The sequence below is a fragment of the Bradyrhizobium canariense genome, from assembly GCF_900105125.1.
Taxonomy (GTDB): domain Bacteria; phylum Pseudomonadota; class Alphaproteobacteria; order Rhizobiales; family Xanthobacteraceae; genus Bradyrhizobium; species Bradyrhizobium canariense_A.
The window spans coordinates 1,971,989-2,433,361 of record NZ_LT629750.1 but is presented as its reverse complement, the minus strand read 5'-3'; the positions used below and the strand labels follow the sequence as shown (position 1 = coordinate 2,433,361).

Below are 461,373 nucleotides of genomic sequence, written 5' to 3'. Positions count from 1 at the left end.
TCCGGACCAGGATATGTTGCGGCTCATCGCTCGCAACCTGGCGGATGCGCGCCAACAGAAGACTGGCCGCGGCGGCTCCGACCTCGCCCTGGTCCCAATGCTGCACCGAAATCGCGGGCATATGCAGTTCCGCGAGTTCGGAATCGCCGGCGCCGATCAGCGAGATATCATCCGGAATAGTCAGCCCCCGAACCCTGATGGCGCGGATGACGCCGGCCAGCATGTCGATGCCGCCGGCGATGATCGCGGTCGGCGGATCCTTGGCCGCAAGCAGTGCCGAGGTCTGCCGAAAACTCTCCGGCGAAAGGAAGCTGTTTGCGCGGATCAGCGTGCGATCGAGCGCGACATTCTTGATCTCGAATGCCTCGGTAAAACCGCGAATACGCTCTCGCGCCGGATAGATCGAGGGGCCGCCGGTCAGCAACGCAATGCGCTGATGACCGAGATCGATCAGCCGGCTCGTCGCCTTGCGGGTCGCGCCGGCGTGGTCGACCATGACGGCGTCGGCCCAAGGCGGCTCATCGCGATCCACCATCACGATCGGTGCCCCGAGGCTGCGAAGAAACGTGTCGAAGGCCGGCGTCATTGCGGTGTAGGGGCCGATCATGATGCCGTCTGAGCGCTGGCTGTTGAGCCGCATCAGCAATTCGCGCTCACGGTCTTCCCGGCCTTCGGAATTCGACACCAGAAGCGAAAATCCCGCGCGGTCCAGCACGTTGTGCGCGGCATGGACGAAAGCCGCGAGCGAGGGAATGTTGATATCGCGGATGACGCAGCCGATCACGTGCGTCGATCCCCGGCGCATGCTTTGTGCGATCGCGTCCGGACGATAGCCCAGCGCCTCGATGGCCTTGAGAACCCGGCCGCGCACGTCGGCGCCCACGGTCGCCTTGCCGTTGATGACGCGCGATGCCGTGCCGACCGAGACCTCGGCCGAGCGCGCCACATCCCGGATAGTGACATTTCCCTTCAATATCAATCGCCTCGCGTAAAACCTTCACGTTCTATTACATCATCAAGACGGAACGGCACGCAATTTAGTCGATCGCCGGTGGGCACGAGCGGGTCCAAACCCAATGTTTAACGGGCCATTGATTTTCGGCGTTTCGCGGTTGCCGAGGCGTCGATCTGGTTCGAGTCCGGACTGAGGATCACGCCATAAAGCTCTGCCGCGGCCTGTGGGGTGACGTAGCCGTCGCGAACGTCATCGAGCACGCGCTCAGCTTCGCGCTCGGTCGGATTGCCATATCCGCCGCCACCGGCCGGCCGGATATGAACCCGGTCGCCGCGTCGCACCACCTCGAATTCGCCTTTGCTCGGGATGTCCTTGTGACTCGCGTCCGTATGCACGACCTTGGAGAAAAATTTGCCGCCGGCGTGGCCGCCGAACAGGCCTGCCGGAGCCACCAGGCCACGCTCGGCGATGACGGTAAGGGCCGCCTCATCATAGAGGACCCGATAGACCCGCTCGGACGTCAATCCACCGCGCCAGCGGCCCGCGCCGCCGCTATCGGGAACGAGATGCCAGCTTTCAACGCGAAGCGGCACGAGGTGTTCGATCAACTCGATCGATTGGATCCCGGCGTTGCCGACCAGCACCCTGATGGCGTTGACGCCGTCGAGCGCCGGCCTTGCGCCATAGCCGCCGGCGTGGGGATCGATATGCTGGACATACTTCCGGTGCAGCGACTTTACGCGTTGCTCGTCCGGATCTTCGCCGCTGAAGATGCCGGAGCAGGCGGCATCATTGCTCTGCGCCACGACCCGGTTGGGTATCGCGGGCGCCAGCGTCTTCAACAGCATGTCGATGATCCGCGGTGAGGTTTCGGTCACGCCGCTCACCACCGAAGCCGGATAGGTGCAGTTGAGCACGGTCCCCTCGGGACAGATGATCTCGACCGGCCGATAACATCCCTGATTGATGGGAATGGTATGATCGGTGATCGCCTTGAGGGTGAACCAGGTGCTGTTACAGGTCACCGATAGCGGGCAATTGACGCCGCCGCGGACCTGTTTGGCGCTGCCGGTATAGTCGAACACGATGCGGTCGCCAGCCACGGTGATCTTGACCTGCACGGGGATGAGATCCTTGGGCCATCCGCTAGCCTGGACCGGTTCGATGAAGTCGCTGCCCTCGTAGACGCCATCAGGAATACGTTCGATCTGCGCCCGCATCAATCGTTCGGAATAGTCGAGCGAGAGCGCCATCGCGCTTTCGATGGATTCACGGCCGAATTTCCGGGCCATCTCGATGATCCGCTCGCCTCCGACATAGGTCCCGGCATATTGCGCGTTGATGTCGAGGGTCCGGTTGTCGGTGTCGCGGGTGTTCTGCACGATCAGGCGGAACAGGTCTTCGACCGGCTTGTCATCGCGATAGAGAATGACCGGCGGAATCCGGATGCCTTCCGCATGGATGTCCCACGTCACGGCGGTAAAACTGCCGGGCGCCGTGCCACCGATGTCGACCCAGTGACCGCGCGTCATCGTATAGGCGATGATCTCGCCCTCGAAGAAAACCGGCCGGGTCAACTGAACATCGGGTTGATGATTACCGCCGCCGAGATAGACGTCGTTGGAAATGATGACGTCGCCCGGGCGCAGGTTCTTGACGCCGATCGCCTCCACCGATGCCTTTGTCGAGATCACCGCCGAGCCCATCATCGTCGGGATATCGTTACCCTGGGCCACCAGTTGCATCTTGGCGTCGAAGATCGCCGCCGATGCGTCGCCACCCGAATGGATGATGGGACTTCCGGCGGTCTGCATCATCGCGACTTTCATCTCGCGCGCGATCGCGTAAAGGCCGCTGCGGATGATTTCGTAGGTGACCTTGTCCATCGTCACGCTCCCACGCTCACCAGGATGGTCGACTGATCGCCCACCGTCAGACGTTCGCCAGCGCGCAGTGAAATCCGCGTGCTGATCTCCTCGACCACGAGCGGGCCATCCAGCTCATCGCCGCGCCGAAGGTCTTCACGGCGATAGCGCGGCATCTCGATCCATTTTCCATCGTCGTAGATTCGCGCGCGGCCGACCGGCTGCAATGCTTTCCCGTTGCGCTGCCGGGTCTCGCCGACCGCGAAATCGCCGATCTTGCCGACGATGCGCAGCCGCAGATTGACAATCCGGACCGGGCGGTTGGCGACATCGAAGTTCCAGCGGCGCCGGTGTTCGGCGATGAAGTTCTTCGCCAGCCTGTCGAGGGTCTCGCGGGTGATAGCGCCATCCGGGAAGGGGACCTGGATGGTCTCGCCCTGGCCGAGATACTGACAATCCGACCGCCGCTCGATCCTGATATCCTCGTCGCGGACGTTGGCGGCCCGAAGCCGCTGCCGTGCCTCTTGCTCCAGCCCGGCGAAAAGCGCTTCGACCTGTGCCGGGTCGGCATCGTCAGCGGTGCGGACCACGGAGGCCTGCAAATCCTGCACGGCGTCGGCGACAAGCATGCCGAAGGCACTGAACAGGCCGGGCATCGGCGGCAGCACGACCGTGGGAATTTCCAGGGCGCGGGCCAGATCGACCGCGTGCACCGGACCGGCGCCACCGTAGGGAATAAAGATGAAGTCGCGGGGGTCATAACCCCGTTCGACGGTGGCCAACCGCATCGCCTGCGCCATCAAGGCATTGGCGACCTGCCGGACGGTCATGGCGGCTTCCTCGATATTGACGCCGAGGGGACCGGCCAAATGTTCGGCGATGGCGCGGCGTGCCGCTTCGACGTCGAGCGCGAAATCGCCGCCCAGGAAACTTGTGGGATCAACATAGCCGAGAATGAGATTGCAATCGGTCACGGTCGGCCGTGTTCCGCCGCGTCCATAACAGACTGGACCGGGTTCAGCGCCGGCGCTTTCGGGGCCGATCCGCACACCGCCCCCTTCGTCGATCCATGCGATCGAGCCGCCGCCCGCGCCGATCGAGATGATGTCGATGTTTGGCGTCCGCACCGTGTAGGTGTTGATCATCATGGAATTGCGGAGTTCCGGCTGTCCTTCCCGGATCAGCGAGACGTCAAAGCTGGTGCCACCCATGTCGCCGGTAATCGCGTTCGCAATGCCGAGGCGCTCGCACAGCCTGGCGGCCGCGGTGACGCCGCCCGCCGGTCCGGACGCCAATAGCGTCACTGGAAGCTGGCTGACGACTTCGGGCGATGCCAGCCCACCGTTTGACTGCATGAAATAAACGTCAGACATCAGGCCGATGCCGCGGGCGGTTTCGGTGAAACGGTGCGCATATCGGCCGCAATTCGGACCGAGCAGCGCGTTCATCACCGTGGTGCAGGTCCGCTCATATTCCATGATCTCCGGATTGACTTCGATCGAACCGGAAACGAACACGTCATTGACGCGTTCGCGAATGATCTTGAGCGCGTGGCGCTCATTTTCACCGTTGATCGGGGAGTTGATGAGGCAGACGGCGATGGCCTCCACGCCCTCTGCCTTGAGTTCGGCAATACGATCGGCAATTTCATCGGGATCGATCGTCTGCTCGATGAACCCGTCGTAAGAGATGCGCTCGGTGATTTCCAGACGATGTCGGCGGAGAACGAGCTGGCGCGGCGCTTCAAAGAATAGATCGTAGAGATCGGCGCGGTCGTGCCGCCAGCCACGGCGGAGTTCAAGGATATCGCGAAAGCCCGACGTGGTGATGAGCGCGGTCAGCGCGCCCTTGCCCTCGATCACCATGTTGGTGGCGATCGTCGTCCCATGTCCGATAAAATCAATGGAGGCGGGTGATGAGCCGCTGCGCGCGAGGATCGTTCGAAGCCCGTTCAACGCGCCCAGAGTCGGATCCTTCGGTGTGGTCGGCACTTTTGCGGACCAAACCTCACCAGAGGCCGAGTCCAGAAGCACGACATCCGTAAAAGTGCCGCCTACATCGATACCGACGCGCCGCATACTTCCTCCAGGCAATCCGACGCCGCTGGCGTTCTTTGAGCGCAATCCGGCGACCGTTTTAGAGCTGATCGTGCACCGATCCCGGCCCTTTGATGAAACGTTTCACGTTTAGTTCGAGTCAGCCGCCTCTGTCAATCAGCCTCACAACGCTGAATTTCCGACGCTCGGAATCGGCCGCGATAGCGAGCCCGACCGCTGATGGAGAGCGATCCATTATAGTCGCAGGGGTATAAAACGGCCTTTTTGCAGTGCAAAAAGCGGCGGGTGTCCGATGAAGGTCTTCAGCAATTTCATCGGCCGGAAGTGTTGTCGTCGTTATCCGCTATAGACGTGCAGATCATATTGTCGACTGCCAAAACTGTCGTCTTCGCAAAAGCCGGCGTAATTATGAAACGTTATCTTGACGGACAAATGATCGCTGCTAGTGTGCCGACAAACAGAGGCGAGGCATGAAACACCCAAGGCCGCTTGAGGGCGTCGTAATTGTGGAGCTTGGACACAGTGTCGCTGGTCCCTATGCAGGGTTGATCCTTGCGGACCTCGGCGCACGCGTGATCAAGGTCGAAAACCCCAAGCACGGGGACTATGCCAGGGACTGGGGCCCGCCGTTCTGGGGCGATACATCGTCGTCCTTTGCGTCCCTCAATCGCGGCAAGGAAAGCATCACCGTCGATTTCGCCGATCCCGAAGAAGCGGCGGCCTTGCGCCGCCTGATCCTCGACAAGGCGGACGGGGTGATCCAGAATCTCCGGCCCGGAATCCTTGATGCATATGGATTGTCGGCAGCGGAATTCCGCAAGGAAAAACCTTCATTGATCTGGTGCGATATCGGCGCGTTCGGCGCCAACGGTCCGATGGCGCGCAAGCCGGGTTACGATCCGCTGGTGCAGGCCTCCAGCGGCATCATGAGTGTAACCGGAGAAGGCAACAGGCCGCCGGTGCGCGTCGGCATCTCTCTTGTCGATATGGGTTCGGGGATGTGGGCAGCGCTCGGCTTCCTCGCCAGTTTCATCGCCCGCATGAAGCAGGGCGAGGGCGCGCAGGTTTCGACCTCGCTGTTTGAAACCGGGCTGGCCTGGATGATGATCCCGCTGGCCGGCTACGAGGCCGCCGGCGACGTGCGCAAGCCCTATGGGTCCGGCGTCGCGGAAATCGTCCCATATCAGGCTTTCGAGACCATGGACGGCTGGCTGATGATCGCCGCCGGTAATGACAATCTGTTCCGCAAATTCTGCGATGTGCTCGACCGCAAGGATCTCACGATCGATCCGGACTTCGTCACCAATTCGGCGCGCGTGGTCAATCGCGAGAGGCTCATTCCCATCGTCGCGGCGGCGGTCGCCCGATTCGAGGCGGACGAGCTCGGGCGTCGGCTGGATGCCGTCGGTGTGCCGAATGCGCCACTGCTCGGCGTCGAGGAGGTCGCGCATCATCCGCAGACCAAGGCGCTCGATCTGAATTCGCCCTGCGATGACAATCTGTCGCTGGTTTCAATTCCGATTTCGTTCGATGGCGTGCGGCCGCGCACGTCACGACGCGCGCCCAAGCTCGGCGAACACAACGCCAACTTCAAGAGCGGAACATGAGTGATTTTCTCTCCGCCTCGTATCCGACGCTGGAGCTGGAGCGGCTGGATTCCGCAGTGCTCGTCGTCCGCATGAACCGGCCGGCGGCGGCGAACGCCATGAATACCCAGATGGGTCTCGACCTGATGGCGATCTTCGAGACGCTGCAAATCCAGCAGGACGGTTTGCGCTGTATCGTGCTGACGGGGGCAGGGGATCGTGCGTTCTGCGCCGGTGGCGATCTGGTCGAGCGCCGGACCATGAGCGACGAGCAATGGCAGGCGCAGCATGCGATCTTCGAACGCATGGTGCGCGCCGTGATCAATTGCCCGGTGCCGATCGTCGCTGCCGTCAATGGCGCTGCGGTTGGCGGCGGCTGCGAGATCGCTGCGGCCTGCGATTTCATCTACGCCGCCCGTCATGCCCGTTTTGCACTGACCGAAGTGACGCTCGGCATCATGCCGGGTGCGGGCGGCACGCAAAATCTCACGCGCGCGATGGGTACACGCCGGGCCAGTGAAATCATCCTGACCGGCAAGCCGTTTTCAGCCGAGGAAGCCGAACGATGGGGCCTGGTCAACGAAGTCGTTGAACCGGCCGATCTCATGGAGGCCACCCTGGCGACGGTCCGGCGCATCGCCGGCAATGCGCCGATCTCGATCAGGCAGGCCAAGCAGGCCATCCGCCGCGGCGTCGATATGTCGATATCCGATGGCCTGGCCTTCGAGATCGAGGCTTACAACCGAATGGTGCCGACCAGCGATCGTCGCGAAGGCGTCAATGCCTTCAACGAAAAGCGCAAGCCGGACTTCAAAGGCAAATAGGCGAGTACGATGGCGGAGCGCATCCATATTCGTGAAGTTGGCCCGCGCGACGGACTGCAACTGGTCGCGACGATGCTGACAGCTGAGCAAAAGATCGAATGGTGCGGCCGTGCCCGCGACGCCGGCATCGAGGAAGTTGAAGTCACCTCGTTCGTGCCGCCGTCGGTTGTCCCGCAATTTGCCGATGCGGGTGAGGTCGCGCGGGGTGCGGTTGCCCTCGGCGGCTTTGTCGCGGCGGCCCTCGTGCCCAATCTGAAAGGCGCCCAACGCGCCATCGAGGCCGGGCTCTCCAAGGTCAACTACGTGCTGTCCGCTAGCGAGGCGCACAATCTGGCGAACGTGCGCCGAACGACGCAGCAGTCGATCGACAATTTCAAGGACATTATCGACTACCGCAACGATCTCGCGAAGGATCCGTCGAAACGGCGGGTGGTGATCGCAGGCGGTATTGCGACGTCCTTTGGCTGCACCATTTCCGGCGATGTGGACGAGACGCGGGTGCTCAAGATCGCCGCGCAATATCTCGAGATCGGCGCGGACGAATTGATTGTCGCCGACACCGTCGGTTACGGAAACCCCGCACAGGTTCGCCGCCTGATGTCGGCCATCCTCAGGGAAGCAGGCAGCGCGCCGGTCGCGTGTCATTTCCACGACACTTATGGCCTCGGACTAGCCAACGTGACCGCGGCCATCGATGCCGGAGTGAGAGCCTTCGACAGCGCGGTCGGCGGCCTCGGCGGATGTCCGTTTGCGCCCGGCGCCAGCGGCAACATCAACACCGAAGATACCATCTATCTGGTCGAAAGCCTCGGTTTTGAAACGGGTATTGATATCGCTGCACTCCTTGAGCTTCGCCGTGTGATTGAGAGCTGGCTGCCCGGTGAACGATTTACCGGAACGGTTGCCAAAGCCGGACTACCCAAGACGTTCAGACGCATTCTGAACGACGACAGGCAACAACCAAGACAAGCGACGACATAGATCGTTCTGACAGGACCCTCAGAGTCTAACTCAATAAAAAGTACGGGAGGTTTGAGATGTTTACTTGGAAAGTGAGTTCGGCCGCGCTTGCGCTGGTCGTGCTGACGGCGGTGCAAGGCCATGCTGAGCCCGGCGTCACCAGCGACACCATCAAGATCGGCATGTTCGCGCCGATGAGCGGCACCTCGGCGATCTTCGGACGCTACACGATCGGGGTGCGGGCCTATTACAACATGATCAACGCGCAAGGCGGCGTGAACGGTCGCAAGATCGAGGTCGTTCTTGAGGACGACGCCTGTAACCCGGCCACCGCGGTGGCGGCCACCAAGCGCCTGGTATCGCAGGACGGCGTATTCGCCGTGCATGGCGGCGTCTGCACCGCCGCTGTCATGGCCGTCAAGAAGGAGCTCCAGCGCGAGAACATTCCGTTCATGAATCTCGGAGCGGCCGGCGCCTCGCTGGTCGATCCGATCGCGTCCAATCTTTTCTCGCCCCTTCCAAACACCACGGTGGTCGCGCAGACCCTGGTCAATTTCGCGATGTCGCGCCCGGACACCAAGCGGCTGGCGATCATCAGCCATCCCGACGATTGGGGAAAATCGCAGCTCGATCCGGCGATACAGTTGCTGAAGGATAAGTACAAGATCGAGTTCGTCGAGAACGTCACGATGGAGCGCGGCGCGACCGATATCACGCCGCAGATCCTGAAGCTGCGCGCGTCCAAGCCCGATGTCGTGCTGTCCTTTCTCTATCCGACCGAAACGGCGATTTTCGTCCGCTCTGCCCATAAATACGGCCTCGACGCGCCGCTGCTCGGATGTTTTGGCGCGCCTTACGAGGACACCGTACGCCGGGTCGACGATCCCGACGCGACCAAGAACCTCTACATCTTCCATGCCCTCGGCGGATCGTCCGACGGTGCGGAAATGAGCAAATGGGTCGATATGATCAAGAAGTATGGCGCGCCTGACGGTGCCATCGGAGACTACGATCTGTCCGGCATCGGCGGGGCCCAAGCCATGGTCGAAGCGCTGAAAAAGGCCGGACCCGATCTCACGCGCGAGAAATTCATCGATGCGCTCAACTCGCTGAAGAATTTCGACACCGGTGTGCTCTCCGCACCGATCAGTTTCTCGCCTGACGATCACGCTGGCGTAAAGTCGGGCGAGATGATGACCTCGCTCGACGGCAAGCTTGCCTCCGTGAAAACCTGGCCGAGCTCGAAGAAATAGCTGATGCTCGGCCAGCTTATTCTGAGCGGCATATCCCAGGGCGCGATCTATGCGCTCGTCGCCCTGGGAATGACCGTCCTCTACCGCACCACCGCCGTGCTGAATTTCGGCTATGGCGACACGTTCATGCTCGGAGCGTTTGTTTTCTATGTCTTTCTGAAAATCGCCGGGATGCCGTTCGGCCTCGCGGCGCTGCTGACGATCCTGGTCATGATCGGCGTTGGCCTGGCCATCGAACGGCTTCTGATCCGGCCCATCGCGGCGCGGCCGCATCTGCTGATCGCCATGATGACGATCGCGATCTCCTACATGTTCCGGGGCGCGACGCGCATGATCTGGGGCAGGGATGTGCAGCCGATGCCGTCGGTGTTTGATTTTCCGCCAATCTTCATCGGCGACATGGTCCTCACCAGCCAGAATCTGGTCATCATCGTCGCCGCGGCCGTCCTGGTGGTCGTGTTTTTCGCGTTCTTCAATTACAGCGCGCTGGGCAAGCTGATGCAGGCGGCATCGCATTCGCCGCGCGGCGCTGCCCTGATCGGCATCAACGTGCCGCTCTTCAGCGCCTGCATGTGGGGCCTGTCGGTCGCGATCGCCGCGATCGCGGGAATTCTCGTCGCCCCCGTGACGTTGCTTTATCCTGATATGGGTGCGGCCACGTTGCTCAAGGCGTTCGCCGCGATGACGCTCGGCGGATTCGGTAATCTCGGAGGCGCCGTTCTCGGTGGCGTTCTTCTCGGCATCAGCGAGCAGCTGTGCGGTGGGTACATCTCGACCTCGTTCATGGACATCTTTCCCTATTTGGTGATCCTCGCCGTGCTGCTGGTTTATCCGGCCGGCATGCTGGGACGGTCGGAGATCACCCGTGTCTGACACAAGAAAGAACAGGCTCGGACTGATCGCGCTCGCGCTGATTCTGCTGCTGTTGTTTTCCGCGGCCAAACTCGCCAATGGCTATATCGTCTATATCCTGGCCTTCATGTGCATCAATGCGCTGATGGCGACCGGCTTCAATTTCGTGATCGGTTTCCTCGGCCAGCTGGTGTTCGCAAATACCGCGTTCTTCGGCATCGGCGCCTATTGCTACGGTATCATTCTGGTTCACACCGGCTTGCCATTTCCGGTGGCCTTTCTCGGCGCATGCATTGCCGGTGGCCTGGCCGGACTTATCGTCGGTCTTCCCGCGTTGCGGCTGACCGGCTTTCAGCTTGCGATCGTCACGCTCGCATTCAATGAACTGATGCACTGGGTCTATCTGCACAGCGGTTCGGTCGGCGGCGGCGCCAGTGGCATGGAATTGCCGGATGCCCAATTCCTGGGCCTCGATCTCGTCGACGACAGATCGAAATATGTGGTCATTCTGGTGGTGACGATCGTTTGCATCTGGATGGTGCGCAACATCGCCCGCTCGACGGTCGGCAGAGCCATCGTGTCGGTCGGCGCCAGCGAACTGGCCGCTGCCGCGCTCACGGTTCCCCCCGTACGCTACAAGATCGCGGCCTTTGCTCTTAGTGGCTTCTTCACGGCCATCGCCGGCGCGCTGTTTGCGTTCCTGCTCGGGCGGGTGGCCCCGGAGAGCTTCAGCCTCGGTCAGTTGCTGCTCGGCTTTGCCATGGTGATGGTCGGCGGGATGGGCACCGTGGCCGGCCCGGTTCTCGGCGCGGTCCTGCTCACCGCGGCGCCGGAATTCCTGCGCAACATCGCAGGCGCGGAAGAGATCCTGTACAGCTTCCTGCTGATCGGCCTTCTGTTGTTCATGCCGAGCGGATTGTTCGGCGGCCTGTGCGCGCTGATTCCGAGCTTGCGGGAACGGCATCTCGGAGCCGCTCCATGACGCCACGGCTGAAACTGGAAGGTGTCTCCGTTCAATTTGCCGGCTTGCGGGCGGTTTCCGACGTCAGCTTCGAGGTTGCGCCCGGCGAAATCTGTGCCGTGATCGGGCCCAACGGCGCCGGCAAATCGACGCTGTTCAACGCGATCGGTGGCTATGTCCGCTCCACCGGACGGGTCCATTTGAACGACACGCTGTTAACCGGCAGATCGATCCATCAGATTGCGGCGGCCGGCGTGCGCCGCACGTTTCAGAACGGCGGCTTGTTCCAGGATATCACGGTGATTGAAAATCTGATGGTTGGCCTCCATCAGACGCACAACATTCCACTTGTCGCGGGCGCGCTGGCGCTGCCTTCGGCCCGGCGGATGGAGGGGGAGGCGATCCGCAGGGCGCGCGAGCTGCTCGACCTCATGGGTATCCTGAACCTGGAGCGGGCCCTGGTGCGGGATTTGTCCTCCGGACAGCGCCGGATTGTCGAGATCGCCCGAGCGCTCGCGGTCCCAGCGAAGCTCTTGATGCTCGACGAACCGGCCGTCGGACTGACGACGCTTGAAATCGAACATCTGGATCAGGTTCTCAAGACCCTTGCGCGAGACGGCATCTCGGTTCTCCTGGTGGAGCATGTGCTTGATCTCGTGATGTCGGTTTCCGACAAGGTCGTTGTGCTGAACTCCGGAGTCCGATTGGCGGAAGGAACGCCAGCCGCAGTCAAACAGGACCCGGCCGTACTGGAAGCCTATCTGGGATACAGCGAACTGTGTTGAACATCGACAATGTCTTTTCCGGTTATGGAAACAGCGAAATCCTGCACGGTGTTTCGCTGCAGGTGAACGATGGCGAGATCGTCGCGCTGCTCGGCGCTAATGGCAGCGGTAAAAGCACCTTGATCAATGCAATCACCGGCTTTCTTCCGGCTCGCGGACGCGTCGTTCTCGATGGTACTGATATTGCGGGACGCGCACCGCACCAGACCTTTGCCAAAGGCGTGGTGCAGGTGTCGCAGATGCGCGACCTTTTCGGTCGTCTGACGGTTCTGGAGAATCTGCAACTCGGCGGCATGCGGAAGCGCGCCGGTGTTAATGCCGACGCCGTCAAACAGCGCCTTGCATGGGTGCTTGAGCTGTTTCCCCGGCTGGCCGAACGACGCGCGCAACTGGTCGGCACGCTATCCGGCGGTGAACAGCAGATGGTGGCGATCGGCCGCGCTTTGATGGGTTTTCCCCGCATTCTCTTGATGGATGAGCCCTCAGGCGGTCTTGCGCCGCAATTCGTTCAGGAGATCGGCCGCATTCTGCAAACCCTGAAGCAGGAACGCTCGACCGTTCTGCTGGTCGAACAGAACATTGGACTGGCGGCATTGACGTGCAATCGCTTCTACATCCTGCGCGCCGGCCAGATCGTGCATGAGGATCAGGGCAGCGTGCTGAAGGCCGGCGCCGCCGAACTGGGGCGGCGATATTATCTGTGAGGTTTCCTCGCAGCTAACGCCACGAAACACTTTGCCGCCGCGTGCGGCATTCAAGGATCACTGGCTGCAGGAGGAATAAAGACGTGAAAGCGCAAAAACTCGGGACCATCGAGATCAGCAAGGTTACGGAACTGCCCGGCCTTGCAATGCAGGCAACGTCGCTGATGCCGAACATCACCCCCGAAATACTGGCCGATGGCCGCACATGGCTGGGACCGCAATTCATCGATCCCGCAGCGGAAGTCGTCTTCCTGAGTTTCCACAGTTATGTGGTGAAGACGCCGCGTCACAATATTCTGGTCGACACCTGCTGCGGAAACCACAAGCAGCGGCAATCGATGCCGGCCTGGCACATGCTTGATACGCCATACCTGCAGGAGCTGGCAGCGCTGTCGTTGCGGCCGGAAGATATCGACGTCGTGCTCTGCACGCATTTGCATGCAGATCATGTCGGATGGAACACCAAGCTGATCGACGGGCGCTGGGTGCCGACCTTTCCCAATGCGCGCTACATCATGGGCCAGCATGAATACGATCATTGGCATCGGTTGCATGCGGAAAACCCGCCGACGCCGGTCAACCGGGGTTCTTTCGCCGACAGCGTTTTGCCCGTGGTCGAAAGCGGTCAGGCGATGATGGTGGCATCGGATTTCCGCGTCGAGGTCGAGCTGGGCGAGGGGGTCTGGCTGGAACCGTCGCCGGGCCATTCGCCCGGTCATTTCAGCGTCCACGTCGTGGGTGGCGGCCAACATGCGCTGCTCTCCGGTGATGCCATTCATCACCCGGTCCAGATGACGCATCCGCATCTTTCGATCGCGGCGGATTTTGATCGCGCGCAGGCCGTGGCCACCCGTCGAGGCATCCTGGAACGATATGCGGACACCGCCACGGTTCTCTTGACGGCTCACTTCCCCGAACCAACCGTGGGCCGAATTGTTAGGTATCGCGACAGCTTCCGATTCCAGTTTTCTGACCGCTGAAGGCAAACCCGCGGCGTGCGGGCTTCGAAGAGCTGGACTTCCGAAAACTAAGGTGACGATGCCGGCTGCCGCGTCGGCATTCAGACCTCCGTGTTCCCATTGTGTTCGACGCTGCCGGGCGTATGCTTATCCGCAAAGAAAGAATGTCGATTGCGGGAGGGTGAGATGTCCACGGCGCGGCGCATTGCCCATGGAAGTTTTGGCCGGGTCGCGTTGCTCGATATGGACGCGTCCCTGGTCCGACATGCCCATCCGCACTGCCATGTCCTTTTGAAGGTCGAGGGGGCCGACACCCAGCTCGTCGTGGGCGATACCGTCGTGCCGCTGAGCCTACATCTAACCGACGCCCAGCAGCTTCGCCTGCAGCTCTGTATCGGCGTGAAGGGCGTGGCTCGGCCCGGCATAAACGATCTCGCCGTTGACCATGACATAAGCGCTGTCCGCGAGATCAAGCACCAGGTCGACCTTGTGTTCGACCAGCAGAATACTGGTCGTTTCACGGAGCTGCCCGATGGCCGCCCACACTTCGGCCACGACAGATGGGGCAAGCCCCTCGAAAGGTTCGTCGAGCAGGATGAGCTTCTGCGGCGCGCATAACGCGCGTCCGATCGCCAGCATCTGCCGTTCGCCTCCGCTGAGGTTCTCACCGCGGGCGTCCTGGCGCGAGCGCAATTTGGGAAACAGTCGATAGATTTCGTCGAGAGGCCAGCCGCCGTCCCGCTGGGCCAGCGCGAGGTTCTCCGTCACGGTAAGATTCGGGAATATTCGGCGGCCCTCCGGCACCACCGCGATACCGTGCCGATTAACCCGATCCGGCGACAGCGAAGTTATATTTTTGCCGTCGAATGTAATGGTGCCCTTGGTCGGCTTGAGCAAACCCATGATCGTATGCAGCGTCGTCGTTTTGCCGACGCCATTGCGCCCGAGTAGGGCGACCACCTCGCCCTGGCGCACTTCAAGATCGATGCTGTGAAGAATGCGGCTGGCATTGTAGCCGGCGTCGACACCGGCGAGCGTAAGGAGAGGCGGGCGAGTGGCCGTAACGGCTCGCGCCGATGCCGGTTCGGAACGGCGGATGCCGTGACGTCCGAGATAGGCCTCGAGCACTTTCGGATCGTTGGCAATGGCGGACGGCTCGCCTTCCGCGATGACGTGGCCTTGATGCAAGACCGTGATCTGGTCGGACAGCGATAGAACCCGATCGATATCGTGCTCGATCAGCAGGACGGTGTGGCTCCGGGACAGTTTCCGAATCAGGATGCCGATCCGCTCGCGCTCGGCGTCTCCAAGGCCGGCCAACGGCTCGTCCAGCAAGAGCAGTTCCGGGTCGGTCGCAAGTGCCACCGCAATCTCAAGCAGGCGCTGTTCGCCGTGCGCAAGATTCGCGCACAACTCGTTCGCGCGCTCTGCCAGACCCACGGTGGCAAGCAGCGTCCACGCTTTTTCACAAACCCCGGGCAGCCGATAGGCGTTTCGCCAAAGCGAGCCGCGGTATGGCGAACGCGCTTGCGCCGCGACGCGTACGGTCTCGAAAACAGTAAGGTTGGTGAAGACGCTGACGATCTGGAAGGACCGTGCAAGCCCGGCGTCGATGCGCTTGTGGGCAGGCATGTTCGTGATGTCGCGGCCGCGAAACGTCAGCGTTCCGCTTTCGCTCGGCATCAATCCAGTCAGGATGTTGAAAAAAGTCGTCTTGCCGGCGCCGTTTGGACCGATCAGGCTGTGCAACGTATTTGCCCTGACTCTGACGTCGACCTTGTCGGCGACGACCAGCGAGCCAAACCTCTTCGACAAACCGCGAACCTCAAGAACCAAATCATCTCCTGGAGCCGATGACACGGATTCGACGTCGAGCAGGCTTCCGAGTTCTCTCGGCCGCGGCGGAATGTCTTCGGCGGTCAAGGTCCAGTGCCGCCGTCCCGTCAGTCGAAACCAGATTCCAGAGACGCCTTCGGGTGAAAGCAGGATAAAGGCGATCAGGATCGCGCCGAAGAATAGCCACCAGTGCTCAGTCACCGAGCTCAACTGGTCGCTTAATACGATGAAGATCGCCGCTCCCCATGTCGGCCCGAGGAAATGATGGATGCCGCCCAGAATAGTCATCATGACGGGATCGCCGGCATGCTGCCAACTGAGGTTATCGGCATAGACGCTCTGGATCAGGAACGTCAGCAGGCTGCCGCCAAGGCCGATAATCGTGGCCGATACGATAAATGCGCCCAGCTTGTAGCGTTTGGTATCGTACCCCAGGCAGCGAACGCGCTGTTCATTGTCTCGCAACGCCTGCAGAACGCGTCCGAACGGCGAGTGAGCGATGCGCCAGACCGCATACATGCCACAAAGCACGACACCGACCACAAAGTAGTGATAGGCCAGCGGCGAGGTGAGACTCGATCGGGAAATTCCCTGCAGACCGTTTTCGCCTCCGGTCAGGTCGGTCCATTTGAAGGCGATTTCGTAAAACAGTTGCGTGAACGCTAGCGTGAGCAGCGAGAAGTAGATGCCGCGACGTCGAAGGATGAGAAGCCCGATGACCAGCCCGAGTATTGCAGCCGTCACGGTGCCGAAAACGATCGACAGATACATGTTGTCGAACAAATGAATCATCGCGATGCCTGCGGCATAGCTCGCCGCGCCGAAGAAGGCTGATGCACCGAACGAAACCAGCCCGGTGTATCCAAGCAGAAGGTTAAATCCGAGGGCGTAGAGCGCGTAGATGGCAATCTCGGTCGCGAGGCTCGCGGTCGATCCGATGCGTGGCAGGATGAATGGCAGTACGGCGAATAGAACGCCGGCCACCACGATGGGATGCAAGAGCCACTTCCGAACGGACTTCATTCGAACCGCTCCCAGCTCTCACCCAACAGTCCGCGCGGCCGGATCAAAAGAACGACGATCATGAGCGCGTACATCACGGCTGTGGATGCGGCCGGCCAAAACTGGATCGAGAGCGCAACCGATATTCCGACCAGAAGGCCGCTAATCACGGCGCCTCCGAAGCTTCCGAGTCCGCCGATCGTGACAACGACGAAGGCGGGCATGATGGCCGATTCCGACATTGAGGGCACGACGCTCCAAAGCGGAGCGGCGAGCACGCCGGCTGCTCCGGCAACCGCCGTTCCGAGGCCGAAAACCGCGGTGAAAACCTTCTTGAGGTTGATGCCCAGCATGCTGACCATCTCAGGATCGCGGCTGCCGGCGCGGATGATGCGGCCATATCGCGTGCCCTGCAGGAACAGCCAAAGCGCTGCCAGAATGAGAACCGTGACCACAAGCACGAACAGGCGGTACTTCGTAACGAGAACCGGCCCCCAGATGATAAAACCCGATAGAAACGACGGCGGATTGAACGGCCGGCCGGCCGCGCCCCAGATGGTCCGGATCAGTTCTTCGATAAAGAGCGCGATGCCGAACGTCATGAACAGGCCGAGCAGCGGCTCCTTGCCGTAGAGCGGACGCATGAGCGTCATCTCGATCGCCATTCCAAGGATACCGACGCCGAGCGGCGCAAGTACGATCGCCCACGGACCGAGGCTGTCACGCAAGGAGAGGGCGAAGTAAGCGCCGAGCGCGAAGTAAACGCCGTGGGCGAAGTTCACAACGCCGAGCATTCCGAAAATGATCGAAAGTCCGATCGCGATCAGGACGTAGAGAAAGCCGAGCACAAGTCCATTGACGACCTGCGAGATAATTAACTCGGTCATGCCGTATCCGCTGGTTGGATGGAAAAGCAGCGAGGCGGCATTTGCCGCCACGCCGGTCGATCGACGGAAGGACCAGAGCCTTTCGGTTCTGATTGAATCAGAACCGAGGCTCTAACCTTTGATTTGACGCGTTTTCTTCACGCGAACCGGTATCCACTTCGCTCGAAAACGCTCTAGGTCAGCTCTTGAACGTGCAGCCGATATCGGCCTGGCTGCCGTAGGCGGCGTCGAGCTGGGCAGGATCGCTGGGATATTGGCTGTCGACGTCAAAGTAATCGTACTTGTCGGTGATCTTTTCTTTCACCGTTGCCACCAGCAGCGGCTGCACCAATTGATGATCGAAATTTCGGAAGCCGATCGCTGCGTCCTTGTAGCCATCGAATTTGTGCTCCTCGAGGAAGGCGACCAGCTTGGCCGAGTCGGTCGACTTGGTTTCTTTGATGGCCGTGAGAATGGCGGTTGCACCAAACCAGTCCTGCCAACCCTCGACTTCCGGCGGTGCGCCGTATTTCTTCTTGTAAGCGTCGACGAACTCACCGCTCCGCTTCGTCAGGTGAGAACCGGTGTAATTCCAGAGCTTCGGATAGGTTCCGAACGCCGCCTCGGGACCGGCGGACCATAGGTCCGTATCGTTTACGATCGGAGCCGAAAGCGCCATTTGGCGCGTGAGGCCGATCTCGTGCATCTGCTTCAGGAGGTTGGTGATGTCGGTGCCGCCAAGGCCGACATACAACACGTCGGGCTTTGCCTGGCGCAGTTTCAGGATGTAGGAGCTGTAGTCGGTCGTCCCAAGCGGGGCCTGGTCGTATCCAACGACAGTTCCGCCATCCTTGACCACGACGTCCTTCATTTGATTGTAGGCGTCGATGCCCCATGCGTACGAAGCGACGATGAAATACCACTTCTTGCCGTGCGGCTTGAGCAGTGGATACACGCTTTGCACGGTCACCTTGTTGGGAAGATCGACCCGGAAGGTGTATTTGCCGCAGTTCTTGCCGGTAATTTCGGTGGCGTTCGGGCCGGTTGCCATCAGCAACGTCTTCGCCTGTTCCGCGACCGGCATGATGGCGAGGACGTCTCCGCTTGATACGCCGCCCTGGATCGCGACGACCTTCTCCTCCTCAAGAAGCTTCCGCATGTTCTGCTGGGTTGACTGCGGGCTCGATTCATCGAGCCACACGATCTCGATCGGCCGGTCCAGCACATGGCCGCCGAAATCATCGACGGCGATTTGCGCCCCATTATGACCGGTCTCACCCTGGACCGCGTAAGGTCCGGACTTGGGAAGAAGCATTCCGATTTTGATCGATTCTGCCGCGCGCGCCGTAACAACGAACGGTGCTGCAATCTGCGTTGCGCCGATCGCCGCTCCCGCCAAAAGCGTCCGGCGGCTAATCGCAAAGCCATTATCGTTCTTGCTGATCTTCATGATCTTCTCCCTGTCGCTGCTTTGAACCGCTTATGTCCGCGGTTTCGATGACACTGTTTTTTCCCGGCGGCAGGACTAGATGAAGGCTTTCGATCCGTCGTGACAGCCGCGCCATAGCGCGGGCTGGTTACTGGCGGTTGCAAAGCCCTCTGAAATCAGCCTCCGGAAACGTGGCCGAAAAAACCTTACAGTGAAATCGTTTTCGGTGAAAGGCGCTTGAGTCACTTCCGATTCTAAAGACTAACTATCGTACGAAAGAATAAGTCGCGCGATCAGAACGGCGCTTGCGGGCCAGTTCGATCACCGCGACAAGTCCGGGAGCCGGAACGCGGCCCTGCACGGACTGCAGACAGCTGAGATGAGCCAGATCCGCCACAGCGTCTGTGACGGGCAGCCTAGCGGCCGCGGTACTGCGGAGACCGTTTTTCGAAGAATGCGTTCATTCCTTCCGATTGATCCTCTGTGGTGAAGGCATGTCGGATTGCCTGTCTCTCGAACTCAAGCCCGCTATCGAGCGTCGTCTGAAACGCCGCGAGCACGGCGGCTTTTGCGAGTTCGGCGGAGCGCGGCGGCTTTTGCGCGATTGACTGCGCGATCGCGAGCGCGCTCGCCTTTGCGTGGCCTGCGTCGACGATCTGGGCGATCAACCCCGCCTGCAGCGCGGTCCGCGCCGAAATTGGTTCTCCCGTCAGGATCATCAACATCGCCAGTGATTTCCCGGAGGCGCGGGTCAGGCGCTGGGTCGCGCCATCACCGGGCAATATCCCGATATTGATTTCTGGCTGCCCGAACGTGGCCGTCTCGCCCGCGACAATGATGTCCGCAAGCATCGCAAGCTCATGACCGCCGCCGAAGCAGATGCCTTCAACAGCCGCAATCAGCGGCTTTGGAAAATTGGCGATGTCCTTCCAGGCCGAACGGCGCGCGGGATTGTCGATCGCCTCGAAGCCGCGCTGTTGCATCTCCTTGATGTCCGCACCCGCCGAGAAGAACGTATCGGCGCCGGCGAGGACCACGCAGCGGACGTCGCTATTCAGCGCGGCGGCGCGCAGGCCGGCGGCGAGCGCCGCGATCAGGTCGTTGCTGAGCGCGTTGCGTTTCGAAGGCCGGTTCAGCGTGAGTTGCAGGACATGGGGGGAGGGGACGGTCGAAAGAACGAGTTCGGTCGGGGCGTTCAACATTCGGCTCCAGCTGTCGGGTCTGCAAAGGCGTTTACACTGAAATCGTTTTCTGAGATAGCGGTTTTCGGGGGCGCCTGGATCTTTGGCCGGGAACGTCGCCCGAACGAGCCGGCGGGACAACGAACGAGGGGCGAAGGATGACGGAACGATTGCTGCTAGACGCGCTGGATCTTTGCGCCCGGAAGCTCCTGGAGGACGAGCCGACATTGGGCGTTGAATTTCCCTATGTCACCGCGCCGTCAGGTTCGTGGTCGACGATGCCGGCGTCGCTCTCGGCGGGCTATCGCGGCAAGGACTGGAGCCACGGCAACTGGTTCTGCGGATTTTGGGTCGGGCTGCTGCTGATCTCGTATCTGCGCACCGGCGACGAAAAATATCTCCGGCTGGCGGAGGAGCGGATGTTGCTGGTCGCGCAGCGCGCCGAGGATGGCAACACCCACGACATCGGCTTTATCTTCTACCCGAGCGCGATCGCCGCGCACCACATTACCGGCGAGAAGCGCTATGGCGATCTGGCGCTCCGTGCCGCCGAGCAATTGCGTCGCCGCCTGATCATGACGCCAAAGGGAAGCTACATTTCGTCCTGGGGACCGTTGGGTGACGAGCGCGGACGCCGTTCGTCTGCGATCGACACGATGGCCAATCTGCCGCTGCTGTATTGGGCCGGCATCTACCATCGGGATGCGAGCTTTGTCCTGGCGGGTGAGGCCCACGCCATGATGACGCGCGGCGCGTTCATTCGCCCCGACCATTCGACTTATCACGCGGTCGAATACGATCTCGCCACAGGTGAGCGGCAACGCGGCTTCACGTTCCAGGGCTCCGCCGACGAATCGTGCTGGCCGCGGGGGCAGGCTTGGGCGATCTATGGCTATGTGCGCACCGCCGAGGCCACCGGAAAGCGCGAGTATCTCGATCTCGCGGAGACGCTGGCCGACTATTATTTGCGGCGGACAGGCCCTGATCTGGTTCCGTTTTGGGATTTCGACGATCCGGCGATCCCCAACGCTCCGCGCGATTCCTCGGCCTCGGCGATTGTCGCGTCCGCGCTGCTCGACCTGGCAGCGCTGCATCCGGACGAGCAGAAAGCGGCGCAGTGGCGCCAGCAGGCGCTCGATATGCTGACCGTGCTCTGTCAGCGCTACCTTGCGACCGAGCCGTCGCATCGCGGCCTGTTGCGGCAAGGCTGCTATTCGAAGCCGCATAACCAGGGCGTGGAGAGTGCGGTGATGTTTGGCGATTTCTTCTTCGCCGAAGCGCTTTGCAGCGCAACGATGCCCGGCAAGCTTCGCGCCGTTCCAAAACGTCTGCGTGCCTAGCGTCGCTTGGGACTGCTTTTGGTTGTGGTCCGCCGCGGCGTCGATGACTTTGTCCGCGGCGGTGCGGTCGATGCCCGCATAATCAGCCGGTGGGGCAGCTGAACGCTCTTGGGGATAGGCATTCCCGCAATGGCGTTGATCAGATAGTCGGCCGCGCCGCGGCCGATCTCGGCCGCCGGAATGCTGATGGTCGTCAGCGGCGGATCGACCTGGGCCGAGAGCTCGACGTCGTCGAACCCGGTAATGGAAAGATATTGCGGGACGTCCAATCCCATTTTCCGCGCCTCCGCCATAGCGCCAATCGCTAGCGTATCGGTCGTGCAGATGATCGCCGTGATATCCGGATGATCGTTCATCAATTGCCGCAACGCGCTGCGGCCCTGCGCCAGCGAGTGATCGGCGCGAACGATCTGGGTGGGCTGCAGATGGATACCGGCCTCGGCGAGCGCCTTTTGAATGCCTTCGAGGCGCGCGCGGGAGCGATCGTTCGACGGCGGGACGTTGGCGATGGTGCCGAAGCGCACGTGGCCGAGGCGAAGCAGGTATTGGGTCAATTCGCGCGTCGCGCGCTGATTGTCGATTCCGATGGCTGGAATGCCGCCTTGGGCCTTCGAAACATAGGTCGTGATGACGGGAACGTTGGCTTGTCGCAGCAGCGCACGCAACTCCGGGCCGTGCGACCCGCCGACAAGGACGATACCATCGATGCCGCGCTCGATCAGGCTCTGCATTTCCTGCAATTCGCGGCGCTGGTCGTATTGCGAATTGGCGATGAACAGGGTGTAGCCGCTCTCGCTCAACCGGTTCTGCAGGGCTTCCACGCCTTCGGCGAAAATACCGAGCCCGAGCGTCGGAACGATCGCGCCGATGGTCCGCATCCGGCCCGATTTCAGGGCGCGCGCCGCGCTGTCGCGCGTGTAGGAAAGATTGGCGATGGCGCGGGCGACCTTGTCGCGCAATTCGGGACGAACAATTTCCGGGTGGTTCAGCACGCGCGAAACGGTGGCGGCAGAAACCGCCGCCTCTCGCGCGACATCCTCGATCTTGACCTTGGTATTGAGCCGATGACCGGGATCTGCGCCTGACTTTTTGTCCATTTCAGTTTGCTCACGCGGGGCTGGTGTCTGACGAAATGGATCGCGCTCATCGGCGCAGGTCCGGACGAACCGGCGGGGCCGAAAAACCTGACCAGCGAAGCTGCCAAATGACGAGGAGGCCCGCTGTCGCTGTATATCTCACCTCGATACCTTTTGCGCGACCGCGTCGCGCTTGGCAAGCCGGAGGGCGACCTGCGCTTGACTCGGCCAGCCCGGGTGGCTAGTTCTGAAAACGATTTCAGAAATCGCGGCTGGAATGCCTCATGGGCAAGGCCTGACGAAAGCCAAGCAGAAACCGATGGTCGATCTCCTCAAAGGCATCCGAATTCTTAGCTTCAACCACTTCCTGATGGGCCCGGTGGGCGTGCAGTTTCTCGCTGATCTCGGGGCTGATGTGATTGCGATCGAGCCGCCGGATGGCGCGTTTCAGCGCAAATGGGGCGGGGCCGACAAGCGCGTTGACGGTCAAACCATGCTGCTGCTGACCGGCAACCGTAACAAGCGCAGCCTGACGCTTGATCTGAAGAAGCCGGAAGCCATCGCGGTCGCCAGGAAGCTGATCGCGAGATCCGACGTGATCACCGAAAACTTCAGGCCGGGCGTGCTCGACAAGCTTGGCCTGGGCTTCGACGAGGCCAAGAAGATCAAGCCCGATATCATCTACGCCGCGGCATCCGGATATGGCGCCGACGGACCTTACGTCAATCGGCCCGGTCAGGATTTGCTGGTTCAGGCAATGTCGGGCCTTGCGACGATTACCGGTACGCGCGAGCACGGTCCGCGGGCCGTTGGTGTCTCCGCGATCGATCATCACGGCGCGGCGCTGTTTGCCGCCGGCATTCTCGCCGCGCTCGTGAAGAAGGAAAGAACCGGGCAGGGCTGTCGTGTCGATGTCAGCCTGCTGTCGGCCGCCATCGACCTGCAGATGGAATCGTTCACCTGTTATCTGAATGGCGAGAGGCCCGATGACGTGCGCCAGCCCGGCCCGATCGCGGGTTGGTACTACGGCGCGCCTTATGGCATTTATGCCACGAAGGACGGTCATATCGCCATTTCGCTCGGCTCGCTTGACGTGCTTGGCGATGCGCTCGGCATCCCGGCGGATCAGCGCGTTCCCGACAACGAAGCCTACAGCCGGCGTGACGAAGCAACGCCTGCGATCGCGGCGAATCTCGCGCAGCGAACCACGGCCGAATGCCTGACGCTGCTGGAGGCACGCGGCATCTGGCATGCCGCCGTCAACGATTATTCCGATGTCGTGGCCGATCCGCAGGTCGCCCACAACAAGAGCTTCCAGACCGTCAAAGGCGCGACCGGCTCGCCGATCACGCTCGTCAGTCATCCTGTCCGCTACGACGGTGAGGTGCCCGAGGTGAGGCTGCCGCCGCAGAAGCTCGGTGCGCAGTCGGAGGAAATCCTGAAGGAGCTGGGTTACGACGCCGGGCAGCTCCAGGCTCTTTACGCCAAAGGAGCGGTCGGCGTCCCGTCGTAGTTCTCGTCAATCTCGATCAACAAAAAAATCGCATCATCGCCGTCGCATTCGGCGTGCGTGAGGGAGAAAAAGACATGGGCTTGAGACGTCACATCCTGCGTGTGCTGCCGTTTGCCGGCGCTCTCGCTTTTCTGGGCTTCGCGGCATCCGCACAGGCCGAAACGACGCTGAACATCTGCTATATCAATCACCCGGTGCAGGTGGCGAACGTCGCCATCCTGGAAAAATGGGCGGCCAAGCAGGGCATCAAGCTCAACAAGACCGTGGCGTCCTATGCGGTCTATCTGCCGAAGACCACGCAGATGCTGACGTCGGGTGCCAGCGACCAGTGCGATATCATCTGGAACAACGACGATTGGGGTCAGGATCTCGCGCCGTATCTCGAGCCGCTGGATGACGTGCCGGATGCGCTGAACGTCGAGAAGGGGCAGCTCGAGCCGTTCCACAATGCCGACGGCAAGACAACGGCGGTGTCGATGACCACGACCGCCGGCATCCTGTTCTACCGGACCGATCTCATCCCCGAGGCGGAGCTGCCGAAAACATGGGACGATCTGGTCAAGATCAGCCAGAAGCTGCAGTCCGAGAAGAAAGTGAAGTGGGGCTATGTCGGCGGCATGAGCTACACCAACACCTTCTTCAGCTTCTGGTGGACCCTTTGGAATAACGGCTGCGATATCTACGCGCCGGCCTATGAGCGCGACAACAACAAGCTGGCCGCCGAAGGCTGGAAACCGATGATCGATTCGGCATGTCAGTTGCAGACGGCCGAATTCTGGTGGGACGCGCTCAACGACAAGAAGATCAGCCCGCCAGGCATGACCACCTACTCGCGCGACGAAGCCAACGCCATCTTCCAGGCCGGCGACGCGGCGTTCACCGTAGCGGATACGACCTTTCTGGGGACATTCAACAATCCGGACAAGTCCTCGGTCGCCGGAAAGGTCGGCATCGCTTCGTTCCCGGTCGGCCCGATGAACAAGGGCGTGCGGACCTGGATCGACGTCTGGGGCTGGTCGATTCCGAAGACGATCCCGGACGATCGCAAGGCGGCCGCGAAGAAGCTTCTTGGCGCGATGCTTGGCGACGCCGATGGTCAGATCGAGCAGTGGAATCAGACCGGCGGTCCGCCGCCGAACACCAAGGTCTGGCCGACACTGGAGAAGAATGATGCGGGCTGGCGCAAGCTCTACGGCATCCTGTTTACGGCCGATCACGTGCACGATGCTTATTATTTCCGTAGCTGGGCGACCGTTCACAAGATGTACTCGGACACGCTGATCCGCGCGATGAAGGGAAGCCGCCAGGATATAGCGCAGACCCTGAAGGCATCGGTAGACATGATCCACAATGGTGCGACGGCCAATTGATGGCTGGGCCATTCACCAGACGGGGACTGGATGAGAAGGAGCGCTTCATGCTCCTTCTCATCGCGCCGGCTGCGGCGGTCCTGCTCTGTTTCCAGATCATTCCGATTCTCATCGGCATGAACGCGAGCTTCCGGGACTGGTCTCTGGTCCACCCGCTCAAGACCTGGGTGGGGCTGAAGCAATACATCGCCGTTTTCACCGACCCGATCTTCCTGCAGATCGTGCTGCCGAACACGTTCATCCTCATGATCGTGTCGGTGACCGTCTCACTGGTCTTCGGCCTGGCGCTCGCTTCGCTTCTCAATCGTCCGTTCTTCGGCCGTCCGCTGCTGCGCACCGTAATCCTGCTGCCGCTGACGATCGCGCCGGTGATCACGGCGACGATGATGCGATGGTCGTTCAACGATCAGTTCGGCGTCATCCCGACGTTTTTGTCCTGGCTCGGGTTGCCCGATATTCCATGGCTCTCCGACCGGTGGCCGAGCTTCGCGCTGGTCATCATGACGGACATCTGGATCTGGACGCCGTGGTTCACGATCATCCTGCTCGCTGCGTTGCAGAGCTTGCCGCCTGAGCCGTTCGAAGCCGCGCGGATCGACGCTGCAACGCCATGGTGCACGTTTCGGCGCGTGACGCTGCCGATGCTGAAGCCGGTGATTATCGTCTGTATTCTGATCCGCTCGATCGACGCCTTCCGGACTTTCGATCAGGTCTGGATTCTGACCGGCGGCGGCCCGGCTCGCAGCACCGAAGTTTTCAGCGTTTACACCTATGTTCAGGCATTCGTGAATCTCGATTTCGGCCGGGGCGCGGCAGCAGCCGGAGCCGGCGCCATCATCATGCTGTTTGTCGGTATCGGGCTCTACAAGCTGGTCAACCGCACCATGGAGGTGTCGCGATGACCGGGCTTGTCGTCGCCGCCTTGCGGCGTGCCGTTTTCGCGATCAGCGCGCTGGCGATCTTCGTCCTGTTTGTCGGGCCGGTGGCTATTCTTGGCGTGACCTCGATCCGTCCGGCGTCGGGCGTGTATTACATCTGGCGCGGCACGCGCTTCACGCTGGGTAATTTTGTCGACGTCTTGCATCAGTCGCAGGTGATGCAGGCGATGTGGAACAGCTTCGTGCTGTCGACGCTGGCGACCATCCTTTCGCTCGGGATCACCGTCGGCAGCGGCTACATGCTGTCGCGGTTCGGCGGATGGATCCAGCGAAGCTGGTTCGCGACGATCTATATCTTTCGCACCGTTCCCTACATCTCCTGGGTTTTGCCGCTTTACCTCGTCAATACCCGGCTCGGCATCTACGACACCTATATCGGCCTGCTGCTCCCGCACATCGCCGTGCATGTTTGCTTCTTCTCCTGGCTGATGAAAGGCTTTTTCGACGGTATCAATCCGTCGATGGAGTATGCGGCGCTGATCGACGGCTGCACGCGATGGGGTGCGTTCTGCCGCGTGGCCCTTCCTGCTGCATTGCCGGGTATCGCCGCGCTGGCCATTCTGTGCTGGCTCGCCACCTGGAACGAATTTCTGTTTGCGCTGATCCTGTCGGGTCAGCGGACACCGCTGATCACGTCCACGATGGCGCAATTCGTCACGGAAACCGGCACCGAGTGGAATCTGATGAGCGCGACAGCGGTGCTCGCGATGTTGCCGGCGCTGCTCGTGACGGTGTTTGGCCAGAAATACGTCATTCGCGGCCTGCGAATGTAGACCGGATTTATTCCAGAGGATTGCGATGGCAGAAGTCGTTTTACGCGACGTCGTAAAGAAATACGGCACGATTCCGGTCGTGCACGAGGTCTGTCTCGATATTGCCGACGGGGAATTCGTCGTGCTTGTCGGACCGTCCGGTTGCGGCAAGTCCACGACGCTGCGGATGATCGCCGGCCTCGAAACCATCAGTTCCGGGACGATCTCCATCGGCAGCAAGGTCGTCAACGACCTGCCGCCGAAGGACCGCGACATCGCCATGGTGTTTCAGAACTACGCGCTCTATCAGCACATGACGGTGTTCGATAATCTGGCTTTCGGATTGCGAAATCGAAAGGTTTCCGAAGCCGAAATTCAGGCCGAAGTCGCCCGTGCGACGCAAATGCTCGGGCTTGATCCGCTGCTTTCACGCAAGCCGTTCCAATTGTCGGGTGGTCAGCAGCAACGCGTCGCGCTCGGCCGCTGCATCGTGCGCCGGCCCCAATTGTTCCTGTTCGACGAGCCACTGTCCAATCTCGATGCGAAGCTTCGGGCGCAAATGCGGATCGAGCTCAAGGCGCTGCGCGAGAGGGTGCCGACGACGTCGGTTTATGTTACGCATGACCAGGTTGAAGCCATGACATTGGGCGATCGGGTTGTCGTCATGAAGGATGGCTGGATTCAGCAGATCGGCACGCCGCTGGATATCTACAATCGTCCGGCAACGCGGTTCGTGGCGAGCTTCATCGGCGCTCCCGCGATGAATTTCATCGATGTCGAGCTGTCCGATGAGCAGGGTGAGTTGCGCGCCCGGGCGAAAAATTTCGATATTCATGTCCAGCCGCAGCAGGCGGATGTTCTTCGCAAACGTGGCGCGAAGGCCGTGACCCTGGGAATCCGACCCGAACATATCCATCTCGGCGTGGCCACCGGCGATGCAGGCTCGTCATTCACCGGTCAGGTTACGGTGACAGAGCAGCTTGGTTCGGAACTTGTCGTCGGGTTGGACGCCGCGGATGCGACGATCATGGTGTCACGCATCGCACCCGACACCGAGATCGCGCTTCATGCGCCGGCGCAGATGTGGGTTGAACGGAGGGCACTGCACTTCTTCGACCGGGAGACTGAAGCTGCAATTAGATGATCTGAATGATGCCGGTCCGCCGGTGTTCCAGGCAAACGACACAACGCGAGGATGGGTTAAATGACTGCGATGCACGCCAAGATCGGTGATTCCGTCAAGTTCTCCAAAACGGTCGGGGAATCCGACATCTATCTGTTTGCCGGACTGACCGGCGACCTGTCACAAAACCACGTCGATGACGAGTTCATGAGCCATTCGATCTATGGCAAGCGGATTGCCCATGGCGCGCTGATGGTCGGGTTCATGTCGACAGCCTCGACCCGGATGATCGAGGAGAGCCTTCGCCAGGGGATCGACTCGACCCCGGTCTCGCTCGGCTATGACGGCATTCGGTTCCTCAAGCCGGTCTATATCAACGACACCGTGACCGTGACCTACACCATCAGTGAGATCGACGAAGAGCGCCGCCGGACCCTTGCGAATGTCGAAGTCAAAAACCAGCATGGTGATCTGGTCTCTGTCGGCAAGCATTACCTCAAATGGACCCTGAACACCAGGGAGCGGGCCGCCTGAGCCGGTCCGGTCATTCGCAATACAATCCCTTGAGTCAAAAACAATAACGGCGCCGCGATGCCATCTCGCGGTTGCCGTAGCGGGAGGAATACATGAGTGCAGCGAGCGATAAATCCCTTTGGTCGTCGGGCGCCGAGCGGATGTGCCGCCGCATCGACCAGAATCTCGGCGTGCTGAAATCCGAGTTTCCGCACTGGGCCAATTCGCAGACAGGACAATGGACGACGACCCCGGATGGCGATTGGACCGGCGGCGCCTGGCCCGGCATGCTGTGGCTGGCTGCGAAACGAACGGGCGATACGAGATATCGCGACGCCGCGCGGTTGTGGAGCAGCCGGCTGAAACCTCGCGCCCGGCTGCAAACCGCATTCAAGGGTTTTGGCTTTTACTATGGCGCCGCGCTCGGCGATGTCTTGTGTGCCGATACCGATGCAGCCGCACTGGCGCTGGAAGCCGCGGAATCGCTGAAAGGACAGTTCGACAATCGATTGGGTCTCATTCCCCTTGGAGGGGACGCCGAGGAATCCGAGGATGTCGGCAACTCCTTCAGCAGCATCGATTCCCTGCAAGCGACGCCGCTCCTGTTCTGGGCCGCGCAAAAAACCGGCGATGCCTCCTACGCCGACGTCGCCGCGCGTCACACGTCGCGCGTGCTGGATGTCCACATGCGATCAGATGGTTCGATCGTTCAGTCGAGCGAGCTGAACCCGAAGGACGGCGGCATTGTGCGTCATTTCACGCATAAGGGCTTTAGCGACGATAGCGTCTGGGGACGGGCGCAAGCCTGGGGCCTGGTCTATACCGCCATCGCGCTGGCGCACCGGCCGCAGGAAAAGCGCTGGATGGAACAGCTCATGAAGGGCGCAGATTGGTGGCTCGCGAATGTGCCGTCCAGCATGATTGCCTTCTGGGATTTCAATGATCCCGCAATTCCCGATACCGAGACCGATACAGCCGCGACAGCGATTACCTGTTCGGCCCTGCTGAAGCTGGCGCAACTTGCGCTGTCCGAAGGCCACCGTGCCAGATACCGGGACGCAGGCGAGCGAACGGCGGCTGCGCTGGTCGGCAATTTCCTCACGCCTGTCGGCGAAAACCGCGATCGGCCGGACGGCATGCTGGTCGGCGCCTGCTTCAACAAGCGGCGCGATGCGCGTGCCCAGGATTCGGCTACAAATGCGGAGACGATCTTCGGCTCATATTATCTGTTTGAATCGCTCAACGTGCTGGATGGTCTGGTCGAAGCCGCAAGGATTTAGTAGCAAAAGAATCTAAATCGAAGGTTCGGGAGGGACACTCATGGCGAAATCCGTCACGCCCATCTATAGCGGGCTATTCCCTGTGGCGCCGACGCCGTTTACGGACAGCGGCGATCTCGATCTCGAGGGCCAGCGCCGCGTGCTGGATTGCATGATCGATCAGGGCGTCGACGGGATCTGCATTCTCGCCAACTATTCCGAGCAATTCCTGCTGTCGGATGATGAGCGCAATACGCTGGTCGATCTCTGCCTCTCTCATGTCGCCGGGCGCAAGCCGGTCATGGTGACCTGCAGTCATTTCAGCACGCGCATCGCCACGGAGCGGGCCCGTCGTGCGGCGGAGCGCGGCGCAAGCCTTCTGATGCTGATGCCGCCCTATCACGGCGCGGGTCTGAGAGCGGACGAAAAGGGCATGTTCGAGCATTTCAGCCAGGTGGCCGACGCCGCCGGAATTCCGATCATGGTTCAGGATGCGCCGCTCAGTGGCGTTACGCTCACGGTGCCGTTCCTGGCGCGCCTCGCCCGCGAGCTTCCGCTCGTGAGCTACCTCAAGATCGAGGTGCCGTTCGCGGCGGCGAAGCTGCGGGCCTTGATCGAGGCGGGCGGCGAAGCGATCGTCGGGCCGTTCGACGGCGAAGAAGCCATCACCATGATGGCCGATCTGGATGCCGGCGCGACCGGCACGATGCCGAGCGCATTGCTGCCGGATCTGTTGCGGCCGGTGATTGACCATCACCGGGCCGGCCGGCGCGCCGAGGCGGCGGCGGCTTACGCGCACGTTCTGCCGCTGGTGAACTACGAAAATCGTCAATGCGGATTGCGTGCGACCAAGAGCGTGATGGCCGAGGGTGGCGTGATCAAATGCGAGGCCGTGCGCCATCCGCTCGACCAGATCCATCCGCAGACCCGCGCCGGGCTGATCGAACTCGCGCGTGAAGTCAATCCGCTGGCGCTGCATTGGGGACGTTGAACGCCACGGACAATCGTGCCATCGGTCCGTAACTGCTAATACGGCGCCAAGCCGTGGAGGAATGGCGATGAAATCGTTGACTGCCGCTTCAATACTGCCCGAGGATGGGACGGCCGGGACGCTGGTCGGCCGCGTATGGCTTCCCTCGGTTTCCGGCCCCGCCGTCGTTGCCGTGCGCGGTGACGGCGTTTTCGACGTGACGTCGGCTTTTCCGATTGTGAGCACGCTCGCGGAGCAAGCGGATCCGGCCGGATCCCTGCGCGGAGTCGCGGGCACCCGCGTTGGTAGTCTCGATGAGATCCTCGCCAACACCCCGCCCGACGGGCGTGACGTCGGCAAACCTTGGTTGCTCGCGCCGCTCGATCTCCAGGTGCTCAAGGCGGCTGGGGTCACCTTTGTCGTTTCCATGCTGGAGCGGGTCATCGAGGAGCGGGCGCGAGGAAATCCATCGTCGGCGGCTGCAATCCGGCAAGAGGTGGTGCGGCTCGTCGGCGATGACCTGTCCAAGCTCCGGCCGGGATCGCCTGAGGCGATGCACCTGAAGGACGTTCTCATCTCGCAGCAGGCGTGGAGCCAGTATCTCGAGGTCGGGATCGGTCCGGACGCGGAAGTTTTCACCAAGGCGCCGGTGCTGTCGTCGGTTGGGACCGGCATGGACGCCGGGCTTCACCCGAAATCGACCTGGAACAACCCCGAACCGGAGGTCGTGCTGGTGGTCTCAAGCAGCGGCCGGATCGTAGGCGCTACGCTCGGGAACGACGTCAACCTGCGAGACTTCGAGGGACGGTCGGCGCTGCTGTTGTCCAAGGCAAAGGACAACAATGCTTCCTGCGCCGTTGGTCCGTTCGTTCGACTGTTCGACAAGACGTTCTCTCTCGACGACGTCCGCAAGATGGACTTGACCATGACGGTCACCGGCGATGATGGTTTCGTGCTCGACGGACATTCGTCGATCAGCAAGATCAGCCGGGACCCGGAAGATCTGGTTTCGCAGACGGTCGGGCCGGTGCATCAATATCCTGATGGATTTGCGCTGTTCCTCGGGACGATGTTCGCGCCGGTGAAAGATCGCGACACGCCGGGGCAGGGCTTTACCCACAAGCGTAACGACATCGTCACCATTCAGGCGGCGAAACTCGGCAAGCTCGTCAACCGCATGCGCTCAAGCGACGAATGCGAGGCATGGACATTCGGCATCAGCGCGATGATGAAGAGTCTTGCGACCAGAAATTATTTGCGATGAGGGTTCGCGCAGGCGGCGTAAATTTGTAATAAGTCTGACTATGCGCTTCAAAAGCGTTGGGTGCAGCCGGCGTTGGCTGTTGAGCAAGTACGATGCCGGGCATCGTCGCTGATTTTCTTCCACCCTTCTGTCAGCCTGCAACTCCAGTCGGAATGTGGGCCGCTGCCTTCGTGGTCGCGGCGGACACGCTGCGGTTGCATCGGGAAAATTCGCTCAATTTTCTCCAAGAAAAGGACAGCATCTATGACGAAATTTGACGACGCCGGAGGGTTATCGAGGCCATCGAAATGATGCTCAAGAACCCGCCCGGGATGAGGATGGTAAGCGATATATCAACGTCAATGTTAAAAGGCACACCAGTGTTAATGAGAACGGGCGGACCAGCGTGAACGTGGCGATCGTGCTGATACGAAAAGCCACATTTATGGCTCCTGCTGAGGGGATAGTCGGAGATCGCCGATTTAGTTAGGGGAGCGTTCCTTGTCCAAGGATCCGAATCGCGGTGCGACGACTGTAAGATCGTCGTCTGTTGTACTGTTTCCCCAGCAGCCCGCCCTGCAACTGATCTACGACACAGCGCCGATCGGTCTCGCCTGCCTCTCTCCCGACTGCCGCTATCTGCAAATCAATCAGCGCCTCACTGAAATATGCGGCATTTCCGTTGAAGATCATCTGGGGCGCACGGTGAGGGATTGTGTACCGGCTCTGGCCGAGTCCGTCGAAGCCATCGTTGGATCGATCATGGAGACCGGCGAGCCGGTGACAGGCATTGAGGTTACCGGCCAGCGTGCCGATCAAACTGACGAGCGGTTTTGGATCACCTATTGGCATCCGCTCCGTAGCCCGAGTGGCGAAATTGTCGGCGTCAACGTCGCGGCCGAAGAGATCACCGAACGTAAACGCGCGGAAGCAGCGCTGCAGGCAAGCGAGCGTCAGTTTCATACCTTGGCCGATTCGATTCCCCAACTGGTGTGGATGGCCGAAGCGGGAGGCAAGATCTTTTGGTTCAACAATCATTGGCACGAGTATACGGGCACATCGGGCGGGGGCGCCGGTTCTCACGATTGGCAAGCTATCCTTGCGCCGGCCTCGCTGCCTGAAGCCCGGAATTGTTGGCGACAAGCCCTGGAATCCGGAAGCGCACTGGAAATGGAGTTATCACTGCGCAGCAAGGATGGACGGTATCGCCCATTCCTGACGCGTGTCATTCCGCTTCACGACTCGGCTGCGGCTATTTACGGCTGGATCGGTACCCATATCGATATCAGCGAGCGCAAGCGCAGCGAGCTGGAAATACGCAGCGCCAGAGACGCGGCCGAGGCCGCGTTGCGAAATTTACGGGAAACCCAAAACTCCCTGATCGAAGCGGAAAAACTGGCGGCACTTGGGCGGCTGGTGGCAGGCGTTGCGCACGAGATCAACAGTCCGGTAGGCACCAGCCTGACCGTGGCGTCGTCGCTGGAACGCAAGATCGCTACGATCGCGACGGAACTCGAGCAGGGCAATCTTAAACGATCGAGCCTGAAGCAGTTTCTCGAGGTCAGCCGCGAGGCATCGTCGCAATTAGTCACCAATCTCAACCGCGCGGCCGAACTGATCCAGTCATTCAAGCAGGTGGCGACCGACCGCAATTACTCGAACCAACGCGTTTTCGACCTCGGCGATCTGACCGAGCAGATTGTCTTGAGTCTGCGGCCGGGCCTGGGAAAACAAAATCTCACCCTCAACCTGGAGTGCCAACCCGATCTCACGATGAACAGCTATCCCGGTCCCTACGGACAGGTACTGACCAATCTCTTTCTCAATTCGGTCGCGCATGCGTTTCCCGATGGCCAGGGAGGAACCATCGACATCAAGGTGCAAGCGTGCGGGGAAGGCGATGCCGAAGTTCTTTTCTCTGACGATGGCTGCGGGATGGACCTCGATATCAGGCGCAAGGCGTTCGACCCCTTCTTTACGACGCGTCGCGATCAAGGCAGCACGGGTCTCGGCCTGCATATCGTCCACAGCATTGTCACGAGCTGTTTGGGTGGCCAGATCAATCTCGACAGCGAGCCCGGCAAGGGAACGAAAGTCCAGCTCATCCTGCCGCGAGCGGCGCCGGGGGCGCCGGTGGCTCAATAGTGCGCCGGAGACGTCAAAGCTTTTGCGCCGTCCAGTATCCCGAACATCGCGCACTTCCCGCATAGCCGCTCCAAGTGCCCTGTCCGGAGTTCTTCGTCAGCCTGCCGGAACCGGCTGCATGCTTGTCCTGGACGGTAACGGATGCGCGAACCCGGCCGCTTGCGGTTACCCTGCCTTTGAACCTCACGAGGTTTGGATGGCTCACGATTCCGTCAGATATATTGACGTTGAAATTGTAGGTCGGATCGCATGCGCCCTGACGCGTCACAAAGACGAGGCTCCAGGTTCCGTCATAGGTCGATCCCGCTTTTGCTGCAGCGACGGAAGGGCCAGATAGAACGGCTGCAATTGCGCAAATAAGGCTGACGTATCTCATGACAGGTCCTCTTCCGTTAGACGAGAAAGACGGCGCGATCTTTCGCAGATATCATCGACCAGCCGATGCCTAATGAGGTCGGTGGTGTACCAGGCACTATCATCGATGCACCGGCATCCCGCAATTGCTGAGTCGTTGCGATGTGCGTGGCACGTGCGGACGGAAATGGTCAGCTGCCGCCATCGGCGTTGTTGACACGAGCAGCGAAGTCGTGCCGCACGCTGCCAGCGCAGTGAGAAATAATGCCAATCGGTCTTGGACGATGGAGCGGTGGTGATAATATCGGGGGCGGCGTGGATACCGCACAAAATCATCGTTTTTCGAATGTACAGCCTTCCTTAACCGGCTTTGATATCAAGGTACTGGCTTCGCGAGTGCAAGATCACCGTCCGCCGATGGGCGGCGCGGATACTCAGGAGGCATAGACGATGGAGAACCATCCCCTTCACCGCACGGTCACACGACGGCGGCTGCTAGGTGCGGCAGGCGTCGGAGCCTTGGCGCTCACCAGTCCAGGCATGGCGCAAACGACGGTCGATCTTCCGCTGCCAGGTGGTCCCGGCGCGCGGCCGATCACGACCGCATTTCCGCAGAAAGGGCCCATGATCCTGCAGCGGACCCGTCCGCCGTTGCTGGAAACGCCGTTTGAGGTGTTCGACAAAGGGGCGTTCACGCCCAACGATCAGTTCTACGTGCGCTGGCACTGGGCGGTCATCCCGACCGATATCGATGTCGGCAAGTTCAACTTGACCGTGCGCGGTCATGTGAATCAGACCTTGTCGCTGTCACTTGACGATATTCTCCACGGACTACCAAATGTCCAGCTCGCTGCGGTGAACCAGTGCTCCGGCAACTCGCGGGGTTTCTTCGAGCCTCGCGTGCCAGGCGGCCAATGGGCGAATGGCGCCATGGGTAATGCGCTCTGGACGGGGGTGCGTCTCAAGGACGTCCTCGACAAAGCCGGCGTGAAGCCGGGCGCCTTGCAGGTACGTTTCAAGGGCATGGATGAGCCGGTGGTCGCAGACGCGCCGCATTTCCTAAAATCGCTGGATATCGACCATGCGCGCGATGGCGAGGTGATGATCGCCTTTGCCATGAACGGCGAGCAACTTCCTCTGGTGAATGGATTTCCGCTGCGGCTGGTGGTGCCGGGCTGGTACGCGACCTATTGGGTCAAGATGTTAACCGACATCGAAGTGCTGGATCAGCCCGATACGAATTACTGGACAAAAGTGGCCTACACGATTCCGGATACGCCTTATGCAAGCATCAAGCCGGGCGAGACCGGCGTGAAGATGGTTCCGATCAACCGGATGGTGCCGAGATCCTTCGCCACGAACATCGCCTCCGGCAGCAAGGTCAAAGCTGCCGCGCCGACGACATTGCGCGGCATTGCCTTCGGCGGCGACTGCGGGGTGGCGAGGGTCGACTACTCCATCGATCGTGGTCAGAGCTGGCGAGAGGCGCAGCTTGGAAAGGATGAAGGCGACTACGGATTCCGGCAATGGCAGGCGCAGGTCACGCTGCCAGCGCCAGGCGACTACAGTCTGTTGGCCCGCTGCACCAACACCAGCGGCGTGGCGCAGCCTGATACTCCAAACTGGAATACCGCCGGTTTCATGCGCAATGTCGTGGAATCGGTTGATATCACCGCGATTTGACGGAGTATTCAAAGTGTCTCGCAATCTGCTGTGCGCCGTCATCATCCTCCTGGGTGTGTCATTGCTGCCCCACGTCTCGTATGCGGGCGCGGCCTTCGAACTGAAAAGCGTGAAGATCGATCTTCCCGACAGCGACCGGATGTTTCCCGACGGACCGGGGTCGGACGCGATCAATAACAACTGCCTGGCGTGTCATTCAGCCGGCATGGTGTTGAACCAGCCAACCCTGTCGAAGCAGGCCTGGGCAGCCGAAGTCAACAAGATGATCAACACCTATAAGGCCCCGGTAGCCCCGGAGGACGTCGCTGCAATTGTCGATTATCTGACCCGGATGAAGAGCGGCGGATAGCTGGCCATTCCGTCGTCCGTGCGATGTGAGCGTAATGCAGGGCGCAGGGCGCCGCTCATCGCGCGAGAACATCCCTATAAATCTGGTAGCCCCGTCAGCCGGGAGGCTTAATCCCCGCGGCTGACGAATATTTAGACCGGCCTTCTGCGATCATTTGATAACTGAGCAGGTCACGAAATCATCGGTACGTGGAACGTCAAGCGGCCTTGGCGGCCAATTCCGGGCCGGCGGTTTCCATCGCCCTCATATACATATCGAGCAGAGTGTCGCGCTCGTCTCGCTCATCCTTATCCTGCTTCCTCAGCTTGATGATTTCCTTGAGAATTTTCACGTCAAAACCCTCAGCCTTGGCTTCTGAAAAGACTTCCTTTTTCGACTCGTTCAATTCCTGCAGTTCGGTGTCCAGATGTTCGATCCGCTCTACGAAAGAACGGATCCGTCCGCCGGGAATGCTGATGTCAGACATGGTGCCTCGCTGTTGAATGAGATCGTGAAAATGAACGCAAAGAAATGACCAATGCGTTAACGCAAACCAGAACGAAACGAGTGCAACACGGCGGTACTGCACGCGATTGTACTGCTTCGAATGAATTCGGCGCTGTTTCGCTTTTTCCAAGACGTGGTGGTGGTGCTGAGCGTCGCGCGTCATTGCCGCCGTTCGCTGCTTGGTTCTGCAGAATTTGAAGAGTGTACGCGGTTACAGTTTTCGTCCGAATGAAAATGCAAAAGCCAATCTTTGCGACCAGCGCGCTCAATTTCGCAGAATGCCGGTCATGGAATGCCCGTAGGATGCCGAGGTAAAGCGGACTTGCACGGCCGGCGTTCCCGGACGTTTGCGACAGGGGCATGGTTGCAGACTACCCGGGCGGTAATTTAGAGTGTTGTGCGGCCGGCGGAGGAACAGCGATGCAATTGCGGGACTTTGGGCGCACGGGAATGCAGCTCTCGGTGCTGGGCTTCGGCTGCGGCGCGGTGGGCGGATTCATGGTACGCGGCGATCCTGCCGACCAGGAGCGTACCATCGCGCGGGCGATCGGCGCTGGCGTGAACTACTTCGACACCGCGGTGCAGTACGGCAATGGTGAATCGGAAAAGAACCTTGGCCACGTTTTGCAAACGCTGAAGCCAGCCAACGTAACCGTAGGCACCAAGGTTCGGTTGCCGCCCAGCGAGTTCGGCCGCATCGCGGACGCCGTAACGATGTCGCTCGAAGGCAGTCTGGCGCGATTGCGTCTTGACCGGGTCGACATCTTTCACCTGCACAATCCGATTACCGAGACCGGAGGCGGATTGGCGCTGAGCGTCCGGCAGGTGCTGGACGACGTGGTACCGGCGTTCGAACGCTTGCGTCAGCAGGGGAAGATTCGCTTCCTCGGGATTACGGCAGTAGGCGACACCGCGGCACTGCAGCAGGTAATTGATGCTCGCGCCTTCGACAGCGCCCAAATCGTCTATAACATGCTCAATCCATCTGCCGCCGAGGAATTGCCGATAAACTATCCGGCGCAGGATTATGGACGATTGTTCGATCACACCAAGGCCGCCGGCGTTGGTGTCGTCGGCATCCGCGTTCTCGCCGGCGGCGCACTGTCGGGCTCAGCCGAGCGCCACCCGATTGCGAGTCCGGCGCCCGAGCCGATTGGTTCGGCGATGAGCTACGACGCCGATGTCGATCGCTCTCGGCGCCTGATCCCGCTGGTAAAAGAAGGGTTCGCCGCCAGCCTGACCGAAGCCGCCACGCGGTTTGCGCTGTCTCATCCGGCAATGGGCACCATCCTGGTCGGTATGGCGACGCCGCAACAGTTCGAGGACGCACTCGCCGCGGTCGAAAAAGGCCCACTACCGCGGGCTGCGCTCGACGGGCTGTCAGCACTGAGGCAGGCATTCTCGGGTGAACCACGATGATCAGCGTCGGCTTCGGTGTCAGTGGCCCTTGGCCGTGTAGATTTGGTAGAAGGTGGTAACGATCTCGAAAGCGATCAACACAACCACGATCAGTTCCAGGCGCAGCGATCGGCGAGTATCGATGATGTCCGCAAGTGTGTTGGCCGTTTCCGCCACCACGGCGAGCTTCCGATTGAGCGCGTCCACGCGTTCCTTGAGCTCATACTCGTCTTCGAGGCGAGCATAGAGCCGCTCCAGGTCCGGGCGGTCCCATAGTGCATCCGGCTTCTCGCCGATAGCGACGCGGCCGGATACCCGATGTTGGACCAACAGCGCGTTTCCGATCAGCTGCAAGACGCCCTTTCGGTTTCTTCGGGTTCGTCCGTGGTCCGCCAGTTCCTTCGCAAAGGGCTCAACAATCTCGAGCACTTTCGCAACTTCGCGTTCGCCATCGGCAAGCACGACGCTCTTCGCCAGGACGTCGGCAACGACCAGAAGCCTTTCCGGCGACATGTCCAGCAGCTGAATCGGTCCTCCCACCTGAACCTGGTCCTCCGGATCGCCGGCGAGCGCCACAATCGCGGCTTCCTCCTCAAAGCGCGCCAGCTTGCCGCCGATTCGGGGGTTCAACTTTTCCAGAAAGCCGTTTTCATCGCTTGGCGAAAGCCCGATCAGCACCACGACGCCATAGCGGAAAAGAACAGCCATGCCTGTCTTGGCGACCTTGACCGCGAGCGGGACTGCCGAAAGAGCCTCACCTTCGAAGCCCATGGTGTTGATCCGATCTCCAACGTGCAGGGCGTGTACGGTAACCCGTGTACCCATTGCGGCCGGAATGAATTCGGGTTTGGTCATCACACCGTCTCCTCAGGAACCACGTCTGCCGGCAGCGCGTACCCGTGCCGGCAGCATATCATCATTGTTTCAGGCTAAGGAGATGGCGGCCGTTGCTTCTCTGAGGACTTGAGCCGCGTCGAGTGGACGATCCTTGCGGCGAGGGCGCGTCATCGGCCGCGCCCAGGCCATGCCGCCAACGCGCCATCCGTCACGGAGCATCTTCTGCTCGGAAACAGACGTTACCCGACTTACAGACGCAGAGCCCTTACGAGGATCCAGCTGTCTTCGTCCGTTCACACAGATGCAATATTCATTGTCCTGATAGGGACTATCGAGGAGAAAAAGATGAGCGAAGAGAATTCTAACCTTGATGACCTCCAAGCTCGCTACAGGTCAGCCGTTGAGAACTGGATCTCTGCCATTCGCAAGGAAGAATCGCTGGCGTCCGTAAATCATTCGGTTTCGGAAATCGACCAATGGGAAAAAGCGGGATTCGATGAGGACGAGATGCGTAAAATCGCCAAAGAGGCGAAGACGAAATATGAAGATGCGTTGCGCGCGAAGTTTTTCGGGTTTTGACGCCGAAAGAAATTGAATTCGATCATCCATCTGAAAGTCGGAGACAAGAATAAGCGGCCGTGGCACGTCGCTCATTCATTTCGCTGGCATGCTTTCGCCCGAGCCAATGGCGCCATGCCTGTTTTAAAGCAAGCTTTAGCGCTGTCCTCAATGCTTTTCCTAACATCGTGAAAGGCCGCGACGCGTTTCGCGGCTGCTTTCGTATTTGAGGATCTGGGCGCTTTTATCCGCACACAACGCGAGGATGATACCAGGTCGTCATATCTTTCGGAGGGAAGTGAGCTTGGGAAGCTTACCTCGCCACTGCATTCCCTGCAGGTGAAGCCGGGCGACGGAAGTTCGCACCTGGATGTGTTGGATGCAGCGACGCGTCTCGTCCTGGAAACAGTTTTTCGCGAAGGGTGCCCTGGCGATAGGCCGTCTTGTAGACGCCACGAGATTGCAGTTCCGGGACCACGAGGTCGACGAATCCATTCAGCGATTCCGGCATGACCAGACGGAAAAGGTTGAATCCGTCGACGTCTGTTTCATCCGCCCATGCGATCAACTCGTCCGCCACGTCCTGCGGCGAACCGACCACGAACGGTGAGCGCGCGCCGACGCGGCTGAGTGTGGCGAGGTCTCCGATCCGCACCGGCTGTTCGCTTCGGAGCGTGAAGTTCTCGACCATCGATTGGATTGCGTTGCTCTCGACATACTGCACGGCCTGGTCGGGGCGATAGGTGGAGAAATCGATGCCGGTCCAGCCGGAAAGCAGGGCGAGTTGCCCGCTTTGGTCGACATAGCGGCGGTAGTCGTCGAGAATATCGTTGGCTTCGGCGCGTGTCGGAGCAACGATGACGGTTGCGCCGGCGAACAGGCGAATGTCGTAGGGATCGCGGCCGAGCTCCTTGGCTGCGGTCCTGATTTCGCGAACAGTCCTGGCGAGTATGGGTTTGGTCTGGCCGTTGAGGAAGATGGCTTCGGCATGCTTGGCGGCGAAAGCGCGACCGCGCTTGGATGCTCCCGCCTGATACAACAACGGCGTGCGCTGTGGTGAGGGCTCGGCCAGATGAATGCCGTCTACACGATAGTATGGCCCTTCATGCCGCACCGCGTGAACTTTCGCAGGGTCGGTAAACACGCGCCCGTCGCGGTCGCGGCGTACCGCATCATCTTCCCAGCTGCCTTCCCACAATTTGTAGACAGCGGCCAGAAAGTCCTCGGCCGCATCATAACGGTCGTCGTGGGCGCGCCCGGATGCAAACCCCATCCCGCGTGCGCCGCTGTCGAGATATCCCGTGACGATATTCCAGCCGATCCGTCCGCCGGTGAGATGGTCTAGCGTCGAAAAGCGCCGAGCTAGCTGATAGGGATGCTCGAACGTGAGATTTGATGTGATGCCGAACCCGAGATGCTTGGTGACCAGCGCCATGGCTGACACGATTAGGGCTGGTTCGGCGTTCGGGAGCTGGACCCCATGAGTTACGGCCGTGTTCGGATTGCCGCCGAAGACATCGTAAACGCCGAAGACGTCCGCAAGGAAGATGCCGTCGAGAAGTCCTCGTTCCGCGATTCTTGCATATTCGACCCAGTAATCGAGGGTGTTGTAGTTGATCGATGCATCGCGCGGGTGCGACCATAGGCCCGCCCAGTTGTGGCTGGGCGCTGTCATGCTGAATGCGTTGAAGCGGAGTTCTCGAGAACGGCTCATGACAGGCAGGTGGTGTCCGGATTGGGTGCGCAACATCGCGTGTGACGTATCTAACACCATATCGCGGCTGTTTTATTTCCAATTCACCATGCGCGAGCGGAAATCCTCCTACTGTCGGGTCTGAATTTAGCAACGTATCGCCGTTTGTGATTGAGATCGCGCGGTGATCAGCCGTGGTCCGAGCGAATGGCTTTCTGTTCCAAACGCAATCGTCTGGCGATGCCCGATGATGATCGATGCGTATTGAAGTGAGAGCGGTTGCGACGTCCATGAATCACGGAATAATCATTCAGATCCGCGTCCGATTTGGATCGAAATGCCTACGCTGATTTTTTCAATCTACGGCGAAGGTGGTCGCCGAAAGGTTTCACCTCTCGCGGCAGACCAAGAACAAATAACAATCTCGTTGTGCGGAAGATCGTCTCGTCTACTATCCATACAGATTTTCGGAAGGAACGATCGAGATGATGATGGCACTCATTCGTATGGCGCGCGTCGCCGGCTTTTTGCTTGCACTTACCGCAGGGGCGTTCGCGGACCAGCCTCTCAAGATCGCAACCAGCGCCGGGCCCGTTGGGCAGCTGGTCTCATTTGCCGCCAAGCTTGCCAACGACAAGGGTATTGATGTCAAAGTGATTGAGCTGACCGACTGGGTCGCGCTGAACGAAGCCGTCTACAGCGGCGATGTCGACGCCAATCTGTTCCAGCACGGAACTTATCTGGCGCTTCAGAACAAGCAGCGCGGCTTAAATCTCGTTCAGGTCGATAAGGTCGGGGTGATCGCGCCCGTCGGGCTGTTTTCGAAAAAGATCAAAACACTCGACGAGATTAAATCCGGCGACTCCGTAGCGATTCCCAACGAGCCGCTCAACGGTGCGCGCGGACTGATTCTGCTGGAGCGTGCCGGCCTGATCAAGCTCGCGCCGGGCAAGGGGTTTTCGGTCAGCAAATTGGATATCGTCGAAAATCCGAAGAACTTGAAGATCATCGAGCTCGACCCTGCCCAGACCTACCGTTCGCTCGACGATGTCACGCTCGCGCTCGTCAACATCACCTATTTGCTCGCGGCCGGCGGTGATCCGAAATCGGCGTTGATCATCGACCGGACCGTTGATGACGGACTGGTGCTGCGCTTCACGGCGCGCCCGGACAAGCAGGACGATCCGAGGCTGAAGGCCTTCATCCAGGTATTCAAGTCACCGGAGGTCAAGCAGTTCATCGAGGAAAAGCTGCCGGCGTTCATCCCGGCTGGCTTCGACACCCAGTCTCACAGTGCTACAAGGTGACATTGGATCGGAGGCGTTGGCCGCCGAACTACGAGGAGAAGCTGCCTTTTCTGCTCCGGGGCGGGGGGAGTTCCGACCTGGTTGACCCGGCGACTCCAGCAACGCCGCGTCGCCATCTTGGAACTAACTGGTTGTCGCGTGGGTGCGCGTTGAAATTACCTCCATCATCGCGTAACCCACGCGACATGCCTGAACCAACCGCATCCGGGGGGCGGGCCGTCCTCAAATTTGGTAGCGGTCGTCGTGCAGTCGCGCTGTGGCCCATCCCATGAGGCGGAGATGTGGTCGCCCGGCTGGCGAAAACATCAGTTGAAATAGTCCGGCAGCGCAAAACCATCGTAGAATCTGTTCGAGCGGATCGCAGATTTGAACGTATCGGATGTGTAGGCGGCAACGATATCCTTGGACCACTGCTTTTCGCTATTTCCCTGTCGTATCGCTACAACGTTGCGATAGGGGGCGGTCATTTTCTCAAGTGCCAGCGCATCCGTTAGCTTCAGGCCGCTGTAGATGGCAAAGTTGCCCTGGATGGCGACAAAGTCGACATCATCAAGCGCCCGGGGTCCCTGGGCGTTCTCGAGGGGAACGAGCCTGATCCCGCTGGGGTTCTTGATGACGTCAAGCTCGGTGACATCCACGGGATTGTTGTCCCTGATTTCGATCCAGCCGAGGTCGCGCAGGATCCAAAGCGCGCGCTGAAGATTGACGGGATCGTTTGGTACCGCGACCGTCATGCCGGCTTTCACCGTGACATCACGCGGGTGTTTTTTGGAGTAAAGTCCCATCGGGGGCGTCGGCACCGCGACGATGCCCGCAAGGTCAGTTTTGTTATGGTCATTGTAAGAGTTCAAGAACACCGCGTGCTGCATCACATTGGCGTCGATGTCGTTGCGGAAGACCGCGGTATTTGCTTCGAGGCCGGTGCTGAACTCGTAATACCGCAGGCTATAACCCTTCTTCTTGAGTTCTGGCTCGACGCCGGCCTTGAATTCGTCGATGTAGGGACCGGGCACGAAACCGACCTTGATTTCCGTTTTGGGTGCGTCCTGTGCGATGGATGGTCTGCCGATAAAGGCGCTGGATATCAGAAAAGCCGACAGCAGGAGAAAACTCGTTCTCTTCATATTTAACTCGGTACGTTGTGGGAGGGCTCTGTCCGTCGGAGGTTACGCGACGTCGTTGACGCCGGGCGACCAGTACGGGGCGGATCGCCAGATCATGCGATCGCCTGAATCGTATCCGCGAAGATACTTTCAGGCCTGGTGAGACCGTAGTGATCGCGCAATGTCGTTCCGGTGTAATCGTCACGGAACAGGCGGCGTTTGCGCAGGATCGGAACGACCTGCTCGACAAACAGGTCAAATCCGCCAGGCAGCCATGGCGGCATGACGTTGAAACCGTCGGCGGCGCCGCCTTCGAACCACGCCTGAATGTTGTCCGCGATCTTTTCCGGTGGGCCGGCGATTACCCAGTGGCCGCGCGCGCCTGCAAGGCGCTGCACAAGCTGCCGGATCGTCGGCCGTTCGCGGTCGACGATGTCGATGACGAGCTTGAAGCGGCTGGCAACGCCCTGTGCGCTCTGCGTGTCGATCAGATGCCGTGGGAATGGTCCGTCGAGATCGAAGCCCGAAAGATCGAGCCCGATCATCTGGCGGAGCTGGGTCAACGAGTATTCCGGCTGGATCAACGCATTGAATTCGTCCTGCAGGCGATCCGCTTCCGCCTGCGTGCTTCCGATGAAAGGACTGATGCCAGGCAGGACCTTGATCTGGTCGGGACTGCGATCGAAGACGCGGGCTTGCCGCTTGATGGCGGTATAGAATTCCTGCGCGCTTGCAAGCGTCTGATGCGCGGTGAAGATCGCCTCGGCGAAGCGGGCGGCGAAAGCGCGCCCGTCGTCGGACGAGCCTGCCTGCACATACACCGGCCTGCCTTGCGGCGGCCGTGAGATGTTCAGTGGTCCCCGAACCCGGAAATGCTTTCCTATGTGATCGATCGTATGAACCTTGCCGGTATCGGCAAAGATGCCCGACGCGGGATCGTTGACAAGCGCTTCGTCCTCCCAGCTATCCCATAGCCTGGTGACGACGTCGATAAATTCCCTTGCGCGCTCGTATCGCTCGCCGTGGGGAGGATGCTCGGGCAACCCAAAATTCTGCGCCGCCTGCGGCGCGCTGGTGGTGACGATATTCCACCCTGCGCGGCCCCCGCTGATATGATCGAGCGAGGCAAACAACCGGGCGAGATTATATGGCTCCATATACGTCGTCGATGCCGTGGCGATCAGGCCGATACGGCTTGTGACGGCGGCGATGGCTGAAAGCCAGGTGATCGGCTCCAGCCGGAATCGTTGCGCGTAGCGCACATTGTCGGCGAGTGCCGGGCCGTCGGCGAAAAAGATCGCATCGAATTTGTGGGCTTCGGCGCGCTTGGCCAGTTCCTGATAGTAGCTGATGTCGAGCACGCGGTCCGCTGCGGACCCCTTATAGCGCCACGCCGCTTCGTGGTGGCCACCCGGATAGATGAAGAGGTTGAGGGCAAGCTGCCGCCGATCGCTCATGTCCGAAAACTCTCGTTTGTTGATCTGCAAGATGGGAAGAGGGGGTCACGCGGGCAGTTTTGGCTCTTTCAATGATCCGTCCGGCTTCCGTGCGAAGGCAAAGCGCAGATACCGCTCCAGTCTGATCCCTTCGGGTGTACGCTTGGCTTCGACAAGGCGGGCAAACGCGATGCGCACTTGCTCGCGCTCGGATCGGGAGAAGCCGTCCAGAAAATTGCCGAAAGCGTTGCTTTCCGACCATTTGAACTGGGAGTCGGCATCGCTGTGCACGTCAACCAGCGATCGCATGTCGCTGCGGTAGTCGACGAAGCCGCCCGCCGCGAACAGGGCCTTGAGTTGCTCTTGAGTCACGCCGAAGACGGGATGGGTTTCCCGATGCCGGTCGCCTAAGCCGGCTTGCGAGATGGCGGTCCGAAGGAAAACGCGGGATTCGTGCAGCTTCGACGGGTCCTGAACGTTGAGCCCGAGCCGGCCGCCCGGCTTGAGCACGCGGTGGATTTCCCGCAAGGCGCGTTCCTTCTCCTCGATCCAATGAAAAACACTGTTGAGGTAGACCGCATCGAACTGGCTGTCGCTGAAGCGGGACAGGTCCTCGGCACGACCGGTCTCGAACGTCAGCGTTTTCGACTGCCGTAACCGCGCAATCTCGGTGCGGCTTTCAAGCGGATCAATTCCGATGACGCGGCCCTGCGGTCCAACCAGGCCAGCGACGAATTCTGCAAGCCGTCCTGTTCCAGTGCCGATGTCGAGAACATGCTCTCCCGCTTTTAGCGCCAAGGGACCGATCAGGAACTTGCCGTGATGGAATTGAACGATGCCGGCCTGTTCGTAAATATGGGCAAGTTCCGGTGTATCTCGTTGAAGGTTGATGGTAACGCCGAGCTCTGACATTTCCGATATCCATCAATCGCCGTGGCGTTGCTCCGTTGGCGGAGCGACCGGCATTGCCTGTCGTTTGAGCGCGCACCGCTGCGCCTTGGACTCTACGTGCTCAGTCGCGACAATGTCGATGAAATGAATTTACGTTGTTGCGCGAGATCTGAGCATGAATCTAGTGATTTGATCCCGAATAGAAGATGCCTGCAATTCGCGTCGTTCCGGCGCCTTTGAAACAACTACCGGGGGCTCGCACGAAGCAGTCCAGTGTCAGCGACTTGAATTCTGGCCGGCGATAGATGCATTTCGTGTTGGTAAAGCCGCCATCGTCGCAAATGTTGCGGTGTCTGCACCAATGGCTAAGCGATCATTGCGTGCCCGCGGGAACAACGCTGGCTTCGTTTCAGTGACTGACGATCATGCGATTCGACGATTTGCGGGCGTCGTTCGGTAATGCCCATGCGCAACGTCATGTCCGGGGTCCAATTCATGCCGAAGTCAGATCTCGCATTTCATCTCTCTGCGGTATGCGAGCGCAACTATTTCCCGGGGACTGCGAAGTTTGGAACGTATTTCCGACGGAGGTGAGTTAGCATCCTCATACTCTGTATCGAAGTTGCATCGGAGCAGCTTGAGCATTGAGGTCCCAAGCGAACCCGTTGCGCAGCCAGGATAGCTGACAGACGATCCGCGCAGAGGACTGGCCAAAAACCACATCGTTTCTTCTCCGCCGTCGTACCAGCGACCGGCGAATGGCGGAGCATTGTCCGGCAAAAGGATCGCGGCTTTGGAGCACGACCATGACTCAAGCGAGCGTCATCGATAACGTCATTCCGCGCGCGGATATCATCCAACGCGCCGCGCGTCTCGGTGCTGAAATCAGGAATATCCAGCTGTCGGGTGAGTTATCCGACCAGACGGTCGCTGCCATCAACAGGGTGCTGCTCGAACACAAGGTCATATTCTTCCGCGATCAGAAACACCTCGATGACGGGGAGCAGGAGCGTTTTGCCGTCCGGTTGGGAAGGCTGGTTCCGCATCCAACGGTCGGTGCAACGAAGGGAACGTCTTCGATCCTCGAACTCGACTCCAGCCGGGGCGGGGGACGTGCCGATCAGTGGCATACCGACGTCACCTTTGTGGACGCCTATCCAAAGATTTCCGTGCTGCGCGGCGTCGTCATCCCGCCGTTTGGCGGCGATACGATCTGGTCGAATACGGCTGCCGCCTATCTCGATCTGCCTCCGCCGCTGCAAAGGCTGGCCGATGAACTCTGGGCCGTACACAGCAACGCCTACGACTACGCCGTAAAGTCGCGGGCTACCGAGGCCGACAGAAAGCATTTCGACGAGGTCTTTACCGGAACAGTTTATGAAACCGAGCATCCGGTCGTTCGGGTTCATCCCGAGACTGGCGAACGCACCCTGGTGCTTGGCAACTTCGTCCAACGCTTCGTGGGTCTGTCGAAGAGTGACGGCCAAAAGCTGTTCGATCTGTTTCAGTCACATATCACCGCGCCTGAAAATACGGTGCGGTGGAGCTGGAAAGCCGGTGACGTGGCGATCTGGGACAACCGCGCCACGCAGCATTATGCCGTGAACGATTACGGCGACCAGCACCGCGTCGTACGCCGTGCCACCATTGATGGCGACGTGCCGGTCAGCGTCGACGGTCGCCGCAGCGTGACCCGCATCAAGTCGACCAGGCCGCAGGCTGCGAAAGCCGCTTAGTCCAGCTCCCGCAACTGAGGAAATCGGAAATGACATTCTTGTTTCGATCAAGGAATCCGGCGCGCGCTGTGTCGGAAACAGGCGCTGCGAGAAAGGCGTTGTACATTCTGTGGGCTACCTTGTTGACTTTGGGCTTCAGCTGGCAGGCCCAGGCTGAACCGCTGGAAAAGACCGAGGTGCGTTATCAGGGCTGGGCTGGCCAGGTGACGTTTCCGGAACTGGCCGAAGACCTCGGCTATCTGGCGCCGCTTAAACTCAAGTGGGTCGGCAACACGATCAGCGGGCCGCAGGATATCCAGACGGTCGTGACCGGCGACGTCGACATTGGCGGCGCGTTCTATGGCGCGATTATCAAACTGATCGTGGCGAAGGCGCCGATCAAGGCGGTGGTCGGCTACTACGGATCCGATGCCGACACCTATAATGGCTACTATGTAAAGGAGGACAGTCCGATCAAGTCCGCACGCGACCTGATCGGAAAGAAGGTCTCGGTCAATACGCTGGGTGCGCATCTCGAATTTGTGCTTCGTGAATATCTGGCGCGCAATGGCCTCAGCGCCGCGGAGGCAAAGCAGGTCACGTTGGTCGCGGTGCCGCCGGTCACGGGCGAGCAGGCGCTGCGCCAGGGACAGGTCGATGTGACCACGCTCAATGGGATCTTGCGCGACAAGGCGCTGGAGCGCGGCGGAATCCGCAAGCTGTTTGCCGATACGGATTTGTTCGGCAATTTTACGGGCGGCGCCTATGTTCTCCGCGACAGGTTCATCAAGGATAACCCCAATACCTCCCGCAAGCTGATCGAAGGGGTTTCGCGTGCCATCGCCTGGGCACAGACGACCCCTCCAGAGGAGGTGCGAGCCCGGTTTGAAAGGATCATCGCCGAACGCAAACGGAACGAGGACGCGTCGCCTATCAAATACTGGAAGAGCACCGGAGTCGCCACCAAGGGCGGGCTGATCGGCGATCCGGAAGTGCAGGTGTGGATCGACTGGCTGGTGAAGGACGGTCTGCTCAAGCCGGACCAGCTCAAGGCGTCGGATATCTATACCAATGCGTTGAACTACTACCGTCCGAACAAGACGGCGGACGCAGAATGAGCGCGGTCAAGATCCGGTTCGAGCAGGTCCGCAAGGAATTCCTCGTCCGCAGCGAGACCGGAGGAGCGGCGCGTCACTTCACGGCTCTGGACGATATCACGCTGGAGGTAAAGTCCGGCGAGTTTCTCGCTCTTGTCGGGCCGAGCGGCTGCGGGAAATCGACGTTGCTCGATTTGCTCGGCGGACTGACGGCTCCGACCAGCGGCCGCATCCTGCTCGACGGCCGGCCGATTACCGGACCGGCGCGCGATCGCGGCATCGTCTTTCAACAATACGCCTTGTTCCCCTGGCGCACGGCAGCGCAGAACATCGAATTCGGGCTCGATATCGCAGGTTTCAAGGCCATGGAGCGCCGCGAGAAAGCGCGGCAATATCTCGATCTGGTCGGCCTGTCGGCCTTCGCCGACCGGTATCCGCACGAGTTGTCCGGCGGCATGAAACAGCGCGTCGCAATCGCCCGCAGCCTGGCCTACGATCCAGAGGTCTTGCTGATGGACGAACCTTTCGCGGCGCTCGATGCGCAGACGCGGGAAACCCTCCAGGGCGAGCTTCTGCGCATCTGGCGTAGCACGGGCAAGACCATCGTCTTCATCACCCATGGCATCGACGAAGCGATTGTTCTTGGTCAGCGTGTGGCTGTCATGACGTCACGCCCGGGACGGATCAAGGATATTGTCGAGATTCCCGAAGTTTTGCGCAGCGAGGCGGATGATGTCAGGTCGCTTCCCACGTTCGGCAACGTCCGTCACGAGATCTGGACGCTGCTGCGTGAGGAAGTACTGAAAGTTCAGCAAGGGCAATTGGCCGAAGAAGAAGGTGTGCTCCGGACAGGGAATCCCATAGAGGAGGCCGCGCATGTCTAGCCTGGAAATGCTGCCGCTGTTGGAGCTTGCGCAAGGCCGTTCGTCGTCGCTGGTCGGCGCAGGCGATCATGTCTCGCCGGCAGGTACGAGGTTACGCGCCATCGTCCGATGGCTCGGTGCATTTGGGCGAAGGTCGGCGCTGTTGGTCATCTTGCTGGCGGTATGGGAGGCCGTCCCCCGGTTGGGACTGACCGACCCGGCGTTCTTCCCGCCGTTTTCGGAAGTGATGCGTGCGGGATGGCAGCTCGCGCAAAGCGGCGAGCTCTACGATGACGTCGCAGCCAGCCTGTTGCGTGCCTTGAGCGGATTTTTCATCTCCGTCGTGTTGGTGGTCCCGCTGGGGCTGGCCGTCGGCCGGTATAGCCGGCTCGGCGATCTGCTCAATCAGATCATCGAAATCTGCCGCAATACCGCGCCGCTGGCGCTGCTGCCGGTATTCATTCTTCTGTTGGGAATCGGCGAGACATCGAAGATCACCATGGTGATCTATAGCTGCGCCTGGCCCTTGCTCCTCAATACCATCGTAGCGGTCAAACAGGTCGATCCGCTGCTGATCAAGTCCGCGCGGACGATGGGCGCCACGCCGCAACAGCTGTTTCGGAAGGTGATCCTGCCGGCCTCTCTTCCCATGATCTTTGTCGGCATTCGCCTTGCGAGCGCCGCCGCCATGCTGGTGCTGGTGGCATCGGAGATGGTCGGGGCGAAGGCCGGTCTTGGCTACCTGATCATCTACAGCCAATACAGTTTCCTGATCCCGCAGATGTACTTCGGCATTCTGGGAATCACCGTTATTGGCCTCGTGTTCAATGCCGTGCTCGAGGCGCTGGAAAGATACTTCATGCGCTGGAAGGCGCCGGTCACGTGAGACCGGCGGTTATGGAGCGCCAACCTTGCTCCGGACAGTCGCCTGGGTCACAAAGCTGTTCGGCGGAACGTCCTGCGTGAGCCAGACGTTGCCGCCGATGGTCGATCCGCGGCCGATTACGATCCTGCCGAGGATTGTCGCCCCGGCATAAATGACGACGTCATCCTCCACGACCGGATGGCGTGCATCGCCTTTGATCAGATTGCCGTTGTCATCCGTGGGAAAATGTCGTGCGCCAAGCGTGACGGCCTGATAGATTCGCACGTTTTCTCCGATAATCGCGGTCTCACCGATCACAACGCCGGTGCCGTGATCGATAAAGAACCCGGATCCGATGCTTGCTCCGGGATGGATGTCAATGCCGGTTTTGGCATGAGCGATTTCGGCCATCAGGCGAGCGATCAGTCTCGCGCCAAAACCGTGGAGAAGGTGAGCAAGACGGTGATGGATGATTGCCGTCATCCCGGGATAGTCGATCAGGATCTCGGGAAAGTTCCTGGCCGCGGGATCGCCAACAAAAGCAGATCGCAAGTCGCTGATAAGGAGTCCACGTATTGTCGGCAATTGCGACGCGAACGTGCGCGTCAGTTCGATTGCTTCCTCGCGCCGAAATCCCGGTAATAGCTCGTCACCGACGAACAGCGCTCCGCGATGGATCTGATCGAACAGGGAATCGAGCGCGATGCTCAGCGTGTTGCCGACAAAATAGTCGATGTTCTCGCCATCGAGGTCAGATCGGCCGTAGTGCCGCGGAAACAGCGCTTCGGTAAGGCCGTTGAGGATGCCTTCCAGCGCGTCGCGTGACGGAGCGCGATGCGCCTGGCCGTCACGACGGATGCTGTGGGTTTCTTCCCGCGAGGTCCGCAATTCCGCAACGATCCGCTCGAGTTGCCAGCGTATCTGCGGAGTGCCGCCGGGGCCGGGACTTGCCGCGACGATCGGGGGGTTCGGTGGAATCTCGCGCTTCATCGGAAGGCCCTCATCGCACATGCGCCAAGGGAATGCTCACCTCGGCAAGCAGATCCAGGTCCATGTCGTGGTCGATCTCGATATACTGACCGTTCCAGTAGACAAGGCCTGATAACCGATGTGACAGGTCCATGCTCAGCAAGCGGCCGACGATAATCGCGTGCGAATGTCGCTCGATGATCTCCTCGACCTGGCATTCGACCGCGGCGACGGATTTCGCGAGTAGCGGCACGCCGGACGAGCCGGCGAACCACGCCACGCCTTCGAAACGCTGTTTGCCCTTCAGCGCGCCGTTGCTGAAGCGCCCGGCGAGCTCTTGCTGTTCGGATCCAAGAATGTTGACCCCGAACGCCCGATTGCGTTCGATCAGGGCGAAAGACGAAGCCTGCTTGTTGAGACTCACCAGCAGCCGGGGAGGGTCGGCGCTAAGCGACGTCAGCGATGTAACGGTCATGCCGGTAATATCGTCATCGCGGCCGGCGGTGATAATGCTTACGCCGCCGGCAAGGCGGCGCATCACGGTGCGGAACTGGCATTCGATTTCGTGGGTCTTGTCGACGAGATGGATGTCCGGTTTGTTCATCGGTTCCTTCCTTCGTCATGCGGCACGCGATACCTCTTTCGCTAGAAGAAGCCCTTTGCCGGCAGCGGCGTGCCGCTGATTTCATATTGTCCGATCGATCGCGCCTTGAAGGTTGTCGGATTGTGAGAGGACAAGGTCCGCGCGTTGCGCCAGTGGCGGTCGAAGTTGGTGAGCTTTTTTGCGGCTGACGCGCCGCCGACATCAAAGAGCAGGCTGCCGCTGCGAATGGCGAATTCGTCGGCGATGATCTTGGCCTTGGCCGACAGCAGTGCCGCCTTGTGCGCCGCGTCGACGGCATCGGGCCCGCCGGCATCGAAAGCATCGGTCGCGATATCCAGAGCGTCGGCCGCCGCGAGCACAACAGCTTCCGCTGCGAAGGCGCCGCTGGCAATCTGGCCGACGGTCTGCTGAAGCAGCGGATCATCGGTGGGATGCTCGTTGGGCGCATAGTAGAAGGTCCGTTTCCGGGAACGAACCAGTGCGGCGGCATCGCGCAGGATGGCCCGCGCAATGCCGGCGTTAATTGCGGTCAGGAAGAGTTGAGCAAACGTATTCGAATAGGGGACGCCATATCCGACATCGGGTGCATCGAACACGATTTCCGCACGCTTGACCCGGACATTACGGAAATGGGTGGTGCCGGTTGCCGTCAGGCGCTGTCCCAGCCCGTCCCAATCGTCGATCAGTTCGATACCTTCCCGCTTCACCGGGATGATCGTCGCTCCGGTCGCGCCGGATGGGTCGGCGGCGCGCACAAGGACATAGTCCGAATAGAGGGTGCCGGTGCTGTAGTATTTCGTGCCGTTCAGCAGGTAGTCGTTTCCATCCGGCGTCAACGTCGTGTTCGGCTTGATGTCGCCCACCTTGGGCGTCTCCAGTTCCGTCGTTGCAAGGCCGATGATGGCGCCGTCGGCGACGGCCTTTTGCCACTGCCGGCTCTGATCGTCCCTGGGGCGCCGCACCAGCCGCTCAACCACACTGAAATGATTCCGAAGGATATGCGCGACATTGGCATCCGCTTCGCCGAGGCGAACGACGATCTCGAATAGTTCGCGGATCGAGCTTCCGCCGCCGCCGCCGTCCACCGGAATCCGTAACGCGCCCAGCCGGGCGCGGCGGATGAGATCGATCGCGTCAAAAGGAAGAATGCGTTCGCGCTCGCGTTCGCTCTCGCCTTCGGCGATCTGGTTCAACAACGCCTGAAAATCGGGTGAATGGACATCGAGATGATGCGAGGGCTGTAACGAGAATGTGGATACCGGCTTATTCATTGTTCGACCTGGATGGGAAAGAGCGATTGCATGGTTTGTCTGGCTGCGGCCATCTGATCGTGGCGGGATATTCTCAGAGTTGCGCCAGATGATCGGTGACCTTGACCGGCTCCGGCAAAACCTTGCGTGCGAGCAACCAGTCCGCCGCTTTTTGCAGATCGGCGACGAATTGTTTGTCGTCTACCGAGAAGTAGCGATATTGACGGTTCATCGCGATGAACTGGTCGCGGACCTCATCGCTGTACTTTCCTGCTTTTTGCGCAATGTATTCGGCGTCCCGGCTGTTCTCGGAAATCCACTTGCCCTCGTTACGAAAAGCATCATTCACGGCGCGGACAAGTGCAGGATTTTCGGTCGCGAACTTGCGGGTGGTGAGATAGGACGTGTAGTCGATCTGAAATTCCAGATCGCGACCCTCGAGAAACAGGTCGTGCGCCTTGTATTCCAGCCGCGCGATATCGACACCGGGACTCCACATCGACCAGGCGTCGACTTTTCCCGAGGCAAGCGCGGGGGCGGCATCGGGAGGATTGAGATAGACGAACTTCACGGCCGATCGGTCGATCTTGTGTTTTTCCAGGGCCGCCACCAGCAGAAATTCGCCGAGTCCGGAGCGGTTCACAGCCACGGATTTCCCGACCAGATCCTCGATCTTGTTGATGCCGGAATCGTCCTTGGCGATGATTGCGGTGGTGCGAGGCTCGTAGACGACGAACTGGGTGAACACCAGTGGCGAGCCGGCGATGATGGCGGCCAGCGCCGGCGTGGTGCTGCCGCCAAAGCTGAAATCCGCGCTTCCGCCGGTCACGGCCTGCAAGGTCGGCGCGTGGTTCGGAAACGGACCAAGCCATTCGACCTTGATGTCATCTTTGGCGAGAGTCTTTTCGAATTCGCCGCGCTCCTTGGCAATCAGATTAAGGCCGCTGAGACCCCAGGTCAGGCGAACCGTGTCGGTGGTGCGGCCGGTGCTTGCATGAGCTATTTCGCTCAAATTGAAGCCGGCGAGGGCGCCGATGCCAAATGCGGCGGTCCCCAGAAAATGCCGCCGGGATGACTTGCCAAAGGAGAAGTCAGACATCAGTGGATCCTTCCGAGAGACTTAAGCAGGGGCGTGAGAAGCAAGCACACCTAGCTCCGCAAGGAGATCAGCGCGTTCGATTGAAGTCGGATTTCCTTTTGCCCGGTGTTCAAAGGCGATGATGCCGTCGCGCATCACCAAAATGCGGTCGGCGAGGGCGATCGCTTCATCGACATCATGCGTCACAAGCAGGACGCCTGGCCGATGGTTCGCGACCAGTTCGCGCACGAGGTCGTGCATACGGATGCGGGTGAGGGCATCGAGCGCGGCGAACGGTTCATCCAGCAGCAGAAGTTCGGGCTGTTGCACCAATGCGCGCGCCAGCGCGACGCGCTGGGCCTGGCCTCCGGAGAGATTGCGCGGCCAGTCGTCGAGCCGGCCGGCAAGCCCGACTTCGACCAGCGCAGCGCCGGCCCGCGCCCGAGCGTCGGGCGCCGAGAGGCCAAGGGCCACATTGCGCCAAAGATTGTCCCATGGCAGCAACCGATGCTCCTGGAAGACCACGGCCGGCCGACGGGGAGCGGCAATGCGGCCGCCCTGAATCGGGTCGAGTCCCGCCAGCGCCCGCAGCAGCGTGGTCTTTCCACACCCGCTCTCCCCCAGCAGGGCGACGAATTCTCCGCGTTCGATGCGCAGATCGAGCTTTTCGATCACGACTCGTTCGCCGTAAGTGCGCTTGAGATTGGTTACCACAACGGCCGGCGTTGCCGAAGACGGCGGCGAGACATGGAATGTCACCGCATGCCTCCATAATTAGGATGCCAGGCGAGGAGGCGGCGTTCAAGCAAGCGGGCAATCGCATCGGCCGCGACACCGATCAGCGCGTAGATCACGATCGTCAAAACGATCACGTCGGTCCGCAGGAATTCCCGCGCATCCATTGCCAAGAAGCCGATCCCGGATTCGGCGCCGATGGTCTCGGCGACGACGAGCGCGAGCCACGCCGTCGCCAACGCGTAACGAACGCCGGTTAAAATTGACGGCAATGCGCCAGGGAGAATGATCCGCCGAATGAGCTGTAACGAGTTCAGGCCCTGAATGCGCCCAAGCTCGATCAGCTTCGGATCGACCTGCCGGATACCCAGGGTGGTGTTGACATAGATCGGGAAGGTGACGCCGAGCGCAACGAGAAATATCTTTTCCGCTTCACCGACGCCTAGCCACACGATTACCAGCGGCAGCAGCGCAAGAAACGGGATCGCGCGGATCATTTGAACGCTGCGATCGATCGCGGCTTCCGCTATTCGCGAGAATCCAACGAGCGTGCCGAGCGTGAAACCAACGCCGGCGCCGACCGCAAAGCCCGCAATGGCCCGTAGCAGACTGACGCCGAAGTCATTCAGCAGACTTCCTGTTGCCGCAAGTTTGATTGCCGTTTTGACCACTTTACTGGGAGCAGGGAGCACTTGCGGCGACAGCCATCCGGCCTGCGCCAATAATTCCCAGGCGATCACGAGCGCGATGGGCGCAAGCCAGGAGAGAGCCTGCAAGCCGCGTTTTCCGAGCTTAAAGTTCGATTGCCGCGTCGACGAGGAATAGCCATCGGTTCGCTTGAGCCGATCAAACTCGACCGTAGCCGCAATCTGCTCGATGTTGGTCAAGATAATGTCATCCTGAATTCATGGCGCCACATGAAGAAACGGCCCGCGCGAGCATCAAGGCCTGTCTTTCATACAGGTCGCGCGATCACTTCAATTGGCGGTGCACCTCCAATGCGTGGAACATCGATCACCTGCTGCAAACTGTCCCACGAATTCGGTCGAACAGAAATAGAGTGCTTTTCCAATTGTCATTCGTTTCGGAGTTTTCTGATTTCTTTACGAACCGAATGACGGCAAAGAACATCTTTTGACTTTCCCATGGCGTGTTTCATGATCAGATCGGCTTGATCTCTCATCGCGATTTGGCGACAACGCCGCAGTCATCTCTGACGCGATGACGCGAACAAATCGAAAGTTAGGACGCTCATGACAACGCATCCCCTTCGTTTCGGCATTTGGGCCCTGGTTCATGGCTCGCGGGCTGCGCATCAAGACCCTGAAGAGCCATACGATGCGTCATGGGAACGAAATCGAGATCTGGTGCTGGCCGCGGAACAGCTCGGTTATGACTCGACACTTGTCGCGCAGCACACCATCAATCCTCATCAGGAGGATCTCGATCAGCTCGAAGCCTGGAGTTCGGCGGCTGCGCTTGCGGCGTTGACGAGCCGGATCGAGATCATCGCAGCTATCAAGCCGTACCTCTATCATCCGGTCGTTCTTGCCAAGATGGCGCTCCAGATCGAGAACGTCAGCCGCGGACGTTTTGCGATCAATCTCGTCAACGCCTGGAATCGTCCGGAACTGGACAGGGCGGGTATCGGTTTCCCGGAGCACGACGCGCGTTATGCCTACGGCCGCGAATGGATCTCGGTCGTATCGGGTTTGATGCGAGGCGAGCGCGTGACGTACAAAGGCGCGCATTTCGATGTGCGCGATTACGCGCTGCGGCCCAGAGATCTCTACCGTCAGCGGCCGATGATCTATGTTGGCGGCGAATCCGAACCCGCCCGCGCGCTTGTCGCCGATCATGGCGATGTATGGTTCATCAATGGCCAGCCGCTGGACGACGTCGCCGGCTTGATTGCCGATGTCGCGGCACGCCCGCGTTCTTCAGCGCCGCTACGGTTCGGGCTTTCCGCCTTTGTCATCGCGCGTGAGACCGATGAACAGGCTCAGGCTGCTTACGAACGGCTGTTGAATCTGGCGGCAAAGGACGCGCCGATGAAGGCGATCCAGAAGCAGAATACCGACCCGCAGGTCGTGATGATGCAGACGATGCAGAAGACGCCACGCGTCGGCAGCAACGGTGGAACGGCAGCCGGGCTGGTCGGCAGCTACGATGACGTGGCGGCGCGCATTCGTGCCTTCCACGCGGCGGGGATCGAATTGTTCATGCTGCAATTCCAGCCGTTCGAAGCGGAGATGGAGCGTTTCGCGCGGGAAGTGATTCCGCGGGTACGCCGGCTGCAATCCCCGCCATTGGCCAGCACTTTCGGGGAGTTGGCTGAAGCGCCGCCAGGCCAACGCTGACTGATGATCTTCATGCAGATGCGGCTGCTGCTACCTGCGTGGCGAAGCGGCTCGGTGGCCTCGGAAGACCAAAATGGTCGCGCAGCGTCGAACCGCTATAGTCTTTGCGGAACAGGCCGCGCTTTTGCAGGATCGGCACCACCGTGTCGACAAAGACCTCCAGTCCGGTCGGCAGCACGTCCGGCATCAGGTTGAAGCCGTCGGCTGCGCCGGCCCTGAACCACGCCTCGATGTCGTCGGCGATATGTTCGGGCGTACCGACGATGATGCGATGGCCGACGCCGCCTCCAAGTGCCCGCAACAGCTGACGCACGGTCAGGTTTCCACGGCGCGCCAAATTGACGGTGCCCTGGAACATGGTGTGGTTGGCATTGGCAGGCAGCGGCAATGGATCAGGCAGCGGCTTGTCGAGTTCGAGTTGCGCGGGATCGATCTGCAGCGTGCTTGCCAGGCGCGCGAGGCTGTACTCGATGGGCACGAGTTCCCAAAGCTCATCCTGCCGCCGTTTCGCCTCCGCCTCGGTGCTGCCGATCACGGTCGCAAGTCCGGGCAGGATCACGATGGACTCGCCCGATCGGCTATAGGCGGCTGCTCGGGTCCGCAGGTCGCGGGCATAGGCGGCGCCTTCGTCGATCGTCTGTGCAAGCGTAAAGACCGCTTCGGCCTGGGCGGCGGCGAGATCGCGGCCATCGTTTGAGCCGCCTGCTTGCACGGTGACCGGTCGTCCTTGTGGGGAGCGGGGTACGTTCAGCGGACCCGCCACCGAATAATACGGTCCGCGGTGCGCGATCGGATGAACCTTCGAGGTGTCCACGAATCTTGCCGTGGCTTTATCGCCAACGAAAGCGTCATCTTCCCAGCTATCCCAGAGCGCGTGAACGATTTCGGCGAATTCCTTCGCGCGATCGTAGCGCGCCTTGTGTTCGAGCACACCGGGCAGGCCAAAATTCCGGCTCGAGGCGGCATCCGCCGTGGTCACCGCGTTCCAGCCGGCACGCCCTCCGCTGGCGAGATCGAGCGTCGCGAACCGGCGGGCGATATTATACGGCTCATTATAGGTCGTGGAAGCCGTTGCGATCAGCCCGATATGGCTCGTGGAGGCCGCGACCGTCGCAAGCACGATTGTCGGCTCCATCGACTGGAACGGGCGATAGTCGATGCGGTCTGTGACCGCCGGCGTGTCAGCCAGGAAGATCGCATCGAGCTTGCCGCGCTCGGCGATGCGTGCCACGCGCACATAGTGACCGGCGTCGAAACACGCGCGCGGGTCGCTGTCCGGCAAGCGCCAGGCCGACGCGTAGACGCCGGAGTGAAGAAGATTGACGTTCAGATGCAGGTGGCGAGATGACATGGTGGGGTTCCAGTCGATTGCGTGTCGAGCGTCGCAGTGACGGGCTGGATCGCGCTGCGAGGTAAATATCGCGTCGTGGCGATCAGAGGAAGCGCGAACGTTCGACTCTCTTCATTTGATGATGTTCGACGCGCCGTGAACGTGACATGTAGGCAAAAGCAAGCGATCAGTCGTCTGCGCAAGAAAAAATAATTCGCTGATCGCTGCAGAGTCTTGGCCGGACAAAGCTCGCGACGGATTTGCGCTGGATCGCCACCGCCAGGTTCATCTATTGCTCAAAGAATGAACTCTGTCGGCGAGCGCTGCATGAATTTTCTCTCCTCTCGTACAACAGGGAAAGCTTCGTCCACTTCTCTCCAGATATCTGAAATTGCCAAAAGCATCGGCCCGCGCGACCATTGCCATTGGATGTGATGCCGTGAACCGGACTCCCGGAGAAATGATCCAATGATTAATCGATCTGTCCGCGCCGAAAAGGTCTCTGCGGCGGCGGGATCTGTTGAGTTCGACGCGGATGTTCTGGTTCTTGGCGGCGGCCCGGCAGGCACATGGGCTGCGATCAGCGCGGCGGAGCACGGTGCGCGCGTCGTTCTCGCTGATAAGGGTTTCTGCGGCACTTCCGGCACGACGGCTGCGGCCGGAACAGGTGTTTGGTACATCGATCCGGATCCGGCGCTGCGCGAAGCCGCGATGGCCAATCGCGAGAAGATGGGTGGATATCTCCAGGACCGCCGCTGGATGGCCCGGGTGCTCGATCGCACGTACGACCGAAGCAACCGGCTGGCCGATTGGGGTTATCCTTATCCGGTCGATGACAGCGGGAAATCCAAGCGCAACTCGCTGCAGGGGCCGGAATATATGCGGCTGATGCGCAAGCGGACCAAGCAAGCCGGTGTGACCATTCTTGACCACAGCCCGGCTCTCGAATTGCTCCTCGATGAAGATGGCGCAGTTGCAGGCGCGACGGGTCTGCGCCGTCAAAAGCATGATCGGTGGATCGTGCGCGCCAAGGCCGTCGTGATTGCGACTGGCGGCTGTGCCTTTCTCAGCAAGACGCTGGGATCGAACGTCTTGACGGGTGACGGTTACCTGATGGCGGCGGAGGCCGGCGCCGAATTGACCAGCATGGAGTTTTCAAATCCTTATGCGATCTCGGCTGCATTCGGCTCGGTCACCAAGACGCTGTTCTATGGCTGGGCAACATTCTCCTATGAAGATGGCAGCATCGTTCCCGGCGCGGCCTCGAAGGGCGGAAGATCGGCGATCGCCCGGGCGCTGCTGCAGGGGCCGGTCTACGCGCGTCTCGACAAGGCCGACAGCGATGTGCAGCGACATATGCGGGCGTCGCAGCCGAATTTCTTCCTGCCGTTTGATCGTACCGGCATCGATCCGTTCACCGAGCGCTTCCCGGTTACGCTACGCTTGGAGGGCACGGTTCGCGGCACCGGCGGGCTTCGCATCGTCGATGACAACTGCGCAACCAGTGTGCCAGGCCTGTATGCTGCGGGCGACGCCGCGACCCGCGAACTGATCTGCGGCGGGTTTACCGGGGGCGGCAGCCACAACGCGGCGTGGGCGATGTCGTCCGGCAGTTGGGCGGGGCAGGGCGCTGCCGACTATGCCGGGCAAATCGGATCGACAAAGCGAAGGGTATCGCGGGCCGGCACCATAGGCCTCCGTGACCGGGCTGCCAGGCCATTCAACCCTGCCGAGTTGGCCAAGGCGGTTCAGGACGAAGTCTTTCCCTACGAATTGAACTACTTTCGAGAAGCGGGACGTCTCGGCGGATCGTTGGATCGTCTCGACTCGCTTTGGCGCGCCGCTTCCGAAGCGGGGGCGGCCAGCGACTCCGACTTGCTGCGTGTCCGGGAAAGCGCCGCCATGCTGGCGACCGCGCGCTGGATGTACCGGAGCGGGCTTGCCCGCAAGGAAAGCCGCGGCATGCACCGGCGCGACGATTTTCCCGATCAGGACGAGCGCCTCCGGCATTACATCACGACGGGCGGTCTTGATGAGGTCTGGACCTCGGTTCGGCCGCATGCAGCCACGAGCTATGCGGAGGCGGCGGAATGATCGAAGTCATCGATGCCGAGCGATGCACGTCCTGCGATATCTGCGTGAACGTCTGCCCGACCAACGTTTTCGACAAAACGGATGGGATTCCGGTCATCGCTCGCCAGGCTGACTGTCAAACCTGTTTCCTTTGTGAGCTGTATTGTCCCGAGGATGCGCTGTTCGTGTCGCCGTTCGCTGATCTGCCGCAGGATGTGGATGTGGTGGCCCTGAAACAGGGTGTCGCGATGGGCAGCTATCGCCGCGCCGTCGGCTGGACGGATGAGACCAAAACGCTTCGCGGCATCGACCGCAGCTACCTGCTGTTCGGGCATTAAGGCCGACAGCGAGGCTGTCTTTCGTCCCCGGAAATTCGTCGCGGCTGTGCTCCTGAAGGCAACGGTCGCACAGTCGAAAATGTGGATCTGTTAAATGAATGCTCATCAATCGGTGAGGGCCGGGCAACCGGTTCAATCATCTGAGGTTATTGCGCCCGACGCGCCCGTATTGGAGGCGATGGTTCGATTCGAGGCCGTTTCGAAAGTCTATCCGGCCCACCGCAATAAGCCGAGCGTGCGCGCGCTGGAAGATGTCGATTTCGCGATCGCGCGCGGGTCCATCACTGGTGTCATCGGCCGTTCCGGAGCCGGCAAGTCGAGTCTTGTCCGTCTGATCAACGGTTTGGAAAAGCCGACGACCGGTCGCGTCATCGTCGCCGATAGCGACATATCGAGCCTTTCCGGTCGTGAACTCCGGCTGGCGCAGCGTTCCATCGGCATGATCTTCCAGCACTTCAATCTGCTGTCGTCGCGGACGGCGGCGGACAACATCGCCCTGCCGCTGGAAATCGCGGGCTGGTCGAAATCCGACATCGCGTCGAGAGTTTCCGAACTGCTCGACCTCGTCGATATCGCCGACAAGCGCGATCGCTATCCGTCCGAGCTATCCGGCGGTCAGAAACAACGGATCGGTATCGCCCGCGCACTGGCAACACGACCCAACGTCTTGTTGTCGGACGAAGCAACCTCGGCGCTCGATCCGCAGACGACGCGCTCAATCCTCGATCTGTTGGCAAACATCAATCGGGAACTCGGGGTCACGATCATCCTGATTACCCACGAGATGTCCGTCGTCAGGCAACTCGCCAAAGAGGTCATCGTGCTTGATGCCGGGCATATTATCGAAAAAGGGCATGTCGCAGACATCTTCACCCATCCACGGCACTCGATCACGCAGACATTTCTTTCCGAGGCACTCGGCGACGCGATTCCGGTGTCGTTGACCAGCCGGTTGCAACAACAGCCTAGACCCGGCGGTCAGGCCGTCATTCGCGTGCTGGTGCGGGGACTGGACGGTGGCGCTACGCTGGTGGCCCGCCTGGCGCGGGAACTCGCCATCGACGTGGCGTTGCTGTCGGCGCGCATCGACGAGATTGGCGGCCAGCAGATCGGTTCGCTGACGCTCGGCGTGCCGGACGACGATACCAAGGCAGCGCAGGTGCTGTCCTATCTTTCACAACATCGATACTCCGTGGAGCGTCTTGGCTATGTCGCTTGATCTCATCAACTTGATTGTCCAGTCGACATGGGAAAGCCTTTTCATGGTCGCGACCTCTGCCCTTATCGCGACGCTTTTCGGCCTTCCGCTCGGAATCTTTCTGGCGACCAGCCGCAAGGGCGAGTTGTTTGCCGCGCCGGCGGTCAACTCGATCCTCGGCGTTGTCGTCAATGCGACCCGATCGACGCCCTTCATCATTCTTGTGGTCGCCATCATTCCGTTTACGCGCCTGGTGGCGGGAACCTCCATTGGATCAGGGGCGGCGATCGTTCCGCTCACCATTGCGGCGACACCCTTCATCGCGCGGCTGGTCGAGGGCGCGATCCGCGAAGTGGATGCCGGCCTGATCGAGACAGCGTCGTCGTTCGGCGCCAGTCCGCTGCAGGTCGTGTTCAAGGTGTTGATCCCTGAAGCGCTGCCGGGGCTTGTGCTGGCGTTGACGCTCGCAGTGGTGAGCCTGCTCGGCTATTCGGCGATGGTGGGCGCTGTCGGCGGCGGAGGCCTGGGCGATTTGGGCATCCGTTACGGTTATCAGCGCTTTATGCCGGACATGATGGTTGCCGTGGTGGTCGTTCTCATCGCGCTTGTGCAGACCGTGCAGACCGTGGGCGACTACCTGGCGCGCCGGGTCAACCGCCGCCTGCGGCATCGGTAGGGTTGTCATGCCGAAGGAGATCCGCCTCAACGCATTCGACATGAATTCCGTCGGTCACATCCAGCACGGAATGTGGGCGCATCCCCGCGACCAGTCGCCGCGCTACACCGAAATCGAATACTGGCAGCATCTGGCCCGCACGGCCGAGCGGGGCCTGTTCGACGCGATTTTCCTGGCGGATATCATCGGCGTCTATGATGTCTACGGCGCGTCGCCGGCAGCATCGATCCGCAACGCGGTCCAGATTCCCATCAACGATCCACTGCTTGTTGTTCCCGTCATGGCGGCGGTGACGAAGCATATCGGTTTCGGCGTCACCTCGAATGCGACTTATGAAGCGCCGTATTTATTCGCTCGCCGCCTTTCCACGCTCGATCATCTCACCCGAGGGCGAATGGGATGGAACATCGTCACCGGTTATCTCGACAGTGCTGCGAGGGCGATGGGGCTCGATCGCCAGATCGAGCACGACAACCGCTACGAGCTCGCGGATGAATATATGGAGGTCGTCTACAAGCTGCTCGAGGGAAGCTGGGAGGACGATGCGGTCGTCGCGGATCGGAGCGGCAGGCTTTACGCCGATCCGGCGAAAATACACGCGATCAGCCATGTCGGACGGCGGCATCGGGTCAACGCAATCCACCTGAGCGAGCCTTCGCCGCAACGGACGCCGGTGCTCTATCAAGCCGGGGTATCGACCCGCGGCCGCGCCTTCGCCGCAAAACACGCCGAATGCGTGTTCTTCGCGACCTCGACCAAGGAGAACGTCCGCGCGATTGTCAGGGATGTGCGAGCGCAGGCGGTCGGGAACGGCCGTAGGGCCGAAGACCTGGTCGTCTTCTTGAGCCGTTCCTTCATTGTGGGCCGGACGCGCAAGGAAGCGGAGGAGAAGTTCGCGGATTACCGGGCGTATGGCAGCGTCGAAGGCGCGCTGGCGCATTTCGCAAGTTCGGTCGGCATCGACTACGCGAAAGAAGATCTCGACGCGCCGCTGCGGCACGAGCAGTCCAACTCCATGCAATCGATTCTGGAGGCGGTGACCACCCGCAGCACTGAGCAATGGACGCTGCGGAAGCTGCTCGGCCAGATGGGCCTCGGCAGCCGAACGATGCCCTTTGTCGGCTCGGCCGAGGAGGTTGCCGATGAGATGCAGGGCTGGGTCGAGGAGACCGGCATCGACGGCTTCAATCTCAGCCGTGTGGTAACGCCGGAAGGCCTTGAGGACTTTGTCGATCTGGTCGTCCCGATCCTGCAAGAGCGCGGCGTCTACAAGACCGCGTATCGCGAGGGAACGTTGCGGAAAAAACTCTTTGGAGGCGCTTCCGGACGCCTGCGGGAGTCGCATGTCGGCGCATCTTATCGCCACCGCCGAGTGAATGACGATGGGCCCGATCACGCGTCTCGGCCGGCGGTGGTGTCTTGACTATCAGCTCAACCAGATACGGCCCCCGGAATGGAAGCTGGAAGGAGATTTAGATGAGCAGGGATATCAACATTGGACCAGGGTACGGTCGCCGCCGTTTGCTTTCAGTGGTGACCGCGAGCCTGCTGTTCGCCGTCGGTCATGGGACAATTTCGTCAGCGGTCGCCGCCGAGCCGCTGAAGGTCGGCACATCGAGCGGCCCGATCGCCGATATCATCCAGTTTGCGGCGGCGCGCGCCAAGGAGCAGGGGTTGGACGTCAAGATCGTCGAGTTTTCCGATTGGGTGACACCGAACGAGGCATTGCAGAGCGGCGATATCGACGCCAATCTTTTTCAGCATATTCCCTTCCTGAACGATGCCATTCAGGCGCGGGGCTACAGCTTCACGCCTGTCGCACCGACCTACGTCATTCCGGTCGGCCTCTATTCGAAGAAGATCACCAAAATCGCGGATGTTCATGAGCGGGCAACCGTGGCGGTCGCCAGCGATCCGGTCAACGAGGCACGCGGACTTTTGCTGTTCGAGAAGGCCGGCCTGATCAAGCTGCGCGAGGGTGCCGGAGAAAAGGCGAATATCCGCGATATCGAGGGAAATCCGAAGAAATTGAAATTTCTTGAGGTCGAGGCGCCGCAGCTCCCCCGGGTGCTCGACGACGTCGAACTGGCGCAAGTCAGCATCAGCTATCTCATTGCATCAGGCAGTAATCCCGAGAGTTTGCTGATTGCAGATGGATTCGGCGATCCGCGCTATGCGCTGCAATTCGTGGCGCGGACCGACAGGAAGGACGATCCACGCCTGCTCCGCTTCGTTTCGATCTACCGTTCGCAGGAGGTCAAGGATTACATCAATAAGAAGTATGGCCGTTTCTTTGTACCGGTGTGGTGATCCGAACGTTGATGAATAGGCTGCCCTTAATCGCGTCGACCGGCTTGCGAGCTAACGGAGGAAGCTGGTGCCGGCAGCGTAGGTCGTGGTGGGAAGGCAACCATGATTTCCGTTAAGAACCCTTGGGCGTCCAGATTTTGACGGCGGTTGTATCGACCTTGGCTGGGATCAGCCCTTCCGCGAAGAATGCATCCGCGATGCGCTGCTGTTCGGACAGTCCGGAGACGGTGACTGAGCCGACCTGATAGGAACGATGGCTGTTGGCTTCTTCAACAGTCGGTGCGTCGATACCCCAGAGGCCGGCGAGCAAGGTCGCGGCGTCCTTCGGGTGAGCTTTGACCCATCTACCGGTCTCGGCGAGTTTGCCGAAAATGATGTTCAGCACATCGCCGTGGCGATCTGCAAAGGCGGCTGACGACAGATAATAGCGTTTGTAGCTTGCAAGGCCGTTGCTGCCGTCAGCCAGAACCCGTCCGCCCGACTGGCGGCTCGCGCTGGTGAGGAATGGGTCCCAGGCAACCCACGCATCGACATTGTTGCTGACGAACGCCGCTCGACCGTCGGCAGGCGTCAGATAGGCCGGCGTGATGTCTTTGAAACTCAGGCCAGCCTTTGCCACGGCGGCAAGAAGCAGAAAATGGCTGCCGGCGCCCTTGGTGACCGCGACCCTTTTACCCCTGAGGTCGGCCAGCGTTTTGATGGGCGAAGACTGCGGAACCAGGATGGCTTGCGCCGACGGCGATGCAGCTTCCTCGGCGACGTAAGCCATTTTGGCGCCCGCGGCCTGCGCAAAGATCGGCACGGTATCGGCCACGTCAGCGCCGAAATCGATGCTGCCGACATTGACCGCCTCCAATAGCGGCAGTCCGCTGGTGAATTCGTGCCAGGACACGCTGATGCCAAGCGGAGCAAGCGCCTTTTCAAGTTCGCCATTGGCCTTGAGGATGGCGGTCAGTGTCGACGATTTTTGATAGCCGATACGGATCTCGTCGGAGACGGCGGGTTGCGCCAGAGCGGCCGTCGCCAACAAGCCGAGGGCGCCGACGGCAAGGCGGCGCATAATGGATGCAATAGAAGGCATGGTCGGAGTTCTTTCTTCGGCGGCGAGAGCGGCTAGCTGACACTCGATGGCTCTGCCCGTGACACGAGCCGGTCGGGGGTGCCCGGCGACCCTCATTTGCAGGTAATTGCCGTCTGGTAGCAATTCCGGAAAATGGACGGGGCTTGGTGATAAATTCTCCGTATGCTGCTCCTATGAGAATTACGTTTCAGAGCGCCCGTCCTAGTTTCACGTAGCGTCGGCCGCCGGGAAATTGCTATCCGTTTCCGTGCGTTCCGCTGACGTGCCAACCCGCTCGCGATGTGGAGAACAGGATTGTTGCCCTGCGGCTAAGGGTAGGCGTTTCCGTTTCGATGAACGGTGAACGCAGCCGCTTCGTTATTTTATCGCTCGGATGATTGAAGCCAAAAACGATCGGGGTTAGTGCGAAGCGAGCACGTACCATTTGATATTTTTGGAGAGGCTTATGCGTATCTTTGTTGCGATTATTGTTGCTGCGCTCGCGCTGGCCGGTGCCGCGAAGGGAGAGACCGTTCGGGTCGGCGTGACTGCCGGTCCGCACGCCGAGATCATGGAGGTCGTCAAGAAGGTGGCCGCTGAGCACGGCCTCGATATCAAGGTCATCGAATTCTCGGATTATGTCATCCCGAACCAGGCCCTCGCGCTCGGGGATCTCGAAGCGAACTCGTTTCAGCACGAACCCTATCTGAAAAACCAGATATCGAAGACGGGATGGAAGATCGTGAAGGTGGCCAACACGATCGCTTCGCCGCAAGGCGTCTATTCGTTGAAATACAAGAAACTGGCCGACCTGCCGGAAGGAGCGCGGGTTGCCATCGCCAATGACCCGTCAAATGGCGCGCGGGGCCTGATGATCCTTGCCCTTCACGGCCTGATCAAGCTGAGGGATCCCAACAACGTCGTATCGACGATTTCAGACATTACCGACAATCCGAAAAAATTGCGTTTCGTCGAACTCGATGCGGCGCAGTTGCCGCGCTCGCTTCAGGATGTCGATCTGGTGTCGATCAACAACAACTACGCGGTTCAGGCCGGCCTTAATCCCGCGACCGACGCGATTGCCCACGAGAGCGCCGACGGGCCGTGGGTCAACATTCTCGCCGTACGCGAGGAAGACAGAGACAAGCCTTGGGTAAAGCAGCTTATCGAGGCCTATCACTCGGATCCGGTGAAGAATTTTATCGATACGCGCTTCAAGGGCACGTATATCGCGACCTGGTGAGGACGTGCCATATCCGGCTGTAATGTATCCAGCTGTAAGCCTGCGCTACGCCGCAGGGAGGCGCGCTGTCGTGGCACGACGGGTGAAAGCGTCATTTGCGGTGCTAGATGGCGACGCTATAATCCTTCGGTGAAGGGAGCGGATTGTCGTCGGCAACTGCTCTTTAGCCTGACAACCTGTCTTGCGACATTGTGCTTCCGCGGGGCGTTCATGGCCCATGCAGGTGACGGCGTTTAGGGTTCTCGAGCACACGAAGGCAGTCATTTGATTGATTCATCAACAGCCCCGCCGCCGCGCTCGCTAAGCGAAATCACGAGTTTTCATGCTCACGTCTATTACGATCCGACGACGCGCTCGGAAGCCGAGCGGCTGCGCGCCTGGATCGATGAACGCTTCTCCGTCACACTGGGCCGTTGGCATGATGTGAAAGTCGGGCCGCACGATCAGGCCATGTTTCAGATTGCCTTTGCGGTTGACGTCTTTCCGACTTTGGTGCCGTGGCTGATGCTCAATCATGGCAGACTGAGCATATTGGTCCATCCGAACACGAACAATCCGCGCCGAGACCATAGCGCAAATCCGCTTTGGATCGGGCAGCCCCTTGCCGTGCGTGCGGAAGGCTTGCCGGATGAGAGTGCGACGGAGCCGCCGCTTTCGCCAAACACGAGGCCGGTCAAGCCGGCGTAATTTGCCCTCTCCTGGAGAAGCTTCGAACGAGGCGTAAAGCGGGACAAGCGCGGCATCACCGACACCCGTACGCGTTGAACCCCTTCGAGAATCAGCTGTACAATGAGACAGGCTTGAGACTTGGACTGAACGGTCATCGGCGACTGAAGCGCGGTGTTGCTGCGAGAAATCAGCACTGAAGTGACGCTGTCAGATGCGGTCCGCAACCGAGCTTTGCGCCGTCTGTAGCCCACCATCGTTGGTCGGGTGTGGCGTAGCTGCGTACGAACGATCGGGCAGAGACGATCTATGGATATTGCAGCCCCAATTCCTTGTCCGACGTCCCGCGCGGACGAACGGGCTTCCCGCGCAAGCAGCGCGGGATCAATGGAGCGGGCCGCGCTGGATCTACAGTTGTTCGAGCAGTTGCTGACCAGCGGCGGGGACGAGCGCATCGCTGTCGATCCTTCTACAGGCCGTAACCGCTACGGTACGCCTCCAGGAAAAGCTTGCGACGAGGTGTGGTTCGCTTCTTCCACGGCGACTGCCATATCGCCACGTGGATATGAAGCGGCCCTCGAAGCATATCGTTCCGTCATACATTCAGACGATGCTTGTTCAATTCCGGCCTGGTTCGATCGCATCCGTGCGCGATTGCTAAGGCTTTTCGGCACTTCGGGGTCGGAAGTCATTTTATCCAGTTCCGGCACAGAGCTGGAAATCATCGCGCTTTTTCTGGCGCGAAGCATTTTAGGTGGGCCGCTGACAAATCTGATTGTCGGGCCAGGCGAAACGGGAAGGGGTGTCCTGCTGGGCGCTTCCGGGCGGCATTTTCTTGGCTCGGCGCCTTTTGTCGAAAGAGTCGCACGTGGATATCTGATCGAAGGGTTTGATATCCCTGAGTCCACCACCGAGACGGTCGAAATTCGTGACGGCTGCGGGTTGGCGCTTTCGGCCGATACGGTTGATCACGAAGTCGTCGAAAAGGTCGAAACGAACATCGCCAACAATCGATGCGTCCTGATCCATTTGCTCGATTGCTCAAAAACCAATCGCAGCGGCCTCCGGCGATCCACCGCATCTGCGCTCATGGCGCGATACGGCAGCCGGGTTCTTGTGGTCGTCGACAGTTGCCAATTGCGATGCTCTCCCGAACAGATTCGGGCAGATCTTCGTGCCGGGTTTATGGTGATGATCACCGGTTCGAAGTTTGCCGCAGGACCCCCGTTCTCGGGGGCCATTCTTCTGCCTCCCAAAATCCGGGAGCAACTTCGGTGTCTCGACATGCCGCCCGGCTTGCTCGCATATACCGCAGCTGACGATTGGCCCTTCGCGTTGCGCAGGGAAATCAGGCGGGAGTTCGCAGTCACCGACAATTTCGGCGCAGGCTTGCGATGGGAAGCGGCCTTGGCCGAACTGGAAAAGCTGTTCGCCTTGCCAGTCCAGTTCCGCGAAAGCGTGATCCGGGTATTCGCAAATGCGATCGAAAGGCACGTTCTTGGAAATCCACGACTTGAACTGATCGATCACGGCGCAGCCGACGGGTTTCACTCGGCCAGGACAATATTTTCAATTGTAACACTCGCTCAGGATGGCGCGTCCCTGGCGCCCGATGCCGTCTATCGCGCATTAAGGGCGCCGCTGCGTGATAGCTCCCTTCCCAAAGCATTCGAGCGAGTCTTTCACGTTGGCCAGCCCGTTTCGATTGGAAATCGTGACGCGCTTCGCATTTGCCTGAGTGCACCCCAAATCGTCGACGTGGCGGAGAGGATGGCAAAAGAGCAAATGTTCGAGGCTGCCGTCGCGCCGTTACTGGCCGACCTCACCAGTCTTTTTTCCAAATGGCAGCACGTCACTGACGACCTGTGTCGCCGCTCGTAAGTGATTGAAATCTGGCGCCCGACAGGATTCGGGACTGGAGCTAGCACTACTTTGGCAGATTATTCATGCCGCTGCTTTTTGCCGATTTTTCTTCGGCAGTACGGGCATCGCTGAGGTCGTGGTTGAACGATGAGATCGACGATGGCTTGGCGTACGGCTGGCAGGCTCGGCTGCGGCGGTGGACCGTTGATTCTTTTTTTTCCGCCCCACTTGTGCGAGACGGCGGTGCTGGAGGAACGCGTAAGCGATCATGGTCATGAGCGTATGTCGATGGAGGCCTTGCCAGGATCTTCCTTCGAAGTGATCGAGCCCGAGTTCCTCCTTCAACTGCTGATGGGCCTGTTCGCAAATCCACCGCGCTTTGATCGTGGCAGCTAACGTGCGCAGATCCGTTTTGGCCGGCAGATTGGCGAGGTAATACTTCTTCTCCCCCGAGCTGCGATGCTCGCCGATCAGCCACGCCTCATCTCCGGGAAGGTGCTGCTGGCCCATGTCCTTGATCCGCTGCGGTGGTCCATCGGCGGTCCGGACGCGCACCGCGGCGAAGCGGGCTTCCAGCCGCCCCTTGGTTCCGTTTCGCCAGCTTACATTCTGCCACTTGGCGTTGGCCAACATGTCTTCGGCCGCTCTCGACAGAATATCCGGAATGTGCCGCTTGCGGGGACGACCCCGAGCCGCAACTGGCCAGATCAGCTTGACCCCGACCGGGTACACCTTGAGGTGACGAGGGATACCAACGGCCCAGAAAAGCCCGCGTGTCGTGAGCCCCTGACGGAACGGTGCGCTGAGGCCGTAACCGGCATCCGCCAGTACACAGCCGAGGCGAACTCCGGCCGCGATCACGCGATCGATCTCAGCCAGCGCGATCTCTGGCTTGGTCCGCGCTGCGCGATACTCGACGGGAACACCGGTGCGCTTCAAACGCGCCGCATCGCTCGTCCAGCTCTCGGGAAGGAAGAGACGCAATGCCACCATCACCGGCACTTCACCGCGCGCAAGCGTCAGCGACACCAACGTTTGGCAATTGGCCGTCTTGCCGAGAGACGAAGCATATTGCGCAGCCACACCAACCGAACGATCGCCCTTCTTCGGCAACGCGGTGTCGTCGATGACCAGTACCGCATCCTCGCCACCGACCAGCCGATCGGCCTGAACGAGCAGCTCCGACTCCAATGGCGCCGCATCCCAGACGCCATCAGCGATAAAATGGTGCAACTGGTCATAGTCCCCCGGCGATAGCCGCGCCGCCATCGGCTGCACGCTCTTGCGATCGCCCGGTCCGATCAGCCCCGAAACATACAGCGGACACATCCGCCGTCGCGCCTTGTGCCCTAACCGATCCAGAAATGGCTGGAGCCAGCGTCCAAGCTCATCTTCCCAGTTCGACGTCCTGCCCGCCATGGTCGGCCCTCCAAATGCCGACCACCCATGAATCACCGAAAATCTGATTCGGGAATCCAGTTGAGCCGATCAATCGTCGAAATCTGCCAAAGTAGTGCTAGTCCGCCTCCCGTTGAAGTGGCGAGGTCGTTCTGTTCGTTTGACGGCCTTCGCATAGAAGAGCCGTCGCGTCGCGACGGCAAGATTGGATACCCATTTCATTGACCAATTCGCTGGATCGTCGGATATTTAATGCGGCAGATTGCGCTGCCGAGGGTTACCGTATGAGACCAAATGACAAGCCAGTGGTGGGCGATATGCGTAAGCGCATTACCCGCCGTTGCGTCTCCGCGGCGACCGGAGCCTGTCGCTGATTCCGGCGTAGTACAGACCTACAGACCCAACCATGAATCAGACAGGAGCGCCGGCACTCCGGCGAATGAGCACACATGCCCAAAGCCTACATCATAGAAGTTAGAAATCGGACGGCCGGAATCGTCGCTGGCGACGAGCATGGATTCCGGTTCTTCTCCTCGGAACGAGCCTTCGACAGCCTCGAAGGCCGCGAGTTCGGTTCCGCGCGCGATGCGGAACGCGCGGCAAGCGCGCTGCTGGCGAGCCGTCGCTCCAAGGTGAGCCGCTCAACGGTCACCGCCGCATTCTGACGAACACGGCCAAACCCCGAAGGGACAAGTCGATGATCACAAGACGAAATATTCTCGGCGGAGCGCTGATTCTTGCCGCGTTCGCGATATCTCCCGCGCAGGCACAGGACAAGCCGTCCGAAATTCGTATCGGCACGCAGAAGGGTGGTTTCTTTCCGGCGGTGCGGCAGCGTCATTCGCTGGAGGATGCGTTCAAGCCGCTTGGCATCGAGATCGAGTGGATCGACTTCCAGTTCGGCCCGCCGCTCCTGGAGGCGATCAATGCCGGCAGCGTCGACTTCGGCTTTGTCGGCGATACGCCACCGATCTTCGCACAGGCCGGCGGCGCTGGAATCCGCTACGTGGCGGCCGTCAAATCAGAGGGAACGACGCAGGCAATCATTGTCCCCCGGGATTCGCCGATCAAGACGCTGGCCGATCTCAAGGGGAAGCGCATCGCCTTTGGCAAGGGATCGAGCGCGCACAATTTGCTCGTCGCGGCCCTGGAGAAGGCCGGGATCGCGTGGAGCGACATCACGCCAGCTCCGCTCGCACCGGCTGATGCGACCGCAGCGTTCGTGAAAGGCTCGGTTGATGCCTGGTCGATCTGGGATCCCTATCTCGCGCTCGCAGAACTCAAGGAAAACGCGCGCGTGATTGCCTTCGACAAGGACGTTCACAAGCCCAACGCCTTCTACATCGCGGGTTCGGATTTCGTGGAGAAATATCCGTCGCTGGTTGCACGGGTTAATGCCGTTTTCGCGTCCGAAGGCCAGTGGGCCGACCAGCCATCACGAGGAGGTCGCGAAGGCGCAGGCGGAGGCGACCGGCGTCGATATCGAAGCCATCAGGCGTTTCGTCAATCGATCGAGCTACCGTGTCGTTCCTGTTGACGATGAGGTGATCAAGAGCCAGCAGGCGGTCGCCGACCGTTTTGCGCGGCTGGGTCTGATCCCGAAGCCGGTCAACGTTTCCGACATCGTCTGGAAATGGACGCCGGGCTCCTGATTTCCCTGGTTCGATCGCGATGATACGTGTTTTACTTGCGTCCGCTCATTCGAGCGTCGAGGGGCCCCTCGTTTTCCGGGCATCCCAACTTGCGGCTCGATCATCGAAACGCTCACTTGTCGCCGCAACTGCCTGATCGGATAGGTGCGTAACCAGAAAGCAATCCAGCGCATCTGCGAACTCACAGGCGAAATCCCGATAGACAGTCGCTTCTGTTGTGGTCGCGACGCGGAGGCGGAGCGGCGGCCTATTCCAGTCCCAGCTTTCGCGCCGCCGCAAATAAAATTTATCAAGGGCCCGGGTAAACCAGGGCGATCGGGCAACTTCCGCAGCTTGCGAACAGCTTTCCGCCTCGAAGGCAAAAGCCGGCGCATCGGCAATTTCGAGGACGAATATCGATCGTTCGTTCGTCGCCACGCGGATGTCCTTGCGTTTAGCATCGCCGCCGGCGGTACCACCCGTTCTCACATTACGGACCACCGATGCGACTGACCGCCCAAGTGGACCAGCGAGAGTCGATCGGGTCAAGAAAACGGAATTTTGTTGTTGAAGGGAAAGCAACCCGTTTTCAACTGGGAACCGTCCCATATCGAGTTGGACTCTTTCAATCCTTCGAGCCAACCTGATCGATCGATCATTTTTGCGGCAAGTGAAGCCGCGGTCTCATCAGCGCGTGGCGCGGGCCGACGACCGAGTGAGGCGAAGCCTGCCGTGGGTTCGCGGCAGAAACTGTGCGCCCTTGGCGCTGAGAAAATCGAGCATCGCCTGCGCTGGCGGCAGCAAAACCTTGTCCTTGCGGGCGAGCACGAACCATTGCCGGACGACGGGGAGGCCATCAACATCGAGCGTCACCAGGCGTCGTTCGTCCAGTTCGGTCGCGACCGTATGCGCGGAAATGAAGGCAATGCCTAGTCCCGCGATCACTGCCTGCTTGATGGTCTCATTGCTGCTCATGGCCATGCCGATCTTCGGGCGAACGCCGGCGGTTTCAAATAATTGCTCCATCAGGCCGCGCGTTCCGGATCCGGGCTCCCGCGTCAGGAAAGTTTCGTCGGCAAGGGCGGTCAGCGAGAGGCGGGCTTTTCGCGCCAGACGGTGCCCGGTCGGTGCGATGATGACATGGGGATGATCGCCGATCAGGTGCACATTCATGGGAACGTCCACCGGCGGCCGGCCCATGATGGCGATATCGAGATCGTAGCCCCGAAGAGCCGTGCCAATTTCCTGCCGGTTGCCGATCGAGAGCGTGACATCGATATTCGGATAAGCCCGCGAAAATGCCGAGATCGCGAACGGCACGAAATATTTCGCGGTGCTTACCGCACCGATCGAAATACGTCCGGCGGTCTTTCCCGTGATCATATCCAGCGACGTTTCGCAGGATACGATCGCCGCCTCGATGCGCTCGGTCAGCGCAAGAACTTCGCGCCCTGCATCGGTCAGCAGCATGCCGTCGCCGGTGCGCTGGATCAGCGACAATCCGGCGAGCGCCTGCAGATTGCGAAGCTGGAGCGTAACGGCGGGCTGCGTGAGATGAAGCTGCTTGGCCGCCGCGGTGACCGATCGATGTTTATGCACAGCCGCCAGCGCACGCAGTTGGCGGATGGTCAATTCGCGCAAAAACCGGCCCGCCATCGCAACCACCTTTATAATAAAAACTTTGTCACTGCCAAAGATAACAAAATTTCCCTAATTCAGCAAATTGCGCTTCCTTAGGGGACGGATTGCCGGACGGCGAGACGTTTTGAGACGCCCCGAAAGAGGGCACAGGGGAGACGTCCATGGACGAGCGCGTAACCTTGCGTTCGCATCTCGAACGGTCCGCATCGCAGACGCCGCTGGGCGCCGCGGTCGGCGACGTGATCAAGGCCATCGCTGCCGCCGCGGTCGATCTTGCCGCATTGATTGCCGATGGGCCGCTCGTGGGCATCACCGGACGGAATGGCGGTATCAATTCCGACGGCGATCAGCAAAAGGATATCGACGTTGCTGCCGATGAAATGATGCGCCGGGCATTGCGCAATACCCCGGTCGCCGCGGTTCTCTCCGAGGAAGCGGCGCTGCCGGAAACCCTGCATCCCGATGCGCCGTTATGTGTGGCGATCGATCCGCTCGACGGCTCGGCCAATCTCGAAAATAATATCTCGGTTGGCACCATCTTTTCGATCCGCCCCAGGGGCAACGATATTCTTTCGACCTTCTTTGAGCCGGGCACGGCGCAGTGCGCCGCCGGGTTCATCGTCTATGGCCCGCAAACCACGCTGGTTCTCGCGCTTGATGCGAGCGTCGATATCTTCATTCTGAACCGGCGCACGCAGGAATTTGTGCTGACCGCAGCGGGCGTTCGGGTCGCGCCCGATACGCCCGAATTCGCCATCAACGCATCCAATCGCCGGCACTGGCATGGTCCGGTTCGCGCCTATATCGACGAATGTCTCGCCGGCACCAATGGCGGCGGCGCGGCAGATTTCAACATGCGCTGGATCGGTTCGCTGGTTGCGGAGTCGCTTCGGATTTTGGTGCGCGGCGGTGTGTTTCTCTATCCGGCCGATGCCCGCCCCGGCTATCGCGAAGGAAGGCTTCGCCTGCTGTACGAGGCCCATCCGATGGCGCTGGTGATGGAATGGGCGGGTGGCGCGGCATCGACCGGGCGCCGGAGAATTCTGGAACTGGGAGCGAAAACACCGCACCAGCGCGTGCCGCTGATCATGGGCTCGGTGCGAGGCGTTCGCGACGTCGCGGCCATCCACGAAGGTATCGAACCGATGTTTGACAATAGCGACGCACCGCTGTTTGCGCGGCGCGGCCTGTTTCGCTGAGCAGGATAAAACATGTCGCGCAGTCATCCCATCATATCGATCACGGGTTCATCGGGCGCCGGCACGACGTCGGTGAAAAAGACGTTCGAGAATATCTTCCGGCGTGAAAAGGTATCCGCAGCCTATATCGAAGGCGACGCGTTTCACCGCTACAACCGCTTCGAAATGCGTACAAAGATGTCGGAGGAAGGCGAGCGCGGCAACAAGCATTTCAGTCATTTCAGTCCGGAAACCAACCTGTTCGAGGAGCTGGAACGGGTGTTCCGCGACTACGGCGAATCCGGCACCGGAACGACCCGGCATTACGTCCACGACGATGACGAAGCCAAGTTGTACGGCGCGGAGCCGGGCACGTTTACCGAATGGGGACCGCTGCCGGAAAAGTCCGATCTCTTGTTCTACGAAGGCCTGCACGGCGCCGTCGTCACCGACAAGGTCAATATCGCGCAATATGCCGATCTCAAGATCGGCGTCGTGCCGGTCATCAATCTGGAGTGGATCCAGAAGCTGCACCGTGACCGCAGTGACCGCGGCTACACCGCGGAAGCGGTGACCGATACCATCCTGCGGCGGATGCCGGATTATGTGAACTACATCTGTCCGCAATTCGCCGAGACCGATATCAATTTTCAGCGGGTGCCGACGGTCGATACATCGAACCCGTTTATCGCGCGATGGATTCCAACGCCGGATGAATCGATGGTGGTGATCCGCCTCAAGAATCCGCGCGGCATCGATTTTCCTTATCTGCTGTCGATGATCCCGAACAGCTTCATGTCGCGCGCCAATTCGATCGTGATCCACGGATCGAAGCTTGATCTCGCGATGCAGCTCATTCTCACCCCGCTGATCCTGCAACTGATGGAACGCAAGAGGCGCACCGTATGACCGCTCCAGCTCTGTCCTGTATTGCCGGCCGCCCCGATGTTTTCCACACGGAAATGGCCAACGCGATCCGCTTCCTGGCAATCGACGCGGTCGAAAAGGCCAAGTCAGGTCATCCCGGCATGCCGATGGGCATGGCCGACGTCGCCACGGTGCTGTTTTCGCGCTTCCTTAAATTCGACCCGGCCGATCCGGCATGGCCGGATCGCGATCGTTTCGTCCTGTCTGCCGGCCACGGATCGATGCTGCTCTATGCGCTGCTGCACCTGACGGGCTATGAGGGAATGACGTCAGACGAACTCAGGGCGTTCAGGCAGTGGGGATCGAAGACGCCGGGCCATCCTGAATACGGTCATACGGCGGGCGTCGAGACGACTACAGGGCCGCTCGGGCAGGGCATCGCCACGGCGGTCGGCATGGCGTTGGCCGAACGGTTGACGAATGCGCGCTTCGGTAACGATTTCGTCGATCATTATACTTACGTGATCGCCGGCGATGGCTGTCTGATGGAAGGCCTCAGCCATGAAGCGATCTCGCTGGCCGGCCACCTCCGGCTCAACCGGCTGATCGTGCTGTTCGATGACAATCAGATTTCGATCGATGGCGCGACGTCGCTGTCATGTTCGGATGACCAGCTTGCGCGCTTCAGGGCTTCGGGCTGGTCGGCGAGCCGTATCGACGGCCACGATCCCGAAGCGATTGCTGCTGCGATCGAACAGGCCCGAAACAACGACCGCCCGTCGCTGATTGCCTGTCGCACCGTCATCGGATTCGGGGCGCCGAACCGTCAGGGCACGGAAAAAGCGCATGGGGCGCCGCTTGGCGCCGACGAGGTCGCAAAGACACGCGTTGCGCTGGACTGGCCGCACGAGCCGTTCCAGCTTCCGCAAGCTGTCCTCAATCAATGGTACGAGATCGGAGCACGCGGACACGCTGCCCGTCGTAGCTGGATCGAGCGCACCCGGCGCCTTAACACCGTTGCGCGTTCGGCATTTCATGATGCGCTGAACCGAAATCTGCCCTGCGAATATGCCGGCGCGATGGCGCAGATACGCGATCGCTTCGCGACCGACCGTCCGAATATTGCAACCCGGCAAGCGTCGCAGCTCGTGATCGACGACATCGCGGGAGCGCTGCCGAATTTTCTCGGCGGTTCGGCTGATCTGACCCACTCCAATCTGACCCGTGCCAAGACGCATCAGCCGGTGCGAGCCGATTTCTTCGAGGGCAACTTCATTCACTATGGTGTGCGGGAGCACGCCATGGCGGCCGCGATGAACGGCATCGCGCTGCATGGCGGGTTCATTCCCTATGGCGGCACGTTTCTCAGTTTTGCCGACTACAGCCGCCCCGCGATCAGGCTGGCGGCGTTGATGGGAGTGCGCGTTATCCATGTCATGACGCATGACTCCATTGGACTTGGTGAGGATGGACCCACCCACCAGCCGGTCGAGCATCTGGCGTCGCTGCGGGCGATTCCCAACCTGCTGGTGTTCCGGCCGGGCGACGCCGTCGAGACCGCCGAGGCCTGGGATTGCGCGTTGCAGGCGGGAACCAGCCCTTCGGTGCTGTGCCTGTCGCGGCAGGCGCTCCCTACGTTTCGCGTTGTCGACGGCGACGTCAATCAGGTGGCCTACGGCGCCTACGTGGTTGTCGAACCGGAAAATGGCCGCGACGTGACTTTGATCGCAACCGGCTCTGAGGTGGCGATCGCGCTGCAGGCGGCGAAACTGCTCGAGCGGTACGACGTCCGCGCCGCCGTCGTCTCGGCGCCGTGTTTCGATCTGTTTCGGCTGCAATCACGCGAGTACCGCACCGCGGTGCTGGGACGCGCGCCGAGGATCGGCGTCGAAGCCGCGGTTGAAGGCGATTGGGCGCGCTGGCTTGGCGACAACGGCGAATTTATCGGCATGACCGGCTTTGGGGCGTCCGCTCCGGCAGAAACGCTCTATCGCGAATTCGGGATTACCGCGGACGCCGTCGCTATGGCAGCCCAACGCTGCATCACGCGGTCACGGATGGCCGCAACCTACGCATGATGGTCCACACGCAAAGAATGACACGGAGGTTCTGATGGCGCGCATTACGTTGAGACAATTGCTGGATCACGCCGCTGAGCATGGCTACGGCGTGCCGGCCTTCAATATCAACAATATGGAGCAGGGCCTTGCGATCATGGAGGCGGCAGCGGCCGTCGATGCACCCGTCATCATCCAGGCCTCGCGCGGTGCGCGCTCTTACGCCAACGACATCATGCTGTCCAAGATGATCGAGGCGCTCGAGGAAATGTACCCCGAGATCCCGCTCTGTCTGCATCAGGACCATGGCAACGAGGAATCGACCTGCGCCACGGCGATCAAGCACGGCTTCACCTCGGTCATGATGGACGGCTCGCTCAAGGCCGACGCTAAGACCGCCGCGGACTACGATTACAACGTCGATATCACCCGCCGGGTGGTCGAGATGGCGCACTGGATCGGTGCGTCGGTGGAAGGCGAGTTGGGGGTGCTCGGCTCGCTCGAACATGGCGGCGGCGAACAGGAGGACGGCCACGGCGTCGAAGGCAAGGTCAGCCATGATCAATTGCTGACCGATCCAGATCAGGCCGTCGATTTCGTCCGCAGCACCAAGGTCGATGCGCTGGCGATTGCCATGGGAACCTCGCACGGCGCCTACAAGTTTTCGCGCAAGCCCGATGGCGACATTCTTGCGATGAAAGTGGTGGAGGAAATCCACCGCCGACTGCCCAATACGCATCTGGTGATGCACGGCTCATCCTCGGTGCCGCAACAGTTGCAGGATGTGTTCAATCAATTCGGCGGCGAGATGCCGCAGACCTGGGGCGTGCCAGTCGAGGAAATCGTACGCGGCATCAGGCACGGCGTCCGCAAGGTCAATATCGACACCGATTGCCGATTGGCGATGACCGCGACATTCAGGAAAGTTGCGTCGCAGATCAAGGGCGAATTCGATCCGCGCAAATTCCTCAAACCCGCGCTGGACGCGATGCGCGAGCTCTGCCGCGAACGTTTCGAGCAGTTTGGCGCGGCGGGCAACGCCGCTGGGATCAAGGTGATCCCGCTGGCTGAAATGGCCAAACGTTATCGCAGTGGATCGCTCGACCCGCGTATCGGAGACATGGCCACGGCTGCCGAATGACTGAACGTCCCTCGATCGCGTCCGCCGCCAGCACAAAGGAGAACGCCATGAACGACCAATCGATGACCATCCGCGGCAAGGATCGCTACAAATCCGGCGTCATGGAATACAAGAAGATGGGTTATTGGGAACCCGATTACGAACCCAAGGACACCGACATCATCGCGCTGTTCCGGGTGACGCCGCAGGATGGCGTCGATCCGATCGAGGCCTCGGCGGCGGTGGCCGGTGAATCCTCGACCGCGACCTGGACCGTGGTGTGGACCGATCGTCTCACGGCGGCGGAGAAATATCGCGCCAAATGCTACCGCGTCGATCCCGTTCCGAATTCTCCCGGGCAGTATTTCGCCTACATCGCCTACGATCTTGATTTGTTCGAGAACGGATCGATCGCCAATCTGTCGGCCTCGATCATCGGCAACGTGTTCGGTTTCAAGCCGCTGAAGGCGTTGCGGCTCGAGGATATGCGGCTGCCGGTGGCCTATGTGAAGACGTTTCAGGGCCCGGCGACCGGGATCGTGGTCGAGCGCGAACGCATGGACAAGTTCGGTCGTCCGCTGCTTGGCGCCACCGTCAAGCCGAAGCTCGGCCTGTCCGGCCGCAACTACGGCCGCGTGGTCTATGAGGCGCTGAAGGGTGGGCTCGACTTCACCAAGGACGACGAGAACATCAATTCACAGCCGTTCATGCATTGGCGCGAGCGTTTTCTCTATTGCATGGAGGCGGTCAATAAAGCGCAAGCGGCGTCCGGCGAGGTCAAGGGCACGTATCTCAACGTCACTGCTGGAACCATGGAGGACATGTATGAGCGCGCGGAGTTTGCGAAGGAACTCGGCTCCGTCATTATCATGATCGACCTCGTGATCGGCTACACCGCGATCCAGTCGATGGCGAAATGGGCGCGCCGCAACGACACGATTCTGCATCTGCACAGGGCAGGGCATTCCACCTACACGCGGCAGCGCAACCATGGCGTCTCGTTTCGCGTCATCGCCAAATGGATGCGCCTTGCCGGCGTCGACCACATTCATGCCGGGACGGTGGTTGGCAAGCTGGAAGGCGATCCTGCGACGACCCGCGGCTATTACGACATCTGCCGTGAGGATTTCAATCGGATGCAACTCGAGCACGGCGTGTTCTTTGACCAGAACTGGGCGAGCCTCAACAAGCTGATGCCGGTCGCATCTGGCGGCATTCACGCCGGCCAGATGCATCAGCTGCTCGATTATCTCGGCGAAGACGTAATCCTGCAATTCGGCGGCGGAACCATCGGCCATCCGATGGGCATTCAGGCCGGCGCTACCGCGAACCGCGTGGCCCTGGAAGCGATGATCCTCGCCCGCAACGAGGGCCGCGACTATCTGCACGAGGGTCCGGAAATTCTCGCCAAGGCGGCGCAGACCTGCACGCCGCTGAAATCAGCGCTGGAGGTCTGGAAGAACGTGACCTTTAACTATGAGTCCACCGACATGCCCGACTACGCCCCCACCGCCAGCGTCTCGATGTAAGGAGCCGGATCATGCGTATTACCCAAGGCTGCTTTTCGTTCCTGCCAGACCTCACCGACGAGCAGATCTCCCGGCAGGTGCAGTATTGCCTCGGCAAGGGCTGGGCGGTGAACATCGAATTCACCGACGATCCGCATCCCCGCAATAGTTTCTGGGAAATGTGGGGCCTGCCAATGTTCGATCTGCGGGATGCCGCAGGCGTGCTGATGGAGTTGAACGAGTGCCGTAAGGTCTACGGCGACCGCTACATCCGGATGTCTGCGTTCGATTCCAGCCATGGCTGGGAATCGGTGCGGCTGTCGTTCATCGTCAACCGGCCAAAGGATGAACCTGGCTTCCGGCTCGAGCGCCATGAAGTTGCCGGCCGCAACATCCGATACACGACCAAATCGTATGCCGTCGATCGTCCCGAAGGCCTACGCTACGGGGGCAAATGAACGTGCAAGCCGTTTCACCCGCGATCTCACAGAATGAGTCCGAACCGGCTCCGGCGGACCGGGTCGATCTGCGCCGCGAATTCAACGAAGTCGGCATTGGCGAGGTGCTCGATCAGCTGGACCGCGAACTGATCGGCCTCAAACCGGTCAAGACGCGAATCCGCGAGATCGCCTCGCTGCTGCTGATCGAGCGTATCCGCAAGCGGATGAATCTGACGTCCGATGTGCCGACACTGCACATGTCGTTCACCGGAAATCCAGGCACCGGCAAGACGACGGTTGCACTGCGGATTGCCAGCATCCTGCATAAACTCGGCTTCGTGCGCCGCGGCCATGTCGTATCCGTCACCCGAGACGAATTAGTGGGTCAGTATATCGGCCACACGGCACCCAAGACGAAGGAGATTCTAAAAAAGGCGATGGGCGGGGTCCTGTTCATCGACGAAGCCTATTACCTGCATCGTCCTGACAACGAGCGTGACTATGGCCAGGAAGCGATCGAGATTTTGCTGCAGGTAATGGAGTCGCAGCGCGAGGACCTGGTGGTCATTCTCGCCGGCTACGGCGACCGGATGGACAAATTCTTCGCCAGCAATCCCGGCTTCCGGTCGCGCATCGCGCACCACATCGATTTTCCTGACTATGCCGACGATGAGTTGCTTGCCATCGCCGAACTGATGCTGCGTGACATGAACTACAAGTTTACGCCTGACGCGCGGGGCGCTTTCGTGCGGTACATCAGTCTGCGCAAGACCCAGCCGTTGTTCTCCAACGCCCGCTCGATCCGCAACGCGCTCGATCGTATGAGGCTCCGGCAGGCGAACCGCCTTGTCGCCGATCTCGATCATGTGCTGACCGCCGAGGATATCATGTCGCTGGAGGCGTCGGACGTGCTGGCGAGCCGGGTGTTTTTGAACAGCTCCGGCGGATGAATATCAACTTAGCGAGCAATTTGTTCCTCGAGGATAAATCTCCGCAACCCGCGCGCTCGTTTTATCTCCGCAATCGTGGCGAGCTCCGACGAGCGGAGCACTACCGCCGGAAGGAGCAAACTTGTGCGCCGATTGACCAATAGCCGCTGGATTTTGTCCGAGAGAGAAATCGCTTTGCCTGGGAGAGAAATATCGGCTGTCAGGACTGGCCCGTAGGCGTTCGACACCAAACCTTCCGCACTTGCGCGATGTCGGGCGCGGTCCTAGTTTCAAGTTCGGCGTGGAGTTCGCGCCAAAACCTGGGAGGATGGAATGACCTGGAAGACCCCTAAAATTGTCGAAGTGCCGGTGGGCATGGAAATCAACATGTACGCCTGCGCAGCGCGCAAGTAGACCGCATCGAAGCGATCGGCCCGGCTCGACCGGCAGTTCCTGTGTCGAGCCGTGGCAGGTGTCCTGCCAACGACTGCAAAACATTGGACCGACGCCCGGCCGCCCTTAAGAGCGTCAAGCGAATCAAAATTATGCCGGGACGCCGTTCGTTTGCGTGACCGTCCCCTTAAGTTCGTGCGCCCAGGCTTTGATGCGGGGAAAGCATGCGGCGGCAAGCGTGTAAGGCTAATATCCTCTCGTCGCGCCGAAGCGGACGTTTTATTCGCAAGGAAAGTCCGGGGACAGACTACCGTGCTGCGCCTTGTGAATTGCAGACGGAGCAACTCCGAAATACTCCCGGAACACGCGGCTGAAGTGCGACGAACTCGAAAAGCCCCACGAAAATGCGACGTCCGTGATGGTTTTTCCGGCCTGGGCCTCCAGCTCCTGGCGGCAGTTCTGCAACCTTGCGTGCCGGATGTAGTCGCTGATGGTGGTACCCCTGTCGCTGAACAACATGTGCAGATAGCGCTTGGTGCAGCTTAGTGCCGCCGAGATCTGATCGATGGAAAGATCCGGGTCGCGTAGATGTTCGCGAATGAAGAACTGCGCCCGGACATACATCGCCTCGGGCCCGACACGATCGAACATTGCGTCGGGCTGGCGGAGCGGCAAGAGCAGGAGGTCGATCAGCGCATCGGCTACCCCGATCGCGTTGTTCGGCGACAGCTTGGTCGCTTCGTCGAACGCGGCATGCACAAAGTTATAGGCGATCCGGCCGGTGCCGGTGCGCGCCGAGAGTTTGCATGCCGACATCTTCGCCAAGCGGAAGCCGCGCTCCTGCAGCAGTTCCTTCGGCACGATGACCACCTCGTGTCGTGTCAGCGTCGGGCTGACGATCGTGTGCGGACAGGATACATCGTAGGCGAGACAGTCACCGGGTATCAGCTCGATGCGGCGGCCACTCTGCTCGAAATGCGAAATCCCGTAAGTCTGAAACAGTATCTTGACGAACGGATGGTCGCCGAGTTTTGCGCGCGAGGCGGTATGCGCCAGCCGATGCTGGCTGGCCTCGATCTGACAGAGCTTCAGCTTCGAAACCGTCGTGTAATTGATCCGGCCTTCGAATGACGAAGCCTCCAGCGGATCGATGTCGAATTGGCCGCAAAGATCGGTCAGTGCATCTGACCAACATTGGATCTGCTTCTTCGGCGCCAATCCGGAAGTGTTAAGTGAGCGGACCGTGTCGGACATTATCCAGCCACCGATTCGAGATCAAAACATGACTACTTGCCGCGAGAGGCCTCGAGTCATGATGGAGCGAGTTTTACCTCAATTTAAGGCGGTCATTGCAGTTCGAACAGCACGCTTCCTGACATCCCTTTGATAATCCTCCGACTTAGTTTCAGCGCCGTCAAGGGGAACCTCAACCAATGGTCGCGCGTTGCGGGCCAATGGGGTGAGGTCAAAACGGCTAACGCATCGCAGCATGGGGGCGCCGCCTGCGAAAATCACGGGCGCTGGTCAAAAAGTTCGTTGTGTTCGCTTTCGCGCAAACGCGCTTCCCTCTTGGGCAAGTTTTCTGTTTCCGAACCGGGTAGGGATACCAGCGAAGAAAACTGAAAAGTGGGCCGTTTTTACGGAACCCTTCGCTAACAATTGGGAGGATTGACGATGCGCAAGGTGCTACTCGCTACCGGTCTTGGCCTCATTGCTGTACAGGGATCAGTGTCGCGCGCCGACGAGGCGCTGGACAAGCTGGCCAAGGATCCCAAACAATGGGTTATGCAGCAGGGCGATGACGCCAACACCCGATTTTCCAAGCTCAATCAGATCAACGCCTCCAACGTCAAGAAGCTGCAGGTAGCCTGGACCTTCTCAACCGGCGTGCTGCGCGGTCACGAAGGCGGGCCGCTGGTGATTGGCGACGTGATGTATGTGCACACGCCGTTTCCGAACACGGTCTATGCGCTCGATCTGAATCACGATGGCAAGATCATCTGGAAATACGAGCCCAGACAAGATCCCAATGTGATTCCGATCATGTGTTGCGACACCGTCAACCGCGGCGTCGCCTATGCCGACGGCAAGATCTTCCTGCATCAGGCCGATACGACGCTGGTCGCGCTCGACGCCAAGACGGGAGAAAAAGTCTGGTCGGTGATGGACGGCGAAGCCGGCAAGGGCCAATCCGGCACCGACGCGCCGTTCGTCTACAAGGACAAGGTTCTGATCGGCGTTTCCGGTGGCGAATTTGGCGTTCGCGGCTGGGTCAGCGCCTACAACATCAAGGACGGCAAGCTGGCCTGGCGCGGCTTCTCGGAAGGGCCGGATTCCGACACCCTGATCGATCCCGCCAAGACGACCTCGCTCGGCAAACCGGTCGGGCCTGATTCATCGATCTCCACCTGGGAGGGCGATCAATGGAAGATCGGCGGCGGCGCCACCTGGGGCTGGTATTCCTACGACCCCGAACTGAACCTCGTCTATTACGGTTCAGGCAATCCCTCGACCTGGAACCCGGTGCAACGTCCCGGTGACAACCGCTGGTCGATGTCGATCTGGGCGCGCGACCTCGACACCGGCAAGGTCAAATGGATCTACCAGATGACCCCGCACGACGAATGGGACTTCGACGGCGTCAACGAAATGATCCTCTCCGATCAGAACATTGACGGCAAAGCACGCAAACTGCTGACGCACTTTGACCGTAACGGCTTTGGCTACACGCTGGATCGGGCGACCGGCGAATTGCTGGTTGCGGAAAAGTTCGATCCTGTCGTGAACTGGGCCACCAAGGTCGACATGGACAAGTCGTCCAAGACCTATGGCCGTCCGCTGGTGGTCGACGCCTATTCGACCCAGCACGGCGGCGAAGACCACAACTCGAAGGGCATCTGCCCGGCAGCACTTGGCACCAAGGACGAACAGCCCGCGGCCTATAGCCCGGAGACGCAGCTGTTCTACGTCCCGACCAACCATGTCTGCATGGACTACGAGCCCTACAAGGTGTCCTACACCGCCGGTCAGGCCTATGTCGGTGCCGCCGTGGCGATGTATCCGCCCAAGGGCGATACCAACATGGGCAATTTCATCGCCTGGGACGGCAAGACCGGCAAGATCGTGTGGTCCAACAAGGAGCAGTTCTCCGCCTGGGGCGGCGCATTGGCAACGGCCGGCAACGTGGTGTTCTACGGCACGCTGGAAGGCTATCTGAAGGCGGTCGATGCCAAGACGGGCAAGGAACTCTACAAGTTCAAGACCCCGTCGGGCATCATCGGCAACGTCATGACCTATGAACACGGTGGCAAGCAATACGTCGGCGTTCTCTCCGGCGTCGGCGGTTGGGCGGGTATCGGTCTTGCGGCCGGTCTGCTGCAGCCTGAAAACGCCGCCGCCTGGCATGGCGCCGTCGACCAGGGCAAGTTGCCGACCAAGGACAAGACCGTCGACACCGCGGGCCTTGGCGCCGTCGGTGGCTATGCCGGCCTGGCGTCCTACACCTCGCTGGGCGGAACGTTGACGGTGTTCGCGTTGCCGACCGAATAACGGGCGGCACCAGGCGGAGCCAACGACAAATCGGCGCGCTGCAATCGTGCTGCGCGCCGATTTTGTTTCAACGTTGCATGAGGACAGTCTTACGTGAAGATCAATCGCTGGAAGTTCGCGCTCGTGGTGTTCTTGGGCGTTTCTGCAAGTAGTGCTGCATTCGCCGACGGGTCGGGTGATCCGGCCGTCGCTTCGTCCGATAACGGCAAATACGCCGACAAGGACGGCAACCCGACCTATAAAATAAGCGCAGACGGGATGGTCGACTGGTACACGTTCTCCGGCTTTCGCCGCTACCATTCGGACTGCCATGTTTGCCATGGCCCCAATGGCGAGGGATCGAGCTACGCGCCGGCGCTGGCCGAGTCATTGAAGACGCTGAGCTACACCGATTTCGTCAATGTCGTCACCAACGGCCGCAAGCATGTCGATGCCGCCAACGACAAGGTCATGCCGTCGTTTGCCACCAACGTCAATGTGATGTGCTACATCGACGACATCTACGTGTATCTGCGCGCACGCGCCAACAACGCCATCCCGGGCGGCCGGCCGCCCACGCACGAAGACAAGCCGGAGGCGGCCAAGGAGGCCGAGACCAGTTGCACAGGTATCAAATGACTAAGTCGAAAAGTCGTGAACGAGCGTAGCGCGGATGACGGCATGTTTTGCGATGTTGAAGAGCGCAACAGGAGTATAAGATGAAGACACGCGCCGCAGTCGCGTTCCAGGCCAAGCAGCCGCTGGAGATCGTCGAGTTGGATCTGGAAGGCCCGAGGGCCGGTGAAGTCCTGGTCGAGATCAAGGCGACCGGCATTTGCCATACCGATGCCTATACGCTCGATGGTTTCGACAGCGAGGGGATCTTTCCCTCAATCCTCGGCCATGAGGGCGCCGGCATCGTCCGCGAAGTCGGCCCCGGCGTCACCTCGATCAAGCCGGGCGATCACGTGATCCCGCTCTACACGCCCGAATGCCGCGAGTGCAAAAGCTGCCTCAGCCAGAAGACCAATCTCTGCACCAAAATCCGCGCCACCCAGGGCAAGGGTGTGATGCCCGACGGCACCTCGCGCTTCAGCCATAAGGGTCAGACCATCTTCCATTACATGGGCTGCTCGACCTTCTCGAACTTTACCGTACTGCCGGAGATCGCGGTCGCCAAGATCCGGCAGGACGCCCCGTTCGACAAGAGCTGCTACATCGGCTGCGGCGTGACCACGGGGGTCGGCGCGGTGGTCAATACCGCCAAGGTCACGCCGGGCGCCAATGTGGTGGTGTTCGGCCTTGGCGGCATCGGGCTCAATGTCATCCAGGGCGCGCGGATGGTGGGGGCCGACAAGATCGTCGGCGTCGACGTCAACGATGCCAAGGAAGAATGGGGCCGCCGCTTCGGCATGACCCACTTCGTCAACCCCAGGAAGATCGACGGCGATATCGTCCAGCATCTGGTCGGACTGACCGACGGCGGCGCCGATTTCACCTTCGACTGCACCGGCAACACCACTGTGATGCGCCAGGCGCTGGAAGCCTGCCATCGCGGCTGGGGCGTCTCGGTGGTGATCGGGGTGGCGGAAGCCGGCAAGGAGATTGCGACGCGGCCATTCCAGCTGGTCACCGGACGGGTCTGGAAGGGCTCGGCGTTCGGCGGCGCGCGCGGCCGGACCGACGTGCCGAAAATCGTCGACTGGTACATGAACGGCAAGATCGAGATCGACCCGATGATCACCCATGTCCTCAAGCTCGAGGACATCAACAAGGGCTTCGATCTGATGCACGAGGGCAAGTCGATCCGTTCGGTCGTCGTGTTCTGAATCAAAAGCGTCAAACACAAGGAGGATAGGCCTATGACTGTTCATATCCACCCATCGATTGACAGTGGCGTAAAGAAAGGCTCGGGCAGCTTTGCCGGTGGCACCCTGGTCTGCAAATGCAAGGACCGGCCGGTCAAGGTCGGCATCAAGGGAGATGTCGCCCACAATCACGCCTGCGGCTGCACCAAATGCTGGAAGCCGGAGGGCGCGGCGTTTTCGGTGGTCGCCGTTGTCCCGCGCGACAACGTGAGCGTTCTTGAAAACGGCGACAAGCTCCAGATCGTCGACACCTCGGCGGCGATCCAGCGCTACGCCTGCAAGGTGTGCGGTACGCATATGTACGGCCGCATCGAGAACAAGGGACATCCGTTCTATGGTCTCGACTTCATCCATCCCGAACTGTTCACCGAAGGCGGTTGGTCAGCTCCCGGCTTTGCAGCGTTCGTATCCTCGGTGATCGAATCCGGCGTCCCTCCGGCGGAGATGACTGGAATCAGGTCACGCCTCAAGGAATTGGGGCTTGAGCCTTATGACTGTCTGTCGCCGCCGCTGATGGATGCGATTGCCACGCATGTGGCGAAATCCAAGGCAGCCTAGTAAGGCAGCCTAGATCGGCCGACTTTGCGTTAGGCTTCGGCTGGCGGTACAACCGCCGGCCGAAGCCAGCGATCACGTCAGCTCTCGCTGGTGGTCATTACCACCGGCGGAGTTGTTGTTTACGCCAGGAGATCAAGGAAAACGGGTCTTCCAAAGGACGAACGTATCAGGATGCGGGCGCGCTCGCTGGTTGCGAGGACGGGTGTGAGGCTAGCCCATTCCACTGAAGCGTGCTTCGCGCGTAGGCGGCCGCGGTGACCCGGTCTCGGGGGAGGCGGGATAAACTCCACCGGGTATCCCCATGCTAAGCGAAGTGGCGTCTGCGCGCTTTTCCTGAGTTTGCGAGATTGACGCAGAGTTGCGCTGATGTCGCGCCATTATCTTGCTGCGGGACTGAACCGTTCTGTCTTGATGCAGACCGTGCTTGCCCCTCGGCTGACGCCCGTCTAGTTCGAACCGCTGCCTTTAGCAGCTACAGTGAACTGGAAAATGGCTCCGCGCGGTAGATTTGCGTTGACCCACAATCGACCGCCGTGCGCCTCGATGATCGAACGGCATATCGACAATCCGATCCCTAACCCATCCGGTTTGGTTGTATAAAAAGGTTCGAAGAGGCGCTCAAGACTTGCCGGCAGCAATCCTGGGCCTGAATCTATCACCGCGACAAGTACACCATCGCAATCAGCCATTGCGGTGCGGATCAGCAATTCTCGCGGCCCCTCGGTCGTTCCGCTCATCGCCTCGATCGCATTAAGTATCAGATTGGCGGCGACTTGCTGCAATTCGACCCGATCTCCCACGACTTCGGGCAGTCCATCCGTAAACGCAGTCTGTACCGAGACATTGTTTCTTGCTGCTTCAGCCTGGGTGAGCTCGATCACCTCGCCGATGATCGCATTGATCGCCAAGCTATCCTTTCTTGGCGGCTTCTTTTTTATGAGATCGTGAATCCGCTCAATCACTTCGCTTGCCCGCATGCCATTCTGGACGATACGGCCCAGCGCCTGACGTACCTGCTCCAGCTCCGGCGGTCGGCGATCCAGCCAGCGCAGCGCTGCTTGCGCACTGGCAACGACCGCGGTGGTTGGCTGGTTGACTTCATGGGCGATCGATGCCGTAAGCTGACCCATCACCGCAACACGGTTGGCGTGCGCCAGTTCCATCTGTGCCTCGCGGTAGCGTCGCTCACTCTCGCGTGCCTCAGCTTCCGCGCGCTTGCGCTCGCTCAGATCCAGCACGAAAGCAACAGCCTGTTCCTTATTGAATGCGGCCGCGCCGATCAGAATCGGAGCGCGGTTGCCGTCTTTGCGGAAGTACTCTTTCTCGAAGGGTTGGATAGCTCCAGTCGCTGCCAACTCTGCATGGGCGAGCGCGTTGCGGTCGCTCCATTCTGGTGGCGTCAAGTTGGTCCAACGCAAACGGCCCGTGTTGAGATCCTCTCGGTCGTATCCCACGGTTTTGAGGAAGGAGTGATTGGCGTCGACGATGTGGCCCTCCGGGCCGAAGATGCAGATCCCGATGATATTGGCATCAACCAGGCGATGGATCCTCGATTCCCGTTCCTGGAGCGCACGGTACAGGCGAGCGTTATCGAGCGATGTCGCGGCCTCGGAGGCAAGAAACTTGAGAACCGCGACCCGCGCGGGCGTAAACACATGCGGAGCGAGATTGTTTTCGAGGTAGAGCAAGGCCACCGACTTGCCTTGCTTGATGAGTGGCAGGCAAAGGACCGACCGGGCGTGCTTGCGGCGGATGTACTCGTCGCTGGTAAACGCGCCGCGCGCCGAGGCATCGTCGAGGATGACGCTTTCCTGCGTACGCGCCGCGTACAGAACGAGCGACTCCGGCAGTTCAGCGCCGGAGATGGGCGAGTCGCGGGGATCGATCGTGATGGAGGCGCGGCCGGTCGTCGCGCTCGCCTGAATCCGCAGCTCAGAGCCTTGCGGCAGAACCAGCAGTCCGCGTTCCGCGCCAGCATGTTCGACGGCCGTGCGCAATAACGTGTCAATGAGCTTCTCAAGCACGATCTCGCCAGACACAGCCTCAGACACTTTGAGGACTGTTACGAGATCGAGGTATTCAGTCGGCGTCCCGATCGTACTCGTTGGGCTGACTACAGGTTCTTTCTTCCGGAGGTGCGGGTACATCTCGTCGAGTTGCCGTACCTTGGCGTCGGCACCCCACCGCAGGTAGCAGTCGCGTGCATTCGCCAAATAGGAGACAACGACGGTTTGAATGCCGCGCGCCTCGTAAAACCTGGCTGCACGTTCTGAGGCAATCGCCTCGATCTGCACGAAGCCGGCTTCCCGGGCCAGTCGGATGGATTCTTCGTACAGCCGTTCCGCCTCCAGTTCGCGGCCTTCGATACGAGCGATCTCAGCTGCGATCAGCGCTTGTCGGGCGACAAAGTTCTCCGAGATGCGCGCGCACCAGATCGATAATTTGCGGTGCTGCTGACGGAGGCCGCTGAGGAGCATCGCACGGCGCTCGGGCGGTGCTGCATCGTAAGCGGCGGCCTGAGCGAGCCCCGTGTAAAACCGGAACTCAACTACCTCATGATAGGCCCGTGCGGCCCAGTAAAGCTTGTCCACCCGCTCGGCAACCGCCAGCGCGATATCGTGGCGCCCGGCGAGTACGTTGATCTGGATGTGCGCGGTATAGTAAAAAAAAGCGCTTAAGGGCCATGTGCCTTCGTGGGGATAAGGCCCGGTTGGGCTGGGCACTTCGAAGCTATTCTCCTCGTCGCGTCCCATCAGGCTAAGCGCTGAACTCCTTTGGACGGTCAAGAATTCCGCAAGCAGATCGAAACCCGAGTTTTGTGAGAAGAACGTTAGCCCCCGTTCTGCGTCCCTGCAGACTTCCTGGAGCGGGTCGCCGCAGAAGAGACGCACCGACACCAACCCGCGATGTGAGTAGGCAGCGAAGGCCAGGTCGCCAGCAGCCAAGGACACCTCCAGGCTGCGATGCATGAATGGCTGTCCGGATCGGATCGGTCGAATCCACGGCGTCACATGGAGGCCAAATATCAAAAGCGCCCGCCCGCTGATTCCCAATTGCGGTTGCCGGTCGGCAAGGACAACGCCAAATTGCACCAGTCGGAATCCGAGTTCCGCATCGGCGTGATTACTGGCGAGGACACCGAACATGCACACGATTGGATAACAAGCCGCCTCGCAAATTCCGTGCTGCAGCGTGAGCCGTGCGGCGGCCAGCAACATAATGTCGCACAAGTTGCGATCGGTGAGGAGGGCGGGCGTAACAAGGTCGGCAAAAACCGCCATCGTTGCTCGATGGCCAGGATCGGTCATTGGCGGCAATGCATGAAGCTGATCGTCGGAAAGGTCCTCGGCCAGACGCCGCAGGCAATTGCGCTCCTCATCCACTTGGCGGTCGCTCGGGTGGGGACTCCAGTCGATCCCGACCTGGCGCAGAAACTCGAGACAGACATCAATGCTGCGTTCGAGCTGCCCGCGCGCCGTGTACAGGTACGCCCGAAGCCTGGTCACCTCCGCCTTGGCTTGAACGTTCCTGCAACTCTGCGACAGCACCAGCAACTGCGCTTCCGCGACGTCCTGTTGACCGACGAGTAGCTCGCATTCGGCACGCAGCAAAGCGACCGCGAACGCCGTCGGGCTGCAGCTCGGATGTGCTTCGTTTCCGAGCAGCTCGCGCGCAACCTCTAGATAGGCGATGGCAGCATTGTAGGCCGTCGCGGCCCGCGCACGCCGGCCAGCAGCGAGATTGACGGCAACGATCCGTTCCCGTTGGGCCTCGCTCGTAACGGCGCCGGCGCCACGGTTCAGCTGGTTGGCAATGACGTAGAGCTTCTCGCCCGTCTCGTCCGGCTTCGCATGCGCTGCCAGTGCCATGCCGATGCGAAGGTGCAGAGCCGGCTTGTCTTCCGCTGGCTGCAGCGCATAGGCGGCTTCCTGCACGCGATCATGCACGAACTTGTAGGAACTATCCAGACGCTCGATCAATTCGAGACGAACCGCTTCCCGCAGATCTGCGTGGACCTGTTGCTCCGATACCCCGTGCACGAGACAGAGCGTCGTTACCTCGGCGCTGTTGCCGAGGCAGGCCAGCCTCAGCAGGGCTCTCCGCGCCTCGTCGGGCAAACCATTTAGCTTGGCGATCATAAGATCTGCGACGTTCTCGGTGTAGCCTTTGGCGTGGATACGACCGAGATCCCAGCACCACTGCGCTTTGTCTTGATCGAATGTAAGCAACTCTTGTTCGGCCAGCGCGTACAGAAACTGGATCAGGAAAAACGGGTTTCCGTCGGTCTTCTCGTGCATCAGCTGTGCCAGAGGAGCGGCGTGCGCTAGCTCGCAGCGAAGTGTATCCGCCGTGAACTGCTCCACACATTCGCGGGTGAGGGGCGCCAGGCTGATTTCGTGCACCCGCGCTCCGGCACGGCGAATGACCTCGAGCTTTCGCGTCAGCGGATGCGAGGCATCGACCTCATTGTGACGATAGGCGCCGATCAGCAGCAGATGTCGCAGACCAGACCGGGTTAACAGATCCTCGAGCAGGTCCAACGTGGCCGTGTCCAGCCACTGCAAGTCGTCGAGGAAGAGCGTCAGCGGATGGTCCGGCTGGGCGAAGACTGCGATAAAGCGTCGAACGACAAGTTGGAAACGCCGCTGCGCGTCCTGAGGCGAAGCCTCCGGGACCGGCGGTTGATCTCCGATGATCAACTGCAGTTCGGGAACGAGATCAACGATGAGTCGGCCGAGCGAGTCCAGCGCTTCGCGGAGGGCGTCGCGCCAGGGCGCCAGCTCGGCGTCGCTCTTCGCGAGAAGGTGCCGGATAAGACTCTGAAAAGCCTGGGCGAGTGTCGCGTAGGGGATATCGCGCTTGTGCTGATCGAACTTACCCGAGGCAAAGAGCCCGCCACTCGAGACCAGAGCGGTATGGAGCTCTTGGACCAAGGCGGACTTGCCGATGCCGGAATAACCGGAGACCAGGACCAGCCCCGGCGTGCTGCTCAGGCCGACGCGATCGAACGAGCCGAGCAGGCTTTCGATCTCGCGCTCTCTTCCGTACAATTTCTCCGGGATCAGGAGCCGGTCCGGTTTATCGTCTTCGCCGAGGCGGAAGTAGTCGATCCGCCCTTGTGCTTCCCATGCCGCAAGGCAGCGCTGGAGGTCACTCTTGAGGCCTGCCGCGGTCTGATAGCGTTCCTCGGCCGTCTTGGCGAGGAGCTTCATGATAATCGCCGAAACCGCGCCAGGCACTTCCTTCACCCGTTCGGCGGGCGGTATCGCCCGTCTTGCGACGTGGCAGTGCACCCATTCCATGGGACCGGCCGCTGTAAACGGCAGTGCGCCCGTCAGCATCTCATAAAGCGTGACGCCGATTGCGTACAAGTCACTGCGGGAATCGATCGAGCGATTCATGCGTCCGGTTTGTTCGGGCGCCATATAGGCGAGGGTGCCAGCGATGGTCTCGGGCGGCTCGAACGCTTGCCGCTCGCGTGAAAGACGAGATGCGATGCCGAATCCCGTGAATCTGACCGCGTCTCGCGCGGCGTTCACCAGGATATTCGTCGGTTTGAGGTCTTTGTGGACGAGACCGCGCCGGTGGAGTTGTATAAGAGCCGCAGCGATGGCGATGGCCAGATGTAGAAACCGGCCCAATTCCATTGGCGTGCCGAGCAGCCGATTGAGGGGTTCGCTGGCGGAATCTTCGAGCACCAACATGGTTCGGTCGCGCTCGCGGATCAGCGCCAACGGCCGCACGGCCCAGGGCCCGTCCAACTCGTCCTTCAACGCGTATTCATGGGCAAGTCGATCGAGGCTAGCGGGTGTCGGATGCTCCGCGGCACATGTCACGATCAGAACGTCGTTGACCCTGCCGTTAGCATCCGGGCGCCGCTCGCGGCAGAAGACGCGTTCGCCGTCCTCCCACCAGACTTCGAGACTATCAATTCCGTTGGTGGAAATTTGAGAAGACCCATTCATCCGCCGGACTCCAGAGTTTGGCCGGCGGCTGCCCGACTTGGCAGGAGCGCTAAGCGCTTTTCTGGCCTGGTTGGCCAGTCTACATTTGAAGGATGTCGTACACCAGCCGTCATCGCTCCGCTCGTCGCCGCAATAGCTGCGCGTGTTCGGCGTTGCAAAGCGCACTTTCAGCCACGCGCGGTCGACGCTTCAATCAGACAAATCTGGTCCTCTCTTGTCCGCTGCGAGGCGGCGTATCGCTACCTGCAGTCATTCCCGCTGCGAATGCGCGATATCGGCCAACTGGTTCGGTCGAGCTGCGCTCGCGGCCGACTTCCGGCTCAAAGGGACAATAGTCACCCTGCTGCGAGACCGGGGAACAGCGCCGGCCATGCGCAGCGCTGTTCCGGGCCGGGAGGTATTCGGCCGAACCAGCAAACTGGTTACACCCTTTCGGAAAATTTTTATCGGCCGCAAACCGCCACGCCGCACCAGCGACGGGGGCGCTCGCTCATCTTGCCCAGCAAGCAAATTCCGCAACCGGGACCTTCGCAGGCACGAACAACGCTGTAGTCCACCGTGCATATATCCGGCAGCGCGGTCCTGCGGTGCGTCCGAGCAACATCGGACGATCGGGCTCAGGGCCATCCACTCGGCAAAAGCCGGACGACCAACTATTGATTGGATGCCTTCGATTGCCCTGTTCCGTTTTCCAAACGAGACCTTATTGCGTTGCTTTTCCTTGGGCGACCTGCATCAAAGGCACGCGCTCGGTGCTGCTCGCCCGCAGAATATCCTGCTTGAGCAGATAGACTGAGGCGGCAAGCAGCACGATATCTTTCATCAAAAAGAGGAATGGCAACGTTGCGGCAGGAAAGCCGCCAGCGGGTGCTGCCCAAGCATCCGGAAAGAACGGAATTATCGTTACCGTTGCCACGTAGGTCCCGCACGAACCCAATGCACCAAGGATGCCCAGCTTCTTGTTCCAAAATCCCAGAAACATAAGAAATCCAAACAGCCATTCAGCAGTGCCGAGAAAAAAGGTGGCGCCGCGTATACCAAATACAGGGTACAGCCAGAAGATCAGTGGTCCGTGGCTGATGAACGGGATCAAGGCGTGTGCTTCATAATCGAACCATTTCTGGCAGCCGAAGACGAAGAAAAGCGTGACCATCGTTGCGCGAATCAGGTGGTAGTCAAGGTCACCCCTGACGATCTCGAGCTTTGATAGTTTCGTTATGAGCTGGTCCATTGAGCCGCTCCAATGCGCTGTAAGACATGATCGGCCGAGCAATAACAGAGCTTCCAGACAGACGCTGCGCACCCGTTATCGCGAATATCTCAAACTTGCGGAATTTTGATCCGAGCCCAATCGATCTTCTTCAGGCACACTCACCAGCAGGATTTCAGCCTCTGATCCCGGCAGGAGACCTATACCAAGGTATGGGCCTAGGTATCACAATCGAGAGATTGTGGGTGGGCGCACTCGAAAGCATGATTTCGCCGCGCGTTGCGCTGCCATTCGGCACCAGGTGGAGTTGCCCACCAGGGAGACGATGTCATGTATGTCCGTTCGCGGCTGCATAACGATTTTCTATGCCTCGAATGGCAATCGATCGTGCACCAAAGTTCATCGGGAGGCCGGCCTTTTCCCCATTGCGTTTCGGTGATTTGCGCACGTCGCAGGGGTTAAGTCCGGTGACAATCCCCTTTATCGCAGTTGTCGACGACGACGAAGCGTTGTGCTCGTCCCTGGTGGATTTGATGCGTTCCATCGGCTATCGCGCCGAGCCTTTCGCCTCGGCGGAGGCATTCCTGGTGTCCCCAAACCGATTTGGCCTGCACTGCATCATTGCCGACATTCACATGCCGGGGATGGGCGGACTTAACCTGCTCCGCGCGCTCCACGAACAGGGCATTGTGACTCCGGTGGTCCTTATTACGGCTCTGACCGACAAACATTTGGACGAAGAAGCGGCCTCAAGAGGCGCTTTGTGTCTTCTCAGAAAGCCATTCGAAATAAGTTCCCTGCTTGATCACATCGACAGGAGCCTTCGCCAATGAAAACCCTTCGGGACAATGGCATCGCCGGCTCAGCGTCAAGTGCGCCGTCGTTCCCGCTGAGCGAAGCTGCTCGGGATCCATGTTGCTCCGGTGAAGGAGCGCCTCCGCGGCAGACGGTACGAACAATGGTCCAGGGGGTGAGTTGGAGCAGATGTTCGCAGCGATGGGGTCGCCTCATGATGAAGGCGCAAACTGGTGACGGCCAGGCCTACGAGCAACTACTCCGAGAATTGGATGCATGGCTCTGCCGGTACTACGCTCGTCGGCTTCCTCATCCCGCAGCCGAGGATGCGAGACAGAACACGCTGCTTGCGATCCACGCCAAACGCCACACTTATGCGCCATCGAAGCCTTTCGGTGCCTGGGTCTTCGCCATTGCGCGCTATAAGTGGATCGATTGCATGCGTGATGCGTCTCGATACTCGACGTTATCACCAGACGAGGAGATACCGGTCGAGGATTATGGACGAGCCGCGGTAAGCGCGGTCACCCTGGATCATCTGCTTGGCCAGTTGAATCCTGCGCAAGAAAGCGTAATCCGCCTGGTAAAGCTGGGGGGCCTCAGCATCGCAAGCGCATCTGGCGCAACCGGCCAGTCCACGTCTCTCGTCAAGATCAACATCCATGTCTCTCGTCAAGATCAACATCCATCGAGGTCTGAAGAAATTGGCGGCCTTGGTGTCTTGAACGCGGGGACACGCCCGCCGCTGGTGCTCGATGTCGGTTTGCGACAATCGGGCGAAACAGGCGGCCCATCGATAGTGGGCTTTGCCCGGGCGAGAATGAGCTTTGTGGCCGGACGGATCAAGCGGATCCGAAAATCGAGACGAAGAGAATCGGTAACGCATCGAGATGAAGGTTTCGTTTGGCTCATGACCTGATCCTGCCATCTGAATGCACGAAACGGCTTCTTCCTCTGCAGGCCGGGATCGGGCAGTCCAGGCACGTCCAGATATTCGGGCGTGCCATGAGGTTGGTTACATCCAGCAGGATAAAATTCGATCAAGAAGTCCACCGGCAGCCAACGGTGTGTGATCGATTTCTCTTTTGGCGTTGTCGTGGGAGCGGGCATGGAGCCGATGGTCCCCGACCTCCGTGGCCCAATCCACTCCAAGGTCCTTCGCTGACACGCCCTTCATGCAAGCGGGAGGCCTGTCAGCGCTCGCTGAGGGGCCTTGGGATCACAGAAGGAGGTTCCCCCGGCAGTTCCGAATCGTTACTTGGTGAATTTCGTAATACCGGTTAGATGCATGAGGAAAAGCTGGTAGTATGATTGTAAGCAACATCCTTCGCCGGTCGCTTCGGTTTGGTGATATTCGCTCAAGGTAATTTCTCGCGATCCACAGCGCAGCGTGCTCGACGGACACGATCAAGCCAGATGCGCCAACCGTGGACGTCGTCGATTATTACTCCGGAATGTTTAGAGGATCGTTGGCAGTGCGAGAAATCTCGCTATGAAGCTTGAGGACGAAGCGCATGAGTTAGAGCTGATCGCCAAGGCGTTGCAGATAATCTCGAAAGAGATTAGCTACCAGGGTTTGGCCAAGGCTCTTCTTAGAGAAGCCCTTAGCTATTGTGGGGTCGCTCGAGGTGGCGTTCTGCTTAGCGAAGGGGGCGAACTGCTGGCCAAGGTCGACGCGAGCTTTCCGCGCGAAAGAGCTAAGTTCTTCACCTCGTACCCTGCGGCTCGCGAAATCCGGTTGCCGGCGGATCTCGGCGAAAGGGTCCTTAATCGTCGAGAGACCGTCATAAGGCATGCTACCTGGGAAGACTCTGCGCTCATTGATCCCGCAGAGCCGCCGCCGCGAAACATAACCCAGTTGTGCCTGCCCTTGGTTCATCAAGAGTGGACGATCGGCGTCCTTTATCTGGAAGCGGAGCGAGGCGAAGAGATTTTCACGCCAAGGTGCGTCTGGGTGATGTCCATGCTTGCTTCGCAGGCGGCTGTCTCCTTTGAATCCGTAAGTCTTTTCGAGGCGCTGCGTGAGACCAATATGTGGATGGTCAAGGGGCAAGAGATCGGCCGCATGGGCAGCTATCGCTGGAATACGCGGACTCTGCTCTCCCGGGCATCGCGCGAATGTTACCGCATATTCGATATTGATCTCGAGATAAATCCGGTGCCTTTCGAGGTGTTCAAAAGTTGCGTTCACCCTGATGACTTTCCTGCTTTGGAGCAAGCGATCGCAGAGGCGGTCAGCACCAAGTCCCCGTTCAGCCAAGAGTACAGAGTCGTCCATAGGGACGGCACGATATTGTCTGTCGCCGCGGTAGGGCAGTTCGACCTTGGCCCAAGCGGCGATGTCGAATTGGAAGGAATCATCACCGATATCACGGAGCGGAAGGCCGCGGAGCAAGCGCTGACGGACGCGCGGAATGAACTTGCGCGAGCCGTACGGCTGGCGTCTCTCGGCGAGCTGGCGGGCTCCATTATTCACGAAATCAATCAGCCGTTGACTGGAATCATCATGAGCGCTGAAGCTTGCCTCCGGTGGCTTGCGCGTGATCATGTCGAGCCCAGTGAAGCCCGCAAGTCCGCGGTGCGCGTTATCGAACAGGGGCACAGGGCGAGCGACGTGATCACTGGCCTCAAATCATTGGTGCGAAACGCGCAGCTAAATTTTACCAAAATTGATATCAACGACGCTGTCGAAAAGGTTCTTCTGTTGTCAAAAAGGGAACTCGAACGCGCCGGCGTCATACTTCGCATCGACTTCGACAGAACATTGCCGAATATCGCAGCGGATCTGGTTCAGATTCAACAGGTCGTCCTTAACCTCGTGCGCAATGCAATCGAAGCTATGGCTGACGTAGAGGGAAGGAGCCGTATTTTGACCGCCTCGTCAAAGGCCGCAGACGGTCATGTCTCCGTAACGATCACGGACACGGGCGTAGGCATCAATCCCGCGAATCGAGAGCGCCTCTTCGATGCGCTTTACACCACGAAGGAAAGCGGTCTCGGCCTCGGTCTCTCGATCTGCCGTAAGATCGTAACGGTCCATGGAGGGCGTCTATGGGTGGAAGAAAACACGACGCATGGCGCGACGTTCGCCTTCGTCCTCCCGCTCTGCCAATCGATTCAAATTTCGGGAAGAAATTGAGAATGTCGTCCGCAGCCTTTGTTCATATCGTCGACGACGACAGATCGGTTCGCGAGGCGCTCGGGGACCTGCTTCAGTCCATGGACTATCAAGTATCTCTCCATGCTTCTGCCTCGGATTTCCTCAAAGTCGAATTGCCCGATGGGCCTGCGTGCCTGGTACTCGACGTGAGGTTGCCGGGCACCAGCGGCTTGGAGCTGCAGGCGTATCTCGCGAGCATCAATGTCGGGTTGCCGGTGATTTTGATGACCGGCTTTGGTGACATTCCGATGACTGTGAGGGCCATGAAGCTCGGCGCGGTCGATTTTCTCACCAAGCCGATACGGGATCAGGATCTGCTTGATGCCGTTGCCGCTGCGATCGGCAAGGACCAGGAACGACGCCAGGATATCGCACACATTGCTCAGTTGCGGGAGAAGTATGCGCTTCTGACCGCGCGTGAACGGCAGGTGATGGCGCTCGTCGCATCGGGGCTCATGAACAAGCAAGTCGCCCAGGAGCTTTCAATAAGCGAAGTCACCGTCAAGATGCATCGCGGCAGTGTCATGCGAAAGTTGGAAGCCAAATCCGTGGCGGTGCTCGCTCGAATGGCCGAGGCACTCGATATCGAAACCTGAGGCGCCAGCCCACCGCGGCCTGGGACATTTTAGAGCAAAGTAATTCCGGAGCTTGCCCATACCAAGGTATGGGACGGGGTATCACAACCGAGAGATTGTGGGCGCGTGCAGTCGAAAGCATGGTGGCGCTGCCATTCGGTACCGGATTGTTTCGATCCGCAAAAGGTCTCGACAGCTTCACCGGGATTGCTCGCGATTATCGAAGCTGAACAAGCATAGGATGATGGCGATGACAACCTGCGCTTCTGACGTCAGCGAAAGCGGAGTGGTGGCGGTGCTTCGAGATCGGGTCAATCACGTTGCTATCGGTATGCTGCCGAACGGCGCTGGCGATGACTCGAATTCACTGCCGTCAGCCGGCAGTACCGTCGTCCATCCGACCGTCAAGATAACCCCCGTCGAACCAGTGAAGCGTCTCGGTACGGGCTGGCACTGGTGGTTTTCGGAAAACGTCCACGTTCCGATCGGCAGCAAAATTGAGTTTCGCTTTCAGGGACCCACGCATTTGCTCGCATTATACAATGAGGGCGTGCGGACGAACGGCGAGACGTCAATCGACGGTCTACATTCAAGGCTTCGAAGCTTTGTCCATAAGCTCACTTTCGTGCCCGCGGGATGCGCCTATCGGGAATCGCACGAGACCAGCTCGTCCACTCGCGTAACGTTTCTCTATTTGGACCCTGCTGCCTTCCGGCGATCGGACGATGGTGAAGCCGGCTTTCAGCCTAGAGTTTTTTTTGAGGATTCCCTTGTCTGGGAGACGGCATCGAAATTGAAGAACACGATTGAAAGCAGCCAAGCCAAATGCATGCCCTACCTGGAGGCGCTCTCTGAAGTACTTGCCCATGAGCTAACTCGCGTCGACCAGGAGGCGGCTCGCGACCGGACAGTGAGGCGTGGAGGGCTCGCCAGTTGGCAAGCGCGCGCGGTCGGCGACTACATTGAAGCGCATCTGGGAGAACAAGTTTGCCTGCTGAAACTTGCAGAACTTGCTCGGCTGAGCCTGCATCACTTTTGCCGGGCGTTCAAGCAATCGTTCGGAATTCCCGCGCATCAATATCAAGTGCAGCGGCGCATGGAGGTTGCCAAGTTGCTTCTGGCGGATCAAACGACGTCGGTTACGGATATCGCGTTCAGTTTGGGTTATGCCCAAACCAGCTCGTTCAGCAATGCCTTTCGAAAGACAACCGGCTGGACACCCACGGCCTATCGCAGAGAGTTCAAGTGAGCCGACACCATGGCTCAGGGATTATCGATCGTATGTCGGAACGCTGACGTGATCACCACGCCGACACCGGCGACCGCAGCCAACCTGGGAAGCAGCGGCGAGTAACATCTTTGTGCGTTTGTCACCAAACCAGAGCAATCCGCGAAATAGCTACGTGTGACCAAGCTCGATGCGTCCACCCACCCTCTAACCGCTTGAGGCGCATGACGAGTGACCGGGTGCTGTAACCTCCAGGGGATCCCTTATGACGAAGATCCAATACCGCAAGGCCAACGTCGATGGATTCAACGTGTTCTACAGGCAGGCCGGCCGAGCTGATGCACCGGCGTTGCTGTTGCTTCACGGATTTCCTTCCGCGGGTCATATGTTTCGCGAGCTGATACCGGCTCTCTCCGACCGTTTCCGCGTCGTAGCACCGGACCTGCCCGGGTTCGGCCAGTCCGACATGCCGTCTCGCGACAAGTTTTCCTACACTTTCGCCGCACTAGCCGGCGTCATCGAGCGGTTCACTGAAGTCATCGGCCTCGTTCGCTTCGCGATCTACGCCTTCGACTATGGTGCGCCGACCGGCTTTCGAATGGCTGTTCGTCGTCCCGAGCGCATTACTGCGATCATCTCCCAGAATGGAAACGCCTACGAGGAGGGACTGAGTGACGGCTGGAACCCCATCCGCGCTTATTGGCAAAACCCGTCGGAGGCGAACCGCGCGGCCCTCCGAGCCTTTCTGTCACCGGAAACGACGATATGGCAGTACACCCACGGCGTCGCCGATACGTCCTTGGTTTCTCCGGACGGATATTCGCTCGACAACTACTATCTAGCGCGCCCCGGTGCCGATGACGTGCAGCTCGATCTCTTTGGCGACTACAAGAGCAATTTCGCCATGTATCCGGAATTCCAGGCTTACTTTCGCGAACACAAGCCCCCGGTTTTGGCGGTCTGGGGCAAGAACGATCCCTTCTTCCTGCCGGCGGGTGCGAAAGCGTTCAAGCGCGACATTCCAGGAGCGGAAGTGCGCTTCTTCGACACGGGCCACTTTGCGCTCGAGACCCATTGTCAAGAGATCGCTCTCGCCATTCGCGATTTTCTTCCGCGCGCCAAGTGAGAAGCGATGGCAAGGCATGCGCCGCCGGTCAGCGCAGGTCCGCCCGCACCCTGACCACAAAGTCCGAAACCGCAAGAGAAATTGGAATGTCAAAATCGGTAGCGATCGTTACTGGTGCGAGCTCCGGCATCGGTAGAGCAACGGCGATCAGGCTTTCTCGCGACTTCTCGGCTGTCGTTCTCGCCGCGCGGGGTGGGATCGAGCTTGGAAAGGTTGCTGAACAGGTGAGGGCGCAGGGCGCCGAGCCACTTCCAATTGATCTGGATCTCATGGTCCCGGCGGCGGCCGAAACCGTCGTTGGTCGAACGTTGGAAAAGTTCGGTCGGATCGACGCGCTGTTGAACATCGCTGGCGCCGTGCCTGGGGTCGACTTACTCCAAATGACGGACGAACAATGGAACGCCGGCATGGATCTCAAGCTTCATGGGGCGCGTCGGCTGACGCTTCGCGCGTGGGAGGCCTTGAAGGCGACGAACGGCGCCGTCGTTCTTATCGCCGGAAATGCCGCGGAGATTCCAACAGCGTCGGCAGCAGCGGTCGGAGTGATTAATGCTGCGATCGTCGCCCTGGCCAAGGCGTTTGCCGATCGTGGTCTTAAGGATGGCATCCAGGTCAACAGTGTGTCTCCGGGGCCGGTCATGACCGGTCGGCGCCTGTCCATGATCGAAAAATGGGCCGCGGCGCATAAGGTCGGCATCGACGAGGCAAAGCAGACGCTCCTGACGCAGGCTGGCATCGGTCGCTATGGGGAGCCGCAAGATATCGCCGAGCTGATGGCTTTTCTGGTTTCTCCTGCCGCACGGTGGATAACCGGTACCCAACTTCGCATCGATGGCGGTGAGGTTAAGTCGATCTAATTGGACCAGGACAAAAAACGGAGTCAGACATGTCCGCGCTTCCTCTGATTGTCTTTGATGTCAATGAGACGCTGCTCGATCTCCAAACGATGGAGCCGACGTTTGAGCGCATCTTCGGCGACAAGCAGGACATGCGTCTCTGGTTTGCTAATCTCATCTTGTATTCGGCAGCCTTGACGGTCGCTGGCTGCTACGTGCCGTTCACGGATATCGGCGCCGCCGTGATGAAGATGCTGGCGGATACACAGGGCATTAAAATCAATGACGCGGACAAGCAGGAACTCAAGGAAAAATTCTCGACGATGCCGCCGTGCCGCGAGGTTTCAGCTGCGCTTCGCAAGCTGCGCGATGCGGGTTTTCGGCTCTTCACCCTCACGGACAATTTGCTTGAGGTTCAAACCCGTCAGCTCGAGCACGGCGGCATCGTCGACTTGTTCGAAAGACGCTTCAGCGCGGATGGCGTGAAACACCACAAGCCGTCGCGCCAAGCCTACGCCTATGTCGAGAGGGAGCTCGGGGTCGGCCCCTCGCAGCTTTGTCTGATCGCTTGCCATACATGGGACACGCTCGGCGCAGTGGCGGCCGGTTGGGAAGCTGCCCTGATCAAGCGCGTCGGCAATGATATTTTGGGAGTCGGTCCTCAGCCGCAGATCGTCGGCGGCGACCTGAACGACGTGGCTGATCAGCTGATCGCTCGTCACAAGCGGCGGGCCTGATCAGCTGGACACAGCCGGCTGGAGGGGGCCTGGCTAGACGCGGCGGGCGCGACTGGACACCACCCTCGAAAGGAGCAGTCTTATGGGTGCTGGTCTTTGACGTCGCCGAAAGGCGGTGGGCGACGAGGATCACGTCCGCGATGCGCTGTTCGATTCGGCGGCGATCTGGCCGTGCTCAAGGTTGCGATGAAACCGGGCAACCCCCTGGCGGCGTTGGCCGGTGCCATCGCATTCGTGCGGCCTCTGCTGGCCCGGATGACGGGAACAGCTGCTCCCGCGACCGTTTGTGCACGCGCGGGGTTCGACATGTGCCGCAAACCGGGGCGAACGGAATTCATCCCCGTCCGCTTACACCAGCGGGGTGCATCTTGCTGGGCGGAGCGGACCGGGCCGGACGGCTCTGGCAGATTGGCGCCACTGCTGGAATCCACGGGCTTGGCGTTCCTGCCTTCAGCTTCAAGCGCTCACCACTCTTTGCGCGAGCGCAAGGCGGCCCTCCATGCGGCAGGCTATTGAATCCGGAACTTGAGGCCAACGAGGCCGCCTGACAGCGGTCGATTACTTCGGACGGGTCCGACGATGCGACAAGATCTTGCGGCTCGCTATGGACACGAACGATTGCCGAGATATACCAGCTATCCGACCGCTCCGCATTTCTCGGCCGCAATAGGTCCCGACACCTACGCAGAATGGCTGAAGGCCATCCCGCGGAGCGCCAGCGCTTCACTGTATCTGCACGTTCCGTTCTGCCGGTCGATGTGCTGGTATTGCGGCTGCCACACGTCGGTCGCTCGCCGTGACGAACCCATTGCCGCCTACGCTTCCTCTTTGTGCCGCGAAATCGATCTGGTATCGGGCCAGATCGGTCACCGCGTCCAGGTCGACCACATCCACTTTGGCGGTGGAACGCCGACGATCATGGCGCCCGAGCACTTTGCGGACCTGATCGCGTCGATCAGGCGCTCCTTCTTTATTGCGCCTTCGGCCGAAATCGCCGTCGAGATCGACCCGCGGACACTGACCGTAGCGATGATCGATGCGCTGGCAAATGGCGGGGTTAATCGCGCAAGCCTCGGCGTGCAAAGCTTCGATCCCCTGGTCCAGCACGCCATCCATCGGGTGCAAGGTTTCGACGAGACCGCGGTCGCCACGACAAACCTTCGGCGGGCTGGCATCACTGGCGTCAATTTCGATCTGATCTATGGATTGCCTCACCAGACCATCGCGTCCTGCCTCGACACCCTCCATCGATGCGTCGAGCTTCGTCCCGATCGCCTTTCCGTGTTCGGCTATGCGCACGTACCGACATTCAAGAAGCACCAGCGCAAGATCGACGATGCGTCGCTTCCCGACAGCCTTCAAAGGGATCAGCAGTTCGAAGCGATCGCAGACGCGTTGAAGAAAGCCGGATATCTCCAGATCGGGCTGGATCATTTCGCGCTTTCCGGAGACAAAATGGCCGGCGCCTTCCGGGATGGAAAGCTTCGCAGAAACTTCCAGGGCTACACGACGGACGCCAGCAATATTCTGCTCGGATTCGGCGCCAGCGCCATCGGACGCTTGTCGCGGGGGTACGTTCAGAACGAAGTGCACACGCGCGCCTATTTGGGATCCATCACCAGCGGGAGATTGGCAACGGTCAAAGGTTATGCGTTGACTGATGATGATCGCCTACGGGCCGAAATTATCGAGCGCATCATGTGCGACTTCGGCGTCGATCTCGATCAAATCTGTTCGCGGCATGGATCGGCTGCCGAAGCGATCCTGGAATCGTCGCCCCGTCTCCATAACTTGATTTCAGATGGCATCGTCAAGCTTGACGGCGCTACGCTGGCTTTGGCCGATGACTCGCGCTTTCTCGTTCGCAGCGTCGCTGCCGCCTTTGACGCGCATCTCGATGGATCGAAACAGCTCCACAGCCGAGCGGTCTAAGAGCATGTCATGTCCTGGCGCACAACCAGTTTTCGGCGAGCGCGGCCGTTGTGGAAAGGTCAAATACGAGCGCGGCCATCCGTAACTCATTCGTCATCGATCTGCTCGGAGGTACTCGTCCGGCACCTGTCCAAACCGGCGCAGCACGTGCTTTTGGTTGTATTTTCCCGCTCCGAAATCGCTGGTGCGGCTGTACGCAACAGCGCCGACGTGACCAAAGACTTTCCACTGCCCCTGAGCCGTCTGGATCGCGACGGCGGGATCCGCACAATCGACGGGATTGCCGGCAACAAGGCTGCCGTCGATAAGATCAAACGGCAACGCCACGAAATGAGTGATTTCAGTCATCGATGCTCGCTTTGCCGCTTTGGCCAGGCGTCAACGGTGCGACGATCTCAGCGTGGTGGGGATCCCGACAAAAGTCGGCCTTCGCTCATTGGCCTTTCGTCTCCAGTGCTGTCGCAGTTCAGCTTACCACTTGCGTACCTATTCGGGGATAGTTCCGCCGGCAGGGCCGCGCAGTGCAAATACGTATTGGATTCCTTCATGGAAAGAGCATTACGGCCTTAAGTGTGTTTGCAGAGAGCGGCCGAATCCCCAGATGAATGTTCCAGATGGTTATGACTGCAGGCCAGGCGTACCACCTCGATGCGGTCCGCATTCAAGCGAGCGCTGTCGATCCGTTGTTCAGCTAATACCAGTGCATCGGAGGGGCCGTCTGATTGCACATCAATTTGCTGTTGGAGGCATTTGGAATTATGGCCGTCCGAATTCAGCAGGTCCTTGTAGAACGAGACACGATAATTGTTCATTTGATACCCTTTCTTTTCGGTGGCGCATCGCCGGTTTGAGTTAGAGTTTGCGCTTCCGCTCACGCATCCATGTCTGCCAAACGCTGGCGGTTGCGGAGCACGATTTGACGGGCACTCGAAAACGCCAGGATGCCTTGGTCGTTGAGCTGCGAAAGCGCCCTCGACACCGTTTCCAGGGTAAGGCCAAGATAGTCGCCGATATCGCGGCGGCACATTGGCAAGGCCATCATGCCCGCCTTCGCGAGCCGGCGATCCATCTCCAGAAGGAAGGTGGCTACGCGTTCCAGAGCGGTTTTGCGGCCGAGCAATAGCATATGATCTTCCGCATGCCGCAGGTCGCTGGCGGTCATGGTCCAAAGATGATGGGCGACCTGAACATTGGATCCAGCTGCCGCTTCAAGGCTCCGGCGTTTCACCAGGCGGACGGTGGTGTCCGTAATCGCCTCGGCTGTCAGGCGATGAGTAGAATCGGGATCGAGGCCAAAGACGTCTCCGGGCAAATGGAACGCCCCGATTTGACGTCGTCCGTCGCTCAAGAGCTTGTAGGTGCGAACAGCGCCACGGATCACCTGGTAAACATATTCGGCAGGCTCGTCTTCTCCGTAGATCTCCTCTTCCTTTTTGTAGGAGAATTCGGTCGCGACCACTCCCGAGCAGCGGGCTATCACACTGAACTGGTCGGCAAACGGTGGGGTTTGGGCGTGGCAGGCGGGAGCAACCTTGGTGGTCGTAGCACTGATTGTTTGGGTAAGCATTTTGCCATTCCTCGATGCGGGATGGCCGGGGTTTACCGAGGATATTCGTTCCCGAACATTTCGGTCGATATCCTAAGGGGGCTTCCCTAAGGGCTCTTCCGGAGTTGACCTGGCAACGTCCAGCGCCTCAGGCCATGATTCCTAGGATCACGATTCCCGGAAGCGGGAAGCCGGCTCAGGCTTTAGTCCGCGGCGCGGTTTGTTTCCATGAAGTTTCGAACGGACGCCACCAGACTGTCCTCCAGATGGGGCTTTAGAAGGACTTGACGCACCCCGGCAAGGCTGGCTTTCGTCAGGATGCTTTCGTCCGGATAGCCGGTGATCAGAACGATCGGCGTATCGACGTTGAGATCGCGCAGCTTGCGCGCAAGCTCGATCCCGTCGATTCCGGCCATCTTGTAGTCGATGACAAGGCAATCTGCGTCGTGTCGGGTGCGAGACGCAAGCAGCGCGGATCCGCTGCGAAACGTCCGGACGTCGAACCCTTCCGTTTCCAAAAGAAATCGCAGCGATTTAAGGACGTCAAAGTCATCATCAACGACGTAGACCATCGCTCTCCTGGCTGGAGAGTCGATTTCGGTATTCCCTGCTCGGGGATGATGGGCGTCGATCATCGAAACTTGATAGCCGATTTTCGTCAACTGGAATTGATTTAGCTCAATCCTTGAGCATCCCGGCCCGGATCGCAAATCTGACGAGTTCCGAAAGGTTACCCGCCTGCATCTTGGTCATGACATTCGCACGGTAGACTTCGACGGTGCGTGGGCTGATATCGTACTCCTTGGCGATCACCTTATTCGATTGACCGGTCACGAGGCCCAGCATCACCTGGTGTTCCCGCTGGGTAAGGGAAGCCACCCGCGAGGCCATGTCAGCCGTAATCGCCTCGTTTTTTGAACCGTTATCGGTCTGCGAAAGCGCCGTTTCGATCATGCTCACGAGCCGCTCGTCCTCGAACGGCTTTTCAAGGAAATCGAGCGCGCCCAGTTTCATGGCTTCAACGGCGAGAGGAACGTCGCCATGCCCCGTCATGACGATGACGGGAAGCCTGCGGACACCTGAGTTCAGCCGACGTAGCAGCTCAATGCCATCGATTCCGGGCATGCGAATGTCCGTGACAACGCAACCCGTCTCCATCCGCGGAAGTTCGTCGAGGAAAGTCTGCGCGGAATCAAAAAGCTGCACGTGGAACCCGGCGGAACCCAGCAGAAAATCGAGAGAGTCGCGCATCGCCGCATCATCATCGATGACATAAACCTTACCGCTCTGCGACATGCGTCATTTCCTTGGCAGACGCAGCAGGTAACGTGAAGCGAAACGTCGCGCCACCTGCGTCGTTTGTCTCGGCCCACATCCGGCCGCCATGGGTTTCGATGATCGTTCGACTGATCGAAAGGCCGACGCCCATGCCTGTTTCCTTTGTCGTGAAGAAGGGTTGAAACAGATTTGCCTGGGTGCTGTCACCGAACCCGTGCCCGGTATCCGAAACCGCGATTTCGATCATATCATCGACGACCTTGGCGTTCGAGGCGATAAGCTCTCTATGGGTCGAAGTAGCCATTGCTTCCAGCGCATTGCGAAAAAGATTGACGAGAACCTGCTGGATCTGAACCCGATCGGCCAAGACCAGGTCACACGATGAATCGAGGTTAAACCGCAATATCACGCCTTGTTCGCGGGCGCCGGTGAGACCGAGTGCTCCGGCTTCTTCTATCAGCTTCGAAAGACTTTCGACGCGTTTCTCGGACGCTTCTCGCGAAACAAAGTTGCGCAATCGTCTGATGATCTCACCGGCGCGGATGGCTTGCTCTGCAGCACGATCGAGCGCCGCTTCGATCTTCGGCGCGTTGGCGTCCGTGCTGGCAGCCAAGAGCCGGCGTGACCCCTTCATGTAGTTGCTGATGGCCGAAAGCGGTTGATTAAGTTCATGGGCAAGCGCTGAAGCCATCTCTCCCATCGCGCTCAGACGTGACACGTGAACCAGCTCGGATTGAAGTTCTTGCAATCTTGCCTGGGTCTGCTGCTGCTCGGTAAGATCGCGGACGAAACCTGTAAAGTAGGGCCGTCCGCCCGATTGCATCTCGCCGATGGTGAGGTACATGGGAAATGTTGTGCCGTCCTTGCGCATGCCGGTAACGATGCGGCCGATGCCGATGATACGCCGCTCGCCGGTTTTTAAATAGCGGGCAAGATAGCCATCATGACGACTACGGTCGGGCTCCGGCATCAGCAAACTGATGTTCTTTCCAATCGCTTCGGGTTCGGCATAGCCAAACTGGCGTTCGGCAGCGCTGCTGAAAAACTGCATGATGCCATGTTCGTCAATAACGATCATCGCATCGGGCACGGTGTCGAGGATCGAACGAAAGTGTCTTTCGCGCGTCCTCAATGCGTCCTCGAGGCGCTTCTCATTGTCGATGTCGAGCACGATGCCGCTGAGCCGCGCAGGCTTGCCATCCGCGTCGTCCACGATGGCCCCAAGCGTGCGTACCCAGTGACCTGCATCCGAATGCCGGTGTATCCTGTACTGGATATCGAAATTGCAGCCGGTTTCGATGGACTTCTGCACAGCCTTGGCGGTGCGATCCCGATCCTGCAAATCAAGCAGGGAAAGAAAGAGATCGTAGTTGACCGATTGCTCCGGTGAGACGCCGAACAGCTTTCGCGTGGTATTTGACCAACTCAGCTCCTGGGTCGAAAATTCAAGATCCCAGGTGCCGACCCCTGATCCCTCGATCCCGCTGCGCACGTTTTGGTCGAACGGTTCCTGACTGCGAAACGGGCGGTCGACGTCTATCATGATCCGCCCTTTTTGGGCTCCCCGAATGCTTTGGGCCGCAGATCCGGACAAGAGCGAGGAGTGCGGTGTGACGAAATTATCCGTAGCTCTTATCCTATTGAAATAAAAGACGGTCCACACGAATTTCGTGCGCGCAAACTCCGGCAATCCGCAAAGCGAGCGCCTCGTGTTGATCTAGGTCAGGTTTGATCTGGAATCGCCGCTTAAACTGCATAGCAGCATTGCGGGCATTTCGCCCAGTGACATTTCAGCGATCACAGAAGCGGAGCGGGAGATGGATTACAAAACCGTCATGGTCAGTTTGGCGCTAGACCAGCCGAATGATGCCTGCCTCGCGGTGGCCGGGGATATTGCCGAACGCTTCGAGGCACGGATCGTCGGCATTGCAGCCTCAGACCTGAGGGCGCCATTGTATTTCGCTGAGGGCGAATATGCACAAAAACTTCTGGATCAGGAAGCCGAGGCGATCCGGAAAAGGCTGTCGGAGCTCGAGGCGGAATTTCGCAGTTCGGTTCAAAAGCGCGTAAAATCCGTCGAATGGCGTTCCGCCCAGGCCTTGCCGTCGAATTACGTGGTCCAGCAAGCCCGGGCGGCGGACGTTCTTGTGGTCGGAGCGCGGGAGGAAGCCGTCGTCGATCTTAGTGTCGCCGCCGATCCGAACGATCTCCTGATGCGGGCGGGCCGACCGCTCATCGTTGTCCCGTCCACTGTCCAATGGCTCGACCTGAGAAGCGTATTGGTGGCCTGGAAGGATGTGAAAGAAGCGCGCAGGGCCATATTCGATGCGCTGCCGATCCTAGCCGTGGCCAAAGAGGTCGCGATCGCTGAAATTCCGGAGGAAGGCGCCTATCGCGCGGATGCGCTGTCGCATGTCGAGGACGTCGCGGCTTGGCTCCTGCGCCATGGTATTGTAGCGAGCACTGTCGTTCCGGAAGCGACGGCAGAAGTCACCGGGCAACTCGACTGGATTGCCGCGAATGTCGGCGCCGGAATGGTGATTGCAGGCGCCTATGGTCACTCGCGACTCCGCGAGTGGATACTCGGCGGTGTCACGCGCCACCTCACGACCGAGTCATCTCGGTGTTCTTTCCTGTCTCACTAAAGGATCCAATATGGAAGGGTACTGCCGTGCATAGGTTCCTTGAGGCGACCGCTGGAGAATATATGACGCGAACGGTGAAGACCGTGACGCGGGACGTTTTGATGCGCGATCTGGAAAAGATGTTCGAGGCAGATGGATTCAATGCCTTTCCGGTCCGCGACAACGGCGACATCGTCGGCCTTGTGACCAAATTCGATTTTCTGAACTGCTTTTCCTTTACGCCAGCCCGCATGGTGCCGAGCTATGACGATCTGATGTCAAAGACGGTCGCCGACGTCATGACTCCGGAATTCATTTATGTCGATGCCGCGACGCGGCTACCACGGGTGCTACAGCTGATGGTCGAGCATCGAATCAAAAGCCTTCCGATCTTGAATGCAGAGCAACGGCTCTCAGGAATTATATCGCGCAACGATGTCATGCGTGCGCTGGCGCAATGCGCACAACGACCGGCGTGAGCGGCCTCGCCAGCGCCGGTGAAAGATTAGGCAGGCCTGATTGCTTTTCGGCCGTGAGCGTCGGGAAGCGCTGGCAATCGACGTCGCAGATCAGCGCCGGCGAGGCGCAATCGTCTCAATTCGTGACAGTATTATTTATCTGGCGTTCTTGTTTGATGACATCGCCGGTTTTCTGCCTCCTTGTCGGTAAGGGGTGGAGCAATCTTTATTGCTCTGGATCAAACGGAATTGACGGGACCGGGTTAACTCCCTTGCAGCACCATCTGAACAACGACAAGAGGCGCTCCCATGGAACAAGCTTTGCCAGCCGGAAACTCCGCATTGAGCGATGACCATCTGGTTTTGCTCGATCGCTATTGGCGCGCCGCGAACTATCTATCGGTCGGGCAGATTTATCTGCTCGACAACGCGCTGTTGCGGGAGCCGCTGCGGGCTGAGCACATCAAGCCGCGCCTGCTGGGCCATTGGGGTACCACGCCCGGCCTCAACTTCGTCTATGCCCATCTGAACAGGCTCATCAAGCAGCGCGATCTCGATATGATTTATATCTGCGGTCCGGGCCATGGCGGGCCGGGCATGGTGGCGAACACCTATCTCGAAGGAACCTACAGCGAGATTTATCCCGATATCGGTCGCGACGCCGACGGAATGCGCAAGCTGTTCAGGCAGTTCTCGTTTCCCGGCGGAATTCCGAGCCACGCGGCGCCGGAGACGCCCGGCTCGATCCACGAAGGCGGCGAACTCGGCTATGCCCTGGTGCACGCCTATGGCGCGGCCTTCGACAATCCTGACCTTCTGGTCGCCTGCGTGGTGGGCGATGGCGAAGCAGAAACCGGCCCGCTCGCCGCCTCCTGGCATTCCAACAAATTCCTCAACCCGGCGCGCGACGGCGCGGTACTGCCGATCCTGCATCTCAACGGATACAAGATTGCCAATCCCACGGTTCTAGGACGGATGACGGATGATGAGATCCGCCACCTCTTTCTCGGTTATGGTCACGAACCGATTTTCGTCGAGGGCGACGATCCGCCGGTGATGCATCGGTTGATGGCAGCAGCGCTGGAATCGGCGATCGAGCGAATCCAGACCATTCAGAATGAAGCCCGCGACGGGCGCGGTTCGGTGCAGCGGCCGAAATGGCCGATGATCGTGCTGCGAAGCCCCAAGGGCTGGACTGGACCGAAGGAGGTCGATGGCCTTCGCGTCGAAGGATTCTGGCGCGCCCATCAGGTCCCGATTGCCGACCCGCGCAGCAATCCCGATCATCTCAAATTGCTCGAGCAATGGATGCGCAGCTACCAGCCGGAAGCACTGTTCGACAGCGCGGGACAGCTTCGCGACGAATTACAGGCGCTTCCGCCGCGCGGCGCGCGACGTATGGGCGCCAACCCGCACGCCAATGGCGGTCTGCTGAAGCGCGAACTCATCCTGCCGGACTACCGCGACTATGCCGTGAAGGTGCCGCACGCCGGTGCACCGGAGGCGGAGGCTACCCGCGTGCTGGGCGAGTTCCTGCGCGATGTGATGCGGCTGAATGCCAAAGCGCGCAACTTCCGGATCATGGGACCGGACGAGACAGCCTCGAATCGGCTCGATGCGGTGTTCGAAGCCACCGATCGCGTCTGGATGGAGGGCATTGAACCCTATGACGTCCATCTGGCGCAGGATGGCCGCGTGATGGAAGTGCTGAGCGAACATCTTTGCCAGGGCTGGCTGGAAGGTTACCTCCTGACCGGCCGTCATGGCTTTTTCTCCTGTTACGAAGCCTTCGTCCACATCGTCGATTCCATGTTCAACCAGCATGCCAAATGGTTGAAGGTCTCGCGCGCACTGCCGTGGCGGCGGCCGATCGCGTCCCTGAACTACCTGCTGACGTCCCACGTCTGGCGCCAGGACCACAATGGCTTCAGCCATCAGGACCCTGGATTTGTGGATCTCGTTGCCAACAAAAAGGCCGATATCGTTCGGCTCTATTTTCCCCCCGACGCCAATACGCTGCTGTGGGTCGCCGATCACTGTCTGCGCACCTATGATCGCATCAACGTGATCGTTGCGGGCAAGCAGCCGGCGCCGCAATGGCTGACAATGGGGCAGGCGGCGACGCATTGCGACGCCGGTATCGGAATCTGGCCTTGGGCCGGGACCGAAGTCGGCGGGCTCGAACCGGATGTCGTGATGGCATGCGCCGGCGACGTGCCGACACTCGAGACGCTTGCCGCCGTCGATCTGCTTCGCCGCGAGCTGCCCGATCTCAGGATCCGCGTCGTCAACGTGGTCGACCTCATGACGCTGCAGCCGAAAGAGCAGCATCCGCACGGCATCGGCGACAAGGAATTCGATGCCATGTTCACCTGCGACAAGCCGGTCATCTTCGCGTATCACGGCTATCCGCATCTGATCCACCGCCTCACTTACAGCCGGGCCAATCACGACGGAATGCATGTGCGGGGTTTCGCCGAGGAAGGCACGACGACTACTCCCTTCGACATGGTTGTGCTCAATGAGCTTGACCGCTTTCACCTCGCAATCGAGGTGATCGATCGCGTTCCGGGCCTTGCCACCGCAGCGGCGCATCTGAAGCAGGTGTTGCTCGACCGCTTGCAGGAACATCGCCGCTACATCTGCGCGCACGGCGAGGACATGCCCGAGATCAGCAACTGGAAATGGCCGTACGGAACAGGGGCAAGTGACGGTGGCTAGAATGATGGCCCGTCATCAGTCCGACTGACGCTGTCTGAACAGCGTGCGAGCCGCTGCAATAGATATTGAAGGCAGACATCTCCTGCAGCGGCTTACATGGCCTGGGCGACGACGGAACGGAAGCGCAGCACAGCAAATCCGAGAAACAGCGCACCGATCAGTGTGACGGCGAGGAATTGCGGCCACACGACTCCAAATCCAGCGCCCCGATAGAGGATGGACTGTGCAAACGACACGAAGTGGGTTGACGGCGACGCCTCCATGATCTTCGCCAGCAGCGGCGGCATGCTCTCCAGCGGGGTGGAGCTGCCCGACAATTGATTCATCGGAACGGCGACCAGCATGTAGAGCAGGCCGAGCTGCGGCATCGATCTTGCCACCGTGCCTAGAAAGACGCCGACAGAGGTTGCAAAGAACAGATAGAGCACCGTGCCGACCAGAAATAGCGGGATAGAGCCGGCGATCGGAATGCCGAGCGTCAGCCGGACGACCAGATAGAGCGAAAACGCCACCGCCACGGCGATCACGAGTCCATTCGCCCAGATCTTCGACATCGCGATCTCAAAGGGCGTGAGCGGCATCACCAGGAGGTGGTCCATGGTACCACGCTCGCGCTCGCGCACGATCGCCGCGCCCGCCAACACGATAGCCAGCATGCTGACGCTGTTGATGATGCCCATCACGCTCGAGAACCAGGACGTCGTCACGTTGGGATTGAACGCGACCCGGATCGCGAGATTGACGGGAGGCTGGACGATCGTTTCGGAGCGCGAGAGGAAGTCGCTGATTTCGGTGCTGACGATCTGCTGGGCATATCCGGATCCCAATCCTGCCTGTACCATCGCGGTCGCATCGACGTTGATCTGCAGGCCGGGCTGACGGCCGGCAAGAAGATCACGTTCGAAGTTCGGAGGCACGTCGACGACGAACGTGTACTGGCCGGCATTCATCAGGCGGTCGATATCGCGCTGTTGAATCTGGACCACCGGCTTGAAATAGGGCGGCAGGAACGCGGCCGCCATGCGATGCGAAATCTCCGAGTGGTCCTCGTCGGCGAACGCGATGGAAGCGTTATGCAGCTCCTGCGAATAGCTCTCCGCCTGGCTGATCACGGCAAGCGAGAACGAATAAACGACAAGGCCCAGCAGGACAAAGTCGCTCATGAAGCTGCGAAGCTCCTTTGTTCCGAGCCAAAAGATGTTCGAAAGTTTTCGCATGCATCCTGCCCGGTTTTCAGCGCTCTTGTTTGCGCACCAGAAACAGGCTCAGGCCTGTCAGAATTGGAACGAACGCCGCCAGGCTCAGCAGGTTGGTGCCGATATCCTGAAAGCCCAGTCCCTTGGTGAAGGTGCCGACGCTGATTGGAAGGAAATAGGACATCGGGAAGCATCGCCCCAGGACGCGCGCAAAGCCGGACAACGACGATACCGGCGTCATCATGCCCGCGAACTGCGTGGCGGGAAGAATGGTGAGGATCGCGGTCCCGAATAAGGCCGCGATCTGGGTGCTGCAGAACGCCGAAATCAACATCCCGTAGCCGGTGGTCGCAAACACATAGACGATGACACCGGACAACAGCATCGGAAAGCTGCCTTTGAGCGGCACCTGAAACAGCAGCAGCGCCATGGTGAACAGGATCGCAAAATTGATCAGCGCAACGGCGACGTAGGGAAGCTGCTTCCCGACCAGGAATTCCAGCCGCGTAACCGGCGTGACATAGAGATTGGTGATCGAACCGAGCTCCTTCTCGCGGACAACCGCCAGAGCCATCAGGATCGCGGGAAACAGCGCCAGCATCAGCGCAATGGTCGACGGGACCATGGCGTAGACGCTGTCGAAATCCTGGTTGTATTTGTACCGGGTTTCGATATCGGACGGCGGACCGGCCTGTTGCACGGTGGTTTTGATGACCGGATCGGTCAGATAGAGCTGGTGCATTCCCTGCAGATAGCCGCGGATCGTCTCGGCACGGAACGGCATGGCTCCGTCGATCCAGGCCGACGCCCAGGCAGGCCGTCCGCGCTTGATGTTCTCGCCGAACCCTGGAGGGATTTCGATGCTGGCGGTAATCTCTCCGCTCTGCAGACGCTTGTCGAGATCGGCATAATCCGCAAGCGGCGGCTTTTCGACGAAATAGGGCGATCCGCGTACCTCCTCAAGATAGGCGCGGCTCTCGTGGGTTTGATCGCGATCGAGAACGGCAAACGTCAGATTGTTGACGTCGGTCGAGACGCCGAAGCCGAACACGATCATGAGCAAGGTCGTTCCGAACAGCGCAAATGTCAGCCTGATGGGATCCCGGATCAACTCCAGGCCTTCGCGGACGGTGCACGCGAACAGGCGCTGTGCGCTAAAGAACACCGATCTGCGTGCCTGCCGCGCGGCCTTGCGTTTTTCGCCATCGTTCACGGCTGCCACGGAGACGATTGGCTGCGATCCCTTGGGTGCGAGATTGCCGTCGGCGCTCTCTGCTTCAAGGTAACTGATGAAGGCGTCTTCAAGCGTCGCAGCGTGACGCGCCTTGACCAGCGCCGCCGGCGTGTCCGTCGCGAGCACGCGCCCGGCATGCATCAGGGAAAGGCGGTCGCAGCGGGCGGCCTCACTCATGAAATGGGTCGATACGAAAATCGTCACGCGCTGATTGCGCGACAGATCGATCAGCAGCTCCCAGAACTGGTCGCGGGCGAGGGGGTCGACGCCCGACGTCGGCTCGTCCAGGATCAAGAGATCCGGCCCATGCACGATGGCGACCGCCAGCGAAACGCGCTGGCGGATTCCCAGCGGCAACTCGGCAGCCCGTTCGTCGAGATAGGGGATGAGGTCGAATTTTCCGGTCAAATCGGCAATGCGTTGTCTCGCCACTTCCGGATCGAGATGAAACAGCCGGGCGTGAAGGATCAGGTTCTGCCGAACCGTCAATTCGCCATAGAGCGAGAAGGATTGAGACATGTAGCCGACGCGCCGGCGCGCATCGAGATCATTGGCATCGAGCGGCCTGCCGAAAACCAGCGCCTCGCCCTCGCTGGCTGGCAGGAGGCCGGTCAGCATCTTCATTGTCGTTGTCTTGCCCGAACCGTTGGAACCGACAAATCCGAATATCTCGCCCTGCTCGATGGAAAAATTCACGCCGTCCACGGCCGTGAAGTCGCCGAAACGACAGGATAGATTGCGCGCCACGATAATCGGTTCGGATGAGGAGTGCTCGCGCGGCGGGACCACGAGCTTGCGGTGACCGTCGCGCTGCCGCTCGGGTTGCAGGGCGATGAACGCGTCCTCTATGTTCGTGGTCTTCGTTGCCGCATTGATCTCCGTCGGCGAGCCGGTCGCAAGAACTTTTCCGCCGTTCAATGCGAGCAGCCAGTCGAACTGCTCTGCCTCCTCCATATAGGCCGTCGCGACAATGACGCTCATGCCGGGGCGACGCGAACGAATGCGATCGATCAATTCCCAGAACTGACGGCGGGACAGCGGGTCCACGCCGGTTGTCGGTTCATCCAGAATCAGAAGATCCGGATCGTGAATCAGCGAACAGCATAGGCCGAGCTTCTGGCGCATGCCGCCGGACAGCTTCTTTGCCGGACGATCGGCAAATTCCGTCAGCGAAGTGCTGTCGAGCAACTCGGTAATTCGCCACTTCTGCTCGAGATGCGACAACCCGAACAAACGCGCAAAGAACTCGATATTCTCCCGCACGCTGAGATCGGGATAAAGGTTCTTGCCGAGCCCCTGCGGCATATAGGCGATGCGCGAACAAACCGACGTGCGATGCGTGCTGCTGGATATGTCACCATCCAGGACAATGGCCTGACCTGACTGAAGTTGACGGGCGCCGGCGACGATTCCGAGCAGCGTCGACTTTCCGACCCCGTCAGGGCCGATCAGACCGACCATGCAGTCCGATGGAATGTCGACCGTGACGTGATCAAGCGCGCAGACCTTGCCGTATGTCTGTGTCAGGCCGTTGAGCCGGGCGACCGGGCTCCCGCTCATGGCGATCCCTGCAGATTGGCGGGCCATGCGACCGAAGGATTCCAGCGGATATACGCGACGCCGGGCAACCCGCTGCGGACCGCGTCAGCGTGAGCCTTCGAGCGGTCAGGGTCGATCCGCACCCGGATGCGGAATACCAGCCTGTCGCGCTCGCTCTGGGTTTCAACCGTCTTCGGCGTGAACTGAGACTGGCTTGCGATAAAGGACACTTTCGCCGGGATCGGCGTGTTCGGATAGGCATCCAGCAAGATCCTGGCATCGGCTCCGAGCTTGACGCGGCCGGCCTCTTGCGTGGGCAGATAGAGGTCCATGTAGACATAGCCGATATCGAGCATCGTGAAGACCTTGCCGCCGGCCGGCAGAACCTCACCGATATTCGCAATCCGGTATTGGATGGGACCGTCACGTGGAGCGACGAGATCATTGTCGTTGATGTTGACCGTGTAGAACTGCGCATCGTGCTGCGATGCCTGGCGCGCATGTTCGGCCTCGGCGACCTTGGCCTCGGCGGCGGCTAATCCTGCGTTGGCGCCGTCCAGAGCCTGCTTCCGCTGATCGACCGTCTCCTGTGTCGTCCAGCCGTTCTTGATCAGGGTTTGCGCACGGTCCATTTCCTGTGCGGCGAGCGTCTGCTGCGTCCGTGCCTGGACGAGGTTGGCGTTGGCTTCCTCGATCGCGCGCTCCGCCTGGCTCACCTGGGCCTGAGATTTCTTGAGGGATTGCTGAATGTCGCGCGTGTCCATGCGGGCCACCACTTGCCCGGCCTTGACCATGTCGCCGATGTCGGCGTGCAGTTCAGCAATCCGCCCGGCGAATTTGGTGTCGATGTCGATCTCGTCGGCCTCGACCCGGCCGTTGCCGAAGGCGATGCCGACGGGCAACGCCGGATGCGATTGCTTCCACCAGTAGAAACCGCCGCCCCCGGCCGCGCCGAGAACGGCGAGGACTACGACCGCCATTCGCAATCGACGGCGACCGCGCGACTGTGCTCCGACAGGCAGCGGTACCGGCATCGGGTGAGCGGCAACAATATGGCCCGGCTCGTCACGGGTCGTTTCCGCACCTCGGCCGTCATCTACCGCTTGGCCAAGTGTTCGCTCTTGCTGGTTCAATGTAGTCTCCGCGCCTTGTCCTGCGAGGAGTTGGTACGTCGGATCAAGAAAACCGGCTTGAGCTATCTCAACGTTCCTTCGTCAGCCGGCAATGGCGACTGCCTGGAATCGGTGCATTCCAAGCCGCGGTGGCGTGTGCGTTGTGCGGGATGTCAAAACAGCTTGGGCCCGCGGCGGTCGAGTTTCGCCGTCCAGGTCATCAAGGTCGCAGCCGCGATCATCAGCGCGATCCCTGCGAAACTGACAGCGACCTGCATCGCAAAGCCGCCGTAAACCTGCTTCAGCACGACCTGAGCGACGAATGCGAGCGGAACGCTCAAACAATAGATCGGCAGCGAATTCTCGCCGCATCGGATCATCGCCATTATCCCCGGGGTCATCAGCCCGTGCCAGTCATGGCGGAGCAGCCGTGCCGTCATCGCGGCGAGAGCAAGAAAATGAAACAAACGCAACGGCGACAGGCTGCTCTTGTCGATCGGATAGATCAATTTCATGAATTCCTGCGGCAACAAAGCTTCAAGGGCGTGGAAATGCCAGCTCAGTACCACCGCAAAACTGAACGCGAGATAGAGCACCGCAATCGCCATGGCCGTATTCGACTGTACAAAGGATGCCAGCCAAGTGGCATTCGCAGTGGCGTACCAGGCGCCGAATACAAACAGCACCTGCCACGCCAGTGGGTTGAAGTACCATTCGCCGCGCGGCCAGGCCGGCAGGTCCCAATCGAGCAGATGTGCCGCCAGATACAGCAGGAACGATCCCGCCAGCGTGGCCGATGGGGTACGGTTGAGCAGCCAAAGCAACGCAGGAAATCCGCCGTGCAGCAGCACGAACGCCGGCAGCACGTCCGTGTTCACGGGCATGTACTGCAAGAGCAGGATGCGGACGACAGCCGCTCCGGAATCGGCAAAGAACGCGCCGGTGTTGGTGTCGTCGAGATATTCCTTTGTGCCGCCGAGGAGCTGGACCAGCGCGAAATACGCCAACAGCAACAGCAGAAACGCCACGTAAATTTCCCACCCACGCTGCAGCGCGCGGGCGACAGTGGTACGCCAGCCGCGCTCGTGCAGGGCGTTGCCGTAGGCGATCATGCAGGTATAGCCGGACACAAAAAAGAAGACTTCGGTGGTGTCGCTGAAACCGTAGTTGCGCAGTGTCAACCAACTCATGCCATTGTCGGGGACATGATCGAGTAAGACAAACCACAGTGCCAAGCCTCGGCAGAGGTCGAGTCTGAGATCGCGGTGATCGGCGTTAATCGGAACCATGACCGACCCGGCAAAAGACTGTCGATGTCAGGGCAATCGGTATCATATCGTTTGCGTAAATCCGGCGCCGTGTCCAGTCATCACAGATCAAACAGTTACATCATCCGGCGTGTCCTCGAAATTATCTTGGCGCAGATCGGTTTGAAACGAAGCCTCCACATTTCGTCATCGCTAAAGTGCGACAGGCCGATAATTGAACTGATGATGAGAAGGAGTATTGTTAGTTTGATGTCCATGGTCCTGCTCGCAACAAGTGGATGGGATGCTTAACAGCACGCTGGGTCTCGACCGGGATTGCCGATTTTGTAGTCATCTGTATCCCCCCTGGTTGAGCCCTGCTGGTCGTCATATCTTGAAGGGATCAAACGCGGGTCCCTTGACGCGGATCAAACTATCTACGCGCCGCGACGGATACGCTGTCGATAATGATGGTGAGGACGGCAAGCACGATGTACGCCATGGTCCTGACGGCGCCCGGCGCGCCGCTTCAATTTCAAGAACGGGAAGATCCGGCGCCTGGCGCTGGCTCGGTGCGCGTGAAAGTCGGCGCCTGCGGTGTCTGCCGGACCGATCTGCATGTGGTGGACGGCGAGCTGCCTGGCATCCGCTATCCCATCATTCCGGGCCATGAAGTGGTCGGTCGGGTGGAGAGCCTCGGCGCTGGTGTAACGGCCCTTAAAATAGGCCAGCGCGTCGGCATTCCCTGGCTTGGGTACACCTGCGGCGAATGTCCCTACTGCAAAAGCGGGCGGGAAAATCTCTGTGATCGTCCGCTGTTCACCGGCTATACCCGCGACGGCGGCTTTGCCACGCATCTCGTTGCCGATGCCCGCTATTGCTTTCCGCTCGGGGAGGCCGGCGATGACGTCGCCATCGCGCCTTTGCTGTGCGCTGGCCTGATCGGCTGGCGCTCGCTGGTTATGGCGGGAGAAGGCAAACATCTCGGCATCTTCGGTTTTGGCGCGGCCGGGCACATCATTGCCCAAGTGGCTCGCTGGCAGGGGCGTTCGGTCTACGCGTTCACGCGCACGGGCGACCTGGAAGCGCAGGCTTTGGCGAAATCCCTTGGCGCGTGTTGGACAGGAGCATCGGACGAACAGCCGCCGGTTCCGCTGGACGCTGCGATCATCTACGCTCCGGTCGGCTCGCTGGTGCCACTGGCGTTACGCGCGGTACGAAAAGGCGGCCGTGTGGTCTGCGCCGGCATTCATATGTCGGACATTCCTTCCTTCCCCTACAATATTCTCTGGGAGGAGCGACAACTTCTTTCGGTAGCCAACCTCACGCGAAACGATGGGGTCGAATTCTTCAAGATCGCGGCGCAAGCGGGTATCAAGACGCATACGACGGCCTTTCCCTTGCGCGAGGCGAATGAGGTTCTGACAAGACTACGGTCGGGACAGATCACCGGTGCGGCTGTGTTGCAGCCATGACAGCGGGACAATCTGCCATTGCTGCCGAAACCGAACGTCAGGGGCGGGTGCTCGATTTTCTCGATGCGTTGGAATTTTGCGCTGCCAGGGGAGGCAAGCGCATCGACACGCATGCGTCGGTCGTTTTTCTCGGCAACGACCGAGTGCTCAAGCTCAAGCGCGCCGTTCGCCTGCCTTTCCTGGACTATTCTACGCTCGAGAAACGGAAGAACGCCTGCGAGGAGGAACTGAAGGTCAACGCGGGCAACGCGCCGGAGCTCTACCGGCGGGTCGTCGCCATCACGCGCGGCCCGGATGACAGCTTTGAAATCGGCGGTTCGGGGGCGCCGGTCGAATGGGCGGTCGAAATGGTGCGTTTTGATGAACGGCAAACACTTGAGCGCCTCGCCGAGGCGCACCCGATCGACCCGTCCCTCGCGGCCGCCCTTACCGACACGATCCTGCGGTCGCACGAGAAGGCGCCGCGCACGAATGGCGAAACATGGCTCGCCTCTATTCCATCGATCATCGATCGCAATACCGCCAGGTTTCATGCGGCGGGGGAGCTTGCCCCCGCCGCCATTGATCAGCTCGATGCCCGTAGCCATGACGCTTTCGAAAGCCTGGGCCCGCTGCTGAACCGGCGCGCCGCACAGGGCTTCGTCCGGCGTTGCCATGGCGACCTCCATCTCGCCAACATCGCGCTGGTGGACGGCCGGCCGCTGCTATTCGACGCCATCGAATTCGATCCGGTCATTGCGACGACGGATATCCTTTACGATCTGGCTTTCACGCTGATGGACCTCCTTCATTTCAAAAGCGAGGCCGCCGCAAACGTCGTCTTCAATCGCTACCTTGCAGCAGGGGCGGACGAAAATATGGACGGTCTCGCCGCGTTGCCTTTGTTTCTCTCGATGCGGGCAGCCATTCGAGCGCATGTCCTGTTTACAAAGAGCGAACGCGCGGCGCACGGCGAGGCGGCGCGCCGCGAGGCCAAACGTTATTTCGATCTGGCGGGACGTCTGGTTGCGCCGAAGCCGCCGCTGCTTGTCGCGATCGGCGGCTTGTCGGGAACGGGGAAGTCGGTTCTGGCCCGGGGGCTTGCGGCGATCATCGAGCCGCCGCCTGGCGCCGTCATTGTTCGCTCGGACATCGTTCGCAAGAACCTGTTTGGTGTGAGTGGGGAGACCACGTTGCCGGGAACGGCCTACCAGCCCGGCACGTCGGTTCGAGTCTATGAGGCGCTCTCCGAAGCTGCGCGGCGGGTTCTCGCCCAGGGCTGCTCGGTCATCCTCGATGCTTCCTTCATGCAGGAGGATCGGCGGACAGCACTTTCCCGTTTGGCCCGTGAGCACAAGGCGCGCTTGGTGGGTCTGTTTCTGACGGCGGATCTTTCGACCAGACTGGCGCGGATCGCGAGCCGTAAGAACGATGCGTCGGACGCCACGCGGGATGTCGCCATGACGCAGGAGGACGCTGAAATCGGCGCAATGGACTGGTCGGTGGTCGATGCTTCGGGGGCCCCTGAAGAAACGTTGCGGCGAGGCACCGCCTTTCTCCCTGAAAGCGGAGAGGCATCGGACAGCGGCACGTGATACGAGCCAGCCAAAGCGACCGGACCGAAGGGCCAAAGCCTGCGCAGCACCTGAGGAAAGTCCCCGCAACGGTGGCCCGTCTGGATTGTGCAACAGCGTTCCAGAGGATCGCACTGGGCTGCATCGCCAATATAAAGGCGCATCACGGCAGCGCCTGCGCCGGTGATGCCGAAGCCGTTCACCAGATACGCATGGCCATCACGCGGTTGCGGGCAGCCGTATCCTTCTTTGCTCCGATGACGGTCGACGCGGTATGGCCAAGGATCAAGAGGGAAATCGCCTGGCTGAACGCGTCGCTCAGCGCCGCGCGCGATAGCGATGTCGTTATCCTGTACGCTCAACGCAAGCGGTATCGGGCATGGACAGGCCAGGCCGGCCAGCAAAGTCTCGATCAACGCAGGATACAGGACCATCGCCGTCTCGCTCGCTCCCTGCGCTCAGGCCGGTTTCAGCGCTTCATGAAGGCATTGCTGCGCTGGATTGAGAGCGGACCATGGCTTGTAGGTTCGGCTCGGAACGCGCGCGACGAGCGTGCCGAACCGCTGCAGGCCTACAGCGAATGGAAACTCAAGCACTGGCATCGGCGGCTGGTCCGCAAAGGGCATGATCTCAAGACGATGGAGGCGTCGCGCCGTCACCGTCTAAGGATCAAGGTCAAACGCTATCGCTACATGCTGGAAGCGCTGATGGAAAATCTTCCGTCACGCCGCCACGCGAAGATTCGTCATGCGCAAAGAGCGGCGAAACGCTTGCAGGGCGGTCTGGGTGATCTTCGTGACCTCCAGCGCTTTGGTCATGTCGCCGCGGCGTTATCCGGCGAGCCGGGCAACGGCTGCCCGCCGGGATATGCTGAGCAAAGGAGAGAGTTGTTGGTCGAGGTGGTTACAGCCTGTCGAAGCCTCAAGAAGACCAGGCCGTACTGATCGGGCATTATCAAAGCTCTTGGCGTCGCACGCTCGATCACGGTTAAGGTCTGACGTTGCTTGAATTTGATGTGTATCAAATCCTGTTATGAGGGCGCTCGCTACTCTTGCCGCGATGTTAAAGCGGCGATGTACCGCCGATCGAGAGCGTTGCGACGCATCTTCGAACGCTTCGGAGTACGCTGATGTTGAAAACCCTGTTGGTTCATATTCCGTCCGAGCGCTCCCCTGGACCGGTGATTGACTGCGCGGTATCGCTAACGGCGAGCCTCGGGGCCCATCTGGACGCCATCGCTATCGGCTATGAAGCCGTTGGCACCGCCGGTCTGGTGGCCGATGGCGGCGCCGCTCTTGTCGCCATGGAGTTTGAGTACGACCGGGCATTGGAGAGGGCCGAGGCCGCCATCGCCGTATGCGAAGCCGAGGCGACGCGCGCGAATATCGCACATGCTTCGCGCATCCTCAGCGCAGGTCCTGCCGAGGCCGCAAAAACCATGGGGGTCATTGCACGGCTCTACGATCTAACGATCGTCCTGCAGCCGGATTACTCCCGACCGGGCTTCGACGATCGTGTGCCGCAAGAAGTTCTTTTCGATTCCGGCGGGCCCATGCTGATGGTGCCTTACATCCACAAGGGACCTCTCAACGCCCGCAACATTGGAATCGCCTGGGACGGCAGCCGATTGGCTGCCCGCGCCCTGCGGGATGCAATGCCGTTCCTGACCGAAGCCGCGACCGTCACGGTGATTGCCGTCAACGAAAATCGCGACGTTGCTGTTGATGCGGGTTTGGCTGAGCTTGCGGTTCAACTGACGCGCCGGGGAATCCATATTCGCATCGAACGGCTCGAGGCAGACGGGCCGAATATTCATGACGCCATCCTGTCGACCGCGGCCGATAACGACATCGGTTTGTTGGTCATGGGCGGATATGGCCATTCGCGACTGAAAGAACGTGTTCTCGGGGGCGTCACAAAAGGCGTTTTTGAATCGATGACGGTACCCACATTGATGTCGCATTAATCCGCAGCGGCCGTCATTTGTGGTTGCGCGGTTCCTGTCAAGCGAGGCGCCGAGGATAATCCGGATTTCGATCAGATCCCGCTAGTCCATTTGGAAGCGGCGAAATATCGTCAGCTTGATCGCATCCAGTACGAATGCAAATACTGCCGCAGCGGCGAATATACTGAGCACGATCGAAACCGGCAGCGGCGCCATCAAGGTCCCGGTGACCGCAAGCGTCGGAATGATCAACAGATCGGCAATTGAGCACACGATCACGATGTTACTCGGCCTAGACGACCAGAGATGACGCCGCTCGCGGACGACGTAGTACAGCGCCTGGCCGCTGAACACGAGCGTCACCAGCGTCAAGGTCCTGAGCGTCTCGATGTCGAGACGCAGATCGTATTTGCCGATCGCCAGCACGCTGACACAAAACGCAAGGTCGATAATACCCATGAGTGTTCCGGCCAGGGTCAGACGCCCGATACGCCAGCTATTCGGCCGGGAAGACGGTCGAACATTATCCGTGGTCGACGACATCGCCAGAAAATCACCGGTGATCATGGATATCACCATCAGCATCGGTGTCAGGATGGCGTGATCGGTCATCACAAGGCCGGCCGCAAGAAACAGGATCTGACGCACCTTGTGGATGATTGATCTTAATGTGTAGGTCAGTATCCGCTGGAACGCGACGCGGCCGGCTATGACGGAAGCCTGAATTCCGGCGAGCCCCGGTTCCATCAGCACGACGCCGGCGGCCGATTTCGCGACATCGGTTGCGGTCGAAACCGCGATCCCGATTTCCGCCTGCCGCAGCGCGGGTGCATCATTGGCGCCATCGCCGCACATCCCGACTTTATAACCGGCTTTCTGGAACGCCTTGACCAGCGTGAATTTATCTTCGGGAAGGACGCCGGCGAAGACGGCAAAATCCTCTGGCCGGATCTCGGCCGGAATCGATCCGGGCGGGCAGATGCCGCCCTTGATGCCTACCGCCTGCGCCACCACGGCAGCCGTCGCCGCAGCATCTCCGGTCACCATCACGACAGGGACGCCCAGATCGTGCAGATTAGCGATGCAAGCTGCCGTGTCTGTTCGAGGCGGATCGCTGAGAGCAATCAAACCGGCCAGCCGCAAGGGCGATCCGGAGCCGACTGCGACGCCCAGAACCCTGAAGCCCCGCGCTTCAAGCTCGGCAGCCTTCGTCGAAGCGGTTACCGACGGTTGCGAAAGCTCTGCCACCTTGGCAAGCGCGCCTTTCACGATCCGCACCGTGGCGCCGGTTGCGTCGATCGCAGTCGCCTCCGCCATCTTCGTAGCCGGGTCGAAGGGAATGAACGCCGTCAGCTTTGGAAAATCCTCTGGAGGGTTTCCGATAGCCGCCGCGCGAACCGCGGCGTCCACGGGATCCTGCCCGGCGTCGGAACTTGCAAGCCGCGCCAGCGATACGACGTCCGCTTCGTCGAAACCCGCCATCGGAACGATCGCCGTGACCGCCAATTCATTCCGGGTCAATGTCCCCGTCTTGTCCACGCAAAGAACGTTCATGGTCCCGGCTTCATCCACGGCCGAGAGGCGCGTCGGCAGAACACCCTTTTTCGCCAGCGCCTGTGCGCCGATCGCCGTGGCGAGCGTGAATGTCGCCGGAAGAGCGACCGGAACAGAGGCCAGAACGGCAATGAGCGCGAGCGGAATGATCTCGCCCGCGGTCATGTGGATCATAAAGGCATAGGCCACGAGGCCTGCCGTCAGGACACCGTTGATTGCGGCGAGGTAAATCACGATCTGGAGCACAGCCTTTTGCTGCGAGCTCGCAACATAAGCCGTCCGGACAAGCTCCGCGGTGCGCCCGAATCTGGTTCGCGTTCCTGTTGCCGTGACCTCGGCTATCGCTTCCCCGCGGCGGACCAGCGCCCCGGCATAGGTATCCGATCCCGACGTCGCCTCGATTGGCATAGACTCGCCAGTCAGCATCGACTGGTCGAGCAGGACCGTTCCTTCGGCAATCCGCACATCGGCGGCGACGACGCTGCCGAGCGTAAGCTTGACGACGTCACCCGGCACCAGTTCGGCGGCCGGCAGGATCGTCCAGCTTCCATCGCGGCGCGCCACCGCGTTTAACGCGAGCCGGGATTTGAGTGCGGCGATAGTGGCCTGCGCGCGCCCTTCCTGAAAATATCCCAATGCGGCATTGAACAGCAGCAGCAGGGCGATGATCGCTGCCTCGACATATTCGCCCAGCACCAGCTGAAGGACGATAGCCGCTTCCAGCAGGCACGGCACCGGCGCGATAAATTTGCTCAGTATCAGTCGCAACGGATGCTGAACGGCATCTGCCGTGGTGTTCAGCCCGAATTCGCACGTGCGGTGGCGGGCCTCTTCATTCGTCAGGCCGCGAAGCGAGGCGGGATGGCTATCGGCAGCGGCGCTGCCTCTTCCAGATTTTTGTCCAGCCGGCTGTCGAGCGTTTAACATCGGATCCTCGCCCGGCATCTCCGCTGCTGTATAGCGCAATCTAGTGCTTGTTTTGCGGCGCAAACACCTGATCGCTGAATGGCGATATGTCGGGTACCCGTATCACGATGTAGTCGCGTTCCATCGACCGATGGCAAGCGTTGCAGCCAGCCGTCAATTCGTCGACGGCTTTCGAAAACCGGCGGCCATCCCTGGCCTCGATCGCGTCGGAGATCGACTGGACGGGTTCTCCCATCGTGTTGACATTGGTGGCCGGAATGCCCGTATACATCGAGGCGGCTTCGACCAGACCAGCCTTGAGCTGGCCAAGCTCATAGGCCGCGAGCCCCCAATTAGAAGACTTGCCGGCAAACCACAACTTCATGTGTCGCGTCTGGATCGCATTCATGATATCGCCGAGCCGCGGAACGTACTGCCCGTCGGCAGCGGCAGTCATATCGGACTGGGCAAGAGCGATCGGCGTCAAGGCGAAAGCCATGAGCAGCGTCATGATCCGTGTGCGCAATCTCATTCGAACCTCCCATGTTTCCAATCGGTACCGCCGACGGACCCCGACAGAATACTGATTTGAGAGCTAGCGCTTCAAGCCCTTCGGAAACTTGCGCTGGATCAAGGGTGCAGCGCCTGCCTCAGACGTTTTCTCGCAATCCGCTTGACGCTGATCAATCTGCCGGCCGGAACCGCATGAGAGAGTTTAATTGTGCCTTTACCCGGAGAAAAGATATGCTGATGCACCTGCCGATTGTGATATTTGCTTCGCTGCCTTTCACTACCGTCGCCGACACCGTGCCGAAATTCGATATTGCGCGCGAGTGCCGCGCCGAAGGCGGCTCGGAGACGACACAGCAAAGATGCGCGCAGGACGAGGCGAAGGCACGCGACGATCTTCAGCCGCAATGGATACAATTCAGCGCTGCCGACAAGGGCAATTGCATTCGGGAAACCAGCATCGACGAGACCCCCAGTTATGTCGAATTGCTGATATGCCTGCAAATGGCAAGAGATGCCAAAAAATCCGCTGAGTGATCCGCCGACCATATTGATCAATGGCAGTCAGTTCATGACTTGGTCAGGTGGGTGAGGGTCGATCGAGAGATGAGGCGCCAAGCCGTGATGTGGTAGGGGGCCTGCGGTAAACGACGCGATCGTCACGGTACCATCGTTACGGTACCTGGGAGTGCTTTCGAAATGCGTCGGCGTCGCCGAATTCGGCAAAGCGGTCATAGCCCTCATGTGCTGCGATAACGCGACGGGCGTGTTTGATCGGACACCAGTATTGCTCGGTTCGGCCGGCGATCTCACGGGCATAGGCTAGAAGTCCATTGCCGTAAGAGCAATACGCGCAATTTATCTTCTCAAGAAGGTTAAGATAGGCGAGGTGATAGCGGTCGAATATCAGGTAATCGCTACGCCTGACTTTTTCGATGCCGTACACCGGAAAGCAAATCGCCTGATAGATCGTAACGAAAATATCCAGCAGCACGAACGGAATGATCAGAGAATAGATTACCGGTGCTGTCACCACATGCATCACGCCGGCATTCAAGACGTAGCGCGCAAGGCCCACCCGCAAGGCCTTGTGCGCGCGCAGGACCTCTTCCTCGAAGCGCACTCTGCCGCTGCGGAGCGTATAGTTGAGTTTGGCCCGGCGGATCGCGAGCTCCGCCTCGAGCTCGTCTTGGAGCGACCTTATCTGTTCAGCAAGCCGCTCGATGGTTGAAGACATTCCAGAATATTTCCGTTGTAACAGGTGTGGAGAGCCCAGTATTTCCGGTCGGTCAGGTTAGCTCGCTTTTTCCAGGTCGTCGTCTTCGGGAGAGTTCAGATACATCCCCGACATGGTATCGACCCAGCACAAATGGTCGTGGACCTTCTTTACCCCGGCAACGTTCTCCGTGCCGACAATCGCAGCTTCCCGGGAGCGTTCATCGGTAATGATGCCGTTCAGATGGACGATACCATCCCGCACGACGACGCTGAGGCCGAACGGACACCAGTCGTTCTTCTCGAGGGCATCGATGACACGGTTGCGAATGTGGTCGTCGTCGGCGGTTGGATCGGGGATCTCGCGGGCGAGGCTCGCGACCGCCTGTAGGAGGTTGGCGCGCGATACGATTCCGACGACCTTGTCTCCGCGTGTTACCGGCAGGCGTTTGACGTTGTTTTTCTCCATGAGTTGCACGATCTTCTCGAGTTCCGTTTCCTCGTCGATGGTAATCGGTTCCGTGGTCATGACCTCCGCGATCTTGCGGCCGTGCTCGTGAACAAAATCGCGGGCTGCTTTGCCGGAGCCGAGAATGAACTTGAGCCATCGGCTGCGCTTGCGCTGTGTGCCGATTTCGCTTCGCCGAATGAAATCGCCTTCCGAAACGATGCCGACGAGCTTGCCGGTCCCATCGACCACCGGAAGACCGCTGACATGCCGCCGCAGCATGATGTTCGCGGCCTCGAGGATCGTGGTCTCCGGTGTAACCGATATAACAGGGCGGGTCATGATCTGATGGGCGCGCATTGGAGCCTCCGTAGGTTCGGGATAAAGCTGATTTTGCGAGGATATTCGCCCCGGTCTGTCGCCGGTTGACCCAAGTCAAATGGGGCAACCGTTTCATCGAATTGATTCAGCTCAATGCGAGAAAGAAGTAAGGGCGTATCATTCGAGCAGAATGTAAGAATGAGGTCTGACATGACAGCTCTTTCCGAGCCGGACGCCATCGCTTCCAAAGAATCGCCGGTGAATGCCGAAAGCCGAATTTCCCTGGCGAACAAGCGCGCGTTGCATCTTATACTCGGCGCGCAGAAGATGATGCTGGAGGAGGCGATTTTCGTCGGTAATGAGGCGTTCGATCGTGCTCTGGCAGAGATACGCTTGTTCACGGAATTCGCTTCAAAAACGGCCGGCGCACATTCTGTTCAGGATATCAGGACGCTCGGCGAGCAATGCGGCCAGCACCAGATCGATTTTGTTCGCCGCGACTGTGAGCGGATTCTCAAGCATGCCGAGCGGATGATCGAAACCACGTCGAACCTGCTCAGCAGCCGGCCGCAGAACTGAATGGCGGATATGAAAGCTTTCACCGGACGAAAAGCGGACGAGGTGAGTTTCCATGCGACAGAAAGCGACTTCACCTAAACCGGGAGTACCGAGATTACCGTGTCGGGCGCATGACCCGGACTACGAAGGCCTCCGGGCAGGAGTCCCGGATAAGCCCGGCGCTGAGCGCGACTGTGACTCTTGCCCGCCCCAGCGGCCGAAGGACTAAGCGCGGATATCTCAACTTGGATAAGCCACCTCGCGCCCGATCGGAGGTGAGGTTCACGTTGATCGGTGAAAATCTTCGTCCAGTTCTGGGTGCTGGATCGCCTCATCTTCCAGTTCTTTTGACAACAAGTCCCCGCGGGCGGACGTAACATCCTCTCCCAGCCGGTGGCGTGCCACATTGCGAATTCTTGCAGCGATCTGGGGATTACGCTCCATGAGAATTTCAAGGTCAGCGGCATCGAGGACAAGCAGGCTCGTTGGCTTCGTCGCGGTTACCGTGGCTGAGCGCAGGGTGCGGCGAAGGGCAGCGATCTCGCCGAAGAAATGACCGGCGCCAAGCCGGATCTTCTTGTGCGCGAGCCTGATCTCGACCTCTCCCGCGGCAATCAGGTACATGGAGTGAGCCGGCTCTCCGCGCTTGACAATGATGGAGCCGCCTTCTGTTTGTTGGGCACGTAACAACGTCATGATATCGGCGATTTCGGCCGCCGATAGTTCACTGAAAAGCGGTACGCGTGCCACGAGTCCCCAGGTAACGACAAAATCCCTGCGGTGGATTTCATTCGAGAATGCCGTGGCGACGATGCCGATTGGCAGTGCAACCATGCCCAGACCACAAAAAATGGTGGCAGCAGCCACGATCCGTCCGAGCACGGTGACGGGTATGATATCGCCGTAGCCGACCGTACCGAGCGTAACGACGGCCCACCACATGGCGTCGGGTATGGTGCCGAATTTATCGGGCTGTATGGTCCCTTCGATCGAATGCATTATTGTCGCGGCGAAAATCGTCATGCCCATGAGAATAATGAAACATCCGGCAAGCGCTCGGCGCTCGGTGTAGAGCGCGTCATACAGCGATCGTATGCCGGGAGAGTAGCGTGTCAGCTTGAGGAAACGGGCTATCCGGAAGACCAGCAGAATTTCGAGATCGGGTGTGATCAGAAAGGCCAGCCAGAACGGCAATACCGCCGCGAGATCTATCAACCCCGCGATACTGGTGATGAAGAGCATTCGCGCCCGGATCGGCGCGAGATGACGCAATGGCGCATGCTCGACTGCGATCCAGACCCGGATCCCGAATTCCACAGAAAATACGACAAGAGCGATGTTTTCGATTGTTGTGAATACGGCCCCATATCTCGCCTTGAGGTCCGGCACCGATGCCAGGATGATACCGAAAAGGCTGATGACGATAAGGAGAATGATCGACCAATTCACGAGTCGGCTCGTGCGGTCGCCGACCGGCCCGTACTCCATGATTTCATAGAGGCGATGGCGCAAAGCCTTCACCTTTTCTGCCGGAGATTTTGGCTTTCGTGCTTCTTTCGCAGAGGACATCTGCTGGTTCATTCCTTTGGGATGAAGGCGCCTGCCGGGGCGAACCCGCCTTTCAGGAAAAAGAAGCTTCATCCCGATCGACAACGGGCAGGCTACCTGTCTAGATCTCGAAGCGGCCGGCTTCCGACCGGCGGTGAGCCGCGCGGCTCGAAATACCGAGGACGCTATAAGCTGGACAGCTCCTGAAGAACGCGGTCAGGAGCAGCACGAATCCAGTCAATCCGGCCCAATGCCACCCCTGAACGGATAGGCCGTCCTGGAACGCAAATGCAACCAGCGCCAATCCCAAGACGATCCGCACGTACTGATCGATCATTCCTATGTTTTTCGGCATGATGCTGCGCCTCCGTGAGATGATGAGGAAGACTTCCATGAGATGCCGGTGAAGCGCTTGATCTGTCTCAATACCGCCCATTGCGGCAAGGAGAATCTACCGGGAGCGTGGCAGCTGAAACCGTCATCGGTCGGCCACGGCGCCGGGATAGATGTTGCGACAGACGGCGCGGTGATGTGCTGAGACTTTTGAGCTTTGAATCCTTCGGGCCAGTCTCGGCCGAGCTATTGAACCCATGTCGACCTATCGTCTGAAAAATTTGCTTTCGCCGCGCTCGGTCGCGCTGGTCGGCGCGAGCCCTCGGCCGAACTCCGTCGGTCGGGCCATTCTCCGGAATATTCGTGCGGCGAAATTCAGAGGCGAATTCGGGCTGGTGAATTCGCATTATGCGGAGATCGACGGAATGGCTGCGGTTGGCAGCCTCGACGACCTGCCGTTCGTTCCGGAATTAGTGGTAATCACTGCGCCAGCGAAGGCGGTCGCAGGCATCGTCGATGACGCTGGAAGATTGGGTGCGGTGGGCGTCTTGATCATCACCGCCGGGCTCGGCCAGGGTGCGGGTTCATTGGCGGAACGAGCAGAGCATACCGCGAAAAAATATGGCATGAGGCTGATCGGACCCAATGGCCTCGGCATTATGATGCCTGGCGCCGCGCTTAACGCGAGTTTCTCCGCGCACATGCCGTGTGTTGGAAATCTCGCGCTGATCTCTCAGTCAAAGGCGGTCGCCGCCGGTATGGTCGACTGGGCGGCGCAGCGCGCGGTGGGCTTTTCAGGAATCGTCTCTGTTGGCGATCAGCTCGACGTTGATGTTGCCGATTTGCTGGATTACTTCGCGCTGGACGCGAAAACGCGGGCCATTCTGCTCTATGTCGAGGCGATCAAGGACGCTCGCAAGTTCATGTCCGCGGCGCGCGCCGCCGCTCGAATCAAGCCGGTCGTCGTCCTCAAATCCGGCCGCATGGCGCCAGGTGCGAAGGCCGCGGCGACCGATATTGGCGTTCTGGCCGGGTCGGATGCGGTCTACGATGCAGCGTTCAGGCGTGCCGGCATCTTGCGGGTATCGGATCTTCGCGAGCTTTTCGACTGCGCCGAGACGTTGGGGCGTCTCGCATCGCCTGCGGGAAAGCGGCTTGCGATCCTGACCAATGGCGGCGGCATCGGTCTGCTCGCGGTCGATCGGCTTGTCGAACTGGGCGGAATTCCCGCTGACATCACCCGCGTCATCCGAGAGAAGCTCGATGCGGTATTGCCGCCGACGTGGTCGAGGTCAAACCCGGTGGAGATTGTCGGCGACGCCGATGCGGCGCGTTATGCGTCGGCGCTTGAGATATTGCTGGCTGATCCCGGCAACGATGCCATCCTGGTCATGAACGTTCAGACCGCGATCGTTGCCGCTGACGACATCGCGGCTGCCGTGATCGGCGTGGTCGAGAAATATCGCCGGGAGCATCAGGAGTCCGCCAAGCAGGTGCTTGCGGTCTGGATCGGTGCGGACCGGAAAATGGGTGATTTGCTGAGCGCGGCCGGAATTCCCAACTACGCCACCGAGGATGATGCGGTACGGGGCTTTCTGCATCTGGTGCGGCATCGGGAGGTGGTGGAGGCGCTGGCGCAGGTGCCTCCGGCCATGCCTACGTCGTTTGTGCCTGATGTCGAGGCCGCTCGGGCGATCGTTGCGGCGGCGCTCGCCGATGATCGCCACTGGCTTGACCCGATCGAGATCAAGCGGCTGCTTCAGGCCTATGGGATCGCGATGGTGCCGACGTTTGCGGCCGCCGATGCCGAGCAAGCCGTCACCCACGCCCAGGCGCTGCTCGCGCAAGGCGTGACTGTCGTGCTGAAGATTATGTCGCGGGACATCGTTCACAAATCAGACGTCGGCGGCGTCGTGCTTAATCTCACCAGCGCAGAGGCCGTGCGGGCGGCGACGGCCGATATTGTCGCGCGGGCAAAAGCGCTTCGCCCGGAGGCGCGGATATCCGGCGTGATCGTCCAGGCGATGGTGGTGCGGCCGAAGGCGCGCGAACTCATTCTGGGTATCGCTGACGATCCGACCTTCGGCACCGTCATCGTGTTTGGCCGCGGCGGTACGGCGGCCGAGATTATCAACGACAAGGCGCTGGCGCTTCCGCCGCTGGACCTTCGACTCGCCCACGACCTGATCGGGTGCACCCGCGTGTCGCGCCTGCTGCGCGCTTACCGGGACGTACCCGCCGTCAAGCCGGATGCCGTGGCGATGGTTCTGGTCAAGCTGGCGCAAATGGCTGCGGACATTCCAGAGATTCGCGAGTTGGACATCAATCCCTTGCTGGCGGATGAGACCGGCGTTCTCGCGGTCGACGCCCGTGCCGCAATCGGGCGCGCCGAGCGAAAGTTCGCGGGCTCAAGCCCCGCCAATTTCGCGGTGCGACCCTATCCGTCGCAATGGCAGCGGCACATCGAAGTGAAGGACGGCTGGCGAGTGTTTGTACGTCCGATCCGCCCCGAGGATGAGCCGCTGATCCATGAGCTTTTGCGGCAGGTCACCAGCGAGGACCTTCGGCTGCGGTTCTTCGCGTCGATGAAGGAATTCAGCCACGCGTTCATCGCCCGCTTGACCCAGCTCGACTATGCCCGTGCGATGGCGTTTGTCGCGTTCGACGAAGCCACCAACGAGATCGTTGGCGTGGTGCGAATACACTCGGATTCGATCTATGAGACCGCAGAATACGCGATCCTGCTCAGATCGGATCTCAAGGGCAGGGGGCTCGGCTGGACCTTGATGCAGTTGATCATCGAATACGCCAGGTCCGAAGGACTCAAGACCATCTCGGGGGATGTGCTTGCCGAAAACTCGGTGATGCTTGCGATGTGCCGGGACCTTGGGTTTGAAGTGAAGGCAGATCCGGACGAACACGATATTTGCGTCGTGAAGCTCATGCTCTAGAGATATCGAGACCGAACGGTCGGATCAAATATCTATCGAAGCGTCGTTTCAGATCGGTTCCTGAACCAGACCGGCAATGCGCTTATCAGCACCAGAATCACTCCGCCGAGGCCGGCCAGTTCGATCGCCTTCAGCATGAACGCGAGCTCGAGATGTGGTTGCGGCTGGTCGGTGTCGGCGATAGCGACGACATCGGGAACGAGAATGGCGCTCGCCGCGTAGGCGACGCCAGCAATGAGGGCGAAGAGCAACGCACCTTTCAGATAGGGGAACATTGAAATCGTCTCCATCGGTTTTGCTCAACGGGAAAGCGCGGAACCACGACGATATTGATCTTGAACTCGTGGACGCGAGACCGGCACGTCGTTATCAACCTTGTTCTGCCGAAGGGGCGCTGGCCGGCTGCGGCTTCCTCAGGCTCTTGATGATGATCGCGATCAGCGGCCAGCAGCGGCAATACGCCGCTCAGCGGATGGTGCATCGCTCCGGATAGCTGCGATTGCAGCGCACGCGCCTCAAGCTGCAGCGCCTCGACCGAGGAGCCGTGGATTTCGGTTGCAAGCTCCAGTTCGCGCGTCGCCGGGGGCCTCGCGGCAATCACGAACAGTGCAGCGGCAATCGCAAAGTTGACCGCGCCGAGGATGGCGGCCGCGGTGATGGCGTTCCAGATCTGCACCAATGCAAAATAGGCCGACAGCTCCAGCATCAGGAGACCGAAGGCTGCGATCAGCGCAGCGAACGCCCTTAATCCGAGGCCGACCAGCAGGTGCCGCATTCGGATATCTGCAATGATCCTGTCGGTCCGCCAGAGCACCCGCAGGTTCTTGACGACGTTCTCCGTGTTCATCTCAATACCTCCGCAGCATGAAACCGACGACGACGCCGAGCGCGAATGCCGAAGCAAGCGTGGTGACCGGACGATCCGATATCAGGTGATCAACGTGGTCTTCCTGTTCAGCCAGCGTCTGGCCCAGTTCATTCAAGGCGGCCTTGATCTGATCCGCCAGCGATTCGGCGCGGCTCCGGGAGGCATCGAAGATCCCGTCGCCTGTCGTGTTCAGAAGGCGCGAGACGTCGCTTTTGAGCGCGTGCAACTCGTCTGCCAGATTGCTTGTCGCGAACATTGCACCTCATCCTCCTTGCGTGGCTCGTTGAGCTTTATGCGCCTGTGCGGCGGTGCCATTGATTTGCGTCAAGCGCCTCGCACGGAGCGTGTCCGAAGGCTTCCGGTTAAGTACGTAAGGGAGGCGGCTTAAGCGATCGCCCGAAATTGCGGATCCGGCCATTGCAGCCATACTTTCTTTCTCAGGCGGACGGCGAGTTGGCCGTAGCTTGCGGTGCGGAGAGGCTGCCATGAATCATTCATTTTACAGCGTGGATCGGACCACTCATCTGAAAATCGTGATTCTGGCGCTGCTTGCGGCAATAGCTATCGCCGGAATTTCGACAGCCGCTCGTCTGGGTGCCGCCTCGGTTGAATCCTCGCGGATCACGACGGCCGGAGATGGCAGGCCGGCGATGGCGACAATCCGGACGACCGGTCCGGCCTGAGCGGATCGACTGCGCGCCTTCAATTTCTGGTTCGCCTGCGAGGGGCCTGTGTGAGCCCGCTAAACTCCACACAAGCCTGCGGCATCGCCATCGGCTTCCATCGACGGCCTTGCTTCGCGGCATTTTGGCTTGAGGCAAATCAACACGAAGGCCGTGCTTTACCTCCAGAAAGCGCGTTCCCTCAAAGAGGAACACGCATCTTGGCGACTACACCTCAGCTAACGGCCAAATTGACCGGCGATACGCTCGAACTGCATCCGGGCGGAGCCTGGATTGCTGCAAATGGCGCCACGCTCGAGGCGCTCTCGAACGCCGTTGCAGCTCAACTTGACAGCTCGAAGGCCGTGAATCTGGATATGAGCGGGGTGCGCGAGCTCGATACGCTCGGGGCCTGGCTGCTCGAGAAAATGTCGCGCCGCGCCGCGTCGGCCGGGCATCGCGCTGACATGGTTGGCATCGCCGGCAATTATGCCGGCCTGATCGAGGAGATCCGTCAAGTCAATCGTCACAATCCCGAGCCGCAGCCGGCGCCAAATCCTGTGCTGGTCAAAGTGGGTGAAGTCGGCCGGTCGGCGGTCGATGCGACGGAGGATGTCGCCGTGTTCCTGCAGATGCTGGGCTCGCTTTGCCTGGCTGTCTTCGGCGTGCTGCGCAGGCCGAGATCGCTGCGGCTGACATCTCTGGTCTATCAGTTCTACAGGGTCGGATGGCAGGCGATCCCGATCGTCGTGCTCATCACCTTCCTGATCGGCGCGATCATCGCGCAGCAGGGCATCTTCCACTTCCGGAAATTCGGCGCTGATTCCTACGTCGTCGACATGGTCGGCATTCTGGTGCTGCGCGAATTGGGCGTCCTGATCGTCGCGATCATGGTCGCCGGCCGTTCCGGCAGCGCCTACACTGCCGAACTCGGTTCAATGAAGATGCGCGAGGAAATCGACGCGCTGTCGACCATGGGTCTGGATCCGGTCGAGGTGCTGATCCTGCCCCGCGCCATCGCGCTGATTTGCGCATTGCCGATCCTGACGTTCATAGGATCGATGGCCGCGCTCTATGGCGGCGGTCTGGTGGCCTGGTTCTACGGCGGCATGGGGCCGGCGATCTTCATTGCGCGGCTGCACGATGCCGTGTCCGTGACCAGCTTCGAGGTCGGCATTATCAAGGCGCCCTTTATGGCGCTGGTGATCGGCGTCGTTGCCTGCAGCGAAGGATTGCGGGTGTTGGGAAGCGCCGAGTCGCTCGGCAAGCAGACGACGACCTCGGTCGTGAAGTCGATCTTCCTGGTGATCGTTCTCGACGGACTGTTCGCGGTATTTTTCGCATCGGTCGGAATGTAGCCATGCAGGAGCTTGATCCGCAGCCTGCGATTCGCGTCAACAACCTCGTGGTCGGCTTCGGACGGCACGTGGTGATCGACCATCTGTCGCTCGAGGTCAGGAGGGGCGAGATCCTTGGTATGGTCGGGGCCTCCGGCGGCGGCAAGTCGGTGCTGATGAGATCCATCATCGGGCTCATACCGCGGCAGGGTGGCGAGATCGAAGTCATGGGCGCCACGATCACCGGAGCCCATGATCGCAGCACGCAGCACGCCGCGGGGAGCTGGGGCGTTCTGTTTCAGCAGGGCGCGCTGTTTTCATCGCTCACGGCGCGGCAGAATATCCAGTTTCCGCTCCGCGAAAATCTCGTGCTGTCGGAAGCGCTGATGGACGAGATCGCCACCGCCAAGCTCGAAATGGTCGGGCTGACAGCGGAGGATGGCGACAAGTTTCCTGCCGAATTATCTGGCGGCATGACCAAACGTGTGGCGCTGGCACGGGCGCTCGCGCTGGATCCCGCGATCGTGTTTCTCGACGAACCGACCTCAGGTCTCGATCCGATTGCGGCGGGCGAGTTCGACGTTCTGATCAAGACATTGCAACAGACATTGGGGCTGACGGTGTTCATGGTCACCCACGATCTCGCCAGTCTGAATACGGTCTGCGATCGTGTTGCTGCGCTCGCGGACGGCAAGATTGTCGCCATCGGACCGATGCGCGATTTACTTCAATCCCAGCATCCCTGGGTGCGGGCCTATTTTCACGGCAAGCGCTCCCAGATGCTGCAACCCCAAGCGAGTTAAGAGATGGAAACCCGTGCTCCTTTCGTCGTCGTCGGCGCCTTCGTTCTGGCGGCAATCGCCGCGGTGTTCGGCTTCGTTTACTGGCTCCACAATACCGGCGGGCTCGGGCCACGCGCGACCTATCATATCCAGTTTGATGGTTCGGTGCCTGGGTTATTGGTCGGCGCCGCTGTGCTCTTCAATGGCATCCGCGTCGGCGAGGTGACGGACCTCGCTCTCGCCTCGGATAACCCCCGCGGCGTCAACGCGACGATCTCTGTCGCCACGTTGACGCCAGTGCGATCCGACACCAAGGTCGGTCTCGACTTCCAGGGCCTGACCGGCGTTCCCGTCATCGCGCTCGAGGGCGGCAAGCTCCTGGCCAATTCCGGTGCGGTGCCGACGCTGATCGCCGAACCCGGCGCGGGTGAGGGCATGACGCAAGCCGCCCGCGACGCATTGCGCCGGGTCGATTCGGTGCTGGCTGAAAACGCGGAGCCGTTAAAGGACACCATCGCCAACCTCCAGGTTTTCTCGGAGGGGTTGGCGCGAAACACCGGAAAGCTCGACGGCATCGTTGCGGGGCTCGAGAGGATGACGGGCGGCGGCGCATCAGCCGAGCCCAAAATTACTTACGATCTGCAAGCGGCGCGGGGTTTCGCGCCCCCGACCAAGACGATCAAGGGACAATTGGCGATTCCGGAGCCCACGGCGATCGCGATGCTTGAGACGCAGCGATTCCTGTTCTCGCCTGCGACCGAGGTTCCGGGTTTCGCGAATGCGCTATGGGCCGACAGCATTCCGAAGTTGATCCAGGCCAGATTGGTCGAGAGTTTTGAAAACTACGATATTGCCCATGCCCCATTACGTGCGGCGGATGTCGGACAAACCGACTTCCAGCTTCTGATCGATGTCCGCTATTTTCGGATCGCCCAGGATTCGGGGCCGACCGCCGAGATCGGGCTCTCGGTGAGGATTCTCGACAAGAATGGAAAAGTCGTCGCGTCGCGCGTGTTTGACGAAACCCAAGCTTTCGACAAGATTGAACCGGTGGCAGCGGTCGCCGCGTTCAACGATGCGTTTGGCCGGATTGCGAAGGGGATCATCGCCTGGACGGTGGAGACACTGTAGTGCGGCCGCAGAAAATTTCTGCTCGAGGCTTTTCAGGTCCAATCCAGCCTGAAGATCGATTTAACGTGACCTCGGAGAAAGTTGAAACGCCGGTTCCGTTGATCCAGATCAATCGCGAGACGAACGTTTCGATCATGTTCGCTTTATTCGGGCGTTGCTGACATACACAGCCGCCTGGTATTGCGAGATCCGAAGAAATGTCGAGCGTGCCCGGAATGCAGACAACCGATGTCGCCCGATCCGATTTGAAGTACAACAAATCCCAGCTTTGTTCGCTTTGTGACGTTCGGTCGCTCGGCATATGTGGAGCACTGGATCAGACCGATCTTCTGCAATTCGAGCGGCTCGGGCGTCATGTTCATTTCGCCGCAAAAGAGGCTCTGTTCACCGTGGGCGAGCCAGCCGGCTACGTCTACAATCTCACCGCAGGCGTTGTCCGTCTGTACCGGCTGCTGCCGGACGGCCGGCGCCAGATCATCGGCTTTGCGCTGCCGGGTGATTTTCTCGGCACAACAGCCTTTGATCGTTATGGTTTCTCGGCTGATGTGATCGAGACGGTCGCGGCGTGTCGAGTCACCCGGGACGCATTCTCTCTTTTCAGCGAAAGCAGGCCGCATCTCCTGCGTCGAATAAATGAGTTCGCCAGCCGCGAACTCATGCTCGCTTACGATCAAATGCTCCTGCTTGGGCAGCGCACCGCGAAAGAGAAAGTTGCGACTTTTCTGATCGGCTGGCGCGACCGCTTGGCGCGCATCGGCGATACGAAGAAAACAATACGGCTACCTATGAGCCGTCAGGATATCGCGGATTTCCTCGGACTTTCGATCGAAACGGTGAGCCGGACATTGACCGCGTTCGAGCGGGAAAAAATGCTCGTCATTGTCACCGGCGGCGTCCGCCTGCTGGATGCGGGCCGCGCCGAAGCCCTGGCGGCAGTGTAGCGACGGCCTTCCGATTTGATCCGTGTCAAAGATCGATTGCGGCGAGTCGGGCATTAATCCTCCATGACAGGAGGTCGGCCATGCCAATCGATTCAGTGTTTGTCTCCGTAGCCGTAGTTTCGATGTTCGTCGTTTTCGCCGGGGTGCTGTTCTGGGGGGATTTGCAGACGCGCCCGCGGCACCTCGTTGCCAAGCGTGGAGATTCTGAACGGCACCGAAAATGATCGACTGAGCCTGCTTGGGGTTGCTTCGGCGGAGAGGAAGCCAAATGAGAAACGTGTCGGTAGTGCCTGGAAAATCGTCCCGGACCGGAGCCTTTCTGGGTTGGATCCGGGCCTTGGTTTCGAAAAGCGCGGATCTGGACGAGCTGCGACGTGTCAATCGTGGGGAGCTCGAGCAGATCGCACGGGACCTGATTCTTTCGCCTCGTGATCTCTATGCTCTTTTGGAGAATAATTTCCCGCGCGATCTCTTAAAGGAGCGCTTGGCAGAATTCGAACTTTCGCCAGCCGCTGTAAAGGCGCGGCATCCCGATGTGTTTCACGATTTGCAGCGGGTTTGCGGGAATTGTCCATCGACCAAGCGTTGCGCCGGCGAATTCGCGCAACAGGATCACGGTCTGCATCGGTCCAGCTACTGCCCCAACACGCCAACCCTGCAGGCCCTGAAACAGGAAAATCTCGAATCGAACGCGCGGGCGTCCTTGCCGATCGGTCCCTGCTGCTGTTGAGCGTCGCAGCATCGTGTCCGGCGGGAAATGCGTCGCCACAGCAAGCATAGCCTGTTCGTTTCTGTCCGAGATTGTGCGGAGCCATCAGGTTTTGATTTCGATCAAGACCGCAGGAACGAAAGTGTGATCTTTCGGCGTGGCAATTTTAAAGAAGAAGCTCGGCATGAACGAATATCCCACCCCAAAGCAGATGACGTTCGGCGAAGCCGCCTTGGCACCGCTATTTGTAATCTTCGCCTTTCTTTCCTTGATCGGAGCTGCGAAGGCCCAAGACAGTGCTTTTGCGTTTCACGCATCGCTGGCGTGTGCGGCGAGCCTTTGGGCGGCCTTCACGATTCTCAACCGCTATTTTGACCGTCCGGCATCCTTGCCGGCACAGGAAATCAACGGCCGGCCTAATTATAATCTGGGCCCGATCAAGTTCTCGGCGGTGATGGCGGTATTCTGGGGGATTGCCGGTTTCAGCGTCGGATTATTGATCGCATCTCAACTCGCGTGGCCGGCGCTCAACTTCGACCTGCCGTGGACGAGCTTCGGCCGGCTGCGGCCGCTGCATACGTCAGCCGTGATCTTCGCCTTCGGCGGCAACGTGCTGATCGCGACCTCATTCTATGTGGTGCAGAAGACCTGCAGGGTGCGCCTTGCGGGGGATCTCGCACCCTGGTTTGTCGTAATTGGTTACAATTTTTTTATTCTGATCGCAGGCACCGGCTACCTTCTCGGCGTAACTCAATCCAAGGAATACGCCGAGCCCGAATGGTATGCCGATCTGTGGCTGACGGTTGTCTGGGTCACTTATCTGCTGGTGTTCCTGATGACGCTGGTGAAGCGTAAGGAGCCTCATATTTTCGTTGCGAATTGGTTCTATCTCGCCTTCATCATTACCATCGCGGTGCTTCACCTGGGAAATAATCCGGCAGTGCCGGTGTCGGTGTTCGGCTCGAAGTCCTACATACTTTGGGGCGGTGTCCAGGACGCCATGTTTCAATGGTGGTACGGGCACAATGCGGTGGGCTTCTTTCTCACCGCGGGCTTCCTCGCCATCATGTATTATTTCATTCCCAAGCGAGCCGAGCGGCCGGTCTATTCCTATCGGCTGTCGATCATTCACTTCTGGGCGATCATCTTTCTCTATATCTGGGCCGGGCCGCACCATCTGCACTACACGGCATTGCCTGACTGGGCGCAGACGCTTGGCATGACGTTCTCGATCATGCTCTGGATGCCGTCTTGGGGCGGCATGATCAACGGGCTCATGACGCTGTCCGGCGCGTGGGACAAGCTGAGGACGGATCCGGTCCTCCGCATGCTGGTTGTTTCGGTTGCATTCTACGGCATGGCGACGTTCGAAGGCCCGCTGATGTCGATCAAGGTGGTGAACTCGCTCAGCCACTATACGGACTGGACAATCGGCCATGTCCACTCAGGCGCCCTCGGCTGGGTGGGATTCGTCTCGTTCGGTGCGCTCTATTGCCTGTTTCCCTGGCTATGGGATCGCAAGGGCCTTTACAGCCTCAAGCTCGTCAGCTGGCACTTCTGGATCGCGACGCTGGGGATCGTGATCTACATCTCCGCGATGTGGGTTTCGGGCATCCTCCAGGGCCTGATGTGGCGTGCCTATACGTCGCTCGGTTTTCTTGAATATTCCTTCATCGAATCCGTCGAGGCGATGCATCCGTTCTACGTGATCCGCGCCGCCGGCGGTGCGTTGTACCTGATCGGCGCGCTGATCATGGCCTATAATCTCTGGATGACCGTGCGCGTCGGCGAAGCTGAAGTGCAGTCGCCTGTCGCTCTTCAACCGGCGGAATGAGGAGCAACAGAATGTCGTTTTGGAGCAGGCACCAGATCCTTGAGAAGAATTCAATCGTCCTGATCGCGGGAATTCTTGCGGTTGTCGCGATCGGAGGCCTCGTCGAGATCACGCCGCTATTTTATCTCAAGAGCACGATCGAAGTGGTTGACGGCGTCAGGCCGTACACGCCGCTCGAACTCGCGGGCCGCAACATCTACATTCGCGAGGGCTGTTACCTCTGCCACTCGCAGATGATCCGGGCGCTGCGCGATGAAGTCGAACGCTACGGCCATTACTCGCTCGCGGCCGAGAGCATGTATGACCATCCGTTTCAGTGGGGGTCCAAGCGTACCGGTCCCGATCTCGCGCGGGTCGGCGCCAAATATTCCGACGAATGGCATGTCCGTCATCTGACCAATCCTCGCGCGGTCGTGCCGCAGTCGGTGATGCCCGGATATTCGTTTCTCGCCGAAGCGCAAGTCGATCCGGCGACGATCGCGGATCACCTGCGGACCAACCGCGCTATCGGCGTACCCTATTCGGATGATCAGATTGCAAACGCCGCCGCAGACCTGAGGGCGCAGGCCGATCCCGATGACGCCGGGGCGGATGCGTTCGCAAAACGCTATCCGAAGGCAGTCGTGCGGAATTTCGACAGCAAGCCTGGCGCTCCCACGGAAATGGATGCGCTGATCGCCTATTTGCAGATGCTCGGCACGCTGGTCGACTTCAAGCTGTACGACGAAAAAGCAAATCTTCGCTGAGCAAATCTTTGCTGAGAAGGCAGGACAATGAGCGTATTCCTAACGGTCGAGAATTTTACATCGCAGTTCGTCGTGACGTTCTGGACGCCGATCTTCGTCGGGATCTTTATCGCCATCGTGACTTACGCGCTTTGGCCTCGCAATCAGGCTGCCTTCGACGAGGCGTCTAAAATACCGTTGCGGGAGAAATAACAAGATCATGGCCGAGCACAACGACGATTTCGACCACGTCTCCGGCAAAACGACCACAGGTCATGAGTGGGACGGCATCAAGGAACTGAATACACCGCTGCCGCGGTGGTGGATCATCACGTTCTACGCAACCATCGTATGGGCGATCGGGTACTGGATCGTGTATCCGGCGTGGCCGATGCTGTGGAGCAACACCCCGGGCATATTGCACTATTCGTCGCGTGGACAGGTTGCCGCCGAGCTTGCCGATCTGGAAAAGATCCGCGGTGAGAAAATGGTCGCGCTCGGCGCGACTTCGCTCGCGGACATCGAAAAGGATCCGTCATTGCTGGCTCTTGCCCGTGCCCGCGGCAAGACCGTGTTTGGCGACAACTGCGCGCCGTGCCACGGCAGCGGTGGCGCGGGGGCGAAGGGCTTTCCCAACCTTAACGACGACGATTGGTTATGGGGCGGCACGCTTGACCAGATCATGCAGACGATCCAGTTCGGCGTCCGCTCCGGTCATGCCAAGGCGCACGAGGGTTCGATGCTCGCGTTCGGCAAGGAGGGCATCCTCAAGACGGACGAGATTGTCACGGTTGCGAATTATGTGAGGTCGCTATCGGGCCTGGCCACGAGCCCGGGCTTCGACGCCGCCAAGGGACAAAAGATCTTCGCCGATAACTGCGTCGCCTGCCACGGCGAAGGAGGCAAGGGAAATCAGGAGGTCGGAGCGCCAAACCTGACAGACAAGATCTGGCTTTACGGCTCCGATGAGCAAACCATTGTCGAGACGCTCACCTACGGCCGCGGGGGTGTCATGCCAGCCTGGGTCAACCGCTTCGATCCCACCACGATCAAATCACTGGCGGTATATGTTCATTCGCTTGGCGGAGGGCAGTAACCGCGGGTGGGTGAGGCTGCCTCGGATGCCGTTTGAGGTGGATCAACAGCGCTTCCGAAGTCGAAGTTAGGCTTGCTTTCAGGCGCGGGATCCACCGATGAACAAATCCGTCACTCCGATTGAACTGCAGTTCGACGACGACGGGCCGCTTTATGTGGCCCGGAAAAAAGTCTATCCGCAGAGCGTCACCGGAACGTTCCGCCGTATCAAATGGGGCCTGATGGCGTTCTGCCTCGGCATCTATTACCTGTTGCCATTCGTGCGGTGGAATCGTGGCTTGGGCGCGCCTAACCAGGCGGTGCTGGTCGATCTCCCCAACAGCCGCTTCTACTTCTTTTTCATCGAGCTGTGGCCGCAGGAAGTCTATTATTTTACCGGACTGCTGATCATCGCCGCCATTACGCTGTTTCTGATGAATTCGGTCGGTGGGCGTATCTGGTGCGGATATCTCTGTCCGCAAACGGTGTGGACCGACCTGTTCTACGCCGTCGAACGGCTGGTCGAGGGTGACCGCCGTGAGCGTATGAGAAAGGACGCCGCGCCCGCGAAACACAGGCTGCGGCGCCTCGGGGAGATCGCCCTCAAGCATTCGCTCTGGCTGCTGATCGCGTGGTGGACCGGTGGCGCCTGGGTTCTCTATTTCAACGACGCACCGACGCTGGTGAAGCAGCTTGTAACGTTCCAGGCGCCCATGCTGGCCTATATCTGGATCGCGATATTGACGGCGACGACTTATGTACTCGCGGGCTTCATGCGCGAACAGGTCTGCGTTTACATGTGTCCGTGGCCGCGCATCCAGGCCGCGCTCACGGACGAATGGGCGCTGAACGTCACCTACAAATACGACCGCGGTGAAAAGCGGACGTCGCTGAAAAAGGCGAACGAATTGCGGGCGCTCGGCGAGGCGGTCGGCGACTGCGTCGATTGTTACCAATGTGTCGCCGTTTGTCCGACCGGCATCGATATCCGCGACGGCGCCCAACTCGGCTGCATCCAGTGTGGTCTCTGCATCGATGCCTGCGATGCCGTAATGAAGAAGATCGGCAGGGAAACCCGCCTGATCGGATACGACAACGATATCAATATTCGCCGGCGCGAAGCCGGCGAGCCGCCGATCTACCGCGTCGTGAGGCCGCGCACCATCATCTATTCCGCCATGATCGCTGCCGTCGGTGCGCTCATGCTTTATGCGCTGCTGACGCGAACGCTGCTCGATGTCAACGTGCTGCACGATCGTAATCCCGTGGCTGTGCGGCTGAGCGACGGATCGATTCGTAACGCCTATACGGTACGGCTTTTGAACAAGCGAGGCTTCGATCGCGTCGTCGCGATCGACATCGATGGTCCGTCGAACGCAACCGTCCATGTTGTCGGAGCCGATTCCGTGACGCCGGACCGACCGATGATTATCCTCGGGCGGGATCAGACCACCGAACTGCGGCTGCTCGTGACCGCGCGCCCGGAGGACAATTCCGGGAAATCGATCCCGGTGACATTCCACGTCACCGATATCGGGCTGGGCGAGGTTGCGTCCGCGACCGACAATTTTGTCTCGCCATGAGACCTGAAGGAGCTTGGTATGACTAGATCGCCGGTTTCGCCGAGGCCGCTGACCGGAGGCAAGGTGCTTTTCATGCTGATCGCGTTTTTTGGCGTCGTCATCGGCGTCAACGTGATGATGATGAAGCTTGCCATCCAGACGTTACCGGGCACCGAGGTCGACAGCGCCTATAGCGCGAGCCTTGCCTATGAAGACGAGATCGCGGCTGCGCACCGGCAGAGCGAGCGAAACTGGAAGGTCGACGCGCATATTCAGCGTGGCGCGGACGGTGGCGCGACGCTGCTGGTAGAGGCGCGCGACAGCGGCGGCAAGCCGGTGTCCGGGCTGAAATTTCAGGGCCGCTTCGAACGGCCGACCGACAAGCGGGCGGATCAGGAAGTTGATCTCGCCGAAGTAGGAAACGGTATCTACCGCGGAAGCGCGCCACTGATCGCACCGGGGCAATGGGATCTGGTGCTGGAGGGCGACACGGCCGGTCAGCGCATGTTCCTGTCGAAGAACCGCGTTCTGCTGAACTAGGAAGGAAGCACCATGCAGGCGACGCGGGATTTTTCACACTATGTAAAGGATCTGGGTTCGGGTCTCTCGCACATCGATCTTGCGGTTGAGGGTGTCAGTTGCGCCGGATGCATGTCGAAGATCGAGCGCGGCCTTTCGGCAATGCCTGATGTAACGCTGGCACGCGTCAATCTGACCAACCGGCGGGTCGCGCTGGAATGGAAGGAAGGTGCGCTCGATCCCGCCAACTTCATCGATCGGCTCGCCGAGCTCGGATATAAAGCCTATCCATTCGAAACCGCCTCTGCGGAGGCGGCGGAAGACGAGCAGTCGCGCTTCCTGCTCCGATGCCTCGGTGTCGCGGCCTTCGCCACGATGAATGTGATGATGCTTTCCGTTCCGGTGTGGTCCGGCAACGTCAGCGACATGATTCCCGAACAACGCGATTTCTTTCATTGGCTCTCCGCCTTGATCGCGCTGCCCGCCGCGGCATATGCGGGCCGGCCGTTCTTCAGCTCGGCATTGCGGGCGTTACGCACGCGCAACGTCAATATGGATGTTCCGATCAGCATCGGCGTCCTGCTGGCGCTCGGGATGTCGGTGGTGGAGACCGTGTACCACGCCGAGCACACCTATTTCGATGCGGCGATCATGCTGCTGACATTTCTGCTGGTCGGGCGTTATCTCGATCAAAGCATGCGGCGGCGAACACGGGCTGTCGCCGGGAACCTTGCGGCGCTCAAGGCCGAAACCGCGACCAAATTCGTCGGAGCCGACGAAATTCTGGAAGTACCGGTAGCGGCGGTCCACCCCGGCGATATCGTCCTGTTGCGGCCGGGCGAGCGATGCGCGGTCGATGGCACAGTCGTCGCCGGGCGATCCGAGGTCGACCAAAGCCTGATTACCGGCGAGACAAGATATGTCACAGCGGATTCCGGTACCGCGATCTATGCCGGCTCGCTCAACATGACAGGAACATTGCGCGTTCGGGTTTCTGCGGCGTCGGAAGCAACGCTGCTGGCGGAGATCACCCGCCTGCTTGACAATGCATTACAGGCTCGCTCGCGTTACGTGCGCCTCGCGGACCGGGCATCACGGCTCTATGCACCGGTAGTTCATGCGACGGCGTTGCTGACCGTGCTGGGCTGGGTTCTGGCCGGCGCTACCTGGCATGATGCCATTGTCACAGGCATTGCTGTGCTGATCATCACCTGTCCCTGCGCGCTGGGGCTTGCGATTCCCACAGTGCAGACCGTTGCGTCCGGCGCGATGTTCAAGGCGGGGGTATTGCTCAATTCCGGCGATGCGATCGAACGATTGGCGGACGTCGACCGGATCATCTTCGACAAGACCGGAACCCTGACATTGCCCGATCTTGACGTGGTGAATGGAGCCGATATCCCCGCGGACGTATTCGCGCTCGCGGGTCAGCTTGCGCTTGCAAGCCGTCATCCGGTCGCGGCGGCGGTGGCGCGCGCTTCGGCCGCGAAATTACCGCTTGCGGGCGCAATCGAAGAGCCGGGGCAGGGGGTGCGCGGAGATATCGGCGGCGTGGAGCTAAGGCTGGGGCGGCCGTCGTTCTGCGGAGCCGAGCAATTGGCAAATGACGACCCCGACCTGGACCCCGAAGCCTCGCATGTTGCTTTCAGCGTCGGCGAAGCGAAATACCTGTTTTCGATCCGGCAGGGACTGCGACCGGACGCGCAGGCGGTGATTTCCGCGCTTCAGAGCCGAAATATCATGGTCGAGATTCTTTCGGGTGATCGGGAGCCTGCGGTTCGGGCCGCGGCGCGAGCGCTCGGGGTGCAGGAGTGGCGCGCGGGCGTGACCCCGGCCGACAAGATCGCACGTATTGACGAACTCAAAAGCCAAGGCTTCAAGGTACTGATGGTCGGCGACGGGCTGAATGATGCGCCGTCGCTGGCTGCGGCGCACGTCTCGATGTCGCCGATCAGTGCCACGCATCTCAGTCAGGCGACGGCCGATCTGGTGTTCCTCGGCAAGCCGCTGGCTCCGGTGGTCGTGGCCATCGATTTCGCGCGCAAGGCGCTGCGGCTCATGCGGCAGAACCTCTGGCTCGCGGTCGGCTACAACCTTCTGGCGGTCCCAATCGCCATCAGCGGAGTTGTGACCCCTCTGATCGCGGCTGCGGCGATGTCCGGCTCCTCGGTGCTGGTGATGCTGAATGCACTTCGCGCACGGCGCGTCGCGCAAGGAGGGTTTTGATGGAAGTGATGGTGATTCTCGTGCCGCTGGCACTTGGTCTCGGGCTGGTCGGCTTGCTCGGATTTCTCTGGTCGCTAAAGAGCGGCCAGTATGATGATCTCGAAGGCGCAGGCTGGCGCGCGATCGCAGATGACGACCAACTTCCAGAGCGCCGTACCGATTGAGCGCCGGCGCGTTCCGGGTTCCCAGTGGCATTTCGCGAGCAGCCATCGGCCAGATATTAAGCGGAACCCAAATTCGCTGATCTTTGCTCTTTTCCGACGTCTCAGGCGCGGCCTCGGAACCGGAGCCTGCCCAATCACGGTGTGTTTGCGTTCGATCAAGAAGCTCTCTGCCTCCGGCGGTACAAAGCGACTGTAGATACCGAGCCTCTCCTTTGGCTCGCTTTTGACAGAGTTGCCGGACGCCATGGATGTCAGCGCATCAACAGGTTCAGTCGTATCCGTCCGTGGCGCCGTCGTGGACGTACGGTTCGATGGCTCTCCCTTGCCTCCGATCAACACCGCCCTGATCGTGCAGTGGGACCGGCCCGAGCCATTGGTCCTCGAAGTGCACAGCCATGTAGATCGGGCTACTGTTCGCGGCATCGCGCTTCAGGCGACGGCCGGTCTTGCCCGCAGCACAAAGGTACGGGCGACCGGGACTTCGATCTCGGTGCCGGTCGGCAATGCCGTCCTGGGTCGGCTTCTCGACGTGGTGGGGACGGTGCAGGACCGCGGACCTGCTTTGGCGGCGGATACGCCTCGACGCGGCATCCACAATCCGCCGCCCACACTCGAAGAGGAGACCTCCGCAACCGCGGTTTTCGAGACCGGGATCAAGGTGATCGACCTTCTTGCACCGCTTGCCCAGGGCGGCAAGGCTGCGATGTTCGGCGGCGCCGGCGTCGGCAAGACCGTGCTGGTGATGGAACTGATCCACGCCATGGTCGAGAAATACCAGGGCATCTCCGTGTTCGCAGGTGTTGGGGAGCGCTCGCGGGAGGGACACGAGTTACTGACGGATATGCAGGGCTCGGGCGTTCTCGCGCGCACGGTACTGGTCTACGGGCAGATGAACGAACCGCCGGGCGCGCGCTGGCGCGTGCCGCTGACGGCGCTGACCATCGCCGAATATTTTCGTGACCAGAAGCACCAGAACGTGCTTCTGCTGATGGATAATGTTTTCCGCTTCGTCCAGGCCGGCAGCGAGGTGTCGAGCCTGCTGGGCCGGCTGCCGTCGCGGGTCGGCTATCAGCCGACGCTGGCGACCGAGGTTGCCTCGCTGGAAGAGCGGATCGCATCGGTTGCCGGCGCAGCCGTCACTGCAATCCAGGCGGTCTATGTGCCGGCCGACGACTTCACCGACCCGGCCGTGACGGCAATTTCCAGCCACATGGACAGTCTCATCATGCTGTCGCGTTCGTTGGCAGCCGAAGGGTTTTACCCCGCGGTTGATCCGCTCGCTTCGTCGTCCGTGCTGCTCGATCCCCTTGTGGTCGGCGAGGAACATTATCGTGTCGCCGAGCGCGCTCGCGAGGCCCTTGCGCGCTTCAAGGCGCTTCAGGACATCATCGCGCTGCTGGGGGTGGAGGAACTCGGTGCAGCGGACCGTCTGATCGTCAAGCGCGCTCGCCGGCTTCAGCGATTCCTAAGCCAGCCCTTTGTCGTGACGGAGGCCTTCACCGGCACGCCGGGCCGCAGTGTCTCCCGTGCGGATACGCTGGCTGGCTGCCGCGCCATCCTCGACGGCGAGACCGACGATTGGGCGGAGAGTTCGCTCTACATGATCGGATCGCTGGACGAGGCCCGACAGAAAGAGGCGGCCGCAGCCCGGTCGGCGCACCCGTCATGAGGTTGCGTATCGTCACCCCGCTGTCGGTTGTCGTCGACGAAGACGGCGTGCTCGCATTGCGCGCCGAAGACGCCAGCGGCAGCTTTGGGATTCTTCCCCGGCATGCGGATTTCCTCACCAGTCTGGCGATCTCGGTGGTCGAGTGGAAAAGCGCCAATGGGACGCAGCATTTTTGCGCGGTCCGCTACGGTGTCCTTTCCGTCACCGAAGGGCAGCAGATTGCCATCGCGACGCGCGAGGCGGTCGTCGGCAGCGATCTTGCGACACTGGACCGGAGCGTGCTGGCTCGCTTCCGCGCCGATACCGAGACGGAGCGGACGGAACGGGTCGAGAGCACGCGCCTGCAGCTCAACGCCATCCGCCAGATCATGCGCCACCTCCAGCCGGCCAGCCGCTCCGGATCGGGAGACTTCGCATGACCGGGCAAGAAAAAGATCCAGGCGATCAGGATCCGCTGGTGAAGGGCGTTCGGTTGCGTGGCGATCGTCACCGGCGATGGCTGCGCGAAGGCGATCCGTCGGTGACGCGCCGTCTCGCCCAGATTGGCGTGCTCGGCTGGATCATCGTGGTGCCGATGCTGATCGCCATCTTCCTCGGCCGTTGGCTCGACAAGACTTTCAACTCTGGACTGTTCTGGACCGCGCCACTTCTGATGCTGGGATTGGCGCTCGGCTGCTGGTCCGGCTGGAAATGGATGAAGAGCGCATGACATCACTTTCTTTTGCCAGCCTTTCTCCCGGGGCCATGGTCCTCGATCTTGCCGGACATTTCGTCGCCGGACTTCTGCTTGGCCTGGTCTACTTCCGCAGCCTTTGGTGGAACGCGCGGCTGTTTGTTGCGGGGGAACGCGTCGTCACGACGATCGGCCTCATGCTCGGACGCTTTGTCTTGCTCGGTGGTCTTTTGACCCTGGTCAGTTTTGAAGGCGCTTTGCCGCTGCTGGTGATGGCGCTGGGGATACTGATCGCGCGATCTGTGTTCATGCGTCGCGTAGGGGAGGCGGCGTTATGAAATCTCCGCTCTCCAGCGTCGTTCTCTTTTACGTAGGACCGGTGTCGATCAGCGAGGGCGTCGTCACCACCTGGGCGATCATGCTGGTGCTGATCCTCGGCGCTATCCTGGTCTCCCGGAATCTGTCGCTTGTCCCATCCCGGACCCAGGCGTTCTTCGAGTTGATCGTCGATACCGTGGACGGCCAGATCCGCGATACCATGCGGCTCGATCCAGCTCCGTACCGCGCTTTTATCGGCACATTGTTCAGCTTCATCTTCCTCGCCAATTGGTCCGAACTGGTGCCCGGCGTCGAGCCGCCGACCGCCCAGCTTGAGACCGACGCCGCGCTCGCACTGCTGGTCTTCGCCGCGGTGATCTGGTTCGGCGTTCGCGCAGGTGGAATCAGGGGCTATCTCGGCACGTTCGCCTCACCCAATCCGATCATGATCCCGCTCAACTTCATCGAGAGCCTGACACGCACCTTCTCGCTGCTGGTCCGCCTGTTCGGCAATGTGATGAGCGGCGTCTTCGTGATCGGTATCGTCCTTTCGCTGGCGGGCTTGCTGGTCCCGATTCCGCTGATGGCGCTCGATCTGCTGACCGGCGCCGTACAAGCCTACATCTTCGCAATCCTCGCCATGGTCTTTATCGCGGGTGCCGTCAGCGAGGGCGCATCCGCCCCGGACACTTCCAGCCAAAGGACTCCCTCATGAACTGGTTAGCTCTCGTCAGCATCGTCTCGGCCGCGTTGGCGGTCTCGTTCGGAGCGATCGGCCCCGCCCTGGCAGAGGGACGCGCGGTGGCCGCCGCGATGGACGCAATCGCCCGGCAGCCGGAATCAGCCAACACCATCTCGCGCACCTTGTTCGTCGGCCTCGCGATGATCGAAACCATGGCGATCTATTGCCTGGTGATTGCGTTGCTGCTGCTGTTCGCCAACCCGCTGTTGAAATGACGCCATGACGATCGACTGGTGGACGCTCGGCCTTCAGACCATCAATGTCCTGGTCCTGGTCTGGCTGCTTGGGCACTTCTTCTGGCGTCCGGTGGCCGCCATGATCGAGCAGCGTCGGGCCGCCGTGCAAAAGACGCTGGCCGACGCGGAGGCGAAGCGGGCGCAGGCGACCGCCGCGCTCGCCGACATCGAGCGGACGCGCACCGGTTTTGCCCGAGAGCGTGAGGCCATCTTGAAGGCCGCGCAGGAGAATGCAGAACAAGCCCGCAACGCGCGCCTGACTGATACTGCGAAGGAGGCAGCGGCGCTTGAGGATGCCGCAAAGACCAGGATTGCAAAGGAGCAGGAGGACGCCGAGAAGGCATGGACCGCGCGTTCGAGCCATCTCGCAGTCGATATCGCGCGGCGATTGGCTGGCCGCCTTGATGGACCTTCCGTGCGCACCGCCTTCCTGGGCTGGCTTCTCAAGGAAATCGGCAGATTGCCGGATGCGACGCGGCAGGCCGCGACGGAAGACGGAATCCTGCTCCAAGCGGTCAGCGCGACACCGCTCGAAGTGAGTGAGCAGGAACATTGTCGTCAGGCGATCGCGGACGCTTTCGGCGCTAAGCCGCAAATTACCTTCACGGCCGACCCAACGCTAATCGCCGGCCTGGAATTGCATGGCCCGGATTTCATCGTGGCCAACAGTTGGCGCGCCGATCTCAACCAAATTCTCACGGATCTCGCTCATGACAACCGATCCTGATCGAGGCGCCAATGCCTGGCTTGAGCAGGCCCGGATCAAGGTAGGCGCCGCAGCGCTTGGCCCTCGTGCCGAACAGATCGGCCGCGTCGAAGAAGTCGGGGACGGCATCGCGCTCGTCTCAGGTTTGCCGGACGTGCGGCTCGACGAACTCCTGCGTTTCGACAAGGGGCAGTTCGGTTTCGCCCAGGTGCTCGAAACCGGCCGGGTAGGCTGCGTTCTGCTGGATAATGTCGATGCGATCGAGGCCGGCGACACGGTGCGGGGCACCGGCGATGTGGTGCGTGTGCCGGTAGGACCGGGGCTGCTCGGCCGTGTCGTCGATGCGCTGGGCCGACCGCTCGACGGCAAAGGGCCGATCACAGCCGATACGCGGGAGCCGATCGAACGTCCGGCGCCGGCCATTGTCGACCGCGATCTCGTAACCCAGCCGGTTCAGACCGGCCTCGTCGTCGTCGATACGCTGTTCGCCCTCGGCCGCGGCCAGCGGGAGCTCATCATCGGCGACCGCGCCATCGGCAAGACGACGATCGCGATCGATACCATCATCAATCAGAAGTCCAGCGACATCGTCTGCATCTATGTCGCGGTTGGCCAGAAAAGTTCGAGCATCCGCCGCGTCATCGACGCGATCCAGGCCAATGGCGCCCCCGAGCGCTGCATCATCGTGGTGGCGGGGTCCTCGAGTTCGCCCGGACTGCAATGGATCGCGCCCTTTACCGGTTTCACCATGGCAGAGTATTTTCGCGACCGCGGCCAGCATGCCCTGATCGTTGTGGACGACCTCTCCAAACACGCCGCGACACATCGCGAGATCGCGTTGCTGACACGCCAGTCGCCCGGGCGTGAAGCCTATCCCGGCGACGTCTTCTACGTTCATGCACGGCTGCTCGAACGCGCGGCAAAACTTTCCAAGGAGAAGGGTGGGGGCTCGTTGACGGCGCTGCCAATCGCCGAAACCGATGCTGGCAATCTCAGCGCCTACATCCCCACCAACCTGATCTCGATTACCGACGGCCAGATCGTGCTCGACGCCAGGCTTTTTTATGAAGGCCAGAAGCCGGCTGTGGATGTCGGTGTCAGCGTCAGCCGGGTTGGTGGCAAGACCCAGGCGCAGGCGTTGCGGGATGTGGCGAAGACGGTGCGGCTCGATTATGCGCAATTCCTCGAGCTCGAGATGTTCACCCGCTTCGGCGGGATGCCGGACACGCGGGTTCGCCAGCAGCTGACGCGCGGCGCCCGAATTCGCGCCATCCTCGATCAGCCGCAGCACGCGCCGCTCCGGCTCGCCGATGAGGTAGCTCTTGTCCTTGCCATTCAGTCAGGTCTGCTTGACCAGCTGCCTCTGCCCGCCGTGGTCCAGTTCCGCCGAGGCCTGAACGAAGCGCTCAACCGCGGCGCGCCGGATGCCGTCCGGGCGATCCAGGAAACGGGTGCACTCGACGCTATGACTGAGCGCGCTCTCCGCGAAGCGCTGCAACGCTACGTCGCGATCGTCATGCCGCCGGCTGCGGTGGCCGCGCCATGACCGAGCGGCTGGCGGACATCAGCGCTCGCATCGACGGCGTTCGTCAGCTCGGCGCGGTCGTGAATGCGATGCGCGGCATCGCGGCAGCACGTGCCCAGCAGGCCCGCACCCAGCTCACGGCGGTTGACAGCTATGCCTCGACGATCGCGGCCGCCATCGGGCGAGCCATCACGCTCGCTCCCTCCACCCGGTACGATGGCGCGCGCACCTCGATGCGACCCGCGCTCGTGCTGTTTTGCGCCGAGCAGGGGTTTGCCGGTGCTTTCAGTGAAAGGGTGCTTGATGCGGCCGTTGCCGATCTCGCGACGTCAGAACTCTTTCTCATCGGCACGCGCGGCGCCGCCGTGGCGGCCGAACGCAACGTCACCACGAGCTGGCAGAGCGCCATGCCGTCGCACTCGCTGGGTGTACCCAAGCTGGCCGACCGAATCGCAGCGGCACTCTACGCCCGGATTGGAACAGGAGAGATCGACCGGCTCGATGCGGTCTTCAGCCGATGGCAACCCGGCGACGGCATGCATATCGAACGCCGCCGGCTGTTTCCGCTGGACATGACGAGCTTTCCCCGACCAGCCAATACCGATACGCCGCTCGTGAATTTGCCGTCAGAGCAGCTCTTGAGCGGGCTAACGGCGGATTACCTCCACGCGCAGCTTTGCAGCGCGGCGCTGCATGCTTTCGCTGCCGAAAACGAAGCCCGCATGGCGGCGATGGCCTCGGCGCGTCACCAGATTGAGCGTCAGCTATCGACATTGCAGGCAACCCAGCGGCTGGTGCGGCAGGAAGAAATCACGGCCGAGATCATCGAACTTGCCGCTGGCGAGACGGCAAGCCAAGGCGATTCTGGTTGAGCGGATCCTCGCTAAATTGATCACAGCGCGGCCCGTTGGAGACCGGATTCGCGGGCGTCGCTTCGGCAGGCGGCCAATTTATGCCGTGAGATGCTCGCCGCCATCCACAGGGATGACGGTGCCGGTCATCCGCCGTGCTGCATCGCTGACCAGGAATGCCGCGAGGTTGCCGACATCCAGAATGTCGACGAGATGGTGCTCGGGCGCCCGCGCCGCTGCTGCCTCAAGCAACTCGTCGAACTGGTCGATGCCGCTGGCCGCTCTTGTTCGGATCGGTCCGGGCGAGATCGCATGGGCGCGGATGTTCTTGGGGCCGAGTTCGGCGGCGACGTAGCGCATGCTGCTTTCCAGCGCCGCCTTGACGGGGCCCATCAGGTTGTAATGCTCGACCACATGTTCGGAGCCGTAAAAAGTCACCGCAAGCAGACAGCCGCCCCTGGGCATCAAGGGCTCGGCGAGATGAGCCATCCGAATAAAGGAATGGCATGAGACGCTCATGGCCATGCCGAAGCCGGCGGCGGAACAGTCGGTTACGCGGCCATGCAGATCGTCGCGCGGCGCGAAAGCGATTGAATGCAGCAGGAAGTCGAGACCACCCCATTCGGTCTTGATCCGGTCGAACACAGTTTCGAGCTGTCCCGCCACCTGGACGTCGCAAGGCAGCACAAGCTCGCATCCGAGCCGGTCCGTGACAGTGCGCACGAACGGCTCGGCTTTGTCGTTCAGATAGGTTGCCGCGAGCCGCGCGCCTGCACGGGTGAACGCCTCGGCACAGCCGGCCGCGATGCTGTGCTCGTTGGCTATTCCGATGACGAGGCCGCGTTTGCCGCGCAGGTCGACGAGCGGGTGAAGGTCCTGCGATTCCTTGACGTCAGACATTGGCAAGACTCCCTCTCTGCTAGGACGGTCGGGCAAGCAGGCTTTGGCGCGGCCATGTCGCGGGCCTTCACGTCCCGACGCTGGATTTCGGCCGGACCACGTCCAGCGTGTGGCGGGCGATCATCGCCTCTTCGTCGGTGGGTATGACCCGAACATCGATGCGGCTCTTCGGCGTACTGATCAGGTTGGGTTTCGCCTGCCTGTTCGCGACCTGATCGAGCTCCACCCCAAGCCACCCGAGCCGCGCGCACACCATCTCGCGGATGGCAGGCGCATGCTCGCCGATGCCGGCGCTGAAAACCAGGCCGTCCAGTCCGCCAAGCGAGCTTGTGAGGGCGCCGACCTCCCGTGCGATCCGGAATACGAAGAGCTCGACCGCCTCTTTGGCTTGAACGGCGTCGCTATCGAGGAGGGTGCGCATGTCGCTCGCGATTCCGCCGGAGACGCCGAGCAGCCCCGATCGCTGATAGAGCAGATCTTCGACCTGTTTCGCGGTCAGGCCGCGTTCTTCCTGCAGATAGAGAATTACGCCCGGATCCAGGTTGCCGGAGCGGGTCCCCATCACGAGTCCGTCCAAAGCGGTGAAGCCCATGGTGGTGTCGACGCTATGCCCATCGTGCATGGCGCAGAGGCTGGCGCCATTACCGAGATGTGCCGCAATGACACGTCCCCTGGCCAGGTCCGGGGCGATCTCGCGCAGGCGTCCGGCGATATATTCATAGGACAGGCCGTGAAAGCCATAGCGCCGCACGCCCGCATCCTCGTATTCGCGCGGCAACGCGAACCGGGTGGCAACCGCAGGCATCGTGTGATGAAACGCTGTGTCGAAGCAGGCCACCTGCGGCAGCTTCGGGCGGGCAGCGGCGATCGCCCGAATTGGTGCGACGTTGTGAGGCTCGTGCAACGGAGCAAGTGGTGTCAACCGATCCAGTGCGGCCAGAAGATCCGGCGTTGCGAGTTCCGGCCGATAATGATCCGGCCCGCCATGGACCACGCGGTGTCCGACCGCGATGAGGCTGTCCTCGCGAAGATGGGTTTCGGTCCAGCCAATCACCCCCTCCAGCAGCGACTCGAAAGCTTGATGGGGGGCCGGCCAGGTTTGATCCGCCAGTATCGTTCCCGCCTTGTCTCGTACCGAGAAGTGCGGTGCCGAGCCGATCCCTTCGACCTCGCCCTGCGACGCGAGCCGCAACGACGAGGCGCCATCTATTTCGAACAGGGAGAATTTAATGCTCGATGAGCCCGCATTGAGGGTCAGAACAGCGTCCGCCATGCTTAAAGTCCCACTGCCGCGGCGCTGTTATGTGCAATCAGCACCGCGAGCGCGCAGGACGCCCTACGGGTGCGCTCGCCGTCAGCCCGGCTTGTGAGAATGATGGGCACGCGTGCACCGACCACCACGCCTGCCGCATCGGCTCCCGCCAGGAAGGTGAGCTGCTTCGCAAGGATGTTCCCCGCTTCGAGGTCAGGCACGACAAGGATATCCGCCTGTCCTGCGACTTTGGAGACGATTCCCTTCTCGGCCGCGGCTGCCGGGCTCACCGCATTGTCGAATGCCAGCGGTCCATCCACCAGGCCGCCGGTGATCTGACCGCGATCAGCCATCTTGCAAAGCGCTGCGGCGTCGAGCGTCGAGCGCAGCTTGGGGTCGACGGTCTCGACCGCCGAAAGCAGCGCCACGCGAGGTGTCTCGATCCCCATGACATGGGCAAGGTCGATGGCGTTCTGCACGATATCCCGCTTTTGCTCGATATCGGGGGCGATATTTACTGCCGTATCGGTCACCATCAACAGACGCGGATAGCTCGGCACATCCATGAGATAGACGTGGCTTAGTCGGCGGCCGGTATGCAGTCCACTGTCCGGCACCAGGACTGCGTGAAGCAGTTCATCGGTATGCAGCAGGCCCTTCATCAACAGCGCGGCCTCACCGGTTTTTGTCAGTGCGACGGCCGCCGCCGCCGCGGTTACGCTGGTGGGCGTGTCGACCAACCGATAGGTCGAGATATCGAGATTTGCCGCTTTCGCCGTTGCGATCATTTTTTCCTTCGGCCCGACCAGGATCGGGATGATGAGGCCGGCCTGCGCGGCCTCGACGGCGGCGCCCAAAGCATTCGCATCGCAGGGATAAGCGACCGCCGTCGCTAGCGGCGGGTATTCGGCTGCTCTCGCCAGCAGTGCGCGGAGTCGCTCGTGACGGCTGAGCTGTACCCCAGGCAATTCCACGCGTGGCCGCCGGACCTTCTCCCTCGGAGCCCGGACATGGGCGGTGCCGCTGATCACCAACTCGTTGCTTTGATTTGTGCAGCGGCAGTCGAGGACCAAATCTCCCTTCTCGGGATGTTTTTCCGTCACCCGAAGGGTTGCGGTAATCCGATCGCCAATACTGACGGGACGAAGAAAGCGCAGATCCTGACCGAGATAGATCGTACCCGGCCCGGGTAATTTCGTGCCCAGGACCGCAGAGATCAGACCGGCCTCGAGGATGCCTTGCGCGACAATCTTGTGAAACATGTCGGTCTCGGCATAGGCCGGGTCCATGTGCGCCGGATTGACGTCGCCGGAGACCACGGCAAACAGCTCAATGTCTTGCTGGGTCACGGTCCGCGAGAGGGCGGCAGTTTCCCCGACCTCGATCTCGTCATAGATCCGGTTCTCGATCATTAATTCGGGCGCGCAAGCGGGGGCGATCTGCACGGTCGTTTTTCCTCGTTCAGGCTTCGTGCACATAGGACCCCGGCGCATCGGCAAGCGCCGGATAGCCCTTATCCGGAGCACCCAGGGATGGAGGCGAAATCGGCCCGCGGGAATGCGCGTTCAGCCAGGCTACCCAATCTACCCACCACGAACCCTCATGTTCGGTGGATTTCGCCACCCACTCGTCCGGAGAGATGAAAGATCCCTGTTCCGGCCGATGCTCGATGCGGTAATGCCGATGTGGATGTCCGGGTTCGCTGACGATGCCGGCATTGTGACCGCCGGAAGTGAGAACGAAGGTGATGTCGCCTTCATTGAGCAGATGAATCTTATAGACGGAATGCCATGGCGCCACGTGATCCGCCTCGGTGCCGACCGCAAAAATCGGCCCTCGAATGGCCGAGACTGCGACCGGCCGGCCTTCGACGCGATACCGGCCCTCCGCAAGATCGTTGTGCAGGAACATCTTGCGAAGATATTCGGAATGCATCCGGTATGGCATCCGCGTCGCATCTGCGTTCCATGCCATCAAGTCGCTCGGCTGCTCGCGCTCACCCAGAAGATAAGTCTTGATCACGCGCGACCAGACAAGGTCGTTCGACCGCAGCATCTGAAACGCGCCAGCCATCTGGCTGCTGTCGAGATAGCCTTGCAGCCACATGACATCGTCCAGCAGCGCCAGCTGGCTCTCATCCGTGAAGAGCTGGAGTTCGCCGGCCTCCGTAAAGTCGGTCTGGGCCGCCAACATCGTTACGGTGGCGAGACGATCGTCGCCATCCCGCCCCATGGCAGCGGCGGCGATCGAAAGCAATGTCCCGCCCAGGCAGTAGCCGCAGGTATGGACCTTGCTCGTCCCGCAGATATCGGTGACAGCTTCCAGTGCGGCCATGACACCGAGCCGCCGGTAATCGTCTAACGTCACATCGCGAAGCTCGGCCGTTGGATTACGCCAAGAGATACAGAAGACGGTAAAGCCCTGCGAGACCAGGTAACGGATCAACGAGTTGGTCGGCGACAGGTCGAGGATGTAGTATTTCATGATCCACGCCGGGACGATCAGAATGGGTTCGGGCCGAACTTTCTCTGTCAGCGGCGCATACTGGATCAGTTCGATGAGTTGATTGCGCAGGACCACTTTGCCCGGTGTAACGGCGACGTCCTGTCCGACAGCAAATCCCTTGACCTCATCCACAGGCAGCCCGTGCGCGGTACGCCGAATATCTTCCAGGTAATTCTGGAAGCCCTTGGCAAAATTTCGGCCGGACCCTTTGGCTGTCGCTGCCATCACTTCGGGATTGGTCAGTGCGAAGTTCGATGGGGAGAACACGTCCAAAATCTGACGGGCCGCAAAGGAGACCACATCACCGTGTGCCTTTGCCACGCCCGGAGGACCAAGCGTGGCGTCACGCCACCACTCTTCCCCGAGCAGGAACGCCTGGCTAATCAAGTTGAATGGTGGGTGCGACCACGCCGGATCCGAAAACCGGTGGTCTCCGTGTACCGGCTTAGTCCAGCGCTCCGGTGAGGACAATCGAACCCATTGCTGAAGGCCCTTTTCTGCCAGTTCGAGCTTCCGACCTGGCGCGTTCGCCAGATGGAGGGCCCAATCCAGATAGGCAAGCGTCAACGAAACCGGAGACAGTGACCCGCTGAAGCGGGCCTCGCGCGCATGCACAAGACGGTCGAGGGTATCCGACGTTGCGCACGTTACCGTTTCGACGGCAGCCGGGGACGCCGATGCCATCTCAGGCCGCGACGTCTTTACCTCGGCATTCAGGTGGGGACTGACGCCCGATTCCTGCAGCTTTGATCCCTTTTGGGATGCAGAGACGGGTGCACTGGGATTGGATACATCCGCGTCTACCGTTGGGACGTTTTCCGCAGGAGACGTCTCCGATGCGTCATTGTTCGATTCAACGGGCTTTGGTTCTTCCTTGCTCACCGCCGATGAGGCCACTTTCTTTGCGGAACTCGAATTTGTCATACGACGCTCCTGGAAAATAAGCCTCTTGCGAAGCGATGACGTGCCGCAGCGGAAGGGGCGGAAACTGGTCCTTCAATGTATAGGCGCGGTATCCGGTCCAGGGTTGATCAGGATCAACAGACCCACGGCGCATGCGCCGGCATGAAGGCCCGGCGGGAGAGGGGCGTGAGCGCGTCGCGGGCTGGATGCCGCGCCACGTGGCCTTTCCGATCAGCCATTACGACCCGAGCAAGATCTTGCAAATCGCGACGGACTGGCAGGCCATCAAGCCTTTGTTTACCCGGCGAATAAGGCTTGTGCCGCGCCCGAATTCAGGAGTCGCCGAGTCGCAAAAGAGTCAATCGCTTCCCACCAAATTTGTGCCGAGAGGGGCCCGCGCGACCCGCTCTATAGCTCCAGGGCGATCTGCGTGCGCCGCATCATGCGGAGGTGGCTGATGGGCAATTCGTTCGGGCTGTTCGCCGATCCGCTGGCGACGCTAAAGCGCAACTGCGTGACCCAGGCCATCGTCAGCGTTTCGGCGCTCGCTTCTACCGCCGTACGGCTGATGCAGGTAGTGCCGACGATGTTGAATGGCGCGCCGTGAGTTCTGGCGGGACTGAATAGTCCGGCGAGCCGTCTTCGAGCAGGTCCAAATGAAAAACCGGACCGTTATGCAGCAGCCATCTGCATAAGGGTCCGGCCTGACGTTTGTTGCAGCGGATATTCCGTCGGCAAAAACTGCCGCTTGTCCGTGCTGCAAAGGGCCCAACGGACTTAAAGATGCTATCCGCTTGCTCTGAGGATTTCGTCCGACGTTACTTCTTTTTCTTCTTGGTGGTCTTCTTTGCCTTTTTCGCTTTCTTCGCTTTCTTGGCCATGTTGCCCTCCGTGATCGCTAAAGTTAGTTCACTGCAAGTCGAGCATCGACGTGCATGGATTCAGAGTACACCATATTTTCGAAATTGATACTGCGCGATTCAAAGAAGGTAAACGACGGTCGCACCGTCGCGACTTCGCGAGCGAACGAAGCGCTCTCGTGATGTGTGGACACGGCACGCCTCGCCAACTCAAGACGGCAAGAAGCGCTCATGTGATTGCCGGCATTGGCGTGATGCGCGCCGTCGAGCGATCGGCGCCTCTACTCGACCCTGTCGCCGCCAGCTCACGGCAGCATCGCGGCGTCATCCCGCCGTATGCAAGGTCTCTTGCTCTGAGCCGAAACTACGATCGGAGCGCCGCGAGCTTGGGCAACGGCAGAGCGGAGCGCTACTTTGCTTCTGACCTTGATCGGCCTTCCGATCATGTTCGACGTCAGGGGATCGCAGCGATCGAAGTCGCCGCTGGCAGCGTGCAACAAACGGTACCGCACGCGCTCGGCCACTACAGCGATGCAGTACTGGTTCAAATCGATTGGATCGCCTCAAACTGCAAAGCGAAATGAGAACAACATGTTAGATAGGCATTTTTCAGCGGCGCCTTTGATGGACTGGACCGACCGAGTGGAAAAAGCAAAGCATCCTCAGTACTTAAGACGATCTCTACAGCCCGTGCAGTAGCAGAGCTGCACCGACCTCGCGGGTATCAACTGCGCAGCCTCGACCTGCCGCATGAATTGTTCACGGCGCTGGTGGTTTAGTGGAAAGCTGACGCGTCTCTGCGTATGGAATCGTGGGATCTTGACCACGCCGGGTGGTTTCGAAATGCGACACACATCAAATCAAACGCCGGCGGGTCGCTGACCAGCCTGCCTTGATAGCCGGATCGGCCCGGTTCAGCGCGATCGCGCGCTTGGGCTCGTCGCACTGAGTGTTTCGCGCAACGTCGTAACCGTCGCATATTTCTGCTCCATGTCGAACAGGTTGGCCTCGTGCGGGCCAATCGCGCGGTCTCCGACGCAATCGGAGACGACCAGCGGGCGAAATCCGAGCGACATGGCGTCAACCACGCTGGCCCGCACGCAACCGCTGGTGACCGCCCCCGCCACAACGAGTGTTTGCACACCGCGTTGGGTCAGCCAGGCCGCGAGGCCAGTGCCAAAAAAGGCCGACGGCACCTGTTTGCGCACGACGAGTTCACCCGGCTCGGGAGCAAGTTGGGATACGATGGCGCTGGCCGGCGCATTCTCCTTGAGGGTCAGCATGCCCGGGACTTTGAGCGAAAAGATATTGTGGTCCGAGCCGTCGTCGGCGAAGACGATGCGACTATGCGCGATCACCCATTGCTGCTGCCGCGCATGCGCCAGCAATCCCTTCGTGGTCTCGATCGCCGCGGCAATGTTGCCGCCGCCGAAAATGGCAGGATCGGCAAATCCATTGACGAAATCGACGATCAGCAGGCCGTAAGGCGGGCGCAATTCGAGTGATGCGCCAAACCCCTGCCGTTGATAGGTCTCGACCTCCTTACGCACGGCGTGCAACCGGCGTCGGGCCGTAGCCGTCGAGCACCTTGCCACGCCGGACCATTTCGACACCGTCGAGCGAGACCGTGCAATTGCGCATGGGAATGTCGATGTGACAGGCCGTGGTCCGGCTGCCGCCGGCCTCGTTGTTCGGCCCGAACGAGAACAGGAAATTGCCCTCGAATGCGCGTGGGTCCATACCGATGGTGGCCTCGCGATCATACATCGCCATGGTCGACCAGTGGGCTCGCGGCTGCAAGCCCCAGCCAATATGGGACATCGCATAGGCGTCCGGGTCGTTGTAAGTGGCCATATATTCCGAAAGAATGTCCGCATCGAATCCGCCTTCGATGCTGGTGCAGAATCCCTTCTCGATTTTGAAATGCACGCGGTCCCGCACATAGGATTTCATCGGCAGCAAGATGTCGCCACGCTCGAGAACGATCGTGCCCTCTGCTTCGCCCTCATTGGCCCATGTTAACGCAAAGCCGCTCGGCCAGTGGTCCCAGCGGCCGGGTTCGTCGACAAAGCCATATTCGCTAATCGCCGGAAATTGTCCGAGCGAGAAGCGCACGTCGGTCCCGGCTTCGGACGTGACATGCATCTCCTTTGCTTTGCCGATCTTTTCAGCGGCAGCCATCACGCGCTTCTTGTCGTCCATGGTGGGAACCATGCGCGCCAGCACTTCCGGCGGTTCGACCGCCAGCAGGATCTTGGTGCCTGACGATAGAATCTCATGTTGCTCGGGCGAGAACAACAGCGTCATCAGATCGAGCACGAGATCGCTGGCCTTGAGCGCTGCGATGGCGGCATGGTTTCCGGTGAGCGGCGTGGTGCCGAGGTAGGCCAGCGCGTCGCGGCTGATCGCCTTTTCGCCATTGACCGGCGGCAGATCGAGGCGATTGACGATAGCGCCCATGTCGGTTGCCGCCAGAATGGCACACGACAAGGTTTGCGGATGCGTTGACGCGCTGGTCAGCACGGTGACGAACTGGCCACGCTCCAGTTTCGACAATGCGAGAACCTGTTTCCAAGCCTGAATGAGATCATAATCGCTGACGGCCATCGTTACCTCCTGTGAGAAAGTGCTTCAATCGACCCGCGCGCCGAGAAACGCCTCGAACGCGCGATAGAATCCAGGCTCATTGTCCCAAGGGATCATGTGGCCGGCATCAGGTACGCGCGTGACCTCGATGCCGGGGCGCAGCGCTTTGATTTCAACGACATCGGCGTCGGTAACGACATCGCCGCGCGCAGCCAGGATAAGGCGCGCCGGGACGGCCACATGCGGCAGGTCGGCGTGAATATCGTCGGTGTGGAAACCGGCAAAGCTCTCCAGCATCGCGCGTTCATCGCAGGTGTGCAGCCATTCCGCGCGCAGGCGCAATTGCTCGTCTGTCCATGTCGGGCAGAAGTTGCGCATGGCATCGATGCCGGCGCCGCTGCGCGCTGCCGCCATCGAATCGACGTACCAGGCGAGATTGGCGGGGTAGGGTCGTCGGCCGGGGCCCGACACCGGCGGGTCGATCAGGACGACACGCGTCAGGCCGGAAGGATGATTGCGCGCGGCACGAATAGCGATGCGCGCTCCCATCGAGTGCCCGACGATGGCATAGCTCGGCAGGCCGAGTGCTTTCGCCGCTGCGGTGGCATCCTCGGCCTGCGCATCCAGGCTGTAATCTAGGCTGGTCGACGCCTCTGACAGGCCACGTCCACGGATATCGAGAATATACACGTCGAATGCGCGGCCGAGCTGCTCGCCCACAAAGCCCCATGTGATGGCGGGGCTCGTGATGCCCGGAAGCAGAATGATCGGGTCGCGGTCCGCGCGTGTGCCGCCGTAACGCAAATAATGCTGGCGTACGCCATTGGCGTGAACGTTGGCGCCATACAGAAAGTTGCTCATCGCGGTCTCCGTACGCATGGACAGTGGGGTCGGGTGAGCTCAGTAAGCGCCGGACAACAGCGCGCCCGCGCCCGGCACGACCGGATCGAGTTTCAACGCTTTCAGCATGGCGTAGGTGGTAGCGATTGCCGCGGTGACGACGGGCTTGCCCGTCATCGCCTCGACCTTCGGCACGGCCTCCAGCGAAGGCATCTGCACGCAGGCTGATAATACGATGGCGTCCGCATTGCCTGTATTCATCCCGGTGACGATGGCCGGAAGCCGCGATGGATCATGCCGGCCGACTTCGAGATTGTCGGAAATTTCCAGCGCACGCCACTCCGCCACGTCATACCCCTCGTTCCGGATGTAATCGATGACCATCTCCGTCAACGGCTTCATGTAAGGCGCAACCAGGCAGACCCGCTTCGCGCCGATCACCTTGAGAGCATCGACCAGCGCGCCGGCGCTGGTAACGACCGGTGCATCGGCGCCATTGTCTTTGGTGCGCTCCCGCAGACGGGCCTCGGAAGCGCGATGGTAGCCGTGTCCCATCGACATGATGGCAACCAGGCAGGCGTAGCCGAGTACATCGACGTGCGCATCGCTGAGCTCCAGCGCGCAGCGGTCGGACTCGGCGTCCATCGCCGCCAATTCATCCTTCTTCACCGTTTTCATGCGCATGCGGCTTGAATGGAAGGTGAAGCGCTCCGGCCGGATCGACTGACGTGCTGTCAGCATCGCCGGAATTTCCGTTTCCATCGTTGTGTTGGAGCTCGGGACGATCTGTCCGATACGATATAATTTTGGCATCGTCTCTCTCGCGATCAGTGGCTGATCTTCAGCAGGCGCGCGGCGTTGCCGAAGCAAACGAGTTGCCGAACCGCGTCGGAAAGCGGCGCGGTTTCGATGAAGTCTGCTGCGATCGTGCTGGATTCGTAGGGATAATCGACCGAGAACATCACGGCCTGTTCACCCATTTCGGCGAGGGAGCAGGAGAGTGCCGCGTGTGAGCAAACTCCTGATGTCGTGATGATGATATTGCGGCCGAAATATTCGGAAGGCCGCAGCTGCAACGTCACCCCCTGTGAATAGACGGCGAAGCGGCTGTCGAACCGCCACAGCAGCATCGGCAATCCTTCGCCCATATGACCGAGGATAATCTTGAGTCTGGGAAAACGGTCGAACACGCCGCTGAACAACAGACGCAGGGCATGCGATGCCGTCTCCACGCCCCAGCCCCAGACTGCGCCGGTCAATTCCGGACGATCGGCATAGGCGAGGGGAACCTGAAAATGATCGATCGGATGGAGATAGAACGGGACGTCGAGGTCCTGCATCACTTCCCAAAAGGCATCATAAGTGGGGAGATCATAATAGGTGCCGTGCGTATGGCCATTCACCAGCGCGCCCTTGAATCCGAGCGTTTTGACCGCACGTTCAAGTTCGCGCGCCGCCACCTTCGGATCGTGCATGGCCAACGTAGCGAATCCCGCAAGCCGCCTGGGATTGCGCGCAATCTGGCCTGCGAGATAGTCATTGGCCTTGATGGCCCGGCTTGCGGCCTGCGCCGCGTCAGTCTCGCCTTGCACGCTCGGGCCGGTCGGCGAGAGCACGGATATATCGATGCCGGCGCGGTCCATATCCGCAATGCGGATCTCGTGAAAATCGTCCAGCTTCGCGGACAATTCCGACTGTGCGGTATTGCCCATCAATTGCGTGAACGCTTTCGAATAGTTCTGGAAGCCCGGCGCCATGAAATGTTCTTCAAGCGCTATCTTTCGAATACGATCGGCCAATGTTTATGCTCCATATGCGCGGTGGTCAGATGTCGGTTGGCCTCGAACAGAACAGCGACCGTTTCATCTGCCTGCTGTGAAGCGAGTTGGTTTCCGATGGACGATGTCTCAAAATAGGATGTATACTGAGTTTATAAATTTGTTTAGGTTTCGCGTCAATCAGGGCTGTACTGATTTTTAAGAGGAAAGGTTGAGGGCTTGGCCGGTTCGTTTTATAGATACGCGATGAGCGAAATCGAGGAGCTGGTGCAGGCGCGGACGGACGACGCAGACTGGCACAGGCAGCTGCCGTTGCAGTCTCGAGTGGGGTATCTGATCCGCCGTCTCCACCAAATTCATTCCGCCATTTTCGTGGAGGAGTGCCGGGAGTTCGGCATCACGCCGGTCCAGTACGGCCTTCTGACGGCCCTGCATTGTTTTCCGGGTAGCGACCAGGTCAGTCTCGGCCGCGAGGTCGGGATCGACCGCACCAATGTGGCCGATGTACTTGAGCGGCTTTCGGAAAGAGGCCTGGTGCGCCGAGAGCGCAGTGTGAATGATAAGCGCTCTAAAATAGCCTTTCTCACGCCTGCGGGCGAAGCGATCCTGGAGCAGGGCAGGGCCGGCATGATGCGCGCGCAGGAGCGAATCCTGGCCCCCCTGGCGCCGCCATTCCGTCCGGCGTTTCTGGCTGTGTTGACCCAGTTGATCGATGGAAACAGTCAATCTGTTCCCTCGGAATCCGGGTTCGACGTCGAGCGCCGCCCGAGAAAAAAGCCGCACGCGCGGGACGACTCGAGCGGCTGATCGGACATCTGTCATGCCGGCCGTTTAGTCGGCCGGTTTCCTTCTGCTTGAGCTGCTGGAACCAGCGCGCGCCGGTGTTGGCGCGTCTCCGTTTTCCACAAAAGCCTCGGGACAGTTTAGGCGGAGATCCGCATAAATCGCAGCCATGTGCTCATCGAATTTTCGACGTTTGCGCGATAATTAATCAGTATAGCTCTCTTTTCTATTGAAATCCTCCAAAATAGAAAGGTAGTCTACGCCGGATTATTTCACCGATGGAGGCCTTCGTGCGAGCAAGCGCCATATTTGTCTGCGGTGTAGTGACGGCAGTCGCTGCGATGATTTCAACTTTCGCCAATGCAGCAGAGACGCTGCGCGTCCGCCTGGACTGGACCCCTTGGGGCGATCAAGCGCCATTTCATCTCGCCATGAAAAAGGGCTGGTTCGCCAAACAGGGGCTCGACGTCCAGCTCGAAGACGGCAATGGCTCGGTTTCGACCGTGCAGATCGTTGGCAACGGCGACTACGATCTCGGCCACGCGTCGCTCGCCACCATGGCAATTGCCCGCGCCAAGGGCTTGCCGGTCAAAGCGGTCGCGGACTTCATTCGTCAGAACGATATCGGCCTGATGGTCGGCAAGGACACCGGCATCAACACGCCGAAGGATTTGCGGGGCAAGAAACTTACCTTCACAGCCGGTTCGCTCGAAACTCCGTTTTTGGATCGTTTTATCGCCGCGGGCGGCCTGACGCGCAGCGAGGTGGAATTGACCAATGTCGACGCCGCCAACAAGGGCAGCCTCTATATGTCCGGCAGGGTCGACGGCGCGTTTTCGTCGGCGCCTTTCATGCAGCCGATCTTTGATCGTCAGCGCCCGACCAAGACAATCCGGTTCTCCGATTATGGCCTGGAGTTTCCGAGCTTCGGTCTGTTCGCGACCGAGGCGACGATCGCCGCAAAAGGCGATCAGATTCGTAAGTTCGCAAGTGTCGTCGCCGGTGCCTGGCAGTACATTCTGGATGGTCACGAGGCCGAAGGCGCTCAGGCCATCATCGATGCGCGTCCACAGGCAAAGTTGAACGCCGACGTGCTGCGCGAGCAGATTGAAATTCTGCGCGGCCTGGTTTCGACGCCCGCAACCGCCGGCAAGCCCATGGGCATTATGGCGGACGCCGATTGGGCCAAGGCGCTGGACACCCTGCAGCAGGGCAAGCTGATCGACCATGCCGATGCGCCCGGCGCTTATTACACCAACAATTTTATCGACGTGGCGCTGGTCAAGGAGATCGCCAATGGCGGCGAGTGAGCAGCGGGTATCGGCATTCTCTTATGTTCCCCGTGCCGTGGCGCCGCGCGCGATGATCTCCGCGCAAGGCGTGCAGAAGCGTTATGGCGACGCAAACGGCTTGCTTGCACTCGAAAACATCACCCTCGATATTGCCGAAGGCGAATTTGTCAGCCTTCTCGGCCCGAGCGGCTGTGGCAAAAGCACGTTTCTGCGTTGCCTTGCCGGACTGGAACGCCCGACCGGCGGATCGTTGCTGCTCGACGGCGCACCGATCAATGGGCCGCCGGAAAAGCTTGGCATCGCGTTCCAGCGCGACGCCTTGCTGGATTGGTTCTCAATCCTGGAAAACGCGTTGCTGCCGGCTGATTTCGGCGGTTACGACAAGAAAACATATGAGCCGCGTGCCCGCGAATTATTGAACATGGTCGGATTGAAGGATTTCACCGATGTCTATCCCAGTGCGTTGTCGGGCGGGATGCGGCAGCGCGCCGCGATTTGCCGTTCGCTGCTGCTGAAGCCTCGTCTTTTGCTGATGGACGAGCCGTTTGGTGCGCTCGACGCACTGACGCGGGATCAGTTGAACGTCGACCTGCACCACCTCTGGCAGCAACAACGCATGACGGTCGGCTTCGTGACGCATTCGATTTCCGAAGCCGTATTTCTGTCAACGCGCATCGTCGTTTTCAGTGCGCGCCCCGGCAAGATTGCCGAGGACATTCACGTCGATCTCCCCGACGACCGCAAGCTCGCGGTGCGCGATACACCGGATTTCATCCGCTACACCCAGCACATTCGCGGCTTATTCGAGAAAATGGGCCTGATCCACGACTGACGCGGCCGGAAATATCTGTCGAAAGGTCATCCTGCATTCCGGCCGAAGCGTCACGCATCCGTAGCAGCAGCCGCCGTCTTCGCGGCGAGGAGTTCATATGCAGCCGACAAACCGTTTGGTCCGTTTTGGCATTCCGCTGTTAGGCGCGGTCGCCTTCCTGCTGATCTGGGAAGCTGCCGCGCGGCTGGGGGCGATCAAGCCGGTTATTCTTCCGGCACCCTCGGCGATTGCCCGCGAACTCGCCGATGCGCCGATGTGGTTCGCGGAGCAGACTTTCTTCACGATCGGTGTCGCCTTGCTGGGATTTGCGGTAGCGGTTGTTCTCGGCGTTGCGTTCGCCGTCGCGATCGTCGAATGGCCGCTGCTCGACCAGTTACTTTTTCCCCTGTTCGTCGCGCTGAATAGTGTCCCCAAGGTCGCGATCGCGCCGTTGTTCATCATCTGGTTCGGCACCGGCGCCGAACCGAAAATCGCCATTGCATCCCTGATCGCGATTTTCGCGATCGTGATCGATACCGCGCTCGGCCTTCGCTCGGTGCCGCCGGATCAACTCGATCTGGCGAAGGCGTTGCGGGGATCGCGGTTGAAAGTGCTTCTGCGCATCAAGATGTATTGCGCGCTGCCGCACATGTTCGCGGGCTTCAAGGTGGCGCTATCGCTGTCGCTGGTTGGCGCCATCGTCGGTGAATTCGTTTCGTCGCAAAAGGGGCTGGGCTTTGCGATTTTGACGGCGCAGGGCTCATTCGATACGCCGCGCGTCTTCGCTGCGATTTTCATTCTGTCGGTGCTTGGCGTCGGGCTGATCGGCGCGCTCGATTTTGTCGAGCGGCTCGCATTGCCCTGGCACTACAAGAACCGGCAGGCGGGCGGTCATTGAGGACAGCTCCGGCCCTCAAGCCAATCTCCGTGTCCACAACCGCCTCCACGGGATTCTGAAGCCTTCATAAAATAAGTGGCATACATCGTTGTTGTGAATTGCGTCTGTCGTCTGAACCCAATTTTTCTGCCGATAAATCGTGTATTCTCTCGGAATTAATTCCGAGACGCATATCTTGAAATTTATAAATGGGTGTTATACTGAGTAAATTGTGGAGTTCGCACGGGAGAACATGATGACATGGCACGCCGCCATTTCGCTGGAGTTGTTGCGCCCCGATGGCGTGACCGGCGTTGAAATCGAGGGCGTTCCTGTCGCTCTCTATAAGCTTGGCGAACAAGTTTACGCGACCCACGGGATTTGTACCCATGCGCTGGCTTTCCTGGCCGATGGGTTTGTCGAAGACGGCAAGATCGAATGTCCGCTGCATCAGGGGCTGTTCGACATTCGCTCCGGCAAGGCGCTCTGCACGCCGCTGACGGAGGACATCAAAACCTACGCGGTGAAGGTCGAAGACGGCACGGTTTTTGTCGATCTGGATTCGTCTGCAGCACAAACGACCTTGGCCGCGGATGGTGTGGCACTCCCTGGCACGACCGCCGCGACAGCGGGCGGTGTTGCAACAGATGCGCGCGCTGGCGAACGGTTTATCATCGTGGGCGCCGGGCAGGCGGCGGCGGCGGCCATCCGCGCCATGCGATTGGCCGGCTTTGAGGGGGCGATCGATCTTGTTGGTGCCGAGCGTCATCTTCCTTACGAGCGGCCGCCTCTGTCCAAAAGCGTGTTGCTTGGGCAGGCTGGTGCGGATGATTGCGCGTGCCTGCGTTTCGCGGATCTGGACGTGCTGCGTGTAACCGCTCATCTGGGTAGGCGTGTGTCGACCATCGACGCACGGGCGCGTATCGCCACGCTCGACGACGGACGGATGCTCACCTATAGCGCATTGCTGATCGCGACCGGCGGCCAGCCCCGCCGCCTGACCATTCCAGGCGCGGATTTGCCCGGTGTCATGTATCTGCGTACGCTCGAGGATGCCGCTGCGATCGGCGACGTCATCCGCAAAGCAAAAACGGTCGCCATTATCGGCGGTGGTTTTATCGGCATGGAATTGGCCTCGGTAGCAGCTCAGCTGGGTCTTTCCGCAATAGTGCTGGAGCGAGAACCCGAACTGATGGCGCGCGTGATGCCCGCGCCGCTGGGCCGCGCATTTCGGCGGCTGGCAGAAAAGCATGGAGTTATCGTTCGCACTTCGACGTCGGTCGATGCGATTGAACGGATCGATGGAAAACTTGTCATCAAGACCCCCGGTGAACCGGTTGCCGCCGACATCGCGCTCGTTGGCATAGGGCTCGAACCGGACACCGCGCTGGCCGCTGCCTGCGGTTGCGATGTGCTGGGTGGAATTGTCGTCGATGCGGAAGGCCGCACCAATGTGCCCGGCATCTGGGCGGCCGGCGATTGCGCGCTCCATCACGCCGAGATCAACGGCCGGCGCGGGCGTCTTGAAAGCTGGCACAATGCCGAACAGCGGGGTGCCGCGGCCGGACGCTCGATGGCCGGCGCGCCGGCCGATACGGAGGCGGCGGTCCAGCCCTGGTTCTGGACGGATCAGTTCGGTCTCAACGTGCAGATCCTCGGCGTCGCGGCGTCGCATCATTCAGTCGCCCGCACCGGCGAGGATGGTGCCGCTGGCACGGTGTATCGGACGTTCGATCTGGCATCGGGCAAGCTGACATCGGTGGTCGCCTTTTCCTCGCCGCAGGCCATTCGCGCGGCGAGAACTGAACTCGAAAGTGTTGCACCTTTCGATCCAGCCGCTGCGGCTGCTGTCGTTCTCGATCAAGAAGACAAGGGAGATTCCATGAACGCGCACGCGAAGCTCTTGGAGCCTGTTTCATCGGAAGACAGGGCCAAAACCTATGTCTGGCCCGTGGAGGGGCTGACGCGGATACCTGACTGGGTCTACACCGACGAATTCATCTATCAACGCGAAGTCGAGCGGATCTTTCACGGTCGCTCGTGGAATTTTGTCGCGCTGGAAGACGAAGTACGCAACCCCGGAGATTTCATTCGCTCGCATGTCGGGCCGACGCCGGTTGTAGTGTCGCGCGCCGAAGACGGCACGATCCACGTGTTCGAAAACCGCTGCCTGCATCGCGCCGCCGAGTTCTGCCGCGAACTGCATGGCAACGCCAAAGAGTTCGTCTGCCCCTATCACCAGTGGTCTTACGATCTCAAGGGCAATCTGGCTGGCGTGCCGTTCAGGCGCGGCGTCAACGGCGCCGGCGGCATGCCGCCGGATTTCAAGACCTCCGAACACGGGCTGAAGCGGCTGACGGTCACCACCCATCGCGGCGTCGTGTTCGCCTCCTATTGCAACGATATGGAACCGCTCGCCGATTATCTCGGGCCCGAAATTCTCGCTGAATTCGAAGCGACCTTCGACGGCCGCATTCCGCGCGTTCTCGGCCATTATCGCCATAGCCTGCCGGGCAACTGGAAACTTTATCACGAGAATCTCAAGGACCCGTATCACGCCACTTTGTTACATACATTTCTGGTGACGTTCGGCCTGCTCGTCGCCGGCAACAAGTCACTGATGCTGGCCGACGCAACCGGACGCCATGGCGTGATGGCGTCGGCGAAATCCGACGCCAGCAAGATTGCCGCCGACACGAAGAAGGAAATGCGCGCCTACAAGGAAGGGATGTCGCTGTCCGACCCGCGTTTCATGAACTTTATCGACGAATTCAACAGCCCATGGTCCGTGACCATGATGACGCTGTGGCCGAACCTGATCATCCAGCGTGAGATGAATACGCTCGGCATCCGCCAGATCGTGCCCACCGGACCGAATGAGTTCATCATGAAATGGACGATGTTCGGCTTTGAAGGCGACGACGAGGAAATGACGCGTCATCGCCTGCGGCAAGGTAATCTGATGGGGCCTGCCGGCTTCCTTGGTCTGGAAGACAACGAGGCGATCAAGTTCGTGCAGGACGGCATGATTTCCGTGCCGAATGGCGAACATATGGTCGAACTCGAACCAGGCAATAACGGTACGTCCGACACGCTGATTTCGGAGGCGGCGATCCGCGGCATGTATCGATACTGGCGTGAGGTGATGGCGCTTTGATATTCACGGCTCTCGCTTGAGAACGAGGCTACGTCCGCCGCTTATTCGAGGAAACGAAAGCAATGTCTCCTGTAATCGACATTAAATCACGACAATCGGACAACAGAGACGCGCGCATCGAGCGCATGTTGCTCCGCGCGGAGATCGAACAATTCAACGCCGTCTACGGGATGGCGCTGGACGATCAGCGCCTGTCCGATTGGAGCGAGATGTTCACCGAGGATGCCAGTTATGTCGTCCTTTCCCGCGAAAATCATGATCGCGGCATGCCGGTTGGGCTGATCTACTGCGAAAACCGGGCGATGATCCGCGACCGTGCTTTTGCGCTGGAAAAAACCGCGATGTTCGCGCCGCGTTACCTGCGGCATTTCGTCAGTAATACGCAGGTGATCGGCGTCGATCCGGATGGCTCGATCCGTGCGAGTGCGAATTATCTGCTGCTGCAGGTATTGTTCGACCGCCCGGACGCAACGCTGCATCAGGTCGGCGTATATCACGACATCTTTCGCAGCAGTTCGGATGGATTGAAGCTGGCCAAACGCCATTGCGTCTACGACAATCTGCTGGTGCCAAATGCGCTTTGTCTGCCGGTCTGATCTGGGGAAAAGCGCGGCCGCAGATGGTGCGGCGCCCGGCGTCGATGACCATGGAGCTAGACGTGAGCGAAACCACATCTCCAACGGAAGGTATCGGCGCCCGCGTTCTTCGCAAGGAGGATGCGCGGCATTTGCGCGGTCGCGGCCAATTTGTTGGTGATCTTTTCATGGCGGGACTGCAGGAGGTGGCGTTTTTGCGCAGCCCCGTCGCGCATGCGCGTATTGTTTCGCGGACGCGACCTGCGGGCCATGATCATGCAATCTTCTTTCTCGATGATTTGAAGGGCGTTTTGCCCATTGTCACTCGTTCGTCCATTCCCGGCTACAAGGTTTCGGACTACCCGGTGCTTGCCCGGGAAAAGGTTCGGTTCGTCGGCGAGCCTGTCGCGATGTGCGTCAGCAAAAATCGCGCGGCGGCCGAAGATCTGACGGAACTCGTCGAGGTCGATTATGACGAGTTGCCGGCCATTGTCTCCTGTAACGGCGGACGCAAGGCCGATGCCGTGCAACTGCACGACAGCTGGGGCGACAATCTTTTTCTCGAAACGTCGTTCGACAGCGGTATCGGAGCGATCGCCGCAACGGCGCCCGTCGTCGTCGATCTCGATGTCTCCTGCGCGCGTCAGACCATGCATCCGTTGGAAGGCAAAGGTGTCCTCGCGTTCTGGGATCATCGCGCCGGACAACTCGTCGTCCACACATCCACCCAGGTGCCCCATCTCATTCGTGCGGGTCTTGCGGAGTGTCTGGGGCTGCCACAAGCCGTTATTCGCGTGATCGCGCCCGATGTCGGCGGCGGCTTCGGATACAAATGCCTGTTGCAGCCGGAAGAAATCGCCGTAGCGTGGCTGGCTACTACTTACAAGACACCGTTCCGCTGGACTGAGGATCGCCGCGAACATCTGGTCGCCGGCGCCAATGCACGGCAGCATCACTACAAGATCAAGGCCTATGCCGATACGCGCGGCAAGTTGCTGGGGCTCGACGCCGAAGTCTCGGTCGACACTGGCGCCTATTCAGTCTGGCCGTTCACGGCCTGTCTCGAGGCGGCGCAGGCCGGCGGCAATCTGCCGGGGCCCTATCATTTGACGGCCTATCGGGCCAAAGTATTTTCCGTCGCCACCAACAAACCGCCATTTGCGCCGTACCGCGGTGTCGCGCGGCCTGGCGTTTGCTTCGCCATGGAGCAGACGATCGATGCTATCGCCAAAGCTGTCGGCCGCGAGGCGTGGGAAGTGCGCGCCGAAAACCTCGTGGCCGCCAGCGCCATGCCCTACACCAACATTACCAACAAGCATTACGATTCCGGCGATTATCCGGGCGCGCTGCTCGAAGCAAAGGAGATGATCGGCCTGGATGCGTTTCGCGCCGGCGCGCGTCGCGACGCGCTCGGTCGATATCTGGGTGTCGGCTTCGCCAGTTATACCGAACAATCCGCTCATGGCACGAAGGTGTTCGCCGCATGGGGCCTTCCTCTGGTGCCGGGCTTTGACCAAGCCTTCGTCAAGCTGACGCCCGACGGCGCACTCGAAGTGCGCTCCGGCATTCACACCATCGGTCAGGGCCTGGAGACGACGCTGGCGCAGATCGCGGGTGAAGTCACCGGCGTTCCCTACAAGGATATTCGGGTAACGCTCGGCGACACCGCGACGACGCCCTTTTCGACCGGGGCCTACGCCTCACGCGGCATTGTGATGACCGGCGGCGCCGTTGCGCGCGCGGCCGAAGTTGTGGCTTTGCGCATCAAGGCCATCGCCGCGCATTTGCTGCAGGTCGGGCCTAACGCCGTGGCGTTCAAGAACGGGCGAATTCATGCGGGTGAGGCCAGCGTGTCCTACGAAGACATCGGGCGGGCCTGGTATATCCGCCCCGATCAATTGCCGGACGATGTCGATCGCGGGGGATTGGAGGCGACCGAGGGCTATAAGCCGCAAGTCGATGGCGGCGTGTTTTCCTACGCCAGCCACGCCGTTCGTGTCGCAGTCGATCCGGAAACCGGCCTTGTCGAAATCCTCGATTACGTCATCGTCGAAGATTGCGGAAAGATGGTCAATCCGATGATCGTCGAAGGCCAGACCTATGGTGGTGCGGCGCAAGGGGTAGGCACCGCCCTGTTCGAAGAAAGTCCTTACGACGACAGCGGCCAGCCGCTCGCTTCCACGCTGCTCGACTATATTCTGCCGGGTCCGGTGGAGTTGCCGAAATTCCGCATCGCGCATCGCGAGACGCTGTCGCCTTATTCCAAGTTCGGCATCAAGGGGGTCGGCGAGGGCGGCGCCATCGCGCCACCCGCCGCGATCATCAACGCGATCAACGACGCACTGGCGCCGTTAAATGCGACTTTGCGCGATGCACCGATGTCGCCGACGCGTATTCTGAAGGCGATCGCAGCCGCCAAGACCACAGCTAAGGCTGCGGCCGTGGCGCAGGTTGGCGGCAGGGTTAGCGCATGAAGCCCGCGGCATTCGACTACAAACGTGCCCGGACGTTGCCGGAGGCTGCTGAATTTCTTGCAGCTGGCAATGGCGACGCGAAAATTCTCGCAGGCGGTCAGTCACTCGCGCCGATGCTTCATCTGCGGCTTGCGCGCCCGCACATCCTGATCGATATCAAGCGCGCCGAAGGTTTGCGCGAACTCATGGGCGATGATAAGGTCATGTCCATCGGCGCGGGCTGGACGCACGCCGAAATAGAGGACGGGACGTTTGAAGATTCGACGCGCGGATTGATGCCATATGTCGCGCGCGGCATCGCTTACCGCGCTGTGCGCAATCGCGGCACGATCGGCGGCAGCCTCTCCCATGCCGATCCGGCGGCCGACTGGATTTCGACCACGGCGGCGCTGGGCGCGACGCTGGTATCGCAGGGCGCCGATGGCAGGAAACACCGCCTGTCCGCCGATACATTTCTAGAAGGGGCCTTCCAAACCAGGCTTGGCGCCAACGAGGTCTTGATTGCCATCGAGGCGCCGCGTCTCTCGGACAAGGCCGGATGGGGTTATTACAAAATCTGTCGCAAGAGTGGCGAGTTCGCCACTGCGATCGGCGTTGCCATTTTCGATCCCAAAAGCGGCTTGAGCCGGGTCCTTGCGGGGGCGACGGACGGTCCGCCGGTGCTATTGCCGGAAACGGCGAAGGTGCTGATCGACAAGGGCGCATCCGTCGCCGGCGACAGCGTCGAGGCTGAAATCGCATCTGTGCTGCTTGGCCACGATGCCGCCGCCCGGCAGTTGCATGCCACCGCAGTACGTCGCGCTCTCGATATGCTCGCCGTGAATTCGGATCGTTGAACATGACGGCAGTCACGCTTTCCATCAACGGTGCCTCAGTCACGGCCGATGTCGAGCCCCGTTTGCATCTGGCCGATTTCCTGCGTGGCAATCAGCATCTTACCGGCACGCATCTCGGTTGCGAGCAGGGTGTTTGCGGTGCCTGCACGGTGCTGATCGACGGCAAGCCGCAGCGCTCGTGTCTGGCCTTCACCGTTGATTGCGACGGCGCCACGATCCGGAGTATCGAGGATTTCGATGATGATCCACTGATGGGCGAATTGCGCGACGCGTTCAGCGCTTCGCACGCCTTGCAATGCGGCTTCTGTACGCCGGGCATGCTGGCCAGCGCACGTGATATTGTCAGCCGCTTGGGTGAGGTGTCGGAGCAAAGAATTCGCGAGGAGTTATCCGGCAATATCTGTCGGTGTACCGGCTATGTCGGAATTGTCGAGGCGATTCGCGCGGTGTCCCTTGGCAAACAGCCTGCGATCGCCGGCGCCGTCGCCGTGCACGCGCAGAAGACAATCGAGCGAGGCGGCCTGACCGAAGCGCCTGTCGTTATCCCGGTTGCTCGCCCAGCGGCGTCGGCGTTGCCCACAGGCGCCGGCGCGGGGACGTCGATCGAAGAGCGCATCACGATCAAGGCAGCGCCGGACAAGGTTTGGGAAGCGTTGTCGGATTTGCGGCGTGTGGCGTCGTGTCTGCCGGGCGCCGAAATCACCGAGATCGACGGCGACACCGTCAAGGGAAGGGTTCGTATTGCCCTCGGACCGATCAAGCCGGCGTTCAGCGGCGAAGCGCATGTGACCATGGACGCAGCCAAACGCGAGGGCAAAATGGCCGGACGCGGGCGCGATTCCGGCGTCGGGTCGTCCGCTGAAGGCGAGGCTCGCTGGCACGTGATCGACGGCAATGCGAATGATACCGTCGTCGTGGTGCAACTGACCTGGCGATTGACCGGTCCGCTCGCACAATTCAACCGTTCGGGTCTGATCCAGGATGTTGTGCGCCGCCTCGCCGCGGCATTCGCTATCAATCTCGAAGCCTCGATTGACAATAGAGCGCCGCCTCTGGCCGCTTCCCAGGGCATCAGTGCTTTTGGGTTGCTCTGGTCGGTTATCAAGGTCCGATTGTTCGGGAGGTGATGAAACCGCAATCATACAAACCGGGTGGCCTCATCTCGTCGTCGAGGTCAGCAAATAGTGTTGTCGTGCTGTTGCGACTGCACAACGGCGGTCAATCCACCTCGATAAGTCCGCTTCGGACTTGCTGACGCGACAAAAACGGTTTCATCACGAAGGATGCGATTGTGGAGATAATCTCTCCGTTCGCTTTTACATTCAAAATTCCATTTCATTGACGAGCGTAGTTCGGCCGCGCATCATCCAGGCATGATTTCAACGAGGCGAGAGCTTAGCTCGCCGGAATTGAACTGAGTTCACGGATTGCCATCGGGTTCACATCGGGGCCGCGACGTTAGCGTTGCGTCGACGACGACCCATGGCGCTCGCATGCAGGAAAACAAATGTCACACGACATCAGACGGAACAAAGTGTTGCTGGACCGGCGTGCGTTGTTGCGCGCCGGGGCGGCGGCAGCGGCAGCGGCAGCGGCAGCGGTCGCGGCGCCGATCAGCGTGTTCGGCGCGCAAGCTTTTCCATTGGGCGCGGCGACGCCAGCTATCGACTTTTCGGAATTTCCAATTTGCAAAACGTCATCCGACGCGCCAGCGCTCACCGGTGCACCGCGCAAGCTGAAACTGTCCTGGAATGCCGGCGCGGTCTGCCTCGCACCGTTGCCGGTGGCCATCGATCACGGTTTCTTCCAGAAGCAAAATCTCGATGTCGAGTTGGTAAATTACAGCGGGTCCACCGATCAGCTGCTTGAGGCGATCGCGACCGGCAAGACCGATGCAGGCCTTGGAATGGCATTGCGCTGGCTGAAGCCGCTTGAGCAGGGCTTTGATGTCAAGATCGCGGCAGGAACGCATGGCGGCTGCATGCGTGTTTTGTCGCGGGTGAATTCGGGCGTCGACAAGCTGGCCGACCTCAAGGGAAAGGTCGTCGCGGTCGGTGATCTCGCCGGTCCCGACAAGAACTTCTTTTCGATTCAGCTCGCCAAGCAGGGCATCGATCCGAACAAGGACGTCGACTGGCGCGCCTATCCCGGCAACCTCCTGCAGCTCGCCATCGAGAAGGGCGAAGTGCAGGTGTTCCTGGCGTCCGATCCGATCGCTTACCTCTGGTTGAAGGACAGCACTTACAAGGAAGTCGCATCCAATCTGGACGGCGAGTACAAGGACAAGACGTGCTGCATCGTTGGATTGCGCGGCAGTCTGGTGCGCGAGGAACCGCTGGTCGCGCGCGCGATCACCCAGGCGCTGCTCGATGCCGCGATGTTCACGGCACAGAATCCGGACAAGGCCGCCGCGTCGTTCCAGCCCTACGCGCCGAAGGCCGCAAGTCTCGACGATCTGCAGGCGATGGTCAGATATCACACCCACCACCATCATCCCGTCGGGGGCGTGCTCAAGCAGGAGCTGAAGGCTTATGCGGATGATCTGAAACTCGTGTCTGTTTTCAAACCCAGCACTGATACGGCAAAGTTTGCGGAGCGGATTTATGTCGATGTATTCAGAGGTGTCTAGAGCCGCCGCGCTGGCGCAATCCGCGGAAGAGGGGGCCGCCATTGTGGCGCGGCCGCTGTCGCTTCCTTCGTCCTGGCTGGCAAATGGAGCTGCGGCGTTCGCGAGCCTGGCGTGGGCCGGCTTCGGTCTCTCATGCCTGTTGTGGGAGGATCTCGGCGACTGGGCGCGGACCCATGAACTGGCCGTCGCAGCATTCGTTATCGCCGGCGGCATTCTGCTCGGGACCTTGAGCGGGAGCAGGCTGGGACGTTTCGGGGCGGGCCTGCAACAGCGAGCGCCATGGCTGCTGGCGCTCGGGGTGTTCTTGACCGTATGGGAGCTTGCAACCGCCAAGTTTGCGTGGCTGCCGCTGCCGTTTTTTCCGCCGCCGCAAGCCATTATCGAGGTCTATACCGATGACCTTCCCAAGCTTCTCGCCAGCACCTTTGCATCGGTCAAGCTTCAGCTCGGCGGTTATGCGATTGGCGCCGCGATCGGCTTTCTCACCGGCGTATCGATTGGTTGGTCTCGCGCTGTAGGCTACTGGGTGCATCCGATCCTGCGGTTCATCGGACCGTTGCCGGCGACGGCATGGCTTCCGTTCGCGTTCTTTACGTTTCCGTCGAGCTGGAGCGCGAGCACTTTCCTGATCGCATTGGCCACCGGATTTCCGGTCACGGTGTTGACCTGGTCCGGCGTAGCAAGTGTCAGCAGCGCCTATTACGATGTTGCGCGAACCCTTGGAGCCAAGCCGTCGTTCCTGGTGCTGAAGGTCGCAATTCCCGCAGCGCTGCCGCATGTCTTCGTCGGCCTGTTCATGGGCCTCGGCTCATCCTTCGCCGTTCTCGTCGTCGCCGAAATGATCGGCGTCAAGGCCGGTCTCGGTTGGTATCTGCAATGGGCCCAGGGCTGGGCAGCGTATGCGAACATGTATGCGGCGCTGATCGTGATGTCGCTATTGTGCTCGGGCGCGATCACGCTTCTGTTCAGGACGCGCGACCGGCTGCTGGTCTGGCAAAAGGGCGTCGTGAAATGGTAGCGCTTGCGGTCGCCAAAGCGAGCGGGCCGGCCGCCGTCGGCGCTTCGCTCGATGTCGAAGGCGTCAGTCATGCCTTCGACATCGACGGAGCCGTGCTGCCGGTATTGGACAATGTCAGCTTCGGGCTGGAGCCGGGCGAATTCGTCGCGCTGCTCGGTCCGTCCGGATGCGGAAAATCAACCTTGCTGCGTCTGGTTGCAGGCCTTGAGCCGCCGCGGTCGGGCACGTTGCGCGAGGACGGCGATCTCATCACCGGGCCATTTCCCTCGCGGGTGGTGGTGTTTCAGGATCCGACGCTGTTTCCATGGCGCACGGTCTGGCACAACGTTGGGCTCGGGCTCGAAGCCCAGGGCATTCTGAAAAGCCAGCGTCATCGCGTCGATGCGGCGATCGACCTGGTCGGGCTTTCGGGGTTCCGCAACGCCTATCCGCATCAGCTTTCGGGCGGCATGGCGCAGCGCGTCGCGCTGGCGCGGGCGCTCGTCAACGACCCCAGGATACTTGTCCTTGATGAACCGCTCGGCAAGCTCGATTCGCTGACGCGCATCACGATGCAGGCGGAAATCGCCTCGCTCTGGCAGCGCAGCGGATTCACCACGCTGTTGGTGACCCACGATGTGGAAGAAGCCGTGTTCCTGGCCAACCGCGTGATCGTCTTCAGCGAACGGCCCGCGCGCATCAAGGCCGACATCCGCGTCGATTATCCCTATCCGCGGCACCGCGGCGATCCCGGCTTGGCGGAACTGCGGCGGCACATTCTGGGCCTGCTCGGCCTCGATTCAACCTGGTGAGCGTGCGGGACAATCCGGTACGCAAGGAGCCTCCGATGGATGCAAGCCTTGGAATTTTTCCTGGGATTTTCGACAAGGCAAATTGGCTTGCGTCGGAATTTGCCGAGCGAGCTGGCCAACATGATCGCGACGCCAGCTTTCCGTTCGAGAATTTCAACCGCTTGTCCGAAGCGGGACTACTGGCGTTGACCGTGCCGGCCGCGTTAGGAGGGTCCGGCGCCGGGGCGCGCGATACGGTGCGGATTCTCACCATATTCGGAAGAGCGGATCCATCGACCGCTTTGGTGCTGTCGATGCATTACATTCAGCACCTGGTGATGGCGAGAAGTACGCGATGGCCCGGCCGGCTCTCGCGCAAGCTGGCGCGGGAAACCGTCGAAGGCGTGGCCTTGATCAATGCTCTTCGTGTCGAGCCGGACCTGGGCTCGCCCTCGCGCGGCGGGTTGCCGGCGACGATCGCACGCAAGACCGAGGCGGGATGGCGGCTTACTGGCCGCAAGATCTATTCGACCGGTGCGCCGATCCTGAAGTGGTATGCGGTGTGGGCGAAGACCGACGAACCTGATGTGCGTGTCGGCTTGTTTCTGGTTCGCGCGGGACTGCCGGGGACGCGCATCGTCGAGACCTGGGATCATTTGGGGCTGCGCGCCAGCGGCAGCCATGACATCGTGTTCGAGGACGTCGTGTTTTCGCTCGATCACGAAATCGACGTCCGTAAACCGGACGATTGGCGGGTACCGGATTTTACCCAGGCGACGGTTCACGCGATTTTCGTTGCCGCGATTTACGATGGCATCGCGCAAGCCGCGCGTGACTGGCTGATCGGCTTCCTGAAAACCCGCGTGCCGGCCAATCTCGGTGCGCCGCTGGCCACGCTGCCGCGCGCGCAGGAGATTCTTGGTGGTATCGAGGCGCGTCTGGCGGTCAATTCACGCCTGATCGACAGTTTTTCCGGGGACTTCGATGACGGCGTTCTATTGAGCGCCGTCGAATCCAACATCATCAAGTCGACGGTTACGAACAACGCGGTCGCAGTCGTCGAAGACGCCCTGTCGCTCACCAGCAATCACGGCCTGACACGTGCCAATCCGCTGGAGCGGCATTATCGCGATGTGCTGTGTGGCCGGGTTCATACGCCGCAGGACGATGCAACAAGGGTGAGCGCGGGGCGTTTGGCGCTGGGCCTCTGAGCGTTGATCGACACAAAAAGGGAGTTTTGCAATGTCGGTGGAATTCATCGGATACATTACCAACAATAACTCATCGGAAACCATCGTGCGCAACGGTCCGATCCTCGACCGTCACCACATCGAGACTGTCGCGAAAGCCCACGAAAATGCCGGCTTCGACCGCGCTTTGCTGGCGTTTCATTCCACCATACCGGACGGCTTACAGATCGGCCAGCACGTGCTCGGCATCACCGACCGGCTCAACGTCCTGATCGCGCAGCGGCCAGGCTTTACCGCGCCGACCTTGATCGCGCGCCAGCTCGCAACCGTCGACCAGCTTTCCGGTGGCCGGGTCGCGCTGCACGTCATCACCGGCGGCAACGCCACCGAGCTGAAGCAAGACGGTAACGTCATCGACGACAAGGACGAGCGTTACGCCCGCACCGACGAATTTCTGGATGTCGTTCGTGCTGAATGGACCAGCCAGAAGCCATTTTCCTATGACGGCAAATATTACAAGGTTCAAAACGGGTTTTCGCAGATCAAGCCATACCGCAGCGAAGGCATCCCAATCTTTGTCGGCGGCGCTTCCGACGCCGCGATCGAGGTCGCGGGCAAGCATGCTGACACATTTGCGCTGTGGGGAGAATCCTGCGCTCAGGTGCGCGATGTAACCTCGCGGGTACGCGCGGCTGCCGCGAAACACGGCCGGCCCACGCCGCGCTTTAGCCTGTCGGTGCGGCCCATTCTCGCCGACACCGAGGAGAAAGCCTGGGCCAAGGCCGAAGAAATTCTGGCGCGCGCAACGGCGCTTCAGGACAAAACCGGATATCGCAAACCGGCTGATGGTCATGCGACGGCCGGCGCGCGCCGCCTGCTGGCGCTGGCCGAGCAGGGCACCCGCATCGATAAGCGTCTCTGGACGGAGATCGCGAAGCTCACGGGCGCCAATAGCAACACCACGGCGCTGGTCGGAACCCCCGCGCAGGTCGCCGAAGTCTTCGGCGACTATTACGATCTCGGAGTCAGCCATTTCCTCATCCGCGGCTTCGATCCCTTGATCGACGCCATCGAATATGGCCGCGAACTGATCCCGCTGACCCGTCAGCTGATTGCCGGGCGCGGTGTCGCCAGGGGAGTGGCGGCAGAATGATGCGCGGTATTCTTGTTGCGGGACTGTTGCTGAGTGCCGTCGCGTCGGCCGGTGCCCAGACGACATTGCGGGTCGGCGATCAAAAGGGGAACTCGCAGGCCGTGATGGAAGCGGCTGGCGTCCTTCGGGATGTACCCTACAAGATCGAATGGAAGGAATTTCCGGCCGCGGCGCCATTGCTGGAAGCGCTCGGCGCGGGAGCAATCGAAACCGGTCTGGTTGGCGACGCGCCCTTCACTTTCGCCGCGGCGGCAAATGTTCCGGTGAAAGCCATCGCTGCGATCCGGCAGAGCCGCGACGGCCTCGCCGTGCTGGTTCCGAAAGATTCGCCGATCCGCGACTTCGAAGGATTGAGAGGAAAGAAGATCGCAACCGGTCGCGGCTCGATCGGGCATCAGCTTATCCTTGCGGCGCTCGAATCCAGGGGATGGTCACTGACGGACGTCCAAATTGTGTTTCTTGCACCGTCGGACGCAAAGGTGGCGTACAGCCAGGGATCGGTCGATGCTTGGTCGACTTGGGAGCCGTATGTCAGTCAGGAAGAGGTATTGTTCCAGTCGCGGCGTGTGATCACGGCCGAAGGCATCACGCCCGGAATAGGCTTTCAGGTCGCCTCGCCCGATGCCATCAGGGACAAGCGCCCAGAGCTCGGGGATTTTCTTCGCCGGCTCACGGCCGCTCGCGCCTGGTCGTTGACCAATGTCAACGCCTACGCCGAAACGTGGGGCAGGCTGATGAACATTCCGCCCGCCGTGCCGCTCAACTGGCTCAGTCGTGCGAAAATCCGGATTGCTCTAATAGATGATGGCGTCGTCGCCGATGAACAGAAGACAATCGACCTGTATTTCCGGTCGGGCTTGATCAAGCAGAGGCTTAACGCAGGCGATATCGTCGATCGCTCGTTTTCCGACGCCATCGGAAAAGGCGCCGGTCTTTAGGGCGGCTTTCTTTCCAGAAGAAATTCCAAGGGAGACGGCATGCGCAGTAGATATTTCTCCGGCTTGCATCATTTTCACACTAAAACTGGCCTTGTGTAGGATGTATTTCCAATTACTATTCTGAATACCCGTATTATTGGAAAGAAATTCTAGCAATGACCGAGGCCGCCATCCCGCTTCAGGAAACCGCACGCCGCATCGATACTATCGACCGCAAGATTCTGAGAGTGCTGCAGGAAGATGCATCGCTGTCCGTGGCAGAAATTGGCGAACGTGTTGGCCTGTCATCGACCCCCTGCTGGAAGCGCATCCAGAGAATGGAAGGGGAGGGAATCATCACGGGGAAGGTCGCGCTGGTCGATCAGAACAAGATCGGTCTTGGGCTGTCGGTGTTCGTCTCCGTGGAAAGCTATGACCATTCCAATGCCTGGCTGAAGAAGTTTGCCGAAACGGTTAGCGCCATGCCGGAAGTCATGGAGTTCTACCGTATGGCTGGTGACGTCGACTACATGCTGCGGGTCGTCGTCACCGACATGCAGAGCTATGATATCTTCTACAAGAAGCTCATCGGTGCGATCGCGCTCAAGAATGTGACATCGCGATTCGCCATGGAAAAGATCAAGTCGGTGACCGCGTTGCCGGTGCCAGCATTCGAGGCCGCGTAATCTATATCGCGACCTGGTGAGGGTGTGCCCGACTGCGCCGGTGATCGACGCAGCGCGGTATGTGGCTTTAGCGCTGCATGCCCCAGCGTCGCACAGTGATGGTTTCAAGCGTGCGGAACAAGCCAAACTCGACCACGAGACCGATCAGGATGACGCTGACGAGCCCGGCGAAAACCTTGTCGGTGAACAGCTCGTTCCGGTTGCGAAAGATGAACCATCCAAGCCCGCCTTGGCTCGAGCTGACGCCGAACACCAGTTCAGCGGCAATCAGCGTCCGCCATGCGAAGGCCCAGCCGATCTTGAGTCCCGAAATGATCGAAGGCAGCGCGGACGGGATCAGGATATAGGCGATATATCGCGCGCCGCGCAGACCGTAGTTACGCCCGACCAGACGATGTGTGTCCGGTACGGTCTGGAAGCCCATGAACGTTGCCAGCGCGAACGGCCACAGAACGGAGTGCACCAGCACGAAGATCAGGCTGGTTTCGCCGAGCCCGAACCAGAGCATCGCGAGGGGCAGCAACGCAATGGCGGGCAGCGGATTGAACATCGCCGTCAGCATCAGCAGGACCTCGCGAAAAAATATGTTCGCGGTGGCCAGCGAAACCAGGACGACTGCCAGGGCAATGGCGATGACATAGCCTTTGACCAGGACGCCGAGGGAGGCGAGGATGGCTTGCGCAAGATTGTCGTGAAGGAGAGCGTCCCACAGCGCCGTAAACGTTTGCGTGAAACTCGGCAGCATGAGTGGGCTTGCGGTCACGGTCGCAGCGATCTGCCACACTATCGCCAACCCGAGCAGGACGACGGCGCGCCGAAGGGCGGCGGAACGGATCAATGCGCCGAAGCGGTGCGAGCGATCTGCCGACCGCTCGGCCTGACCCGTCGCAGCCATATCGGTGGCTTCATCGGTCATGCCGCAATTCCGGCGGCGCGAACAAACAATGCGTCATTGATGTCTTTGACGATATCCCGGAATTCCGGCGTGCCCAAACTGTCGCGTCCGAACGCGCCGGTTTCAAATGTTGCGATTGTTCGTCCCGGATGGGTACTGAGGAGATGCAGCTTGGTGCCGACAAGGACCGCCTCTTCGATCGAATGCGTCACGAAAACAAGGGTGAATTTCAGTTCGTCGGCCAGTTGCAGCAGATCGTTCTGGAGATTGACGCGCGTCAGCGCATCGAGTGCTGCGAACGGTTCATCCATCAACAGAACTTCAGGTGCCGCGGCGAGCGCCCGCGCAATGGCGGCGCGCTGCTTCATCCCGCCGGAGAGGGTATGAGGATAGGCGTTCAGCGCGCGCGCCAGTCCCACTTTCGCCAGCGCGTCATCGGCGATATCCCGCGCTTCCGCCGACGATTTGCCGCGCGCGACCTTCAAGGGAAAGGCGACGTTCTCACGCACGGTCTTCCACGGCAGAAGCTGGTCGAATTCCTGAAAGACGACCAGCCGGTCCGGGCCCGGTTTCTTCACCGGCCGGCGGTCGATCAGGACATGTCCTTGCGTCGGCTTGATAAAGCCGGCGATCGCCTTCAGGATCGATGACTTGCCGCAGCCCGAAGGTCCGAGCAGCACCAGCCGTTCACTCTTTCCGACTGTAAAGCTGACGTTTTCGACCGCGCGGACGGCGCCGTGTTCGATGTCATAGTCGAGCGTCAGCCGTGCAACTTCAAGCACGGCAGAGGTTGCCTCAGTCGAAGGGACTGCCGTCATCACTAGCTTCCCGGCTTGTCGTGAAGCTCTCCGAAGCAATAATCCTTCCAACTCGCCGGCTTGTTCCGAATTGCACCGATTTTTGCGAGGAAGGTTGCGTATTTGAACGTTCCCTGCGGCGTGGTGGTGAAGTCGACATCCTTGTTGTCGATGACCGATTTCACGAATGCCGGATCGAGCTTGGACTGCTCGACGCGGATATAGGTCTCCGCCGCCTCGGCCTTATGCGTTTCGATCCATTGCGAGGCTTCGTTTAGCGCGTCATACAGCGCCTTGAACGTTTTCGGATTCTCGTTGCGGAATTTCGAGGTCGCGTACAGCAGGGTCGGCGTGATGCGGCCGCCCATGATGTCGTAGGAACTCAGGACCTTGTGGACCTTTGGGTTTTGAAGCGCCTGCTCCTGATAGGGTGGATTCGAGAAGTGCGCGGTAATCGCCGATGAGCCCGACAGCAGCGCCGCCGTCGCGTCAGGATGAGGCAAATTGACCGTGAGGTCGTCGAGAACATTGTATTTTCCTTCACCGAATTCCTTTTCGGCCGCGATCTCCAGCAGGCGCGATTGCTGCGAGACGACCACAGCCGGCACGGCGATCTTGTCGGCCTTGGTGAAATCCTTCAGCGTCTTGATGTTCGGATTGTTCGTGATCAGGTAGTTAGGCTGTTCGCCGAGCGCGGCGATCACCTTGACATCGGCGGACCCCTTGGTCCGGTCCCAGAGCACGATCACAGGGCCGGCGCCCGCGGCGCCGACATCGACGGCGCCAGACAGTAGCGCGTCGTTGATCGCCGCACCGCCGCTGAGCTTGGTCCACTCGACCTTGATATCGAGCCCTTCTGCCTTGCCGTGTTTCTCGATCAGCTTCTGGTCGCGAAGTGCATGGAGCGGCAAGTAGACCGTCCCGAATTGCTCGACGATTCTCAATCGCCCTTCCGCACGTGCTTCGCTCCCGACATTCATCGCCGATACAAGAGCAAGTGTCGCCAGTAATCTGAAGATCATGAAGCAGCCTCGAATGGTATGGTCGAGCGGCTGCGAGATCGCTGATGCAGCCGTTTACGCTTCATTTGCGGGCAACGGCTGGCGTCTGGCAATTGCGTAAAATGCAGGGACGAGAGCTTAAGTTTCTCGTGCAATGCGCGAGGGTGGAAGGTTTTGACCGTTTGCCAGTGCGCAACGCCGCTGATTAATACTTTTGTTCAAGTCTATGGCTCAATGCGAATACGCTGATCCGGCATCCCCGCATTGCGAACAAGCACCAGGCGATACCGATCCTATTCGATTGGCAGGTCGATTTGAGCGGCCACCGCGGTGATCGAAACAAGCGGGCGTCCAAGGATTCGTGCGATCTTCTTGGTTGGCAGTTTTTTCATTTCGCTCTCACTGACATCTCGGTTCGTTGTCGATGTGCCGTCGATCGCCCCAGGAGACGCGTGGTTATTTGACTTGATGACGTTGGCCCGCAACAGGGATTTTTGCGGCGCAGAAAACTTGCACGAAATTCCTGTCGGTCAGATCGAACGTTCTCATTTGGGCGAGATGTTTGGAAGTTCATCTTGTTTTATTTCGATTGCTTGACTTGGTTTTCGCGGCTCCTACACAAAGGCTCTCCGGCCAACGTTACGTCTTGTGTAGAGGATCAGACATGGTTTCCATTACCCTTTCCCGCCGCACGGTTTTGGCTCTCGGTGGTGCTGCGGCGTTGTCCGGCTCAGCGGTATTCGCGCGAGACGAGCGCGTCGCGAGGATCGGTCTCGTTCAGTCGACGACCGGAGGATCGGCCGCCCTCTACGGTACCCAGCAGAAACAGGCAATCGAGTTGGCCTTTGCCGAGATCAATTCTGCGAACGCTTTAAATGGCATAAAGCTGGAAGCAATCCATGCGGACGATGGCGCCGATCGCGGTCAGACCGTCAATATTTTTCAGCGTCTCATTCGCCAGGACAAAGTCGTTGCGATCCTGGGGCCGACTTTGTCTAATTCCGCTTTTGCTGCCGATCCGATCGCGCAACAGGCAAACATACCGGTCATCGCAAGCTCGAACACAGCGCCGAATCTCACCAGGATCGGCGACTACATCTTTCGCACCAGCATTCCAGAAGATCAGGTGTTCCCAACCGTGTTGCGCTATGCCGTGCAAAAGCACGGAATCAAGAAAGTCGCTTTGATCTACGGACTCGACGATGCGCTCACGCGCGGGGCGCATGACGTGCAGAAGAAAGCCGTGGCGGATCTTGGTCTTGAGCAAGTCGATGTCGAGAGCTATCAGCACGGCGACGTCGATTTTTCCGCACAGCTCACCAAGATACGCGAGCAAAAACCCGACGCCATCATCCTTGGTACACTCGCCGAGGAGGCTGCAGCCATTTTACGGCAAGCGCGCCACCTTGGCTTCGACAGCAAGATCGTGTTCATTGGCTGCAATGCCAACATATCGGCCAAGCTGTTCGAACTGGCGGGCCCGGCGGCGAACGGAATCATCGTCGGCGCGGCGTGGTATGCGGATTACGACAGTCCTCGTAGCAAAGCTTTCGTTACATCCTATCGGGCGCGTTACGGCTCAACACCGGATATTTATGCGGCCCAAGGTTACGATGCGGCCTATCTTCTCGCCGAAGCCATCCGGCGCGCCGACGATGTGACGAACGGCAAGCTCGTGCGCGACAAGCTCGCATCGATCAGCGATTTCGAAGGAGTGCTCGGGCGGTTCGGATGGTCGGCAGATCGCGATGCGACGGTGCAGCCGAAGGTGCTGATCGGCGATGGCGGCAACAAGGTCTTCGTCGCGGCCGTGACAAGCTGAATCCATCATGCTTTTGCAGCAACTGGTGAACGGCCTGTCGCTAGGGGCCGTTTACGCCGTTTTCGCCATCGGCTTTACGCTTGTCTTCGGCGTCATGAATGTCCTCAATCTGTCGCAGGGCGCGGTCTTCATGTGGGGCGCTTATGTGGGGTTGGAGGTCGTGCGCACGCTGGCGCTGCCCTTGCCCCTCGCGATCCTCGCCGCGGCCGCCGCCGCGGGCCTGCTCGGTGTACTGAGCGAGGTGCTGGTGTTCCGGCCGCTGCAGCGGCGCGGGGCGCATCGCTGGATGGGCATGGTCGGCAGCCTCGCACTCGCCCGTATGCTCATCGGTCTCGCGCAGGAAGTGTTCGGCACGGAGGTCGTGCGCTACCCGGATAACGCCCTTGCGGGGGCCGCGATCGAACTGATGGGAGCACGGCTGCAGCTTTTACAAATCGTTGCTGTCGGCGCGGCGCTTGTCATGGTGATCGCACTTGCCGCACTTTTGCGATTTACGAATCTAGGGCGGGCCATTCGCACAGTGGCCTTCAGCGAAACCGTTGCGCGTCTTGTCGGCGTGCCTGTCGACAAGGTCAGGCTGGTAACGTTCTTTATCTCCGGCGCGCTGGCGGGCGGAGCGGGCGTGTTATGGTCGCTGCTGTTCCAGTCGGTGTCGCCATTCATGGGCGACAGCATTTTGCTTAAGGGTTTGACGGTGCTCATCCTCGGTGGCCTCGGCAATGTCCTGGGCGCGCTTGTCGGTGGGGTGCTGCTCGGGCTTGTCGAAGTTGCGAGCGTGGTCGCCATCGGCTCGGGTTACCGCGATGCGGTTGGATTTGGACTTGTGCTGCTGATCCTGCTGACGAGGCCGACCGGCCTGTTCGCGACGCGTGAGACAAAACGCGCGTGATCGAGTTCTTTTACGCGTATCACAACGTCATCGATCTCTGCTTGCTCAACTCCGTGCTTGCGTTCGGCTGTTTTCTGCTGCTCGGCGTCAATCTCTTTTCGCTGGCGACGGGTGGTTTGATGGCGATCGGAGCTTATCTCTCGATCTGGCTCACCATGCAGCAGGGCTGGAGCTTCGCACCGGCGCTGACCGCCGCCGTTGCGGCTGCGTCTCTCGCGGCTTTCGGCCTTGGTTCGCTCGTGCTGCGGCTGCGCGGCGACTACTTCACCATGGCGACACTTGCTTTCACCGAGGTCATTCGAATCATTGCGCTGAACTGGGATTCGGTGACCGGCGGCGCGCTCGGAGTCTTCGGCATCCCGAAACTCACCGAGACCTGGCAACTCGCGCTGCTGCTCGTACTCGTCATCTATCTTGTGTGGGCAGTGCGCAACTCCTCGATCGGCGAGCGAATGCGCGCGGTCGCTGCCGATGAACTGGTGGTTTCGACTGCAGGTCACGATGTTGCACGCCTTAAGCTTGCGATCTTTACCGCCTCGGGGGCCATCGCCGGTCTTGGCGGCGGACTGGCCGCCCACCTCAACATGTTCGTCGCGCCCGGCGATTTCGGATTCCTGCGCAGCGTCGATAGCGTGATCGCGCCGGTACTGGGCGGCGCATGGAATATCGCCGGCCCCGTGATTGGAGCGACCATTCTCACTGTCTTGCCGGAAGCGCTGCGCTTTTCCGCCCAGATGCGCGAGATTCTCGTCGGCGCCACCATGCTCGGGGCGGTGGTGTTCCTGCCGACTGGCGTCGCATCGCTGCCAACGTTGCTGCGGCGGAGGGCCGCGTGGTGATCCCGCTTCTTGAGTTGAAGGATGTTTCACGCCGCTTTGGCGGCGTTGCGGCGCTGTCGGACGTGTCGTTTTCCGTGCCAGCTGGGGCGGTGATCGGGCTGATCGGACCCAACGGCTCGGGCAAGACCACGCTGATGAACGTCATCAGCGGTGTTGACGCGCCAACCAAAGGCGCTGTGTTGCTGGACGGCCTGCCGATCCAGGGGGTTCCGGCGAACACGCTTGCGCGACGCGGTGTCTCCCGCACGTTTCAGCACATCCGCCTGATTCCGGAGTTGACCGCTGGACAGAACGTGACTCTTGCTCTGCACGCGCCTTCGGCCGGCCCGTTCGACATCCTGCTGCGCCTTCCGCGATTGAGGCGGATCGAACTCGACCGCCACGCCCGCGCGGTGGAATTGCTTCGAAAGGTCGGCATCGGTCAGCACGCCAGCACGCTGGCCGGAGATTTGTCCTACGGCGATCGTCGGCGGGTGGAGATCGCCCGCGCACTGGCATCCGAGCCGCGGCTCCTGCTGCTCGATGAGCCTGCCGCCGGCATGACCCATGGCGAGCGCACATCGCTACGTGACCTGATTGCAGGCCTGCCCGCCCTCGGCGTCACCGTGCTGCTGGTGGAGCATGACATGGATCTGATGATGAGCGTCTGCGACGAGATTCACGTTCTCAATCAGGGCAGTTCGATCGCTTCCGGCAAGCCGGAGGAGGTACGCGCCAATCCGAGAGTGATTGAAGCCTATCTGGGAGCCGAAGATGCTTGAGATTGCCGGGCTTTCCTCAGGTTATGGCGGCCCCGCCGTGTTGAAGGATGTGTCGCTGCACGTCGGTGCCGGCGAAATCGTCACGGTCGTTGGCGCCAATGGCGCCGGCAAGACCACGCTGCTTAACGCAGTGGCGGGACTGTTGCGGCCGTCGGGCGGCACGGTTCGGCTGGACGGCGCGGCCATCGGTGGACGTCCGGCCGAGCGCATCGTGCGCGCAGGCCTGTCACTCGTGCCGGAAGGCAGACAGGTTGTGGCGCCGCTCAGTGTAGAAGAGAATTTGCTGGTCGGTGCATACGGCCGCAAGCGGGGGGACGTAAAGGAAACGCTCGCCGCGGTCTATAATCGTTTCCCGCGTCTGAAGGAACGCCGGCGGCAGCCGGCCGGTCTGTTGTCCGGTGGAGAGCAACAGATGCTCGCTATCGGCCGTGCCTTGATGGCCGGCCCTCGTGTGCTGCTACTGGATGAGCCGTCGATGGGGCTTGCCCCGCTGATCGTCTCCGAAATATTCACGCTGCTGCGGGAACTGAACCAGCAGGGCCTGACGATGCTGCTCGTCGAGCAGAATGCGCGCAAGGCGCTGGCGCTTGCCAAGCGCGGTTATGTTCTCGACGGCGGCCGGATCGTACTGGAGGGGCCGGCCGAGGAATTGGCGAAATCGCCGGCCATCGTTGATGCATATCTCGGTGTTGCGCCTACGGAGTTTGCGGCATGATGGCTGCGGGTGGTGCAGGAGAAAGCCGCGATGCATCTTGAGACAAATGTTCTGGTTATCGGCGCCGGCGGCGCCGGCATGTATGCCGCACTCGAGGCAGAGCGCAGCGGCGCCTCGGTCATTCTTGTCGATCGCAGTTTGATCGGGCGGGGCGGCGCGACCGTCATGGCGCAAATGACCGTCGCCGCGGCGCTCGGGGAGCAAACTCCCGATCACTGGGAATATCATCTCTCGGATACGCTTGCCGCCGGTCGCGGCCTTTGCGACCAGCGCCTTGCCGCCCTGGTATGCGAGGATGGTCCGCGACGCATTCGTGAGATGGATGCCTGGAAAGTCGGCTGGGCGCGCGAAGACGATCACATCAAGCAGGCGCAGGCTCCTGGCCATGACCGGCCGCGCTGTGTCTATGTGGATTTCCTCTCCACGGGGCCCGCTGTTTCGCGGACGTTGCGAACGCAGCTGAACGGATCAAACGGCATTCGTCGGGTCGGCGACCTTGCCATCATCGATATCGCTGTCCGCGACGGCGAAGCTTGCGGCGCAACGGCGCTTCATTTGCCGACCGGACACGTGGTGACGATCGCTGCCAAGGCCGTCGTGATCGCGACCGGAGGGTTGACCCGGCTTTATCGGCGCAACAGTGCGTCGGCCAATATGGGCGGCGACGGCTATGCGCTCGCGCTGCGCGCCGGCGCCGAACTCATCGACATGGAGTTCGTGCAGTTCTTCCCGATCGGACATCTGGCGCCGCGGCTTGTCGGCATGGACCCGATCATGTGGGACCCATTCCGTTACAAGCTCGGGGGCAGGCTGCTGAATGGCGAGATGCGGGAGTTCGAAGAGGACTATGCCACGCGCGACAGACGCAGCGATGGCAACTATGTGCTGACGCGTGATCTTGCCACCTACGCCATCACCAAGGAGGTCGAGGCGGGCCGCGGCAGTCCTGCCGGGGGTGCTTATCTCAGCTTCCAGCACGTGCCCGAGGCGGAGATGCGCCGCGCCTTCGGACCGGTGGTGGATCGGCTTGCCGCGAACGGGATCGATCTTGCGCGTCAGCCGGTCGAGGTCGCGCCGATCGCGCATTATCATATGGGGGGCATTCGCGTGGATGACGCGCTTGAGACAAGGGTTGCAGGACTTTACGCCTGTGGTGAGGCCGTAGGGGGAGCCAACGGTGCCAACCGGCTGTCGGGCAATGCCATCACGGAAGCTTTCGTGTTTGGTGCGCGGGCAGGCCATAGCGCGGCGCGTCGCGCGTCCAAGGGCAGCGGAGTTTGGTCGGCGGATGCCGCACGCCCCGCGGTCGATCTGCTGCGCAGCGCTAAACGTCGGGATGCGCCGAACATGGCGGCCACGGTTGCGGAATTGCAGGCGTTGATGGCCGAGAAAGTGGGGCCGTTTCGCAGCGACGAAAAACTCCGCGCGGCCGTTGATGGGTTGGCGCGGCTGACCAGGGAGATCGGCCACACGCCGGTCTCGTCCGCCGATGGATTCGATCCCGTACTGGCCGATTGGCTCGACCTTCGCAACATGTTGCTGGTCGCGCAGTCCGTCGTCGTGGCGGCGCTTGCCCGAACCGAAAGCCGCGGCGCGCACCAGCGAGAGGACCATCCAGGCCTGGATGATGGCGCATGGCGCGTCAACCAGATCGTTGCGCTCATTGAAGGGCGGCTCCATCTCAGCCGAAGCGCGCCGCTGGCGGGGAGGGATGTAGCATGAAGGCAACGCTCGCGATCCAGCGGGGCACGCCGGCTGAAACGCCGCGCGTGCAGTCCTTCGACGTCGCATTCGAACCGGGCCAGTCGGTGCTCGATGGCTTGCGGGCGCTGCGCCGTGAATCCGATCCGTCGCTCGCATTCCGCTTCGCCTGTATCAACGCCAATGCCTGCAAGGAGTGCATGATGCTGATTGACGGCAAGGTCGATTACGCCTGCACGGTCCGCCTCAAGGAAGGTGTGACCACTTTGGCGCCGCTTCCCAAGAAGGCGCTCATCCGCGATCTCGTAACCGAAATCGCGCCGCCGGACGAACGGCTGCAGCCGTCGCCCCCATCCATCTCTCGTGAAGGAGCTATCTCGTGACGCTGGTTGTCGGAGCTCACCCCCAAAATCTGTCGCTGTCCATCCTCGCGCGCAGGCCGAGCGCCGTAGCGGCGCTGCGCGAGGCGGGTCTGAGGTTTTTTGTTTACGGCGCCGGCTCGCAAACCATTCCGCTGCTGAAGGCCGGGGTGTTGCATCTTGCAGGTACCGGCGCGACGCCACCGATCCTGGCCGGGGCGGAAGGGCTTGCGGCGGCGGTTTTCGGCATGTCCGGGCCGCGTCCGGAACGTGGCGGGTTGCTGGTACGCGAAGCATCCGGCATTTGTAGCCTTTCCGATCTCAAGGGAAAGGGGATCGGGCTGATGCCGATTTCCTGGCACACACAATTCCTGGCGGCAGAACTCGATGCGGCGGGTCTTCGATGGAACGACGTTCGCGCCGCTGAAATCATTCCCGCCACGGCCAAGGACGCCTTTCTTGAAGGGCTGCTCGACGCAATCGTTGCAACCGATCCGCTCTACTCGCAGATTGCCGGCAAAGTGCCGACGCGTGTGCTTGCGGCGCCCGGTGCAGCATTTTCCAACCGCTCCGTTTACTGGGGGTTGCGTGAAGTGCTCGGCGATCGACCGGACGCGGTACGCGCGTTGCTCAACGCGCTGATCGACTCGGATCAGGCGACTGCGGCGAATCCGCGCGAAGCGGCGGCGCTGCTTGCCGGGCTTAATGGAAACTCCGCTGACGATTGGCTGCTCGCGCTCACCTCGCGTCCCTGGGGCGTAGAGGCGCCGGACGCAGGCTTTCTCGCCGAGCAGCAGGCCCACGCAAACATCTTTGCCAAGTTCGGTCTGATACCGCGCAGCATCGATGTGGCCGATACTGTCGATCCCACCCATTTTTCTGCCGCCGCCTGAAGTCCCCTCACTCGACGAAGAGGTTTGCCGTGGAAGTTCTCTGGTATCTCACCGGCCCCGACGGCCGCTATCCCTGGCGCTCCGATGGTGCGCGCAAGCTCAGTTACGCTTACTTTCAGCAATTGGCGCGCGCGGTCGATCATCTCGGCTACACCGGTGCGTTGCTTGCAACCGGTTCGCACGACGCCTGGATTCAGGGGGCGTCGCTCATTCCCTATACCGATAACTTCCAGCACCTCATCGCCGCGCATCCCCCGCTGCTGTCACCGACGCTGCTGGCCAAGATGATCACGACTTTCGATCAGTTCTCGAAGGGCAGGCTACGAGTGAACATCGTCAACGGCGATGCCAAGTTGATGGCGCAATACGGCGTACATCTCAGTCACGACGAGCGTTACGCCTACACCGATGAATATTTGACTGTGCTGAGCGCCCTGTTGCGCGGCGAAACGGTCAATTTCAAGGGGCGTCACATCCACGTCGTCGATGCCGGCGTTCCGCTACCGCCCGTACAGCGGCCTCATGTGCCTCTCTGGTTTGCGGGGTCCTCGCCGGCGGCCTATGAGGTGGCCGCCAAGCATATCGATACATATCTCTCGTGGGGCGAAACGCCGGAACAGGCTGAGGTAAAAGTTCGCGCGGTTAAAGCTCTCGCAGCAAGCCATGGCCGGGCCGGCAAGATCAGCTTTGGCATCCGGCTTTATGTTATCGTGCGCGAGACCGAAGAGGCGGCATGGGCCGCAGCGCAAGATATCTACGACCACATGGACGAGAAGGCGATCGCTGGCGCTCAAGCCTATGTCACGGGCATCGATTCCATCGGTCAGCAGCGCATGTCAGCGTTGCACGGCGGACGTAAGCCCAAGGATTTGCGGGAGCTTGAAATTGCGCCCAATCTTTGGGCGGGTATCGGTCTGGTTCGTCATGGGCCGGGCACGGCGCTTGTTGGCAGCGCCAAGCAAGTTTTGGCGCGCATTCAGGATTACCGGGATGCTGGGCACGAGGTGCTGATTGTGTCGGGTATGCCGCTGCTCGAGGAAGCGTATCGCTTCGCCGAGTTGGTCTTACCACATCTGCCCGTCGAACGTCCGGTCGAGACCGGCGTCACTTCCGCTTTTACCAAGGATCGTGACGCCGCGTGGCAGAAGATAGCGTAACGTAGCGCAATTGTGTTGCGCTCTGCGAGAGCCATCCTCGTACACGAAGCACATCTAAAGTCGGAGGCTTGATCTTCATGCCGAAACCCAGACATCCTCAGACTGTTGCTGCGTCCAACGGCATTGCCGCCGACCCGACATTCGGCGCAGTCGTGCCGCCCATCTATCTCACCAGCACCTTTGCGTTTTCTGGTTTTGAGCGGCCGGGGAGCTATGAATACACCCGCACCGCCAATCCCGGCCGGGACGTGCTGGCCGATACGCTTGCCAAGCTGGAGGGCGGCGCCGGCGCGGTGGTGACGACATCGGGAATGGCGGCGATCGATCTTGTACTCTCGCAATTGGGCCGCGACGATCTCATCATCGCGCCGCACGACTGCTATGGCGGCACCTACCGCTTGCTCGCCGCTCGGCGCGATCGCCGACAATTCGACGTCGCCTATGTCGATCAAGGAGACGACGTGGCGCTTTCGAAGGCCCTGACAAGGTCGCCGTCGCTCATCCTGATTGAAACGCCGAGCAATCCGCTTATACGCGTCGTCGACGTTCGTGCGATCGCGGCGCAGGCCAAATCCGTCGGCGCCAGGGTCGTGGTCGACAACACGTTCCTGTCGCCGGCGCTCCAACGGCCGATCGCGCTCGGTGCCGATTTCGTCATCCATTCGACCACAAAATACCTCAACGGCCATTCGGATGTGGTCGGCGGCGTCGTGATCGCAGCAGATAAAGCCGATGCGGAGGCCCTTGCTGACTGGGCTAACCTCACGGGAGTCACGGGCTCTCCCTTCGACGCCTATCTGACCCTGCGGGGGCTCAGGACATTGTTTCCCCGGATTGATCACCAGCAGAAGAACGCCGCCGCCGTAGCGGCGTTCCTGGATCAGCATCCGCTGGTGCGCGTTGTCCACTATCCCGGGCTTGCGTCGCACCCTGGCCATGCCCTCGCCAAAAAGCAGCAAGCGGGATTCGGCGCGATGCTCAGTTTCGAATTGGTGGGAGGCGTCGAGCATGTGCGCCGTTTCGTGGAGGCCGTGGAGGTTTTCACGCTGGCGGAATCACTCGGGGGCGTCGAAAGTTTGGTCGCTCATCCGGCAACGATGACCCATTCCGGCATGGGAGAGGAGGCGCGCCGCGCCGCTGGCATCAATGACAGCCTTCTGCGGCTCTCGATCGGCCTTGAGGCGGAGGCCGATCTGATCGCAGATCTTGATCGGAGCCTCCTGGCCGTCGGTCGCCGGGCTGAGCGGCCAGAGCGTTTCATTGATTGACTGAATCATTTGAGAATTCCTGATCTGACTGGTTTGTGATTCAAGATGCTGGCTGGCGGAGGCCGGCATCAATTATTTCCGTCATCGAAGCTCCGGCCCGCGTGAACCGCATACTCACGCTTGGCACGCCAACCGGCGACCCAGCCGGCCGCCGCTGACCAAATAGCGATCTCCGGTAGGAGAACGGGCTGGGGACCGACGGCCGGCTTGCGGTCCGTCTTACAGTGCTCGCGCTCGGGAGCGAGTCTTCAGACGCGCGACGATGGATTCGGTTTCATCGACAATGTACCGAGCTGTGTCGAGAGATTTCTGTCCGGCCGTCGCGCTCGAACAGGGTGACATCAAGCTGATATTGCGTCCTCCTAGATAAGATATGTCCATGTATCTTATTGACAAGGCTTGGGGGCCGGCCGTAGGGTTTTGGATGTCATCCACCCGCAGTCAGCAGATCGCCGGACCCTGACATCCTGCGACAAGGCGGGGCGCGGGGCAGTTGCAGATAAGCGGTCAGAGGCGTGACCCAATAATACTATTTAGGAATTCAGGCGATGGGCGAGAGAGCAGTCAAAAACGTCCTCATATCCGGTGCGAGTATAGCAGGACCTGCTCTGGCCTTCTGGCTGACCCGCTACGGCATCAACACAACGGTCGTGGAGAAGTCATCATCGTTGCGCGGCGGCGGCTATCCGATCGACATCCGCGGCACCGCGCTCGATGCGGTGGAGCGAATGGGCCTCTACCCGCAGATGCGCGCGGCGCACGTCGACTCCCAGAGCATCGCCTTCGTGGACGAGCACGGCGCGGTGATCGCGAAGATCGATCCGGAAGCGATCACGGGAGGCGTCAGGGGCACGGACGTCGAGATCCGCCGGGGCGACATCGCAACGATCCTGTACGCCGCCACGAAGGACAAGGCGGACTACAAGTTCAACGACTCCATCGCCTCTCTGGACGAGCACGCGGACCGCGTAGACGTGACATTTGTCAGCGGAGACATCGGAACCTACGACATTGTCATCGGTGCGGATGGCCTGCATTCGAACACGCGATCCCTGATCTTCGGCCACGAGTCCCAATTCGAAAAATACATCGGCTTCTGCTTCGCCGGGTTCACGGTCCCAAACACTTTCGGCCTCGACCGCGGCGCCCTGGCCTATACGCTTCCGGGGAAGAATGCGGTGGTCTATGCGACCAATGACGGCGGCCAGGTCTATGCGTTCCTGGTCTTCAGGTATCCCACTTCGCCGTTCCGGAAGAGCGTCGCCGAAGAGGATAAGCGGAAGCTGACCGCCAGTATGTTCGAAGGTGTCGACGGGTGGATCGTACCGCAACTGGTCGAAGACATGCGGAAGGCCGAGGACCTGTTCTTCGACGCCGTCAGCCAGATCCACATGCCGACCTGGTCGAGGAGACGGATCGTGCTCGCCGGGGACGCCACGCACGCCACCTCTTTCCTGTCGGGTCAGGGATCGAGCATAGCGCTTGTCGGCGCCTACATCCTGGCCGGCGAGATCGCGACCAAGCCTGACTACAGCTCTGCCTTCGAGGCATACGAAAAACTGATGCGGCCCTTTGCCGAGATGAACCAGGCTCTGGTCGAAACGGGCAAGTCCATTATGATTCCCGACACTCAGCAGGAACTCGAAGCCCGCAACGAGATGCTCCGAAAGATGGCAGAGGAGCCGATCGGCAAGATCTTCCGGAAAGACGACGCGCGGCAGGTCCACAGGCGGCAGGTCCATAGCGCGCTCACCTTGCCTGACTATAGCTGACGCAGGGAGTTGAGCCTGACGAACCGGGGCGCTATCCGCTTGAACCTTACGGGATCCGCTCCGCCGGCGGTCGCAGGGTTGGAGGCAGCGTGGATGATCGTGTGCGAGCCGTGGCTGGGCCCGATCACCGGAAGCGCTCTCTAACCTGCGGAAGCTTAATGCTGCAGCGCCTCGCGGTTCACAATCCGAACGGGCTTCCCATCCAGCCAAGCCGCCACGGCTTCTACGGTGTCTGAATAGACGACGCTCAGGAGTTCGCGGGTGACGTACCCAAGATGGGGAGACAGCGTCACGTTCGGCAGAGACCGCAACGGATGATCTGATGGCAGCGGTTCGACGTCATAGACGTCCAGTCCAGCCCCGGCGATCCGTCCGGCTCGCAGCGCAGCGATAAGAGCCGCCTCATCGACGATCGGGCCTCTGGAGATGTTGATCAAATAGGCGCTTGGCTTCATCAGGGCCAGTTCGGGTGCAGCCACGAGACCTCGCGTGCGTTCCGACAGCACCAATCCAATGGAGATCACGTCGGCTTCCTTGAAGAGGGTCTCTTTCTCGACCCGGCGCACGCCCGCCGTCGCTGCGGCCTCGTCGGTAAGATTCTGGCTCCAGGCGATCACCTTCATCCCGAATACCTTCGCGTATTCGTTCATCCGTTTGCCGAGCCTGCCGAGACCGAGAAGGCCGAGCGTCTTGCCGTGCAGGGTCATACCTACGGTTGCCTGCCACCCGCCCTCGCGCATGCGCCGATGTTCTTCGGCCAGGTTGCGCACCGTCGCCATCATCAACCCCCATGCCAGTTCCGGGACGCCGTTGCCTGCGGCGGCGAATCCAGGGTTGGCGAAGTTCGGGTGTGCGACAAGGACGCCGCATTCGCTGGCAGCGGCCATGTCCAGGTTCGTCAGGCTCATGCCGACGATTGTCATTAGTTTCAGGTTCGGCAGCCGTTCGATCAGCGTGCGCGGGAAGGCCATGCGCTCGCGGAGGGTGCAAACCACGTCGAACGACTGCAGCGCCTCGACTGCCTCGTCCTCGGAGAGGTGACGGTCAAAAACCGTTACGTCCGCCCTGTTCTGCACGGGCGACCAGTCGGCGAGGTCGAGGGCAACGCGAGCGTAGTCGTCGAGTATCGCCACCTTGGGCGTGTGGTTACCCGTCGCCTTCTTGTTCGTTGGCACGGGTGTTATTGGCATATCATTGAGCTCGCTGATAAGATTCACGCATATATCTTATATCTTAGATGCGGCGGGCTGGCAATAAGATTCATTATTGCATCTTATGAAATGGGTGACGCGATGACGGTGAAAAAAGCCATAAGGCGACGTGGAAGCGCGCTCGAGGAGGCAATCCTTGAGACTGCCTGGGCTGAACTGCTCGACCACGGCTATGTCAACTTCACGATGGAGGCAGTCGCCAAACGAGCCGGCACCAGTCGGCCCGTGCTGTCTCGCCGTTGGCCAACTCGTGCCGAATTCGCCGTTGCCGCAATCGGCCATTACATCCAGAAGAATCCCGTCTCTGTTCCCGACCTTGGAAGCGTACGCGATGAACTCGCGATGCTTTTGCAGAAGTTCTCGGAGCGGGGCGCGAGCACAATCACCAAAGTCTTGTTCAGTATGCGCGACTACTTCGTGGAGACAAACTCCAGCCTGGCTGACCTGAGAAGCAAGCTCGAAGGTCGCCGGACGGTCGAAGAGGTGCTTCAGCGCGGCGTCCGGCGTGGAGAGATCGATCCGAGCAAGCTGACGAAACGAATAGCGTCACTGCCACTGGACCTCGGGCGTCACGAAGTTTTCATGACGCATAAACCAGTTCCAAGAGCCGTCATAGCCGAGATACTCGACACAATTTTTTTACCCCTTGTCGCCACGAAGAAGGGGGCGCGTGGGGGTCATCGCAATTAGCTTCAGAATCCGACGACGGCAACGGGTTGCGGAAGATTAGCTGATCCGAAACACGATGTTACGGGTCAAGAAACAGCGAATTTGCGCTTGCTGGATACGCGAATCCCCTGCGGTTGCGCGCTTGGAGCGCCTCTGGTAGCTTCAAGCGCGTGCTTCATTTTTTCTTCCTTGCGGACCCGAGCTGACGCTGCCGCCTCTTCCGCAAACACGGATGGCGTCTTCTCCCCGCCGACAGCAGAAATGAGGCGCTCGTTCGACAATATGAAGAGTTGGCCGCACTGATGGCCAACCACATAAAGGGGAGGGATGTAATGCAGCGTCTCTTGGTTGCGGGTGCGTCCGTTGCGTTGGCGATGACGCTTGGTCTCGGGTCGGCGAATGCGGCTGACAAGAAGGTTCTGGCCTTCGTCGTCAACGGCGCGTCCGACTTCTGGAAGATCGCCGAGGCCGGCGTGAAAAAGGCGCAAGCCGAGCTGCCCAATTACGACCTTCAGTTCAAATATCCTGAACAGGCCGCAGCCGCTGTGCAGCAGCGGGTGATGGACGACCTCGTGGCGGCGGGCGCCGCCGGAATCATGGTCAGCGCCGTGGATCCGAAGAACCAGACCGAGGAGCTCAACAAGATCGCCTCGCAGACCGTGCTATTCACCACCGACAGCGACGCCCCGCAATCGAAGCGCGTTGCCTATATCGGCTCGTCCAACACCGATCTCGGCAAGGAAGCCGGTAAGTTGATGCTGAAGGCATTGCCAAATGGCGGCAAGTGCGTCGGCTTCGTCGGACTGCCCGGGGCCGACAACGCGCGTGAGCGCATCGAAGGCGTCAAGGAGACGATCAAGGGCTCGAAAGTCGATCTCGTCGACGTTCGCGGCGATGAGATCGATCAGACTCGCGCCAAGCGCAACGTGGAAGACATTCTCGCCGCCATGCCCGACGTGAACTGCCTCGTCGGCTTTTACTCCTATAACACGCCACGCATCTACGAGGTGCTGAAGGAGGCGGGCAAGCTCGATAAAATCAAGATCATCGGCTTTGACGAGGATCCGATCACGCTCGGCGGTGTCAAGGAAGGCAGCATCGTCGGCACCGTCGTGCAGCAGCCGTTCGAGTGGGGCTACCAGGGCATGAAGCTAATGGCGAAATATCTCGAAGGCGACAAGTCAGGCATTCCAGCGAGCGGCATCATCATCGTTCCCGGCAAGGTCATCGACAAATCGAACGTTGACGACTTCATGGGGCAGATGAAGCAGATGCTTCACAAGTAGCTCAGAGTGCCAGCGCTGCCCTCAATGCAGCCGCCGATGCCGCAGCCGTTCCTCGCACTGGTCGACATCAGCAAGATGTATCCGGGCGTAGTCGCGCTCGATCACGTCGACTTGTCCGTGTCTCGTGGCGAGGTGATTGCGTTGCTCGGCGAGAACGGCGCCGGCAAGTCGACGCTGATGCGCGTGCTCGGTGGCGTCGAGGAGCCGAGCGGCGGCATCATCCGGGTCGACGCCGTCGAGCGGCGGTCTCTCACCGTGGCGGCCGCGATCAAGGCGGGTGTCGCCTTCGTCCATCAGGAGCTAAATCTTTTCGACAATCTCGATGTTGCAGGCAACGTCTATATCGGCCGCGAGCCCGTGCATGGCGGGCCGCTAAAACTCATCGACCGCAAGCGGCTCTATGCCCAGGTGCGGCCACTGCTCGATCGACTCGGGGCCGATTTCGCGCCCGATGCGCCGCTCGCCGAATTGTCGCTCGCCCAGCGGCAGCTCGTCGAGATCATGAAAGCGCTATCGCTCGATGCGCGCCTCGTCATCATGGACGAACCGACCTCTAGTCTCACTCTGACCGAGACCGGCCGTCTGATGCGCGTCATCGCGGGGCTCAAGGCTGACGGTGTCAGTATAATCTTCATCACACACCGCCTGAACGAGGTGATGCAATGTGCCGATCGCGCGGTGGTATTGCGCGACGGGCACATCGTCGGCGCTCTCACCCGCGCCGAACTTACACCGGCAGCGATGATACGGCTGATGGTCGGGCGTGACCTCAAATCGTTATACGTACCGCCCGCGGCCCCTCCCGGCGACAGCGTACTCGACATCGTCGAGGCCGTTACCGACACGTACCCGGCCCGCGCCGTGAGCCTGTCGGTCCGCCGCGGCGAGATCCTCGGTCTCGCCGGGCTCGTCGGCTCCGGACGCTCGGAGCTTGCTCGCGCGATCTTCGGGGTTGATCCGCTCCGCGGCGGCGCGATCAGGCTCGAGGGCGAACTGATCCGCATTGCCACACCGCGCGCGGCGATCAAGCATGGGATTTATCTGATTCCGGAGGACCGCAAGAGTTCGAGTCTGCTGCTCGACGTCTCTGTCACGGAAAACATTTCGCTGCCCGACCTCGCGTCCTATCTGCGCTTCTGGTTGGTGAATACCGCGCGCGAGACCGAGAACGCGCACCGGCAGTGCGAGCGCCTCAAGATCCGCACGCCTAATGTGGGCACTGCCGTGGGTTCATTGTCCGGCGGCAATCAGCAGAAAGTCGTCCTCGCCAAATGGCTTTCGATGCGGCCAAAAGTGCTGATCTTTGACGAGCCGACGCGCGGCATCGACGTCGGGGCCAAACAAGAGATCTACGATATGATGCGCCGCCTTGCTGACGGGGGCGTCGCGATACTGATGATCTCCAGCGACATGGAGGAGGTTATCGGGGTCAGTGATCGCATCGCGGTCATGCACGAGGGCGCAGTTTCAGGGTTTCTTGATCGCAGCCAGTTCAACGAGCACAATGTGCTTCAGCTTGCTGTCGGCCACACAGTCTAAGCGGGGGAACCTTGCGCAAGAAAGACTTGAGCCTGCTCGTCTTGATCCTGGTGGTGGGTGCCGTCGTCGCCTCCATCAATCCGCGCTTTCTTTTGGTCGGAAATCTCTCCAACATCGCCAACCAGGTCGGGCTCTTCGGCATCTTCTCCATCGCCGAGGCCTTCGTTATCGTCGTCGGCGGAATCGAGCTGTCGGTCGGCTCGGTGATTGCGCTGCTCGGCGTGTTGTTTATCGACTTGATTGTCAATCACGACGTCAACTGGGTTGCAGCCGTCGGCATCACGATCGCCGGTGGACTTGCGATCGGCGTGGTGCATGGCACGCTTGTCACCAGGATGCGTATCCAGCCCTTCGTGGTCACGCTGTGCGGATTGCTGATCTACCGCGGCGCCGCGCGCTACTACACCGAGGATGCCACGGCCGGCTTTGGTTTTGGCGCGAGCTTTCCGACGCTGGAATGGCTGACCGCCGGTCGGACCAACGTGTTGGGCTTTCCGCTGCCGCACAGCGTGGTGGCGCTGATCATCGTCACAGCGGTCACCTGGGTGTTGCTGCACCGATCTGTGTTCGGGCGCTATCTCTATGCGGTCGGCAAGAACGAGGAGGCGGCACGTTATTCCGGCATCCGCGCCAATCGAGTCGTCATCTCCGCCTACATCATCTGCGGCGGACTGACGGCGTTCTCGGCGATTCTGATCGCGATGTACACGCGTTCAATCTCGCCGGCGGTGCACGGTTCCTTCTATGAGCTCTACGCCATCGCCGCCGCCGTGCTCGGCGGCTGCTCGTTGCGCGGCGGCGAGGGTTCGATCATAGGCGTCGTGCTCGGCACTGTGTTGCTCCAGGTGCTGCAAAACCTCGTCAACCTGCTGGGCATTCCGAGCTCGCTGAACTTTGCGGTGATGGGGACGGTGATCCTCATCGGTGTGCTCGCCGACCAATACCTCGTGCAGCGCAGCCGCCGCGCGACGACGACGGGCTAGGGGGGCGTACGCAGGCAAATGTTGCCGCAGCACCGCTTGAGTGGACAAATGGGGAGTGCCCCTTTTCCACGCTGCGTGGGTAGCAGGCGTCGGCGCGCAGGCCGCCCGCCGCAGTCCTCACACCCAGCCGCCATCTACGACGTATTGCTGTGACGTGCACGCCGACGCTTCGTCCGACGCAAGGAACAGCGTGAACTTCGCGATCTCGTCCGGGACGAGCTTGCGTTTCAGGCACTGGCGCTGCATCAGTTCTTCCACGCCCTCAGGCGTCAGCCATTTCTCGATCTGGCGCTGGGTCGTGATCCAGCCGGGCGCGATCGCGTTGACGCGAATGTTGTACGGGCCATAGTCGCGCGCCAGTGAGCGGGTGAGACCGAGTACGCCCGACTTGCTGGCGGTGTAGGCCGCCATGCCGCCTTGTCCCACCATCCACGAGACCGAGCCGAAATTGATGATGGCGCCCTCATTCGCCGCCTTCATGTCCGGCAGCACGGCTTGCGCGGCAAAGAACTGATGCTTGAGATTAACCGCGATCCGGTCGTCCCAATACTCCGGCGTCATCTCTTCCGTCGAATGTCGCTCATCATGGGCAGCGTTGTTGACGAGGACATTGACTGGACCGTGGGCCTTGCGCGCGTCAGCGACGCCGGCGCGCAACGCGGCAATATCGGTGAGGTCGACATTCAGAAAGTGCGCGCCAAGACCCTGGCTCGAGAGCTCGCGCGCGAGGCGAACTCCTTCCTCGACCTTGATGTCGAAGAACACGACAGTGGATTTCTGCTGCGCGAAGCGCCGCACGATCGCTTCACCGATGCCCGATGCGCCGCCGGTGACGAGAACGACCTTGCCGGCGAGATCCGAATAGACGGCGGCCATGACTTCCTCCCGAATGACGTCGGGCCACTTGATGCGTGCCCTGATAGAATGACCCGTTCCGACCTTAGCCGGTCCATTCATGAGGTATATAGATCAGAATTTCAATGGTTCCTCCTTCGTCCATAACCTTCGGATGGCCAAACTCATACCAATCTCGAATCCGCAGCCGACCTAAAAGGGCCGGCGAGCTTCAGACGCCACCACCAGCTTCCCGAAATCCGGACTCCTGCCGGAGCGGAGTTTTTTGAATGACGAATAGTTCGCCAACATATGAGCAAAATCGTGAAACGGAGTCAGTCGGCTCACCGATAAGGTTTGTCGCAAAACGGAGTCAGTCGAGACTTTCAGCGCTTTGCCATTAAAGCGGGATCCAAACAGTCATGCCTGGTTCAAGGCCTGCCGAGACCCCCTGCGGGTCGAGGCGCAAGCGCAGCGTATTGCGGTCGTGATCGCCAATCACCCGCTCGGCCTGCCAGGTGGCAAAGACCCCGAGCGGCTGCACTTCGGTGATGACGGATTTAATCGCGCCATCGGGACCGTTCCGCATCACGCTCACCGTTTCGCCCATCGCAAGGCCACTGAGATGGTCTTCTCGCACATTGAACGAGAGCCATTGCTTGCCCGCGGCCTCGACCATAAGGATCGGTTGACCCGGCCGAACATTTTCGCCCACCTCTGCGGCGACAACGCTGACCACGCCATCGGCTGGAGCACGCAAGGTCATTTTTTCAAGACGGCGCTCGATCACGGCGACTGCGGCGGCCGCGGCCTGCACCTGCGCGTCGGCGATCGCGCGTTCCTCCCGGGTCGGACCCGCCACCGCCGCATCATAATTCGCCTGGGCCTCCGCCACATCGGCCCGTGCGCTTGCAGCGTCGTTTTCGGCCTGGTCAAGCGCCTGCTGGGACTCAAAGCTCTGGCGTGCCAGCGTGCTGGTCCTTGTCAGCTGTGCCTGAACATAGTCGAGGCGAGCGCTTGCCTTGGCGATTTCAGCTTTCAGAGAGTCGACCTGTTCACGACGGACGCCGGCATAGACGTTGTTGCGATTTGCGGTTGCCGACGCGAGCGCAGCACGCGCCTGGTCCGCCTGCGCCGTCAACTCCACCGCGGAGAGCCGTGCCAGGACATCGCCGGCGTGCACGTGCGCGCCTTTCTCAACCGCAATCGACGCGAGTTGGCCGGTCACCTCCGGCTCCACTCTGACTTCGGTTGCCCGCACGACGCCAACGATTGCGGTCGGAGAATCGGGACGACGCTCGACGTAGATCAGGGCACCCGCGAGAACCACGAGTACGATCGCAGCGATCGTCCTAGCTTTGCGCATGTCCCTGTCCTCTCTTGACGACAAATGCCGAGATCACGGCGAGCACGAAATAGGCGAGCGCCAGACACCACAGCCCGAGCCAATCATGCGCGACCTCCCAGATGCTGGCGCCGAGCTGGTTAATGCGCACGAGGCCATCAATCGCGGTGTCGGCGGGGAAAATCCGACCGAGCGCAAGGGCCACATCGGGAATTGCTTCGCGCGGCCACGCGAAGCCGGCCATGAAGAACTGAGGCAGACTCGTTGCCAGCAGGAGGATGGTTGCGTTCTCCGGTCGCGTGAACCAGGCTCCGACAGCCTGTCCCATGAAGCTGGTAGCAAGCAGAAAGACCGCAGCGAGCGCGAACAGTTGCGGAAGATGGCCGAGCGTCGAAAAGCCGTAGATGCGCGGCAGCACGATGAGATAGAGCGCAACCGCTGGAAGATAGATGGTCAGATGGGCGATCCCACGGCCGAACACGCCCGCAAACGCTCCGCCGCCTTTCGCCAGCGCCGTACCGGTCAGCATCGCCGCACCGATCAGAAGGGTTTGCTGCAGGATCAGCACGAACGCCGCTGGGACGACGTAGCTCGCATAGCCGCCCACCGGGTTGAAGATCGGCTGCAGCAGAACGTCGGTCGGGTTCAAACTCGCCAATTTCGCTTTGACAAGACTTCCATCGGAACGTGCGCCTCGCGAAACGAGGTCGGACGTCAATGCGCCGACCGCCGTGGCGACCCCGCTTGCGGTCGATCTGAATATGAAGAGGTAGGTGGCATCCGCGTAGACCGGGATGTGAGCGGTGATGCCTTTGAGCACATCGCGCTCGGTCCCGGGCGGGATCTCGACGGCGGCAAAGGCCTGCCCGCGATCGATTGCGGTGTGCGCCTCGGCAAGTGTTCGGGCGCGAACCACGACGCTCAATGCTCCACTCGCATCCAGCGTCTCGACGATCTGTCGGCTGAGATCGCTCAGATCATTATCGACGACCGCGATGGGAAGCTTGCGAAGGATCTGGTTCAGATAAGGTTGCGGATAATAAATGCCGTAAATCAGAGGAGCCAGGAACAAGAGGCTGAAGGCACTTCGCGTCCCGAGCATGCGCCGCCACTCCGCCTTGAAGGCGCCGCCGATGCCGCGTGGCGCGTCCTCTGTTGCGGGTTGCTCGGCAGGCCGCGCCGTCTCAAACCAGCCCTTGCGCTTGAGGCTCGCCATGCGCAGCAATGCGAGGCCGGCGAAGAGCACTGTCAGGCCCGCCAGCGCCGCGAAGGGAACGGCGGAATCCGAGACCGGCAATCCGCGCGCCGCCTGTCCCAGCAAGACGGCCATGTACCAGCGCAGCGGCAGGATAGTGCTCCAGACTTGCGCAAACGTATTCATGCCGACCGTGGGGAAGCCGACGCCTGCGTAGCCGAATGCAGGAGAGGCAATGAGGCCCGCAAGTCCGAGGCCTGTCGCCAAGTCGCCGACCAGGAGCTGCAGCAAGGCGCCGAGCGACAGGTGGGCAATGATCAGCAGGCAGCCAGCGGCGACCAGCAATGGCACGTCCCCCCTGAAGGTGATTTGCAGCACGCCCTCCAGGAAGAGCACTTCAGCCAACATGATCAGGAAGAAGATGACGAACAGCGGCGCGAGCTTGCCGACCAGCGCGACGATCGGATCGCCTCCGGCGCTTTCGAGCCAGGCCCGCGCGTCGCGGCGGCGGAATTCGGATCCGACGGAATAGCCTGCGGCCAGGGTGATCACCACATGGATGATCGTTGGCAGCAGCGCGCGCAGCAGGAACTGGGCATAGTTCTTTTGCGGATTGACAAGCGCGATGGTCTCGCTGGTCAGCGTTCCGATGGAAGCCGGCGCGGGCGCGGCGCGCTTGGCGGGGGCGGCCGCTGACGCCGCAGCGGATAGCGCATCGCTCAGCCCTGAGGATGCAATGCCGGACGGCGTCAGGAACTGCTGGTTATAAAAGCCTACGACCTGTGGTCGGCGTTCGGCTTTCAGGTCGCGCTCGAAATCCGGCGGGATATAGACTGCCGAGATCGCCTTGCCGGTTCGTATGTCACGCACGGCCGTGGACAGCGTGCCGGCACGGTCGACGACATGCAGGCTCGGTGACGCTGCGATATATTCCACCAGCGCGCGAGACGCATCCGACCTATCCTCGTCGACGACCGTCACGCCGAGGCCGCGGATGACCGGATGGCTGAAGACGGTCGTGAGAACAACGAACGCAAAGAGGGGTACGCCGAAAATCAGTAGCAACGCGACGCGATCGCGAAACAGCCAACGGCACTCGCGCCGCGCAACCAGCCAAAATCCGGGTTTTGAGGCCAGCTTCATTGCCGTGACCGCCAGTCGAGATAGGCGCTCATTCCTGGTCGGAGCTCGGGCACCGGCTGGACCGGGTAGGCACGAATCGAAAACGTTCGCAGATCGAAATCGCCCGACGCACGCGTAGCCCGCCAGCTCGCATATTCGCCTTTGGTCGCAATCAGCTTGACTTCGACCGTGATACGGCGGTCATCGAGAGCCGGAATGTGCACGTCGAATCGATCGCCGACCTTCAAGCCCTTCACCAGATCTTCGCGAAGATCGAAGTGGATCCAGACATCGGCCAAATCGATCAAGGTAACGAGCGGTACGCCCGGAGATACATATTCGCCCGGCTCCACATTGCGCTGGTAGACCTGCGAAGCCACCGGCGCATAGATCACGAGCTGATCGATGGTCGATTGAACGCTCTGGATGTCGGCATTGGCCTTTTCGACGTTGGCCCTGGAAATGGCCCGTTCCTCTTTTGTGTAGCCATTGACAGCCTGGTCGTAGGCTGACTTGGCCTGATCGACGGCGCGTTCGCTTTCGTGCAGCGAGTCAGTCATCTGGTCGAGGCGGGCTTGCGGCGCGTTGCCTTGCTCGGTCAATGTATGAGTGCGGTCAAAGGTCTTCTGCGCCAGCACCAGAGCCGCCTGCGCGCGCTCCAGTTCCGCTTTCCGCGCGGCAATGGTTTCCACCCGTGTTCCGGCGAGTACATTGGCAAGCTGGGCCTCGGCAACAACCTTCGCCGCCCTCATTTGCTCGTGTTTGGCCACGGTTTCAGGATTATCGATCCGTACGAGGACGGCGCCCGCTGGAACGTTCTGGCCACGTTCCACGGGTATCTCCTTGACCCGTCCGTCGACGCGCGCGGCGATGTCGAGCCGTGTTGCATCGGCCTCGCCCTGTACCAGCAGTGGTTCAGGCCGCAACAGATAGAAGACAGATAACGCGACGACGATAGCTGCGACGATACCGACGATAATGGAAGGAGTGCGTGTCACACCGTGCGTATTCTTCTGTCCGGCATTTGGCGTCTCGGACATACTTTGAGTTTCCTTGCCAGGTGTCATGTCCATGCCCGCCTCCATTCGCCCCATGACCGGTATAGGAGACAATTATGCATTGGTTGTTACGTCGCGTCCAATCTCGATTGGTTGTTCTGGCGGAGCGAATTCCTTGAGCAGGAAGACAAACCATTGGCAGGCGCCCCGTCGCCATCCATCTCGGTGCAGGGACATAACCGGCAGTCCAGCCTAAGCAGCACGGCTCCAAACATCTCGCCTATCGATTGCGCGAGCTTGGACATTCGATACTTTGTTTGGTGAAAGCTGCTGTTTTCGTATCATGGCCCATGGATTGGCATCCGCGCGCCGGGAATTGGAACAGAAATAATTTGCCGTTGTTGCGTATGAAATTGCGCAGCCATTGCCAAAATAGATCAGGAATGAGCAAGATCGCCCGAAGTACGTCCGCCATTCTAGCCAGGCACCGTTCGCTGCGCCTATCCGGATTTCCCGAATGAGCGTAATTTTGGGAGAGATCAGAGTGATTTGACCTACTCGTCTCCAATCTCGCCAGGTGTTGTCACCGATGGGAGTTATCCCGATCCCCGACGTAGCTGATTGAATCTTCAGAACTGTTTTGCCAAAAGGCTGAAACCCTGACGGAGGTAGTAGGCCAACGGGTGTGCCGCGTCGTTCTGTTTCCACTTGTCCAGGGCCAGACGCAGCGTACCCATCGCCACCATCGCGACCAGCCGAAGCCCGTCCCGTCGTCCCGGCGGCGGCCAAAGCTCGCACATCGCTTCCAACAGGATCTGCTCCGTCTCGACGAAAACGGCTTCCTTCCGTGCGCGGAGCGCTTCGGTTGATTGCATCAGGCGGTCGAAGACGATGGACTCCTTCGTCTCGTAGCGTGACGCGAGCTTGATCAGGCACTTTTGGACGGCATCAAGAGGTGCCTGATCGGGAGGCTCGTCGAGCATCGCGGGCCTTAGCGCTTCCCGGAAGCCGCTATCGTGCGCGGCCAGCAGAACGTCCTCCTTGGACTTGAAATAGTAGAAGAAGGTCCGGCGCGAAATGCCGGCGGCGTCCGCGATCGCGTCGAGCGTCGTGGCTTCGTAGCCGTTCTTCACGAACAGTTTCAAACCTTTCTCGATTATCCGCTCGGACGTCTCACGCCGCTTGCGTTCCCGCAGGCCCTGCGGCCTTTCCGACGCGCTTTTCATATAAGCCGACTTCTCCAATGGCCACTTGCGGAATTACACTGAGTGTAATAATAAATCGCACTGAGTGCGAATTTATAGTAGGATCGGCGATTTGTCTCAAGAGAAAATTGGGTCCGTTACGGAACCTTACAGCAAGGCAGATACGCCGCGGATGGCGATTCGAGACGCTTTGCCGACAGGGATGAGGATCTGTCCTTGATGTATGATGTCGTGATTGCCGGTGCCGGCCCCGTCGGCTTGTTTCTCGCCTGTGAGCTGCGCCTCGCAGACCTTTCGGTGTTGGTGCTAGAGCAAGCCGAAGATCCGCGCTCCCCCTTGAAGCGGCTTCCATTCGGCATGCGCGGCCTTTCGGTACCCACCATCGAGGCCTTCTACCGTCGCGGGCTGCTGAACGACATCGTGACGCCGCAACGCGCGAAAGACGACTCGGGCAGCAGCAACGCTTCGACTGCGGCGCATTGGATGCAACTGCCGCGCCGCCCCGGCGGCCATTTCGCCGGCATCCAGTTTTTCTACGACAACATCGATTCCTCGAAGTGGCAGTATCGCCTGCCAAGTCCGGCCGGCACCAGCATGGCGGTCGAGATGGAGTCCCTCGAAACCGCCTTGGCCGCTCGCGCAAGCGCGATAGGGGTCGAGATCAGGCGCGGCCTCGGCGTCGAGGACCTCGAGCAATCGGATGAAGAAGTGACCATTCGCGCTGGTGGTGAGGCTTTTCGCGGACGCTGGCTCGTTGGATGTGATGGCGGCCGCAGCACGGTTCGCAAGGCTGGCGGCTTTGAGTTCGTCGGCACCGATCCCGAGTTCACCGGCTATTCCGTTGAAGTCGATATGGCCGATCCGGATAAGCTCCGCCTGGGCCGCCACTACACGCCGACGGGCATGTATACTTACTCGCGGCCCGGGACGATCGCGATGGTCGATTTCGATGGGGGCGCATTCCACCGAACCCAACCAATCACGCTTGAGCATGTGCAGGCGGTATTGCGCCGCATCTCCGGCGCCGACGTCACCTTGACGGCCCTCCAGCTTGCCACGACCTGGACGGATCGCGCCTACCAGGCGACCGCATATCGCAAGGGGCGGGTGCTGCTCGCGGGCGATGCCGCGCACATCCATTCCCCCCTGGGCGGCCAAGGGCTCAACCTCGGGCTTGGCGACGCAATAAACCTTGGTTGGAAGCTGGCTTCCACGATCCGTGGTGACGCGCCGGTCGGCCTGCTCGAGAGCTATTTGAGCGAACGGCATCCGGTGGGAGCGCAGGTTCTTGACTGGTCGCGCGCCCAGGTCGCGCTCATGCGGCCGACCCGGAGTTCGCGCGCGCTCGAAGCCATCATCCGTGATCTCATCGACACGCGAGACGGCGCGACATACTTCGCCGAGCGTGTGTGGGGTGTTTCTCTCCGCTATGATCTTGGCGGCACCCACCCGCTGGTGGGCCGCAGCGCTCCCGACTTTGAGTTGGTCGACGGGACGAAACTCGGCGAGCTCCTTACGAACGGGAAAGGCCTATTTTTGGACTTTGACGCTCGTCCAGTGCTTCAGGCGCTTGCAAGCCGCTGGGGTGGTCGGATCACGTATGTCGCAAGTGACGTCGAGGATCGGTTGGGCTTGAACGCCGTGCTCGTGCGCCCTGATGGCGTCGTCGCCTGGGCCGGTGAGGCCGCCCCCAACTATGAGGAAGCTGTTCAGGCCGCGTCGTGTTGGCTCGGCGAACCGCGGCCCGCGCTCTCGGGGTGAAATGTTCGACCTTGGCGTTCGGTCAATCAGTTAAAGCGATCAACCGAAAACATCGAAGTCTCGTTTTCGACCGAATTACGCGTCAGCGCGCGGGCGATGAGCTTTGCGGTGTTCGCCGATCCGGTGAGGCCGAGATGCCCATGCCCGAAAGCGCACCATAAGTTGGGATGGTTCGGGACGGCGCCGAGCACGGGCATGGAATCCGGCAAGCAGGGGCGATGTCCCATCCAAGTCGATTCGTTTTCCAACACCGGATCTCGCAATCCTGCTTTCGCGTGATCCTTGAGCAAGAGCGCGCGAGGTTTATTCAACGGACGGTCAATCGAATCGATCTCCACGGTACCGGCGATCCGGAGACCCTCTGTCATCGAATTGAGAAACACCTTCCGGTCGGCTAGCACTACGATGCGCGACAAGGAAACACCCGGTTGTGCCACCTGAACGTGATAGCCTCGTTGGCTGATCAAAGGAATCTTGTAGCCGAGCGTCGCAAGCAGGTTGCCGGACCACACGCCAGCGCTGACTACGACGTGTTTGCCAGACCAGTTTCTCATACCATCGCTGATGTGCCAGTCGTCGCCTGAACGCACAAGTGACGTCACACGGGCCTGAACGAAGTCTCCGCCTCGCGCTCGGAGCGCGTCGGCGATGGACCGACAGTATTGTAGAGGATCGCTAACGCTCGCCTCGTCTGGCAAAAAGACGCCCATGCGATAATTATCGCTGACGGCAGGTTCGAGAGCGTTTATCGCTTTTGCATCGACGTATTCCACGCGCAGGCCGTATTTGCGTTTCAATGACCAAGACGCGTCATCTTTGCGCATCGCCTGCGCATCCGGATAGAGATGCAACTGCCCCGTTTGCCGAATAAGCTCGGGACAACCGACATCGGCAGCAAGCTGACGATGACTGGACACTGAGTCCTTCAGTAGTTCATGGAGCGCGGCCGCGACCTGCTCGACGCGCTCGCGCCGTGACGCCCTAACGAAAGAAGTCAACCACGGAGCAGCGCGAAACCAGTAGTGAAAGGGCAGATGCAAGGGACCCTTGCTATCAACCAACATTGTGAACGCGTCCTTCACCGCCCCAGGCATTGCCAGCGGTGCGACCGAGCCGGAAGATAGAGCACCGGCATTTCCGAACGAACACTGAGAGCCGGGCGGATTAGGGTCGAACAGGCTGACGTCCCATCCGTTCTTGGCAAGCTCGTACCCGGTACATAGTCCGACGATTCCAGCGCCTATCACCAAGACGCTACGCTCATTCCGCGCCGTCATGGCGTTACTGCGGTACGAGCCCGATTTGCTTGACGACCTTGTGCCATTTATCGATTTCCCCGGACAGAAATTGGTTGAAGGCTTCGGGCCTTTGATCCTCTGTTACGATACCCTGAGCATCAAGGGCCTTCTGGAAATCGGCGGACGCGAGCACGTCTGTCGTCAGCTTCGAAAGCTCCGCTACGATCGCGGTTGGAGTATCGGCTGGCGCCATCAACGCAAACCATGTACCTCCCGTAAAGCCCGGCAGGCCGCTTTCAGAGAGCGTCGGGACGGTGGGAAGTGCCTTCAGCCGCTGTGGTGTCGCGACAGCCAATGCCTTGATTTGTCCAGCTTCGAGCAATGGCAGGACGGCCGTGATGGCGTCGAACGTCACCTGCACCTGTCCTGCCATCAGGTCAGTCAACGACGGGGCACTGCCACGATAAGGAATATGCAGCATCGTTATTCCGGCCTGGAGATTCAGCATTTCCCCGGCCAGATGGTTTGATGTTCCACTTCCAAACGACGAAAAGCTAACCGAATTCGGGTGTTCCTTGGTGTATTCAATCAGTTCCTTGACGTCATTGGGCGGAAAATCCTTGTTGGCGACCAATACGAATGGAGCGCGACCGATCATGGAGATCGGCACAAAGTCCTTCACGGGATCGTAGGGTACAGACTTCTTCGTAGAGGTTACCAAGGCGAGTTCTGGTGATGCGGCGTACAACAACGTGTAACCGTCAGCGGTCGATTTAGCGACGTTATCCGCTCCAATGACACCGCCGGCACCGCTGCGGTTTTCGATGACAAAGGTGCCGTGTGTTTTCTCGCCGAGAGCTTGAGCGAGAAGTCTCGCCGTGGTGTCGGTGCTGCCGCCCGCCGGATAAGCGACAACGATACGAACGGGCCGCGCTGGGTAGGGTTCAGCACAGGCTAGTCCAATCTGCGCTTGAACGAAGCCGAACAGAGCCAGAAGTAGAAGCGGGCGCCAGTACATATTTTCCTCGCACATGCCGATTCATTTCGGACTCTCCGTCGAGCCCGCTCGCCAAAAAATCATCCGCGGTGTAATATTTTATTGCAATAGCCGTTATTGCAATGCGATAAAATTATTTATGGAGTGATGGGATGGCCAAAGGCTCACCTACGACGATCGTCATCGATGGGTTGGTGTTTCACAGCGACGGCGATCCCGAGCCGCTGCGATCGGGCGGGGTGACTGCGGCTAACATCACCGTGGCGCCTTATCTCGAAGGCTTTCAGTCCGCGTTCGACAACATGAGCCGGTGGCGTGCCATTGCCGAGCGCGACGATTCCGGATGGAAGCTTGTCTTGCGAGCCGGGGACATCCGCGTTGCGCAGGAAGAAGGCAAGACTGGCTTAATAATGGGCTGGCAGAATCTGTGGCCGATCGAACGCAGCATCGATCGTATCGCCGGATTCCATGCCTTAGGTTTGAGAGTGGCACAGCTCACCTACAACGACGCCAATTTCGTGGGGGATGGCTGCGGAGAAGAACGTAACGGCGGGCTGACGGTGTTCGGCAGGAAGGTCGTGCACGAGCTCAACCGGCTTGGGATCGCCATCGATCTTAGTCATTGCTCCGAAAAAACCGTGCAGGAAACGGCGGCCTTATCAAGCCAGCCCGTGTTTCTGACTCACGCGAACGCCAAGAGTGTCGACGCGCGCTTACGCAACAAGACGGACGATTCGATCCGCGCCGTGGCCGCTACCGGCGGTGTGATCGGGATCAGCATTCATGGTTTCATGAACTGGAACGGTGATCCTTCACAGCCGCCGACCCTCGAAAATTTCGTCAAGCACGTGAAATACGTCGCTAATCTGGTCGGTTCTGAGCACGTCGGCATCGGAACTGACTTTGCCTGTGTCCAAAATGCTTCCGAAGTCGACCGCGTCTTGAGCCTAAGCAAGGGCTATCCCGAGGCAGCAGGGGTCTTCATCGACGCTTTTGGCAACGATCTTGCGGACCGCTATCCGAAGGAAACGCCGACGCCACGACAGTTTTCCAAGATGCTGGAGGCGCTCGATCGAAGCGGTTTCAAGGCAAGCGAGATCGACGGCATCGCCGGAGGCAATTTCCTGCGCGCTTTCGACAAGATCTGGCGCTGAGCTGGCGATGGCAACGGCCCCGAACAAGCACGGTGAACACGCCGACGACCGTCTGTTCATCATGTCCATAGGGAAGTGCTTTCATCTACTCGAGTGCTTCAATACGGCGCAGCGGGCACTGACGCTTTCGGAACTGGCGCAGATAGCGAACTTTACCACCAGCACGGTCCAACGCCTCACTCACACGCTCTGCTTGCTTGGCTATCTGCGTCAGCATCCGCGCACGCGTGCTTACGTGCTGTCCTCGAAATTGCTGGAGTTTGGCCACAGCGTGTTGGCCGCCAACGAAGTGCGCGAGATTGCGGAACCTCACCTGCGTCGCCTGAACCAAGAGAGCAAGGAAACGGTCAATCTCATGGAATTGGAGGGTGAAGAAATCGTCTATGTGTCGCGCTTCGCAAGCGTGCATCCGGTGAGCGTAAACCTACATGTCGGTTCGCGTCTGCCAGCCTTCTGCTCAGCGGCCGGCCGCGCCATTCTTGCGTATCTGGCGCCGGAACAGGCGCAGGCCATTCTGGCCAGGCGACGCGTGGCCATGACAAAATACACAGTCACCGACTTGAAGGCGCTAAATGCAATACTCGACCGAGCCAGGCGCGACATGTTTGTGATCAACGATCAGGAAGCGTATCTGGGAGATATTTCCGTGGCCGCCCCGATTTTCGATCGTGACGGGGACGTTCGTTCGGCAATTAATATTGCAGTACCATCATCGCGCTGGACAGTCGCAGGTGTGAAGAAAGAGCTTGCGCCAATGCTTCTAGAGTGCGCGCGTCGGATATCGCGGGATATCGACGGCAGAAGCTAGCGCGGGAGGACATCGGCATCGGTAAAGCGGCGACCAACGATTTGCACGCCGATTGGCAAGCCATGCGCACTCGATCCCATTGGCTTCGAGGCGACACCGCGCCGCTCGGGCGTGTCGCCACAGCCGAAGATGCCGGAATGCTTGTGGTGACTGCTGCTGGCGGCGCAAAGCAGACATCTTTTCGAATTTCCCTCTATAGCGCGCCAGGCGCCCTGGCCAGGCCTCCAATGTCTCGTTCGATATGCGCGGCCAGATGATCCGCGGCCGGAAAGACGCCGAGCTCCCGTCGCCAAAGAACCAGGTCGACAGGTGGCAGCGGTGGCATTCCGTCCCGTTCGTTCAATCGCCGGAGCCCCGTAACTTTCACGGACTCCGCCAGCACGATGACCGCTGCATCGGCAAGCGCCATGGCTTCCATTCCGGCGATGCTTTCGGAAACACAGGCTATGCGCCACGCGCGACCGGCATTGTTGAGTGCGCTAAGTGCGTAATCCCGGTACAGGTTGCCTTCTGGCAGAAGAGCCAGAGGAAGCGTCTTCTCCTGAAAAGCGGTTCCTGACTTGGCGCCAAGCCAGACGAGCGGTTCGGTTCGCAACAGCGTGATGCTGGCGACGTTCGGATGAACGTTGGGCATGCGTGTTGCGAGCGCAACGTCAATTCGTCCAGTGGAAATTTCCTCGGACAATTGTGCGCTGAGCGCGCAGCGCACCGTCACTTCAATACCCGGATACGCTTCCCTGAAGCTCGCGAGGGTCACCGGAAGCAGAAAGGCTGCGTAAAGGTCCGGACAGCCGAGCGTGACGCGGCCGGCGATTTCTTCGCTGGAAAGCCGCGAACGCGCGTCGTCATGCATCTTCAACATCTGCCGCGCGTAAGGCAACAGCATCTCGCCGTGACGCGTCAGGCGAGGATGCCGGAGATCACGCTCGAACAGTGGACGGCCGACCGCCTCGCTCAGACGGCCGAGTTGAAGACTGATTGCCGGCTGCGTCCTGTTGAGACGGCGCGCGGCGCGCGTCACGCTTTGCTCCTCGATGAGCATGACGAACGTGCGCAACAGGTTGATCTCGAGCGGGCGAGCCATGACCAAATGATAAATAAAACTTTGCTTTTCGCGAAGCACAATAAATTTGCCTATGTGCAAGGCGCGAACTACCGTTCTTTAAAGCACCGATTTTCATCGTGCCCACAACGAGAGCACATGTGTCCAAACTTTAATCAGCGCAGAATGCTTGCGGTCACGGCGCACGCCGAGTTCACCGAACACTTGCGGAATCGCTGGGCTCGATGATGGACGTGCTCAAGATAGGTCATGTCAGCAAACATTTCGGCGGTGTCGCTGCGCTCAGCGACTGCACCCTTGCGCTTGGCAAAGGCAAAGTCACCGGCATCATCGGGCCGAATGGTGCAGGCAAGACGACGCTACTGAACGTCATCAGCGGCTTGGTAAAGCCGGATACCGGCTCTGTCTATTTCGACGGACATGACATCACCAGCTCGCCGACACACCAGATTGCGTCATTCGGACTTGTCAGAACCTTCCAGATCGTCAGAGAGCTGGGCGGCCTGACCGTGCTGGAAAATCTGCTGCTCGCGCCGCCGCACCAGGTCGGCGAGAAAGTCGGCGCCGCGTTGTTTCTGCATCGCGCTGTCAGACAGCAGGACCAGGAGAACGCGGCGAGGGCCCGCGAGATCCTCGTTCGCCTCGGCCTATGGCATCTGGCCGATCGATCGGCCTCGGCGTTGTCGGGCGGGCAAAAGAAGCTGCTCGAACTTGCGCGCGTCCTTTTGCTCAACCCGAAACTCATTCTTCTCGACGAGCCGGCTGCGGGGGTTGCGCCGCCTCTGCTCAAGGACATCATACGCCTGATCCGTGAGCTGAATGGCGAGGGCATCTCGTTCGGCATCGTCGAACATGACATGCATCTCATTGGCGAAGTCTGCCATGACGTTCATGTTCTCGCGGAAGGCAGGACGCTTGTCTCCGGATCGTTTGCCGATGTGACGTCGGACGAGCGTGTAATCGACGCGTACCTGGGAATGGCGTTGTGAGCGCGGAAGCTCCAATCCCGGCATTGTCGGTACGCGGTCTTCGTGCGGGATATCAAGGCGGCGGCGATATCGTGCGCGGCATCAGCCTCGATCTGGCTCCGGAAACCATCCTTGCCGTGATCGGTCCCAACGGCTCCGGCAAGTCATCCTTTGTGAAGACGTTGGCCGGATTGCTTCGCTCGCGCGAGGGCTCGATTGAAGTTACCGGCCGGGCCATCACGGGCCTGTCGCCTGCCAGACGGGTAATGTCCGGGCTGGCCTACGTCCCACAGGAGGCAAATGTCTTCCGCAATCTAACGATCCGCGAAAACCTGAAGCTGGCTACGGAATTTCTGCGCGGCCGCAGCGGTGTCGGTCCCGCGCAGGAGGAGCAGGTGCTCTCGTTGTTTCCAGAGATCGCGCGACGGCCAAAGGCCCTGGCGGGAAATCTTTCAGGCGGCCAGCGGCAGATGCTCGCCTTCGCCTGCGCGCTGCTTGCCAATCCCGAAGTCCTGCTGCTCGACGAGCCGACAGCGGGGCTGTCTCCCAAATTCGTCGGCGAAACCATGGAGGCCGTCATCCGGGTCCGTGAAGCCGGCGTCACCGTTCTCCTGGTCGAGCAGAACGTTGCAGCCGCGCTGCGTATTGCCGACGAGGTCATGGTCCTGGTGGCAGGCCGCAAGAGTCTTCAGGCCCCGCCGTCCGATGTCTCCAGCGGTGACCTGGCCGACCTGTTTTTCGGAAAGATGCAATAGTCATGGTTGGCCAGTTGGTGGTTGATGGGTTGGTGTCGGGTCTGTTGCTTGCGCTTCCGGCGCTCGCCTTGACGATCGTGTTCGGCATTCTGAAGTTTCCGAACTTCGCGGTTGGCGCGACACTGACACTGGGTGCCTATACTGCCTGGGTCATCAACACTTTCCTGCATCTGTCCCTGCTTGAGGCGGGCGCCATCTCCGCACTGATTGTTGCGGGGGTCTTGGTGTTGTCCGACGTGCTCATTTTTGTGCGGCTCCGCGACCGCGGGTCGATCGTCCTTTTGGTCGCGTCGTTGGGGCTGTCGCTGATCCTCGAGAACATCTGCAGGTTCGCATTCGGCAACTCGACCCGCAATTTCAACGCTGAAATTGCCCGGCCCATGCGCTGGCACGGCTTGCGCATCAACCACGAGCAGTTTGTCGCCGCGATAACGGTCATTCTCTGCGTTATTGTCGTGCAGCTCCTTCTCTATGCATCTCCGCTTGGACGGGCGATGCGCGCGACGGCGGACAATCCGGCGCTTGCCGCAGTACGCGGGATCGAACGGGAAACGATCGTCCGCATTACATGGGCGTTGTCGGGCGCACTGCTTGCGATGTCGGGGGTTCTCGCCGGTCTTGATCGCGCCGTCGATCCGCTGCTCGGTTGGAATTATCAGATACCGGTATTCGCTGCCGCGATTCTGGGCGGACTTGGAAATCCGCTCGGCGCGGTGATCGGTGCGCTCGTCATCGGTCTGACCGAGGAGCTCTCGACGCTGATCCTGCCGACAAACTACCGGCAGGTTGTAAGCTTCGGTATCATCCTTCTGCTCCTGTTGATACGAACGCAAGGATTGCTCGGCGGAAAGGCGGTTCGACGATGATCGCCTATCTCTCCACGCTGGGCGTTCTTGTCTCGATTGCGGCGCTTGTCGGACTTGCGCTTAACTTCCAGTGGGGCGTTGCAGGCCTCGCGAACTTCGGCGTTGTCGGGTTTGTTGCGCTGGGCGCCTACGCGACGGCTTTGCTTGCCCCTCACATCGGATGGTTCGGTGCCATGGTAGCCGCCGCCGCGGTGAGCGCCGCCGCGAGCACAATCCTGGCCTTCCTGTCGATCCGTCTGGCCGATGATTATCTGGCGATCGTGACGATCGGATTCGGCGAGATCGTCGGCATTCTCCTGCTCAATGAAGACTGGCTGACAGGCGGTGCCATCGGGATCGCCGATATTCCGCGGCCGTTTTCCGCGCTCGTTCCAATGGCCCGATACGACGCCGTGCTGCTCTGTTTTTCGATCGTGCTGGTGGCGCTGGCGTTCGTGACGCTCGAAATGCTGGTGCGTTCGCCGTTCGGACGAGCGCTCCGCGCGGTCCGCGACGATCCGACGGTTGCCTGCGCACTCGGAAAACCGGTCCTTCTCCTGAGAATAAAGGCCTTTGCGATCGGCGGCGCGGTGATGGGGATTGCCGGGGCGCTTCATGCGTTTTTCCTGACCTATATCGATCCCGGCCAATTCACGTCGATCATCACAGCCTATGCGTTCATGGCCGTGATCCTCGGAGGCCGCGGGTCGAACATCGGTCTATTGATCGGCGTCTGCACGATCATGGCTTTGATAGAGGCAACCCGTTTCTTGAAGGATGTTCTCCAGGTTGTGGACGGCGCCCAGCTCTCTGCGCTGCGCCTTGGCCTTGTCGGCATTGGCATCATTCTATTGCTGATCCTGAAGCCACAAGGGCTGCTTCCCGAGCCGCGAAAGCAGGTGCGCGACTTCTTCCCTGAGAGTGAGGAGGACGTCGAAGCCTCGCGTTCTTCTCCGGGACGATCAGCCTTCGACAGCTTTGAATCTGGGTTCTCGAAAACGGAGTTATGATCATGATGAAATCGGCCAGCGCGTTCAACCGGCGTCACATTGTAGGCATGCTGAGCCTCTCGTTGACGGGTCTTGGTATGCGACCATCATTCGGCCAGGGGGCAGAGGAAATCGCGATCGGAATGGTCTTGCCGTTCACAGGCGCCACCGGTCCCTACGGCCCGGACATGAAGAAGGCCGCTGATCTCGTTGTGAAAACGATCAACGATGCGGGCGGAATTCTGGGCGGCCGAAAATTTCATCTCTATATCGAAGATTCGGAAACCAGCGCGACGACCAGCGTGACCGCCACGCATAAGCTGCTCGATGTCAACAAGGTGGAAGTCGTCGGAGGCTTCTGGGGAAGCCCGGAAGCATTGGCTGCAAAACCGCTGATTCTCGCCGCCAACAAGGTTGAAATGGTTTCGGCCGCGGCAGACGCCATCACCGACGGTGACAACAAGGGGCAAGTTTACCGGTTCCAGGCCAAGAGCTCGCAGTGGGGGCCTGCGGGCGCAAAAGTAGTGACAAGCTTGAACCTCAAGAAGATCAATATCCTGGCGCAGCAGAACCCGTTCGTGGTCGCGATGATCGAGCCGTTCAAGGCCGAAATGGCCAAGCGCGGCGGCACGGTCCTTGACGTCATCATGTACAATCCCAACCAGGCATCGTACCGCGCGGAAGTCGAGAAAGCGTTCGGTTCGGAGCCGGACGGTGTGTTCTGCGGCTCGTTGCTGACGGACTTTGTCGCGATCGCGAAGGAAGTGTATCGCGGCGGATACCAGTCGAAGATCGTGGGGCTTGGTACCGGCGCCGACGCCGACGGTGCGTTCCTCAAAAGCGTTCCGCCGGAAGTGGCCGAAGGAATCCACCACCTGCAGCCGGGACCGCCGCTGAATTCGGACGCCTACAGGAAGTTCGTCAAGGAAATGGGCGCTCCGGAGGGCACCGTCTTCCTGTTCGCGGGCAACACGCACGACCAGGTTTGCGTAACGGCCCTTGCCATGGAGCATGCCAAGTCTTCCGATGCGGCGGTTTGGGTCAAATCGATTCCCGAGGTCTGCAATCCACCGGGCGAAGAAGTCGACGACATCGTGCGTGCGCTGGAAATGGTGCGTGCGGGCAAGAAGACCAATTTCGTCGGCGCAGGCGCGACGGTGGATTTCAATGAACGTGGGGATCAGCTCAACCGCTCCTTCGTTCACCAAGTCATCCACAACGGCAAAAACGAGATCGTCGAAATCGTAACCTGAGCTGGTTGGAAAGCTGCCGGTCACTCGCAGCGGAGCGCAGCCTGTGCGGCGCCCAAGGAGGATTCGCGTGTCAAAAGCAAGCACCATGCATCTTTGCGGATTTCTGATCGCTGGCCCTGTGGTTCACAGCCATGCGATCTGGCGCAATCCGAAACATCCGACCGATTTTCTGGGTCTGGCGCACTACGTCGAGATCGCGCAGCTATTGGAGCGCGGCCGATTTGATTTCCTGTTCTTTGCCGATCGGCTTGCGATCGCCGATCGCTATGGAGCGAGTCACCGCACCGGCATTCGCCATGGCGATCAGGATGCCACGCGCATGGATCCGGTTCCGTTGCTCGGCGCGCTGGCGGCCGTCACGAGCCATATCGGCCTAGGCGCGACACGGTCTACGACCTATGACGCGCCTTATAATATCGCGCGCGAATTTGCGACGCTTGATCACATTTCCGCAGGCCGCGCCGCGTGGAACGTCGTGACATCGATGAACGATGGAGAAGCGCTAAACTTCGGCAATGTCCCGCATCTTGGTCATGACGAACGCTACGACCGGGCCGATGAGTTCATGGAGGTCGCTTTCGGTCTCTGGGACAGTTGGGATGAGGATGCGCTTGTTCTCGACCGGGAGAATGGGATCTATGCGGATCCGGACAAGGTTCACTATCTCAACCACTGTGGAAAATGGTTTCAATCGCGCGGCCCTCTGAACATCCCGCGAAGTCCGCAAGGACGCCCGGTGGTGATCCAGGCCGGATCGTCCGGCCGCGGCAAGGCGTTCGCGGCGCGCTGGTCCGAGGTGATCTTCGCGCTTCAGCCGAGTCTGGAACGGATGCGGGCGTTCAAGGCCGATGTGAGTATGGCGCTCGCTGATGTGGGCCGGCCGCCGGATTCCAGCAAAGTACTGATGGCGATGATGCCGTTCATCGGCGAAAGCCGCTCGGAGGCGGAAGAGAAGCGTGATCTTCACGATTCACTGGTCGACCCTTTGGTCGGACTGTCGACGCTTGCCGCGCACGCCAACGCGGATTTTTCCGATCTGCCTCTCGACGCCAGTGTCGAGACTGTCCAGTCCTCGGGAAGTCAGGGAAATCTCGCGGCCCTGAAAAGCATTGCGGCCGGACAATCGATCACGATTGCCGACGCCGGACGGATTTACGGCCGGGGAGTCATGTGCCCACGGTTCGTCGGGACCGCAAAGGACGTCGCCGAACAGATGGCCGATACGGTGACATCAGGTGCAGCCGACGGATTCGTCGTTTCTCCCGCATTCCTGCCAGACACGTTCGAGGATTTCGTCGGCGAGGTCGTGCCGATCCTGCAGGAGAAGGGCCTGTTTCGACGCGAATATGAGGGCCGAACTCTTCGTGATCATCTCGGTATGATCGCGACGAAAGATAAGTAAATGCCGGTACTCAACGAATACGCATCCCTGGCAAGATCCTTGGTAAGTATCGATGCGGCCCAGTTCAAGGCTGCCATGCGATGCATGGCGTCCACTGTTACAGTCATTACGAGCAGAGAGGGGTCTGTTTCAAACGGGATGACTGCAACGGCCGTGTGCAGCGTTTCAGCCGCCCCGCCGTGCATTCTTGTGGTGATCAACCAGGCCAACAAATCGCATTCATTGATTGAGAGGTCCGGCATTTTTGCTGTAAATGTATTGTCAGCAGACCAGATCGCCATCGCGCAGCACTTTGCGTTGAAGCCGGATGATCCGCTGGGACGAGTAGATTATCGTTCGGGCCTGACGGGCGTGCCAATGATCGAGGGATGTGCCGCTCAGCTTGAATGTGTCGTTGAAGCGCAAACAAAGTCAGGAACCCACTCGGTTTTTATCGGGCGAGTGGTGTTTGTGCAGGAAACAGATCGACTACCCCTGATATATCGCGGCGGGGAGTTCGTAGAACTCAGCAGGAAATCTGACTGAAAGTCACACAGGCGCTCCGTGGTCCAGTGTGAGGACATGGACGGAGTGCGCGCTCCAAGGTCCGCCCGTGACATTGCGGCCGTAAAGGGCGAAGGCCGGCTGCCCGTTTGCACCTGTCGGTAAAAGACGAAAGCCGCTAAAGGATTTCCACACCAACTACGCCAATCTGCGAAATTGAAGCAGGTGTCTGCCAGACATCAAGCATCTGACGGAATCCGAGTTCGTTTTCCCCGGGGGGCTCAATTTCAACGCTAAAAAAAATTTGACTGAAGATCAGTCATCAGTCCTGAACTCTCAGTCCGGCTCTCCAAATGAATCCCGAAGGCTGTCAAAAAGCTGCCGCGCAGTCGGATGAGCATTCAGGGTAGCGAGATAAAGATAGAGGCTGACATCGGGCAACGGCGGCAAGCCATCCGCTGTGCCGAGTACGCGAAAGGTAGGCTCAAGCGTTTCGATGGAGCGTGCCGTGATGCCAAGGCCCGCGCGTACCGCCGCCCTGATGCCGGATAGCGAGCCTGAGATGTGGGTGAGGCGCATCGGAATATGAGCTTTCTCGAGGGCGTCCAGTGCAATTGAGCGAAAAAGACTCGGCTCGTCGTGCATCACCAACGGCACCGGCTCGTTGCGAACGAGCTTGAACTCCGCCGCGGAGAGCCAGAACGTCGGCGCGGTGCGCAAACGCAGGCGTGGATGAGAAGGATCATCTCGCGTCGAAATCGCCATGTCGATCTCGCCCTGTTTCAGGGATTGCATCAAAAACGCGCTACGCGCGATGTGAATGACGACGCGCACCTCGGGAAACATCGTTGCAAAGCGCCGTAGCATGCCCGGGAGGATGGTTTCGCTGGCATCATCTGGAGCGCCAAGGCGGATTTCCCCGGTGACCTTCGTTCCGACCAGCGACGCGCAGGCTTCGTCATGCAACGCCAGAATGCGGCGGGCATAATCCAGCAGCGTGACGCCGTCATCGGTGAGGCGTTTGGCGCGGCCCACTTTGCGGAGCAGCGGCCGCCCGATGTTGGCCTCCAGCCGTTGAATCCGCTGGGTCACGGCGGCCTGCGTACGATAGACGCGTCCGGCCGCAGCGGCGAAAGAGCCTTGGTCCACCACGGAGACGAATGTGCGCAGCGCGTCAATATCCAGGATCGGCATAACACATAAGCTAAACTTATTGATTATCCATTGCAAACTGTCTTGCTGCACTGCGGTGAGGCAGCTAGCCTGATTGCACAAATTGTGGACCACGCCTTTGGTGACTGCGAAATCAGCTCAACTTCAACAGCGAAGGGTCGCCGTCATCGGTGCCGGCCCTGCAGGGCTGGTTACGGCCAAGACTCTTAAAGATAAGGGTTTCAAGGTTGTCGTTTATGAAAAGGGCTCGATGGTCGGCGGCGCCTGGGTCTACGACAACGACAATGGCCGGAATTATCTCTACCGAAATCTGCACATCAACACGTCCCGGAAGCTGACCCAGTTCGCGGATTTCCCGTTCGATGCCGCAACCCAGCGCATCCCGGACCACCGCGATATGGCGCGGTACCTCAATGCCTATGCGCATCAATTCGATCTTTACTCCCTGATCCGTTTCAAGGCGGATGTCGCCGCGATACAGCCGCCCGTTCCCGGCGCCGCAGGGGATGCGGGCTGGACCGTGCGAACCGCAGACGGTCAGGAAGGCGCCTTCGACGCCGTCGTTGTCTGCACCGGGCCGTTCGCGCGCGCCGCGCATGCGGAAGAGATTCGCGGCGGTTTTGCCGGCGAATATCTGCATTCGTCAGACTACCGCACGCCGGAAGCTTTTGTCGGAAGGCGCGTCTGCATTATCGGAGCCGGCAACAGTGCGGTGGATATCGCCAGCGACATTTGCACCACCGCGGCCCGCACCGTGCTGGTGGCGCGCTCGCCCGTGCTCGTCATGCCGCACGTCGTGCTCGGTCGTGCTATCGGCGACATTGGCGCGCTGCTGCAGCGCCGCTTTATCCCGACGGCCTTCCGTCGAAGAGTGATGGGTTGGCTGATCCGCGCCGTACATGGCGATATGACCTCGCACGGCTTCAAGCCGCTGACGCACCGCGTTCATGCGACGATCAGTTCGACCATCATACAGGATATCCTGTTCGAGCGCGTCGCCGTGAAGCAGGGTATCGCGACGATCGCAGACCGGGATATCGGCTTCGTCGACGGATCGCGCGAGGCGTTCGATTGCATCATCGCCGCGACCGGCTTCGTCACGGAATTTCCGTTCCTCTCCGAGGACATCGTGCGCCCGGTCAATAATCGCCTCGATCTCTACAAGCGCATCGCGGCGCCGGGATGGCCGGGTCTCTACTTCGTCGGAATGATCAATCTCGATACGCCGATCAACCACGCATGCGAGCGGCAGGCGCAGTGGATCGCAAGGATCGAGAGCGAAGCACTTATTTTGCCGTCCGAGGACGACATGCGGGCGGACATTGCTGCCAAGCAGCTCTGGGTCGAGAAGATATTTGGTCGCGCCGTTCGCCACAGCCTTCAGGAGGACAGCGTGAAATACTACGCCGAACTTGCACGCGCGTTGCGGCTGGGCCGGCGGCGAAAGGCGGCGCGCGACGGCGCTCGCAAGGTCTCCCGGTTGCGCCGTTGGCGGGATGAGCCTCGCGCGTGCGTCGCATCTTCTGTTTTCCCATCATCGTCACGGAGCACCAATCCATGAGCAATGTCGTCATACGCGGTCGATTGGCTGGCGCGGCTATCGCGCTTGCCGCAATCCTCTCTGGCTCCCTCGCGCTGGCCCCGGCTGCGGCCCAGGCGCAGACACCGGTGACCGTGCGGGTCGACGTCTACTTCTATGGGTCGCATGTGCCGATCCTTTACGGGATTGTCGATGGCATCTACAAAAAGCACGGCCTCGACGTCACGGCGCAAACAGGTCGCGGCTCCGCCACCACGATCCAGACCGTGGTGGCCGGCACCGACCAGTTCGGCTTCGCCGACGGCGGCACCCTGGTGAAGTTCGCGGCGCAGGGCCTGCAGGCCAAGCAGATCGTCGGCATGCTTCAGACCAACCCGTCGATCATCATGTCGATGGCTGAGGCAAACATCAAAGGCCCGAAGGATCTCGCCGGCCGCAAGGGCGGCTTCGGCACCGGCTCCGCGCCCGAGCAGATTTTCCCGGCTTTCCTGAAGGCCGCGGGTGTCGATGGCAGCGCGATCCAGAAGGTCGGTGTCGACATTCCGACCCGCGACAGTCTGTTCCTGCAGAAACAGACCGATTTCAGCTTTGGATATTCGGTCACGCAGTTGCCGCTGATGGAAGAAAAATGTGCCTGCAAGATCGACGTCATCGCCTACCCGAAATACGGTCTCAATCCGATCAGCAACGGCATCGTCGTCAGCACCAAATATGCGGCTGAGAATCCTGAAATCGTGAAAAAATTTGCCCAGGCGACCGTCGAAGCGATTGATGCTTCGATAAAGTCGCCGGAAAAGGCCATCGACGCCTTTTTCGAATACGCCAAGAGCACCCAGCTCAGCCGCCAAGTCGTGACCAAGCAGTGGGAAGAAACCGTCAAGCTCCTGCATACAGATGCGACCAAGAGCAAGCCGACCGGTGTAATGGATGCGGGCGACTGGCAGAAATCAATCGATCTGCTGGTCGAATACGCCTCCGTGCCGAAAGACACCGTGAAGCCGGAGATGGTCTTCACCAATGAATACCTGGCTCAGTAAGCTGGATCAGAAACCTTGTACGCGAGCATTTAAATGCTGAATGATCCGATCGTGAATCCTGCTGCGCCGTTCATCGACATCCGTGCCGTCAACAAACGCTATGACTCGGCGGACGGCGTCGGCGTACAGGCCCTGTCCAGCGTATCCATGCGGATCGAGGAGGGGCAGTTCATCTCCCTGCTCGGTCCGAGCGGATGCGGCAAGACCACGCTGATGATGATCGTTGCGGGGCTTGCACCACCGACCCAGGGAGAAGTTCAGATCGGCGGGCGTCGGGTCAACGGTCCTTATACCGATCTGGGCATTATATTTCAGAACGCCGAGCTGCTGGAGTGGCGGAACGCATTACAAAACATTCTACTGCAGATCGAAATCCGCAAACTGCCGACGCGGGACTATTTGCCTGCCGCGCGACAGTTGCTGGCCAATGTCGGACTGAAGGACTTCGAAGAAAAATTTCCCGACGAGCTCTCAGGCGGAATGAAACAGCGTGTGGCCCTGTGCCGGGCATTGGTGCACGATCCGGACATTCTGCTGATGGACGAGCCGTTCGGTGCGCTCGACGCCATGACCCGTGATCAGATGAACGCGGATCTACAGCGGTTATGGATGGAGAAGCGTAAAACAGCGATCCTGGTGACCCACAGCATCGACGAGGCGGTGTTCATGTCGGACCGCGTAATCGTCATGAGCGCGCGGCCTGCATCGGTCGCCGAAGACATCACGATTGATCTGCCGCGGCCGCGAACGCTCGAAATGCGCGATACGCCGGAATTTAACGCCTACACCGGCCGTATCCGCAAGCTGTTCAAGCAAATGGGAGTGTTCGCCAATGACTGATGCGAGCATTCCGACTTCAGCAGCGCCGGCTCCTCCGGTGCAGAAGCGAACCGGCCGACGCCTCGTCAGCCGCCTGGTGCCGGTCGCAACAACGCTGTTGTGTCTGCTGATTTGGGAAGCGGCGGTACGGCTGCTGAAAGTGCCGGTCTTTATGCTGCCACCGCCGAGCGCCGTGCTGCACGAAGTTGTGGCGCAACATGCGTATTTTCTGAAGAACGCGATTGCGACGGCCTGGGCCGTCATCCTGGGTTTCGTCCTGGCCGTCCTCGTCGGAGTGCCGATGGCGACGGTGATGGTCTATTCGAAGACCTTCAGCGAAGCGATCCATCCGGTGCTGATCACGGCCCAGGTGCTGCCAAAGGTGGCGTTGGCGCCGCTCTTCATCGTCTGGTTTGGCTTTGGCTTGTTGCCGAAGGTGATCATGACCTTTCTGATCGCGTTTTTTCCGATCGTGATCGACACCCTGACGGGATTGATGGCCGTCCGCCCCGAAAGTCTGATGTTGATCCGTTCAATGGGCGGCAATCGCTGGCAAGCATTCTGGAAAGTTCGCTTGCCGACGGCGCTGCCGAGCATGTTTGCGGGTTTCAAGGTGGCCATGACATTCGCCGTGGTCGGAGCCATCGTGGCGGAGTTTGTCGCCTCGGATTCCGGCCTCGGCTACGTCCTCGTCGAGGCACGCGCCAATCTGTCGATGGTTACCGTATTTGCTGCCATCACGTGGCTGATCGTGATGGGCTTTGCCTTCTACTATGTCGTCGAGGTTGCCGAGCGGATGTTCCTGAAAGGACGCAGCCGCAAGCACGGCCAGGAACTGGGCGCCGGCTTGTAGCATTTGCTCATCGTTGAATATGCCGTCGGCACCCGCGCCACATCGCATTGGTTGACCAATACAAGGGAGAGACAGGATGGAAGTTATCAAAACCGGCATTGCCACGATGCCGCCTGGACCGTTTTCGCAGGCCGTGCGTCATAACGGCATCGTCTATGTGGCCGGTCAGGTTGCCTATGACGGGGTGTCCGGCAAGCCGGTGCTCGGCGACATCAAGGAGCAGACCCGACAGGTGATGAAGAACCTGACGGCGGTGCTGGAAGCCTCGGGTAGCTCGCTCGACAGGATCATGAAACTGACCTGCATCCTGCCGAATTTTCCGACGGACTACATCGGGTTCAATGAAGCTTTCAAGGAGTTTTTCGAGGGGCCGACTTATCCGGCGCGCACCACGTTGCAAGGCGGTCTGCTCGGCGGATTCATCATCGAAATCGAGGCGATTGCGGTTTGCGACGAATAGAAGGGAGTGGCGATGAGTGGCGAGACATTCTACGAAGGCCTCATGCGCCGGCAGGCGGAAACCTACAATTACAAGGGCAAACTGATCATCCGTGCCGATGAGGTCAAGTGGCACACGAGCCCGCAGGGCCGCAACGCCGTTGTGGTCGACGCGTCAACCGGCATGGAGGCGCGGTCGTTCGGCACCATCATCACCGAAATTGCGCCGGGCGGACAATCCGGTCTGCACGAACATACGTTCGAAGCCGCGGCCTATGTGCTTGAAGGGCGTGGCCGGGAAATCGTCGGCGATCAAACGTTTGACTGGGCTGTGGGCGATACGTTCTATCTGCCGCCGAATGTGAAACACCGGCATATCAATCTCGATCCCGACAAGCCGGCTCGCATCCTTCAAATCGAAGCCTGGCCGCTTACAATCGCGCTCGGTATCTCGCGGCTCGACCAGTTCGAGCCTGCCGGTGCTGCACCGGCCGAACTCTACAAATGATGAGCTTCGCGGGAATTCGCCCTGCAAAACGAACATCGGTCTACCCCGGCGGCGTGCCGCCTATCGAGATGGTGAGCTATGACAATTTCTGAAAGATTGCGCGGCAAGGTCGTACTGATTACCGGCGCTGCCAATGGCATCGGGGCCGCGACCGCCACGCTGTTTGCAAAAGCCGGCGCCGCGATCGGCCTGATCGACAAGGACGCCGATGGTCTTGCGAAGATGGCATCGACGCTTTCGGGTGCCGGACACAAGGTGCACGCCGTGCCCGGCAGCGTCACGGAGCCCGCCGACATCAAGCGCGTTGTGGACGAAACGGTCGAACGGTTCGGCCCGATCACGGTGCTGGTCAACAATGCCGGCGTCACGTTGACGCGGCCTTTCATGGACACGACGATGGCTGACATCGATTTCCTGGTCGGGGTCAATCTGAAGGGGCTTGTTCTCGCCAGCCAGGCCGTGATTCCGCACATGATCGCAGCGGGTGGCGGCGCCATCGTTCACGACGCCTCGAACGCCGGCATCGTCGGCCGCCCGTGGCAGCCATTCTACGGCGCCACCAAGGCCGGCATCGTCTCGCTGACGAAGTCGATGGCGCTGGCGCATGCGCGCGACGGCGTTCGCGTGAACTGCATCTGCCCGGGTTCGATCGACACGCCGATGCTGCGCGGCGCGCTCGCGTCCTCCGGCAACTTCGATCAGAACTGGCGTCGTACTTCGATGGTCATTCCGATGGGACGTATCGGCGAGGCCGACGACATCGCGTTCGCCACGCTGTTCCTGGCCTCGGACGAAGCGAAATATATCACTGGCGTCGCGCTGCCGGTCGATGGTGGACGTACCGCAGGGGTGGCGGAAACATCGCATCTCACAATGGAATCCCAGAGCAGCTAACGGCACACGCCTTCCCGTTCCAAGATCGAGTGAAACCTTCCATGCAAGCACTTTCTGGTATCCGCGTCGTCGAGTTCGGTCAGATCGCGGCCGGTCCCTTTGCGGGCGTTCTGTTGGCCGATATGGGAGCGGACGTGATCAAGATCGAAGCCCGCGAGGGCGACGGCATGCGTCAGTGGCCGCCGCAGACCGACGGTTATTCCGAAAATTTTGCCTCGCTCAACCGCAACAAAAGGTCGGTCGTACTCGATCTGAAGAACCCCGAGCACCTCGCACATGCCCGGGCGCTGTGTGTCGGTGCCGACGTCGTCATCGAAAACTTTCGCCCCGGTGCCATGAACCGCCTCGGGCTTGGATTCGAGGCCCTGAAAGTGTTGGCGCCCTCGCTGGTTTATTGTTCAATTTCCGCGTTCGGGCAGGAGGGGCCGCGCGCCAACGAGGGCGGCTTCGACGTTTCGATCCAGGCCATCGGCGGCGTCATGAGCGTCACCGGAGAGCCCGACGGCGCACCGGTGAAATGCGGCGTGCCTATCAGCGATTTCGCTGCCGGATTGTATGCCGCCTATGCCGTTGTCTGCGCCCTTCGCAAGGTTGCGAACGGGCAGGGCGGCGGTCACATCGATGTGCCGATGCTCGGTACCACTCTCGGCATCGCGGCGCTGCAGGTGAGTGAATATTTCGGCACCGGGATCGACCCTCAAAAGCTTGGCTCGGCGCATCCACGCAACGCGCCCTATCAGGCGTTCCGCTGCGCAAACGGTTATTTTGTCATGGCGGCAGGAAACAATGAATTATACCGGCGCGCCTGTGAGGCGATCGGACGCAACGAATTGATCGGCGACCCCCGTTTTGCGACGCCAGTCTTGCGGGCGAAAAATCAAGCTGTGCTCAGGGATCTGCTGGAAGATACGTTCGAGACACTGACGGCAGAGGCCTGTCTTGCGCACATGATCGAGGCCGGCGTGCCGTGCGCACCGATCAACACTTATTCCCAGGCGCTCGCTGATCCGCAGGTCCAGCACTATGGCTGGGTACAGCCGATGACCTTGCCGGGGGGCGCAGAGACCCGCGCGTTCACGGCCCCGATCCGTTACAACGGCGAAGGTGGCCAGGTCTATCGCCGGCCGCCGGCACTCGGTGAGCACACCGACGAAGTGCTGGCAGAACTCGTCGAGCCGCGGGCGGCCGTAGCGGCGCTGCCGGTCGGTCGCGCGCGATGATCGGCGACCCGCCCCGCCTGCGACCGAAGTCCCGCCTGGTTCACGGCGGGCGACCGGATGCGAGGTCGAAAGGGCCGGTCAATCCGCCGATCGTGCGCGCCAGCACGATCCTGCACCGGACCGTCGCCAACATGCGCGGCGCTGAAGCCGAACGCGCGGCGGGACACCGCGTGCAAACTTACGGCCGCCGGGGCACCGACACCGGATTCGCTCTTGAGGACGCCTTGACCGATCTCGAACATGGCCACGGCGCGCGGCTCACCGCGTCGGGACTTGCGGCCAATGCGTTGGTGTTTCTGAGCTATCTCAAGCCCGGCGATCATGTCGCGATTTCAGATGGCGTGTATGGGCCGGTGCGCCGCTTTGCAAAGAATTTTCTCGCCACTTACGGCATCGCTTACGACTTCTTTCCCGCCGATGGCACTGATCTGGAATCCTTCCTGCGGCCGCAGACGAAACTGGTCTATCTGGAATGTCCGGGCTCTTCGCTGTTCGAAATCGCCGATTTGCCGAGACTGGGAGCCATTGCGCACGCCCGTGGCATTGCAGTTGCGGTTGACAGCACATGGGGATCGGGCTGGACGTACCATCCCCTGACCCTCGGCGCCGACGTCTCGATCCTGTCGGCTACAAAATATCTCGCCGGCCACTCGGACGTGCTGCTGGGTGCGGTCGTCACCAACGAAGCGGCATGGCCGGCGCTTGACGGCATGGCGGAATTGATGGGCGCGGCCTGCTCTCCGGAGGATGCCTATCTGGTGCTGCGCGGCCTGCGGACACTCGGGGTGCGTCTCAGCGAGCACGAGCGCAACGCCCGTATACTGGCAGACTGGTTTGTCGCTCAGCCGTGGGTAAAGCGCGTCTATTTTCCAGCGCTGGAAAATCATTCGACCCATGCGTTGTGGCGCCGCGACTTTTCCGGAGCCTGCGGCCTGTTCTCGGTCGAGTTCGGCGGCGTCGGCGAACCGGTAATTGAGAAATTCCTCGATCGGCTGAATCTGTTCGGGCTTGGCTCTTCATGGGGCGGTTTCGAAAGCCTCGCACGCCCCGAACCGTGGGCGACGTTGCGCACGGCCTCGCCCAATCCGGCAGGCCCCCTGGTGCGTTTTCATGCCGGCCTTGAAGATGTTGAGGATCTTCTCGCTGATCTGCAGGCTGCCGCCGCAACATTTGCCGAAGCCGGTTGAACGAAGATGCTGGAACTCACCATCACATCTGGCCTCGCCATCGTCACCCTGCAGCGCGCCGCCCGCGGCAACGCGTTGGCGAGCGACCTTGTTGAGCGACTGCTGGACGTGCTGCCGCGAACCTGGTGCGATCCTGCCGTTCACACCGTGATCTTGCGCGGCGAGGGCAAGCATTTCTGCACCGGTTTCGATCTCGACGGGCTCGATCGGCAAAGCGACGGAGACCTGTTGTATCGTTTTGTACGCATCGAGTTGCTGTTGGCGCTGCTCTGGCACGCACCTGTTCGCACCGTCGCGATTGCGGCCGGCCGGACCTGGGGCGCCGGCGCCGACATGGCGGCCGCGTGCGACATCCGCGTGGCTTGCTCGGCGACCCGGTTTCGCTTTCCGGGTGCCGGCTTTGGCATCGTGCTTGGCACGCGTCGCCTTGCCGCACGGGTCGGCGAGGATCTTGCGCGACGTTGGTTGACGGAGGGTACCGAGATTTCGGCGCAGCAAGCCCTTGTGGCGGGCCTGACAACCGACATCGTAGAGCCCGAGGATCGCGAGGCCTGGCTCGCGGCGCAATTGCTGGAGCCAAAGGTCGACCAGCGCACGATCGCGGCGCTTCATCGTGCCAGCCGCGCCGATCTGCGCGATGCCGACCTGGCGGCATTGGTGCGGTCGGCGGCGAAGCCCGGATTGCGTGAACGTATCGCGGATTATGCCAGCCGTCCGCGCCAGGGAGCGACGTCATGAGTTCGGTCCCGCGCATGCCATGCCCGATGTACCCATGAGCGAGGCCATGATGGACAACAAATTCACCGAATGCGCAGAGGACGAACTAGGGAATGCCCGGGCGCGCCCGGTGCCGGCGCGGCTGCGCAACCTGTGCGCGCTCGGCAACGCCCGCGATTTGCCGGCGGCCGCGCGATGAGCGCACATCCCGCCCTAAAGCGCGTCGATGTCGCCGTGCTCGGCAGCGGCGCCGCCGGTTTGCTTGCCGCCACGGAAGCCGCGATCCAGGGCGCCAGCGTCGTCGTGCTCACCAAAGGACAGGTCGGCCGCTCCGGCGCGACTGCGACCATTACCGGCGATATCTCGGTCGACGGCTCAACCATTAAGCGGCTCGGTCTTGCGGGCGATACCGCTGACAGTATCGAGCGTTTCTACGAAGATACGCTGGCCGGCGGCGCAAACATAAACGATCCCATCCTGGCGCAGGCCATGGTCGAGGGTGTCGGCGCCGAACTTGGTCTGTTGCTCGACGCCGGCCTGAAGGTCGCCGGCATTGGTCACGCGCCCGGACACCGCCACCCGCGAGGTGTTCTCGTTTCGGGCATGCAGATGCTGCAGATACTGACCCGGAATGCGATGAAGGCCGGCGTGCGGTTTCGTGACGAGTTTTATGCGACCGACATCCTGGTCGGCGCCGACGGAACTGCAGCAGGCATTGCGGGTATTGATTTGCGCAGCGGCATTCCGTCCGGTGTGGAAGCAACATCGGTCGTACTCGCCACCGGTGGCGGCGCCATGTCCTATCCCATCACCACGGCGCCGGAAGAATTGGTCGGCGACGGCTATCGTATGGCGTTCGAAGCTGGCGCCGAGTTGATCGACATGGAGATGGTGCAATTTCTGCCATGTTGTCTTGTCGACCCGCCGTTGTGGCGAGGCATTCAATTCCCGTGGATCATCGGCCCGCAGAGCGGGACGAGGGCCTGGCTGCTTAATCGCTACGGCGAACGTTTCATGGCGCGCTACGATCCCGAGCGCATGGAAATATCGACGCGCGACATCATCTCCATTGCGTGTGTGCGCGAGGTGCTGGAAGGCCGCGGTGGGCCCAATGGAGGTGTGTTCATGTCGTGGGCGCATCTTCCGCGCGACATCCTCGACTTCCTGCCGCAGTGGTATGGAAAACCGCTGTTGCACGCGAACTGGACCTGGGAAGGTTTCGATTTCGCGCCGCTGGTCGAGCGTATTCGGCAAGGCTATGCCGTCGAGGTCGCACCTGCGAGCCATTTCCACATGGGCGGCGTGCGCACCGATGCCGTCGGCGAAAGTCGCGTGCCGGGTCTGTTCGCCTGCGGCGAAGTGGCAGGCGGGGTGCACGGAGCCAATCGCCTGTCGGGCAATGCTTGCAGTCAGTTCCTTGTGCAGGGACGGCGCACCGGGCGTGCCGCCGCGATCCGCGCGCGAGCTTCTGGCGCGTGGGTACCGCCCGATGTCTGGGGCAATGTCGTCGAGCGCATCGAGCGCCCGCTCGCACTGCGCCAGGGTATTGCGCCGCATGAGGTGAGGAGCCGCATTCAGGCGCTCACTAAAAGCGCGGTTAACGTGGTGCGGAATGGAGATGACCTCGCCGCCGCGCTGGAAGAAATAAGAACGATCCGGACGCAGGAGTTGCCGCGACTGGTTTCTCCCAGCACCGACCGGCCCTACAACCGCGGCTGGATTGACGCCCTTGAGACCCGCAGCGCCGCACTCACGGCCGAATCGATCGCATTGTCCGCGCTGTCGCGGCGTGAAAGCCGTGGCGCACATTTCCGCACCGATTTTCCGGCACCGGACGCCCAGTTCGCGTCCAACAGCGTGCTGTCATCGGTGGATGGCGCGCCCGTGCATCGGTTCGTGCCAGTGCAGGGAAGGGCGCAACCGGCGGCGCCGGTTGTCAAGACCGTGGCATGAGGATCACCCTATGAAGATCACCATCGTGCGTGAGCAGGTCGGAAATTCCGTCGAGGCGCGGCGCGATACGTTCGAGCTTCCCGATTTCGGTCCGACCAGCATCAGCAGTGCCCTGCAATATGTGGCGCGGCATATCGATTCGAGCATAGGCTATTATTTGTCCTGTCGGCGGGGCATGTGCGCCTGCTGTGTCGTACGCGCCAACGGCAAGATTGAAACCGCGTGCGTCGTTCCCGTTACCGACGGCATGGTGATCGAACCGATTCGCCGCGATCTGCTGGTCGCAGACACCGTGGTCGATCTCAGCATGGCCCGCAACGCCCGGTTCGATTTTGACGACATCGACGGCGATCCGTCGGTTGACTGCGCCTCAGCATGATGAGCCTTCACGCCGACTGGTCGTATATCGAGCAGGAGTTCGAATGCGGACTGCGCGACCGCTTTCTGATGCCGGTGCGTTCATTCGATAACGCGAAATCGGTGACGCCATTTATTCTTGAGGCCGGCGGCCGGCGCACCGCGTTGTTCGTTCATGTCGAGCACGGCAACGCCAGCGCGGCAATGCTGCCACCGACGATCGGACAGGTGTTTTACCGGCCGTACTTCACCTTCGAACCGACGCTGCACGGGCCTGTGTATGCGACGCTGAGCGATGCGATCTGCAATCTCGCGCAGGGCGAGCGCGCGTTGCAGATCGATGCCAAATTGCCCATGACGGTGGCGACCGACCTTGCCCGCACCTTCACGGTCTCACATGAAGAAGTATTCGATGCTGGACCCGTCACGCTCCGGCAGGTCTCGGCCGCGGCTACCGCTGAGATGCTTGCGGCGTGGCGCCCTTCGGCTGGTCGTGCCGCACAGCGGTTGCTGACACGTTCGCCGGTGCGCGATCGCATCACGCCGTACCTTGACGTCCCCGAACAAGATCGCTTGGCGGCGCTCGATCGCTTGCTTTCGGCTGAGGGCATCGACGCGCTGGTGCTGACCACAAGGCTGAACATTCAGGAGGTCGCGGGCGTGCCGATGCGGGCCAAGCGCGCACCGCTTGCGGCGTTTTATATTCCGGGCGGGAGCGCCTGGGTGGTGGAAGCCGGAACGGGTGGCTCTGGAAAGACCTTTTCGTCGTCTCGGGCAGCCTTCACGGATATTTGCGCCACCGGGCGCGTGGCCTGCGAAATGGACGATATCGGCTTTGGCCTGTTTGCGAGCCTTGGACTAGACGCACGCGAGACGGTCGCCGCTGACATCCTTCTGCGCCGCTGGCGCGACCACAATACGCTACCGGATCTTGCCTTTTATATCATCGCGACCCGGGCGTCCGCGCGGGCAATGGAGAGCGCTCTGGAATTCGCGGGGAATGCCATCGATACCGGTCGCGCTGTTACCGAGATGGATGCTTACAAAGTCTATTTCGATACGCTGCACGCTTTCGTCCTGGAGGTTGCTCCAGAGCTGCGAGTCGGAAAAACCCTCACCAATTTCCATTCCGGGGCGCGCACGATCTTTCCGGCCAATGCGACGGCCGCGCCTTTGTCGGCGGAGGCCAACATGTTGAAGCTCGATACCGGTTGCCTCCTGTTCGATCCGCAAGGCGTGCTGCTCGGCTGCTCCGACATCGCTCGTACACTGGCGCTGTCGGACGCGGGTCGCGAACTGTACGCGCTATTTCAGCGCGGCGTGCGCGATACATTGATACCTGCATGCAAGGTCGGCGCCCGTGGCGATGCGATCCATGCCGCAGGCGTCGAGGCAATTTGGGGGGCCGCGTCTAGGCCGGTCGGCAATCCTCTGTTCGTCGATCTGCCGGATCCGATCGCCGGCTACGATCGCGACGTCGGCCATCTGCTCGGCAAGAACAACCTCGCGCATTTGACCTTCACCAGCCGCACCCAGGATGCGCTCAGCGAAGGGATGATCGCCTGTTGCGAATATCAATGGCCGATCGCGGGCCACGCGATTGCTTACGAGGACACCTGCCTGGTGACGCCGTCGGGCGGCTTGAACCTGACATCGGATGAGTCTTGATGTGCGGCCACGAATGTTGACCGGGCAATACCGCGAGCGCGATCATAGCCACTGGACCGTTTTGCGGCCGAAGTCCAAGCCACTCTGCAGAGCGTGTGGTCTCGCGACCGTCTCGACTATCTGGTCAATAGGCTGAGCAATAGAAGAGACGGTGCTTCACATCTCGCGGCAGTTGCCGACGCCGTGATCTCCGCATGCTCGTAAAGTTCGTATGGGTGCGGCCCACCCAGGAGATTGCCTACGCAGCAGGCAGTACAAGAACGAAGCTCCAGCAACTTTGGCGACGTTACCGCCAGCGCGGACGCCCGCCCAAGCAACGTTTTGAGGCAAACCCACTCCCCCGGGAGCATCTGCCAGTTGACCCAACCTGATCTCTTCAGTCTTCACGATTGGTAAGGAGTCGAATGATACCGTTTTGATACTCAAATTCCAATCAGAGACTGAAATGATTCTGAGTCGATTCAAGATCCGTACCAAACTTGTCAGCATAGTAGCGCTATCGATCCTGGCGGTCTGCGCGATCATCGCCTGGTCGGCCTCGCTCAGTCAGAAGCGCATGCTGGACGACCGGGTGGCGCAGTTGCAGACAGCCGTGGACATCACCATTGGAATGGCGCAGTCGCTGCAGGATGAGGTGACCGCGGGCAGGATGACCCTTGCCGACGCAGAAAGCGAGTTTCGCAGGCGCGGCAAGCGTATGATGTTCGACAAGGGACAAGGTTATGTGGTCGCCTATCGAACCGATACCAGCACGATGATGAATGCCGCCAACCCGCAACTTGATGGCAAGACCAACAACGTGAAGGACGCAAACGGCGTTTTGATCGTGCCGGCGGTGCTTGAAACCGCCCGTCGCAGCCCCGAAGGTGGCACCACGACTTACTTTTTTCCGCGTCCCGGTCAAACCACGCCGCAGCAAAAGCTGGTTTTCGCCCGCATGTTCGATCCGTGGAATATCGTCATCAGCGTCGGCCTGTATGTCGATGATCTCGACACCGACATCAACGCGCTGCTGCTGCGAATGGGAGCCATCGGCGGGGGTGTCATGGTGCTGATGGGCTTACTATCCTGGCTGATCGCTCGGGACGTGCTCGGAGCGCTGAAGCGGCTGCAGAGCCGGATGCAACGTATCGCCACCGGATCGCTGAACGACGAGGTCGGCGAAACGGAACGCGCCGACGAAATCGGCCGGATGGCAGAAACCCTGGAAATGCTTCGCAAGACCGCGTTGACCGCGCGGACGCTGGAAACGGAACAGGCCGAGTTGAAGCAGCAGAGCGAAACCGAAAAGCGTGAATCGCTCATTGCGCTCGCTGATCGCTTCGACGCCTCCGTTGGCCAACTCGTCGGACTGATGGCATCGGGGTCGGTCGAACTGGAAGCGACCGCGCAATCCATGACCGGCACGGCCGAGCGGACCAACCAGAGGGCGTCGGTGGTGAGTTCGGCGGCGTCCGAAGCCAGTACACGGGTGCAGACCGTGGCTTCGGCGGCAGAGGAACTGACGTCGTCGATCGGCGAGATCAGTCGTCGGGTCGAACAGTCTGCCAAGATCACTAACCGCGCCGTCGACAGCGCGCGCCGGACCGACACGATCGTGCGGGCGCTGGCCGATGGCGCGCAGCAGATCGAACATGTGGCTGAGCTGATCTCGGTTATTGCCGGACAAACCAATTTGCTCGCGCTCAATGCCACCATCGAGGCCGCTCGCGCCGGCGATGCTGGACGCGGCTTTGCGGTCGTGGCATCCGAGGTGAAGAGCCTCGCTGGCCAGACGGCAGAGGCCACCAAGGAAATCGGCACCCGGATCGCGCAGATTCAGAGCGCGACCAGGGAAGCCGTGGAGGCGATTCAGGGCATCACCACCACGATCGAGGAAGTCGGCAGCATCGCGGCAACGATCGCGTCATCGGTCGAGGAGCAGAGATCCGCGACGGCGGAGATCGCGCGCAACGTGACCCAGACGGCGCAGGCGACGCAGGATGTGACGACCAACATTGACGGCGTCAGCGCCGCCGCCAGCGAAACCGGGGGGGCTGCCGGTCTGGTGCTCAGCGCGGCCTCCAACATGTCGAAACAGGCGGAACGGTTGTCCGGCGAGGTCACCACATTCCTGGCAGGCGTCCGCGCTGCCTGAAGCGCGAAGCAGCCCTGCTAACTTTTAGCCAACATGTCCGACGGTTTGACGACAATCGAATTGTGCCTGAAGGCTGATGTTTGGTCGATCTCCTGCAGCTCCACGGTGATACTGAGTGGAATCGCTTCGGAGACATCGCTTAAATAGCCCCGGATGGCATCGAATAGCGTCTTTCCCAATTCATGCCGGAGCTGTTGCGGACGTCCCGGCGCAATCCGACCAACGACCGCCAGGAAAGCATTGCGAGGGTCGCCGTCGGCAATGCGGAAATCATCCCGGGGGGCGCCGCGCGTCCGAACTGCTTCCAGCGGGAAAGCATTGGTTGCGATCACTGCATCGTGAACGACTCTTATGAGGTCGGGAATATCGACGCTCTGCTCGAGGTTCTTGCTGTATTCAACAACGATGTGAGGCATTGCGATTTCTCTTCAGGGTGCAATGATGCTTTGGGGATCAATTGTTCCCGTTGTGAGCTGCTGTTGATCCATCAGGTCGATCCAGAATTTCATCTGGGAGGGCGCCGCCGCGACCGTGACGCTTGGTACATTGACGAGTTGCAGTAATTGTTCTGACATTTGCGCATAGGTGATCAGGCTTTTTTTCGCAGTCTCGGGGTTTGTTTTGATAAACCGCGTAGCATCCTCCAGGCTCGCGCGAAGCGCCGCAATCGTGCCGGGATTCTTTTTCGCCCATTCGCCTGTTGATACATACATCGTGCCGAGCGTGCCGGCGGGAATATCAGCCTGCAAGTCGGCGAGCATACGACCAATTTTCGAGGAGATGACGCGCTGGTAGAACGGCTCGGAGATCGTCACGGCGTCGACTTGCTTGGCCTGCAGCGCATCAGCCATCTGAGGAAAGCTGATCTCGACGAAGGTGATCGACTTGGGGTTGACGCCGTGTTTGATGAGCCATTCTTGCAGAAGAACAAACTGCATGCCGCCGATACCATTGATGCCCACTTTTTTTCCCACCAGGTCCTTGGCAGCCGTAATGTCGCCGGTGGTGGAAACCAGCAGCCCGACCTTGTTGGGCGTGGGATAGGTGTGCGTCGCGGCGACAATGACGAGGTCGACGCCATTGTCGACGGCCTGCAAGAAGGTCGTCGGCGTCGGCGTCGACAACTCCACGGATTTGGAAACGATCCCGGCCACACCGGTATTCCCCTGATTGATGGGAATGAGCGTGACGTCCAGTCCATGCGCGGTAAAGTAGCCCTGATCTTTTGCAACATAGGCGGTCAGGAAGTTGCTGATCGGAATATAGGCGAGTGAGAGCTTGGGCGTTTCTGGCGCAGTAGCCCGCGCAAACCCCGCAGCCAATAGCAGGCACATGGCAAGGAGCGCCTGGGTGGTGATTTTCATGTCCGTTCCGGTTCGATCTAAAAATGTCCTACTGATATAGCGCTTTACTTGGCCTGGCGCGAACGGCTTCTTCGTTGACGTCGCTTCCCCACCCTGGGGAGCTTGGCAACAGCAATTCGCCGTTTTCGATGACAAGGGGTTCGGTCAAAAAATCACGCGTCCACGGCGCTTCATCCACGACAAACTCCATGATGCGAAAGTTCGGGACCGCGGCCGACATATGTGCGCCCATCAGCGTCGAAAGCTGTCCATGGAAATTGTGAGGTGCGATATTGACCTCATAGCTATCGGCAAGGCTTGCCATCTTCATCGATTCCAACAACCCGTTCCATTGCGGATCGATAATAGCCACATCAACGGCCTCTTCGTCGAGGAATGGCCGCATGGCTCTGCGTCCATAGATCGATTCGAGGGACGCGATCGGAGTTGTGGTTGACTGTCGCAACATCGAGAGGGCTTTCACCTCGTAGAGGTCGAGCTCGAGCCACGTCAACTTGAACCGCTCGAGTTCCCGGGCGATACGCCGGACGCCTTCGGGTTTGAAATTGAAGTTCAGGTCCAGCAGCAGATCGACATTCGGACCGGCCCCCTGACGGAAAGCCGCGAAAAGGTCGGTGATCGCCGCCAATGTCGAGCCATCCAGGTTCAATGCCGGATGGCCGGCGCCATTGCCGAAACCGGGGCGATAGTTGGATGAGGTTCCATCGGCAAACAACAGCACATTGGTTTTCAAGGCTTTATAGTGTGACGCCTTGACCTCTTTTCCGAGTTGAACAATGTCGTCAAGCGACCGCAGAGGTGCCGTACCGAACAATTCCGGGTAGCGGGTCCGCAGGGTCCCGCACTGCGACCAATACAGCGGTAACCGTGATCGGAACGCACCACCCAGCAGCGCGTATACCGGGATGCCGAGCGCCTTGGCTTTCACATCAAGGCAGGCGTTTTCAATCGCTGCAATTGCCTGGGAGATTATACCGCCGCCGGCATTGCGGGACGCTGCGTTAAGCCGCGCGGAAATCACCGATACATCGCGCGGATCCGCGCCGATCAGCCCCATGGCGAGTTTGCGGACCACAGCCGTTAGTCCAGGCGTCGTCGTTCCTTCATGAAACTCGGACCAGCCCACGATTCCTTCGTCGGTTACGACCTTCAAGAACGAAAGCGTTCGCCATCCGCCATCCGCATGCAAATCGTCGATCGAGGTTATTTTCATGGTTCATACGCCTTCCGACCTCGGAATGCGTTCCCTTAGCGCTCGTTCTCGATGGTGTTGCGCAACGTGCCGACCTGGTCGATCTCCACTTCGATTGTATCTCCTTGTTTCATGAAGATCGGTGGCTTGCGCTTCGACCCGACGCCCCCCGGGGTACCCGTCACAATGACGTCTCCGGGTTGCAGCGGTATGAACGTGGAGATGTAGGCAATCTGCGCGGGTATCGAGGTGATCATCATGTCGACGGTCGCCGTTTGCATGACGGTGCCGTTCAGACGCGTTGTCAGCCGCAACACCGTGGGATCGGCGATCTCGTCAGCGGTCACCAACCAGGGACCGAATGCGCCGGTTCCGACAAAGTTCTTGCCGGACATGAACTGGGTGGTGTGGTATTGCCAATCGCGCACGCTACCGTCGTTGTAGCAGGAATAGCCGGCGACATAGTCCATCGCATCGGCGACGTTGATTCTGCGCCCCGCCTTGCCGATCACGATGGCTAATTCGCCCTCATAATCCAGCTGATCGGACTCCAACGGCTTGATCATCGGTTGCAAATGGCCGATCTGGCTTTCTGCAAATCGATTGAACAGCGCCGGCTTCTCGGTCAGCTTGCGCCCCGTCTCCGCGACGTGGTCGTGGTAGTTCAAGCCGACGCAAATTATTTTTCCCGGATCAGGAATAGGTGGCAGGAGCCGCGTTCCTTCGAGCGGCAGATCGGCCTCGATCGTGGCGGCAAGTTTCCCGGCCTCTCCAAGCGCACCCGCACCGATCATTTCGCGCAGGCTGGAGAACTTCATTCGTTTAGACAGATCGATGATCCGATCATTCTTAACAACTCCATAACAGGAGCTCGCACCAGCAACAAAACTCACCAACCGCATCGGAAATCCCCGCAGCGTTCACGTTCTCTCCTGCGCCGGCGGGATGCCGTGCGGACGAAATGGCGCCTGCGTCACAGCTAATGGACGATCGAACCGCCGTCAATGAAAATCGATTTTCACTATAAAACATCAATTTTATTGACCGGCGCTTTTGGTTGGGGCATGAGAAGCCGGCATGCAAAAGCATCCGACCCGCACAATCAGAACCGATCTGTCCGAAGTCCGGTCGCTTACGTCAGCGGTCTTTGCGAATCTGAAGGCCGAGATTTTGTCGTGCCGGCTGAAGCCCGACGAAAAGCTGCATATCGGAAATCTCGCCAAGGTTTATGACGTAAGCCTCGCGGCGGTTCGCGAAGCGCTCTCCCGGCTTGTCGCGGACGGCTTGGTCGTCGCGGAAGATCAGCGGGGATTTCGCGTCAGTCCGGCCTCGATCAGAGATCTCGACGACGTGACGGAAACACGCATCGAGATCGAATGCCTGGCACTCCGCCGTTCCATCGCGCGCGGAGGCGCGGACTGGTCCGAAGAGATTGAGGCAGCCTGGAAGTCCATGTCGGGTGCGCGGCCCGGAAACGAAACATGGCCGGATCTGCACAATCGTTTTCACGCCAGTCTTGTCGGGGCGTGCGGACTGGAATGGCTGATGCGATTTCGTGCCGTTTTGTTCGAGCAAAGCGAACGCTATCGCGCTTTGTCGAGAAGCCGAAAGAATGTTGCGCGCGATCTCGAAACTGAACATCGCGAACTGATGAAGGCAACGCTCGCGCGCGACGCCGCGGCGGCGACAACGCTGCTGGCGCAACATTTTGGCCGCACCAGAGATCTCGTCTTGAAGAACTACGCGGAACCTGCACGCCCGTTGGCAAGGGGCGCGGCGCCTGATCGTACTCGCGATCTCATCCAGCAAATGGCGAGAAAAATGGGCAGCTTTCGCCAAAAGGATCACGAATCATGACCAAGGTGCTGCTGCTGCTCAATATGCCGGAAAAGCTCCGCAACAAATTTCACCGCTATCTGGCGCGTACGTTTCCGAACGTGAGTTTCGATCTGGTGGAGAACGTAACCAATGTCGACAGGTTTCTTACCGATGCTGAAATCCTGATGACGCATGGCCCCTACCTCTCCACGCGCGCGGATTATGTGCTGGGGCACATGCCGAAGTTGCGCTGGATTCAGGGCACCGGGACTGGTGTCGATAATATCATCGATCGGCCAAGCTTGCCCGCGAGCGTGCTGGTGACCAATATGCGCGGCGCCCACGGACCGCAGATGTCGGAAGCGGCGATTGCATCTATGTTGGCGCTTTCCCGAAAAATCCCTCGCACGATACGCAATCAGGACAAGCACGTTTGGGAGCGCTGGCTGCCGGAAATCATTCACGGCAAGACGGTCGGCATCCTCGGCGTCGGCGTGATCGCCGAGGCGCTGGCGCCGAGATGCAAGGCGCTGGGCATGACCGTCGTGGGCCTTAGCACATCCCAGCGCGATGTCGTTGGCTTCGATCGCATGCATCCCATGAGCGAACTGAAGAACGTGGCTGCCGAGCTCGATTTTTTCGTGCTCTTAACGCCGTATTCAACTGCGACCCATCATATCGTGAACGAAGAGGTGCTGATGGGCATGAAGCAAGGAAGTTACCTGGTCAATCTAGCGCGGGGCGGCGTGGTCGATGAGACCGCGCTCATCAAGGCGCTCGAAGAGGGGCCGGTGAGCGGCGCCGCCCTGGACGTATTTGCCACCGAGCCGCTGCCCTCGGACCATCGGTTCTGGGCTATGGAGAGCGTCATCATCACCTGTCACATGGGCGGCCTTACCGACGACTATGATCTTCAGGCTCTGCCGATCATCGAGAGGAATCTACATCATTACCTCAATGGTGAGCCCGACCAGATGTTGAACGTCGTACGGAGCGGGGCATGAACACGGCCTCCGCCGGCGTGTCGTCCTCGTCCGTTCGAGGCGAGGAGCGCGGCACGGGGGATCGCGTACCAAGACCGAACGATTGCTCGATTGCGTTCGACCATGTCGATGTCGAGTTCGATGGACGAAGGATCATCGATGATCTCACCTTGCAAATAGCCAGCGGAGAATTCGTTTGTATTGTCGGCCCATCCGGCTCCGGCAAGACGACCGCACTGCGGCTGCTCGCAGGGCTCATCAAACCCAGTCGTGGCACGATCCTTTTCCGCGGTTGCCCGCTTGTTGAATCGAGCCGCGATATTGCGGTCGTCTTTCAGGATTACAGCAAGGCTCTTTTGCCCTGGAGGACGGCTGCTCAAAATATATCGCTGGCGCTGGAAGCTCGCAGCATCCCTGCCAGGGAACGCAAGCCGGTAATCGCCGACCTGCTTCTCAAGGTGGGACTGCAAGATCACGCGGGGAAATATCCCGCTGAGATGTCGGGCGGCATGCAGCAACGTCTGCAGATCGCAAGGTGTCTCGCCCAGAAGCCGAGCGTGCTGTTGATGGATGAACCGTTCGGCGCGCTGGATGCGATGACCCGGCAATCCCTTCAGGATGAAATCCTTTCCATCGTGAGGACCTCGGGGGCGGCGGTCTTTTTCGTGACACACGACCTAGAAGAGGCGATCTACCTCGGTGATCGCATCATAGGTCTGCGATCCAATCCCGGCCGGATAGGCACCTCTTTCGCCGTCAACTTGCCGAAACCGAGAGATCAGCTTCTAACCCGCGAGCAGCCCGAATTTCTGAAGTTGCGCAGAGAACTGTTCGATTTCATCAAGAAAGCCGAGAATGAGCGCGACAAATAGCCGACCGATCATCGATCGCGCCAGCGGCCTGCTCATTCCATTGTTGGTCGTTGTCATCGGGGAGGCGGCTTTCCGCCTTGGACATCTGCACGGCGATACGCTGGCCGCTCCCAGCAAGATATTGTTCTCCTTCATCCGCGCCCTTAGAGACGGCACATTGATTGCCGCGACTCGAGATACTCTGGTTACGACATTCGGCGGCCTTGCATTCGGTGGATTGGCCGGTCTCGCGCTCGGCACTTTGCTCGGGTCTTTCTCGCGACTGGATAAGCTCTTTCGTTTTCCGGTCGAGGTTATCAGGCCCATTCCTTCCGTCGCATTGATTCCTATCGCTATGATCGTGGCTGGCTTCGGCTATACGATGGAGATTGCCGTCGTGAGTTTCGCCGCTGCGTGGCCGGTCCTGATCACCACGCGATCGGCGATTGCGGAAATTGAGCCGCGCCTTATCGAAGTCGCACGGGTCCTGCGTCTGGGTGTGATCGCGACAACATTCAAGATTGTGCTTCCCGCTTCGCTGCCGCGGATATTTGTCGGTATTCGACTCGCGGCCGGCATCGCGATGATCGTGTCGGTGACCGTGGAAATTGCCGCCAATCCGATCGGGCTTGGCCACGCCATCATGATGGCACAGCAGTCGCTTCAGCCTGCGTTGATGCTGGCGATGCTGGTCTGGATAGGCGTGGTCGGCGTGGCAATCAACAGCTTGCTCATATTTTTGCAGGCGCGCTTGTTTGGACGCGCAGGCGCGGGAGGCTTACGGTGAAGGCGCGCATAGCATGGGCCCTCGCCAGTATAGCGGTCGGCGTCGTTCTGGTCCTGCTTTGGCAGATCATCGCGGACATGAAGATATTGTCCCCGGCTTTTTTCCCGGGGCCCGATCGGACCTGGAAGGCTTTTACGCGCGCGGCTGCGTCCGGTGATTTGGCGCCGCGGGTCTATGCGACGGTATGGCGAATGCTCATTGGTTGGGCGCTCGCATCCGTTCTTGGGGTCTTGCTGGGATCCTTGATTGGAAGTTCACCCCGCCTTCGACGATTACTGGGGCCGATACTTGAATTCTTGAGGCCCTTGCCAGCGTCCGCGACGATACCAATCTTCATCGTTCTGTTGGGGCTGTCCAATGCGATGGTACTGACGGTTGTCGCGTTCGGGGCTCTATGGCCCATGCTGCTGGGCACCGTTCACGGCTTCGAGGCGGTTGAGCCCCGGCTTTACGAGGTGGCGCGGGTACTCCATCTGTCGAAAGCATCAGTCATTTTGAAAATTGCATTGCCCAGCGCACTCCCGGATATCTTGTCGGGTTTGCGCCTCAGTCTCACTGTTGCACTGATCCTGACCGTGGTGTGCGAGATGTTGATCGGCGTCGATGGTCTCGGAAGTTGGACGTTGATTTCGGCGAGAGCGTTCCGCTCGCCTGATCTCTATGCGGGAGTGTTTCTCCTGGGTATCATCGGATATCTCGGCGCCTCGATCCTCACCATGGTGAGCAACAGGTTATTGGCTTGGAAGGCTCGAAGCCCGTAGCTTGCACAAGCGCAGCGAACAAGCTCACCGCATCAACCGACCGCAGCATTAGGCTGTCGGCGCTGATGACGTGACATCGAAGCCTTGCTGTCCAAGGAGCGATGGTTTCCGATGGTGTTGTAATTAAGAATGGTGGCTCGTGGCGCGCCACATCAGCGTCTCCGACAGGCTCACTTTGTTGCGCATAAGAATCGCCACTTCTTCAACGGCAAGATGCGGGCGGCTCGGCGGCGAAGTTCAATGCTTGAAATGATCTCGGAAGAGCGTCCGTCAGGCTGATTCTCGATGATCGCGCGCCTGTCCCTGTCGCAAACTCAATCTGACTGGCAGTTGATCGAGAATCGGGCGATGCTGTTACAGGATGAGAGATCTTGTCAGGCTCATTGTTTGGACGGTCGTAGATCTGTTTCGGTCGTGGACAGCGCTCGAGGCGGAAATCCTGACGTTGCGACAGCAGATAAATGTTCTGCGGCGAACCGCTCCTAAGAAACAAACGTTCAGCTCCATCGACCGATTGATTTTTGTTTGCCTCTCCGATTTTCTCGATGAACGATCTTGCCAGCTCGCTTGATGAGGAACTGGGCCTAGTATCCTGTAGAGCCATCGCTTCGCTTGCGTGGTACGACCGTTCCCATCTCGGGAGGCTTCGTCATTGGTACTGCATGGCCATCTTCGGTACTACGCCGCAGTACCGGACGTGCCAAAAACGGAGAAAATGGCTAAAAAACGAGCTGCAATGGAAAACTCAGGAATATCGCTAAGTAACTGAAATGACCGAAAAAACCACGAAATCCCACGATTGCCTTTTCTCCGTCGCGCCAATGATGGATTGGAAAGAGAGTATTTTGAAAATCAAATACTTAAGTGAGGGGCTTGTGCAAATCCTGTGCACGCACGTTCTACTATTCTTTCGCTTTCGTTTCTTACGAGATTGCAGCCGTTAGTCGCCAAATCCCGTCGATCTTGCATAGCGGATTTTATCGGGCGCTGCGCGTCGTTGAGTAGGGCGTAGCAGTCTCACCTGAGCTCTCACGGCGCGACCAAGCATTGGTCGATGTCGTCTATCGGCACTCAGCGACATTCATCGCTTACATCCTCTTGAGAAAATCTCCCTAGGCGCGCACCTCTTTCGCTGCCTTCGCGAACTCATCCGGTTCGCGCGCATCTCGTCGAGCCGATATTCGTCAGTGCGTCGCGGTCAGATGATTGCTTTTCTGTCGGCCACGACCATCGTGGCCATCATCGCTGGACCTGCTTTGTGAGGCAACTGTTTCATGTTGCCTGCGATCAGGCGCAGCAGTTCGGTTGCAGCAGGAGGAAGCGTGCGCTCTTCGCGTGAAGGCAGGTGCGTGCGGCCTCGATGTATCAACGGGTTCTTCGTGGGGAGCGAGATCACTCTGGCAGGGTCCGTTGCACTGAGGCGCGAGACAAGAGAGTAACCCACCCCGGCATTCACAGAATGATCAGCGGCTCGATGGAATCGCATATCGGTCAAGGCCAAGACGCATGCTCGATATGAAGGCATGAGTGCCGTTGAGTTTATACCAGGAGATTGGATCGGCGAAAGTTTAGAAGTCTTTCATCAAGCCATTTGAATCACGACGACTTCAGATGAGTAGGGGCGTTCTATCGAGCACGTAGTGTCGACCGCGTACTCTATCCGATCTGACGTACTTTGCGCCACTGCCGCTTACTATTGCAGCATGCATTCTGAATTTCCGAAAGCAACATTCCCAAATTGGAAATTTACAGTGGCCGGCGCGCCGACGCTATTACGGCCAACTGTACGCACGAGTTTCAACTCTGCTCTCCTTTAGTTGGACTAGGTAAAAAATGATGATCAGGGACCGCCGCTTTCTGGGGCTCGTGGCCGCAGCATTGTTATCCCTCGGCAACAACAGTCCTGCGTCGGCGCTGGATGCTTTTACCGTTCGAGACAGCTGGTCGGTCAGCGGCCTGCAGGCGGGTTGGTACTGGGCCATGAACAAAGGCCTATTCGCAAAACACGGTGTCAGTGTTGCGCTCGAAGACGGCAACGGCTCAGGCGTAACCGTTCAACTGGTCAATTCCGGAAAATTCGACGTGGGGCACGCCGATCTCTCGGTCATGGCGGTCGCGCGGGGCAAGGGCATGAATCTGATCTCGATCGGAGGATTGATCCAGAAAACCTCCATCGGCGTGTTCGTTCCCAAGGACTCCGGGATCAAGACTGCCAAGGATTTGGAAGGCAAGGAAGTCATCTATACGGCGACTTCGTTCGAGGGGCCGTTTATCGATCCGTTCCTGAAGGCAGGTGGTACCAATCGCGACAAGATAAATCTCATGAGCGTTGACGCGGCGGCAAAGATACCGAGTTACGCCGCAGGCAAAGGCGATGCGATGATCGTCTCCATTCCGTTCGGTATGGCTTACGTGCAAAAGACGCGCCCTTCGAACTACATTCTTTTCGGCGACTACGGCCTCGACCTGCCGTCGTACGGACTTGTGGTGACGCAGGATACGCTCGAGAAACGCGGTACAGGCTTGAAGGGTCTTGCAGACGCATATTTTGAAGCCTGGCAACAGATCATCGACGGCGGCGAAAGCTCCGCAGAGGAGGCCGCCTCCATTCTCATGAAGGCGCGCCCCGATGCGAAGCTAGATCGCGAGCAACTTCTGATCTCGATACGCGAGCACATCAAGTACTTCCACACGCCGAACACTGCGTCCAAGCCGCTGGGTTACCAATCCGCGGAGGACTGGAAGCGCGTCATTGAGCTGATGGAGAATGCTGCCCTGATCCCTGCCGGCAGCAAGCCTGATGACTATTTCACGAACAAGCTGATCGACGGAGCCAAATAGTGCGCAGCGTGTTGCGCGAGGCGGTGCCCCGGGACCTGATCGAGGATGGGCGGCAACGCCCGGCAGATGCCCACATCATCATCGACAGCGTTTCAAAGATCTACTGTTCCGATCGGGGTGAGGTCGAGGCGCTGCGCGATATCCGTCTGAAGATTCGTCCCGGAGCCTTCGTCAGCATCGTCGGTCCGAGTGGATGCGGCAAGAGTACGCTAATGCGTTGCATCGCGGGGTTGGAAAGGCCCAGTACTGGTGGCGTTGTGATCGGCGGCCGGGAGATCGATGCTCCGCCTCAAAACCTCGGCATGGTGTTTCAGCGCGATGTGTTGCTGGAGTGGCGAACGGTTCTGGACAATGTCCTGTTGCTGATCGAGCTCCGTCGTGGCCACCGCAGTGAATGGGTCGCCCGGGCCAGGCAGCTCCTGGACGTCTTCGGGCTTGAAAGCTTTCATGACTGCTATCCCTGGGAGCTTTCTGGAGGTATGCGGCAGCGCGTGTCGATCTGTCGGGCGATGCTGAGTGATCCCGATATTTTGCTGATGGACGAGCCGTTTGCCGCACTGGATGCATTCACGCGCGACGATCTGAACCTTGAGCTTCAAGCAACGAGCCAGCGCACCAAGGCGACGACTATCTTCATCACACATAACATAAGTGAGGCCATTTTCCTGGCCGATCAGGTTGTGGTGATGGATCGTCGACCCGGACGGGTCGCTCTGGTGATCGATATCCATCTTCCACGCCCACGCCCGCTGGCGGTCAAGGAAAGTCCTGAGTTTGCCGAATATGGTCGGCTGATCCGCAAGACATTTGAGGATCTCGGTATTTTGAGGCGCGGAATATGAGTCGACGGATGAAGCGCGCGATGCACAGCGTTTTGATGCCCTTCGGCATCTTTGTCGTATTGATCGCTTTCTGGCAGGGTGTGACCCAATTGTTTCGCGTTCCGGAATACTTGCTGCCGGCGCCGACGAAGATCGCCGCAGCCATCGCGGCCGAGCCGAAGCTCTATTTGTATCAGTCCGGCTACACGTTGCAGGCCACATTGAGTGGCTTCGCACTGGCTGTTGTTCTCGGTGTGGGTCTCGCCATTCTTATAGTTCAGTTCAAGGCCGTCGAACAAACTCTCTATACGCTGCTGGTCTCCCTTAACAGCATTCCAAAGGTTGCGGTCGCGCCGTTATTCATCGTCTGGATGGGAACAGGCCTCAATCCAAAGATCGCAATCGCTGCGATGATCGCAGTCTTTGCGATCGTAATCGACATGGTGCATGGGCTGAAATCGATCGATCCGGAGATCATTGATCTCGGACGCACCGCGCGCGGATCGGCTGTGATGATCATCTGGAAGATTCGTTTTCCACATGCACTTCCCGCGCTGTTCGCCGGAATGAAGGTAGGCATTTCGCTGGCGCTGATCGGTGCCATCATCGGCGAGTTCGTCGCCGCAAACCGCGGGCTTGGCTACACGATCCTGGTGGCGCAAGGCCAGTTCGATACCGTGAGGATGTTCTCTGCCCTGAGCATTCTCTCCCTGATCGGCTTGTTGCTGTTCTATGCCGTGGTGGTCGCGGAGATCGTCTTCGTGCCCTGGCGTACTGCCAAGCTCAGAGCGTCAGCTTAAGTCCTAACCCCAGCAAGGAGCAGCCCATGGCTAAGGCAAAACGACCGCCTTTCGGCGGATTTTACAATCAGCCTTCAATTGAAGATGATGCCGAATTGACGCGCGTAGGTCCTGGAACGCCCTGCGGCAACTATCTGCGTCGCTTCTGGCAACCGATTGCAATGGTGTCCGAGGTAAAGGATATGCCGATTCCGGTTCGTGCGCTGGGCGAGGACCTGGTGCTGTTCCGTGACAAGAGCGGACGCCTGGGTCTGGTGCACAAGCGCTGCAGTCATCGCGGCACCTCGCTTGAATACGGCATCATTGGCGAGCAAGGCATCCGCTGTGCGTACCATGGATGGGCATTTGACATTGACGGTACTGTGCTTGAAACGCCAAGCGAGCCACAGGGAAGTCGTTTACGCGAAGCCGTGTGTCAGGGAGCCTACCGCACTCATGAATTTGCGGGACTTGTCTTTGCGTATATGGGGCCGCCGGAAGAGACGCCTGATTTCCCGGTCTACGACACTTTGGTGTGGCCGGATGGCAACCATCTCGTCCCTTACAAGCTAGACATGCCCTGCAATTGGCTGCAGGTGCACGAAAACGCCGCTGATCCAATTCATACGGCATATCTGCATTCGATCGTCACCGGCGTGCAGTTCACGCCGGCCTTTGCGGAACTGCCGACGATCGAATTTCTGGACACACCGCTCGGCCTTCTTTCGGTGGCGACCCGTCGCGTTGGTGAACAACTTTGGATTCGCGCTAGCGACGTGATCCTTCCGAATGTCGCTCAGTTCGGGACGGGGTTCGTGGACGGCAGCAAGGAGAAGTTCGCGTTATGTGCCGCATTCACACGATGGATAGTGCCACTCGATGATACCAATTGTATTGTCATTGGTGTTCGGCACTTCAACGACGTCATCGATCCGCTCAAACAAGGGCGCGAGGATCAGATCGGTCTCGGTAAGATTGATTTGATGGGGCAAACCGACGAGCGGCCCTATGCGGAGCGGCAAAAGAGTCCCGGTGATTGGGACGCGATGGTCGCACAGGGTCCAATCACGGTTCACCGCAACGAAAACCTGTCGTCGACCGACAAGGGTGTAGCGCAGCTGCGGCGCCAGATTCGGACGGGTGTGCGGGCACTGCAGGCAGGAGGCCTGCCGGCTCAACCACGCCGATACGGCAAAGGTATCGTACCGACCTATAACAACGAGACAATCCTGCGGGTTCCGCGGTTGAGGGGCGATGATGTCGCCCTCATTCGTAACTTCGGGCACATGGTCTGCAACGCAGCGATTGAGAGTGCCGAGTTGCCTCCGGGGCCACGTCAGCGGCACGTCGAGGACGTCGTCCGTGCAATGCAGGACCAGGGTGCCTTTTATGTCCAGGCCAATGATCGGTCTTCTCTGGAGCCCGCCAATGTCTGAGGTGACCTATCACACGTTCAATGATGGTCCGGCCATGGTCGCGCCTTACAGTCACGCCGTAGAGGCAGACGGTTGGTTGTTCCTCACAGGGCAGATGCCGATCCTGCCGGATGGTTCAATTCCGGAGGGGATCGAGGCCCAGACTGAAGCCGTGCTTCATAATCTGCGATCCGTTATGGAACGTGCGGGTTTCGCCGATGCCGCGATCGTCAGCGTGCGAGTCTTCTTGACGCGGTTCGAAATGCACTACGAGCGGATGAACGCGGTTTATTCCCGGCTGTTTGCAAAAGAATGCATGCCGGCGAGGACCTGTGTCGGTGTGACGGCCTTGGCGCGGGGGTGCGACATCGAAATCGACTTTGTCGTCAAGAAACGCTGAGCGACCTGCATCGCGCAGCGACAGTCGATTGTCTCAACGGATGATCGCAAGGAAAATCGGAACATGAATCAGGTCAAGCTTGCGATCGATATCCGCGCGCAGATCGGCGAGTGTCCGCGCTGGCACCCGGTCGAAAATTGCCTCTACTGGGTCGACATTCATGAGCCGTCCGTCAACAGGTTCGATCCGCAAAGCAGGATGGTCCGTAAATGGGTCATGCCGGAGCGGATCGGCTGCTTTGGCTTCCGTCGCGATGGGGGACTGATCGCAGGCATGCAGTCAGGTATTTTTCTGGTTGACCTCTTCGACGATGGCGCTCCGACGGTGCGGCGCGTCTTCGACTACGAAACCGAAAATCCAAACATACGCTTCAACGATGGGCGGTGTGATCCGTTGGGGCGCTTTTGGGCTGGCGCTGTCGTCGAAAGCATGGACAAGCGAGTGGCTTCGCTGTTTCGCTACGATCCGGACGGCACATGCACGCGCATGGTCGACAAGCTCATTTGCTCGAACGGCTTGGCGTTCAGCGCGGATGCGCGCACGATGTATCACTCCGACAGCCGCCAGGATTATGTCTGGGCGTGGGACTTCGATCGCGCGACGGGCGATATCACCAATCAACGTGTGTTTCTGCGCATCGATATCCAGGAAGGCCGCCCCGACGGAGCGGCTGTCGACGTCGAAGGCTATTACTGGATTTGCCATATCGGCGCTTGGCGCGTGGCACGCTATTCGCCAGATGGCGTGATTGATCGCGTCATCGGACTACCCGTGCAACGTCCCACGATGTGTGCATTCGGCGGAAGCAATTTGAAGACCCTCTACATTACGAGCGCGACTTATCCTATCGCTGCACCGGATCTCAAGAAGCAGCCGCTCGCCGGAGCGATCTTTTCGATCGATGTTGACGTGCCAGGTATTCCCGAACCGTTCTTTAGTGGCTGACGCGGTCCATACCGAGAGTAGATCTGCAATGAGCATCGACGCACGTGTGACATGTATAACCTATCAGGCGGAGGGCATTGTCTCGATCGAACTGCGGCCAGTTATGCCGGTTGAGCTCCCGTCCTTTTCACCTGGTGCTCACATCGAATTGTATCTGCCCAATGGCCTGTCGCGGCCATATTCTCTGCACAGCGATCCGTCTGAAACTCACCGCTATGAGATCACGGTGCAGCGTGAACAGGGTGGCCGTGGAGGATCGCGCTTTCTGCATGATGCTGTACGAGTTGGCGATGTCCTCAGGGTCTCCACGCCCGTCAACCATTTTTCGCTCCAAGACGGTGCCCTGGGCTATATTCTCATTGGTGGCGGCATCGGCATTACGCCGCTGATCGCGATGGCGCGCCATCTTCAGGCGGAAGGCAGAGAATTCGTGTTACATTATTGTGGGCGCGGGCTCGAACGCATGGCGCTCGTTGGCGAAGCCCGCATGGTCGCTGGACCGCACCGGCTCCGTCTTCATCTCGACGACGGCCATCCAAGTAGGCAGCTCGACGTCAAGCAGCTCCTGGGCGTGCCAATACCAGGACACCAGATCTATTGCTGCGGGCCGGCCGGTTTGCTAGCGGCGGTGCGTAACGCGACGGGGCACTGGCCGTCAGGCTCGGTGCATTACGAAAGCTTCGTATCAACAGCGGCGGCTCCCTTGAATTTAGATAGCGAGCCCGGCTTCGAGGTCGAAATCGGATCCACCGGCGAAATCATTCCAGTTGGCGTAAATGAGTCGATTCTTACGGCTCTGCGCGCCCGCGGGCGCGACCTCGAAAGCTCTTGCGAGGCTGGAACCTGCGGGGTTTGCCGAACGCGCATCCTTGAAGGCGTGGCCGATCATCAGGACTTCGTCCTTACCGAAGATGAGCAGGCGGACTGGATGATGGTGTGCGTCTCCCGCGCAAAGACCCTGCGCCTCAAGCTCGACATATGACTAGCCCCACCGGTGGGCAGTTCACCGACGGTACATTTACAGCGCCGATAATTATAGAAATGCGGGTGCTTCGCTCGTCTATGTCGCTTTGACACCCTCGATGCGGCAGAAATTCTGGAATGTCGCTGCAGCAGCGTTTGAAATCTGCTCGCCCTTCCACATCAGGCCCACGTCGAGCGTCGGAATGTCGTCTGCGACGTCGCAGACCTCTACTTTATCGCCTTCCAGCGACCACCGACGGTACATCATGTCCGACAATATAGTCACGCCATGCCCAAAGGCAATCAAGCCACGCACGGCCTCAACTGATTCCGAGCGGAATACGATGTTTGGCACTAATTTTCGTGCCGCCCAATAACGCGAGGTAGAGTCTTCCGTGCCGTCAATTGTGAGTTGAATGTAGGGCTCATTTGCAACGTCCTCTAACGTGATCGCCCGTCTCTTCAGGAAGGGATGGTTTGGTGCCAACCACAGACGCCGAACAGATTTCATGAGAATTTGCCGTCTAATCTCGATATCCGGCGGAAAGTTTGAGGCAACGACAATAGCAAGATCGTAGTCGCCCAGGCGTAGTCCCTGGATGATTTGCGCTCGGTTGCCTTCGATAAGCTTGGTCTCGATGTTGGGATAGGTTCTTTGGAAGCGAACGAGCAGCGGCGCTATGAAGTAGCCGACAACAGTGCTGGAAGCAGCGAGCGTGAACGTGCCGGCAGCTTCATTGTGCTGTTCGCTAAAGGTGTTCGAGGCCTCTTTTACCGCTGAAAGCACGTTCCGGCAGTGCGCCAGGAAACGATGGCCTTCAAATGTGAGCGACAGGCCGCGTGGGTGGCGATCGAAGAGCTTGGCCCCGCAACCAGCCTCGAGTTCGCTAATGGCATCAGTCACGGCCGAGGGAGAGATTGCCACCATCGACGCTGCTAGGCTGACCTTTCCAAACTCTGCCGTGGCAACGAAATATCGAATTTGTCTTAGAGTGAGTGAGTTATAGAAAAGGTCCGGGTCAAACTTGATTTTACTCGGCATAACGCTCCGTTATTGCATAATGGACCTTCTCATCGATGAAGAGTTTATACCCAAAACCTATATTGCCAAAAGCGATATACACATCGGTAGATGACGTTCAGACGAACTATTGCTGCCGGCAGAACGAATCCGGACAGACTAGATGCCGTAATGGGCCCTGCTCCGAGCAAGGGGTGATGGTGGCTGTCCTCCGATAGATGATGAAACGGGGGCGCGACGTTGAGTCGGCCCCAAGCACCTGGAGACGGAGGACAGCCATGGAACAGTATGCCGGAATCGACGTGTCTTTGGAGCTATCGAGCGTGTGCGTTGTGGATGCGCAGGGGAAGATCGTGAAGGAGGCGAAGGTCGCGAGCGAGCCCGAAGTGCTACTTATTTTTTTCGAGGCGCTTGGCTTTGCAGTAAAGCGGATCGGATTGGAGGCGGGGCCGTTGTCGCGGTGGCTGCATGCGGGATTAAAACGAGCCGGATTCGAAACGGTTCTGCTGGAAACGCGGCATGTGAAGGCGGCATTATCGGCAATGACGGTGAAGACAGATTGCAAGGATGCGCGCGGGATTGCGCAGTTGATCGGGATGGGATGGTTCCGCCCGGTGCCCGTCAAATCGATGGGATCGCAGGAGATGCGAGCGCTACTGGTTGCGCGCAAGCTGGGCGGTTTGATAAGCGAAGTGCGCGATGCGCATATCTTTTGAACTGATCTTCATGTCGTTCCTTTCGCCAGCGGGGCGCGGCCCTAAGTGATCTGGAGGCGAACTTCGGCAAGGAAGGCGGCCCGGTTCCTATCCCGGTGACGCTTAGTCAAGAAACGCTAGCTGAAATGATCGGCACCACTCGATCGCGGGGGAACTTTTTCATGAATAAATTTAGGAAAAGGGCTTCATTAATTACAACGGGAAAATCGAGGTTCATCGTTCGCTGCTGGACGCTGTGCTGCGGGACCAACCTCAGATAAGAGAGGATGGGTAAACGGCGCTGGGATCGCGACTGATTTTTCCCCATGAAGGTGTTCAATATTGAACAGTCCGCGGTGTTGCAGCGCGCCGTAATTTCCGCACTACCGCACCAATTTTCGGCATCTATCGGTGACTGAGAGTTTTTTGCGCTCTCGCCTTATCCAAATGAGGGCGGGGAAATGCCGTTACTTCAGCTCAAGCTAATAGACGATCAGACTCGCTATACCCACGAGGAGCTTGTCCAGTTACGCCGGCAGATGCTCCGGTATGCTCGGTCGCTTCAGCCAGGACCAGAGCGTAACGCACGACGGAAAATTGCCCGATCGCTGCGCAACCTCTTCAGAAACAAGAAATGGTTAGACGCCAACACCGCTGAAGGTTCGGAATAAGGCCACGCAGCGAAGCCTACGCCGCCATCCTCACCGCCGGCCGATCGGCCTGGCGCCGCCGGCTGTGGGTCTTGCGCTGCCCGCGGGCTGCGCGGATCTCCTCCTTGACGAAACCCGCACCTTCCTTGATCTCACCTTTCACGCTCATGTCGGTCTCCTTTTCGACGTTCGCCAGGGTCATCCGTGTCCGTAAATCGAATGCGCCAAGAGCCAATTTTCCGAGTCCCGGTTTGGCGCACAACGTTCGGAACAATTTCGTCTTACGATGAAGGATTCAGACCTGACGCACGTGTGCACGGTCCGCTTGCCGCTCCGGGCAGCACGTCCCCTGAATGGCCAAAGGCAGCACTGCCCGGAATCGGTAGCGTTCCGGTTAATGCGCGACGACTTGCTTCGTCGAATGAAGCAGCAGGCTGCGCGTATGGGCCGGTTTCGCCTGAGCCAGGGCGTCGGTGGGATTCTTGTAGAACGGGTCGCGATCGCAGCTGCCATTCTTGCCGGAACCCGAAGCCTTGCATTGCGCCAGAGTATCGTAACCGCAGCCGCGCATGCCGGACGAGTCGGTCATGCAGAATTCGCCGGCCTGCGCGGCGGGGGCAGCCAGCGCCATAAAGGCGAGCGTGCCGAACACGGCGGCCGAGGCGGTCATTATTTTCGAGAGCGTCGTCATTTTCTTTCCCTTTTTAAACAGTGTTGGACGCGCGGAACCTGCCGTCCTGAATCGAACTTGAGTATTTGCGCGTATTTTGATAAGAGCAGATAAATGGAAGAGCTTATTTTGATTTAGCAAATAATGGGTATCCAACTCGCCGAACTGACGGCCTTCGTGGCGGTCGCGGAGCATCTCAGTTTCACCAAGGCGGCGGTGCAGGTCGGGGTCGCGCTGCCGACCATGAGCCAGACCATCCGCTCGCTCGAAGAGCGGCTCGGGGTCAGGCTGTTCAATCGCACCACGCGCAGCGTTGCGTTGACCGAGGCCGGAGAGCGCCTTTTGCTCGAAATACAGCCGATCATCGCGGGCATCGATCACGCGCTCGAAAGCGTCAATGTGTTCCGCGACAATCCGGTCGGGACGTTGCGCCTGGCGGTTTCACGGCCGGCCGCGACGCGGGTGCTGGCGCCGATCATCCAGCCGTTTCTGGCGGAATACCCCGCCATTCGCCTAGAGGTGTCGGCCGACGACACGCATAGCGACATTGTCAGCGGCCGCTTCGATGCTGGCATTCGCGTCGGTCACCGGGTCGAACGCGACATGACGATTTTGCGCCTGCTGGATGAATTCAGGATGCTTGCGGTCGCCACGCCTGACTATCTGGCGCGCCACCCGGCGCCGTCACAGCCGAAGGATCTCCACTTCCACAACTGCATCCGCTACCGGCAACCCTGGGACGGCTCGTTCCAGCCCTGGATGTTCAACAAGGGCCGTCAGCATAGCGAGATATCCGTCGAAGGTTCGTTGATCGCCAATGACCTCGAATTGGTGCTGAGCGCGGCACTCGACGGCGTCGGCGTCGCCTATCTCGCGGAGCCGCTGGCGGCGCCGCTTTTGGCGGACGGCCGGCTGGTCGCGTTGTTGCCAGGTTGGTGCAGCACGCTGCCCGGTGTTTTCCTTTATTATCCCAGCCGTCATCAGATACCGATGCCGCTGTTGGTGTTTCTGAAATTCATCGAGACATGGCGAAAGCGCAGCGGCCTGTTGCATCGCGTGAAATGAGACCATGGGGCCGCGCGGAGCGGACCGGAGAGGCATTACTGTCCCGGCCGGGGACTGGCGATGATCCGCCCGCTCTGGTATGCAGCTTCCAAGTACCCGCGCTTCCAGCAGCGGGTCTTCGGTCCCGTAGCTCAGCCGGATAGAGCGACGGTTCCCAGAACCGTGGATCGGAAGGTCGCTTCTCGCTGCGCTTGTTGGCCCGACGATGTGAAGGTCATTGTTTTCATGAAGATCCCATGGCCATTTTGCATTGACCGTTCTAACCTGAATAGATCTTCCGAGTGGCGCACGAATATGGCCCCCCACGGGGCGAGCATCGCATGCGAACGTAGGCTGTCAGAGCGGGAAACCAATTGCGCGCGTGGAGACCATGGCGAGCACCGATAGGCTCTGAAATAGCTTTGGCGCGTTGTTGCCGTACAAGGATCGGAATGGCGATACGTGGGCAAGCTTTGCGACCGGATACCAGCGTGTCTCATAAAAAAACCGCATGATTAGCCAAATGGACCGCATACGCACGCATGACGTGGCCGTTGATCGCGACTTCTATAAGCTACAAGTCCTGACCGATGAAGATATAAAGCTCATCAAGTGGCTGGTTGTCGATGCGGCAACGCACGAACTCAGCAAGCGCCACCACACGGACCTGCTAACGAGCTTTGCGGCGCCCCTGCGCTTTGTTGAGAAGAACAGGAGCACATTCAAAAGTGTCGAATCTATCGACGAATATATCGATGAGTACCAGACCAACGCCATGGAAGACTATCACGGCCGGATGGAGCAATCCTTTCTTCCCATCCTTGAAGACGTGTTGAGGGGCGACCTCTCATTCTACGAGGACGGCGACAAGTGCATCACCTTCCTGCATTTCATCAGCACCCAGCACATGCGGACGAAACGGACCCGGGAAAAGACGATCGAGGTTCTTCGTTCCAAGAACAACATTGACTTCAGCCGATGCTGGAACATCGCCGTGCATATGTTCTCCTTCAATATCGGCCTTAGTCTCTTCCGGGAACGTAAAAAGAGGAGCCTGCTCCTATTGGAGAACAAGACTGGCCTGCCGTTCGTCACCGGCGATCAGCCGACCGTCAATCTGCTGGCGGATGGGACGGCGCCTCCCGATGCGCTATCATTTTACTATCCCGTTTCACCGACGCTCGGCCTTGTGCTCGGCGAAGCAGACCAGCCGCCGGCGTTTGGGTCAGAGAGCCTGACGGTTGCGGATGTGCAGCATCTCAATGATCGGATATGTGCGGCGGGCCATAGTCAGGTGTTCGGGCATACCGAAGCAGCGCTTATTCCCTTTCAGGGGAGGTAGGCGCTGCCCGTCCGGGCAACAAAGGACTCGATTGCCTCGCTGCGGCGGAACCATTCGCCCCGAATATGATCGTCAGCAAAGTCGCGATGAAGCTTCCTTTCCATCGCAATCGTTCCCTTGATCGTGGCGAGGACTTTTAACGTCCGGTGCGAGGAAGTCTGGAGCGTTAAAAGTCGGTCATCAACGTTGGCGGCGAATCCGATCTTCACGGCTGTTGGATCTTCGGCCAGCCCGATGACGTACACAAAGCCGCTCTTCGCACGGGGCTTCTTCTGCGGTGCGGTTTCTTCCAGCCAGCGTTCGAGATCGTCGTAGGATTCACTAAACGGGCTGCCGGCGCGCCTCAATGCTCGCCCGGATAAGCGATGTTCTTTGAGCCAGTCGGCGTGCGCAGCTTTAATGCCTTCAAAAACACGCTTCGCTTCTTCGCGCGATTTCTTCTTCGCTTCGGTCGCATCGCGGTGCACGAAGTCCATCAGTGCGCCGCAGTCAACTACGCCGGGGCAAACATACGGGCCAAATCTTTTGGACATCCCAAACCTCGTGGCGGCGCTAGATCAGCTGTCAAGACTAGCAGAGTCACGATGAGCGTCTGGCAGCTAACATGAATGTAGCAACAGCTTCTCTCGGTCCGCCGTTATGGGGGTGATGCTGATTCGGCGCCAGCGCGATTCGCTGACCCCATTGGTCGGCATTCAGGGCGGCGTATATGGGATCCCCCTCTCACGAAAGTCAGCGCGAGCGTCGTCTCCTGATCCGGCTCATGCGGGTGGCTTGGAAGCCCGACCTCGGACTAGGGATATGTTCTGATCCTCTCTATCTTTGATGTCGCTCGATAGCGTCCTTATGGGACGCCGGATCAAGAGCGAATCACAGGCGGCCCAAACGGACGCAACACCAATCGGGCAGGGCGTCCGAGTCGGTGAATCATGAGTTAATTCTCCGGCAAATTTAGCCGCTCGGCGATCTCGCGACTCGGGCTATGAGATCTTCGTCGCACGAAAAATGCGGGTGCACACAGATGCAAAACTCAAATGAAGTCGCCGGCAACGAAAAGCTTTGGGAACGCGTCCTGTCCCTGCTCGTGGTGGGGGCGAGCGTATTGGGCGGAAGCGCCGTTTTGCTGATACAGGCGTTGCCGCCCATACTTCACGGATCTCCATAGACTCGGAGATCGCTCATGAGTCTCGCAAGACCATTCCGACAAAGAGAAATTCTGTAGTGATCTCAATCGCCCGGAAAGCTGAAAAATGCCGGAATGGGTGTTGAAAACACTGCGGAAACTCGCAGACTTCCAAGCTGAATACGAGGGTTCGATTCCCTTCACCCGCTCCAGTATTTTCTGGTCATTCCCGGATTTTCTCATCGTCATCCTGACGAAGCCAGTTGTCTCATCCCGACAGTTTCGCGAGTTTGTTGCTCCATTGTTCCACGCCCAAGGGCGGACTTCGCCCCCACTCATTTTTTCCCTCGCGCAGTCGCTGCGTCGCATCCAGTTCGGCCGTCAATTGCGGATAGAGCGGATTGCCCTTTTTATCGAAAAGCGGCTCCCATGAGCCGGTGCTCGTCTTGTAATTGATGACATAGACATGGTTCGGACGGCTGCCCGGACGGTAATGATCAGCCATAAATCGAATGAAGATGTGGGCCTTGCGCTGTAGCAACTCCCAACCGATCAGCACGCCGGTGGTGAGCGACGGGTAGCCGATCTCGAACGCCTTCGCCTGGAAAGCCGTCAATTCAGCAAAAGTCGCATTCGGAGTTTCGCGCGAGGTCGACCGCAGGCCCATCTTCTCGAATGGATTCTTCGGAGCGAATAGGCCGGAGTTGGCCAGAGACATCGTATTCCATGCGCCGCGCGCGGTTTTCATGGCGTGGTTGACGGTGGTACGGCGTTCGACCATCTCGCCGTCGACATCTTTGTGGGCTGGCCCGTTTCATGCGCTCCCCCAGCTCCTATCATGCTCTTCGGATCGGCAGCGCTGACTAAAAGTTTTGCAGATGCACGCACTCTCTCGATCGATTTCCCCTGAGTATGGACACGTGTCGTAGCGATAGAGGTCGGCTCAAACATTCTCGATGTTTCAAGTCTTTTGCTATCGAAGTTGGCGGCTGCGTACCGCGGGGCGGACGAGGCCTCTTCTAGCGCAGGCTGAGTCCATTATTTATCAGGTGGGGGAGTGCTCAGGAAATTTGCAGCGAGCTTAATCTCGCTCGTGCAGAATTGAGAGCGACATTGTTGGTATCGATCGCCAGGACACGGATCCGGACACTGGTATCGTAGACTTGGCAGCAGTGGTCCTTTCCGCGCTGCCCTCGGAAGACAACACTTCGCGCAGGCTGTGGTTGTTGTCAAAGCAGTCGTACTCCACGGACACAACATTCTCGCAATCCTCGCAGAGGCATTTATCGATGACGAGATCGGCGCATTTCTCACTCAAGACAAAACAGGTTCTCGGAGCGGCGTTGTTCGTTATGATGGCAGTCGGCTTCGCGCAGACGGCGGAGGCGAAGAAAGTCGTCAAGATCTGTGCTGTGCTTCCGACCTCCGGGCCGAATGCAGCGGTCGGCGCAGGCATGATGAACTCGATGGTTCTCGCCGCCAACCAGATCAATGCTTCCGGCAAGCTTGGCGATATCGAGCTTGAAATCGTCAAACTCGACGACGGGTCTCAGGCGAGCATTGGTGTTAGCGCGGTGTTGCGTGCCGCCGCTGATCCCGACGTTTTGGCCTGTTCCGCGCACTGGAATTCGCCGGTCGCGCTCGCGACACGCGATATTTTCTACCGCGAGGGACTGGCCAACCTGACGCCGGCGTCGATCAACTGGCGTCTCACTGCCGAGCAGAAGGGTGATCAGATATTTCGGATTGCTCCGCCGGATACGTGGCAGCTGCAGATGGCGGCCCGCTATCCGATCAGTCTCGGAAAGAAGAAGTTCTATCTTATCGACGACAACACGCAATACGGTAAATCCCTTGTCACCGAGATGGAGAAGTACGCTACTCCGCTGGGAGGCGAAAAGGTCGGGTCCGACAGCATTGCAGTCGGCGAAAAGGATTTCACGGCGGTTCTGACGAAGGCCAAGGCGCTTTCGCCGGATTTCATCTTCTTCGGTGGCGTAACCACAGAGTCAGCGCTACTGCGCCAGCAGATGGTTAAGCTTGGCATGGACTCGCTGTTCTATACAGGCTCCGGGACAATGTCCCCGACCTTCGTTTCCATTGCCGGTGCAGCGGCGGAGGGCGCACGCGCCTACTTTTACGGTTTGCCATATCAGTCCTATCCCGGCGGAAAGGCGTTCACGACCGCCTACGCAGCCGCCGGCTTCGACAAGCCGCCTGAAACCTACGGCATCTGGGCCTACGCCTGCATCGAGGTGCTGGCGGACGCCGTCAAGCGCGCGGCCGCCGAAGGCAAGCTGAACCGCAGCGGCATTATAGATGTCCTCAAGGACGGAAAATTCTCGACGGTTCTCGGCGATATCAGTTTCCCGCCACCCGGAGACGTCAAGCAGCGGGTGATGGGCTACTACGTCGTCGAGAAGGGCAACTGGGTGATGACGGACTTCAGCAAGGAAGAAGCAGACAGTAAGATCGTCAAGCTCGATGCACCGGTGCCTCTGGACGCGCAGTAGTTAGCAACGTGGCCTGCTTCCGCTTGAACCGAATGGGACAAGTGGCGGCGGGCGAGAGGCGCCTGCCATTAATGGACCTCCGTTTTGGCTTCTCAGGGAGGCGTTATGTTAAGTCAGCAACTGGTCAACGCAGCGGTACTGGGCAGCATGTACGCGCTGATCGCGGTTGGCTTCACGCTTTATTTTGGAGTGCTGAATCTCATCAACCTTGCTCACGGCGCGATCTACATGATCGGCGCGTTCGTTGCGTTGAGCGCATTTCGGTGGGGTCAGAAGTTCGAACTGCCGCTGCCCGTTTTGCTCATTCTGGTTTCGATTATCGCCGTGGTTTTCTCGGGTCTGATCGGCATGATCGTGGAGAAGATTGCCGTGAAGCCATTGCGGCGTGCGCCTCCGCTGGTGTTTTTGATCACGTCGATTGCCGTATACCTGGTTCTCGAGGAGATGGTTCTGCTGTTCTATCCCGACGGAGGAAATCCGCAGGTTTTTCCCGATCCGTTCGGACAAAAAACATTCGCGATCGGCACGACAATCGTCGGCTATGTCCAGGTCTTCCTGGTGAGCGTCGCGGTGTTGTCGATCGCGACGCTTCATCTCATTATCACCCGAACAGAGCTCGGCCGTGCGATCCGTGCAGTAACCGCAGATGCAACGGGGGCCCTGATGATGGGTATCGATGTGGATGGAACCATCAGTCGCACCTTCTTTATCGGCTCCGGCTTGGCAGCCCTCGGCGGCATCATGGAGGGGATGAATTTCGGCGCGGTAATGTTCAATATGGGCTTCATCGCTGCCATCAAGGGCTTCACCGCCGCGGTCATCGGCGGTCTGGGCAATGTGTATGGCGCGCTGGTGGGAGGATATCTTCTCGGCCTGATGGAGGTGTTTACCAGTGCCTATGTGCCGAGCGGCAGCGCCTACAAGAATATCATTACCTTCGGTGTGCTCATCCTTTGCCTCGTATTTCGTCCAAATGGGCTGTTGAGCCGGCCGTAACACCTGAGCGGAAGATTGTATGACTGAGCTACGTTCGAGTCCCGATCCGGTGTCGTCGTCAATCGCAGCGGGTCTTCTCGGATCGCCGTTCGGCGCCTCCTCGCGATTCGCTTCGATTTTCTTTGCAGGCACGGTTTTATTCGGTGCGTATGCGCTCGTAATTTGTGGATTGCGGCTGGCGGATTCGGCGATGTTGATTGGCTATGTCGCCGGGGTCGCGCTCCTGTGCGTATGCTGGTATTTCGCCGCCAACCGCTTTGCATTCATGCGCGAAGTGTTGGTGCGAGAGCGCGGTTTCCTGATTGTCGGCGTCGTTCTATGCGCGATGTCCTATCCGTTCCTCGCCGACGGTCCTTATCAAGTGCACGTCATGGCGATGGCAGGCATCTTTGCCTTGATGGCGCTCGGCCTGAACGTCAATATCGGCTACGCCGGCCTCGCAGACTTCGGCTTCATCGCCTACTATGCGATAGGGGCCTACGCCTCGGCGATCTTCAGCACCCGATTGGGGGTGAGCTTTTGGCTTTGTGTGCCGCTTGCCGGCCTGTTCGCCGCGGCCCTCAGCCTTTTGGTCTCGTTTCCGGCCCTGCGGGTCAAGGGCCATTATCTCGCGCTGGTTACCCTCGGGTTCGCCTTCATCGTCATTCAGCTGATCACCAACCTGGAAGGCTTGACGGGCGGAACACAGGGGATTTCCGGTATCGCTTCACCCAGCCTGTTTGGTCACAGCTTCCGGGCTCCCATTAAGCTGGCAGGCATCACGCTCCCTTATCAGGCGAACTTCTACTATCTCGTGCTGGCTTGCCTGGTCCTTGGGGCATTGGTCTGCGCGCGGCTGGGCCGGTCGCGATGGGGCCGTGCGTGGGCTGCGATGCGGAACGACGAGATCGCGGCGGAAGCCTCCGGTCTTAGTCTGACAAAACTCAAGCTGCTGGCGTTTGGCACGGGAGCTTGTCTCGGCGGCATTGCGGGCTCACTCTATGCCCATATGATCGGATATCTCGATCCGTCGAGTTTTCGCTTCATCGAGTCGGTGTTTCTGCTCGCCGTCGTGGTGCTCGGAAATTTCCGGATCGCAGGTGTTATTGCCGCGGCCGTGGTCTTCACTGTCTTGCCTGAGAAGCTGCGCGCCTTCGACGACTGGCGGTTGCTGATCTTTGGCCTGGCGTTGCTCGGAATCATGCTGGTCCGCGGCCGCCGCATGATCTCCACGAGTCATTGAGCTATGGCGCTTCTTTCCGTTCGCGATCTCACTCAACGGTTCTCCGGTCTTACCGCACTCGATGACGTCAGTTTCGATGTCGAAGAGGGCGCCATCGTCGGTCTGATCGGCCCCAACGGAGCCGGGAAGACGACCATGATCAATCTGATCACCGGCATCTGCCGGCCGACCTCGGGCGATATCCTGTTTGGTGGGAAATCCCTGGTCGGGCGCAAACCGCACCAGATCGCTCGCGATGGAATTGGCCGGACCTTCCAGCAGATACGGCTGTTCGACCAGCTTAGCGTCGTCGAGAATGTCATGGTCGGAATGGATTCGCATCTGCGAACCAGCTATGGCGCGGCCGTTTTGGACCTGCCTTCCGTCGCCAGGGAGGAAGCGAAGATGCGCGCGGATGCGCTGACCCTCTTGGCGGAGGGCCGTGGCGGCCTGGAGGCATTTTCCGAGCGCCGCGCGGGTGAACTTCCATACGCCGACAAGAGGCGGCTCGAAATTGTCCGTGCGTTGGCGACCAGGCCACGGCTTCTTTTGCTCGATGAGCCTGCCGCGGGTATGGCTCTGCAGGAGATACGAAATCTGGTGCACGATCTGCTGCGTATCAGGTCGAAAGGCACAACCATCATTCTCATCGAGCACAAGATGCGCTTGATCGAGGGGGTAACCGACAAGGTCATCGTGCTCGACTACGGACGGAAAATTGCAGAAGGCTCGTTCGATGAAATCCGCAGGGATGCGCGAGTGATCGAGGCGTATCTGGGGAGGGGCTATGCAAATGCTGGAGCTGAAGAAAATTGAATCCGGCTACGGGCCAGCCAGAATCCTCCACGGAGTTTCGCTGACCGTTGGTAAGGCCGAGATCGTTTGTCTTCTGGGCAGCAACGGTGCGGGCAAGACAACCACGTTGCTGACGATCCTCGGCATCTTGAAGCCCTCAGCAGGAACGATGGTCTTCAACGGAGAAGCGCTTGGCGGGTGCAAGACGACCGAGATAGTCCGTCGTGGTATTGCCATCGTTCCCGAAGGCCGTCGTATATTCGGGCCGATGACGGTAGCGGAAAATCTCATGATCGGCGCGTCCGTCCGCAATGAGCCCGCCGCCGCGGCCGAAACGCTCGAGATGGTCCTGGAGCTTTTTCCGCTTCTGCGTGAACGCCTGGATCAGCTGAGCGGAACCCTCTCGGGAGGCCAGCAACAGATGCTGGCGATTGGCCGCGCCTTGATGACACGCCCGCAACTAATTCTGATGGATGAGCCATCAATGGGGCTGTCACCACTCATGTGCGACGAGGTGTTCGATATCATTTTGCGGATTCGCGACCGTGGTCTCTCCGTTCTCCTGGTAGAGCAGAATGCTTATGCGTCGCTCGCGGTTGCATCGCGGGGCTATGTGCTCGAGTCCGGTCAGATTGCCCTCGAAGGCTCCGCGCGAGAGTTGCGAGAGGATGACATGATCAAGGAAGCCTACCTATGACGATTGCGGTCCGTTCGAATTCTGCGCCTCCAGATAACGCACCGACCCGATACGATCTCGTCCTGCGCGGTGCGCGCGTGATCGACCCGAGCAGAGATATTGATACGCGTCTCGACGTTGCTTTCGCGGGAGGCCTGGTGGCCGAAGTTGCGCCGCAGATCGAGTGCGCCGCCGCCGACATTCGCGATGTATCAGGCCTCATTCTGGCCCCGGGCTTTATCGATCTGCATGCCCATGTCTATTGGGGCGCGACATCCATCAGCGTCAAACCTGAACTGGTGGCGGCGCGCGGTGGGGTCACCACGGTTGTTGATGCGGGGAGCGCCGGACCGGGGAATTTTCCGGGCTTGCGCCATCATATCATCGAGCGCTCCAGTCTGCGTATTCTGGCATTCCTCAATGTGTCGTTTCCGGGCATTTTTGCCTACAGCGCGCCCGTGATGGTCGGGGAATGTACCGACCTGCGCCTGCTCGACCTCGATGAATGTATACGGATTGTCAACGAGAATCGCGACCTGATCGTTGGTATCAAGGTTCGGGTGGGCCGTATCGCCAGCGGCTCCAGCGGAATTGCGCCGCTGGACATGGCGTTGGAGGTTGCTGCGGAAACCGGGCTACCGGTGATGGCGCATGTCGACTACCTTCCGCCCAGCCGAAAGGACGTGCTGATGCGCCTGCGTCCCGGCGATATCCTGACGCATTGCTTCAAGCCGTTTCCCAACGCGCCACTGCGACCGGATGGTGAAATCTGGGAAGAGGTGCTGATCGCGCGGGAACGCGGAGTGATATTCGATCTCGGCCACGGCGCGGGCTCGCTGGATTTCCGTATCGCCAAAGGAATGCTCGCGAAGGGATTTGTGCCCGACGTGCTCTCGACCGACCTGCATGTGTTGAACGTCGAAGGACCGGTATTCGATCTCATGACAACCCTGTCGAAATTCCATGTCATGGGCCTGGGGCTTTCAGACATCGTGCGCAGCGTCACGTCGGCTCCGGCGGGCGCGATATCCCGGCCGCAGATCGGAACGCTTGCGCCCGGCGCGGTCGGTGATGCCACATTGTTCGAGGTGGAGGAGGGGAGCTTCGAATTCCGCGACTGCGTCGGGAAGACGATGCAAAGCAGTACGAGGCTTGTTCCACGTGGAAGCGTCTTCGCCGGTGTCTGGCGTTCCCAATGAAAGTGGGCCTGTCTCGTGCGTGAAAGTGGGTCTGTGCAGAAAAGGCCGTGCCTGCTCAGTAGTCGAAGGACAAATTCTGTTTTGATACGGTGAAAAAAACATGGACAAGAAGCTCGATACCTTTCCAGTCAGCGCGCGAAACAAGGTCAGGCTCATGCGGCAACGCGGATCCTATGACAAGAAACTCGTTTACAGCATTCTTGACTCCGCGCTCTTGTGCAACGTTGGTTACGTCATCGATGGCCAGCCCTATGTAACGCCCACCGCATTCTGGCGCGAACAGAACCATCTCTATTGGCACGGCTCCTCGGCAAGCCGCGCGCTGATAGCGCAAAGCAAGGGCATTCCCGTCTGTTTGACGGTGTCGCATGTTGATGGTCTTGTGATCGCCCGTTCCGGATTTCATAGCTCGGTCAACTATCGCTCCGTGATGGCGTTTGGCCAAGCTTCGCTGGTCGAGGATGAAGATCACAAGCGGCGGGCGATGGACGTCTATGTCGATCGCTTCGTTCCAGGTCGCACTTCCGCCAATCGGGCCGCGACAGACAAAGAGCTGCAGGCCACCAAGTTGCTCAGCATGGATATCGAAGAGGCGTCGGCCAAGGTTCGCGTTGGCATGCCGGTTGATGACGACGAGGATTACGCGCTCCCAGTCTGGGCCGGTGTCGTCAATTTCAAGACTCTCGTCGCCGGAATATCGCCGGATCCGAAGAATCTGCCGGATGTCTCGGTACCGCCCGGTATTGCGGTCTATGCCGAGGGGCGGATGGTGGACGAGACGCTGAGCGCGATTTACGACGGCGACACGACGTCCAGCCACGGCTGACGCGATTGGCGAAAGTGGAAGCCGGCTTGCGGCCGGATTCCAACTGGCCGGATAATGACGGAGGTTCAGCGCGGTCGTTGCAGGGGAGGCGCGTCAGGCGTTTCTCCGGACGCTTGCGCGTTATCGATGGCCGCAATTTGGTGCCGTCACCCTTATCCCCGAGGGGCGGCATCCCTTCATTTTGACGTAATAGAATATCGAACCGTGGCCGGTCAGCGTTTCGTTCTGCGTCAGCGGCCGGCTGCGTATCCCTGCATCCCTCGTGGATTCGCGCCGGCATACATCTGCCCATCAGGTTCGATCCGCGCGGCGGAGAGGCGGCCTTCCGACCAATCTCCACCCTGTTCCACTGTGTGGCCCTTGCGCTTCAACTCGTTGCGCACGTCTGCGCCATAGCGACCTTCAATCACCAGTTTCCCCGGGGAAGCCGTGCGGGGCCAGAAGCTGCTCGGCCAATGCTCGCTGTGGAAGCTCGGCGCGTCGATCGCCTGCTGGATCGTCATCCTGTGATCGACCATGCGCAGAAAGAAAATGAGCGACCACTGGTCTTGCTGGTCGCCTCCTGGCGTTCCGAATGCCATCCATGCGTTGCCGTCGCGAAGAGCGAAGCTGGGCGACAGCGTTGTCCGCGGCCGCTTGCCTGGAGCGAGACTATTCGGATGATCGGGCGTCAGCGAAAACATTTGACCGCGCGTGCCAAGACAGAAGCCAAGCTCAGGAATGACGGGCGAGGATTGTAGCCAGCCGCCGGACGGCGTTGCACTGACCATATTGCCGAAGCGGTCAATGACATCGAGATGGCAGGTATCGCCGCGGACCGCGCCGAGCCGTGCAACCGTGGGCTCTCCAGCGCCGGCGACAGTAGGCTCGCCAATACCGGCCGTCACGGCAACGTCCGGGCTCGGCAAGTGATCGATCAACGCCTGGTAGCCCGGAAGCGAGCCGGGTCGCAATTCATTCGATGCCAGTGGTCCAATCAGGCGACGCCGGTCGTTGTTGTATTCCTCAGATAATAGCTGCGTTAGCGGAACATCGGCATAGTTTGGGTCGCCATAATAGGCTTCACGATCGGCGAAAGCGAGTTTCGCGCTCTCAGTAACGATATGGATAAATTCGGCGCCGAGGGGGTTCAACGCTGCCACTCCCAGTCCCTTTAGCAACGCGAGTTGCTGCAAGAACGCAGGCCCCTGACTCCATACGCCGCACTTCAGGACGGTATGGTCACGATAGTTGAGGCTCACCGGCGGCTCTACATGCGCCGTCCACCCGGCAAGATCATCGCCGGTTAGAAGGCCCCGATGGCGGCGGCCTGTGACGTCAAGAACGTCGGTGTCGCGGAAAAACCGGTCGATCGCCTCCGCCACAAAGCCGCGATACCAGGCTTTACGCACGGCGTCGATGCGCGCTTCGCGATTAGAGCCGACGGCTTCGCGGATGAGCCGTTCCCATGTCTCCGCCAGCGCTGGGCGCGTGAGCAGCCCGCCCGTCGGTGGGACATTACCGTTTAGAAGAAACACCGCGGCTGAAGTCGGCCAGGCGCTTTCGAACATCGCCCGAACGCTTTCGATGGCCGCGTTGATGTTCGGCAGAACGTAGGCGCCGCGTCTGGCATAGCCGATGGCAAAAGCGATCACATCGGCGAACTCCCAAGTCCCCCAATCCCGCAGCATAAGGCACCAGCCGTCGAATGAACCCGGCACCACCGCGGGGAGCAGGCCGGTGCCGGGAACCTGATCGATACCGAGCTTGCGGAATACGTCGATGGTCGCGGCGCGGGGCGCTCCTGCGTGTCCGCAGATCACGTGTTGCGTCTTCGTTCGCGCGCAATGGATGATCGCGGGAAGATCGCCGCCCGGGCCGTTCAGGTGAGGTTCGACAACCTGGAGCGTGAAGCCGGCGGCGGTGGCTGCGTCGAACGCGTTTCCGCCGCGCTCGAGCACTGCCATCGCCACTTGAGTGGCGATCCAATGGGTGCTTGCGGCCACGCCGAAACTCCCGGCAATTTCCGGACGGGTAGTGAACATCGGCACCTCATAGGCCAAACTTGATCGAAAGGGTCACGCGTGCAGGTCTGTATTTTGCAAGTTTACGTACCTTGCCGGCGTAAGTCGCGGGTGAAGGTGAAGTGGTCTCGGTCGTGACCAAAAACCGGTCCTTTGTTTTCAGGGCTTGCGTCGACAAATTTGCCCTCACGAACACGGGTTTGTGGCCGGCTTGCAGCCGTCCGACTTGGCGCGGCACACGTGCGGTCCGAATCTGGATTCAACCCCGCACGGCTTGAGGAACATTGGCATGTCACTGGCACCAAAACTCGAGAAGATGAAAGCTATCGCGGGTCCGTATCGCGGCTACGATCAGCGAGAGGCGCCGGAGCCGGATTGGGATCTGGCTCGAACCGGGCCCAATACGAAGATGGGTGAGTACATGCGCCGGTTCTGGCAGCCGGTCTGTCTCTCATCTCAACTTGCCGATCTGCCTCACCTCATTCGCGTTCTTGGGGAAGATCTCGTGGCCTTCCGCGATCGCAGCGGAAGGGTCGGCGTCGTTCACCGGCATTGCTGCCATCGCGGCACAACGCTGGAATACGGCCGTATCGAGGAAAACGGGATTCGCTGCTGCTATCATGGCTGGCTGTTCGATGTGGATGGCACTGTCCTTGAGACGCCAGGAGAGCCCCCGCAGAGCCGGCTGAAGCAAACCGTCTTCCAGGGTGCCTATCCGGCGGTCGAATATCATGGCCTCGTGCTCGCCTATATGGGACCGCCTGAGCTCAAGCCGCCTTTCCCTGAATACGACCTCTTCAAGATTCCCGGACTGAGTTTGTATCCGTCCGCGGTTACCCACGAGAACAACTGGCTTCAGACTTTCGAGAACAACATGGATCCCTTCCATGGCCAGTTCTTGCACACCCGATTCACGCCCCATTTCGGTGATCACTATTTCGTTCTGCCGGTTGTTGAATGGAAATTGACCGCGGATGGAAGCGGCATCTTCTATTGCGCACTGCGACGCGTCGACGACGACCTGCTGTGGGTGCGTTTGTTCCATTGTATATTCCCGAACTTTGCTTTCGTGGGATCACTCTACGATTTGAATATGCAGGAGCCTTACTTTCAGCGGTGCTTCTATGTTCGTGCGGTCGTTCCGAACGACGATGAACGCACCACGATCTACAGCTGGCGGCTGCATGGCGAAGGCGAATTCGCCGGCGGCGAGCCCGAACGCAATGGCTGGAATTCGATCGACATCGACGGTCAGGTCGAGCAACCCGATTATGAACTTAAGCAGAGGGCGCCCGGCGACTGGGAGGCGCAGGGCGGCCAGCGGACCATCGCCGTCCACGCGTTGGAGCGATTGGGAACAACGGACGCGGGGGTTGCGATGTTGCGCCGTGGATTGCGCAGTATCCTTGCGGGAAAGGTGCCGGCAGCCTTCCCCGTGTCGGAAACGAACACGCATGAGGCGCCGCTCAAGAACATTTATTCGAGCAATACCGTGCTACGGATTCGCCGACGCTCCGATCCCGATGCAGAGCGGGCTCATCTCCTCGCGGTCGGCCGCGAAATCTATGGTCTTGTGGAGCGGGCCGACTCGTTCTCGCCGCAAGATCGCCGTGACGAGATCATTGCAGGCATGCAGGACATCGAGAAGCGTCTTGCCTGAGCCGTGCGAGCTGAAAGCGGGCCGATATGGCAGGCGTTAGCAGCAAGCGGGGCACCGCTATTGTAACGGGTGGCGCTCGTGGCATCGGCGAAGCCACCGCGGTTGCTCTTGCGAAATCAGGGTTCGATATCGCGGTCGTCGACACCGCGGTGAATGATACGGGTGAACGCACGATTGCGGCTATCAGAGAAACGGGAAGTCGTGCGGATTTTATCCGCGGCGATATTGCCGATCTCGGCCGCCATGCGGCGTTGATCGATCGTGCCGCGGCGCTTGGGCCGATTGCATGTCTTGTCAACAACGCGGGTATCAACGTGCCGGTGCGGGGCGACATGCTGGAGACAACGCCAGAGGTGTTCGACCTGCTGATTGGCGTCAATCTTCGCGGGACCTTCTTTCTCACCCAGGCCGTGGCCCAGCATATGCTGGCCAATCCAGCCGGGGAATTGAAGCGTTCCATCGTCATTATCAGTTCCGCGAACGCGACGATGGCCTCTCCAGAGAAGGCCGTTTACTGCATCTCCAAGACAGGGCTGGCGATGATGGCAAAGCTTTATGCGGCGCGTCTCGCCGACAGCGGAATCGATGTGTTCGAGGTGCAGCCGGGATTGATCCGCACCAAGATGAACGAGGCCGTCCGCGAGAGTTATGGCCATGTGATCAAAGCGGGTGCGTCGCTGATACGGCGGTGGGGTGAGCCGGAAGAAGTCGGCCAAGTCGTCTCGGCGCTCGCAACTGGGCTGTTGCCATTTTGCACCGGCACGATGGTGCCGGTCGGAGGCGGCCTGCATGTACACCGGCTTTGAGCGCAGGACGTCAGCGCATGTCGGTTCGGATCAAATCTCTGGAGCGGAAGACGCAGCGCGCTCGTTCCAAAGAGTGGGGGGTGGCCGAGGATATGGCCAAGCCGTTGCGAGACCGCGAATGGGACGTCACGGGCCGGCCGGTGCACAAGTCTCTGTGTCCGTTGGCGAGCTTGGCCGGCTGCGTTGTGTGCACTCAACCCGGCATGATGGGAAGGTTCGCCCTAAAGAAGGCGCGTTGAATAACATAGCCAGTATTCAGGAGAGGTAAAATGAATCAGATCGATAAAATATCGACCGACACGACAGCGTCGGGGAGCCCCAAATTGTTGTCGCGTCTCCCATTGCGATTGCACCACCGAGCCATCGTGGTCCGTGACCAGGAGGCGACGCGCCATTTCATGGAAGACATCATCGGCATGCCCCTGGTTGCTACCTGGTGCGAGTCGATCTTTATGCCGGAAGTCGGTCGGGATGTTTCCTTCTGCCACACCTTCTTTGCGCTCGAGGATGAGAGCTGCATCGCTTTCTTCCAGTTTGCCGACCAGGAGATTCAGGAAAAGTGTTACCGAAAGAACTTTCCCGAGATACCACGCTTTGATCACATTGCAATCAAGGCGACGCGAGCCACACAAAATGAACTCGTCGAAAGATTGAAGGCTGCAAGTGTCCCGTACCGCGAGACCAATCACGGGTACTGCAAGTCGATCTATGTCACACTTCCTGACGGGCTCTATCTCGAATTCGCGGACGATCCGCCGGACATCGAGGAAATCGGCAAGATTCGCCGAGCGGATGCGCACAAGGAACTTGCGCGCTGGCTCGAGGGACAGCGCGGATCCAACAACGCGTATCGTCTGCGAGACTTCTGAGCCAATGACGCGGAGGTGCAACGACGGAAATGACAAATGGACACAATAGCCAGCTGTTCGTCTCTGAACTCGTCGTTGAGTCCAATTTCGGATAGAATTCGTGTCCGACTGAATGCCATTCGGTACGTCGCGCGCGATATCCACCTTTTCGAGCTGGTTTCGCCCGGAAATGAACTGCCGCCAGCAACTGCCGGTGCTCACATAGATATTCATCTTCCCGATGGGAAGGTGAGGCAGTACTCGCTGGTAGTCAGCGACACTGACGATGCCTACGTCGTGGCAGTGAAGCGCGACGCGCAAGGACGCGGCGGCTCGCTCTATCTCCACGACAAATTGCGGGTTGGAACCGAACTCGAAATCAGTGCGCCGCGCAACAATTTCCCCCTGCGTGAAGATGCGGCGCACAGTGTATTCATCGCAGGAGGAATCGGTATCACGCCGATTTGGAGCATGATTCACAGGCTCAAGGCCATCGGCAGATCCTGGGAATTGCACTTTGCGTCAAGATCGCCGGCTGATGCCGCGTTCCTAAGTGACTTGCGCGAGCTCGATGGTGTCCGGCTCCATTTCGATAGCGTGAGCCAAGGACAGCCCCTCGACCTTGAAGCGATCATCACTGGCCTGCCTATGGAGACAGATATCTATTGCTGCGGTCCTCTCCCCATGCTCGAGGCGTTCGAGCGCGCGACCGTTGGCAGGCCGGCCGAGCAAATCCACGTCGAATTCTTCGCGCCACGCCAGGAGGCGGCGTCGGGAGGATTCAGCATTAAGCTTAAAAGTACGGGTGCGGTGCTGACCGTCCCTCCAGGCAGTTCCATGCTGGATGTATTGTTGGATGCCGGCGTGGTGGTGCCATATTCCTGCACGGAGGGGATCTGCGGCGCGTGCCAGGTTGGCGTCGTGAGCGGCATTCCCGACCATCGCGACACCATTCTGACCGAAGCTGAGCACGCCACGAATGAGAGCGTAATCGTTTGCTGTTCCGGAAGTAAAAGCGACATCTTGATGCTCGATCTCTAGTAGTCGATCGAGCGCGCGGGGCATAGTTCAACGTAAAATTGAGTTTATTCCCAAGGATTGATGCCTGCATCACTGTATCCATTCCCTTTGAAGTGGACACAAACGATTTCGAATTCTTCGCTGTGGCACAGCGCTTGCTTAGTTATAGTCAAGGGTAACTGCAATTCCCCGAACCAATCGTTCCACTCGGAGGGGGAGTATGAAGGTGTCAAATCGGGCTCTGAGCAGCCGGTTTGCTGACGCAGCGCGAAGCTCAGATCGCGGCGTGACACGCGCGAATTGGGCGGAGTTGCTCGACTGGAAGCTGGATCAGGAATCTGATCGTCCAATCTATCAGCAGGTTGCTGATTTTCTGCGCAATAAGATCTTATCTGGCGTTTTGCCGCCCAGCAGCAGACTTCCATCTTCGCGGCAGCTTCTCACCGAACTCGGTGTGTCTAGAACCACGATAATCACTGCGTATTCGCAGCTCCTTGCCGACGGATACATCGTCGGCCACATCGGCTCGGGTACCTATGTAGCCCACGATGTCATCAATCGAATTGATCCCAAAACCCTCCCTGTTCGCCTGCCAGCCGAAGCGCGCGGTCTTTCGAAAAGAGGAGGTCGCTACCGCGACGTCGATCTGACTCGCCTTGTTATGGACAATGTCCCCTTCAACGTGGGCATGGTCCGAGTTGATGGTCGCACATCGGCGCAGTTGCGCCAACTGGCCGCCCGCAAGCTTGCGGTCGATCCTAGCCAACTCGGTTATATCGACCCGATGGGCGATATTTCCCTGCGTGACGAAATCGCGAAATATCTTGGTGTCGCGCGTGGCGTACGGTGCTCGGCGGATCAAATCATACTGGTTGCGGGTACGCAGCAGGCCGTCGATCTTGCCATCAAGGTATTGCTCGACCCAGGAGATGAAGTCTGGATCGAGGATCCCGCTTATCCATTCACCGCTCTGGCTCTCGATGCAGCGGGAATGTTGTTGCGACCCGTGCGCGTCGACGACGACGGTCTGAGCATAGCGGATGGGATTGCCGCTGCTCCAAATGCTCGTGCGGCGTTCGTGACGCCGTCACATCAATATCCTTTGGGCGTGTCGCTGTCCCTGCAGAGACGCCAGCAGCTTCTCGACTGGGCAGCGAGGAACAATGCATGGATCGTCGAGGATGATTACGACTCCGAATTCCGCTATGACGGTCCCTCTCTTCCTGCGCTCCAGGCTCTGGATAGGGCCGGTCGCGTGATCTATGCGGGAAGCTTCAGCAAGGTTGTTTTTCCAGGATTGAGGTACGGCTATTTGGTTGTGCCGCCGGCCCTTGTCGGGGCATTCACCGGTGCGCGCGCGCTCTCCGACCGGCATCCACCCGTCTTTTTCGGTAGTCTGCTTGCCGAATTCATGGAGCGGGGATTCTTCGTCAGTCACATCCGCCGTATGCGCAACGAGTACCGGCGTGCGCGCGACATTCTTGCCGGTCAGCTCAAACGCGACATTGGACATTTGGTTGATGTCGTAACGCCAGGTCAAGGCATGCACCTCACGGTGTATCTTCGCGATGGACTGTCGGACGAGCAGGTGGGCGCAGAAGCGCGACGCGAGGGCATCATGGTTCGTCCAATAAGCCGTCTCTATCGGGCCAATCCTCCCAGGTCGGGTTTGATGCTGGGTTTCGCTGGGTTCGACGAGCATCGATTACGTTCCGCTGCCACGCGACTGAGCCTTGTTCTGGAGCGTCTAAGCCCGCGACCGGGCCAGACATCGGGGAGGAAACATGCGGCTATCTGACAACGACATGAACCAGCGAGCCGAAACCTGCGTAACCTCGGCTGGAGTTATAGTTTATGTCCCGTGGGTCGAGCTATCCGATCAGCCTCACGTGGATTTCATGAAGCCGCCGATCGTAAATTACGGGGTTTCATCGAATGGCGTCGCTCCGGCTGAACTCAGCGAGCGAAAGCCCAAGTGTCCCGACTAATGCAGTTCCTGCGGAGATGGAGGTGAATATGAGTTGGCAGGAAGATCTGCTCTTCTGGGGAGGGGTATTGGTGTGTTGTACAATCATGTTTTTCTTCCTTCAGGCAAATCCCTGCGCCCCGCTTCTGTATAGAATAATGATCTAGTGATCTGAGGGCGTTTATGGGACGTAGAGGGATCGACGCCACAGGGGTGTCGCCGATCAAAAGTGCGGCTTTAGGTCTAGTGTCGCTAAGAAAATTAACGCTCGGCCTTTTTCGCCTGGATCAGTCGCTTGGCTCGCTGCCTTTGCCGGCAGCAGTTCCGTTAGATGATGCTGTCAGGTTCGCCGTCCAATTCGATGTGCCTTTGGCCTTTTAGTGGATGAACCGTCGTCGACATCCATGCAGGTGAGCACGACTGTCCGGTCTAATTTGTGAGCGACGGAGTCGATTTCGCTATCCGCGAAGCATTGGGACAAGTGAGGTACTCAGTTGCACGGGGCGCCGCGGTTCCCAACAATCTGACCGGCCGGCCAATGCGGCGCCGCATTCTCGCACTCCGCCGACGACCGAAAGGACGGAGTAAGACGTGAACTGCACTCGAAGGGCGCGCGTCCGCGAGGGCTTGCCCCTTGCGGCTGGCGGAAATCTCCGCCAGGTCAGCCGAGTTGCAAGGGGTGTCAGCGGGCAGCAGGAGGGTTTGAGAGAACGCTTCCCGCGGCAGACTGATAAGCGCGATGATGGCGTCACCAATCCAAGGCCGAGTGCGGTACCGAATTTAGAGCTATGCAAATTTGAATCCGCGCATTCCTTTGCTATAGCTTTCGCGACAACTTGAAAAAATGAATTCAGGGATACATGGCGCATTTCGATCGAGGGGCGTCGCCAACGATTACGGTGATCTCAGCCCACCAGAATAGATTTGTTGACTCGGTTATCAATGATCTGACGTCGCAACTTCAGTACCACTCAACTGCCTAGGGTCGCTGTCCTGGGTTCGACATCGTAGCCCGTGACCTGGCTTGCTGTGCCGTTCTTGGCGCAGTCGATCAGCGTTCGGAAAGCTCGGATCACATGGAATATAAGCTGTCGGTGCTACGATGCACGCGTCGCACGCAAGCTGTGCCTGATGGGCGAAGGAATGCAGGGCGGGCGACGGAGCCGATCCTACTGCTGAAAAGTGTGACCATGTCTCATCGAGAATGACAGCGTGGACATTTTCTCTCGATAGAGCATCCAGAGACGCTAATCGCGTGCGCTCATTCGGCGAAAGAGCGTGGAAGCGGATCGATATCGACGAAAAAATCGCCGCTTAGTATCTTTGCGACAAATCTGGGTCAGGAGTTCGAAGCTCTTTGGGCGCGCCACTCGACCTCGATCACGTCAATGAGGGACTGCAGATTGTTAAGACGATCCTTCAAGACGTCGTCCATTTTGGTCATGCCCTCCTTGACCAGCAGATAGAGTCGCTTGAGCCTGTCGTCGGCGACCTCGCGCTGCAAAGCGGTCACGCGGGCATTCAGTCCTTTGGGACAGACCGTGCCCGCTATTTTCGGGGCTCATCTGAGGCGAGTACCTCCGTCGGGAATATGCGCTCGTATATCGCGCGGGCCTCCTGAATAAGGCGAACTCGGTCGAGGTCCCGCTTCGGGATGAACTGCACTACTTCGCTCATTTGTTGCTCTCCAATGCTGGGAAAATTCGGAAGAAATATTACGCCAACGACCGCCAGTATCAGCTAAGTGTGATTGGGGCTTTTGCGCTGCAAGATATTCTCCCATCACAAGAGCGTATTTCTGGAAATTGCGCAGCATGTTGCTGATGCCGAAGGCGGCGGCATCCGGCGGCGCGACTTCGCCGGTGACCACCGAGGTCAGCAGCACCATTGCCTGTTCGAATGACTCCCGGGCACTCAGGGTCAGGACCGGCCCGCATGTACTGAACAGCGCGGACTGCGCGTACCCTCGGCCCAATTCGGCTTCCCCTTGTATCGCGACTGTATGAGATTATGCTAATCATATATAAAGCTGCCCGACAATTGGACGGAGAAGGAGTGGAAAATGAATCAGATTTCTTTGTCTGTGCGCGCGGAAGGATTTTGGCGGCGTACCTGGCGCCATCTCTCTGCGATCGATGAAGCCATGAGCTCCAGTGGCGTTGCGAGCGTGAACGAGGTCGAGGCTCTCGATCACCGCTTAAAGCGATTGGAGGAGCAAGTGTTGAAGCTAAGTCACGGCGGCACGTTTGTGGTTCCAGACTCGTCTAAAGCGATCTTGTAGCTTCGTTTCGATCATCGCCCTCCGCTCAAATATTAGTTCTGCCAGCTGAAACCACGGTCGCTGCGATCGAATTGACGTTGGGGCAGGCGTTACCACTCTCTCTATCGGCGGAGCTGAGGCAACAGCGAGTGCCGTCGAGCGCCCGCGCCCAAAATCAGCGTCGGGACCGGATCTGGCGGCGATCCCGTAGAGGAAATAGGTATGTCCGGCGCCTCTGCACTTGGAAACCGCCTTGGATTGGTGTCAGGAGAGCGAATGCGCCGGATCGTAGTTACAGGAATGGGAGCGGTCAGTCCTCTCGCTGCTGGCGTCGAGGCAACCTGGTCGCGTCTGCTTTCGGGACATTCGGGTATTCGGCGGCCGTCCGAAGATATCGTCTCCGACCTCGGTTCCAAAATCGGCGGGATCGTGCCTGATTGGAAAGACGATACCACCGGCGGATTCGATCCCGACAGGGTCTGTTCGCCGAAGGATCAGCGCAAGATGGATCGCTTTATTCTGCTGGGGCTCGCCGCCGCCGAAGAGGCGATTTCCCAGTCGGGTTGGAAACCTGCGACTCCTCGGGACCAGCAGCGCACGGCGACAGTGATCGCTTCAGGCATCGGTGGTTTTCTGGCCATCAGTGAGGCCGTGCGGACGGTGGACCGGCGTGGCGTACGGCGTCTGTCGCCCTTCACCGTTCCGTCCTTCCTGGTGAATCTTGCTGCAGGACAAATTTCGATCCGTTACGGTTTCAAGGGACCGATCGGAGCGCCTGTCACGGCTTGCGCCGCTGGCGTTCAGGCAATTGGAGATGGCACTCGATTGATCCGGGCCGGCGAGGCCGATGTCGCCGTCTGCGGCGGTGCGGAGGCCTGCATCAACTCGATAAGCCTGGGAGGCTTTGCAGCAGCACGGTCCTTATCCACCGGCTTTAATGATACGCCTGCGAGCGCGTCCCGACCCTTCGACATCGCGCGCGACGGCTTTGTCATGGGAGAAGGCGCCGGCATTGTCGTGGTCGAGGCCCTTGATCACGCTCTCGCCCGAGGAGCTACGCCGCTGGTCGAATTGGTCGGTTACGGCACCACGGCCGATGCATATCATATCACCTCCGGTCCGGAGGATGGTGATGGCGCCCGCCGGGCAATCGAAATTGCCATCGACCAAGCTGGAATTCGACCCTCGGACATCAAGCATGTCAATGCTCACGCTACCTCCACCCCGGTGGGAGACAAAAGCGAGATAGAGGCTATCAAGGCTGTGTTCGGCCGCGAGGGCGGCGTTGCAGTCAGCGCGACCAAATCGGCGACCGGGCACCTGCTTGGCGCTGCCGGTGGCTTGGAAGCAATCTTCGCCTTGCTGGCTCTGCGCGATCAGATCGCCCCGCCGACGTTGAACCTCGAAACGCCTGATCCGGCCGCCGAAGGAATAGACTTCGTGACCGGGCGGGCAAGGCGGTTGGCGATGGACTATGCACTCTCCAATGGATTTGGCTTCGGCGGCGTCAACGCCAGCATTCTGTTCCGCCGCTGGACCAATGATACCGCCAACTGAAGCATGAACGCAGCCGGTCACGCTTGATTCACGTCCGTCTGCTTCCACGTCGGTGACATTCACCGCGACCGGGCGCGAGGCTGTACGATGCATCCGCATCGCTGACCGCTCCGGCGAGCGGCGGACGCCCATCATGGCTCCGTCCCGGCGGTCATACGGACCGCGACGCCGCGCTTGCAGTTCCGTAGCTAACTAAACAATCAAGCAGAAGCGAATCGACGCAGTGCTCCCGCCACGCCGGCCCCATATTCGGGATCGGCTTTCGTGCAGTTGGCAATATGGCGTTCCCGAATATGCGCCGCGGCAGGACCGATAGCCCGCGCGGTGTTGTCGAACAGCGTCCGCCGCCGACCGGCGTCCATTTTCCGAAACAGATCGCCGGGCTGCTGATAGTGATCATCGTCAACCCGATGATCCCAATGAGCCGCGGCACCGTCAATTTCGAGCGGCGGTTCGTTCAGGCCGGGCTGATCCGTCCACTCGCCCCGGCTGTTCGGAAAATAAGTCGGCATGCCGCCCAGGTTGCCGTCTGTGCGCATCGCGCCGTCACGATGATAACTGTGGACCGGGCACTTCGGCGCGTTGCCAGGGATGTGGTTGAAATTGACGCCGAGACGGTAACGCTGGGCGTCTCCATAGGAAAAAAGCCGCGCCTGCAACATCTTGTCCGGTGAGAAGCTGATGCCGGGCACGACGTTTGCCGGTGAGAATGCGGCCTGCTCGACCTCGGCGAAAACATTCTCGGGATTGCGGTTCAACTCGAAGAAGCCGACCTCGATCAGCGGAAAATCCGCCTTCGGCCAGATCTTGGTCAAATCGAACGGATTGAAAGGAAACGCCTTCGCCTGGGCATCGGTCATGACTTGAACGAACAGCGTCCAGCGCGGAAAATCGCCGCACAAACTGTGATACATTGCCCCCAGAGTTGCCTGAAAAGATGAGTAATTTCAATTTCCTGGAGGGTGGTTGTAGGCGCTCCGAGCGCACCATCTTCGTAGCGACGTTCCTTCTTGAGGAATCGAATAACAACAAAATAGCAGGGGTGACCCGTCAAATAGCCACCATCAGCGAGTGTCGGTATCGGTGGTTGCGTGTCCCCACGCACCCCGGCAGACTCATGTAGCGTTCAGCCGATGTCCGCTGCTGAGAGCAAATCAGATATTGCTTGCCACCAGCCATAAGGTCAGCTTTTGAACCCATTTCGGACGTGGGCATAGCCGGACATCGGACCACAATCCTGCTATATAGCCATTCAATGTCCCCGGCCCGGGGGTGCATCTTGAGCAGCGAGCACGTAGAGCGACGACTGGCAGCAATTCTGGCGGCGGATGTCGCGGGCTCTTGCCGCCTGATAGGGATAGACGAAGAAGGCACGCTGGCGCGACTGAAAGCGCTTAGAAGAACGATTTTCGATCCCAAAATCGCTGAGCATCACGGACGTGTCGTCAAGAATACCGGGGACGGCGCTATTGCCGAGTTCGCCAGCGTGGTCGACGCCGTGCGATGTGCCGACGAAATTCAACGCGGCATGGCCGAACAAAACATCGACGTGCCGCAGGACAAGCGGATCGAACTCCGCATCGGCATTCACGTCGGTGATATTATTATCGAAGAGAACGATATCTTTGGTGATGGGGTCAATATTGCGGTGCGTCTCGAAGGGATTGCAGAGCCGGGCGGTATCAGCATTTCGGATGACGCGCGTCGGCAAATTCGTGGCAAGGTAGATATAACGTTTGAGGATTTGGGCTTGCAATCCTTGAAGAATATCGCCGAACCGATGCGGGTCTGGCGCGTTCCGAGCGGTCGCGCCGTGCCAGCTGTGCCGAACCGCCTGCCTGTTGGTGACGCCCTTCCGCTCCCTGATAAGCCCTCCATCGCTGTTCTGCCATTCGCCAACATGAGCGGTGATCCGGAACAGGATTACTTCGCGGATGGAATGGTCGATGACATCATCACGGCGCTGTCTCATTTCAAGGCGCTGTTCGTCATCGCCCGCAATTCGAGCTTCACCTACAAGGGGCGCGCCGTCGATGTGAAGCAGGTCGGGCGCGAACTTGGGGTACGCTACGTGTTGGAAGGCAGCGTTCGCAAAGCGGGAAATCGAGTACGCATCACGGGACAGCTCGTCGATACCGCCACCGGGGCACATCTTTGGGCAGAACGGTTTGATGGTAGTCTCGGCGACATCTTCGATCTGCAGGACCAGGTGACCGAGAGCGTTGTCGGGGCGATCGCGCCGACGGTGGAAAAAGCCGAGATCGAGCGTGCCAAACGCAAGCCGACCGAGAGTCTCGACGCCTATGCCCTCTATTTGCGCGGTTTGGCCAAGCTTTATCAGTTTGGCAACCGGCAAGCGAACGAGGAGACATTGCGTCTATTCAACCGCGCGATCGAGCTCGACCCGGATTTTGCATCTGCCTACGCCCTTGCTGCCTTGTGCTACGTCTGGGCCAAGATCAATGGCTGGTTTTCAAACACAGCGAACGACATGGCTGAAGTGACGAGGCTCGCCCAGCGGGCGGTTGAGTTGGGCAAGGATGACGCGGCCGCGCTCGCCCCCAGCGGGTGGGCGCTAGCTTTTGTTGTTCACGATCTCGAGGCAGGTGCCGCCTTGAGCGATCGCGCGCTTGCGCTCAATTCCAATTTGGCCGAGGCATGGTTTTGGGGCGGCTGGGTGAAAATCTGGCTCGGCGAGCCGGAGGCGGCGATCGAGCGCTTCGCTCGTGCCTTGCGCCTGAGCCCACTTGGTCCGTTTGTGGCAGGAATGCGAAGCGGAACCGCGTTTGCCCATTTCTTCCTGGGCCGCTATGACGAAGCTGTGTCATGGGCGGCAATGACATTGCAGGACAATCCGGACTCTCAACCCGGTTTACGTATCGCCGCCGCAAGCAATGCAATGGTCGGACGGCCGGAGCAAGCACACAAGGCAATGGCTCGACTGCGGCAACTCAATCCCGCGCTACGTATTTCCAATCTCAAAGACGTGCTCCCCCCTTTTCGGCGGGCCGAAGACCTCTCGCGATTGGAAGAAGGATTGCGGCAAGCCGGGCTGCCCGAATGACCGTCGCAGTCAGGTGCTCGCCCGTTTGTGACGAGGTGACCGAATAAAGGCGCGACTTCCGCTGTTGGGCACTTAGCCGACCTTCCGTCATCTGCAGTCAATGTCTGCTTCCGGGGGGATTGTGTTGCAAAACTCGGCTGGTCTCGATTGCAGAGCTTTCGCGTTTTAGCCCGGCCACCTTGTTTGCGTTCTCCCTTGTCGGCCGCGGTGCCTATGCGAGGCAAGCAGTTCCCAGAGGTGGCGGGGCATGGCAGAGAAGCTTGGCGAGCCGCCTCAGGTTCTGCGCGGTAGCTGTAAGCAGCACTTCGTCCCTGACGCCGCTCAAGCCCCGCAGCCGAAACCGGTCGAGCCTGAGAATCCGTTTCATGTGCGCAAATCGCATCTCGACCTTCTTGCGCTCGCGGCGCGACTGCTGGAAGGCTTCCGTATTGGCCAACGCACGGACACGATCCCGCACATCCTCGTTGAGGTCGCGGGTAATTTTGCGCACGATCGCCGTCGTGCACTTCGGCTTCAATGAACAGCGCGAGCAGTCGCTCTTGCTGGCCCTGTAGTAAACGATGTGGCCTTGATCGATATTGCCTGTGCTGGTCAGTTCCGCACCGCCTGGGCAAACATAGATGTTGCGCTCCTGATCGAAGACGAAGTCAGCACGGCTGAAGGTGCCATCGGGGCGCGTCGACTTGTCCCACACCGGTACGTGCGGCGTGATGTTGCGATCCACCAGCCATTTGAGCAGCCTGACCGCACCATAGACCGTGTCGCCCGCGAGCCTTCGGGGCCGCAGATCGAAGCGGCGCTCAACGCGGTCCACCATGGTCTGGGTGACGGCAATTTCTACGGTTCGGTTCGCCCGAGTGCCCATGGCATCGACGATGATCCCGACCTTGTTGTCGATCAGGTAGTTCGCATCATAGGCAAAGAATGGGTCCAGGCCCGGCCTCGCAACCCATGTGGCTTGTGGATCGGTGAGCGAGATTTCTTTGGGAGGTTTGCGTCGATAGCCGCCTTCGCCCGAACCGCCACCGTCTCCACCACGATCCTCGTCGCCGCGAGCGGCATCGAGGGCTACGAGATACTCGCGAACCGCATGGGATGCCTCCTCTGCCTTTGGCCATGCAATTGGCTGGTCGCCAGGTGTCCGCTTCTTCTTGTCCACATCTGCCTTGATCAGGCTTGCATCGATCGAGAACGCTTCGCCTCCAACTAGCCCGGCCGCAATGCTCATCGCCACCACACCCTCGAATACCCGGCGTAGGGCGTCGCTCTCTCGAAAGCGTTCGCGCCGCGCACGGCAGAATACAGAGTGATCGGGAATCTTGTCTTCGATACCGAGCTTGCAGAACCAGCGATAGGCAAGGTTCACCTGAATCTCAGCGCAAATCCGTCGCTCGGAGCGGATCGCAAACACATAGCCGACGAGGAGCATCCGCATCATTAGCATCGGGTCGATCGAGGGTCGTCCCGTGTGCGAGTAGTAAGGTGCCAACTCCTTGTGCACCCAACTCAGATCGAGCAACCCGTCGATCTGCCGGACGAGATGATCGACTGGAACCACCTCGTTGAGATCGAACGAATAGAAAAACTGTCCTTGCCCAGCTTCCCGCCGCCCCATCATGCGCTGCTCCCGCTGATGACCTCTTCACCAACGGAATCACGGTTCGCGAGTCGTCTCAACAGGAGTTTTGCAACACAATCGGGGGTAGAGCAGACTGGGCAAGATTAAATCCTTACAGGCTCAAGGAAATCACAATCGGAGCGAGTCTGTGCGGGCGACTGTTGCGGGTCCCCGCAACCAAACCAGTCCAGAAAGCCAAGTAATCTTGATCAATTGCTTGGCGTTCGGTTTTTGGCTGCAACGTCACCGCAAGAAAATGAACGGCTGGCCGCCCAGGTCCAAATTACCCCGCAACAACCAGGTATCTGAGCTAATTATCTTGAGAGGATATTGTGATCCTCGCTCGGTGAGCCGGGAATAGCCGGAGCCGATCTTTGCTGAGGGCTTAATTGGCGCAATGAGCCGTTATAGAACGTCGATGTCTGATAAATGATGTTATGCTAATCAACGTCGATTGCTCTGACTCAGGTTGGTCTCAATCGCTATTGATCCCGCGTAATCTACCAGAGGACCATCATGCTGTCCCAGGCAATCGCCGTGCCCCCAATCGACAACGCCGAGACCGTGACCCTCGAGCGACTGCTGACCGAGCGACATAGCTGTCGGGCTTTTCGAGGCGAACCGGTCGCCCGGCCGGCGATCGAAAGGATTCTTTCGTTGGCGCAGCGCTCCGGATCCTGGTGCAATGCGCAGCCTTGGCAGGTCATCGTTACCATGGGCGCAGAGACCGACCGCTTTCGCTCGCTTCTCAGCCAACATGTCCTTGGCGACGTCAAGCTGCCGGATATTCCCTTTCCACGCGAATATCGCGGCGCTTACCTTGAACGGCGCCGTGAGTGCGGTTTCCAACTATACGAAAGCGTCGGCATTGCACGTGGCGATCGCGAAGCCTCAGGCCGCCAAGCTCTGGAGAATTTTCGCCTTTTCGGCGCACCCCACGTCGCCATCGTCACGACTGAGGAGGCGCTTGGAACCTACGGAGCTGTCGATTGCGGGGCCTTCGTTGCGAATTTTACGCTCGCGGCGCGAAGTCTCGGCGTTGCAACGATCGCCCAGGCAGCGATTGCCGCCTATTCACCGTTTGTCCGGGAATTCTTCTCCATACCCGCAGACCGTCAGGTCGTCTGCGGCATCTCGTTTGGGTATGAGGATCAGCAACACGGGGCAAACAATTTCCGAACCAGTCGAGCATCCCTCTCTGAGGTCGTGACGTGGTTTGGACCTTGAAAGGATGTCGCGAGGAATCAAAACATGGGCTTAGCCAATTGTTGATCTTACAAAAAAGCGTTCGCTAAGTTTAGCGGGTTAGTTGAATTCCAGCTTTTTCACGATCCCAGAATGAGGCGATAAAAGTTTCAGCATCCTCCTGCAGTTTATATTTTTCGACCTTACCGTTTTGAGTCATGGGTAGCTCCAACCGAAACTGGATAAAGCGTGGCACCATGAAATAGGCCATGTTCTTTTGACAATGCTCTATGATCTCTCGTTCCGAGACGGAGTGTCCTGGCTTAAGTACGATAGCAGCTCCCACTTCCTCATCACTGGATTCCATTTTGACTGGAAATGCCGCGGCCTCGGTTACGGCATCATGCGCAATGATCGTTTGCTCAACTTCGAACGACGAAATATTTTCGCCTCTTCGGCGGATCGAATCTTTCTTTCGGTCCACAAAATAAAAATATCCATCATCGTCTCTATACCCGCGATCTCCGGTGTGGAACCAAAGATTGCGGGTCGCTTTGGCCGTGGCCTCAGGCATTTTGTAATAACCGGTTGCTGCTCGCCAAGGCTCTTCAGCGCGTAGGGCAATTTCGCCGGTTGTCCCGTTGGATACCTCGAAGTCTTGATCATCGACAATCCTGACTTGAATGCCGCGGCGCGCTTTTCCGATCGAGCCAAGCTTTTCCCTCGGTGAATTCTCGGTGAACGCAGTGGCCATTCCGAAGTCCGAGAGCCCATAATTATTCATGACGGAAAGCCCGAAACGCTGTTCAAAAGCCCCCGCGAATTTCGGCGTTGGAGCCATGCTGACGAGGCGAAGTGAATTGTCGCGATCAGTGGGTAAGGCGGGCTGATTCCACATGAAACTGGATATGGACCCTAAAAAATTCGTGATGGTTGCGCCGGACCGGCAAACATCGTCCCAGAACCTGGATACGGAAAAACGTTGTGCAAGCGCGATAGAACCGCCTACCAGCAATGCGGATCCCGTGGCCGCCAGCAGAGCATTGTTGTGAAAGAGGGGGAGGCAGACATAGAAAACGTCCGTGTCTCGATAGCCATGAACTTCGATATAACCGGTCCCATAGCTCAAGGCGGCGGCGTGCGATACCATGCAGCCCTTCGAAGGGCCTGTTGTGCCAGATGTATAGGAAAGAAGCAGCAGGTCTGAGCAGACGACCTGGGCGTTCGGATCCTCCTTGCGGCTTGTCGTAATAATTCGATCGAGGTATGCGACTTGCCGGTGGCCTGAGGGCTCAATGGCATTTGAATTCAGCTCGCCAGCAGACGCTATAATCACGTGTCGAATCTTCGGCGCGCCGTCCAGCACCTCGACCAGTCGAGGTAACAATTCTGCATCGACTATTACAAATTCCGAGTCAGACTGATCAAGGAAATAGCGCAGGCTTGCGCCCCGCGCCGCGGTATTGATAGGGACCGACACCGCGCCCAATTTTCCTAGGGCAAAGAAGCACGAGAGATTTTCTGCCGAATTAAGCATAAGAAGCGCGACATGCGTTCCGTGAGTAACGCCTAGATCTCTTATTCCGTTTGAAATTCGATTCACTTGGGTATTGATTTCAGAATACGTAAAGGTGCGGCCGGTATTCAATTCCGTCAGAAATATTTTGCTTCCGTAATGCTCGGCCTGACGTCGTAGTATATTCCCAATCGTGAGTTCGCGAATATCAAGGCGACTATCGGACATTGTCTGCTCTTTCATCTCGGACATTTGATAAATTTGGATTGCAAGCATCCAGGCTAGCTGCCGTGCAGCGTCGGTCTAGAGGACGAGCGGGGCCAATTCGGATCATTCCACCCGGATGTTACGTTCACGAATGATGGTGCTCCACCGAGCGTATTCGTCCGCAATCTCCTTGGAGAACTGGGCAGGGGTCGTGGAGGCAGCGGAGTACGTCAGGCTAACGAATTTTTGCTGAACGCCGGGCAGTGCCAACGCTTTGGCGAAAGCATCATTGAGCTTTGCAATAATTACGGCCGCGGTTCCAGCGGGAGCGACAACTCCCTGCCATACCTCCGCCGAATAGCCTGGCAGCGAAGTCGAAATTGGAGGTACACCAGGAAGCAAAGGTGAAGGCTCGCTCGATCCAACCCCTAGAATTTTCAATTTATCAGATTTCGCGAATCCGAGCATGGCATCAGATGAGCTTGTGAAGGCAATCGGAGCTTCACCGCTAACAACCGCCATCATCGTAGGATTTTGACCGCGATAGGGAAGATGCTCCAGCTTGATCCCCGACATGCTCGCGAACAGCTCGGCAGACAGGTGGCCTAGCGAGCCGACGCCGGCAGACCCATACTGCAATCCCTTTTTTTCCTGCTTTCCGTATTCAATCAGATCCGGCAGAGTTTTGATCGGCAGTTTTCCATTGGCAATAACGACCATCGGCGTTCTCGCCACCACGGTGAGGGCGGCAAAATCCTTCAGGAAGTCATAACCGGCGTCCGTTTGCAGCAATGGAACAACAGCGATCCCATTGTTGGCGACCAGCAAGGTGTAGCCGTCCGGGGCAGCATGCGCGACTTCGCGGGCTGCAATGGCCCCTGCCGCGCCCGACTTGTTTTCAACGATGATTGGCTGCCCCAGAAATTGACGAAGCGGCTCCTGCAGAACCCTCATGAGAAGATCTGTTCCTCCTCCCGCGGCGTAGGGAACAACAATTGTTATCGGGTGGGTGGGAAAGTCCTCGGCCATGACAGGAGAGCTTCCTGCCAGAAAGAGTCCACCTAGCAGGATCGCGAGAAGCGAGGAACGCAATTTCATTTGAGTCTCCCTGGTCTTGTTCGTTGATCGCGCGCATCCAGTTTCTTGGAGACGCGTTTCGTGTACGTCGAGTGTGTCAATCGCCCTGAGCGAGCGGCCGGGCGGCGAACATCGGGCCATCAGAATATTCAAGCACAACGATTTCGACCGGAATGCCTGGTTGGAAATCAACGCCGTCTCGGGGGACCAGGCGGCACGCCAGCCGAATGCGCTCTACCAGATCGACGATTCCCAGCGCGTAGGGGCTTTCCTTTGCGAACACTTCCGGTGCTGCATGAACGCGCGTCCAGGAATAGAGCGTGCCCGTTGCCTGTAAATTCTTCCATTGAATCCTGGACGACCAACAATTGGGGCACATTGGCTTCGGAGGAAAGGTCACGTGTCCGCAATCTTCACACCTGGTGCTGGTCAACACTCCTTTCGCAAGCGCGCCCCAGAATGGAGCAGTGAATTCGGTTACCCTGGCGGGATATGACCTCTTATAAGGAAGGCCGATCGTTTTTAGACTCATCTCACGCCTTCCAAAACATGAACGAGTGCGGCATTGTAGTTGCCGAGCTCACCTATCGTCAGCCCCAAGCGCGCGTTCGAAACCTGTCTCTGACCAGCTCTTCCGCGTAACTGATCTGCAAGTTCAATGTAGTTGTAGAGAGACGTTACATAGGCTGGATGACCGCGAGAGGTTAGACCTCCTGAGGTCGAGACGGGGATCCTGCCTCCGAGCGTCGTTTCCCCTGATGCCGCCGCGCGGGCTCCCTGACCTCTAGCAGCCAAGCCAATCGCTTCGGTAACGAGCACCTCGACGATCGTACACGGTGCGTAGAGCTCCGCCAGGTCGAGATCTTTCGGGGTTATTCGGGCTTCTTCATATGCTACGGCTGACGCTCGTTGCGCGGCTTCAAAGGAGATCATGTCATTCGGCACATCGCTGATCTGATGAACGCCTTGATGATAAAACCCGCGGCCTCGGACGAGCGCATATGGCCGCCCCAAGCTCTTGGCCACATCTTCCGACGCCAGGACGAGACAGGCCGCACCGTCTCCGCGGGACGGGACGTCATAGAGGCCCAGGGGTTCTACTATCGGGCGCTGCGCCAGAACATCAGCGACGGTAATTTCCTTGCGATACTGGGCCAGGGGATTCAGGGAGGCGTGATACCGGTTTTTTACAGCGACAGCAGCCAGTTGCTCGCGCGCTACGCCATACTCATACATGTAACGCATCGCATCCATGGCGTACCAGGAGATCGGCGTAAAACCGGCCGGAGTTTGAAAGTCCACATCGCCCGTCGTACGCATACTGCTCATCATGTGAGCGGACGCGCTCACAGCGCTTTCCATGTTGATGCCCAACGCCAGGGAGACGTTAGCTCGGCCTAGCAGAATTTCATTGGCCGCTTGATCAAAGGCGAGCGCCGCGGTCATGCCGTTGCCGGCAACCTCCATCACTGTCCCTGTGCACGACATCTTCAGGTAGCCGGCGAGAAGCGTATGCAAGTACTTTTGTTGCGTGTATGGGCGGGGCAGCGTGAATATCATGCTTTGAATATCGCTCTTCTCGACACCGGCATCACGAACAGCATCGACAATGAGCCGGGCCATTATCTCGTGTTCCAAATTATGCAGAACAGCGTCATCTCGCGATTGATGCCTTCCCACGGGAATCGCACTGGTTCCAATTATTGCGACGTTGCGCATGGATTTCATTTTGTTTGAGCCACTCTATCTATTTCCGTTCATTGTTCTAAGGAGCGAGGCGCGATTTTGGTTAGAATTGGATGATCGGGCGACGCGTATTCCTCTGAGCGCCAGCTGTTCTCAAACATCCTCTGTAACTGGCAGGTTTGCGTGCTCCGATTCTCCAAATTGCCGTTCCGCCAAACCTGAGCGCAGGGCGAAAAAGATCTGCGTCAGGATCAGCAAGGCACACACAGAGATAAAGGCAGCACTGATCGGCCGCTCAACGAAGATCGTCAGGTCGCCTCGTGAGACCAACATTGCGCGACGAAAATTTTCTTCGACCATCGGTCCAAGGACATAGCCAAGAAGTATCGGTGCCACCGGAAAATCCAGAGCGACGAAGACGGCTCCTATCAAGCCAAACACCAGCACCTCACTGACCTCGAATAGGCTATTGTTCGTGCTGTACACTCCGACCGCTATGAAAAATAAAGCTGAAGGATATAGGTAACGGTAGGGTACTTGCAGCAGCTTGACCCAGATTCCAATGAGAGGAATGTTCAGCACGATCAGCAGGACGTTTCCGATCCAGAAGCTCGCAATCAGTCCCCAAAACAGATCGGCATGCTCGGTGATCAGTTGCGGTCCGGGCTGTATGCCTTGAATCAGCAACCCGCCGAGTATGAGGGCCATCACCGCATCTCCGGGAATGCCGAGACTCATGGTTGGAATGAAGTCGACTTGGGTTTTTGAGTGCGAGGCAGCTTCCGGACTAGCGACACCTTCGATAGCGCCGCGCCCAAAGCGTTCCGGGGTTTTGGAAATTTTGCGTTCCAATGCATACGCAATAAATGTTGTGATAGTTGGCCCCGTACCCGGCATTGCTCCAAAAAGCGTGCCAATCAGTGTCCCGCGTAGCATGGGAAAGATGGATTGTTTCAACTCGGCGACGCTGGGGCGCATGTCTCGCAGTCGTACCGAAACGCCGCCGCCGACGGCTTCCATTCGATTTACACTACGAAGGAATTCGGTTACGCCAAATAGACCCAGTGCGAGTGCAACCAGTTCGACTTTGTCCGTCAGTTCGGCGAAACCCAGCGAAAATCGAATGGTTCCGGTGTTGACGTCGGTGCCGACAATGCCGATCAGGAGACCGACCAGGGTCATCGACGCTCCTTTAAGCGCGGGTCCCCTGGACATGGTGCCGCCGCACAGCAAGCCCAGGAGCATGATCGAGAACATTTCCGGCGCCTCGAATTTGAAGGCGACACTCACCAGCAGGGGTGAAGCGAAAATCATTACGAGTATGCCGATCGATGCAGCGAAGAACGACGCTATCATCGTTATCCCGAGCGCCGTTCCGCCTTTACCTTGCTTTGTCAAAGGATAGCCGTCGAGGCAGGTTACGGCGTGAGGCGGGTGACAGGGCAGATTTAGCAAGATCGCGCCGATCGCGCCTCCGTATTGAGAACCGTAAAAAATTCCCGCCAGCATCAAAATGGCCGGGATTGGATGCATGGTATAAGTCAACGGAAGCAGCATCGAGATGGCGGAGAGCGCTCCCATGCCCGGCAGAACACCAATAAGATTGCCAACTAAGACACCGACAAATGACCACATGAAATTGTGCGGTTGAAGCGCCACACCAAATCCGTGCCATAGGTCGATCATGGATTGCCAGATCATTGCTCAACCCCAACGAAACAAAGCAAATTGCAGTTGGAGCGCCCACCAGAAGACCGCTACGGCGACAGCGGTCATCACCAGAGACAGGCTCAGTGCTTGCCCGATCGTGTTCTGGCGATCACCCATCGCCGAAATAAACACGATTGCAAAAGTAGCTGGTAACAAACCACCGTATCGTCCCAAGACAACGAAGGCGATGATGCCAAGGGTTATGCAGAGCCAGCCGCGCCATTCCGGCGCAACCTGCGTTTTAATATCGGCAGGTACGGCAGCTTTTGCCGTGAGCGCGATCATCGCGCCTGCGAGGATTAGAAGTACACCGAGCGCAACGGGAAAAAAGCCTGAGCCCATCTTGCTCATGGTACCCACGTTGTAGGTCCTGCCCTGTATCGCCGCGGCAAGACCGATGAGCATCATCAAGCCCCCGCCGTAGTAGTCTTTGTTGTATTTGTTGAGGAAGCTGTACATTTCCATCCCCTCGGCAGAGAAATTGCCTTGATCCAACTTTTAGCGGCTCGGGTTTGACGGTGGCGATGCCATGTCCTTCGAAATGGATTGCCATTTTTTCTCTGCAGAGGGCGCAAGGACGCCTTTCAGCAGAATGTCCAGGCTGTGTTCGATATAATCGTCTAGCGTGAGGATCGTTTTGAAATACCAACTCTTCAGGGCCCATGCGTGGGCCGTCATGACGATCTGGTACGTCAACACGTTGACGTTCACGCGCCTGAAATATCCCTTGCGGACACATTCGGTGATTACACCGGCGATGATCTGGTTGGTCTCCAGCTCGCGCCGTTGGATCCTCACGCGCCGGTCTTCGGATAATGACTTGGTCGATCGATAGGCGAGGACGGTTGCTGCGCGATGCGCATCTACGACCCGGCAATAGGCCACGATAGCAGCGACACATCGATCAAGAGGATCGGTGGCAGATTCAATGGCGGCCGGAAGCTCCCTAGCATAGGCATCCACCACTTCGAGAAGGACCAGGAGAAGAACGTCTTCCTTGTCGGTCACATATTGATAGATGAGGCCGGAGCTGATGCCGGCGAGCTTGGCGATCTCCTTGATGGTGGTCCGGAAGAACCCCTGCGAAGAAAACAGTGTGGTCGCGGCATCCACGATCTGCTTCCGCCGCTTCTCGACGAGGGCAGCATCTTCAACGATGCTGGTCACTTCATAGGTCATGTTCGGGCTCTGCCTAAAATGAATGGCTGTTCAGCCAAGTGATATTTTGCCGGCCTCCGCCGGGTGAGTTCAGGCCTGGTAATGTGAATGCGTTCTTGGGGAGCCAACCCCTGTAGCGCCTCCGGCATCGCAGGGCATAGCTTGATCTCGATATCTCCGGACATGGCAGGGAATCACCTCATCAGCTGTGGATCAACGGGCAATTGCCTTCGGTGATCGGGCGGAAAGCCTCGTCAGCGGGCAGGGTCGATATGAGCTTGTAGATGTCGCCGCGCTGTTTACTTTCCTCCGGCTTTTTCACCTCGAAAAGATAGGCGGGATGAATCTTGCGGCCGTCGGCCCGGATGCTCCCTTGGCCGAAGCAATCGTCGTCTGTCGGCATCTTCTTCATGAGTTCAATAACGTCACGACCCGACGCTTTGGCACGCCCAACTCCGAGTTCCCGGACTGCCTTGAGGTAATGCAGGGTCGCGGAATAATCACCGGCCTGGCTCATATTTGGGAACACGCCATTCTCAAGCTTCGGCTTGATGCGGTTCATGAATGTGCGGGTGCGGTCGTTGAGATCCCAATAAAAGGTCTCAGTCAGCGTAAGACTCTTGGCAACTTGCAAGCCCATGCCGAGAACATCGGTGATGTAACCGACCATGGCGGCGAGCCGTGCGCCTGATGCCGTCAGGCCGAATTCCTCAGCCTGCTTCAGACAATTGATAAGATCGGCGCCGGAATTGGCAAAAGCGACGACGTTGGCGCCGCTGCTTTGTGCGCGGAGCAGGAAGGACGAAAAATCGCTTGTTGCACCATAGGGGTAGCGAACGAAGCCCAGCACCTCGCCGCCGGCGAGTTCCACGAATTTCGTCGCGTCGGCTTGCGCCGCGTGCCCGAAAGCGTAGTCCGCTGTCACAAAGAACCACTTGTCCCCGCCGGCCCTGACCAGCGACGTCGCTGTCGAATGGGCGAGGCACCAGGAATCCCAGGACCAATGCAGCATGTTTGTGCTGCAGCTCTTGCCGGTGAGATCGGAGCTGCCGGCGGACGTGATCAGCGCGACCTTGTCCTTGTTCTCGACGAGTGTCTTGGCACCGAGAGCCACGGAGGAGTTGCCGACATTGGTGATGACGTCGACGTCGTTTTCATCGAACCAGCGCCGGATGATCCCGAGCCCGACATCCGCCTTGTTCTGATGATCGGCGACGAGAAGCTCGATTTTTATCTCAGGGTTTTGTGCGACGAATTCTTCGATCGCCTGCTTCACGCAGGCGACGCTGGTAGGGCCTTCCACATCTCGATAGACGCCAGCCATATCGGTGATATGGCCGATGCGAATTGTGCTCGCGGCCTGGGCGCGCGAAACGCCGGCAGACCAAACGACGCCAGCGAAAGCAAGGCCGCCTCCCATGAGCGTGCGGCGATCGAGTTTCATGCCTCACTCCTCCTGTATCCACCCGGCAAAACACGTTCGCGAGGCCGGGCTTCGTGGCCGGCGAGAGCCGCAACAAGAATTTGCGGCAATCTCTGTTCGCGTCGGCACCTTCAATGTGTGCTTGACTTATCCTTAGAGATGATTGAACAGTCAGTCAACTCAAATTGGGACCCAATTCTCGGCTGAATCCCAAGCACAAACCCGGAGGGCCGCCATGGCGATATTGGCGCGTGAAATCTTCTCGTTTGAGCACGACATGCTTCGCGAGTCGGCGCGGAAGTTCTTCGAACGGGAGGTCGTTCCTCATCACCGCGATTGGGAGAAGGCCGGAGTCGCGCCCCGATCTGTCTGGAAGAAGGCCGGGGAGGCAGGTCTGCTTTGTGTTGCTTTGCCGGCGGAATATGGCGGCGGCGGTGCCGACCGCCTGGCTGCAGCCGTACTGATCGAAGAGCAATCATATCTCGGCCTGTCCGGTCCAGGCTTCTCGACGCATTCCGACATCGTGGCGCCGTACATCCTGAATTACGGAACGGACGAGCAGAAGCATCGCTGGCTTCCGGCCATGGCCGCCGGCGACATGATCGGCGCCATTGTTTTGACCGAGCCGAGCGCCGGCTCCGACCTGCGTTCGATTCGTACGACGGCGATCCGCGACGGCGAGGACTTGGTGTTGAATGGTCAGAAGACCTTCATAACCAATGGTCAATGCGCCGATCTGCTGCTCGTCGCAGCCAAATCGAATGAGGCGGGCGCGAAGGATATTACGCTGGTCGTGGTCGAGGCCTCTCGATCCGGCGTCACCCGAGGTAAGAATTTCGAGAAGATTGGGATGAAGGCGCAGGATACTTGCGAGCTCTTCTTCGACAACGTGCGGATTCCGGCTGCCAACATTCTCGGCGAAGAAGGAGGGGGCTTCCGGTTGCTGGCGAAAGAACTCGCCTGGGAACGGCTTCAGATCGCGGTCGGTGCCGTAGCGACTTCGGTGGCCGCGCTTGCATGGACCCGCGACTACACACGCGAGCGCAAGGCCTTCGGAACCCCGGTCGCGGATTTCCAGAACACGCGTTTCCGCCTGGCCGAGGTCAAGACCGAGATCGAGATTGCCCAGGTTTTTATCGATCGCTGCCTGCGCGAGGCGAACGAAGGGCGGCTCGATGTCGTGGTCGCTGCAATGGCGAAGTACTGGTGCACCGAATTGATGGGGCGCGTGGTCGATCAATGTCTGCAGCTTCACGGCGGCTACGGTTACATGTGGGAGTATCCGATCGCGCGCGCATTCGCGGATGCCCGCGTCCACCGCATCTACGGCGGCTCCAACGAGATCATGCGCGAGATCATCGGACGGACGCTGTGATCCAGAAGAGCAATAACGACCGTCCAGCCGGACTATGAAAGCATTTTCACCGGTTGTGCTTTGAGTCATGTGAAGGGATGAAAGATAATGCGAATCCTTCTAACCGGTGCAAGCCGTGGCATCGGACGCGCCATCGCCGAAAGGTTGGCCAAGCCCGGCGCGCATCTTGCGCTTTGCGCGTCGGTTTCATCGCGCGAACACGATGAAGCCGTCTCGGTCTGCAGGAATCGAGGCGCCGAGGTCGAAGGTCTGGTCGGCGATTTGCGCGATCCGGCGACGCCGGCCGCTCTCGTTGAGAAGGCCGCAGCATCTCTCGGAGGGCTCGACGCGATAATTTCCAACGCGGGGATTGTGGCGCCGGGGATGCTTGCCGAACTCGAGGATGAGGCCTGGGATCGAATCTTCTCGGTCAATGTGCGCGCTCCCTGGATGTTGGCGCGCGCCGCGCAGCCCCATCTTGCAGCCAGCAAGGGGTCATTTGTCGCGGTGGCGTCGATGTCCGGCGTGGAGCCTTATCCCGGGACCGGCGCCTACAGCCCGAGCAAGGCAGCGTTGATTATGCTTGTCCGTACACTGGCCCTGGAATGGGCGGCGTCAGGCGTGCGCGTTAACGCCGTTTCGCCCGGTTTGTTTCTCAGCGCGATGACCGCTCCGATTTATGCCGATCCGGAGAAGAAGGCCGCACGGGAGGCGCTGATACCGATGCACCGGATCGGCGATCCGGTTCGCGATCTGGCTGGCGTGGTCGAGTTCCTGATCTCGTCCGACGCCGGCTACCTGACAGGTCAGAACATACTCGTAGACGGTGGCCTGCTCGGCAGCATTCACAGCCATATTGCGGGCCGTCCGAAATCGGGAGGTGCCGCCTGATGTGGATGCCGAGGCCAGATCCGGGCCGCACGGCCGAATACCATGCTGCCGGTTACTGGCGCGATGACACTATTCCTGGCCTGATCGGCGCGGCGGCGTGCCGTGCGCCGGACAAGATTGCGGTGCGCGACGCCTCCGGTGAACAATTGACCTATGCCGAACTCGGCGCGCAGTCGGATCGGCTTGCAGGCTTCCTCGCGTCGCGCGGCGTCGAACGAGGCGACATCGTCACGGTCTGCCTGCCGAATTGGTGCGCGACGGTCGTCGCCTTTGTCGCGACAATGAAACGTGGTGCGATCGTCAATCCGATTCCTGTCACCTATGGCAGGGCCGATATCGCTTATGTGCTGACAAAATGCGGCAGCCGCGCACTGTTCGTTTCCGGCCGCTTTCGCAGCGTCGATTTCACAGTCGCTCTATCCGAAATCAACGCTGCGGCTCTTGCCGGTCAGACCATCGTTCGGGTCGGCGACGGCGAGGTCGACATTGGAACGCCTTGGACGGAGGCGTGTTCGTATACGGCGAACGCCGGCGTGGTTAAACTCGCGGCCGACGATCCGGCGGCGGTTCTGTTCACATCCGGCACGGAATCGCGCTCGAAAGGCGCGGTCCACACGCATAATACGATCCTGTTTGGCGAGAGGGCGCTGTCGCGGGCATTGGCGATCGGCGCGAACGATATCGCCTTCATGCCGTCGCCGGTTTCGCACACCACCGGTTTCATGCATGGCGTCGTGATGACGCTGACACTCGGCGGGACGTTATCGTTGCTCGACGTGTTCGAAGGAGGCCGCGCGGCGCGGCAACTCGCCGATCACCGCTGCACCTGGACGATGGGCGCGACCCCGTTTCTCGCCGATATCGCCGCCGCGCTCGAACAGACCGGCTCAGGTCTTCCGGACCTGCGCTATTTCATGTGCGGCGGTGCGCCGGTCCCCGAAGCCTTGGTGCGGAAAGCAGGCGCGATCGGATTGCGCGTAATGTCGATCTATGGCTCGACCGAGAGTCCGCCGCATACAGTCGTGCATCCCGACGATCCGGCGGAGAACGCCTGGACGACCGACGGGCGACCGCTCGGCGGCATCGAGGTGCGCATCGTCTCGACAGAGGGTTTGGTGCTGCCGGTCGGTGAGATCGGCGAGGAATTTTCGCGCGGACCCAACACCTTTGTCGGTTATCTCGACGAACCGGAGTTGACCGCGAAAGACCTTGCCGCCGACGGCTGGTATCGCTCCGGCGATCTCGCCCGCTTGCTTCCGGACGGCTCGCTGCGCATCGTGGGGCGGCTCAAGGACATCATCGTTCGCGGCGGTCAGAACATCTCCGTCCGGGAGGTCGAAGACTATCTCGTGAGCCACCCTGCGATCCAATCGGCAGCCGTGGTCGCGGTTCCTCATCCGCGCCTCGGTGAGACCGGCTGCGCCGTTGTCGTCGTGCGGTCCGGTTGCAGCGTGACGCTTGCCGAAGTCGTTGAATTTCTCCTCGCCAAGGGCGTGGCACGATTCAAGATGCCCGAGCGCCTCGAGATCTGGCCGGCACTGCCCATGAACCCGAGCGGCAAGATTCAAAAGTTTCTCATCCGCAAGAAGCTCGCTGAATCGGCCGATGGCAGGCAGTCATGATTCGTGTGGAGCAATCCGGCGCGATCGCGACGATGTTGATGAGCCGTCCGCCCGTCAACGCGATCGATCCCGCGTTTGTCTTGGCGCTCAACGGCGCGCTGGGCGAAGTCGAGCAAATGAAGCCGACCGTCCTGGTCGTACGCAGTGATCAGAGATGCTTCTGTGCCGGCGCCGATCTCACACTGATCCGCGGTTATTTCGTCGCACCCGATGGCGTTGAAAGGATGATCGAATACGTGGAATCGCTACACGGGCTATTCAACCGTCTCGAATCGCTTGAAACGGTGACGCTTGCCGTCATCGACGGCCCGGCGCTGGGCGGCGGCCTGGAGTTGGCGCTCGCCTGCGACCTCCGCATTGCATCGACGCGGGCCAAGCTCGGTTTGCCCGAGGCTCGCGTCGGGATGATTCCCGGTGCCGGCGGCACGCAGCGTCTAACGCGGCTCTGCGGGCCCGGCGTTTCATCACGGCTGATCCTCGGCGGCGAAATAGTCGATGGGGCGGAGGCCGCGCGGCTCGGGATTGTTCAATGGTCCGCGGACGCCGCTGAACTCGACACGCGCGTCGGCGAAATCGCAACGCACGTCGCCGGTCTTTCGCGCGGGGCGCTCGTCGCATCGAAGGATTGTATCGCTGCCTGGTTCGATCCGGCCGTCGATGGATACGCCCGCGAAATCGAAAAGCCGCGCCACATCATGCGCACGGAAGAAGCACGTCAGCGCGTGGAGGCATTCTTCGCCTCGAAAGCGAGATGAACCCCCAAAAGTATTCGACAAGGAGACAACTATGAAGTTCAAGGACGAGATCGTGGTCATCACGGGTGCCGCCTCCGGGATCGGTTTAGCGACAGCCCGTGCATTCGCCGAAGTCGGCGCCAGGGTCGTGCTGACCGACGTCAACGTGGCCGCAGGCGAAAAGGCGGCGAGCGAGTTGAAGTCTGTCGGCGATACGCGTTTCATGGCCCTCGATGTGACCGACCGAGCCTCCGCCGAAGTACTCGCTGCCAGGATCGAGTCCGAACTCGGCCGCCTCGACGTTTTGGTCAATGCTGCCGGTTGGGACATTATCGAGCCCTTCATGAACAACCCGCCGGAATATTGGGCCAAGATCGTCGCACTGAATTTCATGGGTCCGGTGCAGGTAACGCGAGCGCTGCTGCCGCTGCTTTTCGCTTCCGGGTCGGGCCGCATCGTCAACGTGTCGTCTGATGCGGGCCGTGTCGGCTCTTATGGCGAAGCCGTCTATGCCGGCGCGAAAGGCGGCATTATCGCCTTCACCAAGTCGCTGGCGCGCGAGGTCGTTCGCAAGAACGTGCGCGCGAACTGTGTCTGCCCAGGACCGACCGACACGCCGCTGTTCGCCTCGCAATCAGAAAAGATGCGTGAGGCGCTGGTCAACGCCATTCCGATGAAGCGGGTCGCGCAGCCATCCGAGATCGCCGACGCAATTCTGTTTTTTGCTTCCGATCGGTCACGCTTCGTCACCGGGCAGGTGCTGAGCGTGAGCGGCGGCCTGACAATGGTCGACTGACAACGCACGGCTCCAATCACGCCGCGCCGGGCACAACCCGGTCGGCGACGGAACAGCGGCATGACCAAATTCGGATCTCCGGCGACACGCGCCATTTTCGCCTAATTCGAACCCAACTCAGAGGAACCACCAATGAACTATACCGACGTGCTGTACGAAGTCAGCGAAGGCATCGCCACCATCACCATCAACCGTCCAGATCGCTTGAACTGCTTTCGCGGAAGAACGATTGAAGAGCTAATTCACGCCTTCAAGCAGGCCTGGGCGGACAAGAGTGCGGGCTGCGTGATCCTGACGGCGGCGGGAACGAAGGCGTTCTGCGTCGGCGGCGACCAGAAGGAGATGCAGGAAAAGGGCAGCTATGGCACATCCGAGAACGGCCTTTGGGAGATCGACGATCTGCACATGGTCATTCGTAACATTCCCAAACCTGTGATCTGCGCCGTCAATGGCTACGCGATCGGCGGCGGCCATGTGATTCACGTTATCTGCGACGTGACGGTCGCCGCGGACCACGCGAAATTCGGACAGGCGGGACCGCGCGTCGGTTCGTTTGACGCGGGTTGGGGTTCGGCCTATCTCGCGCGCATTGTCGGAGAAAAGCGTGCCCGCGAAATCTGGTTCTTCTGCCAACAGTATGACGCGCAAACGGCACTGCAATGGGGCCTCGTCAACCGCGTCGTGCCGGCGGACAAACTAATGGAGGAGGCGCGTGCTCTTGCCGGGCAGGCAGTGGCGTTGAGCCCGACGGCGCTGAAATTCCTGAAGCACGCATTCAATGCGGACAGCGCACACATCTTCGGCCAGGTGAAAATGGCGGCCGATGGTCTTGCCTCCTTTGTAAATTCCGAAGAGGCGAACGAAGGCCGCACCGCCTTCCTTGAAAAGCGAAAGCCCGACTTCTCGCGGTTTCGCTGAGCCGTGATGAATGGAGAGTGTCCATGAGCCATCCTCCTTCGACCGCACGGACCGCTCTCATTACCGGTGCGGCCAACGGCATCGGGTTCGCGATTGCGCGCGTGTTGGCCGAACAGGGCGTCCGCGTAGCGCTGAATGATGTGGACCTCGAGGCTGCGCGACAGGCCGCAGCGTCGATCGGGCCGGGCCACATTGCGGTACTGGCCGACGTCTCGAAAGAAGAGGATGTGGGCGCAATGGTGGATGAGACGGTGAAGGCGTTCGGGCGAATCGACATTCTCGTTAACAACGCCGGGATCGGTGACGGCGGTGTTGCAACGCTTTCACAGAGCCTGGAAAGATTCGAGAAGACCCTCGCTATACATGTCAACGGCGCCTTTCTCGTGTCGAAGGCGGTAGCACCAGGCATGGCCGAGCTCGGCCGTGGTTCGATCGTCAATCTTGGGTCTGTCGCCGGGCAGATCGGTATACCCGCTCGGACCGCCTATTCCGTCGCCAAGGCCGGCATAGCCATGATGACCCGCGTCCTTGCCTGTGAGTGGGCGCGCTATGGTATTCGGGTCAACGCGGTGGCTCCGGGTTATGTCCATACCCGGCTCGTTGCGGGGCTGATCGCCACAGGCCGGCTCGAGGAAGGCCGGATCCGGGCGCGAACGCCACTCGGCCGGATGGCCGAGCCCGAAGAGATTGCACGTGTGGTCGCGTTTCTGGCGTCCGACGAGGCTTCCTATGTCACCGGAGCCGTGGTTCCGGTCGATGGCGGATATACGGCGTTTGGTGGGGCGTTCGACGCATCCGGAGAAAATTCCGACTACGATCGACTGTAGCTTTCGTCCTGCAACGCCGCACTAGGCCCGATCAAGATCGTCGATACGGATGTTGCCGAGCATAAATGTTTTGGAGAGGTGCAATCCGAATTATGCTTTTTCAGAATCGTGACATCGCCATAGTAGGCTGCGCCCGCACCAAACACATCCGAAACAGCGGGCGGACAGCATCGGATTTGGCGGCTGCAGCAGTCGAGCGACTGCTGATCCAGACGGGCGTTACGCGCGAACGCATCGACGGCTTTGCATCGACACTTGCGATGTCCGATTGCAGCAATCCGTTTTGGACAAATCTTCTTCTTGAGAATTCAGGGCTGTGTGTGGCCTGGTGTCAGGTGACAGACATGGGTGGTGCCTCCGCACTGGGTAATATTGCGCGAGCGTCGGCAGCGATCCGAGCGGGGCTTTGCAACATTGCGATATGCGTTGCCTCCGATGCTGTATCCACCGTCGACCGATCAAATCAGGTTGGTCACCGGACCGAGTTCGGTGATCCCTTGGGCTATTCGGGGCCGCTTACCGCATTTGGTCTGCTCAGCACGGCCTACGCGGGCATACACGGCGGGCTGCCTGAGCGGGCGCTCGGGCAACTTGCCGTGGCCCAACGAACCGGCGCTTTGCTCAACGACGATGCGTGTACGCAACTTCGAATACCGCTGACGGTGGAAGAATATTTGGCGTCGCCATTCGTATCGACGCCGTTGCGACTGCTCGATTGTGTGATGCGCTGCGACGGAGCCAGCGCTTTCCTTGTTATGGAAACCTCCACGGCGCGCGAAATAGGAATGCAAAATATCGTGCATCCGGTTGGTTATCGGGAGATTTCGAACTTCGATCCGCAGCAGTCGATCGACGACATCACTCGAACCGGATTTTCGATCGTTGGCCCGCAAGTCTTGGGCGACACAGGCTGGCGATCCTCGGACATCCAATCCTTCCATCCTTACGACGATTTTCTGATCGCGATCATCCTTCAACTTGAACAAATCGGGTTTTGTGCTGAGGGAAGAGGAGGGGCGTTTCTGCTCGATCGGGACGTTACGTTTGCTGGCGATTTCCCAATTAATCCCGGTGGCGGGCAGATTTCGAGCGGGCAACCCGGGCTCGCGGGCGGCGGTGTCAATCTTAGCGAGGCTCTGATCCAGATGTATAGAGAGGCCGGAGATCGTCAGATCAAACAGACTGAGAATGCGATGGTCACTGGCATTGGCGTTATCCAATACGGCCGAAACTGGGGTGTCAGCAACGTGATGCTTCTGGAGCGAGGACGTTGACAGAGAAATCGACGAACAGCGAGTTTTGGAATGGCTTGTCGAAGCAAATGTTTTTGTTGCAATACGATCAAACCTCGTCGCGTTATCAATTTTATCCGAGATCAATAAGTCTTTTCAATCTAGGCCAAACTCTGGATTGGCGGCCGGCAGCCGGAGCCGGTAGAATTATCGCCTTCACCGAAGACCGAACGCGGAGATCAAGTGGAAGAGTCCCAATTCTTTTGGTTCTGGTCCAGCTCGACGAAGGCCCGCGCGTCTTCGCTCCCGCAATTGGTTGCCAACTTGCCGATTTGAAGATCGGTGCAAGGGTCAAATTTCTATGGTCTGAAACTCAGGCCTATCCCTATCAATTCGAACTCGCAGGTGAAGACGATAAAACATCGCCGTTCCCTATTTAAGCGACTGATAGCGAGCATTTGCCAATCGCAAAAAGCAAAAGCATCTGGCTTATCAACGCCGACTTATTGGGTGAGTAAACGATTGGGTCAAGGGCCGCATCGCCATGTCGGGCGATACCGCTCGGCTCCTGAGACTTTGACGTTTCGATCCATATGGATGCGGCAGTGAGGACAGTACGAGCGAGAGAAGAAAATCGCCGTTCGCCGGAATTTAGCTAAATCCACTTCAATTCCGGTTGAAACCGCGCGTCCCGTTGCAGGACGTCGAATCATAACCATACCCATCGTGGCCTCCGTTTGAGGCCCTGTTAAACGCATCGTGCGAAGGAATTATAATGGCGGAACGGCTGTGTGTACCGAAAACCTTATCCGAGTTGATGACGTGATGGAATCGCCTAAGCTGGCGGAATGATCGGGCTGTTCTGTTTCGTTCTGGCTGTCCTGGCCTCGCCATTCAAGTCGAAGTTACGGCTTGAATCTGAGAACGCGGTGCTTCGACATCAGTTGATTATCTTGCGGCGCAGGCTGCATGGTCGCGTCCGGCTCACCAACCGTGATCGCTGGTTCTTTATCCAGCCGTATCGCTGCTTTCCGTCAATCCTGCAGGTTCTCACCATCATCCGGCCCGAGACCCTCGTGCGTTGGCACAGGGTCGGCTTTCGCTGCTACTGGCGTTGGAAGTCGCGCCCACGGGGAGGGCGACTGCAGATCGACACCGAGCTGCGCGCGTTGATCCGGCGGTTGAGCATGGAGAATCCGCTTTGGGGTGCGCCGCGCATTCACGGCGAACTGCTCAAGCTAGGGTTTGAGCTCGCGCAGTCGAGCGTCGCCAAGTACATGGTCAAACGGCGGGGGCCGCCCAGCCAGGGATGGCGGACCTTCCTGCGTAACCACGCGCCGGACATCGCCGCCATGGACCTGTTCGTTGTTCCAACTATCGGTTTCGACCGGCTCTATGCCTTCGTCATCGTCCGGCTCGACCGCAGAGACCTCGTCTGGATCAACGTCACAGCCAATCCTACGGCAGAATGGGCTGCACGTCAGATAACGGAGGCATTCCCCTGGGATGAGGCTCCGCACTACATGATCCGCGATCGCGACCGGATCTATGGCAGCGTCGTCAGGCGCCGATTGCGCGCCATGGGCATCCGGGACAAGCCTACCGCACCAGCCTCGCCTTGGCAGAATGGCTTTGCCGAACGGCTGATCGGATCGATCCGGCGTGAATGTGTGGACCACATCATTGTCCTGGGCGAGATGCATTTGCGTCGGGTCCTGAAATCCTACGCCGACTATTACAATAGGGTCAGAACGCATCGATCTTTGAACAAGGATGCGCCGGTTTCTCGCCCGGTTCAGCGACTCGGAAGCATCAAATCACACGCCATCCTGGGCGGACTTCACCACCACTACGCCCGTGTTTGAGTTTTCGGTACACACAGGGGGCAGATTATCGACTATTCATATCCGCCCTGGCACAAACCGGAACGCTCCCGGAATCGTTATGTCCGTTGATTGAATACTCTTCGTCGATCTCGATAACCGGGTTGATATCCGAGCCACTGGGTGCATGCTCGCTTGAATGCTATCCCAGAATTGAATGGCGACGTCGCGTTTCGGTGGAGCGCCAGCACGCGTCTATGGTTCTGAACGATCCTTCTTTGTCTCGGCTACGGCCCGAGTTAACTGAGCCAAGAGATCGTCCGCAGCGGGAAGGCTAAGTTGCACATAAACCTGTTCTAGGTCCGCATGCCCCGGCAGCGCCACGTACATTGTCAAATCTACGTTTTCACCGTGGACTATCGCTGAGACGTGATCCACATGCGGGAGCAAATATGGCGAGTCGCCTTCAATCGTGATTACAGTCGGCACCCGCACCTCCCTGCTACCCATAATTGACGAATATGGTACCAAGCGCGATACTTGTCATCAAGCATGTAAATCCGTATGGGGCTCTAATGTTCTGTCACAACGAGTTTACGTTCTATTGCCGTCGGTCGATGCAGCAACGCGGCATCACGGCATGCATTTTGTTTTGGAAATGACGTTTGAGCCAAATGCCTTTCGAGGCGCGTTCGGCCTGTCAGAAAACTCGGATTACCCGCAATACGAAAACACTCGCGACATGTCCGGGATGGCGACGAAATGAATGCAGAAGAAGACCACCCTCACATCAGCGGACGCGCATGAAGGCAAATCCAGGCCTATTAGATGCATGTGGCGAGCAACAGCGATGGACCGAAGGTAACGACGGTCGCGATGAGCGAGGTGATAAGTGTCCCGAGGACAGCCCAATGTAGAAACGCTCCGGTCGGACCGAAACCGGAATCAGGGTCGGCGTGCGCAATTTTCCGCCACATCAAGCCCAGTACAATCAAATGCGCGAGAAGAGCCGCGGCAAGCCATAGCCGCAACGAGCCCGTCGACCAGGCAAACGCGCAGCCGATACCGTGTATCGCGTAGAGAACAACCAGCGCGCTACACCAAACGGTGAAACCCGCCGCGAGCCACCATAAGCGCCTTGGTGGTACCGGACGTTCGCTCACGGTCGAACCCCCAGCACCGTCACGAGCGCGGGCAGTGCGAGAACGAGGCCCATTGCAATGACCCCCGTGACCAACGTGTAGTCAAGCCATAATCGCGTAAGCCGCAGATCCAGCACCCGCCGAGGTGAAATGAAGCCGGCGCCGAGACGCAGGGCGTTGCTGATGAGGAAAAGAAGTCCGATACCGGCATGCAGAACGACATAGCAGATCAGGGCAGCCGCGGTTGCGCCGAGCGCATGCTCGCGCGGATGCGGCGTAACACCGGCGATTTGTCCGACGGCTACGGTGAGCGCTGCGAGAAGGGCCAACGCGGCAAGACCAATCCAGCCGCTCGCCTTGCGACCAGCGGCGGCCGCTCGCAGCGACCCACGCGCCGCTGCAGCGGCCACCGCGAGCGCCGCGACGGCGCCGATTGCGAGCGTGCGGCTCGGTTCGGGTGTGACCGCCGCGGTCCAATTCGGCGCAGAGATCCAAAGATAGAAAGTCCCGAACAGCAGCGATGTGAACAGCGTACCGTCGGCGACCAGAGTGCATATCAATGCCAGCCAAGCCGGCGCGTCGGCCACCTCGGTGTGGGGCGGCACGCTGACACCGCGGCCGACGGGCAATGGGCCGTAGTCTCGCGCGAGACCGGCGTCCTGCCCGGCGAAGACGAACAGGCCGGTGGTCAGCAGCGCAAAGGCGAGCGACAGCAGATAGAATTTGAACAGCATGGAAAGAACCGCAGCTGCAGTGACGAGCGCGGTATAAAGCGGGAGGTAGGTTGGGCTAGGCAACACGATCAGTTGGTCCGGCAAGCCGGACGTCTTGTGCACGCCCAGCGTCTCCTGCCAACCGTTGCGCGTGGAGCCGAGATAACCCTCGCCGCGCGCCAGCGATAGCGCGAGATCGCCGGTAGCGATCGATTCGGTCCGGGTTGTTCCGAGATCCGGTATCGAGGCGAATGCATATGGTGCGGGCGGGATCGGCATCGCCCATTCCAGTGTCGTCGAGCCCCAGGGATTGCGCCGCACGCGACGCCCGTAACGGAGTTGGACAAATAGGTCGATCACCACCAGCGCGAAGCCGATCGTCATGACGAACCCGCCGATCGAAGATAGCAGATTGAGCCAATTCCAGCCTTCATCACCAGAATAGGTATAGATCCGACGGGGCATACCGCGCAGACCGGTTAGGTGCATCATGAAGAAGGTCATGTTGAATCCGATGAAGACCAACCAGAACGCGGGTACCGACAGCCGGTGCACCGCGGTGCGTCCTGTCAACAACGGTAGCCAATAATAGAACGCCGCAAGCATCGGGAAGGCGAGGGCGCCGGCCACCACATAGTGCATGTGGGCGACGACGAAATAGGTGTCATGGGCCTGCCAGTCGAATGGTACCATGGCGAGCATGACGCCGGTCAGGCCGCCCATCACGAAGATGAAGAAGAAGCCGAAGACATAGAGCATCGGCACATCCCATCGCGGCCTGCCGTGCGCTAGTGTGGCAAGCCATGCGAAGATCTGTACCGCCGTCGGCACCGCGATGATCGCCGAGCCTGCGGAGAAAAAGGCGAGCGCGAGGTGCGGAATGCCCACGGTAAACATGTGATGCACCCAAATGCCGAAGCTCAGGAAGGCCAGCGCGATGATAGCAACGACGATCGCCCGGTAGCCGACCAGTGGCCGGTTGGCAAAGACAGGGATAATTGTCGATAGCACGCCGGCCATGGGCAGAAAGATGATGTAAACGTCGGGGTGACCGAACAGCCAGAAAAGATGTTGCCATAGCAACGCATCCCCGCCACGCTTCGGGTCGAAGAACGGCAGACCGAAGGCGCGTTCTACTTCGAGCAGGATCGAGCCGAGGATCAATGGGGGAAAAGCCACGATCATCATCATCGCGGTTACCAAAATGTACCAGGCGAAAATCGGCATCCGATCGAGCGACATGCCCGGCGCACGCATCTTCAGGATCGAGACCACGATTTCCATCGCGAGCGACAGCGCGGAGATCTCGACAAAGGTTACGCCGAGCAGCCATACGTCTGAATTTATGCCGGGCGTAAAGACGTTCGAACTCAGCGGCGTGTACATGAACCAGCCACTGTTGGGCGCCACTCCGGCGATCAACGCTACCGTCAGGATCGTGCCCCCGAACAGGTAACACCAGTAGCCATAGGCGGTCAGTCGCGGGAAGGCGAAGTCTCGGGTGCCGAGAATCTTCGGCGTCAGATAAACCGCAAAGCTCTCTACCATCGGAATAGCGAACAGGAACAACATCATCGACCCGTGCATGGTGAAGACCTGGTTGTAGGTCTCCGGGACCATGAACGTGGAGTTGGGGGTCGCGAGTTGAACGCGGGTCAGCATGCCGAGCACGCCGGCGATTGCGAAGAACGCGAACGACGTGATCATCATGCGCATGCCGATGACCGAATGGTTGACGGCAGCAAGGCGCTGAAGTCCCGGTCCGGTTGCCCAGATCGCGGAGAGCTGGCGATGCAGCCGCAATGCCGGTGTGCCCTGCGACAGCTGGTCGACGGGTTCACTCATTTTTTCTCCGGCCCTTCTGATGCGGCAGCCCGCGCAAGAGCTACGGAGAAATCCTCCGGGCGGTGGACGATGACATCGAACCGCATCCCAGCGTGACCGAGGCCGCAAAATTCGTTGCACTGGCCGGCGTAGCGGCCCGGTTGATCGGCCTGAATGCGCAGGCGGTTCACATGCCCGGGCACCGCATCGATCTTGCCGGCAAAACGGGGTATCCAGAAGGCGTGGATAACGTCCTGGCTGGAGACCAGGATATCGATCGGTGTGCCTGCCGGTATATGCAGGACGTTCCTGGTTTCGACTGCGCCATGATCGGGATAGCGGAAGGTCCAGGTCCACTGCTGTCCTACGGCTTCGATCCGTGGCGGCGCTTGTCCAGGAAGTGGTAGTAGGCTCTCCCCGGCGATCAACGCGTAAGCGATAAGCGGTAGCAGTACGACGGCCGGCAGAACGAGGCCTCCGAGCACCAACCAACCTCCGGGCGATACACCCGCGCCCCAGCCCGGACGCTGGATCACCAGCAAGAACAGCGTCATCACCAGAACGAAGAGAATGCTCGAGCCGGTCAGCATCACCCACCAGAGCGTGGCGATTGAAGCGCCAGCCGGGCCCGAGGGTTCTAGCGTCGACAGCGGCCCTGTGCAGGCGGGGAGCGTTGCGAGCATTCCAAGTTGGACAGACAGACGCAATAGACTACGATACGTGCTTGAACGATGTTGTTTCCGCCGCGAAGGAAGCGAACGATGGCTGAGCGAGACGATCTTACGACCCAGCCTCACAGTGCGGTTGTGCTGGATTTGCTTCGCCTGGATGTCGGTTCGGCGGTGGCCGTGGTAGGGCACCCGATCCACGTCATGATGGTGCATTTCCCGATCGCATTCGTGATCGCGACGCTCGGTGTCGACGTATTCTATTGGTGGTCGGGAGATGCGTTCTGGGTGCGCGTCGGACTTTGGTCGACCGGCATGGCCTTCTGGAGCGGCGTGGCCGCAAGTATCGTTGGCACCGGAGAATTGCTGTTGGTGCGCGGTATCCGGCTTCTTGAAGCAAGCTGGTCCCATGCCGTGGCGGCGATGACGCTCGTTGCGGTCGCGGGGGCCAATTGGGGGCTGCGTCTCATCGATACCGAGTCGATCTTGCCGCACGGCCTTGCCCTCTCGGCCCTTGCGTCGGTGCTGGTAGGCTTCGCCGGATGGCACGGGGGCAAGCTCGTGTTTGATCATGGCGTGGGCATTCTGATTTCGCCGAAGGATTGATGCACCCAACGCCCGAGTCCCCCGGGCTCGAACAGATGCGCGGCGATCTGGTTGGAATCAATGTGCGGCTTGGCCAATACGATCCAGAGAATTGCGGCGATCAACACAATGTAAGCGCTCATCAGCGACACGTAGGAAAGCTTGGTGAACTTTCCTTTGGGCAAGAACAACTGCATGAGGATCAGACCGGCGACGACATGCAGCATCGCCATGATTCCCACCAGCACCATCTTCAGCGAGAACCATTCCGCGAAGGTGGCCTGCAGGAAGATCAACGCCGTTCCGCTGCCGATAGCGACAAATGCGGCGGGCGAGGCAAGTTCGACGTAGACCAGCCGCGTGACGCGGTGCAACCGGTCGAGATCCAATCCTGCCTCAAGGGTCCGCCGTTGCCAAAACAGAAAAGGCAGCGCAATCAGACCGCCTGACCAGAGCGCTATCGCACCTAGGTGCACGAATTTTAGGAAGGTTGTCACAGGGCCGCTTCGCTCGATCTAAGGCTGGACCACGCTATCCAGATTCCTACACCCAGGTAAGGCAGCATCGCGGGCACCCACATCAGCAAGCCAGCGAGTTGCTGGTCTATAAGCGGAGCGAGTCCCCAGCTCGCTGCGCTCGCCAGATGTACGAGGTAGAGCGGCCTAGGCGCGAAAACGAGCAACGCACCGAGAAGGCCCATCTGCCCAATCGTAGCAACCAACGCAATTATCGCAGGGCCGGACTGCGACGGCGCCAGGATCGATCGCCATAACAGCCAGGCGCTTCCGAGGAGCGAAATCTGCATGAGCCAATAAGCCGGCACGCTGGCGAGGCCCCAAGTATAGAGTCCTGGCGTGTGCCAGAGCCAAAGGACGACCGCGTGTGCCACGACGAGTACGACGATTGGCAGTGACCCTGCTCGCCGTTGCGGAAAAGCCAGTGCCAGAAGCGGCGCTACAGCGGCGATCAACAAGACATGGTGCAGTACCCGGACAGAAAACAACGCCGACGACATCGCGCAAAACGGCGACACGAAGATGATCAGAATCAGCCCGATCGCCCCGAAACCCGCTCGGGCATCGGCGGATCGACCGCGACCAACCACGATCGCCAGGGCAACGAGTATGGCAATTAGCAACGGATCCAAATTCCAACGCGTCCAGAGGTCGTCTGGAAGAGCGGCGGGGCCACAATAGGCGATCATGGAATCCGGCATGACACCCCGGGGAATGAGCATTCGCTACAGCGAATGACGCACATTCAAGACGAAAGCTTAACAGATCGGAACGAGAGAGAAAAGCAAAGTAGCAGTCAGTGAATCAGATATCCGCGATGCGAGAAAACGGACAGATGGTTCAGGTGGTTCAAGGCGCTCAAACTAGTATTTTAACGGCGAATACTCGATCCGAAAATCAGTAGTTATCCTTGAAAAATCGGCTGTTGTCCTGGGGGTATTCGTCGGCCGTGGTGGTAGACTCGGAGCGCGATTGCGGTCGCGTTGAAGGGGATGGATTCATGCACCTTCTCTATAGTCTGCGCGGGGCCGTCTGGCTCCTTGTCTACCTGCTGTTCATTCTCGCTCCCTTGTTCGCGCTTCTAGCGGGCTCGCATCCGCCGTCGCGCGATTTTTGGACAGAGCTCTCCGTCGCTTTCGGCTATTCCGGCCTTGCGATGATGGGTCTGCAGTTCGGTCTCACCGCGCGGTTCCGCTATGTCACCGCGCCGTGGGGCGAAGACGTCATTTACCATTTTCACCGTCAGATATCCCTCATAGCAGTCGGCCTTGTCGTCGCGCATCCGATCATTCTGGTCGCGGTTCAGCCGCAATTGCTGGCGCCGTCGAATATGCTTGAAGCGCCGTTGACGGCTCACTTCGCTCTTGTATCGATTGCCGCGGTGATCGTGCTGGTGGTGACGGCCCTTTGGCGCGTGACGTTGAAGATCAAGTACGAGACCTGGCATCTTATCCATGTCGTGCTCGCGGTCGTCGCCATCACAGCCGGCGTCGTGCACATGGTGGGGTCGAGCTTCTATCTGGTTGATCCCTGGAAACGGTCATTGTGGATCGGCTTGACGGCTTTTTGGATCGGGTTGCTTTTCTACGTGCGTATCGTCAAGCCGCTATTTATGCTGCGCCAGCCGTACCGTGTTGCGGAAGTACGCAAGGAACGCGGTGACACTTTTACATTGGTGATGCAGCCGGACAAGCACCGTGGCTTTAGGTTCAGTCCGGGCCAATTCGGGTGGCTGACGCTGTGGGAGAGCCCGTTCGCGATTACTGCGCATCCGTTTTCGTTCTCTTCTAGCGCGGCGGCGACGGATAGGCGCGTCGAAATGACGATCAGAAACCTGGGAGATTTTACGAGTAACGTACACAAGGTCCCGGCCGGTCAGCGCGTGTATCTCGACGGACCCTACGGCGCATTCACAATCGGCAACCCGACGGACATGCACGTGCTGATTGCTGGCGGCATCGGCGTAACACCAATGATGAGTATGATACGCACGCTTGCCGACCAAGAGGACAAGCGTCCCATCGTTCTACTTTACGGTGTTCAGGACTGGGAATCGATTACTTTTCGGGAAGAGCTCGAAGAGCTGAAAGCGCGGCTTAACTTGACAGTCGTCTATGTGCTCTCAAAGCCGCCAACCGGTTGGACCGGCGAGACTGGCTTTATCAATGCGGAAATACTCAAGCGTTATCTGATGCCGCCGTATGCCGATCATGAATATTTTATCTGTGGGCCAAACGTCATGATGGATGCGATCGAAAAGGCGCTCGGCGAGATGAACGTGCCGATGTCGAAGTATCATTCTGAACGCTACAGCTTTGTGTAGGGAGGTTCCCGATGCGCCGATTGTTTGCAGACCGGTTGGTCTTGGCCACGGGGGTGATCGTGATCTTGATGTCGGTTCTGTTCGCACTCTGGCGCGTGTCTGGGTAAGGTGAAAGCGCAACGCTGAATGGCCGAACGCTAATCACGATCTGTCGTTCTACCTGGCCACGCCTGCAGACGCGATTTGCAGCGCGTTGCCGTGGCCGGTGGATTTTCTTCCCTCCTGAAAGTAGGATCATGGGCGCTCACGCGATCGAACTTCTGGGCACCTCGGCCGCTCTCGGCTTACTCATCATCCTCGCCTTCTCTCGTTGGTGTGCGAGCCTTTGGCTCCGGCGCCGCGCCCACGCCTCCCATCTCGCTGTAATAAGCGCTATAGACCTCGCGAACGGCCACGGCCGTGGACTCGGCCTCGCTCATCGTCTCGAGTCGGGTTCGATAGTTAGTCAGAACGCTCTGTGCGTTTGACGGAAGGTCATCGAAACCACCAAGCTTGGCCATCATGAGCCAAGTGGCAAAATCCGCCTCGGCTTTCGTGCGAGCTTTCTTGGCGATACTGGTGTTGGAGTCGCCGCCCAAACTCGCCGGCCTGTAGGGCTGGGTCTTCCTGATCAGTGGTACTTTCGCCTCAGCGATTAACGCGATTGGCATCGAAGCGTTTAAACGCACCTCGATCTTCAGCTCAAATGATCCGGCCTTTCAGGCCGCAAAATCAGCCGAGGGTATGAAAGAGGCAGCTTAAAGCGCCCTTCTCGTCAAAGCTGAAAACCCGCCCTTTCAGGCGGGCTTTTTGTTGCCTGTTCGGTGTGCGGAGTCGACGCAGCGTGTCAATGTGGTGCGCCTGTAGTCCTGAAGGCGGATCGGGCAACGGCTCACTTTAAGGCGCACCCAAACGACAAAAGATCAAACTACGAGATCGCGGACGAGGTCGGGGTCAGTGAACCGACAGTGCGCAGGGCCAGGAATTCAACTGTCCCACGTGGGACAGTTTATGAAGACGATCGCCCCACCATAGATCATCCGCCGAAAGGTGATCTGTGGGACGACCCACGATAGGCGTCTTAGAAAACCCAGCGAGGGAGAGCATCAGGTCAATCTGGTGTGCCGCTCGGGTAAATTACCGATGGGGAAATGAGAACATTCATGCGATAGGATCATCGAATTCGCGCGCCCATCCCCGGTGGTGCTCAATGGCCAAGAATCATGTCGCCTAGGGCAAAGGATAACGCCACAAAATAGGGAGAGAGACATGTTGCGAACAGCACTTGCGATGTCGGTTGCAGGCTTGGTTCTCGCGGCCGTGCATGGATCTGCCCAAGCTGCACCGGTCCCCCCGCTGGCGGCGGGTATCACTGCCAATGTTAGCGATGTGACGGATGTTTCGTGGCGTCGGTGTTGGCGAGACCGCTGGGGGCGCCGACATTGCCGCAGGTGTTGGAGAGATCGCTGGGGACGCGTGCGCTGTAGGTGATTTTCAACGCTGTCGCGGCGGCGAGATCCGCAAACCACGGGTATCAGTTGGCCGCAAAGCTATTCGAAGAGGAGGCTAATAAATGCGACGTTTTGTTCAAGTCTTCATGATCCTGGCTTCGTTCGTAGCCCTGGTATCCACCGTTCAGCCGGCGGCTGCGGGAAAGTACTGTCTGCAGGGAAGCCAATGGGGTTTTCCCGGCAACTGCCAGTTCCACTCGCGGCGGCAGTGTATGGCGACTGCGTCAGGGACTAATTCCACCTGCGGCATCAACCCGAGATATGCCCACGCTCGGAAGTGACGCAGGAAAAATCCCCCATCATTTGGGCTTCGCGGGCCTCACGGAAACGCCGAGCCTCGTTGCCACTCTGCGGATGTACCCCGGAGAGCGCTTGCTGGGGAATCTTCCGAGTTCGTTTCCCTCCAGCCGCTCGCCAGAATCGATGATGCCGCGGAACGCGGCTGGGCGGCCGACTGGATCGGCTCGATTTTGACCCGCGAGAGAATCGAGGTGACACCGGAGGCCAAGGAGCACGTCTGGTCCGCTCTCGGCTCGCTCGCGTCCGCTCCGGTTCAGGAACGCACTCTCCACCGGCCTTTCCGTTCTGCTTCAGTCCAATGTGCTAAAGCGGGGCTGCAGCCCTATTGCCGCGGCGGTCCCTATGATCGGCTGCTCGACGCCGAAAGCGAACGCTTGGGCGAGTCGCCGGCTCAGGTTTTTGAGACCGATGGCTTGAATGGGACCACCGTCGCGCCGGCTGCGCTGGCCTATCTGTTTCATCGGATCGAGGCGCGCTTTGACGGGCGGCCGACCCTGCTCGTTATCGACGAGGGGTGGCTTGCGCTCGAAGACGCCGATTTTGCCGGACGGTTGCGCGAGTGGCTGAAAACACCGCGCAAGAAGAACGCGTCCATTATTTTCGCCACGCAATCGCTCGCGGATATCGACGGCTCCGCGATTGCGCCGGCCATCATCGAGAGCTGTCCGCCCTGGATCCTGTTGCCCAACGACCGCGCCATCGAACCACAGATCATGAAGATCTACCGACGCTTTGGGCTCAATGACCGACAGATCGAGATTCTCGCCCGCGCACCCCGAAGCGGGACTACGACTGCCAGTCGCGTCGCGGCAATCGCCTGTCCGGCTGCAATCCAAACGATGTCACCCAATCGCTCATCGCGCTCGCCGCCGCCGATCGTGTCAGTGCGGGCGAGAAGCTCCTTGTCGTCTTTGATGCCGGCGGAACTCAGTTCAGGCCCGGCCGCATAGGTACCAATGCGTTGCCATGCCTCCATTTGCCGCTGGCCGCCCTTCTTTGGGATCTGAAGATCAAAATTGACTAAGGCCAACGAATGGATCATCCACGCGCATGGATCGATGTGTCGACGTTGACGTGGCGCTGGTGAAGAGCCTCCCAGGTCGCCTCAAGGCCTTCACCCAACGACGAGACAATTCCGATGCCTGTGACCCATGTCTCGCGTGTTTCCATCACAGTTCACCAATTGCGCGATCCGCAAGCGAGGTCGCGGCTACGCAATCTTCCTCGCCGGATTGACCATCGCTCATGATTGCTACACATGACATCGTTGAGCGCCGACCGCGCGTTCAGCTGCTTTTCCGGCAAGCAGGCAATGACTGCATTCCGGTCTTCGATACCCTGCTCATCGACGATCCACACCCGCAGGCTATCGCCGGCAAGTCGCGCCGCGATGCGATCGGGTGTGGGATCGATATCGTTCGTTACTGGGATATTCATCACGATGCGGCCCGCGGGTACTAGGCGGGCGCGGATGGCGTCGCAGGTCTCGATATCGAACTCATCGTTGAACTGGAAACCCGGACCGCCGACGTCGATTGCGATGCCGTCGTAAAGAGTATCATCCTGATAAACGAACGTTCGGAAATCCGAGACGATGCATGGCAGCTCGTCCGGCAGCCCAAAAAACTTGCGGGCGATTACGAAGCTGATCGGATTGCTGTCGACGATCGTGAGTCGTTTTCCGAGACGGGCCAGCCTGGTGGCGAGGTTTCCACCGCCGCATCCCAAAACAAGCGTGTTTGTCGACCGGTACAAAAGCTCATCCATGAGCTTGAGGTAGGTGAATACGCTCTCACCATCCGACGTCGCCTGGCTCTGCCTAATGCCCTCTTCGAAATAGATGCGGGTCCCATCCCAGGAACATTCGACGATCTCGATCTCGCCATTCCTACCTTGGTAACGCTCCAAAAGCTTCAAGGTCAAATACTCCAACAACCGGATCGGACGTTTCGAAAATATGCTTCACGCATGGCTCGCCATGGAGTGAATTGTCATGACCGTAGCCGCGCCAATGGTCGATCACTAGAGTCTATCACCGCAGTCGATCTCCGCGGACGCCTCGAACATTATCTTTCACGAGTGCGCAAATAGTTATTGCAATTCCGCCGCCGACAAGCGCGCCGATGATCTCGCCCAGGATGGCGCCCAAGGAGCCGTTGCTGACCGAACTCGCAATCTCCGGAAAGGTGGTGTGCAGCAGATAGCCAATTGTGACTCCGCCCACGAGGCCGACAATGGCATTCACGGCTTTACCAAAACTGGAGTCCTGCAGCATTCCTCCGACGGCTACTCCGCCGAGGGCGCCGGCGAGCGCTTCCCCAGTTGAGAGAACAATTAACGCGTCCATGGTGCATCTCCTCACGGGCCGCGGTGGAAACACGACGGTAAGGCGCAGACCTTGCGCGTCGCAGGCTAAGTGCAAGACATCTTCCTTCGCATAGTGCTTTCTTCGGCGTGTGGTTCGTTGCGAGATTAATCCAAAAAATCAAAACAGAAAACGATAAATGCTGGTTGGATTATCGTTTGACAGGTTCTAAAGTGGTAGAAGGATGTTTTATGTATATATTATCATATTTGGTGTCGATCTATGTCAGAGATGTGGCGCGAGGGCGCCGTGATATTTTGGGCATGTAAAATGATGCTTGAAACTACATTCTGCTTCAGATAAGCATGCTTGGGGACCTCGCTGGCATGGAGGCGATGACGTTTAATGATTACCTCTAATCAACTCCGGGCTGCTCGCGCGCTTTTGAATATCGATCAGCGTGAGACTGCTGATTTGGCAGATCTTTCGGTGCCGACCATACAGCGTATGGAAGCCAGCGACGGAGTTATCCGGGCCAATGTTGATTCCCTCATGAAGCTGGTTTCCGCCCTCGAGGATGCGGGAATCGAGCTGATCAACCCGGGCGCTCAGAGTTCATCTGGAGGCCGGGGCGTGCGGCTCAGGGAGCATGTCACCAAACCGAAAATGAAGATGAAGACTGTCCGACAACCAAAGATGTCTTCCTCCCGAGCCTTGGAGCGGGCTCGGTGAATGCAGGATCGGGCGGCGTCAGTTGAGCGGAGCGGACAGTTCGACGCTTTTTTGCCGGACTGTCGCGGGCAACTTGGGTAAAAGTTCAACCGAGGCAACAGCCAGGTTGACGCGACGCTCGTCAAAGTATCCAGCCCACGCGCCCAATGACATGCGCGAGCATTTGCTCACGGCAAGCCTTGAGGTGAGACGATATTTTCCGCGCTGGGTCGAAATCGCTTCAAAGGCCACGTCATGACTGCTGACGACAAGCACGCCGCTGAAACTTCGCCGTCACCCTACGTGTCGGGTCTCTTGTGTCGTTGCCCGCGCTGCGGCAAGGGAAAGTTGTTCACCGGGTTCTTGACGCTGAGACCAAGTTGCGAGGTGTGTGGCCAGGATTTCACTTTTGCGGATGCTGGCGACGGGCCCGCCATATTTGTCATTATGATTGCCGGAGCGATCGTAGTCGGCGCGGCGTTGGTGACCGAAGCCAAATACCAGCCGCCGTTCTGGGTCCATGCGGCGCTGTGGGTGCCATTGATATTGGCAGTGACACTTTGGCCGCTCAGAGGACTCAAGAGCCTTCTCATCGCTCTGCAATACCATCACAAGGCATCCGAAGGCCGGCTTCGGCCGCGAGCCGACGAGTAGGTATCTCTGCGCTCTCGCGGAACCGAGATCGTTAATCCAAGGCGCCGTTCGACCGCTACAATCGGTCATACGCCAGCCGGCGGCTGCGTTGCCGCAAGCCAAACATGTTCGGCTGCGTCCGCGTTCATATAAAGGATGCCGAGACCGGCCACGACGTCCGGCCACATCGTCCCGGACCCCCACGTCAATAACGCAGCGCCGATGATCGCCGCATTGGTGACCGCGTGATTGCGGATAGCGAAATGTGGCTCCGTCGGCGTCCGGCTGTTCAAGACTGCAAGGTAAACAATGTTGACTGGGAGCAGCACGACTCCAATGGCGGCCAGCGGGGCCGCGGACGGAATCTCGGCGTTGTCGAAATTCGCCGCGATCATCCAAAAGATGAAACATGTCGGAACGAGAATCATTGTCACTGCGAAACGTCCAAATGCTTCGCGCCTCGGGAGACCCCAATTTAAGCGGGGCGCAGTCAAAACGCTCACAGCGGCACCCTCGAGGAAGACGATGCTGTCTGCGAACAGGGATACGGATCGAATTTCGACGGCCAATGCAAATTCAAGACAAAAGAAAAGTAGATTGGCGCCTGCGATGAGCGAATTCGACCCGGGGGAAGCTTGACAGTCCGGGCTCTTGCTCTCGGCCATGTCCGATGCACCTCGTGCCGCGTTTTTCAACCGCCAAACGCTCTGGATAGACATCTCCGAACTGCTTGCTTCGGCGAGCCGTTGCTCAGCATTCTTCCCCAAGCTTACGCAGACAACGCGACGGCCCGGACGTCCGGATCAACGATCCCCTCGAATTTGGCAAAATTGTCCTGAAACATCCGTACGAGTTTGTTTGCGGTGACGTCGAACGCCCGCTTGTCGCTCCAGGTCTCCCGCGGTTTCAATATATGGCTGTCGATACCTCTTACCGCCGCCGGCACGCGAAATCCAAAATAAGGATCGACATAGAACTCCGTGTCGTTAAGCGTGCCGTCAAGGGCAGCTGTCAAAAGGGTGCGGGTCACGTTGATCGGCATCCTCTGCCCGACGCCATATTTCCCGCCGGTCCAGCCGGTGTTCACCAACCAGCAGTTCACATTGTGCTTTGCAATAAGAGAGCGCAGCAAGTTGCCATAGACCGAAGGATGGCGAGGCATAAACGGCGCGCCGAAGCACGTCGAAAACGTTGCCTCTGGATCCGTCACGCCCTTTTCGGTTCCGGCCACCTTGGCGGTATATCCGGACAGAAAATGGAACATCGCCTGCGCCGCGTTCAATTTGGCGATCGGTGGCATCACGCCAAATGCGTCGGCAGTGAGCATGATGAGATTGTGAGGGTGCCCCGCGCGTCCAGTCTTCGATGCGTTGGGAATGAAATGCAGCGGATACGCGGCGCGTGTATTTTCCGTCTTTGAGCCATCGTTGAAATCGCACACCCTTGTAAGGGGATCAAATACCACGTTTTCCAGCACCGTTCCGAAGCGTTGCGTCGTTGCATAGATCGCTGGCTCCGCTTCGGCATTCAGCTTGATTGCCTTCGCATAACATCCGCCCTCAAAGTTGAAGATGCCCTGCGGTCCCCAACCGTGCTCGTCGTCTCCGACCAGCGTGCGCTTCGGATCGGCGGAAAGGGTAGTTTTTCCCGTACCCGACAGTCCAAAAAATACTGCCGCGTCGTCATGCGATCCGACATTCGCGGAACAATGCATGGGCATGACGCCGCGAGCAGGAAGAAAATAGTTCAACGTGGTGAAAACCGCCTTTTTGATTTCACCGGCATACGAACTGCCTCCGATCAAAACGATCTTGCGCGAAAAATCGATGGCGATCACGGTCTCGCTGCGCACCCCGTGACGCCTGGGATCCGCCTTGAAGGTCGGAGCGCAGAAAATGGTGAGTTCCGGAGCGAAGGTCGCAAGATCGCTGCGGTCGGGCCGCAGTAGCAGAGTTCGGATGAACAGTGAGTGCCAGGCGAGCTCCGTGAAGACGCGGGTCGTTATTCCATATTCCGGATCGGCGCCCGCACGAAGATCTTGGGCAAACAAGGTCTTCCCTGCGGAATGCGCCATGAAGTCGTCATGCAGAAGCTGGAATTGCTCTGGGGTCATTTTCCCGTTGTTGTCCCACCAAACGGTGGTATCAGTCAGATCGTCGCAAACAATGTATTTATCCTTGGGGCTGCGGCCGGTGTGGGCGCCGGTTTCGGCGCAAAGCGCACCACCGGATGTGAGCTCGGCTTCACCGCGGGTGAGCGCGAATTCATAGAGTTCGGGCTCGAGCAAATTCCAGTAAATCGCATCTAGCTTCTTGAAGCCGAACTTGTCTGCTCCACACTCCGGATTCCTGAAGCCGTGCTCGAACATCTCAGTTCTCCCTGTGGCGTGGCCGGTTAGTAGCGCCGTGGATGTTGATGGTGATCGGTCGATCAGCATGGGAAGGGTGGCGAGGACGCCGTAACGTCCAACGCTCGCCGTCCGTGCGGCGAAGCGACGAAATTTGCTGTTTGTTTGCGGTTCGTCGCGTTTTAGACAACCCCGCAATCAATACATTACGATTGGAAAGGCTTGGCTGGTCGAAGATCCATACACTCAGGCGATCGGCGGACAAATCACGACCGATTTTATCGGGCGCTGCATCGCAATCGCTGCCAGCGAGCATATTCAAGATCACGCGTCCGTCTGAATTCAGCCTGTTCACAATTGAACGACAGGTAGCTGGACTGAACTGCTCCTCATAACAGAACCCCGGTCCTCCGACGTCGACCGCAATGCCGTCGAAGTGGCGCCTTTCGGCTGTCAGATAGCGCTGGAAATCATCGATGACGCACGGAATGCCCTTTGGCATTCCGAAAAATTCCCGTGCGAGGTCGAAACTGATCGGATTGCAATCGACCACAATCACATCTTTGCCGGAACGCGTCAGCATCGTTGCGAGATTTCCTCCTCCGCAGCCCAGAACCAAGACGCTCTTTGCATCGTTTAAAAACCCCTCCATCATTTTCACGTAGGGAAGCCGGCTCTCTCCGGTCGCCGAGCTCTGGCTCTGGAAAATCTCTCCTTCGCGGTAAAGACGATCGCCGGTTCTTTCGCATTCCCAGATCGCAATCTCGTCTAGCGCTCCCTTATAGCGACCAATGATTTTCACTGGTTTTAGTCCGTTAATTTCGATGTATAAAACATCATTAGAGATGGTCAGTAAATATATAACTAATGATTGCAATTGAGTCTAGCCGCGTGTGAGAGGGCCTGCGGCGTATTTATCCTCGCCACTCGATCAACACTCGGAGTTCGACTGAGGTATGCCAAGGTGAGTTGAATTGCGGCCTGGCGCGATGATTGTCTATTGTTCGTGAGCCGCTGCTTGAGCATTCGCACCGAATCTCGCCACTCCAACGCTCATCATTGCCAACGATATGATCGGTGGGCGTCGTGAACCGCAACGAAATCATCAGGATATCCGCGGCACGATCAGGGTCCGAAGGGTTCATCCGCCGGGATACGCGCAGCGGTCAAATCAATGAACCGGTGCCTTGTCGTCGCCATTCCAACAGCCGTAAGAAGATAAAGCAGTTGTAGCAGTGGAATTAGGGGCCAGATTGCCGGATCATCTCCAGCCATCTCTAAGTTTTCAAATCTATGCTGTGCGTAAGAGGACCTAGCAGTGTTGCCAACAATACTGCGATGCCCTGCATCAACGCTGCGATCCCGCTCGGCTGGAATAACCGCAACATCGAAGCTGTTTCAAGACGTAACGGCGCTTGAGTCCGCCCGTTCTAGCAGCGCAAGAAGACCCTGCAGCATTGCTGTTGGTGTCGGGGGGCAGCCGGAGATGTGGAGGTCGACAGGGACCACTTCGGAGACGCCTCCAACCACTGCGTAGCTACCGGCGAAACACCCGCCATCTCGAGCGCAATCTCCGATCGCGACGACCCATTTGGGATCGGGGACCGCATGATAGGTGCGCTCTAACGCATCGCGCATGTTCTTCGTGACCGGCCCGGTTACCATCAGCACATCGGCATGGCGCGGTGAGGCAACGAACCGGATACCGAAGCGTTCAACGTCGTAATAAGCATTGCTAAGCGCGTGGATCTCGAGCTCGCATCCATTGCACGAACCGGCATCGACCTCGCGTATGGAAAGGCTTCTGCCGAGACGCCGCCGCGCGACCCGACCGACGGCTGTTGCGAGCTCGGTGATTGCGGCATCGTCCAAAGATGGCGCCCGCTCGGTGAATGGCCGGCGAAACAGGCTGTCGAAAAGTAGCTTGCGCATCTGGTGCGGTCCCTAGAGATCGTGGCCCGAGTAGGAGCAGTTGAACGACTTGTTGCAGAGCGGGAAGTCCGCGACGATGTTGCCCGCGATTGCGGCCTCAAGCAGCGGCCATTGAAACCATGATGGGTCGCGTATGTGGCATCGTTCGACCCGACCATCCCTCAAGCGGAGCCAAGCCAGAACGTCGCCGCGAAATCCCTCGACGATTGCCATACCTTCGCGCGGCTCCCGCCGATGCGCCGCATGCGTTCCCATCGAGCCCTCTGGAAGCCGGTCCAATATCTGGTCGATCAGAGAGAGGCTTTGCTCAACCTCGCGCACGCGGATCCAGACGCGCGCGTTGACATCGCCTTCGTTCAGGACCGGTACCTCGAAGCGCAAGCTTTCATAAGGCGGATAAGCAAGGGTCAGGCGCGCGTCAAAGGATCGGCCTGAGGCGCGGCCTATGAATCCCCCGGCGGCATATTGTTTGGCTAATGCAGGTTTGAGCACGCCGGTATCGACGGTACGATCCTGTAGCGACGCAGTATTGTCGTACAGCTCGACCAGAGCAGGAAAGCGCAGGCGGATATTAGCCAGCGTCGCCTGGATGATTTTCGCCCCGTCATCGTTCAGGTCGTGGGTCACGCCTCCAGGTACGATGATATCCCGCATTAATCGATGACCGAATGCCGTGTCGGATGCACGCAGGACGCTCTCCCGCAACACGCTGCAATGAGCATGCATCAGTGCGAAGGAAGCATCATTGCAGATTGCGCCAATGTCGCCGAGATGGTTGGCGAGCCGCTCGAGTTCGGCGAGCAGAGCGCGCAGCCAGACCGCACGGTTAGGTACGACAAGCTGCAGGGCCGCTTCGGCGGCCCGCGAAAATGCCAAAGCATAGGCGACAGTGCTGTCGCCCGACGCGCGTCCGGCAAGTTTGGCCGCCCGCTCCAGACTGGCTCCGATCATGAGCCCCTCGATGCCCTTGTGGGTATAGCCTAGCTGCTCTTCCAACCGGACCACGGTCTCTCCGCTTGCGGTAAACCGGAAATGCCCAGGCTCAATAGTGCCGGCATGCACCGGGCCGACCGCAACCTGGTGCAGACCATCGCCTTTCGCCGGCAGGAAGCGATAGGGCGACGGCTGCGACAACGCGTCAGTGCGATCTCCCAACGGGAAACGCGTGCCCCAACGGTTGTGATCAAGCCAGGGGCGTGGATCAGGCGAGCCTTCCGCCGCCAGTCCATACAGATCGTGGATGGTGCGCTCCAATCGAAGCGCCGGCGGATGATGCTTACCGACCGATGGATAACTGCGATCGGGACAATCGAGACTGATGACAACTATTTCCGCCGTACGTGAATCCATGATCGCCATGTGTACCGTCAAGGATTCTCCCCAAAGGCCAAGCAGGCTCCAGCGTCCCTGGGTCAACTCGCTTGCTGCAAAAAGCCATACCGACGGATCGACTACCGCCCGCGGCGACGGGCTGTGTTGCTGGACCCGACGGCCCTCCAGCATGAGATCGATCAGCGATGGCATTTCCTCTTAATCCCTTAACTATCCAAGAAGGTGAGCCACATGCTGGAACCAGGTGACGAGTGGCGTGGGAAGATAGATTCCTGCGATCAAAACCAGTGAGAGATGGGCAAACATCGGCACATAGGATGCCTCGGCCGGCGCCGTGCTGCCGCGTGGGTCGCCGAACGCGACGCTTGTCAGGCGCAACATCAACGCGCCAAAGGCCAGCAAAAGCCCGAAGACCAGCACGATTGCGAGCAGGGGTTGCCGCGCGAAGGTCGAACTCACGACGAGAAACTCGCTCATGAAGATGCCGAGGGGCGGCAATCCCGCGATCGCAACGACGCCAACCACCAGACCCCAGCCGAGCGCCGGATGAGTGACCGTTAAGCCGCGGATGCTGGCGATCTTCTGCGTGCCCTTGATCTGCGAGATATGGCCCACGGAATAGAAGATCGCCGACTTGGTCAGGCTGTGCATCACCATGTGCAACAGCCCGGCAAAATTGGCGAGCGGTCCGCCCATTCCGAACGCAAACACGATGATACCCATGTGCTCGATCGAAGAGTAGGCAAACAGACGCTTGATGTCGCGCCGACGGTAGAGCATGAACGCCGCGAATACGAGCGAAACCAGGCCCATCGTCACCATCAGCGGGCCGGGAGCGATCGCCGCGGGATTGGCGGCGAGCAATATCTTGAAACGCAACAGCGCATAGAGCGCGACGTTCAGCAGCAGGCCCGACAACACCGCTGATATCGGCGTGGGGCCTTCGGCGTGTGCGTCGGGCAGCCAGGCATGCAGCGGGGCGAGGCCGACCTTTGTCCCGTATCCGAGAAACAGGAATACGAAAGCGACATTGAGAAGGGCAGGGTCGAAATTCCCAGCATGTTCGACCAGGACCGTCCAAATCATGCCATCCTGGCCTTCGCCCACGACCGGGCGCGCCGCCATGTAGACCAGGATCGTGCCGAACAGGGCGAACGCTATTCCGACGCTACCGAGGATGAAATATTTCCACGCCGCTTCGAGCGCGGCGTGGGTGCGATAGATGCCGACCATCAGCACAGTGGACAGCGTCGCGATTTCCACCGCAACCCACATCAAACCGATGTTGTTCGACACAAAGGCGAGGTTCATGCCGAACATCATGGTCTGATACATGGCGTGGTAGAAACGCAGGTATACCGGCGTCAACCGGCCGGTTTTGAGTTCGTGAGCGATATAGCTCGCGCTGAAGATGCTGGCTGTGAAGCCGACGAAGGTATTGAGTACGATGAAGACGATGTTCAGATCATCGACAAGCACGTACGGCCCAGGCTGTGGACGTTCGATCACGAACAACGAAAGCGCCGAGAGGAATGTCAGCAAACTCGCGACAACGTTCAGTCGGGCGGTCAGCCAATAGCCCGGCAGCGCCGCCAGCAAAGCTGCCGCACCGATCGGAATCAGCAGGATGGCCGCCACGGGATCGAAGGAAGGTACACTCATCGCCGCTCGCCCCGGAAGTCGTCGAGTGCGGAGATATCAACGGAATCGAAGCGTTCGCGGATTCGGAACAGAAAGATGCCGATCACGATGAACGCGATCAGGATCGAGAAGGCCACGCTGATCTCGACGACGAGCGGCATGCCCTTGGCGCCGGTAGCCGCCAACACCAGGCCGTTCTCAAGAGACATGAATCCCACGACCTGGCTGACGGCGTTGCGGCGGGTTACCATGACCAGCAGTCCGAGCAGAACGACCGACAAGGCAAAGGCCAGATCCTCGCGCGCCAAGGGGTCGGCCTCCGGGGTCACCCGCAGCATCAGGACCATCGAGAGGGCGACCAGCCCCATCCCAGCCAGCATGGTGGGGCCGATACCTACGACTGACTCGATGTCCCGGTGGATCCCAAGCTGCTTGACGATGCGGTGCAGCGCCACCGGGATCACGACCGCTTTGAAGACAAGTGCAATTGCCGCGGTCACGTAAAGATGAGGCGCGTCCTGGACGAAGGCCTGCCAGGCGACGGAAAGAGCGAGCACCAGGGCATGCAGTGCGAACACGTTGAGCAGCGAATAAAGCCGGTCCTGGTACAGCATCATGAAGCTGATCAGGACGAGCCCACCTGCGAGCGTATGCGAGACGTCGAAGGAGAGGCTGTGCATCTGCATCAGAAACTCCTCGACACGAACAAGAGGAGCGTCCCGAGCAGGCCGAGCATCAACGCGGCGCCGAGAAATTGCGGGATACGGAACACCCTCATTTTCGCCGTAGCGGTCTCGAACAGCGCCAAGAAAAAGCCGGCAACCGCAAGCTTGACAATGTAGGCGCCGGCGCCGATGGCGTATGACAAAGGTCCGGTACCGAAGACCGCTATCTTCCAAGGCAAGAACACGCAGGCGATCAGCGAGATATAGAGCAGCAGCTTGAGAAACGCGCCAAATTCAATCATCGCAAGATGACGGCCCGAATATTCGAGAACCATCGCCTCATGCACCATCGTGAGTTCCAGGTGCGTGGCCGGGTTGTCGACCGGGATTCGTGCGTTCTCGGCGAGCGCCACCATGATGAGCGCGATTACCGCCATTCCCAGCGACACCCGCAGCCCGACCCAGGACGAGGCCATGAAGTTTGCCACGGTCGAAAGCTGCGTTGAACCGGCGACCAGCGCCATGCAAAACACGATCAGGAGCATCGCCGGCTCCGCGAGCGCCGCGATCATGACCTCGCGGCTCGAGCCGATGCCGCCGAAGCTGGTTCCGACATCCATCCCCGCGAGCGCCAGGAAGAAGCGAGCGCTTCCCAGCAGCGCGACGATGGCAATCAGATCGGCGGTCCAGTTGAATAGCAGGCCGGTAGCAAAAGTCGGCACCAAAGCGGCGGCGACCCAGATCGCGGCAAAGGTCACATAGGGCGTCACCCGGAACAGCCAGGAGGCGTTGTCGGCCAGCACCACCTCCTTGCGGAGCAACCGCAACAGATCGCGATACGGTTGAAAAACTGAAGCTCCCCTGCGACGCAGGAGCCGAGCCTTGATCTTGCGCACGAAGCCGGTCAGCAGTGGGGCGAGCAGGAGCACCAGCGCCATCTGAATGCCCTGCACGAGGATGTCTGAGATCACGACCATATCGCGAGTACCAGGAGCAGTGTGACAAGGGTGGCAAAGACCAGACTGAGATAGCGCCGGATGGTCAGAAACTGCAGACGATTGAGTCGATCGGCAGAGAAGCCAACTGCTCCTGCAAGCGGCTCATACAACCCCTCCCAGACCAGATCGTGCAGCTCGATCCTGAGCCGCGCCGGCCGGATATCCCCGGGAGGCGGCATCTCGACGTGATCGCGGGCGTGGAATACGAGCGTGCCGAAAACGCGACGGATAGGTTGAGCAAAGCTTACGCCCGAATACTGAGCCGCAGGCGTCGGATCGGAAAAACCACAGCCCCAGGCGGGCGCCCGTCGTAGCGCATGAGACGCGAAGCGATGAATGAAATAGACGGCGAGCGATGCGGATATCGTGATGAATACCATCACAAGCAACCCGTTGTATGAGCTACGGCTCTCCGCAATTGGCACGATCGAAAGCCAGGGTTCATTGGCCTGGATCGGCATGCGGCCACCCAGGATCTCAGCCGTGATCGGCGACAGCGTATCGATCACCGGTCCCGGCAGGATTCCGGCGAGCAGGCAAAGGGCGGCGAGGATGAACATTGCCGAGAGTGAGTATCGGTCGACTTCTGTTGCGGTTTCGGCCGCGATGCTCCGCGGTCGCCCAAGAAAAGTCACGCCAAATGCCTTGACGAAACATGCTGCGGCCAACGCGGCAGCCAGCGCCAATAGCGCCCCGACCGCGGGCACCATGATCTTCAGGGCCCACTGCGGTAATTCCGGACTCTGTAGCACGGCCTGGAAGATGAGCCATTCTGAGACAAAGCCGTTGAATGGCGGGAGCGCCGATATCGCGACGCAGCCGACGAGAAAGACGAAGCTGGTGAATGGCATCCGATGGATGAGGCCGCCCAATCTGTCCATGTCCCGCTCGCCTGTCGACGTCAGAACGGCACCCGCCCCGAAAAACAGCAAGCTCTTGAAGAAGGAGTGATTGAGCACGTGAAACAGAGCTGCCGTAAAAGCGAGCGCCGCCGCCAGCTTCAGCCCGTTGGCCTGAAAAGCCAATGCAAGGCCGAGGCTAACGAAGATGATGCCGACATTTTCTATCGTGCTGTAGGCAAGGAGACGCTTAAGGTCCTTTTCCATCATGGCGTACAGAATCCCCATGACAGCGGTAACGCCGCCAAAGAAAAGCACGACCGCACTTGCCGACCAGGTCGGTTGCCCCAGTAGATCGAACACGACGCGAATGAAACCGTAGATCGCGACCTTGGTCATGACGCCACTCATCAGCGCTGAGACATGGCTGGGAGCCGCTGGATGCGCGAGCGGTAGCCAGACGTGCAACGGCACAAGGCCGGCCTTTGAACCGGCTCCGAGCAACATCAGGATCAATACCAGGGCGGCCACATATGGCGTATGTTGAGCGGCGCGAATGGCCGCAAATCCGTAGTCTCCCGCCGGTCCCGCCAGCAGACCGAAGGCCAGCAGCAAAGCAAGGGTGCCGAAGCTCGCCATGACGAGATAGATGTAACCGGCCTTGGCGTTACCGGGTTCGCGGTGGTGCGCCATGACGAGCGCCCAGGAAGCAAGCGACATGAATTCCCAGCAGAGCAGATAGGAAAACGCATCGTCCGCCAGCACCACCAGATTCATGCCGGCCAGAAACGCCGGGAAGAAGGGCAAGACGCGATGCGGCGCTGGCTCGTGGCGGCCGTAGCCAAACCCATAAAGACTTGCTGCTGCGCCTCCCAGATTGACCACAACAAGGAAAAATGAGGCCAGTGCATCGATGCGAAAATGGGCTCCGAGCCACGGCAGTCCAATCGGCAGGATCAGATCCGTCGCATTTGCCGTGTCGCCAACCAGTGAACGGATGGCCCCGATCAACCCGATCGCCGAGACCGCCAACGTCGCGCTATAGATGACGGCCGTGGAAATCTTTAAGCGGCTCAGAACTATCGCCAGAACTGCCAGTCCCAGCAGTCCAGCAACACAAACCATTTGCAAAACGACGGCCGACATCAGGTGCGTGCCCTCGTTCTGCTTGATGCCTTGATCTCTATCTGACCATCGAGATAGGTCTTTGCTGATCCGGAATTGATTTTCAGCCGAACCCCGCGTCCCGCGGCGCTGCTGACCGCCCCTTCGTCGATCAATTCAATGCCGGCGGCGTCAAGAGCTGCGATCAACTTCACAAGCGAATCGACGTTGCCTCGAACCATTGTCTCACTTGCTTCCATGCGCTGGATGGTTGGCACCGAAAGGCCGGACAGTTCTGCGAGCCGGCGCTGATCGATACCGAGAAGCACCCTGGCCGCCCGCAATTGAGCTGCCGTGATCATCGGTCTGCCCCACTATGGGGCCCCAAGCCAATAGCAAACATCATTCGTAACTACTAACTTACGATGTTGAAATGTCAATAAGTGATATTTCATATATCTATTCTAAAGGATGTCACCATGCGTCGTCCTACATGCTCCGAAGCTCTCGCAAGAAACAACGGGCGCTGCCGTTTCTCATGCTGTGTTGCAGGCCGAGTGAAAGATCGGCCACGGGCGAACATGACAAGGACGATCGTCATTGCGCGGAGTAGTGCGGTCTGTTCGATCTGCGGAGACAATCCAGCCAGCAGCTATTGGCTGGCTAAGGATATGCGCGTGCCGGGCGCCGCCGCCGATACGAGGGCGGCGTCAGGGGCGATGTTTTGGTTCACCAGCGAGATTGAGGATCCGACCTGACAAGGAGCAGAGGCGGGATCTAACCGCTCCACTAGTGCGCACTTCATGAGTTCGTTCGGCAGGAAATGATCATGTTCACTCTTGATGAGGTTTGCTCGCCCTTTTTGTCAGATCACTTTCGGCCAGAGGTGGAACGCCGCGATTTCCCGTGGGGGTCATCAATACATCCAAGGAGTTGCAGTTGGCGACTTCGATAATACTGCGCGCTGGCTTCAGGGCCCCGGCCCGTCGCTGCCCAGCATAATGTATCGAGCTTTGTCGAGCCGCACGCCAGAGACCGTCGCCTTTTTGGTAAGACGAAACTCGATGGCACAATTGTTACGATGCCAGCGCACCAGGTCATTTAGTGATGAAGAAATTTAAACGTCCAGTTTACGCCCGCGGGAGAAAAATCCAGTTTACCGCTTCCGTTTAGGGCCCGAGGCACGATTTGCTCAATCACAACGTGGCCGAAGCCTCGCCGTTGCGGCGGCGCAACGGGGGGACCACCCTGTTCACGCCAATGGATTCTAACCCTGTTGTCCGTCTCGCCGACCTGCCAGCGGATCAACACCTCGCCCTGCGGCCCCGATAACGCCCCATGCTTCGAAGCATTGGTCGCCAGTTCGTGCAAAGCCAGGCCCAAATGTTGCACGGCGTCGGGTTTCAGGATCACTGGAGGGCCGGCGGCGTCGATCCTGCCTGCGTTGGTTTCGCCGAAGGGCCGCATCTGCGCTGATACGAGATCGCGGAGCGAAGCGCCGTGCCAGTTGTCCTTAACCAGCAGATCATGACAATGCGCAAGCGCCTGCAGTCGCTCCGAAAAGCGCATTTGATACTGCCCGACATCGCCCGCGTGTTGCGCAGTCTGGTTGGCGACCGCCATCACGACGGCAAGGAGATTTTTGGTGCGATGTGAAAGCTCGTCGATGATAAACCGGATGTGTTCTTCACGGCGCCTCTGTTCGCTGATGTCGATGTGAGTTCCAATCCATCGATAGACGGTCGACGTCGTGTCGCGCAATGGAATCGCCCGGGTCAGAAATGGGCGGTACTTTCCGTCCTTTCCGAGCAATGATAGCTCCATCTCAAACGCTGTTCCGTCCTGAAGGGATTGCGTCCAGCAGCGGCGAGCGTCCAACAGCAAAGCTGGGTCGAGAAGAGTCTGCCAGTCATGCGCGCGGGTATCTCCGGCGGGCACGCCTGTGTAGTCGTACCAATGGCCGTTGAACCAGAAGATCGCGCCGTCGGCCTCAGCCATCCAAACCAGTTGCGGGATGGAATCGGCCAATGTATGAAATTGCCGCTCACTTGCGAGCAGTGCTGCTTCGACGCGTTTGCGTTCGGTGATCTCCTCAGCTGCGACGTTGATACCCACGATCTCGCGATCCGGCCCCCGGACCGGATGCCAATAGGTGATCCATGCGCGGTCTTCGATCTGATCGGGGCGTTGCCCGGCAACCTCGATTCCGGCCACCGGCTCGCCGGTTGCCATGATGGAGGCCATGATCGCTTCCACGGTTTCGGCCAACGCCGGTACGCATTCTCGTACCGTTCGTCCCAGATGCCCTTCGACAGAAATGCCGCATATTTCGGTGAGGCGCTGGTTTATCTGCAGATAGCGGCAGTCAGGAGACAAGAACGCCAGCCCGATTGGCGCAGTATCGTAAATCAGCTGCAACGCGGGCTGCTGGGCGAACGGCAGGCCGGTCAGGGATGTTGGCTGATCTGCCTTCGCGTTACGGTCTGCCTCGTCCGCCAACAGATCCCTCCTAGCGATTCAGGGTAGGCGCCCTGCACCCGGTCCCTCGAGACACCGATCGAGCTTACACCTTTTTTCCAATCTCATACCAAGGGCCTTCGGAATTGATCCCTGCCGAATTGTGCGACGGCCTCGAATTGAGGTCGTGCTGACAGCGAGGAAAGAGCCCGCGGCACCGGTTTCGTCGACAGTGTCGCCTATGAATCTGCGGAGACGGCAATCAAGTCTGTGAGCGTCCTGGCGCGAAACCGCCAAAAGTATGTAGAAAATTTCGCGCCTTGACGTTCGGAGCGTCGATATGGGTAACTGCGCATAATGGTAGGTCGGTCAAAATTGATTTGAGACAGAACAGACGTGGAGGCAGTCGCTCTGGCGGTCGCCCGGCCTTTTCTTGGGCACAGGAACAACCGAAGTGGGGCGGCGTAAACGTTCGCATAGCCGGAGTATGCGGTCTGGAACTGGATGTACCAGCCTCAAAGGGAAAACCATTTCCGTGCCGGCGCGCGGTCGAAGCCTACGGACGCGCACACCCCGGACGACTGCGCGCACCCCACCGCGAAGCGCGCACACGCACCGTCACGGTGACGGTGCCCGATCTCGGCGACGACAAGAAAAACCGTGCGCTTGAACAGCTCGTTGTTGATTTTGCCGCGCGGCTCGCGCGCTATGCCGAGAGCGTCGGCTGAAAGGTTGATCCGGACCACAAGATTAACAATCGGGAGGACGATCATGAAAAAGCTGATCAACAGGGTCGATACGGTGCTCGAAGAGAGCCTTGACGGCCTGGCCGTAGCGCATGCGGATATCTTGCTTCTTGGCGTCGAGCGCAAATTCATGCGCCGCCGCACCCTGAAGCCGGGCAAGGTCGTAATGGATCAGCTAAGCCTCTTGAGTGAGGTCGGGATCGCGGCGGTGGGGTGAGGGTAGGCTATTGCGGAACGATTTTCGTCAACCATCCCGAATCGAGATGCTCCTATTGTGCCCCAACTTTTCTGGGGCACCGCCTTAGGGAATCAATTCGTTAAGCTATTGACCATGAAGGCTTTTATGGTGGGCGCACAAGGGATCGAACCTTAGACCTCTCCCGTGTGAAGAAATCTAGAGCGCAATTATGGCTGCTAGGTAGCCGTGGCGTACAAATAGGACGATAGCCAATCGAAGCTGCAAGCGCGGGCTGACGTGCAGGCGTGCTTCAAATTTTCGATCCAGCCGCAGGTAGCGCCAGCGCCAGGCAAGCATCCTGAATATTTTTGTCGTTGCTTGCGAGCATCATTTCGAAATGGCCTCTCTGGGCGCAGACGGGATCAGAAAACAGAACAAGAGGCTGGTCGTTGATCAGGCTGCATCCGAGATGCGCATTTCAACATGCAAGCCGGCAGCCCCGATCATATTGACCAAGGTATCGAGACCAAACAGTTCGATCTTGCCTCGCATGAGATCAGAGATACGCGGCTGGGTAACACCAAGCAGCTTAGCCGCCTCCGACTGGCTTAGCCCTGTTCGGGCGATATGATCCTTCAATGCCATGATCAACGTCGAACGGAGCTTCATGTTCTCAGCCTGCGCAGGTGTATCCTCAATTGCATCCCACACATTGTCGAAGCGTTTCTTGCTCATTGACCTAACTCCTTCAATAAATCGCGGTAACGCTGCGCAGCCAAGTTCAGATCCGCTTTGCTCGTTTTCTGCGTCTTTTTCTGGAAGCAGTGCAGCACGTAAACGGCATCATCAAACTTCGCTACATACAGCACTCTGAATGCTCCCGCGGCATCGCGAACCCGAATTTCCCGCACCCCTCGGCCAACCGTATTCATGGGCTTCCAGTCGTCGGGCTCGCGCCCATGCTGGACTTGGTCGAGTTGATGCCCCGCCTCACGCCGAGCCGCTTGTGGAAACGCACGCAAATCGTCGAGTGCGCTGCCTCGGAATTCGACCGGCTTGAGATCAATCATTAAAACTGACTATACAAAATTTTGTATGAGTCGGCAACTCCTTTCGACTGCTGGTGCCGAGACCGGCGATTAGCGATCTTTGAGTTAAATTGCTGCTTCAGGATTGGTATTATTCGGGACAATAAACATCGGCGCACTACAGTCTTCGCGATGAAGCAAACAGACGCCAGAATTACTGAACTCATGGCCCGGCTTACCGCGCTGGAGCGCGAGCGTGCGGATGTCGTAGCTGAGATCAACACTTTACGATCGATGCGGAGTGAGGAGACCGACCCTATCAAGGTGGTCCTTTCGGGACACGCTGGCGATCCCACGGACCGGAATTCGCCAATCGAGAAGAAGCTTGCCCTGTTTCGCCGGCTCTTCCGCGGCCGCTCAGATGTCTACCCTATCCGTTGGGAGAACCGTACGACGGGGCGGAGCGGCTACGCACCCGCCTGCGCGAATGAATGGCGCCGTGGGATTTGCGAAAAACCGAGAGTCAAATGTTCAGCATGTCCAAATCAGGCATTCCTGCCCGTAGACGACGTGGCAATCGAACGCCATCTCCGCGGAACCGACCCGAACGGCGCCCCGTTTGTGATGGGCGTCTATCCGATGCTTGCGGACAATGCCTGTTCGTTCCTGGCCGCGGATTTCGACGAAGGGGATTGGCGAAGGGATGCCTTTGCGTTTAGGGACGCCTGCGAGCGTCATGGAATACCTGTTGCCATTGAGCGGTCCCGATCCGGAAACGGTGCTCACGCCTGGATCTTTTTCGACGAGCCGATCTCAGCGGCATTGGCGCGCCGTCTTGGGGCCTTCCTGATTACCGACACGATGGAACGAGTTCCAGATATCGGATTCGGATCCTACGATCGGTTTTTTCCGAGTCAGGATCTCATGCCAGTTGGTGGCTTCGGCAACCTGATTGCCTTGCCTCTTCAGGGGCTCGCGCGAAGTTCTGGCAACAGCGAGTTCATCGACGATTCTTGTTTGCCGTATCCGGATCAGTGGGCCTTCCTGTCCGCGATTGCATCTATGCCGCGAGCAAAGGTGGAACATCTGGTCGAGGAAGCAAGTGCATCTGGAAAAATTCTGGGTGTGCGTATTCCTCTCGCAGACGAAGACGAAGAACCGTGGCTAGCCCCGCCGTCGCGGCGACAGGCGCCGCCAGCAATCCGCGAGCCATTGCCGGGTGCGATCACTGTCGTACAGGCGGACCAGATCTACCTCCCGCGTCACGCGCTGCCACCGTCGCTGATCGCGCGCCTGATTCGCCTGGCGGCATTCCAGAATCCCGAATTTTATGCCGCACAAGCAATGCGCCGATCGACCCATGACAAGCCCCGGATCATCTCTTGCGCAGAGTTGACCAGCCATCACGTTGCGCTGCCTCGCGGGTGCTTCGACGCTGTACTAGATCTGCTTGCGTCATTTGGAGTCACAGTAACAATCGAAGATCGCCGTTTTTCCGGTGCGGCGGTCCCATTTGCTTTCACTGGTGCATTGCGCTCCGATCAGGAAACCGCGATCACAGCCCTGTTGCCGCATGATACCGGCGTGCTCGCGGCAACGACGGCGTTCGGAAAGACGATCTTAGCCATCCGGATGATGGCCGAGAGCGGGCGGAATACATTGGTCCTTGTTCATCGCCGTCAGCTCATGGATCAATGGATCGAGAGGCTCACCGCGTTCTCAAATATGCCGCGTGACGCGATCGGCATAATCGGCGGCGGCCGCCGCAAACCGAAAGGTCAGGTCGACGTAGCCTTGATCCAGAGCCTGGTTCGCAAGGGCGAAGTCGATGATATCGTCGGCAATTATGGGCATCTCGTCGTCGACGAATGCCACCATCTGTCGGCTGTAAGCTTCGAACTGGTCGCGCGCCGCAGCAAGGCCCGCTATGTCCTCGGCCTGTCAGCGACGGTTACGCGAAAAGACGGACATCACCCGATCATCGTTATGCAATGTGTGGTCCCGTCCGCCATCGCGTAGATGCGCGATCCGAGGCAGCCAAGCGCCCATTCGATCACGTGGTGCGGATCAGGGACACCAGCTTCCAACTTCAAACGGCATTGGACACTTCTGTCCCTTCTATCCAGGATGTTTTCAAGGAAATGATTGCCGATGAAGCACGCAATGATCTCATATTTGATGACGTCTTGACTGCGCTGGAAGCGGGCCGTTCACCCGTCGTGATAACCGAGCGTACCGCCCATTTGGAGATCATCGCAAAGCGTCTTGAGCGTTTCGCAAAACATGTCGTCGTATTGCGCGGTGGGCAAAGCGAAAAGCAGCGCCGCGACATCGCTACGCGGCTCGCAGCAATTCCCCAAACCGAGGAACGTGTCATTGTCGCGACCGGACGTTATCTCGGCGAAGGTTTCGATGATTCCCGCCTCGACACCCTTTTTCTTACCATGCCAATTGCGTGGAAAGGTACCCTCGCTCAGTATGCCGGCCGGTTGCATCGTCTCAACGACGTCAAGCGCGAGGTGATCATTTATGATTATGCCGACATGAGAGTGCCGGTCCTGGCCCGCATGGCTGCGAAACGCCGTGTTGGCTATCAGACGATAGGTTACAAGGTGTTGGGTACGCGTGATCTGTTTTCTGATCGGGCGGTTACGCCGAACGAACCCACATAGGTCTCGCGCGGATCGCCGACCGGTCAGGCGTCTGCGTCACGGCAGTGCCATTCCCATTTCAAATTCGACGAGCTGGCGTAGTTGGGCGTGGCCAAAACACTTTGTCGAGGAGCGGTACTGCACGGGCATTTTTGGTACTGCCGCGCAGTACCGGGCCAGGTAGAAATAAGCGAAAATAATCGAGTGATCGGATCAAGCCGTTGAAAAGAAAGAAAAATGCTTTAGCACTGGCGCTTCAGATTGTCGGTCGGACCAAAATCGATTGGACCGACATAAATGAAAACAACATGTTAACTCACCGCTTTTCCGTGGCGCCGATGATGGATTGGACCGGGACATCTCGAAAAGCGAAGTACAATCAGCGCTTAGGCGCGGTCGTTGGGCGCCGTGCAGTACCAAATGCAGTACCGAGCCGGTGTGAGGCGTACGCAGGCGATTGATGTCGCAATTTGGTGTGCATTGGGTCACTCGCGCGTAGCGCAGCGTACTACGCCAATCTGCGCGATTGTGCTCCTTCGAACGAAGGCGGCGTTCTGTCTTTTTTATCGAGGTGATGGAGGCTGCGTATGTCACGCCCGGCTTTGTCACTATTCGCTCCTTGGGCTCGGCCGAGTTTGAAAAGCTCGGCGGCGGTTCTCTACGGCTTTCGTCTCAACGAAAATGTTCGAGGCCAATCGTCGTCAGAGCTCAATTCGCAGAATGGGCGGTTATGGAACGCCATTGGCGCAATGGTGGACGTTACGCATCATTCAGGCAAGGTACTTAAACTGCTTATCTGACATGATCACCGCCGGCTGCGCAGACGCGAGTCCCGGCTAGCCGCATGCGGCGGCTCAAGAATGAACTGTTTGAGATCGTTGCCGGCAACCACCACAATTACGAAATTCAGCTTTCCATCTTCATTCATTAGACCGCCGCTTATCGCCCTTCCTTGCGCGTTTCTCTCGGCAACAACGATCCCGTCGGCAATCTCGTGCCTAACATCGTTCAGAGCGATGAGGTTAGTTTGATCCTCCCGTGTCAGATCGGTTACCAAGGATATAATCGTCCCACCGACGATCGCCCCGCTATTGGCATCGATTGCATCGTCCCAGACCTGATTTCCGCGATATGTTTTCACCCGATAGACGGGAGTGCCTAATGTGCCATCAAAGCTGACATCTACGACCCTTGAGCCTGCGTGAAGGCTCTGCGCTGCTGCGAGAGCTGCCCGTATTGATACTTTGATGGTACGGAAGAGTTCGAGCTCGCGACCAACGATATCCTTCTTTTTTACATTGCTGTCTTCCTGACCCTCGGTTGAGGTCGCGATCAGCTCCCGCCGAGCGTGGGCGTACGAGGGAACGCATGTCAGCAGCAGAGGACGCATTATCAAGATGTCAGGTATCAACGGCCGGTGTTCCATATCGTTAACTGCCTGGAGCGAACGTATTGTATGGGGTCGAAGTGTGGATGATCTTGTATATTCTTGCGACATCGCCGATCGAGTAGGGGAATGGCTGGAAGAAGATGCTGTGGAGGATAGAAAGCAACGATAGCCGTACCATCTCGGCGCAAGGGGCCGGGCTGGCGTGCTGCCGTCCCGGCGTAGTAGGTCATCAGTCAGGTTTCAGTGGCGGCAGTCTGTCTGAAGTCGTCGAGAAGCTGCTCGTTTGTGCCACGCGGAATTAACGAGGTAGCCACACCGGTCGATTGGAGCCAATCGGACTGATAATCGGATCTGCCCAGAACTCGGGAGTCTTCGACATTTCGACTTGCGAGCCCAATCGCGTGAACTCGCCGAAGGATGTTTGCCCCGTCTGGAGATTTGGTTTGATAGGTTTGTGATCGGGCCCAAGACTGTCCAGCTTCAGCAGAGTAGCATTGTCGACAAGCCCAATGGCCTGCTCGAGCATGACGGTCTGTGAAAGATTAACAGAAACACGGTAGCTGCCTCCCTCGGTGGCGCGACGAAGCAGCGCGGCCTGCACGCCAATCGCACCCAGATAGCCGGTTAGAAAGTCGCAGATGACATTGACCCCATGCGGCAACTGGGGCTGATCGGCCGAACCAATGTCGCAGAACATGCCGGTCAGCCCCGCTGCCGTGAAGTCATAGCCCGCCCAATCAGCCCAGGGGCCCTTTCGTGAATTGAGCTTCATCTCGACGTAGATGATTCCTGGGCGATGCTGCGCAAGTGTTTCGGCCGAAAATCCCTGCCGGCCAGCTAGATGCGGGCGTAGATTCTCGACAAAAACGTCGGCTTCCTTTGCGAGTTCGTAAATCGGCTTTTTGTTGCGATCGATACGCGCGTCCAGATAAGTCTGACGAAGACCAGCATCGCACTGCAGATATATGGTAGGCTCTTCAATCCAGTCCAGCGTATTCAGGTTAAGGCAATCAGCCCCCTGGGCGGCCAATTGGCGCATCGTCGCCGGTCCGGCTACAACATGAACCATGCCGAGTACCCGTAGTCCAGAAAGCGGCCGAGGTCCGTTGGGCAAAGCTTCAGGCGCGCTATCGCCGATCTTTTCGATATGGATGAGGGGAGTAGCCACGTTCTGCTGGTACTGTTCTGTGCGATGATATTCCGCGCGTGTGCGACAAATCGCCAAAGGTACACCGGCGTCCTGTGCCGCCCTTTCCAGATCTTCCGAGTCCCACTTTCTGGTGGCGCGTTCGAGTTGCAGGGGAAGTATCCCGCAGTCGAGCAAAGCGCAGATCCGTTCAGTATTGGAGGCATAGAGTGAGGTAAGCACGACCCAACGCCCGTCGCGCGTCGGCAGGATATTGGTGCCCAACTGCCCAACATTTCCGCCGAACATCTGCGGTACGCCGTTGATCAATGTGCAATCCGCCAGGGTATCCTGCCATGCGCTCTGTGTAACATAGGCCTTTCGCAGGTCGACATGGATGTCCTGACCCTGCCCGGTGCGTTTGCTCCAAAGGATTGCGCTGGCGATTGCATTCGCCGCCGTCACGGCAGCGGAAACGCAGCCGACCTTGATGTGCGTCGGGCGAATGGGGTCCATTCCTGCGAATGTCAGCGTTCCTCCCTGGTCTTTGCGATCCAACCCCGCCTCACTGAGGATAAGGTCCACGACCTTGGTCAAGTCATCATGATTGTTGACGATTGGATAATTGAGCATAGCACTTCTCCGAAAATGTAGACGCTGCCCGGCCATAACCGTCGACATGTGAGTCGTCGGGCCGGCAATCCTCTGAATTCTTTAGGTCGCTCAACGTCGGATGCGCCAGCAAAGCCTTCCAAAAATCTGCTAATTGCTTCGGCGAGAAAAGGAACGACCTCTGTTCGAAACCAGGATCTCCGAAACTGTGACGTTCAGGGTGTCACAGCGGCTGCAAATTTGACGGCAAGTGCCGATCGATATTGCGGCCTCGGTGCATCAATCAAGAGCGAGACATTACTAACTATTTGCACGGCTTAACTGGCCAGCGGATGTCGCCCCGAGCAAAAGTCCGCTCCAGCATGAGCGACACACGAAAAATCACGGCGATACTGGCGGCCGATATTGTCGGATATAGCCGGCTCACGGGTGCGGACGAAGATCGCACGCTGGCTCGGCTGCGGACGCTCCAGAGCGATTTGGTCGATCCGACGATCGCCGTTCACAATGGACGTGTTGTTAAACGGACTGGCGATGGGGTTCTGGTCGAATTTCGGAGCGTCGTCAACGCGGTGCTCTGCGCGATCGAAATACAAAATGGCATGGTCGAGCGTAACGCGGGTCTACCGCCCGAGCGGCGCATCGATTTTCGGATCGGTATACATCTCGGCGACGTCGTCGAGGAGCGCGATGGCGACCTGATGGGTGACGGCGTCAATATCGCCGCGCGCCTTGAAGGAATAGCGCTGCCCGGTGGTATTTGCCTTTCCGAAGATGCTTATCGACAAGTCAAGGCGCGCCTAGATCTGGCGGTCAGCGATCTCGGCGCTACCCGACTGAAGAACATCACCGATCCGATCCGGGTATATTCGCTTCAAGTCGGAATCGCGGTTGAGCTAAAGCTGCAGCCGCAGAATGAGCCCGGGGCAGGCCAAGGTGCTTCAGTATCCCTGGCGCTTCCAGAAAGACCGTCGATCGCAGTCCTTGCTTTCCAGAATATGAGCGGCGACGTCGATCAAGAGTTCTTCGCCGATGGAATCGCAGAAGACATCATCACGGCGCTATCCAAAGCGAAGTGGCTCTTCGTTATCGCCCGAAATTCCTCGTTTACCTATAAGGGAAAATCCACCGATATCCGCCAGGTTGGGCGCGAGCTAGGCGTACGCTACGTGCTCGAAGGTAGCGTGCGGAAAGCTGGCAATCGTGTTCGCATAACCGCCCAGCTGATCGACGCGAACAGTGGTCATCACCTCTGGGCGGAACGCTTTGATCGAGCACTCGAAGATATTTTCGCGGTTCAGGACGAGATTACCCACAGCATCATCGGTGCCATTGCGCCGGGCATTGTAGCCGCGGAGATTCAGCGCTCCCATGGGAAGGAAGCTGCGGAACTCGGCCAGTGGGAGCGCGTGATGCGCGCTCATTGGCACGTTCAACGGTTTACCCCCGAGGATTGCAACGAGGCAATCCGCCTGATCAATGAAGTTCTGCAGTCTGATCCAACCAATGCCATGGCACTCGCCGATCTTGCCTACAACTGGCATATGGGAGGTCTCTTTGGTTGGACAGAAGAGCCGCTCTCGGTCGCAATGGAACGCATGGGCGAAGCAGCTCGCCGTGCGGTCGCCGCCGACGATCGGGACGCCGCCGCGCAGACAACGCTCGCTGTTCATGAGCTCTTCTCAAATCTGCATGACGATGCAATCAGGCGTCTGCATCGCGCGATCGAGCTCGATCCGAATTCAAGTTTCGCGCGCGGTTACCTCGGAGCAGCTTACAGCTTCAACGGCACGCCGGACCTCTCGCTCGTCGCTTTGCAGGACTCCATGCGGTTGAGCCCACGCGATTACCTGACGGTAATTTGGCATACTTGTTGTGCGTGGGCGCATCTGCATGCGGAGCGCTTTGCCGAGGCGGTGGATTGCGCCAAACAGGCGATCGACTTCAATCCGTCCTTCCCCGACTCGCATGGCACGTTGACGGCAGCAGCCGCACATCTCGGTCGTATGACGGAGGCTCGCGCCGGGCTCGACGGCTTAATGCGACTGTTGCCTGGCTTGACTCTGACTGACCCGCGACTGACGCGGCCGTTCCGCCGTCAGGCCGATCGCGAGCGATTTCTCGCCGGCCTAAGCAAGGCCGGACTGCCAGGTTGATCCTTGTTGCCGAAGACCGAACTTGGAAAGTGCGAAATATAAGGATGGCATTTTGCGGATTGGGACCCCGGTGTGCCCTTTTGAGGAAAAGCAATGAGCAAGACGGTTAGGTGGTTAGTTGGGTTCGTAGTCATTGCGGCATTCGGCGCGATGCTCTGGCTTGCGACCAGACCACCGCCGCTAACCGTTCAGGGCGAGGTTTCGGCGGATCGCGTCGATATCAGCCCGCGAATCTCAGCACGCATTGCCACATTGAAATCCGACGTAGGCGACACAGTGGAACGCGGTGCCGTCATGGCCGAACTGGAAAGCCCGCAACTGGTCGCGGCGCGGCTCGCGGCCCGTGCCGCCCTGGCGGTCGCCAAGGCCGATCTGGACCGTATCAACAGTATCCGTCCTGAAACGGTCGCCCAGCGTCAGGCCGATCTCGATGCGGCCAAAGCCGATGAGACACTCGCCCAGGAGACCTACAACCGTCAGATCGAGCTGGCCAAAACGGGAAACGTGCCGCTGGCCCGTGTCGATGAAGCGACCCGAAATCTGTCGATGTCCACCCAAAAGCGCCAAGCGGCGGAGGCGGCACAGCAACTTGCGGCGCAGGGCGCGAGCAAGGAAGAGCGCGCCCTGGCGGCAGCCCAGGTCGAGCAGGCAGGCGCCACGCTGAATCAACGCGATGTCGATGTGGCCGAATTTGTCATCCGCGCGCCGATCTCCGGTCAGGTGACGACACGCATCGCAGCCCTCGGCGAGAATTTCAGCCCTGGCGCACCGCTGTTCTCGCTGATCGACATGAATAATCTGTGGTTCACCTTCAACCTGCGCGAGGATTTGCTTGGCGGATTGAAAATCGGCGACAAATTCGACGTCGTCGTGCCGGCGCTGAAGTCCCAGGTCATTCCGGTGCACGTGACCATGATCAACGTGCAGGGCCAATACGCCGCGTGGCGGGCGACGCGGGCCACGGGCGATTTCGATCTTCGTACCTTTGAGGTGCGGGCGAGGCCGGAAAATCCCGTCGATGGCCTGCGTCCCGGGATGAGCGCGGTCGTTGCATGGGCCAATCGAGGGCGGTGATATGCTGACCCGTCGCACTGTTCGGCCCGGATTCTGGCTGGTTTTCTGGAGAGAAATCGGCTGGCTGCGGCGGCGGCCATTTCTGTTGGGTTTGACGACGATCGTCCCGCTCGCCCAGATGGCCTTTCTGGTGGCGATTTTCAGTGCCGGTTTGGCGACCCGGTTGCCGATCGCCGTTCTCGATCTCGACGGTTCGGATCTGTCGCGCACGATCATTCGTATGGTCGACGCCACGCCGGATACCGCGGTGGCTGTGCGCGTGAGCGATCTTGCCGAAGGGCGCGGCATGATCCTGTCAGGTAAGGTCCACGGCCTGTTGATGCTGCCTCAAAACCTTCAGCGCGACGTATTCGCCGGCCGTCGCCCCGAAGTGGTGTTTTTCTACAATACGCAAACCCTGACCATCGGCAATCTCACGGTCCGCGGCATCAACGCGGCCATTCCTTCGGCGGCCGCGGGAATCCGGTTGTCGTTGCGGTCGGATCATGGCGAGCCAGTGGAGTTGGCGCAGGCCGACCTGCAGCCGATCCCTGTGCAGACCCATGCGCTGTTCAATCCAACGCTGAACTACGTCTACTTCCTGCTGACAGCGCTGCTGCCGAGCGTATTGCAGGTCGTCATGGTGATGACCGGGGCCTATTCCGTTGGCCTCGATGTCGAGACGCCGCATCGGCTTCGGATACTTCGCGCGCTGGGTGGCGGTCTCTGGCCGGCCATGGCCGGCAAGATCCTGCCCTATGCGATCCTGTTCATGCTGCTGCTCGGGCTCGCCGACACGGTGCTGATCAGCTTGTTCGAGCTGCCGCTGCACGGACATAGCGGACTGCTGATTATTGCCGGTCTGCTGTTTGTTCTATCAAGCCTGCTCTTCGGCGCATTGCTGGCGGTTTTCCTGAAATCGACGGCGAGTGCCGTCAGCATCGGGACGCTGCTAACGGCGCCTGCATTCGGGTTCATGGGAATTGGTTTTCCACGTCTCGGCATGAGCGCCTTTGCCTATGACTGGGGCTCGCTGTTGCCGGGGACGTGGTATCTGATCGCGCGCGTCGACCAGACCGTACGAGGGACGCCGGTCGAACTGTCGTGGAAGCCGCTGCTGGTGTTACTCGCTTTCACCATCGGGCTCGCCGGGCTCATCGCATGGAGGCTGGAGGCGGACCGCGCGGGCGCGCAGCGAAAGCGAGCGCCCGTCGCGTCGCAAGCCCCCGGCGAGGCGTATTCATGACCGGTATCCTCCAAGCATTCCGGAACGAGTTCCACCGCATCTTCACGGTCAAGCCGGTTTTTGCGGTGTTGATCATGGGGGTTGCGATCTATGCAGTCTATTATCCGCAGCCCTACCTGAACGAGGCCCTGCGGAACGTTCCGGTCGTGATCGTCGACCGCGATGGCACCCAGGCCAGCCGCGACTTTGCCCGCCGTGTCGATGCCACGTCAGACGTCGCCGTTGTGGAGATGATGCCGGATCTCGCGAGCGCGGAGTGGGTGGTCTACGCGCGTCGCGCCAACGGGATCCTGGTGATCCCGCAATATTTCGAGCGCGAGCTTCTGCATGGCCGTCCATCGCCGGTCGCGCTGTACGCAGACGCAAGCTACTTCCTGATTTACCAGCGCGTGGCCGGTGCGGTATCCGCGGTTGCGCAAACCATGGGTGCCGAAGTTGAGACCGCCCGCCTGGTCGCCATCGGCGTTGACCCAGCGATTGCGGTCGCCGCATCCAGTCCCATGCCCTTGACCGCGGTGCCGTTGTTCAATCCGGAAGGCGGCTATGCGACCTATGTCCTTCCGGGGGCCTTCGTGTTGCTCCTGCAGCAGATACTTCTGATGGGGGTCGGGCTGCTGAGTACCTTGCCTGACCTGAATTCGACCGGCGCAGGCCGCGAAAGACAGACTCCGCTCGCGACCATCCTGGGCAAACTGCTGGCCTACCTCGCGATCCAGGCTGTGGCGCTGCCGCTGTATCTCATCGTGCTGCCCTATATGTATGGGCTGCCGCGACTTGGCGGCATCGGACCCATTCTCATTTTCGCGATTCCGTTCGTGCTTTCGGTCGCCGGTCTCGGTTTCGTCGTCGCCGGGATTTTTCGAAAGTCGGTTCGGGTGCAGCTCATTCTGGGCGCAGCCGGTCTTCCCCTGTTCATGGTGGCCGGCTTCTCCTGGCCAAGGGAAGCAATACCGCCCGTTATCAAGCTGGTATCCCATGTCGTGCCGAGCACGTCCGCCATCGACGGCTTTGTGAAATTGTCCCAGCTCGGCGCGCCATTTTCGGCGGTCACTTCCGAATTCCTCACCCTTTGGGTGCTTGCTATCTTCTATAACCTGGTTGCGCTTCTGTTGGTCCCGCGTGACCCGGCGTTGGTCGTAAAGACCACGACGACGATACAGGCAGTCTGACGGTCAGCGTTTCCTTGGTCGTCGCTACAGCGCAAGTGTAGCTCGTTTACCCCTGCATAGCAGAGCCGCGGACGCCGGCACGAATGCTGGTGTCAAGATGATGCGCAACAAGCGAAGAGGGTCTGTTTCGCAAGGATTTGGGACGCTTTGGCCAGATTTATTCGACCTTCGGGCGTGCGTCGAGCATCAATACCCGCAGCGATCGCCGATTGATGGCAGTGCCATTGGGATAGTCGCAACCCGGTATTCTCGAACGCATCAAACAGGAGATCTCCATGCAGGGAGCAGTTGTCAGGCCAGCGTCGAATGTAACTTCGGGTCGTTTGTTCGTTTTGGATCTAAGCGGTGGCCGGGTGCTCTCGCTGAATCCAGACGGCTCTGATCTGAAAACCATCGTAAGCGAAGGTCGACGACATCCGGATGGTGTCGTCGTCGACGTCGCGGCCGGCCACGTCTATTGGACCAATATGGGCAATCCCAACGCGAACGACGGCAATATCGAACGAGCCGATCTCGACGGCGGCAATCTCACAACTATCGTCCCTTTGGGCGGCACTTTCACACCAAAGCAACTACAGCTCGATAAGGCAAACGGAAGGCTCTACTGGTCAGATCGCGAAGGCATGCGGATCATGCGTTCCAATCTGGATGGGTCCAATATCGAGACACTGGTCCAAACCGGCTACGGCGATCTCGATCGCCGTGATGCCAAGAAATGGTGTGTGGGAATCGCTCTCGATGTCGAAGGCAAGAAGATCTATTGGACCCAGAAAGGCGATGATAATGCTGGTGAGGGCCGCATCTTTCGGGCGGATCTGGAAATCCCGCAAGGCCAGGATCCGGCAAACCGCACGGACATTGAGCTCCTGTTTCAGGACCTGCCTGAACCCATCGACCTCGATCTCGATCTGACCAACCGAATGATCTATTGGACGGACCGGGGCGATCCTCCGCGCGGTAACACCGTGAACCGCGCGCCCATGGATGCGGAGCCGGGGGACCGCAAGGATCCGGAGATCGTCTTTACCCATCTGATGGAAGCGATTGGTCTTTCGCTGGATATCAGGGGTGGTCGAATGTTCCTGACCGATCTTGGCGGTTCCGTGTACAGCGCGAACCTGGATGGATCGAACAGGAAGATGTTGCTGGCTGCTGAGGGCAACCTCACTGGCATCGCGTATGCGGACCTTCCCACGAGCCTTTAGGCCGTCCATGCCGCTCGACGAGGCTCGACCGGCAGCCGGTGACTGATTGCTGGCTATCATCCTCGCGAACGATAGCAAGCGGAACGCAGTTCTTGAGGCGTTTCGCGTCGACATGCGGGTGGTTGTCGATGCGGGAAAAGCCACTTCGAATACAAGGGGTAGCCACCGATGCGGAAGGCTTCGACAGGCTGAACGTTCGCAAATAGGGCCCAATCAGCTTCAAGTCGAAACGCTGCGCGGTTTCCTGGTGAGCCCATTCCTTATGGTCCCTTTCGTTCTGCCGCCGCAGCGCTCGCCGAGCGCATTGCGGTCTTGGATCGTTGAAAAGCCTCGATCGATTCCGTCGGTCAGTCGCCGATGCGCAAGGCGGCGTCTCCATTCGCAAGAATTTGCCGGGATTTGGTCCGCTTCACTCGATCCGTTCGAAGCTGCGTCGTAACAACGGTCAATTCAACATCGGAAACACAGGACGTTGCAATGACACGAATCATCAATCGCGTGGCGATCATCGGCACCGGCGTTATCGGTGCGAGCTGGGCAGCCCTTTTCCTGGCAAAGGGTCTGGAGGTAGTTGCGACGGATGTCGCGCCGAACGCGGAAGCGTCATTGAGAAGGTTTATTCAAGAAGCGTGGCCAGCTTTAACGAGATTGGGACTCGCGCCCGGCGCATCGCAAACAAATCTCAAGTTTGTGGCTGATCTGCCGACAGCCATAAGAGACGCGGACTTTGTCCAGGAGAATGGACCCGAGCGGATCGAGTTCAAGCGGAAGCTGTATGGCGAACTCGACTATTTGCTGCCGGCTGACGTGATCGTGGCATCCAGCTCATCTGGACTCACCATGAGCGAGATCCAGTTGGGCGCTGTGACCCATCCCGAGCGATGCGTTATCGGCCATCCATTCAATCCGCCTCACCTGATCCCGTTGGTCGAGATTGTCGGCGGAGCAAAGACGTCGGAAGACACGATTCAGCGCGCTGCCGAATTCTATACCTCATTGGGCAAGCGGACGATTCGCCTTCACAAGGAGCTGCCCGGACATGTCGCCAATCGCCTGCAGGCGGCCTTGGGAAGGGAAGTCTATTACCTTGTTGCCGAAGGGGTCGTCAGCGTTGCCGACATCGATACGGCGGTGTGTTGGGGACCCGGCCTGCGCTGGGGCGTCATGGGGCAAGTCTTGCTCAACCATCTTGGCGGCGGGCAGGGCGGCATCGAGCATTTTTTCGATCAGTTCACGGGTCCGCTGACAGCCTGGTGGAAGGTTCTGGGGTCGGTGGAATTGACGCCGGAGACCCGTCAGAAACTCATCGACGGGCTTCACGCGGAAGTCGGATCGCGTTCCATCGATGAAATGAACGCGCAACGTGACGAGATCTTGCTCGGACTTCTCGAGCTCCGTGCCAAATTCGAGACACCGTCGATTATGCCGGAAAAAGTGGCCCGCATTGGCTGACCTGGCGCCGGGGTTGTGACCCCGCTGCGCAGGCGGCTCGTCATTCCGCTACGTTTTCAAAAGGTGAAACATGAGCGAAACAATGGAACTGGCGCGCGAACGAGAACTGATTCCTGTACCCGTCGTGCCCCAAGGCACGAAGAAGCGGATTGTGATTGTCGGAGCCGGCTTTGCGGGCCTTGCCGCGGCACAAGCGCTTCGGAAATGCGATGCAGAGATCGTCCTGATCGATCGACGAAACCACCATATCTTTCAGCCGCTCTTGTACCAGGTTGCGACGGCAGTACTCGCTTCTTCCGAAATCGCCGCGCCGATACGGCAGTTGACGAGGAAGCAGAAAAACCTCTCGGTGAGGTGGGCGGAGGTCAAGGCTGTCGATGTCGTGACCCGCACCATAGAAGTCGATTACCATAATGCGAGCCTGAAAAAGATATCCTTCGATTATCTGGTGGTCGCAACCGGAGTGCAGCCGAGCTATTTCGGCCATGACGAATTCGCCCGGTACGCGCCCACGCTCAAGACCATCGCCGATGCCGAACTCATTCGTACAAGACTGCTCAGGGCCTACGAAATGGCGGAAACGACCGACGACGCTGACGAGCGCGCGCGGCAAATGACGTTCGTTCTGGTCGGCGCCGGGCCATCGGGCGTGGAATTGGCGGCGTCCATGGCGCAACTGGCTACCGTGACCCTCCGATCCAACTTCCGGAAGATTGATCCGGCGCAGACCTCAATTCTGTTGATCGAGGGAGGCAAGCGCGTACTGCCGAGCTACGCTGAATCACTATCGAAGAAAGCGGCCACGAGGCTCGGTCGGCTTGGCGTGAAGGTAATGACAAACGCAATCGTGGAAAAGGTGAATGAGCAGGGCGTGACGGTTGCCGGGCGGTTGATCAAGAGCGCAACGGTGTTTTGGACGGCAGGCATTGCGCCTTCTCCTATCGTCAAGTTGCTTGGCGGTGAGACCGACCGCGCCGGAAGGGCATGCGTCGGAGGGTTCATGAACCTCGCGGGTGCTGACGGGGTTTTCGTTATCGGGGATTCCTCTTCGGTGATCCAGGACGGCCGTCCGGTGCCGGGAGTCGCTCAGGCCGCGATCCAGCAAGGCCGGTACGTCGCACGATATATCGCTGCCGAAATCAAGGGACGGTCGGCGCCTGCTCCGTTTCGTTATTCCGATAAGGGAAGCATGGCAGTGATCGGCAAGAATTTCGCAATCCTGGAGACCGGCCACATTCGCATGAGCGGGTTCTTGGCCTGGCTCGCTTGGGCATTCGTTCACATGGTTGCTCTCCCTCAGCGGCAAAACCGCATGAGGGTTCGCATTCAATGGCTATGGTCCTACTTTACCGGGCAGCGCAGCTCACGGCTGATGTCTGAAGCCCAGCATCCAGCAAATTAGTATACGGAGCAGGGGTAGCGCGATGTTTGACGGTTTGGACGCCATAGTCTTGGCTCGGATGCAGTTTGCCTTCACGATGTCGTTCCACATCATATTTCCTTCTTTCTCCATCGGCCTCGCCAGCTATCTTGCAGTCCTTGAGGCGCTCTGGCTCTGGACCAAGCGCGAAGTGTTCATCAACCTGTTCAATTACTGGCTCAAGATCTTCGCGGTCGCCTTTGGCATGGGCGTGGTGTCCGGCATCGTGATGTCCTACCAGTTCGGCACCAACTGGTCGGCGTTTGCCGATAAGACCGGACCCATCATCGGCCCGATGATGGCCTACGAAGTGCTCACCGCCTTTTTTCTGGAAGCCGGGTTCCTCGGGGTGATGCTATTCGGCCTGAAACGCGTGGGTCATCGACTGCATTTCTTGGCGACCTTGATGGTCGCGACCGGCACCTTGATTTCAACGTTCTGGATTCTGTCGGCCAATTCCTGGATGCAGACGCCAGCCGGCTACGCGATCAATCCCGAGGGTCAATTCGTCGCCGCCAACTGGTGGGAAGTGATCTTCAACCCGTCATTCCCTTACCGTCTCGTCCACATGGTATTGGCGGCCTATCTGACCACGGCTTTGGTGGTCGGCGCGGTAGGTGCCTATCACCTGCTGCGCGACCGGCATCTTGCCGGTCCGCGCATGATGTTCTCGATGGCAATGTGGATGGTGAGCCTGGTCGCACCGATTCAGATGCTCGCCGGCGACCAGCACGGGCTCAATACTCTGAAGTATCAACCAGCCAAGGTGATGGCGATGGAAGGCCATTACCAGAGCCACCCGAACGGCGCGCCGCTGATCCTGTTCGGTCTGCCCGATCAGGCCGAGGCCAAAGTGAAGTACGCGATCGAAGTCCCAAAGATGTCCTCGCTGATCTTGAAGCATTCGCCGAACGCGCCGCTTGCTGGCCTCGACACCGTGCCAAGAAAGGACTGGCCGCCGGTCCCCATTACATTCTGGTCGTTCCGGATCATGGTCGGTATGGGATGTCTGATCGCGGGCCTGGGCCTGCTCAGTCTGTTCGTCCGTTGGCGCGGAGACCTCTACCAGTCGCGTCTGTTCCACCTGATCGCGATAGCGATGGGCCCGGCGGGCTTCATCGCCGTGCTGGCTGGCTGGATCACGACCGAGACCGGGCGTCAGCCCTTCACCGTCTTTGGATTGCTGCGGACGGTAGAATCCGTCTCGCCGCTGGCGACTCCTGCCGTCGCCTCATCTCTGATCGCCTTTGTTGTCGCGTACTTCGCGCTCTTCATTGCAGGCGCAATCTACATATTGCGCCTGATGGCTTTGCCCCCGCATCCGAGCGAACAAGGGCCGCGCAGCGATATCCCCATCCGGGCCGCCGGCATTACGCCCGCCGCCGGGGTTGCAGCCGAAGGGGCAGCGATATGAGCGTTTCGGTCGACCTCGCGACAGTTTGGGCGTTCATCATCGCTTTCGCCGTTTTCGTTTATATCGTGATGGATGGCTTCGATCTTGGCCTTGGCATACTGTTTCCGCTGTTCCCCGCGAAGGCCGATCGCGACGTCATAATGAATAGCGTGGCGCCGGTGTGGGATGGCAATGAAACCTGGCTGGTGCTCGGTGGCGGCGGCATGATGGCCGCGTTTCCTCTCGCCTATGCGGTGCTGATGCCGGCGCTGTACACGCCTGTCATCGCGATGCTGCTTGGATTGGTATTCCGTGGCGTTGCCTTTGAATTCCGCTGGCGCACGCGACGCGAGCGTAATCTCTGGGACATCGCCTTCGCCGGCGGATCGCTCGTGGCGGCGCTGGCGCAAGGCGTGGCGCTCGGCGCGATCTTGCAGGGCGTGCATGTCGAAGGACGCCACTATGCCGGCGGCTGGTGGGACTGGCTGACGCCATTTAGCATTTTGACCGGCGTCGCGCTTGTGATCGGCTATGCGCTGTTAGGTGCGACCTGGCTTGTGATGAAGACCGAAGGCGAATTGCGCGAGCGCGCCTATCATTTGAGCTGGATATTTCTGATCGCGATGCTAGGGGCGATGGGCGCGGTCAGCATCGTGACACCCTTTCTTCACGTGCAGTACACCCAGCGCTGGTTCGCCTGGCCGAACATCATCCTGACTGCGCCGGTACCGATTGCTGTTGCGGGCGTCAGCGCTCTGCTGCTACGAAGTCTCGCCAAAAAATACGATTATCAGCCTTTCTCACTGTCGCTAATGCTGTTCGCGCTATCATATGCCGGCCTCGGCATCAGTTTGTATCCCTACATCGTGCCGCAGAGCATTACGATCTGGCAGGCAGCCTCTCCGGAGAAGAGCCAGCTATTCATGCTGTTCGGAGTGGCCGTGCTGATCCCGCTCATTCTCGGCTATACGGCATGGGCCTATTGGGTTTTCCGCGGAAAAGTGAACACCGCGAGTGGGTTTCATTGATGGCTTCCCGGCAAAGTCAGCATTCCCTGAAGCAGCGCCTCTCATGGTTCGGAGTGCTTTGGCTCGGCGGCGTTGGCGCAGTCGCGATGACATCGCTTGTTTTGCGCCTCTGGATCGTGCCGAACTGAGGCTTAAGCGTTTGTTGACATTGGAGGAAATTGGAGCGCACATTGAAGCGTCTCCTGGTCGTAAGGTCTCCCCGCGCTCTGACGTCATGGAGCGGTCGAGGGGAGCTACTCGGTGAGTACCATTATGGTCGAACCAAAGCGCATCCAGCGCGCTTCCCTAAGCGGCAATGAATTCCTGACCGATCCTAGATCTGACGAACTCACGTTGCTCAAGATGGGGGCGGCATCCGATCCCCATAGCATGATGGTGCTTTACAGGAGCGACGGCCGAGGCGAGGGCGTCAGGAGTCCGAACCCGCAATTGGACGGGTTCCTGGCAGTGATTGTTTTTCAGGAAATGAAAGAATTCACTTTGCACAGGAACAGGAAAGGCATCCAGATTCCCCGATCCGTCAGAGGATCGACGGGGCTACACGACCTTCGCAACGCGTGGTCATCGGCAAAGCATCCTACTTACTCGTTAAACCTGGTTTTCTCCTCAGCTTTTTTGGGAGAGTTGCAACCAGGCGGCGGATATCGTGGAATGGATATGTTGCGCGATGCGCTCGACTATGGGAGTCGCGATGAAACCCTGTTACATCTTGGCTTGGCGTTGGTGCCGGCCTTCAAAGAGCCAGAAAAGGCCAACCGCCTTTTCGTAGATCAAGTATTTTTAGCTGCGAGCACCCACTTAATCTCAAAACACAGCGCTCAACAGCCGTTGGCTTCGTTGCGTGGAGGCTTGACCCCATGGCAAGAAAAAACGGCGAAGGAATATCTTGCCGCCAACATACAGTCCAATGTCTCGTTAGCGGACCTTGCCAATCTTTGTAATCTCTCCCCGCCGCATTTTGCGCGTTTGTTCAAAAGGAGTACCGGTACCTCTCCCTACAGGTGGTTTATAGAGCGGAGACTGGTGCTTTCGAAGTTGATGCTGGAATCGACGAACGACGACTTGGCAGAGATCGCTTTGGCGTGCGGTTTCGCGGACCAGAGCCATTTCACCAGGACCTTCTCCCGGATTGTCGGGCTTAGCCCGGCAGCATGGCGGCGCTTGCAAAGAAACTAGTTGCTGTGACTGGTCGGCGACTGAATGCCCCGACGCAGCGGCTGTTATCGGTGTCCCCAGCTCGATCGGCAGCTTTTCCGGGTGCGTCAAAAATGCTCGAATTTGCGAATATCGAACAAAATCAGTTCGGATCGTGAAAGACGCGGAGGTAACCTTTTCACTACGCTCCAAGCGGGGCAAGGCGCCATGGTTCTGGCGCGATGGTTCTGATGGACTACCTAAACCAAGGGTAGAAATCGCTGAAATTGATCGGACCCGGCCCCGACGCAACGTCAGCGAGAGCCTTTTGCGTTGAATAGACGGCGGAGCGGTCATAACGTGCCCTCAGCGTCGTGATGTTCACGGACAACATGCAGATTAGACGGGCGAAAAGATCAGTTGGTGGCGCAGTCTTTCAGCGGCATACTTCCTGCACGGAGGTGAAAGCTCATCGGTTCTTGAGGGAGGATCATTTGTTAAGCCCCACCTCTTCAGAACCCGTGATCTACTTTGATTCATTCCGGCTATTTCCGACGCGACGAATGCTGACGGAAGACGGCAGGCCATTGCGTGTTGGCGGTCGAGCACTTGACATCCTGATTGCGCTTGTCCAACGCCACGGCGAGGTCGTCGAAAAAAGCGAACTTCTGAATCTCGTCTGGCCCAACACGTTTGTTGAGGAAGATAACCTCAAAGTTCATGTGTCGGCGTTGCGCCGGGCGATGGGAGATGGCAGCGCCGGAAAACGCTATATTGTCTCGGCTCCGGGGCGCGGCTATGCTTTTGTGTCACCGATCACTTTTGAGTCTATCGATGAGAAGATAGAACCGGCGGTTCACAGGAAGCGCACGCACAATCTGCCGACGCTGCTGACGCGATTGATCGGACGCACTGCCGCCGTCGCCCGGCTGGCACAGCAGATCGAGCATCATCGCATTGTCACGATTGTTGGGGCGGGCGGAATCGGGAAGACCTCAGTCGCTCTCTCCGTTGCCGAGCAATCGATCCCTGTCTTCGAGGACGGGGTCTGGCTCGTCGATCTTGCTTCGGTTGCGGAAACCCGCCTTGTGCCGCATGCTCTGGCGAGAGTCTTGGGCCTGGAGACCCGCGACGACGATTTGCTACCCAGTCTCATCAATGCCCTTCGCGACAAGCATTTGCTGCTCGTGCTCGATAACTGCGAGCACGTCACTCGGGAGGCAGCTCGCGTAACGGCCGAGTTGATGCGGAACGCGCCTCGCGTGCGAATCCTGGCGACCAGCCGTGAACCTTTGCGCATCGAAAGCGAACATCTGTATCACCTGCCATCCCTGGATTGCCCGGCTTCGCCGGGAACCTTGACGGCGGCCGAGATACAAGGTTACCCGGCGATCCAATTATTTGTCGAGCGCGCCGCGGACAACCTCACTGAATTCGAGATCAGCGATGCTGACGCACCGATTGTTGCCGAGATTTGCGCCAAGCTCGACGGTATACCGCTGGCGATCGAGTTCGCGGCGGCTTACGTCGGAACGTTGGGATTGCGCGGAGTGGTGTTGCGCCTCGAAGACCGCTTGCGACTGCTCTCGCCGCGACGCAATGCGGTCATCGAGCGTCACCAGACCATGCTCGCTACTCACGATTGGAGCTATGCTCTTCTCGATAAATCGGAGCGAGCGATCCTGCAACGACTCGCCTGTTTCACGGGAAACTTCACCATGGACGCGGCGAGTGTGGTTGCCGCGGGAGATGGCATGACGTCATCGGAGGTCGTCGATCATGTCGCAAGCCTTGTTACGAAATCCCTGGTCTCGGCTGATGTTGGAGGCGTGGTCGCGCATTACCGGCTGCTCGAAACCACGCGCGCATACGCGTTGGAGAAGCTGCATGAAGCGGGCGAATTGGACGCCGTGGCTCGGCGTCATGCCACTTATTTCACCGATTTTCTGGATCGTGCCTGGTCCGATAAAGTGCAGCTGTTCGAGCAAGGCGGATATGCCAGTATCGGCGATCAGCTAGGCAATGTACGCGCCGCGTTACAATGGACGTTTTCAACGACCGGAGATGTTGCTTTGGCAGCAAAGCTCGTCGCTGGAGCTGGCCTGTATTTTGTCGAACTCGGTTTGATTACGGAGGCCCGGGATTGGGTCGGGCGCACACTCGAGATACTTGACGACGCTCATCGAAACACGCGCCAAGAAATGATGCTCCAATACGCCTACGCGTATTCGATGGTGATCACGCGCGGTAACACTGACGATTCGAACCGCGCCATCCTCAGGTCCATCGAGCTCGCAACCCTCCTTGAAGATCACGACCTGCAAATTCGTGTACTCGGGGGCTATCACATGTTTCTGAGCAGAAGTGGAGATAACAGAGCCGCGATGCGGATTGCCCTTCGCGCCGGTGATGTGGCGAAGAAGGCCAACGATCCCGAAGCCATCGCCGTGGCCGATGCGATGCTGAGCCGCTCCTATTACTACGCGGGAGACCAGGAGAAAGCGGAAGCGTGCACCCGCGCCGTCTTTCAAAGGGTGCCGCTTGACCGCAAGATAAATACGATCAGGTTCGGCAACGACCAAAGAGTTCGGGCCCTGGCCGGCGAAGCAAGCATCCTCTGGCTTGTCGGCCGTCCAAAGCAGGCCCAAGCCTCTGTCCACCAATTGTTGAAGCTTTCAGGGCGCCTCGGCGATCCGATCGCGGGAGTTCAGGCGGGATACGCCGGTTCAATTGTGGCCTTGCAATGTGGCAATTGGGGTTGGGCAGGCGAGCTCATCAAGCAGTTGGGAGCGGTCGCGCGTGAGCATGCAGTAGCGCCATTTCCTGCCCTGGCTGCCTCATTGGAGGCTGAGTTATTGTTCCGAACGGGCACGAGCGATGCGGCGGCTCGCCTTTCCGTCCTGCTGGATAGTTTCGAAACGGTCCGATTATCGCGATATAATCCGGCCTATCATGGCATCGCGGTGATCGAGGCCCTAACGGATGTCGGTCGTGACACGGAGGCCAAAGCCCTGCTCGACGAACTGGTCGCTGACATGAAGCGTAAGGGGCAACTATTGTTTATCCCTGAGTTTCGTCGTCTGGAGGGCGATATCTTGGCTGCCAGGGGCGAGGCGGTCGCAGGAGAGGCGCTGTCCGCCTACCAACATGCAATTCAGCTAGCTCACGAGCAATCAGCGCTCGCCTGGGAGTTACGAGCCGCAACCAGCCTGGCGCTATTTTATCGTAGCCGTGACCCTGAAAAGGCCAAGTCGGTTCTACTTCCAGTCTATCAGCGCTACACCGAAGGACACGAAACCACCGATCTAGTGGCGGCCAGACGCCTCCTTGATGATTTGGCTTCCGAGCAAGTTGGCCGGAATGCAGGGTAACCCCGATTGAACTGCCAGCATCGGCCTCGCGTCCGTTCCAAAATCTGGCCTCTTCACACGAGATCGACCGATTGGAGCCCGCGGAGCGCGGCTCAAGTTGTTGTTCTCGGGAGCGCTCGGCGCCAACCAATCGGCCGCCTCGGTACGGCTGTGAACGGATCTACAATCGCCTCAAGGAGGTGAAACCCGCCTCGCTTTACGATTCTTTACCGGACTTCACTGGCTGCAGGTTCAGACTGATCTAGGCTTAGCCGTCTGCTTGTAGCTTTTTGAACCGGGAGAGCAGGATGCTTTCGTCCAAGCGAGCCACTTTACTGAAAGACCTGTCGCCCCATCTCAGCGGGTCGCTGGGTGAGGGAGCTCCGTCACACCGCAAGGTCCCTTCGAACTCTTGCTCGCCGATTCAGTCATCCAATCCGGGGCCGCTCGAGACTGGCGCAGCGCCGGTCTTTATCGGGTCCAAGCCGCGTCGTTCCCCCCTATCCGTGGAGGAGTTTCCCGTTCGGCTGGTCCCCAGTTCGTCTCGCTTTACCGGTGCACGCGCAGCAGCAAGCGAACCGGAATCGCCGAAATCAGCTGTCGGTAATGCTAACGAGATTTCGTTCGGCCCATTCAGGCTATTTCCGGAAGAGCGGCTGCTGCTTGACGCGGACCGGACCGTTCGTATCGGCAGCCGCGCCCTCGATATCCTCATCGCGATGGTCGAGCGTCCGGGCGAGTTGGTCAGCAAAGAAGAGCTCATGGCCAGAGTCTGGCCAAACCTGCACGTCGAGCCTGCCAATTTGACCGTCCATGTTGCCGCATTGCGGCGACTATTGGGCGATGGAAAAAACGGAAATCGCTACCTGATCAACATTCCAGGGCGCGGCTATCGGTTCGTAGCGGGCGTCATTCGCGCGAAGAAGCAGAGCATACCAGCGGAACTGTTCATCAGATCCTGCGCGAACAATCTGCCTGCCCAAGTTATGAGACTGGTTGGCCGCGACGAAATGGTGGCTATGTTAGCCGTACAGTTGGGCAAGGAGCGCTTCCTGACCATCGTGGGTCCTGGCGGCATTGGTAAGAGCTCCGTTGCTCTCGCCGTCGCAGAACAGGTTGTTGAACGTTTTGATGACGGCGTATGGCAGATTGATCTGGCTCGCCTAAACGACGCCAGCCAGATCTCCGGCGCGATTGCTTCAGCGTTACATTTTGGTGAAGCCTGCGGAACGACCGTAAGTTCTCTCGTCGAGTCCCTTCGCAATAAGCGGATATTGTTGTTCCTCGACAACTGCGAACATTTGGTGGAGGCCGCGGCATCAATCGTAACGACGATCTTGCGCGGCATTCCCGGCGCGCGAGTCCTTGCAACCAGCCGGGAGGCCTTGCGCGCTGAGGGCGAGCACAGATACCGGTTGCCGTCACTAGGCATTCCTTCAGGACCTAGATCGCTTAATTCTGCCGAGGTGCTTCGATTTTCGGCCGTCGAGCTGTTCGTGCGCTGTGTGACGGCAAAACTGGAAAGCTTCGAACTGAAAGATGACGATGTGCCGCTCGTCATCGACCTATGTCGCAGGTTAGATGGCATGCCTTTGGCGATCGAATTCGCAGCAAGCCTGATCGACACATTCGGTATTCGTGGAATAATGCAACACCTTGAGGACGGGCTGCATGTCCTAACCGGTGGCTACCGAACGGCGCCACCCCGGCATCAGACGCTGCGGTCGACACTCGATTGGAGTTATGAGCGGCTTTCCGAGCAGGAGCGCATTATCCTGCGCCGGCTCTCAATCCTAAAAGGCGACTTCACGCTCGACCAAGCGACAGCCGCGGCCTTGAGCGATGATGTCGAGCCATCCGGTATTACAGACAGTGTCGCCAGTCTTGTTGCCAAATCGCTGATTTCAGCAGATATCTCCGGCACAAAGACCTCGTACCGGCTCCTGGAGACGACAAGAGCTTACGCCTTGGACAAGTTGCGGCAAAGACCCGATCGAAGCCGTAACGGAACGGCGATTGCGACACGCTGATGGCGAATATCGCTGGCTATTGATTCATCGCAAACCGCTTCGCAACGCGGACGGAATAATAGTGAATTGGTACGGCGTTGCGGAAGATACCGAGGACCGTAAGTTCGCCGAAGAGAAGTCGCCGGCAACCGAACAAGATTTGTGAGCGACGGTGAACACGATCCCGTCGCTTGTCTGGCAGGCTGGTCCGGACCGTACGCTCATGACGCAACCTTTAGATGGATCATGCGGCGGATTGTTGTGCACTAGGATTATCGTGCTGTTTTTCTTCAGAACGCACCGACTCTACGACGTTGTCGTCCGTACGATCGCAAGTCCCGCCGCGTGCAACTTTCCGTGCGACATGGCGACCGAAACTACGATCGCAGTATTGCGGGCCTAGGCACCGGCAAAGCGTAGCGTTACTTTCCTTCTGACTTTGATCGGCTTTCTAGCCGCTTGTCCCGACGCTAACGGGATCGCTGCGGCGAGGTAGAAGGTGGCGTCTAGCACCGCGGTACTGCACGCGTTCAGCAAGTACTGCAATGCAGTACTGGATCGGGAAAAAATTGACGAAGGCGAATTACATGAAAGTTGCCAGATTCATTCAACCAGTTGAAAAGAAAGGAAAATGCGCTAGTTCTATCGCAGGGATCATTTGGCGGCCCAAAAATCAATGGGACCGACTTGGACCATAAAGATGATTGAAAACAAGATGTTAGCCAGACGCTTGCCGTGGCGCCCTTGATGGATTGGACCGGGACATCTCAAAAAGCGAAGCGCTAACAACACTTAAGTGTTGTCGCCAGAATCCATGCAGTACCAAATGCCGTACCGCCCGGCTGATGAGTTCTCGCTGGCGAACAAACTTCGGCTCACGACGGTGTTTGGCTGATCGTGAGATTGTGCGTTTCGCGAGCGACACCGATCGAAGGAATCCTCCTCGATTTTTGCGCGGCGTTGCTCCAATAACTACGATGCTGTCCAGTCGTATCGACACCAACAAGAAGGTGCAGAGCAACCGTGGCTCCACGGTCCTGAAGATCAGAAAGCTGTGGGCCCAGCAACTTCATGCGTCAGCTATCGGTCAACACTGGGCCTGGAGCGCGCTCGCCGAATTCCAGGTGTGGGAGCGGCGGCCATCGGGAAATGATGACATGGCGGCGTCCAGTATGTGCCTCGCCTCCTGCCGGCGCTGGTCTTCCAGCAACGTTTCAGCGAGGTCGACTGCGATCTTCAACTCCCACGCGTGAGCACCTTGCCGACGCGCAAGCGAAAGTGCCGCTGTCAGCTCCTTCTCGGTGGATGACTTTGTCCCGGACAGAAGATGCGTCTGGACTCGAATGAACTCCGGGGCAGACCAGTGGCCCTCATGACTCGTTTGCATCAAAAAACTGACGTCGATTGCATCCGTATCGATGCGGTTGCGGGTGGCATTCGAGGTCAGGAGCATATCGGCCAGAAGAGTCGAATATCCGGGGTCGAAGTCTATCCGACCAAGCGAAGCCATAACAACGGCGATGTGGTCGCATGAACTCTCTGATGCACTCCGCTTTGCCGCCGACCAGGCCTCGAATATCTCGCCATAAGTTCTCCAGAAGCCGAGGCCGTGCTTCGACGCTGCGCTTATCAGCGATATTGCTCCTTGAGCAACGGGTTCGCTTTCGCCGTTCAGCGCATGGACCATGCACCAGCCTTCCGCGAAGGCGCAGCAAAGTGTGCAGGCATGGTCCAGCGCGCGTGCTTCATCGAGCGCAACGGAGGCGGTTTCCATCGCATCGCTGGAGTAACCCTGGACCCATAAAATTCGCGAGAGGAACGCCAGACCGGCTACGTGTTGATCGAGCCCAAAACGAAAGGCTTGAGCAGGGTGCCCGGCCTCGTACCATTTTAATGACGCTTCGATCAGCGACCGCGCCTCTGCGTGTTCTCCGAGGAAGTGTCGAGAAACACCGGCGATCCGCTGGCCGGCGGCAAGTCCCTCGAAATCACCCGCTGAACTGGACAGATTCATCATCTCCGTCGCGTGTGTCAGCGAATCCGAATATTGGCCGCAACGAAGATGATAGAGCCACAGCCCGTAGTGGGCCTGAAGCTGAACTTCCTTGTCCAACAGCACGTCAGCGAGTTCGCAGGCACGGGTCCAGGCTGCTCGTGTCTGGGGCACTGGTCCTTTTGCCCAGCTCAGTGCGGTGCCGAGCGCTGATTGGAGAGCCATCTCCTCGACAGGAGGAATAGTGGCGTGGGAAGCCTGAACGTCGAGAGCGAAAGTGAGTCGTCGTTGGCATTCGTCGTGCAGCGAAAGTTGAATCCAGTAGGGCGCGGAGTTCGCCAGGATTGCGATGCCAGCCCTCTTGTCTCCTTCAGATGAGAAGGCCCAATCTAACGCGGCCCGGATATCATCGATGTCGTGCGCATAGGTTTGCCGCCAGTGTTCGCTGGGGAACGTCTTCCAGTCCCTTGCCGCCTGCCGAGCAAACCCCGCGAAGAAGGCGGCGTGGCGCTCTGCCGTCGATGCGACCTCGCCGCTGTCCGCCAGCTTTTCGAGAGCGTAGAAGCGAATTGTTTCGAGAAACCGATACAACGGAGCGGACCCAGCGACATCCGAGAGAAGCAGTGATTTCGCGACGAGGTCGGCGAGCAGGTCGGTGACGCGCCACGCTTCTTCATGCTCGGGGGCTGCGATATGTTGCGCTGCGTCCGCGGAGAAATATAGCGGGAAGACGGCCAATCGGCGGAACAGGCGGCGCTCATCGTCGTCGAGCAGACTGTGGCTCCAATCCACGGTGGCCCTGAGGGTACGATGGCGAGGCAATGCAGTGCGGCGCCCCGCTGTCAGCAGCTTGAAGCGGTCGTCGAGTCCAGCCAGCACGCCTCTTAGACCGAGGGCGGAAACCCGCGCGGCTGCCAGTTCCAAGGCAAGCGGCATTCCGTCGAGCCGTCGACAGATTGCGCCCACATCGGCAGCGTTTGCGTCTCCGAATTCGAAATCATAGGAGTTGGCGGTGGCGCGTTCGACGAAGAGTTGCACGGCGGAGTGAGAAAGCGCCGCTTCGGCCGTCTCCTTATCTATCGAAGGAACCGAGAGCGGTGCGAGTCGATAGACATGTTCACCCGTGGCGCCTAGCGGTTCTTGGGCGGTCACCAAAATGTGCAAATTTGCGGCGTTCGCCAGCAGAGTTTCCACAGTCTCCGCGATAGGATCTGCGAGCTGCTCACAATTATCGATAATTAACAGGACATGCTTGTCCTGGACGTAGGATTGAGTCTGTTCGACGACGTCGGCGGCGGACGAGGGGGCACGTAAAGCCGTCGCGATTGTTGGCCATACCAGGCTATGTTCCACCACCCGGGCCATTTCGGCCAGGTACACGCCGTTGCGAAAGTCTTCGCGCAGGCGCCGGCCTACTTCGATGGCCAGGCGCGTCTTGCCGATCCCGCCGGGCCCGACCAGGGTGACGTAACGGTGATCTCCGATCAGGGACTTGATTTCGGATAACTCGCGCACGCGCCCCAAAAGAGACGTGACCGGATGTGGCAATTCCGGCGAGGACGATTTTGTCTCCCGTTCCGGGGGTGGCAGAAATCCTGCGTCATCGCGCCCGGCAACTGCCAAGCGATATCCTCGTCCGAACTCGGTCGAGATCATGTCTCGATCGGGACCCAGCGCCTTTCTGATGACTGATATCTGGGCCTGCAGATTGTTCTCCTCGACGACGACGCCCGCCCATACCCTCTCGATCAGATCATCCTTGGTGACGACTTCGCCATTGGCCTCCAGGAGCGTACACAAAACATCGAACGCTCGAGGTCCCAGCTCGATTTTATTGCCGTCTCGCAATAACAACCGGAGCTTGGGGAAGATCCTGTAACGACCGAAATGGATGGCTCGATCCGGGGAAGGTGGAGCGGGATCGGCCTCATCTGGTCTCGGCTTGATCAATTCCATGATAAGGGCGTTGCTCCTCCGGGCGACGGGGCTCTGGACCTGAGCTCCGATTGCCGACAAGAGCTTACGAGCATTTTCTTCGCCATCAACTTTCTTTTAGCAAGACTTTGATCCCGCGAAGATATTTTCGTTAACCCGCCGGTTCCATGGAGCTGCGGGGAGATAGTGGCCGAATCCGCTTCGCCGGAAGATTGGCAAAGACATGCCCATTTCCAGAAAATGCGTTCGGCCAACGTGCAGCCATATGGGCGCGAGCGGCGTTCGTTCAAACCCAGATTGCGGACGCTGCCGATGACGCTTTTTCAGACGTCTGAAAGGCAACCACATGGAATCTGGAGGCCGGGCGGCCGAGTGTAGCCCGACGGTAACCAAGAGCCGTCCGGGAGAGTTGGCATGACCAACCCTCAGCTATAACTCGGGAGGGCCAGAGGCGTGGCAGAAATCGTCGCAGTTTATGCGGTGCCCCACACGCCGAGCTTCGTCGTTGAGGCGCAGCTCGAGGGGGAGCGTTCGGAAACCGCTCAATTTTTCTCGAAGATTCGGTCACATCTCGAAGCCTCCAAGCCGGATCTGATCCTCACGGTCAACAATGACCACTTCAACACCTTCTTTTTCGACAATTGGCCAACCTACGCGATCGGCACGGCGGAACGTACGGCAGGCCCGAACGATCAGACGCCAGGCATGCCTTGGTACGAGTTGACGGTAGATGGCGCGGCCGCGCGTCACATCCTGCGTTTCCTGATTGAGGACGGATTCGATTTCACCTCCTCCTTGGAGTTCGAGATCGACCATGGAGCCCTGGTGCCGCTTCATTTCATGACTCCAGCAATGGAGCTCCCGATCGTTCCGATCTTCATCAACTGCGTTGTGCCGCCATTGCCGTCTGCGGCACGCTGCTACGCCCTTGGCCGCTCGATCGCCAAGGCTATTCGGTCGTTGAAAACAGCGAGCCGCGTGGCGATCGTTGCCAGTGGTTCACTCAGTCTGGAAATCGGAGGACCGCGGGCTGACTTGGGCAAGACCTTTGGAGTGCCTGATCCAGCCTGGGCCAGCTGGATACTTGAACGCATCCAATCTTGCGAACACGGCGAGCTGATCGAGGCAGCGAGCGAAGCCCGCATGCTGGAGGCCGGAAACGTTGGTGGAGAGCTGCTCAACTGGATCGTGGCTCTGGGCATTATCGGTCCGTCAGCGCCCGCCCTGCTGATCAATCAGCCTGAACTTGGCAACGCCTTCGCGGCCTGGAGCGCAGGGGGCACAGGCTCATGAACGTTTATCTCGTCCACAAGCTCTGCCGCCGCGTGCTGCACGACAGACAGTTCAGGACGCTCATTCTAGAGAAGCCGGAGGCGGCAGTCTCCTCGATGCCTTTCAGTGACGATGAACGCGCAGTCTTGTTAGCCGGCGACGTGGCGCGGCTGCATCGGGAAGGCTCATCGGCCTTTTTGCTGCTCATCCTTTGCCGGTTCGAAGTCTTCGGGTTGAAGCTTCCGATCTTCAACCGCCGCATGCGCACGGGTTCTTCCGAATGAGGCCGATACGCACGGAGGCTCCGAAACAGGGTTGCGATGACGGCGCTTTAGCGACCTTCGCGCAGAAGGAAGGTGTGTGGCGCGGACGTCATTGAGGCCGCGTGAAAATATCGAAATCATAAACAGCAAAAACGATGGGGAGGAGAATAACGTGCAGAAAAAGGAAATGGAGTCGGGCGAGATAGGGATCGTTCAGAAGCGAGCGCTGCTTAGCAGTTTTATCGGCTGGATGTTCGATGGGTTCGAGACCAGCACACTTATCCTCGTCGGCAGTGCTGCAATGGTTTCCCTCCTTCCGGACTCGGACCCGGACCAAATTCGCTTCGCGGTCGGGACAGCGCTCGGAGGTACGCTGATGGGCTGGGCGGTAGGCGGGACGATTGGCAGCATCATGGCCGACTATGTTGGTCGCAAAAAAATGCTGATGATCTCGATCGTCGGCTATTGCGTCTTCACTGCGTTCACGGCGCTTAGCCAGTCGGTCATGATGCTTATCGCGCTGCGGTTCCTTACCGGTATGTTCCTCGGAACCGAATGGAGCACGGGCACGGCCCTCGTTGCGGAGACATGGCCGGCTTCTGCGCGGGCCAAGGCGCTTGGTTTCATGCAATCCGGATACGGCTTCGGGTTTTTTCTGGCTGCCGGTCTTTGGCTGCTCATCCAACCCTACGCGGGGCCTGAAGGATGGCGCCTGATGTTCGTCATCGGCGTGCTTCCGGCGATCCTGGTGATCTATATTCGAAGGCAAGTGCCGGAATCGAAGCTGTGGCTGGAAGCGGTGGCGAAGCACGCCGGCGTCAATGATGAAGGCCCGGCGCGGAAGCTCACACTTGTCGCGATGTTCGAAGACAAGGGCGCCTTCGCCACCGTGCTCGCGGTTCTCATAATCGCTTCCGTGACGGTTTCCGTCTTTTACGGCATCACCGCATTGACTGGACCATATATCGGCGCCATCGCGGCAAAGCAGGGCCTGGTGGCTTCCGCATGGGCAAGCATCAGCGCGCTTGTCTACAATGGCGGCTCCATTCTCGGCTACATGACCGCGGGATTTATTGCGGATGCGATTGGGCGGAAGCCCTACATGTATCTGTCGTTCCTTGGGGCGATCTTGTCGGGCTTGCTGATCTATGTCGCGCCGCAAACCCTGACGGTCGCTTTGATCTGCGTCTTCATCCTCGGCATATTTACGCTTGGCGTATTCTCGTGGATGCCGATCTATCTGCCCGAGCTGTTCCACACCCGTGTTCGCTCGACGGCCGCCGGCGTCATCTTCAACCTCGCGCGTTTGGTCGCATTTCCGCTACCGATCCTCACAGCGTTCTTGTTCTCGAGCCTCGGAGGCTACCAGTCCACGGTGCTCGGCCTCACCCTGCTGTATGTGATCGCAATAATCGCGCTCATGACGCTTCCGGAGACCAAGGGCAAGGCCCTTCCGGCGTGACGACTAAACCTTTGTGACACAACATCTACTTGGAGAGAAAGATGGATCTTGAAATCTCGGGACGCGTCGCCGTAGTGACTGGTGCGAGTGCGGGGATCGGCCTCGCGGTCGCTCAGGAATTCCTTGCCAACAATGTCGCCGTTGTCATCGCGGCGCGGGACGTTTCCCGGCTGAGAGCCGCTGAAACGGCGCTCTTGGAGCAGCGGGGTGCGAAGGTCGCATCAATCGCGGTCGATGTTTCCGCGCCGGACGCCGCCGAACTCATCGTCGATAAGGCGATTGCGACGTTCGGTTCGCTCGACATCCTCGTCAACAACGCGGGCAGGGCTCACGCGGGCGGCCTGATGAGTTCGACCGAGGAAGATTGGACCGAAATGACGGCCGTCAAGCTGACCTCGATGCGCAGACTGTGTAAAGCGGCAATCCCTCACATGCAGAAAAATCGGTGGGGTCGGATCGTCAACATGTCGTCGATCGGCGGCATCTACCCCAATCCGAAGCTGTTTGTATCCCATGTGCTGAGCGCAGCCATCAATAACCTGACCAAATCCCTCGCGTTGGAGGTTGCGAAGGACGGCATCCTGGTCAACGCGATCGGAATCGGAGCCGTCGCAACAGACAACTGGGCAAACAATATGATTCCGACCGTACGGAGGTCTCGGCCGGAATTGGCTGGGTTGTCGGATGACGAAGTGCTGTCACATATCTCGGCGGAACTCACGCCGGTTGGCCGCGCAGGCAGCGCCAGAGAAATCGCCGCGATCGCGGCCTTCCTCGGTTCTGGCCGAAACGGCTTTGTTACCGGTGATACCATAGAAGCATCGGGAGGCGCCGACCGATTTATGTAGGGTCGGCTTTGCACGTGCCGGAGCGTGCATTGAGGCGTCGCCTGCGATTCGAACCGACCGGTTTGTGGCTGGGCTGTCAACAAGCCCGTTATTCGATTTTGGGGCCGCGCAGGGATTAGCTGGTAGGCGCCGTCCGTTCGGACATTTTAGCTGCCTGGGCTTCGTCACCTGCTGTCGCCTTGAGTTTCTTATCATCCCTCGGCAGCAGCATCTCGAATTGCATTCGACCGGGAGGATAAGTGTAGATCATCATCTCGATCGGGTGGTTCTGCATCGAATAGGTGATTCTCTCCATGCACAGGCAGACATCGTTCGGCGACATGCGCAATGCCGAGGCGTCGAGGTCATCGAGCGCCGTCGTCTTGATAATGTGCCGCGCTTCCTTGATGACGACGCCCATCCGCTGTTCCAGGATCGAATAGATCGTCTCGTGCGAATTGGTGTCGTCGGCGAGCATATGTGCGACGCCGCTCATGGAGAGGGGAACGTAGAGCGAAACCAGTGCGATGGGTATTCCTTCGTGCGAATATCGCCGCGACCATCTCCGCGCCTTGGCCCAGCGCATCGAAGTGGACGCGAAAGAGATTCGCATCATGGGGTCGAAAAGCGCACTGTTGCGCACGCCCGTCGCCGCCTCCAGCGCAAAAACGGCAGGTTTTGGAGTGCCCAGTTTTGTACCGAAGTGGCGCACCTGACACGATTCGAACGTGTGACCTTTGCCTTCGGAGGGCAACGCTCATTCTTCGAGCCTAATATGGGCCGAAGCTTTCGCAAGCCTGCGGTTCTGATAGCGCAAACGCTAACCTCGGGTCGCCGCCCGCAGGTTTCCTTGCTCCCGCCAAAACTACGATGGCGCTTGTTCTATCCTAGGCGTGGCCAGAGCTGCACGTTACTTTGCACGGGATTGGTACGGAGAGTCGGAACTAGCGCGGTACTGCATGAACTCATTCGGCACTGCAATGCTGTACCGGAGAAGGTGCGGCGTCATCGGGGACGAACAGGCGATCGACTTAAGAACTTGAAATGAAAGGAAAATGCCCCAATAGTCAGCTTTGAATTTGTGCCAACCTAAAATCAGCTAATCCAGACGAGAACGTAAAGCGAAATAACATCAACATGTTAGCGTATCGATTTTGCATTGCGCCAATGATGGACTGGACCGACCGGCATTGCCGCGTTTTCCATCGCCTGATGACGCGCCGGGCGCGGCTTTACACGGAGATGCTGACGACTGGCGCCATCATCCATGGCGATCGGCAGCGCCTGCTGGGTTTCGATGCCAGCGAACATCCGGTCGCACTTCAGCTCGGCGGCTCGGATCCCCGTGATCTCGCCACCGCGGCTGAGATCGGCGAGGATTTCGGCTATGACGAAATCAACCTCAATGTCGGCTGTCCGTCGGACCGGGTGAAGGACGGCCGTTTCGGCGCCTGCCTGATGGCGGAGCCGCTGCTCGTTGCCGAGGGCGTTCACGCCATGAAGCGTGCCGTCAACATCCCGGTCACAGTCAAATGCCGGATCGGCATCGACGATCAGGACCCGGAAATCGCATTGGACGTACTGGCGCGCAACGTTGTTGCCGCAGGTAGCGATGCGCTGATCGTGCACGCCCGCAAGGCCTGGCTCAACGGACTATCACCGAAGGAAAATCGCGATATCCCGCCGCTGGACTATGACAGGGTCTATCGGCTGAAGGCGTCGTCGCCCAATGTGCCCATCATCATCAATGGTGGCATTGCGAGCATTGACGAGGCCAAACAGCATCTCGATCATGTCGATGGCGTCATGCTGGGCCGCGCCGCCTATCAGGATCCTTGGCGATTGCTGACGGTCGATTCCGAGTTGTTTGGCGAGAGGTCGCCGCGTGCCGCGATGAAAGACGTGTTCGAGGCCATGCTGCCCTATATCGAACGAGAACTGGCGCACGGCGTCCGGCTACATTCAATCACGCGCCATTTCGTCGGCGCGTTTCATGGGGTGCCGGGTGCGCGGGCATTCCGCCGTCACCTCGCCGAAAACGGCGTCAAACCGACTGCCGGCATTGAGGTCTTGCGGCAGGCGATTGCGCTGGTCGAACGCCGCGCGGCGACCCCGATAGCGGCGTAATCCCAATATCCTGGTCCGGGATATCAAACTGAGATCTCAGTCCGGAATTTCAGGGATAGCCGTGCAGCATCAATCTGTCGGCGCGCACTTCCCAGCTTTCCAACCGATCCAGAAAGCTCATGCCGAGCAGATTGGTTTTCATCTGTCCATGCGGCACCACCAGCGCCGGCACCGAGCGCTCGACGAGCTTGCCGATGGCGAGACGGTCGAGCGTCAGCCGCGCCGCCTTGGTATGTCCGCCGGCGGTTTCGACGTCGACGTCGTAATCGAGCAACTCCAGCGGCAGTCCCGCAGCCTTGGCCGTCTCATAGGTGAGCACGACGGAGGTCGCACCGGTATCGATCACCATCGGTGCTGTCACGCCGTTGATCTTGGCTTGCAGGGAAAACTCGCCGCTCTGTCCGCGCGAAATCTGCACGGCGCGCCGCGGCGGCTTCAACCCTCGATGCAGCAAATCCGAGACGGTGTTGCTGGCGCGCGTGAGCTGGTTTGGATCGCCATAGGCGACCACGGCGCCGGCGGTCGCCGCAAGCATGACAAGCACGAGCAGGACGCGGATCACGGCACACCTCTCACGCCAGCGGTTGCGTTCGTCAGCCCGCCTTTGGAGCGGCCGTCGCCTCGGGCTGAACCATTCCGGCGTCGGCCATGCGCGCGGCGAGCTGCGCCATCACCGCATGCCGCTCCGCGCTGTCCATCCGGTGCCAGCGCGCGATCTCCGGAAGCGTGCGTCCGCAACCGAAGCAGAGGCTGGTTCTGGGATCGATCATGCAGACTGCGATACACGGCGTTTCTTTGCTCATCGAGGGATAGTGAAATAGTTTTGGTCGCTTGCGCAAGCACCCCGGCTACAATCCGGTCCCGGCGCTCATGATCGGTTTGTTGCGGGGCCTTCGTTTCTCGTCGGTGGCAATGCTGGCGGTTTCCGGTTGCAGCGGCGGCGCTTCCTCGCTCATCGGAGCCAGCGCGGACATCACGCGCTCCGGCGGGAAGGTCACGATGACCTCGGTGCCGATACGAAGCTTGGACTTCAGCGTGAACGTGCCGCCATGCATGTCGATCAGGCTTTTTGCGATCGGCAGTCCGAGGCCGGCGCCTTGCTCGGCGGATTTGATCGAATTGGAACCCTGGCCGAACGAGGCGAGCACGATCGGGATTTCATTCTCGGCGATGCCGGAGCCGGTATCCTTGACGCTCAGATATTGTCCGCCTGACGCAGTCCATCCGACTTTCAGCCAGATCTCTCCGCCCTGCGGCGTGAACTTGATGGAGTTGGACAACAGGTTTAGGACGATCTGGCGCGTCGCGCGCTCATCGCCCCAAATCCGCGGCATACCCTGCTCGAACACTTCGTGAATGGTGATGCCGCGGCTCGACGCCCGCAGCTTCAGCAGATGATGGCAGTCGGCGACGACATGCATCAGCGACACGGCTTCCTCGTTGAGCTCGTACCTTCCGGCCTCGATCCGCGACAGGTCGAGAATTTCATTGATGAGGTTGAGCAGATGAACGCCGGAATTGTGAATATCGGCCGAATATTCCTTGTAAACCGGCACGGCGTGGCCGCCGAATATTTCGCTCTTCATCACCTCGGAAAATCCGAGGATCGCATTGAGCGGCGTGCGCAACTCGTGGCTCATTTGCGCCAGAAACCGCGACTTCGCGACATTGGCGGATTCGGCGCGATGCCGCGCTTCGTCGGATATCGCCTTTGCCTGCTCGAGTTCGCCGATCAGCGCATCTTTTTCGGCGCGCGCCTCCAGCGTCGCCAGTGTGGTCGAATGCAGCCGACGGGCAAGCAGCGCGAAATAGCCTTCGGCGGCGATCGCCAGCACCGCGAGGACGTAATTGTCGAATGTGCCGCTGAGTACAAAATTCAATGCAATCGCTGCCGTGACCGGGGCGGTCGCCGCCAGCGCTGCGATGGGCAAATTGGCCGCGAGCATGCTCGATACCGCGATCACCAGCAGCATCAGGAACATCATCAGCGTGTTCGAGCTGATGTCGGGGCTGGCCGGATGAATCAGGATCACCGTCCAGCACAGGCCGTAAAGCAGATCGAACAGGACGAACCGCGTTCGCCATTTGCGGGTTGCGGCGAGGGAGGGGGACTCCGCGAGGAACCTGCCGCAGCTGCGAATGATGACGGCATGGATGCAGAGCATGCCGCAGGTCCAGGCCGCAGCCGAGAACGGTTTCATCCAGAGCCCGAACAACAGGCCGGTTGCGACCACAAGCAGCATGACGACATAGGACGCCGACATGCGTGTCTGGGCGTATTGGCGAAGCAGTTCGCGATCGAAAGCTGGACGGGTTCCGCTGGTCGACGTTAACCGGTCGCGGGCTTCGCGCACCCGCTGGGCCGCTACCCGGCGATTACTGGCCGGTGCCGCCGTCGGCGTCTCTGCCGGAAGCTGCACGACTTCTGGCTTTTCAGCGGGGTTACTCATCAAACAACACAAATCCTGCCCGCGAACCGCGCGGGCTTTTGCATCGTCTATCTGTCGCTCTAAATCATTAAGAGCTGCCTTAAAGAGCGAGAGATTCCCGTTAACAGAAGGTTAAATTAACCTTTTGCTTCCGCTCCCGCTCGTGCCCGTTCGAGGGCCGTCAGAGCTTCCGGTCTAATCGCCCTGCCGAAGGACCGGATGCTCGTTCAGCAAATCTTCCCGGATCGATGGTTCCTGCACGGCTCGGAATAATATCCCCGCCGTTTTCAAATCTTTTGCCTTCATGCACAGCACCACGATCTGACAAACGGCGGCATCCCGCACCAGGTTGTCGGTCATTTTGATGGCAATTTCCATCGCGACTCTGGCGGCGCGTTTATAGCGTTGGGCTTCGCGACTGGCGGCCTTGGTTTCTTCCCTGCCGAACTGACCGGCGGTTATTTCGGCGCTGCTGACAGCCGCGTTGCAGATCTCGCGTATTTTGCGAGCTGCCTCCAAATCGTCAGGGATGGGCAGCGTGATGTTGTCCCAAATTTCCCCGCGCTTGCCTTTGTTGAACCAGCGCACGATGCGGCCATTCTTCAATATCAATCATAAAACAGATGGAAGAATGACCCGTCACCAAGGGTATGTCGATATCGGAATGTGTGCAGCGGTGGTGACCCGACTTCTCCGTGAAATATCTCCGCGAAATAAATGTCGGGAACGGAAAATAGGGAGCAGGGACGCAGAAGCGTTGAAGCGCGCGGCGGTCGCGTATGAATTCTTTCATGGGCAATTCGTACGCACAACGAGGTCGCTACCCAGCGCCGATGGCAGCAAGGTCGGGCACGGGCAGGGCGGTCCCAGCGGCCAGCTCACGTGTGTTGGCAGGCCGCCGGGAGGATCTAAAATATGCGAACAGATACAGTATCTTGGGCTGATATAACGAGAAGCTGAATTAATCCGTTCCCGCGCCTTTGGAGGTCAGCGCTCCAGCCGCGCGAGCAGGCTGGACGTGTCCCAGCGCTTGCCGCCCATTTTCTCCACTTCGGAGTAGAACTGATCGACCAGCGCGGTCACCGGCAGGTTTGCGCCGTTGCGGCGGGATTCCGCGATGCAGATCGACAAATCCTTGCGCATCCATTCGACCGCGAAGCCGAAATCGAATTTGCCGTCGTTCATGGTCTTGTAGCGGTTTTCCATCTGCCAGGACTGGGCAGCGCCCTTGGAGATGGTGTCGATCACCGCCTGGATGTCGAGACCGGCTTTCTTCGCGAAATGGATGCCCTCGGAAAGACCCTCGACCAGCCCGGCAATGCAGATCTGGTTGACCATCTTGGTCAGCTGTCCCGAACCCGCGGGTCCAAGGAGCTTGCACATCCGCGCATAGGCGGCGATCACGGGCTCTACACCCGCATAGGCGTCCGCGCTGCCGCCGCACATCACCGTCAACACGCCGTTTTCCGCGCCGGCCTGTCCGCCGGACACCGGAGCATCGACGAATTTGAAGCCGCGTTTGGTCGCTTCGGCGTCAAGCTCGCGGGCAATTTCGGCGGACGCAGTGGTATGATCGACGAACGTCGCGCCTTTCCTGACGCCAGCGAACGCGCCATCGGCGCCGAGAGTGACGGCACGCAAATCATTGTCGTTACCGACGCAGCACATCACGAAATCCTGGCCCTCGGCGGCAGCTTTTGGCGTCGGCGCGGTGCGTCCGCCGAACTTGTCGGCCCATTCTTTCGCCTTGGACGGGGTCCGGTTGTATACCGTCACCTCGTGGCCACCTTTTTTCACCAAATGTCCTGCCATGGGGAAACCCATGACGCCGAGACCGAGAAAAGCGACTTTAGCCATGTTTACAACCTTGGGTTTTTGTCGGCAACGTTGGTTCGGCCGACGATATGCTGGAGCAGGGGGCGATGGGCCGGTTCGATCCTCGAAACTGGCCCCGCTTGAAGATGTGAACGGCGGCACAATAACCCCCCTGGCATGAAGGGCAACCATCTCCATTTGAGAGGGGCAGGTTTCGCGTGCGGCAGGGCGTTACCCTCCCGCGCGGACCCGATGCCGCACAGAGGCAGGTATCCTTTTCCGCCGGATCGCTCTATGTGTCGCATCGAGAGGTAGGCCCCAGGAGAGACGCATTGAGCGTAACGCAGCAGCAGGTTCTTGATGGTCTGGCCAAGGTGATGTCGCCGCGTGGCGTCGCCCTTGGCAAGGCCGGCGTGTTGTCGACCATTTCAGTTGGCGACGGTAAGGTGTTTTTTTCGATCAATGTCGATGCTGCGGAAGCTCGCGCATGGGAAAGCACCCGGGCCGAAGCGGAAGCGGCCGTGCGCGCTATTCCCGGCGTCACCGCCGCCATGGTGGCGCTGACAGCCGAACGCAAGGCCGGCGCCACGCCGCCTCCACCGCCGCCGCATCGTCACGCCCAGGGTGTGCCGCACGTCTCGTCGCACCGGCCGCCGCAACAACCGGCCTCGGGCTCGCCGATGTCGAAGCAGGCCGAAATTCCCGGGATTTCCGCCGTGATTGCGGTGGCTTCCGGCAAGGGCGGCGTCGGAAAATCGACCACCGCGCTCAATCTGGCGCTCGGCCTTCGCGATCTCGGTTTACGTGTGGGGTTGCTCGACGCCGATATTTACGGGCCTTCGGTGCCGCGGCTGACCGGCATTCGCGAGAAGCCGCAGTTGAACGACGAGAAGAAAATGATTCCGATCGCGCGGTTCGGTCTTGCGATCATGTCGATCGGTTTTCTGGTCGAGGAAGATACCGCGATGATCTGGCGCGGGCCGATGGTGATGTCGGCCATCACCCAGATGCTGCGGGATGTGGCGTGGGGCACCCTCGATGTTCTCGTGGTCGATATGCCACCCGGCACCGGCGACGCGCAACTGACGCTGGCGCAGAACGTGCCGCTCAAGGGCGCGGTCATCATTTCGACGCCGCAGGACCTCTCCTTGATCGACGCGCGGCGGGGGCTGGCGATGTTCAAGAAGGTCAACGTGCCGGTGCTCGGCATCGTCGAGAATATGAGCTATTTCCAGTGCCCGCAGTGCGGCACGCGATCGGACATTTTCGGTCATGGCGGCGCGCGGCACGAGGCCGAACGGCTTGGCGTGCCGTTCCTTGGCGAAGTTCCCTTGCACATGTCGATTCGCATCACGTCGGATTCGGGGACGCCGGTTGTGGAAAGCGAACCCGATGGGCCGCATGCGGCGATCTATCGCGCGATCGGCGCCAAGGTTCGCGAGCAGCTCCAAGGGGTAATTGCGGCGGCTTGAGCTCTTTTCAGAGGCGCTGACCGCGGATATATGCAACTTTCGTTTAATCCTCGCTGTCATGCCTTTGTTGCGTTTTCGCAGGCCGACTTCCGTGTTAAAGCCCCCGCCAGAACGCCTTCGGTCGATGCGGAAGCCGTCGCCGAACAAATACTCCAGTAAATCCGGGAAACGTCCCACCAAGGAGATGCCTGAATGAAGCGTCGCGATTTTTTAAAAGTTTCCGCAGCCGGTGCCGCCGCCACTGCCGTTGCCTCTCCGGCGATCGCGCAGTCCTCGCCGGAGATCAAATGGCGCATGACCTCGAGCTTCCCGAAGTCGCTCGACACCATTTACAACGGCGCCACCGAGTTTGCGAAATACGTCGCTGAAATGACCGACAATAAATTTCAGATTCAGGTGTTTTCCGCCGGCGAAATCGTTCCCGGTCTGCAGGCGCTCGATGCGACCTCTAACGGCACGATCGAGATGAGCCACACCGTCTCGTATTATTACGTCGGCAAGGATCCGACATTCGCGATCTATGCGTCGGTGCCGTTCGGGCTCAACGCGCGCATGCAGAACTCCTGGTGGTATCAGGGCGGCGGCATGGAGCTCGGCAACGAGTTCTTCAAGAAATACGGCGTGATCGGTTTCCCCTGCGGCAACACCGGCACCCAGATGGGCGGCTGGTTCCGCAAGGAGATCAAGACGGTTGCCGATCTCTCCGGGCTGAAGTTTCGCATCGGTGGAATCGCCGGTCAGGTGTTGCAGAAGGTCGGCGTCGTGCCGCAGCAATTGGCCGGCGGCGACATCTATCCCGCGCTCGAGAAGGGCACGATCGATGCGGCCGAATGGGTCGGTCCGTATGACGACGAGAAGCTCGGCTTCCAGAAGGTCGCCAAATATTATTATTATCCCGGTTTCTGGGAAGGTGGTCCGACGGTGCACGCCTTCTGCAATCTCGAGAAGTGGAATTCGCTGCCGAAGAACTATCAGGCGATCATCAGCAACGCGACCGCCAACGCCAACACCTGGATGGCGGCGCGTTACGACATGCAGAACCCGTCGGCATTGAAGCGCCTGGTCGCGGGCGGCACGCAGCTTCGTCCCTTCACCAACGAAGTTCTGGAAGCCTGCCTGAAGGCGACCAATGAGTTGTGGGGAGAGATTTCGGCGACCAACGCCGACTTCAAGAAGTCGATCGATGCCATGCAGGCCTATCGCTCCGACCAATATCTATGGTGGCAGGTCGCGGAATATACCTTCGACAGCTTCATGATCCGCTCGCGCACGCGCGGCTGAGCCTTTCCAAAGACGACGTTAGGCAAGCCCGGTCTCCGAGAGGAGGCCGGGCTTTTTCGTCGCGGATGCCAGATCGGCATGGAAATCCGGAACCGGATGTTCCATGCTGGCTGCAAGCCTCGACAGAAGGCTACGAGCACATATCACCCAGGGAGGAATATCATGAAGCGACGGGACTTCATCAAGGTCACGGGAATTGGCGCCGCGGGCGCTGCGACCATGGCCGCGCCGGCGATCGCGCAATCGATGCCGGAGATCAAATGGCGCATGACCACGAGCTGGCCGAAATCGCTCGACACCCTGCACGGCGGGGCCGAGCAGATGGCGAAAGCGGTTGGCGAAGCGACCGACAATAAATTCCAGATCCAGACGTTCGCCGCCGGGGAAATCGTCCCGGGCTTGCAGGTTCTCGACGCCGTTCAGAACGGCACCGTCGAACTCGGTCACACCGCGTCCTATTACTACTTCGGCAAGGATCCGACCTTCACCTTCGGCTCATGCATTCCGTTCGGACCCGATGCGCGCCTGAACCAGGCCTGGTACATGCTGGGCGGCGGCAGGGAAATCCTGAACGAGTTTTACAAGAGCTATAACGTGACCTCGCTGCTTGCCGGCAACACCACCTGCCAGATGGGCGGCTGGTTCCGCAAGGAGATCAACACCGTCGACGACCTGCAGGGACTGAAATTCCGCATCGGCGGTTTCGCCGGCCGCGTCATGCAGAAACTGGGTTGCGTGCCGCAGCAGTTGGCCGGCGGCGACATTTACCCGGCGCTCGAAAAAGGCACGATCGATGCGGCGGAGTGGGTTGGTCCCTATGACGACGAGAAGCTCGGCCTCTACAAGGTCGCGCCGCACTATTATTACCCCGGCTGGTGGGAAGGCGGCCCGATGCTGCTCACGATGGTCAATCTCGACAAATGGAACACCTTGCCGAAATATTATCAGAGCGTTCTCGAACAGGCCGGGCATTTCGCCAACAACTGGATGATGGCCAAATACGATGCGGTAAATCCGCTGGCCCTGAAGAAGTTGCTGGCCGGTGGCACCAAGCTGCATGGCTTCTCGCCGGCCATCATGGAAGCGAGCTTCAAGGCGACCAAAGAATTGAACAACGAAGTTGCCGCGACCAATCCGAATTTCAAGAAGGTCTATGAATCGCTGATGGCCTTCTCGAGCACCGGTTATCAGTGGTTCCAGGTCGCCGAAGTCGGCTACGACAACTTCATGGCGCGTCACGCCCAAAGCTGATGACGCCGTCGGCGTCTCAGAAGCAGGATGGCTTTTGGTTGAAGCGGTTTTTCCGCAGACTCGGTTCACCTCTCCCCGGTCGGGGAGAGGTCGGTTTTGCCAACGGCGGTGCCAACGGGTCGCACCAACGCACGCCGGATGACAGGCTCCGCATCTTCAGGTGCAAATCGGGTGAGGGGGCGCTGCTGGCGAGTTCGGCCGGTAGCTCAGGTGTGGCAAGTCATTTTGGACTAGCCGTGAGATGGTCGAGCGCGCTCGCAGACGGTGATGCAGTTCAGCGGTTCAACAGCTTGTGATGCTTTTGGATCGGGCGGTTGTCGGCACATTTCTGAAATAGGGTATAGGCTCTCGCCGAGCACCGGTGACCCCTGACGACGTCGCAGTCTCACCGCGCCGAGTTGGGCCGTAAGCCCATCTCGAAGTGAAATAGTTTCGTCGAAGTTGTTCGACGGCACCCACTTTGGGAGACCGTGATGGAACGGGATCGACAGCCGTTGACGCGACGGCGCGTGCTGCAAGGAATGGGAGCCGGCGTTGTCGGGATGATGTCGGTGCCAGCATGGGCGCAAGACACATTCGACTTCAAAGTCCCGGGTGGGCCGAGTGTTCGGCCAATCACCACGAGCTTCCCCGAGAAGGGAAGGATGATCCTGCAGCGTACATCGCCGCCCTGGCTCGAGACGCCGTTTGATATTTACGACAAAAGCGTAATCACACCAAATAACCAACATTACGTAAGCTGGCATTGGGCGACATATCCCGAGGATGTCAACGTCGACACTTTCCGTCTGGCCGTGCGCGGCGAGGTTGATAACGTCTTGTCGCTGTCGCTCAAAGACATTCAAAGTCTGCCACAATTTGAAATCGTTGCAGTCAACCAGTGCGCTGGAAACTCGCGTATGTTGATGGTGCCGCGCGTGGCCGGCGCCCAATGGTGGTTGGGCTCGCTGAGCAATGCAAAGTGGACCGGAGTGCGTCTCAAGGATGTGCTGGACCGCGCAGGTGTGAAAGCCAGTGCGATCCAGGTTCGCTTCGGCGGACTCGACGAACCGGTGATGACGGACGGGCCAAAATTCCTGAAGTCGGTTACCATCGATCACGCCCGTGACGGCGAAGTGATGATTGCTTACGGCATGAACGAAGAGCAGCTTCCGATGCTGAACGGCTTTCCACTGCGATTGGTTGTTCCCGGGTGGAGCGGTGTCTACTGGGTCAAGATGCTGAACGATATTGAGGTATTGTCGAAGCCGGATACCAACTACTGGACCTCGACAGCGTACCGTGTACCCGATGTTCCGAACCACACGGTCAAGCCGGGCGACAAGGATTTCCGGCTCATCCCGGTAACCGGTAATGCACCGCGATCCTTCATTACGAACATTCATAATGACGACAAGCTCAAGGCAGGAGCAGAGACGCTTGTCCGCGGCATCGCCTTTGGCGGTGATTGCGGCGTCGCGCGTGTTGATGCATCGATCGATGACGGCAAGAGTTGGCAACCGACCCAGCTTGGTCCGGACGAAGGAAAATACAGCCTTCGGCAATGGCAGACGCAGTTAACGCTGCCTGTAGCTGGCGCGCAGACTCTGATGGTTCGGTGCACCAACACTGCCGGTTTGGCGCAGCCGAGTTTCCCGGTCTGGAATCCATCCGGCTACCTTTACAACACGATTGAATCAACTCATGTCACCGCGACCTGAAGGAGGCATCGGAAATGTGGCGCATCCTTCCGTCGACAGCGGTATTTCTGAGTTTCGTGATTGCATACCCCGTCGGTGCCGCTTCTATCCAATTGAAGTCAACCAAGGTCGAATATCCAGCCTCTGACGCAGTGTTCACTGGTAACGGCGCGGATGCGATCAACAACAACTGTTTGGCCTGCCATTCCGCCGACCATGTGTTGTACCAGCCTCTTCTTTCGAAGGAAGCCTGGGCAGAAGTTGTTCATAAAATGGTGACCGCTTACAAGGCGCCTATTTTGCCTGACGACGAAAAGCAGATTGTGGAATATCTGGTCAAAACGAAATCGATTCCATAGGTTCGACAGCTTGGCTTCATTGCGCTGATGGCGCTTCGCTTCCTCGAGGAACCGCGACTGCGATTGTTAATGGGTGAAAAGAGGCCGCCACCGGCATTTCCGGGATTGCCCCTAACGGGACATGCCAAAACCGACGCGGATGACCCTGAGCGGCCCCTTGCGCAACTGACCAGCACAAGCGCATCTCTTCCGGAGAGGCGTACGTAAAGAACATACGCCATTCTTGGATGGAAGCCGCCGGCCTCGAACAGGGTTGGCATTTTGTGTCCTGCGCGAGCCCTATCGCGCCGGCAGGTTCGAGAAGAGCGCGCCGAGGGCCTCCGCCATTGTCGGGTGCGCGATAATCGCATCGCGCAGGCCTGTGTAAGGCATGCCCGCCAACATGGCGGCCTGGACCACGGTCATGACTTCGCCGGCCTCGGCGCCGATCATGGTGAAACCGAGAATGCGCTCGCCGCCGGCCTCGACCAGCGCCTTCATGAAGCCGCGCGTCTCCGATATCGTCTGCGCTCGCAACACAGCGGCGACGGGCAGCTTGGCGACGCGAACGGCAATGCCCTGGCGCTGGGCCTCGGCCTCGCTCAAGCCGACGCGCGCGAGCGGCGGGTCGGTGAACATGCAGTACGGGACCAGCCGATCACGCTTGGTACGATTCCCGCCGGTCAGATTGGCCGAGATGATGCGGAAATCGTCGAACGAGACATGGGTGAACTGTGGGCTGCCTGCGGCCTCGCCAATCGCCCAGACACCGGGTGCGCTGGTCTCGAGCCGATCATTGACTGCGATATATCCGCGCTCGTCGAGTGTGACACCGGCGATGTCGAGCCCAATCCCGCTCGTATTGGGAGTGCGTCCCGCCGCGACCAGGATATCGCTGCCTTCGATGGTCTGATCGCCTGCCGATGTGCGCATTTGCAGGCTGACGGCCTGTCCGGACCGGCCCTCCACACGCAGAACCTTGACTCCGAGATGCACCACGACGCCTTCGTCGCGCAGCATCTCGAGGAGCGCGGCCGTGACATCGGAATCTTCCCGGCCGGCGAGCTGCGGTCCTGTTTCCACGATGCTGACGCGGCTGCCGAAGCGGCGATAGGCTTGCGCCAGCTCGAGGCCGACATACCCGCCGCCCAGTACGATCAAGTGCTCGGGCAGTCGATCGAGCTCGAGCAACTCGACATTGGTGAGTGGCGCTGCGGCCGCGAGGCCCGGAATATCCGGGATCGTCGCATGCGTCCCCAGATTAATAGCCACGCGCTCGCCGGTCAGCACGCGGGTGCCGCCGTCGTTCAATTCAACCTCGATGGTTTTCGGCGCAATGAAGCGGGCCGTACCCATGATCAGCTCGGCGCCGCTGGCCTTGTAGAGCTCGAGATGTTTGGCGATCATGTCCTCGACCATGCCGCGCTTTCGCGCCTGCACTTGTTTCATGTCCGTGGCGGTGGGGCCGGTCACGGTGCCAAAGCGGCCGGCGTGGTGAACGAAATCGGCAACTTTTGCGCTCCAAATTTCGTTCTTGCTGGGCAGGCAGTTGGTGTTGGGACAGGAACCGCCGATCAACTTGCGTTCAACGACGGCCGTGCGGCGCCCGGATTTGGCCATGTGCCAGGCCAGATATTTGCCGCCTTCGCCACTACCGATGATGAGCATTTCAAAGTGTTCCGGTTGGGACATTTTCAACTCCTCGTCGTTCGAGATTGGCGCCATGCTGACGAACGCCTTGATCCGCAGCAATTGGTTCGGCGGAACGTGGTGTTCAAGGCAAAATTCTCAGAATATTGGAGCTTGGTCGGCGGTCTACCTTTCCATCATGACACCCATCGTGGTGCCACCTGACGCACGCATAACGTCATCGTCTTAACGACGAAATTGTGGGAGCGCCCATCTTTTTTAAGACGTGAATCACGGTCTGGGGGCCAATCTCAATGAAGCGGATTTGTTGTCCTGAAGCTGAGACTTACCGAGTTTCACCCAAGACAGACGTTTTGGAACCGTCGGTCGAGTGCTGACAGTTCAGCGGTGCACGGAGGTTTCCATGGAAGATGCTGCAAACCGGATTGTAGACCATTATGAGCGCCATGCGTTGTCATGGGATGCCGACCGCCGTGCTGCTGATTGGATCGATAAACCCTTTATCGAGCGCTTCCTTGGTTTCCTGCCACGGGGCGCGCCTGTTCTGGATCTTGGCTGTGGGGGCGGATCGCCCGTTGCGTTTCACATGGTTGCGCAGGGCTTTCACGTCACTGGCGTGGACAGCTCCCCGACGCTTATTTCGCTATGCCGAACCAGGATGCCCGATCAGGAGTGGATCGTCGGCGATATGCGGTCTTTGGCTCTTGGCCAGCGATTTGGCGGGGTATTGGCTTGGGATAGCTTCTTTCATCTCCGGCACGAAGACCAGCGGACGATGTTTGGCATATTTGCCGCGCACGCGGCGCCATCCGCTATTCTGATGTTCAATGCCGGCTTTGGTCATGGCGAGGCATTGGGCTCGTACCGAGGCGATCCTCTGTACCACGCAAGCCTCGATGCGTCCGAATATAAGGCCTTATTGGCGGACGTCGGTTTCGAACTCATCGAGCATTCGATCAATGACCCGGCAAAGGGTGGTCGGATTTTCTGGCTGGCTCGCGCGGTTCATAACCAACAAAATTCATAGACCACGAATGCACCGGCCTCGACTTTCAAGATTGCGCTGATGGGCCCAACCCGGACTTCCTGCGTGTCCGCCTTCGCTGCGGCTATCGGAGAGCTCAAAGCGCGGATTTACGAGTACACATCCTCGCTGGCGGGCGGGTTAGATTATGCAAATTGGAGTTTAAATTCTCCACGGATGTCTCTTCTCCACCGATAAGCAGGGGCCACGCCGGATTGATCGCTCCTGTTGCAAAGGCGTTCTCCGTTGGTCTGCGGGGAGTGAGCAAAACAGCTCACATTCAGATCGACTCTTATTCCGTGCTCGCCGCCGGCGCTGTGCTACAAGGAGGCGGACAATCAGTATTCATAAGCCTGATTGCATGTCCGAAGCCATGAGCGAGCAGCTGGCGCGGACTGATCAATTTTGGCTCATAAAGAAATCGCCAGGCCATTATGCTTCTTCACCAAACCCCGGCGCCCCCCAAAGTTCTCGTCGTCGAGGACGAAATGCTGCTGCGCATGCGTGCGGTAGACATCGTCGAGGATGCGGGGTTCACTCCCGTCGAAGCGCTGAACGCCGACGAGGCGCTCGCCATTCTTGAATCACGCTCCGATATCGAACTCCTGTTTACCGACATTCAGATGCCCGGCAGCATGGATGGCCTCAAGCTGGCCCACGCCGTCCATGAGCGATGGCCATCCATCAAGATCATCCTTGTTTCCGGCAAACTGACGCCGACCGACGCCGAAAAGCCCGTCCACAGTCGCTTTTTTGGAAAGCCGCTGGAGGTGAAGCAGATGATCGCGGAAATGCAGGAAATGCTTGGGCAGGGTTCCCTAAGTATCGTACAGGCTGATATTTCCCCGGTTCTCGCCAAGGCTGCGCAGGCCGAAACGCGCAAAAGTTCTGAGACGCCACGATCAAATGGTTCTGCTTCCAACGAAGTTTTGACGGCAGAAAACGACAGCCTGCGCCTGTTGCTCGAGCAAGCGAGCATCGACGCAGAGGTTCTGTTGGCGCAGGCGGGCATCGACGCGAAGCAGCGCGAAGCCGCTGATAAGCTGCAAAAATTAATTCTGGAGGAGTTGCACCACCGCATCAAGAACACCCTGGCGACCGTGAGTGCCATTGCCTCACAAAGCCTGCGGACAGCAACAAGTATCGAACACGGGCAACACGCGATCGAAGGGCGACTGGTCGCGCTCGGTCGAGCGCACGATCTGCTTTTGCAAGCGAGATGGGCAAATGCCGACTTTGCAAGCACGATCCGCGGCGCGACCGCGCCGTATGACAGCGAGGGCGCCGGCAGATTTTCGATCGCCGGTCCCGACGTCAAAATCACGTCGGGAGCGGTGATCGCCCTGGCGATGACACTCAACGAACTTTGCACCAACACCACGAAATTCGGAGCGCTGTCGGTGCCGGCGGGAAGCATCGACATTGCATGGAAGATTGACGAAGCAACGCAGCGGCTGCAGCTAACATGGTCCGAAAAAGACGGTCCTTCGGTGCGCGCACCGTCCCGACAGAGCTTTGGGACGCGCCTGATCGAGTCTCTTGGCCAACAATTGAAAGGCCAAGTCCAACTTGCGTATGAACCGACCGGCTTTGTGTATACGCTGCGCGTTCCAATGGCGTCGCTTGTCGCGCCGGCATAAAGATAGCGATTGTCTCCACCGCTCTGCGCTAGTGGGTCCGGTCACTTCTGCTTTTGACACCTTTGAGACCTCGCGCGACGTCCACTCGATAGTCGCTAACGGCGCAAAAGCGAACTTAACCCGGACGTCGTCAAGCCCGTCGAAAATGACCCAAGGGTGGCATTCGGTTAGGCCACTTGTCCAAATCGAGGCGAGAAGTTCTTCGCGCCACTAACCGACGAAATCCGCATATTGTCGCGGGCTCCCCACAGGCATATTCTTAAACCGCAATCGCCCGCATCGTGAGGGCGACACGCGACTGGCGCGATCGGCAACAGCGCCCCACGTTTCAGAATAACGTACAGCACAATGAATTCGGTGGTCCCGAAACGATAGCCGGAAGCGCAGTTGGGAGATTGAGATGGATGATCGAACCGTGCGGGCGGCGCTGCAGCGCCATTGGGATGCTTCGGACGCGAGCGATTTCAACGTCGAACATGAAATCTACCGCGAAGATGCTGTGCTTGATTATCCGCAATCGGGCGAGCGGATCCGCGGCCGGCACAACATTCAAGAGAGCCGATTCGTCCAGCCAAACAAGAAGCGTTTTACGGTCCGGCGCATTATCGGCAGCGGCGATCTCTGGGTCACTGAGTTCGTACTTACCTATGACGGCATACCGTCTTACACGGTAAGCATCATGGAATTTCGCGAAGGACTGGTGGCCCATGAAACGCAATATTTCGCCGATCGGTTTGACCCTGCACCCTCGCGTGCGCACCTTGTTGAGCGAGTAGGCTAAATCACGTCATTCTAAATACACCGCCGAGCAGAACCCGGATCGGCGTTGATGTAGATGAGATTTCGTTGGGGCTTGTAATCCCGTCTTCGACGACGGCTTATGGCACGTTTCGGACCTTGCGCGAGGCCTGACTCGAGTCCGTCATGCGTATCAAAGCGGATATCCGCGGCCGTTACTAAAATTATGGATTCACGCCCCGGAAAAACCCCGCAACGATGTTCCGGGGTTTTTTATTCATGGCGTTTGCAAGCGACTGGATCGTTATTGCTTCGCCGGCGGACCGAAATCCAGTGGTGGCAGATCGATCTGCGGAACGTCGATCTTGACCTTGTTCAGGTCGACATTCACGGGCTTGTCGAGCAGGCCGGTGACGAAGACCGGGAAGGCGATGACGAGGATCACCATGATCGCCTGCAACCCCACCCAAGGCAGCGCGCCCCAGTAAATGTCGGAGCTCTTCACCTCTTTCGGTGCGACGCCGCGCAGATAGAACAGCGCGAATCCGAACGGCGGATGCATGAATGAGGTCTGCATGTTGACGCAGAGCATGACGCCGAACCAGATCAGTGCGGCATCCGGGCCGACGACCGGCGCCAGGATTTTTTGCGCAATCGGCGCGATCATCGGCAGGATGATGAAGGCGATCTCGAAGAAATCCAGGAAGAACGCCAGGAAGAAGATGAAGAGATTGATGAAGATCAGGAATCCCCAGACGCCGCCGGGCAGGGACGTCAGCAGGTTTTCCAGCCAGACGCCGCCTGAGACGCCCATAAACACCACCGAGAAGCAGGTCGAACCGATCAGGATGAACGTGACCATGGTGGTGATGCGCATGGTGGTCTCGTAGCCCTGCTTGATCAGATTGCGCAGTACGGGAATCCGAACGGCCTCGAGGCAAATCCACACCACGGCGAAATAGGTGACCGCAAAGGCGGTCTTGAAGAAAATTCCCTCGGTCATGAAAATGCCGATGATCGTGCCGATGCCGCCGGCGATCACGCCGATGATCAGAATTTTACGGCCCGTCGTGCTGAAATCCTTGCTGTGGATCGCCGCCAGCACGATCGCGCCGACGGCGCCCATCGCGCCGGCCTCGGTCGGCGTGGCGAGACCCATCATCATGGTGCCGAGCACGACGAAGATCAGCACCGCCGAGGGGATGATGCCGAGCAGACATTTACGCCACAGCGGCCAGCCGGTCAGTGTCAGCGCGGTCTTCGGCACGGCCGGCAAATGATCGGGTTTGACGAGGCCGAGCACGAATGTGTAGCCGGCGAACAGCACGATCTGGAAGATCGAAGGACCCCATGCGCCGAGATACATGTCGCCCACGGACTTGCCGAGCTGATCGGCGAGCACGATCAATACGAGCGACGGCGGCACCAGCTGGGTGATGGTGCCCGAAGCCGCCAGCACGCCGGTGATGTAGCGGATGTTGTAGCCATAGCGGATCATCACCGGCATCGAGATCAGCGCCATGGCGATGACTTGCGCCGCCACGGTGCCGGTGATGGCACCGAGGATGAAGCCCACCAGGATCACCGAATAGCCAAGGCCGCCGCGGATCGGCCCGAACAGCTGGCCCATCGAATCCAGCATGTCCTCGGCAAGTCCGCAGCGTTCGAGGATCGCGCCCATGAAGGTGAAAAAGGGAATCGCGAGCAGCAGCTCGTTGGAGAGAACGCTGCCGAATACGCGGCCCGGAATGGCCTGAAGGAAATTCAGGTCGAAGAATCCGAGATGGATGGCGAGGAAGCCGAATGAAAGCCCGACCGCGGCGAGCGTGAACGCCACAGGGAAGCCGATCAGCATGGCGATCACCAGGCCGCCGAACATCATCGGCGGCATCATCCCCAGCGTAATCATTGCGTCGGCCTCTCGTACTTCGCATCGATCGTCACCTGGCCCTGCAAGGCGGCGATACGCTTGATCACCTCCGAGACACCCTGCAACGCCAGCATCACGAAGCCGGAGGGGATGACGAACTTGATCGGCCAGCGGATCAGGCCGCCGGCATTGCCCGACATTTCACCGACGGCGTAAGCCTGATGGAAGAACGGCCACGACAAATAGCTGAGCAGCAGGCAGGACGGGATCAGGAAGAACAGCGTGCCGATCAGGTCGAGCCAAAGCTGGCCGCGCTCGGACAGGAACAGATAGAAGATTTCGACCCGGACGTGTTCATTGCGCTTGAAGGTGTAGGACGCGCCGAACATCACCAGGATCGCGAACATGTACCATTGCAGCTCGAGCCAGCCGTTCGAGCTGTAGCCGAAGGCGTAGCGGATCATGGCGTTGCCGGCGCTGACCAGACAGGCGGCCAGCACGAGCAAATTGCAAACATAGCCTATCTTTTCGTTGACCAGGTCGATCGCCGCGCTGAGTGCCAATAAAGGCCGCATCATTTTCTCCCCGGCGCTTGCCACTAGGGCACGCCGATCGTTTCAACAGGCGTCGCATCGCCGGCGCGTGGTGAACGCGCGGAGCCGGAACACGCAAAAGCGCGGCTCATCTTCACGAGCGATTGCAACGATGGTCCTCCCCCAATTGCACTTCTGCTGTCTTGGCTGAGCAGGAGAACTCAGCGGCTTATCCAGCCGGGCTAGCACGAAGCCGGCGCACCATTTCAGCGCGGGGTGGCGGCGTCAATCGGAAAATGGGCAAATTGAGGCGGCATCAACCAGTTGCGTGGCTTGGTGAATCCGCCGCCTGAGGGCTTAACCGCCGGTCACGCTCATATGGCGGCTGACGCTCGGCCGGTTGTGCCGGCGATCGATGATGAAGTCGTGGCCCTTGGGTTTCAGGCCGATCGCGCGATCGATCGCCGCGCTGAGGAGCTCATTGTCGGTGGAGGCGCGCAGCGGTTTGCGCAGGTCGGAGGCGTCCTCGTGGCCGAGGCAGGTGTGCAGCGTGCCGGTGCAGGTGATCCGCACCCGGTTGCATGACTCGCAGAAATTATGGGTCATCGGGGTGATGAAACCGAGCTTGCCGCCGGTCTCGCTGACGCGAACGTAACGCGCCGGTCCGCCGGTATCATCTGCGAGGTCGGTCAGGGTGTATTGCTGGGCGAGACGCGCGCGAAGCAGCGACAGCGGCACATACTGGTCGATGCGTCCTTCGCCGATGTCGCCCATCGGCATCACCTCGATCAGCGTCAACGCCATGCCCTTGCCATGCGCCCATTGCATCAGCGAGGGAATCTCGTCCTCGTTCATGTTCTTCAGCGCAACCGCGTTGATCTTCACGGCGAGCCCGGCTGATCGCGCGGCCTCGATGCCGGCCAGCACCTTGTCGAGATCGCCCCAGCGGGTGATGGCGCGGAATTTGGCGGGATCAAGCGTATCCAAGGAGACGTTGATGCGGCGCACGCCGCAGTCGCGCAACTCGGCGGCGAAGCGCGCCAGCTGTGAACCGTTGGTCGTCAGCGTCAGTTCATTGAGCGCGCCGGTGCCGAGGTGGCGCGACAGCGAACGCACCAGCGACATCACATTGCGCCGGACCAGCGGTTCGCCGCCGGTCAGCCGCAGCTTGCGCACACCCTTGGCGATGAACGCCGAGCAAAGCCGGTCAAGCTCCTCAAGCGTCAGCAGATCGGCCTTGGGCAGGAATGTCATGTCTTCCGACATGCAATAGAAGCAGCGCAGATCGCAGCGGTCCGTCACCGATACCCGCAAATAGCTGATCGTCCGGCCGAACGGATCGGTCATCGGACGGGACAGCGATGCAAGCGGACTCAATATGGGTCCATTCATTCAACCGGCCTTGTTGCTGCAACGGTCGCCGCGAGCGCAGGCGGCAACCCTACAACACCAATGTATGCATCATGCTACCCGCACACAATCAATAGCTTGCAGGAGATTGTTGTGTGTGCAGTGCAAGCAATCAGCGGCCGGGCGGGGGCGGGGTCGATTGACCCGAATCCGGGAACGCCGAATCCGCGGGCGGAGCCGCGGTGCTCTTGGGCGGCTTCGGCTGTTTCGGCCGCATCACTTTTTTCCGCGCTGCCTTGGGCGGCGGGCCTTGCGGCTGAAGTTCCGCGACCACCGGATTGGGATCGATGTTGGTTGTCGCAGGCGAGCCGAAATCAGCGGGAACATGGACAACCTGGACCGGGATGGTGGCCGGCTCGAACTTGTTCATGGTGTAGGAGACGGAGAATCCGCTGTCCGGGGCGGCCACGGAGACCGTGCACGGGGTCTTGCAACCCGGGCCAAGCGAAGTCTTGGCGTCGGCGCCTTGCGGCGTCGAATCAAGCTGGACCTGCACCATCGGCGGCGTCGGCTTGAAGGCATCCATGGAAAAGGAGGAACAGCCGGCCAGGCCGAAGCCGGCTGCGGCAATCACGATAACTCGACGCATCATAAACCCGTCACTCTCTGCGGCTAACTGCCACAACCCCCTGATGACCATAAGAGCGTCGGCACAGTCGCGCAACCGGGCGGGTCTGTATCGTTAAATAATGGTTAATTTTGCTGACTAGCTGATCTAAATACATAATAATGTCAGATATTTACGCCGGGTTCCGGTGATGCATCAGACTTTCGACGGCCCCCGGCAAATCCCGCATGTGAGCGATCAGCCGATCCGGCTTCAGATCGGCAATCGGTACCTCGGTATAGCCAAATTCGACGCCGATGACGGGAATGCCGGCGCGACGGGCGACGCCAATATCCGGACCGGCATCGCCCACCATGATCGCCGAGGAAAGCTCGCCGCCCGCGCGCGCCAGAGTTTGCCTGAGGATGACCGGATCGGGTTTTGAAACGCCGAAAGTGTCCGCGCCGCAAATCGCCGCAAATCGCGAACTCAGTCCGAGCTGGTCGAGCAGCAGCTTGGACAGCCATTCCAGCTTGTTGGTGCAAACCGCGAACTGATAGCCGCGCGACCGGAGATCATCGAGCGCGTCTTCCAGTCCGTCGAACGGGCGGGAAAGCTCGGCAATATGGGCCGCGTAATGGTCGATGAAATCCTTGGTGAGCCGGTCGATGTCGGCGAGGCCAACGGTACGTCCGTCCAGTTCCAGGCCGCGTTCGAGCATCCGCCGGGCGCCGGCGCCGATCATGGTGCGCGCCGAGGCGAGGGGAACGGGAGGCAAACCCTCGCGCGCGAGCACGAAGTTAAGCGCGTTGATCAAATCGGGCGCGGTATCCACCAGCGTGCCGTCGAGATCGAAGACAACAGTGCGAACAGAGGTCATTCGAAAATCGCTACCGGTCCCGGTACAATCATGCAAGGGGATGCAAGGGATGGTAGATTTTGGCGATCATCCAAAAGTGGCGGGAAAAACCATGCGGGAGCTTGCCGGCAAGACAGCCTTTGTCACGGGGGGAGCCGGCGGCATCGGATTGGCGCTCGGCAAAGCCTTTGCCGAGGCGGGCATGAAGGTGATGCTTGCCGACATCGAAGTCGACGCGCTGGCCGCCGCCGTCGAAGGCCTGCGCGGTCTAGGATCTGACGTCCGCGGCGTGACTTGCGACGTCGCCGACGCTGCCAGCGTCGAGCGCGCGGCGAAGGCGGCATATGAGGCGTTCGGGAACGTCCATGTGATCGGCAACAATGCCGGTGTCGCCGCCGGCGGCGGCATCGACCATATCTCGCTCGACAATTGGCGGTGGGTTCTCGACGTCAACCTGATGGGGGTGCTGCACGGCATCCGTACGTTCCTGCCGCATATCCGCGCGCATGGCGAAGGCGGCCATATCGTCAACACCGCATCGATGGCCGGTCTGCAGAGCGGGCTTGGCTTCAGCCCTTACGTGGCCAGCAAGTTCGCGGTGGTCGCCATGTCCGAGGGGCTGGCAGGGCAGCTCAAGCCGCTCGGCATCGGCGTGACCGTGATCTGTCCGGGGTATGTCCGCACCCGCATCGGCGAAAGTGGCCGCAATCGGCCGCAGCGCTATGGCGCGACGCAGCCGCCGGACCCCGCAAGCCCGGCCGGGCTGCTCGTTGCCCAGATTGCCGAGCACCTGCAGTCCGGTCTCGACCCGTCGGAGGTCGCCGCGCGAGTGCTGAGCGCGATCCGCGAGGACGAACTCTACGTGTTCACGCATCCGGAAATGCGCGGCGAGGTGGACGAGCGGTTTGCCGCCATCCAGGCGGCGATGGACCGGGCGGCGGCCCGCTAGCCGGTATTTGGGGGCCAATCCGCCTCGCTCAGCAAAAGTGATCAATTGCGGCCATGGCGGGGGTAAAGCGCTGTTCCTCGCGAGAAAACGACGCTAGATATGCCGCGGCCGGACATGGCCGATCGCCCGATCGGCAGCGGCTTTCGAGGCAAGCCTGCACGTGAATATGGACGACTTGAAACGGCAAGCAGCGGCGCGCGCGCTTGAAGCGGTGCGCGACGGCATGAGGCTTGGCCTCGGCACCGGTTCGACTGCCAAGCATTTCGTCGAATTGCTGGGCGAGCGCGTTCGCGCCGGGCTCGATGTCATCGGCGTGCCGACATCGGAGGTGACCCGCGCCGATGCGGAGCGGTGCGGCATCCGCCTGACCACGCTGGACGCGATCGACCGGCTCGATCTCACGGTCGATGGCGCCGACGAAATCGATCCGGCGCTCAATGTCATCAAGGGCGGCGGCGGCGCATTGCTGCGCGAGAAGATCGTGGCCACCGCGTCCGACCGCATGATCGTCATCGCCGACGAATCCAAATGGGTCGACGTTCTCGGCCGCTTCCCGCTACCGGTCGAGGTCGTTCCATTCGGCCTCGCCGCGACCCAGCGCGCCATGGCCAAGGCGTTTGCGGAAAGCGGCGTTTCCGGCCAAATGGTGGTCCGCAAGGGCAAAGATGGCCACGTTTTTGTCACCGATGGTGGCCACTGGATTGTCGATGCCCATCTTGGCCGAATAGCCGATGCGGCCCGCCTGGCAGGCTTGCTGAGCGTAATACCGGGCGTGGTCGAGCACGGCCTGTTCATCGGCGTCGCCAGCACCGCGGTGCTGGCGGGCGCCCAGGGAATTCGCGTTGTTGAACGGCGGTAATGCCGCAATCGAGGAGAATCGGAATGAAGAGCCTTTCGAGAATGTTGTCGGCCGCGGGCCTCGTGCTGGGGCTCGCTTTTGCCGGCGTTCCGGCCAAGGCGCAGCAGGATAAGCCGGTTTCTCCGGCAGCCATTGCCGCGGCCAAGGAAATCCTGGGGATGAAGCACGCGGACGGGATGTATGCCGCCGCCGTTCCCAACATCGTGCAACAGACCAAGGATCAGTTGCTGCAGACCAACCTCAACTATCAAAAGGACCTCAACGAGGTCGCCGTGATCGTCGCCCAGAAGCTTGCCGGCCGCGAAAAGGAAATCGGCGATGGAATGGCGAAGATCTACGCCGCCGACTTCACCGAACAGGAGCTGAAGGACCTCGTGACCTTCTACAAGTCACCGCTGGGCCAGAAGCTGCTGACGACGGAACCCCGGGCAATTCAGGGCAGCATGGCCTATATGAACCAGTGGGCGCAGCAATTTGCCGAGACCGTGAACGCCGAGTTCCGCTCCGAGATGCGCAAGCGCGGGAAGCAGATCTGATCCAGATCTGATTCCGGATCTGGTCCCTGCAATCATCGAACGCGGGCGGGAATGGATATGGCTGAGTTCGACGTCGATCTGTTCGTGATCGGAGGCGGGTCGGGCGGCGTGCGTGCCGCCCGGATCGCCGCCGGTTATGGCGCGCAGGTGATGATTGCCGAAGAGTATCGGATGGGCGGCACCTGCGTGATCCGCGGCTGCGTTCCCAAGAAGCTGTTCGTTCTCGGCTCGCACGTTCACCAGGAGATCGAAGACGCCGCGGGTTTTGGCTGGTCGATCCCTTCCGCGACCTTCGACTGGCCGACCCTGGTCGCCAACAAGGACAAGGAAATCGCCCGGCTGGAGGGCATCTACACCACCAATGTGGAGAAGTCCGGCGCGCAGGTCGTCAAAGCGCGCGCGGCGATCGAGGACGCCCACACGATCAGCCTCAGCAATGGCCGGACGGTGAGGGCGAACACCATCCTGATTGCCACCGGAAGCACGCCCAACCACGGCCCGGCGATCCCCGGCATCGAGCACGTGATTTCGTCGAATGAAGCGTTTCATCTGCCGGAATTGCCCAAGCGCATCGTGATCCAGGGCGGCGGCTATATCGCGCTGGAGTTCGCCGGCATTTTCGCAGGGCTCGGCTCCGACGTGACGGTGATCTATCGCGGCGACAATATCCTGCGCGGCTTCGACGAGGACGTCCGCGCCCATCTGCGCGCCGAGATGGAGAAGCAGGGCATCAACATTCTCACGCGCTGCACCGTGAACAAGGTCGACAAGGTCGAACGGCACGGCCGGGAATTCACGACGCATCTGTCGAACGGCTCGAGCATCGCCTCCGATCTCGTGATGTTTGCGATCGGACGGCATCCGAACGTCGCCGGTCTCGGGCTGGAGAAAGTGGGCGTCGCCCTCAACCAAAGGAATGGCGGGATTTCGGTCGATGGCTGGTCGCGGACCTCGGTGCCGAACATTTACGCCATTGGTGACGTCACCCACCGCATCAATCTGACGCCGGTCGCGATCCGCGAAGGCCATGCCTTCGCCGACACCGTGTTCGGCAAGCGCCCGGTTCAGGTCGATCACGCGACCATTCCGACCGCCGTATTTTCCCAGCCGGAGGTCGGCACGGTCGGGCTGACCGAGGCCGAAGCGCGCGCGCAGTTCAGCCACGTCGATATCTACAAAGCCGATTTCCGCCCGATCAAGTCGACGATGTCGGGCCGCAACACCCGCGTCCTGATGAAGCTCGTTGTCGACGGCACCAGCGACCGCGTGGTCGGCTGCCACGTCGTCGGCGATGCCGCCGCCGAAATCATCCAGGCCGTCGCCATCGCGGTCAAAATGAAAGCGACCAAGGCCGATTTCGATTCGACGTTTGCGCTGCATCCGACCGCGGCGGAAGAGTTGGTGACCATGCGCACGCCGACCGCGCGCTATGTCCGTGAGGCGGCCGCGGAGTAGGGGCGGGCGCTGCGGCGGACCGGAGCGTTTTCGAGCGAAGTGGACGCCGGTTCGCGTGAAGAAAACGCGTCAAATCAAAGGTTAGAGCCTCGGTTCTGATTCAATCAGAACCGAAAAGGCTCTGCGGACTCTCCGGCATCATCGCGAACTCATGTCGTGATCCCGGCCGGATCATTTCCGCACCATGCACGTTAGGCTCACGGCAACGGCCGAGCGCGGAACCCGAAAACATCGGCAGGCGTGAAATGCGCTGGCGTGCCTGCCACGTGATCAAAAGAATTGGTATGATCGAGACGCCGGGTGATTAAGTCAGCACTCCTGACAGGAGCGGAAAATGGCTCTCCTCAAGCGCGAATTATATCGTCAGGTGAAAGGCCCTGAGGTCACCCACGCCGATCGCTGCACGCTGGTTTTCGATACCGATGCCAAAAATTTGTACGTCGAGCGCGAAGTGGCGCATTGCGACGCGGGCGCCGCCGGCAGCATCGAGATGCAGACCGCCACCATGGATATTGCGGATTACCTCAAGCAAGGCGGCCAAACGGCCGGGCACCGCGAACTATGGCGGTTGCTGAGGACGCTTTTCAAAGAGACCGGCGATACCGAGGGGCTGATCGATTAGCAGGCTGTTGAAGAAGTCTCTGGCGAAGCGTTTTGGATCGTGATTCCCTAGGACAGGATTTTGCTGAGGTGACGCGATGCGGGGAAGTGACGAAGGGTCTGGCTCGCTTTTCAGTTATGTGGACCTGGAGGCTCGGGTTCGCGCCGACCACCCGCTCCGGGTGATTAGGGACTTGGCGAATGCGGCGCTGGGCGATCTTTCTGGGGAGTTCGGCAAGCTCTACACGGACTTCGGCCGCCCCTCGATTGCACCGGAGAAGTTGCTTCGGGCGATGCTCCTGCAGGCGTTCTATGGGGTTCGCTCGGAACGGCACCTGATGGAGCGGATGGAGTTCGATCTTCTGTTCCGCTGGTTCGTTGGGCTTGGGGTGGACGATGCGGTCTGGGACCATTCGACCTTCTCGAAGAACCGCGATCGGCTGCTTGAGGGCGAGATTGCGGCCAAGTTCCTGAGCGCGCTTTTGGCGCAGCCGAAGGTCAAGCGTCTGCTATCGAGCGATCACTTCTCGGTGGACGGTACTCTGATTGAAGCTTGGGCTTCGATCAAGAGCTTCCGACGGAAGGATGGCAGCGACAAAGATCAGGACGGTCCGGGACGCAATGCCGAGCGTAGCTTCCACAAGGAAAAGCGATCCAACGAGACCCATGCGAGCACGACCGATCCTGAAGCGCGGCTTTACAAGAAGGGAGACGGCCAGCCGGCCAAGCTGAGCTATATGGGCCATGCGCTGATGGAGAACCGCAATGGTTTAGCGGTTTTGGGTGAAGTGAGCCAAGCGACAGGCACCGCCGAACGGGAGATTGCGCTTGCCATGATCGACAAGCGCGGTGGCGCCAAGCGGATCACGGTGGGGGCGGATAAGGCCTATGACGTCACGCCGTTCGTGCACGACCTGAGATATAGATCGGTTACGCCGCATATCGCGATCGACGGACATCTGAGTAAGACCGGCAAGCGGCGCAAGACGGCGATCGACGCGCGTACCACACGTCACAGCGGCTATGACATCAGCCAGCGTTGCCGCAAACGCATCGAAGAAGTCTTCGGCTGGATCAAGAGTTCCGCTGGTCTGGCCAAGGTCAAGCTACGAGGCCGCGACCGGGTGGATGCCGTCTTCGTCCTGGCGCTTGCGGCCTATAATCTGATCCGGCTGCCCAAGCTTCTGGCGGCACCGGCATGAGCATCCGGGGCAGATGGCGGGTCGTCGAGACACCAGGCTACGACATGGCCGTGGCCGGCGCCTACATCCTGTTCGATGAGGACGGCGGCGAGTTCGCCTTCGATTGCCTCACGGGCTCCATTCATGGACCCTGTGACGGCGATGCCGTCCAGTTCGGCTGGCAGGGAAACGACGAAATGGAGCCTGCCAATGGTGACGGTTGGGCCGAACTGCGGGATGACGGCTCACTCGAAGGTGAAATCTGCCTCCTCAATGGCGACGACATCCCGTTCATCGCACGTCGTTCAAAGACTTCTTCAACGGCCTGTTAGAGCGTTTTCGAGCGAAGTGGACGCCGGTTAGCATGAAGAAAACGCGTCAAATCAAAAGTTAGAGCCTCGGTTCTGATTCAATCAGAACCGAAAAGGCTCCAGCCCTCAACGTTTCACCTGCCGTTTGGGCACTTTCAGCAACATCCGTTTGGCCTTTAACTCCGCACGCTTTTGGAGTTCGGCCTTGATTTTTTGGATCAGGCTTATTGCTGCTGGGGTCTGAATTTTAAGGGTGGAGTTCACGCGGCGCGGCCCTCCCAAAAATGACATTCAGCAGGCTAGTCCAATTCCGGAAGAGGGCAATTAAAAAAAGCGCTCCCTGGCCAGCCTGCCGAACCGGAACGCCATCGACGGCTGACCACGGCTCGGTGCCGTGCGGGTCCTGTACAACTTTAAATAGTTAGCAGGCCTGACTTTTATTGAAGGTCGACGGGCGCTAATCTCGGCCCTGTTACTGCCCCGGAAGTTTTGATCAAAATTTCTTTGGGAGATGTTCCGATGATTGAACGTCGAGCCCTGGAGCGCATTGAAATTAATCAGCCGGCCATGCTTCACCTGGACCGTGTTTGCGGCATCTATCCCTGCATGGTGATGGATTTCCACGATCAGGGAGCGAGGCTTCATTCATCCACGTTTCACATTGCAGCCTTCGAATTCGATCTGTCATTCGATGGTTTCAAGACGACGAAGCACTGCCATGTGGTGTGGAGGGACGGCAATATCTGCGGCGTCGAATTCGTTGATCGAAGCCACGCCCGAACGCTGCGTTGAAACTGCGCTGTTGCGTCTCGCGGTGTGGCCTCAGGCGCGGCCCGTCAGGGCACGCCGTTCAGCCTGATATCAACATCCGGGTTTGGGCAAAGCAGACGCCTGCGGATGGCTTCCTCAACGAGGGCGAGCGCTTGCTTGGCTTCGCGCGCTTCCGCTTCGACCGCTTGCGCACGGAACTCCACCGCTACGAGCTGATCTTCGGCGGCCTCGATGCGCGATTGGGCCTGCCTTAAAGCCCTGGAAGCGTCCTGCAGCTTGCAATCGGCCTCACTGATGATTTCACGCCGGGCGCGCTCTGCGGCTTCAAGTCGCTTTTCGGCGAGCTTCAGTCTTTCAGCCGCGCTTTTGCACAGCGACTGCGCGCGTGCTTCGGTCTCGCGGGCATGATCCTCCATGCTGCTGAAGACTTCGGCGGCCTGGTACACAAGATTGAGTGCGGTCTCGCCGCAGTCCGGTGCCGACGTCCGGGCAAAGCTCAGGACGTTTTCATTCCTTCCCACTGATGTTCTTAGATTGCGCTGTGCCATGTAGTTCAAGACCCTTTACGGATGACTACGTGCAGCAGCATGAACAGGTATGGTAAAGGGACGGTTAAGGCTGCGGATCGGCGCAAGGAGATGCGCCGAGCAGTGGTTGGGTTTCCGCGTCGTGGGCGATACCGCTGCCGCGATCTCGTCTTCGAGCGCAGATAACGCAGCGCCTCGGTGATGACCTGGAGGAGGTTATGTCCGAGACATTTTCGAAGGTTGGCTTCCTCAACGCGTGCGAGCGCTTGTGGCACGCTTCCGCCTCGACGGCTTGCGCACAGAACTTCATCGCAGACAATTCTTCAGCGGCCGCTATACGCGATTGAGCACAGGCCCAGCAGCAACTCCCACTGACGTTGGCCTCTGAGTGGTGTCCGACCTGCGGCAGCAGCGGAGCTACTTCTTTTCCTTGCTGCCTTTCTCCTCTCCGCCTTCGCGCCGCAACTCACGTCGCTCCTCGCGACCTTTCCTGCGAGCTGCGCGTCGCCCCGTACGTCGTCTCACGCGGCCTGTGCGCCGCTCCTGACGCCGCTCTGTGCCGGTCACCGGGGCCTCCGGGGCGGCGGGCTGCTGCGCCTGGGCCTCAGCATCTGACACCGTTAGCACGGTGCCAGGCAATGCGAGGACCAACGTGGCTAGCCCCAGCAGGGAAAGAGCCCTTCGACGTGAGATCACTGTCGAATTGAGTTTACTCATCGCAAAACTCCGTCTGTTTCGACGTCTCACATTACCAATCCGTAATGAACCCCAAATGAACAAGCACGAACCGGTGGCTAGCGCAGCGCGGGCATTGCGGTTTTGTATTTAGTGCAAGGCTGCGCTGGCACTCGCGCGTCGGACGACTACCGCTGCCAGAAAGTCGTGAGGATTAAGATGATTAAGAGACGTGGGATATCGGCTGGTCGGACCGCTCGCGCAAAATCCCTTCGTGTTCTCAGCCAGTTAAAATTGCCGGGAGAGTTACCGAGCTTCGCCCTGCGTGCCGGAGATGATACGGCTGACAGCCTCCGCCACGGCAATCCCGGATTTTTGGTAGTGTCTCAGCTTGGCTTTCGCCTTTGCGGCAATCCTCGTAAGTAGTCATTGCGAAGCCGCGCTTTGGCCAATGACTCGGGGCTCCCGCACATAGCCGAAGTCGGCCCCGCCCGACCAAGCCCGTCCGTCAGGGTAACGAAGTTCGATTCCGACGAGATCGCTTTCATCTGCCAGCGACATATTAACGCCCGTCTGGACATTACCGAATTTCGATATGGCGCTCTCCGTCAGCGTGAAATGCGTAGTCGAACCACATCGGCCGCAGAAGTGGATTTCTGCGGCCGGATCGTCTTTGTCTTCCCGGCTATATTCTCTGGTCGCGCCCTCGATGCTGACTTCGGAGGGGTGGAAATAGGACCAGCGAGCGCCAGACTTGCTGCATAGCGTGCAATTGCACTCGTTGATGAAGTCCGGTCGCTTTGCCACTTCGATGCGGACTTGACCGCAGAGACAGGTAAGTTTCAGCATTACCGTCTTATATCAGGAGGTCCGCTCGCCTGATAGCTGCCGTTGGCTCCCAGGCAGAGCTGAAATTCAAACTGAACATTTACCCCTGATGCTCGGGGGGCGTGTAATTTGACGCTTGCAAAATTTTCGATGGAGAGTTCGGGGTGGTGAAGGGTAACGGCAAGTCGGGGAGCACGGGTGCAGGCTCGCGCATTCGATTCATCATGCTTGATGCAGAGCTAGGGGCTGTGAACAGTTGCAGTGAAAGGGCGTCGCTGCCACGGACATGCGCAATCGTGTCCGCTTGCCACCATAGCTGAAGCTGGAACTCTTTGCTTAAATTTGGCGTACCCAGCCAGACGGAAGTGCGCCTCTGATCGCTTGCGCTTGAGGCTGCGAAGGGAGTGCGCTCATGAAGATGCGCCTTATCATCGACCATGTTGTTGAGCGTGCGTCTCAGATTCCCCCGCGTCGACGGCCGAACCCATTGCCTCCAGCTCGGCAGAAAACCAAGCAATCTGCATCGGCACGCGCAGCATAAGATTAAGATTGGGCCGCCTCCAGCCACTGATTTGCCCTGTCCATCCCCATTCTCAAAAATATTTCCATTCCCGCCCGACCCAAATCAACCCTAGAAGCCTCGCCGTCCTGTCCCCCACGAGGGGCGTATCGCGATCGTCACGGACGTTGGGATGGGATGCGGTGGACGCGGCAGCGTCGGGCGCGCGACTGAGATTGCAGGGCAGGCCGATCAGGCCTGTGAGCGATCAAGGGGCGCGCAGACGAACGGCGCTGCTTTCCGCCTTCGCCAAAACTTCGACGGACGGGTACCAAGTCCGGCGAAGCCTGTTGGCGAAGGCGGGTCGCGGACGGTGAAGCCGTGTGGTCCTGGCACCCGTTGCTGGTGTCAAGTTGGCGAAGGCATGCCGGCCCGACCGGGCTTTGGCGATGCCGTTCATTCGCCGACGACGGTGACAAGACGAATTCGTCGCCGGGGAGAGCGCGGAATAAGCCGTTAAAACCATTCGCGTGCGGGAATGCCGGGTGTTCCGGTGGACCTGTGGTGACGACACTCGTGTGCTACCTCCACCATTGCACACGGGGCTGCGGGTGCAGCGGGCACCCGGCATTCCCCACGCCCTCTGTCTTCGGAGGGAAGCTGGCACAAAGCTCGGGCGCATCGCGCCGCGGGAAGGTGGAGTCGTGTCTGTCATTGGAGCCGTCATTGCGAGGAGCGTAAGCGACGAAGCAATCCAAGCTCAGTCATTCCGGGATGGTGCGTTAGCACCAGACCTCAGATGTGCAACTGCACATCGGGGAATCTCGAGATTCCGGGTTCGATGCTTTGCATCGCCCCGGAATGACGGCCTCCAGCCAGACCGCTCCGGCCCAGGGATTTTCATCCTATCTTTGCAATCCTGTCCGCAATCCGAATTCAGTTGCTGCCACAAGGGCTTGGTTCGGGGTCCTGAAAATCCGATAGCGGTCCGTGTTCAGCCTGTGTATAACGCGACCCTCCGCTACCTCTGATAAGTAGCGGTTTTTGCTCAGGAGTTAACGTCATGTCCGAGCGGTGGACACCAGATAGCTGGCGCGCCAAGCCGGTGCTGCAAGTACCCGATTATCCCAACGCGAAGGCCCTGGCCGACGTCGAGGCGCAGCTTGCCACGTTTCCTCCGCTGGTTTTTGCAGGTGAGGCGCGCAACCTGAAAAAAGCGCTGGGACGCGTCGCCGCTGGCGAGGCCTTCCTGCTCCAGGGCGGCGACTGCGCCGAAAGCTTCGCCGAGCATGGCGCCAACAACATCCGGGATTTCTTCCGCGTGCTGCTGCAGATGGCGGTGGTGCTGACCTATGCCGGCGCCGTGCCGGTGGTGAAGGTCGGCCGCATCGCCGGACAATTCGCCAAGCCGCGCTCCTCTCCGATGGAAAAGATCAACGGCGTCGAACTGCCGAGCTACCGTGGCGACATCGTCAACGATATCGCGTTCACGGCGGAGTCGCGCACGCCGGATCCGCAGCGCCAGCTGATGGCATATCGCCAGTCGGCCGCGACGCTCAATTTGCTGCGCGCGTTCGCGACCGGCGGCTTCGCCAATCTCGGCAGCGTGCATCAGTGGATGCTGGGCTTCATCAAGGATTCCCAGCAGTCACGCCGTTACAAGGAACTGGCCGACCGGATATCGGACGCGCTGAATTTCATGCGTGCCTGCGGTCTCGATCTCGAAAGCCATCCCGAGCTGCGCGCCACCGATGTCTACACCAGCCACGAGGCGCTGCTGCTCGGCTACGAGCAGGCCTTCACGCGGGTGGATTCGACGACCGGCGACTGGTACGCGACCTCAGGTCATATGATCTGGATCGGCGACCGCACCCGCCAGCTCGATCATGGCCATGTCGAATATTTCCGCGGCATCAAGAACCCGATCGGGTTGAAGTGCGGCCCGTCGCTCAAGCCGGACGAATTGCTGCGGCTGATCGACGTGCTCAATCCGGACAACGAACCCGGACGGCTGACGCTGATCAACCGTTTCGGCTCGGACAAGGTCGGCGATCATCTGCCGCAATTGATCCGCGCCGTGCAGCGCGAAGGGCATGTGGTGGTGTGGTCGTGCGATCCGATGCATGGCAACACCATCAGTTCGACCAGCGGCTACAAGACCCGTCCGTTCGATCGCATCCTGTCGGAAGTGAAGTCGTTCTTCTCGATCCACGCCGCGGAAGGCACCCATGCCGGCGGCGTCCATCTGGAGATGACCGGCCAGGACGTCACCGAATGCACCGGCGGCGCCCGCGCCATCACGGATGAGGATCTCAACGATCGCTATCACACGGTCTGCGATCCCCGTCTCAATGCCGAGCAGTCGATCGACATGGCTTTCCTGATTGCGGAACTGCTCAAGCGGGACAGCGGCAGCAAGGTCAAGCCGATGCCGGTCGCGGCGGGGCTTTGAGTTGCTGAGGCTCTGGCGGGCCACGGTCAATTCGCGCAATGGCCTGGCTTTCGCGATCCGGTCCGAGCAGGCCATTCGTGAGGAGCTGATCGTGCTCGCGCTGGCGTTGCCGCTGGCGTGGCTGGTCGGAATTACCGTGATGCGGCGGGTCGAACTGGTCGCGGCGGTTGCCCTGGTTCTGGTCGTCGAGCTGCTCAACACCGCGATCGAGAAGCTCGCCGACCGGCTGACCACAGACCATGATCCGCAGATCGGGCGGGTCAAGGACATGGGCTCGGCGGCGGTGGGCGTCGCGCTGCTGATGGCGGGGTCGTTCTGGCTGTTCGCCATCGCCGAACGCATGGGCGCGATATAGAGCATGATCCGGAAAAGTGGATGCCGGTTTTCCGAAAAGATCATGCTCAAACAAAAAGATAAAGCATGCAATTGCAGTTTTCGCGCGTGCAGGGCACCATCCGGCGATGAACAAATCTGCCGCTCAGTTTTCGATCACGCTCGCCCAGTTGAACCCGACGGTGGGCGATGTCACGGGCAACGCCGCCAAGGCGCGCGCCGCGCGCGTCAAGGCGCGTGCCGACGGCGCCGATCTCGTCGTGCTGTCCGAACTCTTCATTGCCGGCTATCCGCCGGAGGATCTGGTGTTGAAGCCGGCCTTTCAGTCGGCCTGCCGCGCCGCCATCGAGGAGCTGGCGCGGGAAACCGCCGACGGCGGTCCGGCCATGCTGATCGGCACGCCCTGGGTCGAGGACGGCAAGCTCTACAATGCCTGCGCGTTGCTGGACGATGGGCGCATCGCCGCGATGCGCTTCAAGGCCAATCTGCCGAACTACGGCGTATTCGACGAAAAGCGGCTGTTTGCAAGGGGACCCGCCGCGGGCCCGGTAACGGTGCGCGGCATCCGGGTCGGCGTGCCCATTTGCGAGGATATCTGGCTCGAGGAATCGGCCGAGTACGAAAACGTCGTCGAATGCCTGGCCGAGACCGGCGCGGAAATCTTGATCGTGCCCAATGGCTCGCCCTATGCCCGCGACAAGAACGACTTGCGGCTGTCGATCGCGGTGGCGCGCGTCACCGAGAGCGGGCTTCCGCTGATTTACCTCAATGAGGTCGGCGGCCAGGACGAACTGGTGTTCGACGGTGCGTCGTTCGCCTTGAATGCCGATCTTTCGGTCGCAGCACAGCTTCCGGCGTTCGAGGAGAACATCACGACCTTGCGCTGGAGCAAGACCGACGCCGGCTGGCGCTGCACGGGTCCGGTCACGCCGCTGCTCGACGGCGACAAGGGCGATTATGCGGCCTGCGTGCTCGGACTGCGCGACTATGTCGGCAAAAACGGCTTTCCCGGCGTGCTGCTTGGGGTGTCCGGCGGCATCGATTCCGCGCTGTGCGCGGCGATCGCGGTCGATGCGCTGGGGGCAGAACGCGTCCGCGGCGTGATGCTGCCGTTCCGCTTTACCGCGCAGGTTTCGCTCGACGATGCGGCCAAGCTCGCCACAGCGCTCGGCATTCGCTACGAGGTGCTGCCGATCGCGGACGCCGTCAACGGGTTCGAGAAGATTTTATCCGAAACCTTCAAGGGCCTGCCGCGCGATATCACCGAGGAAAATTTGCAGGCCCGCGCGCGCGGCACGCTGTTGATGGCGATCTCCAACAAGACCGGCGCGATGGTGGTCACGACCGGCAACAAGTCGGAAATGTCGGTCGGCTACGCCACGCTCTATGGCGACATGAATGGCGGCTTCAACCCGATCAAGGATATCTACAAGACCGAGGTGTTCCGGCTCTCGAGCCTGCGCAATGCGTGGAAGCCGGACGGCGCGCTCGGCCCGTCGGGCGAAGTCATCCCGGTAAATATCATCACCCGGCCGCCGACCGCGGAGCTGCGCGAAAACCAGACCGATCAGGATTCGTTGCCGCCCTACGACATGCTCGATGCGATCCTGGAACGGCTGGTCGAGCGCGAGGAACCGCTGGCCTCGATCGTTGCGGCGGGATTCGATCGCGAGGTGGTGGCGCGGATCGATCGCCTGCTCAATATCGCCGAATACAAGCGCCGCCAGGCCGCCCCGGGCGTCAAGGTGACGCGGCGGAATTTCGGCCGCGACCGCCGCTATCCCATCACCAACCGTTTTCGCGATGTGGGTAAGCCGCTGCCCGAACCCGACGATGCGCTGATATCGCGCGCGAGCCGCGGTTCGGCAGAGGCCTTCGAAGGGTAGGGCGCTTTCAAGCGAAGTGGATAGGCGTCAAAACAAACAGCGATCAGCGTGCCGGGATAAAGGTCGGCCCGACCGTCCGCACCGATTTGTTGTCGGTCGCATTGCCCGAAGGCGCCGCTGCGGTGGTGCCAGCCCCAGCCGGATCGTCGGCGACCGGCGCGGCGCCTGCCGGAGCGTTGCCCTTCTTGGCAGAGGTCGGAACGGGCTTGCTCGGCGCCTGCGACATCTTCTTCGCGCTCTCCTCGGTGACAATGATGTCGCCCTGCTGTGCGGCGGCAGCCTTGTCGTCGATATTTTTCAGGGCGTCGGACCAGGTCTGTCCGGGAGCCTTGCAGGAGCAGGACGGATTGAATTCCTGACGGTAGCGGAAGGCGTTCGGAGACGACGAATAAGGTTGGCCGTTGATCGAGACCGCCGAACTCATGTCTTCACCGGGATTGCGATAGGTGAAGAGCGTGGCGTCCGCCGCCGGACACAGAGCCTTGCAGGTTTTTTCGTCGTCGGGAAAACGCCCGGGGACGGTGGCAAAGGAGATCGGAAAATAGAAACCGTCGCAGCTGCGGGCGCAGACCGTGCGGTAGGTTCCGGACTGCGGGCCGGTATCGGCGCCCGGCGCGCCGGGATTGGGATTATTGTTGTTGCCACCAAACAAATTGTTCAGGAAATTGCCCGGACCGTTGTTCAGCGCTGCGGCGTATTGCGGCCCGCAATTGTTCTGCGCCAGCGCTGTCAGCACCGAGCGGCGCTGATTGTCGCGATCGCTGCCGAAACCGCCACCGCGCAGCCGCTCGAGGCTGCTGGTGATCTGATCCAGATTCGCCCGCATCTGCTGGATCTGGTTGTTGACCGGACCGCATTGCGCCGATTGGCCGCTGAACAGCGAGAAAAACCCGGAACTGTCGCAGCCCATTCGCTTGGCCTGCGACGTCACGCGATCAAGCTCGCCTTGCTGCTTGTTGGCGGCATCCTGATAGCGGCGGATTTGATCGTCCTTCGCCGGGTCTCCGGTGCTGCCGCCGCGGTCGATCGCCGCCAGCTGCCCTTCAAGCCGTGGGCACATCGGGTTGGCTGGTGCACCTTGCGAGGGCGGCGGGGCGTTCGGGTCCATCTGCGCCAGGGCCTCAACGCCCGGCGCGAGGACGCCAAGCAACGCAACGCAAGCCAAGATCGATTTAGGGAAGCGCGTAATCAAGGTTTCAGGCATATCCGGCCATTGGGACGATTCCGCGCGGCACGGAGCCAAAGCACGGTCGCGGCATCACATAGCCGCTTCTCTGGGCAGCGTCACGTCGTTTCCGGGGCGCCGATGTGGCAGCAGCAGTACTCCACTATGCGGCAAATTGATGGGCTCAGCGCTGGCACGTAATGGCGATATATTCGCCGCAACCGGCATGACTGCAGTTGGCGCCGGCTGCCGTGGGAACGGACCCCGTTACCTCATCGGCATCAACGCGCCGATACGAGGAAGCCTGGGCGAAATCGCGCGATTTGCAATAGGACAGGGCGGCATGCGCGCCGCATTTCTCGCCCTTGGCGAGGCACTGGTCGACGCCATAACCGTCCGCCTGGTTTTCGATGATGAAAACGCGGCTGTCCGCCAACGCGACCGAGGCCGCACAGAGGAGCAGGCAGGCCAAAAACGCCGATAGAGATCGCATATTGCACCGGGGAGAAAAGGACGGAACGAGAGGATGTCGCCTACTCGATAAGTCCGAAATGTTAATAATGATTAACCAGGGCTCGGTTGCCCGGGCTTGATGGCCGAAATCGGGCTGTCAGCTGGCTCTTGACGGAATCCCCCGGCGTGCCCCATGGTGTTCCCATGTACGGTTTCCTCACCATTTGTGGCATTTGCCGTGAGATTATGAGCTAGCGATTCGCTGGCTGAGGCCGTCTTTTCTCAACAGAGATCACTGGACGCCCGGCCGCAAGGGACGGGATATCCATGGAACTGCGCCTTCACGATACGTTGACCAAGGAAAAGCGGCCCTTCGTGCCGCTCGATCGCGACAACGTGCGCATGTATGTCTGCGGACCGACGGTCTACGACTTCGCCCATATCGGCAATGCGCGCCCGGTGATCGTGTTCGATGTGCTGTTCCGCCTGCTGCGGCATCTCTACGGCGCCGACCACGTCACCTATGTCCGCAACATCACCGACGTCGACGACAAGATCAACGACCGCGCCGCGCGTGATTTTCCCGGCCTGCCGCTGAATGAAGCGATCCGCAAGGTCACCGAGAAGACCGCCGCGCAGTTCCATGCTGACGTGACGGCGCTCGGTTGCCTGCCGCCGACATTCGAACCACGCGCCACCGATTTCGTGCTGCCGCGCGCCGACGGCAAGGCCGACATGGTGACGCTGATCAAGCAATTGATCGCGCGCGGCCATGCCTATGAAGCCGGCGGCGAGGTGTTGTTCGATACCGTCTCGATGCCGGACTATGGCGCGCTGTCAGGCCGCAAGCTTGATGAGCAACTGGCGGGCGCGCGCATCGCCGTCGACGCACACAAGAAAAACCCCGCCGACTTCGTGCTGTGGAAGCAATCGTCCGACGACGAACCGGGATGGGAAAGCCCGTGGGCCAGGGGACGTCCGGGCTGGCATATCGAATGCTCGGCCATGAGCGCCGCTTATCTCGGTGACGTCTTCGACATTCATGGCGGCGGTCTCGACCTGATCTTTCCGCACCATGAAAACGAGATCGCACAGTCGCGTTGCGCCCACGGCACGCATACGATGGCGAACTACTGGCTGCACAACGGCTTCCTGCAGGTCGAAGGCGAGAAGATGTCGAAGTCGCTCGGCAACTTTGTCACGATCAGGGAGTTGCTGGCGGATTGGCCTGGAGAAGTGCTGCGCCTCAATATGCTGAAGACGCACTACCGTTCGCCGATCGATTGGACGCTGAAGGGATTGGAGGAGAGCGCGAAGACGCTCGACGATTGGTACGAGGTCGCCGCGGATGCCCGTGACGGGCGGCCTGCCGACACCGTTATCGAGGCACTTTCCGATGATCTGAACACGCCGCAGATGATGGCAGCGTTGCACGGCTTACGGAATAGCGCGGCTTCCGGCGATGAAGGCTGCCGCAACGCGTTTGCTGGTTCGTTGCGGTATGTCGGCTTCCTGTCGGAGAGTTCGGCGGATTGGAAGAGCCGGAAACAGCAGGCGAGCGGCATCGATGCGAAGCAAATCGAGAATTTGATCGCGGAGCGCGCCGCGGCGCGAGCGCGAAAGGACTTCAAGGAGTCCGATCGTATCCGCGATATGATCACGGCGATGGGCGTCGTGCTCAAGGACGGCAAGGACGCTGACGGTAAGCCGATCACGACCTGGGAGATCGCGTGATGAGCAGTCTCGACACGCCGTTTCACCGGTATTGGGACTGTTCGATCCCTGTCAAATTGGCTGCAACCGCGATTGCGCCTGTCGCAAGATCGCTCGGAGTGTTTTGACGCGATGGGACAGGCATTGCCAAAACCTGCTTTGCGGCCGTTTCTTGCGGTGGATACGGCTGTCCTGGCGGCGATCTTCGTTACCGCCATCGAGGAGTTGACCGGCGAGGATTACAGCGAGACGCAGCAGCAAGCCTGGGCCGGCGTTGCCGACGACGAAGAGCCATTCGGCAAGCGCTTGGCCTCCGAACTCACGCTGATCGCCACGCTGCAGAATTCGCCCGTCGGCTTTGCTTCGCTGAAGGGCGCTGATCATATCGACATGCTCTACGTCCACCCCAGCGCGGCCGGGCAGGGCGTCGGCTCGATGCTGTGCGAGGCGCTGGAAAAGCTCGCGGGCGCCCGTGGTGCCAAGAGCCTCAAGGTCGATGCCAGCGACAACGCGCAGGTATTTTTTGCCAAGCGCGGTTATGTCGCCAAGCAGCGCAACAGCGTCATCGTCAATGGTGAGTGGCTCGCCAACACCACCATGGAGAAGACCTTGGTCGATGCTGCAGCGCCCGGAGTTCCATCATGAGCCGCGAACGCCTCTATCTGTTCGACACCACGCTACGCGACGGCGCGCAGACCAACGGCGTCGATTTTACCCTGAAGGACAAGCAGCTGATCGCGCAGATGCTCGACGAACTCGGCATCGATTATGTCGAGGGCGGCTATCCCGGCGCCAACCCCACCGATACCGAATTCTTTGCCGAGAAACCGGAATTCGATCATGCCAGCTTCACCGCGTTCGGCATGACCCGGCGGCCCGGCCGCTCGGCCTCGAACGATCCTGGCCTCGCGGCGCTACTGGAGGCCAAGGCCGACGCGATCTGTTTTGTCGCGAAATCCTCGGCGTATCAGGTGCGGGTGGCGCTGGAGACCACCAACGAAGAGAATCTGGCCTCGATCCGCGACAGCGTGAAGGCCGCCAAGGCCGCGGGCCGCGAAGTTATGCTGGACTGTGAGCATTTTTTCGATGGCTACAAGGAGAACCCGGAGTTTGCGCTCGCTTGCGCAAAGGCGGCCTATGATTCCGGCGCGCGCTGGGTGGTGTTGTGCGACACCAATGGCGGCACCATGCCGAACGAGATCGAGACCATCGTAGGCGAGGTCGTCAAGCAGATCCCCGGCGATCACGTCGGCATTCACGCGCATAACGATACCGAGCAGGCCGTCGCCAATTCGCTGGCTGCGGTGCGCGCGGGTGTACGGCAAATCCAGGGCACGCTAAACGGCCTCGGCGAGCGTTGCGGCAACGCCAATCTATGCTCGCTGATCCCGACCTTGCGGCTCAAGCGCGAGTTCTCCGACGCTTTCGAGATCGGTGTCTCGTCTGACAAGATGGCGACCCTGATGAAGGTTTCGCGGACGCTGGACAACATGCTCAACCGTGCGTCGAACCGGCATGCGCCCTATGTCGGTGAAAGCGCGTTCGTGACCAAGACCGGCATTCATGCGTCCGCCGTTCTGAAGGATCCGCAGACCTATGAGCACGTGCTGCCCGAGTTGGTCGGAAATCACCGCAAGGTGCTGGTTTCCGATCAGGCCGGCCGTTCCAACGTCATTGCCGAACTCGATCGCGTCGGCATTCCCTACGACAAGAAAGACCCGAAGCTGGCGCGGCTTGTCGAGGAATTGAAGGAGCGCGAAGCGGCGGGCTACGCCTATGAATCCGCCGACGCGTCGTTTGAATTGCTGGCGCGGCGCACGCTTGGTCGGGTGCCGGAATATTTTCGCGTCGAGCAATTCGATGTCAACGTCGAACAGCGCTACAACTCCAACGGTCAGCGCGTGACAGTGGCGATGGCGGTGGTGAAGGTCGATGTCGCCGGCGAGAAACTGATCTCGGCGGCCGAAGGCAACGGTCCGGTCAACGCACTCGACGTGGCGCTGCGCAAGGACCTCGGCCAGTATCAGAGCTATATCGAAGGCCTCAAGCTGATCGACTACCGTGTGCGTATCCTCAATGGCGGCACCGAAGCCGTCACGCGGGTGCTGATCGAGAGCGAGGACGAGGCGGGCGAGAGGTGGACCACGGTCGGCGTATCGCCCAATATTATCGACGCCTCGTTTCAAGCGCTGATGGACTCGGTTATCTACAAACTGGTGAAATCCGGCGCGCCGGCGTAAGGGGCAGGCCATGATCGACCATGTCTCGCTGGCTGTAAGCAATCTGGAGCGTGCGGTCCCATTTTATGAACGCGCCTTTGCGCCGCTCGGGATTTCCCGGCTGGTGACGCGGCCTGCGATGGTCGGTTTTGGCAAGACCTATCCGGAAGTCTGGATCAACCTGCGAACCGGAATGCAGCGCCTAGCCCCGGATAGCGGCGCCCATATTTGCCTGCGCGCGAAATCGACAGCCGAAGTCGACGCCTTTCATGCCGCGGCCCTGGCAGCCGGCGCAACCTCGGAAAGTGCACCATCGCTGCGTCCGCATGATCGCGTGCGCTACTATGCGGCTTTCATCATCGATCCCGATGGCAATCGCATCGAGGCGGTGACGTTTCCAAACGATTGACGGCCGGACATGTCGATGCGCGGCTTTGGTCCCGATCAGGGCTTTGCGGGCTCAGCGGCGGCAGCCGTCATCTTGCGACGGATCATGGGCAGGATCTCGCTAACGTCATCGCAGATCAAATTGTCGAGCACTTCCGAATTATAGACGAAGCCGCTGGATTTCATCCGCTCGAAGGTTTCAAGCAGCGGGGTCCAGAACGAATCGGTATTGCAGAGTATGATCGGTTTGCGGTGATGCTTGAGCTGCGCCCAGGTAAGCTGCTCGACCAGTTCCTCCAGCGTGCCGACGCCGCCCGGAAGTGCCACGAATGCATCCGAACGGTCAAACATCAGTTGCTTGCGTTCATGCATGTGGTTGGTCACCACCATTTCCTGAACCGTCTTTAGCGCGCGCTCGCGGGCGACCAGGGATTCCGGAATGATGCCCGTCACGGTACCACCGTGGTCAAGCACGGATGTCGCCACGGCCCCCATCAATCCAAATGAGCCGCCGCCATAGACGAGGTTGATTTTGTTCTCGGCAAGAATCTTGCCGAAATCCTTCGCGGCCTCGATGAACCGCGGATTGGTACCCGGGCTCGAGCCGCAGTAGACGCAGATGTTGCTGATTTTCGTCACGGCAGCGATGTGGCACCGCAACGCAGCAGCGTCAAGGCTAAGCGTCGCAGGGATAGTGATTCGCAGACGGAAAAGATTTGCCCTGGAGGGTGCGAAGATAGCCAAAAACCCTATATGAAAGCGGCATGACGAAACCAAATCACTTAATCGCTATTGCTCGGGTAAGCTGCCAGGCACGATAGATGGCTCACACAGATTCCTCCCGAGGCGCCGGCGCAGCGCAGCCTGTTTCCGACAAGTTCGTCGAACGCGCCACCTTGATCGGGACGCTCGCGCATCTTTGGCCATATATCTGGCCCAGCGATCGCGCCGATCTCAAGATGCGCGTGGTCTGGTCGATGGTGCTGCTGGTGATCGCCAAGATCGCGACACTGTCGGTACCCTTCACATTCAAATGGGCGATCGATGCGCTGACCGGCGCCGATACCGCCCCCGTACAGGCGTCGAACTGGGCGCTGTGGCTGATCGCATCGCCCTTGATCATGACCGCCAGCTACGGCGCCTTGCGCGTGCTGATGGCGGTCCTGACCCAATGGCGCGACGGCATCTTTGCAAAAGTGGCGATGCATGCGGTGCGCAAGCTCGCCTATCTCACCTTCGTCCACATGCACGAGCTGTCGCTGCGCTTTCATCTGGAGCGCAAGACCGGGGGACTGACCCGCGTGCTCGAGCGCGGCCGCACCGGCATCGAGACCATCGTGCGGATGGTGATCCTGCAACTCATCCCGACCATCGTCGAAGTTTCGCTGTTGATGGCGGTGCTGCTGTGGAAGTTCGACTGGCGTTATCTGCTGGCCACGATGATCACGGTCGTGGTGTTCATGTATTTTACCTACATCGCGACCGAATGGCGGATCGATATCCGCCGCAAGATGAACGACTCCGACACCGAGGCGAACACCAAGGCGATCGACTCGCTGCTGAATTACGAGACGGTCAAATATTTCGGCGCCGAGGAGCGCGAAGCCACGCGGTATGACCATTCGATGGAGCGCTATGAACGCGCCAGCGTGAAAACCTACACCTCGCTCGCAGTTCTCAATACCGGCCAGGCGGTTATTTTTACCGTAGGCCTGACGGCGACCATGCTGATGTGCGCGTTGGGCGTGCGTAGCGGCAGGAACACGGTGGGCGATTTTGTCATGGTCAACGCCATGATGATCCAGCTTTACCAGCCGCTGAATTTCATGGGCATGGTTTACCGCGAGATCAAGCAGGCGATCATCGACATCGAGAAGATGTTCGTCGTTCTGTCGCAAAAACCGGAAGTGAAGGATATTCCCGGCGCCCAGCCGCTGATCGTGACGTCGGGCAATATCCGCTTCGAAGATGTGCGTTTCGCCTACGATCCCGAACGGCTGATCCTCAAAGGCCTCAGCTTTGAAGTCCCGGCCGGCAAGACGGTTGCGATCGTCGGTCCATCCGGCGCCGGCAAGTCGACGATTTCACGCCTGTTGTTTCGTCTGTATGACATTTCCAGCGGCAAGATCCTGATCGACGGTCAGGATATCCGGAACGTCACGCAAGCTTCGCTGCGGGCATCGATCGGAATGGTGCCGCAGGACACTGTTCTGTTCAACGACACTATCCGTTATAACATTCGCTACGGCCGCTGGGACGCGACCGACGCCGAAGTGGAGCAGGCGGCACAACTGGCCCAAATCGACAGCTTCATCCGGATGTCACCGAAGGGGTATGAGACCCAGGTCGGCGAGCGCGGTCTGAAACTATCGGGCGGTGAGAAGCAGCGCGTGGCGATCGCGCGCACCGTCCTCAAGGCGCCGCCCATTCTGCTGCTTGACGAGGCGACGTCGGCGCTCGACAGCCACACCGAGCACGAAATCCAGGGAGCCCTGGAACGGGTGTCGCGCAACCGCACCTCGCTGGTGATCGCGCACCGGCTCTCGACTGTGGTGAGCGCTGACGAAATCATTGTGCTGGATCAGGGCCGGATCGCCGAACGTGGGACTCATTCCCAGCTTTTGGCAACGGACGGGCTTTATGCCAGTATGTGGAACAGGCAGCGCGAGGCTGAGGAAGCGCGGGAGAAGCTGGCGCGGATTGGCGACGACGGCGAAGCGCCTAACCGGTCACCCCCTCCGATCGATGACGCGCTGGCGACACCGGCCGCTGCCGAATGATTTGAAATAGCCCTCTCGCACAAGCGAAGAGGGTAAGAATAGCAAACTGCAGTGAGCTTTGATGTCCATTGGTAATTCCATTCGCGCGCAGATTCCGCCGATCCACCCGGAAGGCTATCCATTCATTGGCGGCTTTGCGCTTGGCAGTCTGATCCTGTTCTGGATCTGGACGCCGCTTGGCTGGATCGGCACGCTGCTGACGATCTGGTGCGCGCTGTTCTTTCGCGACCCGGTGCGGGTAACGCCGGTGCGGGAAGGTATTGTTGTCGCGCCGGCCGACGGACGCGTCTCGATGATCACGCAAGTATTGCCGCCGGCCGAACTCGGGCTCGGCGATCGACCATTGCCACGCGTCTCGATCTTCATGAGCGTGTTCAACTGTCATGTGAATCGCAGCCCGGTGGCGGGACGGATTGACCGGATTGCGTATCGGCCGGGAAAATTCATCAACGCTGAACTCGACAAGGCGAGCGAAGACAACGAACGCAATTCGCTCGTGATCTCGACACCGAACGGCCGGATCGGTGTCATCCAGATTGCAGGGCTGGTCGCGCGGCGGATTGTGTCGTTTGTTCGCGAAGGGCAGTCGATCGGCGCCGGCGAGCGGTTCGGTTTGATCCGCTTCGGGTCGCGTCTCGACGTCTATCTGCCTGAGGGAACCAGCGCGCTGGTCTCCGAGGGGCAGACCGCGGTGGCAGGCGAGACCATTTTGGCGGATTTCAGGCTGGGCGATCCCGGCCGCACTTATCGGGCTGATTAACCATCTGAACGACGGGATCATGCGGCTTGCCGCGATGGCGGAGCGGCTTCGTGCTTGCTATATAAGAGCGGCCATGCAGATGCCTCTTGATCCGAACTATACCGAAATGCGTCGCCGCCGGTTTCGCCCGATTCCGGTGCGGATGCTGGTGCCCAACGTCATCACGCTGCTTGCGATCTGCGCGGGGCTGACGGCGATCCGCCTGTCCACCGAAGGGCGGATGGAGTTGGCGGTAGCCGCGATCGTGTTCGCGGCCGTGCTCGATGGCCTCGACGGCCGGGTGGCGCGCATGATCAAGGGCCAGTCGAAATTCGGCGCCGAACTCGACAGCCTGGCTGACTTCGTCAATTTCGGCGTGGCGCCGGGCCTGATCCTTTACTTCTGGCAACTGCATTATCTGAACAATGGCGGCTGGATCGCGGCGATGGTTTTCGCGATCAGCGGCGGCCTGCGGCTCGCCCGTTTCAACGCGACCATGGACGATCCGAACAAACCTGCGTTTGCGGCAAATTACTTTACCGGTGTTCCGGCGCCTGCCGGCGCGATCACGGTACTGCTGCCGATCTACCTCGCGTTCCTGGGCGTGCCGAAGCCTCCGGCGGTGCTCACCGCGTTCTACACATTGTTGATTGCGTTCCTGATGGTTTCGCGCCTGCCGGTGTTTTCCGGCAAGACCGTGCGCATGCGCGTGCCGCCGGAAATGGTGCTGCCGGTTTTCGTCTCCGTCGTTTTCTTCATTGCACTTCTGATCGGTTATCCCTGGCACATCCTCTCGGTGGGATCGGTGCTCTACCTTGTGAGCCTGCCGGCGGGCTGGAAATCCTATCGCGACCACGCGCGCAAAGCCGCTGCGCAAAACGCCGTTCCGGCCAATGTGGCGCCATCAACCCCGCCGCCGCCACCGTACGCACCGCCCGTTTCCGAGCCGCAACCGGGCGACCGGCCAGTTCGGCTGAACTGAACCTGATCGACGGCCAAGCGGGCGTTATTCCGAAATATCTGGCATGAGAGATCGGCCGGTTGGGTTCGTTCCCAATGTCGGGTATAGCCTGATCATATCCGGCCCGGAGCAATCGGTCGGCTTTAACGATCAGGAGAGAACGCCGTGACGAAATCCGTATCCGCGCCGCTGCCCGCTTCCGTCCTCGAAGCCTTGGCGCGCTATGACACGCCGACGATCTGCAACGCGATGGAGATCGTTGCGCCGGAGCGTCGGCTGATCGGCTACACGACGAAGCCGCTGGTTTGCCCATTTCCTGATTTGCCGCCGATCGTCGGCTACGCGCGGACCGTGACGATCCGCTCGGTCCTTCAGTCCGGCCTGCCGGCCGCCGAACAGGCCAAGCGGCGGATCGAGTACTACGAATATATGGGGACCGGACACGGCCCGCGTATCACCGTGATCCAGGACATCGACGGCGCCGATGTCGGTTACGGTGCGTTCTGGGGTGAGGTTCAGAGCAACGTCCACAAGGCGCTCGGCTGCATCGGCGTCGTCACCGACGGATCGATCCGCGACATTCCGCAATGGGCGCCGGGCTTCCAGGCGCTGGCGGGCTCGATCGGCCCGTCGCATGCCTGGGTCCATGCCGAAAGTTTTGGCGGCGAGGTTCGCGTTGCCGGAATGACGGTGCGTTCCGACGATCTGATTCACGCGGATAGCCACGGCGCCATCGTGATCCCGCACGATATCGCGGCGAAATTGCCCGATGCGGCCGAACTCTGCGGACGCCGTGAGACGCCAATTCTGGAGATTGCGCGCAGCCCCGACTTCACGCTCGAAAAACTCAAAGAGGCGCTGAAGCGTTCGGCTGAAATCCACTAACGGAGACCATATGGCGAGGATGGACGGCAAGACGGTCCTGATCACCGGCTCGACCGATGGTGTCGGCCGCTATGTTGCGGCCAGACTGGCCGCCGCCGGCGCCAAGGTCCTGATCCACGGCCGCGACAGGGAGCGGGCGAAAACGCTTGCCGACGAGATACGCCGTCAAGGACACGGTGAGCCAACCTTCTATCACGCCGATCTGTCGTCGCTTGCCGGCGCTCGACAGCTTGCCGAAGCGGTACTCGCCAGTGAGAAGCGGCTCGACGTGTTCATCAGCAATGCCGGCATTGGCTCGCGCACGCTCGGGTCCGAGCGCCGGACCAGCGCGGACGGATATGAATTGCGCTTTGCCGTGAACTATCTCGCGGGGTTTCTGCTCGCGCATCTGCTGCTGCCGCTGATCAAGGCAAGCGCGCCGTCGCGTATCGTGAATGTCGCCTCACTCGGCCAGTACCCGATCGATTTCGATGACGTGATGATTACGAAAGGCTACGACGGCACGCGCGCCTATTCGCAAAGCAAGCTCGCGCAAATCATGTTCACCATCGATCTCGCCAACGAGCTCAAGGGATCTGATGTCACGGTCAACTCGCTGCATCCCGCCACCTACATGAACACCACGATGGTGCGCGAGGGCGGCATCACGCCGATCAGCACGGTCGAGCAGGGCGGCAAGGCCATCCTGCATCTGGCTGAAGGCGACGATGTCGCCGGCAAGACCGGACTATTCTACAACGGCATGCAGCCGTCGAAAGCCAACGCGCAGGCCTATGATGAGGCCGCCCGCAAACGGTTGCGGGCGCTCAGCCTGGAGCTCACGGGCCTCGGTTGAATCACGGCCAGCGTTTTGTTGTCATTGCGAGCGAAGCGGAGCAATCCATCGGGCGTCTTACTAGGCCCCCTGGATTGCTTCGTGTCATCGGGCGGCGCTTCGCGCCGACCCGTTGGCTCCTCGCAATGACGAGAACGCCGACCCGGATCATTTGACCATGTGGAACGCGCCGTCCTTGACTTCAATCAGGAAGGCCGAACGTTCGTCATAGCCATTGTGGTTGTCCGGCGTCATGTTGGAGAGGCCGTTGTTGAGCGCGAGATCCTTGGTCTTCTCGATCTCATTGCGCAGCGCGGCGCGGAATTCCTCGGTCCCCGGTTTGGCTACCTTCAGCGCTCCCGGTATCGCATGCTCCACCAGGGTCATGGAGTCCCAGAGATGCGCGCCGAAGATCGAGGGAATGTTTCCGTTCGCGGCCTTGTAGGCGTCGACGAAGGCCGCGGTTGTCTTCCGGAACGGGCTGTCCGCCGGCAGGTCGTTGACGACGGTGAAGGCTTCGCCGGTGAAGATCGCGCCGTCCACATCCTTGCCGCCGAGCTTGATGAACTCTTCTGTCGCGACGCCATGGGTCTGGAAAATTGGTCCCTTGTAGCCGCGCTCGCGCAAGGCTTTTTGCGGCAACACGGCCGGCGTGCCCGCTGAAGCCACGAATATCGCGTCGGGCTTGGTGGCGAGAATCTTCAAAGCCTGCCCGGTGACGCTGGCATCGCTGCGCGCGTAGACTTCGTGGCCTGTCAGCGTGATGCCGAGCTTGGGCGCGGCCTCGCTCAGTACTTTGTAATAGCCTTCGCCATACGCGTCGGAGACGCCGATATAGCCCAGCGTCTTGACGCCGGTCTTGGCGATGTATTTGAGGATCGCGTTGGCCATGATGTCGTCATTCGGTACGACCTTGAACACCCATTTGCGCTTGTCATCCATCGGCGCGACCAGAATGGCAGCAGCCGCAAGCGAGAGCAGGGGTGTTTTGGCTTCGGCCGCGATATCGATCAGCGGCAGGCTGACCGGCGTGAGCGATGAGCCGATCAATACGTCGACCTTTTCTTCGGTGATGAGCTTGCGTGCGTTCTGCGCGCCCTTGGTCGGATCGGATTCATCGTCCAGCGCGAAGTAAGTGATTTTCTGACCGGCGATCTCTTTCGGCAGCGCCGCGACCGTCTTGCTTTGCGGCTGGCCGAGCGCAGCACCCGGTCCGGACGCGCTCATGGTGATGCCAACCTTGATCTGCGCATGCGCGCTGCCGGCGGACAGCACCACGGCCGTCAGCGCGATCATCCATCCCTTATTTCCTAACATGACGTTTCCCTCCGGTTTGTTATTGGTTTGATTGTCTCTATTCTAATACTCGTTGCCGCCCAGGCCGAGATAACTTTCGACCAGTCTCGGGTCCCGGGCGATTTCCGCCGGCGGTCCCTGCGTGGTGATGGCGCCGAGCTCCATCACGTAAGCATAGTCCGCCACTTCGAGCGCGGCCCGCGCATTCTGCTCGACCAGCAGAATGGAAACGCCGGTCTTGCGCAAGTCGGTCAGGATATGAAAGACGTCGCGAACGATGCGCGGCGCGAGCCCCAGGCTTGGCTCATCGAGCATCAGCAGCACCGGCCGCGCCATCAGCGCGCGGCCCATCGCCAGCATCTGCCGTTCGCCACCGGACAGCGTCCCGGCCAGCTGCTGCCGCCGCTCTTGCAGCCGCGGCAAACGCGTATAAATCTCGCTCAAGGTCTGCTTGCGTTCGGCCCGAGACCGCCGAAACCCTCCGAGCAGCAAATTGTCCTCGACTGGCATGTCGGCGAACAATTCGCGCCGTTCCGGTACCAGCGAAAGACCGGCCTGCACGCGGTTCTCCAGCGACACTGAACTCATCTCGGCATCGTGGAATCCGATGCGGCCCTTGGCCTTCAGCAGCCCCATGATGGCGTTGAGCAGCGTTGTCTTGCCCGCGCCATTGGAGCCGATCACGGTGACAAGGGCGCCCGTGTTCACCGCGATCGAGACGTTGTGCACGACCTGTGCGCGCCCGTAGGAAACGCAGAGATCGCGAACATCCAGCAGCGGCGCGGTCACGATACGCCTCCGAGATAGGCTTCGAGCACGGCGGGATTCTGCCGGATATCAGCGGGCACGCCTTCGGCGATCTTGGTGCCGAAGTCCAGCACCACCAGGCGATCCGCAAGGCTCATGACGAAATCCATGTCGTGCTCGACCAGCAGCACGCTGATTCCCTCGCCGCGGACCTCGCGAAGCAAACGCGCCAGTGCTTTCTTCTCGCCGACGCGTAAGCCAGCGGCGGGCTCGTCGAGCAACAGCAGCACCGGATTGAGACATAGTGCACGCGCGACCTCGACCAGCCGCAACTGGCCGAGCGCCAGCGTGCCGGCCGGCTTGAACGCGACATCGGTGAGACCGACGCGATCGAGCTGACGTTGCGCATTGGCAAACAGCAGCGCTTCTTCGGCGCGATCGAGATCGAGGATCGAACGCAGCATACCGGCAGATCCGCGCAAATGCGCGCCGAGCGCGACGTTCTCGATCACGCTCATATCGGCCACGATTTCAACGTGCTGAAAGGTGCGCCCGAGACCAAGCGTTGCGGCCCGTTGTGGCGTCTGGGCCCGCAACTCATGGCCTTCGAACTGAATGTGGCCGGAGGTCAGCGGAAGCACGCCGGTGATCAGATTGAAGGTGGTGCTCTTGCCGGCGCCATTGGGACCGATCAGGCCGATAATCTCGGCGCTTGCGACCTCGAAGCTGACGTCATTCACGGCAACCAGCCCGCCGAATGCCTTGCGTGCGGATTGCGCCTGCAACAGCGGTGTCCCGGCTGCGGGCAGCACGCGATCGGGCAAATGTTGATCCTTGGGCGGAATCGGCAGCCTGGGTGGCGGCGGAAGCCCAAACAGGATCGGCCATAATCCGCCGGATGCCGATTGCAGGATCAGCACCAGGATCGCGCCGAACGCGATCGCTTCGAAATTACCGGTATTGCCGACGAGCCACGGCAGAAAATTCTGCAATTGATCGCGCAGCACCGTAATTCCCGCGGCGCCGAGAATGGCGCCGTAGACGCGCCCGGCGCCGCCCAGAACCGCCATCAAAAGATATTCGGTGCCGGCTCCGATTCCGAACGGACCGGGCGAAACAGAACGCTGGAAGTGCGCGTAGAGCCAGCCCGCAAGGCCCGCCAGCATCGCGGCATAGACGAACACCATCAGCTTGGCGGCAGAAGTATTCACGCCGAAAGCCTCAGCGGCGCGGGTGCTGCGCCGAAGCGCGCGGATCGCGCGACCGACGCGGCCGCCGAGCAGATTTTGCGTCGCGACCACCGCGAGCATGACGGCGATCCAGACCACCACGAAATACTCGCGTGGCTTGATCAGCGCGTGCGAGCCGATCCGCAGGGCAGGGATGCCGTCGAGGCCATCGTGCGCGCCGAGCCAGCCGACATTGCCAAACAGATAGAAAAACGCGATGCCCCAGGCGATGGTGCCAAGCGGCAGATAGTGGCCGGACAGGCGGACCGTGATCGCGCCGATCAGGCCGGCAACAAGCATCGTCACAACCAGCGAAGCGGGTAGCGTCAGCCACGGCGAGATGCCGAAACGCAAAGTCAGGACGGCGGTGGTGTAGGCGCCAAAGCCGACAAAGGCGGCCTGTCCGAACGACGTCATGCCGCCGACACCGGTCAACAGCACGAGACCGATCGCGACAAGGCTCGAAATGCCGATGTAGTTGAAGAGCGTGATCCAATAGTCCGGCAGCAGCCCCGTGAACGGCGCGATCAGGATCGCCAACGCGCAAACGCCGGGAATAACGGGTCCGCGAGGCAGCTTCATTCGGTTTCCTCGGCGTGCGGCGCATACACCGAGCGCCAGGCAAGAACCGGAATGATCAGTGTGAAAACCAGCACTTCCTTGAAGTTGCTCGCCCAGAATGAGAACAACGCTTCGGCAAATCCGACGCCAAGCGCCGCGAGCACTGTCATGGGATAGCTCACGAGCCCGCCGAGGATCGCCGCAACGAAGGCTTTCAATCCGATCAGGAAGCCGCTGTCGTAAAACACCGTCATCAATGGGCCAACCAGCACGCCGGAAACCGCGCCGAGAAGAGCGGCCAATGCGAACGCGATTTGTCCGGCCGCCGAGGTCGGAATCCCCACCAATCGCGCGCCGATACGGTTCGACGAGCAGGCGCGGAGCGCCTTGCCGAGCAGGGTTCGCCCGAAAAACACCGCGAACAATGCCAGCAGCAGCGCCGTGACCACCACCACTGCGACGCTTTGGCCGGTCACGACGAGGTCGCCGAGCGAAAACGAGGCCGACGACAGCGGCGCCGTACCGGTGCCTTCGGGTCCGAAAAACAACAGGCCCAACCCGGTCAGCGAAAAATGCACGCCGAACGCGGCCATCAGCAGCACAAGGACGCTGGAATGAGCGATCGGCTCGAACGCGATACGATAGATCATCGGGCCCATCGGCGTGATCAGCGCGATCGCGAGCAGGATGTCCACTGCCTGGCCAAGCTTCAGCGGCGCCAGCGTTCGCGTCAGCAGCAGGAGAGCGATCGGCAACGCCAGATCGAACAGCACGATCCTGGCTACGCGCCGCACGGTCAGCTCGCGAAAATGCCGCACCAGCTCGGAGGTTGCCGCCAGGCATCCAAGCGCCAGCAACAACCATGGCGTCGACGGAACTTTGCCATTCTCGAGCGCAGCAATGGTCAGCGCGGTAAACGCCACAAACTCGCCCTGCGGGACCAGGATGACCCGCGTGACCGCAAACACCAATACGGTCGCGATCGCAACGAGCGCATAGACCGCACCGTTGATGATGCCGTCCTGCAGCAGGAACAGGAAAATGGTTGCGTCCACGCGCGTTCGATCCCCCGGGAGGCGCTGTATCCGGGGATTGTGCTGCCCGGTGCGCTGGCTTTTTTCGTTGCAGCCAAATTCACCAACCGTCTGCCTAATTCAAGCGGATAGTTCGGCCCAGTCCGGTGACGACGGGATTTCGCAACCTTAGGATTGCTGAAACGGCTTCAGCATCCTGGTTAGGGTCGGGCCGATGGCCCGAAGCTCCCTCAAATGGATTTTGGACAGCTTCTGGAGCCGTTTTTCGCCTTCCCTTGTCAGCTTCACCAGAACGCGCCGGCCATCGGCGTCGTCGACGACCCGGCTCAAAAGTTCGAGTTTTGTCATTCGATCCACCAGTTCGACAGCGGTGTGGTGCCGAATGAGCAGAAACTTCGCAAGATCACCGATGGAAACAGGGTCGCGGTTGGAAAATCCCCTGATGATAAGAAGCGTCTGATGCTGTTGAGGCGTCAGCCCGGCCTTCTCGGCCGCGGCGGTGCTGAATGCCTGAAATTTCCGCAATTCATATCGCAGCCGCGCGAGCGCTTCATAATCCACGACATCGGGCGTATTGCGACCATCTGACGCCTCGCGGGCGCGAGCCTTTGCCGGGCGTCGTGGTCCTCTTGTTGAGACGGCCATTCCCATCCCTATGCTGCACGCGTGCGCGGATTGCCGGTGTCGGCGACACCAATACGTCGCGCATCCCGGTCGATGGTACAATATGCCGGGCCGGTGGCGATGATTCCAGCCTTTTCGGCGGGAGGCTCAAGCCTCAGGATTTTCCGTTGGCCGTATTGAGAAGATGCAACAGAATCTTCTGAACGGCGATCGGGATCGTCGTGCTTTTGCGGCGCACGGATTTTTCGAGGGCTGCCGCGATTTCGGCATGGGTGAGTTCGCCAGCGGTAAATTTCGCGCTCAAGTCTCTCCATGTTTCCGAGAGCGATTTGCCCGCGTAGAGTAGCGGCTGAATCGTCACCCCCTGCGATTGCGCCCACTGGACGATCTCGGCCGTGGTTCGAGGGCCGCAGTTTCGCGCGGTCAGCAGATGCTTGAACGTCATTTCCCGTAGCAAGGCGGTAGACGGAATCCATTGCTCTCGGGTCGCACATTCGCCGGTGATTTCAGCCGCCAACATTTTCAAAACGTTCAGGGCGCGGTTGCTGAGCCCACGGGAATGAGCGCGCCCGAACGTGGCAATGCCGCCCCGGGCCGGGGAGGCCGCGTCTTCCGCCAATTTGAAGCGGGCGCCGGTCGAAAATGCACGCTCGACTTTTTCGTCTGACGCTGCGACTGCGTGCCGGTCTCGCGCGATAGCGCCGTCTTTCGCAGGCATTTCCTCTCCTGTCCTGCCAGGCTGCTTCCGTGCACCGCACTGCACAATCCGGGCGGAGCTATCCGTATATCGTGAGACGATATATATTCCGATGCAAGTGTGCCCTTCTGCGACGAAAGTGACATTGACAGCGGCGCATATCGTGAAGCGATATGGCCGCACCACATCAGCACACAGCGCGCATCCACGCAGGAGCGCCAGCTCGTGCGATATCGTCTGAATGTCCGACTAAAGTCGGATACGTCACAATAAATAGTTGGGAGGACCGGTAGTGAAAAACGCAATTGTCGGACAAGATTCGGGCCTCGTAGTCTCCCGTCGCAGGCTGTTGCAGACCGCTGCAGGGCTGGCAGGTGGAGCGATGCTTCCAGCGGGGATGATGCTCCCGGCATTTGCCGAGGATCATCCGGAAATCGGGACATATCCGGCCGGCTCATCGGGTTCTTCGGTTTTCATCGGCATTTCCGTGCCGCGCACCGGGACCTATGCGGTGCAGGGCGAAGACGAGCTCAAGGGCTACGAGCTTGCGATCGAGCACATCAACAGCGGTCACGAGCTGATCAAGAAGATCTCGCCCAAGACCACCAAGGGCCTGCTTGGCAAGGAATTGAAATACGGCGTCGCGGATTCCGCCGCCAAGCCGAACGAAGCCGTGCAGGCGCAGCAGCGCTTCATCAGCGAGAACAAGGCGATCATGATCACCGGCGGCACTTCGAGCGCCGTGGCGGTCGCGCTGAACAAGCTCGCGCAACGCGAAAAGGTTCTGTTCGTGTGCGGTATCTCCGGTTCGAACGACACCACCGGCAAGGACTGCGTCCGCTATGGTGTCCGTCAGAACTTCTACGGCCAGACGGCTGCAGCCGCGATCAGCCCGGTGCTGATCAAGACCTTCGGCAAGAACAAGAAGGCCGCTTACCTGACGCCGGACTACACCTATGGCCACACCGTTACGAAGTCGATGCAGGATCAACTCGCGGCTGCGGGATGGACGACGACCACCAACCAGGTCTCGCCGCTCGGCGCGCCCGACTATTCATCCTATCTGCTCAATGTCGCCAATTCCGGCGCCGACGTCCTCATCAACGTCAACTGGGGACACGATGCCGTGCTGTCGATCCAGCAGGCCAAGCAGTTCGGCGTGCTCGACAAGATGAAGCTCATCGTTCCCTACCAGGTGCCGTTCCTCGCCCGCGAGACCGGTGGCCTGATGCAGGGCGTCTATGCTTCCACCGACTACTGGTGGACCATCGAGGACAAGTATCCGCTGGCCAAGATGTTCAACGAGGCGTTCGAGAAGAAGAACGGCTACAAGCCTGAGTGGGGCGCGGCAAACTCCTACATCAGCTTCGCGCACTGGGCGCGCATGATCGAAGAGGCCGGCACCTTCTATCCGCCAGATGTCATCAAGACCTATGAGAAGGAAGAAACGATCCCGTCCCTGGTTGGCGACGTGCACTACCGCAAGGAAGACCACCAGTGCGTTCGTCCCGTCATTATCGTCAAGGGCAAGATGGAAAAGGACATGAAGGGCAAGGAAGACTACTATGACGTGGTCGAAATCGTGCCCGGCGAGGGATTGATGCAGAAGCCGGACGCGTTTGGCTGCAATCTCGGCGATTATACCTGAGCGACGCTTGAACCCTGGCGCCGCAGGCTATATTCCCTGCGGCGCCTTTTTAGTTGCTGCGTTTGACGATCGGGCCAGCCGACCAACCGGGTTTTGCGAATTCTTTTCATGATTAGTTGGCCGAATTTCATTTCACAGCTCTTCAATGGGTTGGCGCTCGGAGCTTTGCTCGCGCTGATCAGCTCCGGCCTGACCATTATCTACGGCACGCTCGGGGTGCTCAACCTCGCGCATGGTGCGATGTTCATGCTCGGCGGTTACGCCGGCTACGTCGCCTACGAATATACAGGTTCGTTTATCGTCGCTGTGATCGCCGGCTCATTGTTTGTCATGCTGGTGGGCGTGGTGATGGAGCGACTGATCATCCGTCACTTCTATCATCGTCCGCACGAGGATCAGCTGCTTGTGACGTTCGGGCTGAGCATCTGCTTCGTCGAACTGGTCCGCCTTTTCTTCTCGAGCGAGTCGAAATTGGTGCCGCCGCCGCCATTATTCCAGGGCATCACGTCGCTTGGCTTCATGTATTACCCGACCTACCGCCTGGCGGTTGTCGGCATCGTGGCGGTCGCGCTCGGCGCCCTGTTCGTCGTTCTCTACCGTACGCGGCTCGGCATGATCGTGCGGGCCGGCATCGAAGATTCTGTCATGGTCGACTCGCTCGGCATCAATGTCTATCGCGTGTTCATGATCGTGTTCGGCATCGGCGCGATGGCGGCCGGTTTTGCCGGCATCGTCAATGCGCCAGTTGTCTCGCTGACGCCGGGTGTCGGCGATGACATCCTGGTTGAAACTTTTGTGGTGGTGGTGATTGGCGGCGTCGGATCGTTTCCGGGCGCCATTCTCGGCGGCCTGATCGCCGGTGAAATCATCAGCATCACCTCGATGTTTAACCCCGGCTATGCCTACGTCATGCTGTTTGCGGCGATGACGCTTGTGCTTGTGGTGCGGCCGCACGGCCTGCTCGGCACGCAGGGCCGGGAATGAGCGTGGTCAGCTGATGCTCAAGCAACGTCGCTTTTTGGTTGAGACGCTGACGGCGATCGGCTTGATCGTCGCACCGTTCTTGCTGCCTCATCTCGGTTTTGCACCCAACACGGTAAACCGGATCCTGGTCTGGGGCCTGTTCGGTCTCGGCTTCGACATCCTGTTTGGCTTTACCGGGCTGCTTTCGTTCGGCCAGTCGGCCTTTTATGGCACCGGCGGCTTTGTCGCGGCCTATCTTCTCACCCGCGCCGGTTTTCCCAATGTCGTCCTGGCGCTGGTCATCGGCATGATTGCCGCCGCCGCGGTCGGTTATCTCGTGGGGCTGATCGCGCTGCGGCGTACCGGCATCTACTTCGCCATGATCACGGTGGCGATCGCGGAAGTGTTCTTTTTCGTTGAGTTCAATCCGCTGGCGGACTGGACCGGTGGCGAGAACGGTTTGCCGGGCGTGCCGACGCCGAGCTTCAATCTGGGCTTTACGACCGTTCATTTTACGACCGGCTGGTCGCTCTATCAGTTTCTTGCGCTGTGTTACTTCATCGGCGTCGTGATCGCGCTGCGCATCGTGCGCTCGCCGGTCGGCGCGATACTGAGCGCGATCCGGGACAATCCGCTGCGCGCCACCGCTGTCGGCCACAACATCCACGGTTACAAGCTCACGGCATTCGTGATCGCGGCTGCCTATGCCGGGTTTGCCGGCGGGCTGCTCGGCGTGCTGCAGGCGTTCATGCCTCCCGATGCCTTTACCTTCGACACATCAGGTCAGCTGGTGATGCAGACCGCGATCGGCGGCCGCGGGACATTGTTCGGCCCGCTGGTCGGTGCGGCCGTCTGGCTGTTCCTGCAGGATTTCCTGCAGGCCGCGCTGGGGCTGGGTGCGGCCTGGAAGCTCGTGCTTGGCGTCATCTTCGTGCTGCTGGTCTGCTTCCTGCGCCGCGGCATTATCGGCGGTCTTGAGGATCTGTACGGCCTGATTTCCGGCAAGCGTGCAAAGCATATCGAGCCGGACGAGGCGGCGCCCGTGCCCGATTTCGCCGCCGCCGATGAACAGAAGGCAGTAGCTGAAAGCGCCAGTGAGCCGTCGGCTCGGCATAGCGAAGCCGCTGATGGTCCCATCCTGCAGGCAACTGGCCTGACCAAACGCTACGGCGGCCTGGTTGCCAACAGCGACATCGATTTCACGGTCAACCGGGGCGAGCTGCGTGGTATCATCGGGCCTAACGGTGCCGGGAAATCGACCTTCTTCAAGATGCTGACCTGCGAGGTCTCGCCGACCTCGGGCAAGATCGTATTCGAAGGGCGGGACATCACGGCTACCGGCGTCACCGACGTATGCCAGCTCGGCTTGACCAAGAGCTATCAGGTCAATCAGCTGTTCACCGGGCTCACGGTTCGGGAAAATATCGTCATCGCGGCGCTGGCCAAACTGCGCGGAAAGTTTCGTCTCGATCTGTTCCGGAGTTTGGATAAGATCCCCGGGTTGAACGAGCAGGTGGAACGTACGCTCCAGCTCGTCAATCTTGCGTCGCGGCCCGACACGCCGGTGTCCGAGCTTGCCTATGGCGAGAAGCGCCGTCTGGAAATCGGGCTGGCGCTGGCGACGTCGCCGAGCCTGCTGCTGTTGGATGAGCCGCTTGCCGGCATGAGCCCGCGCGAACGTGTGGAGACGGTGAGGCTGCTCAAATCGATCAGCCGGGATCGCACCATGATCATCATCGACCATGACATGGATGCGTTGTTCGAACTGGCCGAGCGCGTGACTGTATTGCAGGAAGGCCGCGTATTGGTTGAAGGCACGCCGCAGGAAATCAAGGGCAGTGCGGCGGTGCAAGAGTCCTATCTGGGCGGCGTGCATGGAGTGCTCGACGCATGAGCCTGCTCGAGGTCAATGGCCTGAACAGCTATTATGGGGATTCCCATATCCTCTTCGACGTCTCGATGCGGGTCGAGCGTAACGAGGTGGTGGCGCTGCTCGGCCGCAATGGCGCCGGCAAGAGCACGACGTTGAAAAGCCTGATGGGCGTGGTGACGCCGCGCGCGGGCTCGGTGATGTTCGACGGCGTCGATATTGCGGGGCGAAAGAGTCACGCCATCGCGCAGGCGGGCATGCAGCTCGTGCACGAGGATCGCAGGATCTTCGGCAGCCTCAATGTCGAGGAAAATCTTGTTCTGGCGGGGCTGACCGCCTCGAAGCGCTGGCCGCTCGACCGTATCTACGAGATGTTCCCGCGGCTTAAGGAGCGGCGCGGCAACCGCGGCACCGACCTGTCCGGCGGCGAGCAGCAGATGCTGGCGATCGCGCGCGCGCTGGTGCGGGATCCGAAGATCATTCTGCTCGACGAGCCGTTCGAAGGACTGGCCCCGATCATCGTGCGCGACCTCATGAAGGCGTGCAGCGATCTCGCCGCGGCCGGTCAGACCATCGTGCTGGTCGAACAGAATTTGGCGGCGACGCTGACGCTCGCGCAGCGCATCTACATCGTCAACAACGGACATATTGTTCACGAGGGCCCGGCCCAGGAGATCAAGGCTCAGCCTGAGATTTTACAGCGTTACCTCGGCGTCTAACGGAGTGAAGTGCAGTCGCGACTTAGGGAGCAACTCGCATGAACGAGAGCATCTCGGCGCCATTCATTCGCTACCCGATCGGAACGTCATTGCTGATGGCGGGCATTTTGTTCGTCGGCGTCGTTTCCTATCCGCTGCTGCCGGTAGCGCCTCTGCCTCAGGTCGACTTCCCGACAATTCAAGTCTCTGCATCCTTGCCGGGTGGAAGCCCCGAAACGATGGCTTCCTCGGTGGCGCAGCCGCTGGAGCGGCAGCTCGCGCAAATCCCCGGCATTGCGCAAATGACCTCGACGAGTTCGCTCGGCTCGACCGCGGTCACGATCCAGTTCGACCTTAACCGCAACATCGACGGCGCCGCCAACGACGTGCAGGGCGCCATCAACGCTGCCAGCGGGCAGTTGCCGAAAAACCTGCCTACGCCACCGACTTACCGGAAGGTCAATCCGGCGGACTCGCCGGTACTGCTGTTGTCGGCGACGTCGGATACGCTGCCCCTGATCAAGGTGAGCGATGCGGTCGATACCCAGCTTGGACAACAGATCAGCCAGATCTCGGGTGTCGCGCAGGTGTTCATCGGAGGCCAGCAAAAGCCGGCAATCCGCGTCCAGATTGACCCAGCCAAGCTGGTGGCCAAAGGTTTGTCCCTGGAAGATATCCGCAGCCAGATCGCGGCAACGACGGTCGACAGTCCGAAGGGCAACATCGACGGCGTAAAGCGCGCTTATACGATCTATGCCAACGACCAGTTGCTGGATCCGGACGCCTGGAACGACGTCATCATCGCCTATCGCAATGGGGGTCCTCTGCGGATCCGGGACATCGGCAAGGCTATTGCCGGGCCCGAGGACATGAAGCAGGCCGCCTGGGCCGACGGCAAGCGCGGCGTCTTCCTGGTGATCTTCAAGCAGCCCGGTGCCAACGTCATAAACACCGTCGACAAGATCAAGGCGCAATTGCCAAGGCTCATTGCCGCCATTCCTCCCGCCATCAAGATCAAGATCATCAGCGACCAGACCCTGACCATCCGTGCTGCCGTCAAGGATGTGCAATTCACACTATTGATCACCATCATGCTGGTAATCATGGTGATCTTTATCTTTTTGCGAAGTGCGTGGGCGACCATCATTCCGAGCGTCACGGTGCCTCTGGCATTGCTCGGCGCCTGCTCGTTGATGTGGGCATTCGGCTATACGCTCGACAACCTGTCGCTGATGGCCTTGACGATCGCTGTCGGATTCGTGGTCGACGACGCCATCGTGATGCTGGAAAACATCACACGTTACATCGAGCGGGGCGAGAAGCCGCTGGCTGCCGCCTTCAGGGGCGCCAGCGAGATCGGATTCACCATCGTATCGATCAGTATTTCGCTGGTCGCCGTGTTGATTCCGCTTCTGCTGATGGGCGGAATCATCGGGCGATTGTTCCGCGAATTCGCGGTGACGCTCTCGATGGCCATTTTCGTCTCGCTGGTCGTTTCGCTGACGCTGACCCCGATGATGGCTTCGCGCTTCCTGCGGGCGCACAGTGAGCTGAAGCACGGCAAGTTCTATCAATGGAGCGAACGCGCCTTCGACGGGATGCTTCACCGCTATGAACGTGGACTGGACCTGGCGCTGCGCTGGAGCAAGACGACGCTTGTCATCTTCTTCGCAACCGTAGGGCTGTCGGTCTATCTCTTCATCATCATTCCCAAGGGCTTTTTCCCGCAACAGGACAACGGCTTTCTTACCGCGACATCGGAGGCGGCGCAGGACATTTCCTTTGCCGACATGGAACGACATCAGGAGGAACTCAGCAACATCGTGCAGGCCGATCCCGCAGTCGACAGCATTGCCATGTTCATCGGCGGCGGCGGCACCGCGCTTAACTCCGGCCGCATGTACATTACCCTGAAACCCCACGAAGAGCGCAATGCCAACGCAGGGCAGATCATTACGCGACTGCGGCCAAAACTGGAAAAGGTCGAAGGCGCGAGGCTGTATATGCAGGCCTCGCAGGATGTGCGGCTCGGCGGTCGCGCCACGCGCACGCAGTTCGAATACACGCTGCAGGACGCCAATCTGGACGAGTTGAATGGGTGGGCGCCCAAAATTCTGGCCAGGATGCAAACGCTTCCCGAATTGCGCGACGTCGCGACCGACCAGCAGACCCAGGGGACAACGCTGACGCTGGCGATCAATCGCGATACCGCGTCGCGTTACGGCATTACGCCGCAATTGATCGACGACACGCTGTACGATGCGTTCGGCCAGCGTCAGGTGACGCAGTATTTTACCCAGCTCAACAGCTACCACGTGGTGCTGGAGATCCTCCCCGAACTGCAAGGCAGGCTCGATACGCTCGACAAGATCTACGTCAAGTCGCCGACCACGGGCGGTCAGGTGCCGCTATCTGTATTCTGCAAATGGACGACGGTGCCCGTGAGGCCGCTCTCGATCGCCCACCAGGGCCAGTTTCCGGCCATCACCATCAGCTTCAATCTCGGCCAGGGCGTGGCGCTCGGCCAGGCCACCGCGGCTATTCAGAAAGCGGTGCTTGATCTGGGCGCGCCCGGGACGCTGACTTCGAGCTTCCAGGGCACGGCACAGGCGTTCCAGCAATCGCTCGGCACTGTTCCGTTGCTGATCATGGCGGCCCTCGTCGTGGTCTACCTGATCCTGGGCATTCTCTATGAAAGCTACATCCATCCGCTTACGATCCTGTCGACGCTTCCATCGGCGGGCGTTGGCGCGCTTGCGATCCTGATGGCGTTCGGTTTCGATTTCAGCCTGATCGCCCTGATCGGCATCATCCTGTTGATCGGAATCGTGAAGAAGAACGGCATCATGATGGTCGACTTCGCGATCTCGGCCGAGCGCGACGAGCATCTGTCGCCGCGGGAATCGATCCGCAAAGCTGCTATCTTGCGCTTTCGCCCGATCATGATGACGACGATGGCGGCGATGCTTGGCGGCGTGCCGCTGATGCTCGGCACCGGCACCGGCTCCGAGATTCGCCAGCCGCTGGGGTACGCCATGGTGGGCGGGCTGATCGTGAGCCAGGCGCTGACACTGTTCACGACGCCCGTGGTCTATCTCTATCTCGATAACTTCTCGAATGCGCTTTCGCGCTGGAGCCGGACACGTAAATCCGACACGTCCCCGGAAGGGGCCGAACATGACCAGCAGAAATACGCGGCCGAATAGTCGTTGAGGCCATGGAACATCGGTAGATTTGCCGAATTCAAGCTTTACTGGCTCCAACGGTCGGGGTGAAATCCGGGAACCAATGCGCCCGCGGATCATCTAACGGTTTGAACAGTTTTCGTTCGATCGTGGTGCAACGAAGCAGGGAGTGGACATGGCTGAGGAACAGACGCCCGCCGGGCCGGATCTCTCCCACGGCGTTGCGGCAGGTGATTTCACGGGCGAGACCTTGCTTGGCCACGTCGGAGACCAGGAAGTCCTGCTGGTGCGTTCGGAAGGCGAGATTTTCGCGATCGACGCCCAGTGCAGTCATTATCACGGGCCGCTCGCGGAGGGGCTCGTGGTCGGACATACCGTCCGCTGTCCCTGGCATCATGCCTGCTTCGATCTGCGAACCGGGGAGGCGACACGTGCGCCCGCGTTGACGCCCCTCGCGGTCTGGCAGGTTGAGCACGAAGGCGGGCGCATCCATGTCAGGCGGAAACGCGAGCAGCCGGAGCCAAGCGGGAAGGGGCCGACTGCAGCACCCGACAGGATTGTGATCATCGGTGGCGGTGCGGCGGGGTTCGCCGCGGCGGAAATGCTGAGACGCGAGAGGTTCGGCGGCGATATCGTCATGCTGAGCAACGACGGCGCGGCGCCGGTCGATCGGCCGAATCTGTCGAAGGACTATCTCGCCGGCAGCGCGCCGGAGGATTGGCTGCCGCTGCGTCCGGACAGCTTCTATACGGAGGCCGGCATCGATCTTCGGCTCAACAGCAATGTCACCGCGATCGACGTCAAGGCGCGGAAGGTCACGATCGCCGGCGGCGACGTTTCCTATGATCGCCTGCTGCTGGCGACCGGCGCCGAACCGGTGCGGCTACCGATCCCAGGTGCCGATCAACCGCACGTCCATACGCTGCGTTCCCTGGCGGATTGCAACGGCATCATCGACTCTGCGAATGGCGCCCGGCGCGCGATCGTGATCGGCGCGAGTTTCATCGGCCTGGAAGCCGCGGCTGCGTTGCGTGCACGTGATATCGAGGTTCACGTCGTTGCGCCCGAGCAGCGGCCGATGGAGCGGGTGCTGGGGCCCCAAATGGGCGATTTCCTGCGCGGACTGCATCAGGAGCACGGCGTCGTCTTCCACCTCGGGGATACCGTGGCCGCGATCGACGGCAAGCGCGCCACGCTCAAGAGCGGCGGCACGCTGGAGGCAGACCTGGTCGTTGTCGGCGTGGGTGTACGCCCGCGCCTCGCCTTGGCCGAGCAGGCGGGTCTTAAGCTCGATCGCGGTGTTGCGGTGGACGAATTCCTCGAAACCAGCGTTCCGGGAATCTTCGCCGCGGGCGATATCGCGCGCTGGCCCGATCCGCATTCCCGCGAGAACATCCGGGTCGAGCATTGGGTGGTGGCGGAGCGCCAGGGCCAGACTGCCGCGCGCAACATGCTGGGGCAGCGAGAGCCGTTCGATGCGGTGCCGTTTTTCTGGAGCCAGCACTACGACGTGCCGATCAACTATGTCGGTCACGCCGAACAATGGGACGATATCGTGATCGACGGCGATATCGCGGCAAAGGACTGCCTGCTGCGCTACAAGAGCAGAGGCCGCGTGCTCGCCGTTGCCTCGATCTATCGCGACCTCGCAAGCCTTCAGGCTGAGCTTGCGATGGAGCAGGGGACGATGCGCTGACCGGCATCATCGCCGGAATTCTTCAGATCATCGGTCGAAACAGCTATTTCCGCGCTCACTCTCTCACTGGCCAAGGATATCATGATCGTTCCTGACGGGCTCATTGACGCGATCCTGACGACGGCATCGGATGCCGTCATCGCCACCGATCACGCCGGTATCATTGATTTCTGGAATCCCGGCGCGGTACGGATTTTCGGCTTCGCGGCTGACGAAGCCATCGGACGCTCGCTCGATCTCATCATTCCCGAGAATCTTCGCGCCCGGCACTGGAGCGGATACAATCGCGTCATGCAGACCGGAGAAAGCCGTTATGGCCACGGCGATCTTTTGTCGGTGCCGGCGCTGACCAAGAGCGGCCAGCGCGTCTCGGTCGAGTTCACGATCGCGATGCTGAAAGACAAACAGGGCCGCCCGACCGGAACGGTCGCAATCCTTCGTGACGTCACCAAGCGCTTCGAGGAAGTGCGAGCGTTGAAGCGTCAGCTCTCGGAGGTAAGTCGAGGCAAATAGGCCTGGCCGGAGCTACGAAAGCGCATTGCCGTGGGTGATACCCAGCAGGTCGGAAAGCCGGCTCCGCGGCTCGACCAGATCGCCCAATGTGTAATCGTCAAGCACTTCGACAAAAGCGTCGCTTGCTTTCTTCAATGCGCGCTTCAGCACGCAGCATGGTTGAATGGCACACGATGCATTGACAGGCTCGAAGCAGGAGACGATCGCCATATCCGGCTCGGTGTGGCGCACCACTTCGCCAAGCCCGATGGCCTTGATCGGTTTTGCAAGGCGCAGCCCGCCGCCTCTGCCGCGAACGGTTTCGACATAGCCTGCAACACCCAATTGATGGGCTACCTTCATCAGATGGTTCTTGGAAATGTCGTAGCTTTCGGCGATCTCCGCGATCGTCGCCAGCTGGTCTTTCTTCAAGGCGAGGTACATCAGCACGCGCAACGCATAATCGGTGTAGACGGTCAGGCGCACGTGTATCTCCCTGGGCAGCGTTTGGTGTAAAAGATGTATAATGGATATTGCTTTACGGCAAGCGTCGACCTATAAGATGTATGGTGTATATATCTTATAGGAGAGATCGATGAGGAGGACTGCTTCGATCGGCGATGCCGTCGCGTGGCCATTCTTGCTGCCCGGGACTCTCGCGTGCCGAATCTTCGGCCTTTCCAGACACCAGGATCTGGTCCGCATGCTGATCAACTCGTTGTTCTGGACGATACTTGGCGTTTTCGTGGTGGTGCTCGCGATATGATCTCCTCGACCGCAAAGCTTGATCATGTTTCCGAGGAAAGCATTCGCCTGCTCGTCGATTCCTTTTACGAAAGGGTTCGCCGCGACCCTATACTGGCGCCGATCTTTTTGCGGGCCATTCCCGGTGACTGGCAGCCGCATTTGACCAAGATGTACGCCTTCTGGTCGTCGGTGATGCTCACGACCGGTCGCTACAAGGGCAATCCGGTGGTCAAGCATCTGGCAATCCCGGATATGCAGCCATCCTTGTTTGAACGCTGGCTCGCACTTTTCAACGAAACCTGCGACGAACTGTTCGATGCCGGCAGCAGCGAGGCGTTTCGTGGCAAGGCCGTCCGGATCGCCGAGAGTTTGAAGCTCGCATTATTCTATCGGCCGGATCGTTCGTGGCCGCCGGAGCAGGCGCGATGACTTTCGTCGTCACCGACAATTGCATCAAATGCAAATATATGGACTGCGTGGAAGTGTGTCCGGTCGATTGCTTCTACGAAGGCGACAACATGCTCGTCATCAACCCGGACGAATGCATCGATTGCGGCGTATGCGAGCCGGAATGCCCTGCCGAGGCCATTCTTCCTGATACGCAGCCGGGCCTTGAAAGCTGGATCAAGCTGAATGCGCAATACGCCGAGGTTTGGCCGAATATCACCAGCAAGCGCGAGGCGCCTGCGGATGCCAAGGCTTTCGATGGGGTTGCCAACAAGCTCGAGCAGTATTTCTCGGCCGAGCCGGGACAAGGCGACTAATTCAGTCTGCCGCGCGTGATCGCGCGGCGAAGCGGAGAGTTCTCGGGAACCACTTCATGAAGCGCAGGTTAGCTCTGCCGAGGAGCAGGGAGCTTGCGTGTCTTAATGTCTGCCGCCGAAATATCTTCGCCGAGCAATGCGGCGGTGAAAACAGATGTTCCCGCGCGGCTGGACCGGCTGCCCTGGAGCCGCTTTCATCTTCTCATTGTCGTCGGCCTCGGCGTGACCTGGATCTTGGACGGGCTCGAGGTGACCATTGTCGGTGCGCTCGGGCCGGCGCTGCAAAATCCCCTGACGCTTCATCTGTCGAGCGCAAATCTGGGGGCGATCGCTTCGTTCTACGTCATCGGGGCTGTTACCGGCGCGCTGGTTTCGGGTTGGGTGACTGACCGTTTTGGACGACGGTTGGTGTTTTATGCGACCCTGATCGTTTATCTCGCGGGCGTCCTTTTGAGTGCCTGCGCCTGGAGTTTTGGAGCTTTGCGTTTTTCCGGATGCTCACCGGCATGGGAATTGGCGGTGAATATGCCGCCGTCAATTCCGCCATCGACGAACTCATTCCGGCAAAATATCGCGGCCGTATCGACCTGATCGTCAATGGCAGTTTCTGGGTCGGCGCCCCGCAGGGTGGATGCGGTTAAAGGCGACCGGGTTTCTAGCTTTTTATTAACCAACTGTTATGCCTACCAAATTCGGTAACGCGTCTTTAATTGCGTCCACCTAGGGTTCGCTCGGGCGGTTCAGGGTGGACCGCACCTCCGTCCAGGATGGCCGGGCGTTCGCGTACGCGTTGGAGTTTCCCATGGATATCATGACGAGCGTTGGGCTCGTGTCCGGCATCCTTGTCGTGACCACGATGGTGCTCATGGGCGGCGATCTGCACATGTTCGTTTCCGAACATGCCGTGATCATCATCTTCGGTGGCTCGATTGCCGCTACCATGATCCGGTTTCCGCTCAGCGCCCTGATGCATGGCTTGCCACTCGGCGCAAAATTCGCCTTCACGATGAGCCGGCTGGCTGCGCATGATCTGGTCGACGAATTGGCCCGCATCGCCGAGATCGCGCGCAAACAGGGACCGGTCGGCCTGGAAAAGGTCGAAACCAATGAACCCTTCCTTGCCAAGGGGATCCGGTATGTCGCCGACGGTTACGATCTCGAATTCATCCGCGACAATCTCGAGCGCGACCGCGACAACTTTCTGATGCACCTCGATGAAGGCAGCAAGATCTACCGCGCCGTGGGTGACTGCGCGCCGGCGTTCGGTATGATCGGCACGCTGATCGGCATGGTGCAGATGTTCGCCAACATGACCGACCCCTCGAAGCTCGGCCCGTTCATGGCGACCGCATTGCTCGCAACGCTGTACGGCGCGCTGGTCGCCAACCTGTTCTGTCTGCCGATTGCCGACAAGCTGCATGGCAAGCTGCTCGACGAGGAGACCAACCGGACGCTGATCATCGACGGCATTCTGATGATCCGGGATTCCAAAAGCCCGGCGCTGGTCAGGGAAATGTTGCTGGCCTACCTGCCGGAAAAACACCGCCATGAAGAGGGTGAACCGGTTCCGGCGTAGTCAGCCGATCCAGATCCGGAAAAACCGCAATGGCCAAGAAGAAACGTGGCGACGCGCATGGAGGAGGGCACGGCTGGTTCGTGACCTTCGCCGACCTCATGGGTCTGATGATGAGCTTCTTCGTGATGCTCGTCGCGTTTTCCACCATGGACAACAACAAGCTCAAGATCGTCGCCGGTTCGATGCGGGATGCTTTCGGCGTGCAAACCGACAAACGCTATTCCGGCATCATCGAATCCGACGGACTGCCGACGAAACCGAAGCTCAAGAACGCCGCACATATCCAGCCGGAGGACGCGTCCAACACGCCGACCCCGGATGACCATGAGGACCAGCACGCCAATGGCGCCCGTCTCAAGATGGACCGCGAGTTCGCGCTGGCCTCGGCATCGCTGCGACAGGCATTGCAGGATATGCCGGAACTGACCGAGATATCAAAACACATCATGTTTGAGGAGACCAAGGAAGGCCTCAATCTGGAGATCGTCGATCAGGATGGCCGTTCGATGTTCGCCGACGGATCCAAGGTGCCCTACGACCGCACGCGCCGGCTGATCGAAAAACTCGCCGCTCCGCTCAAGGCGACGCCGCTGCGCATCTCGATCGTCGGCCACACCGCAGCCGGTTTCGTGCCGACGCAAAGCGACTACGGCGCGTTCGATCTGTCGGCCGATCGCGCCAACGCGGTCCGCCAGATTCTCGAACGCGAAGGACTGCCGCCGGCCCATATCTATGCGGTGTCGGGAAAAGCAGACACCCAGCCGCTGTTCCCCGACGACCCGTCGCTATCTGCGAACCGCCGCGTCACCATTACGCTGATGCGCGAGGACCCGGCGCTGCCGCCTGACCTGAAGCCATAATTCGGCGCTACGATATTACCATCTCGGTTGCGAGGGTAACTGACGGACCGGCAGGTCCGGCATGGTCAGCCATGCGACGGTTGATCGGTTGACAGGCTTTCCGGAAGCGTCGATAGCCGAGCGGGATCAAACCCACCGATAGAGCGTTTTTCCAGCGCAATGGTTCTCAGCGTCACATCCACCGAAGCCCGGGAGGGGCCGGTCACGGCGGGCTTTTGGGCTTTGACGCTCGGAAGCATCGGCGTGGTCTTTGGCGACATCGGAACCTCGCCACTTTATGCGTTTCGCGAGGCCGTCGCCGGTGCCGCGCAAGGCCAGCCGATCACCCGGGTCATCGTGCTCGGGGTTCTGTCGCTGATCCTGTGGGCGCTCTTTATCGTCGTCACCGCCAAATACGTCCTGCTGCTGTTGCGCGCCGATAATAACGGCGAGGGCGGCACGTTGTCGCTGATGGCGCTCGGTCAGCGCGCGATCGGACGGCGAAGCTGGCCCTTGCTGGTGCTGGGGGTCATCGGCGCCTCGATGTTTATCGGCGATTCCATGATCACGCCGGCCATTTCGGTGCTTTCCGCCGTCGAAGGTCTCAAGCTCGCGACGCCGGCGCTGGAACATTACGTGGTGCCGCTGACGGTCTTCATCCTGGTCGTGCTGTTCTCGGTTCAGAGCAGCGGGACGGCTCGCGTCGCATCGGCATTTGGGCCGGTCATGATTGTCTGGTTCAGTACTCTCGCGGCGATGGGCCTCGTTCATATCAGCGACGATCCCTCCGTGCTGGCCGCGATCAATCCCTGGTACGGAATCCAGTTCCTGCTGTCGCACGGCACGGTTGGAATGGTGACGCTGGGAGCGGTATTTCTCGCGGTGACGGGCGGCGAGGCGCTCTACGCGGATCTGGGTCATTTCGGACGCAAGCCAATCCAGGCCGGCTGGCTCTATTTCGTGCTGCCGTCGCTCCTGATCAACTATTTCGGTCAGGGGGCGCTGGTGCTTTCGCATCCCGCGGCGATCGAGAACTCGTTCTATCGGATGGTGCCGGAAATATTGCTGTTGCCGCTGGTGGTGCTGGCGACTCTCGCAACCGTCATTGCGAGCCAGGCGGTGATTACGGGGGCGTATTCGCTGACCCGCCAGGCCGTGCAGCTCGGTCTGCTACCGCGCTTTGAGGTCCGCTACACCTCCGAGACGCATGCCGGGCAGATCTATCTGCCGCGCGTCAACACGCTGTTGCTGACCGGTGTGCTGCTGCTGGTGCTGTTATTCCGCACGTCGAGCGGACTGGCTTCCGCCTATGGCATCGCCGTTTCCACAACCATGGTCGCCGACGGCATCATGGGTTTCGTCGTGATATGGAAGCTGTGGAATTGGCGCGCGGCTACCGCCGCGGCGTTGATTATTCCATTTGTCGTTGTTGACACCACGTTTTTCAGCGCAAATCTCCTGAAGCTGTTCGAAGGCGCCTGGGTGCCGCTGTTGTTCGGTCTCACCATGGCGATCACGATCTGGACCTGGCGCCGGGGCACCGCGATCCTGATCGCCAAGACCCGGCGCACGGAAGTTCCGCTCCGGGAGTTGATCACCAGCCTCGAAAAGCGGCCGCCTCACATCGTAAAAGGCACCGCGGTTTTTCTGACCAGCGATCCCAATTTCGTTCCCACCGCCTTGCTGCACAATCTCAAGCACAACAAGGTGCTTCACGAACACAATGTGATCCTGACGATCGAAACCGCGCAAACCCCGCGCGTCGATCCGGTCGATCGCGTCCGCATGGAAACGATCAGCGATAAATTTGCGACCGTCCGGCTGCGCTTCGGTTTCATGGAGTCGCCGAACGTGCCGAAGGCGCTGGTGATTGCCCGAAAACTCGGCTGGCAATTCGACATCATGGCGACATCGTTCTTCGTATCGCGGCGCTCGCTGAAGCCGTCGGCGCAATCCGGGATGCCGCAATGGCAGGATCACCTGTTCATTGCATTGAGCCGCTCGGCGAACGATGCTACGGACTACTTCCAGATTCCGACCGGCCGGGTGGTTGAAGTCGGAACGCAGGTCACTATCTAACAACCTATGCATTTTTGCATGACATGAACCCGGAATCAGGGTAGGCCATGCTCTAAGCGCAGGGCTATAAGCCGCGTCGCTTTGCTATTGTGCAGTGAAGCATTTTTGAGGCCCCCATTCTCATGACGACTGATGTTGTAGCCCCCGCCGCGGAAACGTCGGCGGCAAATGGTCGTGGCGACACGCATTCCACCGCCGGATTCAAAGCGCTGATGCTTGGCAGCATCGGCGTGGTCTATGGCGACATCGGCACCAGCCCGCTGTATGCGCTGCGTGAGGCCGTCATCGCCGCCAGCGGCGGCGCCAACGCCGTCAACCCGCAGGCCGTGCTCGGCGTGCTGTCGTTGATCCTGTGGGCGTTGATCGTCGTGGTGACGCTAAAATATGTGCTGATCCTGTTGCGCGCGGACAATCATGGCGAGGGCGGAACGCTGGCACTGATGGCGTTGGCGCAACGTGCGGTCAGTCACGGCGCCAGCACGATCGTGCTGCTGGGCATCATCAGCGGCGCTCTGTTCTACGGCGACGCGGTGATCACGCCGGCGCTCTCGGTGCTTTCCGCGATCGAAGGCATCAAGCTCGTCACCGCGGCGTTCGATCCCTATGTCGTGCCGCTCACCGTGGTTATCCTGTTCGCACTGTTTGCGGTTCAGTCGCGCGGCACGGCGCGCGTTGCCGCATTCTTCGGGCCGATCATGACGGTCTGGTTCGCCGTCATTGCGATCGCGGCGATTACTCCGATCATGCGGCATCCCGAGGTGCTCTTTGCGCTCAATCCGCTGCACGCCGTCTCATTCATGCTCCATCACGGCATCATCGGGTTCGTGACGCTGGGCGCGGTGTTTCTCGCGGTCACCGGCGCCGAGGCGCTTTATGCCGACCTCGGGCATTTCGGTAAACGTCCGATCCAGACCGCCTGGCTGTTCATTGTATTGCCGTCGCTGGCGCTGAATTATCTCGGGCAGGGCGCATTGTTGATTGCCAATCCGCATGCCGTCGAAAACCCGTTCTTCCTGATGTTTCCGGATTGGGCGTTGTTGCCGATGGTCTCCCTCGCCACCGTGGCGACGGTGATCGCAAGCCAGGCAGTGATTACCGGCGCCTATTCGCTGACCCGTCAGGCCATTCAGCTCGGGCTGTTGCCGCGGTTTGAAATCCGCCACACCTCGGAATCCCATTCCGGCCAGATCTATATTCCGCGCGTCAACATGCTGCTGCTCGTCGCCGTGACGCTGCTGGTCCTGATGTTCCGCTCGTCAAGCGCGTTGGCGTCGGCCTACGGCATTTCCGTGACCGGCACGATGGTGGTGACGGCGATGATGGGTTTTGTCGTGATATGGCGAGTCTGGAGATGGTCGCCCTTCGCGGCCGCGGCGCTGATTGCGCCATTCCTGTTCCTCGATCTCACTTTTCTGGCGGCGAATCTTTTGAAAGTGTTCGAAGGCGGTTGGGTGCCGCTGGCTCTGGGCTCCGTCGTGATCTTGCTGATGTACACCTGGCGGCGAGGCAGCCGGTTGCTGTTCGAGAAATCGCGCAAGCTGGAATTTCCGCTGGCTGATCTGGTGGCCATGCTGGAGAAGCGGCCGCCGCAGCGGGTTTCCGGCACCGCGGTATTCCTGACCAGCGATCCCGTCAGCGCACCGACCGCCTTGATGCATAGTCTGAAGCACTACAAGGTGCTGCATGAGAAGAACGTCATTCTCACCATCGAGACTGCGCCGACGCCGCGGATCGATCCTTCCGAGCGGGTGCGGCTGGAGGAGATCAGCGCGACCTTCTCCCGGGTGACATTGCGATTTGGATTTATGGAATCGCCCAACGTCCCGAAAACACTGGCGATCGCCCGTAAACTCGGCTGGCATTTCGACATCATGTCGACCTCGTTCTTCCTGTCGCGGCGCGCGCTGAAGCCCGCGGCGCATTCGGGAATGCCGCGCTGGCAGGATCATCTTTTCATTGCGCTGAGCCGCACCGCCAATGACGCGACCGATTATTTCCAGATTCCGACCGGCCGGGTGGTCGAGGTGGGAACACAGGTCACCGTATAGATTTAAGTCGCGTCTTAAACCTTTCACGGCGCTTGATTTTCGCTGCGCGAGAGGCGACTTTGGCTACCGAAATACGGGCCGTCGGCACTGCCAATTCGCCCGTCAGAAATGGATCGTTGGGAGGATTACGTGGCGGATCATCAGGTGCACGATTTAACGCCGGACGACGTATCGAAGGGCATGGCGGAAGGACGCTATCTGCTGGTCGACGTTCGCGAGCCGAATGAAGTTGCTGCGGAAGCCTATCCGGGCGGCGTGGTTGTTCCGCTTTCGAGCTTCGAGCCGAAAAATATTCCTGATCCGCAAGGCAAGCAGGTGGTTTTCGCCTGCCGCTCCGGCAAACGCTCGGTGACGGCGTCGCTGGCGGCGCAGGCCGCGGGCCTGCCTTACGACAAGCATCTTGCGGGGGGCATATTGGGCTGGAAGGCGGCTGGGTTGCCGACCAACACCGGCGGCTGATCGTTCCATGACGTCCATGAACAAGGTCTTTGCCGACCTTCCCGTCACGATCTTCGAGGCCATGTCGCAGCTCGCGCGCGACAACAACGCCATCAATCTCGGTCAGGGTTTCCCGGATGATCCCGGTCCGGAGGACATTCGCCGCGCTGCGTCGGATGCGGTGATGGACGGCTACAACCAGTATCCATCGATGATGGGCATTCCCGAACTGCGGCAGGCGATCGCCGCGCATTACGGGCGCTGGCACCAGCTCACCCTCGATCCGATGACCGAGGTGATGGTGACGTCGGGCGGCACCGAAGCGCTGACGTCGGCGATCCTTGCCGTCGTCGAACCCGGTGACGAGGTGATCGTCTTCCAGCCGGTATATGATTCCTATCTCCCGATCATCCGTCAGGCCGGCGGTATCCCGCGGCTGCTGCGCCTCGAACCGCCGCATTGGCGGCTCTCCGAGGAGATGCTGCGAAGTGCTTTCAACCACAAGACCAAGGCAGTTCTCTTCAACAATCCGCTCAATCCCGCCGCGGTGGTTTATCCGCGCGAGGACCTCGAACTGCTGGCCCGGTTTTGCCAGGAGTTCGATGCGATCGCGATCTGCGACGAGGTCTGGGAGCACGTGATCTTTGACGGCCGCGAGCACATTCCGCTGATTACGATTCCGGGCATGCGCGATCGCACCATCAAGGTAGGCTCCGCGGGCAAGATTTTCTCGCTGACGGGATGGAAAATCGGTTTTGTCTGTGCCGCCCCGCCGCTGTTGCGCGTGGCCGCGAAGGTGCACCAGTTTCTCACCTTCACGACCGCGCCAAACCTGCAGGCCGCGGTCGCCTACGGGCTCGGCAAGCCGGCGGAATATTTCCACGACATGCGCAAGGATCTGGCGCGCAGCCGCGACCGTCTCACCAAGGGGCTGGAGAGCCTCGGCTTTCCGGTGCTGCGGTCGCAGGGCACTTACTTCCTCACCGTCGATTTGTCGCCGCTTGGTCTCAACGAGACCGATGAAGCCTTCTGCAAGCGCATCGTCACCGATTACAAGGTTGCGGCGATCCCGGTATCTGCTTTTTATGAACAGGATGCCGTGACCTCGGTGGTGCGGTTTTGCTTTGCCAAGAAGGATGCCACGCTCGACACCGCGCTGGAGCGTTTGTCGGATGCCATCCACCGCCGGTAAGAGGTAGACGACGATGCGCCGCTGGAGCAACGCTCACTTTCGGCTTGTTGCCGCTGTAGCCGCGACGCTGGCGGTGCTCGCGTTGCCCGCGAGGGCGCAGGAGCGCACCGTCAACTTCTACAACTGGTCGAACTACATGGCGCCGGGGGTGCTTGAGGATTTCACCAAGGAAACCGGCATCAAGGTCGTCTACGATACGTTCGACGCCAACGAGACCCTGGAAACAAGGTTGCTGGCGGGAAAATCGGGCTATGACCTCGTCGTACCCACCGCTTATTTCCTGCAGCGCCAGATCACGGCGCATGTCTTTCAGAAGCTCGACAAATCGAAGCTGCCGAACCTGACCAATGCCTGGCCGGTGGTGACGGAACGGCTTGCCACCTATGATCCCGGCAACACCTATGCCGCCAATTATATGTGGGGCACCACAGGCATCGGCTACAACGTCAAGGCCGTGCAGAAAATTCTCGGTCCCGACGCCAGGATCGACAGCTGGGACATCATTTTCAAGCCGGAGAATCTGGCGAAGTTCAAAGACTGCGGCGTCCATATGCTGGATTCCGCCGACGATATTTTTCCGGCTGCGCTGGGCTATCTCGGGCTCGATCCCAATTCGACCAAGCAGGCAGACCTGGAGAAGGCCGCCGATCTCGTCCTCAAGATCAGGCCTTACGTCCGCAAGTTTCATTCGTCGGAATATCTGAGTGCGCTGGCCACCGGCGAGATCTGCCTGGTGGTGGGCTGGTCCGGCGATATCATGCAGGCGCGCAGCCGCGCCGCTGAAGCCAACAGCGATGTCGAGATCGGTTATGCGATCCCGAAAGAAGGCGCGCAGATGTTTTTCGACAATCTGGCGATCCCGGCCGACGCAAAGAATGTCGCGGAGGCCTATGAGCTGATCAACTATCTCTATCGGCCCGACATTGCGGCCAGGAATTCCGATTTCCTGTCCTACGCCAATGGCAATTTGGCGAGCCAGAAACTGATCGATCCCAAAATTCTGAACGACAAGAACATCTATCCGGATGAGGCGACGCTGAAGAAGCTGTTCGTCATCACCGCACGCGATCCGGCGACCCAGCGTATCATCAATCGGCTCTGGACCAGGGTGAAGACCGGGCGGTAGCTCCCTTGGCTCCTCGCAAGGACGCAACGAAAAACCGTAAGTGTAACCACTACCGCCAGCGGCGATGCAGCCACAACCACTGGTCCGGATATTCGCGGATCCAGCCTTCGACCACCGAAGTGACCGCCTGCGTCGTGCCCTGAATATCGATCTTCCCCGAAGCGTCGCGTACCGGTTGTACTTCCTCGGATAGTTCGGCACGAAAGCGGTGACCGGGCAGGCGGATAATCCGGACGCCGTGGATCGGGCACTCCACCTGCCGCAGCAGCCGGGCCAGCATCGGATTGGCTCTGGTCTTGCGCCCGAAGAAAGTCACCTCGACGCCACCGGTCAAATATTGGTCGACCAGCATGGCGACGTGCTGACCTTTTTGCAGGGCTTCCGCGAGCCTGAACGGCGCGTCACGACCGGCCGGAATCAAGGTTCCCATCTTCACCGAGCGCATCTCCTGGATGATGCGATCGGCGGAGGGGATATTGGGCCGGCGAAACAGAATCGCGGCATCGAGTCCGTGCGCCACGGCGGCCAGCGCCGGCATTTCCCAGTTGCCGAGGTGACTGGCAAAAATCAGCGCCGGCTTGCCGTCGAGCCGCAACTGATGGAACAGCTCGTGCGTGCGTGGCGGAATTTCGATGCGGCCAAGCTCGGGATGCGCCTCATCATGGTCCCAGATGTGATCGAGATGGGCGAATTCGGCGCCGACGCGGCCGAGATTATCCCAGACGCCCGCCAGGATGGCCTCGATCTCCTCGGGCGATTTTTCCGGGAAGGCGGCCGTCAGATTGGCGCGGCCGATGCGCTGCTCGCGCAGTGCAGGGCCGATCAGGCGGGTAACGCGGCCGAACAGGTTAGCCGTCTTGGTCGGATCGAAATAACGCGTGGCCCGCAGCATGCCGATGGTCAATGCACCCACCGCGGCTTCGCCGAGCGGCTTGGTGGCCTCGCGGATACGGGCCTTGGTGCGGCGGAGCAGGGGATGCATCAGAAACCAACGCTGACTTTGCCGGATAGATTCAGGCTGACCGCGCGCTTCAACACGCTGGCATGCGCATCGCCGCCTCGTGCAATGACATCAATCGCCGGCATCGGGAAGGCTGCGCCGGTCAGATCGGTTCACGCGTCAGGATCAGCGAGGCGTTCTGGCCGCCGAAGCCGAATGAATTCGACATCACGGCGGTGACGCGCGCGTCGCGCGCCTTGTTGCCGACGACATCGAACAGAATTGCCGGATCGGGCGTTTCATAGTTGATCGTCGGCGGAATCCGCTGGTGTTCAAGTGTCAGCAGCGAAAACACCGCCTCGACGGCGCCCGCCGCCGAGATGGTGTGGCCGACCATCGACTTGTTCGATGACACCGGGATTTGCTTGGCGTGCTCGCCGAACACCGCCGAAATCCCCAGATACTCCATCTTGTCGTTTTCCGGTGTCGCGGTGCCGTGCGCATTGATGTGATCGATCTGCTCCGGCACCATACCGGCGTCCGCCAATGCCTTCCGCACGCAGCCAATGATCGGCTTGCCATCGGGGCTGGATCGGGTGCGATGAAAGGAGTCAGTGAGTTCGCCGCAGCCGGCCAGCACGCCAAGGATAGGCGCGCCGCGCGCCACAGCGGCATCATAGCTCTCGAGCACCAGCGCGCCGGCGCCTTCCGCCATGACGAACCCATCGCGGTTTTTCGAGAACGGTTTTGACGCAGCCTGCGGCGGATTATTCTGGGTGGACAGCGCGGATAAAAGAGAAAACCGGACCAGCGCTTCCGGGTTGACCGAACCATCGGTTGCCACGCACAACGCGGCGTCAGTTTCGCCGCGACGGATCGCCTCGACGCCGAGCTGGATCGACGTCGCACCCGACGCACAGGCGGTCGACAGTGAAATCGGCGATCCCTTGGTGCCGAAAGTCTCGGCGAGATAAGTCGCCACCGAACCGAACATGAATCGGCGATGATAGGGGGTGTACTTTCCACCGCCGCTGACGCGGAGCAGATCGTCATAGTTTATTTCCTGCTGCCCGACGGCGCGCCCCAATTCCCGCCGTTGCGGCCACTCGACCTCAACCGGCGCAACGGCCAGAAACAGCGGTCCCGGGAAATCGCCCTTGCGGCCGATGCCCGACTGCTCAAGCGCTTCCTCAGCAGCCATTTCGGCAAGGCGCTCGGAGAGTTCGGTCGACGAGAACGGATCGACCGTGACGAAATCGACTGCTCCGGCCATCGTGGTCTTCAAACCGTCGATCGGAAAGCGCGTGATGGTCCGGATGCCGGATTCGCCCGCGGTCAGCTTCGCCCAGTTATCGGCCTTGCCGGCACCGAGCGACGTCACAATACCCATGCCGGTGACGACGACGATCGGCCTTCCGAATTTGTCGCGTGATGCTGTCATGGTTCCCCCCGCCGGTTAGGCCGCTGTGCTCACTTGATCGCCTCGATCAGGGCCATGCCTTCGCCCCGCCAGTGACCGGCCCCGATGACGACAATCTGGGCAGGCGGCTTGGACATTTCAATCTCTACGCCAACTGAATCGTTCGGCGGAAACAATGCGCCGCGCGAAATCGACAGGGCTGCCAGAGCAAGTCCCAGCGGAAACTGGGTTTCCATGGTGTGGCCGAACATGGTGCCGGTCGCGCGCACCGGAAAATCCGGATGCTCCGTCAGGAACGCCTGTTCTTCCGACGTGGCAGGCTCGGCGCCCGTCGCGCCGGTGATGATGGCTCCGCCGTCGTCCAGTTTGCCGAGCTTCGACCACAGCTTTTCAAGCGTCGTCTTGACGTCGCCGGGGTGTTTGCGATGCGACAGATCGGCCACGACGTTGGTCAGGCGCGCATAGGGCTTTGCACCGCGCGCTTCCGCATGCGCCCGGGACTCGATGACAAGGAAGGCTCCGGCCGAGCCAAGCGCGAAGCCTGGCTGCTGCTGGCGCGCCCACACCGGCTCGAATTTGTCCTTGAGGTTGTAATCGCCAAATTCGTAGAGCACCAAAAGGTCCTTGCGCTCGCCATTATGCGAGCCGCCGATCAGCGCGATGTCGCTTTGGCCGGCGGCGATGCGCGCCAGCGCGATCCGCGCCGCATCAACGCCCGCGACTTCCTCGCCCATGAAGGTGCGCGATGTTCCGGACACGCCGTGCACGATAGCGATGTTGCCGGCCAGAAGGTTCGAAAGCTGCGCCAGGAACAGGGTTGGACGCAGATCGCTCATCAGGCGTTCGTTGAGAAAGCCGGGCGCGGAATTGCCGTTCGCTTCCGCCGTAAGAACGCCCGAATCGACCGCGAGGTCACGTTCGCCGCCGCCGGCGGCGACGATCATGTCCATCCGTCCGAGGATTTCCTTGTTGCCCTTGACGCCGGCTGAATCCAGCGCGAGCCCGGCGGCATAGGTTCCGATGCGCTGCCAGGCCTCCATCTGACGCTGATCGCCTTTCTTGGGGATCTGCGTGTCGAGGCTCACCTGCGTCCAGGGATGAACGATGTAGGGCGCAAAGCCCTTCTCATCGACATTGATGCGCCGCTGATTGAGTGCGTCCCAGTTCGCGTCCAGCCCTTCGCCGAGCGAGGTGGCAAGGCCAATGCCGGTGATCCAGACTTCCGCCGGTTCCGACGTCGTAGATGCAGTTTCAGTCATGGGGTATGGCCTGTTGCGGAAAGCCGACGCGCTTGGCCACGGCATCCATGTGTCCGCGCAAATCCGGGTTGGGGAAGGGGATGTGGCTGAAGGTGAGGGTCGAGTTGCTCCTCAACTTGCTGCCGACCCTGATCTTGGCTTCGGTGATCGAATAACCCGAGCCCTCGTGAACCACGCTGGCATTGATCGTCAGCAATTCGCCTGGGGAGACGAAGCCGCGCATCTTGGCTTCCTTGACCGCGGCCAGGAACGGCATGCGTTCGAACTTCATCAGTGCGAGCAATAGCCAACCCGAGGTTTGCGCCATCGATTCAATCAGCAATACGCCGGGCATGATGGGATAGCCCGGGAAATGCCCCTCGAAGATGGTGTTGTGCTGTGGAACCTGCGCCTCGACCGTAATGGTCCGCTCGCCGATGTTGAGGTCGACGATCCGGTCGATGAGCTGGAAATATTCAAGCTGCATGGCGCGCGATTAGGCGCCCGCAGTCTTGGCCGCAACCAATTCGTCGATGCGAGCGCAGAGGTTTTTCAGGACGAAATACTGCTCGGTGGTGGCCTTGCCGTCGTTGACCTCCTGGGTCCACTTTTCTAGCGGCAATTTGATCCCGAACGCCTTGTCGATGGCAAACGCGATGTCGAGAAAATCGAGGCTGTCGATCCCCAGATCGTCGATGGCATGGCTCTCCGGCGTGATCGTGTCGCGCGGGATGTCGCAGGTTTCAGCGATAATCGTGGCGACTTGATCGAATGTGGATGACATCACTAAGCCTTTGATATATTGGAGATAATTTTCGGCGACGGCATGCGAGCGGGCATCGCGCCCCGGAATGCCCGATCCGCCGCCCGGAGTCGACTGCCCGTATAACGGAGCGCCGCCCTGAGTTCAATGGAGGCGGACGGGCGGTCCCGGCCGGAATGGATTTAAGGGAGTGAAGCCCCGCCCAGCCTTACCGGCGTTAAATGGATGGCGCGGTAATGCGAACGCAGTCGCGCCGGCCCAAAAGCACGCAATCCTGGGTCCGCCTTAGATCGGCGATGCTCATGGCGAGCCATATTCCGATCGCCGTCAATGCCACGGTAAATGCGAAGGCTGCGATGTTGGCCAGCATGCGGTGACGAAAATCGTCCGGCGCTTCGCGGGGACGCTCATAGCGGGAAAGATCGTTCGGCTCCGGCTGGGCATCTGCCCGCTGCGCCGATCCGTTCAGATCTCTACGCCAGCCCGGTACGAGGGCCGGGTTACGCGGCCGGAATTGGAGCACGCGATGCTCTTCTTCCTCCGCCACAATGGGCCGCTGGGTCTTCACTGGTGCCAGCTCCGCGACATCCGCAGCTTATTTAGCACGACCGTCATGCGTGTCCCAGAAAATGTTGCGATGACACCGATGCCGCAACCTATACCGGCACAGTGTCGTGGAACCTGCCGTAGTCGATTCTGAGGCGGCCGTCTTCCAGGGTGCCGAGGATGTCCGCATAGCTGTGCCCGAACAGAATGTCGGGATGGTCGTACGACTTTCGTGCGTCGACCGTTTGCGCTGCAACAACATCATACCCGGACACCACCAGCATCAGCGAGACGCCGGATGCATCGAGGTCATCGGCCGTCTGTCCGTAGAGCGGGCTCTGCTCATCGATAACATGGTAGAGCGTCCAGCTCAGCGCGAGGGCGGGGTGCTCGTTGCGGACCAGCGGCAGTTCGTAAAATCTTCGAAACGACCTTCCTTCCTCGCTGACGACGTTCTTGAGCAACCACAATTTGGCAGTCGCATTGCCGATGATGTTGTGACGCTCATTGGCAAAACGCACCATCAAGGTCAGCTTGCCTTCATGGTTCGAAATCACCGGGTTGTCCGCGAACAGCAGCCGCGCACTGGGCCGCGAGAACCGGGCAAAGATCAGACCGGTCATCAGTGACATTGAGAAGATGCCCGTGAACAGCTCCACCGCCGCAATAAAGTGCCCGTAATGGGTCTGCGGATGCATGTCGCCGTAGCCGGCGGTCGAAAGCGTCTCGATGCTGAAATAGAGATAGTCGATATAGGCGCCGCCGGGCACGTTTGCGATCGGCTGATCTCCGATCCAGTACAGCACCGCGAAAGCCGCATTGAAGACGATAAACACCAGCGCGGCGCCGCCGATGAAAGAAGGCCATCTAGCGGTCATGCAGCGATGGCTGATGTCGGCCCAAAAACTCAGATTGAGACCCTCCGTAACGATCTCATGGCGGCCAAATTGAACCACCCGCGCTCTCGATTTGTGCTCGCTCTGGCTCTTGAACATGTTCAGAATCTGGATGCATCCATGGGTTAAAGGCATTTGATCGACGTTGCCATCATGGCATAATCGTACCGATTTAAGAGGATTTTTTGCCAGTCAAATACAGGGATTCAAGCCATGGCGAATACGCGTGAACCGATCCTGCAGCCGGTACCGATCCTCTCGCTGCGTCCGACCCAGATGACCGTCGGAATGAGAGAGGTCAAGGAAAAGCGCAAGCGCTGGCGCGAGCACAAATCAGAGAAAAAGCAGGGAGAGCTTCTGGGCAAACACATGATCCCGGTCGTTCTCGGACCGGACAAGAATTACTATGTGGTCGACCATCATCATCTGGCGCGTGCGCTTCATGAGGAGGGCGTGAAGGATATTCTTGTCACGGTGATCGGCGACCTTACCGTGGTCGCGCGTGATGCGTTCTGGGGCGTGATGGATAACAAAAGATGGGTCTATCCATACGACGCCAAGGGCGAGCGGCGGCATTTCCGCGACCTTCCCAAATCGGTAAAGGACCTCAAGGACGACCCCTTCCGCAGCCTTGCCGGCGAATTGCGACGTGTCGGCGGCTTTGCCAAGGACACCACCCCGTTCAGCGAATTCCTGTGGGCGGATTTCCTGCGCCGGAAAATGTCCCGCAAAGGCGTGGAAGACAATTTCGAAAAGGCGATCGAGAAGGCGATGGCTTTCGGGAAAAGCAAGGACGCGATCTATCTGCCCGGCTGGTGCGGACCAGCGTCGGACGATTAGATCCGCGGATCCGAAACGGGAGAGTTATTTCGGCAAGCGGCCCATCATGTAGAATTCGTCGTTCGGGCGCATGGCGGTGACGTTGGCCATCCGGTTCGACAATGCAAAGAATGCCGAAATCGCGGCGATGTCCCAAACATCGTCATCACTGAAGCCGTGACTGGCGACATCGGCAAAATCCTGTTCGGAGATCTTGTTCGCCTCTGCGCTGACCTTCATGGCGAAGTCGAGCATGGCGCGCTGGCGCGGCGTGATATCCGCCTTGCGGTAGTTGACGGCGATCTGATCGGCGATCTGCGGATTTTTCGCCCGGATGCGCAGGATCGCGCCATGCGCGATCACGCAATAGTGGCATTGGTTGGCGCTGCTGGTGGCCACCACGATCATCTCGCGCTCGGCCTTGGTCAAGCCGCCGTCCTTCTCCATCAGGGCATCATGATAGGCAAAGAACGCGCGGAACTCGTCGGGGCGATAGGCGAGCGTCAGAAAGACGTTGGGCACGAAGCCGGATTTTTCCTGCACGGCAAGGATGCGGGTGCGGATATCCTCCGGCAGCTTGTCGATCGCGGGTACAGGGAAACGCTTGGCGGAGTGCGTCATGAGAAGGTTCCGGCTCATACCGCATGATGCGGCTGGGCCTGGACCATAGTCGATGGCGGCGCGTCCGCAAAGCGGACCTGAGCGGTCCGCTCGCTCTGCAATCGCGGCTTTGAACTTCTCAGCGCAGCGGCTTTTTCAGCAGCGAAAAGCGGTCGGGATCGAGGCCCATCGATGGCTGCAGCATCGGCGCCTCCACCGCGCGCACGGCTGGCCGTTCGTTGAAGCCGGGGTCGTTGGGAACGTCGCGATGCGAGGTTGCTCCGCGCCAGCGCTCGAGCACGGCGCTGACGAAATGCATATCGTGGCCGGCGGCGACCGAGGGAGCCGTCGAAATGGTGGCTTCGCTGCGCGGCAATTGATGCACCGGCACTTCCTTGAAGCGCAACCGGGTCGGCAGTGCCACACCCTCGCCGAAGGCAAGCACCTCGCGGGTGCCGAGCGAAGGCACGAACGACAGCAGATTGGCCGCGGCGTCGGAGACCGCCGAGCGCAACAGCGCCTGATCGCGGTCGTTGGCAAGGCGCATGGCGAAGAGGGTGTTGCACTGGGAAATGATGGTGGCATCGAGCTCAGCCGGGCGCTGCGTGACCAGCCCGAGATAAACGCCGTATTTGCGGCCTTCCTTGGCGATCCGCGAAACGGCCTTGCGCGTCGGCCCGAAACCGATGTTGCGGTCAGCGGAAGCATAGCGATGGGCTTCTTCGCAGACGAACAGAAGCGGCGAGACGCCATCGCTCCACAGCCCGAAATCGAACGCCATGCGGCACAGCACCGACACCACGGAATCGATGACTTCGGCCGGAAAGCCTGCAAGCTGCATCACGGTCATCGGTTTGCCATTGGCCGGCAGCCGGAACAGATGGCTGATCACTTCCGCCATGGTGTCGCCGCCGACATTGGCGTTGTCGAACATGAACGCGTAGCGCGGATCGTTGCGCACGGTCTCAATGCGGGAAATCAGCTTGTGATAGATGATGCGCGACGAACGGTTCTCGAGCTTGCCCATGCGTTCGTCGATCAGCGAAATCAGATCGACCAGCCGATAAGGCACCGGCGTGTCGACGGTATAGCCGACCATCTTGGGATCGAGACGCTTCAGCCCAAGCCGGTCGGCGTTCTGGTATTGGGTATAGAGGCCCTTCGCCATCGGGATGACTTCGGCGAGAATGTCGAGTTCTTCGGGAACGCCGGGCCGGCCGCCGAATAATACGTCGACGATCTCTTCAAAGTTGAACAGCCAGAACGGCAGTTTCAGGTTGCGTGGATTGAGAACGAGCGAGCGCTCGCCGAAGCAGCGGCCATACTCGTTGTGCACGTCGAGCAGGAAAATGCGCAGGTTTGGCCGCGACTTCAGAATCTCGTTGAGCAGCAGCGATACGCCGGTCGATTTGCCGACGCCGGTTGAACCAAGCACCGCGAAGTGCTTGGAGAGCATTTCCTCGATGTCGACATAGGCGATGACGGAAGGGTCCTGCTGCAAGGTTCCGACATTGATCTGATCCGATCCACTCGGCGCATAAACCGTACGCAGTTCCTGATTGGTGATCAGTTCAACGGCGTCGCCAATCGTCGGGTAGTTGGTGACGCCGCGCTGAAATTTGGGGCGATCTGGTCCGCCGAGGATTTCGCCGAGCAAGTCAACCGAGGCGCTGGCGATATAAACATCGGAATTCTTCAAATCCTCGCACGATACTTCCGTGATCATGGCGACGATGGTCGAGTTTGCGCAGCGGATGCTGATGAAGCGGCCGACGGTCGCCCTTACTTCCGAGGTGGCCATCCGGTTTGTCGCCAGAAGACCGACCCGGGCGAGGGATCCACGCACCGAAATCACGCGTCCGAAGGATGTCACAGTAGTTAAGCCCGCCGTTTATGAATGCGCACTGATGGGCGCGCTACCCTGAACTATGCAGCCCGTGGCTGCACAAACGGTTAAACTGGCGAAGCGACCGCTTCGTAAAATCTGCGACATCTTTGCCCAGGATTCCTCCCGGTCAGACGTACCGACGGTGCATGTCGCTGAATATTGCTGAAAAACCGCAGCTTTTAACGTTTCCCGCTTAATGCAGGCGGCGTGGTTCCGCTTAACGTTTGGTTAACCAAACGTGGAGGGGCGTTATTCGCGTTTCGGCCCGTTCAGGGGCCAATCTGCGCGGGTGACCGAAGTCAGGCCGAGATCGTCAGGGCAATACCGCGCGATGCCCAACGGGCCGCCTGAAGGCCAGCCAACACAGGATTGCATTTTCGCAGGCCTTCCCTGCGGCGCGGCCGAACCATATCGCCGACAACGAGAGCTGTCGTGAAACTGCATGCATCGCGTCGACATCAGCTGAAAGAATGCGAGCGACCGCAAATCGGAGTCAGATCTGACCACGCGATCCTGACGCGCCGACAATCGAATTCTCGGGTGCGACCAAAGCGCACGCGGCTGCTACCTTGCGGCGATCGCCGTCGACACATCCAAAATAATTTAGCTAAACTCTCCGATAAAACCGCGCGTGCCGGATGG

General features: G+C 59.8%; 416 protein-coding genes, 1 tRNA gene and 12 pseudogenes (1 of these 429 running past the window's edge). 276 read left to right on the top strand and 153 right to left on the bottom strand.

The annotated features are described in order from the left end of the window. The 3 genes from BLV09_RS11745 to BLV09_RS11735 all read right to left on the bottom strand — a co-directional run. Nucleotides 1–973: the 5' portion of a LacI family DNA-binding transcriptional regulator gene (locus tag BLV09_RS11745; protein ID WP_244549050.1), read on the bottom strand. The gene continues 56 nt to the left of window position 1, outside the view; the window shows 973 of its 1,029 coding nt (coding positions 1–973); it begins with the start codon at nt 971–973; its stop codon lies beyond the left edge, outside the window. A gap of 107 nt (nt 974–1,080) precedes the next feature. Next, the gene (locus BLV09_RS11740; RefSeq protein WP_174556536.1) at nt 1,081–2,841 is read right to left on the bottom strand and encodes a hydantoinase B/oxoprolinase family protein; all 1,761 of its coding nucleotides are present in this window, start codon (nt 2,839–2,841) and stop codon (nt 1,081–1,083) included. A 2-nt stretch (nt 2,842–2,843) separates the two neighbouring features. Beyond that, nucleotides 2,844–4,898 (bottom strand): hydantoinase/oxoprolinase family protein, encoded by a 2,055-nt coding sequence (locus BLV09_RS11735; RefSeq protein WP_100380881.1) that lies wholly within the window; start codon nt 4,896–4,898, stop codon nt 2,844–2,846. 449 nt (nt 4,899–5,347) lie between these two features. Here BLV09_RS11735 and BLV09_RS11730 point away from each other — a divergent pair, with 449 nt between their 5' ends. From BLV09_RS11730 to BLV09_RS38020, 10 genes and pseudogenes are all read left to right on the top strand, one after another. Continuing rightward, nucleotides 5,348–6,484, top strand: a complete 1,137-nt coding sequence (locus tag BLV09_RS11730) for a CaiB/BaiF CoA transferase family protein (RefSeq protein WP_146687406.1) — start codon at nt 5,348–5,350, stop codon at nt 6,482–6,484. Next, nucleotides 6,481–7,287 carry an enoyl-CoA hydratase/isomerase family protein gene (locus tag BLV09_RS11725; protein ID WP_146687405.1) on the top strand — a complete coding sequence of 269 codons (807 nt, stop codon included), beginning with the start codon at nt 6,481–6,483 and terminating at the stop codon, nt 7,285–7,287. The genes BLV09_RS11730 and BLV09_RS11725 overlap by 4 nt, the downstream gene beginning before the upstream one ends. 9 nt (nt 7,288–7,296) lie before the next feature. Beyond that, nucleotides 7,297–8,268 carry a hydroxymethylglutaryl-CoA lyase gene (locus BLV09_RS11720; protein ID WP_146687404.1) on the top strand — a complete coding sequence of 324 codons (972 nt, stop codon included), beginning with the start codon at nt 7,297–7,299 and terminating at the stop codon, nt 8,266–8,268. Nucleotides 8,269–8,324: 56 nt separating this feature from the next. Further along, a complete protein-coding gene (locus tag BLV09_RS11715; protein ID WP_146687403.1) occupies nt 8,325–9,500 on the top strand; it encodes an ABC transporter substrate-binding protein in 1,176 nt (391 codons plus the stop codon). 3 nt (nt 9,501–9,503) lie between these two features. Next, nucleotides 9,504–10,373, top strand: a complete 870-nt coding sequence (locus tag BLV09_RS11710) for a branched-chain amino acid ABC transporter permease (protein ID WP_146687402.1) — start codon at nt 9,504–9,506, stop codon at nt 10,371–10,373. Next, a complete protein-coding gene (locus BLV09_RS11705; RefSeq protein ID WP_146687401.1) occupies nt 10,366–11,334 on the top strand; it encodes a branched-chain amino acid ABC transporter permease in 969 nt (322 codons plus the stop codon). Before BLV09_RS11710 ends, BLV09_RS11705 begins: the two co-directional genes overlap by 8 nt. Further along, nucleotides 11,331–12,098, top strand: a complete 768-nt coding sequence (locus BLV09_RS11700; RefSeq protein ID WP_146687400.1) for an ABC transporter ATP-binding protein — start codon at nt 11,331–11,333, stop codon at nt 12,096–12,098. The genes BLV09_RS11705 and BLV09_RS11700 overlap by 4 nt, the downstream gene beginning before the upstream one ends. Next, nucleotides 12,095–12,802, top strand: a complete 708-nt coding sequence (locus tag BLV09_RS11695) for an ABC transporter ATP-binding protein (RefSeq protein WP_197685041.1) — start codon at nt 12,095–12,097, stop codon at nt 12,800–12,802. The genes BLV09_RS11700 and BLV09_RS11695 overlap by 4 nt, the downstream gene beginning before the upstream one ends. 83 nt (nt 12,803–12,885) lie before the next feature. Then, nucleotides 12,886–13,782 (top strand): MBL fold metallo-hydrolase, encoded by an 897-nt coding sequence (locus BLV09_RS11690; RefSeq protein WP_146687399.1) that lies wholly within the window; start codon nt 12,886–12,888, stop codon nt 13,780–13,782. 165 nt (nt 13,783–13,947) lie between these two features. Then, nucleotides 13,948–14,112, top strand: a pseudogene (locus BLV09_RS38020) (AraC family transcriptional regulator); the annotation flags it as partial. A gap of 6 nt (nt 14,113–14,118) precedes the next feature. Here the strand turns inward: BLV09_RS38020 and BLV09_RS11680 are convergent. From BLV09_RS11680 to BLV09_RS11665, 4 genes are all read right to left on the bottom strand, one after another. Further along, nucleotides 14,119–16,620 carry a branched-chain amino acid ABC transporter ATP-binding protein/permease gene (locus tag BLV09_RS11680; RefSeq protein WP_146687398.1) on the bottom strand — a complete coding sequence of 834 codons (2,502 nt, stop codon included), beginning with the start codon at nt 16,618–16,620 and terminating at the stop codon, nt 14,119–14,121. Further along, nucleotides 16,617–17,486, bottom strand: coding sequence for a branched-chain amino acid ABC transporter permease (locus BLV09_RS11675; RefSeq protein ID WP_146687397.1), 870 nt, complete (start codon nt 17,484–17,486; stop codon nt 16,617–16,619). The genes BLV09_RS11680 and BLV09_RS11675 overlap by 4 nt, the downstream gene beginning before the upstream one ends. Before the next feature lie 178 nt (nt 17,487–17,664). Then, entirely contained in the window at nt 17,665–18,915 is a 1,251-nt protein-coding gene (locus BLV09_RS11670; protein ID WP_100380892.1) for an ABC transporter substrate-binding protein, read from the bottom strand. A 395-nt stretch (nt 18,916–19,310) separates the two neighbouring features. Then, complete coding sequence (locus BLV09_RS11665) at nt 19,311–20,093, bottom strand: enoyl-CoA hydratase-related protein (protein ID WP_433994391.1); 783 nt, start codon at nt 20,091–20,093, stop codon at nt 19,311–19,313. Nucleotides 20,094–20,233: 140 nt separating this feature from the next. Between BLV09_RS11665 and BLV09_RS11660 the strand changes: the two genes are divergently transcribed. Then, complete coding sequence (locus BLV09_RS11660) at nt 20,234–21,415, top strand: glycoside hydrolase family 88 protein (RefSeq protein WP_146687395.1); 1,182 nt, start codon at nt 20,234–20,236, stop codon at nt 21,413–21,415. Here the strand turns inward: BLV09_RS11660 and BLV09_RS11655 are convergent. Further along, a complete protein-coding gene (locus BLV09_RS11655; RefSeq protein ID WP_146687394.1) occupies nt 21,412–22,512 on the bottom strand; it encodes a LacI family DNA-binding transcriptional regulator in 1,101 nt (366 codons plus the stop codon). The genes BLV09_RS11660 and BLV09_RS11655 overlap by 4 nt on opposite strands. 298 nt (nt 22,513–22,810) lie before the next feature. Between BLV09_RS11655 and BLV09_RS11650 the strand changes: the two genes are divergently transcribed. The 14 genes and pseudogenes from BLV09_RS11650 (at nt 22,811) to BLV09_RS11590 (ending at nt 36,703) form a co-directional block, all read left to right on the top strand. Continuing rightward, nucleotides 22,811–24,004: a CaiB/BaiF CoA transferase family protein gene (locus BLV09_RS11650; RefSeq protein ID WP_146687393.1), complete on the top strand. Its 1,194-nt coding sequence runs from the start codon at nt 22,811–22,813 to the stop codon at nt 24,002–24,004. Nucleotides 24,005–24,078: 74 nt separating this feature from the next. Next, nucleotides 24,079–25,374: an extracellular solute-binding protein gene (locus BLV09_RS11645; RefSeq protein WP_100380896.1), complete on the top strand. Its 1,296-nt coding sequence runs from the start codon at nt 24,079–24,081 to the stop codon at nt 25,372–25,374. A 47-nt stretch (nt 25,375–25,421) separates the two neighbouring features. Further along, nucleotides 25,422–26,276 carry a carbohydrate ABC transporter permease gene (locus tag BLV09_RS11640; protein WP_244549049.1) on the top strand — a complete coding sequence of 285 codons (855 nt, stop codon included), beginning with the start codon at nt 25,422–25,424 and terminating at the stop codon, nt 26,274–26,276. After that, a complete protein-coding gene (locus BLV09_RS11635; protein ID WP_100380898.1) occupies nt 26,273–27,085 on the top strand; it encodes a carbohydrate ABC transporter permease in 813 nt (270 codons plus the stop codon). The genes BLV09_RS11640 and BLV09_RS11635 overlap by 4 nt, the downstream gene beginning before the upstream one ends. A 25-nt stretch (nt 27,086–27,110) precedes the next feature. Next, complete coding sequence (locus tag BLV09_RS11630; protein WP_146687392.1) at nt 27,111–28,208, top strand: ABC transporter ATP-binding protein; 1,098 nt, start codon at nt 27,111–27,113, stop codon at nt 28,206–28,208. 60 nt (nt 28,209–28,268) lie between these two features. Further along, the gene (locus BLV09_RS11625; protein WP_146687391.1) at nt 28,269–28,721 is read left to right on the top strand and encodes a MaoC/PaaZ C-terminal domain-containing protein; all 453 of its coding nucleotides are present in this window, start codon (nt 28,269–28,271) and stop codon (nt 28,719–28,721) included. Between the two features lie 92 nt (nt 28,722–28,813). Beyond that, complete coding sequence (locus BLV09_RS11620) at nt 28,814–29,980, top strand: glycoside hydrolase family 88 protein (protein WP_146687390.1); 1,167 nt, start codon at nt 28,814–28,816, stop codon at nt 29,978–29,980. Between the two features lie 40 nt (nt 29,981–30,020). Further along, nucleotides 30,021–30,950, top strand: coding sequence for a dihydrodipicolinate synthase family protein (locus BLV09_RS11615; RefSeq protein ID WP_146687389.1), 930 nt, complete (start codon nt 30,021–30,023; stop codon nt 30,948–30,950). Between the two features lie 67 nt (nt 30,951–31,017). Continuing rightward, nucleotides 31,018–32,193 (top strand): fumarylacetoacetate hydrolase family protein, encoded by a 1,176-nt coding sequence (locus BLV09_RS11610; protein ID WP_146687388.1) that lies wholly within the window; start codon nt 31,018–31,020, stop codon nt 32,191–32,193. 92 nt (nt 32,194–32,285) lie between these two features. Continuing rightward, nucleotides 32,286–32,450, top strand: a complete 165-nt coding sequence (locus tag BLV09_RS37210; protein WP_157809821.1) for a hypothetical protein — start codon at nt 32,286–32,288, stop codon at nt 32,448–32,450. A gap of 223 nt (nt 32,451–32,673) precedes the next feature. After that, nucleotides 32,674–33,099, top strand: a pseudogene (locus BLV09_RS38470) (PAS domain-containing protein); the annotation flags it as partial. Further along, complete coding sequence (locus BLV09_RS38010) at nt 33,079–34,317, top strand: sensor histidine kinase (RefSeq protein ID WP_283806866.1); 1,239 nt, start codon at nt 33,079–33,081, stop codon at nt 34,315–34,317. The pseudogene BLV09_RS38470 and the gene BLV09_RS38010, both read left to right, overlap by 21 nt. An 804-nt stretch (nt 34,318–35,121) precedes the next feature. After that, complete coding sequence (locus tag BLV09_RS11595; protein WP_146687385.1) at nt 35,122–36,354, top strand: molybdopterin-dependent oxidoreductase; 1,233 nt, start codon at nt 35,122–35,124, stop codon at nt 36,352–36,354. 13 nt (nt 36,355–36,367) lie between these two features. After that, nucleotides 36,368–36,703: a c-type cytochrome gene (locus tag BLV09_RS11590; protein ID WP_433994390.1), complete on the top strand. Its 336-nt coding sequence runs from the start codon at nt 36,368–36,370 to the stop codon at nt 36,701–36,703. 196 nt (nt 36,704–36,899) lie between these two features. Here BLV09_RS11590 and BLV09_RS11585 read toward each other — a convergent pair whose 3' ends face one another. After that, the gene (locus BLV09_RS11585) at nt 36,900–37,169 is read right to left on the bottom strand and encodes a DUF2312 domain-containing protein (protein WP_079543670.1); all 270 of its coding nucleotides are present in this window, start codon (nt 37,167–37,169) and stop codon (nt 36,900–36,902) included. Nucleotides 37,170–37,609: 440 nt separating this feature from the next. Here BLV09_RS11585 and BLV09_RS11580 point away from each other — a divergent pair, with 440 nt between their 5' ends. Next, on the top strand, nt 37,610–38,608 hold the full coding sequence (locus BLV09_RS11580; protein ID WP_167558703.1) for an aldo/keto reductase: 999 nt from the start codon (nt 37,610–37,612) through the stop codon (nt 38,606–38,608). An 18-nt stretch (nt 38,609–38,626) separates the two neighbouring features. On the opposite strand, the gene BLV09_RS11575 is transcribed toward BLV09_RS11580, so the two are convergent. Beyond that, nucleotides 38,627–39,442 (bottom strand): RMD1 family protein, encoded by an 816-nt coding sequence (locus tag BLV09_RS11575; RefSeq protein WP_146687383.1) that lies wholly within the window; start codon nt 39,440–39,442, stop codon nt 38,627–38,629. A gap of 327 nt (nt 39,443–39,769) precedes the next feature. On the opposite strand from BLV09_RS11575, the gene BLV09_RS11570 reads away from it, so the two are divergent. Beyond that, entirely contained in the window at nt 39,770–40,003 is a 234-nt protein-coding gene (locus tag BLV09_RS11570) for a hypothetical protein (protein ID WP_100386758.1), read from the top strand. 292 nt (nt 40,004–40,295) lie between these two features. Here BLV09_RS11570 and BLV09_RS11565 read toward each other — a convergent pair whose 3' ends face one another. Further along, nucleotides 40,296–41,696: an LLM class flavin-dependent oxidoreductase gene (locus tag BLV09_RS11565; RefSeq protein ID WP_146687382.1), complete on the bottom strand. Its 1,401-nt coding sequence runs from the start codon at nt 41,694–41,696 to the stop codon at nt 40,296–40,298. 470 nt (nt 41,697–42,166) lie between these two features. On the opposite strand from BLV09_RS11565, the gene BLV09_RS11560 reads away from it, so the two are divergent. Continuing rightward, nucleotides 42,167–42,982: a MetQ/NlpA family ABC transporter substrate-binding protein gene (locus BLV09_RS11560; RefSeq protein ID WP_244549048.1), complete on the top strand. Its 816-nt coding sequence runs from the start codon at nt 42,167–42,169 to the stop codon at nt 42,980–42,982. Between the two features lie 305 nt (nt 42,983–43,287). Here the strand turns inward: BLV09_RS11560 and BLV09_RS11555 are convergent, their stop codons facing one another. The 3 genes from BLV09_RS11555 to BLV09_RS11545 all read right to left on the bottom strand — a co-directional run bounded on the left by BLV09_RS11555 (nt 43,288) and on the right by BLV09_RS11545 (nt 46,433). Further along, nucleotides 43,288–44,106: a MetQ/NlpA family ABC transporter substrate-binding protein gene (locus BLV09_RS11555; RefSeq protein WP_146687381.1), complete on the bottom strand. Its 819-nt coding sequence runs from the start codon at nt 44,104–44,106 to the stop codon at nt 43,288–43,290. 92 nt (nt 44,107–44,198) lie between these two features. After that, on the bottom strand, nt 44,199–45,542 hold the full coding sequence (locus tag BLV09_RS11550; RefSeq protein WP_146687380.1) for an LLM class flavin-dependent oxidoreductase: 1,344 nt from the start codon (nt 45,540–45,542) through the stop codon (nt 44,199–44,201). A 45-nt stretch (nt 45,543–45,587) separates the two neighbouring features. Next, entirely contained in the window at nt 45,588–46,433 is an 846-nt protein-coding gene (locus tag BLV09_RS11545) for a class I SAM-dependent methyltransferase (protein ID WP_146687379.1), read from the bottom strand. 785 nt (nt 46,434–47,218) lie between these two features. Here BLV09_RS11545 and BLV09_RS11540 point away from each other — a divergent pair. From BLV09_RS11540 to BLV09_RS11525, 4 genes are read left to right on the top strand one after another with little or no spacing between them, the layout of a single operon-like run. Then, nucleotides 47,219–48,148, top strand: a complete 930-nt coding sequence (locus BLV09_RS11540) for a TauD/TfdA dioxygenase family protein (protein WP_146687378.1) — start codon at nt 47,219–47,221, stop codon at nt 48,146–48,148. A gap of 29 nt (nt 48,149–48,177) precedes the next feature. Continuing rightward, nucleotides 48,178–49,245: an ABC transporter substrate-binding protein gene (locus BLV09_RS11535; RefSeq protein WP_146687377.1), complete on the top strand. Its 1,068-nt coding sequence runs from the start codon at nt 48,178–48,180 to the stop codon at nt 49,243–49,245. Continuing rightward, nucleotides 49,242–50,108 carry an ABC transporter ATP-binding protein gene (locus BLV09_RS11530; protein WP_146687376.1) on the top strand — a complete coding sequence of 289 codons (867 nt, stop codon included), beginning with the start codon at nt 49,242–49,244 and terminating at the stop codon, nt 50,106–50,108. The genes BLV09_RS11535 and BLV09_RS11530 overlap by 4 nt, the downstream gene beginning before the upstream one ends. Continuing rightward, entirely contained in the window at nt 50,101–50,973 is an 873-nt protein-coding gene (locus BLV09_RS11525; protein ID WP_174556535.1) for an ABC transporter permease, read from the top strand. The genes BLV09_RS11530 and BLV09_RS11525 overlap by 8 nt, the downstream gene beginning before the upstream one ends. A gap of 9 nt (nt 50,974–50,982) precedes the next feature. Here the strand turns inward: BLV09_RS11525 and epsC are convergent, their stop codons facing one another. The 6 genes from epsC to BLV09_RS11495 all read right to left on the bottom strand — a co-directional run bounded on the left by epsC (nt 50,983) and on the right by BLV09_RS11495 (nt 56,364). Further along, complete coding sequence (epsC, locus tag BLV09_RS11520; protein ID WP_146687375.1) at nt 50,983–51,942, bottom strand: serine O-acetyltransferase EpsC; 960 nt, start codon at nt 51,940–51,942, stop codon at nt 50,983–50,985. A gap of 10 nt (nt 51,943–51,952) precedes the next feature. Further along, entirely contained in the window at nt 51,953–52,525 is a 573-nt protein-coding gene (locus BLV09_RS11515) for a flavin reductase family protein (protein WP_146687374.1), read from the bottom strand. Nucleotides 52,526–52,566: 41 nt separating this feature from the next. Further along, nucleotides 52,567–53,796 (bottom strand): acyl-CoA dehydrogenase family protein, encoded by a 1,230-nt coding sequence (locus tag BLV09_RS11510; protein ID WP_146687373.1) that lies wholly within the window; start codon nt 53,794–53,796, stop codon nt 52,567–52,569. A gap of 73 nt (nt 53,797–53,869) precedes the next feature. Next, entirely contained in the window at nt 53,870–54,874 is a 1,005-nt protein-coding gene (locus tag BLV09_RS11505) for an NrtA/SsuA/CpmA family ABC transporter substrate-binding protein (RefSeq protein ID WP_146687372.1), read from the bottom strand. Between the two features lie 21 nt (nt 54,875–54,895). Further along, nucleotides 54,896–55,612 carry an ABC transporter ATP-binding protein gene (locus BLV09_RS11500; protein WP_146687371.1) on the bottom strand — a complete coding sequence of 239 codons (717 nt, stop codon included), beginning with the start codon at nt 55,610–55,612 and terminating at the stop codon, nt 54,896–54,898. Further along, nucleotides 55,609–56,364 carry an ABC transporter permease subunit gene (locus BLV09_RS11495; RefSeq protein ID WP_244549158.1) on the bottom strand — a complete coding sequence of 252 codons (756 nt, stop codon included), beginning with the start codon at nt 56,362–56,364 and terminating at the stop codon, nt 55,609–55,611. Before BLV09_RS11495 ends, BLV09_RS11500 begins: the two co-directional genes overlap by 4 nt. A 477-nt stretch (nt 56,365–56,841) precedes the next feature. Here BLV09_RS11495 and BLV09_RS11490 point away from each other — a divergent pair, with 477 nt between their 5' ends. Next, complete coding sequence (locus BLV09_RS11490) at nt 56,842–57,948, top strand: LLM class flavin-dependent oxidoreductase (RefSeq protein ID WP_146687370.1); 1,107 nt, start codon at nt 56,842–56,844, stop codon at nt 57,946–57,948. Between the two features lie 10 nt (nt 57,949–57,958). Here BLV09_RS11490 and BLV09_RS11485 read toward each other — a convergent pair whose 3' ends face one another. Then, nucleotides 57,959–59,299, bottom strand: coding sequence for an LLM class flavin-dependent oxidoreductase (locus tag BLV09_RS11485; RefSeq protein WP_146687369.1), 1,341 nt, complete (start codon nt 59,297–59,299; stop codon nt 57,959–57,961). Between the two features lie 447 nt (nt 59,300–59,746). On the opposite strand from BLV09_RS11485, the gene BLV09_RS11480 reads away from it, so the two are divergent. The 6 genes from BLV09_RS11480 to BLV09_RS11455 all read left to right on the top strand — a co-directional run bounded on the left by BLV09_RS11480 (nt 59,747) and on the right by BLV09_RS11455 (nt 65,873). Continuing rightward, complete coding sequence (locus tag BLV09_RS11480; protein ID WP_146687368.1) at nt 59,747–61,372, top strand: FAD-dependent oxidoreductase; 1,626 nt, start codon at nt 59,747–59,749, stop codon at nt 61,370–61,372. Continuing rightward, the gene (locus BLV09_RS11475) at nt 61,369–61,689 is read left to right on the top strand and encodes a 4Fe-4S dicluster domain-containing protein (protein WP_146687367.1); all 321 of its coding nucleotides are present in this window, start codon (nt 61,369–61,371) and stop codon (nt 61,687–61,689) included. The genes BLV09_RS11480 and BLV09_RS11475 overlap by 4 nt, the downstream gene beginning before the upstream one ends. A gap of 94 nt (nt 61,690–61,783) precedes the next feature. Then, nucleotides 61,784–62,908: a methionine ABC transporter ATP-binding protein gene (locus BLV09_RS11470; protein WP_167558702.1), complete on the top strand. Its 1,125-nt coding sequence runs from the start codon at nt 61,784–61,786 to the stop codon at nt 62,906–62,908. After that, a complete protein-coding gene (locus BLV09_RS11465; protein ID WP_146687365.1) occupies nt 62,898–63,563 on the top strand; it encodes a methionine ABC transporter permease in 666 nt (221 codons plus the stop codon). The genes BLV09_RS11470 and BLV09_RS11465 overlap by 11 nt, the downstream gene beginning before the upstream one ends. A gap of 7 nt (nt 63,564–63,570) precedes the next feature. Continuing rightward, nucleotides 63,571–64,986, top strand: coding sequence for an LLM class flavin-dependent oxidoreductase (locus tag BLV09_RS11460; protein ID WP_146687364.1), 1,416 nt, complete (start codon nt 63,571–63,573; stop codon nt 64,984–64,986). A gap of 53 nt (nt 64,987–65,039) precedes the next feature. Beyond that, nucleotides 65,040–65,873 carry a MetQ/NlpA family ABC transporter substrate-binding protein gene (locus BLV09_RS11455; RefSeq protein ID WP_146687363.1) on the top strand — a complete coding sequence of 278 codons (834 nt, stop codon included), beginning with the start codon at nt 65,040–65,042 and terminating at the stop codon, nt 65,871–65,873. Nucleotides 65,874–65,985: 112 nt separating this feature from the next. Here BLV09_RS11455 and BLV09_RS11450 read toward each other — a convergent pair whose 3' ends face one another. Then, nucleotides 65,986–66,954, bottom strand: a complete 969-nt coding sequence (locus tag BLV09_RS11450) for an aliphatic sulfonate ABC transporter substrate-binding protein (protein WP_146687362.1) — start codon at nt 66,952–66,954, stop codon at nt 65,986–65,988. A gap of 445 nt (nt 66,955–67,399) precedes the next feature. Here BLV09_RS11450 and BLV09_RS11445 point away from each other — a divergent pair, with 445 nt between their 5' ends. From BLV09_RS11445 to BLV09_RS11435, 3 genes are all read left to right on the top strand, one after another. Beyond that, nucleotides 67,400–68,176, top strand: a complete 777-nt coding sequence (locus BLV09_RS11445; RefSeq protein ID WP_146687361.1) for a MetQ/NlpA family ABC transporter substrate-binding protein — start codon at nt 67,400–67,402, stop codon at nt 68,174–68,176. Between the two features lie 264 nt (nt 68,177–68,440). After that, nucleotides 68,441–68,863: a DOPA 4,5-dioxygenase family protein gene (locus BLV09_RS11440; RefSeq protein WP_146687360.1), complete on the top strand. Its 423-nt coding sequence runs from the start codon at nt 68,441–68,443 to the stop codon at nt 68,861–68,863. A 393-nt stretch (nt 68,864–69,256) separates the two neighbouring features. After that, nucleotides 69,257–70,723, top strand: coding sequence for a hypothetical protein (locus BLV09_RS11435; protein WP_146687359.1), 1,467 nt, complete (start codon nt 69,257–69,259; stop codon nt 70,721–70,723). A gap of 63 nt (nt 70,724–70,786) precedes the next feature. Here BLV09_RS11435 and BLV09_RS11430 read toward each other — a convergent pair whose 3' ends face one another. Then, nucleotides 70,787–72,124, bottom strand: coding sequence for an IS701 family transposase (locus tag BLV09_RS11430; RefSeq protein ID WP_167558652.1), 1,338 nt, complete (start codon nt 72,122–72,124; stop codon nt 70,787–70,789). Nucleotides 72,125–72,552: 428 nt separating this feature from the next. Between BLV09_RS11430 and BLV09_RS11425 the strand changes: the two genes are divergently transcribed. Next, complete coding sequence (locus tag BLV09_RS11425; protein ID WP_146687358.1) at nt 72,553–72,768, top strand: hypothetical protein; 216 nt, start codon at nt 72,553–72,555, stop codon at nt 72,766–72,768. A 32-nt stretch (nt 72,769–72,800) separates the two neighbouring features. Continuing rightward, nucleotides 72,801–73,755, top strand: a pseudogene (locus BLV09_RS11420) (aliphatic sulfonate ABC transporter substrate-binding protein). A gap of 45 nt (nt 73,756–73,800) precedes the next feature. Here the strand turns inward: BLV09_RS11420 and BLV09_RS11415 are convergent. Together BLV09_RS11415 and BLV09_RS11410 are read right to left on the bottom strand one after the other, a co-directional pair. Further along, on the bottom strand, nt 73,801–74,343 hold the full coding sequence (locus BLV09_RS11415) for a hypothetical protein (RefSeq protein WP_146687357.1): 543 nt from the start codon (nt 74,341–74,343) through the stop codon (nt 73,801–73,803). A gap of 78 nt (nt 74,344–74,421) precedes the next feature. Next, nucleotides 74,422–75,390, bottom strand: a complete 969-nt coding sequence (locus BLV09_RS11410; protein ID WP_146687356.1) for a LysR family transcriptional regulator — start codon at nt 75,388–75,390, stop codon at nt 74,422–74,424. 146 nt (nt 75,391–75,536) lie between these two features. Between BLV09_RS11410 and BLV09_RS11405 the strand changes: the two genes are divergently transcribed. The 8 genes from BLV09_RS11405 to pqqA all read left to right on the top strand — a co-directional run bounded on the left by BLV09_RS11405 (nt 75,537) and on the right by pqqA (nt 83,888). Next, complete coding sequence (locus tag BLV09_RS11405) at nt 75,537–76,574, top strand: class 1 fructose-bisphosphatase (RefSeq protein WP_146687355.1); 1,038 nt, start codon at nt 75,537–75,539, stop codon at nt 76,572–76,574. Nucleotides 76,575–76,586: 12 nt separating this feature from the next. Further along, the gene (locus BLV09_RS11400) at nt 76,587–77,462 is read left to right on the top strand and encodes a phosphoribulokinase (RefSeq protein WP_146687354.1); all 876 of its coding nucleotides are present in this window, start codon (nt 76,587–76,589) and stop codon (nt 77,460–77,462) included. Beyond that, entirely contained in the window at nt 77,459–79,498 is a 2,040-nt protein-coding gene (gene tkt, locus BLV09_RS11395; RefSeq protein ID WP_146687353.1) for a transketolase, read from the top strand. The genes BLV09_RS11400 and tkt overlap by 4 nt, the downstream gene beginning before the upstream one ends. A gap of 34 nt (nt 79,499–79,532) precedes the next feature. Then, a complete protein-coding gene (gene fba, locus BLV09_RS11390) occupies nt 79,533–80,618 on the top strand; it encodes a class II fructose-bisphosphate aldolase (RefSeq protein ID WP_146687352.1) in 1,086 nt (361 codons plus the stop codon). 47 nt (nt 80,619–80,665) lie between these two features. Further along, nucleotides 80,666–82,126 (top strand): form I ribulose bisphosphate carboxylase large subunit, encoded by a 1,461-nt coding sequence (locus BLV09_RS11385; RefSeq protein ID WP_146687351.1) that lies wholly within the window; start codon nt 80,666–80,668, stop codon nt 82,124–82,126. Nucleotides 82,127–82,137: 11 nt separating this feature from the next. Then, nucleotides 82,138–82,563, top strand: coding sequence for a ribulose bisphosphate carboxylase small subunit (locus tag BLV09_RS11380; protein ID WP_146687350.1), 426 nt, complete (start codon nt 82,138–82,140; stop codon nt 82,561–82,563). Continuing rightward, a complete protein-coding gene (gene cbbX / locus BLV09_RS11375; RefSeq protein ID WP_174556534.1) occupies nt 82,560–83,495 on the top strand; it encodes a CbbX protein in 936 nt (311 codons plus the stop codon). The genes BLV09_RS11380 and cbbX overlap by 4 nt, the downstream gene beginning before the upstream one ends. Before the next feature lie 312 nt (nt 83,496–83,807). Beyond that, nucleotides 83,808–83,888 (top strand): pyrroloquinoline quinone precursor peptide PqqA, encoded by an 81-nt coding sequence (gene pqqA, locus BLV09_RS11370; protein ID WP_035721241.1) that lies wholly within the window; start codon nt 83,808–83,810, stop codon nt 83,886–83,888. Nucleotides 83,889–84,146: 258 nt separating this feature from the next. Here the strand turns inward: pqqA and BLV09_RS11365 are convergent, their stop codons facing one another. Continuing rightward, the gene (locus tag BLV09_RS11365) at nt 84,147–85,121 is read right to left on the bottom strand and encodes a helix-turn-helix domain-containing protein (protein WP_146687349.1); all 975 of its coding nucleotides are present in this window, start codon (nt 85,119–85,121) and stop codon (nt 84,147–84,149) included. A 420-nt stretch (nt 85,122–85,541) separates the two neighbouring features. On the opposite strand from BLV09_RS11365, the gene xoxF5 reads away from it, so the two are divergent. The 4 genes from xoxF5 (at nt 85,542) to gfa (ending at nt 89,821) form a co-directional block, all read left to right on the top strand. After that, on the top strand, nt 85,542–87,416 hold the full coding sequence (gene xoxF5, locus BLV09_RS11360; protein WP_146687348.1) for a lanthanide-dependent methanol dehydrogenase XoxF5: 1,875 nt from the start codon (nt 85,542–85,544) through the stop codon (nt 87,414–87,416). A 99-nt stretch (nt 87,417–87,515) separates the two neighbouring features. Continuing rightward, nucleotides 87,516–88,034 carry a c-type cytochrome, methanol metabolism-related gene (locus BLV09_RS11355; protein ID WP_244549157.1) on the top strand — a complete coding sequence of 173 codons (519 nt, stop codon included), beginning with the start codon at nt 87,516–87,518 and terminating at the stop codon, nt 88,032–88,034. A gap of 80 nt (nt 88,035–88,114) precedes the next feature. Then, on the top strand, nt 88,115–89,224 hold the full coding sequence (locus BLV09_RS11350) for an S-(hydroxymethyl)glutathione dehydrogenase/class III alcohol dehydrogenase (RefSeq protein ID WP_146687347.1): 1,110 nt from the start codon (nt 88,115–88,117) through the stop codon (nt 89,222–89,224). 33 nt (nt 89,225–89,257) lie between these two features. Next, nucleotides 89,258–89,821: an S-(hydroxymethyl)glutathione synthase gene (gene gfa, locus BLV09_RS11345; protein ID WP_100380942.1), complete on the top strand. Its 564-nt coding sequence runs from the start codon at nt 89,258–89,260 to the stop codon at nt 89,819–89,821. 446 nt (nt 89,822–90,267) lie between these two features. On the opposite strand, the gene BLV09_RS11340 is transcribed toward gfa, so the two are convergent. The 3 genes from BLV09_RS11340 to BLV09_RS11330 form a co-directional block, all read right to left on the bottom strand. Further along, nucleotides 90,268–95,787 (bottom strand): AAA family ATPase, encoded by a 5,520-nt coding sequence (locus tag BLV09_RS11340; protein WP_146687346.1) that lies wholly within the window; start codon nt 95,785–95,787, stop codon nt 90,268–90,270. A gap of 443 nt (nt 95,788–96,230) precedes the next feature. Further along, nucleotides 96,231–96,344: a CGNR zinc finger domain-containing protein gene (locus BLV09_RS38755; RefSeq protein ID WP_167558701.1), complete on the bottom strand. Its 114-nt coding sequence runs from the start codon at nt 96,342–96,344 to the stop codon at nt 96,231–96,233. Nucleotides 96,345–96,490: 146 nt separating this feature from the next. Beyond that, on the bottom strand, nt 96,491–97,018 hold the full coding sequence (locus BLV09_RS11330; RefSeq protein ID WP_146687345.1) for a YkgB family protein: 528 nt from the start codon (nt 97,016–97,018) through the stop codon (nt 96,491–96,493). Between the two features lie 353 nt (nt 97,019–97,371). On the opposite strand from BLV09_RS11330, the gene BLV09_RS11325 reads away from it, so the two are divergent. The 11 genes and pseudogenes from BLV09_RS11325 to hemN all read left to right on the top strand — a co-directional run bounded on the left by BLV09_RS11325 (nt 97,372) and on the right by hemN (nt 107,386). After that, entirely contained in the window at nt 97,372–97,830 is a 459-nt protein-coding gene (locus tag BLV09_RS11325) for a response regulator transcription factor (protein ID WP_244549047.1), read from the top strand. After that, nucleotides 97,827–98,189 (top strand): annotated as a pseudogene (locus tag BLV09_RS38595) (RNA polymerase subunit sigma-24); the annotation flags it as partial. The gene BLV09_RS11325 and the pseudogene BLV09_RS38595, both read left to right, overlap by 4 nt. 328 nt (nt 98,190–98,517) lie before the next feature. Further along, nucleotides 98,518–98,592 (top strand): annotated as a pseudogene (locus BLV09_RS38590) (CGNR zinc finger domain-containing protein); the annotation flags it as partial. Between the two features lie 692 nt (nt 98,593–99,284). Continuing rightward, the gene (locus BLV09_RS11310; protein WP_146687344.1) at nt 99,285–100,931 is read left to right on the top strand and encodes an ATP-binding protein; all 1,647 of its coding nucleotides are present in this window, start codon (nt 99,285–99,287) and stop codon (nt 100,929–100,931) included. A 2-nt stretch (nt 100,932–100,933) separates the two neighbouring features. Then, nucleotides 100,934–101,548, top strand: a complete 615-nt coding sequence (locus tag BLV09_RS11305) for a response regulator transcription factor (RefSeq protein WP_167558700.1) — start codon at nt 100,934–100,936, stop codon at nt 101,546–101,548. 223 nt (nt 101,549–101,771) lie between these two features. Then, entirely contained in the window at nt 101,772–102,776 is a 1,005-nt protein-coding gene (locus tag BLV09_RS11300) for a helix-turn-helix domain-containing protein (protein ID WP_244549045.1), read from the top strand. Between the two features lie 244 nt (nt 102,777–103,020). Beyond that, complete coding sequence (locus tag BLV09_RS11295; protein WP_146687342.1) at nt 103,021–103,881, top strand: alpha/beta fold hydrolase; 861 nt, start codon at nt 103,021–103,023, stop codon at nt 103,879–103,881. An 86-nt stretch (nt 103,882–103,967) separates the two neighbouring features. Next, nucleotides 103,968–104,738, top strand: coding sequence for an SDR family oxidoreductase (locus BLV09_RS11290; RefSeq protein WP_146687341.1), 771 nt, complete (start codon nt 103,968–103,970; stop codon nt 104,736–104,738). Nucleotides 104,739–104,767: 29 nt separating this feature from the next. Beyond that, nucleotides 104,768–105,454 (top strand): haloacid dehalogenase type II, encoded by a 687-nt coding sequence (locus BLV09_RS11285; protein WP_146687340.1) that lies wholly within the window; start codon nt 104,768–104,770, stop codon nt 105,452–105,454. Nucleotides 105,455–105,640: 186 nt separating this feature from the next. Continuing rightward, a complete protein-coding gene (locus BLV09_RS38750) occupies nt 105,641–105,970 on the top strand; it encodes a hypothetical protein (RefSeq protein WP_433994415.1) in 330 nt (109 codons plus the stop codon). Between the two features lie 63 nt (nt 105,971–106,033). Continuing rightward, complete coding sequence (gene hemN, locus BLV09_RS11275) at nt 106,034–107,386, top strand: oxygen-independent coproporphyrinogen III oxidase (RefSeq protein ID WP_146687338.1); 1,353 nt, start codon at nt 106,034–106,036, stop codon at nt 107,384–107,386. A 93-nt stretch (nt 107,387–107,479) separates the two neighbouring features. On the opposite strand, the gene BLV09_RS11270 is transcribed toward hemN, so the two are convergent. The 6 genes from BLV09_RS11270 to fixL form a co-directional block, all read right to left on the bottom strand. After that, complete coding sequence (locus tag BLV09_RS11270) at nt 107,480–107,734, bottom strand: hypothetical protein (RefSeq protein ID WP_146687337.1); 255 nt, start codon at nt 107,732–107,734, stop codon at nt 107,480–107,482. Nucleotides 107,735–107,952: 218 nt separating this feature from the next. Further along, on the bottom strand, nt 107,953–108,198 hold the full coding sequence (locus BLV09_RS11265) for a hypothetical protein (RefSeq protein ID WP_146687336.1): 246 nt from the start codon (nt 108,196–108,198) through the stop codon (nt 107,953–107,955). A gap of 59 nt (nt 108,199–108,257) precedes the next feature. Continuing rightward, entirely contained in the window at nt 108,258–108,953 is a 696-nt protein-coding gene (locus tag BLV09_RS11260) for a helix-turn-helix domain-containing protein (protein ID WP_146687335.1), read from the bottom strand. Between the two features lie 182 nt (nt 108,954–109,135). Beyond that, nucleotides 109,136–109,567, bottom strand: a complete 432-nt coding sequence (locus BLV09_RS11255) for a response regulator (protein WP_100386770.1) — start codon at nt 109,565–109,567, stop codon at nt 109,136–109,138. Nucleotides 109,568–109,610: 43 nt separating this feature from the next. Beyond that, a complete protein-coding gene (gene fixJ / locus BLV09_RS11250; RefSeq protein ID WP_146687334.1) occupies nt 109,611–110,228 on the bottom strand; it encodes a response regulator FixJ in 618 nt (205 codons plus the stop codon). Next, nucleotides 110,212–111,753 carry a sensor protein FixL gene (fixL, locus tag BLV09_RS11245; RefSeq protein WP_146691071.1) on the bottom strand — a complete coding sequence of 514 codons (1,542 nt, stop codon included), beginning with the start codon at nt 111,751–111,753 and terminating at the stop codon, nt 110,212–110,214. The genes fixJ and fixL overlap by 17 nt, the downstream gene beginning before the upstream one ends. Nucleotides 111,754–112,027: 274 nt before the next feature. Between fixL and BLV09_RS11240 the strand changes: the two genes are divergently transcribed. The 3 genes from BLV09_RS11240 (at nt 112,028) to BLV09_RS11230 (ending at nt 116,013) form a co-directional block, all read left to right on the top strand. Continuing rightward, nucleotides 112,028–112,855 (top strand): universal stress protein, encoded by an 828-nt coding sequence (locus tag BLV09_RS11240; RefSeq protein WP_146687333.1) that lies wholly within the window; start codon nt 112,028–112,030, stop codon nt 112,853–112,855. 26 nt (nt 112,856–112,881) lie between these two features. Beyond that, nucleotides 112,882–113,313 (top strand): CBS domain-containing protein, encoded by a 432-nt coding sequence (locus tag BLV09_RS11235; protein ID WP_146687332.1) that lies wholly within the window; start codon nt 112,882–112,884, stop codon nt 113,311–113,313. Nucleotides 113,314–113,601: 288 nt separating this feature from the next. Then, a complete protein-coding gene (locus tag BLV09_RS11230; RefSeq protein WP_146687331.1) occupies nt 113,602–116,013 on the top strand; it encodes a phosphoketolase family protein in 2,412 nt (803 codons plus the stop codon). Between the two features lie 92 nt (nt 116,014–116,105). Here BLV09_RS11230 and BLV09_RS11225 read toward each other — a convergent pair whose 3' ends face one another. From BLV09_RS11225 to BLV09_RS11210, 4 genes are all read right to left on the bottom strand, one after another. After that, on the bottom strand, nt 116,106–117,230 hold the full coding sequence (locus BLV09_RS11225) for an ABC transporter permease (RefSeq protein WP_146687330.1): 1,125 nt from the start codon (nt 117,228–117,230) through the stop codon (nt 116,106–116,108). A 16-nt stretch (nt 117,231–117,246) separates the two neighbouring features. After that, nucleotides 117,247–120,003, bottom strand: a complete 2,757-nt coding sequence (rbbA, locus tag BLV09_RS11220; protein WP_167558699.1) for a ribosome-associated ATPase/putative transporter RbbA — start codon at nt 120,001–120,003, stop codon at nt 117,247–117,249. Next, entirely contained in the window at nt 120,000–120,962 is a 963-nt protein-coding gene (locus BLV09_RS11215; protein ID WP_244549044.1) for an HlyD family secretion protein, read from the bottom strand. The genes rbbA and BLV09_RS11215 overlap by 4 nt, the downstream gene beginning before the upstream one ends. A 305-nt stretch (nt 120,963–121,267) precedes the next feature. Beyond that, entirely contained in the window at nt 121,268–122,383 is a 1,116-nt protein-coding gene (locus BLV09_RS11210; protein WP_146687329.1) for an OpgC domain-containing protein, read from the bottom strand. A gap of 449 nt (nt 122,384–122,832) precedes the next feature. Between BLV09_RS11210 and BLV09_RS11205 the strand changes: the two genes are divergently transcribed. The 4 genes from BLV09_RS11205 to BLV09_RS11190 all read left to right on the top strand — a co-directional run bounded on the left by BLV09_RS11205 (nt 122,833) and on the right by BLV09_RS11190 (nt 127,335). After that, nucleotides 122,833–123,816: a zinc-dependent alcohol dehydrogenase family protein gene (locus BLV09_RS11205; protein ID WP_146691068.1), complete on the top strand. Its 984-nt coding sequence runs from the start codon at nt 122,833–122,835 to the stop codon at nt 123,814–123,816. Next, a complete protein-coding gene (locus BLV09_RS11200) occupies nt 123,813–125,390 on the top strand; it encodes an AAA family ATPase (protein WP_146687328.1) in 1,578 nt (525 codons plus the stop codon). Before BLV09_RS11205 ends, BLV09_RS11200 begins: the two co-directional genes overlap by 4 nt. After that, nucleotides 125,387–126,313, top strand: a complete 927-nt coding sequence (locus BLV09_RS11195; protein ID WP_349536751.1) for a CHAD domain-containing protein — start codon at nt 125,387–125,389, stop codon at nt 126,311–126,313. The genes BLV09_RS11200 and BLV09_RS11195 overlap by 4 nt, the downstream gene beginning before the upstream one ends. Nucleotides 126,314–126,498: 185 nt before the next feature. Then, nucleotides 126,499–127,335, top strand: a complete 837-nt coding sequence (locus BLV09_RS11190; RefSeq protein ID WP_146687326.1) for a universal stress protein — start codon at nt 126,499–126,501, stop codon at nt 127,333–127,335. A gap of 81 nt (nt 127,336–127,416) precedes the next feature. Here the strand turns inward: BLV09_RS11190 and BLV09_RS11185 are convergent, their stop codons facing one another. Together BLV09_RS11185 and BLV09_RS11180 are read right to left on the bottom strand one after the other, a co-directional pair. Next, nucleotides 127,417–129,795, bottom strand: coding sequence for an HAD-IC family P-type ATPase (locus BLV09_RS11185; RefSeq protein ID WP_146687325.1), 2,379 nt, complete (start codon nt 129,793–129,795; stop codon nt 127,417–127,419). 40 nt (nt 129,796–129,835) lie between these two features. Beyond that, a complete protein-coding gene (locus BLV09_RS11180; protein ID WP_146687324.1) occupies nt 129,836–130,306 on the bottom strand; it encodes a hypothetical protein in 471 nt (156 codons plus the stop codon). A 212-nt stretch (nt 130,307–130,518) separates the two neighbouring features. Between BLV09_RS11180 and BLV09_RS11175 the strand changes: the two genes are divergently transcribed. Continuing rightward, the gene (locus BLV09_RS11175; RefSeq protein WP_146687323.1) at nt 130,519–130,821 is read left to right on the top strand and encodes a hypothetical protein; all 303 of its coding nucleotides are present in this window, start codon (nt 130,519–130,521) and stop codon (nt 130,819–130,821) included. A gap of 136 nt (nt 130,822–130,957) precedes the next feature. Here the strand turns inward: BLV09_RS11175 and BLV09_RS11170 are convergent, their stop codons facing one another. Together BLV09_RS11170 and BLV09_RS11165 are read right to left on the bottom strand one after the other, a co-directional pair. Then, the gene (locus BLV09_RS11170; protein ID WP_146687322.1) at nt 130,958–131,521 is read right to left on the bottom strand and encodes a hypothetical protein; all 564 of its coding nucleotides are present in this window, start codon (nt 131,519–131,521) and stop codon (nt 130,958–130,960) included. A gap of 57 nt (nt 131,522–131,578) precedes the next feature. Next, nucleotides 131,579–132,307 (bottom strand): CBS domain-containing protein, encoded by a 729-nt coding sequence (locus BLV09_RS11165; protein ID WP_100380969.1) that lies wholly within the window; start codon nt 132,305–132,307, stop codon nt 131,579–131,581. A gap of 171 nt (nt 132,308–132,478) precedes the next feature. Here BLV09_RS11165 and BLV09_RS11160 point away from each other — a divergent pair, with 171 nt between their 5' ends. Further along, entirely contained in the window at nt 132,479–132,847 is a 369-nt protein-coding gene (locus BLV09_RS11160) for a hypothetical protein (protein WP_244549043.1), read from the top strand. A 261-nt stretch (nt 132,848–133,108) separates the two neighbouring features. Here BLV09_RS11160 and BLV09_RS11155 read toward each other — a convergent pair whose 3' ends face one another. Together BLV09_RS11155 and BLV09_RS11150 are read right to left on the bottom strand one after the other, a co-directional pair. After that, the gene (locus BLV09_RS11155) at nt 133,109–134,407 is read right to left on the bottom strand and encodes a cyclic nucleotide-gated ion channel (RefSeq protein WP_244549042.1); all 1,299 of its coding nucleotides are present in this window, start codon (nt 134,405–134,407) and stop codon (nt 133,109–133,111) included. A gap of 88 nt (nt 134,408–134,495) precedes the next feature. Continuing rightward, a complete protein-coding gene (locus tag BLV09_RS11150) occupies nt 134,496–134,729 on the bottom strand; it encodes a YgaP family membrane protein (RefSeq protein ID WP_146687321.1) in 234 nt (77 codons plus the stop codon). A 235-nt stretch (nt 134,730–134,964) separates the two neighbouring features. Between BLV09_RS11150 and BLV09_RS11145 the strand changes: the two genes are divergently transcribed. Beyond that, a complete protein-coding gene (locus tag BLV09_RS11145) occupies nt 134,965–137,658 on the top strand; it encodes a bifunctional acetate--CoA ligase family protein/GNAT family N-acetyltransferase (RefSeq protein ID WP_146687320.1) in 2,694 nt (897 codons plus the stop codon). A 32-nt stretch (nt 137,659–137,690) separates the two neighbouring features. On the opposite strand, the gene BLV09_RS11140 is transcribed toward BLV09_RS11145, so the two are convergent. The 3 genes and pseudogenes from BLV09_RS11140 to BLV09_RS11130 all read right to left on the bottom strand — a co-directional run bounded on the left by BLV09_RS11140 (nt 137,691) and on the right by BLV09_RS11130 (nt 138,782). Continuing rightward, nucleotides 137,691–137,948 carry a hypothetical protein gene (locus BLV09_RS11140; RefSeq protein WP_146687319.1) on the bottom strand — a complete coding sequence of 86 codons (258 nt, stop codon included), beginning with the start codon at nt 137,946–137,948 and terminating at the stop codon, nt 137,691–137,693. 79 nt (nt 137,949–138,027) lie between these two features. Beyond that, a pseudogene (locus BLV09_RS11135) lies at nt 138,028–138,505 on the bottom strand (phage holin family protein). 1 nt (nt 138,506) lies between these two features. Further along, nucleotides 138,507–138,782, bottom strand: a complete 276-nt coding sequence (locus tag BLV09_RS11130; RefSeq protein WP_146687318.1) for a DUF883 family protein — start codon at nt 138,780–138,782, stop codon at nt 138,507–138,509. A 229-nt stretch (nt 138,783–139,011) separates the two neighbouring features. Here BLV09_RS11130 and BLV09_RS11125 point away from each other — a divergent pair, with 229 nt between their 5' ends. The 22 genes from BLV09_RS11125 to BLV09_RS11020 all read left to right on the top strand — a co-directional run bounded on the left by BLV09_RS11125 (nt 139,012) and on the right by BLV09_RS11020 (nt 158,933). Then, entirely contained in the window at nt 139,012–139,209 is a 198-nt protein-coding gene (locus BLV09_RS11125) for a hypothetical protein (protein ID WP_146687317.1), read from the top strand. 200 nt (nt 139,210–139,409) lie between these two features. After that, entirely contained in the window at nt 139,410–140,546 is a 1,137-nt protein-coding gene (locus BLV09_RS11120) for an ABC transporter permease (RefSeq protein WP_146687316.1), read from the top strand. A 2-nt stretch (nt 140,547–140,548) separates the two neighbouring features. Continuing rightward, entirely contained in the window at nt 140,549–141,328 is a 780-nt protein-coding gene (locus BLV09_RS11115) for an ABC transporter ATP-binding protein (protein ID WP_100380976.1), read from the top strand. A gap of 3 nt (nt 141,329–141,331) precedes the next feature. Beyond that, nucleotides 141,332–142,438 carry an ABC-type transport auxiliary lipoprotein family protein gene (locus BLV09_RS11110; RefSeq protein ID WP_146687315.1) on the top strand — a complete coding sequence of 369 codons (1,107 nt, stop codon included), beginning with the start codon at nt 141,332–141,334 and terminating at the stop codon, nt 142,436–142,438. A gap of 215 nt (nt 142,439–142,653) precedes the next feature. Continuing rightward, nucleotides 142,654–143,379, top strand: coding sequence for a Crp/Fnr family transcriptional regulator (locus BLV09_RS11105; protein WP_146687314.1), 726 nt, complete (start codon nt 142,654–142,656; stop codon nt 143,377–143,379). A gap of 920 nt (nt 143,380–144,299) precedes the next feature. Beyond that, on the top strand, nt 144,300–145,922 hold the full coding sequence (gene ccoN / locus BLV09_RS11100) for a cytochrome-c oxidase, cbb3-type subunit I (RefSeq protein WP_433994414.1): 1,623 nt from the start codon (nt 144,300–144,302) through the stop codon (nt 145,920–145,922). An 11-nt stretch (nt 145,923–145,933) separates the two neighbouring features. Next, nucleotides 145,934–146,668 carry a cytochrome-c oxidase, cbb3-type subunit II gene (gene ccoO / locus BLV09_RS11095; protein WP_146687313.1) on the top strand — a complete coding sequence of 245 codons (735 nt, stop codon included), beginning with the start codon at nt 145,934–145,936 and terminating at the stop codon, nt 146,666–146,668. 27 nt (nt 146,669–146,695) lie between these two features. Continuing rightward, entirely contained in the window at nt 146,696–146,860 is a 165-nt protein-coding gene (locus BLV09_RS11090) for a cbb3-type cytochrome oxidase subunit 3 (RefSeq protein ID WP_100380981.1), read from the top strand. A gap of 7 nt (nt 146,861–146,867) precedes the next feature. After that, on the top strand, nt 146,868–147,743 hold the full coding sequence (ccoP, locus tag BLV09_RS11085) for a cytochrome-c oxidase, cbb3-type subunit III (RefSeq protein ID WP_146687312.1): 876 nt from the start codon (nt 146,868–146,870) through the stop codon (nt 147,741–147,743). Nucleotides 147,744–147,840: 97 nt separating this feature from the next. Continuing rightward, nucleotides 147,841–149,304, top strand: coding sequence for a cytochrome c oxidase accessory protein CcoG (gene ccoG, locus BLV09_RS11080; protein WP_146687311.1), 1,464 nt, complete (start codon nt 147,841–147,843; stop codon nt 149,302–149,304). 18 nt (nt 149,305–149,322) lie between these two features. Further along, on the top strand, nt 149,323–149,823 hold the full coding sequence (locus tag BLV09_RS11075) for a FixH family protein (RefSeq protein ID WP_146687310.1): 501 nt from the start codon (nt 149,323–149,325) through the stop codon (nt 149,821–149,823). A 12-nt stretch (nt 149,824–149,835) separates the two neighbouring features. After that, complete coding sequence (locus tag BLV09_RS11070; protein ID WP_146687309.1) at nt 149,836–152,028, top strand: cation-translocating P-type ATPase; 2,193 nt, start codon at nt 149,836–149,838, stop codon at nt 152,026–152,028. Continuing rightward, on the top strand, nt 152,028–152,192 hold the full coding sequence (ccoS, locus tag BLV09_RS11065; protein WP_100380986.1) for a cbb3-type cytochrome oxidase assembly protein CcoS: 165 nt from the start codon (nt 152,028–152,030) through the stop codon (nt 152,190–152,192). Before BLV09_RS11070 ends, ccoS begins: the two co-directional genes overlap by 1 nt. Nucleotides 152,193–152,436: 244 nt before the next feature. Continuing rightward, on the top strand, nt 152,437–153,861 hold the full coding sequence (atpD, locus tag BLV09_RS11060; protein WP_146691065.1) for a F0F1 ATP synthase subunit beta: 1,425 nt from the start codon (nt 152,437–152,439) through the stop codon (nt 153,859–153,861). Then, a complete protein-coding gene (locus BLV09_RS11055; protein WP_146687308.1) occupies nt 153,858–154,280 on the top strand; it encodes a F0F1 ATP synthase subunit epsilon in 423 nt (140 codons plus the stop codon). The genes atpD and BLV09_RS11055 overlap by 4 nt, the downstream gene beginning before the upstream one ends. Then, a complete protein-coding gene (locus BLV09_RS11050) occupies nt 154,277–154,570 on the top strand; it encodes an AtpZ/AtpI family protein (RefSeq protein ID WP_100380989.1) in 294 nt (97 codons plus the stop codon). The genes BLV09_RS11055 and BLV09_RS11050 overlap by 4 nt, the downstream gene beginning before the upstream one ends. Next, on the top strand, nt 154,552–154,872 hold the full coding sequence (locus tag BLV09_RS11045) for an ATP synthase subunit I (protein ID WP_244549040.1): 321 nt from the start codon (nt 154,552–154,554) through the stop codon (nt 154,870–154,872). The genes BLV09_RS11050 and BLV09_RS11045 overlap by 19 nt, the downstream gene beginning before the upstream one ends. Beyond that, nucleotides 154,869–155,567, top strand: coding sequence for a F0F1 ATP synthase subunit A (locus BLV09_RS11040; RefSeq protein WP_146687307.1), 699 nt, complete (start codon nt 154,869–154,871; stop codon nt 155,565–155,567). The genes BLV09_RS11045 and BLV09_RS11040 overlap by 4 nt, the downstream gene beginning before the upstream one ends. After that, nucleotides 155,564–155,809 (top strand): F0F1 ATP synthase subunit C, encoded by a 246-nt coding sequence (locus tag BLV09_RS11035; protein ID WP_100380991.1) that lies wholly within the window; start codon nt 155,564–155,566, stop codon nt 155,807–155,809. Before BLV09_RS11040 ends, BLV09_RS11035 begins: the two co-directional genes overlap by 4 nt. Before the next feature lie 4 nt (nt 155,810–155,813). After that, nucleotides 155,814–156,557 (top strand): ATP synthase F0 subunit B, encoded by a 744-nt coding sequence (locus BLV09_RS11030; protein ID WP_146687306.1) that lies wholly within the window; start codon nt 155,814–155,816, stop codon nt 156,555–156,557. Beyond that, a complete protein-coding gene (locus BLV09_RS11025) occupies nt 156,541–158,082 on the top strand; it encodes a F0F1 ATP synthase subunit alpha (protein ID WP_146687305.1) in 1,542 nt (513 codons plus the stop codon). The genes BLV09_RS11030 and BLV09_RS11025 overlap by 17 nt, the downstream gene beginning before the upstream one ends. Beyond that, a complete protein-coding gene (locus tag BLV09_RS11020) occupies nt 158,079–158,933 on the top strand; it encodes a F0F1 ATP synthase subunit gamma (protein ID WP_146687304.1) in 855 nt (284 codons plus the stop codon). The genes BLV09_RS11025 and BLV09_RS11020 overlap by 4 nt, the downstream gene beginning before the upstream one ends. A gap of 78 nt (nt 158,934–159,011) precedes the next feature. On the opposite strand, the gene fabI is transcribed toward BLV09_RS11020, so the two are convergent. The 4 genes from fabI to BLV09_RS11000 form a co-directional block, all read right to left on the bottom strand. Further along, a complete protein-coding gene (gene fabI, locus BLV09_RS11015; protein WP_146687303.1) occupies nt 159,012–159,812 on the bottom strand; it encodes an enoyl-ACP reductase FabI in 801 nt (266 codons plus the stop codon). A gap of 67 nt (nt 159,813–159,879) precedes the next feature. After that, nucleotides 159,880–161,085: an acetate/propionate family kinase gene (locus BLV09_RS11010; protein WP_146687302.1), complete on the bottom strand. Its 1,206-nt coding sequence runs from the start codon at nt 161,083–161,085 to the stop codon at nt 159,880–159,882. Nucleotides 161,086–161,087: 2 nt separating this feature from the next. Beyond that, the gene (locus BLV09_RS11005; protein WP_146691063.1) at nt 161,088–162,476 is read right to left on the bottom strand and encodes a bifunctional enoyl-CoA hydratase/phosphate acetyltransferase; all 1,389 of its coding nucleotides are present in this window, start codon (nt 162,474–162,476) and stop codon (nt 161,088–161,090) included. Nucleotides 162,477–162,525: 49 nt separating this feature from the next. Further along, on the bottom strand, nt 162,526–164,253 hold the full coding sequence (locus tag BLV09_RS11000) for a PHA/PHB synthase family protein (protein WP_146691062.1): 1,728 nt from the start codon (nt 164,251–164,253) through the stop codon (nt 162,526–162,528). Nucleotides 164,254–164,929: 676 nt separating this feature from the next. Here BLV09_RS11000 and BLV09_RS37205 point away from each other — a divergent pair. Together BLV09_RS37205 and BLV09_RS10995 are read left to right on the top strand one after the other, a co-directional pair. After that, nucleotides 164,930–165,079 carry a hypothetical protein gene (locus BLV09_RS37205; protein WP_157809827.1) on the top strand — a complete coding sequence of 50 codons (150 nt, stop codon included), beginning with the start codon at nt 164,930–164,932 and terminating at the stop codon, nt 165,077–165,079. 486 nt (nt 165,080–165,565) lie between these two features. After that, nucleotides 165,566–165,916 (top strand): hypothetical protein, encoded by a 351-nt coding sequence (locus tag BLV09_RS10995; protein ID WP_146687301.1) that lies wholly within the window; start codon nt 165,566–165,568, stop codon nt 165,914–165,916. A gap of 330 nt (nt 165,917–166,246) precedes the next feature. Here BLV09_RS10995 and BLV09_RS10990 read toward each other — a convergent pair whose 3' ends face one another. Genes BLV09_RS10990 through BLV09_RS10970 form a run of 5 tightly spaced genes read right to left on the bottom strand, consistent with a single transcriptional unit; the run spans nt 166,247 to nt 170,557 of the window. Further along, nucleotides 166,247–166,882, bottom strand: coding sequence for an isochorismatase family protein (locus tag BLV09_RS10990; protein ID WP_146687300.1), 636 nt, complete (start codon nt 166,880–166,882; stop codon nt 166,247–166,249). Further along, complete coding sequence (locus tag BLV09_RS10985) at nt 166,875–167,939, bottom strand: 2,5-dihydroxypyridine 5,6-dioxygenase (protein ID WP_100381000.1); 1,065 nt, start codon at nt 167,937–167,939, stop codon at nt 166,875–166,877. The genes BLV09_RS10990 and BLV09_RS10985 overlap by 8 nt, the downstream gene beginning before the upstream one ends. 24 nt (nt 167,940–167,963) lie before the next feature. After that, nucleotides 167,964–168,779: an alpha/beta fold hydrolase gene (locus BLV09_RS10980; RefSeq protein ID WP_100381001.1), complete on the bottom strand. Its 816-nt coding sequence runs from the start codon at nt 168,777–168,779 to the stop codon at nt 167,964–167,966. Between the two features lie 39 nt (nt 168,780–168,818). Next, nucleotides 168,819–169,571, bottom strand: a complete 753-nt coding sequence (locus BLV09_RS10975) for a maleate cis-trans isomerase family protein (RefSeq protein ID WP_100381002.1) — start codon at nt 169,569–169,571, stop codon at nt 168,819–168,821. Nucleotides 169,572–169,585: 14 nt separating this feature from the next. After that, complete coding sequence (locus BLV09_RS10970) at nt 169,586–170,557, bottom strand: amidohydrolase family protein (RefSeq protein ID WP_197685040.1); 972 nt, start codon at nt 170,555–170,557, stop codon at nt 169,586–169,588. Between the two features lie 225 nt (nt 170,558–170,782). Here BLV09_RS10970 and BLV09_RS10965 point away from each other — a divergent pair, with 225 nt between their 5' ends. From BLV09_RS10965 to BLV09_RS10890, 16 genes are all read left to right on the top strand, one after another. Then, nucleotides 170,783–171,343 (top strand): MarR family winged helix-turn-helix transcriptional regulator, encoded by a 561-nt coding sequence (locus BLV09_RS10965; RefSeq protein WP_146687299.1) that lies wholly within the window; start codon nt 170,783–170,785, stop codon nt 171,341–171,343. 317 nt (nt 171,344–171,660) lie between these two features. Next, nucleotides 171,661–172,629: an ABC transporter substrate-binding protein gene (locus tag BLV09_RS10960; protein WP_167558697.1), complete on the top strand. Its 969-nt coding sequence runs from the start codon at nt 171,661–171,663 to the stop codon at nt 172,627–172,629. Next, complete coding sequence (locus BLV09_RS10955) at nt 172,616–173,443, top strand: ABC transporter ATP-binding protein (protein WP_146687297.1); 828 nt, start codon at nt 172,616–172,618, stop codon at nt 173,441–173,443. Before BLV09_RS10960 ends, BLV09_RS10955 begins: the two co-directional genes overlap by 14 nt. Before the next feature lie 97 nt (nt 173,444–173,540). After that, entirely contained in the window at nt 173,541–174,320 is a 780-nt protein-coding gene (locus tag BLV09_RS10950; RefSeq protein WP_146687296.1) for an ABC transporter permease, read from the top strand. A gap of 235 nt (nt 174,321–174,555) precedes the next feature. Next, nucleotides 174,556–177,456 (top strand): FAD-dependent oxidoreductase, encoded by a 2,901-nt coding sequence (locus BLV09_RS10945; protein WP_146691061.1) that lies wholly within the window; start codon nt 174,556–174,558, stop codon nt 177,454–177,456. 62 nt (nt 177,457–177,518) lie between these two features. Beyond that, complete coding sequence (locus BLV09_RS10940; protein WP_100381007.1) at nt 177,519–178,052, top strand: aromatic-ring-hydroxylating dioxygenase subunit beta; 534 nt, start codon at nt 177,519–177,521, stop codon at nt 178,050–178,052. Nucleotides 178,053–178,114: 62 nt separating this feature from the next. Next, nucleotides 178,115–180,505 carry a xanthine dehydrogenase family protein molybdopterin-binding subunit gene (locus BLV09_RS10935; protein ID WP_244549039.1) on the top strand — a complete coding sequence of 797 codons (2,391 nt, stop codon included), beginning with the start codon at nt 178,115–178,117 and terminating at the stop codon, nt 180,503–180,505. Next, complete coding sequence (locus BLV09_RS10930; RefSeq protein WP_146687295.1) at nt 180,502–181,341, top strand: FAD binding domain-containing protein; 840 nt, start codon at nt 180,502–180,504, stop codon at nt 181,339–181,341. Before BLV09_RS10935 ends, BLV09_RS10930 begins: the two co-directional genes overlap by 4 nt. 2 nt (nt 181,342–181,343) lie before the next feature. Beyond that, complete coding sequence (locus BLV09_RS10925) at nt 181,344–182,468, top strand: xanthine dehydrogenase family Fe-S subunit (protein WP_146687294.1); 1,125 nt, start codon at nt 181,344–181,346, stop codon at nt 182,466–182,468. Between the two features lie 380 nt (nt 182,469–182,848). After that, nucleotides 182,849–183,970, top strand: coding sequence for an ABC transporter substrate-binding protein (locus tag BLV09_RS10920; RefSeq protein ID WP_146687293.1), 1,122 nt, complete (start codon nt 182,849–182,851; stop codon nt 183,968–183,970). After that, nucleotides 183,945–184,988: an ABC transporter permease gene (locus tag BLV09_RS10915; RefSeq protein WP_244549038.1), complete on the top strand. Its 1,044-nt coding sequence runs from the start codon at nt 183,945–183,947 to the stop codon at nt 184,986–184,988. The genes BLV09_RS10920 and BLV09_RS10915 overlap by 26 nt, the downstream gene beginning before the upstream one ends. Further along, nucleotides 184,982–185,779: an ABC transporter ATP-binding protein gene (locus tag BLV09_RS10910; protein ID WP_146687292.1), complete on the top strand. Its 798-nt coding sequence runs from the start codon at nt 184,982–184,984 to the stop codon at nt 185,777–185,779. Before BLV09_RS10915 ends, BLV09_RS10910 begins: the two co-directional genes overlap by 7 nt. Before the next feature lie 35 nt (nt 185,780–185,814). Further along, the gene (locus BLV09_RS10905) at nt 185,815–186,969 is read left to right on the top strand and encodes an acyl-CoA dehydrogenase family protein (RefSeq protein ID WP_146687291.1); all 1,155 of its coding nucleotides are present in this window, start codon (nt 185,815–185,817) and stop codon (nt 186,967–186,969) included. A gap of 31 nt (nt 186,970–187,000) precedes the next feature. After that, nucleotides 187,001–188,101, top strand: coding sequence for an LLM class flavin-dependent oxidoreductase (locus BLV09_RS10900; protein ID WP_146687290.1), 1,101 nt, complete (start codon nt 187,001–187,003; stop codon nt 188,099–188,101). Then, nucleotides 188,098–189,039, top strand: coding sequence for an ABC transporter substrate-binding protein (locus tag BLV09_RS10895; RefSeq protein ID WP_146687289.1), 942 nt, complete (start codon nt 188,098–188,100; stop codon nt 189,037–189,039). Before BLV09_RS10900 ends, BLV09_RS10895 begins: the two co-directional genes overlap by 4 nt. Nucleotides 189,040–189,194: 155 nt before the next feature. Then, on the top strand, nt 189,195–189,704 hold the full coding sequence (locus BLV09_RS10890) for an Lrp/AsnC family transcriptional regulator (protein ID WP_146687288.1): 510 nt from the start codon (nt 189,195–189,197) through the stop codon (nt 189,702–189,704). Between the two features lie 67 nt (nt 189,705–189,771). Here the strand turns inward: BLV09_RS10890 and BLV09_RS10885 are convergent, their stop codons facing one another. From BLV09_RS10885 to BLV09_RS10875, 3 genes are read right to left on the bottom strand one after another with little or no spacing between them, the layout of a single operon-like run. After that, the gene (locus BLV09_RS10885; RefSeq protein WP_146687287.1) at nt 189,772–190,620 is read right to left on the bottom strand and encodes an ABC transporter permease; all 849 of its coding nucleotides are present in this window, start codon (nt 190,618–190,620) and stop codon (nt 189,772–189,774) included. Continuing rightward, nucleotides 190,617–191,417 (bottom strand): ABC transporter ATP-binding protein, encoded by an 801-nt coding sequence (locus BLV09_RS10880; protein ID WP_146687286.1) that lies wholly within the window; start codon nt 191,415–191,417, stop codon nt 190,617–190,619. Before BLV09_RS10880 ends, BLV09_RS10885 begins: the two co-directional genes overlap by 4 nt. Before the next feature lie 2 nt (nt 191,418–191,419). Then, nucleotides 191,420–192,418, bottom strand: a complete 999-nt coding sequence (locus BLV09_RS10875; RefSeq protein WP_146687285.1) for an ABC transporter substrate-binding protein — start codon at nt 192,416–192,418, stop codon at nt 191,420–191,422. A 309-nt stretch (nt 192,419–192,727) separates the two neighbouring features. Between BLV09_RS10875 and BLV09_RS37200 the strand changes: the two genes are divergently transcribed. From BLV09_RS37200 to BLV09_RS10820, 12 genes are all read left to right on the top strand, one after another. Further along, entirely contained in the window at nt 192,728–192,994 is a 267-nt protein-coding gene (locus tag BLV09_RS37200; protein ID WP_167558696.1) for a hypothetical protein, read from the top strand. Between the two features lie 67 nt (nt 192,995–193,061). After that, a complete protein-coding gene (locus BLV09_RS10870) occupies nt 193,062–194,219 on the top strand; it encodes an ABC transporter substrate-binding protein (RefSeq protein ID WP_146687284.1) in 1,158 nt (385 codons plus the stop codon). 7 nt (nt 194,220–194,226) lie between these two features. Beyond that, on the top strand, nt 194,227–195,108 hold the full coding sequence (locus tag BLV09_RS10865) for a branched-chain amino acid ABC transporter permease (protein WP_146687283.1): 882 nt from the start codon (nt 194,227–194,229) through the stop codon (nt 195,106–195,108). Then, nucleotides 195,105–195,947 (top strand): branched-chain amino acid ABC transporter permease, encoded by an 843-nt coding sequence (locus BLV09_RS38005; protein WP_146687282.1) that lies wholly within the window; start codon nt 195,105–195,107, stop codon nt 195,945–195,947. The genes BLV09_RS10865 and BLV09_RS38005 overlap by 4 nt, the downstream gene beginning before the upstream one ends. Then, a complete protein-coding gene (locus tag BLV09_RS10855) occupies nt 195,944–196,708 on the top strand; it encodes an ABC transporter ATP-binding protein (RefSeq protein ID WP_244549037.1) in 765 nt (254 codons plus the stop codon). Before BLV09_RS38005 ends, BLV09_RS10855 begins: the two co-directional genes overlap by 4 nt. Next, nucleotides 196,701–197,423: an ABC transporter ATP-binding protein gene (locus BLV09_RS10850; RefSeq protein ID WP_146687280.1), complete on the top strand. Its 723-nt coding sequence runs from the start codon at nt 196,701–196,703 to the stop codon at nt 197,421–197,423. Before BLV09_RS10855 ends, BLV09_RS10850 begins: the two co-directional genes overlap by 8 nt. A 30-nt stretch (nt 197,424–197,453) precedes the next feature. Next, complete coding sequence (locus BLV09_RS10845; protein ID WP_146687279.1) at nt 197,454–199,145, top strand: FAD-binding protein; 1,692 nt, start codon at nt 197,454–197,456, stop codon at nt 199,143–199,145. After that, on the top strand, nt 199,142–199,507 hold the full coding sequence (locus tag BLV09_RS10840; RefSeq protein WP_100381023.1) for a 2Fe-2S iron-sulfur cluster-binding protein: 366 nt from the start codon (nt 199,142–199,144) through the stop codon (nt 199,505–199,507). The genes BLV09_RS10845 and BLV09_RS10840 overlap by 4 nt, the downstream gene beginning before the upstream one ends. After that, nucleotides 199,504–200,376 carry an ABC transporter substrate-binding protein gene (locus BLV09_RS10835; protein ID WP_146687278.1) on the top strand — a complete coding sequence of 291 codons (873 nt, stop codon included), beginning with the start codon at nt 199,504–199,506 and terminating at the stop codon, nt 200,374–200,376. Before BLV09_RS10840 ends, BLV09_RS10835 begins: the two co-directional genes overlap by 4 nt. 29 nt (nt 200,377–200,405) lie before the next feature. Then, a complete protein-coding gene (locus tag BLV09_RS10830) occupies nt 200,406–201,533 on the top strand; it encodes an LLM class flavin-dependent oxidoreductase (RefSeq protein ID WP_146687277.1) in 1,128 nt (375 codons plus the stop codon). 77 nt (nt 201,534–201,610) lie between these two features. After that, on the top strand, nt 201,611–202,801 hold the full coding sequence (gene metB / locus BLV09_RS10825) for a cystathionine gamma-synthase (RefSeq protein ID WP_146687276.1): 1,191 nt from the start codon (nt 201,611–201,613) through the stop codon (nt 202,799–202,801). A gap of 548 nt (nt 202,802–203,349) precedes the next feature. Further along, a complete protein-coding gene (locus BLV09_RS10820) occupies nt 203,350–204,573 on the top strand; it encodes an FAD-dependent monooxygenase (RefSeq protein ID WP_146687275.1) in 1,224 nt (407 codons plus the stop codon). Nucleotides 204,574–204,728: 155 nt separating this feature from the next. On the opposite strand, the gene BLV09_RS10815 is transcribed toward BLV09_RS10820, so the two are convergent. After that, nucleotides 204,729–205,790 carry a D-2-hydroxyacid dehydrogenase family protein gene (locus tag BLV09_RS10815; RefSeq protein WP_349536749.1) on the bottom strand — a complete coding sequence of 354 codons (1,062 nt, stop codon included), beginning with the start codon at nt 205,788–205,790 and terminating at the stop codon, nt 204,729–204,731. Between the two features lie 75 nt (nt 205,791–205,865). Between BLV09_RS10815 and BLV09_RS10810 the strand changes: the two genes are divergently transcribed. The 4 genes from BLV09_RS10810 to BLV09_RS10795 all read left to right on the top strand — a co-directional run bounded on the left by BLV09_RS10810 (nt 205,866) and on the right by BLV09_RS10795 (nt 210,261). Then, on the top strand, nt 205,866–206,474 hold the full coding sequence (locus BLV09_RS10810) for a TetR/AcrR family transcriptional regulator (protein ID WP_146691057.1): 609 nt from the start codon (nt 205,866–205,868) through the stop codon (nt 206,472–206,474). A 311-nt stretch (nt 206,475–206,785) separates the two neighbouring features. Next, the gene (locus BLV09_RS10805) at nt 206,786–207,739 is read left to right on the top strand and encodes a sugar-binding protein (RefSeq protein ID WP_146687274.1); all 954 of its coding nucleotides are present in this window, start codon (nt 206,786–206,788) and stop codon (nt 207,737–207,739) included. A 36-nt stretch (nt 207,740–207,775) separates the two neighbouring features. Then, nucleotides 207,776–209,278, top strand: a complete 1,503-nt coding sequence (locus BLV09_RS10800; RefSeq protein WP_146687273.1) for a sugar ABC transporter ATP-binding protein — start codon at nt 207,776–207,778, stop codon at nt 209,276–209,278. 11 nt (nt 209,279–209,289) lie between these two features. Further along, entirely contained in the window at nt 209,290–210,261 is a 972-nt protein-coding gene (locus tag BLV09_RS10795; protein WP_146687272.1) for an ABC transporter permease, read from the top strand. 117 nt (nt 210,262–210,378) lie between these two features. On the opposite strand, the gene BLV09_RS10790 is transcribed toward BLV09_RS10795, so the two are convergent. From BLV09_RS10790 to BLV09_RS10770, 5 genes are all read right to left on the bottom strand, one after another. Next, the gene (locus tag BLV09_RS10790; protein ID WP_146687271.1) at nt 210,379–211,137 is read right to left on the bottom strand and encodes an SDR family NAD(P)-dependent oxidoreductase; all 759 of its coding nucleotides are present in this window, start codon (nt 211,135–211,137) and stop codon (nt 210,379–210,381) included. A gap of 358 nt (nt 211,138–211,495) precedes the next feature. After that, on the bottom strand, nt 211,496–212,461 hold the full coding sequence (locus tag BLV09_RS10785) for an HlyD family secretion protein (protein WP_146687270.1): 966 nt from the start codon (nt 212,459–212,461) through the stop codon (nt 211,496–211,498). Continuing rightward, on the bottom strand, nt 212,448–214,778 hold the full coding sequence (locus tag BLV09_RS10780) for an ABC transporter permease (RefSeq protein ID WP_146687269.1): 2,331 nt from the start codon (nt 214,776–214,778) through the stop codon (nt 212,448–212,450). Before BLV09_RS10780 ends, BLV09_RS10785 begins: the two co-directional genes overlap by 14 nt. Beyond that, nucleotides 214,775–215,830, bottom strand: coding sequence for an HlyD family secretion protein (locus BLV09_RS10775; protein WP_146687268.1), 1,056 nt, complete (start codon nt 215,828–215,830; stop codon nt 214,775–214,777). The genes BLV09_RS10780 and BLV09_RS10775 overlap by 4 nt, the downstream gene beginning before the upstream one ends. Before the next feature lie 554 nt (nt 215,831–216,384). Continuing rightward, nucleotides 216,385–216,981, bottom strand: a complete 597-nt coding sequence (locus tag BLV09_RS10770; RefSeq protein ID WP_146687267.1) for a TetR/AcrR family transcriptional regulator — start codon at nt 216,979–216,981, stop codon at nt 216,385–216,387. Nucleotides 216,982–217,179: 198 nt separating this feature from the next. Here BLV09_RS10770 and BLV09_RS10765 point away from each other — a divergent pair, with 198 nt between their 5' ends. Further along, nucleotides 217,180–218,721 carry an FAD-dependent monooxygenase gene (locus BLV09_RS10765; protein WP_146687266.1) on the top strand — a complete coding sequence of 514 codons (1,542 nt, stop codon included), beginning with the start codon at nt 217,180–217,182 and terminating at the stop codon, nt 218,719–218,721. Nucleotides 218,722–218,747: 26 nt separating this feature from the next. On the opposite strand, the gene BLV09_RS10760 is transcribed toward BLV09_RS10765, so the two are convergent. Together BLV09_RS10760 and BLV09_RS10755 are read right to left on the bottom strand one after the other, a co-directional pair. After that, entirely contained in the window at nt 218,748–219,998 is a 1,251-nt protein-coding gene (locus tag BLV09_RS10760; protein WP_146687265.1) for an NAD(P)/FAD-dependent oxidoreductase, read from the bottom strand. 4 nt (nt 219,999–220,002) lie between these two features. Next, a complete protein-coding gene (locus BLV09_RS10755; protein ID WP_167558695.1) occupies nt 220,003–220,977 on the bottom strand; it encodes a Bug family tripartite tricarboxylate transporter substrate binding protein in 975 nt (324 codons plus the stop codon). Between the two features lie 131 nt (nt 220,978–221,108). On the opposite strand from BLV09_RS10755, the gene BLV09_RS10750 reads away from it, so the two are divergent. Together BLV09_RS10750 and BLV09_RS10745 are read left to right on the top strand one after the other, a co-directional pair. Next, on the top strand, nt 221,109–222,110 hold the full coding sequence (locus BLV09_RS10750) for a dipeptidase (RefSeq protein WP_146687263.1): 1,002 nt from the start codon (nt 221,109–221,111) through the stop codon (nt 222,108–222,110). Nucleotides 222,111–222,117: 7 nt separating this feature from the next. Further along, entirely contained in the window at nt 222,118–222,918 is an 801-nt protein-coding gene (locus BLV09_RS10745) for an IclR family transcriptional regulator (RefSeq protein ID WP_100381038.1), read from the top strand. A 193-nt stretch (nt 222,919–223,111) separates the two neighbouring features. On the opposite strand, the gene BLV09_RS10735 is transcribed toward BLV09_RS10745, so the two are convergent. Continuing rightward, entirely contained in the window at nt 223,112–224,002 is an 891-nt protein-coding gene (locus BLV09_RS10735) for a LysR substrate-binding domain-containing protein (RefSeq protein ID WP_146687262.1), read from the bottom strand. Between the two features lie 206 nt (nt 224,003–224,208). Between BLV09_RS10735 and BLV09_RS10730 the strand changes: the two genes are divergently transcribed. The 7 genes from BLV09_RS10730 to BLV09_RS10700 all read left to right on the top strand — a co-directional run bounded on the left by BLV09_RS10730 (nt 224,209) and on the right by BLV09_RS10700 (nt 230,718). Then, a complete protein-coding gene (locus BLV09_RS10730) occupies nt 224,209–224,970 on the top strand; it encodes an ABC transporter ATP-binding protein (RefSeq protein ID WP_100381040.1) in 762 nt (253 codons plus the stop codon). Further along, nucleotides 224,967–225,704, top strand: a complete 738-nt coding sequence (locus BLV09_RS10725; protein WP_197685039.1) for a branched-chain amino acid ABC transporter ATP-binding protein — start codon at nt 224,967–224,969, stop codon at nt 225,702–225,704. The genes BLV09_RS10730 and BLV09_RS10725 overlap by 4 nt, the downstream gene beginning before the upstream one ends. A gap of 2 nt (nt 225,705–225,706) precedes the next feature. Next, the gene (locus BLV09_RS10720) at nt 225,707–226,570 is read left to right on the top strand and encodes a branched-chain amino acid ABC transporter permease (RefSeq protein WP_146687261.1); all 864 of its coding nucleotides are present in this window, start codon (nt 225,707–225,709) and stop codon (nt 226,568–226,570) included. Then, the gene (locus tag BLV09_RS10715; RefSeq protein ID WP_146687260.1) at nt 226,567–227,559 is read left to right on the top strand and encodes a branched-chain amino acid ABC transporter permease; all 993 of its coding nucleotides are present in this window, start codon (nt 226,567–226,569) and stop codon (nt 227,557–227,559) included. The genes BLV09_RS10720 and BLV09_RS10715 overlap by 4 nt, the downstream gene beginning before the upstream one ends. Nucleotides 227,560–227,561: 2 nt before the next feature. Further along, nucleotides 227,562–228,791 (top strand): ABC transporter substrate-binding protein, encoded by a 1,230-nt coding sequence (locus BLV09_RS10710; protein ID WP_167558694.1) that lies wholly within the window; start codon nt 227,562–227,564, stop codon nt 228,789–228,791. A 67-nt stretch (nt 228,792–228,858) separates the two neighbouring features. Further along, on the top strand, nt 228,859–230,193 hold the full coding sequence (locus tag BLV09_RS10705; RefSeq protein WP_197685038.1) for an LLM class flavin-dependent oxidoreductase: 1,335 nt from the start codon (nt 228,859–228,861) through the stop codon (nt 230,191–230,193). Next, nucleotides 230,194–230,718 carry a flavin reductase family protein gene (locus tag BLV09_RS10700; protein ID WP_146687258.1) on the top strand — a complete coding sequence of 175 codons (525 nt, stop codon included), beginning with the start codon at nt 230,194–230,196 and terminating at the stop codon, nt 230,716–230,718. A gap of 294 nt (nt 230,719–231,012) precedes the next feature. Here BLV09_RS10700 and BLV09_RS10695 read toward each other — a convergent pair whose 3' ends face one another. Beyond that, nucleotides 231,013–231,921, bottom strand: a complete 909-nt coding sequence (locus BLV09_RS10695) for a LysR substrate-binding domain-containing protein (RefSeq protein WP_197685037.1) — start codon at nt 231,919–231,921, stop codon at nt 231,013–231,015. A gap of 49 nt (nt 231,922–231,970) precedes the next feature. Between BLV09_RS10695 and BLV09_RS10690 the strand changes: the two genes are divergently transcribed. The 15 genes from BLV09_RS10690 to BLV09_RS10625 all read left to right on the top strand — a co-directional run bounded on the left by BLV09_RS10690 (nt 231,971) and on the right by BLV09_RS10625 (nt 247,177). Then, the gene (locus BLV09_RS10690) at nt 231,971–233,410 is read left to right on the top strand and encodes a flavin-containing monooxygenase (protein WP_167558693.1); all 1,440 of its coding nucleotides are present in this window, start codon (nt 231,971–231,973) and stop codon (nt 233,408–233,410) included. Continuing rightward, the gene (locus BLV09_RS10685; protein ID WP_146687256.1) at nt 233,407–234,426 is read left to right on the top strand and encodes an ABC transporter substrate-binding protein; all 1,020 of its coding nucleotides are present in this window, start codon (nt 233,407–233,409) and stop codon (nt 234,424–234,426) included. Before BLV09_RS10690 ends, BLV09_RS10685 begins: the two co-directional genes overlap by 4 nt. 33 nt (nt 234,427–234,459) lie before the next feature. Beyond that, entirely contained in the window at nt 234,460–235,266 is an 807-nt protein-coding gene (locus BLV09_RS10680) for an ABC transporter ATP-binding protein (protein ID WP_100381049.1), read from the top strand. Next, the gene (locus BLV09_RS10675; protein ID WP_146687255.1) at nt 235,259–236,098 is read left to right on the top strand and encodes an ABC transporter permease; all 840 of its coding nucleotides are present in this window, start codon (nt 235,259–235,261) and stop codon (nt 236,096–236,098) included. The genes BLV09_RS10680 and BLV09_RS10675 overlap by 8 nt, the downstream gene beginning before the upstream one ends. 76 nt (nt 236,099–236,174) lie before the next feature. Beyond that, complete coding sequence (locus BLV09_RS10670; protein ID WP_146687254.1) at nt 236,175–236,558, top strand: RidA family protein; 384 nt, start codon at nt 236,175–236,177, stop codon at nt 236,556–236,558. A 12-nt stretch (nt 236,559–236,570) separates the two neighbouring features. After that, nucleotides 236,571–237,044: a cupin domain-containing protein gene (locus BLV09_RS10665; protein ID WP_146687253.1), complete on the top strand. Its 474-nt coding sequence runs from the start codon at nt 236,571–236,573 to the stop codon at nt 237,042–237,044. A 78-nt stretch (nt 237,045–237,122) separates the two neighbouring features. Then, nucleotides 237,123–237,938, top strand: a complete 816-nt coding sequence (locus BLV09_RS10660) for an SDR family NAD(P)-dependent oxidoreductase (RefSeq protein WP_146687252.1) — start codon at nt 237,123–237,125, stop codon at nt 237,936–237,938. A gap of 41 nt (nt 237,939–237,979) precedes the next feature. Continuing rightward, the gene (locus BLV09_RS10655) at nt 237,980–239,158 is read left to right on the top strand and encodes a CaiB/BaiF CoA transferase family protein (protein WP_146687251.1); all 1,179 of its coding nucleotides are present in this window, start codon (nt 237,980–237,982) and stop codon (nt 239,156–239,158) included. Beyond that, on the top strand, nt 239,155–240,345 hold the full coding sequence (metC, locus tag BLV09_RS10650; protein WP_197685036.1) for a cystathionine beta-lyase: 1,191 nt from the start codon (nt 239,155–239,157) through the stop codon (nt 240,343–240,345). Before BLV09_RS10655 ends, metC begins: the two co-directional genes overlap by 4 nt. A 6-nt stretch (nt 240,346–240,351) precedes the next feature. After that, entirely contained in the window at nt 240,352–241,083 is a 732-nt protein-coding gene (locus tag BLV09_RS10645; RefSeq protein WP_100381055.1) for an enoyl-CoA hydratase/isomerase family protein, read from the top strand. A gap of 34 nt (nt 241,084–241,117) precedes the next feature. Further along, nucleotides 241,118–241,261 (top strand): hypothetical protein, encoded by a 144-nt coding sequence (locus tag BLV09_RS37195; RefSeq protein ID WP_167558692.1) that lies wholly within the window; start codon nt 241,118–241,120, stop codon nt 241,259–241,261. Further along, nucleotides 241,258–243,015, top strand: coding sequence for an FAD-binding protein (locus BLV09_RS10640; RefSeq protein WP_167558691.1), 1,758 nt, complete (start codon nt 241,258–241,260; stop codon nt 243,013–243,015). Before BLV09_RS37195 ends, BLV09_RS10640 begins: the two co-directional genes overlap by 4 nt. 10 nt (nt 243,016–243,025) lie before the next feature. Continuing rightward, nucleotides 243,026–243,394, top strand: a complete 369-nt coding sequence (locus BLV09_RS10635) for a 2Fe-2S iron-sulfur cluster-binding protein (protein ID WP_167558690.1) — start codon at nt 243,026–243,028, stop codon at nt 243,392–243,394. Next, nucleotides 243,394–245,040 carry a M24 family metallopeptidase gene (locus BLV09_RS10630; protein ID WP_167558689.1) on the top strand — a complete coding sequence of 549 codons (1,647 nt, stop codon included), beginning with the start codon at nt 243,394–243,396 and terminating at the stop codon, nt 245,038–245,040. Before BLV09_RS10635 ends, BLV09_RS10630 begins: the two co-directional genes overlap by 1 nt. Before the next feature lie 445 nt (nt 245,041–245,485). Continuing rightward, nucleotides 245,486–247,177, top strand: coding sequence for a methyl-accepting chemotaxis protein (locus tag BLV09_RS10625; protein ID WP_146687247.1), 1,692 nt, complete (start codon nt 245,486–245,488; stop codon nt 247,175–247,177). A gap of 17 nt (nt 247,178–247,194) precedes the next feature. On the opposite strand, the gene BLV09_RS10620 is transcribed toward BLV09_RS10625, so the two are convergent. The 4 genes from BLV09_RS10620 to BLV09_RS10605 are packed head-to-tail and all read right to left on the bottom strand — an operon-like array spanning nt 247,195 to nt 250,635. Beyond that, the gene (locus BLV09_RS10620) at nt 247,195–247,593 is read right to left on the bottom strand and encodes a 5-carboxymethyl-2-hydroxymuconate Delta-isomerase (protein WP_146687246.1); all 399 of its coding nucleotides are present in this window, start codon (nt 247,591–247,593) and stop codon (nt 247,195–247,197) included. A 12-nt stretch (nt 247,594–247,605) separates the two neighbouring features. Next, a complete protein-coding gene (locus BLV09_RS10615) occupies nt 247,606–248,541 on the bottom strand; it encodes an ABC transporter substrate-binding protein (RefSeq protein ID WP_146687245.1) in 936 nt (311 codons plus the stop codon). Nucleotides 248,542–248,569: 28 nt separating this feature from the next. Further along, a complete protein-coding gene (locus BLV09_RS10610; protein WP_146687244.1) occupies nt 248,570–249,754 on the bottom strand; it encodes a mandelate racemase/muconate lactonizing enzyme family protein in 1,185 nt (394 codons plus the stop codon). Between the two features lie 35 nt (nt 249,755–249,789). Continuing rightward, nucleotides 249,790–250,635 (bottom strand): fumarylacetoacetate hydrolase family protein, encoded by an 846-nt coding sequence (locus BLV09_RS10605; protein ID WP_100381064.1) that lies wholly within the window; start codon nt 250,633–250,635, stop codon nt 249,790–249,792. Between the two features lie 175 nt (nt 250,636–250,810). Here BLV09_RS10605 and BLV09_RS10600 point away from each other — a divergent pair, with 175 nt between their 5' ends. Genes BLV09_RS10600 through BLV09_RS10580 form a run of 5 tightly spaced genes read left to right on the top strand, consistent with a single transcriptional unit; the run spans nt 250,811 to nt 254,933 of the window. After that, nucleotides 250,811–251,590, top strand: a complete 780-nt coding sequence (locus BLV09_RS10600) for a GntR family transcriptional regulator (RefSeq protein ID WP_146687243.1) — start codon at nt 250,811–250,813, stop codon at nt 251,588–251,590. Beyond that, nucleotides 251,587–252,555, top strand: a complete 969-nt coding sequence (locus BLV09_RS10595; RefSeq protein ID WP_146687242.1) for a D-2-hydroxyacid dehydrogenase — start codon at nt 251,587–251,589, stop codon at nt 252,553–252,555. Before BLV09_RS10600 ends, BLV09_RS10595 begins: the two co-directional genes overlap by 4 nt. Beyond that, nucleotides 252,552–253,406, top strand: a complete 855-nt coding sequence (locus tag BLV09_RS10590) for an ABC transporter ATP-binding protein (RefSeq protein WP_146687241.1) — start codon at nt 252,552–252,554, stop codon at nt 253,404–253,406. Before BLV09_RS10595 ends, BLV09_RS10590 begins: the two co-directional genes overlap by 4 nt. After that, on the top strand, nt 253,390–254,172 hold the full coding sequence (locus tag BLV09_RS10585) for an ABC transporter permease (protein ID WP_146687240.1): 783 nt from the start codon (nt 253,390–253,392) through the stop codon (nt 254,170–254,172). Before BLV09_RS10590 ends, BLV09_RS10585 begins: the two co-directional genes overlap by 17 nt. Continuing rightward, complete coding sequence (locus BLV09_RS10580; protein WP_244549035.1) at nt 254,169–254,933, top strand: ABC transporter permease; 765 nt, start codon at nt 254,169–254,171, stop codon at nt 254,931–254,933. Before BLV09_RS10585 ends, BLV09_RS10580 begins: the two co-directional genes overlap by 4 nt. Before the next feature lie 1,198 nt (nt 254,934–256,131). Here the strand turns inward: BLV09_RS10580 and BLV09_RS10575 are convergent. Next, nucleotides 256,132–256,434: a hypothetical protein gene (locus BLV09_RS10575; RefSeq protein ID WP_146687239.1), complete on the bottom strand. Its 303-nt coding sequence runs from the start codon at nt 256,432–256,434 to the stop codon at nt 256,132–256,134. 332 nt (nt 256,435–256,766) lie between these two features. Between BLV09_RS10575 and BLV09_RS10570 the strand changes: the two genes are divergently transcribed. The 7 genes from BLV09_RS10570 (at nt 256,767) to BLV09_RS10540 (ending at nt 263,116) form a co-directional block, all read left to right on the top strand. Next, the gene (locus BLV09_RS10570; protein ID WP_146687238.1) at nt 256,767–257,774 is read left to right on the top strand and encodes an ABC transporter substrate-binding protein; all 1,008 of its coding nucleotides are present in this window, start codon (nt 256,767–256,769) and stop codon (nt 257,772–257,774) included. Beyond that, on the top strand, nt 257,774–258,616 hold the full coding sequence (locus BLV09_RS10565; protein ID WP_244549034.1) for an ABC transporter ATP-binding protein: 843 nt from the start codon (nt 257,774–257,776) through the stop codon (nt 258,614–258,616). The genes BLV09_RS10570 and BLV09_RS10565 overlap by 1 nt, the downstream gene beginning before the upstream one ends. 8 nt (nt 258,617–258,624) lie before the next feature. Beyond that, entirely contained in the window at nt 258,625–259,395 is a 771-nt protein-coding gene (locus tag BLV09_RS10560) for an ABC transporter permease (RefSeq protein ID WP_167558688.1), read from the top strand. A 26-nt stretch (nt 259,396–259,421) separates the two neighbouring features. Further along, the gene (locus BLV09_RS10555; RefSeq protein WP_100381072.1) at nt 259,422–260,810 is read left to right on the top strand and encodes an aromatic ring-hydroxylating dioxygenase subunit alpha; all 1,389 of its coding nucleotides are present in this window, start codon (nt 259,422–259,424) and stop codon (nt 260,808–260,810) included. Further along, nucleotides 260,803–261,189: a RidA family protein gene (locus BLV09_RS10550; protein ID WP_100381073.1), complete on the top strand. Its 387-nt coding sequence runs from the start codon at nt 260,803–260,805 to the stop codon at nt 261,187–261,189. Before BLV09_RS10555 ends, BLV09_RS10550 begins: the two co-directional genes overlap by 8 nt. 63 nt (nt 261,190–261,252) lie before the next feature. Next, nucleotides 261,253–262,134: an SMP-30/gluconolactonase/LRE family protein gene (locus BLV09_RS10545; protein WP_146687237.1), complete on the top strand. Its 882-nt coding sequence runs from the start codon at nt 261,253–261,255 to the stop codon at nt 262,132–262,134. Nucleotides 262,135–262,162: 28 nt separating this feature from the next. Beyond that, nucleotides 262,163–263,116 (top strand): PDR/VanB family oxidoreductase, encoded by a 954-nt coding sequence (locus BLV09_RS10540; protein WP_167558687.1) that lies wholly within the window; start codon nt 262,163–262,165, stop codon nt 263,114–263,116. 78 nt (nt 263,117–263,194) lie between these two features. On the opposite strand, the gene BLV09_RS10535 is transcribed toward BLV09_RS10540, so the two are convergent. Continuing rightward, the gene (locus BLV09_RS10535; protein ID WP_146687235.1) at nt 263,195–264,139 is read right to left on the bottom strand and encodes a LysR substrate-binding domain-containing protein; all 945 of its coding nucleotides are present in this window, start codon (nt 264,137–264,139) and stop codon (nt 263,195–263,197) included. A 257-nt stretch (nt 264,140–264,396) separates the two neighbouring features. Between BLV09_RS10535 and BLV09_RS10530 the strand changes: the two are divergent. Then, nucleotides 264,397–264,792, top strand: a pseudogene (locus BLV09_RS10530) (IS110 family transposase); the annotation flags it as partial. 59 nt (nt 264,793–264,851) lie between these two features. Then, nucleotides 264,852–265,108 (top strand): annotated as a pseudogene (locus BLV09_RS38000) (helix-turn-helix domain-containing protein); the annotation flags it as partial. Nucleotides 265,109–265,500: 392 nt separating this feature from the next. Here BLV09_RS38000 and BLV09_RS38465 read toward each other — a convergent pair. Then, on the bottom strand, nt 265,501–265,632 hold the full coding sequence (locus BLV09_RS38465; protein ID WP_283806845.1) for a hypothetical protein: 132 nt from the start codon (nt 265,630–265,632) through the stop codon (nt 265,501–265,503). A gap of 225 nt (nt 265,633–265,857) precedes the next feature. Further along, on the bottom strand, nt 265,858–266,154 hold the full coding sequence (locus BLV09_RS37190; protein ID WP_167558686.1) for a DUF3551 domain-containing protein: 297 nt from the start codon (nt 266,152–266,154) through the stop codon (nt 265,858–265,860). 123 nt (nt 266,155–266,277) lie between these two features. Between BLV09_RS37190 and BLV09_RS10515 the strand changes: the two genes are divergently transcribed. Both BLV09_RS10515 and BLV09_RS10510 read left to right on the top strand, forming a co-directional pair. Beyond that, nucleotides 266,278–267,198 carry a LysR family transcriptional regulator gene (locus BLV09_RS10515; RefSeq protein WP_349536748.1) on the top strand — a complete coding sequence of 307 codons (921 nt, stop codon included), beginning with the start codon at nt 266,278–266,280 and terminating at the stop codon, nt 267,196–267,198. 502 nt (nt 267,199–267,700) lie between these two features. Further along, a complete protein-coding gene (locus BLV09_RS10510; RefSeq protein WP_167558685.1) occupies nt 267,701–268,519 on the top strand; it encodes a DUF4238 domain-containing protein in 819 nt (272 codons plus the stop codon). Here the strand turns inward: BLV09_RS10510 and BLV09_RS10505 are convergent. Together BLV09_RS10505 and BLV09_RS10495 are read right to left on the bottom strand one after the other, a co-directional pair. Further along, nucleotides 268,507–269,052, bottom strand: coding sequence for a GIY-YIG nuclease family protein (locus BLV09_RS10505; protein ID WP_146687232.1), 546 nt, complete (start codon nt 269,050–269,052; stop codon nt 268,507–268,509). The two genes, BLV09_RS10510 and BLV09_RS10505, sit on opposite strands and share 13 nt — an antisense overlap. Nucleotides 269,053–269,910: 858 nt before the next feature. Next, nucleotides 269,911–270,390, bottom strand: coding sequence for a hypothetical protein (locus BLV09_RS10495; protein ID WP_244549033.1), 480 nt, complete (start codon nt 270,388–270,390; stop codon nt 269,911–269,913). A gap of 541 nt (nt 270,391–270,931) precedes the next feature. On the opposite strand from BLV09_RS10495, the gene BLV09_RS10490 reads away from it, so the two are divergent. The 7 genes from BLV09_RS10490 to BLV09_RS10460 all read left to right on the top strand — a co-directional run bounded on the left by BLV09_RS10490 (nt 270,932) and on the right by BLV09_RS10460 (nt 277,848). Beyond that, nucleotides 270,932–272,155, top strand: a complete 1,224-nt coding sequence (locus tag BLV09_RS10490; protein ID WP_146687231.1) for a branched-chain amino acid ABC transporter substrate-binding protein — start codon at nt 270,932–270,934, stop codon at nt 272,153–272,155. Between the two features lie 105 nt (nt 272,156–272,260). Then, nucleotides 272,261–273,151 carry a branched-chain amino acid ABC transporter permease gene (locus BLV09_RS10485; protein ID WP_100381078.1) on the top strand — a complete coding sequence of 297 codons (891 nt, stop codon included), beginning with the start codon at nt 272,261–272,263 and terminating at the stop codon, nt 273,149–273,151. A gap of 19 nt (nt 273,152–273,170) precedes the next feature. Continuing rightward, nucleotides 273,171–274,373, top strand: coding sequence for a branched-chain amino acid ABC transporter permease (locus tag BLV09_RS10480; protein ID WP_100381079.1), 1,203 nt, complete (start codon nt 273,171–273,173; stop codon nt 274,371–274,373). Nucleotides 274,374–274,376: 3 nt separating this feature from the next. After that, nucleotides 274,377–275,168 carry an ABC transporter ATP-binding protein gene (locus tag BLV09_RS10475; RefSeq protein WP_100381080.1) on the top strand — a complete coding sequence of 264 codons (792 nt, stop codon included), beginning with the start codon at nt 274,377–274,379 and terminating at the stop codon, nt 275,166–275,168. After that, nucleotides 275,146–275,844 carry an ABC transporter ATP-binding protein gene (locus BLV09_RS10470; RefSeq protein ID WP_197685035.1) on the top strand — a complete coding sequence of 233 codons (699 nt, stop codon included), beginning with the start codon at nt 275,146–275,148 and terminating at the stop codon, nt 275,842–275,844. Before BLV09_RS10475 ends, BLV09_RS10470 begins: the two co-directional genes overlap by 23 nt. Then, nucleotides 275,841–277,022, top strand: coding sequence for an amidohydrolase/deacetylase family metallohydrolase (locus BLV09_RS10465; protein WP_146687230.1), 1,182 nt, complete (start codon nt 275,841–275,843; stop codon nt 277,020–277,022). The genes BLV09_RS10470 and BLV09_RS10465 overlap by 4 nt, the downstream gene beginning before the upstream one ends. Before the next feature lie 100 nt (nt 277,023–277,122). Beyond that, nucleotides 277,123–277,848, top strand: a complete 726-nt coding sequence (locus BLV09_RS10460) for a pyridoxamine 5'-phosphate oxidase family protein (protein ID WP_100381083.1) — start codon at nt 277,123–277,125, stop codon at nt 277,846–277,848. 230 nt (nt 277,849–278,078) lie between these two features. Here BLV09_RS10460 and BLV09_RS10455 read toward each other — a convergent pair whose 3' ends face one another. Next, nucleotides 278,079–279,872 carry a gamma-glutamyltransferase family protein gene (locus BLV09_RS10455; protein WP_146687229.1) on the bottom strand — a complete coding sequence of 598 codons (1,794 nt, stop codon included), beginning with the start codon at nt 279,870–279,872 and terminating at the stop codon, nt 278,079–278,081. 268 nt (nt 279,873–280,140) lie between these two features. Between BLV09_RS10455 and BLV09_RS10450 the strand changes: the two genes are divergently transcribed. From BLV09_RS10450 to BLV09_RS10430, 5 genes are all read left to right on the top strand, one after another. Then, nucleotides 280,141–281,511 (top strand): Rieske 2Fe-2S domain-containing protein, encoded by a 1,371-nt coding sequence (locus BLV09_RS10450; RefSeq protein ID WP_146687228.1) that lies wholly within the window; start codon nt 280,141–280,143, stop codon nt 281,509–281,511. Between the two features lie 26 nt (nt 281,512–281,537). Then, complete coding sequence (locus tag BLV09_RS10445; RefSeq protein ID WP_146687227.1) at nt 281,538–282,317, top strand: 3-ketoacyl-ACP reductase; 780 nt, start codon at nt 281,538–281,540, stop codon at nt 282,315–282,317. A gap of 269 nt (nt 282,318–282,586) precedes the next feature. After that, nucleotides 282,587–283,186 (top strand): VOC family protein, encoded by a 600-nt coding sequence (locus BLV09_RS10440; RefSeq protein ID WP_146687226.1) that lies wholly within the window; start codon nt 282,587–282,589, stop codon nt 283,184–283,186. A 36-nt stretch (nt 283,187–283,222) separates the two neighbouring features. Then, entirely contained in the window at nt 283,223–284,206 is a 984-nt protein-coding gene (locus tag BLV09_RS10435) for a PDR/VanB family oxidoreductase (protein WP_146687225.1), read from the top strand. 199 nt (nt 284,207–284,405) lie between these two features. After that, on the top strand, nt 284,406–285,983 hold the full coding sequence (locus tag BLV09_RS10430) for a PLP-dependent aminotransferase family protein (RefSeq protein WP_100381089.1): 1,578 nt from the start codon (nt 284,406–284,408) through the stop codon (nt 285,981–285,983). Nucleotides 285,984–287,490: 1,507 nt separating this feature from the next. Here BLV09_RS10430 and BLV09_RS37185 read toward each other — a convergent pair. Together BLV09_RS37185 and BLV09_RS37180 are read right to left on the bottom strand one after the other, a co-directional pair. Further along, a complete protein-coding gene (locus tag BLV09_RS37185; RefSeq protein ID WP_167558683.1) occupies nt 287,491–287,664 on the bottom strand; it encodes a hypothetical protein in 174 nt (57 codons plus the stop codon). A gap of 48 nt (nt 287,665–287,712) precedes the next feature. Next, nucleotides 287,713–288,039: a hypothetical protein gene (locus BLV09_RS37180; protein WP_167558556.1), complete on the bottom strand. Its 327-nt coding sequence runs from the start codon at nt 288,037–288,039 to the stop codon at nt 287,713–287,715. A 174-nt stretch (nt 288,040–288,213) separates the two neighbouring features. Here BLV09_RS37180 and BLV09_RS10425 point away from each other — a divergent pair, with 174 nt between their 5' ends. Together BLV09_RS10425 and fabF are read left to right on the top strand one after the other, a co-directional pair. Continuing rightward, nucleotides 288,214–288,432, top strand: coding sequence for a phasin family protein (locus BLV09_RS10425; protein ID WP_146687224.1), 219 nt, complete (start codon nt 288,214–288,216; stop codon nt 288,430–288,432). Between the two features lie 255 nt (nt 288,433–288,687). After that, on the top strand, nt 288,688–289,968 hold the full coding sequence (gene fabF / locus BLV09_RS10420) for a beta-ketoacyl-ACP synthase II (RefSeq protein WP_146687223.1): 1,281 nt from the start codon (nt 288,688–288,690) through the stop codon (nt 289,966–289,968). Between the two features lie 200 nt (nt 289,969–290,168). Here fabF and BLV09_RS10415 read toward each other — a convergent pair whose 3' ends face one another. After that, nucleotides 290,169–290,882 carry a catalase gene (locus tag BLV09_RS10415; RefSeq protein ID WP_283806844.1) on the bottom strand — a complete coding sequence of 238 codons (714 nt, stop codon included), beginning with the start codon at nt 290,880–290,882 and terminating at the stop codon, nt 290,169–290,171. A 365-nt stretch (nt 290,883–291,247) separates the two neighbouring features. On the opposite strand from BLV09_RS10415, the gene BLV09_RS10410 reads away from it, so the two are divergent. Continuing rightward, nucleotides 291,248–293,032: an adenylate/guanylate cyclase domain-containing protein gene (locus BLV09_RS10410; protein WP_244549031.1), complete on the top strand. Its 1,785-nt coding sequence runs from the start codon at nt 291,248–291,250 to the stop codon at nt 293,030–293,032. A 211-nt stretch (nt 293,033–293,243) separates the two neighbouring features. On the opposite strand, the gene BLV09_RS10405 is transcribed toward BLV09_RS10410, so the two are convergent. Continuing rightward, complete coding sequence (locus BLV09_RS10405; RefSeq protein ID WP_146686901.1) at nt 293,244–294,650, bottom strand: IS1182 family transposase; 1,407 nt, start codon at nt 294,648–294,650, stop codon at nt 293,244–293,246. A gap of 516 nt (nt 294,651–295,166) precedes the next feature. On the opposite strand from BLV09_RS10405, the gene BLV09_RS10400 reads away from it, so the two are divergent. Continuing rightward, a complete protein-coding gene (locus BLV09_RS10400) occupies nt 295,167–295,877 on the top strand; it encodes a nitroreductase (protein WP_100381094.1) in 711 nt (236 codons plus the stop codon). 70 nt (nt 295,878–295,947) lie between these two features. On the opposite strand, the gene BLV09_RS10395 is transcribed toward BLV09_RS10400, so the two are convergent. The 8 genes from BLV09_RS10395 to BLV09_RS10360 form a co-directional block, all read right to left on the bottom strand. Further along, on the bottom strand, nt 295,948–297,603 hold the full coding sequence (locus tag BLV09_RS10395) for an AMP-binding protein (RefSeq protein WP_167558682.1): 1,656 nt from the start codon (nt 297,601–297,603) through the stop codon (nt 295,948–295,950). A gap of 78 nt (nt 297,604–297,681) precedes the next feature. Beyond that, nucleotides 297,682–298,656: a Bug family tripartite tricarboxylate transporter substrate binding protein gene (locus tag BLV09_RS10390; RefSeq protein ID WP_167558681.1), complete on the bottom strand. Its 975-nt coding sequence runs from the start codon at nt 298,654–298,656 to the stop codon at nt 297,682–297,684. A 76-nt stretch (nt 298,657–298,732) separates the two neighbouring features. Next, nucleotides 298,733–299,167, bottom strand: a complete 435-nt coding sequence (locus BLV09_RS10385; protein ID WP_146687219.1) for a Zn-ribbon domain-containing OB-fold protein — start codon at nt 299,165–299,167, stop codon at nt 298,733–298,735. Continuing rightward, nucleotides 299,164–300,363: a thiolase family protein gene (locus tag BLV09_RS10380; RefSeq protein WP_146687218.1), complete on the bottom strand. Its 1,200-nt coding sequence runs from the start codon at nt 300,361–300,363 to the stop codon at nt 299,164–299,166. Before BLV09_RS10380 ends, BLV09_RS10385 begins: the two co-directional genes overlap by 4 nt. 111 nt (nt 300,364–300,474) lie before the next feature. Beyond that, nucleotides 300,475–302,022 (bottom strand): tripartite tricarboxylate transporter permease, encoded by a 1,548-nt coding sequence (locus BLV09_RS10375; protein ID WP_146687217.1) that lies wholly within the window; start codon nt 302,020–302,022, stop codon nt 300,475–300,477. A 3-nt stretch (nt 302,023–302,025) separates the two neighbouring features. Then, the gene (locus BLV09_RS10370) at nt 302,026–302,490 is read right to left on the bottom strand and encodes a tripartite tricarboxylate transporter TctB family protein (protein ID WP_146687216.1); all 465 of its coding nucleotides are present in this window, start codon (nt 302,488–302,490) and stop codon (nt 302,026–302,028) included. A 39-nt stretch (nt 302,491–302,529) separates the two neighbouring features. After that, nucleotides 302,530–303,210: a TetR/AcrR family transcriptional regulator gene (locus BLV09_RS10365; protein WP_100381100.1), complete on the bottom strand. Its 681-nt coding sequence runs from the start codon at nt 303,208–303,210 to the stop codon at nt 302,530–302,532. 181 nt (nt 303,211–303,391) lie between these two features. After that, entirely contained in the window at nt 303,392–304,633 is a 1,242-nt protein-coding gene (locus tag BLV09_RS10360; protein WP_146687215.1) for an ABC transporter substrate-binding protein, read from the bottom strand. Between the two features lie 214 nt (nt 304,634–304,847). Between BLV09_RS10360 and BLV09_RS10355 the strand changes: the two genes are divergently transcribed. The 10 genes from BLV09_RS10355 (at nt 304,848) to BLV09_RS37995 (ending at nt 314,851) form a co-directional block, all read left to right on the top strand. Further along, nucleotides 304,848–305,987 carry an acyl-CoA dehydrogenase family protein gene (locus BLV09_RS10355; protein WP_244549030.1) on the top strand — a complete coding sequence of 380 codons (1,140 nt, stop codon included), beginning with the start codon at nt 304,848–304,850 and terminating at the stop codon, nt 305,985–305,987. 87 nt (nt 305,988–306,074) lie between these two features. Then, complete coding sequence (locus BLV09_RS10350) at nt 306,075–306,857, top strand: SDR family NAD(P)-dependent oxidoreductase (RefSeq protein ID WP_146687214.1); 783 nt, start codon at nt 306,075–306,077, stop codon at nt 306,855–306,857. Further along, entirely contained in the window at nt 306,857–308,479 is a 1,623-nt protein-coding gene (locus BLV09_RS10345; protein WP_146687213.1) for an AMP-binding protein, read from the top strand. Before BLV09_RS10350 ends, BLV09_RS10345 begins: the two co-directional genes overlap by 1 nt. Beyond that, a complete protein-coding gene (locus BLV09_RS10340) occupies nt 308,476–309,234 on the top strand; it encodes an enoyl-CoA hydratase/isomerase family protein (protein WP_146687212.1) in 759 nt (252 codons plus the stop codon). The genes BLV09_RS10345 and BLV09_RS10340 overlap by 4 nt, the downstream gene beginning before the upstream one ends. Nucleotides 309,235–309,265: 31 nt before the next feature. Then, complete coding sequence (locus BLV09_RS10335; RefSeq protein ID WP_146687211.1) at nt 309,266–310,009, top strand: SDR family NAD(P)-dependent oxidoreductase; 744 nt, start codon at nt 309,266–309,268, stop codon at nt 310,007–310,009. A 132-nt stretch (nt 310,010–310,141) separates the two neighbouring features. Beyond that, the gene (locus tag BLV09_RS10330; RefSeq protein ID WP_146687210.1) at nt 310,142–310,927 is read left to right on the top strand and encodes an enoyl-CoA hydratase-related protein; all 786 of its coding nucleotides are present in this window, start codon (nt 310,142–310,144) and stop codon (nt 310,925–310,927) included. 23 nt (nt 310,928–310,950) lie between these two features. Continuing rightward, nucleotides 310,951–311,754: an SDR family NAD(P)-dependent oxidoreductase gene (locus tag BLV09_RS10325; RefSeq protein ID WP_146687209.1), complete on the top strand. Its 804-nt coding sequence runs from the start codon at nt 310,951–310,953 to the stop codon at nt 311,752–311,754. Nucleotides 311,755–311,846: 92 nt separating this feature from the next. Further along, the gene (locus BLV09_RS10320; RefSeq protein ID WP_146687208.1) at nt 311,847–313,028 is read left to right on the top strand and encodes a thiolase family protein; all 1,182 of its coding nucleotides are present in this window, start codon (nt 311,847–311,849) and stop codon (nt 313,026–313,028) included. Continuing rightward, nucleotides 313,025–313,426 (top strand): Zn-ribbon domain-containing OB-fold protein, encoded by a 402-nt coding sequence (locus tag BLV09_RS10315; protein WP_146687207.1) that lies wholly within the window; start codon nt 313,025–313,027, stop codon nt 313,424–313,426. The genes BLV09_RS10320 and BLV09_RS10315 overlap by 4 nt, the downstream gene beginning before the upstream one ends. A 408-nt stretch (nt 313,427–313,834) precedes the next feature. Continuing rightward, nucleotides 313,835–314,851 carry an integrase core domain-containing protein gene (locus BLV09_RS37995; RefSeq protein WP_244549029.1) on the top strand — a complete coding sequence of 339 codons (1,017 nt, stop codon included), beginning with the start codon at nt 313,835–313,837 and terminating at the stop codon, nt 314,849–314,851. Nucleotides 314,852–315,968: 1,117 nt separating this feature from the next. Here the strand turns inward: BLV09_RS37995 and ctaD are convergent. Then, a complete protein-coding gene (ctaD, locus tag BLV09_RS10300) occupies nt 315,969–318,509 on the bottom strand; it encodes a cytochrome c oxidase subunit I (RefSeq protein WP_146687205.1) in 2,541 nt (846 codons plus the stop codon). Then, nucleotides 318,506–319,171: a cytochrome c oxidase subunit II gene (gene coxB / locus BLV09_RS10295; RefSeq protein WP_197685034.1), complete on the bottom strand. Its 666-nt coding sequence runs from the start codon at nt 319,169–319,171 to the stop codon at nt 318,506–318,508. Before coxB ends, ctaD begins: the two co-directional genes overlap by 4 nt. 78 nt (nt 319,172–319,249) lie before the next feature. On the opposite strand from coxB, the gene BLV09_RS10290 reads away from it, so the two are divergent. Next, nucleotides 319,250–319,762: a DUF2231 domain-containing protein gene (locus tag BLV09_RS10290; protein ID WP_100381117.1), complete on the top strand. Its 513-nt coding sequence runs from the start codon at nt 319,250–319,252 to the stop codon at nt 319,760–319,762. On the opposite strand, the gene BLV09_RS10285 is transcribed toward BLV09_RS10290, so the two are convergent. Together BLV09_RS10285 and BLV09_RS10280 are read right to left on the bottom strand one after the other, a co-directional pair. Continuing rightward, on the bottom strand, nt 319,726–320,238 hold the full coding sequence (locus BLV09_RS10285) for a CopD family protein (RefSeq protein WP_146687203.1): 513 nt from the start codon (nt 320,236–320,238) through the stop codon (nt 319,726–319,728). The two genes, BLV09_RS10290 and BLV09_RS10285, sit on opposite strands and share 37 nt — an antisense overlap. Next, entirely contained in the window at nt 320,235–320,879 is a 645-nt protein-coding gene (locus BLV09_RS10280) for a cytochrome c oxidase assembly protein (protein WP_244549028.1), read from the bottom strand. Before BLV09_RS10280 ends, BLV09_RS10285 begins: the two co-directional genes overlap by 4 nt. Nucleotides 320,880–321,166: 287 nt before the next feature. On the opposite strand from BLV09_RS10280, the gene BLV09_RS10275 reads away from it, so the two are divergent. Beyond that, on the top strand, nt 321,167–322,579 hold the full coding sequence (locus tag BLV09_RS10275) for a ferredoxin reductase family protein (RefSeq protein WP_197685033.1): 1,413 nt from the start codon (nt 321,167–321,169) through the stop codon (nt 322,577–322,579). A 302-nt stretch (nt 322,580–322,881) separates the two neighbouring features. On the opposite strand, the pseudogene BLV09_RS10270 reads toward BLV09_RS10275, so the two are convergent. Next, nucleotides 322,882–323,157, bottom strand: a pseudogene (locus BLV09_RS10270) (hypothetical protein); the annotation flags it as partial. 974 nt (nt 323,158–324,131) lie between these two features. On the opposite strand from BLV09_RS10270, the gene BLV09_RS10265 reads away from it, so the two are divergent. After that, nucleotides 324,132–324,350: a DUF3551 domain-containing protein gene (locus BLV09_RS10265; RefSeq protein ID WP_100381121.1), complete on the top strand. Its 219-nt coding sequence runs from the start codon at nt 324,132–324,134 to the stop codon at nt 324,348–324,350. A gap of 108 nt (nt 324,351–324,458) precedes the next feature. Next, nucleotides 324,459–325,193, top strand: a pseudogene (locus tag BLV09_RS10260) (conjugal transfer protein TrbE); the annotation flags it as partial. 32 nt (nt 325,194–325,225) lie between these two features. Here BLV09_RS10260 and BLV09_RS37990 read toward each other — a convergent pair. The 3 genes and pseudogenes from BLV09_RS37990 to BLV09_RS10250 form a co-directional block, all read right to left on the bottom strand. After that, a pseudogene (locus BLV09_RS37990) lies at nt 325,226–325,539 on the bottom strand (beta-ketoacyl-ACP synthase); the annotation flags it as partial. Nucleotides 325,540–325,545: 6 nt separating this feature from the next. Beyond that, nucleotides 325,546–326,286 carry a class I SAM-dependent methyltransferase gene (locus tag BLV09_RS10255; protein WP_244549027.1) on the bottom strand — a complete coding sequence of 247 codons (741 nt, stop codon included), beginning with the start codon at nt 326,284–326,286 and terminating at the stop codon, nt 325,546–325,548. A gap of 115 nt (nt 326,287–326,401) precedes the next feature. Then, the gene (locus BLV09_RS10250; protein ID WP_146687201.1) at nt 326,402–326,716 is read right to left on the bottom strand and encodes a hypothetical protein; all 315 of its coding nucleotides are present in this window, start codon (nt 326,714–326,716) and stop codon (nt 326,402–326,404) included. A gap of 363 nt (nt 326,717–327,079) precedes the next feature. Here BLV09_RS10250 and BLV09_RS10245 point away from each other — a divergent pair, with 363 nt between their 5' ends. Both BLV09_RS10245 and BLV09_RS10240 read left to right on the top strand, forming a co-directional pair. Then, nucleotides 327,080–327,406 (top strand): helix-turn-helix domain-containing protein, encoded by a 327-nt coding sequence (locus BLV09_RS10245; RefSeq protein WP_146687200.1) that lies wholly within the window; start codon nt 327,080–327,082, stop codon nt 327,404–327,406. Between the two features lie 234 nt (nt 327,407–327,640). Then, complete coding sequence (locus tag BLV09_RS10240) at nt 327,641–328,039, top strand: DUF983 domain-containing protein (RefSeq protein WP_100381125.1); 399 nt, start codon at nt 327,641–327,643, stop codon at nt 328,037–328,039. A 65-nt stretch (nt 328,040–328,104) separates the two neighbouring features. On the opposite strand, the gene BLV09_RS10235 is transcribed toward BLV09_RS10240, so the two are convergent. The 12 genes from BLV09_RS10235 to BLV09_RS37175 form a co-directional block, all read right to left on the bottom strand. Next, the gene (locus BLV09_RS10235) at nt 328,105–328,683 is read right to left on the bottom strand and encodes a cobalt transporter (protein ID WP_100381126.1); all 579 of its coding nucleotides are present in this window, start codon (nt 328,681–328,683) and stop codon (nt 328,105–328,107) included. 104 nt (nt 328,684–328,787) lie between these two features. After that, nucleotides 328,788–330,386 carry a phosphoenolpyruvate carboxykinase gene (locus BLV09_RS10230; RefSeq protein WP_100381127.1) on the bottom strand — a complete coding sequence of 533 codons (1,599 nt, stop codon included), beginning with the start codon at nt 330,384–330,386 and terminating at the stop codon, nt 328,788–328,790. Nucleotide 330,387: 1 nt separating this feature from the next. Beyond that, nucleotides 330,388–331,242, bottom strand: coding sequence for an SAM-dependent methyltransferase (locus tag BLV09_RS10225; protein WP_146687199.1), 855 nt, complete (start codon nt 331,240–331,242; stop codon nt 330,388–330,390). A 521-nt stretch (nt 331,243–331,763) separates the two neighbouring features. Continuing rightward, complete coding sequence (locus tag BLV09_RS10220) at nt 331,764–332,297, bottom strand: NADH-quinone oxidoreductase subunit B family protein (protein WP_100381129.1); 534 nt, start codon at nt 332,295–332,297, stop codon at nt 331,764–331,766. Nucleotides 332,298–332,309: 12 nt separating this feature from the next. Continuing rightward, complete coding sequence (locus BLV09_RS10215; protein ID WP_146687198.1) at nt 332,310–333,821, bottom strand: NADH-quinone oxidoreductase subunit C; 1,512 nt, start codon at nt 333,819–333,821, stop codon at nt 332,310–332,312. 18 nt (nt 333,822–333,839) lie between these two features. Continuing rightward, on the bottom strand, nt 333,840–335,291 hold the full coding sequence (locus BLV09_RS10210; protein ID WP_146687197.1) for a hydrogenase 4 subunit F: 1,452 nt from the start codon (nt 335,289–335,291) through the stop codon (nt 333,840–333,842). Further along, nucleotides 335,288–335,950 (bottom strand): hydrogenase-4 component E, encoded by a 663-nt coding sequence (locus BLV09_RS10205; RefSeq protein WP_167559064.1) that lies wholly within the window; start codon nt 335,948–335,950, stop codon nt 335,288–335,290. The genes BLV09_RS10210 and BLV09_RS10205 overlap by 4 nt, the downstream gene beginning before the upstream one ends. Nucleotides 335,951–335,955: 5 nt before the next feature. Next, the gene (locus tag BLV09_RS10200) at nt 335,956–336,912 is read right to left on the bottom strand and encodes a respiratory chain complex I subunit 1 family protein (protein WP_146687196.1); all 957 of its coding nucleotides are present in this window, start codon (nt 336,910–336,912) and stop codon (nt 335,956–335,958) included. Further along, nucleotides 336,903–338,918, bottom strand: a complete 2,016-nt coding sequence (hyfB, locus tag BLV09_RS10195) for a hydrogenase 4 subunit B (protein ID WP_146687195.1) — start codon at nt 338,916–338,918, stop codon at nt 336,903–336,905. Before hyfB ends, BLV09_RS10200 begins: the two co-directional genes overlap by 10 nt. Further along, a complete protein-coding gene (locus BLV09_RS10190) occupies nt 338,918–339,238 on the bottom strand; it encodes a helix-turn-helix domain-containing protein (protein WP_100381135.1) in 321 nt (106 codons plus the stop codon). Before BLV09_RS10190 ends, hyfB begins: the two co-directional genes overlap by 1 nt. Nucleotides 339,239–339,977: 739 nt before the next feature. Next, complete coding sequence (locus BLV09_RS10185) at nt 339,978–341,375, bottom strand: HWE histidine kinase domain-containing protein (protein WP_244549026.1); 1,398 nt, start codon at nt 341,373–341,375, stop codon at nt 339,978–339,980. Nucleotides 341,376–341,848: 473 nt separating this feature from the next. Then, nucleotides 341,849–342,106 carry a hypothetical protein gene (locus BLV09_RS37175; RefSeq protein WP_167558555.1) on the bottom strand — a complete coding sequence of 86 codons (258 nt, stop codon included), beginning with the start codon at nt 342,104–342,106 and terminating at the stop codon, nt 341,849–341,851. Between BLV09_RS37175 and BLV09_RS10175 the strand changes: the two genes are divergently transcribed. Further along, entirely contained in the window at nt 342,105–342,296 is a 192-nt protein-coding gene (locus BLV09_RS10175) for a hypothetical protein (protein WP_433994389.1), read from the top strand. The two genes, BLV09_RS37175 and BLV09_RS10175, sit on opposite strands and share 2 nt — an antisense overlap. Nucleotides 342,297–342,710: 414 nt before the next feature. Here the strand turns inward: BLV09_RS10175 and BLV09_RS10170 are convergent, their stop codons facing one another. Both BLV09_RS10170 and BLV09_RS10165 read right to left on the bottom strand, forming a co-directional pair. After that, nucleotides 342,711–342,992: a helix-turn-helix domain-containing protein gene (locus BLV09_RS10170; RefSeq protein WP_100381139.1), complete on the bottom strand. Its 282-nt coding sequence runs from the start codon at nt 342,990–342,992 to the stop codon at nt 342,711–342,713. After that, nucleotides 342,989–343,327, bottom strand: a complete 339-nt coding sequence (locus tag BLV09_RS10165; RefSeq protein WP_146687194.1) for a type II toxin-antitoxin system RelE/ParE family toxin — start codon at nt 343,325–343,327, stop codon at nt 342,989–342,991. Before BLV09_RS10165 ends, BLV09_RS10170 begins: the two co-directional genes overlap by 4 nt. Nucleotides 343,328–343,477: 150 nt before the next feature. Between BLV09_RS10165 and BLV09_RS10160 the strand changes: the two genes are divergently transcribed. From BLV09_RS10160 to BLV09_RS37170, 3 genes are all read left to right on the top strand, one after another. Beyond that, a complete protein-coding gene (locus tag BLV09_RS10160; RefSeq protein WP_244549025.1) occupies nt 343,478–345,304 on the top strand; it encodes a TOTE conflict system archaeo-eukaryotic primase domain-containing protein in 1,827 nt (608 codons plus the stop codon). Between the two features lie 122 nt (nt 345,305–345,426). Further along, the gene (locus BLV09_RS37985; RefSeq protein WP_244549024.1) at nt 345,427–345,957 is read left to right on the top strand and encodes a DEAD/DEAH box helicase; all 531 of its coding nucleotides are present in this window, start codon (nt 345,427–345,429) and stop codon (nt 345,955–345,957) included. A 200-nt stretch (nt 345,958–346,157) separates the two neighbouring features. Then, entirely contained in the window at nt 346,158–346,397 is a 240-nt protein-coding gene (locus BLV09_RS37170; RefSeq protein WP_167558680.1) for a hypothetical protein, read from the top strand. 344 nt (nt 346,398–346,741) lie between these two features. Here BLV09_RS37170 and BLV09_RS10155 read toward each other — a convergent pair whose 3' ends face one another. After that, entirely contained in the window at nt 346,742–347,326 is a 585-nt protein-coding gene (locus tag BLV09_RS10155) for a PepSY domain-containing protein (protein WP_167558679.1), read from the bottom strand. A gap of 298 nt (nt 347,327–347,624) precedes the next feature. Then, nucleotides 347,625–349,085 (bottom strand): CoA transferase, encoded by a 1,461-nt coding sequence (locus BLV09_RS10150; RefSeq protein ID WP_167558678.1) that lies wholly within the window; start codon nt 349,083–349,085, stop codon nt 347,625–347,627. 341 nt (nt 349,086–349,426) lie between these two features. Here BLV09_RS10150 and BLV09_RS10145 point away from each other — a divergent pair, with 341 nt between their 5' ends. The 13 genes from BLV09_RS10145 (at nt 349,427) to BLV09_RS38745 (ending at nt 367,845) form a co-directional block, all read left to right on the top strand. Continuing rightward, the gene (locus BLV09_RS10145; protein WP_146687191.1) at nt 349,427–351,220 is read left to right on the top strand and encodes an adenylate/guanylate cyclase domain-containing protein; all 1,794 of its coding nucleotides are present in this window, start codon (nt 349,427–349,429) and stop codon (nt 351,218–351,220) included. A 93-nt stretch (nt 351,221–351,313) separates the two neighbouring features. Then, nucleotides 351,314–352,294, top strand: a complete 981-nt coding sequence (locus tag BLV09_RS10140) for an HlyD family secretion protein (protein ID WP_146687190.1) — start codon at nt 351,314–351,316, stop codon at nt 352,292–352,294. 1 nt (nt 352,295) lies between these two features. Further along, nucleotides 352,296–353,519, top strand: a complete 1,224-nt coding sequence (locus BLV09_RS10135) for an ABC transporter permease (RefSeq protein WP_146687189.1) — start codon at nt 352,296–352,298, stop codon at nt 353,517–353,519. Next, on the top strand, nt 353,516–354,688 hold the full coding sequence (locus BLV09_RS10130) for an ABC transporter permease (RefSeq protein WP_146687188.1): 1,173 nt from the start codon (nt 353,516–353,518) through the stop codon (nt 354,686–354,688). Before BLV09_RS10135 ends, BLV09_RS10130 begins: the two co-directional genes overlap by 4 nt. Nucleotides 354,689–354,963: 275 nt before the next feature. Next, on the top strand, nt 354,964–355,893 hold the full coding sequence (locus BLV09_RS10125; protein ID WP_146687187.1) for a 3-hydroxyacyl-CoA dehydrogenase: 930 nt from the start codon (nt 354,964–354,966) through the stop codon (nt 355,891–355,893). 477 nt (nt 355,894–356,370) lie between these two features. Then, nucleotides 356,371–357,345, top strand: coding sequence for a 3-hydroxyacyl-CoA dehydrogenase NAD-binding domain-containing protein (locus tag BLV09_RS10120; protein ID WP_146687186.1), 975 nt, complete (start codon nt 356,371–356,373; stop codon nt 357,343–357,345). Nucleotides 357,346–357,415: 70 nt separating this feature from the next. Further along, nucleotides 357,416–358,747 (top strand): NAD(P)/FAD-dependent oxidoreductase, encoded by a 1,332-nt coding sequence (locus BLV09_RS10115; protein ID WP_146687185.1) that lies wholly within the window; start codon nt 357,416–357,418, stop codon nt 358,745–358,747. A gap of 22 nt (nt 358,748–358,769) precedes the next feature. Beyond that, the gene (locus tag BLV09_RS10110) at nt 358,770–360,179 is read left to right on the top strand and encodes a cytochrome ubiquinol oxidase subunit I (protein WP_146687184.1); all 1,410 of its coding nucleotides are present in this window, start codon (nt 358,770–358,772) and stop codon (nt 360,177–360,179) included. Continuing rightward, nucleotides 360,176–361,186, top strand: a complete 1,011-nt coding sequence (gene cydB, locus BLV09_RS10105; protein WP_146687183.1) for a cytochrome d ubiquinol oxidase subunit II — start codon at nt 360,176–360,178, stop codon at nt 361,184–361,186. Before BLV09_RS10110 ends, cydB begins: the two co-directional genes overlap by 4 nt. 240 nt (nt 361,187–361,426) lie before the next feature. Continuing rightward, nucleotides 361,427–362,362 carry an AraC family transcriptional regulator gene (locus BLV09_RS10095; RefSeq protein WP_146687181.1) on the top strand — a complete coding sequence of 312 codons (936 nt, stop codon included), beginning with the start codon at nt 361,427–361,429 and terminating at the stop codon, nt 362,360–362,362. 521 nt (nt 362,363–362,883) lie between these two features. Next, the gene (locus BLV09_RS10090) at nt 362,884–365,691 is read left to right on the top strand and encodes an ATP-binding protein (protein WP_167558677.1); all 2,808 of its coding nucleotides are present in this window, start codon (nt 362,884–362,886) and stop codon (nt 365,689–365,691) included. Between the two features lie 287 nt (nt 365,692–365,978). Further along, complete coding sequence (locus BLV09_RS10085) at nt 365,979–367,700, top strand: ATP-binding protein (protein ID WP_146687179.1); 1,722 nt, start codon at nt 365,979–365,981, stop codon at nt 367,698–367,700. Then, on the top strand, nt 367,687–367,845 hold the full coding sequence (locus BLV09_RS38745; protein ID WP_167558676.1) for a PAS domain S-box protein: 159 nt from the start codon (nt 367,687–367,689) through the stop codon (nt 367,843–367,845). Before BLV09_RS10085 ends, BLV09_RS38745 begins: the two co-directional genes overlap by 14 nt. Nucleotides 367,846–368,766: 921 nt before the next feature. Here the strand turns inward: BLV09_RS38745 and BLV09_RS10075 are convergent. Next, the gene (locus BLV09_RS10075) at nt 368,767–371,628 is read right to left on the bottom strand and encodes an ATP-binding protein (RefSeq protein WP_146687178.1); all 2,862 of its coding nucleotides are present in this window, start codon (nt 371,626–371,628) and stop codon (nt 368,767–368,769) included. 432 nt (nt 371,629–372,060) lie between these two features. Between BLV09_RS10075 and BLV09_RS10070 the strand changes: the two genes are divergently transcribed. The 4 genes from BLV09_RS10070 to BLV09_RS10055 all read left to right on the top strand — a co-directional run bounded on the left by BLV09_RS10070 (nt 372,061) and on the right by BLV09_RS10055 (nt 375,452). After that, nucleotides 372,061–372,900: an extradiol ring-cleavage dioxygenase gene (locus BLV09_RS10070; RefSeq protein ID WP_146687177.1), complete on the top strand. Its 840-nt coding sequence runs from the start codon at nt 372,061–372,063 to the stop codon at nt 372,898–372,900. Then, a complete protein-coding gene (locus BLV09_RS10065; RefSeq protein WP_146687176.1) occupies nt 372,897–373,163 on the top strand; it encodes a hypothetical protein in 267 nt (88 codons plus the stop codon). Before BLV09_RS10070 ends, BLV09_RS10065 begins: the two co-directional genes overlap by 4 nt. Before the next feature lie 151 nt (nt 373,164–373,314). After that, on the top strand, nt 373,315–374,604 hold the full coding sequence (locus BLV09_RS10060; RefSeq protein ID WP_146687175.1) for an MFS transporter: 1,290 nt from the start codon (nt 373,315–373,317) through the stop codon (nt 374,602–374,604). Nucleotides 374,605–374,645: 41 nt separating this feature from the next. Continuing rightward, nucleotides 374,646–375,452, top strand: a complete 807-nt coding sequence (locus BLV09_RS10055) for an SDR family NAD(P)-dependent oxidoreductase (protein ID WP_146687174.1) — start codon at nt 374,646–374,648, stop codon at nt 375,450–375,452. Nucleotides 375,453–375,567: 115 nt separating this feature from the next. Here the strand turns inward: BLV09_RS10055 and BLV09_RS10050 are convergent, their stop codons facing one another. Next, nucleotides 375,568–376,017 carry a UTRA domain-containing protein gene (locus tag BLV09_RS10050; protein ID WP_167558675.1) on the bottom strand — a complete coding sequence of 150 codons (450 nt, stop codon included), beginning with the start codon at nt 376,015–376,017 and terminating at the stop codon, nt 375,568–375,570. Here BLV09_RS10050 and BLV09_RS10045 point away from each other — a divergent pair. After that, nucleotides 376,004–376,147, top strand: a complete 144-nt coding sequence (locus BLV09_RS10045; protein WP_197685094.1) for a hypothetical protein — start codon at nt 376,004–376,006, stop codon at nt 376,145–376,147. The two genes, BLV09_RS10050 and BLV09_RS10045, sit on opposite strands and share 14 nt — an antisense overlap. Here the strand turns inward: BLV09_RS10045 and BLV09_RS10040 are convergent. Continuing rightward, nucleotides 376,136–376,232, bottom strand: a tRNA-Arg gene (locus BLV09_RS10040). The two genes, BLV09_RS10045 and BLV09_RS10040, sit on opposite strands and share 12 nt — an antisense overlap. A gap of 336 nt (nt 376,233–376,568) precedes the next feature. Here BLV09_RS10040 and dusA point away from each other — a divergent pair. Beyond that, nucleotides 376,569–377,558: a tRNA dihydrouridine(20/20a) synthase DusA gene (gene dusA, locus BLV09_RS10035; protein WP_167558674.1), complete on the top strand. Its 990-nt coding sequence runs from the start codon at nt 376,569–376,571 to the stop codon at nt 377,556–377,558. Nucleotides 377,559–377,607: 49 nt separating this feature from the next. Here dusA and BLV09_RS10030 read toward each other — a convergent pair whose 3' ends face one another. The 5 genes from BLV09_RS10030 to BLV09_RS10010 all read right to left on the bottom strand — a co-directional run bounded on the left by BLV09_RS10030 (nt 377,608) and on the right by BLV09_RS10010 (nt 381,844). Continuing rightward, nucleotides 377,608–378,120, bottom strand: a complete 513-nt coding sequence (locus BLV09_RS10030) for a TIGR02281 family clan AA aspartic protease (RefSeq protein ID WP_146687171.1) — start codon at nt 378,118–378,120, stop codon at nt 377,608–377,610. 31 nt (nt 378,121–378,151) lie between these two features. Beyond that, nucleotides 378,152–378,361, bottom strand: a complete 210-nt coding sequence (locus BLV09_RS10025) for a DUF1289 domain-containing protein (RefSeq protein ID WP_146687170.1) — start codon at nt 378,359–378,361, stop codon at nt 378,152–378,154. A gap of 45 nt (nt 378,362–378,406) precedes the next feature. Next, entirely contained in the window at nt 378,407–380,008 is a 1,602-nt protein-coding gene (locus BLV09_RS10020; RefSeq protein WP_146687169.1) for a sensor histidine kinase, read from the bottom strand. Nucleotides 380,009–380,182: 174 nt separating this feature from the next. Beyond that, on the bottom strand, nt 380,183–380,593 hold the full coding sequence (locus tag BLV09_RS10015) for a hypothetical protein (protein ID WP_244549022.1): 411 nt from the start codon (nt 380,591–380,593) through the stop codon (nt 380,183–380,185). Between the two features lie 381 nt (nt 380,594–380,974). Continuing rightward, on the bottom strand, nt 380,975–381,844 hold the full coding sequence (locus tag BLV09_RS10010; protein WP_146687168.1) for an NAD(P)-dependent oxidoreductase: 870 nt from the start codon (nt 381,842–381,844) through the stop codon (nt 380,975–380,977). A gap of 290 nt (nt 381,845–382,134) precedes the next feature. Here BLV09_RS10010 and BLV09_RS10005 point away from each other — a divergent pair, with 290 nt between their 5' ends. The 5 genes from BLV09_RS10005 (at nt 382,135) to BLV09_RS09985 (ending at nt 387,844) form a co-directional block, all read left to right on the top strand. Then, nucleotides 382,135–383,274 carry an Mrp/NBP35 family ATP-binding protein gene (locus BLV09_RS10005; RefSeq protein WP_146687167.1) on the top strand — a complete coding sequence of 380 codons (1,140 nt, stop codon included), beginning with the start codon at nt 382,135–382,137 and terminating at the stop codon, nt 383,272–383,274. Between the two features lie 192 nt (nt 383,275–383,466). Next, nucleotides 383,467–384,555 (top strand): TRAP transporter substrate-binding protein, encoded by a 1,089-nt coding sequence (locus BLV09_RS10000; RefSeq protein ID WP_100381170.1) that lies wholly within the window; start codon nt 383,467–383,469, stop codon nt 384,553–384,555. A 162-nt stretch (nt 384,556–384,717) separates the two neighbouring features. Continuing rightward, nucleotides 384,718–385,806 (top strand): TRAP transporter substrate-binding protein, encoded by a 1,089-nt coding sequence (locus BLV09_RS09995; RefSeq protein ID WP_100381171.1) that lies wholly within the window; start codon nt 384,718–384,720, stop codon nt 385,804–385,806. A 473-nt stretch (nt 385,807–386,279) separates the two neighbouring features. Beyond that, nucleotides 386,280–387,506, top strand: coding sequence for a molybdopterin-dependent oxidoreductase (locus BLV09_RS09990; RefSeq protein ID WP_146687166.1), 1,227 nt, complete (start codon nt 386,280–386,282; stop codon nt 387,504–387,506). Between the two features lie 14 nt (nt 387,507–387,520). Further along, nucleotides 387,521–387,844, top strand: coding sequence for a cytochrome c (locus tag BLV09_RS09985; protein WP_146687165.1), 324 nt, complete (start codon nt 387,521–387,523; stop codon nt 387,842–387,844). A gap of 279 nt (nt 387,845–388,123) precedes the next feature. Here BLV09_RS09985 and BLV09_RS09980 read toward each other — a convergent pair whose 3' ends face one another. Further along, the gene (locus tag BLV09_RS09980) at nt 388,124–389,515 is read right to left on the bottom strand and encodes a mercuric reductase (protein WP_146687164.1); all 1,392 of its coding nucleotides are present in this window, start codon (nt 389,513–389,515) and stop codon (nt 388,124–388,126) included. Nucleotides 389,516–389,876: 361 nt separating this feature from the next. Between BLV09_RS09980 and BLV09_RS09975 the strand changes: the two genes are divergently transcribed. The 3 genes from BLV09_RS09975 (at nt 389,877) to BLV09_RS09965 (ending at nt 392,918) form a co-directional block, all read left to right on the top strand. Continuing rightward, complete coding sequence (locus BLV09_RS09975) at nt 389,877–390,500, top strand: class I SAM-dependent DNA methyltransferase (RefSeq protein WP_146687163.1); 624 nt, start codon at nt 389,877–389,879, stop codon at nt 390,498–390,500. Nucleotides 390,501–390,985: 485 nt separating this feature from the next. Beyond that, nucleotides 390,986–392,137 (top strand): HWE histidine kinase domain-containing protein, encoded by a 1,152-nt coding sequence (locus tag BLV09_RS09970; protein WP_244549021.1) that lies wholly within the window; start codon nt 390,986–390,988, stop codon nt 392,135–392,137. A gap of 400 nt (nt 392,138–392,537) precedes the next feature. Next, complete coding sequence (locus BLV09_RS09965) at nt 392,538–392,918, top strand: nuclear transport factor 2 family protein (RefSeq protein ID WP_146687161.1); 381 nt, start codon at nt 392,538–392,540, stop codon at nt 392,916–392,918. 261 nt (nt 392,919–393,179) lie between these two features. On the opposite strand, the gene BLV09_RS09960 is transcribed toward BLV09_RS09965, so the two are convergent. The 5 genes from BLV09_RS09960 to gph all read right to left on the bottom strand — a co-directional run bounded on the left by BLV09_RS09960 (nt 393,180) and on the right by gph (nt 398,115). Further along, nucleotides 393,180–394,784 (bottom strand): TRAP transporter large permease, encoded by a 1,605-nt coding sequence (locus BLV09_RS09960; RefSeq protein WP_100381178.1) that lies wholly within the window; start codon nt 394,782–394,784, stop codon nt 393,180–393,182. Further along, on the bottom strand, nt 394,781–395,320 hold the full coding sequence (locus tag BLV09_RS09955) for a TRAP transporter small permease subunit (protein WP_100381179.1): 540 nt from the start codon (nt 395,318–395,320) through the stop codon (nt 394,781–394,783). The genes BLV09_RS09960 and BLV09_RS09955 overlap by 4 nt, the downstream gene beginning before the upstream one ends. 315 nt (nt 395,321–395,635) lie before the next feature. Beyond that, complete coding sequence (gene moaA / locus BLV09_RS09950; protein ID WP_100381180.1) at nt 395,636–396,670, bottom strand: GTP 3',8-cyclase MoaA; 1,035 nt, start codon at nt 396,668–396,670, stop codon at nt 395,636–395,638. A 130-nt stretch (nt 396,671–396,800) separates the two neighbouring features. Next, on the bottom strand, nt 396,801–397,277 hold the full coding sequence (locus tag BLV09_RS09945) for a hypothetical protein (RefSeq protein ID WP_146691044.1): 477 nt from the start codon (nt 397,275–397,277) through the stop codon (nt 396,801–396,803). A 151-nt stretch (nt 397,278–397,428) separates the two neighbouring features. After that, nucleotides 397,429–398,115: a phosphoglycolate phosphatase gene (gene gph / locus BLV09_RS09940; protein ID WP_146687160.1), complete on the bottom strand. Its 687-nt coding sequence runs from the start codon at nt 398,113–398,115 to the stop codon at nt 397,429–397,431. A gap of 91 nt (nt 398,116–398,206) precedes the next feature. Here gph and BLV09_RS09935 point away from each other — a divergent pair, with 91 nt between their 5' ends. The 7 genes from BLV09_RS09935 (at nt 398,207) to BLV09_RS09905 (ending at nt 404,006) form a co-directional block, all read left to right on the top strand. Further along, complete coding sequence (locus BLV09_RS09935; protein ID WP_146687159.1) at nt 398,207–399,043, top strand: SDR family NAD(P)-dependent oxidoreductase; 837 nt, start codon at nt 398,207–398,209, stop codon at nt 399,041–399,043. A 160-nt stretch (nt 399,044–399,203) separates the two neighbouring features. Beyond that, the gene (rpiA, locus tag BLV09_RS09930) at nt 399,204–399,902 is read left to right on the top strand and encodes a ribose-5-phosphate isomerase RpiA (RefSeq protein WP_100381183.1); all 699 of its coding nucleotides are present in this window, start codon (nt 399,204–399,206) and stop codon (nt 399,900–399,902) included. 23 nt (nt 399,903–399,925) lie between these two features. Further along, on the top strand, nt 399,926–400,438 hold the full coding sequence (locus BLV09_RS09925) for a DUF2059 domain-containing protein (protein ID WP_100381184.1): 513 nt from the start codon (nt 399,926–399,928) through the stop codon (nt 400,436–400,438). Between the two features lie 57 nt (nt 400,439–400,495). Then, nucleotides 400,496–401,893, top strand: a complete 1,398-nt coding sequence (gene gor / locus BLV09_RS09920) for a glutathione-disulfide reductase (RefSeq protein ID WP_146687158.1) — start codon at nt 400,496–400,498, stop codon at nt 401,891–401,893. 334 nt (nt 401,894–402,227) lie between these two features. Then, the gene (locus tag BLV09_RS09915) at nt 402,228–402,515 is read left to right on the top strand and encodes a hypothetical protein (RefSeq protein ID WP_146687157.1); all 288 of its coding nucleotides are present in this window, start codon (nt 402,228–402,230) and stop codon (nt 402,513–402,515) included. A gap of 76 nt (nt 402,516–402,591) precedes the next feature. Beyond that, complete coding sequence (locus BLV09_RS09910) at nt 402,592–403,695, top strand: IS5 family transposase (RefSeq protein WP_100385826.1); 1,104 nt, start codon at nt 402,592–402,594, stop codon at nt 403,693–403,695. Further along, nucleotides 403,692–404,006 carry a hypothetical protein gene (locus BLV09_RS09905; RefSeq protein ID WP_100381136.1) on the top strand — a complete coding sequence of 105 codons (315 nt, stop codon included), beginning with the start codon at nt 403,692–403,694 and terminating at the stop codon, nt 404,004–404,006. Before BLV09_RS09910 ends, BLV09_RS09905 begins: the two co-directional genes overlap by 4 nt. Before the next feature lie 105 nt (nt 404,007–404,111). On the opposite strand, the gene BLV09_RS37160 is transcribed toward BLV09_RS09905, so the two are convergent. Then, entirely contained in the window at nt 404,112–404,249 is a 138-nt protein-coding gene (locus BLV09_RS37160) for a hypothetical protein (RefSeq protein ID WP_167558673.1), read from the bottom strand. Between the two features lie 225 nt (nt 404,250–404,474). Here BLV09_RS37160 and BLV09_RS09900 point away from each other — a divergent pair, with 225 nt between their 5' ends. After that, nucleotides 404,475–404,777 (top strand): PilZ domain-containing protein, encoded by a 303-nt coding sequence (locus BLV09_RS09900; RefSeq protein WP_146687156.1) that lies wholly within the window; start codon nt 404,475–404,477, stop codon nt 404,775–404,777. A gap of 44 nt (nt 404,778–404,821) precedes the next feature. On the opposite strand, the gene BLV09_RS09895 is transcribed toward BLV09_RS09900, so the two are convergent. Together BLV09_RS09895 and BLV09_RS09890 are read right to left on the bottom strand one after the other, a co-directional pair. Beyond that, the gene (locus BLV09_RS09895) at nt 404,822–405,277 is read right to left on the bottom strand and encodes a hypothetical protein (protein WP_244549020.1); all 456 of its coding nucleotides are present in this window, start codon (nt 405,275–405,277) and stop codon (nt 404,822–404,824) included. Between the two features lie 1,107 nt (nt 405,278–406,384). Then, the gene (locus BLV09_RS09890) at nt 406,385–406,807 is read right to left on the bottom strand and encodes a GFA family protein (protein WP_146687155.1); all 423 of its coding nucleotides are present in this window, start codon (nt 406,805–406,807) and stop codon (nt 406,385–406,387) included. A gap of 1,541 nt (nt 406,808–408,348) precedes the next feature. On the opposite strand from BLV09_RS09890, the gene BLV09_RS09885 reads away from it, so the two are divergent. From BLV09_RS09885 to BLV09_RS09875, 3 genes are all read left to right on the top strand, one after another. Further along, nucleotides 408,349–409,737 carry a class II 3-deoxy-7-phosphoheptulonate synthase gene (locus BLV09_RS09885; protein WP_100381190.1) on the top strand — a complete coding sequence of 463 codons (1,389 nt, stop codon included), beginning with the start codon at nt 408,349–408,351 and terminating at the stop codon, nt 409,735–409,737. A 1-nt stretch (nt 409,738) separates the two neighbouring features. Next, nucleotides 409,739–410,092, top strand: a complete 354-nt coding sequence (locus BLV09_RS09880; RefSeq protein WP_100381191.1) for a diacylglycerol kinase — start codon at nt 409,739–409,741, stop codon at nt 410,090–410,092. 106 nt (nt 410,093–410,198) lie between these two features. Beyond that, a complete protein-coding gene (locus BLV09_RS09875) occupies nt 410,199–411,956 on the top strand; it encodes an NAD+ synthase (RefSeq protein ID WP_146687154.1) in 1,758 nt (585 codons plus the stop codon). A gap of 43 nt (nt 411,957–411,999) precedes the next feature. Here BLV09_RS09875 and BLV09_RS09870 read toward each other — a convergent pair whose 3' ends face one another. Next, nucleotides 412,000–413,160 carry a DUF2865 domain-containing protein gene (locus BLV09_RS09870; RefSeq protein WP_146687153.1) on the bottom strand — a complete coding sequence of 387 codons (1,161 nt, stop codon included), beginning with the start codon at nt 413,158–413,160 and terminating at the stop codon, nt 412,000–412,002. 145 nt (nt 413,161–413,305) lie between these two features. Beyond that, nucleotides 413,306–413,614: a hypothetical protein gene (locus tag BLV09_RS09865; protein ID WP_146687152.1), complete on the bottom strand. Its 309-nt coding sequence runs from the start codon at nt 413,612–413,614 to the stop codon at nt 413,306–413,308. Nucleotides 413,615–413,901: 287 nt separating this feature from the next. Between BLV09_RS09865 and cysS the strand changes: the two genes are divergently transcribed. The 4 genes from cysS to BLV09_RS09845 all read left to right on the top strand — a co-directional run bounded on the left by cysS (nt 413,902) and on the right by BLV09_RS09845 (nt 417,915). After that, nucleotides 413,902–415,308, top strand: coding sequence for a cysteine--tRNA ligase (gene cysS, locus BLV09_RS09860; protein ID WP_146687151.1), 1,407 nt, complete (start codon nt 413,902–413,904; stop codon nt 415,306–415,308). 111 nt (nt 415,309–415,419) lie between these two features. After that, on the top strand, nt 415,420–415,932 hold the full coding sequence (locus BLV09_RS09855) for a GNAT family N-acetyltransferase (protein WP_146687150.1): 513 nt from the start codon (nt 415,420–415,422) through the stop codon (nt 415,930–415,932). Beyond that, nucleotides 415,929–417,527, top strand: coding sequence for a citramalate synthase (gene cimA, locus BLV09_RS09850; RefSeq protein ID WP_146687149.1), 1,599 nt, complete (start codon nt 415,929–415,931; stop codon nt 417,525–417,527). Before BLV09_RS09855 ends, cimA begins: the two co-directional genes overlap by 4 nt. 10 nt (nt 417,528–417,537) lie before the next feature. Next, on the top strand, nt 417,538–417,915 hold the full coding sequence (locus BLV09_RS09845) for a VOC family protein (RefSeq protein WP_146687148.1): 378 nt from the start codon (nt 417,538–417,540) through the stop codon (nt 417,913–417,915). 35 nt (nt 417,916–417,950) lie between these two features. On the opposite strand, the gene BLV09_RS09840 is transcribed toward BLV09_RS09845, so the two are convergent. Further along, on the bottom strand, nt 417,951–418,541 hold the full coding sequence (locus tag BLV09_RS09840; protein WP_146691043.1) for a TIGR00730 family Rossman fold protein: 591 nt from the start codon (nt 418,539–418,541) through the stop codon (nt 417,951–417,953). Nucleotides 418,542–418,714: 173 nt separating this feature from the next. On the opposite strand from BLV09_RS09840, the gene BLV09_RS09835 reads away from it, so the two are divergent. The 5 genes from BLV09_RS09835 to BLV09_RS09815 all read left to right on the top strand — a co-directional run bounded on the left by BLV09_RS09835 (nt 418,715) and on the right by BLV09_RS09815 (nt 424,093). Next, nucleotides 418,715–420,673, top strand: coding sequence for an ABCB family ABC transporter ATP-binding protein/permease (locus tag BLV09_RS09835; protein ID WP_146687147.1), 1,959 nt, complete (start codon nt 418,715–418,717; stop codon nt 420,671–420,673). 61 nt (nt 420,674–420,734) lie between these two features. Continuing rightward, entirely contained in the window at nt 420,735–421,433 is a 699-nt protein-coding gene (locus BLV09_RS09830; RefSeq protein ID WP_146687146.1) for a phosphatidylserine decarboxylase, read from the top strand. Nucleotides 421,434–421,512: 79 nt separating this feature from the next. Beyond that, the gene (gene pssA, locus BLV09_RS09825) at nt 421,513–422,394 is read left to right on the top strand and encodes a CDP-diacylglycerol--serine O-phosphatidyltransferase (protein WP_167559063.1); all 882 of its coding nucleotides are present in this window, start codon (nt 421,513–421,515) and stop codon (nt 422,392–422,394) included. Nucleotides 422,395–422,538: 144 nt separating this feature from the next. Next, nucleotides 422,539–423,258, top strand: a complete 720-nt coding sequence (locus BLV09_RS09820) for an RraA family protein (protein WP_100381201.1) — start codon at nt 422,539–422,541, stop codon at nt 423,256–423,258. A 10-nt stretch (nt 423,259–423,268) separates the two neighbouring features. After that, a complete protein-coding gene (locus BLV09_RS09815; protein ID WP_146687145.1) occupies nt 423,269–424,093 on the top strand; it encodes an SDR family NAD(P)-dependent oxidoreductase in 825 nt (274 codons plus the stop codon). Nucleotides 424,094–424,240: 147 nt separating this feature from the next. Here the strand turns inward: BLV09_RS09815 and BLV09_RS09810 are convergent, their stop codons facing one another. From BLV09_RS09810 to BLV09_RS09785, 6 genes are all read right to left on the bottom strand, one after another. Then, the gene (locus BLV09_RS09810) at nt 424,241–425,389 is read right to left on the bottom strand and encodes an ABC transporter substrate-binding protein (RefSeq protein ID WP_146687144.1); all 1,149 of its coding nucleotides are present in this window, start codon (nt 425,387–425,389) and stop codon (nt 424,241–424,243) included. Nucleotides 425,390–425,431: 42 nt separating this feature from the next. Beyond that, a complete protein-coding gene (locus BLV09_RS09805; RefSeq protein WP_146687143.1) occupies nt 425,432–426,157 on the bottom strand; it encodes an ABC transporter ATP-binding protein in 726 nt (241 codons plus the stop codon). After that, nucleotides 426,154–427,926: a branched-chain amino acid ABC transporter ATP-binding protein/permease gene (locus BLV09_RS09800; RefSeq protein ID WP_146687142.1), complete on the bottom strand. Its 1,773-nt coding sequence runs from the start codon at nt 427,924–427,926 to the stop codon at nt 426,154–426,156. The genes BLV09_RS09805 and BLV09_RS09800 overlap by 4 nt, the downstream gene beginning before the upstream one ends. After that, the gene (locus tag BLV09_RS09795; RefSeq protein WP_146687141.1) at nt 427,923–428,960 is read right to left on the bottom strand and encodes a branched-chain amino acid ABC transporter permease; all 1,038 of its coding nucleotides are present in this window, start codon (nt 428,958–428,960) and stop codon (nt 427,923–427,925) included. The genes BLV09_RS09800 and BLV09_RS09795 overlap by 4 nt, the downstream gene beginning before the upstream one ends. Before the next feature lie 147 nt (nt 428,961–429,107). Continuing rightward, the gene (locus BLV09_RS09790) at nt 429,108–429,584 is read right to left on the bottom strand and encodes a MarR family winged helix-turn-helix transcriptional regulator (RefSeq protein WP_100381207.1); all 477 of its coding nucleotides are present in this window, start codon (nt 429,582–429,584) and stop codon (nt 429,108–429,110) included. A gap of 133 nt (nt 429,585–429,717) precedes the next feature. Then, nucleotides 429,718–430,182: a hypothetical protein gene (locus BLV09_RS09785; RefSeq protein WP_146687140.1), complete on the bottom strand. Its 465-nt coding sequence runs from the start codon at nt 430,180–430,182 to the stop codon at nt 429,718–429,720. Between the two features lie 460 nt (nt 430,183–430,642). On the opposite strand from BLV09_RS09785, the gene BLV09_RS09780 reads away from it, so the two are divergent. The 7 genes from BLV09_RS09780 (at nt 430,643) to BLV09_RS09750 (ending at nt 440,833) form a co-directional block, all read left to right on the top strand. After that, the gene (locus tag BLV09_RS09780; protein ID WP_174556592.1) at nt 430,643–431,908 is read left to right on the top strand and encodes a substrate-binding protein; all 1,266 of its coding nucleotides are present in this window, start codon (nt 430,643–430,645) and stop codon (nt 431,906–431,908) included. A gap of 108 nt (nt 431,909–432,016) precedes the next feature. Beyond that, complete coding sequence (locus BLV09_RS09775; protein WP_100381210.1) at nt 432,017–432,892, top strand: branched-chain amino acid ABC transporter permease; 876 nt, start codon at nt 432,017–432,019, stop codon at nt 432,890–432,892. Between the two features lie 13 nt (nt 432,893–432,905). After that, complete coding sequence (locus tag BLV09_RS09770; protein WP_146687139.1) at nt 432,906–434,765, top strand: branched-chain amino acid ABC transporter ATP-binding protein/permease; 1,860 nt, start codon at nt 432,906–432,908, stop codon at nt 434,763–434,765. Beyond that, a complete protein-coding gene (locus tag BLV09_RS09765) occupies nt 434,762–435,460 on the top strand; it encodes an ABC transporter ATP-binding protein (RefSeq protein ID WP_100381212.1) in 699 nt (232 codons plus the stop codon). The genes BLV09_RS09770 and BLV09_RS09765 overlap by 4 nt, the downstream gene beginning before the upstream one ends. 38 nt (nt 435,461–435,498) lie before the next feature. Next, nucleotides 435,499–438,645, top strand: coding sequence for a multidrug efflux RND transporter permease subunit (locus BLV09_RS09760; RefSeq protein WP_146687138.1), 3,147 nt, complete (start codon nt 435,499–435,501; stop codon nt 438,643–438,645). 154 nt (nt 438,646–438,799) lie between these two features. Then, nucleotides 438,800–440,320, top strand: a complete 1,521-nt coding sequence (locus BLV09_RS09755) for an FAD-dependent oxidoreductase (RefSeq protein WP_146687137.1) — start codon at nt 438,800–438,802, stop codon at nt 440,318–440,320. A gap of 81 nt (nt 440,321–440,401) precedes the next feature. Further along, a complete protein-coding gene (locus tag BLV09_RS09750; RefSeq protein WP_146687136.1) occupies nt 440,402–440,833 on the top strand; it encodes a PAS domain-containing protein in 432 nt (143 codons plus the stop codon). A gap of 12 nt (nt 440,834–440,845) precedes the next feature. On the opposite strand, the gene BLV09_RS09745 is transcribed toward BLV09_RS09750, so the two are convergent. Then, nucleotides 440,846–441,298, bottom strand: a complete 453-nt coding sequence (locus BLV09_RS09745) for an RrF2 family transcriptional regulator (protein WP_146687135.1) — start codon at nt 441,296–441,298, stop codon at nt 440,846–440,848. 109 nt (nt 441,299–441,407) lie between these two features. On the opposite strand from BLV09_RS09745, the gene BLV09_RS37155 reads away from it, so the two are divergent. The 11 genes and pseudogenes from BLV09_RS37155 (at nt 441,408) to BLV09_RS09695 (ending at nt 451,621) form a co-directional block, all read left to right on the top strand. Further along, on the top strand, nt 441,408–441,578 hold the full coding sequence (locus BLV09_RS37155; RefSeq protein WP_167558671.1) for a hypothetical protein: 171 nt from the start codon (nt 441,408–441,410) through the stop codon (nt 441,576–441,578). Then, nucleotides 441,575–441,988 (top strand): group III truncated hemoglobin, encoded by a 414-nt coding sequence (locus tag BLV09_RS09740; RefSeq protein ID WP_146687134.1) that lies wholly within the window; start codon nt 441,575–441,577, stop codon nt 441,986–441,988. Before BLV09_RS37155 ends, BLV09_RS09740 begins: the two co-directional genes overlap by 4 nt. Beyond that, nucleotides 441,985–442,323, top strand: coding sequence for a ferredoxin FdxA (fdxA, locus tag BLV09_RS09735; protein WP_146687133.1), 339 nt, complete (start codon nt 441,985–441,987; stop codon nt 442,321–442,323). The genes BLV09_RS09740 and fdxA overlap by 4 nt, the downstream gene beginning before the upstream one ends. Nucleotides 442,324–442,428: 105 nt before the next feature. After that, nucleotides 442,429–442,964: pseudogene (locus BLV09_RS09730) on the top strand (MFS transporter). Between the two features lie 161 nt (nt 442,965–443,125). Next, nucleotides 443,126–443,899, top strand: a complete 774-nt coding sequence (locus BLV09_RS09725) for a motility protein A (RefSeq protein WP_100381218.1) — start codon at nt 443,126–443,128, stop codon at nt 443,897–443,899. Nucleotides 443,900–443,928: 29 nt separating this feature from the next. Next, nucleotides 443,929–444,759: an OmpA/MotB family protein gene (locus BLV09_RS09720; protein ID WP_100381219.1), complete on the top strand. Its 831-nt coding sequence runs from the start codon at nt 443,929–443,931 to the stop codon at nt 444,757–444,759. 159 nt (nt 444,760–444,918) lie between these two features. Beyond that, nucleotides 444,919–446,817, top strand: a complete 1,899-nt coding sequence (locus tag BLV09_RS09715) for a potassium transporter Kup (protein ID WP_100381220.1) — start codon at nt 444,919–444,921, stop codon at nt 446,815–446,817. A 122-nt stretch (nt 446,818–446,939) separates the two neighbouring features. After that, on the top strand, nt 446,940–448,865 hold the full coding sequence (locus BLV09_RS09710; protein WP_100381221.1) for a potassium transporter Kup: 1,926 nt from the start codon (nt 446,940–446,942) through the stop codon (nt 448,863–448,865). Nucleotides 448,866–448,973: 108 nt separating this feature from the next. Continuing rightward, the gene (locus BLV09_RS09705; RefSeq protein ID WP_146687132.1) at nt 448,974–449,324 is read left to right on the top strand and encodes a rhodanese-like domain-containing protein; all 351 of its coding nucleotides are present in this window, start codon (nt 448,974–448,976) and stop codon (nt 449,322–449,324) included. A gap of 7 nt (nt 449,325–449,331) precedes the next feature. Continuing rightward, complete coding sequence (locus BLV09_RS09700) at nt 449,332–450,495, top strand: aminotransferase (RefSeq protein WP_100381223.1); 1,164 nt, start codon at nt 449,332–449,334, stop codon at nt 450,493–450,495. 13 nt (nt 450,496–450,508) lie between these two features. Next, complete coding sequence (locus tag BLV09_RS09695) at nt 450,509–451,621, top strand: polyamine ABC transporter substrate-binding protein (protein ID WP_146687131.1); 1,113 nt, start codon at nt 450,509–450,511, stop codon at nt 451,619–451,621. A gap of 49 nt (nt 451,622–451,670) precedes the next feature. Here BLV09_RS09695 and BLV09_RS09690 read toward each other — a convergent pair whose 3' ends face one another. The 7 genes from BLV09_RS09690 to BLV09_RS09660 form a co-directional block, all read right to left on the bottom strand. Next, nucleotides 451,671–452,603 (bottom strand): lipid A biosynthesis lauroyl acyltransferase, encoded by a 933-nt coding sequence (locus tag BLV09_RS09690; protein WP_100381225.1) that lies wholly within the window; start codon nt 452,601–452,603, stop codon nt 451,671–451,673. A 121-nt stretch (nt 452,604–452,724) separates the two neighbouring features. After that, entirely contained in the window at nt 452,725–454,002 is a 1,278-nt protein-coding gene (locus tag BLV09_RS09685) for a beta-ketoacyl-ACP synthase (protein WP_146687130.1), read from the bottom strand. Nucleotides 454,003–454,031: 29 nt separating this feature from the next. Continuing rightward, a complete protein-coding gene (locus BLV09_RS09680; RefSeq protein ID WP_146687129.1) occupies nt 454,032–455,240 on the bottom strand; it encodes a beta-ketoacyl-ACP synthase in 1,209 nt (402 codons plus the stop codon). Next, the gene (locus BLV09_RS09675; RefSeq protein ID WP_146687128.1) at nt 455,233–455,706 is read right to left on the bottom strand and encodes a 3-hydroxyacyl-ACP dehydratase FabZ family protein; all 474 of its coding nucleotides are present in this window, start codon (nt 455,704–455,706) and stop codon (nt 455,233–455,235) included. Before BLV09_RS09675 ends, BLV09_RS09680 begins: the two co-directional genes overlap by 8 nt. A 9-nt stretch (nt 455,707–455,715) precedes the next feature. After that, entirely contained in the window at nt 455,716–456,003 is a 288-nt protein-coding gene (locus tag BLV09_RS09670) for an acyl carrier protein (protein WP_100381229.1), read from the bottom strand. Nucleotides 456,004–456,199: 196 nt separating this feature from the next. After that, a complete protein-coding gene (locus BLV09_RS09665; RefSeq protein WP_146687127.1) occupies nt 456,200–456,550 on the bottom strand; it encodes a hypothetical protein in 351 nt (116 codons plus the stop codon). Between the two features lie 88 nt (nt 456,551–456,638). Further along, complete coding sequence (locus BLV09_RS09660; RefSeq protein ID WP_100381231.1) at nt 456,639–457,523, bottom strand: ion channel; 885 nt, start codon at nt 457,521–457,523, stop codon at nt 456,639–456,641. Between the two features lie 114 nt (nt 457,524–457,637). Here BLV09_RS09660 and BLV09_RS09655 point away from each other — a divergent pair, with 114 nt between their 5' ends. Beyond that, entirely contained in the window at nt 457,638–458,264 is a 627-nt protein-coding gene (locus BLV09_RS09655; protein WP_146687126.1) for a ParB-like protein, read from the top strand. 24 nt (nt 458,265–458,288) lie between these two features. Here the strand turns inward: BLV09_RS09655 and BLV09_RS09650 are convergent, their stop codons facing one another. After that, on the bottom strand, nt 458,289–458,864 hold the full coding sequence (locus tag BLV09_RS09650) for a peroxidase-related enzyme (protein ID WP_146687125.1): 576 nt from the start codon (nt 458,862–458,864) through the stop codon (nt 458,289–458,291). 118 nt (nt 458,865–458,982) lie between these two features. After that, nucleotides 458,983–460,716, bottom strand: a complete 1,734-nt coding sequence (locus BLV09_RS09645; RefSeq protein WP_146687124.1) for an ATP-binding protein — start codon at nt 460,714–460,716, stop codon at nt 458,983–458,985. Nucleotides 460,717–461,373: the final 657 nt, after the last annotated feature.

Bases quoted from the DNA above. Each gene is read 5' to 3' on its own strand.
- BLV09_RS11740 (WP_174556536.1), bottom strand. From the start codon at position 2,841: ATGGACAAGGTCACCTACGAAATCATCCGCAGCGGCCTTTACGCGATC.
- BLV09_RS11735 (WP_100380881.1), bottom strand. From the start codon at position 4,898: ATGCGGCGCGTCGGTATCGATGTAGGCGGCACTTTTACGGATGTCGTG.
- BLV09_RS11730 (WP_146687406.1), top strand. From the start codon at position 5,348: ATGAAACACCCAAGGCCGCTTGAGGGCGTCGTAATTGTGGAGCTTGGA.
- BLV09_RS11725 (WP_146687405.1), top strand. From the start codon at position 6,481: ATGAGTGATTTTCTCTCCGCCTCGTATCCGACGCTGGAGCTGGAGCGG.
- BLV09_RS11720 (WP_146687404.1), top strand. From the start codon at position 7,297: ATGGCGGAGCGCATCCATATTCGTGAAGTTGGCCCGCGCGACGGACTG.
- BLV09_RS11715 (WP_146687403.1), top strand. From the start codon at position 8,325: ATGTTTACTTGGAAAGTGAGTTCGGCCGCGCTTGCGCTGGTCGTGCTG.
- BLV09_RS11710 (WP_146687402.1), top strand. From the start codon at position 9,504: ATGCTCGGCCAGCTTATTCTGAGCGGCATATCCCAGGGCGCGATCTAT.
- BLV09_RS11700 (WP_146687400.1), top strand. From the start codon at position 11,331: ATGACGCCACGGCTGAAACTGGAAGGTGTCTCCGTTCAATTTGCCGGC.
- BLV09_RS11680 (WP_146687398.1), bottom strand. From the start codon at position 16,620: ATGAAGTCCGTTCGGAAGTGGCTCTTGCATCCCATCGTGGTGGCCGGC.
- BLV09_RS11675 (WP_146687397.1), bottom strand. From the start codon at position 17,486: ATGACCGAGTTAATTATCTCGCAGGTCGTCAATGGACTTGTGCTCGGC.
- BLV09_RS11670 (WP_100380892.1), bottom strand. From the start codon at position 18,915: ATGAAGATCAGCAAGAACGATAATGGCTTTGCGATTAGCCGCCGGACG.
- BLV09_RS11660 (WP_146687395.1), top strand. From the start codon at position 20,234: ATGACGGAACGATTGCTGCTAGACGCGCTGGATCTTTGCGCCCGGAAG.
- BLV09_RS11655 (WP_146687394.1), bottom strand. From the start codon at position 22,512: ATGGACAAAAAGTCAGGCGCAGATCCCGGTCATCGGCTCAATACCAAG.
- BLV09_RS11650 (WP_146687393.1), top strand. From the start codon at position 22,811: ATGGTCGATCTCCTCAAAGGCATCCGAATTCTTAGCTTCAACCACTTC.
- BLV09_RS11645 (WP_100380896.1), top strand. From the start codon at position 24,079: ATGGGCTTGAGACGTCACATCCTGCGTGTGCTGCCGTTTGCCGGCGCT.
- BLV09_RS11640 (WP_244549049.1), top strand. From the start codon at position 25,422: ATGCTCCTTCTCATCGCGCCGGCTGCGGCGGTCCTGCTCTGTTTCCAG.
- BLV09_RS11635 (WP_100380898.1), top strand. From the start codon at position 26,273: ATGACCGGGCTTGTCGTCGCCGCCTTGCGGCGTGCCGTTTTCGCGATC.
- BLV09_RS11630 (WP_146687392.1), top strand. From the start codon at position 27,111: ATGGCAGAAGTCGTTTTACGCGACGTCGTAAAGAAATACGGCACGATT.
- BLV09_RS11625 (WP_146687391.1), top strand. From the start codon at position 28,269: ATGACTGCGATGCACGCCAAGATCGGTGATTCCGTCAAGTTCTCCAAA.
- BLV09_RS11620 (WP_146687390.1), top strand. From the start codon at position 28,814: ATGAGTGCAGCGAGCGATAAATCCCTTTGGTCGTCGGGCGCCGAGCGG.
- BLV09_RS11615 (WP_146687389.1), top strand. From the start codon at position 30,021: ATGGCGAAATCCGTCACGCCCATCTATAGCGGGCTATTCCCTGTGGCG.
- BLV09_RS11610 (WP_146687388.1), top strand. From the start codon at position 31,018: ATGAAATCGTTGACTGCCGCTTCAATACTGCCCGAGGATGGGACGGCC.
- BLV09_RS37210 (WP_157809821.1), top strand. From the start codon at position 32,286: ATGCCGGGCATCGTCGCTGATTTTCTTCCACCCTTCTGTCAGCCTGCA.
- BLV09_RS11595 (WP_146687385.1), top strand. From the start codon at position 35,122: ATGGAGAACCATCCCCTTCACCGCACGGTCACACGACGGCGGCTGCTA.
- BLV09_RS11585 (WP_079543670.1), bottom strand. From the start codon at position 37,169: ATGTCTGACATCAGCATTCCCGGCGGACGGATCCGTTCTTTCGTAGAG.
- BLV09_RS11580 (WP_167558703.1), top strand. From the start codon at position 37,610: ATGCAATTGCGGGACTTTGGGCGCACGGGAATGCAGCTCTCGGTGCTG.
- BLV09_RS11575 (WP_146687383.1), bottom strand. From the start codon at position 39,442: ATGACCAAACCCGAATTCATTCCGGCCGCAATGGGTACACGGGTTACC.
- BLV09_RS11570 (WP_100386758.1), top strand. From the start codon at position 39,770: ATGAGCGAAGAGAATTCTAACCTTGATGACCTCCAAGCTCGCTACAGG.
- BLV09_RS11565 (WP_146687382.1), bottom strand. From the start codon at position 41,696: ATGAGCCGTTCTCGAGAACTCCGCTTCAACGCATTCAGCATGACAGCG.
- BLV09_RS11560 (WP_244549048.1), top strand. From the start codon at position 42,167: ATGGCACTCATTCGTATGGCGCGCGTCGCCGGCTTTTTGCTTGCACTT.
- BLV09_RS11555 (WP_146687381.1), bottom strand. From the start codon at position 44,106: ATGAAGAGAACGAGTTTTCTCCTGCTGTCGGCTTTTCTGATATCCAGC.
- BLV09_RS11550 (WP_146687380.1), bottom strand. From the start codon at position 45,542: ATGAGCGATCGGCGGCAGCTTGCCCTCAACCTCTTCATCTATCCGGGT.
- BLV09_RS11545 (WP_146687379.1), bottom strand. From the start codon at position 46,433: ATGTCAGAGCTCGGCGTTACCATCAACCTTCAACGAGATACACCGGAA.
- BLV09_RS11540 (WP_146687378.1), top strand. From the start codon at position 47,219: ATGACTCAAGCGAGCGTCATCGATAACGTCATTCCGCGCGCGGATATC.
- BLV09_RS11535 (WP_146687377.1), top strand. From the start codon at position 48,178: ATGACATTCTTGTTTCGATCAAGGAATCCGGCGCGCGCTGTGTCGGAA.
- BLV09_RS11530 (WP_146687376.1), top strand. From the start codon at position 49,242: ATGAGCGCGGTCAAGATCCGGTTCGAGCAGGTCCGCAAGGAATTCCTC.
- BLV09_RS11525 (WP_174556535.1), top strand. From the start codon at position 50,101: ATGTCTAGCCTGGAAATGCTGCCGCTGTTGGAGCTTGCGCAAGGCCGT.
- epsC (WP_146687375.1), bottom strand. From the start codon at position 51,942: ATGAAGCGCGAGATTCCACCGAACCCCCCGATCGTCGCGGCAAGTCCC.
- BLV09_RS11515 (WP_146687374.1), bottom strand. From the start codon at position 52,525: ATGAACAAACCGGACATCCATCTCGTCGACAAGACCCACGAAATCGAA.
- BLV09_RS11510 (WP_146687373.1), bottom strand. From the start codon at position 53,796: ATGAATAAGCCGGTATCCACATTCTCGTTACAGCCCTCGCATCATCTC.
- BLV09_RS11505 (WP_146687372.1), bottom strand. From the start codon at position 54,874: ATGTCTGACTTCTCCTTTGGCAAGTCATCCCGGCGGCATTTTCTGGGG.
- BLV09_RS11490 (WP_146687370.1), top strand. From the start codon at position 56,842: ATGACAACGCATCCCCTTCGTTTCGGCATTTGGGCCCTGGTTCATGGC.
- BLV09_RS11485 (WP_146687369.1), bottom strand. From the start codon at position 59,299: ATGTCATCTCGCCACCTGCATCTGAACGTCAATCTTCTTCACTCCGGC.
- BLV09_RS11480 (WP_146687368.1), top strand. From the start codon at position 59,747: ATGATTAATCGATCTGTCCGCGCCGAAAAGGTCTCTGCGGCGGCGGGA.
- BLV09_RS11475 (WP_146687367.1), top strand. From the start codon at position 61,369: ATGATCGAAGTCATCGATGCCGAGCGATGCACGTCCTGCGATATCTGC.
- BLV09_RS11470 (WP_167558702.1), top strand. From the start codon at position 61,784: ATGAATGCTCATCAATCGGTGAGGGCCGGGCAACCGGTTCAATCATCT.
- BLV09_RS11465 (WP_146687365.1), top strand. From the start codon at position 62,898: ATGTCGCTTGATCTCATCAACTTGATTGTCCAGTCGACATGGGAAAGC.
- BLV09_RS11460 (WP_146687364.1), top strand. From the start codon at position 63,571: ATGCCGAAGGAGATCCGCCTCAACGCATTCGACATGAATTCCGTCGGT.
- BLV09_RS11455 (WP_146687363.1), top strand. From the start codon at position 65,040: ATGAGCAGGGATATCAACATTGGACCAGGGTACGGTCGCCGCCGTTTG.
- BLV09_RS11450 (WP_146687362.1), bottom strand. From the start codon at position 66,954: ATGCCTTCTATTGCATCCATTATGCGCCGCCTTGCCGTCGGCGCCCTC.
- BLV09_RS11445 (WP_146687361.1), top strand. From the start codon at position 67,400: ATGCGTATCTTTGTTGCGATTATTGTTGCTGCGCTCGCGCTGGCCGGT.
- BLV09_RS11430 (WP_167558652.1), bottom strand. From the start codon at position 72,124: ATGGCGGGCAGGACGTCGAACTGGGAAGATGAGCTTGGACGCTGGCTC.
- BLV09_RS11425 (WP_146687358.1), top strand. From the start codon at position 72,553: ATGCCCAAAGCCTACATCATAGAAGTTAGAAATCGGACGGCCGGAATC.
- BLV09_RS11415 (WP_146687357.1), bottom strand. From the start codon at position 74,343: ATGGGACGGTTCCCAGTTGAAAACGGGTTGCTTTCCCTTCAACAACAA.
- BLV09_RS11410 (WP_146687356.1), bottom strand. From the start codon at position 75,390: ATGGCGGGCCGGTTTTTGCGCGAATTGACCATCCGCCAACTGCGTGCG.
- BLV09_RS11405 (WP_146687355.1), top strand. From the start codon at position 75,537: ATGGACGAGCGCGTAACCTTGCGTTCGCATCTCGAACGGTCCGCATCG.
- BLV09_RS11400 (WP_146687354.1), top strand. From the start codon at position 76,587: ATGTCGCGCAGTCATCCCATCATATCGATCACGGGTTCATCGGGCGCC.
- tkt (WP_146687353.1), top strand. From the start codon at position 77,459: ATGACCGCTCCAGCTCTGTCCTGTATTGCCGGCCGCCCCGATGTTTTC.
- fba (WP_146687352.1), top strand. From the start codon at position 79,533: ATGGCGCGCATTACGTTGAGACAATTGCTGGATCACGCCGCTGAGCAT.
- BLV09_RS11385 (WP_146687351.1), top strand. From the start codon at position 80,666: ATGAACGACCAATCGATGACCATCCGCGGCAAGGATCGCTACAAATCC.
- BLV09_RS11380 (WP_146687350.1), top strand. From the start codon at position 82,138: ATGCGTATTACCCAAGGCTGCTTTTCGTTCCTGCCAGACCTCACCGAC.
- cbbX (WP_174556534.1), top strand. From the start codon at position 82,560: ATGAACGTGCAAGCCGTTTCACCCGCGATCTCACAGAATGAGTCCGAA.
- pqqA (WP_035721241.1), top strand. From the start codon at position 83,808: ATGACCTGGAAGACCCCTAAAATTGTCGAAGTGCCGGTGGGCATGGAA.
- BLV09_RS11365 (WP_146687349.1), bottom strand. From the start codon at position 85,121: ATGTCCGACACGGTCCGCTCACTTAACACTTCCGGATTGGCGCCGAAG.
- xoxF5 (WP_146687348.1), top strand. From the start codon at position 85,542: ATGCGCAAGGTGCTACTCGCTACCGGTCTTGGCCTCATTGCTGTACAG.
- BLV09_RS11350 (WP_146687347.1), top strand. From the start codon at position 88,115: ATGAAGACACGCGCCGCAGTCGCGTTCCAGGCCAAGCAGCCGCTGGAG.
- gfa (WP_100380942.1), top strand. From the start codon at position 89,258: ATGACTGTTCATATCCACCCATCGATTGACAGTGGCGTAAAGAAAGGC.
- BLV09_RS11340 (WP_146687346.1), bottom strand. From the start codon at position 95,787: ATGAATGGGTCTTCTCAAATTTCCACCAACGGAATTGATAGTCTCGAA.
- BLV09_RS11330 (WP_146687345.1), bottom strand. From the start codon at position 97,018: ATGGACCAGCTCATAACGAAACTATCAAAGCTCGAGATCGTCAGGGGT.
- BLV09_RS11325 (WP_244549047.1), top strand. From the start codon at position 97,372: ATGGCAATCGATCGTGCACCAAAGTTCATCGGGAGGCCGGCCTTTTCC.
- BLV09_RS11310 (WP_146687344.1), top strand. From the start codon at position 99,285: ATGAAGCTTGAGGACGAAGCGCATGAGTTAGAGCTGATCGCCAAGGCG.
- BLV09_RS11305 (WP_167558700.1), top strand. From the start codon at position 100,934: ATGTCGTCCGCAGCCTTTGTTCATATCGTCGACGACGACAGATCGGTT.
- BLV09_RS11300 (WP_244549045.1), top strand. From the start codon at position 101,772: ATGGCGATGACAACCTGCGCTTCTGACGTCAGCGAAAGCGGAGTGGTG.
- BLV09_RS11295 (WP_146687342.1), top strand. From the start codon at position 103,021: ATGACGAAGATCCAATACCGCAAGGCCAACGTCGATGGATTCAACGTG.
- BLV09_RS11290 (WP_146687341.1), top strand. From the start codon at position 103,968: ATGTCAAAATCGGTAGCGATCGTTACTGGTGCGAGCTCCGGCATCGGT.
- BLV09_RS11285 (WP_146687340.1), top strand. From the start codon at position 104,768: ATGTCCGCGCTTCCTCTGATTGTCTTTGATGTCAATGAGACGCTGCTC.
- BLV09_RS38750 (WP_433994415.1), top strand. From the start codon at position 105,641: ATGAAACCGGGCAACCCCCTGGCGGCGTTGGCCGGTGCCATCGCATTC.
- hemN (WP_146687338.1), top strand. From the start codon at position 106,034: ATGCGACAAGATCTTGCGGCTCGCTATGGACACGAACGATTGCCGAGA.
- BLV09_RS11270 (WP_146687337.1), bottom strand. From the start codon at position 107,734: ATGACTGAAATCACTCATTTCGTGGCGTTGCCGTTTGATCTTATCGAC.
- BLV09_RS11265 (WP_146687336.1), bottom strand. From the start codon at position 108,198: ATGAACAATTATCGTGTCTCGTTCTACAAGGACCTGCTGAATTCGGAC.
- BLV09_RS11260 (WP_146687335.1), bottom strand. From the start codon at position 108,953: ATGCTTACCCAAACAATCAGTGCTACGACCACCAAGGTTGCTCCCGCC.
- BLV09_RS11255 (WP_100386770.1), bottom strand. From the start codon at position 109,567: ATGATCGACGCCCATCATCCCCGAGCAGGGAATACCGAAATCGACTCT.
- fixJ (WP_146687334.1), bottom strand. From the start codon at position 110,228: ATGTCGCAGAGCGGTAAGGTTTATGTCATCGATGATGATGCGGCGATG.
- fixL (WP_146691071.1), bottom strand. From the start codon at position 111,753: ATGATAGACGTCGACCGCCCGTTTCGCAGTCAGGAACCGTTCGACCAA.
- BLV09_RS11240 (WP_146687333.1), top strand. From the start codon at position 112,028: ATGGATTACAAAACCGTCATGGTCAGTTTGGCGCTAGACCAGCCGAAT.
- BLV09_RS11230 (WP_146687331.1), top strand. From the start codon at position 113,602: ATGGAACAAGCTTTGCCAGCCGGAAACTCCGCATTGAGCGATGACCAT.
- BLV09_RS11225 (WP_146687330.1), bottom strand. From the start codon at position 117,230: ATGCGAAAACTTTCGAACATCTTTTGGCTCGGAACAAAGGAGCTTCGC.
- rbbA (WP_167558699.1), bottom strand. From the start codon at position 120,003: ATGAGCGGGAGCCCGGTCGCCCGGCTCAACGGCCTGACACAGACATAC.
- BLV09_RS11215 (WP_244549044.1), bottom strand. From the start codon at position 120,962: ATGGCGGTCGTAGTCCTCGCCGTTCTCGGCGCGGCCGGGGGCGGCGGT.
- BLV09_RS11210 (WP_146687329.1), bottom strand. From the start codon at position 122,383: ATGGTTCCGATTAACGCCGATCACCGCGATCTCAGACTCGACCTCTGC.
- BLV09_RS11205 (WP_146691068.1), top strand. From the start codon at position 122,833: ATGTACGCCATGGTCCTGACGGCGCCCGGCGCGCCGCTTCAATTTCAA.
- BLV09_RS11200 (WP_146687328.1), top strand. From the start codon at position 123,813: ATGACAGCGGGACAATCTGCCATTGCTGCCGAAACCGAACGTCAGGGG.
- BLV09_RS11190 (WP_146687326.1), top strand. From the start codon at position 126,499: ATGTTGAAAACCCTGTTGGTTCATATTCCGTCCGAGCGCTCCCCTGGA.
- BLV09_RS11185 (WP_146687325.1), bottom strand. From the start codon at position 129,795: ATGTTAAACGCTCGACAGCCGGCTGGACAAAAATCTGGAAGAGGCAGC.
- BLV09_RS11180 (WP_146687324.1), bottom strand. From the start codon at position 130,306: ATGAGATTGCGCACACGGATCATGACGCTGCTCATGGCTTTCGCCTTG.
- BLV09_RS11175 (WP_146687323.1), top strand. From the start codon at position 130,519: ATGCTGATGCACCTGCCGATTGTGATATTTGCTTCGCTGCCTTTCACT.
- BLV09_RS11170 (WP_146687322.1), bottom strand. From the start codon at position 131,521: ATGTCTTCAACCATCGAGCGGCTTGCTGAACAGATAAGGTCGCTCCAA.
- BLV09_RS11165 (WP_100380969.1), bottom strand. From the start codon at position 132,307: ATGCGCGCCCATCAGATCATGACCCGCCCTGTTATATCGGTTACACCG.
- BLV09_RS11160 (WP_244549043.1), top strand. From the start codon at position 132,479: ATGACAGCTCTTTCCGAGCCGGACGCCATCGCTTCCAAAGAATCGCCG.
- BLV09_RS11155 (WP_244549042.1), bottom strand. From the start codon at position 134,407: ATGAACCAGCAGATGTCCTCTGCGAAAGAAGCACGAAAGCCAAAATCT.
- BLV09_RS11150 (WP_146687321.1), bottom strand. From the start codon at position 134,729: ATGCCGAAAAACATAGGAATGATCGATCAGTACGTGCGGATCGTCTTG.
- BLV09_RS11145 (WP_146687320.1), top strand. From the start codon at position 134,965: ATGTCGACCTATCGTCTGAAAAATTTGCTTTCGCCGCGCTCGGTCGCG.
- BLV09_RS11140 (WP_146687319.1), bottom strand. From the start codon at position 137,948: ATGGAGACGATTTCAATGTTCCCCTATCTGAAAGGTGCGTTGCTCTTC.
- BLV09_RS11130 (WP_146687318.1), bottom strand. From the start codon at position 138,782: ATGTTCGCGACAAGCAATCTGGCAGACGAGTTGCACGCGCTCAAAAGC.
- BLV09_RS11125 (WP_146687317.1), top strand. From the start codon at position 139,012: ATGAATCATTCATTTTACAGCGTGGATCGGACCACTCATCTGAAAATC.
- BLV09_RS11115 (WP_100380976.1), top strand. From the start codon at position 140,549: ATGCAGGAGCTTGATCCGCAGCCTGCGATTCGCGTCAACAACCTCGTG.
- BLV09_RS11110 (WP_146687315.1), top strand. From the start codon at position 141,332: ATGGAAACCCGTGCTCCTTTCGTCGTCGTCGGCGCCTTCGTTCTGGCG.
- BLV09_RS11105 (WP_146687314.1), top strand. From the start codon at position 142,654: ATGCAGACAACCGATGTCGCCCGATCCGATTTGAAGTACAACAAATCC.
- ccoN (WP_433994414.1), top strand. From the start codon at position 144,300: ATGACGTTCGGCGAAGCCGCCTTGGCACCGCTATTTGTAATCTTCGCC.
- ccoO (WP_146687313.1), top strand. From the start codon at position 145,934: ATGTCGTTTTGGAGCAGGCACCAGATCCTTGAGAAGAATTCAATCGTC.
- BLV09_RS11090 (WP_100380981.1), top strand. From the start codon at position 146,696: ATGAGCGTATTCCTAACGGTCGAGAATTTTACATCGCAGTTCGTCGTG.
- ccoP (WP_146687312.1), top strand. From the start codon at position 146,868: ATGGCCGAGCACAACGACGATTTCGACCACGTCTCCGGCAAAACGACC.
- ccoG (WP_146687311.1), top strand. From the start codon at position 147,841: ATGAACAAATCCGTCACTCCGATTGAACTGCAGTTCGACGACGACGGG.
- BLV09_RS11075 (WP_146687310.1), top strand. From the start codon at position 149,323: ATGACTAGATCGCCGGTTTCGCCGAGGCCGCTGACCGGAGGCAAGGTG.
- BLV09_RS11070 (WP_146687309.1), top strand. From the start codon at position 149,836: ATGCAGGCGACGCGGGATTTTTCACACTATGTAAAGGATCTGGGTTCG.
- ccoS (WP_100380986.1), top strand. From the start codon at position 152,028: ATGGAAGTGATGGTGATTCTCGTGCCGCTGGCACTTGGTCTCGGGCTG.
- atpD (WP_146691065.1), top strand. From the start codon at position 152,437: ATGGATGTCAGCGCATCAACAGGTTCAGTCGTATCCGTCCGTGGCGCC.
- BLV09_RS11055 (WP_146687308.1), top strand. From the start codon at position 153,858: ATGAGGTTGCGTATCGTCACCCCGCTGTCGGTTGTCGTCGACGAAGAC.
- BLV09_RS11050 (WP_100380989.1), top strand. From the start codon at position 154,277: ATGACCGGGCAAGAAAAAGATCCAGGCGATCAGGATCCGCTGGTGAAG.
- BLV09_RS11045 (WP_244549040.1), top strand. From the start codon at position 154,552: ATGGATGAAGAGCGCATGACATCACTTTCTTTTGCCAGCCTTTCTCCC.
- BLV09_RS11040 (WP_146687307.1), top strand. From the start codon at position 154,869: ATGAAATCTCCGCTCTCCAGCGTCGTTCTCTTTTACGTAGGACCGGTG.
- BLV09_RS11035 (WP_100380991.1), top strand. From the start codon at position 155,564: ATGAACTGGTTAGCTCTCGTCAGCATCGTCTCGGCCGCGTTGGCGGTC.
- BLV09_RS11030 (WP_146687306.1), top strand. From the start codon at position 155,814: ATGACGATCGACTGGTGGACGCTCGGCCTTCAGACCATCAATGTCCTG.
- BLV09_RS11025 (WP_146687305.1), top strand. From the start codon at position 156,541: ATGACAACCGATCCTGATCGAGGCGCCAATGCCTGGCTTGAGCAGGCC.
- BLV09_RS11020 (WP_146687304.1), top strand. From the start codon at position 158,079: ATGACCGAGCGGCTGGCGGACATCAGCGCTCGCATCGACGGCGTTCGT.
- fabI (WP_146687303.1), bottom strand. From the start codon at position 159,812: ATGTCTGACGTCAAGGAATCGCAGGACCTTCACCCGCTCGTCGACCTG.
- BLV09_RS11010 (WP_146687302.1), bottom strand. From the start codon at position 161,085: ATGGCGGACGCTGTTCTGACCCTCAATGCGGGCTCATCGAGCATTAAA.
- BLV09_RS11005 (WP_146691063.1), bottom strand. From the start codon at position 162,476: ATGATCGAGAACCGGATCTATGACGAGATCGAGGTCGGGGAAACTGCC.
- BLV09_RS11000 (WP_146691062.1), bottom strand. From the start codon at position 164,253: ATGGCATCGGCGTCCCCGGCTGCCGTCGAAACGGTAACGTGCGCAACG.
- BLV09_RS37205 (WP_157809827.1), top strand. From the start codon at position 164,930: ATGGGCAATTCGTTCGGGCTGTTCGCCGATCCGCTGGCGACGCTAAAG.
- BLV09_RS10985 (WP_100381000.1), bottom strand. From the start codon at position 167,939: ATGGCCGTCAGCGATTATGATCTCATTCAGGCTTGGAAACAGGTTCTC.
- BLV09_RS10980 (WP_100381001.1), bottom strand. From the start codon at position 168,779: ATGAGCAACTTTCTGTATGGCGCCAACGTTCACGCCAATGGCGTACGC.
- BLV09_RS10975 (WP_100381002.1), bottom strand. From the start codon at position 169,571: ATGCCAAAATTATATCGTATCGGACAGATCGTCCCGAGCTCCAACACA.
- BLV09_RS10965 (WP_146687299.1), top strand. From the start codon at position 170,783: ATGAGCGAAATCGAGGAGCTGGTGCAGGCGCGGACGGACGACGCAGAC.
- BLV09_RS10960 (WP_167558697.1), top strand. From the start codon at position 171,661: ATGATTTCAACTTTCGCCAATGCAGCAGAGACGCTGCGCGTCCGCCTG.
- BLV09_RS10955 (WP_146687297.1), top strand. From the start codon at position 172,616: ATGGCGGCGAGTGAGCAGCGGGTATCGGCATTCTCTTATGTTCCCCGT.
- BLV09_RS10950 (WP_146687296.1), top strand. From the start codon at position 173,541: ATGCAGCCGACAAACCGTTTGGTCCGTTTTGGCATTCCGCTGTTAGGC.
- BLV09_RS10945 (WP_146691061.1), top strand. From the start codon at position 174,556: ATGACATGGCACGCCGCCATTTCGCTGGAGTTGTTGCGCCCCGATGGC.
- BLV09_RS10940 (WP_100381007.1), top strand. From the start codon at position 177,519: ATGTCTCCTGTAATCGACATTAAATCACGACAATCGGACAACAGAGAC.
- BLV09_RS10930 (WP_146687295.1), top strand. From the start codon at position 180,502: ATGAAGCCCGCGGCATTCGACTACAAACGTGCCCGGACGTTGCCGGAG.
- BLV09_RS10925 (WP_146687294.1), top strand. From the start codon at position 181,344: ATGACGGCAGTCACGCTTTCCATCAACGGTGCCTCAGTCACGGCCGAT.
- BLV09_RS10920 (WP_146687293.1), top strand. From the start codon at position 182,849: ATGTCACACGACATCAGACGGAACAAAGTGTTGCTGGACCGGCGTGCG.
- BLV09_RS10915 (WP_244549038.1), top strand. From the start codon at position 183,945: ATGTCGATGTATTCAGAGGTGTCTAGAGCCGCCGCGCTGGCGCAATCC.
- BLV09_RS10910 (WP_146687292.1), top strand. From the start codon at position 184,982: ATGGTAGCGCTTGCGGTCGCCAAAGCGAGCGGGCCGGCCGCCGTCGGC.
- BLV09_RS10905 (WP_146687291.1), top strand. From the start codon at position 185,815: ATGGATGCAAGCCTTGGAATTTTTCCTGGGATTTTCGACAAGGCAAAT.
- BLV09_RS10900 (WP_146687290.1), top strand. From the start codon at position 187,001: ATGTCGGTGGAATTCATCGGATACATTACCAACAATAACTCATCGGAA.
- BLV09_RS10895 (WP_146687289.1), top strand. From the start codon at position 188,098: ATGATGCGCGGTATTCTTGTTGCGGGACTGTTGCTGAGTGCCGTCGCG.
- BLV09_RS10890 (WP_146687288.1), top strand. From the start codon at position 189,195: ATGACCGAGGCCGCCATCCCGCTTCAGGAAACCGCACGCCGCATCGAT.
- BLV09_RS10885 (WP_146687287.1), bottom strand. From the start codon at position 190,620: ATGACCGATGAAGCCACCGATATGGCTGCGACGGGTCAGGCCGAGCGG.
- BLV09_RS10880 (WP_146687286.1), bottom strand. From the start codon at position 191,417: ATGACGGCAGTCCCTTCGACTGAGGCAACCTCTGCCGTGCTTGAAGTT.
- BLV09_RS10875 (WP_146687285.1), bottom strand. From the start codon at position 192,418: ATGATCTTCAGATTACTGGCGACACTTGCTCTTGTATCGGCGATGAAT.
- BLV09_RS10870 (WP_146687284.1), top strand. From the start codon at position 193,062: ATGGTTTCCATTACCCTTTCCCGCCGCACGGTTTTGGCTCTCGGTGGT.
- BLV09_RS10865 (WP_146687283.1), top strand. From the start codon at position 194,227: ATGCTTTTGCAGCAACTGGTGAACGGCCTGTCGCTAGGGGCCGTTTAC.
- BLV09_RS10850 (WP_146687280.1), top strand. From the start codon at position 196,701: ATGCTTGAGATTGCCGGGCTTTCCTCAGGTTATGGCGGCCCCGCCGTG.
- BLV09_RS10845 (WP_146687279.1), top strand. From the start codon at position 197,454: ATGCATCTTGAGACAAATGTTCTGGTTATCGGCGCCGGCGGCGCCGGC.
- BLV09_RS10840 (WP_100381023.1), top strand. From the start codon at position 199,142: ATGAAGGCAACGCTCGCGATCCAGCGGGGCACGCCGGCTGAAACGCCG.
- metB (WP_146687276.1), top strand. From the start codon at position 201,611: ATGCCGAAACCCAGACATCCTCAGACTGTTGCTGCGTCCAACGGCATT.
- BLV09_RS10820 (WP_146687275.1), top strand. From the start codon at position 203,350: ATGGGCGAGAGAGCAGTCAAAAACGTCCTCATATCCGGTGCGAGTATA.
- BLV09_RS10810 (WP_146691057.1), top strand. From the start codon at position 205,866: ATGACGGTGAAAAAAGCCATAAGGCGACGTGGAAGCGCGCTCGAGGAG.
- BLV09_RS10805 (WP_146687274.1), top strand. From the start codon at position 206,786: ATGCAGCGTCTCTTGGTTGCGGGTGCGTCCGTTGCGTTGGCGATGACG.
- BLV09_RS10800 (WP_146687273.1), top strand. From the start codon at position 207,776: ATGCCGCAGCCGTTCCTCGCACTGGTCGACATCAGCAAGATGTATCCG.
- BLV09_RS10790 (WP_146687271.1), bottom strand. From the start codon at position 211,137: ATGGCCGCCGTCTATTCGGATCTCGCCGGCAAGGTCGTTCTCGTCACC.
- BLV09_RS10785 (WP_146687270.1), bottom strand. From the start codon at position 212,461: ATGCGCAAAGCTAGGACGATCGCTGCGATCGTACTCGTGGTTCTCGCG.
- BLV09_RS10780 (WP_146687269.1), bottom strand. From the start codon at position 214,778: ATGAAGCTGGCCTCAAAACCCGGATTTTGGCTGGTTGCGCGGCGCGAG.
- BLV09_RS10775 (WP_146687268.1), bottom strand. From the start codon at position 215,830: ATGGACATGACACCTGGCAAGGAAACTCAAAGTATGTCCGAGACGCCA.
- BLV09_RS10770 (WP_146687267.1), bottom strand. From the start codon at position 216,981: ATGAAAAGCGCGTCGGAAAGGCCGCAGGGCCTGCGGGAACGCAAGCGG.
- BLV09_RS10765 (WP_146687266.1), top strand. From the start codon at position 217,180: ATGTATGATGTCGTGATTGCCGGTGCCGGCCCCGTCGGCTTGTTTCTC.
- BLV09_RS10760 (WP_146687265.1), bottom strand. From the start codon at position 219,998: ATGACGGCGCGGAATGAGCGTAGCGTCTTGGTGATAGGCGCTGGAATC.
- BLV09_RS10755 (WP_167558695.1), bottom strand. From the start codon at position 220,977: ATGTACTGGCGCCCGCTTCTACTTCTGGCTCTGTTCGGCTTCGTTCAA.
- BLV09_RS10750 (WP_146687263.1), top strand. From the start codon at position 221,109: ATGGCCAAAGGCTCACCTACGACGATCGTCATCGATGGGTTGGTGTTT.
- BLV09_RS10745 (WP_100381038.1), top strand. From the start codon at position 222,118: ATGGCAACGGCCCCGAACAAGCACGGTGAACACGCCGACGACCGTCTG.
- BLV09_RS10735 (WP_146687262.1), bottom strand. From the start codon at position 224,002: ATGGCTCGCCCGCTCGAGATCAACCTGTTGCGCACGTTCGTCATGCTC.
- BLV09_RS10730 (WP_100381040.1), top strand. From the start codon at position 224,209: ATGGACGTGCTCAAGATAGGTCATGTCAGCAAACATTTCGGCGGTGTC.
- BLV09_RS10720 (WP_146687261.1), top strand. From the start codon at position 225,707: ATGGTTGGCCAGTTGGTGGTTGATGGGTTGGTGTCGGGTCTGTTGCTT.
- BLV09_RS10715 (WP_146687260.1), top strand. From the start codon at position 226,567: ATGATCGCCTATCTCTCCACGCTGGGCGTTCTTGTCTCGATTGCGGCG.
- BLV09_RS10710 (WP_167558694.1), top strand. From the start codon at position 227,562: ATGATGAAATCGGCCAGCGCGTTCAACCGGCGTCACATTGTAGGCATG.
- BLV09_RS10700 (WP_146687258.1), top strand. From the start codon at position 230,194: ATGCCGGTACTCAACGAATACGCATCCCTGGCAAGATCCTTGGTAAGT.
- BLV09_RS10685 (WP_146687256.1), top strand. From the start codon at position 233,407: ATGAGCAATGTCGTCATACGCGGTCGATTGGCTGGCGCGGCTATCGCG.
- BLV09_RS10680 (WP_100381049.1), top strand. From the start codon at position 234,460: ATGCTGAATGATCCGATCGTGAATCCTGCTGCGCCGTTCATCGACATC.
- BLV09_RS10675 (WP_146687255.1), top strand. From the start codon at position 235,259: ATGACTGATGCGAGCATTCCGACTTCAGCAGCGCCGGCTCCTCCGGTG.
- BLV09_RS10670 (WP_146687254.1), top strand. From the start codon at position 236,175: ATGGAAGTTATCAAAACCGGCATTGCCACGATGCCGCCTGGACCGTTT.
- BLV09_RS10665 (WP_146687253.1), top strand. From the start codon at position 236,571: ATGAGTGGCGAGACATTCTACGAAGGCCTCATGCGCCGGCAGGCGGAA.
- BLV09_RS10660 (WP_146687252.1), top strand. From the start codon at position 237,123: ATGACAATTTCTGAAAGATTGCGCGGCAAGGTCGTACTGATTACCGGC.
- BLV09_RS10655 (WP_146687251.1), top strand. From the start codon at position 237,980: ATGCAAGCACTTTCTGGTATCCGCGTCGTCGAGTTCGGTCAGATCGCG.
- metC (WP_197685036.1), top strand. From the start codon at position 239,155: ATGATCGGCGACCCGCCCCGCCTGCGACCGAAGTCCCGCCTGGTTCAC.
- BLV09_RS10645 (WP_100381055.1), top strand. From the start codon at position 240,352: ATGCTGGAACTCACCATCACATCTGGCCTCGCCATCGTCACCCTGCAG.
- BLV09_RS37195 (WP_167558692.1), top strand. From the start codon at position 241,118: ATGAGCGAGGCCATGATGGACAACAAATTCACCGAATGCGCAGAGGAC.
- BLV09_RS10640 (WP_167558691.1), top strand. From the start codon at position 241,258: ATGAGCGCACATCCCGCCCTAAAGCGCGTCGATGTCGCCGTGCTCGGC.
- BLV09_RS10635 (WP_167558690.1), top strand. From the start codon at position 243,026: ATGAAGATCACCATCGTGCGTGAGCAGGTCGGAAATTCCGTCGAGGCG.
- BLV09_RS10630 (WP_167558689.1), top strand. From the start codon at position 243,394: ATGAGCCTTCACGCCGACTGGTCGTATATCGAGCAGGAGTTCGAATGC.
- BLV09_RS10625 (WP_146687247.1), top strand. From the start codon at position 245,486: ATGATTCTGAGTCGATTCAAGATCCGTACCAAACTTGTCAGCATAGTA.
- BLV09_RS10620 (WP_146687246.1), bottom strand. From the start codon at position 247,593: ATGCCTCACATCGTTGTTGAATACAGCAAGAACCTCGAGCAGAGCGTC.
- BLV09_RS10615 (WP_146687245.1), bottom strand. From the start codon at position 248,541: ATGAAAATCACCACCCAGGCGCTCCTTGCCATGTGCCTGCTATTGGCT.
- BLV09_RS10610 (WP_146687244.1), bottom strand. From the start codon at position 249,754: ATGAAAATAACCTCGATCGACGATTTGCATGCGGATGGCGGATGGCGA.
- BLV09_RS10605 (WP_100381064.1), bottom strand. From the start codon at position 250,635: ATGCGGTTGGTGAGTTTTGTTGCTGGTGCGAGCTCCTGTTATGGAGTT.
- BLV09_RS10600 (WP_146687243.1), top strand. From the start codon at position 250,811: ATGCAAAAGCATCCGACCCGCACAATCAGAACCGATCTGTCCGAAGTC.
- BLV09_RS10595 (WP_146687242.1), top strand. From the start codon at position 251,587: ATGACCAAGGTGCTGCTGCTGCTCAATATGCCGGAAAAGCTCCGCAAC.
- BLV09_RS10590 (WP_146687241.1), top strand. From the start codon at position 252,552: ATGAACACGGCCTCCGCCGGCGTGTCGTCCTCGTCCGTTCGAGGCGAG.
- BLV09_RS10585 (WP_146687240.1), top strand. From the start codon at position 253,390: ATGAGCGCGACAAATAGCCGACCGATCATCGATCGCGCCAGCGGCCTG.
- BLV09_RS10570 (WP_146687238.1), top strand. From the start codon at position 256,767: ATGATGATCAGGGACCGCCGCTTTCTGGGGCTCGTGGCCGCAGCATTG.
- BLV09_RS10560 (WP_167558688.1), top strand. From the start codon at position 258,625: ATGAAGCGCGCGATGCACAGCGTTTTGATGCCCTTCGGCATCTTTGTC.
- BLV09_RS10555 (WP_100381072.1), top strand. From the start codon at position 259,422: ATGGCTAAGGCAAAACGACCGCCTTTCGGCGGATTTTACAATCAGCCT.
- BLV09_RS10550 (WP_100381073.1), top strand. From the start codon at position 260,803: ATGTCTGAGGTGACCTATCACACGTTCAATGATGGTCCGGCCATGGTC.
- BLV09_RS10545 (WP_146687237.1), top strand. From the start codon at position 261,253: ATGAATCAGGTCAAGCTTGCGATCGATATCCGCGCGCAGATCGGCGAG.
- BLV09_RS10540 (WP_167558687.1), top strand. From the start codon at position 262,163: ATGAGCATCGACGCACGTGTGACATGTATAACCTATCAGGCGGAGGGC.
- BLV09_RS10535 (WP_146687235.1), bottom strand. From the start codon at position 264,139: ATGCCGAGTAAAATCAAGTTTGACCCGGACCTTTTCTATAACTCACTC.
- BLV09_RS38465 (WP_283806845.1), bottom strand. From the start codon at position 265,632: ATGAGCGTGAAAGGTGAGATCAAGGAAGGTGCGGGTTTCGTCAAGGAG.
- BLV09_RS37190 (WP_167558686.1), bottom strand. From the start codon at position 266,154: ATGACGACGCTCTCGAAAATAATGACCGCCTCGGCCGCCGTGTTCGGC.
- BLV09_RS10515 (WP_349536748.1), top strand. From the start codon at position 266,278: ATGGGTATCCAACTCGCCGAACTGACGGCCTTCGTGGCGGTCGCGGAG.
- BLV09_RS10510 (WP_167558685.1), top strand. From the start codon at position 267,701: ATGGACCGCATACGCACGCATGACGTGGCCGTTGATCGCGACTTCTAT.
- BLV09_RS10505 (WP_146687232.1), bottom strand. From the start codon at position 269,052: ATGTCCAAAAGATTTGGCCCGTATGTTTGCCCCGGCGTAGTTGACTGC.
- BLV09_RS10495 (WP_244549033.1), bottom strand. From the start codon at position 270,390: ATGAAAACCGCGCGCGGCGCATGGAATACGATGTCTCTGGCCAACTCC.
- BLV09_RS10490 (WP_146687231.1), top strand. From the start codon at position 270,932: ATGACGAGATCGGCGCATTTCTCACTCAAGACAAAACAGGTTCTCGGA.
- BLV09_RS10485 (WP_100381078.1), top strand. From the start codon at position 272,261: ATGTTAAGTCAGCAACTGGTCAACGCAGCGGTACTGGGCAGCATGTAC.
- BLV09_RS10480 (WP_100381079.1), top strand. From the start codon at position 273,171: ATGACTGAGCTACGTTCGAGTCCCGATCCGGTGTCGTCGTCAATCGCA.
- BLV09_RS10475 (WP_100381080.1), top strand. From the start codon at position 274,377: ATGGCGCTTCTTTCCGTTCGCGATCTCACTCAACGGTTCTCCGGTCTT.
- BLV09_RS10470 (WP_197685035.1), top strand. From the start codon at position 275,146: ATGCTGGAGCTGAAGAAAATTGAATCCGGCTACGGGCCAGCCAGAATC.
- BLV09_RS10465 (WP_146687230.1), top strand. From the start codon at position 275,841: ATGACGATTGCGGTCCGTTCGAATTCTGCGCCTCCAGATAACGCACCG.
- BLV09_RS10460 (WP_100381083.1), top strand. From the start codon at position 277,123: ATGGACAAGAAGCTCGATACCTTTCCAGTCAGCGCGCGAAACAAGGTC.
- BLV09_RS10455 (WP_146687229.1), bottom strand. From the start codon at position 279,872: ATGTTCACTACCCGTCCGGAAATTGCCGGGAGTTTCGGCGTGGCCGCA.
- BLV09_RS10450 (WP_146687228.1), top strand. From the start codon at position 280,141: ATGTCACTGGCACCAAAACTCGAGAAGATGAAAGCTATCGCGGGTCCG.
- BLV09_RS10445 (WP_146687227.1), top strand. From the start codon at position 281,538: ATGGCAGGCGTTAGCAGCAAGCGGGGCACCGCTATTGTAACGGGTGGC.
- BLV09_RS10440 (WP_146687226.1), top strand. From the start codon at position 282,587: ATGAATCAGATCGATAAAATATCGACCGACACGACAGCGTCGGGGAGC.
- BLV09_RS10435 (WP_146687225.1), top strand. From the start codon at position 283,223: ATGGACACAATAGCCAGCTGTTCGTCTCTGAACTCGTCGTTGAGTCCA.
- BLV09_RS10430 (WP_100381089.1), top strand. From the start codon at position 284,406: ATGAAGGTGTCAAATCGGGCTCTGAGCAGCCGGTTTGCTGACGCAGCG.
- BLV09_RS37180 (WP_167558556.1), bottom strand. From the start codon at position 288,039: ATGGTGCTGCTGACCTCGGTGGTCACCGGCGAAGTCGCGCCGCCGGAT.
- BLV09_RS10425 (WP_146687224.1), top strand. From the start codon at position 288,214: ATGAATCAGATTTCTTTGTCTGTGCGCGCGGAAGGATTTTGGCGGCGT.
- fabF (WP_146687223.1), top strand. From the start codon at position 288,688: ATGCGCCGGATCGTAGTTACAGGAATGGGAGCGGTCAGTCCTCTCGCT.
- BLV09_RS10415 (WP_283806844.1), bottom strand. From the start codon at position 290,882: ATGTATCACAGTTTGTGCGGCGATTTTCCGCGCTGGACGCTGTTCGTT.
- BLV09_RS10405 (WP_146686901.1), bottom strand. From the start codon at position 294,650: ATGATGGGGCGGCGGGAAGCTGGGCAAGGACAGTTTTTCTATTCGTTC.
- BLV09_RS10400 (WP_100381094.1), top strand. From the start codon at position 295,167: ATGCTGTCCCAGGCAATCGCCGTGCCCCCAATCGACAACGCCGAGACC.
- BLV09_RS10395 (WP_167558682.1), bottom strand. From the start codon at position 297,603: ATGTCCGAGATGAAAGAGCAGACAATGTCCGATAGTCGCCTTGATATT.
- BLV09_RS10390 (WP_167558681.1), bottom strand. From the start codon at position 298,656: ATGAAATTGCGTTCCTCGCTTCTCGCGATCCTGCTAGGTGGACTCTTT.
- BLV09_RS10385 (WP_146687219.1), bottom strand. From the start codon at position 299,167: ATGAGTCTAAAAACGATCGGCCTTCCTTATAAGAGGTCATATCCCGCC.
- BLV09_RS10380 (WP_146687218.1), bottom strand. From the start codon at position 300,363: ATGAAATCCATGCGCAACGTCGCAATAATTGGAACCAGTGCGATTCCC.
- BLV09_RS10375 (WP_146687217.1), bottom strand. From the start codon at position 302,022: ATGATCTGGCAATCCATGATCGACCTATGGCACGGATTTGGTGTGGCG.
- BLV09_RS10370 (WP_146687216.1), bottom strand. From the start codon at position 302,490: ATGTACAGCTTCCTCAACAAATACAACAAAGACTACTACGGCGGGGGC.
- BLV09_RS10365 (WP_100381100.1), bottom strand. From the start codon at position 303,210: ATGACCTATGAAGTGACCAGCATCGTTGAAGATGCTGCCCTCGTCGAG.
- BLV09_RS10360 (WP_146687215.1), bottom strand. From the start codon at position 304,633: ATGAAACTCGATCGCCGCACGCTCATGGGAGGCGGCCTTGCTTTCGCT.
- BLV09_RS10355 (WP_244549030.1), top strand. From the start codon at position 304,848: ATGGCGATATTGGCGCGTGAAATCTTCTCGTTTGAGCACGACATGCTT.
- BLV09_RS10350 (WP_146687214.1), top strand. From the start codon at position 306,075: ATGCGAATCCTTCTAACCGGTGCAAGCCGTGGCATCGGACGCGCCATC.
- BLV09_RS10345 (WP_146687213.1), top strand. From the start codon at position 306,857: ATGTGGATGCCGAGGCCAGATCCGGGCCGCACGGCCGAATACCATGCT.
- BLV09_RS10340 (WP_146687212.1), top strand. From the start codon at position 308,476: ATGATTCGTGTGGAGCAATCCGGCGCGATCGCGACGATGTTGATGAGC.
- BLV09_RS10335 (WP_146687211.1), top strand. From the start codon at position 309,266: ATGAAGTTCAAGGACGAGATCGTGGTCATCACGGGTGCCGCCTCCGGG.
- BLV09_RS10330 (WP_146687210.1), top strand. From the start codon at position 310,142: ATGAACTATACCGACGTGCTGTACGAAGTCAGCGAAGGCATCGCCACC.
- BLV09_RS10325 (WP_146687209.1), top strand. From the start codon at position 310,951: ATGAGCCATCCTCCTTCGACCGCACGGACCGCTCTCATTACCGGTGCG.
- BLV09_RS10320 (WP_146687208.1), top strand. From the start codon at position 311,847: ATGCTTTTTCAGAATCGTGACATCGCCATAGTAGGCTGCGCCCGCACC.
- BLV09_RS37995 (WP_244549029.1), top strand. From the start codon at position 313,835: ATGATCGGGCTGTTCTGTTTCGTTCTGGCTGTCCTGGCCTCGCCATTC.
- ctaD (WP_146687205.1), bottom strand. From the start codon at position 318,509: ATGAGTGAACCCGTCGACCAGCTGTCGCAGGGCACACCGGCATTGCGG.
- coxB (WP_197685034.1), bottom strand. From the start codon at position 319,171: ATGCTCGCAACGCTCCCCGCCTGCACAGGGCCGCTGTCGACGCTAGAA.
- BLV09_RS10290 (WP_100381117.1), top strand. From the start codon at position 319,250: ATGGCTGAGCGAGACGATCTTACGACCCAGCCTCACAGTGCGGTTGTG.
- BLV09_RS10265 (WP_100381121.1), top strand. From the start codon at position 324,132: ATGCGACGTTTTGTTCAAGTCTTCATGATCCTGGCTTCGTTCGTAGCC.
- BLV09_RS10250 (WP_146687201.1), bottom strand. From the start codon at position 326,716: ATGGACGCGTTAATTGTTCTCTCAACTGGGGAAGCGCTCGCCGGCGCC.
- BLV09_RS10245 (WP_146687200.1), top strand. From the start codon at position 327,080: ATGATTACCTCTAATCAACTCCGGGCTGCTCGCGCGCTTTTGAATATC.
- BLV09_RS10240 (WP_100381125.1), top strand. From the start codon at position 327,641: ATGACTGCTGACGACAAGCACGCCGCTGAAACTTCGCCGTCACCCTAC.
- BLV09_RS10235 (WP_100381126.1), bottom strand. From the start codon at position 328,683: ATGGCCGAGAGCAAGAGCCCGGACTGTCAAGCTTCCCCCGGGTCGAAT.
- BLV09_RS10230 (WP_100381127.1), bottom strand. From the start codon at position 330,386: ATGTTCGAGCACGGCTTCAGGAATCCGGAGTGTGGAGCAGACAAGTTC.
- BLV09_RS10220 (WP_100381129.1), bottom strand. From the start codon at position 332,297: ATGCGCAAGCTACTTTTCGACAGCCTGTTTCGCCGGCCATTCACCGAG.
- BLV09_RS10215 (WP_146687198.1), bottom strand. From the start codon at position 333,821: ATGCCATCGCTGATCGATCTCATGCTGGAGGGCCGTCGGGTCCAGCAA.
- BLV09_RS10210 (WP_146687197.1), bottom strand. From the start codon at position 335,291: ATGAGTGTACCTTCCTTCGATCCCGTGGCGGCCATCCTGCTGATTCCG.
- BLV09_RS10205 (WP_167559064.1), bottom strand. From the start codon at position 335,950: ATGCACAGCCTCTCCTTCGACGTCTCGCATACGCTCGCAGGTGGGCTC.
- BLV09_RS10200 (WP_146687196.1), bottom strand. From the start codon at position 336,912: ATGGTCGTGATCTCAGACATCCTCGTGCAGGGCATTCAGATGGCGCTG.
- hyfB (WP_146687195.1), bottom strand. From the start codon at position 338,918: ATGTCGGCCGTCGTTTTGCAAATGGTTTGTGTTGCTGGACTGCTGGGA.
- BLV09_RS10190 (WP_100381135.1), bottom strand. From the start codon at position 339,238: ATGATCACGGCAGCTCAATTGCGGGCGGCCAGGGTGCTTCTCGGTATC.
- BLV09_RS10175 (WP_433994389.1), top strand. From the start codon at position 342,105: ATGAAAAAGCTGATCAACAGGGTCGATACGGTGCTCGAAGAGAGCCTT.
- BLV09_RS37175 (WP_167558555.1), bottom strand. From the start codon at position 342,106: ATGATCGTCCTCCCGATTGTTAATCTTGTGGTCCGGATCAACCTTTCA.
- BLV09_RS10170 (WP_100381139.1), bottom strand. From the start codon at position 342,992: ATGAGCAAGAAACGCTTCGACAATGTGTGGGATGCAATTGAGGATACA.
- BLV09_RS10165 (WP_146687194.1), bottom strand. From the start codon at position 343,327: ATGATTGATCTCAAGCCGGTCGAATTCCGAGGCAGCGCACTCGACGAT.
- BLV09_RS10160 (WP_244549025.1), top strand. From the start codon at position 343,478: ATGAAGCAAACAGACGCCAGAATTACTGAACTCATGGCCCGGCTTACC.
- BLV09_RS37985 (WP_244549024.1), top strand. From the start codon at position 345,427: ATGATTGCCGATGAAGCACGCAATGATCTCATATTTGATGACGTCTTG.
- BLV09_RS10155 (WP_167558679.1), bottom strand. From the start codon at position 347,326: ATGCGTCCTCTGCTGCTGACATGCGTTCCCTCGTACGCCCACGCTCGG.
- BLV09_RS10150 (WP_167558678.1), bottom strand. From the start codon at position 349,085: ATGCTCAATTATCCAATCGTCAACAATCATGATGACTTGACCAAGGTC.
- BLV09_RS10145 (WP_146687191.1), top strand. From the start codon at position 349,427: ATGAGCGACACACGAAAAATCACGGCGATACTGGCGGCCGATATTGTC.
- BLV09_RS10140 (WP_146687190.1), top strand. From the start codon at position 351,314: ATGAGCAAGACGGTTAGGTGGTTAGTTGGGTTCGTAGTCATTGCGGCA.
- BLV09_RS10135 (WP_146687189.1), top strand. From the start codon at position 352,296: ATGCTGACCCGTCGCACTGTTCGGCCCGGATTCTGGCTGGTTTTCTGG.
- BLV09_RS10130 (WP_146687188.1), top strand. From the start codon at position 353,516: ATGACCGGTATCCTCCAAGCATTCCGGAACGAGTTCCACCGCATCTTC.
- BLV09_RS10125 (WP_146687187.1), top strand. From the start codon at position 354,964: ATGCAGGGAGCAGTTGTCAGGCCAGCGTCGAATGTAACTTCGGGTCGT.
- BLV09_RS10120 (WP_146687186.1), top strand. From the start codon at position 356,371: ATGACACGAATCATCAATCGCGTGGCGATCATCGGCACCGGCGTTATC.
- BLV09_RS10115 (WP_146687185.1), top strand. From the start codon at position 357,416: ATGAGCGAAACAATGGAACTGGCGCGCGAACGAGAACTGATTCCTGTA.
- BLV09_RS10110 (WP_146687184.1), top strand. From the start codon at position 358,770: ATGTTTGACGGTTTGGACGCCATAGTCTTGGCTCGGATGCAGTTTGCC.
- cydB (WP_146687183.1), top strand. From the start codon at position 360,176: ATGAGCGTTTCGGTCGACCTCGCGACAGTTTGGGCGTTCATCATCGCT.
- BLV09_RS10090 (WP_167558677.1), top strand. From the start codon at position 362,884: ATGCTGACGGAAGACGGCAGGCCATTGCGTGTTGGCGGTCGAGCACTT.
- BLV09_RS10085 (WP_146687179.1), top strand. From the start codon at position 365,979: ATGCTTTCGTCCAAGCGAGCCACTTTACTGAAAGACCTGTCGCCCCAT.
- BLV09_RS10075 (WP_146687178.1), bottom strand. From the start codon at position 371,628: ATGGAATTGATCAAGCCGAGACCAGATGAGGCCGATCCCGCTCCACCT.
- BLV09_RS10065 (WP_146687176.1), top strand. From the start codon at position 372,897: ATGAACGTTTATCTCGTCCACAAGCTCTGCCGCCGCGTGCTGCACGAC.
- BLV09_RS10055 (WP_146687174.1), top strand. From the start codon at position 374,646: ATGGATCTTGAAATCTCGGGACGCGTCGCCGTAGTGACTGGTGCGAGT.
- BLV09_RS10050 (WP_167558675.1), bottom strand. From the start codon at position 376,017: ATGCGCTGGGCCAAGGCGCGGAGATGGTCGCGGCGATATTCGCACGAA.
- dusA (WP_167558674.1), top strand. From the start codon at position 376,569: ATGTTAGCGTATCGATTTTGCATTGCGCCAATGATGGACTGGACCGAC.
- BLV09_RS10025 (WP_146687170.1), bottom strand. From the start codon at position 378,361: ATGAGCAAAGAAACGCCGTGTATCGCAGTCTGCATGATCGATCCCAGA.
- BLV09_RS10020 (WP_146687169.1), bottom strand. From the start codon at position 380,008: ATGAGTAACCCCGCTGAAAAGCCAGAAGTCGTGCAGCTTCCGGCAGAG.
- BLV09_RS10010 (WP_146687168.1), bottom strand. From the start codon at position 381,844: ATGGCTAAAGTCGCTTTTCTCGGTCTCGGCGTCATGGGTTTCCCCATG.
- BLV09_RS10000 (WP_100381170.1), top strand. From the start codon at position 383,467: ATGAAGCGTCGCGATTTTTTAAAAGTTTCCGCAGCCGGTGCCGCCGCC.
- BLV09_RS09995 (WP_100381171.1), top strand. From the start codon at position 384,718: ATGAAGCGACGGGACTTCATCAAGGTCACGGGAATTGGCGCCGCGGGC.
- BLV09_RS09990 (WP_146687166.1), top strand. From the start codon at position 386,280: ATGGAACGGGATCGACAGCCGTTGACGCGACGGCGCGTGCTGCAAGGA.
- BLV09_RS09985 (WP_146687165.1), top strand. From the start codon at position 387,521: ATGTGGCGCATCCTTCCGTCGACAGCGGTATTTCTGAGTTTCGTGATT.
- BLV09_RS09980 (WP_146687164.1), bottom strand. From the start codon at position 389,515: ATGTCCCAACCGGAACACTTTGAAATGCTCATCATCGGTAGTGGCGAA.
- BLV09_RS09975 (WP_146687163.1), top strand. From the start codon at position 389,877: ATGGAAGATGCTGCAAACCGGATTGTAGACCATTATGAGCGCCATGCG.
- BLV09_RS09970 (WP_244549021.1), top strand. From the start codon at position 390,986: ATGCTGCTGCGCATGCGTGCGGTAGACATCGTCGAGGATGCGGGGTTC.
- BLV09_RS09965 (WP_146687161.1), top strand. From the start codon at position 392,538: ATGGATGATCGAACCGTGCGGGCGGCGCTGCAGCGCCATTGGGATGCT.
- BLV09_RS09960 (WP_100381178.1), bottom strand. From the start codon at position 394,784: ATGATTACGCTGGGGATGATGCCGCCGATGATGTTCGGCGGCCTGGTG.
- BLV09_RS09955 (WP_100381179.1), bottom strand. From the start codon at position 395,320: ATGCGGCCTTTATTGGCACTCAGCGCGGCGATCGACCTGGTCAACGAA.
- moaA (WP_100381180.1), bottom strand. From the start codon at position 396,670: ATGAATGGACCCATATTGAGTCCGCTTGCATCGCTGTCCCGTCCGATG.
- BLV09_RS09945 (WP_146691044.1), bottom strand. From the start codon at position 397,277: ATGCGTCGAGTTATCGTGATTGCCGCAGCCGGCTTCGGCCTGGCCGGC.
- gph (WP_146687160.1), bottom strand. From the start codon at position 398,115: ATGACCTCTGTTCGCACTGTTGTCTTCGATCTCGACGGCACGCTGGTG.
- BLV09_RS09935 (WP_146687159.1), top strand. From the start codon at position 398,207: ATGCGGGAGCTTGCCGGCAAGACAGCCTTTGTCACGGGGGGAGCCGGC.
- BLV09_RS09925 (WP_100381184.1), top strand. From the start codon at position 399,926: ATGAAGAGCCTTTCGAGAATGTTGTCGGCCGCGGGCCTCGTGCTGGGG.
- gor (WP_146687158.1), top strand. From the start codon at position 400,496: ATGGCTGAGTTCGACGTCGATCTGTTCGTGATCGGAGGCGGGTCGGGC.
- BLV09_RS09915 (WP_146687157.1), top strand. From the start codon at position 402,228: ATGGCTCTCCTCAAGCGCGAATTATATCGTCAGGTGAAAGGCCCTGAG.
- BLV09_RS09910 (WP_100385826.1), top strand. From the start codon at position 402,592: ATGCGGGGAAGTGACGAAGGGTCTGGCTCGCTTTTCAGTTATGTGGAC.
- BLV09_RS09905 (WP_100381136.1), top strand. From the start codon at position 403,692: ATGAGCATCCGGGGCAGATGGCGGGTCGTCGAGACACCAGGCTACGAC.
- BLV09_RS09890 (WP_146687155.1), bottom strand. From the start codon at position 406,807: ATGCTGAAACTTACCTGTCTCTGCGGTCAAGTCCGCATCGAAGTGGCA.
- BLV09_RS09885 (WP_100381190.1), top strand. From the start codon at position 408,349: ATGTCCGAGCGGTGGACACCAGATAGCTGGCGCGCCAAGCCGGTGCTG.
- BLV09_RS09875 (WP_146687154.1), top strand. From the start codon at position 410,199: ATGAACAAATCTGCCGCTCAGTTTTCGATCACGCTCGCCCAGTTGAAC.
- BLV09_RS09870 (WP_146687153.1), bottom strand. From the start codon at position 413,160: ATGCCTGAAACCTTGATTACGCGCTTCCCTAAATCGATCTTGGCTTGC.
- BLV09_RS09865 (WP_146687152.1), bottom strand. From the start codon at position 413,614: ATGCGATCTCTATCGGCGTTTTTGGCCTGCCTGCTCCTCTGTGCGGCC.
- cysS (WP_146687151.1), top strand. From the start codon at position 413,902: ATGGAACTGCGCCTTCACGATACGTTGACCAAGGAAAAGCGGCCCTTC.
- BLV09_RS09855 (WP_146687150.1), top strand. From the start codon at position 415,420: ATGGGACAGGCATTGCCAAAACCTGCTTTGCGGCCGTTTCTTGCGGTG.
- cimA (WP_146687149.1), top strand. From the start codon at position 415,929: ATGAGCCGCGAACGCCTCTATCTGTTCGACACCACGCTACGCGACGGC.
- BLV09_RS09845 (WP_146687148.1), top strand. From the start codon at position 417,538: ATGATCGACCATGTCTCGCTGGCTGTAAGCAATCTGGAGCGTGCGGTC.
- BLV09_RS09835 (WP_146687147.1), top strand. From the start codon at position 418,715: ATGGCTCACACAGATTCCTCCCGAGGCGCCGGCGCAGCGCAGCCTGTT.
- BLV09_RS09830 (WP_146687146.1), top strand. From the start codon at position 420,735: ATGTCCATTGGTAATTCCATTCGCGCGCAGATTCCGCCGATCCACCCG.
- pssA (WP_167559063.1), top strand. From the start codon at position 421,513: ATGCCTCTTGATCCGAACTATACCGAAATGCGTCGCCGCCGGTTTCGC.
- BLV09_RS09815 (WP_146687145.1), top strand. From the start codon at position 423,269: ATGGCGAGGATGGACGGCAAGACGGTCCTGATCACCGGCTCGACCGAT.
- BLV09_RS09810 (WP_146687144.1), bottom strand. From the start codon at position 425,389: ATGTTAGGAAATAAGGGATGGATGATCGCGCTGACGGCCGTGGTGCTG.
- BLV09_RS09800 (WP_146687142.1), bottom strand. From the start codon at position 427,926: ATGAAGCTGCCTCGCGGACCCGTTATTCCCGGCGTTTGCGCGTTGGCG.
- BLV09_RS09790 (WP_100381207.1), bottom strand. From the start codon at position 429,584: ATGGCCGTCTCAACAAGAGGACCACGACGCCCGGCAAAGGCTCGCGCC.
- BLV09_RS09780 (WP_174556592.1), top strand. From the start codon at position 430,643: ATGCTTCCAGCGGGGATGATGCTCCCGGCATTTGCCGAGGATCATCCG.
- BLV09_RS09775 (WP_100381210.1), top strand. From the start codon at position 432,017: ATGATTAGTTGGCCGAATTTCATTTCACAGCTCTTCAATGGGTTGGCG.
- BLV09_RS09770 (WP_146687139.1), top strand. From the start codon at position 432,906: ATGCTCAAGCAACGTCGCTTTTTGGTTGAGACGCTGACGGCGATCGGC.
- BLV09_RS09765 (WP_100381212.1), top strand. From the start codon at position 434,762: ATGAGCCTGCTCGAGGTCAATGGCCTGAACAGCTATTATGGGGATTCC.
- BLV09_RS09760 (WP_146687138.1), top strand. From the start codon at position 435,499: ATGAACGAGAGCATCTCGGCGCCATTCATTCGCTACCCGATCGGAACG.
- BLV09_RS09755 (WP_146687137.1), top strand. From the start codon at position 438,800: ATGGCTGAGGAACAGACGCCCGCCGGGCCGGATCTCTCCCACGGCGTT.
- BLV09_RS09750 (WP_146687136.1), top strand. From the start codon at position 440,402: ATGATCGTTCCTGACGGGCTCATTGACGCGATCCTGACGACGGCATCG.
- BLV09_RS37155 (WP_167558671.1), top strand. From the start codon at position 441,408: ATGAGGAGGACTGCTTCGATCGGCGATGCCGTCGCGTGGCCATTCTTG.
- BLV09_RS09740 (WP_146687134.1), top strand. From the start codon at position 441,575: ATGATCTCCTCGACCGCAAAGCTTGATCATGTTTCCGAGGAAAGCATT.
- fdxA (WP_146687133.1), top strand. From the start codon at position 441,985: ATGACTTTCGTCGTCACCGACAATTGCATCAAATGCAAATATATGGAC.
- BLV09_RS09725 (WP_100381218.1), top strand. From the start codon at position 443,126: ATGGATATCATGACGAGCGTTGGGCTCGTGTCCGGCATCCTTGTCGTG.
- BLV09_RS09720 (WP_100381219.1), top strand. From the start codon at position 443,929: ATGGCCAAGAAGAAACGTGGCGACGCGCATGGAGGAGGGCACGGCTGG.
- BLV09_RS09715 (WP_100381220.1), top strand. From the start codon at position 444,919: ATGGTTCTCAGCGTCACATCCACCGAAGCCCGGGAGGGGCCGGTCACG.
- BLV09_RS09710 (WP_100381221.1), top strand. From the start codon at position 446,940: ATGACGACTGATGTTGTAGCCCCCGCCGCGGAAACGTCGGCGGCAAAT.
- BLV09_RS09705 (WP_146687132.1), top strand. From the start codon at position 448,974: ATGGATCGTTGGGAGGATTACGTGGCGGATCATCAGGTGCACGATTTA.
- BLV09_RS09700 (WP_100381223.1), top strand. From the start codon at position 449,332: ATGACGTCCATGAACAAGGTCTTTGCCGACCTTCCCGTCACGATCTTC.
- BLV09_RS09695 (WP_146687131.1), top strand. From the start codon at position 450,509: ATGCGCCGCTGGAGCAACGCTCACTTTCGGCTTGTTGCCGCTGTAGCC.
- BLV09_RS09690 (WP_100381225.1), bottom strand. From the start codon at position 452,603: ATGCATCCCCTGCTCCGCCGCACCAAGGCCCGTATCCGCGAGGCCACC.
- BLV09_RS09685 (WP_146687130.1), bottom strand. From the start codon at position 454,002: ATGACAGCATCACGCGACAAATTCGGAAGGCCGATCGTCGTCGTCACC.
- BLV09_RS09680 (WP_146687129.1), bottom strand. From the start codon at position 455,240: ATGACTGAAACTGCATCTACGACGTCGGAACCGGCGGAAGTCTGGATC.
- BLV09_RS09675 (WP_146687128.1), bottom strand. From the start codon at position 455,706: ATGCAGCTTGAATATTTCCAGCTCATCGACCGGATCGTCGACCTCAAC.
- BLV09_RS09670 (WP_100381229.1), bottom strand. From the start codon at position 456,003: ATGTCATCCACATTCGATCAAGTCGCCACGATTATCGCTGAAACCTGC.
- BLV09_RS09660 (WP_100381231.1), bottom strand. From the start codon at position 457,523: ATGTTCAAGAGCCAGAGCGAGCACAAATCGAGAGCGCGGGTGGTTCAA.
- BLV09_RS09655 (WP_146687126.1), top strand. From the start codon at position 457,638: ATGGCGAATACGCGTGAACCGATCCTGCAGCCGGTACCGATCCTCTCG.
- BLV09_RS09650 (WP_146687125.1), bottom strand. From the start codon at position 458,864: ATGACGCACTCCGCCAAGCGTTTCCCTGTACCCGCGATCGACAAGCTG.